387 protein-coding genes, 3 tRNA genes, 2 rRNA genes and 6 pseudogenes (2 of these 398 only partly in view) are annotated in these 461373 nt (G+C 49.3%); 226 read left to right on the forward strand and 172 right to left on the reverse strand.

Annotated elements, in window-relative coordinates:
* A 23S ribosomal RNA gene (locus QT397_06370) occupies nt 1-2274 on the forward strand; it begins 608 nt to the left of the window's first position.
* Between the two features lie 203 nt (nt 2275-2477).
* Nucleotides 2478-2593 (forward strand): 5S ribosomal RNA (gene rrf / locus QT397_06375).
* Nucleotides 2594-3383: 790 nt separating this feature from the next.
* Here the strand turns inward: rrf and QT397_06380 are convergent.
* The 5 genes from QT397_06380 to QT397_06400 all read right to left on the reverse strand — a co-directional run bounded on the left by QT397_06380 (nt 3384) and on the right by QT397_06400 (nt 8219).
* A complete protein-coding gene (locus QT397_06380) occupies nt 3384-4793 on the reverse strand; it encodes a M20/M25/M40 family metallo-hydrolase (protein ID WNZ56966.1) in 1410 nt (469 codons plus the stop codon).
* Nucleotides 4794-4823: 30 nt separating this feature from the next.
* A complete protein-coding gene (locus QT397_06385) occupies nt 4824-5174 on the reverse strand; it encodes a hypothetical protein (protein ID WNZ56967.1) in 351 nt (116 codons plus the stop codon).
* Between the two features lie 4 nt (nt 5175-5178).
* Nucleotides 5179-5946 carry a TSUP family transporter gene (locus QT397_06390; protein ID WNZ56968.1) on the reverse strand — a complete coding sequence of 256 codons (768 nt, stop codon included), beginning with the start codon at nt 5944-5946 and terminating at the stop codon, nt 5179-5181.
* A gap of 11 nt (nt 5947-5957) precedes the next feature.
* On the reverse strand, nt 5958-6575 hold the full coding sequence (locus QT397_06395) for a 1-acyl-sn-glycerol-3-phosphate acyltransferase (GenBank protein ID WNZ56969.1): 618 nt from the start codon (nt 6573-6575) through the stop codon (nt 5958-5960).
* 63 nt (nt 6576-6638) lie between these two features.
* The gene (locus QT397_06400) at nt 6639-8219 is read right to left on the reverse strand and encodes a peptide chain release factor 3 (GenBank protein ID WNZ56970.1); all 1581 of its coding nucleotides are present in this window, start codon (nt 8217-8219) and stop codon (nt 6639-6641) included.
* 405 nt (nt 8220-8624) lie between these two features.
* Between QT397_06400 and QT397_06405 the strand changes: the two genes are divergently transcribed.
* A complete protein-coding gene (locus QT397_06405) occupies nt 8625-9683 on the forward strand; it encodes a transposase (protein ID WNZ56971.1) in 1059 nt (352 codons plus the stop codon).
* Between the two features lie 143 nt (nt 9684-9826).
* Here the strand turns inward: QT397_06405 and QT397_06410 are convergent, their stop codons facing one another.
* The 15 genes from QT397_06410 to QT397_06480 all read right to left on the reverse strand — a co-directional run bounded on the left by QT397_06410 (nt 9827) and on the right by QT397_06480 (nt 17650).
* Nucleotides 9827-10024, reverse strand: a complete 198-nt coding sequence (locus QT397_06410; protein ID WNZ56972.1) for a hypothetical protein — start codon at nt 10022-10024, stop codon at nt 9827-9829.
* Nucleotides 10025-10063: 39 nt separating this feature from the next.
* On the reverse strand, nt 10064-10978 hold the full coding sequence (locus QT397_06415; GenBank protein ID WNZ56973.1) for a hypothetical protein: 915 nt from the start codon (nt 10976-10978) through the stop codon (nt 10064-10066).
* Entirely contained in the window at nt 10975-11574 is a 600-nt protein-coding gene (locus QT397_06420) for a hypothetical protein (GenBank protein WNZ56974.1), read from the reverse strand. The genes QT397_06415 and QT397_06420 overlap by 4 nt, the downstream gene beginning before the upstream one ends.
* Complete coding sequence (locus QT397_06425) at nt 11574-12020, reverse strand: hypothetical protein (GenBank protein WNZ56975.1); 447 nt, start codon at nt 12018-12020, stop codon at nt 11574-11576. The genes QT397_06420 and QT397_06425 overlap by 1 nt, the downstream gene beginning before the upstream one ends.
* On the reverse strand, nt 12007-12336 hold the full coding sequence (locus QT397_06430) for a hypothetical protein (GenBank protein ID WNZ56976.1): 330 nt from the start codon (nt 12334-12336) through the stop codon (nt 12007-12009). Before QT397_06430 ends, QT397_06425 begins: the two co-directional genes overlap by 14 nt.
* A gap of 30 nt (nt 12337-12366) precedes the next feature.
* On the reverse strand, nt 12367-12552 hold the full coding sequence (locus QT397_06435) for a hypothetical protein (GenBank protein ID WNZ56977.1): 186 nt from the start codon (nt 12550-12552) through the stop codon (nt 12367-12369).
* 75 nt (nt 12553-12627) lie between these two features.
* Nucleotides 12628-12882, reverse strand: a complete 255-nt coding sequence (locus QT397_06440) for a hypothetical protein (GenBank protein ID WNZ56978.1) — start codon at nt 12880-12882, stop codon at nt 12628-12630.
* Nucleotides 12883-12972: 90 nt separating this feature from the next.
* On the reverse strand, nt 12973-13662 hold the full coding sequence (locus QT397_06445) for a hypothetical protein (protein ID WNZ56979.1): 690 nt from the start codon (nt 13660-13662) through the stop codon (nt 12973-12975).
* Between the two features lie 30 nt (nt 13663-13692).
* Nucleotides 13693-13980 (reverse strand): phage antirepressor KilAC domain-containing protein, encoded by a 288-nt coding sequence (locus QT397_06450; protein WNZ56980.1) that lies wholly within the window; start codon nt 13978-13980, stop codon nt 13693-13695.
* Nucleotides 13977-14135, reverse strand: a complete 159-nt coding sequence (locus QT397_06455; GenBank protein WNZ56981.1) for a hypothetical protein — start codon at nt 14133-14135, stop codon at nt 13977-13979. Before QT397_06455 ends, QT397_06450 begins: the two co-directional genes overlap by 4 nt.
* A gap of 165 nt (nt 14136-14300) precedes the next feature.
* A complete protein-coding gene (locus tag QT397_06460; protein WNZ56982.1) occupies nt 14301-14603 on the reverse strand; it encodes a hypothetical protein in 303 nt (100 codons plus the stop codon).
* A complete protein-coding gene (locus QT397_06465) occupies nt 14600-14779 on the reverse strand; it encodes a hypothetical protein (protein WNZ56983.1) in 180 nt (59 codons plus the stop codon). Before QT397_06465 ends, QT397_06460 begins: the two co-directional genes overlap by 4 nt.
* On the reverse strand, nt 14776-15114 hold the full coding sequence (locus QT397_06470; GenBank protein ID WNZ56984.1) for a LuxR C-terminal-related transcriptional regulator: 339 nt from the start codon (nt 15112-15114) through the stop codon (nt 14776-14778). The genes QT397_06465 and QT397_06470 overlap by 4 nt, the downstream gene beginning before the upstream one ends.
* Nucleotides 15115-15417: 303 nt before the next feature.
* Nucleotides 15418-16755, reverse strand: coding sequence for a DUF4041 domain-containing protein (locus QT397_06475; GenBank protein WNZ56985.1), 1338 nt, complete (start codon nt 16753-16755; stop codon nt 15418-15420).
* 220 nt (nt 16756-16975) lie between these two features.
* The gene (locus QT397_06480; protein ID WNZ56986.1) at nt 16976-17650 is read right to left on the reverse strand and encodes an XRE family transcriptional regulator; all 675 of its coding nucleotides are present in this window, start codon (nt 17648-17650) and stop codon (nt 16976-16978) included.
* 96 nt (nt 17651-17746) lie between these two features.
* Here QT397_06480 and QT397_06485 point away from each other — a divergent pair, with 96 nt between their 5' ends.
* The 33 genes from QT397_06485 (at nt 17747) to QT397_06645 (ending at nt 43662) form a co-directional block, all read left to right on the forward strand.
* The gene (locus tag QT397_06485; protein ID WNZ56987.1) at nt 17747-18016 is read left to right on the forward strand and encodes a YdaS family helix-turn-helix protein; all 270 of its coding nucleotides are present in this window, start codon (nt 17747-17749) and stop codon (nt 18014-18016) included.
* A gap of 342 nt (nt 18017-18358) precedes the next feature.
* The gene (locus tag QT397_06490) at nt 18359-19222 is read left to right on the forward strand and encodes a hypothetical protein (GenBank protein WNZ56988.1); all 864 of its coding nucleotides are present in this window, start codon (nt 18359-18361) and stop codon (nt 19220-19222) included.
* A gap of 25 nt (nt 19223-19247) precedes the next feature.
* Nucleotides 19248-19493, forward strand: a complete 246-nt coding sequence (locus QT397_06495; GenBank protein WNZ56989.1) for a hypothetical protein — start codon at nt 19248-19250, stop codon at nt 19491-19493.
* A 118-nt stretch (nt 19494-19611) separates the two neighbouring features.
* A complete protein-coding gene (locus tag QT397_06500; protein WNZ56990.1) occupies nt 19612-19926 on the forward strand; it encodes a hypothetical protein in 315 nt (104 codons plus the stop codon).
* Between the two features lie 158 nt (nt 19927-20084).
* Nucleotides 20085-20477: a DUF5675 family protein gene (locus QT397_06505; GenBank protein ID WNZ56991.1), complete on the forward strand. Its 393-nt coding sequence runs from the start codon at nt 20085-20087 to the stop codon at nt 20475-20477.
* On the forward strand, nt 20477-20833 hold the full coding sequence (locus QT397_06510) for a hypothetical protein (protein WNZ56992.1): 357 nt from the start codon (nt 20477-20479) through the stop codon (nt 20831-20833). The genes QT397_06505 and QT397_06510 overlap by 1 nt, the downstream gene beginning before the upstream one ends.
* Nucleotides 20830-21057, forward strand: coding sequence for a holin (locus tag QT397_06515; protein ID WNZ56993.1), 228 nt, complete (start codon nt 20830-20832; stop codon nt 21055-21057). The genes QT397_06510 and QT397_06515 overlap by 4 nt, the downstream gene beginning before the upstream one ends.
* A complete protein-coding gene (locus tag QT397_06520) occupies nt 21047-21781 on the forward strand; it encodes a hypothetical protein (protein WNZ56994.1) in 735 nt (244 codons plus the stop codon). Before QT397_06515 ends, QT397_06520 begins: the two co-directional genes overlap by 11 nt.
* 88 nt (nt 21782-21869) lie before the next feature.
* Nucleotides 21870-22391, forward strand: coding sequence for a hypothetical protein (locus tag QT397_06525; GenBank protein ID WNZ56995.1), 522 nt, complete (start codon nt 21870-21872; stop codon nt 22389-22391).
* Nucleotides 22363-24354, forward strand: coding sequence for a phage terminase large subunit family protein (locus tag QT397_06530; GenBank protein ID WNZ56996.1), 1992 nt, complete (start codon nt 22363-22365; stop codon nt 24352-24354). The genes QT397_06525 and QT397_06530 overlap by 29 nt, the downstream gene beginning before the upstream one ends.
* Entirely contained in the window at nt 24355-24570 is a 216-nt protein-coding gene (locus QT397_06535) for a primosomal replication protein PriB/PriC domain protein (GenBank protein WNZ56997.1), read from the forward strand. It abuts the gene before it with no gap.
* On the forward strand, nt 24570-26051 hold the full coding sequence (locus QT397_06540) for a phage portal protein (GenBank protein ID WNZ56998.1): 1482 nt from the start codon (nt 24570-24572) through the stop codon (nt 26049-26051). The genes QT397_06535 and QT397_06540 overlap by 1 nt, the downstream gene beginning before the upstream one ends.
* Nucleotides 26052-26060: 9 nt before the next feature.
* Nucleotides 26061-28109 carry a Clp protease ClpP gene (locus tag QT397_06545; protein WNZ56999.1) on the forward strand — a complete coding sequence of 683 codons (2049 nt, stop codon included), beginning with the start codon at nt 26061-26063 and terminating at the stop codon, nt 28107-28109.
* 87 nt (nt 28110-28196) lie between these two features.
* Complete coding sequence (locus QT397_06550; GenBank protein ID WNZ57000.1) at nt 28197-28568, forward strand: DUF2190 family protein; 372 nt, start codon at nt 28197-28199, stop codon at nt 28566-28568.
* 7 nt (nt 28569-28575) lie between these two features.
* Nucleotides 28576-28875, forward strand: coding sequence for a hypothetical protein (locus QT397_06555; GenBank protein ID WNZ57001.1), 300 nt, complete (start codon nt 28576-28578; stop codon nt 28873-28875).
* A gap of 891 nt (nt 28876-29766) precedes the next feature.
* Nucleotides 29767-30105, forward strand: coding sequence for a hypothetical protein (locus QT397_06560; GenBank protein WNZ57002.1), 339 nt, complete (start codon nt 29767-29769; stop codon nt 30103-30105).
* A gap of 446 nt (nt 30106-30551) precedes the next feature.
* A complete protein-coding gene (locus tag QT397_06565; protein WNZ57003.1) occupies nt 30552-30800 on the forward strand; it encodes a hypothetical protein in 249 nt (82 codons plus the stop codon).
* An 81-nt stretch (nt 30801-30881) separates the two neighbouring features.
* On the forward strand, nt 30882-31427 hold the full coding sequence (locus tag QT397_06570; protein WNZ57004.1) for a hypothetical protein: 546 nt from the start codon (nt 30882-30884) through the stop codon (nt 31425-31427).
* A gap of 83 nt (nt 31428-31510) precedes the next feature.
* The gene (locus QT397_06575) at nt 31511-31903 is read left to right on the forward strand and encodes a hypothetical protein (GenBank protein WNZ57005.1); all 393 of its coding nucleotides are present in this window, start codon (nt 31511-31513) and stop codon (nt 31901-31903) included.
* Between the two features lie 51 nt (nt 31904-31954).
* Nucleotides 31955-32434: a phage tail tube protein gene (locus QT397_06580; GenBank protein WNZ57006.1), complete on the forward strand. Its 480-nt coding sequence runs from the start codon at nt 31955-31957 to the stop codon at nt 32432-32434.
* A gap of 10 nt (nt 32435-32444) precedes the next feature.
* Complete coding sequence (locus QT397_06585; protein WNZ57007.1) at nt 32445-32804, forward strand: phage tail assembly chaperone family protein, TAC; 360 nt, start codon at nt 32445-32447, stop codon at nt 32802-32804.
* Between the two features lie 20 nt (nt 32805-32824).
* Nucleotides 32825-33088: a hypothetical protein gene (locus QT397_06590; protein WNZ57008.1), complete on the forward strand. Its 264-nt coding sequence runs from the start codon at nt 32825-32827 to the stop codon at nt 33086-33088.
* 16 nt (nt 33089-33104) lie between these two features.
* Nucleotides 33105-35372: a hypothetical protein gene (locus tag QT397_06595; GenBank protein ID WNZ57009.1), complete on the forward strand. Its 2268-nt coding sequence runs from the start codon at nt 33105-33107 to the stop codon at nt 35370-35372.
* Nucleotides 35372-35962 carry a DUF2460 domain-containing protein gene (locus QT397_06600; protein ID WNZ57010.1) on the forward strand — a complete coding sequence of 197 codons (591 nt, stop codon included), beginning with the start codon at nt 35372-35374 and terminating at the stop codon, nt 35960-35962. Before QT397_06595 ends, QT397_06600 begins: the two co-directional genes overlap by 1 nt.
* The gene (locus QT397_06605) at nt 35959-36888 is read left to right on the forward strand and encodes a DUF2163 domain-containing protein (protein WNZ57011.1); all 930 of its coding nucleotides are present in this window, start codon (nt 35959-35961) and stop codon (nt 36886-36888) included. The genes QT397_06600 and QT397_06605 overlap by 4 nt, the downstream gene beginning before the upstream one ends.
* Nucleotides 36889-36893: 5 nt before the next feature.
* Nucleotides 36894-37328, forward strand: coding sequence for an NlpC/P60 family protein (locus QT397_06610; protein WNZ57012.1), 435 nt, complete (start codon nt 36894-36896; stop codon nt 37326-37328).
* Complete coding sequence (locus QT397_06615) at nt 37316-38236, forward strand: hypothetical protein (GenBank protein ID WNZ57013.1); 921 nt, start codon at nt 37316-37318, stop codon at nt 38234-38236. Before QT397_06610 ends, QT397_06615 begins: the two co-directional genes overlap by 13 nt.
* On the forward strand, nt 38236-39168 hold the full coding sequence (locus tag QT397_06620; GenBank protein ID WNZ57014.1) for a hypothetical protein: 933 nt from the start codon (nt 38236-38238) through the stop codon (nt 39166-39168). Before QT397_06615 ends, QT397_06620 begins: the two co-directional genes overlap by 1 nt.
* Nucleotide 39169: 1 nt before the next feature.
* On the forward strand, nt 39170-39748 hold the full coding sequence (locus QT397_06625; GenBank protein ID WNZ57015.1) for a hypothetical protein: 579 nt from the start codon (nt 39170-39172) through the stop codon (nt 39746-39748).
* A gap of 4 nt (nt 39749-39752) precedes the next feature.
* Nucleotides 39753-41312, forward strand: a complete 1560-nt coding sequence (locus QT397_06630) for a phage tail protein (GenBank protein WNZ57016.1) — start codon at nt 39753-39755, stop codon at nt 41310-41312.
* Nucleotides 41313-41328: 16 nt separating this feature from the next.
* Nucleotides 41329-41769, forward strand: coding sequence for a DUF2793 domain-containing protein (locus QT397_06635; protein WNZ57017.1), 441 nt, complete (start codon nt 41329-41331; stop codon nt 41767-41769).
* Between the two features lie 291 nt (nt 41770-42060).
* Nucleotides 42061-42609 (forward strand): hypothetical protein, encoded by a 549-nt coding sequence (locus tag QT397_06640; protein ID WNZ57018.1) that lies wholly within the window; start codon nt 42061-42063, stop codon nt 42607-42609.
* Nucleotides 42610-42711: 102 nt separating this feature from the next.
* Nucleotides 42712-43662, forward strand: a complete 951-nt coding sequence (locus QT397_06645) for an HNH endonuclease signature motif containing protein (protein ID WNZ57019.1) — start codon at nt 42712-42714, stop codon at nt 43660-43662.
* 62 nt (nt 43663-43724) lie between these two features.
* Here the strand turns inward: QT397_06645 and QT397_06650 are convergent, their stop codons facing one another.
* Complete coding sequence (locus QT397_06650) at nt 43725-44084, reverse strand: helix-turn-helix transcriptional regulator (protein ID WNZ57020.1); 360 nt, start codon at nt 44082-44084, stop codon at nt 43725-43727.
* A gap of 222 nt (nt 44085-44306) precedes the next feature.
* Between QT397_06650 and QT397_06655 the strand changes: the two genes are divergently transcribed.
* The 3 genes from QT397_06655 to QT397_06665 all read left to right on the forward strand — a co-directional run bounded on the left by QT397_06655 (nt 44307) and on the right by QT397_06665 (nt 46577).
* Complete coding sequence (locus tag QT397_06655) at nt 44307-44528, forward strand: hypothetical protein (GenBank protein ID WNZ57021.1); 222 nt, start codon at nt 44307-44309, stop codon at nt 44526-44528.
* Nucleotides 44529-44826: 298 nt separating this feature from the next.
* Nucleotides 44827-45324 (forward strand): translesion error-prone DNA polymerase V autoproteolytic subunit, encoded by a 498-nt coding sequence (gene umuD, locus QT397_06660; protein WNZ57022.1) that lies wholly within the window; start codon nt 44827-44829, stop codon nt 45322-45324.
* Nucleotides 45324-46577, forward strand: coding sequence for a Y-family DNA polymerase (locus QT397_06665; GenBank protein WNZ57023.1), 1254 nt, complete (start codon nt 45324-45326; stop codon nt 46575-46577). Before umuD ends, QT397_06665 begins: the two co-directional genes overlap by 1 nt.
* A gap of 105 nt (nt 46578-46682) precedes the next feature.
* Here QT397_06665 and QT397_06670 read toward each other — a convergent pair whose 3' ends face one another.
* The gene (locus tag QT397_06670; GenBank protein ID WNZ57024.1) at nt 46683-47756 is read right to left on the reverse strand and encodes a hypothetical protein; all 1074 of its coding nucleotides are present in this window, start codon (nt 47754-47756) and stop codon (nt 46683-46685) included.
* A gap of 91 nt (nt 47757-47847) precedes the next feature.
* Nucleotides 47848-49062, reverse strand: a complete 1215-nt coding sequence (locus QT397_06675; GenBank protein WNZ57025.1) for a site-specific integrase — start codon at nt 49060-49062, stop codon at nt 47848-47850.
* A 544-nt stretch (nt 49063-49606) separates the two neighbouring features.
* Here QT397_06675 and QT397_06680 point away from each other — a divergent pair.
* On the forward strand, nt 49607-51373 hold the full coding sequence (locus tag QT397_06680) for an aminopeptidase P family protein (GenBank protein WNZ57026.1): 1767 nt from the start codon (nt 49607-49609) through the stop codon (nt 51371-51373).
* 34 nt (nt 51374-51407) lie between these two features.
* Here the strand turns inward: QT397_06680 and QT397_06685 are convergent, their stop codons facing one another.
* From QT397_06685 to QT397_06765, 17 genes are all read right to left on the reverse strand, one after another.
* Entirely contained in the window at nt 51408-51560 is a 153-nt protein-coding gene (locus QT397_06685) for a winged helix-turn-helix domain-containing protein (protein ID WNZ57027.1), read from the reverse strand.
* A complete protein-coding gene (locus QT397_06690) occupies nt 51530-52081 on the reverse strand; it encodes a response regulator (protein ID WNZ57028.1) in 552 nt (183 codons plus the stop codon). The genes QT397_06685 and QT397_06690 overlap by 31 nt, the downstream gene beginning before the upstream one ends.
* Nucleotides 52082-52087: 6 nt before the next feature.
* Nucleotides 52088-53536, reverse strand: coding sequence for an ATP-binding protein (locus QT397_06695; GenBank protein ID WNZ57029.1), 1449 nt, complete (start codon nt 53534-53536; stop codon nt 52088-52090).
* A gap of 533 nt (nt 53537-54069) precedes the next feature.
* Entirely contained in the window at nt 54070-54591 is a 522-nt protein-coding gene (locus QT397_06700; GenBank protein ID WNZ57030.1) for a hypothetical protein, read from the reverse strand.
* A gap of 245 nt (nt 54592-54836) precedes the next feature.
* Nucleotides 54837-56135, reverse strand: a complete 1299-nt coding sequence (locus QT397_06705) for a YHYH protein (protein ID WNZ57031.1) — start codon at nt 56133-56135, stop codon at nt 54837-54839.
* A 282-nt stretch (nt 56136-56417) separates the two neighbouring features.
* Complete coding sequence (locus tag QT397_06710) at nt 56418-56960, reverse strand: hypothetical protein (GenBank protein ID WNZ57032.1); 543 nt, start codon at nt 56958-56960, stop codon at nt 56418-56420.
* 30 nt (nt 56961-56990) lie between these two features.
* Complete coding sequence (locus QT397_06715; protein WNZ57033.1) at nt 56991-58538, reverse strand: YHYH protein; 1548 nt, start codon at nt 58536-58538, stop codon at nt 56991-56993.
* Between the two features lie 30 nt (nt 58539-58568).
* The gene (locus tag QT397_06720; GenBank protein WNZ57034.1) at nt 58569-59933 is read right to left on the reverse strand and encodes a YHYH protein; all 1365 of its coding nucleotides are present in this window, start codon (nt 59931-59933) and stop codon (nt 58569-58571) included.
* Between the two features lie 441 nt (nt 59934-60374).
* Complete coding sequence (locus QT397_06725; protein ID WNZ57035.1) at nt 60375-60605, reverse strand: hypothetical protein; 231 nt, start codon at nt 60603-60605, stop codon at nt 60375-60377.
* Nucleotides 60602-61528 (reverse strand): YHYH protein, encoded by a 927-nt coding sequence (locus QT397_06730; GenBank protein ID WNZ57036.1) that lies wholly within the window; start codon nt 61526-61528, stop codon nt 60602-60604. The genes QT397_06725 and QT397_06730 overlap by 4 nt, the downstream gene beginning before the upstream one ends.
* Nucleotides 61529-61886: 358 nt before the next feature.
* Nucleotides 61887-63269 carry an MATE family efflux transporter gene (locus QT397_06735; GenBank protein ID WNZ57037.1) on the reverse strand — a complete coding sequence of 461 codons (1383 nt, stop codon included), beginning with the start codon at nt 63267-63269 and terminating at the stop codon, nt 61887-61889.
* Nucleotides 63270-63392: 123 nt separating this feature from the next.
* Entirely contained in the window at nt 63393-63869 is a 477-nt protein-coding gene (gene rimI, locus QT397_06740) for a ribosomal protein S18-alanine N-acetyltransferase (protein ID WNZ57038.1), read from the reverse strand.
* Entirely contained in the window at nt 63866-64273 is a 408-nt protein-coding gene (locus QT397_06745; protein WNZ57039.1) for a hypothetical protein, read from the reverse strand. Before QT397_06745 ends, rimI begins: the two co-directional genes overlap by 4 nt.
* 32 nt (nt 64274-64305) lie before the next feature.
* Nucleotides 64306-64653, reverse strand: coding sequence for a hypothetical protein (locus tag QT397_06750; GenBank protein ID WNZ57040.1), 348 nt, complete (start codon nt 64651-64653; stop codon nt 64306-64308).
* Complete coding sequence (locus QT397_06755; GenBank protein ID WNZ57041.1) at nt 64654-66189, reverse strand: 2-isopropylmalate synthase; 1536 nt, start codon at nt 66187-66189, stop codon at nt 64654-64656.
* A gap of 381 nt (nt 66190-66570) precedes the next feature.
* Nucleotides 66571-67050, reverse strand: a complete 480-nt coding sequence (locus QT397_06760; GenBank protein WNZ57042.1) for a MarR family transcriptional regulator — start codon at nt 67048-67050, stop codon at nt 66571-66573.
* Nucleotides 67050-67529 carry a glutathione peroxidase gene (locus tag QT397_06765; protein WNZ57043.1) on the reverse strand — a complete coding sequence of 160 codons (480 nt, stop codon included), beginning with the start codon at nt 67527-67529 and terminating at the stop codon, nt 67050-67052. The genes QT397_06760 and QT397_06765 overlap by 1 nt, the downstream gene beginning before the upstream one ends.
* 171 nt (nt 67530-67700) lie before the next feature.
* Here QT397_06765 and QT397_06770 point away from each other — a divergent pair, with 171 nt between their 5' ends.
* Together QT397_06770 and QT397_06775 are read left to right on the forward strand one after the other, a co-directional pair.
* The gene (locus tag QT397_06770) at nt 67701-69380 is read left to right on the forward strand and encodes an FTR1 family protein (GenBank protein WNZ57044.1); all 1680 of its coding nucleotides are present in this window, start codon (nt 67701-67703) and stop codon (nt 69378-69380) included.
* 14 nt (nt 69381-69394) lie between these two features.
* Nucleotides 69395-69631: a hypothetical protein gene (locus tag QT397_06775; GenBank protein ID WNZ57045.1), complete on the forward strand. Its 237-nt coding sequence runs from the start codon at nt 69395-69397 to the stop codon at nt 69629-69631.
* A 49-nt stretch (nt 69632-69680) separates the two neighbouring features.
* Here the strand turns inward: QT397_06775 and QT397_06780 are convergent, their stop codons facing one another.
* From QT397_06780 to QT397_06800, 5 genes are all read right to left on the reverse strand, one after another.
* Nucleotides 69681-70841: a hypothetical protein gene (locus QT397_06780; GenBank protein WNZ57046.1), complete on the reverse strand. Its 1161-nt coding sequence runs from the start codon at nt 70839-70841 to the stop codon at nt 69681-69683.
* A gap of 38 nt (nt 70842-70879) precedes the next feature.
* Nucleotides 70880-71503 carry an MFS transporter gene (locus QT397_06785; protein WNZ57047.1) on the reverse strand — a complete coding sequence of 208 codons (624 nt, stop codon included), beginning with the start codon at nt 71501-71503 and terminating at the stop codon, nt 70880-70882.
* Nucleotides 71504-71677: 174 nt separating this feature from the next.
* Nucleotides 71678-73564 (reverse strand): MFS transporter, encoded by a 1887-nt coding sequence (locus QT397_06790; GenBank protein WNZ57048.1) that lies wholly within the window; start codon nt 73562-73564, stop codon nt 71678-71680.
* A gap of 170 nt (nt 73565-73734) precedes the next feature.
* Nucleotides 73735-75795, reverse strand: coding sequence for a M13-type metalloendopeptidase (locus QT397_06795; GenBank protein ID WNZ57049.1), 2061 nt, complete (start codon nt 75793-75795; stop codon nt 73735-73737).
* A 148-nt stretch (nt 75796-75943) separates the two neighbouring features.
* On the reverse strand, nt 75944-77152 hold the full coding sequence (locus QT397_06800) for a TonB family protein (protein WNZ57050.1): 1209 nt from the start codon (nt 77150-77152) through the stop codon (nt 75944-75946).
* Between the two features lie 345 nt (nt 77153-77497).
* Between QT397_06800 and QT397_06805 the strand changes: the two genes are divergently transcribed.
* The 4 genes from QT397_06805 to QT397_06820 all read left to right on the forward strand — a co-directional run bounded on the left by QT397_06805 (nt 77498) and on the right by QT397_06820 (nt 83913).
* A complete protein-coding gene (locus tag QT397_06805) occupies nt 77498-78208 on the forward strand; it encodes a cyclic nucleotide-binding domain-containing protein (protein WNZ57051.1) in 711 nt (236 codons plus the stop codon).
* Between the two features lie 382 nt (nt 78209-78590).
* Complete coding sequence (locus QT397_06810; GenBank protein ID WNZ57052.1) at nt 78591-79763, forward strand: efflux RND transporter periplasmic adaptor subunit; 1173 nt, start codon at nt 78591-78593, stop codon at nt 79761-79763.
* A complete protein-coding gene (locus tag QT397_06815; protein WNZ57053.1) occupies nt 79760-82909 on the forward strand; it encodes an efflux RND transporter permease subunit in 3150 nt (1049 codons plus the stop codon). The genes QT397_06810 and QT397_06815 overlap by 4 nt, the downstream gene beginning before the upstream one ends.
* Nucleotides 82910-82992: 83 nt before the next feature.
* Complete coding sequence (locus QT397_06820) at nt 82993-83913, forward strand: phosphoribulokinase (GenBank protein WNZ57054.1); 921 nt, start codon at nt 82993-82995, stop codon at nt 83911-83913.
* A gap of 70 nt (nt 83914-83983) precedes the next feature.
* Here QT397_06820 and QT397_06825 read toward each other — a convergent pair whose 3' ends face one another.
* Both QT397_06825 and QT397_06830 read right to left on the reverse strand, forming a co-directional pair.
* Entirely contained in the window at nt 83984-84901 is a 918-nt protein-coding gene (locus QT397_06825) for a hypothetical protein (GenBank protein WNZ57055.1), read from the reverse strand.
* 1183 nt (nt 84902-86084) lie between these two features.
* Nucleotides 86085-86489, reverse strand: a complete 405-nt coding sequence (locus QT397_06830; GenBank protein WNZ57056.1) for a hypothetical protein — start codon at nt 86487-86489, stop codon at nt 86085-86087.
* A gap of 272 nt (nt 86490-86761) precedes the next feature.
* On the opposite strand from QT397_06830, the gene QT397_06835 reads away from it, so the two are divergent.
* Together QT397_06835 and QT397_06840 are read left to right on the forward strand one after the other, a co-directional pair.
* Nucleotides 86762-87214, forward strand: coding sequence for a methylglyoxal synthase (locus QT397_06835; GenBank protein WNZ57057.1), 453 nt, complete (start codon nt 86762-86764; stop codon nt 87212-87214).
* A 185-nt stretch (nt 87215-87399) separates the two neighbouring features.
* Complete coding sequence (locus tag QT397_06840) at nt 87400-87825, forward strand: biopolymer transporter ExbD (protein ID WNZ57058.1); 426 nt, start codon at nt 87400-87402, stop codon at nt 87823-87825.
* Between the two features lie 127 nt (nt 87826-87952).
* Here the strand turns inward: QT397_06840 and QT397_06845 are convergent, their stop codons facing one another.
* Nucleotides 87953-88735, reverse strand: coding sequence for a tryptophan 2,3-dioxygenase family protein (locus QT397_06845; protein WNZ57059.1), 783 nt, complete (start codon nt 88733-88735; stop codon nt 87953-87955).
* 129 nt (nt 88736-88864) lie between these two features.
* On the opposite strand from QT397_06845, the gene QT397_06850 reads away from it, so the two are divergent.
* The 3 genes from QT397_06850 to QT397_06860 all read left to right on the forward strand — a co-directional run bounded on the left by QT397_06850 (nt 88865) and on the right by QT397_06860 (nt 92116).
* A complete protein-coding gene (locus tag QT397_06850) occupies nt 88865-90112 on the forward strand; it encodes a Zn-dependent hydrolase (protein ID WNZ57060.1) in 1248 nt (415 codons plus the stop codon).
* Nucleotides 90113-90200: 88 nt separating this feature from the next.
* Entirely contained in the window at nt 90201-91121 is a 921-nt protein-coding gene (locus QT397_06855) for an arginine deiminase family protein (protein WNZ57061.1), read from the forward strand.
* A 215-nt stretch (nt 91122-91336) separates the two neighbouring features.
* Nucleotides 91337-92116, forward strand: coding sequence for an enoyl-CoA hydratase (locus QT397_06860; GenBank protein ID WNZ57062.1), 780 nt, complete (start codon nt 91337-91339; stop codon nt 92114-92116).
* Between the two features lie 45 nt (nt 92117-92161).
* Here the strand turns inward: QT397_06860 and glpQ are convergent, their stop codons facing one another.
* The 19 genes from glpQ to QT397_06955 form a co-directional block, all read right to left on the reverse strand.
* Nucleotides 92162-93250, reverse strand: a complete 1089-nt coding sequence (glpQ, locus tag QT397_06865; protein ID WNZ57063.1) for a glycerophosphodiester phosphodiesterase — start codon at nt 93248-93250, stop codon at nt 92162-92164.
* A 154-nt stretch (nt 93251-93404) separates the two neighbouring features.
* Nucleotides 93405-93824 (reverse strand): hypothetical protein, encoded by a 420-nt coding sequence (locus QT397_06870; protein WNZ57064.1) that lies wholly within the window; start codon nt 93822-93824, stop codon nt 93405-93407.
* 459 nt (nt 93825-94283) lie between these two features.
* A complete protein-coding gene (locus tag QT397_06875; GenBank protein ID WNZ57065.1) occupies nt 94284-95915 on the reverse strand; it encodes a long-chain fatty acid--CoA ligase in 1632 nt (543 codons plus the stop codon).
* 100 nt (nt 95916-96015) lie between these two features.
* The gene (locus QT397_06880) at nt 96016-97479 is read right to left on the reverse strand and encodes a M48 family metalloprotease (protein WNZ57066.1); all 1464 of its coding nucleotides are present in this window, start codon (nt 97477-97479) and stop codon (nt 96016-96018) included.
* Nucleotides 97480-97509: 30 nt separating this feature from the next.
* Entirely contained in the window at nt 97510-98172 is a 663-nt protein-coding gene (locus tag QT397_06885) for a hypothetical protein (GenBank protein ID WNZ57067.1), read from the reverse strand.
* A 12-nt stretch (nt 98173-98184) separates the two neighbouring features.
* Nucleotides 98185-98847, reverse strand: coding sequence for a hypothetical protein (locus tag QT397_06890; protein WNZ57068.1), 663 nt, complete (start codon nt 98845-98847; stop codon nt 98185-98187).
* Between the two features lie 23 nt (nt 98848-98870).
* Entirely contained in the window at nt 98871-99875 is a 1005-nt protein-coding gene (locus QT397_06895; protein WNZ57069.1) for a VWA domain-containing protein, read from the reverse strand.
* The gene (locus QT397_06900) at nt 99872-100954 is read right to left on the reverse strand and encodes a VWA domain-containing protein (GenBank protein ID WNZ57070.1); all 1083 of its coding nucleotides are present in this window, start codon (nt 100952-100954) and stop codon (nt 99872-99874) included. Before QT397_06900 ends, QT397_06895 begins: the two co-directional genes overlap by 4 nt.
* Complete coding sequence (locus tag QT397_06905; GenBank protein ID WNZ57071.1) at nt 100944-101261, reverse strand: hypothetical protein; 318 nt, start codon at nt 101259-101261, stop codon at nt 100944-100946. Before QT397_06905 ends, QT397_06900 begins: the two co-directional genes overlap by 11 nt.
* Nucleotides 101252-102247, reverse strand: a complete 996-nt coding sequence (locus QT397_06910; protein ID WNZ57072.1) for a hypothetical protein — start codon at nt 102245-102247, stop codon at nt 101252-101254. The genes QT397_06905 and QT397_06910 overlap by 10 nt, the downstream gene beginning before the upstream one ends.
* A 38-nt stretch (nt 102248-102285) precedes the next feature.
* Nucleotides 102286-103080, reverse strand: a complete 795-nt coding sequence (locus tag QT397_06915; GenBank protein WNZ57073.1) for a MotA/TolQ/ExbB proton channel family protein — start codon at nt 103078-103080, stop codon at nt 102286-102288.
* A 24-nt stretch (nt 103081-103104) separates the two neighbouring features.
* A complete protein-coding gene (locus QT397_06920; GenBank protein ID WNZ57074.1) occupies nt 103105-103314 on the reverse strand; it encodes a hypothetical protein in 210 nt (69 codons plus the stop codon).
* Nucleotides 103315-103323: 9 nt separating this feature from the next.
* Nucleotides 103324-104118 (reverse strand): SUMF1/EgtB/PvdO family nonheme iron enzyme, encoded by a 795-nt coding sequence (locus QT397_06925; protein WNZ57075.1) that lies wholly within the window; start codon nt 104116-104118, stop codon nt 103324-103326.
* Nucleotides 104115-105413 carry a PEGA domain-containing protein gene (locus tag QT397_06930; GenBank protein ID WNZ57076.1) on the reverse strand — a complete coding sequence of 433 codons (1299 nt, stop codon included), beginning with the start codon at nt 105411-105413 and terminating at the stop codon, nt 104115-104117. Before QT397_06930 ends, QT397_06925 begins: the two co-directional genes overlap by 4 nt.
* A 273-nt stretch (nt 105414-105686) precedes the next feature.
* On the reverse strand, nt 105687-107243 hold the full coding sequence (locus QT397_06935) for a hypothetical protein (GenBank protein WNZ57077.1): 1557 nt from the start codon (nt 107241-107243) through the stop codon (nt 105687-105689).
* A gap of 101 nt (nt 107244-107344) precedes the next feature.
* The gene (locus QT397_06940) at nt 107345-108565 is read right to left on the reverse strand and encodes a hypothetical protein (protein WNZ57078.1); all 1221 of its coding nucleotides are present in this window, start codon (nt 108563-108565) and stop codon (nt 107345-107347) included.
* Between the two features lie 17 nt (nt 108566-108582).
* Nucleotides 108583-109374: a hypothetical protein gene (locus QT397_06945; GenBank protein ID WNZ57079.1), complete on the reverse strand. Its 792-nt coding sequence runs from the start codon at nt 109372-109374 to the stop codon at nt 108583-108585.
* A gap of 542 nt (nt 109375-109916) precedes the next feature.
* Nucleotides 109917-110282, reverse strand: a complete 366-nt coding sequence (locus QT397_06950) for a hypothetical protein (protein ID WNZ57080.1) — start codon at nt 110280-110282, stop codon at nt 109917-109919.
* Nucleotides 110279-111214 carry a tetratricopeptide repeat protein gene (locus QT397_06955; protein WNZ57081.1) on the reverse strand — a complete coding sequence of 312 codons (936 nt, stop codon included), beginning with the start codon at nt 111212-111214 and terminating at the stop codon, nt 110279-110281. The genes QT397_06950 and QT397_06955 overlap by 4 nt, the downstream gene beginning before the upstream one ends.
* Nucleotides 111215-111832: 618 nt before the next feature.
* Here QT397_06955 and QT397_06960 point away from each other — a divergent pair.
* The 4 genes and pseudogenes from QT397_06960 to QT397_06975 all read left to right on the forward strand — a co-directional run bounded on the left by QT397_06960 (nt 111833) and on the right by QT397_06975 (nt 114945).
* A complete protein-coding gene (locus tag QT397_06960) occupies nt 111833-112099 on the forward strand; it encodes a hypothetical protein (GenBank protein ID WNZ57082.1) in 267 nt (88 codons plus the stop codon).
* Nucleotides 112096-112896, forward strand: coding sequence for a branched-chain-amino-acid transaminase (gene ilvE, locus QT397_06965; GenBank protein WNZ57083.1), 801 nt, complete (start codon nt 112096-112098; stop codon nt 112894-112896). The genes QT397_06960 and ilvE overlap by 4 nt, the downstream gene beginning before the upstream one ends.
* 342 nt (nt 112897-113238) lie before the next feature.
* The gene (locus QT397_06970) at nt 113239-113841 is read left to right on the forward strand and encodes a Yip1 family protein (GenBank protein WNZ57084.1); all 603 of its coding nucleotides are present in this window, start codon (nt 113239-113241) and stop codon (nt 113839-113841) included.
* A 223-nt stretch (nt 113842-114064) separates the two neighbouring features.
* A pseudogene (locus QT397_06975) lies at nt 114065-114945 on the forward strand (alpha/beta hydrolase).
* 2 nt (nt 114946-114947) lie between these two features.
* Here QT397_06975 and QT397_06980 read toward each other — a convergent pair.
* Nucleotides 114948-115460: a hypothetical protein gene (locus tag QT397_06980; GenBank protein WNZ57085.1), complete on the reverse strand. Its 513-nt coding sequence runs from the start codon at nt 115458-115460 to the stop codon at nt 114948-114950.
* Between the two features lie 219 nt (nt 115461-115679).
* Here QT397_06980 and QT397_06985 point away from each other — a divergent pair, with 219 nt between their 5' ends.
* Together QT397_06985 and QT397_06990 are read left to right on the forward strand one after the other, a co-directional pair.
* Nucleotides 115680-116975, forward strand: coding sequence for a parallel beta-helix domain-containing protein (locus tag QT397_06985; protein WNZ57086.1), 1296 nt, complete (start codon nt 115680-115682; stop codon nt 116973-116975).
* Nucleotides 116965-118125 (forward strand): SO2930 family diheme c-type cytochrome, encoded by a 1161-nt coding sequence (locus QT397_06990; protein ID WNZ57087.1) that lies wholly within the window; start codon nt 116965-116967, stop codon nt 118123-118125. The genes QT397_06985 and QT397_06990 overlap by 11 nt, the downstream gene beginning before the upstream one ends.
* Before the next feature lie 101 nt (nt 118126-118226).
* Here the strand turns inward: QT397_06990 and QT397_06995 are convergent, their stop codons facing one another.
* The 7 genes from QT397_06995 to rsxA all read right to left on the reverse strand — a co-directional run bounded on the left by QT397_06995 (nt 118227) and on the right by rsxA (nt 125058).
* Nucleotides 118227-118934, reverse strand: a complete 708-nt coding sequence (locus tag QT397_06995) for a TetR/AcrR family transcriptional regulator (protein WNZ57088.1) — start codon at nt 118932-118934, stop codon at nt 118227-118229.
* A 333-nt stretch (nt 118935-119267) separates the two neighbouring features.
* Nucleotides 119268-119981 (reverse strand): electron transport complex subunit E, encoded by a 714-nt coding sequence (locus tag QT397_07000; GenBank protein WNZ57089.1) that lies wholly within the window; start codon nt 119979-119981, stop codon nt 119268-119270.
* Nucleotides 119981-120685: an electron transport complex subunit RsxG gene (gene rsxG, locus QT397_07005; protein WNZ57090.1), complete on the reverse strand. Its 705-nt coding sequence runs from the start codon at nt 120683-120685 to the stop codon at nt 119981-119983. The genes QT397_07000 and rsxG overlap by 1 nt, the downstream gene beginning before the upstream one ends.
* Nucleotides 120685-121737 (reverse strand): RnfABCDGE type electron transport complex subunit D, encoded by a 1053-nt coding sequence (locus QT397_07010; protein WNZ57091.1) that lies wholly within the window; start codon nt 121735-121737, stop codon nt 120685-120687. The genes rsxG and QT397_07010 overlap by 1 nt, the downstream gene beginning before the upstream one ends.
* Nucleotides 121737-123788: an electron transport complex subunit RsxC gene (gene rsxC, locus QT397_07015; GenBank protein ID WNZ58509.1), complete on the reverse strand. Its 2052-nt coding sequence runs from the start codon at nt 123786-123788 to the stop codon at nt 121737-121739. Before rsxC ends, QT397_07010 begins: the two co-directional genes overlap by 1 nt.
* A 58-nt stretch (nt 123789-123846) precedes the next feature.
* Nucleotides 123847-124473, reverse strand: coding sequence for an electron transport complex subunit RsxB (gene rsxB / locus QT397_07020; GenBank protein WNZ57092.1), 627 nt, complete (start codon nt 124471-124473; stop codon nt 123847-123849).
* Nucleotides 124474-124482: 9 nt separating this feature from the next.
* A complete protein-coding gene (gene rsxA, locus QT397_07025) occupies nt 124483-125058 on the reverse strand; it encodes an electron transport complex subunit RsxA (GenBank protein ID WNZ57093.1) in 576 nt (191 codons plus the stop codon).
* 402 nt (nt 125059-125460) lie between these two features.
* Here rsxA and yghU point away from each other — a divergent pair, with 402 nt between their 5' ends.
* Nucleotides 125461-126339 carry a glutathione-dependent disulfide-bond oxidoreductase gene (yghU, locus tag QT397_07030; GenBank protein ID WNZ57094.1) on the forward strand — a complete coding sequence of 293 codons (879 nt, stop codon included), beginning with the start codon at nt 125461-125463 and terminating at the stop codon, nt 126337-126339.
* 126 nt (nt 126340-126465) lie between these two features.
* Here the strand turns inward: yghU and QT397_07035 are convergent, their stop codons facing one another.
* From QT397_07035 to QT397_07050, 4 genes are all read right to left on the reverse strand, one after another.
* Nucleotides 126466-126708: a hypothetical protein gene (locus tag QT397_07035; GenBank protein WNZ57095.1), complete on the reverse strand. Its 243-nt coding sequence runs from the start codon at nt 126706-126708 to the stop codon at nt 126466-126468.
* A complete protein-coding gene (locus QT397_07040) occupies nt 126686-127183 on the reverse strand; it encodes a hypothetical protein (protein ID WNZ57096.1) in 498 nt (165 codons plus the stop codon). The genes QT397_07035 and QT397_07040 overlap by 23 nt, the downstream gene beginning before the upstream one ends.
* A gap of 38 nt (nt 127184-127221) precedes the next feature.
* A complete protein-coding gene (locus tag QT397_07045) occupies nt 127222-127473 on the reverse strand; it encodes a hypothetical protein (protein ID WNZ57097.1) in 252 nt (83 codons plus the stop codon).
* Between the two features lie 260 nt (nt 127474-127733).
* A complete protein-coding gene (locus QT397_07050; GenBank protein WNZ57098.1) occupies nt 127734-128681 on the reverse strand; it encodes a D-2-hydroxyacid dehydrogenase in 948 nt (315 codons plus the stop codon).
* 151 nt (nt 128682-128832) lie between these two features.
* Here QT397_07050 and QT397_07055 point away from each other — a divergent pair, with 151 nt between their 5' ends.
* Nucleotides 128833-129735 carry an EamA family transporter gene (locus QT397_07055; GenBank protein WNZ57099.1) on the forward strand — a complete coding sequence of 301 codons (903 nt, stop codon included), beginning with the start codon at nt 128833-128835 and terminating at the stop codon, nt 129733-129735.
* Nucleotides 129736-129745: 10 nt separating this feature from the next.
* Here the strand turns inward: QT397_07055 and metG are convergent, their stop codons facing one another.
* On the reverse strand, nt 129746-131773 hold the full coding sequence (gene metG / locus QT397_07060; protein WNZ57100.1) for a methionine--tRNA ligase: 2028 nt from the start codon (nt 131771-131773) through the stop codon (nt 129746-129748).
* Nucleotides 131774-131984: 211 nt separating this feature from the next.
* Here metG and QT397_07065 point away from each other — a divergent pair, with 211 nt between their 5' ends.
* From QT397_07065 to QT397_07075, 3 genes are all read left to right on the forward strand, one after another.
* Nucleotides 131985-132722, forward strand: a complete 738-nt coding sequence (locus QT397_07065; protein WNZ57101.1) for a P-loop NTPase — start codon at nt 131985-131987, stop codon at nt 132720-132722.
* Nucleotides 132692-133135: a P-loop NTPase gene (locus tag QT397_07070; GenBank protein WNZ57102.1), complete on the forward strand. Its 444-nt coding sequence runs from the start codon at nt 132692-132694 to the stop codon at nt 133133-133135. Before QT397_07065 ends, QT397_07070 begins: the two co-directional genes overlap by 31 nt.
* 654 nt (nt 133136-133789) lie before the next feature.
* The gene (locus QT397_07075; protein WNZ57103.1) at nt 133790-134119 is read left to right on the forward strand and encodes a hypothetical protein; all 330 of its coding nucleotides are present in this window, start codon (nt 133790-133792) and stop codon (nt 134117-134119) included.
* Nucleotides 134120-134127: 8 nt separating this feature from the next.
* On the opposite strand, the gene QT397_07080 is transcribed toward QT397_07075, so the two are convergent.
* Nucleotides 134128-135129, reverse strand: coding sequence for a rhodanese-related sulfurtransferase (locus QT397_07080; protein WNZ57104.1), 1002 nt, complete (start codon nt 135127-135129; stop codon nt 134128-134130).
* Nucleotides 135130-135326: 197 nt separating this feature from the next.
* Between QT397_07080 and QT397_07085 the strand changes: the two genes are divergently transcribed.
* Both QT397_07085 and QT397_07090 read left to right on the forward strand, forming a co-directional pair.
* On the forward strand, nt 135327-135587 hold the full coding sequence (locus QT397_07085; protein ID WNZ57105.1) for a hypothetical protein: 261 nt from the start codon (nt 135327-135329) through the stop codon (nt 135585-135587).
* Between the two features lie 203 nt (nt 135588-135790).
* Entirely contained in the window at nt 135791-136324 is a 534-nt protein-coding gene (locus QT397_07090) for a hypothetical protein (protein ID WNZ57106.1), read from the forward strand.
* A gap of 92 nt (nt 136325-136416) precedes the next feature.
* On the opposite strand, the gene QT397_07095 is transcribed toward QT397_07090, so the two are convergent.
* From QT397_07095 to QT397_07105, 3 genes are all read right to left on the reverse strand, one after another.
* Nucleotides 136417-136821, reverse strand: coding sequence for a 3D domain-containing protein (locus tag QT397_07095; GenBank protein WNZ57107.1), 405 nt, complete (start codon nt 136819-136821; stop codon nt 136417-136419).
* A 506-nt stretch (nt 136822-137327) separates the two neighbouring features.
* On the reverse strand, nt 137328-138065 hold the full coding sequence (locus tag QT397_07100; protein ID WNZ57108.1) for a tetratricopeptide repeat protein: 738 nt from the start codon (nt 138063-138065) through the stop codon (nt 137328-137330).
* Between the two features lie 74 nt (nt 138066-138139).
* Nucleotides 138140-141175: an FAD-binding and (Fe-S)-binding domain-containing protein gene (locus tag QT397_07105; GenBank protein WNZ57109.1), complete on the reverse strand. Its 3036-nt coding sequence runs from the start codon at nt 141173-141175 to the stop codon at nt 138140-138142.
* A 242-nt stretch (nt 141176-141417) separates the two neighbouring features.
* On the opposite strand from QT397_07105, the gene QT397_07110 reads away from it, so the two are divergent.
* The 3 genes from QT397_07110 to QT397_07120 are packed head-to-tail and all read left to right on the forward strand — an operon-like array spanning nt 141418 to nt 144802.
* On the forward strand, nt 141418-142380 hold the full coding sequence (locus tag QT397_07110; protein WNZ57110.1) for a DUF523 and DUF1722 domain-containing protein: 963 nt from the start codon (nt 141418-141420) through the stop codon (nt 142378-142380).
* 8 nt (nt 142381-142388) lie between these two features.
* Nucleotides 142389-143330, forward strand: a complete 942-nt coding sequence (locus QT397_07115; GenBank protein ID WNZ57111.1) for a MerR family transcriptional regulator — start codon at nt 142389-142391, stop codon at nt 143328-143330.
* Nucleotides 143327-144802 carry an FAD-binding domain-containing protein gene (locus QT397_07120; GenBank protein ID WNZ57112.1) on the forward strand — a complete coding sequence of 492 codons (1476 nt, stop codon included), beginning with the start codon at nt 143327-143329 and terminating at the stop codon, nt 144800-144802. The genes QT397_07115 and QT397_07120 overlap by 4 nt, the downstream gene beginning before the upstream one ends.
* 21 nt (nt 144803-144823) lie before the next feature.
* On the opposite strand, the gene QT397_07125 is transcribed toward QT397_07120, so the two are convergent.
* Entirely contained in the window at nt 144824-145024 is a 201-nt protein-coding gene (locus QT397_07125; GenBank protein WNZ57113.1) for a CPXCG motif-containing cysteine-rich protein, read from the reverse strand.
* Between the two features lie 139 nt (nt 145025-145163).
* Here QT397_07125 and QT397_07130 point away from each other — a divergent pair, with 139 nt between their 5' ends.
* Together QT397_07130 and QT397_07135 are read left to right on the forward strand one after the other, a co-directional pair.
* Nucleotides 145164-145637, forward strand: a complete 474-nt coding sequence (locus tag QT397_07130) for a hypothetical protein (protein ID WNZ57114.1) — start codon at nt 145164-145166, stop codon at nt 145635-145637.
* A 192-nt stretch (nt 145638-145829) separates the two neighbouring features.
* Complete coding sequence (locus QT397_07135) at nt 145830-146270, forward strand: YqaA family protein (GenBank protein ID WNZ57115.1); 441 nt, start codon at nt 145830-145832, stop codon at nt 146268-146270.
* A gap of 127 nt (nt 146271-146397) precedes the next feature.
* On the opposite strand, the gene QT397_07140 is transcribed toward QT397_07135, so the two are convergent.
* From QT397_07140 to QT397_07155, 4 genes and pseudogenes are all read right to left on the reverse strand, one after another.
* Nucleotides 146398-146772 carry a 2OG-Fe dioxygenase family protein gene (locus QT397_07140; protein ID WNZ57116.1) on the reverse strand — a complete coding sequence of 125 codons (375 nt, stop codon included), beginning with the start codon at nt 146770-146772 and terminating at the stop codon, nt 146398-146400.
* Nucleotides 146773-146878: 106 nt separating this feature from the next.
* Nucleotides 146879-147858, reverse strand: a pseudogene (locus QT397_07145) (IS5 family transposase).
* A gap of 533 nt (nt 147859-148391) precedes the next feature.
* Nucleotides 148392-149003, reverse strand: a complete 612-nt coding sequence (locus QT397_07150) for a S41 family peptidase (protein ID WNZ58510.1) — start codon at nt 149001-149003, stop codon at nt 148392-148394.
* 98 nt (nt 149004-149101) lie between these two features.
* Nucleotides 149102-149320, reverse strand: a complete 219-nt coding sequence (locus QT397_07155) for a hypothetical protein (protein WNZ57117.1) — start codon at nt 149318-149320, stop codon at nt 149102-149104.
* A 670-nt stretch (nt 149321-149990) separates the two neighbouring features.
* Here QT397_07155 and QT397_07160 point away from each other — a divergent pair.
* Both QT397_07160 and QT397_07165 read left to right on the forward strand, forming a co-directional pair.
* Entirely contained in the window at nt 149991-151190 is a 1200-nt protein-coding gene (locus QT397_07160) for an aminotransferase class I/II-fold pyridoxal phosphate-dependent enzyme (protein WNZ57118.1), read from the forward strand.
* 139 nt (nt 151191-151329) lie between these two features.
* A complete protein-coding gene (locus tag QT397_07165; GenBank protein ID WNZ57119.1) occupies nt 151330-151806 on the forward strand; it encodes an Lrp/AsnC family transcriptional regulator in 477 nt (158 codons plus the stop codon).
* Nucleotides 151807-151859: 53 nt separating this feature from the next.
* Here QT397_07165 and QT397_07170 read toward each other — a convergent pair whose 3' ends face one another.
* Together QT397_07170 and QT397_07175 are read right to left on the reverse strand one after the other, a co-directional pair.
* On the reverse strand, nt 151860-152909 hold the full coding sequence (locus tag QT397_07170) for a HupE/UreJ family protein (GenBank protein ID WNZ58511.1): 1050 nt from the start codon (nt 152907-152909) through the stop codon (nt 151860-151862).
* Nucleotides 152909-153766, reverse strand: coding sequence for a peptidylprolyl isomerase (locus QT397_07175; GenBank protein WNZ57120.1), 858 nt, complete (start codon nt 153764-153766; stop codon nt 152909-152911). Before QT397_07175 ends, QT397_07170 begins: the two co-directional genes overlap by 1 nt.
* A 230-nt stretch (nt 153767-153996) precedes the next feature.
* Here QT397_07175 and QT397_07180 point away from each other — a divergent pair, with 230 nt between their 5' ends.
* Entirely contained in the window at nt 153997-154401 is a 405-nt protein-coding gene (locus QT397_07180) for a DUF4345 family protein (GenBank protein WNZ57121.1), read from the forward strand.
* 68 nt (nt 154402-154469) lie between these two features.
* Here QT397_07180 and QT397_07185 read toward each other — a convergent pair whose 3' ends face one another.
* The 5 genes from QT397_07185 to QT397_07205 all read right to left on the reverse strand — a co-directional run bounded on the left by QT397_07185 (nt 154470) and on the right by QT397_07205 (nt 159578).
* Nucleotides 154470-155300, reverse strand: coding sequence for a sterol desaturase family protein (locus tag QT397_07185; protein WNZ57122.1), 831 nt, complete (start codon nt 155298-155300; stop codon nt 154470-154472).
* 178 nt (nt 155301-155478) lie between these two features.
* Nucleotides 155479-156546, reverse strand: coding sequence for a helix-turn-helix transcriptional regulator (locus QT397_07190; GenBank protein WNZ57123.1), 1068 nt, complete (start codon nt 156544-156546; stop codon nt 155479-155481).
* A gap of 3 nt (nt 156547-156549) precedes the next feature.
* Nucleotides 156550-157116 carry a transglycosylase SLT domain-containing protein gene (locus tag QT397_07195; protein WNZ57124.1) on the reverse strand — a complete coding sequence of 189 codons (567 nt, stop codon included), beginning with the start codon at nt 157114-157116 and terminating at the stop codon, nt 156550-156552.
* A 121-nt stretch (nt 157117-157237) separates the two neighbouring features.
* Nucleotides 157238-158965 (reverse strand): proline--tRNA ligase, encoded by a 1728-nt coding sequence (locus tag QT397_07200; protein WNZ57125.1) that lies wholly within the window; start codon nt 158963-158965, stop codon nt 157238-157240.
* 214 nt (nt 158966-159179) lie between these two features.
* Nucleotides 159180-159578, reverse strand: coding sequence for an HU family DNA-binding protein (locus tag QT397_07205; GenBank protein WNZ57126.1), 399 nt, complete (start codon nt 159576-159578; stop codon nt 159180-159182).
* A gap of 286 nt (nt 159579-159864) precedes the next feature.
* On the opposite strand from QT397_07205, the gene QT397_07210 reads away from it, so the two are divergent.
* The 17 genes from QT397_07210 (at nt 159865) to QT397_07290 (ending at nt 172203) form a co-directional block, all read left to right on the forward strand.
* The gene (locus QT397_07210) at nt 159865-160137 is read left to right on the forward strand and encodes a zinc ribbon domain-containing protein (protein ID WNZ57127.1); all 273 of its coding nucleotides are present in this window, start codon (nt 159865-159867) and stop codon (nt 160135-160137) included.
* Between the two features lie 77 nt (nt 160138-160214).
* Complete coding sequence (aspS, locus tag QT397_07215) at nt 160215-161993, forward strand: aspartate--tRNA ligase (GenBank protein ID WNZ57128.1); 1779 nt, start codon at nt 160215-160217, stop codon at nt 161991-161993.
* 105 nt (nt 161994-162098) lie between these two features.
* A complete protein-coding gene (locus QT397_07220) occupies nt 162099-162842 on the forward strand; it encodes a YebC/PmpR family DNA-binding transcriptional regulator (GenBank protein ID WNZ57129.1) in 744 nt (247 codons plus the stop codon).
* 150 nt (nt 162843-162992) lie between these two features.
* Nucleotides 162993-163520, forward strand: coding sequence for a crossover junction endodeoxyribonuclease RuvC (ruvC, locus tag QT397_07225; protein WNZ57130.1), 528 nt, complete (start codon nt 162993-162995; stop codon nt 163518-163520).
* A 57-nt stretch (nt 163521-163577) separates the two neighbouring features.
* The gene (gene ruvA / locus QT397_07230; GenBank protein ID WNZ57131.1) at nt 163578-164189 is read left to right on the forward strand and encodes a Holliday junction branch migration protein RuvA; all 612 of its coding nucleotides are present in this window, start codon (nt 163578-163580) and stop codon (nt 164187-164189) included.
* 23 nt (nt 164190-164212) lie between these two features.
* Nucleotides 164213-165232: a Holliday junction branch migration DNA helicase RuvB gene (gene ruvB, locus QT397_07235; GenBank protein WNZ57132.1), complete on the forward strand. Its 1020-nt coding sequence runs from the start codon at nt 164213-164215 to the stop codon at nt 165230-165232.
* Between the two features lie 12 nt (nt 165233-165244).
* Entirely contained in the window at nt 165245-165649 is a 405-nt protein-coding gene (gene ybgC, locus QT397_07240) for a tol-pal system-associated acyl-CoA thioesterase (protein ID WNZ57133.1), read from the forward strand.
* 4 nt (nt 165650-165653) lie between these two features.
* The gene (gene tolQ / locus QT397_07245; GenBank protein WNZ57134.1) at nt 165654-166343 is read left to right on the forward strand and encodes a protein TolQ; all 690 of its coding nucleotides are present in this window, start codon (nt 165654-165656) and stop codon (nt 166341-166343) included.
* 20 nt (nt 166344-166363) lie between these two features.
* Nucleotides 166364-166795: a protein TolR gene (gene tolR, locus QT397_07250; protein WNZ57135.1), complete on the forward strand. Its 432-nt coding sequence runs from the start codon at nt 166364-166366 to the stop codon at nt 166793-166795.
* Nucleotides 166796-166802: 7 nt separating this feature from the next.
* Entirely contained in the window at nt 166803-167597 is a 795-nt protein-coding gene (gene tolA / locus QT397_07255) for a cell envelope integrity protein TolA (protein ID WNZ57136.1), read from the forward strand.
* Entirely contained in the window at nt 167594-168889 is a 1296-nt protein-coding gene (tolB, locus tag QT397_07260; GenBank protein ID WNZ57137.1) for a Tol-Pal system beta propeller repeat protein TolB, read from the forward strand. The genes tolA and tolB overlap by 4 nt, the downstream gene beginning before the upstream one ends.
* 99 nt (nt 168890-168988) lie before the next feature.
* Nucleotides 168989-169477 carry an OmpA family protein gene (locus QT397_07265; protein WNZ57138.1) on the forward strand — a complete coding sequence of 163 codons (489 nt, stop codon included), beginning with the start codon at nt 168989-168991 and terminating at the stop codon, nt 169475-169477.
* Between the two features lie 18 nt (nt 169478-169495).
* Nucleotides 169496-170335: a tol-pal system protein YbgF gene (gene ybgF, locus QT397_07270; protein WNZ57139.1), complete on the forward strand. Its 840-nt coding sequence runs from the start codon at nt 169496-169498 to the stop codon at nt 170333-170335.
* 106 nt (nt 170336-170441) lie between these two features.
* Nucleotides 170442-171101, forward strand: coding sequence for a 7-carboxy-7-deazaguanine synthase QueE (gene queE / locus QT397_07275; protein ID WNZ57140.1), 660 nt, complete (start codon nt 170442-170444; stop codon nt 171099-171101).
* A gap of 35 nt (nt 171102-171136) precedes the next feature.
* A complete protein-coding gene (gene queC / locus QT397_07280) occupies nt 171137-171814 on the forward strand; it encodes a 7-cyano-7-deazaguanine synthase QueC (GenBank protein WNZ57141.1) in 678 nt (225 codons plus the stop codon).
* Nucleotides 171815-171946: 132 nt separating this feature from the next.
* Nucleotides 171947-172022: transfer RNA gene (locus tag QT397_07285), tRNA-Lys, on the forward strand.
* 105 nt (nt 172023-172127) lie between these two features.
* Nucleotides 172128-172203, forward strand: a tRNA-Lys gene (locus QT397_07290).
* Nucleotides 172204-172791: 588 nt separating this feature from the next.
* Here QT397_07290 and QT397_07295 read toward each other — a convergent pair.
* The 3 genes from QT397_07295 to QT397_07305 all read right to left on the reverse strand — a co-directional run bounded on the left by QT397_07295 (nt 172792) and on the right by QT397_07305 (nt 177262).
* Nucleotides 172792-174363, reverse strand: coding sequence for a PepSY domain-containing protein (locus tag QT397_07295; protein WNZ57142.1), 1572 nt, complete (start codon nt 174361-174363; stop codon nt 172792-172794).
* Nucleotides 174364-174403: 40 nt separating this feature from the next.
* Nucleotides 174404-176518, reverse strand: a complete 2115-nt coding sequence (locus QT397_07300; GenBank protein ID WNZ57143.1) for a TonB-dependent receptor — start codon at nt 176516-176518, stop codon at nt 174404-174406.
* 204 nt (nt 176519-176722) lie between these two features.
* Nucleotides 176723-177262, reverse strand: coding sequence for a hypothetical protein (locus QT397_07305; GenBank protein WNZ57144.1), 540 nt, complete (start codon nt 177260-177262; stop codon nt 176723-176725).
* An 887-nt stretch (nt 177263-178149) separates the two neighbouring features.
* Here QT397_07305 and QT397_07310 point away from each other — a divergent pair.
* From QT397_07310 to QT397_07320, 3 genes are all read left to right on the forward strand, one after another.
* Nucleotides 178150-178587, forward strand: a complete 438-nt coding sequence (locus QT397_07310) for a hypothetical protein (GenBank protein ID WNZ57145.1) — start codon at nt 178150-178152, stop codon at nt 178585-178587.
* Between the two features lie 463 nt (nt 178588-179050).
* On the forward strand, nt 179051-180244 hold the full coding sequence (locus QT397_07315; protein WNZ57146.1) for a hypothetical protein: 1194 nt from the start codon (nt 179051-179053) through the stop codon (nt 180242-180244).
* Nucleotides 180245-180514: 270 nt separating this feature from the next.
* Nucleotides 180515-181354, forward strand: a complete 840-nt coding sequence (locus QT397_07320) for a hypothetical protein (GenBank protein WNZ57147.1) — start codon at nt 180515-180517, stop codon at nt 181352-181354.
* Between the two features lie 217 nt (nt 181355-181571).
* On the opposite strand, the gene QT397_07325 is transcribed toward QT397_07320, so the two are convergent.
* Complete coding sequence (locus tag QT397_07325) at nt 181572-182669, reverse strand: NAD(P)/FAD-dependent oxidoreductase (protein ID WNZ57148.1); 1098 nt, start codon at nt 182667-182669, stop codon at nt 181572-181574.
* Between the two features lie 163 nt (nt 182670-182832).
* Between QT397_07325 and nadA the strand changes: the two genes are divergently transcribed.
* A complete protein-coding gene (gene nadA / locus QT397_07330; protein WNZ57149.1) occupies nt 182833-183885 on the forward strand; it encodes a quinolinate synthase NadA in 1053 nt (350 codons plus the stop codon).
* Between the two features lie 67 nt (nt 183886-183952).
* Here the strand turns inward: nadA and QT397_07335 are convergent, their stop codons facing one another.
* Nucleotides 183953-185461 carry a M48 family metalloprotease gene (locus QT397_07335; protein WNZ57150.1) on the reverse strand — a complete coding sequence of 503 codons (1509 nt, stop codon included), beginning with the start codon at nt 185459-185461 and terminating at the stop codon, nt 183953-183955.
* Between the two features lie 192 nt (nt 185462-185653).
* On the opposite strand from QT397_07335, the gene QT397_07340 reads away from it, so the two are divergent.
* The 10 genes and pseudogenes from QT397_07340 (at nt 185654) to QT397_07385 (ending at nt 197309) form a co-directional block, all read left to right on the forward strand.
* Nucleotides 185654-185947: a sulfurtransferase TusA family protein gene (locus QT397_07340; protein ID WNZ57151.1), complete on the forward strand. Its 294-nt coding sequence runs from the start codon at nt 185654-185656 to the stop codon at nt 185945-185947.
* Nucleotides 185948-185970: 23 nt separating this feature from the next.
* Nucleotides 185971-187056: an AI-2E family transporter gene (locus QT397_07345; GenBank protein ID WNZ58512.1), complete on the forward strand. Its 1086-nt coding sequence runs from the start codon at nt 185971-185973 to the stop codon at nt 187054-187056.
* A 91-nt stretch (nt 187057-187147) separates the two neighbouring features.
* On the forward strand, nt 187148-188251 hold the full coding sequence (locus QT397_07350) for a phosphoribosylaminoimidazolesuccinocarboxamide synthase (protein ID WNZ57152.1): 1104 nt from the start codon (nt 187148-187150) through the stop codon (nt 188249-188251).
* A gap of 209 nt (nt 188252-188460) precedes the next feature.
* Nucleotides 188461-190772, forward strand: a pseudogene (locus QT397_07355) (marine proteobacterial sortase target protein).
* Between the two features lie 2 nt (nt 190773-190774).
* Entirely contained in the window at nt 190775-191353 is a 579-nt protein-coding gene (locus tag QT397_07360) for a class GN sortase (protein ID WNZ57153.1), read from the forward strand.
* 447 nt (nt 191354-191800) lie between these two features.
* Nucleotides 191801-194470: a pyruvate dehydrogenase (acetyl-transferring), homodimeric type gene (aceE, locus tag QT397_07365; GenBank protein ID WNZ57154.1), complete on the forward strand. Its 2670-nt coding sequence runs from the start codon at nt 191801-191803 to the stop codon at nt 194468-194470.
* A gap of 17 nt (nt 194471-194487) precedes the next feature.
* A complete protein-coding gene (gene aceF, locus QT397_07370; protein ID WNZ57155.1) occupies nt 194488-196131 on the forward strand; it encodes a dihydrolipoyllysine-residue acetyltransferase in 1644 nt (547 codons plus the stop codon).
* Between the two features lie 224 nt (nt 196132-196355).
* Complete coding sequence (locus QT397_07375) at nt 196356-196628, forward strand: hypothetical protein (GenBank protein WNZ57156.1); 273 nt, start codon at nt 196356-196358, stop codon at nt 196626-196628.
* 95 nt (nt 196629-196723) lie between these two features.
* Nucleotides 196724-197026: a hypothetical protein gene (locus tag QT397_07380; protein WNZ57157.1), complete on the forward strand. Its 303-nt coding sequence runs from the start codon at nt 196724-196726 to the stop codon at nt 197024-197026.
* On the forward strand, nt 197016-197309 hold the full coding sequence (locus QT397_07385; protein WNZ57158.1) for a hypothetical protein: 294 nt from the start codon (nt 197016-197018) through the stop codon (nt 197307-197309). Before QT397_07380 ends, QT397_07385 begins: the two co-directional genes overlap by 11 nt.
* Nucleotides 197310-197780: 471 nt before the next feature.
* Here the strand turns inward: QT397_07385 and QT397_07390 are convergent, their stop codons facing one another.
* A complete protein-coding gene (locus QT397_07390) occupies nt 197781-198143 on the reverse strand; it encodes a hypothetical protein (GenBank protein ID WNZ57159.1) in 363 nt (120 codons plus the stop codon).
* Between the two features lie 256 nt (nt 198144-198399).
* On the opposite strand from QT397_07390, the gene QT397_07395 reads away from it, so the two are divergent.
* On the forward strand, nt 198400-198783 hold the full coding sequence (locus QT397_07395) for a hypothetical protein (protein ID WNZ57160.1): 384 nt from the start codon (nt 198400-198402) through the stop codon (nt 198781-198783).
* A 45-nt stretch (nt 198784-198828) separates the two neighbouring features.
* Here QT397_07395 and QT397_07400 read toward each other — a convergent pair whose 3' ends face one another.
* A complete protein-coding gene (locus QT397_07400) occupies nt 198829-202020 on the reverse strand; it encodes a multidrug efflux RND transporter permease subunit (protein ID WNZ57161.1) in 3192 nt (1063 codons plus the stop codon).
* A 99-nt stretch (nt 202021-202119) separates the two neighbouring features.
* Nucleotides 202120-203262: an efflux RND transporter periplasmic adaptor subunit gene (locus tag QT397_07405; GenBank protein WNZ57162.1), complete on the reverse strand. Its 1143-nt coding sequence runs from the start codon at nt 203260-203262 to the stop codon at nt 202120-202122.
* A gap of 380 nt (nt 203263-203642) precedes the next feature.
* Here QT397_07405 and QT397_07410 point away from each other — a divergent pair, with 380 nt between their 5' ends.
* On the forward strand, nt 203643-204605 hold the full coding sequence (locus QT397_07410) for an AraC family transcriptional regulator (protein WNZ57163.1): 963 nt from the start codon (nt 203643-203645) through the stop codon (nt 204603-204605).
* On the opposite strand, the gene QT397_07415 is transcribed toward QT397_07410, so the two are convergent.
* The 11 genes from QT397_07415 to QT397_07465 all read right to left on the reverse strand — a co-directional run bounded on the left by QT397_07415 (nt 204602) and on the right by QT397_07465 (nt 215702).
* On the reverse strand, nt 204602-204886 hold the full coding sequence (locus QT397_07415; GenBank protein WNZ57164.1) for a hypothetical protein: 285 nt from the start codon (nt 204884-204886) through the stop codon (nt 204602-204604). The genes QT397_07410 and QT397_07415 overlap by 4 nt on opposite strands.
* Nucleotides 204887-205042: 156 nt before the next feature.
* Nucleotides 205043-207355, reverse strand: a complete 2313-nt coding sequence (locus QT397_07420) for an immune inhibitor A (protein ID WNZ57165.1) — start codon at nt 207353-207355, stop codon at nt 205043-205045.
* 284 nt (nt 207356-207639) lie between these two features.
* Nucleotides 207640-208026 (reverse strand): ATP-binding protein, encoded by a 387-nt coding sequence (locus tag QT397_07425; GenBank protein ID WNZ57166.1) that lies wholly within the window; start codon nt 208024-208026, stop codon nt 207640-207642.
* A 26-nt stretch (nt 208027-208052) separates the two neighbouring features.
* A complete protein-coding gene (locus QT397_07430) occupies nt 208053-208376 on the reverse strand; it encodes a hypothetical protein (GenBank protein ID WNZ57167.1) in 324 nt (107 codons plus the stop codon).
* Between the two features lie 586 nt (nt 208377-208962).
* Entirely contained in the window at nt 208963-210315 is a 1353-nt protein-coding gene (locus tag QT397_07435) for a sigma-54 dependent transcriptional regulator (protein WNZ57168.1), read from the reverse strand.
* A gap of 102 nt (nt 210316-210417) precedes the next feature.
* Nucleotides 210418-210957: a nuclear transport factor 2 family protein gene (locus tag QT397_07440; GenBank protein ID WNZ57169.1), complete on the reverse strand. Its 540-nt coding sequence runs from the start codon at nt 210955-210957 to the stop codon at nt 210418-210420.
* A gap of 137 nt (nt 210958-211094) precedes the next feature.
* The gene (locus QT397_07445) at nt 211095-212303 is read right to left on the reverse strand and encodes an ABC transporter permease (GenBank protein WNZ57170.1); all 1209 of its coding nucleotides are present in this window, start codon (nt 212301-212303) and stop codon (nt 211095-211097) included.
* 9 nt (nt 212304-212312) lie between these two features.
* On the reverse strand, nt 212313-213329 hold the full coding sequence (locus QT397_07450; protein WNZ57171.1) for an ABC transporter permease: 1017 nt from the start codon (nt 213327-213329) through the stop codon (nt 212313-212315).
* Nucleotides 213257-213625 carry a hypothetical protein gene (locus tag QT397_07455; protein WNZ57172.1) on the reverse strand — a complete coding sequence of 123 codons (369 nt, stop codon included), beginning with the start codon at nt 213623-213625 and terminating at the stop codon, nt 213257-213259. The genes QT397_07450 and QT397_07455 overlap by 73 nt, the downstream gene beginning before the upstream one ends.
* Before the next feature lie 12 nt (nt 213626-213637).
* Nucleotides 213638-214339, reverse strand: coding sequence for an ABC transporter ATP-binding protein (locus tag QT397_07460; protein ID WNZ57173.1), 702 nt, complete (start codon nt 214337-214339; stop codon nt 213638-213640).
* Nucleotides 214340-214421: 82 nt separating this feature from the next.
* Nucleotides 214422-215702 carry an efflux RND transporter periplasmic adaptor subunit gene (locus tag QT397_07465; protein WNZ57174.1) on the reverse strand — a complete coding sequence of 427 codons (1281 nt, stop codon included), beginning with the start codon at nt 215700-215702 and terminating at the stop codon, nt 214422-214424.
* Between the two features lie 384 nt (nt 215703-216086).
* Here QT397_07465 and QT397_07470 point away from each other — a divergent pair, with 384 nt between their 5' ends.
* Together QT397_07470 and QT397_07475 are read left to right on the forward strand one after the other, a co-directional pair.
* Nucleotides 216087-217577 carry a SulP family inorganic anion transporter gene (locus QT397_07470; protein WNZ58513.1) on the forward strand — a complete coding sequence of 497 codons (1491 nt, stop codon included), beginning with the start codon at nt 216087-216089 and terminating at the stop codon, nt 217575-217577.
* Nucleotides 217577-218479, forward strand: coding sequence for a universal stress protein (locus tag QT397_07475; protein ID WNZ57175.1), 903 nt, complete (start codon nt 217577-217579; stop codon nt 218477-218479). Before QT397_07470 ends, QT397_07475 begins: the two co-directional genes overlap by 1 nt.
* A gap of 19 nt (nt 218480-218498) precedes the next feature.
* Here QT397_07475 and QT397_07480 read toward each other — a convergent pair whose 3' ends face one another.
* Nucleotides 218499-220172 carry an aminotransferase class V-fold PLP-dependent enzyme gene (locus tag QT397_07480; protein ID WNZ57176.1) on the reverse strand — a complete coding sequence of 558 codons (1674 nt, stop codon included), beginning with the start codon at nt 220170-220172 and terminating at the stop codon, nt 218499-218501.
* 177 nt (nt 220173-220349) lie between these two features.
* Here QT397_07480 and QT397_07485 point away from each other — a divergent pair, with 177 nt between their 5' ends.
* Entirely contained in the window at nt 220350-220826 is a 477-nt protein-coding gene (locus QT397_07485; GenBank protein ID WNZ57177.1) for an Lrp/AsnC family transcriptional regulator, read from the forward strand.
* Here QT397_07485 and QT397_07490 read toward each other — a convergent pair.
* From QT397_07490 to QT397_07500, 3 genes are all read right to left on the reverse strand, one after another.
* Nucleotides 220808-221545 (reverse strand): DUF2238 domain-containing protein, encoded by a 738-nt coding sequence (locus tag QT397_07490; GenBank protein ID WNZ57178.1) that lies wholly within the window; start codon nt 221543-221545, stop codon nt 220808-220810. The genes QT397_07485 and QT397_07490 overlap by 19 nt on opposite strands.
* 86 nt (nt 221546-221631) lie before the next feature.
* Nucleotides 221632-222204 carry a tRNA-(ms[2]io[6]A)-hydroxylase gene (locus QT397_07495; GenBank protein ID WNZ57179.1) on the reverse strand — a complete coding sequence of 191 codons (573 nt, stop codon included), beginning with the start codon at nt 222202-222204 and terminating at the stop codon, nt 221632-221634.
* A 79-nt stretch (nt 222205-222283) separates the two neighbouring features.
* Nucleotides 222284-222712 carry a hotdog domain-containing protein gene (locus QT397_07500; GenBank protein ID WNZ57180.1) on the reverse strand — a complete coding sequence of 143 codons (429 nt, stop codon included), beginning with the start codon at nt 222710-222712 and terminating at the stop codon, nt 222284-222286.
* 480 nt (nt 222713-223192) lie between these two features.
* On the opposite strand from QT397_07500, the gene QT397_07505 reads away from it, so the two are divergent.
* From QT397_07505 to QT397_07540, 8 genes and pseudogenes are all read left to right on the forward strand, one after another.
* A complete protein-coding gene (locus QT397_07505) occupies nt 223193-224371 on the forward strand; it encodes a trans-2-enoyl-CoA reductase family protein (protein ID WNZ57181.1) in 1179 nt (392 codons plus the stop codon).
* Nucleotides 224372-224506: 135 nt separating this feature from the next.
* A pseudogene (locus QT397_07510) lies at nt 224507-225548 on the forward strand (NADP(H)-dependent aldo-keto reductase).
* A 149-nt stretch (nt 225549-225697) separates the two neighbouring features.
* Nucleotides 225698-225931: a DUF2789 family protein gene (locus QT397_07515; protein ID WNZ57182.1), complete on the forward strand. Its 234-nt coding sequence runs from the start codon at nt 225698-225700 to the stop codon at nt 225929-225931.
* Between the two features lie 106 nt (nt 225932-226037).
* Nucleotides 226038-227003, forward strand: coding sequence for an LpxL/LpxP family Kdo(2)-lipid IV(A) lauroyl/palmitoleoyl acyltransferase (gene lpxL / locus QT397_07520; GenBank protein ID WNZ57183.1), 966 nt, complete (start codon nt 226038-226040; stop codon nt 227001-227003).
* A gap of 92 nt (nt 227004-227095) precedes the next feature.
* Nucleotides 227096-227971 (forward strand): 4-hydroxy-tetrahydrodipicolinate synthase, encoded by an 876-nt coding sequence (dapA, locus tag QT397_07525; protein ID WNZ57184.1) that lies wholly within the window; start codon nt 227096-227098, stop codon nt 227969-227971.
* A gap of 34 nt (nt 227972-228005) precedes the next feature.
* Nucleotides 228006-229199, forward strand: a complete 1194-nt coding sequence (gene bamC, locus QT397_07530; GenBank protein WNZ57185.1) for an outer membrane protein assembly factor BamC — start codon at nt 228006-228008, stop codon at nt 229197-229199.
* Complete coding sequence (locus QT397_07535) at nt 229199-229972, forward strand: MBL fold metallo-hydrolase (protein WNZ57186.1); 774 nt, start codon at nt 229199-229201, stop codon at nt 229970-229972. Before bamC ends, QT397_07535 begins: the two co-directional genes overlap by 1 nt.
* 74 nt (nt 229973-230046) lie before the next feature.
* The gene (locus tag QT397_07540; protein ID WNZ57187.1) at nt 230047-230877 is read left to right on the forward strand and encodes a sulfite exporter TauE/SafE family protein; all 831 of its coding nucleotides are present in this window, start codon (nt 230047-230049) and stop codon (nt 230875-230877) included.
* 62 nt (nt 230878-230939) lie between these two features.
* On the opposite strand, the gene QT397_07545 is transcribed toward QT397_07540, so the two are convergent.
* Entirely contained in the window at nt 230940-232472 is a 1533-nt protein-coding gene (locus QT397_07545; protein ID WNZ57188.1) for a peptide MFS transporter, read from the reverse strand.
* A gap of 117 nt (nt 232473-232589) precedes the next feature.
* On the opposite strand from QT397_07545, the gene QT397_07550 reads away from it, so the two are divergent.
* Together QT397_07550 and QT397_07555 are read left to right on the forward strand one after the other, a co-directional pair.
* Nucleotides 232590-232859, forward strand: coding sequence for a hypothetical protein (locus tag QT397_07550; protein WNZ57189.1), 270 nt, complete (start codon nt 232590-232592; stop codon nt 232857-232859).
* The gene (locus QT397_07555) at nt 232856-233992 is read left to right on the forward strand and encodes a transglutaminase domain-containing protein (GenBank protein WNZ57190.1); all 1137 of its coding nucleotides are present in this window, start codon (nt 232856-232858) and stop codon (nt 233990-233992) included. Before QT397_07550 ends, QT397_07555 begins: the two co-directional genes overlap by 4 nt.
* A gap of 62 nt (nt 233993-234054) precedes the next feature.
* Here QT397_07555 and QT397_07560 read toward each other — a convergent pair whose 3' ends face one another.
* From QT397_07560 to QT397_07580, 5 genes are all read right to left on the reverse strand, one after another.
* Complete coding sequence (locus tag QT397_07560; protein ID WNZ57191.1) at nt 234055-236766, reverse strand: TonB-dependent receptor; 2712 nt, start codon at nt 236764-236766, stop codon at nt 234055-234057.
* 522 nt (nt 236767-237288) lie between these two features.
* Nucleotides 237289-239922 carry a TonB-dependent receptor gene (locus QT397_07565; GenBank protein ID WNZ57192.1) on the reverse strand — a complete coding sequence of 878 codons (2634 nt, stop codon included), beginning with the start codon at nt 239920-239922 and terminating at the stop codon, nt 237289-237291.
* A 258-nt stretch (nt 239923-240180) separates the two neighbouring features.
* Entirely contained in the window at nt 240181-243096 is a 2916-nt protein-coding gene (locus QT397_07570; protein ID WNZ57193.1) for a TonB-dependent receptor, read from the reverse strand.
* A gap of 107 nt (nt 243097-243203) precedes the next feature.
* Complete coding sequence (locus QT397_07575) at nt 243204-244244, reverse strand: FecR domain-containing protein (protein ID WNZ57194.1); 1041 nt, start codon at nt 244242-244244, stop codon at nt 243204-243206.
* Nucleotides 244245-244586: 342 nt separating this feature from the next.
* On the reverse strand, nt 244587-245114 hold the full coding sequence (locus QT397_07580; GenBank protein WNZ57195.1) for an RNA polymerase sigma factor: 528 nt from the start codon (nt 245112-245114) through the stop codon (nt 244587-244589).
* A gap of 235 nt (nt 245115-245349) precedes the next feature.
* Between QT397_07580 and dnaX the strand changes: the two genes are divergently transcribed.
* The 10 genes from dnaX (at nt 245350) to QT397_07630 (ending at nt 254393) form a co-directional block, all read left to right on the forward strand.
* Complete coding sequence (gene dnaX / locus QT397_07585) at nt 245350-247233, forward strand: DNA polymerase III subunit gamma/tau (GenBank protein ID WNZ57196.1); 1884 nt, start codon at nt 245350-245352, stop codon at nt 247231-247233.
* A gap of 55 nt (nt 247234-247288) precedes the next feature.
* A complete protein-coding gene (locus tag QT397_07590; GenBank protein WNZ57197.1) occupies nt 247289-247633 on the forward strand; it encodes a YbaB/EbfC family nucleoid-associated protein in 345 nt (114 codons plus the stop codon).
* Between the two features lie 30 nt (nt 247634-247663).
* A complete protein-coding gene (recR, locus tag QT397_07595; GenBank protein WNZ57198.1) occupies nt 247664-248269 on the forward strand; it encodes a recombination mediator RecR in 606 nt (201 codons plus the stop codon).
* Nucleotides 248270-248278: 9 nt separating this feature from the next.
* Entirely contained in the window at nt 248279-249409 is a 1131-nt protein-coding gene (gene rnd / locus QT397_07600; protein ID WNZ57199.1) for a ribonuclease D, read from the forward strand.
* Nucleotides 249406-249693 (forward strand): YcgL domain-containing protein, encoded by a 288-nt coding sequence (locus QT397_07605; GenBank protein ID WNZ57200.1) that lies wholly within the window; start codon nt 249406-249408, stop codon nt 249691-249693. Before rnd ends, QT397_07605 begins: the two co-directional genes overlap by 4 nt.
* A gap of 10 nt (nt 249694-249703) precedes the next feature.
* Nucleotides 249704-250153, forward strand: a complete 450-nt coding sequence (locus QT397_07610; GenBank protein WNZ57201.1) for a YcgN family cysteine cluster protein — start codon at nt 249704-249706, stop codon at nt 250151-250153.
* A gap of 463 nt (nt 250154-250616) precedes the next feature.
* Complete coding sequence (locus QT397_07615; GenBank protein ID WNZ57202.1) at nt 250617-250997, forward strand: hypothetical protein; 381 nt, start codon at nt 250617-250619, stop codon at nt 250995-250997.
* Nucleotides 250998-251412: 415 nt separating this feature from the next.
* Nucleotides 251413-252093, forward strand: a complete 681-nt coding sequence (locus QT397_07620) for a hypothetical protein (protein WNZ57203.1) — start codon at nt 251413-251415, stop codon at nt 252091-252093.
* Between the two features lie 172 nt (nt 252094-252265).
* Nucleotides 252266-253111 carry a MoxR family ATPase gene (locus tag QT397_07625; GenBank protein WNZ57204.1) on the forward strand — a complete coding sequence of 282 codons (846 nt, stop codon included), beginning with the start codon at nt 252266-252268 and terminating at the stop codon, nt 253109-253111.
* Nucleotides 253112-253211: 100 nt separating this feature from the next.
* Nucleotides 253212-254393 carry a VWA domain-containing protein gene (locus QT397_07630; protein WNZ57205.1) on the forward strand — a complete coding sequence of 394 codons (1182 nt, stop codon included), beginning with the start codon at nt 253212-253214 and terminating at the stop codon, nt 254391-254393.
* A 42-nt stretch (nt 254394-254435) separates the two neighbouring features.
* Here the strand turns inward: QT397_07630 and QT397_07635 are convergent, their stop codons facing one another.
* Complete coding sequence (locus QT397_07635) at nt 254436-255653, reverse strand: amidase family protein (protein WNZ58514.1); 1218 nt, start codon at nt 255651-255653, stop codon at nt 254436-254438.
* Nucleotides 255654-255665: 12 nt separating this feature from the next.
* On the reverse strand, nt 255666-257159 hold the full coding sequence (locus tag QT397_07640; protein WNZ57206.1) for a peptide MFS transporter: 1494 nt from the start codon (nt 257157-257159) through the stop codon (nt 255666-255668).
* 166 nt (nt 257160-257325) lie between these two features.
* On the opposite strand from QT397_07640, the gene hrpA reads away from it, so the two are divergent.
* The 7 genes from hrpA (at nt 257326) to QT397_07675 (ending at nt 266450) form a co-directional block, all read left to right on the forward strand.
* Nucleotides 257326-261240 (forward strand): ATP-dependent RNA helicase HrpA, encoded by a 3915-nt coding sequence (hrpA, locus tag QT397_07645; GenBank protein ID WNZ58515.1) that lies wholly within the window; start codon nt 257326-257328, stop codon nt 261238-261240.
* 239 nt (nt 261241-261479) lie between these two features.
* Nucleotides 261480-261779 (forward strand): hypothetical protein, encoded by a 300-nt coding sequence (locus QT397_07650; GenBank protein ID WNZ57207.1) that lies wholly within the window; start codon nt 261480-261482, stop codon nt 261777-261779.
* A gap of 88 nt (nt 261780-261867) precedes the next feature.
* Complete coding sequence (locus QT397_07655; GenBank protein ID WNZ58516.1) at nt 261868-262713, forward strand: DUF692 domain-containing protein; 846 nt, start codon at nt 261868-261870, stop codon at nt 262711-262713.
* Nucleotides 262694-263464 (forward strand): putative DNA-binding domain-containing protein, encoded by a 771-nt coding sequence (locus QT397_07660; GenBank protein WNZ57208.1) that lies wholly within the window; start codon nt 262694-262696, stop codon nt 263462-263464. Before QT397_07655 ends, QT397_07660 begins: the two co-directional genes overlap by 20 nt.
* A 127-nt stretch (nt 263465-263591) precedes the next feature.
* The gene (locus tag QT397_07665; GenBank protein WNZ57209.1) at nt 263592-264494 is read left to right on the forward strand and encodes a VacJ family lipoprotein; all 903 of its coding nucleotides are present in this window, start codon (nt 263592-263594) and stop codon (nt 264492-264494) included.
* A 38-nt stretch (nt 264495-264532) separates the two neighbouring features.
* Nucleotides 264533-265711: a SpoIIE family protein phosphatase gene (locus QT397_07670; protein ID WNZ57210.1), complete on the forward strand. Its 1179-nt coding sequence runs from the start codon at nt 264533-264535 to the stop codon at nt 265709-265711.
* Nucleotides 265712-265931: 220 nt separating this feature from the next.
* Nucleotides 265932-266450 (forward strand): STAS domain-containing protein, encoded by a 519-nt coding sequence (locus QT397_07675; protein ID WNZ57211.1) that lies wholly within the window; start codon nt 265932-265934, stop codon nt 266448-266450.
* A gap of 43 nt (nt 266451-266493) precedes the next feature.
* Here QT397_07675 and QT397_07680 read toward each other — a convergent pair whose 3' ends face one another.
* Genes QT397_07680 through dusA form a run of 3 tightly spaced genes read right to left on the reverse strand, consistent with a single transcriptional unit; the run spans nt 266494 to nt 268950 of the window.
* Nucleotides 266494-266952: a TerB family tellurite resistance protein gene (locus tag QT397_07680; protein ID WNZ57212.1), complete on the reverse strand. Its 459-nt coding sequence runs from the start codon at nt 266950-266952 to the stop codon at nt 266494-266496.
* Nucleotides 266933-267928 (reverse strand): transaldolase, encoded by a 996-nt coding sequence (gene tal, locus QT397_07685; protein ID WNZ57213.1) that lies wholly within the window; start codon nt 267926-267928, stop codon nt 266933-266935. The genes QT397_07680 and tal overlap by 20 nt, the downstream gene beginning before the upstream one ends.
* A gap of 44 nt (nt 267929-267972) precedes the next feature.
* A complete protein-coding gene (gene dusA, locus QT397_07690; protein WNZ57214.1) occupies nt 267973-268950 on the reverse strand; it encodes a tRNA dihydrouridine(20/20a) synthase DusA in 978 nt (325 codons plus the stop codon).
* Nucleotides 268951-269494: 544 nt separating this feature from the next.
* Between dusA and QT397_07695 the strand changes: the two genes are divergently transcribed.
* Nucleotides 269495-269755 carry a hypothetical protein gene (locus QT397_07695; GenBank protein ID WNZ57215.1) on the forward strand — a complete coding sequence of 87 codons (261 nt, stop codon included), beginning with the start codon at nt 269495-269497 and terminating at the stop codon, nt 269753-269755.
* Between the two features lie 84 nt (nt 269756-269839).
* Here QT397_07695 and QT397_07700 read toward each other — a convergent pair whose 3' ends face one another.
* Nucleotides 269840-271048 carry an FAD-dependent oxidoreductase gene (locus tag QT397_07700; protein WNZ57216.1) on the reverse strand — a complete coding sequence of 403 codons (1209 nt, stop codon included), beginning with the start codon at nt 271046-271048 and terminating at the stop codon, nt 269840-269842.
* Nucleotides 271032-271724: a glycerophosphodiester phosphodiesterase family protein gene (locus QT397_07705; protein WNZ57217.1), complete on the reverse strand. Its 693-nt coding sequence runs from the start codon at nt 271722-271724 to the stop codon at nt 271032-271034. The genes QT397_07700 and QT397_07705 overlap by 17 nt, the downstream gene beginning before the upstream one ends.
* 460 nt (nt 271725-272184) lie before the next feature.
* On the opposite strand from QT397_07705, the gene QT397_07710 reads away from it, so the two are divergent.
* Nucleotides 272185-272868, forward strand: a complete 684-nt coding sequence (locus QT397_07710; GenBank protein ID WNZ57218.1) for a fimbria/pilus periplasmic chaperone — start codon at nt 272185-272187, stop codon at nt 272866-272868.
* A gap of 61 nt (nt 272869-272929) precedes the next feature.
* Here QT397_07710 and QT397_07715 read toward each other — a convergent pair whose 3' ends face one another.
* From QT397_07715 to QT397_07725, 3 genes are read right to left on the reverse strand one after another with little or no spacing between them, the layout of a single operon-like run.
* Nucleotides 272930-273877 (reverse strand): hypothetical protein, encoded by a 948-nt coding sequence (locus QT397_07715; protein ID WNZ57219.1) that lies wholly within the window; start codon nt 273875-273877, stop codon nt 272930-272932.
* Nucleotides 273864-276377: a TcfC E-set like domain-containing protein gene (locus QT397_07720; protein WNZ57220.1), complete on the reverse strand. Its 2514-nt coding sequence runs from the start codon at nt 276375-276377 to the stop codon at nt 273864-273866. The genes QT397_07715 and QT397_07720 overlap by 14 nt, the downstream gene beginning before the upstream one ends.
* Nucleotides 276378-276415: 38 nt before the next feature.
* Nucleotides 276416-276943 (reverse strand): hypothetical protein, encoded by a 528-nt coding sequence (locus QT397_07725; protein WNZ57221.1) that lies wholly within the window; start codon nt 276941-276943, stop codon nt 276416-276418.
* A gap of 276 nt (nt 276944-277219) precedes the next feature.
* On the opposite strand from QT397_07725, the gene gltX reads away from it, so the two are divergent.
* The 4 genes from gltX to QT397_07745 all read left to right on the forward strand — a co-directional run bounded on the left by gltX (nt 277220) and on the right by QT397_07745 (nt 280603).
* The gene (gene gltX, locus QT397_07730) at nt 277220-278695 is read left to right on the forward strand and encodes a glutamate--tRNA ligase (GenBank protein ID WNZ57222.1); all 1476 of its coding nucleotides are present in this window, start codon (nt 277220-277222) and stop codon (nt 278693-278695) included.
* A 161-nt stretch (nt 278696-278856) separates the two neighbouring features.
* Nucleotides 278857-278932: transfer RNA gene (locus tag QT397_07735), tRNA-Ala, on the forward strand.
* 286 nt (nt 278933-279218) lie between these two features.
* Entirely contained in the window at nt 279219-279503 is a 285-nt protein-coding gene (locus QT397_07740; protein ID WNZ57223.1) for a hypothetical protein, read from the forward strand.
* Nucleotides 279504-279982: 479 nt separating this feature from the next.
* Complete coding sequence (locus QT397_07745) at nt 279983-280603, forward strand: Type 1 glutamine amidotransferase-like domain-containing protein (protein ID WNZ57224.1); 621 nt, start codon at nt 279983-279985, stop codon at nt 280601-280603.
* A gap of 238 nt (nt 280604-280841) precedes the next feature.
* On the opposite strand, the gene QT397_07750 is transcribed toward QT397_07745, so the two are convergent.
* Nucleotides 280842-281210, reverse strand: coding sequence for a hypothetical protein (locus QT397_07750; GenBank protein WNZ57225.1), 369 nt, complete (start codon nt 281208-281210; stop codon nt 280842-280844).
* A 663-nt stretch (nt 281211-281873) separates the two neighbouring features.
* Here QT397_07750 and QT397_07755 point away from each other — a divergent pair.
* The 25 genes from QT397_07755 (at nt 281874) to QT397_07875 (ending at nt 313264) form a co-directional block, all read left to right on the forward strand.
* Complete coding sequence (locus QT397_07755; protein WNZ57226.1) at nt 281874-282152, forward strand: hypothetical protein; 279 nt, start codon at nt 281874-281876, stop codon at nt 282150-282152.
* Nucleotides 282153-282305: 153 nt separating this feature from the next.
* Nucleotides 282306-282713: a hypothetical protein gene (locus tag QT397_07760; GenBank protein ID WNZ57227.1), complete on the forward strand. Its 408-nt coding sequence runs from the start codon at nt 282306-282308 to the stop codon at nt 282711-282713.
* 262 nt (nt 282714-282975) lie between these two features.
* Complete coding sequence (locus tag QT397_07765) at nt 282976-283266, forward strand: YciI family protein (GenBank protein ID WNZ57228.1); 291 nt, start codon at nt 282976-282978, stop codon at nt 283264-283266.
* Between the two features lie 1481 nt (nt 283267-284747).
* Complete coding sequence (locus QT397_07770) at nt 284748-285539, forward strand: ABC transporter permease (protein ID WNZ57229.1); 792 nt, start codon at nt 284748-284750, stop codon at nt 285537-285539.
* Nucleotides 285536-286249: an ABC transporter ATP-binding protein gene (locus QT397_07775; GenBank protein ID WNZ57230.1), complete on the forward strand. Its 714-nt coding sequence runs from the start codon at nt 285536-285538 to the stop codon at nt 286247-286249. The genes QT397_07770 and QT397_07775 overlap by 4 nt, the downstream gene beginning before the upstream one ends.
* A 9-nt stretch (nt 286250-286258) precedes the next feature.
* Nucleotides 286259-287503: a hypothetical protein gene (locus QT397_07780; protein WNZ57231.1), complete on the forward strand. Its 1245-nt coding sequence runs from the start codon at nt 286259-286261 to the stop codon at nt 287501-287503.
* 89 nt (nt 287504-287592) lie between these two features.
* Nucleotides 287593-289227: a polysaccharide biosynthesis/export family protein gene (locus QT397_07785; GenBank protein ID WNZ57232.1), complete on the forward strand. Its 1635-nt coding sequence runs from the start codon at nt 287593-287595 to the stop codon at nt 289225-289227.
* Nucleotides 289228-289504: 277 nt separating this feature from the next.
* Nucleotides 289505-290437, forward strand: coding sequence for a glucose-1-phosphate thymidylyltransferase RfbA (gene rfbA / locus QT397_07790; GenBank protein WNZ57233.1), 933 nt, complete (start codon nt 289505-289507; stop codon nt 290435-290437).
* Nucleotides 290438-290570: 133 nt separating this feature from the next.
* Nucleotides 290571-291119 (forward strand): dTDP-4-dehydrorhamnose 3,5-epimerase, encoded by a 549-nt coding sequence (gene rfbC, locus QT397_07795; GenBank protein ID WNZ57234.1) that lies wholly within the window; start codon nt 290571-290573, stop codon nt 291117-291119.
* 139 nt (nt 291120-291258) lie between these two features.
* The gene (gene rfbD, locus QT397_07800) at nt 291259-292128 is read left to right on the forward strand and encodes a dTDP-4-dehydrorhamnose reductase (protein WNZ57235.1); all 870 of its coding nucleotides are present in this window, start codon (nt 291259-291261) and stop codon (nt 292126-292128) included.
* A 46-nt stretch (nt 292129-292174) separates the two neighbouring features.
* A complete protein-coding gene (gene rfbB, locus QT397_07805) occupies nt 292175-293284 on the forward strand; it encodes a dTDP-glucose 4,6-dehydratase (protein WNZ57236.1) in 1110 nt (369 codons plus the stop codon).
* Between the two features lie 15 nt (nt 293285-293299).
* Nucleotides 293300-295168 carry a glycosyltransferase family 2 protein gene (locus QT397_07810; GenBank protein WNZ57237.1) on the forward strand — a complete coding sequence of 623 codons (1869 nt, stop codon included), beginning with the start codon at nt 293300-293302 and terminating at the stop codon, nt 295166-295168.
* Between the two features lie 10 nt (nt 295169-295178).
* Nucleotides 295179-296417: a glycosyltransferase family 4 protein gene (locus QT397_07815; protein ID WNZ57238.1), complete on the forward strand. Its 1239-nt coding sequence runs from the start codon at nt 295179-295181 to the stop codon at nt 296415-296417.
* Nucleotides 296410-297369, forward strand: a complete 960-nt coding sequence (locus QT397_07820; protein WNZ57239.1) for a hypothetical protein — start codon at nt 296410-296412, stop codon at nt 297367-297369. Before QT397_07815 ends, QT397_07820 begins: the two co-directional genes overlap by 8 nt.
* Nucleotides 297370-297425: 56 nt before the next feature.
* On the forward strand, nt 297426-298037 hold the full coding sequence (locus tag QT397_07825) for a hypothetical protein (GenBank protein ID WNZ57240.1): 612 nt from the start codon (nt 297426-297428) through the stop codon (nt 298035-298037).
* Between the two features lie 343 nt (nt 298038-298380).
* The gene (locus QT397_07830) at nt 298381-299142 is read left to right on the forward strand and encodes a hypothetical protein (protein WNZ57241.1); all 762 of its coding nucleotides are present in this window, start codon (nt 298381-298383) and stop codon (nt 299140-299142) included.
* A gap of 502 nt (nt 299143-299644) precedes the next feature.
* A complete protein-coding gene (locus tag QT397_07835) occupies nt 299645-300508 on the forward strand; it encodes a sulfotransferase family 2 domain-containing protein (protein WNZ57242.1) in 864 nt (287 codons plus the stop codon).
* 389 nt (nt 300509-300897) lie between these two features.
* Nucleotides 300898-302040 (forward strand): glycosyltransferase family 2 protein, encoded by a 1143-nt coding sequence (locus tag QT397_07840; protein ID WNZ57243.1) that lies wholly within the window; start codon nt 300898-300900, stop codon nt 302038-302040.
* 561 nt (nt 302041-302601) lie between these two features.
* Nucleotides 302602-303702, forward strand: a complete 1101-nt coding sequence (locus tag QT397_07845; GenBank protein WNZ58517.1) for a glycosyltransferase — start codon at nt 302602-302604, stop codon at nt 303700-303702.
* A complete protein-coding gene (locus QT397_07850) occupies nt 303662-304429 on the forward strand; it encodes a glycosyltransferase (GenBank protein WNZ57244.1) in 768 nt (255 codons plus the stop codon). Before QT397_07845 ends, QT397_07850 begins: the two co-directional genes overlap by 41 nt.
* 238 nt (nt 304430-304667) lie before the next feature.
* The gene (locus QT397_07855) at nt 304668-306401 is read left to right on the forward strand and encodes an SLC13 family permease (GenBank protein ID WNZ57245.1); all 1734 of its coding nucleotides are present in this window, start codon (nt 304668-304670) and stop codon (nt 306399-306401) included.
* 466 nt (nt 306402-306867) lie between these two features.
* Nucleotides 306868-307338, forward strand: a complete 471-nt coding sequence (locus QT397_07860) for a hypothetical protein (protein ID WNZ57246.1) — start codon at nt 306868-306870, stop codon at nt 307336-307338.
* 160 nt (nt 307339-307498) lie between these two features.
* The gene (locus QT397_07865; GenBank protein WNZ57247.1) at nt 307499-309373 is read left to right on the forward strand and encodes a capsular polysaccharide biosynthesis protein; all 1875 of its coding nucleotides are present in this window, start codon (nt 307499-307501) and stop codon (nt 309371-309373) included.
* Nucleotides 309374-310053: 680 nt separating this feature from the next.
* Nucleotides 310054-311118, forward strand: a complete 1065-nt coding sequence (locus tag QT397_07870; GenBank protein ID WNZ57248.1) for a capsular biosynthesis protein — start codon at nt 310054-310056, stop codon at nt 311116-311118.
* Between the two features lie 379 nt (nt 311119-311497).
* Nucleotides 311498-313264, forward strand: coding sequence for a DEAD/DEAH box helicase (locus QT397_07875; protein ID WNZ57249.1), 1767 nt, complete (start codon nt 311498-311500; stop codon nt 313262-313264).
* Between the two features lie 91 nt (nt 313265-313355).
* On the opposite strand, the gene QT397_07880 is transcribed toward QT397_07875, so the two are convergent.
* From QT397_07880 to QT397_07890, 3 genes are all read right to left on the reverse strand, one after another.
* Complete coding sequence (locus QT397_07880; protein ID WNZ57250.1) at nt 313356-313895, reverse strand: cytochrome b; 540 nt, start codon at nt 313893-313895, stop codon at nt 313356-313358.
* A gap of 10 nt (nt 313896-313905) precedes the next feature.
* Entirely contained in the window at nt 313906-314133 is a 228-nt protein-coding gene (locus QT397_07885; protein WNZ57251.1) for a hypothetical protein, read from the reverse strand.
* 239 nt (nt 314134-314372) lie between these two features.
* Entirely contained in the window at nt 314373-315332 is a 960-nt protein-coding gene (locus QT397_07890; GenBank protein ID WNZ57252.1) for a LysR family transcriptional regulator, read from the reverse strand.
* A gap of 172 nt (nt 315333-315504) precedes the next feature.
* Here QT397_07890 and metE point away from each other — a divergent pair, with 172 nt between their 5' ends.
* The gene (gene metE / locus QT397_07895) at nt 315505-317739 is read left to right on the forward strand and encodes a 5-methyltetrahydropteroyltriglutamate--homocysteine S-methyltransferase (protein ID WNZ57253.1); all 2235 of its coding nucleotides are present in this window, start codon (nt 315505-315507) and stop codon (nt 317737-317739) included.
* Nucleotides 317740-317821: 82 nt separating this feature from the next.
* Here the strand turns inward: metE and QT397_07900 are convergent, their stop codons facing one another.
* A complete protein-coding gene (locus QT397_07900; protein WNZ57254.1) occupies nt 317822-319651 on the reverse strand; it encodes an amidohydrolase family protein in 1830 nt (609 codons plus the stop codon).
* A gap of 426 nt (nt 319652-320077) precedes the next feature.
* Nucleotides 320078-321379, reverse strand: a complete 1302-nt coding sequence (pepQ, locus tag QT397_07905) for a Xaa-Pro dipeptidase (GenBank protein ID WNZ57255.1) — start codon at nt 321377-321379, stop codon at nt 320078-320080.
* An 83-nt stretch (nt 321380-321462) separates the two neighbouring features.
* On the opposite strand from pepQ, the gene purU reads away from it, so the two are divergent.
* The 5 genes from purU (at nt 321463) to QT397_07930 (ending at nt 328229) form a co-directional block, all read left to right on the forward strand.
* Nucleotides 321463-322302, forward strand: a complete 840-nt coding sequence (gene purU / locus QT397_07910; protein ID WNZ57256.1) for a formyltetrahydrofolate deformylase — start codon at nt 321463-321465, stop codon at nt 322300-322302.
* A gap of 70 nt (nt 322303-322372) precedes the next feature.
* Nucleotides 322373-322789 (forward strand): hypothetical protein, encoded by a 417-nt coding sequence (locus tag QT397_07915; GenBank protein WNZ57257.1) that lies wholly within the window; start codon nt 322373-322375, stop codon nt 322787-322789.
* A gap of 87 nt (nt 322790-322876) precedes the next feature.
* Entirely contained in the window at nt 322877-323608 is a 732-nt protein-coding gene (locus tag QT397_07920) for a helix-turn-helix domain-containing protein (GenBank protein WNZ57258.1), read from the forward strand.
* 380 nt (nt 323609-323988) lie between these two features.
* A complete protein-coding gene (locus QT397_07925) occupies nt 323989-326796 on the forward strand; it encodes a TonB-dependent receptor (GenBank protein WNZ57259.1) in 2808 nt (935 codons plus the stop codon).
* A 113-nt stretch (nt 326797-326909) separates the two neighbouring features.
* Nucleotides 326910-328229 carry a glycosyl hydrolase family 18 protein gene (locus QT397_07930; GenBank protein WNZ57260.1) on the forward strand — a complete coding sequence of 440 codons (1320 nt, stop codon included), beginning with the start codon at nt 326910-326912 and terminating at the stop codon, nt 328227-328229.
* 251 nt (nt 328230-328480) lie between these two features.
* Here QT397_07930 and QT397_07935 read toward each other — a convergent pair whose 3' ends face one another.
* The 10 genes and pseudogenes from QT397_07935 to QT397_07980 form a co-directional block, all read right to left on the reverse strand.
* Nucleotides 328481-328831 carry a hypothetical protein gene (locus QT397_07935; GenBank protein WNZ57261.1) on the reverse strand — a complete coding sequence of 117 codons (351 nt, stop codon included), beginning with the start codon at nt 328829-328831 and terminating at the stop codon, nt 328481-328483.
* A gap of 160 nt (nt 328832-328991) precedes the next feature.
* Nucleotides 328992-331883, reverse strand: coding sequence for an aminomethyl-transferring glycine dehydrogenase (gene gcvP, locus QT397_07940; protein ID WNZ57262.1), 2892 nt, complete (start codon nt 331881-331883; stop codon nt 328992-328994).
* 706 nt (nt 331884-332589) lie between these two features.
* Nucleotides 332590-333738, reverse strand: coding sequence for an MFS transporter (locus tag QT397_07945; protein ID WNZ57263.1), 1149 nt, complete (start codon nt 333736-333738; stop codon nt 332590-332592).
* 309 nt (nt 333739-334047) lie between these two features.
* Complete coding sequence (locus tag QT397_07950; protein ID WNZ57264.1) at nt 334048-337188, reverse strand: amino acid adenylation domain-containing protein; 3141 nt, start codon at nt 337186-337188, stop codon at nt 334048-334050.
* A gap of 44 nt (nt 337189-337232) precedes the next feature.
* Complete coding sequence (locus QT397_07955; GenBank protein WNZ57265.1) at nt 337233-338324, reverse strand: condensation domain-containing protein; 1092 nt, start codon at nt 338322-338324, stop codon at nt 337233-337235.
* Nucleotides 338325-338334: 10 nt separating this feature from the next.
* Complete coding sequence (locus QT397_07960; protein WNZ57266.1) at nt 338335-347244, reverse strand: amino acid adenylation domain-containing protein; 8910 nt, start codon at nt 347242-347244, stop codon at nt 338335-338337.
* On the reverse strand, nt 347208-348071 hold the full coding sequence (locus tag QT397_07965) for a condensation domain-containing protein (protein ID WNZ57267.1): 864 nt from the start codon (nt 348069-348071) through the stop codon (nt 347208-347210). Before QT397_07965 ends, QT397_07960 begins: the two co-directional genes overlap by 37 nt.
* 3 nt (nt 348072-348074) lie before the next feature.
* Nucleotides 348075-350021 carry a non-ribosomal peptide synthetase gene (locus QT397_07970; GenBank protein ID WNZ58518.1) on the reverse strand — a complete coding sequence of 649 codons (1947 nt, stop codon included), beginning with the start codon at nt 350019-350021 and terminating at the stop codon, nt 348075-348077.
* A pseudogene (locus QT397_07975) lies at nt 350004-350753 on the reverse strand (condensation domain-containing protein). Before QT397_07975 ends, QT397_07970 begins: the two are co-directional and overlap by 18 nt.
* On the reverse strand, nt 350744-353155 hold the full coding sequence (locus QT397_07980; GenBank protein WNZ58519.1) for an amino acid adenylation domain-containing protein: 2412 nt from the start codon (nt 353153-353155) through the stop codon (nt 350744-350746). The pseudogene QT397_07975 and the gene QT397_07980 overlap by 10 nt, the downstream one beginning before the upstream one ends.
* Nucleotides 353156-353812: 657 nt before the next feature.
* Between QT397_07980 and QT397_07985 the strand changes: the two genes are divergently transcribed.
* A complete protein-coding gene (locus QT397_07985; protein WNZ57268.1) occupies nt 353813-353956 on the forward strand; it encodes a hypothetical protein in 144 nt (47 codons plus the stop codon).
* A gap of 454 nt (nt 353957-354410) precedes the next feature.
* Here QT397_07985 and QT397_07990 read toward each other — a convergent pair whose 3' ends face one another.
* From QT397_07990 to argS, 3 genes are all read right to left on the reverse strand, one after another.
* Complete coding sequence (locus QT397_07990; protein ID WNZ57269.1) at nt 354411-355889, reverse strand: nucleoside hydrolase; 1479 nt, start codon at nt 355887-355889, stop codon at nt 354411-354413.
* Between the two features lie 181 nt (nt 355890-356070).
* A complete protein-coding gene (locus QT397_07995) occupies nt 356071-356958 on the reverse strand; it encodes an SDR family oxidoreductase (protein WNZ57270.1) in 888 nt (295 codons plus the stop codon).
* Nucleotides 356959-357120: 162 nt separating this feature from the next.
* A complete protein-coding gene (argS, locus tag QT397_08000; GenBank protein ID WNZ57271.1) occupies nt 357121-358857 on the reverse strand; it encodes an arginine--tRNA ligase in 1737 nt (578 codons plus the stop codon).
* 145 nt (nt 358858-359002) lie between these two features.
* On the opposite strand from argS, the gene sbcB reads away from it, so the two are divergent.
* The 4 genes from sbcB (at nt 359003) to QT397_08020 (ending at nt 364008) form a co-directional block, all read left to right on the forward strand.
* On the forward strand, nt 359003-360454 hold the full coding sequence (sbcB, locus tag QT397_08005) for an exodeoxyribonuclease I (protein ID WNZ58520.1): 1452 nt from the start codon (nt 359003-359005) through the stop codon (nt 360452-360454).
* 111 nt (nt 360455-360565) lie between these two features.
* Nucleotides 360566-361582: an aspartate carbamoyltransferase gene (locus QT397_08010; protein ID WNZ58521.1), complete on the forward strand. Its 1017-nt coding sequence runs from the start codon at nt 360566-360568 to the stop codon at nt 361580-361582.
* A gap of 195 nt (nt 361583-361777) precedes the next feature.
* Entirely contained in the window at nt 361778-363181 is a 1404-nt protein-coding gene (locus tag QT397_08015; protein ID WNZ57272.1) for a nodulation protein NfeD, read from the forward strand.
* Between the two features lie 116 nt (nt 363182-363297).
* A complete protein-coding gene (locus QT397_08020) occupies nt 363298-364008 on the forward strand; it encodes a slipin family protein (protein ID WNZ57273.1) in 711 nt (236 codons plus the stop codon).
* 61 nt (nt 364009-364069) lie between these two features.
* Here QT397_08020 and pgi read toward each other — a convergent pair whose 3' ends face one another.
* From pgi to nhaC, 4 genes are all read right to left on the reverse strand, one after another.
* Nucleotides 364070-365695 carry a glucose-6-phosphate isomerase gene (gene pgi, locus QT397_08025; GenBank protein ID WNZ57274.1) on the reverse strand — a complete coding sequence of 542 codons (1626 nt, stop codon included), beginning with the start codon at nt 365693-365695 and terminating at the stop codon, nt 364070-364072.
* A 320-nt stretch (nt 365696-366015) separates the two neighbouring features.
* Nucleotides 366016-366210, reverse strand: coding sequence for a hypothetical protein (locus QT397_08030; GenBank protein ID WNZ57275.1), 195 nt, complete (start codon nt 366208-366210; stop codon nt 366016-366018).
* Between the two features lie 464 nt (nt 366211-366674).
* Complete coding sequence (locus QT397_08035) at nt 366675-367721, reverse strand: DUF3549 family protein (protein ID WNZ57276.1); 1047 nt, start codon at nt 367719-367721, stop codon at nt 366675-366677.
* 19 nt (nt 367722-367740) lie between these two features.
* Nucleotides 367741-369207: a Na+/H+ antiporter NhaC gene (gene nhaC, locus QT397_08040; GenBank protein WNZ58522.1), complete on the reverse strand. Its 1467-nt coding sequence runs from the start codon at nt 369205-369207 to the stop codon at nt 367741-367743.
* Nucleotides 369208-369520: 313 nt separating this feature from the next.
* Here nhaC and QT397_08045 point away from each other — a divergent pair, with 313 nt between their 5' ends.
* The 6 genes from QT397_08045 to QT397_08070 all read left to right on the forward strand — a co-directional run bounded on the left by QT397_08045 (nt 369521) and on the right by QT397_08070 (nt 376841).
* A complete protein-coding gene (locus QT397_08045) occupies nt 369521-370690 on the forward strand; it encodes a 1-acyl-sn-glycerol-3-phosphate acyltransferase (GenBank protein ID WNZ57277.1) in 1170 nt (389 codons plus the stop codon).
* A 92-nt stretch (nt 370691-370782) separates the two neighbouring features.
* Entirely contained in the window at nt 370783-372918 is a 2136-nt protein-coding gene (gene dinG, locus QT397_08050) for an ATP-dependent DNA helicase DinG (GenBank protein WNZ57278.1), read from the forward strand.
* Nucleotides 372919-373009: 91 nt separating this feature from the next.
* A complete protein-coding gene (locus QT397_08055; GenBank protein WNZ57279.1) occupies nt 373010-373333 on the forward strand; it encodes a YqcC family protein in 324 nt (107 codons plus the stop codon).
* A gap of 232 nt (nt 373334-373565) precedes the next feature.
* The gene (locus QT397_08060) at nt 373566-374249 is read left to right on the forward strand and encodes a RimK/LysX family protein (protein WNZ57280.1); all 684 of its coding nucleotides are present in this window, start codon (nt 373566-373568) and stop codon (nt 374247-374249) included.
* Nucleotides 374250-374304: 55 nt separating this feature from the next.
* Complete coding sequence (locus tag QT397_08065; protein ID WNZ57281.1) at nt 374305-375837, forward strand: inactive transglutaminase family protein; 1533 nt, start codon at nt 374305-374307, stop codon at nt 375835-375837.
* Nucleotides 375838-375845: 8 nt separating this feature from the next.
* Nucleotides 375846-376841, forward strand: a complete 996-nt coding sequence (locus QT397_08070) for an alpha-L-glutamate ligase-like protein (protein ID WNZ57282.1) — start codon at nt 375846-375848, stop codon at nt 376839-376841.
* A gap of 59 nt (nt 376842-376900) precedes the next feature.
* Here QT397_08070 and QT397_08075 read toward each other — a convergent pair whose 3' ends face one another.
* Nucleotides 376901-378064 carry a fatty acid desaturase gene (locus QT397_08075; protein ID WNZ57283.1) on the reverse strand — a complete coding sequence of 388 codons (1164 nt, stop codon included), beginning with the start codon at nt 378062-378064 and terminating at the stop codon, nt 376901-376903.
* A gap of 469 nt (nt 378065-378533) precedes the next feature.
* On the opposite strand from QT397_08075, the gene QT397_08080 reads away from it, so the two are divergent.
* Complete coding sequence (locus QT397_08080; protein WNZ57284.1) at nt 378534-380573, forward strand: ATP-binding protein; 2040 nt, start codon at nt 378534-378536, stop codon at nt 380571-380573.
* Between the two features lie 58 nt (nt 380574-380631).
* Here the strand turns inward: QT397_08080 and QT397_08085 are convergent, their stop codons facing one another.
* The gene (locus QT397_08085; GenBank protein WNZ57285.1) at nt 380632-381435 is read right to left on the reverse strand and encodes an inositol monophosphatase family protein; all 804 of its coding nucleotides are present in this window, start codon (nt 381433-381435) and stop codon (nt 380632-380634) included.
* 135 nt (nt 381436-381570) lie between these two features.
* Here QT397_08085 and trmJ point away from each other — a divergent pair, with 135 nt between their 5' ends.
* From trmJ to QT397_08240, 31 genes and pseudogenes are all read left to right on the forward strand, one after another.
* Nucleotides 381571-382362: a tRNA (cytosine(32)/uridine(32)-2'-O)-methyltransferase TrmJ gene (gene trmJ / locus QT397_08090; protein WNZ57286.1), complete on the forward strand. Its 792-nt coding sequence runs from the start codon at nt 381571-381573 to the stop codon at nt 382360-382362.
* A gap of 106 nt (nt 382363-382468) precedes the next feature.
* Nucleotides 382469-382945 (forward strand): Fe-S cluster assembly transcriptional regulator IscR, encoded by a 477-nt coding sequence (iscR, locus tag QT397_08095; protein ID WNZ57287.1) that lies wholly within the window; start codon nt 382469-382471, stop codon nt 382943-382945.
* 62 nt (nt 382946-383007) lie between these two features.
* Entirely contained in the window at nt 383008-384222 is a 1215-nt protein-coding gene (locus QT397_08100; protein WNZ58523.1) for an IscS subfamily cysteine desulfurase, read from the forward strand.
* Nucleotides 384223-384249: 27 nt separating this feature from the next.
* Nucleotides 384250-384672: a Fe-S cluster assembly scaffold IscU gene (iscU, locus tag QT397_08105; GenBank protein WNZ57288.1), complete on the forward strand. Its 423-nt coding sequence runs from the start codon at nt 384250-384252 to the stop codon at nt 384670-384672.
* 44 nt (nt 384673-384716) lie between these two features.
* Nucleotides 384717-385040 carry an iron-sulfur cluster assembly protein IscA gene (gene iscA / locus QT397_08110; protein WNZ57289.1) on the forward strand — a complete coding sequence of 108 codons (324 nt, stop codon included), beginning with the start codon at nt 384717-384719 and terminating at the stop codon, nt 385038-385040.
* A 136-nt stretch (nt 385041-385176) separates the two neighbouring features.
* Entirely contained in the window at nt 385177-385704 is a 528-nt protein-coding gene (gene hscB / locus QT397_08115; protein ID WNZ57290.1) for a co-chaperone HscB, read from the forward strand.
* A 63-nt stretch (nt 385705-385767) separates the two neighbouring features.
* Nucleotides 385768-387639, forward strand: a complete 1872-nt coding sequence (hscA, locus tag QT397_08120; protein WNZ57291.1) for a Fe-S protein assembly chaperone HscA — start codon at nt 385768-385770, stop codon at nt 387637-387639.
* 90 nt (nt 387640-387729) lie between these two features.
* Entirely contained in the window at nt 387730-388068 is a 339-nt protein-coding gene (fdx, locus tag QT397_08125) for an ISC system 2Fe-2S type ferredoxin (GenBank protein WNZ57292.1), read from the forward strand.
* Nucleotides 388069-388092: 24 nt separating this feature from the next.
* Complete coding sequence (gene iscX / locus QT397_08130; protein WNZ57293.1) at nt 388093-388287, forward strand: Fe-S cluster assembly protein IscX; 195 nt, start codon at nt 388093-388095, stop codon at nt 388285-388287.
* Between the two features lie 293 nt (nt 388288-388580).
* Nucleotides 388581-389009, forward strand: a complete 429-nt coding sequence (gene ndk, locus QT397_08135) for a nucleoside-diphosphate kinase (GenBank protein WNZ57294.1) — start codon at nt 388581-388583, stop codon at nt 389007-389009.
* A 62-nt stretch (nt 389010-389071) separates the two neighbouring features.
* Nucleotides 389072-390190 carry a 23S rRNA (adenine(2503)-C(2))-methyltransferase RlmN gene (gene rlmN, locus QT397_08140; protein WNZ57295.1) on the forward strand — a complete coding sequence of 373 codons (1119 nt, stop codon included), beginning with the start codon at nt 389072-389074 and terminating at the stop codon, nt 390188-390190.
* 539 nt (nt 390191-390729) lie between these two features.
* A complete protein-coding gene (locus QT397_08145; GenBank protein ID WNZ57296.1) occupies nt 390730-392691 on the forward strand; it encodes a cytochrome-c peroxidase in 1962 nt (653 codons plus the stop codon).
* Nucleotides 392692-393101: 410 nt separating this feature from the next.
* A complete protein-coding gene (locus tag QT397_08150) occupies nt 393102-395090 on the forward strand; it encodes a cytochrome c peroxidase (protein WNZ57297.1) in 1989 nt (662 codons plus the stop codon).
* A gap of 482 nt (nt 395091-395572) precedes the next feature.
* Nucleotides 395573-397540: a cytochrome c peroxidase gene (locus tag QT397_08155; GenBank protein WNZ57298.1), complete on the forward strand. Its 1968-nt coding sequence runs from the start codon at nt 395573-395575 to the stop codon at nt 397538-397540.
* A 449-nt stretch (nt 397541-397989) separates the two neighbouring features.
* Nucleotides 397990-398670 (forward strand): annotated as a pseudogene (gene pilW, locus QT397_08160) (type IV pilus biogenesis/stability protein PilW).
* Complete coding sequence (locus QT397_08165; protein ID WNZ57299.1) at nt 398660-399616, forward strand: DUF4115 domain-containing protein; 957 nt, start codon at nt 398660-398662, stop codon at nt 399614-399616. The pseudogene pilW and the gene QT397_08165 overlap by 11 nt, the downstream one beginning before the upstream one ends.
* 98 nt (nt 399617-399714) lie before the next feature.
* Nucleotides 399715-400827, forward strand: a complete 1113-nt coding sequence (gene ispG / locus QT397_08170; GenBank protein WNZ57300.1) for a flavodoxin-dependent (E)-4-hydroxy-3-methylbut-2-enyl-diphosphate synthase — start codon at nt 399715-399717, stop codon at nt 400825-400827.
* A gap of 58 nt (nt 400828-400885) precedes the next feature.
* Nucleotides 400886-402148, forward strand: coding sequence for a histidine--tRNA ligase (gene hisS, locus QT397_08175; protein WNZ57301.1), 1263 nt, complete (start codon nt 400886-400888; stop codon nt 402146-402148).
* A gap of 70 nt (nt 402149-402218) precedes the next feature.
* Nucleotides 402219-402926 (forward strand): tetratricopeptide repeat protein, encoded by a 708-nt coding sequence (locus tag QT397_08180; protein WNZ57302.1) that lies wholly within the window; start codon nt 402219-402221, stop codon nt 402924-402926.
* Nucleotides 402926-404089, forward strand: a complete 1164-nt coding sequence (gene bamB / locus QT397_08185) for an outer membrane protein assembly factor BamB (protein WNZ57303.1) — start codon at nt 402926-402928, stop codon at nt 404087-404089. Before QT397_08180 ends, bamB begins: the two co-directional genes overlap by 1 nt.
* A gap of 146 nt (nt 404090-404235) precedes the next feature.
* A complete protein-coding gene (gene der / locus QT397_08190) occupies nt 404236-405633 on the forward strand; it encodes a ribosome biogenesis GTPase Der (GenBank protein WNZ57304.1) in 1398 nt (465 codons plus the stop codon).
* Between the two features lie 167 nt (nt 405634-405800).
* Nucleotides 405801-407264 carry an NAD-dependent succinate-semialdehyde dehydrogenase gene (locus tag QT397_08195; protein ID WNZ57305.1) on the forward strand — a complete coding sequence of 488 codons (1464 nt, stop codon included), beginning with the start codon at nt 405801-405803 and terminating at the stop codon, nt 407262-407264.
* Nucleotides 407265-407288: 24 nt separating this feature from the next.
* Nucleotides 407289-407972, forward strand: coding sequence for a tRNA (N6-threonylcarbamoyladenosine(37)-N6)-methyltransferase TrmO (gene tsaA / locus QT397_08200; protein WNZ57306.1), 684 nt, complete (start codon nt 407289-407291; stop codon nt 407970-407972).
* Between the two features lie 164 nt (nt 407973-408136).
* Nucleotides 408137-408958 carry an MBL fold metallo-hydrolase gene (locus QT397_08205; GenBank protein ID WNZ57307.1) on the forward strand — a complete coding sequence of 274 codons (822 nt, stop codon included), beginning with the start codon at nt 408137-408139 and terminating at the stop codon, nt 408956-408958.
* 242 nt (nt 408959-409200) lie between these two features.
* Nucleotides 409201-410037: a hypothetical protein gene (locus QT397_08210; protein WNZ57308.1), complete on the forward strand. Its 837-nt coding sequence runs from the start codon at nt 409201-409203 to the stop codon at nt 410035-410037.
* Nucleotides 410027-410899: a transglutaminase-like domain-containing protein gene (locus QT397_08215; GenBank protein WNZ57309.1), complete on the forward strand. Its 873-nt coding sequence runs from the start codon at nt 410027-410029 to the stop codon at nt 410897-410899. The genes QT397_08210 and QT397_08215 overlap by 11 nt, the downstream gene beginning before the upstream one ends.
* Nucleotides 410900-411006: 107 nt before the next feature.
* Entirely contained in the window at nt 411007-415581 is a 4575-nt protein-coding gene (locus tag QT397_08220) for a hypothetical protein (protein ID WNZ57310.1), read from the forward strand.
* 254 nt (nt 415582-415835) lie between these two features.
* On the forward strand, nt 415836-422816 hold the full coding sequence (locus QT397_08225; GenBank protein WNZ57311.1) for a fibronectin type III domain-containing protein: 6981 nt from the start codon (nt 415836-415838) through the stop codon (nt 422814-422816).
* A 146-nt stretch (nt 422817-422962) separates the two neighbouring features.
* Entirely contained in the window at nt 422963-427033 is a 4071-nt protein-coding gene (locus tag QT397_08230) for an RHS repeat-associated core domain-containing protein (GenBank protein ID WNZ57312.1), read from the forward strand.
* Nucleotides 427034-427441: 408 nt separating this feature from the next.
* A complete protein-coding gene (locus tag QT397_08235) occupies nt 427442-428020 on the forward strand; it encodes a hypothetical protein (protein ID WNZ57313.1) in 579 nt (192 codons plus the stop codon).
* A gap of 18 nt (nt 428021-428038) precedes the next feature.
* Nucleotides 428039-435676 carry a hypothetical protein gene (locus tag QT397_08240; protein ID WNZ57314.1) on the forward strand — a complete coding sequence of 2546 codons (7638 nt, stop codon included), beginning with the start codon at nt 428039-428041 and terminating at the stop codon, nt 435674-435676.
* A gap of 242 nt (nt 435677-435918) precedes the next feature.
* Here the strand turns inward: QT397_08240 and QT397_08245 are convergent, their stop codons facing one another.
* Entirely contained in the window at nt 435919-436707 is a 789-nt protein-coding gene (locus tag QT397_08245) for a class I SAM-dependent methyltransferase (protein WNZ57315.1), read from the reverse strand.
* A gap of 174 nt (nt 436708-436881) precedes the next feature.
* Here QT397_08245 and QT397_08250 point away from each other — a divergent pair, with 174 nt between their 5' ends.
* Nucleotides 436882-437370, forward strand: a complete 489-nt coding sequence (locus QT397_08250) for a GFA family protein (GenBank protein ID WNZ57316.1) — start codon at nt 436882-436884, stop codon at nt 437368-437370.
* Nucleotides 437371-437439: 69 nt separating this feature from the next.
* Here the strand turns inward: QT397_08250 and QT397_08255 are convergent, their stop codons facing one another.
* A complete protein-coding gene (locus QT397_08255; protein ID WNZ57317.1) occupies nt 437440-439068 on the reverse strand; it encodes a di-heme oxidoredictase family protein in 1629 nt (542 codons plus the stop codon).
* Between the two features lie 1373 nt (nt 439069-440441).
* Between QT397_08255 and QT397_08260 the strand changes: the two genes are divergently transcribed.
* Together QT397_08260 and QT397_08265 are read left to right on the forward strand one after the other, a co-directional pair.
* Complete coding sequence (locus QT397_08260) at nt 440442-441599, forward strand: NAD-dependent epimerase/dehydratase family protein (protein WNZ57318.1); 1158 nt, start codon at nt 440442-440444, stop codon at nt 441597-441599.
* Between the two features lie 93 nt (nt 441600-441692).
* On the forward strand, nt 441693-442721 hold the full coding sequence (locus QT397_08265; GenBank protein ID WNZ57319.1) for a glycosyltransferase family 1 protein: 1029 nt from the start codon (nt 441693-441695) through the stop codon (nt 442719-442721).
* Between the two features lie 31 nt (nt 442722-442752).
* Here QT397_08265 and QT397_08270 read toward each other — a convergent pair whose 3' ends face one another.
* Complete coding sequence (locus QT397_08270; protein WNZ57320.1) at nt 442753-443610, reverse strand: alpha/beta hydrolase; 858 nt, start codon at nt 443608-443610, stop codon at nt 442753-442755.
* Nucleotides 443611-443744: 134 nt separating this feature from the next.
* On the opposite strand from QT397_08270, the gene QT397_08275 reads away from it, so the two are divergent.
* From QT397_08275 to QT397_08310, 8 genes are all read left to right on the forward strand, one after another.
* The gene (locus QT397_08275; GenBank protein ID WNZ57321.1) at nt 443745-444626 is read left to right on the forward strand and encodes a protein-disulfide reductase DsbD family protein; all 882 of its coding nucleotides are present in this window, start codon (nt 443745-443747) and stop codon (nt 444624-444626) included.
* 5 nt (nt 444627-444631) lie between these two features.
* The gene (locus tag QT397_08280) at nt 444632-445330 is read left to right on the forward strand and encodes a hypothetical protein (protein ID WNZ58524.1); all 699 of its coding nucleotides are present in this window, start codon (nt 444632-444634) and stop codon (nt 445328-445330) included.
* Between the two features lie 44 nt (nt 445331-445374).
* Nucleotides 445375-445773 carry a thioredoxin family protein gene (locus QT397_08285; protein ID WNZ57322.1) on the forward strand — a complete coding sequence of 133 codons (399 nt, stop codon included), beginning with the start codon at nt 445375-445377 and terminating at the stop codon, nt 445771-445773.
* 2 nt (nt 445774-445775) lie between these two features.
* On the forward strand, nt 445776-446402 hold the full coding sequence (locus QT397_08290) for a thioredoxin family protein (GenBank protein WNZ57323.1): 627 nt from the start codon (nt 445776-445778) through the stop codon (nt 446400-446402).
* A 15-nt stretch (nt 446403-446417) separates the two neighbouring features.
* A complete protein-coding gene (locus QT397_08295; GenBank protein ID WNZ57324.1) occupies nt 446418-446921 on the forward strand; it encodes a protein disulfide oxidoreductase in 504 nt (167 codons plus the stop codon).
* A 166-nt stretch (nt 446922-447087) separates the two neighbouring features.
* Nucleotides 447088-447909, forward strand: a complete 822-nt coding sequence (locus tag QT397_08300; GenBank protein WNZ57325.1) for an MBL fold metallo-hydrolase — start codon at nt 447088-447090, stop codon at nt 447907-447909.
* A gap of 201 nt (nt 447910-448110) precedes the next feature.
* Complete coding sequence (locus QT397_08305) at nt 448111-448806, forward strand: aspartate/glutamate racemase family protein (protein ID WNZ57326.1); 696 nt, start codon at nt 448111-448113, stop codon at nt 448804-448806.
* A 766-nt stretch (nt 448807-449572) separates the two neighbouring features.
* Nucleotides 449573-452050: a TonB-dependent receptor gene (locus QT397_08310; GenBank protein ID WNZ57327.1), complete on the forward strand. Its 2478-nt coding sequence runs from the start codon at nt 449573-449575 to the stop codon at nt 452048-452050.
* A gap of 115 nt (nt 452051-452165) precedes the next feature.
* On the opposite strand, the gene QT397_08315 is transcribed toward QT397_08310, so the two are convergent.
* From QT397_08315 to nuoG, 9 genes are all read right to left on the reverse strand, one after another.
* Nucleotides 452166-452624, reverse strand: a complete 459-nt coding sequence (locus tag QT397_08315) for a hypothetical protein (protein ID WNZ57328.1) — start codon at nt 452622-452624, stop codon at nt 452166-452168.
* A 73-nt stretch (nt 452625-452697) separates the two neighbouring features.
* Nucleotides 452698-454242 carry an NADH-quinone oxidoreductase subunit N gene (locus QT397_08320; GenBank protein ID WNZ57329.1) on the reverse strand — a complete coding sequence of 515 codons (1545 nt, stop codon included), beginning with the start codon at nt 454240-454242 and terminating at the stop codon, nt 452698-452700.
* Nucleotides 454239-455837 carry an NADH-quinone oxidoreductase subunit M gene (gene nuoM, locus QT397_08325; protein ID WNZ57330.1) on the reverse strand — a complete coding sequence of 533 codons (1599 nt, stop codon included), beginning with the start codon at nt 455835-455837 and terminating at the stop codon, nt 454239-454241. Before nuoM ends, QT397_08320 begins: the two co-directional genes overlap by 4 nt.
* Nucleotides 455834-457672: an NADH-quinone oxidoreductase subunit L gene (nuoL, locus tag QT397_08330; GenBank protein WNZ57331.1), complete on the reverse strand. Its 1839-nt coding sequence runs from the start codon at nt 457670-457672 to the stop codon at nt 455834-455836. Before nuoL ends, nuoM begins: the two co-directional genes overlap by 4 nt.
* 1 nt (nt 457673) lies before the next feature.
* A complete protein-coding gene (nuoK, locus tag QT397_08335; protein WNZ58525.1) occupies nt 457674-457985 on the reverse strand; it encodes an NADH-quinone oxidoreductase subunit NuoK in 312 nt (103 codons plus the stop codon).
* 10 nt (nt 457986-457995) lie between these two features.
* Nucleotides 457996-458505: an NADH-quinone oxidoreductase subunit J gene (gene nuoJ, locus QT397_08340; protein ID WNZ57332.1), complete on the reverse strand. Its 510-nt coding sequence runs from the start codon at nt 458503-458505 to the stop codon at nt 457996-457998.
* Between the two features lie 37 nt (nt 458506-458542).
* Nucleotides 458543-459061, reverse strand: a complete 519-nt coding sequence (gene nuoI, locus QT397_08345) for an NADH-quinone oxidoreductase subunit NuoI (protein ID WNZ57333.1) — start codon at nt 459059-459061, stop codon at nt 458543-458545.
* Between the two features lie 31 nt (nt 459062-459092).
* On the reverse strand, nt 459093-460049 hold the full coding sequence (gene nuoH / locus QT397_08350; GenBank protein ID WNZ57334.1) for an NADH-quinone oxidoreductase subunit NuoH: 957 nt from the start codon (nt 460047-460049) through the stop codon (nt 459093-459095).
* 2 nt (nt 460050-460051) lie between these two features.
* Nucleotides 460052-461373, reverse strand: the 3' portion of a protein-coding gene (gene nuoG, locus QT397_08355; protein ID WNZ57335.1) for an NADH-quinone oxidoreductase subunit NuoG. It continues 1522 nt past the right edge of the window; only the last 1322 of its 2844 coding nucleotides appear in the window; its start codon lies beyond the right edge, outside the window — the gene reads right to left on this strand; it ends in the stop codon at nt 460052-460054.

Genomic DNA, 461373 nt, shown 5'->3' on the forward strand with positions numbered 1-461373 from the left:
GTAGAGAAATCGAGTCTTAATAGGGCGTTTAGTTGCAGGCAATAGACCCGAAACCCGGCGATCTATCCATGGGCAGGTTGAAGGTTGAGTAACATCAACTGGAGGACCGAACCCACTAATGTTGAAAAATTAGGGGATGACCTGTGGATCGGAGTGAAAGGCTAATCAAGCCGGGAGATAGCTGGTTCTCCTCGAAAGCTATTTAGGTAGCGCCTCGCGTCTCACCCTCGGGGGTAGAGCACTGTTTGGGCTAGGGGGTCATCCCGACTTACCAACCCCATGCAAACTCCGAATACCGAGGAGTGCAATCGCGGGAGACACACGGCGGGTGCTAACGTCCGTCGTGGAAAGGGAAACAACCCAGACCGCCAGCTAAGGTCCCAAATATCAGTTAAGTGGGAAACGATGTGGGAAGGCCCAGACAGCTAGGAGGTTGGCTTAGAAGCAGCCATCCTTTAAAGAAAGCGTAATAGCTCACTAGTCGAGTCGGCCTGCGCGGAAGATATACCGGGGCTCAAACTGATAACCGAAGCTGCGGATGCTCTTAGGAGCATGGTAGAGGAGCGTTGTGTAAGCCGTTGAAGGTGGATCGGGAGGTCTGCTGGAGGTATCACAAGTGCGAATGCTGACATGAGTAACGATAAGGGAGGTGAAAAACCTCCCCGCCGGAAGACCAAGGGTTCCTGTCCAACGCTAATCGGGACAGGGTTAGTCGACCCCTAAGGCGAGGGCGAAAGCCGTAGTCGATGGGAAACAGGTTAATATTCCTGTACTCGCTATTACTGCGACGGAGTGACGGAGAAGGCTAGGCCGGCATGGCGATTGGTTGTCCATGTTTAAGGTTGTAGGCTGGGGACTTAGGCAAATCCGGGTCCCTAAGGCTGAGAACTGATGACGAAGCCCACTTAGTGGGTGAAGTGGTTGATGCCCTGCTTCCAGGAAAAACTTCTAAGCTTCAGGTAATAGTGAATCGTACTCTAAACCGACACAGGTGGTCAGGTAGAGAATACCAAGGCGCTTGAGAGAACTCTGGTGAAGGAACTAGGCAAAATGGTACCGTAACTTCGGGAGAAGGTACGCCGGTTTTGGTGATGGGACTTGCTCCCTAAGCTGAGGCCGGTCGAAGTGACCAGGTGGCTGCGACTGTTTATTAAAAACATAGCACTCTGCAAACTCGTAAGAGGACGTATAGGGTGTGACGCCTGCCCGGTGCCGGAAGGTTAATTGATGGGGTTAGCTTCGGCGAAGCTCTTGATCGAAGCCCCGGTAAACGGCGGCCGTAACTATAACGGTCCTAAGGTAGCGAAATTCCTTGTCGGGTAAGTTCCGACCTGCACGAATGGCGTAACGATGGCCACGCTGTCTCCACCAGAGACTCAGTGAAATTGAAATCGCTGTTAAGATGCAGTGTACCCGCGGCTAGACGGAAAGACCCCGTGAACCTTTACTACAGCTTTGCACTGAACTTTGAGCCTATTTGTGTAGGATAGGTGGGAGGCTTTGAAGCAGCGACGCTAGTTGTTGTGGAGCCGTCCTTGAAATACCACCCTGGTATGTTTGAGGTTCTAACTCTGGTCCGTTATCCGGATCGAGGACAGTGTATGGTGGGTAGTTTGACTGGGGCGGTCTCCTCCCAAAGAGTAACGGAGGAGTACGAAGGTGCACTCAGCATGGTCGGAAATCATGCAATGAGCATAATGGTATAAGTGCGCTTGACTGCGAGACAGACATGTCGAGCAGGTACGAAAGTAGGTCATAGTGATCCGGTGGTTCTGTATGGAAGGGCCATCGCTCAACGGATAAAAGGTACTCCGGGGATAACAGGCTGATACCGCCCAAGAGTTCACATCGACGGCGGTGTTTGGCACCTCGATGTCGGCTCATCACATCCTGGGGCTGAAGCCGGTCCCAAGGGTATGGCTGTTCGCCATTTAAAGTGGTACGCGAGCTGGGTTTAGAACGTCGTGAGACAGTTCGGTCCCTATCTGCCGTGGGCGTTGGAGATTTGAGAAGAGTTGCTCCTAGTACGAGAGGACCGGAGTGAACGAACCTCTGGTGTTCCGGTTGTCACGCCAGTGGCATTGCCGGGTAGCTATGTTCGGACGGGATAACCGCTGAAAGCATCTAAGCGGGAAGCCTCCTTCAAGATAAGATCTCCCTGAGGCCTTGAGCCTCCTGAAGGGCCGTGGAAGACTACCACGTTGATAGGCTGGGTGTGGAAGCGTTGTGAGGCGTTGAGCTAACCAGTACTAATTGCCCGTGCGGCTTGACCATACAACAGAGATGGTTACTAACGACTAGCTAAGCTAGCGGATTGTGAGTTAGAGACATACGATCGCTTGCGGTGTATTACTACAGATTGTTTTACCGACTTATTTGGGGTTATCGCCGGTCAATAACATGACCGAGGCAAACAGCGATAACGCGGCAGGCCAAGCACATTGCTTATAAGACCAACGCCAACCCAAGCCAGTTTGCCTGACGACAATAGAGTTGTGGAACCACCTGATCCCTTGCCGAACTCAGAAGTGAAACGCAACATCGCCGATGGTAGTGTGGGGCTTCCCCATGTGAGAGTAGGTCATCGTCAGGCTTCTAATCCGAAAGGGCCACCCAACAGGGTGGCCCTTTTTTTATGGCTAAAAATATTTTAAAGAAGCAAAAAACAAAAATAAAAAAACTAAGAAAGGGAAAGCAGGAATTACTAAGTCGAAATTAAATAGAAAAAATAAAATAGTTCTGAAGAACTTTAATACTCAACTTTCTATTTAAAAAATCAGTCAGTAATTAAAAAAAGAAAAACCTAAAACTACCTGAGCACCTTAAACAGACGCTCTCCTAAAAAGCCTATAAAAATAGGTCTTTACCGATCTTCTCTCCAAATGCCTTTACACTCACTCAAAAAATAATCAAACAAAAATAACTCGCGTAAAACTCAGAAAAGTACCCATACCACTCCCGCCAAAAATTAAATTTAGCCGGTAAAAATATCGGTGATTTTTTAGTCTCTGCAGTAATCCCTTGTAACACGGGGCCTGCAGCCTGTTTATTAAAGTTATACACAACTCTATCCAGACTTTCTGTTAGTAACACCTGGCTGTGGAAATCCGCGCAAAAAGTGCTGCTTTTTTACCCGCCTTCAATAGAGCCAAGCAACCACGGGGCTGGCCGGGGATATCCCGGAGTTATACACAACTCTATCCATGGTTTCTGTTGGTAACAAAGGCGCCATAAAACGGACATCAGTTATTAACAGTGTTATGAGCGATAAATCTGTGGATTACTGCGGCTGATTGGTACGCCAGTATTCGAGAGAAGAAAAATTTGGGGATAAAAAAAGCCCCACCAGGTGGGGCTTTAAAAATATCGTCTGTATCTTTTATTTATTCAGAGGCAGTAGGAACTCGGCCCAAGTCTCCTTCCATTTCTGTGGTCAGGAAAGACATTACAACCCAGGCCGCTACATTCTGGCGAAGATTCTCAGGGTCGACTTTATCCAGGGTATCGTTGGGTGTGTGGTGATAATCGAAGTAGTCGGTGCCGTCCTGGTATAGACCAAAGGCTGGCACACCGCGCGCAACAAACACACTGCTATCTGGGCCACCGTAAGATTCATTATTTCCGCGCTCAATACCCAGGGGGGCGAGGAGTTGCATCATTTGATCTGCAATATCAAATTTGCTCTCAGGGAGACGGGTATCGAAACGCCAGACTTTCCCTGCTCCAAAGTCTGATTCGGAGACGGCAATAATATTGTCCAGTTCTTTTACGTGTGCCTCAACATACTGCTTAGCACCTACCAATCCGATTTCCTCTGCACCAAACAGCACGACTCGCAAGGTACGACGGGGGCGCTGTGGCAGCTCAGCAATTAGACGTGCAGTTTCCATAACAATGGCAACCCCAGCTCCGTCGTCCAAGGCCCCGGTGCCTTCATCCCAGGAATCCAGGTGCGCACCGATAATCATGACTTCTTCAGGTTGCTCACGGCCAGTAATCTCACCGATGACATTAAAAGAGGGGCCGTCACTCAGTCGCTCAGTTTCAACATCAAGTTTTACCTGGACTGGCTTGCCGCGTTGGAGCATAGCCTCGAGCAGGTTTGCATCAGGAGCGGAAAGTGCGAGTGCAGGAACTGGGTTTTCCACATCATCAACCGACATCATACCGGTGTGGGCAAATCGGTCTGAGTCGGTTCCTACGGAGCGCAACAGCATGGCAGCAGCCCCTTTTTCAGCGGCAGCGCGCATTCCCAACTTGCGGCCTTGCGCCGCAGGGCCGTAGCCTTCTCCCGTGCGCGCTCTCTCCATACGCTTATTGATAAAAGCAATTTTGCCTTTCACTTGGCTGGCTGGGGCCTTCAACAGGGCCTGCACATCGGGAAACTCGATAATTTCCGCTGTTAACCCTCCCGCAGGGGTGGCGGCGCCATAGCCGAGGGAGGAGACAACTAGTGGCTGGGGGAAAGGGGATATGACTTCGGCGTGAGCATGGCCACGAATCCAGCGGGGTACCTCAATTTGCTCGGTATAGACGCGATCAAAGCCAAATGCCTTCATTTTGTCTTGTGCCCAGGCAACGGCTCTTTCATCGCCCTCAGTGCCTGTCCGTCGTGGTCCAACCTCGACGGTCAAAGACTCTACAATACTGTAGGCGTCGGAGCTTTCCAGTGCCCGGTCACGTAATACTTCCGCCACAGATACATCTTCCTGTGACAGAGGGGCTGCCTGGGCTATTCCCAGTGCCATGGTAGTGATCAGTCCCCCGGTAAGGGAAAGCAGTGGTTTCAACATCGGTCTATCCTTTGTTAATACTCTTCAGTCTTAAGCTTTTGGCTCGTTATTTGATGAGGCCGCGATCAGTTGCTCGCGAATTTCACGTAACTTGCGCAGGCCTTTTTCTGTAAATAAGTAGGGCGGTTCGCCTGTATATTCGCTGTCTTCAATATTGAGGCAACGTTGTCGCATCTCTTCAAGCTTTGGGTCGTGTCGCATTGGGCAGGCGAGGAGTGCTCGCCATTCAGTATCGCTGGCTTGCCCGGTGATTACATCTTCAAGGCCCTTAACAAAACTGCCTCGGTCCATTCGAAATCTGGGTCTGCGCAGGTGCATAAGAACCCAAACCACAATAACAAAGGCAATGAAAGAAAGAATAAGCGTTGCCAGCCAGGTCACGATATCAATCCTCCACTAATAGTTTTATTGCCACAGCAATGGTGGCAATAATGATTACCGGTTTGATAATACTGGCACCTCTTGCAATCACGAGGTTGGAGCCAATACGAGCTCCTACAACCTGGGCAAAAGACATAGCGATAGCGAGCAATAGAAAAATATGGCCTCCAGCGATAAAAATTAGCATAGAGGTCACATTGGTAGCGAGCACAATAGGTTTTGTTGATGCCGTAGCCGCACGCATATTGTAGCCGAGTAGCGCTGCGAAGGCGGCTGCAGAGATAGACCCCATCCCAGGGCCAAAGAAGCCCCCGTAAAAGCCGAGCCCACCGCCAACAACTAGATTAAAAGTAACGTTACTGATTCTGGGTTTTGAGTCAATGTCGGAAATGCGGGGGGACAGAATAAAGTAGAGGGCAATAGCAATGAGCAGGATGGGAAGTAAGGTATTGAGACCAGCCTCCCCAAATGAAGCGACTGTTAAGGTGCCTAGGCAGGAACCGATAATTGCAGCAAGTAGTCCTGGCCAGAGGGGGCGTAAATTCAACTGGCCTTTTTGCAGGAAGTTAATGGTGGATGATAGGGTGCCAAAGACGCTTTGAAACTTATTGGTACCGAGAGCATCGAGTGGGGGAATGCCGGCCCAGAGTAAAGCGGGGAGGGTGATTATTCCCCCTCCCCCGGCGATCGCACTGACAAAGCCTGCGGTAAAGGCGATTACTGTCAGTATCAGGTAGGTATAAGTAGAAAGCTCACTACTTAACTGTATCACGAGTGGACTGGTTACCCCTTTTCAAGAGTACTTTCATTATCGTGGTAATACCCCTGATACTTGCTAAAGCGCTTTTGGATCTCTGCCATATCCTGTTCCAGATCACCGATAGGCTGGTACAGGGAGTCAATGCAAATACGCTTATTGGGAAAGTCCCAGGCAACAAGCAAAATAGGAACTTGAGCGGTATAGGAAATCCTTAAAAAACCGTTCTTCCAGCGCCCTACTTTTTTGCGGGTCCCCTCGGGAGTAATCCCCACCCACATTTTTTCATTTTCCCGGTAACTCGATGCAACTTGTAGAGCGATATTACCTGCGGCGCGCCTATCGGTAGGAACACCTCCAAGCCACATAAATAGTCCTTTAAACGGGAAGAAAAAAGCTTCCTTTTTCATGAGCCAGGAAATTTTAATACCCAATGCCATAATAAATGGCATGGCAACCACAAAATCCCAATTGGATGTGTGGGGAGCCAAAGCTACCATGACTTTTCTTTCTGGAGGGATTTCCCCATCCATTCGCCAGCCGAGCACCTTGATTATCAACTTGCCAATAGCTTTGGTGATGCGATTGCCCAGCCGAGGTACTTCATTGGGTACTTCAGTAGGTATTTCTACAAACTGACTCATTATTTGCCTCTTTCTTACTGCTGTCACACTAAGGTTTCAACAAAGGTACTTAGCCTTGCTGCTTTAGTGTTCCCGCGTGGCATAAAAGCGAACTTCCGGATAGCGCTCTTCAGCCAATTGTAAATTAACGCGCGTCGGTGCCAGGTAGGTCAGGTGTCCGCTGCCATCGAGTGCCAGGTTGGTACTGGCCTTGCGCTTGAAATTCTCTAGTTCTTTGGCACTTTCACTATCTACCCAGCGCGCAGTGTTCACGTTGACGTTTTCGTAGATGGCTTCAACTTTGTATTCGTCTTTTAATCGGTAAGCGACTACTTCGAACTGTAGTACACCAACTGCGCCCACGATAATGTCGTTGTTATCCAGCGGGAAAAATACCTGGGTGGACCCCTCTTCAGAAAGCTGCTGAAGCCCTTTTTGTAATTGCTTTAATTTGAGAGGGTCTTTTAAACGTATGCGACGGAACAGCTCCGGGGCGAAATTGGGAATGCCGGTAAATTTCAGTGCTTCGCCTTCGGTAAAGGTATCGCCGATCTGGATAGTACCGTGGTTGTGCAAACCAATAATATCGCCGGCAATGGCCTCTTCTACGTGGGTTCGGTCGCCAGCCATAAATGTCACCGCATCGGCAATTTTTACATCCTTGCCAATGCGCACATGCTTCATTTTCATACCGCGATTGTAGGTGCCGGAGCAGACACGCATAAAGGCAATTCTATCGCGGTGTTTGGGGTCCATATTCGCTTGGATCTTAAAAACAAAGCCGGAGAATTTATCTTCGCTGGGCTCTACTTTTCTCTCTTTGGTTTCCCGGGATTGGGGTGAGGGCGCCCATTCAACGAAACCATCGAGCATTTCCCTTACGCCAAAGTTACCCAAGGCCGTACCGAAAAATACCGGGGTCAGTTCACCGGCAAGATAAGCTTCCTGGTTAAACTCATGAGTGGCTCCACGAACCAATTCAATCTCTTCCCGAATATCCTCTGCGTACTCGCCAAGTAGTGCGTCAGCCTCAGCGGAGTCCAGACCCTTAATTTGAATATCATCGGGAATTCTGTGGCCCTGACCCTGGGAGAATACATGGATGGTATCGGTATAGAGGTTATAGACCCCCTTGAAACCTTTTCCTGAACTCAAAGGCCAATTGATAGGGGCAGCCTGGATATTCAGAACTTCTTCAATCTCATCCATTACCTCGATTGGGTCGCGAATATCCCGGTCGAGTTTGTTGATAAATGAGAGAATCGGCGTTGTTCGCAAGCGGCACACATTCATCAACTTGATGGTGCGGTCTTCCACACCTTTGGCCCCGTCAATCACCATCAGTGCGGAGTCGACGGCGGTGAGTACCCGGTAGGTATCTTCAGAGAAGTCTTCGTGCCCCGGTGTATCCAGTAGGTTTACAGTCCTCTCTTTGTAGGGGAACTGCATAACGGAAGAGGTAACAGAAATACCGCGTTCCTGTTCCATCGTCATCCAATCAGAGCGTGCGTGGGGACCTTTTTTCCCCTTAACGGAGCCCGCTTGCTGGATTGCATTCCCGAACAAAAGAAGCTTTTCGGTCACGGTTGTTTTACCGGCGTCCGGGTGGGAAATGATAGCGAAAGTTCTACGTCGTTGATATTGTTGAGAAAAATCTTTATTCACTTAGATTTAACCTTATCTGTGTACGCCCCTGTGTACACATAATGAAATATACCCCAAGGCCGAATCCGAAACGCCGAATTATACCAAATTGGCCTCTGGTTTTGCTCATGGGTGGTGACTAATGAATACTAACTGGTCAGATTAGGTGGTTCCAATAGGAAGGGTGGGCTTTTGGCTGTGTACATGTGCGGTCGTTAGAGTGGGTCTATCTCAAGATTTCAGGCTTAGATCCGCTGATTAGTTTGTACGCTAGTTGTTTTGTATTGATATGACAGTATTGACATTTGATCAGTTTGCGCGACAAACCCCGTACTTTTAGTGCGGGGAGGATAGCGCGGGAGCCGAAGGCTCCCCAGGTGGTTTACTGCTTTTCTCACGGTACCGTCCTGTTAAAATGGGGATGCAATGCAGAAAACAAAAACACTGAAAGTTCGAGTTAAAGATAAACATGCAAAGCGGCTCAATGAGATGGCTCGCTCTGTGAATTTTGTTTGGAACTACATCAACGATCTCAGTTCTCGCTCAATCAAAGAACGGGGGAAGTTTTTGTCTGCTTTTGACCTGCATCCCTACACTAAGGGCGCAGGCAAAGATCTTGGCTTGCATAGTCACACGCTACAGTGCGTGGCCTCCGAGTACGTCACCCGCAGAAAACAGTTCAAAAAGAGCCGGCTCAACTGGCGCAAATCAGGCGGTGTGCGCCGATCACTTGGCTGGATTCCAGTGAATACTGGCGCAGCCAAATGGAAGAATGGGCAGATCTTTCACAACGGTTGTTTCTTTTCTGTTTGGGATTCCTTTGGCTTGAGCCAATACAAGTTCCGCTCGGCTAGTTTCAATGAGGATGCTAGGGGCCGCTGGTACTTCAATGTGGTTGTATCGGTTGAGGCTGAGCAGTCAGAAGGTAAAGGCTCTGTAGGTATCGACCTGGGCTGCAAGGAATCCGCTACCGACTCCAACGGCGAGGGCGTGGAAGGTCGAGAATACCGCAAGCTGGAAGCCAAGCTTGGCATCGCCCAAAGAGCCAGAATTAAAAAGCGCGTTAAGGCAATACACGCAAAAATCAAAAACCGCAGGCAAGACGCCCTGCACAAATACAGCCGCAAGCTCGTGAATGAGAATGCGGCAATCTTCGTTGGCAACGTATCAAGCCAAGCCCTCACCAAGACCAAGATGGCCAAGTCTGTTTTGGATGCGGGCTGGAGTTCGCTCAAAACCATGCTGGAATATAAGTGCGCTCACGCAGGCGTGGTTTTTGAGGAAGTCAACGAAGCCTTCTCCACCCAAACTTGTTCGAGCTGCGGAACGATTCCCGACAGTAGTCCGAAAGGTAGAGCGGGTCTTGGAATAAGAGAATGGTCTTGCTCAGAGTGCGGAGCTGAGCACCACCGAGACATCAACTCGGCCAGGGTCATTCTTGCGGCGGGACATCGCCGTCTAGCTGTAGGAATCCCCGTCCTTTAGGGCGGGGAGGATGTCAAGTATTGGTTCAGAATGTGTTTACTGGGGAATACAAGATAAGATTTAACATCGACGCTTAAAGGAAGTGTCAATCCTTAGCGAAGGCGAGTAGTACCTGCCATCGCTAAGGATGAGGTGAGGAGCATCTAAGCAGCTTCTGGGATTGAAATCTGGGCTTCCCACTGCTCAACATCATCGATGGCCCAAAGGTTGTGACTACCAGAGGCTTTGATTCGTGGTTTGGGGAATGGGTTGGTTTCTCTGTTTACCCATCTAAAAATAGTGCGGCTTGAACAGCGGTAGCGCTTACTTAAATCCTTGGTTGACCAATATCCTTTAATCATCAGATTTTCCTTTCTCGTTGTTTCTTGAAATCAAGTTGCTTATCGCTGCACCAGGGCAAACCCCTGGCCGTTGCGTTTGAGTGTGCCCGCCTGTTGCAGGGCGTCGAAAACGGGTTTAACGGTTCCGTGCCTAAGGCGCATATCGTTGATGATGTTGCGCATTACGGGCTTGTGGCCGAACTCCCCGGCGCGGATTCGCTGGGCGAGTTGCTGTTGTTCTTCGTTCAAGTGGGCGGTGTGTAACGGTTGTGTTTCCACCGTTTCAGGCTGTTGCAACGGTGCAGTGGCGCGTTTCGAAACTGTTGCGGCGGCGTTAAACGCGAGTAACGCAACCAATCCCACGATGTCTGTGATGATCGCTAGGGCGAGGAAGCCGATATGCTGAACCTTTGCCGGGTCTGCGTTGAGGGTGCCCGCTAAGCTGCTGAAGGCGCTGTGCGTGCTGGGTGTCTGTTCGATTGTGGATAGCTTTTCTATGAGCTGCGTGCGCTCAGCTTCCATTGTGGATAACTGTGCGGCGGTATTAATGGCGCGTTGGCGGTAGCCGTTGTTGGCGTCGGTGTTGATCAGGCCGTTTAGGGTGTTGATCTGCTGTTGCAAACTGTTTAACTGCTGTTGCAACGATTGGTATTCCTGGCTGTTACGGGCGCTGCGTTGTTGCTGTTCGTCGCTGTGGCTGGCGAGGAATCCGACCGTTGCAACAATGCTGATCACTACCAGCAGGGGCCAGAGGCAGAGCAGGGCATAGCCACTGGCCTGGCCCTGGCTGCGCAACCACAGGCCGAGAGGGGCGAAGCTGAACTTGCACAGCTCCAGCGCCACCGCAGTAGCACCGGCCACCACCTGCCCGCCGAGACCTGCGGGCATGGATATCCACAGCTGCACAGTAAACGCTAGGCTGGTGCCGCAGAAGATTAGGGCGGCGATACCTGTGAGGGATTGCCAGAGTTTCACGCGGCGGCCTCCGCCTGCTGTTCTACTCGACGAAACTCAATAACCCATACCCAGGGGTTTTGATTCCAATTGTCTTCGCCGTAGACTGATCGCCATAACTCACGAAATCTCTTAATGGGCGTATCACATATCACGCAATCCACTTCTTCCCATCCAAAATGGATTCCCATAGCTGAATGAGCTTGATAACCCTCACACACTCTACACGGCCAAATATTTTCCTTTCCTGCTAAATCTGCATATTCTTCATTTGAGTAGCACCCTTCGGCTTTCGCATCCTCTTCGCTGATGTCCTGAATACGCTCAATACGAATATCAGTAATCTCACGGACGATGCTCGGCTCCTCCTGCACCCGTAGGCGATCACCTATCTCCCCATACCTGCAAGCGACATCAACAAACCCACATTGCCAGGCATCGGTAATCATGCTGGAAAGGCTGCGACCGGGAAGTAGGCCACCTATTTGGTCGATAATTTCCCCGTTCGTGGCGCCGCTGAAAGGCTGCGGTTTTATTAGTCTGCGCGTCTGGGTTTTACGGTTATCACGTATTGCCCGCACCATATCCCCATTGAATGAAATTGGACGTTCTTTCATTATGCAGCTCTCCCTTTTTCCTGTTTACGATTCGGTAGAATCTCTGCCTGCCAGCCGTGGTCTTTGTAGTGGTTGGGGTTGGCTTTGTTTTTAATGGTGTCTAATTCCGGGCGCACTAATTCGGCTAGGTCATTAAGGCGGACGCCGTAGGCTTCGAACTCGGTCGAGTCTTTATAGAAATCCCCTTCAGGGGTTTTGCACTCAACAAATACCGTTACCATCCAGTGGTGTTGCCAGTTCAATATTTCATGCTGGTAATCAGCGCGGGCGATATCGCCCACGGCACCGCGTTGGCGGCGGTGGGTGATCTTTAAAATAGGATCACCATCGGTATCCAGGCCGGTACTGCTGCGCGCGGTGAGGATTAAACCGGGTAGCCAGCGGTTTACCCGGCGGGCGTGCAGGGCGCGTTGGCTCATGGGCTTGCGGGGTTTACGCTTGGGCATTTTTTGGGGTCTCCACCATTTGCCGCGCATACCGCAAAATGCCGATAGTGCCTGTTATGCTTGTGCGGTAAGGGTTCTCTTCATGCTCTTCCCATGTTGCGGTTTTGTCAGCAACCCGATTACTCAATATGTACCAAGCGTCCCACCAGTCGTACTCGCCGGAATAGTCGGGGCCGGTATTAATCCCCCAGACGTATGCACACTCAAGCCGTCCCATGTGCTCATACTCTTGCGAGAAAGCATCAATAGGTTCACCAAGCGCAATTAACAGCGCACGCGCTTTCTTGCAGAGTTTTTTGTATTGCCGTGCTTTCACAATGGCTCCCTGATTCTTGTTGAGCTGATATCAACGGCTGGGCTTAATTCTTTCAATATCAACGCCGCCGGCTTTCCCTTCAATTTTTACAACTGGCGTGCCGCATACGTCCCAAGCAATTGAGCGAGTGTGCGTGCTTATTTCATTTCCAAAGTCATCAACAAAAATTACTGGGGTTCCGGGTGGGTATTGATTGTTGAATTCAGCCGTATTCATTACTCGATACTCTTACTATTGTTTTCTACCCACTTAGCCCGCACTGGGCGGGCTTAGAAAGTTATTGGCTGTGGGTCAGGCGGCGTTCGGTTCTGGGTGAGGGCAGTCTTGGGGTTTGTCCTCGGTGATTTTTTTATCGTCGATACGATAAATTTTTGCGGTGTCGGTTTTCTTGTCGAAGATCTGAGCCCAGTGTGTGAACAGCTCCTGTTGGGCAATGCGCTCTACCTCTTGGTAGGCTTCTTCTTCAGTGGCGTAGGAGCGTTTGAAATCTTTGATGCCACCCATCATTAAGTTGTAGGTGCCAGTGAATAGTGCGAATCTTTTCATGGAGTTCTCCAATTAATTAAAATTGGGCTCCGTACCGGCAGCCCTAACGGTTACAGCTGACTGATGCGCCTGGGGCGCGGTTGAAAGTTATTAATCGTATTCTGAATCGAGGTAAACAGAATCGCCGTAGATTTCATCAATATTGCTAATCAAAGTTCTGCGGGCATATAGCTTGAATAGTTCACCGGGAAGCCCGTAATTAAGTGTTTGGGCCTGCACTCCTCTTCTAAAGTTTTTGCCATCCTCTCGGATAATCGAGATGTAGTGATGCTCTTCATCGCGGTCCTTATAAAGTGAAATCTCAATATTATTGAATGAATATTCACCGTGGAGGATTTTCACTCTTGTAAAATATTCGGATCGCTCCCACTCTAGTCTTATTTCTTCATGCCCTTCACTAAGGTGCTCCTCTTGCCATTCCTTTTTAATGAGTTCTAAAAACTCTTCAGATGTTATTGCAGCCGGAACGGGTTGGAGAGCTTTATCTAATAGTGGTTTTAAATGTGCACCTGCTTGCTCATCTAGAGCTTTGATGTACAGCTCACCGATCATGTCGGTAATATATTTGTTGTACTCGGGCAGGGTTATTTGGTTTGTGCAGATAGAGATTTTATCTTCAATAGCCTTTTTCAAAGACTGACCAAAATCACTATATTCGCGAAGCACTGAATCCAAAATTCCAACAATGGTGGCTTCAACTTTTGAGTCGATAGACTTTTCCAGTTTTCCGCTGTCGATGTACTTACCAAGACTTTCAGTGACGAGTTGCTGTAGTTCCATTTTCAATCCTTTGCTTTTATTTGTGGGTGATTAGCTGGCTTCGGGTACAGTTTGTTTTTCGATAAGGTCGCGCATCCAAACCATGCCGTTAGATGTAACTTTGGTATTGATATACGGCACTGCCACTGGCCCGCGTTTGTATTGAGCGTTTTGTGCAACGAGCAGGCCCTGTGTTGTGGCAAACTTGGTGGGTGAATTACGCATGGGTTCATGGCTGTGCAACAGGCCGTTATTCCGCATGAGTTCCATTAATTTATTTCTACCCATTCCCAACAGGCGGGCGGCTTGGGTGATGGTGAAAAGTTTTTCTCTGTTCACGCTGCCTCCTGATTTTCTTGTTGTGGGGCTTGGCCTTGGATGGCTTCGGAAAGTGTCGCGACTTGTTCGCGCATACTTTTCATTTCAACTTCTTGCAGCTTCACCTTGGCCAGCAGTTCTTCGTATAGCTCTAAGATTCGGGTGAATTCACTCATGGCCGGGCCCCGTTTTTTTGAACTTCCTTTCTCTACCGATGGCGGGTTCCCAGTATCGGCAGGGTTGGCAATTCCAGCCGCGTAATTGCAATTGCCCATTAAATACAGGCCCTGCTGGCTTGCCACAGTGAGGGCAGGGCATTTGCGGTAGCGGCTGGGCTTGGTTCACGCGGCTTCCTTCCTCTGGATCTCCAAGTGGTTCCAGTCGCGGTAGAGGGCGTGGAGTTTTTTCTCACCATCCGCAATGACGTTTTCAGGTGATCTGCCGTGGTAGCGCAGATTCATCACGTTGATTGCGTGTTGGAAGTTGTCGCCATCCAGTAACGCAAGGTCTGCTACGGGGACTGAAAAGTCGTAGCTATTCCAGGCTGAAAGCAAAACCAGTGCTGCAATTTTGCTGGCTCCAGAATTTCCATTAGCGACGGTGAGCAGGGTTTCCACGCTGCGGGCTGGGTTGTTCTGGTTCATGCGGCATCACCTCCAAACGGTGGCCAGTTATTTACTGGCTTTGCGGTGGTAGGTTTTGGTTGCACTAGGCGGGTGCCAATTTTGTGGACGGAGTTGGCAATATCGATGCGGCGCTTAAGGCGGTCGATATTGTTTTTACTCATCGCCGTGGGGTGTACAAACACGGTGGCGGTCATGCGATTCCCTCCAGGTTGTTTTGGATGCGAATGGTTTGTGAGGTATGGCGGCGATAGAGTCGGGTGCGCAGTTGTTCTTGGCCTGCGCCAATTCCGCTGACAATCGTTGCGATCAGGGTGAACTGGATTAATCCGTGTTTTACCGCCTTGGCCACGGCGTCGGTGCTGTTGCGGGCGTGCAGTTTGTAGAAGCACTCCGCGAGCAGGTTGCTGACGTTGGTGACGGAGCACTGCATAGCCTGGGCGGTTTCCCGGTTTGAGAGCCCTCGGGCGCGATGTGTTAGCGCTTCCGCTTGGCGTGGTGCTAGTTGTCGGAACTCCGTTTCGGTGTGCATTTGGGTGCCCTGTCCTTGGTTTGCATGAAGACAGTAGCCGAAAGTTAATGTGTTCGTCAATAGCCGTAAGTTAATACTAGGGGCTGTAGTGGTGTGGTTTGTCGTGAGGAGCAAGTAACTTATTGAATATCAATGGCGCTAGGAGTGGCTGCCAGAAAGGGATAATGGCTCTATCTAATTTTGAGCTTGAGCAGAATATTGTCGCTTTATGAAGAATTTAGCGCCAATGGAGGCTGCGAGCTTCTGCTTAATTGGGCAAGCAGCCAATGACTAGCGCATGTACAGGGTTCTTTTATGTAGCTGTTATATAGTTTCAGGAAACTCTTCAGCTAGATTATTTGCGGCTTTCTTATTTTGACGTTGGGCAATTATACTTCGAGATTCTCTGTAATCTCTGGCTTCAGCGGTTTTAATAAATTCAGCATTTGGATATTCCCTTTTAACTACTCTTTCAATATCCGAAAGGGATACACGGAAGAACTCTTTTCTTGTATTAACTAAATTGAGTCTTCTTTGATCAAATACCTTATGAAGTTTGTTTTCTAGCGCCGGAGCATTGTCTGAAAAGATCATGGCGTGGACATCAAAGGTGAAGGGGACACTAGCGTCACCAAGCTCTTTGACCCGATCATTTGGTTCTAGTCGTCTGGTCATTCCAATTTTATATACATGCGCACCAAATGATCCTACATTTGAAATAACATATACGTGCCCTTGTTTAGTTTGTTCTGCCATAGATTTGGCGCGTTCAGATTTTTTATGGGCCTCTGTGAGTTCTTCGTTTAGCTTGGCTATTTTTGCGTTAAGGTTTTCAAGTTTACTTCCTGTGGCTTTTTCAGCCTCTTTCTTTGCTTTGTCTAATAATTTTTTATACTTATCCTCCTCTTTGAGAGATCTTTCCATCTCTTGTTCTAGTTTTAACTCTTCTCGCATTTGGCGTTTAATTTCTTGCTGCTCTTCCTTTTCTTTTTGCTTCTTATCTTTGTATTCATAGGCTAGTCGTAGCTCTTTAAGCTTTAGGAGGTAGTACTCATGTGAGATAACTATAGAGTTAGATTGATTCATTTTGTTTATGGCGTCATAGGCAGCTTCTATTCGCTTTTCCATTCTGTCAACATTATTCCAGGTTGTATTGGAAATTGCGGAGTCGCATTCATTATTAAAAGCTCTGGCAGTTAACTTGATGGCCCGATTAGTCATCGTTCTGCCTTTCGCTTTGCTTCCTTCTACAGTCCACTGGGTGTTGCAATATATTGCCTTTTTAGAAGAGATTAAGCCTTTTTGTTCATTTTTTATATGGCCTATTTTCTGCTTGTATACCTCTGATGTGTCAAAGTCAAAGTGAGGTTTGTAGAATCCTAACTCAGCAAGCTGGATTTCCTCGTCATAGATGGCAGCTTTCTTGATTAGCTTGTTTAGTATTTCTCTTTTTTCTTTATAGTTTTGTATAAGGGTTGCTGTTTCAGTGGATATTTTTTGTTTCTCTTTTTTAGCTTTTTCAACTTCTTCATCAATATTTATTATTTTTGAATACTTCTGTTTAATTTTTTTAAGCTGTAGGTAAATTTTTGTTGTTACCACTGAAAGTGCTATAAGGGTCGCAATTGTTATGGATATTCCGATAATTAGCTGTTGCTCCATTTGACTCTATCCTTAGTGCAAGATGCAAAATCGACTATGTTCTATTTTTTTGTTCACTTGAGGTGAAAGTGCAGAGAATTAGAAATATATCTAATCGGATAGATGTGAAGCAACAAAGTTATTTCATTTGTTGCTTTTTGATTGAGGTGAATTTCGGCTTGGGGGAGGCTATGTCACAAGTTAAAGTGACTTTTGTACATCTGTGCTAATTGCGAAGGTGTTAGTCTGGGGTGTAGGAACCAAGTATGACGCCGCAAAAGCTAACATCCATATCCGTGATATCCATTGATGGATAGCTGGGATTGATTGGCCGTAAGAAAGTGCGACCCATATCTTCGGCATAAATCTTGAAGGTAACTTCGTCATTAAGCTTGGCTATAACTCGACAACCATTAGTGAGAGGTTTGTCAGGGTCAACAAATATAATGGTTCCTTCAGGGTAAGATCGTTGGCCTGGGTAGGGGCTTGTCATGCTATCGCCATTAACACGTAGAGCGTAGGCTCGGTCAGAGTGTGTTGCTGGGCAGGGCAGCCAAGCTTCGGCTTCACTCGGATCAATTAAGTCTAGAGCTTCACAAAAGGCTCCAGCTTGTACCCAGCTAATCAGGGGGATTCTCCCTTGAATCCTTGGTCCTTGGGTAACATTGCTTCCCTCCTTAGTGTTTCCTTCACCTGGTCCTTTACCAGTACCGGTGAGAAGCCAATCAACAGAGACACCAAGCGTTTCTGCAATTCGTTTGGCTGTACTCATTCGTGGCAGCTTCTCTCCATTGCGGTAGCTCCATATCGTTACGGTGCTTACCTCAAACAGGCGCGCCAATGCCTCCTGCGTATCTTCCACGCCGGCATGAGTAACCGCCTGCTTGAATCTCTTTGCAAAGTCTGGATGTTTCATGGCGACATATTAGCTATAAGTTAATTAATTATCGGCTATTGATTTCCGGTAGCTGAAAGTTAATACTCTAGCTTCTGATGACAAGGAGCAGCAGCAATGGTGCAGGAAACGACAGACTCTGCCCTAGATATCGCTATCAAACTGGTCGGATCACAGGCCAACCTTGCAAGGGCGATAGGGGTAACCCCGGTCTTTGTCTCCCAGATGCGTAATGGATTAAAGGCGATACCGCCAAAGCTTTGCTCAAAGATAGAGCTAGCTACTCAGAGGAAGGTTTCCCGGGCGTGTCTTCGGCCTGATGTCTTTGGGCCGTTGGATGATCTAGTTGAGGAGCAAGCCATGCCAGAAGTTCAGCAGGCAAGTTAAGGCTGTGCGGGTTCGTTTCAGAAACCAGAATAACGATCATTTTCAATTCCCCATTTTGTTGTCCTGCCATTCTGCGGTTTTTGAAGATCGGGATTAATTCATTGCCGTATATGGGGATTTATACAGGGTGTGTCAGTTACCCAAGAAAGGGCCGGTGAGGGACGCCAAGCCGGCCCGCTTTGAAGACTGCGGGAAAGACCGCTGACAGCCGCGAAAGACCGGCACTCATTTCTCTGCGCTTTTGGCGTCTCTGTAGGGTGTAGTTCGCCGTGCGCGAATAGTGAAATCAAGGATAGGTAAAAACAATATGACCCATTCATTATTTTTCTGGGGGGCTGCTGCATGATTCGTCGAAGTGCTCGGCCGTCTTCAAATTACTTGGTGGTTTCAAATTCCGTTGTGTGTGATCGCCGTATTTCATTCGCTGCTGGCGGCTTGCTGCTGCACTTGCTGTCGAAGCCGGATCATTGGGAGGTTTCACCTTCGGCACTGGCCAAAGAGGCTCAGGAGGGCAGGGACAAGATCTACAAGCTGCTGGGTGAGTTAATCGAAGCTGGTTATTGCCAGCGAATTACTCGGCGTGGTGAGCGGGGAAAAATAGTCGGTACAGACTATGAAATCTCGGACATGCCACGAAATGCTGATCCACTTCCTGAAAACCCGGATACGGATTTACCGGATACGGATTTACCGGATACGGATTTACCGGATACGGATTTACCGGATACGGATTTACCGGATACGGATTTACCGGATACGGATTTACCGGATACGGATTTACCAGATACGGGTTTACCGTATCCGGATTTGCCGACACAAGAAAGTAAAGATACTAAGAAAGTAACCACTCTAGAAAATAACCAGAGAGAGAGCGGTCAGGGTGGTGCCCTTGCTGTCCGTCAGGAACCCGCCCCGCCATCGAAGCGTGGTACCCGCCTTCCCGATGATTGGCAGTTAACCCAAGAATTTTACGATGAGGCGGCCAAGACGCGGCCAGAGGTGATGCATCAGATCTGCGACATTGCGGCTAGCTTTGGTGATTACTGGAAATCTCAGTCGGGCAAGCAGGGAGTACGGCGTGATTGGTTGGCGGTGTGGCGCAACTGGGTGAGGCGCGAAAAGTTTATTCCACCGCAGCGAGTAGCGCCCCAGCAGCGAACACGGGACCGGCCAATCGGTGAAATGCTGACAGACACTGGCTGGTAAACACGGATTTTCAAGGAGCGATGCTATGACCGTTGTGACTCTGACAGAAGCCAAAGAGCGAATTATGACTACCGTTGCGGGTAGACCCTTAGCGGTATTTCGCACGGATAACCCTCGCCAAGTGGATTTGGTGTTTGCCCATACGGTGGTGACTCAAAATAAAATTCGACAGGTGCATGAGGATTATTTGGGGACTTTCCATCGGGATAATCTGCATGTGGCGAGGAAGGTTTTTCAGGAGCATTTCGATAGTTTTCAGCAGGCTGCGTGATAGGGCGCGGTTGGTAAGTTAGTTGGTCGGGGAGAGGGTATTCGTAATGTCAGAACTAGGTATTCGTGAGCTATTGTGGGAATGGGCTAGGGCATATCCTGAGAGGGCAGGGGATTCTGTGTCCTGGCCTCGTATGGCGGCATTTCACAAGGGGATGGTTTGTGAGGGGCAGGTGATACCCGCACTAATCAACTGGGATAGGGCAGACAGGATGGATGCTGTGGTGCTGGCCTATTTGAATGCAATTGCTCGACGCCGGGACAAGGAGAAAGCGGAGTTGGAGGGGTTGGTTTTTTGGTTGAGATATTATTACCGGTGGGAAATGCAGGACGTGTGTAAAAAGCTCGGTCAGGGTAAAACCTGGGTGGTGAATATGTGTCGAGTAATTGAGGGAACGATTGAGGCATTTTATTTGGCGCGAGATGCTGCATAACTGGGTTTTAATTCAGTAGGTGGGTGTTGACAGTGCGCACGTGCGCACACTAATATCTGCAACGCTGCCGAGTTTTGTGATTCGGCGAACAGAATACCCCCCATAAACCGGCCCTTGAGCCGGTTTTTTTGTGCCCGAAATCCGGGAGCTAAAACCTCATGTTTGAATTAACGCGATTCGCCTATGGGCCAGATGCCACATTGGGGCGGCTGAGGGTGCGCGACTGTGTGTTTTATACGGTTGAGCGCCCTTGGTTGGGTAACCGCCCATTTGAGAGCTGTATCCCCGAGGGTATTTATTCTTGTGAGGCGTATAGCTCACAGCGATACCCCAATGTGTGGGAACTGCTGGAGGTTCCTGGGCGCTCAAAAATATTAATCCACACGGCTAATTATTCCTCTGATGTTCAAGGCTGCATTGGTGTTGGCTCTGGTGTAGCTCCGGGTGGCTGGTGGGTGATGCAGTCACGGAAGGCAATGGGGCAATTGCGGGATATGTTGCCGCCTAACTTTCATCTGACAATTACGCACTATGTGCCGGAGTATCCGTGATGGGTATTTTGTCTGGAGTTAAGAGTTTATTTGCTGGCCCCGAGTCGGCAAGCAAAGTGCTGGATGCCACTGTGAATACTGTGGATGCGGTGTGGTTTACCAATGAGGAAAAATCCCGTTGGTATCTCAAATACCTGGAAGCCACGCAACCACAGAACCGGGCGCGAAGATTAATTGCCTTTCTGGTGACATTGGTTTGGGCGTTGCTGGTTTTATTTATTGCGGCGGCCATGGCTTTCAAGGCGCCTTTTGTTGGGGACCTAAAGGGCCTGCTGGTTGATGTGGTTGTGCAGCCTTACAGCATCATCATCGGTTTCTATTTTGTGAAGTCGTGGGTGAGTGAAGTTAAGCGGTGAACACTGTAGCTCAAGAGGCAGCGAGGGAAGCCATGGTTCAAAAGGTCGCCAGTGCAACTACAACGGTTGCTGCGGGTACTGCGGTTTTCGGTGGATATGCAGCGCAGGAGTTATTGGCGGTAGGTGGTTTCTTAATTGCTTTGGGTGGGTTCATTGTTAATTGGTATTACAACCACAAGCGTTTGAAGCTGCAGGAGCAGCAGGGCGGGGACGATGGACGTTAGTGTAAAGCTGGATACTTCAAAGTTTGAACGGGCGACTGCTGAAATTAAAAAGCAGCTGCCCTATGCCAGTTCGGTTGCGCTGAACAATGTGGCGTTTCGTATACGGGGGGAGGAGCGTGCAGCCATTGGGCGCATCTTTGCCAATCCGGCGAACCTAACCCTGAACTCTGTACTGGTGAAGAAAGCCACTAAGCGCTCAGGTGTGGCGAAAGTCTTTATTCGTGATCAGGCCCCGAACGGCACTGCACCTAGTGAGTATCTCGCGCCCTCGGTGATTGATGAGAACCGGGCTGACAAACGCTTTGAGCGAGCGCTTCGACATGCTGGCTTATTACCTCGCGGTATGTATGTCGTGCATGGGAAGGAAGCCAAATTAAATAAGCATGGCAACATTTCGGTTGGGATTTACAAAAGGATTTTGGCAGAGCTGCGTGCTAACTCCGGCGCTAAAAAGAGCGGAGCTGATGGTGTGCAGGGCACCAAGTCTAAATATTTTGTCGGAAAAGTTAACGGGAAGCGGAATAAGCAGTGGTATGGGGTGTGGAAGAGGGCTGGTGGTAAGCGTAACCCAACCGCTAAACCCATTCTTATTTTCCTTAAAGGCAGGCCGAACTACCGCCAGCGTTTCCCCTTTGCTCGAATTGCTCAGGGTTTAGCGCAGCGGTACCTGCCGATAGAGCTTGATAAGGCAATGGATCATGCAATCAAGACTTCAAAGCGTTGATGAATGGGTCCTCCTGGGCGACCCAAAACACGAGCAATTCGGGCGCGTGTTTTTAACAGCTATCTGAAATTTCCTAGGGGGTTATACCTTGGCTGACAACCCATCACTTAATGATCAGGCCACTCAGTCGGGGTTCGCTCGGCTGGTGGGAACTTCTCAACCGGCAATTGCTAAGCATGTGCAGGCTGGGGTGTTGCCGCAAGGCTCTACTTACAGCGTGTGGCTACAAGTTTATTGTGAGCGGCTGCGTACTGAAGCTGCTGGCCGTCAGGCTAATGAAGCTCGCAATCAAAAAGATTTGGCTGATGCAGATAAGGCTAGGATGAGCGCGGAGAAAATTAGACGCGAATTATACCGAGAGGATCAATTAATAGTTGATGTTGAGTCTGTACGTAAGGTGATGGTGGAGTGGTCCACCATTGGTAAGAATGAATTTTTAGGAGCGGTAGAAAGCATCCTTATTGCTATCGAAAGTCAGCATGCCATTACCGTCGATCGAGAACCCTTACAGCCTAGTATTGACGCTGCCCTCAGAGCTATTGGTAGTTACGAGATCGAATCTCTCGCGCCTAGTGAAGGAGGTGCGGGAAACCTGGATACCGCAGCCTAAAGTCCCGCTGATTGAGTGGTTGCCGGAAAATATCAAACTGCCGTCTGAGGATAGCGATAACGCGGGCTATTACCGCAACGATTATGTGCCTTATTTCTGGGGTGTGATGCACGCGCTGGATAATCCTGTGTCGTGGATGGTGGTGATGCAAAAGGCCGCGCAGATCGGCTGGACGGTTCTGCTGGCTACCGATATCTGCAAGGTTGCCGCTACTGAGCCCGCCCGCATCCTGATGCTGTTTCCCAAGGATGAAAAGGGCCGGCTGTTTATGGATGAAAAGCTGGTGCCGATTATCGAAGGCTCACCAGCAGTGAATCGGGTGATCGATGTCACCACCAGCCGCAAAGGCGGCAGCCGTTCAACACGGAAAAAATTTCCCGGTGGTGAGGTGCGCACCATTGGTTCCAACTCCATTTCCAATGTGAAATCTACTTCAGCCCGTCGGGGCTATGTGGAGGAGCCTGACGATACCAACAAAGATGTTGGTGATCAGGGCGATTCTATTCGCCACCTGCGCGAACGCCTCAAGCGTATGCGCAATAAAAAGTTAATTATCGGCGGCACCCCAGCGGTTGCCGATCTCTCCCAGGTGGAGCACTACACCAAGCTCGGCACCATGCGCGTGCTGCCGATTACCTGTCACGACTGCGGTGAGTCCCATGTACTGGACTGGGAAAACGTCAGTTGGTTAGAGAAAGAGGGCGGCACACCGCACCCGGTATTCGGCCTGCACCAGCCAGAAAGCGCAGTGTATGGCTGCCCGCACTGCGGCAGCGAATGGGATGACTACCGCCGCCAAGCCAATATTCTGCAGACCTGTAAAACTGCTCTGGAAAATGGCGATGACTTTGCCGGCTGGGTAAAAACTCAATGCGGCGAGGATTATTCTGAGGACGAAATCGAACCGATAGAAACCTTTATGGAGCTATCGGAGCTTTATGTGTGTATCCCCGGTACCGGCCTTGCCGATGTAGTGCGGGATTTTCTTGAAGCGGAGCACGAAGCGAAAAGCGGTGATGAATCCGCCCGCATTGTTTTCCAGAACAACAAACTGGGCCGGCCCTATCAGTACGCCGCCAGTCGTTTGCTTGACCATGAAAAGCTGCAAGAGGCCGCCGAGGATTACCCGGAGTTAGTGTGCCCTGCTGGTGGCCTGCTGGTAACGGTTGGCATCGATGTTCAGCACGACCGACTCGCAATCACCATTCGCGCCTTTGGCCGCAATGAAGAATCCTGGCAGATGTACTGGGGCGAGATCGATGGCGATACCGCCGATAAAAAAGATGATTGCTGGTCAGCTCTGGATAAGCTGGTGTTCCAAAGTTTTGAGCACGAGCGCTTCGGCGAAATTCGCGCAGCGGCAGTGAGTATCGATTCCGGCGATGGTGGCACCAGCAATGCGGTTTATCACTGGGTGCGAACTCGCGATAAAAAATATCGCGGTGTGCTGGTGATGGCCATCAAGGGCGACAGTAAAGACTTCGGCACCAAGGAAATCTTTAACCAGCCCCGGCAGGTGGATTTTAACAACCCCAAGCGCCGCACCAAGGCAGACCGCTTTGGGGTAAAGGTATATATGGTTGGCACCCATAAAGCCAAAGACCTGATGGCCAAGCGGCTTCTCGGCACCAGTGCCTATATGCACAGCTGCAAGCATGTGCGGCAGGATTACTGGGAGCAGGTGACTGCTGAAGTCAAAGCCCCCAGCAAGAAAAATAAAGGCCGGGAAACCTGGCAGCCACGCCCAGGCCGGCCCAATGAAGGCACCGATACCGAGGTCTACGCCCTGCACGCCGCCCACGCCATGGGCATGCACAAATACAACGAGAAAAAATGGTCCACCATCGAATCGCGCCTGGGCCAGCGCACGCTATTTAGCGAGCCTCAACAAACTACCGAACAGCCCATCGTTAAAAAACCAAGGCAGCCCGCGCAGCCAGCCGGCTCTCTACTGGATAGTTAAATGTCTAAAACTGCACAAGAGATGGTCGACCTCTATATCGAGGCCGAGGTAGACGTGCTCGCCGGTAAAACCACGGTCATTAACGGCCGCCAATTTACCGCCGAGAACCTGCAGGAAATCCGCGCGGGCCGTCAGGAGTGGGAGCGCCGCGCAACCGCAGAAACCTTAAAGGCCGCCGGCAAACGCCCTGGGCCCGCCTACGCGAATTTTAATTAATGAATAAATTAGATTCTGTCATCGGGTTTTTTGCACCCGAGGCTGCCTTGCGCCGTGTACAAGCTCGGCGTGCCCTGGAGATCGCCGCCGCCTATGAAGCCGCGCGCCCCAGTCGCCTGCGTAAAAACCCCGGTGATAACCGCAGCGGCGACCTGGTGCTGGAAGGCAGTGTGGAAACCCTGCGCGGCCAAGCCCGGCACCTGGAGCAAAACCACGACTTTGCCTTTGGCATTCTCACCACCTTGGTCAACAACATCGTCGGCCCACGCGGCATCGATGTGGAGTTCCAACCCAAAACCTGGGATGGCGATATCCACGATGGTTTTGCCAGCCAAATGAATGACGCTCACAAGGAATGGGCGCGGCGCCCGGAATGCACCCGGCAGTTCAGCTGGGGCAAAGCCCAGCGGCTTTTGTGCAATACCTGGCTGCGCGATGGTGAAACTTTAATGCGGCACTTGCAGGGCACAGTGCCCGGCTTAAAACACCGCACCCCGGTGCCTTACACCATCGAATGCCTGGAACCGGATTTCCTGCCGGTGGATTACAACGATCCCAGCAAGCGTATTGTGCAAGGCATTCAAAAATCCGCCTGGGGTGAGCCTGCGGGCTTTTGGTTGTACGACGAACACCCCGGAGCCTCATTTAACTGGCGTATGAAGCGCAGGCTTCACAGCGCCGACAATATCGAGCACCTCAAATTTGTGCGCAGGCTGCACCAAACCCGAGGGGTTTCCATTTTTGCAGCGGTAATGAATCGCCTTACCGATATTAAAGACTATGAAGAAAACGAACGCGTTGCCGCCAAGATTGCTTCAGCCATGGTGGGCTTTATCCAAAAGGGCAGTCCAGATGATTACTCGCAGAACGACGTTGATGATGAAGGAAATCGCACCTTGGATATTCGCGCTGGTGCTATCTACGACGATTTACGCCCTGGGGAATCAGTCGGCACCATTCAAAGCAATCGCCCCAGCGGTCTGCTAACGCCATTTTTAGAAACCATGCAGCGCATGACTGCCGCCGGCACCATGGCCAGCTTTAGCAGCATCAGCAAAAACTACAACGGGACTTATAGTTCGCAACGCCAGGAACTGGTGGAGCAGTGGGGAAACTACGAAACCCTCAGCCTGGAATTCTGTGAGGAAATTGTAGAGCCGGCCACCCGCCGCTGGGTGCAAATGGCTTTACTAGCGGATGCCTTCAAAGTGCCGAGTGATGTCGATCCGTCAACGCTGATGCACGTCGATTTTATTACCCCGGTGATGCCCTGGATTAATCCGGTTCATGAAGCCAGCGCCGATGAAACCCTGCTGGAAAATGTATTGGCCAGCCCACAGCAGACCATCCGCCGCCGAGGCAAAAAGCCGGACGATGTGATTAAGCAAACCGCTGCCTGGCAGCGAAAGCTTAAAGAAAACGACATTACCACCCCAAGCAAACGCGAAGCCGTACCCGCGCAAGAAACTGAATCTGAATAGGAGGCAGCTATGCCGAATAAATCCTGGTACAGCATGACCGCTGCCGCCAATACCAGTGAAGCTGATATCTATCTGTATGACTCTATCGGCGGCTGGGGCATGACCGCCAAAGATTTTGCCAGAGACCTCAAAGCGCTCGGTGATATCAGCAAGATAAATCTACACATCAACTGCCCCGGCGGAGATGTGTTCGACGGTACCGCGATCTACAACCTGCTTAAAGACCATAACGCCGAAGTGGAAACCTGGATTGAAGGCATCGCAGCCAGTATGGGCAGCGTGATCGCCCTCGCCGGGGATACGGTCCATATCGCCGAGAATGCCTATTACATGGTGCACAACCCCAGTGCCGGTGTTCGCGGTGACGAGCGCGCCCTGGAAAAAACCAAGAGCCTGCTGGCCAAAGTCAAAGCCACCATGAAAAGCCTGTATTCCTCCCGCTCCGGAATGTCGGATGAGGACATCAGCCAAGTGATGGATGACGAGACTTGGTATACCGGCACCGAAGCGGTAGAGGCAGGCTTCGCCACCGACACCACCGCAGCCATCGAGATGGCAGCCAGCTTCAGTGCTGATCACTTAAATCAATTTAAAAACACCCCTCAAGCCATTAATGCATTGGTCATGCAGGGGCCCACTGAATTTAGATTCCCGTCTGCGGTTGCAGGCAATCCAACCCAAACCCAAACCAAGGAAGCGCAAGCCATGCCTAAAACCACCTCCACCACGCCAGCTGCAACCGCTGCGCCCGAGGTTACCCCAGAAATGAAAGCCCAGATTGCTGCCGATGCCAAAGCGCAATTTGCCGCCGATGAGAAAAAGCGCAAAGACGATATCACGGCCGTATTCAAAGGCTTCGAAGCGCACAGTGTTGTGATGCAAGAATGTCTCAATGATATGGACTGCAGCGCCGAAAAAGCCAAAGACAAACTGCTTGAAGCCCTCGGCAGCCAAACCCCAACCCCCGTGCAAAGCTACAGCGTGGTGGTACAGGAAGGTGAAGGCATTAAGCGCATGAAAGCCGATGCAGAAAATGCGATTGCTGTACGTGCCCTCGGTGAAAAGCGCACAGAGGGCAATGAACTCAGCGGCTACACCATGATGGAGATTGCCCGCATCCTGATGCAGGCCCACGGTCAAAGCTTGTCCGGACTCGACAGAATGGGTGTGGTCGCTGCAGCGTTTACCCATAGCTCGGGTGACTTCGCAACGGTACTCGGCAATATCGCCAATAAATCCATGCTGAAAGGCTATGAAGAAGCACAGGAAATCTTCCCGCGCTTTACCAGTGTCGGCAACCTCAGTGACTTTAAACTAACAACCCGCACAGACCTGGGCAGCTTCCCCTCACTGCGCCAAGTCGCACCCGGGGCAGAATTTAAATATGTGAGTATCGGCGAACGGGCCGAGACTGCCGCTCTGGCCACATACGGGGAACTCTTCTCTATTAACCGCCAGGCGATTATTAATGACGACCTGGGGGCCTTTACCCGAATCCCACAAAAGATGGGCCTCGCCGCCGTGCGCACCGTAGGGGACTTGGTATTCAGCATCCTGCTCAACAATCCCAAAATGGCAGATGGAAAAGCCCTGTTCCATGCGGATCGCAAAAACTTAGCCAGCACTGCATCTATCAATACCGCCAGCATCGATGCCGCGCGGGTATTGATGGGTAATCAAAAGGATGGCAGCGCAGTGCTCAATATCCGGCCCAAGTTCCTGCTCTGTGATATTGCCGACGAGGGCAGCGCAAAGGTTGCCCTGGAATCCGAATTCGAGGTGGGCGAATCCACCAAAAACAACACCACACCGAACAGCGTGCGCAATATTGCCGAAGTGCTCTCTGATGCGCGCCTCAGTGGCCACAAAGGTTGGTACCTTAATGCCGACCCGGTAGTGCACGACACCATTGAAGTGCTCTATCTGGATGGCCAGCAGGCCCCGGTGTTAGAAGAGCAAAATGGCTGGAGCGTGGATGGGGTGGAATTCAAAGTCCGCCTGGATGCCGCTGCGAAAGCCTGGGATGCAAAAGGCATGGTGAAAACACCCAAAACCTAATCCCAATCCCAACTGAAACTAAACCGGAAAGGGCCGAATCGCGCGGCCTTTTTTATTTCTACCGCTTTACCCACTGAGAGAAAGATTATGGCTACGAATTTTGTACAAGACGGGCGCATGCTGGATTTCACCAACAACACCAGCGCAGCGATTACTTCCGGCCAGGTGGTAATCGCAGGTGCGGTCCTGGGTGTGGCGATGGATGATATCGCCGTGGGCGCATCCGGCGTGATTGCCATTGATGGCGTATTCACCGTGCCCAAGGTATCCGCCGCAGAGATCAATCAGGGCGAAACCCTCACCTGGGTGGTTGCCTCCAGCTCATTCGATAGTAATGCAGCAACCGCAGCCACTGGCGATATCACCGGCTCCACCGCCTTCGCCGCAGAGGCCGCCGGGAATGGCGTTACCAGTTTTGCTGTGAAGTTTACCGGCGTACCGGGCACCGTGAAGGCATAAGTGACTCATGGACCTGGACCAGAGAGCCGCAGAACGCGCGTTCCGCAAATGGGGCAAGGCCGCTACCTATACCGATGGTAGCGGCGCTGAGCCTATTGATTGCAAGGTGATCTTTGAGCAGGAGATCGACGAGTTCGCAGAGGAGGAGCGGCTGCGGGTAGCGCGTATTGAGTTGAGCCTTCTGGTGAGTGAGGTGGGGGCTTATAACCCTGATGCGGTGATTGTGTTGGGTGGTGTCGCCTATACAGTGCGTAAGCGGCTGGCGGATGATGGGGTGGTTTGGCGAGTGCAGGTAGTTGATTTATAAGATACGTTTTGGTGCGACTTTATAAATAAACGCGAAACAGAGATAATGGAAGGGCTGTACTGAAATCGATTTATATTAATTATTCTTTCTGTATATCAGAAAGTATCGACCGTTTTTTTTAGTTTATCTAAGGGGGCGAGACATAAGATTGATATAGGTAAAGAGGTTTCTGAGAGTATTCCGTTATTTTCTTTTGAGTGTGAGTTATGAAATACGTTTTATTTTTTATCTTTTATCTTTCTAATTTTTCATGGTCAGGCATCTGCCGATTGGATATACAATACTAAAATTGTCGATGTTCGCTGGTATACAGATTACGGTTTTATTACCGTTGAAGATGACGATGCCACTCAATGTCCTGGGGCGGAGCGAACAAAGCACAAAAGACTGCTTAAAGGTGATGAAGGTGGTGATGAGAAAATCATTAGCATGGCGCTAGCGGCCATGATGGCAAACAAACAGATAGATTTAAATGTAAAGGGTTGTTTTACGGATGAGTTCGGTAAGGAGTACCCGTTGGTCACTGGTATTGTTGTGAAATCGTAAAACCTAAAGGCGTTGTAGCTCAAACATGTCGATTAAGAATTAATTTAACAAGTAAAGTGGTGGGCACTTTTTATTCAGTGTTTAATCACATGAGGTACGGCGATGATAGTTATAAGCCCTAGAGCCCGAGTGTAACACCGGGCTCTTTTAATTATGGAGCGATCTTCTAAGAAGATGTCCTCTGTATACGCATGAGCGGAAGTGCAGACTTACAGAGGAAAGTGAAATACCGTGTTGGTTAACCCATACTAAAAAAGGCACCCATCAAGCGTTCAAAAATTCATCGTTTAAGAGTATAGTGAGGTCTTGGCTAAAGTCATCAATCATATAATAAAGGGGGTATATATGAAAAATTTACTTTCAATTTCAATTTCAATTTCACTTTTGGCTAGCATTTCAATTTCTGTGAGTGCTGAGACTACTGAATGGCTTGACGCTGATAGTCTTCAGGAGTTCTTTCCGGATGATGGCGGTGTAAATGTGGTTTTGGACACTGTCACATCAAATTATTCGTCATGCAATAATGGGCGTAGATTCTATCTACCAATGACCCATCCAAATTATGAAGTTACATCTTCAACGCTTCTAACTTCATTTGCCAGCGGAAAAAAAGTTAAGCTCGTGATCAATCAAACCTCGGCTTGTGCTCCTGAGATACAGAAGGTTGTTCTCGTTAATTACTAGATTCGTTAATTTGATTGTCATAGTGCTGAAGCCACCCTGCTGCAATGCCCTCTGAGGGTACTAGTATTGCGTGCAAAGACGAGAGTAAATTGATAGTTAGTACATTGTGACTCCGTCCTATAGCCAACACCCAAACCCGCATTAGCGGGTTTTTTTATGCCCGAAATTCCTGGAGCGATCCCCAATAACCCAGCGCATAACAATCCGCGATGCCGCGCTAAACAAACTAAAAACCCTAACCGGCTACAACTTCTCCTCAGCGGGAAGCACTGAAGGTATCGAGCGGGAAAAGCCGCCGGCTATCCTTGTGGGGTTTGCTACAGAACAAAAAGAACAAGAATTCTCAGGTACTACCCGCCGTCTGGATCTTGTTATGGCGGTGGCGGTGCAATCCGGCGGGATATCTATGAACTGCTGGGTAAGGCTATCTGGGAAAATCGTACCAGATGAGTGCCCGAGAGTTCAACGCCATCCTACAGCAGATGGGGCTCCAGAAGCATGTGGAATACAAACCGCGCAAGAAACGCTGGGAGCTAACCCCCAAAGGTGAGGAGTTTGGCCGCTACTGCGATACCGGCAAGAATCACTCCGGCGGCGCCCCAGTGCAGCAGCTCAAATGGCGTAAGGCAGTATTGGAAGATGCCGAACAGCTCCGCGACAAGTTGCCTGGGGGCTCCTTCCTCAAAGTAGTTTAAGTTTCACGGCGGCCATGAGTGTGAATACAATACCGCAAGGAAATAGCGCTCGCCCACTTTTCATTCTCCTTTGGGTGTTCAATGGCTGCCGCCTTTTTAAAGGCTTTCTATGGTGATATAAAGGGGTCTCTATTGAATAGACTATTAGAGATTAAGGGATTTAAGCACATGGATAGAAAAACAATTAGTGCAGTAGCTTGGGCAATTTCATCATGTATATTTTTATGGCTTTTTAGTTTGGTTCAAGCTGAAGGACTGTCAAGCCCTCCCGGTAGTGATGAGTTATTTAAATCATTTTGTTTATTTTCTTTTATGTTGCTTGGAGGTGGTGCTTGCTATCACTTTCTCACAGAAATTATTTTTAGTCCTTACACTTCAGAAAACGCGCATTTGTGGGTGCGGCTGTCTAAATATATGGTGTCTCTGATGTTGGTTTTAATTAGCATGCCTTCGTTAATGTTAGTGTTCAGAGAGAATCTACATTTATCTACAGCATGGATACTATCATTCTTTTACTTGCTGACTGGTTATGGAGTCTCGGCTTGGTTGGGCACAAGAATTAAGCCCATTTTTATCGAAATACGTTCTATGGGTTCATTGCAGACGGTCGATAATATGGCAGGCTGATAGATAATCATTAAAAAACACAACAATTACCTAAACCCGCACTAGCGGGTTTTTTTATGCCCAAAATTCCTGGAGCAATCCCAATGACCCAGCGCATCACCATCCGCGATGCCGTATTAAGCAAACTAAAAACCCTATCCGGCTATAACTTCCCCTCAGCCGGTACCACCGAAGGCATCGAGCGGGAAAAGCTGCCGGCCATTCTCGTCGGCTTTGCCACGGAACAAACACAGCAAGAGTTCTCTGGCACCACCCGCCAGCTGGATCTTGTGGTAGCGGTGGTGGTGCACAGCCGGGGGGATATTTATGAATTACTGGATCAAGCTACTGAGGATGTTGAGAGTGTCCTGCAGGATCGAACTCTGGGCGGTGCCTGTGAAATCTTTGCGCTTTCACAAACCGATTTCGCCCTGGATCAAGACCACCCCTTGGGCGAAGTGCGCCTGACCTACAGCGCCCAATATTCCACTGAGTGACGCATCCCTGCGTCGGTATTTTATTTCCACTAAAGCAACTGGAGAATCCCTATGTCCCAATTGGCTCAGGGCACCAATATCTATTTTATCGACCCGGCTGGTGATGCTGATACTGTGCAGAAGATCACCGGGGTTACCTCATTTAATCCCGGCGGCAGTCCCGCCGACCAGCTGGATGACACTTCCCTGGAGGATCTGGATAAAAAGTTTAAGCGCGGCCTGCGTACACCGGGGCAGGCATCGGTAGGGCTCAAAATAAACTCGCAGAACGCGGTGCATAAGCGCCTGCATGAACTGTCCCAGGATGACACGGTGGATAGCATCAAGTGGGCGGTGGGTTGGAGTGATGGCACTGAAGCACCCACCGTAACCACCGGCGAGTGGTCACTGCCCACCACGCGCACTTGGTTCACCTTTGAAGGCTATGTCGCTGACTTCCCCTTTGATTTCCAGCTGAACACCTTGGTCAGTGGTGAAATGTCGATCCAGCGCAGCGGCGGTTCTGCCTGGACGCCCAAAAATATAACGTAAGGGGTAACCCATGGAATTATCGATTGAATCCCTGCAGCAGCAGGGCAGCTTTTCCGGTGCGCCGGTTAAGCGTTCCATTACCTGGAAGCAGGGCAATGAGGAGTTCACGGCGACAGTTTATATTCGCCGCCTCTCTTACTACAGCGCCGTCAATGATGTGGCGGCGTTGCGCGGTGAGGGCGATGTGATTGCCGGGCGGATTGCCGCCTGTGTTGTCGATGCCGAGGGCAAGCCGATATTTACCGCGAAGGATATTACCGGCGAGGCAGATCCAGATCGCGGCCCGCTCAACGCGGATTTAACCCAGGCGCTGCTAATGGAAATCGGTGCGGTCAATAATCTGGGAAAGGCGAAAAGCTCAGCGAGCTAGAGGAACTCTGGCACGAGCTGGTGCTAAACGGCATTGGCGGTTGCACCATCGAAGAGGCCCAGCGGCGGCTGAGCTATCAAGAAGTACAAAGCTGGGCGAAATATCGTGAGCTGCGCGGCTCCCTGCATCCGGGAATGCGCACTGAAAGATCCACGGCACTACTCGCCACCCTCTACGCCAATACCCATCGCGGTAAAGGCGCCCCCGCAAAAATCACAGACTTTATGCCTCATGAGAAGGAGCCGGAAATCTCGCTGGAACAAGCGATGAAGACCTGGCACTAAGGGGCGGTGGATCGCTATGTCTAATAAAAACCTGGGCACACTAAGCGTTGACTTAATTGCTAAAACCGGGGGCTTTGAAAAGGGCCTTGGCAAAGCTGAACAAAGCACTGAAAAGTGGCAGAAAACAGTAAAGAGTAGTGTCTCTGCGGTAAATAAGGCATTTGCTGCGGGCACCGTTGCCGCTGCCGGCGCACTAGCGGTAATGACCTCGCGGGTGATTGAGCAATCTGCTGAGATTGAAAACCTGTCTGCGGTGGCCAACACCAGCACCCTGGAATTCCAGCGCATGTCCTACGCTGCGCAGCGCTACGGCGTTGAGCAGGATAAGGTTGCGGATATTCTCAAGGATACCTCGGATAAGGTCGGTGACTTCCTGCAGACCGGCGCCGGGCCGATGGCGGACTTCTTTGAAAATATCGCCCCGCAAGTGGGAGTCACTGCCGAAGAGTTTCGCAATTTGTCGGGCCGTGATGCGCTGGGGCTTTATGTTAGCAGCCTGGAAAAAGCCAATTTATCCCAGAGCGAAATGACCTTCTATATGGAGGCCATCGCCAGTGATGCCACTCTGCTGTTACCGCTATTGCGAAACAACGGCAAGGAGCTTGGCCGGCTGGGGGATGAGGCCGAAGATGTGGGCGCGGTGCTGTCGGACCTGGATCTGCAGCAGCTGGGTGAGGTGCGCGAAGATCTGGATAAACTGAAGGGCGCGCTTGACGGGTTCGAAAAAGAAGTTGTGAAAGGCGCACTGCCGGCGATCAAGGATTTCACAGAGTTAATTGCAGACCCCAAAACCAGAGATGCCTTCGCATCACTAACCACGGCAATTATTAAAGTGGGATCTGCTGCGGCTTCTGCGGTGGTGGAGCTGGTGGAGTTCACCCAGGAAGTCGGTAAATCCGTGGCCCGTATGACGCACGGCGAACCGGAAGTTATGAAGCTGGAGCGTTCGCTGAAACAGCTGAGCGCAACGATTGATAGCGGCGTGATCGGTGATGGCAAACTGCTCACGGGTATTCGCCTGGCTACCGGGGAATATATTCATCAGGGTACTTCTGTCGATGACCTGCGGGAAAAGCTGGCCGCGTTGCAGAAGCAGCGGGATGATTTCTATGGGTTTAGCACACCAGCGAAAACTAAAACCCAAACAGAGGTCACCATTGAGGGCGAACAACTCGGCGAAGATTCCCTCAACGCGCTCACAGAAGCCGGAAATGAATTATTAAAACTACAGGCAGCCATCGGCGACCCCTGGGAAACCTTCTCGGATGTATTGGGGGATATCGAAGGCGAACTGGAAAAAGAGGCGGAACAACGCGAGCGCATGCTGCGCGCACAGCAGGCTTTTAATTCACTGGTTTCAGACCTGCAAACCGATGAAGAGCGCAATCTGGATTTATTGCGCGAGCGCCTGGATATTCTCGAAGCGGTAAAAGATATCACCGATGAACAGCGCCAGCAGACCCTGGGCCGTATCGCCGACGCCGCCACAGAAGACTCCCCCGCACTCGGCGGCCTGGATAGTGGCTCCGATATCGAATCCGCGCGCACCGAGTTGGAAGACTGGTATTCCACCCAGCTCGATATGCTGGAGCAATTCCGCAGCGAACGCGTCGACCTCAATGCCACCTGGGATGAGGAGGAGCTGGCCATTCGCCAACAGTACGAAGAAAAGCTCACCGAAATTACCCAGGCCAATGAAGACCTGCGCCGACAGCAGCAGCTGGAGGGCTACAACTTGTTGATGTCGGTGGCCTCGGAATATTACTCCGGTATGGAGGGCGAAGAGGCGGCCTATATGCGCGCAGCGCTCGCCATCGGTCAAACCCTGTTGGATGAGAAAAAACGCAACGCACTAACCAGTATTATTGCCAACACCAATGATGCGGCCATGGGCGCCTACAACGCGATGGCCTCTATTCCCTATGTGGGCCCGGTGCTGGGTGCAGCAGCGGCCGGTGCCGTGTATGTCACCGGTGGCCTGGCTGCAGCAAAGCTCACCGGTATGGCTCATGACGGCCTTGATGCGGTACCTGAAACCGGCACCTGGCTGCTGGAAAAAGGCGAGCGGGTCACCACCTCAGAAACCAGTGCAAAACTGGATCGCACCCTGGCCATGATTCAAGCGGATATGCACGGCGGTGGCCGTGGTGGTAGCTCGGGTGGAGCTGCACCCTTCACCCAGAATATTAGCGTTTCCGGCAAGTTGGATAATCGCACTACAAAACAATTAGCTCGCGAGAGTACACGCCAGCAACGTATTAACCGCAGGAGGCTCGGCTCTTAATGTTTAATGAAAGTCGATTGCTGGAGCGCGTGGCCTATGGTTCGGAATATGGCCACCGCTACAAAACGGATATTCGCGAATTGCGCAACGGGGTAGAGCGCCGCAATGCGGAGTGGGAGCGCCCACTGGGGCAGTACTCGGTGATCTTCAAAAACCTGGATTATGAAGATCACCAAATTGTTGTTGCCGCGCACCACGCCTGTGCTGGGGCTCTGGTGGGGTTTCGCTTTAAGGACGCCAGTGATTTTTTTGCAGGCGGTGAGGTGATTGGTTACGGCAGCGGCAGTACAGAAACTTACCAGCTAATAAAAAGCTATGTGTTTGGCTCGCTGTCTTATCAGCGTGAAATTTATAAACCCGTGAGTGGCACGGTAAAAATTTTTGTCGATGGCCAAGAGGTGGCGTTTGCTATCGATTACACCACCGGCCAAGTGGAGCTCAGCGCGACTGCCGGTGCAGAAATTACCTGGCAAGGTGAGTTCGATGTACCGGTTCGCTTTGAGGATGATGTCAGCTTCAGTATTGAAAATCGCCATAGGGGCCAGCCGGTGTGTAGTGGGAGTGTCGAGCTGCTGGAGATTCGCCTGTGAGATACATTCCTAGCGCACTCCAAGCCCACTACGACAGCGGCGTCACTACCACTTGCCGCCTATTAAAAATCACCCTCACTGATGGCCGCGTGTTTGGTGCCACCACGTTAGACCGCAATGTCGAATACAACGGGATTACCTATTACGCCCAGAACGGCTTTGACCCCAGCGTAATTGCCAGTGACACGTCGTTTGATGTGGACAATGCCGAGGGCTATTCCCTGTACTCCACCGACGTGCCCGGCATTACCGTCGAGATGGCTGAGCGCGGTGAGCTGGATAATGCTGAGTGGGTGATGTACGAGGTCAATTACCGCGACTTATCCATGGGCGCTATTGAGCTGGACGGCGGTGATATTGGCGAAGTAAAGACGGTTCGCAATACGGTATTTATTCCCGAACTGCTGAGTTACATGATGCGGCTGCGCCAGTCTGTCGGCCATGTGGATTCCGTCACCTGCCGGGCTATTTTCGGTACCGATGCGAATTCGCAAACCGGCTGTGGTGTGAATGCGGATGCGCTGTGGCAATCGGCCACGGTCACCGCCGTTAACAGCGATGAGCCCAAAGTCACCTATCTGGTGGATGATATTGCCTCACTGTCTACGACGGCCAACCGCTGGCGGGTGCGCTGGAAAACTGGCGATAACGTCTCCTCGCGCTTGTATCAGATTGAGGCCGTGGATACCGCTACCGGCCAGATAACCCAGATAGAGCCCCTGCCGTTTGCCGTGCAACCCGGTGATGAATTGGAAATTCGCGAAGACTGCGACAAACAGTTTTCCACCTGTAAATACCACGGCAACGAGCTGGATTTTAAAGGCGAGAATCTAATCCCTATCGGCCAAGCCTCCGATACGCCCGGCGCTGGAGTGCCTGGCGATACTGCCTGGCCGGGTATCAACGACGGGCCGGTGCCGGTATAGATCCTATGAATCCACAAAGACAAGCGACACTGGCCCACGCGCGGGGCCTGGTGGCTAAGGGTGTGCGCTGGCGCCATCGGGGCCGCACCGAATGGGCGATCGATTGCGTGGGCATGATAGTGCTCAGCCTGCGCGCCGCCGGTGTCGATATCGAAGATGAAAAGCACTACGGCCGCGAACCCTGGAAAGACGGCCTGCGGCAAAAAATGCAGCGGCGTTTTGGTAATCCCATAGCGGAACCCCTATGGCAACCGGGGGATATTGCAGTATTTAAATCGCCGCAAAAAACCGACCCGAGTCACGTAGGTTTTTTAGGGGATTATCCCCACGGTGGATTTACCCTAATCCATGCCCACGCCGACCAAGATTGCCGCGAGCATATTTTAGATAAACGCTGGCGCCGCCTATTGGTGGAGGTGTATTCCCCATGGGTAACTTAATTTTTGGTACCACGACGATTGAAGGCCGCACCTTTGACGATATCAAAGTGCAGACCTCCAAGGCCGGCGTACCGCGCCCGATTATTTTCGGCAAGGTGCTGCCGGTCATCGGCAATATTATTGCTACCACCGCGCCCAAGATTGTTAAGAAAAAAGAAAAGCAAAAATCCGGCAAGGGCGGCGGCTCAACAGAAGTTGTCAACGAGGAGGTTTACCGCACCTACGCGATAAGAATTGGCGAGGGGCCTATCACCGGTATCTCTCGCGTCTGGCGCAACAACGAATTGGTATACGACCGCGATAGCATCGACAGCACGCAAGCTACCAACAACCTGGCCTTTTTGCGCATTGCCGAATTCTTTCTTGGCGACTGGGATCAGATGCCCAGCGCAGTAATGCAAGCCGCCTTTGGGGTTAGCGAAGTACACGCCTATCGCGGCACCTGTTACATGGTGATCGACAACGAAAACCTTACTAGTACCGGCGGGGCGATTCCGCAGTATGCGTTTGAGGTGGAGCGGGCTGAGGGGGTGGCGCTCACCTCCAAGCCTTACGCACTGGAATTTGCCGATTCCCTTGAAGCGAACTTTGTAGAAGCTCGAGGCGCGCCCGAAGCTCTGGCGCGCGATAGCGTGAGCGCGGGGTTCGCGGGTGTCTCGGGTGAGCTGCGTTCGATCAAGGCCAGCTACGAAAACTGGAGCCCGGAAAAACTGGAATCCACTTTTGTTGGAGTCGCGGGGGAGTTGCGTTCGCTATTAACGAGTTACGACCTCTACAGCCCGGAATCCGTTTCCTCGCAGTTTGTCAGCGTGGCGGGTGATTTACAAAAGGCCCTGATTAGTTATGACCAAAGTATCCCGGATAATTTGTCTGCGACGTTTGTCGGCGTTACTGGAGATTTAACCTAATGAAATCTAATAACCGCGTGCGCGGTTTCTACAAAATAGAAACCTTTAAAGCCACACAGTCAGAGGCGGGGCTTCGCGAAATTCCCGGTAGCCGCGTGTGTCACGCCGAGTTTGAAAATCTGATTACGGATCTGGGGTTGGATCAGCTGGGCACCAAGTCGCCCCACAACTGCACATCCAACTGCTATGTGGGCAGCGGATCGACAACCCCCACGGTGAACGATACCGATATGTCCGCTTATAAAGCCATTCACAACACCTTGCAATCCAGCGCGCGCAGCGCCCAGGCCAGCACCGACCCCTGGTACCTGTCGCTGCAAAAAGTGTATCGCTTTGATCAGGGCGACGCCGCCGGCAATTTATCCGAGGTGGGTGTGGGCTGGGCTAACACGTCGAGCGGCAATTTGTTTTCGCGGGCACTGATTCAAGATGCCGACGGCAATCCCAGCAGCATCACCGTACTCTCTGATGAGTACCTGGACGTGACTTACGAGCTGCGTATTTACCCCGAACTGGACGACGTGACCGGGGTTGTCACTATTGGCGGTGTGGACTACGACTATATTGCCCGCCCCTGCCGCGTATCCACTGCGGGCTCTAGCGCTTGGGATTTTGACCGCTCCGGTAACAGCGGGGTTTATGCCTATGCTTATGCCGGTGATATTGGCGATGTGACCGGTTTACCAACCGGCACCAGCGTTAGCGGTAGCACTGCGGATGGCGGCTACTCCGCAGGGAGTTTTCAGGCTTCGGGGCAGTACTCCTGGGGGTTAAATCAAGCCAACTTTGGTGGGGTGCGTTCAATTGCCGCCAATACCGGTTGGGCGCGCTGGCAAGTGCAATTTGCGGCGGTGTCCGATGGCAGCGCCATACCTAAAGATTCTGAAACCGTTCTCACCATTACGCTCTCCCACTCCTGGGCGCGGGGCTGACATGCTGCCGGAGAATGAGTTGTCACAGGAAAGCGTGCCCGCGCCTTTTATGGGCGGTGCCGCCTTGCCGGTGCGCAATGTTACCGACTATGAATCCGGCGGCATTGCCCTGCAAGATCCCAGCGAGGGGCTGAATTATCAGGTCTGGCGCGCGCGGGTATTGAATAACGGCTGCGACATTGTGCTGAATGCCCATGAGGTGGCCGAGTTCACGCTAATCAGCGGCATGGATATTACTGAGGTATCGCTGTCCTTCGACCAGAATATGCGCCCTGTGGTTGCTTATGTGGAGGGCGGCACAGCCAAGCTCTACTGGTACGACTCCTCGCAGGGTGCACAGGTGATTACCGACTGGCCCGGCGTTATCACTCCGCGCGTCACCCTGGATGATAAGCGGCAATTACAGTCCGGTGTCAGTGATGTGATTTTTGCTTATCTCAAAGACGGCAACCTTTACTGCCGGCAACAGCGCGACCGCTACCAAACCGAATACCTATTACACGAAAACGTGAATAGCGATGGCCTGATTAAAATCGGTATGCACAAACAGTACCGCCTGCAATTCCTATTAAAGTCTTAATCCTATGTCCGCCCAATATCCTCTATACGCCATCGTCGCCGAGCTGTGCGAGCGCGCCGGCTTGCCCCCTGGAAAATTTAATACCACGCGACTTGAAGGTTATGTGCAGGGAATGCAGGTCACGAATGAATCCCCGGTATACGAACATATCCAAGAACTGGCCCAGCTGTTTTTTTTCGATCCGGTCAATCGCGGGGGTGAAATAGATTTTGTTCCGCGCGGCGGTGAACCGGTAATGGAAATCGACAAGAACGATTTAATCGGCGATAGCGACGACGAGAAAACCCGACGCTCCCCCGAGGATATTGTGCAGGTATTAAACCTGAACTATTACGATTCTGTCGGCGGTATTGATACCTGCAAGCAAACCTCAGACCGCAGTATCGACACTCGCGGTGAAGGGGAAAAAAGTATCGAAACCCCCGTGGTACTGGAAACCGATCAGGCCGCGCAGATCGCTGTGATCATGCATAAAGTAATGATCGAAGAGCAGCGCGGTGAGTTTGATATTACTTTACCTCGCAACTACCTGGGGCTCACCGCTGGTGATGTGGTGCTGTATCAGGGCGATCGCTGCCGCATCGACGAAGTGAATATTGATCGGGGCGAGCAAAAATACAAACTGATCCACGACCGCAAAAGTGCCTACCAAAGTCAGGCCCTAGGCGTGGCCCCCATGGCCACACCGGACCCAGTGCCGTTAGTGGCCGGCGCGACCCATATCGAATTTATCGACGCGCCGATACTGTCCAGCGGCGACGATACCCAGCTGGGCTATTACATCGCTATCGCTGGCAGCAACAGCGCCTGGAGCGGTGCCACTGTCGCGCTGTCTTTAGATGGTGGAGAAAACTATACCGAGTCCGATATCACCGACGTGGAAGCGGTAATGGGCGAGCTGGTGACTGCACTCGGCACCCACAAGCGCGAGATCCCCGACACCCACAACCGTGTGCAAATCCAACTCTACGACGATGGCGACGCGCTCGAATATCGCACCCTGGCGCAGCTTCTCAACCGCCAGAACCGGGCACTGATCGGTAATGAAATAGTGAGCTTTGGCGAAGCCGACGAGATCAGCCCCGGCGTGTGGGAAATTGGCTACCTGCTGCGCGGCCGCCTGGGAACCGAAATCACCCAGCACTCAGCGGGTACCCGCTTTGTCTTACTGGATCGCAACACGCTCAACTATATCCCCACAGAGCGCTACAACTTAAACCAGACACTCACCTTCCGCGCCACCAGTAGCGGCAGCGGCGAGGAGACCATCACCGCTGCCACCTACACCGGCGCCAGCCATATTGAGCCAGCACCCACTAGCCTGCGCGCCTACCGCAGCGGCGGCCAGCTCACCATTGAATGGGTAGGGGTAGGGTACTTAGGTGGCCGCGCCGCCTACGATCAAAGCCAGTTCTTTACCGGCTACCGGGTAACGATCAACGGCCAAAGCACCGACACCACTACCACCACACTAACAATCATCGACCCAGGCACCGCCACGATTCAAGTGAGCCAAATCAACAGCATCACCGGCCCCGGCCCGGCTGCAGAAATCACGGCATAAACAGGATAAAAGGACCATGAGCAACACACCCAACAACGCCATACCCTACGCAGCTGAAGGCACACTGGACCCAGCCGCCAGCCTAAACCAAGCCCTGGATACCATCGACGCGTTGCTGCAGATCGAAGTGCTGGGGATCCAAAATGATCCCCCCGGCTCCCCCAGCGATGGCGACCGCTACATAGTTGCCAGCGGCACCGGAGACTGGGCAAGCCAAGACGGCCAACTGGCCCGCTATGTGGCGGACCCCGGCTACTGGCGATTCTTCCCCGCCAAGGTCGCACTGAATCAAGCGGACGGTCTGTTATATATCAACGGCAACAGTGGCTGGCAGGTAGCCAACCGCCCGGCGACTTTGCCGCAGATTACTGGGGATACATCGACGGATTTAGCCGGGGTGGTGGGGCAGATGCTGGGGGCTTTGGATGGGGTGTTTTGGGATAATCAGGTGAGTTAATTGCGCCGCAACTTCAATCTTAGATATGAGGCGAAAGCCTCGTTATTTTTATCACAGGAAAAAGGTGTTAACTTTCTGGCTTTTAAGGGTTTCCTAAAAGATATATAGCGTCGAAAATGTCGGGATATAATACAGTTGCAATATCTTCGCCTGTGTACATTGGTGCCAACTGTCAATAACCTAATGCTCCTCAAAGGCTTTCTTAGCTTGTGGTCGAGGGAGTTTGTGGGTGTAGTGGTGGGTGATATATTGCAGCTGCTTTTGAAAGTTCTGTTAGTTGCAAGGAGTAATATGGAAGTTCCAATTGAAATCGTTACTGGAGTTGTTGCTGGTATACTATCAGCATTACTTATATTTGCGGCTAAAGAATTATGGTCCAATTCAATTGCTCCATGGTATTCGTCTTTGAAATATCAAGGCGCAGATATTTCAGGAAGCTGGTATGCAAAAATCAATGAAACATCAAAAAATGATAAAGAATCAGATAATGCTAGTGCTGATGAGTCTGATTCAGAAGGCTCTGATAATGAAAGCTTTAATGCTGGCGTTAGTACTTTTTCGATGATTCTTGAGCAGCAAGCACATTCAGTAACTGGTTCATTACAGTTTACATTTGATGGTGAAGTTAAGAAGTTTAATATTGATTATGATCTCTCGGGTGAGTATTGGGAGGGCTATCTCTCTTTATATTGCAAGTCTAAAGACAAAAAATCATTTAGTCAGGCTTCAATGTTTATGAAGTTGGTTGGAAATGGTAAAGGACTATTTGGCACATTTTCATTTAGAAATGCAGTGAGCGATCAGGTTCATTCAGTATGGATTGGTCTAGATCGTAACTAGCAAACCGTTAAAGTGGGCCCTTAGTCCAATTAGAGCCTAAATGGAAATAAAAAGATCAAAAATATATATTTCCGATTAATATAAAAAAGGCTAAGTATTCAAATGCCCGATGCAAAGTATTCAAATTCTCGTCCAAGTATTCCTGCAGGTCTCAGGCGCTCAGTTGAAGTCGAGTCTGGGCATCGCTGTGCCATAAAAGGCTGCAATGAGCATACTTATTTGGAAATTCATCATATTGATGAGAATAGAGAGAATAATGTTCTGGCAAACCTTATCTTATTATGTGATAAGCATCATAAGATGGCTCACGCTAAAGTTATTGATAGGAAGGCTTTAAGAGAATATAAGAAGTTACTGAATGATTCTTATAACTCTCAAATAGATGAAAGGTTTGATAGGCTTGAGAAGTTACTTCAGCAGCAAGGAAGTTTAGAGGAAGGAAATCTTAGCTCTAGGATCAGTGATAGTGATTTTCCGGATGATAAGCTAAGGAAGGAATCTCCTAAAAGAGCGGATATCATGTCCTTTGTTTTAACGCATGTTGCTGTGAGACATTTCGAAAAAGAAGTAGAAACTCCTTTCGAGCATCAAGTGATCTTCACTCGTGGTTGTAACACGTTGAGGTTAGATGCCCTCAAGCAGGATGATCGTTTAGATCAAGATTTTATTATCGAAGTACAGTATCTACGTAAATCTTATAATGATGCTTCAATCTACGGCAGGTGGCTAGAAAACAAAGTTGAGCTCTATGAATTGTTCACTGGAAGAAAGGCCAAAGGAATTCTTTTGGTGATTGTAGGCCGGGATCGAATGAAAGAAGATGGTGGCCTTCCTCTGACTAGGAAAGGCGTGAGCGAATGTAATGGGAAAGTTGAATTAGAGGTTTTCTCCTGCGCTGATATTGGATTTCATCCTGGCCCAGTTTCTTTGGCAATGTTTCAATCATACATAAAAGATAAGAGTGCCGTTGATAAAAAAAATAGCAGCAACTTTAAACCTTCAACGGATGCTGAATTTCTGGCGATGTTTATGAAATATACAGAAAATGATTAACAATCAGCAATCGATTGTCAAAAGCAGCCCTCAAGTTTTTACTCAATTGCGTGCGACTTTAGTTAGCGACCGTGCTGATCGTTATCGCACCCCCTCCAGAGCTGATAGCTGCTCTCAACTACCCGGTGAATATGCTTGCGAAAACTTTCTGGTAGTTGCGAATAGAGCCGCGCAATAAAAGGAGGAAAAGGAATCTGCGTAAAGTGGTGCAAGTTCTCCACTCCATAAACCTCCGCCAAAGTAACCCCCACCGCCTCACACCAAGCCGGCAGTAGGTCTGCCGGTATTCTTTGTACGCCCGTTTCCATTTTCGAAATTTGAGATGACACAAGCCCCAGCTGCCTTGCCAGCTGTGCAACCGTCATCCTCTCCCGTTTCCGTGCGTTGCGCAGGCGATCGCCTAGTGATCCGGCCTCAAACATCGAGCCGCGTTATACACCCTCATAAAATCAAAGTATTTCGAAAATCGAAACTTAGCTGCATTCTACCGTGCTAAATCAGAAAGCTTTCAGCACAACTGTTCATGAAATGTGAATTTGGTAGTAGCGTTTGGCGACTTGTCGTCATAAGGCAGTGCAGACAACTGGCGTTAGGTGACACAAGGCAGAGATAGGACTAGCAGTTACAAGGAGTTGAGCATCCCTATGAGAGCGCAAATGGAGCAATTGCAGCGGGTCGCAAGTCTGTGTGTGGCCCTGGAGTGGGTAGCAGCCTACCCAGATTTAGCGGGAAGGGATGCCGTATTAAGGCTAATAGGTGAGGAAGTGAGCACCACTATCCAAGGGGTGATTTATGCGGTAAAAGTCGGTGGAGTACAGAGTGGAACTACTACAAGCCCGCTTAAGCCAGTTGTTCGTGACGGGTAGCGAGTGCAATTGCTATCAGGGCTGAAAGATTGCAGGCGATATAAAAAGTGAGTTGCTTGGCCGTGGCAGGCTAGGGTGGGTAGGTTGGCTATAAAGAGATAGCCAACCTCAGTGCCCTAGGGGATAGGGCAGATCACGGCCTCAGGGCCTGCTTTGATATCAGTCTCTACTTGCATGATGAATCTCCCGACAATTAAAAAAATGGCGTATGACGATACCCAAACTTGAAAGCGGAGACAATTTTTTGGCGGATTTTTTAATAGTGAATCGTACTAAGTAAGGGTGTGGGAACTCGGAATTGAAGAGTTTGAAAGCGCCTGTGGAACTTCATGGCCACACGGACGACTTGTCTTTAATGGGGGTTCGCCAATACACTGTATATAGATACAGTATATTGTTAGAGCACATGAAACTATCCCCTCTCTACGGCAGTGGCGTCAGCTGCGGCTTTCCCTCGCCAGCGGATGACCACAAAGAAGCGGCGCTCAGCCTGGATCAACATCTGATTACCAGCCCGGCTGCCACCTTCCTGGCCCGCGCCAACGGTGATTCCATGCGGGATCTCGGCATTTTTGACCGGGATTTGCTGGTAGTTGATCGATCCTTAACCCCGGTTCACGGTGATGTAGTGGTGGTTGCCCTGGATGGGCAGCTAACCTGCAAAGTGCTTGATCGGCAAAAAGGGCAGCTACTGTCCGCGAATGATAAATACGCACCGATCCCCATTTGGGAAGGGCAGGAGTTGATTGTCGAGGGAGTGGTCAAGGCTTCCGTTCGGTACCATCGGCCCTGCTAATGCTGGTACTGGTGGATTGCAACAGCTGCTATGCCAGCTGTGAACAGATATTTCGGCCCGACCTGCGCGGGCGCCCGGTAGTGGTACTGTCCAATAACGATGGCTTTGTGGTGGCGCGCTCTAAGGAGGCGAAGCTACTAGGCATTGGCGACCTGGAGCCCTTCTTTAAAGTTGAGCACCTGCTGCGCCTTCATCGCGTGGCGATCTTCTCCAGTAATTATCCCCTGTATGGTGATATCTCCCACCGGGTAATGACCACCCTGCGCGAGTTCAGTCCCAACGTGGAGGTTTACAGCATTGATGAAATGTTTATGGATCTCCACGGGCTGCAAGAGGATTGGCTGGATTATGGCCGTACAATCCGCAACACCCTCTGGAGAGATATTCGCATGCCTGTCGGTGTGGGCATTGCGCCCAGTAAAACCCTGGCCAAGCTTGCCAATCGAGCGGCCAAGAAAATCCCTAAGTGCGATGGCGTCTGCGCGCTGGATACGCCAGCCAAGTGGCAGTGGATGCAGCGCCGCACCGCCGTCAGTGATGTTTGGGGCATAGGTCGGCGCCTCACCAAGCGCCTGGCCGATTTCGGTATACAAACTGCCTATGACCTGGCGCAGGCCAACCCAAAGATTTTGCGCCGCCGTCTCAATATCAATATTGAGCGAACCATTGAGGAGTTAAACGGAGTTGCCTGTCTCGGTCTGGAGGAAGTGCCCCCGGCAAAGAAGCAGATTTACTGCACTCGCTCCTTCGGTGAAAAGCTCACCGACCTAGCGCCGATACTACAGGCCGCCACTCTCTACGCCAGCAGGGCAGCAGAGAAACTGCGTGCGCAGAAATCCCTGGTAAAGTCGATACACTTATTCCTGCACACCTCACCCCATGAGCCCAACTACTACAGCCGCAGCACCGTAGTGCAAACCCCATACCCCACGGACGACTCCCGAATTATTGTCCAGCAGGTGAGAAGGGCTATTGCTGACTTGTACCGCCCCGGCTGCCGTTTTATGAAAGCTGGCGTTGGGCTTGTTGAGATTATCCCGCGCGCGCTGGGGCAGGGTGATCTATTTACCCCAGGGCAATCGGTCAGGGCAGGGGAGACCATGCAAGCGCTGGACCGGATCAATAAAAAGTTTGGCCGGGGAACATTGTTTCTAGGGGCCGAAGGAATTCAGAAAAAGTGGAAGATGCGGCAGGCATTTACATCGCCTGCCTATACCACTCGGTGGGGGGATTTGCCGAGGGTGGTGACTTGAAGCGATTGTGGAAATTTAACTTTTAGGAAATAACGCCTAAATCAGGTGAGGATTATGGCCCACCTGATTTAAAGGTATAACTATTAATATTTAATTGCTGGCTTCTTAAAGGGGCAAGCTTTTCCAGCCTGATGATGCGCAAACATATAGCAGTGATTCAGACTGATGCATAGTCATACGCCCAACTTGGGAAGAACTATTACAATCAGAATCAGGAGGAGTTCCTACGGAAGTATCTAATTGAATATATCCTGGTGAATCGTCGTTCTCGATTGGATTTTTGACAGAGAGATTACCTGCATGTGTAATCCTCACCACTTCATGGAATTCGCCTCCGATGTTTTTGTCGTCAAAATTATCCTCCATTGAGGCTTCCCATGTTCCCATTTGAAGGTATTCACCATCTTTCCACGCGATATCTCCTTCATCAGGCCCTGCACCTTCGATATAGAGTCCAGGCTCATTTACGGGATTTATAATATTGAAGCGACCCTTAAAATAGTTTTTGTAATCGTCAAGTAAATTTTTAGAGCCTACACCAACTCGCCCCTGTTTGTTTATCGACATCCTTGCTATGCCATCCGTAAAAAAACCAATCCAGCCACCATGCTGGCTATCCTGGTTACCGTAGAAGTGAGCACCGGCTCCATTGTTATTTGGGTTAACACCGTCAGAGACGGCTCTCAGTGCAAGCTCTTCCCTATAGGGTAGGCATTCATTCAATTCAGTATCTTTGCACTCCTTATCCAGATTTACATTATGGTCCTCGGGTCGAATAAAACCTGAATAATGGAATATAGTTGAATGGCTATTGTCGCCAATTAATTTCAGTCTAGTTTTAGTGTTGCCGGGCACAAATTCACTGTGGCCGGATTCCTTTATATCGTTCTCGGATTCCTTAACATTTTCAGTGTCAATCTCTAGCCAGTTAATATAGCTTCCGGAAGTGTCTATCCAATTGCCAATTTGCAATGTGTCATCATTCAGGACTGCAATATCGCCTTCAGTAGAGCTGGCGCCAGATAATAGAATTGCAGGATTAGTTGCCCCTGAATCCTTTATATGCAAAGTAGCTTGAGGGCTCGTAACTCCAATCCCAATATCTTCATAAAAAGTTTCCGCACGTGCAATACCGGAAGAGGCAAGGCCAACTAAAAGAGTAATGTGCATTTTATTCATTCAATGTCTCTTATTTCCTGTTTAATGGCAAAGGATCCAATTTTACCAGTCATTTACAATCTGTTTTCATCAAGATTATTGGTCATGACTTCTAGGCTGAATGATCTACAAGAGTGGTAAGCCTTGCCCACCACTTTGTATAGGCTTCCGTTTGTTCCTTCAGATAGTCATAGTGGTCATAGACCTGCCACTGTCCTGGCAATTTATGCCCCAGCATAATCTCGGCAATATGCGGCTCAGTCAGTTCGGAAAAGTTTGTCCTTGCCGTCTTGCGCAGGTCGTGTACCGACCAGTGTTTCATCTCGTAGTCTCTGTGCCGGCGCAGCCACTGCATCAGGTTGTAAGGCAGTGCCAGCGGCGCACCCTGGCCCATAGGTTTATCGCTGCCGCTATTGTTGAACAGGTGTTTGCCTTCGCCGCTCAGCAAAAAAGCCTCTTTCAGCAGGGGCTCAACCTCTGGAATGATGGGGCGCAGTAGGGGCTTCTTTGTCGACTTGCCCATCTTGTGGTTAGCGGACGGCACTGTCCAGATACGCTTCTTGAAATCGAAGTGCTCCTTCTCGCTTATGCGCAGCTCGCCATTGCGGCAGCCGTAGAACAGGCATAGCTTGAGAAAGATTTTATTTTTCGCCGCCATGCGCGAGTTGTCCACGGCCAGCCACATCATGCCGATTTCATCCGGGCTTAGAGAGCGGGTGCCGATGCTTTTCTTTATATGTAGATCTTCTGTTGCATTGATATTGGCGATTGGGTTGCTAGTAATGAGCCTGCGTCGCACGCCCCACTTCAGCATTTGCTTGGCATTGGTCAGGATTCGATCGGCAATACCGGGGGTGGCCTGTGCCCGCTTTTCCAGCAGTGCCAACCATTCGTGAAGTGTGACTTCTTCAGCGGGTAGATGGCCAACGGCAGGGAATACGTACAACTGGAAAGAGCGCAGGATTTCGTGGTGCCCTTTCTTGTTTACCTTGCAGTAGGAGTGATACCACTGTAAGAACAATTCCTCTAAAGAATCGGCATTGAGAATCGCCTGCTTTTCAAGCTGCTTTACCACCCTGGGGTCATAGCCCTGCTCGAGCTTACCCTTCAGGCGAAGCCCCTCACTCCTGGCATTCCTCAGTGTCATTAATGGATAGGAACCGAGATCAACTCGGGCCGGCTTACCGTCGTAGCGGTAGCGAAGTTGGAAAGTGATTTTCCCCTGGGGCGTAACGCGCACACTAAGGCCATCCCGATCAGCCTTTTCAATCCGCTTTTCCCTTTGCTTACCTGCGTTGGCTTTAAGCCAAGTATCCGACAACGCCATGACAACCTCCTTGTGTACATATCTCTTAAGGCTAACAAAAAGGCGATTTGTGTACACGTCTATGTACACATTTATTTCGGCTGGGGTTGGTTTTAGATGGCTTAAGCTGTCGCGGGTCTAATGCTTGTAAGGTAGTGTTTTGTACGGGGTTAACTGGTTTTTTGTCGTAGGTTGTCAGGCTGTGACTAGGGGGGATTTATAGGGGTGGGAAATAATGGCGAAGGTGCGGCGGCCGGCAAAGCCTGCCAGGGAAGAACTTTGACCCATACTTTAAGATTCGATCACTGGATATTCGAAAAAAATAGGGGCGTATTATACACGCAGGCGTTGCTCCGAGGGTGGGGTATACTGCGAAATTAGACTTGTCAGTTTACCAGCTCGGCGAATGGGGTCATGTCAATGGGCTGAGTTGCCAGCGGGACTGGCACACCTGGACAATTTGCTCAAATCCATTTGGATTAACGCTGTACTCTGCTGTGGCCAACAGTCATCGAGGGGCTTTTAGCGGTGCAGTGGCAAACTCAGTTATTGAAGGGGAGAGGTTATGAGCCGAGAGCGTTTACAGGCATTGCGGGAAGAGTTGCAGCGGCAGAGTGTCGATGCTTTCTTGATACCCCGGGCTGATGAGTACCAAAATGAAAGTGTGCCTGCGGCAGATGAGCGACTGCCCTGGCTGACTGGTTTCACTGGTTCCGCAGGAATGGCTGCGGTAGGCAGTCGAGAAGCGGCATTATTTGTTGATGGTCGCTATACCTTGCAGGCGCAGCAACAACTTGGTGATCAACCCATTGAGTTAATGAGCTTCAGTCAAGTCGCGATCATTGAGTGGCTGTGTAGTCAGCTGGATGCCGGTCAGTCTCTGGGGTATGACCCGCGACTGCACACGGAGCCGGGATTGGCCTTGATCAAGAAGCGATTGGCCGAAAGGGATATCCAACTACAGCCGATGGAACAGAGCCCGATTGATGCCATCTGGAATGACCGCCCCGCATCTCCCTGTGGGCCTGCACGCCCACACCCCTTCATCTTTACTGGTGAGCATTCCAAAGAGAAACGGCAGAGGATTGCCCGACGTCTCGCAGAAAAACGAGCCGATGCTTTATGGCTACCAAATCCTGAAAGCTGTGCTTGGCTTTTTAATATCCGTGGAGAGGATATTCCGCACTTACCAGTGGCCTTGGCCAATGCAGTCCTTTATCGGGATGGCAGTGCAACTCTTTATTTGGGGGAGGACGCTGTAGGGGATGCGTTGATCGAGCACTTGGATAAAGATGTAAGTCTAGTCGTGGCCAAAGGGGAATTATTTGAAAATATTAAGCGCCGCCACGTCAATAAAATATGGATAGATCCCCTGATTAGCAACAGTTGGACTTTACAGCAATTGCGGGCACTGGATATTGAACTAATGCTGGAAGGTGACCCGGTCACAGAAGCCAAGGCCTGTAAGAATGCGATTGAACTGGCAGGCAGCCAGGCTGCACACGAAAGGGATGGTGCTGCGGTGTGTGAATTCCTGGCGGAAATACCTGAACAGGTTGCCACAGGCCATTTTGACGAATTGTCCGCAGTAAAGCTTTTACGAAGTAAAAGGGAGGCTCGCGAAGGCTTTCAGGGCAACAGTTTTGAGACAATTTCCGGCTATGGTCCGAATGGGGCCATTGTGCACTATCGGGTGAGCCCTGAATCCAGTTTGGCTATAAAGCCAGAAGGGGTATATCTGTGCGATTCTGGAGGCCAATATCCAGATGGCACCACTGATATTACCCGAACTGTTGCTCTGGGTGAGTTCCCGCCTTCGGCAAAAGAAAATTTTACCCGGGTTTTAAAGGGACATATTGCAATTGCGACTTTGCGATTCCCCAGGGGGACTTGTGGAGAGCAAATTGATGCGCTTGCACGCCGTTCGCTGTGGGAGGTAGGGCTGGATTATGCCCATGGTACCGGTCACGGTGTTGGTAGTTTCTTAAGTGTTCACGAGGGGCCACAGCGGATAGGTAAGGCTGTAACAGGTGTTGCTCTTCAGCCGGGGATGATCGTTTCCAACGAACCGGGGTTTTATCTCACTGGGCAGTACGGCATCCGTATTGAAAATTTGGTGTTTGTGAAAAAGAGCGAAAATTATCCAGATTTTCTAGAATTTGAAGAACTTACGTTAGCTCCGATCGATCGTAATTTGATTGACGTGGCACTACTCACTGAGACTGAACGGGAATGGCTGAATCGCTACCACCAGAGGGTGCGAGATGTGATTACCCCGCTGGTTACTGAAAAAACTGCTGAATGGTTAAAATTGGCTACTGAAGCTTTGTAGTGTGAATCTGGGGGCTGCGTGCCCCCAGGCATAATTAATTTATCTCAAACTTATAGCCAGCACCGTAGACAGAGTGAATTAACTCTTTTTCAGGCATAAGCACTGATATTTTCTTGCGCACTTTTTTGATGTGGCTATCAATAGTTCGGTCGCTGATTACGCGGTAGTCGGAATAGATACGGTCCATGATTTGTTCGCGGGAAAAATTCGACCGGGCTCACTGTAAAGTAGGTCAAATAGGTGGAACTCCAGCGCAGTAAGGTTGGCGTCTTTACCTCCGATTCGCAGTTGCCCGGTATTTCTATCTAGTTCGATGCCACCATTTCCGACTTCGCCCTTTTGTGGTCGACGGCGCAGCACCGCTTTCACCCGTGCGACGAGTTCCCTGGGGCTGTAGGGTTTACAAACATAGTCGTCGGCACCGGATTCCAGGCCGCGCAAACGATCGGGTTCCTCAATTTGCGCAGTCATTATAATAATTGGAACGTCGTTGCCTTTTTGGCGAATCTCTTCGCAAATCTCCATCCCATGCCGCCCAGGTAGCATCAGGTCGAGAAGGATCAAATCCGGTTTCATAGTTTCCACTTTGGGGACAACCTGATTACCATCAGAAATGATCTCGGCTTGATAGTCGGCGGCATGAAGATAATCCAGTAGTAGGTGCGCAAGTTCGGTTTCATCTTCGACTATTAATATTTTGGCGCTCATAACTTCCTACCATTTAATCCTTTGGCTTAGGGGTAAAAAAATACTTATTTCAAGGCCGCCCATAGTGGACGGAGTTGCAGAAATGCTACCCTCGTGTGCTGTAACAATATTTTGGCAAATTGACAGCCCCAAACCCGCACCGCCGGTTTCCCGGCTGCGTGAACTATCTGCCCTATACAGGCGCTCGAACAGGTGTGGTATATCAGCACTGGCAACACCGGGGGCGGAGTCGGCGAAAGTGATAATGGCTGTTCGGGCTTCACAGCGCGCAGTTACTTTGAGTTGTCCCCCACTATCGGTGTAGCGCAGGCTGTTGGTTAACAGGTTGCTAAATAACTGATTGAGGCGTGCTTCATCTGCGTAGACTAACTTATCTTCCGATAGTTGGAGGTCGCTGCCCAAGCGAATACCTTTCTGGTCGAATGGAATTTCAAAGTCTTCGATAACACTTCGTAGGATATTTTCCAGGGAGATGTCGGACTTGCAGTAACTTAGTGCCCCCGCGTCGGAGAGAGACAACTCATAGAGATCATCTATCAGGCGGCTCAATTGTTGAATTTTGCTGTGCAGTATAAGCAGGTTCTCTGGTGTGGCTGATCTGATACCGTCTTGAATGGCTTCAATCTGCCCTTTTAATACTGCGAGAGGTGTGCGCAGCTCATGCGAAATATCTGCCATCCATCGGTTTCGGGCATGTTCGTTTGCTTCCAGCGTTGCGGCGAGCCGATTAAAGTCAGCACTTAATTGGCCCAGCTCATCTCGCTGCTCTATATCAATACGGGTTTTGAAGTTGCCGGATGTAAGATGGGATGTCGCTTCGGTCAGCTTACGGATGGGCCTTACCAGCTGCCAGGCAAGGGGGATGGCAATGGCCAGTGCCAGAATGAAGGTGGCAACAGAGATAAGAGCGAAAGTCCGCGATTGCTCTTTAACAAACCCTACGGCCAAATCATCATCTAACACGGGTAGTGGATTGATAGCCAGGTAACCAACGGTTTCACCGTCCACAACCAGAGGCTGCATTACCATGTTCTCAGATCCTGAATAACGACCTATCAGAGGTCTTTTCTCTTTGTTCAACAGGACCAGGCGGGCATTAAGCGACTTGCCCACTGCGTGTTCAGGTGGGGGCTCAGGCGGGCGGCGGGGGCCCCTCGTACCCGGAGGTGGACGATGTGGGGGTGGCATATCCTCAAAGTGACTGGACATCACGCGTCTGTGGAGTCTTTGCCAGCGCCTGCTATTGCCGTCGATAGATTGCCAGCTCCCTTCGCTGGCGTAGATTTCTTGTAACTCATCTACCAAATCGCCGACCTCGCGAAGCTCCTGAGACTGGATATAGGTCATAAAGCCATGCTTAAAGCTCCACTGAAAGAATACGAACATTCCGCCAACAGTAATTGCTGTAGTCAATAAGAAAGCGAGGCTTAGTTTATAGCGAATATTTAACGACATAGCCGGTAGCTTGGATTTCAGTAGCCTGTGTTCACAGTGAGCTCAGGTGCATTTTACTCTGTTTCCACTGAGGAAACGCGGCTCAGAAGATCAAGCCTACACTTACTGTAAATATCAGAGCAATCTTTTAACACTCCGAGAGTCTCACGATAAGAGCCCGAGCTAAGGAGCCTCTGAATAACTCCGTAATACCTCTGCGGGTCTTGAAGTCTGCAGATGTTAGGCGCAGCTCGCCGAGAATGGCCGTAGCCCTTTGCAAGAGCTGCAACGCAGCAGATGCGGCCTTCAAGGCCCGCCCTTCGGGCTTGCAGAGCGATTCACACTCCGCGTTGCGACTTCTTGAAAGATCTAGACATTCCTGCGAAGCCGCGCCTTGATTGTGAACCGCTCTGCATGCCAGAGGCATCACGGAGTTATTCAGAGGCTCCCTAAGTGCCAATATACTTAGCTTGGTTATCCAAAGCTGTTCTTGGGGCCTCCATGCCCTGAGTCGGTAGGAGAGATTGAGTCCTTACTGGTAGTTACTTCTATTATTATCCCGGTTTGCCTGTGCTTACTCCCGACTTTATTGGAGATGTAGAAAAACGATGCAATATCAGATCGGGCTTATCGAGCCGGATAAATAGAGTTGCAAGAATTCTCTTCCCTCCCCGGCTCCAGGTACTGTGGTCATGGGCATTAAGAGTGACAGTAATTTGGTTGAAGCCCGATTTAAACAGCTTGTCGGGAAGGTGTAAGTCTGGACCATAGATTCGCTGTATTTTCTTACCATTGATATAGAGATGGGCATGACCTTCCAGATATTGCTTTGAGGCATCATTGGCGTGGCGAGGGGATTCTAATTCGAACCGGTCGTAGTCTATATGTAGGTTATATCCGGACATTTTATCGCGACTAATGTCCAGTTCGATGCGCGGTGCAGCATTGTGTAAAGGGATCTCGACTACTGGGTGTTGGTCGCCGTTATGGCTCGTGTGTGAGTTTGGCTGTGCTGTAGCAAGGTTGTTCATTCCCCAGATAAAAGACCCGATAAGAACGGCTCGAAGAATTTTCATTATTGTCTCACTCCCAGGTTTGGCGATGGGGCAACAAACTTCATTCAAACTGCTGTTGCTGTGAATACTTCTGGTTACCAGTGCTTTTAGTCTATCGGGTGCTATTGCTCCAGTTACTTCCATTACCTGGGGTGTGGGTCCCCGTAAAAACAAGGGACCGCAAAGCTTACACTTACTGCGACTCCAGGGAGATTTCCGGCGTATTAGGAAAGTGGCTTGGCCTTCAATGTTAGTGCACCGCTGAACTACTGTGTTGAGCACTCATTGACAATAGTTTGATCATCTAGCTTGCCGTAAAAGCGGGGGCCAAAAGTATATGGGAAGGCGGGGACAAGCTCACCATCATCATCGACAGTGACAGTCAGGTGGTAATGGTATCCCCTTTCGTCATCTGAGTGACCGTTATGCTGGTCCAAATATACTCCGCCTTCATTAGTCAGGTCTTCGTCCCAGTAATAGTCCTCGTAGAAAAAGCCCGCTGCTGTAGTGAACTCATTGCCTGACAGGGAGGTATAAGAGCCACTTGTCGTGGGGCCGGTATTCGATGTTGTTTCGACTCCTTGGGAGAGGTCGTATTCATCCACCAAGAGACAGCTTCTCTCGCCTGCTACGCCGCAACCGCTCTCGGAGCTGGGGTCGTCATAATCTCGTACAGCCCAGCTGCTTTCTGCGAGTTCTCCTTCACTCTGCCAGGGGCCATAGATTGCGTAGCCATCGGCGGTATAGCCGTAGATAGGGGAGTGGTCGTAACCTATATCGCCAACAAGATCGGCTAGGCAATCGCTATAAAAGTGATGGTGGTAATCTCCGTTTGCGGCGTGTCCACCACAGATATCCACATCGTAGACCTCAGCAACCGGTGCCAGGGTTTGCCAGGTGCCATCCACTGATTGACCATCACCCCAATCATAAATAGAGACGCCATTTACCCAGTAGCCCTGTACGCCGAGCCCCGTTGCGCACTCCTCCGTTGCGGGCTCGGGTTCGACAGGGATGTATCCGACATGAGAGACATTCTCTGGGCAAACGAGCCCTGGTGGCCAAAATCCATAGCCGGCATCTACATCACAGGTGCCAATACCCGTATAGCCAATATCTTGCCCAAAGCTGACAATATCTCCAACGCTGACAGTGGGGCTGCCGGTTTCGAAATCAGAGGAGGCTAATGGACGTTCAAGTAGTTCGTCTAGAATACTTTGAGTAATTTCAATCTCGTAGTCGGGAACACCGGTTGCTGAGACAACGGTGTATTCCCGGCCATCTACGGTTTCTGATGCTACGCTCTGGACGTTGACCAGAACCTGCTCATTGCTGTTACTTTCATAAATGTAAGGCGCGCGTTCGTCATCAGTATTCATAATCCAGACACCAGAATCAGTGCTGGAATCTGACTCTTCAGAGGAGGTCTCAGAAGAGTCATCGCCATCCTCATCTGAGGAAGAGCCACTATCGCATCCCTGAAGAACTCCGAGAGATATTATCAACGCTAGTGTATAAGAGAGTGTAGGCTGGCCATTCCGGTCAAAAATTTTAATTATTTTCATATCACACCGTGGCATATGGAGGAGTTGCTCCCCGAACCTAGCGCACAAAAGTGAATGAAATGTGGATGGCCTGCTAGCTACATTTTATATCCTCTTTATCGCCTTAATTTTTTTCAGATTTGTGCACTGCGTTCAAAAGCGATACTCCGTGAGTCAGGCAAAAATATCTTATTGCTTTATTGTAAATAGCCTAAGTAGCCTTTAATTAGTGGGCCGGCTATTAATTAAATATTTTTTGGGTATTAGCTCCAATTCTTTCTTTGAAAAATTCCAGGTCTTAATCTAATTATCAGGTCGGCTGACTTTGGCTATTTGTTTGTTGCCCCCGATAGGTGATGTTGAAAAGCGGTGTAATACAAGCTCTTTCTTATCGAGGTGCACAAATAAGGTTGCCAGTATTCGCTTTCCACCGCGGCTCCAGGTGCTGTGGTCGTGTGCATTGAGAGTTACGGTGACTTGGTTAAAACCGGGTTTTAGTAATTTTCCGGGAATATGTAAATCCGAGCCGTAAAGACGTTGGATTTTTTCCCCATTGATGTAAAGGTGGGCGTGCCCCTCCAGAAACTGCTCAGAATCGTCATTGGCAAAGCGAGGGGATTCCAGCTCAAACCGATCGTAGTCAATATGTAGATTATAGCCGGACATATCGTCGCGGCTCATGTCCAGTTCGATTCTGGGAGCGGCAACATGCAGAGGTATCTCTATCACCGGATGCTGATCGCCATTGTGGCCCGCGTGAGGATTTGGCTGTGCCGCATACGCGGTCATAGAGGCTGAAACAATCCAGGCCAAAGACCCAGCGATAAAGAACCTGTGCATTTTCATTTAACTCTTACTCCCAAGCTTGAATATGAGTTAGCGGCCAACGGTGGTTGAGCAGCGATTGACGATAGTTTGGTCATCCAGCTTGCCGGCAAAGCGCGGGCCGAAGGTAAATGGGAAAGCTGGAATTAGTTGGCCATTGTTATCCTGCGTCACTGTCAGGTGGTAGTGATAACCTCTTTCACTGTCAGTGTGTCCATTGTATTGATCCAAGTATTCGCCACCTCGCGCTGTCAGGCTTTCATCCCAGTAATAATCCTCGTAGAAAAAACCTGCCGGAGTTTCAAATTCGTTTCCAGATTGAGAGGTGTAGCTACCGCTGGTAGTGGGGCCGGTGTTATTTGTATTGGATACGCCGCGATCAATATCATATTCATCGACTAGCAGACAGCTGCGTTGCCCGGCAACGCCACAGCCGGTGTCTGAACGGGGATCGTCGTAATCTCGTATTGCCCAGCTGCTTTTAGCTAGCACACCTGTGCTTTCCCATGGACCGTAAATTGCGTAGCCATCGGCGGTATAACCGTAGATAGGGGAGTGGCCATCGGCGGTGTCCCCGGCAATTTCAGCCAGGCAATTACTGTAAAAGTGATGGTGGTAATCGCCGTTAGCTGCATGGCCGCCACAGATATCTACGTCATAGACTTCTGCCATGGGAGCCAGGGTATGCCAAGTGTTATTTACTGACTGCCCGTCACTCCACTGGTAAATTGAGGTTCCATTTACCCAGTAACCCTGTACACCGAGCCCAGTTTCACAGCTGTCAGTGGATGCCTCAGGCTCAGCAGGAATATAGCCTACATGGTCGACGTTTTCGGGGCACACGGGACCTGGGGGCCAGAAGCCATAACCGGCTTCTGAGCCGCAGCTGGAATTACTGCGATAGCCGATATCCTGGCCGAAGCTAACAATCTCACCAGTTTGTACCAAGGGGTAGCCATTGACGAAGTCTGTAGAGGCTTTTGGACGGCTGATGAGTGCGTCTAGTATTTCCTGGGTTATTTCAATCTGGTAGTCCGGGATACCGGTAGCAGATACGCGGGTATATTCTTTTCCGGCAACGGTTACAGATTCAACACTTTGCACATTAACCAGAACCTGCTGATTACTGTTACTTTCGTAAATATAGGGGGCGCGTTCGTTAGTTGAATTGATAATCCAGGTAGTACCGGAGCTCTCTGTTACCGAGCTTTCCTCGTTACCTGAAATGGTCGAATTATCTGAGGAGCCGGAATTCTCTTCGTTAACGTCCGAAGAAGTGTCCTCGTTATTATTCGATGTATTGCTTGTTTCGTCGGTAGTTGTTTCTGTTGGATTATCTATCGTAGTATCTGTTGGACTTTCCTCTTCAACTGTATTGCTGCTTGAGTCGGTGGAGGAATCTGCAGTGTTATTTCTAGTGTTTTCTGAATTTATCGAGTTGTTGTTTTGCCAGTTTCTTCCATTGCTATTGCGAACAGGTACTTCCCTAACCGAACGTTGATCGTTGTTATGCCCAGAGTTGGGATTAGGTTGAGCCACAACACTGGCTGCAGTTAGCCAGGCTAATGAGCCGGCAAGAAAGTACCCGTTAATTTTCACGAGAAGGTTACCTCAATTTATCTTTATTGGTTACCGCCCCACGGTTGTTGAGCATCGGCTGACAACAGTTTGGTCATCCAATTTTCCGTAAAAGCGCGGTCCAAAAGTGAAGGGAAAGGCGGGGATTAATTGTCCATCGCTATCGACAGTGACGGTAAGATGATAATGGTATCCTCGCTCATCATCCGAATGGCCATTGTACTGATCTAAATAGACTCCACCTTGAGCTGTAAGTTCTTCGTCCCAATAATAATCTTCGTAGAAAAAACCAGCAGCTGTTTCAAATTCATTTCCGGAGGCGGAGGTATATGAATCACTTGTAGTTGGGCCAGTATTAGAAGTAGTTTCCACGCCTTGGGAAATATCATATTCATCGATTAATAAGCAGCTGCGCTCGCCGGCGACACCACAGCCACTTTCGGATGAGGCATCATCGTAATCTCGAACAGCCCAACTACTTTCCGCTAATTCACCCTCACTTTCCCAAGGGCCATAAATTGCATAGCCGTCGGCGGTGTAGCCATAAATTGGAGAGTGGTCGTCACCAATATCGCCGACCATCTCTGCGAGGCATTCACTGTAAAAATGGTGGTGATAATCACCGTTTGCTGCGTGACCACCGCAAATATCAACGTCGTAGACTTCAGCTAGGGGGGCGAGTGTATGCCATGTATTATCAACACTCATCCCGTCACTCCATTGATAAATAGAGGTTCCATTTACCCAGTAGCCCTGTACCCCTAAACCAGTTTCACAACTGTCAGTTGCAGGTTCAGGTTCAACGGGAAAATAGCCAACATGGGAAACATTTTCAGGACAGACAGGCCCCGGTGGCCAAAAGCCATACCCAGCTTCTGCACCACAGGACGAATTACTTTTATATCCAATGTCCTGCCCAAAACTGACAATATCGCCAACGCTGACATAGGGGCTGCCGGTTAAAAAGTCAGAGGATGCTTTTGGACGTTCCAGGAGTGCATCGAGAACAGTTTGCGTAATTTCGATAGTGTAATTTGGAATGCCGGTTGCTGATACAACAGTGTATTCTTTACCGTCGACAGTTTCAGATTCAACACTCTGAACATTTACTAGTACTTGTTCATTGCTGTTACTTTCATAGATATAGGGTGCGCGCTCATCATCAGTATTTAGAATCCAAACCCCGCTATCGGTGCTCGAGTCTGAGCTGTCACTATCATCTGATGAATCGTCATCGTCATTATCGTCACCGGAATCTGAGCCGCTGTCACTAGTATCTTCAGATGACGAATCTGAATCAGATGAAGAGCTGCCGCCTCCACCGCATGCTTGGAGTACGCCTGAAAGCAATACCAGAGATATTACATAAGGCAAAATGGACTTTCGGTCCGTGTCAAAAATTTCCGTTAATTTCATAGCACACCGTGAACTAGATGGGGGTTAGCCCAGAAATTAGCGGATAAAAGTGGAGAAAATGTGGATAAATATTAACCTAATTTGCAAAGGGTTAAATTGGCTCTCTATTTCTGCTTAGTTTGTGCGTAAGTTCAAAAGGATGGCTTTTCTTTCGGAATCAACAGTTAAAAAGTTATTTGCTGAAAAATTACTTACCTCGTTAATGACTTTCTTTGTATTTAATTTAAATAAAATATTATTCTTGCGATATTTTTTTGACTAAAAGGTCTAGTAGTTGGTTGGCTGTATCTAGTGAAGCCAGCTACTGAAAGCAGAGGCCTGGATTCTGAGACTGTATTTGGGAGAGTCGCCAGTCTGGAAGCTTTAACCGGTTCCAGGCTGGCGTGGGGCTTTATCAATGATTTATAGGTGATATAGGTAAGCTGTTTTCTGCTGGCCTAGCTACATGGGCGGTGGGCCAGGGGGAAAACCTCCGCCGACTTCATCGGAGCAAACGTTCACAATTGTCTGGTCATCAAGTTTGCCGTAAAAGCGGGGCCCAAAGGTATAGGGAAATGATGGTGTCAGCTGCCCTTCATCATTCAGCTCTACCGTTAGGTGGTAGTGATAACCACGCTCGCTGTCACTGTGCCCATTGTATTGATCCAGATAAGCGCCCTCCTGACTGGTCAAATTGGAGTCCCAGTAATAGTCTTCGTAAAAAAACCGCTGGTGGTTTGAAAAAGATTGCCTGATAGGGACGTAAAAGTATCGCTGGTACTGGGGCCGGATTGGGCAAGTGTATTTGTGCCCTGTGATAAATCGTATTCATCTACCAGTAAACAACTGCGCTCACCGGCAATCCTGCAGCCGCTGGTAGAGTCGGCATCGTCATAGTCTCTAGTGACCCAGCTACTTACTACAAGTACACCACCGGCCTCCCAAGGGCCATAAATGGGATAGCCATCAGCGGTAAACCCATAGACGGGGGAGTGGCTATCTCCAGTGTCTCCAACCAAGTCGGCCAGGCAATCGCTGTAGAAGTGGTGGTGATAGTCTCCCCGAGCAGCGTGTCCACCACAGATATCAACATCGTACATCTCAGCGACCGGTGCCAGAGTATGCCAGGTACCATTCACGGACTGTCCATCGCTCCACTGGTAGATAGAGGTGCCGTTGACCCAATAGCCCTGTGGTCCGAGTCCACTTTCACAAGCTTCTTCTGAGACCTCTGGCTCAGTTGGAAAATAGCTGTTGTGGGAAACATTTTCTGGGCAGACAGGGCCCGGCGGCCAGAATCCAAAACCCGCTTCGGCGTAGCAGGTATGTGGATTGCTGCTAAAGCCGATATCCTGACCAAAACTCACGATATCGCCAATTTGTACCGTGGGGCTGCCGTAGACAAAGTCGGTGCTCGCTTTGGGGCGATTGATTAGCTCGTCGTAGATAGCAGTGGTGATTTCAATTTCATAATCCGGGATGCCAGATGCTGTGACTTGAGTGTATTCCCTGCCGTCGAAAGTGACGGTTTCGATGCTTTGTACATTGACCAGGACCTGCTCATTACTATTGCTTTCGTAGATGTAAGGCGCCCGTTCATCGTCGGTATTTAGCACCCATGGGCTGCTGTCATCGCCAGTATCGTCATCTGATGGGGGTGGATCTGAATCGTCATTGTCGCACCCTGTTAAAGGTGCACAGACCAGAAGTATTGTCAGTGCGCTGATTAATAGGGTGCGGGTTTGAAGGGGGAAATCTCCTGAAGCCTCATCGAATCACCATCCATGTTTCGCAGTAAGAGAAGAAGGCGGGCTATGCTGCTGTCTGCCGGGGTTTGGAGGAATTTGAAGTTATCGGCAAAAATGGCAAGTAATGTGTACGCTGCCTGTTAAGGCACTGATTTCCTTGTGTTGTGTTTTGGGGGGTGGTGGATAGATATGGGCCGAATCAGGAGTGATTCGGCCCATAGATTGATCAGTTGGTTGACAGCTCGGGGCTGGATGTTGTCTCTGCTGTGCGCTGGTGCGTATCGCGGCGCAGCCACCACCAGGAAACAAAGCCTAGAATCAGGTTGGATGCTGCTGTAGCGACAAACAGGCCGGTCATGCCCCACAGGCTGTTTCCAATCCAGGCCAGGGGTAGGTATAGGCCCAGTACCCGCAGGAAAGAAATGACAGTTGCAGGCAGCGGTTTCCCGAGTCCATTGAATGCGGCATTGGCAGACATCACAAAGCCGTACCCGGCATAGCTGAGAGGTACCAGGGTCAGGTAGGCAACAGCGACGGCGAGAACTTCAGTGGAATCACTGAACAGACTTACGATAGGTTCTGCAACAAAGTAGAGAAGCACCGCCAGTCCCGCTCCAAATAACAGGCAGAATCTTGCCAATACGCTCACGGTTTCCCGTAGGCGGTCGGTCTTTTCCGCCCCGGCATTCTGTCCCATAAAGGGGCCGACCACAGAGGAAAGCGCGTAAAACACAATGAGTGCCAGGGGTTCTACTCGGAGTGCGACTCCCAGGCCCGCGACGGCGTCTTCGCCGTGCACGGCAACGAGTGCAACGACAACACCCCCCGATACGGGAATAATGACATTGGTGAGTACAGCCGGAAGCCCGACAGCCAACACTTTGCGCCAGGATTCGAGTAGGCCGCTCAGCCGCCATTGCGGGGCTGTCATCAGGTGTTCTTTTTTGATGATGAAGTAGAGTGCAGCAATAAAGGTCAGGGCGCGCACGATAATCGTAGCGATAGCTGCTCCCTGGAGCTCAAGTCGGGGAAAGCCGAAAAGCCCAAAAATCAAAATGGGGTCGAGAATCAGGTTCAGCAGGGCTACCGCCACCATGATACGGCCGGTTACCGCGCTGTTACCAATGGCGCGAAGAGCGGCGAGCGCGACGGTCGGGACAATGACAAAGATGGTTCCCAGATACCAGGGGATCATGTAATCGGCAATAAGTGGAAGCATATCGGGGCCGGCGCCCAGCAGCTCAAATAGAGGGCGCATGGTGGCCAGGCCGACTGCAGTAATCACAATAGCAATCAGCAGTGCCAGTACAGATGCGTCAGTTACCAGGCGGCGAACGTTTTTTATATCTCCAGCGCCGTAAACCCGGGCCACAGCCGAAGAAGTACCTGCGCCGAGACCGATGGCAAAGCTGTTTATGGCCATCACTACCGGGAAGGTGAAACTCATCGCCGCCAGGGGGCCATCGCCCAGCTGGGAGACAAAATAGGTATCGGCGATATTAAAGGACATGGCGGCGAGAATTCCCCAGACCATGGGTAGTGCCAGTCTCTGTAAGTGACTGGAAACTGAACCTTCCAGCAGTGATGGGCTGCTTTTTGATAGAGACATGTATAACTCTTGTCAATCCAACGAGGGGGTTGGGAAGTCGGGAATAGTGTTACAGAGCAGGAGTGGCTGCCTGCCGTTCAAGGCCTTGTCGGTAAGGCGGGAATTCCGAATGAGAGGCTCATTCTACGACTGAGTGTCATTCAGAGCGAGACTCATGAGTACAGCGTCCTCGCGCATGCCATTTTGCGCGGGGTAATAATTTTTGCGTATCCCGTCTTCAGAGAAACCCAGTTTGCGATAGAGGGAGCGCGCAGCGAGATTGGATACCCGCACTTCGAGCAAAACTCGTTCAATTTCGCTGGGCAATTCCGTTTTCACGCTGTTCAGCAGTGCCTCGGCGAGGCCCTGTCGGCGTCGCGCTGGGGATACGGCAATGTCCAGGATTTCTGCCTGGTCAAACAGGCTACTGATCACGCAACAGGCGATAATGTCATCCCCTTGGATCAGGACCCAGCAGTAGTGGCCGGCGCTGAGACTCTGCTGGTATTGGGCTTCACTCCACGGATGACTGTGGGCACTTTTTGCCAACTGGGCCAGAGATGCACAGTCGTCGGCATCGGCGGAGCGCAACTGTAGCTCAGTGTAATTTAAATAGGTCATTCTGCGCGGGTTTCAGTCGGGTAACTAGTGCGCAACAGGTTCCACAGGGGGCGTTTTAGTTCGGGGGCTCGCAGTAGTTGCGAGAGGCTGGGCATACTAATTAAGCGGGCCTTCTGCCATTCGACAACCTGGCTTTCCAATGGGATCGGAGTGCAAAAGTCTTGAGCTTCACTGCCCATCAGCCAGATGGATTTAACCGGCATACGGGAATAAGAGGCCTCCAACCAGCTGGAGAATGTATCGCGAGCCTGTGAGGCGTCTTCGGCAGGACCAAAGCGATTTTCTGTTAAAGGCCATTGCAGGCGCTCCTGTTGCCGGGGGAGCTGGTGCCAGTGCAAGGCGCGGAGAATATTGTTGAACAGGGCTTCCAGGGGAAGCGCTGCACCGGGCTCGTGGCTGTCCACGGCCAGGAGTTCCTCCCCAATACGCCAGCAGTTCAAAACAAAAGGTTTAACACTTTGCTGGGGGGGGCAACAGGAGCCGGCGTCACTGCCACCGTCTCTTGTGGGCGTTTTGCCTGGTCGGTGAGAGCGCTTATTTCATCTAGCACACGGGCGTTGCGCTCCGGACTTTGCACCGGCTGGGTGATTATCTGATCTGCTGAGTGGGGCAGTGGGTTTTGAGCTATTCCACTTGCAACCGGAGGCTGCTGAGTCCCAGCAGCTTCTTCGGCGGGAGGCAGTTCGGCCTGGCGAGGATCGGGTGCGAGCGGCAATACGAATCGGGGCACATAGCTTGGAACCCCAAGTACTGATAAATATTCCGCTCGCTGAAGCTCGTTCACTTATACGCCCTGTTTCTTACTCTCACTGCTGGCGAGCAAGTTTAACGCATCCATGTAGGCTTGTGCTGAGGCAATCAGGATATCTGTATCTGCGCCAACGCCATTGACCAGACGGCCGTCTTTTTCCAGGCGCACTGTAACGGACCCTTGAGAGTCTGTTCCCTGGGTGACCGCATTTACAGAATAAAGTTTTAAGTCGGCGCCGCTGTTTACCAGCTGTTCAATAGCTTTGAAGGTGGCATCTACTGGGCCGCCACCGCTGGCTTCAGTCTGTCGGGGCTCTCCGTCAATGGTGAGGCTGACAAAGGCCTGGGGGGCTGAGCCGATTTTGGTGCGCACATCCAGGTCGCTCAGTTGGAACCGTTCCACTGGGGACTCGCCTCCGCTCACCAGAGAGTGCAAATCTTCATCAAAGATCTCATGCTTCTTATCGGCGAGGTCTTTAAAGCGGGCAAATACCTGCTGGAATTCTTCGGTATCGGCGAAATCTACCCCCAGCTCTTCGTAACGGGCGCGGACGGCAGCCCGGCCGGAGTGTTTACCGAGAACCAGGCGGTTTTGACCCCAGCCTACATCTTCAGCGCGCATGATTTCGTAGGTCTCGCGGTGTTTCAGAACACCGTCCTGGTGAATACCGGACTCATGGGCAAAGGCGTTGGCGCCGACAATGGCCTTGTTGGGCTGTACCGGGAAGCCGGTAATCGACGACACCATTCTCGAAGTGGGCACGATGTGGCTGGTATCCAGCCCTGTTTCTACCGGGTAGAGATCCTGGCGGGTTTGTACTGCCATAACGATTTCTTCCAGGGAGGCATTACCGGCGCGCTCTCCCAAGCCATTGATGGTGCATTCCACTTGGCGCACACCGTTCATCACGGCTGACAGGGAGTTGGCAACGGCGAGGCCCAGGTCGTTGTGACAGTGGGTCGAAAAGATGGCTTTGTCGGAGTTGGGAACGTTTTCGATAACACGGCGGAACATAGCCCCATACTCTTCCGGTTCCCCGTAACCAACGGTGTCGGGAATATTGATAGTGCCGGCCCCTGCCGCGATAACCGCTTCGATGATGCGATACATAAATTCCGGCTCGGAGCGGCTGCCATCCTCGAGGGAGAATTCCACATCGTCGGTAAAGTTGCGCGCTGTTTGAACCGCTTTCACTGCCTGCTGCAACACCGCTTCCGGTTCCATTTGCAGCTTGTATTTCATATGGATTGGAGAAGTGGCAATAAATGTGTGGATACGCGAGGCGTTGGCATTCTTCAGGGCTTCGCCAGCGCGCACGATATCGGCATTGACCGCTCGGGCCAGGCTGCAAACCCGTGATTCGGTAACGGCTTCAGCGACGGCCTTGACCGACTCGAAGTCCCCGGGACTGGCTACCGCGAATCCAGCCTCAATGACATCGACACGCATTCTCTCGAGCATGCGGGCGATGCGAATTTTTTCCTCTCTCGTCATAGAGGCGCCAGGACTCTGCTCGCCATCGCGCAGAGTGGTATCAAAAATGACTAACTTATCTTTTTTTGTGCTCATTTTCGTTTGTTCTCCTTATTTGCTTTGAGGCTAAACAGGGGGCCTTGCCGCTGTCTATGCATCGCTCAAATAAAGTTTGGAATTCTGTTGGGGGTGGGGGGAGAAAAATTATATGCCGCGCAGGGGCAGTCGTAGCGAGAAAGCTAGGGCAAGAAAAGACTGGCGCTGAGTGATAAATGGAGTCTTCATATACAACAGTTTCCGCATTAGGTCGGATTCAGGGCATTATGAAGCGGAATCAACCGAGAGGTCAATGTATATCCTAATATTGGCGTATTATTTTCTTGTTTTGTTATATTGTTTTCGCCGATGGCTATTTTTTAGTGTTTATATCCTGTTTTTGAAGGGCTGCCCCACTGAGGGTTTCAATGGGGTCCGCTATTAAAGGGTGGTATCGGTCAATTTATGCAGAAACTGCCACAAGTCTCCGTGTAGTTGCTCTACCTCGCTGCGGCTGATACGGCTGTTGTCCAGCTGTGCTGTCACCCACTCTCTGGCTCTTGGTTTAAGGGCAAGGCCTTCCTCTGTCACAGTGATCAGGGTTATCCGTTCATCCTGATTGCTGCGGCGGCGCTTGACCAGGCCGTTTTGCTCCATCCGCTTAAGCAGCGGGGTCAAGGTGCCGGAATCCAGCATCAGCCTCTGCCCCAGTGCACTGACGCTCTGCTCTTCTTCCGATGGCGCCTCGGTGTTGGCCCACTCCCACAGAACCATTAAAACCAGATATTGCGGATAGGTGATCCCCAATTCCTTTAGCATCGGCTGGTAGGCGCGGGTCATGGCTCGGGATGCGGCGTAGAGGGCAAAACATAGCTGGCGGTTCAGTGCCAGCTCGCCGGAATCGTCATCACAGACAACCATCAGAGCATACGCTCGATTTCTGTCTCCAGGGATGCCGGTGCATCCTTTGGCGCGTAGCGTTTAACATTCTCGCCATTCTTACCGATCAAGAACTTAGTGAAATTCCACTTAATGCCCTCGGTTCCCAATAGGCCCGGCGCACGTTTCTTGAGCTCCACAAACAGCGGGTGAGCTTCATCGCCATTGACGTCCAGCTTGGCGTAGACGGGGAAGCTGACTCCAAAGTTCAGTTCACAAAACTCCTGAATTTCCTCATCGCTACCGGGTTCCTGCTTGCCAAATTGATTGCAGGGAAAGCCCAGGACGGTAAATCCACGGTCTTTGTATTTTTTATATAAATCCTCAAGGCCCGCATATTGCTTGGTGAAGCCACATTTACTGGCCGTGTTAACAACTAGCACCACCTTGTCTTTGTAATCGGCCAGAGTGGTCTTTTGCCCATCAGCGGTTTGCACGGGAATTGAGTAGAGATCGGTCATTGGGAGAGCCTCGAAGGTTTGTATTTTGCTAAATTTAGTTGTGCGCAACCTTTTTTGCAACTGCTTTATTTGGGAGTAGCCCTTTTGCAGGCTTTATTGTGAGAATGATTACCAATTATATTATGCGCCAGATTGATAAAACCCTTTTGCAATAACAGTAAAGGATTCTCCATGCGCCTCACCTTACACTTGGCCCGCCTGCTAGTGGCGCTACTGGCCATTACGGTTCTACCCGTCCAAGCCCAGGCCTCCGGTCTTTCAGAGCAGGAATTGCGCCAGCTGATGCAGATGGCAGAGTACATCGGTGTAGATTACCCGGAAGCGGTGGCAGACGGGGAGATCATTAGTGACGATGAGTTTGCAGAGATGCAGGAGTTCGCCTCGGTACTGATCGATCGCGGCGCACAACTGCAAGAGTCGCCTGAAGCGGCGATGATCCGCACCGAGGCGGATGCGTTGCAAGCGGCGATTCTCCGCAAGGCCAGTGTGCAGGAAGTGCAAGCGCATACCGCCAAGTTGCGTCAGGGGCTACTATCTATCGCCCCCGCGCTATCTTTGCCCACTGCATTGCTGAATGTGGATGAGAGTCGCGCTATCTACCAGGCGCAGTGTGTTACCTGCCATGGTATCGAGGGTAAAGGGGATGGCCCCTTAGCGGCACAGTTGGAGCCGGCGCCGACAAACTTCTACGAGTTGGAGCGCGCTGAAAATCGCTCCCTGCTGGGCCTTTACGATGCTATCAGTAACGGTATCGATGGCACTGCAATGACCGCCTTCAAAAACCTGAATGAGCAGCAGCGCTGGTCCCTGGCATTTTATGTTGGCGGCCTGGCTTTCCAAGGTGAAGCGGGGGAGGGCGAAGGCGTTGAGCCGAGCTTGCAGGATATCGTGATGTACAGCCCCAATGTGCTGCAGAGTGATCGCCCGGAACTGTCCGGCGCGGCAGTTGCTTCCCTGCGTGCCGACCCCACACCCTTCTTTACTGGTGAGGAGAGCCTCAGTAGCCAGCCGATTGAGATAGCCCGTGCGCAACTGGAAAAGTCCCTGGTGGCCTACCAGGAAGGTAACTACGATCACGCCCGCACCCTGGCTATTAGTGCCTACCTGGACGGTTTTGAGATGGCGGAGAGTTCTCTGGATTCCCTCGACGCCGATCTGCGTAAAGCCACTGAGCGGGAGCTGCTCGGGCTGCGCAGTCAGCTGAATGCCGATAGTAACCCCGAGCAAGTCGGGGCTCAGGTACAGGTAATTCTTGAGCAACTCGGGCGCGCCGAATCTTTAATGCAGGAGACAACTCTCTCTGCGGGTGCACTATTTATTGCCAGCTTGGTGATACTTCTGCGCGAAGGTCTCGAGGCGCTGCTGGTTGTGATTGCACTGACAACGATCCTGGTAAAATCCGGTCGTCGCGATGCGTTGAAATTTGTTCACTTCGGTTGGATCAGTGCCGCGGTCGCAGGTGTTGTTACTTGGGTTGCCGCACAGAGTTTGGTTTCCATCAGTGGCGCCAGCCGGGAAGTTATGGAAGGGGTTGCAGCGCTTCTGGCCGCAGTTGTGCTCTTCTACGTGGGTTTCTGGATGCACAGTAAGACCCAGGCGGATCAGTGGCAGCAATATATCCAGAACAGCATCAACCGCAGCCTTAGCGCTGGCGCCCTGTGGGGCATTGCCGGTCTCGCATTTGTCGCTGTGTACCGCGAAATTTTTGAAACCATCCTGTTCTACCAGGCCCTATTGGTGCAAACAGCTTCCAGTCAGTACAGCGCCCTATGGGGGGGCTCGCTGCCGGTGCGATATTGCTGGTTGTGTTGGGCGTTGCCTTTGTGCGCTTCTCTGCTCGCTTGCCTATAGGCAAGTTCTTCTCCATGACGACCTATTTACTGTTGGCGTTGTCATTTGTTCTTGCGGGCAAGGCTGTCGCGGCGCTGCAAGAAGCGGCGTGGATTGCGATTTCCCCGCTGCCGGTAAATCTCAGCTTTGACTGGTTGGGTATCTACCCGACTTGGCAAGGTGTTGGTATTCAGGGGGCAATACTGGTTGTCGCTCTGTGGTTGCTACTGAAAGGCGGCCGCTCAGATTCCAGTTCCGCTAAAGCGGCCTAAATGGCTTTTGGGTACCAGCAACTCTGTGGGTACCCTATTCTGCCTCTCTTTATTCGGCACCCTTCAGGTTATCGGATAGCAGTTCTGGAGAAATTTCTGCAAGCGGTATTGGGCTGCCAACCCGTACTATTGTCTTTAGGTTTCGTTTATAGCTAAACGAACCTTGGATCGATAGAGGGATAAATGGCAATGATGCGCCTTGAAAACTCTCCTTGAGCAGCGTGACAAGCTCCGTAATTTCTTTCCTGCTGTTTTCCTCAATCAGGATGCAAAGAAGATCCCTGTTTGCCTCTGCCTCATGAATCGCATTGTGCTTTCTCTTGAGCTCTGAAGCTTCGATTTCATAGTAGTTTTTGGGGAAATAGTCACTTTTGCGTAAAAGTGCGTGAAGCCTAGGGCTGTTAGTAATGGCGTCGCTGGGGATAAAGCGAACCTTGCGTTGCGTTGCCCCGCTAACAATAAATGGGGTTAGCAGGTTAGAGTAGCGGGCAACTAAAAGTGCTGAACCTTCGCTAGGGATTTGCTCAGTCCCCTCGTATTTCGTGCGCCTGGGCAGGATATAGGTAAGCCAAGAAAGGGTGTCAAATAACATTTCCGGCATTCGAAAAAGCAGGAGTACTAAAAGAGCGAAATTTAGTACGGCCAGCAGGGTAAATACCTGGGGAATTGTCATTCCCACAGGCCCGAGTAGCCCAATAATAGAAAAAGATATAATGACTACAAATACGGCATTAAGGACATTATTTACAGAGATAACCTGCGCGCGAATTTGCTCTGCTGTCCTTTCCTGAATAATGGTGTATAGCGGTACGATAAAAATACCGCCGGCAACGCCAATGAAAGTCGTGATAAATAAAATGGTCAGTCCACCATCACTCTGTAGGAATTGGCTAAGGGATGCGTTGGAGAGCATCTGATAGTTTCCCGATAGGATGCCCAACCAAAGTCCCGCCACCGTCATTCCCAGCCCGCCGGCTGCCACCAAGCCCAGTTCAATACGACCGCGAGATAAGCTTTCACACATTAGTGAGCCTGTAGCAACGCCAACAGTTAGGCAGCAGAGTAGTATCGTGATTATTGGTTCACTGGCGCCAAGCACATTTCTGACAAAACTGGGAACCTGGGTTAGGTATGCGGTGCTAAATAACCAGAACCAGGAGTTTGCAATAATTGCGTAAAAAACAGTGGGTGTTTTGATTACTTCCCGCATAATTTTCAGCGTTTGGCTGATAGGGTTCCAATCTATTTTTAAATTGGGGGCGGAGGATGGAGCGGGGGGATTGCCCTACTTGCGAGATAGCCTAGTACGGCGACAGTGACCATCACCAAGCTTAGATATAAAAGCCCTGGTTTTCCCTGGCCCACATCACCGGCTAGGAGGGTGCCGACAATTGTTCCAACCAGTAATCCGAAAAAGGATGCAACCTGGGCTAAACCATTTCCTCCAAGTAATTCTGATTGCTTTAGGTGCTGAGGCAAGATGGCATATCGGACAGGGCTAAAGAAAGCTGTGTGGGTGGCAAAAAGTATTAATACGATAAAACTTAAAACTCGGTCATCAGTGAGTAGTGCAATGGCCCCGAGGATACTGATTAGTATTTCGGCGGCTTTAATAATTCTTATGACTCGACCCTTTTCATACTTGTCAGCCAATTGTCCAGCGGCGAGTGAAAATAGAAAATACGGTATGACATAGAGGCTACTGGCAAGGTTAATCAGTGTATTGGCTTCTGCTTTGGCCAAATGAAATGCCAGTATGACTAGCAGGGAGTTTTTAAACAGGCTGTCATTAAAAACACTGCCTAACAGTGAGAGAAACAGTGGCGTAAAGCGGCGACTGGCGAGGAGCTTGAACTGGTTGCTTTGAGACATGGTTAAGCCTTCGTCCCTGTGCCGCCCTTAGCAGCTATGTATTTATATTCCCGCTATCAGAATAGGTGATCGGAATGATTTAAGGAGGGGGCTGGTGTCGTGGGGCAGGAGAAGAATTTATGTGCCTACCAGTGAAGTAGGCACATATCCTTGTTGGTTAAGAAAAAGGGGAGGCTAACGCTTCTCTCCGCGCAAGCCCAGCACCTGGCGGTATAGAGCCTCTGCCTTGGCACCGGCTGCTTCGACAGGCCTGCCGGCAACGACGCTCACCCGCGACCAAAAACGCTTAGGCAATGTAGTGAAGGCATGACCGTCTTTGTGGCTGAAAAAGCTACCCCAGAGACCTTGGAGGGCCATAGGAATTACAGGGACGGGGGTTCTCTCCAGAATTTTTTCTATGCCGGCTTTAAATGGCTGTAGTTCTCCGTCTTTAGTTAACTGACCTTCGGGGAATATGCAGAGAAGATCTCCATCTTTTAGCCCGTCCTCAATGGCTTGAAAAGCCTGTTCATACCCTTCAGGGTCTTTCTGCTTGGAGCAAATTGGAATTGCCCTGCCTGTTTTGAAGACGAAGTGCAAAATTGGAATTTCATAAATGGGCTTGTACATAATAAAGCGGATAGGGCGGCGAACAGCGCCGGCGAGTAATAGTGCGTCGACATAACTCACATGATTACAAGCGATTAGGGCTGGTCCCTCTGTGGGTATCTGTTCAAGCCCTTGGTGCTTTACCCGGTACATGGTGTGGGATAAGGCCCAGATCAAAAAGCGCATAGCAAATTCTGGCACCTTGGCGAACACAAAAATGGCGACCGCCGCATTCATAAGGGCAATTACAAGAAAGAACTGCGGTATGGTCGCGTCTAGCATATTGAGGAACAGAATTCCAAGTAGAGCCGAAACCACCATGAAGAGGGCGTTCAAAATATTGTTTACGGAGATGATTTGTGCACGAATTGCCGGGTCGGATCGGTCCTGGATCATGGTGTACAGAGGAACGATGTAAAGCCCCCCAAACATCCCCAGCAGTACCAAGCAACTGAGAAGAGAGTATGCACCATCGGTACTTAGAAATGCAGTAAAGCTGGCTTCATGGAGTTCTGCAAAGTTTCCCCCGACAATACCCAGGGCGATACCACTTATGGTCAGTCCAGTCGCGCCAACAGGCACCAGGCCAAGTTCAATAAATCCACTGGAGAGGCGCTCGCAGATCAAGGACCCAATGGCAATACCAATGGTAAAACTGCATAGTAGCAATGTAACCACTGATTCACTGCCACCTAGGACATTCTTGGTAAAACTGGGAATTTGTGTCAGATATGCCGCTCCCATTAACCAAAACCAAGATATTCCAATAATGGAGTAGAAAATTGAGGGAGTATTCGCGCTGGCACGGAGTATTTTATGGGTTTGAGTAATTGGGTTAGGGTTTATTTTGAGATTGGGTGTGGGGGCTGGCGCCGCAGGAATTGAGCGGCTGGCCAGATATCCCAGGGTAGCTGCACCCATAATTACCAGGCCTAAGTAGAGGACCCCTTGTTGCCCATGGCCTGTGAGGCCTGCGAGTAGGCTACCGACAATCGTTCCCGTCAAAATGGCCACAAATGTCCCCATTTCCACCAGAGCATTGCCCCCTATCAGTTCGGAACGCTTCAAGTGCTGAGGGATAATCGCGTACTTCACAGGGCCAAAAAAGGCGGACTGTATGCCCAGGAGAAAGAGCACAGTTAAACAGAGTGCGTTGCTTCCGCTAAAAAGGGCGAAAACACCCAGAGCACCGATTCCGATCTCTCCTAGCTTAATCCAGCGTATCAACCTCCCCTTGTCGTATTTGTCTGCGATCTGACCGGCGGAAGCAGAAAATAAGAAAAAGGGAAGAATAAACAAACCAGCAGCCAGGTTAATTAGTGCATTCGCTTCGCTTTCCACCAGGCGAAAGGCGATCATGACAATTAGGGCATTTTTATAAACATTGTCATTGAAGGCGCCCAGGAACTGGGTGCAGAAGAACGGCAAAAAGCGGCGGCTAGTGAGAAGATGAAACTGAGACTGGTTAGCCATTGGCAACTCTCTTCTTATTTAAGTGGGCTAATGGTAAGTCATACTGCCGACGGGAGGTATCCCCTGTGATAGTGGGTACATTGGTACGATAGATTAGGGGTTGTTGGGAGAGAGGTAGAATTGGTTGGGGGGAAACCTGGCCGCGTGGGCGGCCAGGTGAGGGTACCGGTTTACCAGACAGTTACCCGTTCCTCTTCAGGCAGGTACATACCGTCGCCTTCCTTAATATCGAATGCTTCGTAGAAGGCATCGATATTTGGCAGTACGCCTTTCACACGATACTCAGCGGGAGAGTGGCTATCTACCTTCAAACGTCCACTGAGGGCTTTATCGCGCATCTTGCTGCGCCACACCTGAGCCCAGCCCATAAAGACCCTCTGATCGCCAGTAAAGCCGTCAATAACAGGTGCCTCTTCTCCATCTAGAGACATTTTATAAGCTTTATAGGCAATTCCCAGGCCTGACAAATCGCCGATATTCTCGCCCAGGGTCAGCTCGCCGTTGATGTGCTCACCCTCAAGCGGCTCGTAGGTGTTGTACTGGGATACGAGCTTGCTGGTCAGCTGTTCAAAATTGTCACGATCGGAGTCGGTCCACCAGTTGTTGAGATAGCCGCGCCCATCAAATTTACTGCCTTTATCATCGAACCCGTGTCCAATCTCGTGGCCGATTACACCGCCGATACCACCGTAGTTGACTGCATCATCCGCATTCATATTAAAGAATGGTGGTTGCAGAATCGCTGCAGGGAATACGATTTCATTCATGGCTGGGTTGTAGTAAGCATTCACCGTCTGTGGGCTCATGCCCCACTCATCACGATCAATTGGCTTACCCAGCTTATTGCGATCGTAAGAGGACTCAAACAAGTTGGCTGCCAGAACGTTGCCAATCAGGTCATCGGATTTAACCGTCAAGTTACTATAGTCACGCCACTTGTCTGGGTAGCCGATTTTTGTGGAAAAATTGCTTAGCTTAAACAGAGCCTGCTTTTTGGTGTCTTCGCCCATCCACTCGAGGGACTCAATGGATTCCCGGTAAGCGGCTTTCAGATTGTCCACAAGTACAATCATTCGCTCTTTGGCTTCCGGTGGGAAGTGCTTTTCTACGTAACGCTTACCGACCAGCTCGCCAACAGAACCATTAACGAATTCCACTCCGCGCTTCCAACGGGGCTCCATCTGCTCGATACCGTGAACGGTGGTGCCATAGAAGTCAAAGCGCAATTGTGCGATTTCGTCATGCATGTAGGGCGCCGCTGCATTGAGTACTTTGACCTTCAGATAGCGCTTCCAGGTTGCCAGTTCAGTATTGGCAATAATCTTATTGGCCGCTTCCAGGTACTCAGGCTGGCCGACAATAAAATTATCTGCTTTTTTCAATTGGGCTTTGGCCAGGTAGCTGTCCCAATCTACAACGGGCATTAGCTCTTTAAGTTCAGCAACAGTTTTCTTGTTGTAATACTTTTCCGGGTCCCGGTTATCAACGCGGCTGCGATGGTGTTTTGCCAAACTTTTCTCGAGTTTGAAGATTTTGTTGGCAAAGTCGTCAGCCTCTTTAAGTCCCGCGAGGTCTTGCAGGTCAGTGAGGTAGGTTATATAAGCTTCGCGGAGCTTTTTACTCTTCTCAGTGTCTTCGAAGTAGTAGTCGCGATCAGGGAGTCCTAGGCCTGCCTGCCACAGGAAGGTCATGTAGTTTTCTACTTGTTTCAGGTCCTGCCAGATGCTGCCACCAAATGGTACATCGTAGCCGACGGTGTCCGCATAGGCGAAGAAATCGGTAAGACCCTTGCGGCTCTTAATTGCATCAACTTTGGCGAGTTCGCCGGAAATAGCGGAGAGCCCTTTTTTCTCGATCAGCTTTTTATCCATAAAGCTGTTGTAGAGATCTCCGATTTGCTTGGCATCGGCGCTCTTAGCTCCTTGGCTGGCTTCCATAATCAGAGCTTTGACTTGCTCGGTACTTTGATCTCTCAGAATAGAGAAACCACCCCAGCGGGACTTGTCCGCAGGGATTTCAGTATTCTTCAGCCAAGTGCCGTTTACATAAGCAAAGAAGTCGTCTTGAGGCCGTACACTGGTATCCATGGCATTTAGGTCAATACCTGAGGAGAGCTTTACCTGATCAATGGTAGCTTTACTGTTAGTGTGGTCATGAGCGACTGCGAAGAGGGGAGCCTGGACTCCGATCAGGGTACCAGCGATAGCGAGTGGTAATAGTAATTTTTTCATCTTTGCTCTTTTGGCTGAATGTCCGTAGAGCATACTAAAAGCAGGGGGAGCCTGGGCAAGGGGCTGCGCCTAGCGGGGGATAGGGGGTGTTGAAGTGAGTTGAACTCTCCAAGCCCTGTTGAGCAGAGCTTGGAGTTTAGGTGTCTTATTAGTCTGGTAAGCGGAATGTGATAGGAATTGAAAAACTGTAGCTATCAGCACCTAACTGCATAGGTACACCAGGGTAAGGCTCCGCTCGGCGAACGGCAGCTTGGGCTTCTCGGTTGAGACTGGAGAAACGGGACTCCTGGATCGGCTGGATGTCTATCAACTGTCCCTGGGAGCCGATCGTCACATTTAAGCGAACACTACCTTCTTGGCCCCGCTCTTGGGCCCGTTTAGGGTAGCGAATGTAGCGGAAGGTGTGGCGCAGTAAGCTGGAGTGGTAGATCTGACGTGCCAGAATCATATCAGCCGTTAGGGGAGCCTCCTCTTCCATCATATCTTCGACATCTGCAGCCAGCACCGGGCCATCCTCGGGGGGGACTGTAATCAGCTCAATCTCATCCTCAGCTTGTGCTGGAAGGGCCCCTTCCGGTTGTGGTCCCTGTTCACTGTCCCCTTGAATACTATCGGCCTCAGTTACAACCGTTGCTGCGGGAGCGGTTGCGGCTAGGGCCAGAGTTGGAGGCGGAAGATCAGCGATTTCAATAGCTGGTTTAGGCTTAGTGGCTTCGGTTGGCGCCCCTTCGGCGGCAATGGCCTCTTCCTGGCTTATTTGCTTGAGTTGTAATTCGGCAATTCTCTCGCTTGTTGGGGCCAGGGACTCGAATGTAGTTACCAGGCTACCTGACACTTGGCCGGCGGAAAGCAGCCCATCTTTAAAGTCAGTAGAGGGAGGGACAGAACCAATCCAGGCTCGTAGCAAGGTATTGAAGAAGTCGGGGTCAGCAATCTCTCCAAGTCGAATACTGTTAAGGGAGATTGTTGTCGAGCCGGTATCGGCGGCGAACTCGATACTCAATTGATCACCGTGAGCAAAGCGCCCCTTAAACAGATTGGCAAAGGTCACCATGTTTTCTGCCTGACTGCTGAGCGTATCTCCACGGTTGTTAATCGCAATGGCTTCCATCCATTGATTGCGGAGTCGCCGTGCCGGCAGACTTTTGGTGATAACACGAACCTCCAAGCGCCGAGGAATATTGTTATCGAGTAGTGTGCTGGAATCCCGGGTTAGATTTTCCGAGTATATTGCAGCGATATAAATGTCTTTATTAAATTGTTTTTCTAGTGCAAGACCGTTTAAAAGTGGTGCAGCTTTCGCAGTGAGAGCAAATGTAAACACCCAAAAAGAGAGGACAATTTTTATCGATTTCATTGTTCTACGGTGTCTCAGTAGCAGGAGTAAAATGTTCCGCTAAGTAAGAATTCAGGGGCCCCAACCCCAATGCACACAAGTCAGATTAAAAAGTGCGCGCCCAAAGCTTGTGAGAGTACAATGTACTACTCACTACATCTAACTCTACTGTAACTGGAACGGAGTTCAAGCCTGATAAGGTCAGACTGTCCTCATTCGCCCAAGATAAAGGGTTGGTAAGGAAACGATTGTCACACTTAGAAACAGGTGTGCTAGGTCGATATCGTTTAGAATGGCACTTTGCAGAGTGGCTTAGGCCACTCTTTTCAGGAAAATGGAATAGTTTTCACTAAATTTGAATTGTGCATGGAAATTAAACCTCTTAGCGAGTATCCACGGGATGCTGTGGATCGTCTTCTCAATGTCATCCATCTATTTCGGGATATTCGTGCCTCGAGTGAGTGGCAATACGATGTATTGCTAAAGCGCTCCCGGTTGGTCAGCCTTCAGTCGGGTGAACAGCTGCTGCGTGCAGGGGATGTGGATCAATGGGTCTACTTCTTGTTACGCGGTGAGTTACATGTGAAGGTGAACAGTCCCGCAGCTGAGGAGGCTCCGGGAAATGAACGTCCTTTGGCGGTAATACGTCCAGGTGAGTTATTTGGTGATTTGTCGATGCTATTGGCGGAGCCCCGCAGTGCCGATGTATTTGCCGCGAATAATAGCCAGGATACTCAGGTTCTGGGCGTTGATTGTACGCTGTTTGGTGACCTGGAAGACTTATCACTTTTACAGTTGCCAGCAAAACTGGTTTTCTATCGCAATATGGTGCATTCATTGCGTTGGAAACTGGAGGTCTATAGGTCCAAGTATCCGGGGCATCAGTTGGCGAATAGCCATAGAAAGCTGAAACTTTATACGGGACCAAAAAATAGCCGGGAAGAGTTAATTGCCTTAGCGGAACAGGCTAAAGCTTTGGCTCAAATTCTGCTCGACTGGAATGCGGAGTTTGGTTCTGGTGAGCTGGTTGATGATGAATCCGACATGCTTGGATTTCTGGAATCTATGCTGTCGTAGAGATATCCCGTTCAAACCAAGGGCGAGAGAATTATTTCCTCGCTCCTGACTGCTCTCCCTCCTCTTTGTACTTATTTTTATTGGCACATGTGTACACCTTTCTTAAGGGGGGACTATCTGCTGATTTCAGTCTAAATTTGTAGATCACTCGGATATTTCATTTGCCCGACATTAACCACGTATTTATTGACAGAATTCGAGTGGGACACAGCGGAGCTTTTTATATGTCGCTGTGATTGTGTAAAAATCGCTTCGCTTCAGTTGTTATCGCAGATCCCTTCGATTGGATTTAAGACCCCTTTTACGATGGCGCATCATTGCCCAGCAGGTTTAGTAAGTTATGAATGTATTGGTATCAATCTGGTCAAGGCGCAATTACCGGATGGCAATTATTGTTTCGGTGATCGCTATTTTATGGCTGCTGAGTGGGCAGTTATTCTCCGATGCAGAGGATGAGCAGTCAGAACCTAAAGAGGTAACTGCCAAGAAGCCAGAGCCTGAATTGCGAATTCAAGCCCAAATCATTGAGTCCAGCCCATACGCCACTCAGATACTAGTGAATGGACGCACTGAGGCTAACCGGCATGTACGTTTGCGCGCTGAACTGGATGGCATTATTGCTGCACTTCCAGTTTCGGAAGGGCAGACAGTTAGACAAGGGGATGTCATTTGCGAAATCGAGGCTGAAGATCGTATCGAGCAACTGGCATTAGCTGAAGCGGCAAAACGCAAAGCAGAAATAGACTTTGCCGGTGCTGAGAAACTTAAGAAAAAAGGATTGCAGTCGGATACAACAATGGCCCAGCAGCAAGTTGAGCTTGCCCGAAGTAAGGCGGAGTACACACGTGCCAAAGTGACGGTAGAGAAACTGAAAATTCGTGCACCATTTGCTGGAGTAGTGAATAGCCGAGCGGTGGAGCTGGGAGATTTTATTCGCCGGGGAGAGGAATGCGCGACCATTCTTGACTTGGATCCCATCTTAATTGTTGGCGAAGTTTCAGAGGATCAAGTGGGGAGCCTTGTTGAGGGCGGGCCGGCCAGAGCCCAATTACAAAGAGGGCTGCTAGTAGACGGATACCTCCGTTATATCAGTCAACAGGCGCAGGAAATTACTCGGGCTTACCGAGTGGAGGTAGCAGTAGATAATCCAGGTAATCAACTTCCCGGAGGCTTGAGTGGTCAGCTGGTCCTCCCGACCGGTGAAATTACGGCCCACCATATTAATGCTTCTCTACTCACGCTGGATGATAGCGGTGAATTGGGGGTACGGACTCTCAATGATAAAAACCAAGTGCAATTTATCAATGTTTCACTGGTTGGGGATGGTGATGGCGGCGTCTGGGTTTCTGGGCTGCCCGACACAGTCACTCTGATTACTGTGGGACAAGAATATGTCACTACGGGAGATTTGGTTCGTGCGGAAATACTGAAAACTGGGGTGGAGTTTTCCCGGGAGAACGAAGCGAAGAAAGCTCCCGCAGTAGATTCCGCAGATTCCGCAGAGGTGACTCCGGTATCCGAAACTTCAGTGATTCCCGAGGGGGATTCGCGATGAAGCTGTTGGAAAGCGCTATTCAAAGAAATCGCAGCACAATATGTCTGATGCTGCTGATTGTTTTAATTGGCATAGTTGCTCGCGCAGCGATGACAATTGAATCAAGCCCTGAGGTGAACCCCCCATTTGTAATTGTACAGGTCACTCATGAGGGAATTTCCCCAGAGGATGGTGTACGCCTGTTGGTCCGCCCTCTGGAGAAGGAAATTCGTGCGGTGGAAGGGGTTGTCGAGGTGATTGCTGTCGCCCGGGAATCCCTTGCATATATCGTGATTGAATTTGACTCTGCCATTGGTGTAGATGATGCCGTCGATGATATTCGCAATGCTGTAGAGCGGGCCAGGGCTGAGCTGCCCCGGGATGCCGACGAGCCTACCGTGGAGGAAGTATCCGCTCAACCTTTCCCCACCATCGTCGTTACCCTATCCGGCGAGCAAGTGAATGAACGGGTTTTACTGCGCTCGGCTGAATTGCTTAAGCGGAAGATAGAGAGTATCCCTGAGGTGCTAGGTGCAGATCTCCATGGTAATAGGGAGGAGGTCGTTGAGGCAGTGATTGATCCGGTGCGACTGGAGCACTATCAAATCACCAGTGCGGAGTTAATCAACGCGGTATTGGGGAACAATCTGTTAATTCCTGCAGGGGAGCTGGAAACCAATCGGGGCCGTTTTTCAGTGAAAGTCCCAGGGTTGATTGAGACCGCTCAGGATGTTTATGAAATTCCGCTCAAGAAGTCACGCGATGGAGTTGTGACCTTGGGTGCTGTTACAGATATTCGCAGAACCTTCAAGGATGCCGTGAGCTACACCAGTATCAATGGCCGTCCGGGGCTCGCTATTAATGTTGAAAAGCGCAACGATGCCAGCTCTGTCGATGTTGCGGATCGAGTCCGGGAAGTGGTTCAGGCTGAATTTGGTGTTTTGCCGCAGGGAATTACGGTTGAGTTTGTTTTTGACCAATCTGATTTTGCACGGGATATGGTCAGTGAGATGCAGGGAAACATCCTGACCGCGATGCTATTGGTAATGATTATTGTCGTTGCCGCGCTCGGCTTTCGCTCGGGAATTCTGGTGGGGCTGGGAGTGCCCTTCTCTTTGCTGTTTGGTTCCATCATCACCTGGTATCTGGGTTATTCGTTTAACTTTATGGTGATGTTCGGAATGTTGCTGGCCCTCGGTATGTTAATTGATGGCTCCATTGTGATCACCGAGTTTGCCGATCGGAAAATGGCTGAAGGCTTGTCAGCAAGGGAGTCCTATATTGCATCAGTCAGTCGGATGTTCTGGCCGGTAGTTGCCTCAACGGCGACTACCCTTGCAGCATTTTTGCCTATTATGCTGTGGCCTGGAGTGGTGGGAGACTTCATGCGTTACCTGCCCGTTACAGTATTTGCAGTATTGGCGGGGTCACTCTTGTACGCCCTGTTTTTTGCTCCTGTGCTGGGTTCACTGTTTGGCAAAAGCGCAATGGATGCCTCTACTCGTAACTACCTGAGTCAGTTAGAGGATGGCTTACCTCGAGCCCTGCCTGGAATTACCGGCTGGTATGCGCGTATTCTTGAGAAGGTTCTACAGCGCCCATTGGGTGGGTTCTTAACCACTATTGCCATTCTGGTTGCCATCTTTATTGGCTTTGTCAATTTTGGTGCGGGTGTTGAATTTTTCACGGATACAGAAGAGCAATACGGCAATGTAGAAATTAGGGCCCAGGGCAATTTGTCCATGGAGGAGAAAAAAGCCCTGGTGGTGCAAGTGGAAAGAGCCGTGCTTAGTGTGCCTGAGGTCCGAATAGCTCACACTACTATTGGTTCTGGCGGAATTTCTGGAAATTCTGATCGTTCCCCAGATCAAATCGCCAATATGTTAGTGGAGCTTTATCCCGCAGAGGAACGCGAGCGGCGGAGCCGCGACATTTTTGCCGATATCCGTTCCCGCACCTCAGATTTTGCCGGAATTAAAGTAACCGCAAATGTAATGGAGGGAGGACCGCCGGTAGGCAAGGATATTGTTCTGGAGTTGCGCAGTCAGAACTATGAGCAGCTACTGCTGGAAACCTGGCGACTACACCGTGCAATGGAGGAAATTGGCGGGTTGCGAGATATTGTAAACACCGCGCCACTACCTGGCATCGAGTGGGAAGTGAAAGTCGATCGAGCCAAGGCTGCCCTATATGGTGCCGATCTAACTGAAGTTGGCAGGGCGGTGCAGTTGGTTACCAATGGCGTCCGGGTTGCAGAATATCGACCCGATGATACGGATGAAGAAGTAGATATACGTATCAGGTACCCCAGAAGTGCCAGAGGCATAGCCGCGCTCGATCAGCTAAAAGTTAATACCGTGCAGGGTACCGTTCCGATTAGCAGCTTCGTACATACGGAAGCCATGCCCAAGGTCGATAAGATTGAGCGAATCGACGGAATTACTCGCATGCAAATTAAGGCTGATGCGCAAGAGGGGATTCTGCCGGATGACAAAGTGAAGGAAATAAGGAAGTGGTTGCAGAGTAATCCGGTGGATAACCGGGTTGAGCTGCTATTCCGTGGGGCGGACGAGGAGCAGAATGAGTCTTTTCAATTCCTCGGCATAGCCTTCCTCCTGGCTCTGTTTTTAATGTTTATCCTGTTAGTAACACAGTTCAACAGCTTCTATCAGTCTTTATTAGTACTTTCATCTGTGATTATGTCCACTTTGGGGGTGATGTTTGGTCTGCTAATAACACAAAGCACCTTCAGTGTGATTATGACTGGAGTGGGGATTGTGGCGCTGGCTGGAATCGTGGTGAACAATAATATTGTACTGATAGATACCTATAATTTCGTGCGTAAGAATGAGCCGAGCCTGACACCAACGGAAGCAGCAGTAAAGGCATCGACACAGAGGCTGAGACCGGTCTTTTTGACAACGGCAACAACTATCCTCGGGTTGTTGCCCCTGGCGCTAGGCGTCAGTGTGGATATGGTCGGACGCAATATTGTTGTCGATGGAGTGATAGCCTCTTTTTGGGTGAAGCTAGCCAGTGCAATTGTTTACGGGCTTACCTTTTCCACTTTGCTGACGTTATTGGTTACACCCATTATGTTAGTACTACCGGGCCGCTCCAAGAAGAGGGGTAATCCAGAGGGGGTTATTGAGTCGGTAACGAGTTAGTGACGGCTATATAAGTACTGTAATCATACTTAGTGATCACAAAATTCGGGGGCTTAGGCCCCCGTTTTTATAGCAGGGAATTTATGAATAAGGCTAAATGGCCGAATGAAGTTTTAGAGCGTAGTGGACAGCTTAAGGAGAGTTTATCGGGGCCTTTTAAGGAGTTGTTGCGTGAGCACCAATTACCATGCGATTTCCTCCAGGTACTCGAACAACTTTTTCTTCCCCTCGGAGTTTGGGTACTGACTCGCCATAAGCGCAGCAATCCATTATTAATTGGGGTTAGCGGGGGGCAGGGTACCGGCAAGTCGACCCTGGCGGATGTGTGGCAATGTATTTACCAGGCGATGGGCTATCGCTGCTGTGTTTTGTCTCTGGATGATATCTATTTAACGCTGGAACAGCGCCGCAAGCTGGCTACACAGGTACACCCTTTACTCGAAACTCGTGGTGTGCCGGGAACCCATGATATCGGCTTGGGAATTAGCATGCTCAAGGCCCTGTGTGCAGCCAATACTGATTCCGCTATAGCATTACCTAGGTTTGATAAAGGACGTGATGATCGGATCCCTGAGCACTTGTGGCCCGTATTCAAGGGGCAGGTTGATGTTGTTATCTTCGAAGGATGGTGCCTAGGGGCCAAGCCTTCAGAAGGGCATGAAGGACCGCTCAATGAACTGGAGTGCAGGGAAGATAGTACTGGCGAATGGCGAAATTATATTAATCAACAGTTGGAAGGTTCTTATCGAGATCTTTTTTCGCTTATCGATGTATGGGTGATGCTCAAAGCGCCGAGTATGGAATGTATCGTTGAGTGGCGTAAGTTACAGGAACATAAACTCAGGATTCGCTCCGGAATGGGGATGACAGATCAACAAATTGTTCAGTTTGTACAACACTACGAAAGAGTGACGCGGAGCTTACTAGAGGATATGCCGGGTTGGGCAGATTGTGTTATTGAGTTGGGGGAGGACCATCAGGTGAAGGGCTTGCGGATGCAGTAAGTTCTGTTTAAACCCTGGCGAGGCCAGGGTTTAAACTAACTGAATAAATCAGTTTTACTTAAGCGCTGGCTTACTTAGCCTTGGGCGGACGACCGCGACCGCGCTTTACAGGAGCAGCTTCAGTTGCTGCTGCGGCTGTGGCTTCTGCTTTTTTGGGGCGCCCTGGCTTTTTCTTAGCGGCTTCCGCTTTTGCTGGGCGACCGGGCTTCTTTTGTGCGGATTCTGCCTTAGGTGGGCGGCCACGACCGCGTTTTACAGGAGCAGCATCAGTTGCTGCGGCGGTTGCGGTCTCTGCTTTCTTGGGGCGGCCGGGCTTTTTCTTAGCGGCTTCAGTTTTAGCTGGGCGACCGGGCTTCTTTTTGGCTTCAGTGGCGTCTTTTTTGGGACGGCCAGGCTTTTTCTTAGCTTCTTCGGCCTTAGCGGGACGACCAGGCTTCTTCTTGGCTTCTTCAGTTTTAGCTGGGCGGCCGGGCTTTTTCTTAGCTGCGGTGGCTTTCTTCTTGTCAGCAGCAGCGGCTTTTTTAGCGGCAGCAGCAGTTTTCTTTGCTTCGGCAGCGGCTTTTTTCTTTTCAGCAGCAGCCAGTTTCTTAGCTACAGCAGCTTCTTCTTTAGCGACGATCTTAGCTACCTGAGAAGCCAGCTTGTTGGCGGCTTTGATTTCAGCCAGTGCATCTTTGGCTTCAGTTGCGGCAGTTTTGGCTTCAGTTGCAGCAGTTTTAGCTGCAGCGGCGGCTTCACGTGCTTTTTTCAGCTGTTGCTGTTGAGCAGCAGTCTTTTTCTTAGCTCTAACAGTCGCTACTTTATCTTGAGTAGTTTTTGCTTTAGCAGCAGCTTTCTTGGCACTGTTTGCCAATTTCTCGGCTTTGACAGTCAGGTCTTTTTCCTGCTTAAGGCGGGCAGTTTCCAGTTTAGCGGTAAGGGAGCGTAGCTCCGCTTCCATTTTTGCGACGTCGCTGGTAGCGACTTGAGCAGCTTTTTTAGTAGCCATTTAAATATCCCTGCAAAATGAATTGTTTTAGTAAGTGGGGGCATTCCTATCAATTATTCTCAGCCATCTTTAACGGAATTAGGCACCGTCCAAGATGCATGTTTTCGGCAGAAAACAATTGATAGTGAGTCCCCCCAAGCTAGCGGCGCTAATTGCAGCTTATTTGTATACCTAATTGCAAGTCCTTTAGATGGTTTTTTTCTATTTAATGTAAAAAAAATGGCTTTTTTTTACATATTTTTCAATTGGGGGCCGTTTGAACTGTGTTTTTGATCTTTTTGGGAACTTGAAAGCACTCATTACTGGTGATTCTTTAACTTCAATATTCCTTGTATCAGGTCAGTATCGGTGGCGTTAAATAGTTGAGTAATTTTGTAAGCTTTATGAACTTGTTGGTTTAGTTGTTTTGGCTTTTATAGTTGGATTTTGATGGTGGCAGATAGTTTCTGTTCATCAATTAACAGAGAGCCGGATTAACAAAACTTAACTGCGAGCTTTTGCCTGCGCCAATTAGCGGGCAACCTCCATAGCTGGTTGTGTAACCTTGCGTATTGAAGTGTGATATTCAAATTGCGGAAAGTTGCAAGTGTCAAGATGTCAGAGACAGTTTGAATCCTACTGCCGTACCCTGGCATTTAGTAAGGAATTAAAAACTGGGAGCGAACTTACACTCATGTACGGGATCTACTGCCCAGTATATAAGTTCCAACCGGTTGGGGTATTTGGGGTCTTGGCTGCCGGGATTTGACATTATTGCTGCGAGGTTTACTTTTACATAGCGGAAAGCAAACCAGTGATAAATCTAGTTATAACCATGTATTTAATGGGACGGAACTGTATTAGTTTGTGCTCTTCAGTTGAGGTCTTTTTAATTACCGAGAAAGCGAGCGCTTGGTCTCCAGTCATTTGTTTTGCTATCACGTGACATCCCTGCTAGCCATAAAAGGAGTAGAGGGCAGTTGTTCAGAGGCAAGTAATACCAGAAGCTATTTGAATGCAGTCCTGATTATCCGTGCGTTGATCAACAATCTTAATGATATTTTTATGGGCAATGCTTCTGCTTTGGAGTGGCTGCTCTTACCGAAGGCAACCTTATGAGTTTTGCAATGGGAGAGGGGGACAGGACTGACCCAGTAACAGAATATCTCTGTCACTGGGGTGATATGGAGTCAATCGCGTAGCTTTATAGTGGCCCGTAGGGCAAATAACGATTGTTGGAATTCTGGCGAATCCATAACAGTTGTTCTTTTGTTAATGGCGTCGAGCGTTGCTTGAGTACTTTGGCGAGGGGAATTACTGCAGACTCAGCGCCGGCGTCCCAGCCTGGCAGATTCATTTCTGCCAAGGTAAAGAAGCGGATCAGTTGCCATAGCTGGGCACTGTTCCAATGTTCGCTCTCTTCGATCCAGTGTTGGAAGGGAAGGCGAATAAGTGTAGAGGGTACTTTTTCAAACGCTCCTACTGATTCTGTAAAAGGTTTATCTGACTCTGCAATTTCGATAAGTCTGAGCAACTGCTCCCGGTTGAATTCTTCACTGGTTTCATTTTGTGGGCCACTTACCTGTGGCTCCCAGGCTCCTACGCTCATACTTACTCCTTATAAAGGTCCGGTTTCTTGCTGTTGCATTATAGCGAGGGGGGCTGTGTTCAGGGGGATCTTACTCTAGATAACAATGAATAAAGAGGTCTTTGAATTAATCCACATTACTTCTTCGAATCTAATGAATCGTTTTGTAGTAATTTTGGAAGTCTCTATAAAGGAGTTGGGTTGCGATAACAGGGACTAAACCTACGGGAAAATCAAATCTGTCGGTGCTTATTTGAGATACTATAGAAGAGACTCTTGATATTGAGGTTCAAATGGAATTTATTGCTAAAGCACTGCCGGCGACAAAGCGAGTGGCTCTGGTAGCCCATGACAACCGTAAAGATGCCATGATTCAGTGGTGTCTCAGACATCACAATCTGCTCAAACGACACCAGTTATTGGCTACGGGGACTACTGGTGGAAAAATTGAAGATGCGACGGGTTTAAGTGTCGAAAAGCTCTTAAGTGGCCCTCTGGGAGGTGATCAACAGCTCGGAGCGAGGATTAGCGAGGGGCAGGTGGACTTACTGATATTCTTCTGGGACCCCTTTGAGCCCATGCCCCATGACCCAGACGTCAAGGCACTACTGCGTATTGCTGCAGCGTGGAATATCCCAGTGGCTTGCAACCAGAGCAGTGCAGATATGGTGGTACAGTCACCATTGATGGACCAATCCTTCGAGCATGAGGTGCCTGACTATCACAGCTATCTAGCAGGACGTTAGTCGGAATTTTTGCTTAAAATTTGATCTTTTCTGTCGGCTCGATTCTGTAACTTATTGATTTTTAAAGTTTATTTATCTCTGTTATCGCTCGCACTTGCAATGCTTGCGAAATCGCGGCAATCTTGCCCACCAGATTAGACCGGTCAATCCGGCACCCCTGATATTTGAAAATTGCACGGTGTTTTATGAGTAGACGACGCGGAAAGGCCGTAGAAGAAGAAAAGGCAGATATCGACCTGACGCCCATGTTGGACGTTGTGTTTATCATGTTGATCTTCTTTATCGTGACTGCTTCATTTGTTAAAGAGAAGGCGCTGGATGTGAATGTGCCTGATCCGAATGAGACCAGCAATGCTGAGCCAGATCCTACCAAGCAGAATATTCTGTTGATGGTTAGCGCAAATGATGAAATCACCATGGCGGATGGCAGCCGTATTGACAGCCGTGCTGTACGGGCCCGTATCGCCCAGATGTATGCGGAGAACCCGCAGGCAATGGTGATTGTGCGTGCACACAACAAGTCTAGTGCGGATACTTACGTACAGATTGCGGATGCCGCGAAGGAAGTGAGCCTGGGTATTCAGGTCTCCCTGGTACCTTACGAGGACTAAGTTCCCGGTGAGTTACCCGCGCTTAAAAAGCCAGCATATTGCTGGCTTTTTTCATTTGTGAATTATGGTTTTGAACTGGTCACAAATTGGGGTGGTACTTAAGTACCCCCTCAAATGAAATCCGATATCAGAATTCTGAACGAATTGCCCAGAGGTCGGGGAAAACCGGTCTAAACAGGGTTCCCTGTAAATAACCTACTCCGCTCGATCCACCAGTCCCCATTTTCCTGCCAATTGTTCGCTCGACCATTTTTACATGTCTGTAACGCCACTGTTGTAACGAAGTATCGATGTCCACCAAAGCCTCACAGATTTCACTTACCAGTGGATCATTGCGATAGATATCGATCAGTATTTTCTGGACGGCTGAAGAAGGTTCCGCAACTTGGCTAAAATCCCTTTCAAGCTCATTAGCGGGTACCTTATGCCCTTCGTGAACCAAAAAGTTTAGGAAAGCATCCCAAAGGGTCGGCGCCTCAAGGCGCTTCATCAAGCGCTGGTAGTGCTCTGAGCCAGGGGTATAGTTTTCCAGTTTTTTCGGGTCCTTGGCTCCGTAAAGAAATTCCAACTCGCGAAACTGGTACGACTGAAAACCACTAGCCGTGGATAGTCGATCGCGGAAAGACATAAACTCCAGTGGGGTTAGGGTTTCCAGGATATCGACCTGTTGAATCAAAGTACGATAAATCGTGTCGACACGTTTAAGTGTATGCAATGCGCGATTGCGTTCACCTGCGTTGAATAGTCGCACCAGGAAATCCAGTTCATGCAACATTTGCTTGAACCAGAGCTCGTAGCTTTGATGAATAGTAATGAAAAGTAGTTCGTCGTGCTCGGGACCATCGGAAAGGGGTTTTTGGCACTGCAAAAGCTCGTCTACTTTTAGGTAAGAGCTATAAGTTATTGTCATAGTCAGCTGCTTCCTGAGTGTGTTTTGACCAGTTACAAAATAATGCTCTCTTTAGCCGGTGTGGATCAAAACAAAAATTACGGCAAAGTGATTTATATTGGACCCATTATAAAGCCCGGAGCTCTTTGAATGGAAAACCCAGCGCAAAACCTACGTGTCAATGGCTCTCGCCTTTGGGATAGCCTGATGGAAATTGCTGAGATAGGCGCGACCCCAGCGGGCGGGTGCAATCGACAAGCCCTGACAGATGAAGACCGTGAAGGGCGCGACCTTTTCGTGCGCTGGTGCCGAGATATAGGCTGTGAGGTCAGAGTGGACCAGATGGGCAACATTTTTGCCCGACGACCGGGAGCAGATAACAGCTTGCCTGCGGTAGTGACTGGTTCTCATTTGGATACCCAGCCCACGGGTGGCAAATTTGACGGTGTATATGGCGTACTTGCCGGCCTGGAAGTTCTGCGCACTCTAGAGGATCAAGGTATCAGGACCAAGGCCCCATTAGAGGTGGTTGTATGGACTAATGAAGAGGGTGCGCGCTTCTCTCCTGCAATGGTGGGCTCCGGGGTTTGGGCTGGCGAATTTAGCTTGGAGTATGGGCACAGCCGCGCGGATAAATCGGGCATCACCATCGGTGAAGAGTTGGAGCGGATCGGCTATCTCGGTACTGAGCCAGCTCAGCCGAGGGCTATTAAAGCTTCATTTGAAGCGCATATCGAGCAGGGCCCGATCCTCGAAAAACAGGATCAGGTAATTGGTGTTGTCACTGGTGTACAGGGTATTCGCTGGTATGACGTAACTTTTTACGGAACGCCTTGCCATGCGGGTCCAACTCCGATGGAGGACCGCCGTGATCCGGTCCAGGCAATGTCCATTCTGTGCGAGCGCATGTATCGTGAAGTCCGGGAGTATTCAGAAGATGCGCGTATGACCTGTGGGGATTTAAGGGCGGCGCCGGGCAGCCGAAATACAGTTCCTGAAGAGGTTGTGCTGGCACTGGACCTCCGTCACCCGTTACCTGAAGGGTTAAACCATCTGCATAAAGCCTTGTATAAGGCGGCTGAAAGAGTACAGGAAGAGACAGGTACCAGAGTCGATATTCGTGAAGAGTGGTACTCACCTCCCGTCGCCTTTGATAAGCATTGCATTGATTCGGTTAGCAGTGCTGTGCAGACCTTGGGATATAGCAATCGCAAGATGGTTTCAGGTGCTGGGCACGATTCCGTATATGTTTCCCGAGTCGCCCCTGTCTCTATGATCTTTGTGCCCTGTGAAGGAGGGCTGTCGCACAATGAAGCAGAATCGGCGGAGCCGGATCATCTTGAGGCGGGTTGTAATGTGTTGCTTCACGCAATGCTAAACAGTGCGGAGCAGGCTTAAGTAGCAGTAAAACAAGTGCTTCTGTCAACTCTCGGCGTTGCACTGTCTTTGTTTTGGCATAGTTGATAACAAGTTGGAATTTAGGCGAATGAGTAATTTTACTTTGAAGCACCGTCAGGATAACGGCGGTACGGCACCCCTGAGTGAGTGGGGGATGGATTCAGAATACGGTGTACTGAGAGATGTTCTAATTGGGCCTGTGGATAACTTCAGCTGGCGCACTGGTAATGCGAGTGCGCGACGTGCCGAGCGCCTCGGTATGAAGTTTGATCACAAGGTGGCGATGACACAGCATGGAGAGATGCTCGATGCTTACCGCCACGCAGGAGTGAATACGCACCTTATTCCAGCGGATAACACATTGCCCTACCAAATTTACGGTCGCGATTCCTCGGTAATGACCCCTTGGGGGCCTATCGTGACTCAGATGTTCAGCCCTTGGCGCCGTGGTGAGTGGGCGCCCATAGTGAAGAAATATGCAGAGCTGGATATCCCTATTTACGACATTATCACCGCAGGCTCTCTGGAGGGCGGTGATTTTATGGTGTTAGAGCCCGGCGTCATTCTGTGTGGCTACTCCGGCGAACGCACCAGCCCGCAGGGATTTGAGCAGATGAAAAGTTGGGTGGAAAAAGAGGGCTGGGAAGTTAAAGGCTACCAGTTCGATCCGTTCTTCCTGCATATTGATGTGATGGTAGCCATGCTTGCGGAAAAGCTGGCAGCAATTTGTGTTGATGCTGTTGAGCCGGAGCTGGTGCAGTGGTTTAAAAGCCGAAATATAGAGATTATCGATATTCCCTTCCCGCAAGTATTGGAACTTGGAGTGAATGTCGTTGCCCTGGGGAACGATCGAGTGATGCTACCTAAGGCCAATACCGGACTGGCGGAGAAGTGTCGCGCACATGGCCTGGAAGTTATCGACCCGGATATTTCAATGATTACTCCGGGGGGCGGTGGCGTTCATTGCATGTGCCAACCTCTGCGCCGGGATTCAGCCAATAAAGTTTGATTACTGTTGATGGTTATCTAGAGGGCCCGGTCACTGGTGACCGGGTTAATCCCGTCAACGAAAGTGGTTGATTAGGAACTCGAACCTCTGGGAGTAGCGGTTAATATGAATCTCCTAAATAGATGGCCTACAGCGGATTAAAAGTGGCTTCCGTTGGGGTTCCATAATTAGGCTACTGAGAGTAGCCCAATCTACTTCTTACCCCGGAGAACAATATGCAAAGCGAATGCGCTGAAATTCAGGCTCAGCTTAAGGACCGCATCCTCGAGATTACGATTAATCGACCCGGGCGCAAAAATGCCCTGACTATGGCCATGTATACCGCGATGGCAGGGTTATTGAATAGCGCAGCTACAAACCCGGATGTTCGCGTCGCGATTATTACCGGTGCTGAGGGTATATTCACCAGTGGTAACGACCTGACAGATTTCCTGGGCGGCTCTGCCGAAGGGGAGGAGTCTCCGGTTTTCCAGTTTATGAGTGCTCTCTACCACTTCCCCAAGCCGGTAGTTGCAGCCGTTAATGGCCCCGCAGTAGGTATTGGTACGACCATGCTGTTGCATTGCGACCTGTCTTTTGCTGGAGACGACGCCATGTTCCAGATGCCGTTTGTGGACCTGGGGCTGTGTCCAGAGTATGGCTCCAGCTACTTATTGCCCAGGATCGCCGGCCATGCCAAAGCTTCTGAACTATTACTGTTGAGCAAGCGTTTTAGTGCTCAGGAAGCCGTTGAGATTGGTATCTGTAATGCCGCAGTGGCGCCAGAACACGCCATAGTTCGAGCACGTGAAGCCGCAGCTGAGTTAGCGAGGAAAGCTCCGGCCGCCCTGCGTTTAACTAAGCAGCTTTTGCGCAGAGCAACTCAAGAGAAAGGGTTAGAGTTTATTCAAGACGAAGGCCGTTACTTTAAGGAACGCCTCGCCTCTGATGAGTTTAAAGAGGCTGCTATGGCCTTCATGGAGAAGAGACCAGCGGACTTCTCCAAGTTTGATTAAGTAAAAAAAGGCCGCACTATGCGGCCTTTTTTCTGATTTCATTTTTTAACGATCCCTATGTCCCCGGGAAAGATAGTTAACGGCTCTGTCGGGGTGGTCGGTAAAGAGACCGTCAATGCGCAGCTGATATACAGCGAAATGCAGGAAGTCCTCGAAGCTTTCAAATTCTTCGGGAATCTTGCCTGTATCGGCGCGGAAAGTGTAGGGGTGAACCTCTAGTTGTCTGCGGTGTGCCCGGCGGACAACACTGTTAGCTCTTGGTTGGCCATTTGTCACTTCCATTAACATAGGATACCAGGGGCCAATCCCATCTGCGTAGGTGGCGATTTTGCGCAAGCCCCCCTGTTGCAGCATCCAGTCATAATTGTACTTTTCAATTTCTCCATTCACTTCGACCAATTTTTCCCCCCAGTCGGTGGCGGCGATCAATTGAACTAATGATAGATCCATCCCCATGGAGGGCATCAGCTCAAATTTAACTCGCTGAAGCTCTTCTGCATCAAAGCACTGGAAGAAAACTTTGTGATCGCGATCGGTATAGCCGTATTTCTTGAGTGATTGCAAAGCTATAGAGGCAATATCTTTTCCTTCCCAGTGATGGAAGTAGGGTTTTTTAATCTCCGGGTAAATGCCAATATCGTAGCCCAGAGATCGGTTAAGCCCCTGAATTAATTCCAGTTCTTCCTCAAAGGTGGATAGCTTAAAGCTAGATTTCCATATTGGAAATCTCTCGGGGTATTTTGCTTGAAGTCCATCCTCACTATCTATGAAGGGCTCTGATACCTGAAGCTGTTTAAGTTCGCTCAGGGTAAAATCGATAGTGTAAAAGTGACCATCATCGCGAGCGCGCTGGGGAAAAACGTTGGCGACATTAGTTACACTATCTAGATAAATATCGTGCATTACGATCAAGTGATCATCTTTGCTGAGTACCAAATCTTGCTCGATATAGTCTGGACGCATACCGTAAGCCAGCGCTTTGGATTCGAGGGTGTGTTCAGGTAGGTAGGCTGAGGCACCTCTATGAGCTACCACAATAGTTTGTTTATTTCTCTGATCAAAGTTATCCGCGCAGGTTAGTGTTGCGGCTATAGAAAAGCCAATCAACACTACTGATAGAATGTTTTTTAACATCTGATAAAGGCCCGTGATGAATTGTGGGGCACTTTCTAGCAGAGAAATGTGACAGGGATATAACTGAATACGAGAGCCCTGCCGGGACGAGGCTTTCGCAGAGCTATTCAGCGCGGCTTCGTCTATCTGATAGGCATTATGAACCCTGGAGACTCTAATTTCTTCTCTCTTGAAGGTTGGCTTTGAAGGCTGCTCGATTTTCTTCTTGAAGATTTTTGAACTCTGCTAATTGTTGATCCGTCAGTACGGTGGACATTTCACTGAGCGTAGATTTTCTGATAGCGGCCATTTCTTTGCCTAACTGGCGCTTCTCACGAAAGCTCATCTTTTGGATAGCGCCAGAGGGACTTTCTATGTTAACGCCGTATTTTGCAAGCACTTGGCGGCGTTGTTCATTGGCTGATTCCAGGATTGGCTTTACTTTTTCTACCTGCTCATCAGAGAGGTTAAGCTTGGCTTTAGTTGCCTCTAAGCGCTCCGCAAGTTGTGCGGCATGGTCATTATCTGCCCAAGCTAGGGTATTTGCAGAAATGGTAATTATTGCAGCGATTACCAAACTGAATAATTTCTTCATTGTGACTTCCTCGTTAATGAGTAAATGCCGTTGCTGTGAGGAGTATGATAATGGCTAGATTGTAAGCCAGTGCCATCCAACGCAAGGAAGTGTAAATTCCCTATTCCCTCTCACATGGACTGAGATATTCCAGGATATCCACAGTCAGATACTTCTACTCAAGATAATTCTAGACAATTCTGGTTGGCTAGTGCGCCTAGGTAAGTCAATAGAAGATAAACCGATATCCAGTCAGCCCGGAAACCATGAATCGATAAGGGTTAATAGTCAGCAAGCAAAGATTGTCGCCTACAGAGGAACCGCTGGTTTAGGTATTAACAGGAAGTTAAGCATTCTAAAACGGCGCTATTTCAGCGCCGTCAAAATTTAATCAAGACTTGAGGCAGGTAAAATTGCGTTATTACAGTGCAACGCTTTGCTATGCCGCGATGATGCCTGCCAAAAGCGTCTTAATCCCCTTCACACAGTGGCTTCGTGAGACCATAGATAGTCGGCATAGATTTCCCGAAGGTCTTTTTTGCTGACTTTGCCTGTAGCCGTATGGGGGATTTCCTTGGCAATGACACAGTCATCGGGAATCCACCAGTTGGCAAAATGCCCTTTAAAGGATGCCAGAATCTCCTCAGTTTTTAGTGTTTTGCCTTCAGCGGGAACAATGATCAGGAGAGGCCGCTCAGCCCACTTTTCATGGGCAACCCCAATAACAGCGGCTTCGGCTACTCCCGCCTGTGTCATAGCAAAATTCTCCAGCTCAATAGAGGAAATCCACTCGCCGCCGGACTTGATAACATCCTTAGTGCGATCAGTGATTGTCAGGTAGCCGTCAGCATCGATCGTGGCAACGTCACCAGTATCAAACCAGCCGTCTTCGGTAAGTGCTGACTCTTTGGATTGGTAGTAGCGCTCACAGACCCAGGGACCACGCACTTGAAGGGCTCCAAAAGCCAGCCCGTCTTGTGCCAAGGTATTTCCCTCGGGGTCTACAATACGCATCTCGACCCCAAAGCCCGCTCGGCCCTGCTTGAGCCTGAGGGCCTGTGCTTCGTCTTTAGAGAGGTTCTCAGGTATGCGGGCATTGTAGGTTCCCAGTGGGCTCATTTCAGTCATGCCCCAGGCGTGATGGGTGTATACCCCATGCTTTTGCTCGAATTCCTCCATAATACTCCAGGGGCAAGCCGATCCACCCACGACTACTCGATTCAAGCTGGGTAGGGTCTCTTCACTTTCCCGCAGGTACTTGAGCAGGGCGAGCCAAACGGTTGGAACGCCGGCAGCGATAGTAACGGCTTCCTTTTGAATTAATTGACTGAGCGTTTCTCCACACCCCATTTGGGGGCCAGGTAACACGAGTTTTGCTCCAACAGCCGGTGCCGCATAGGGTATTGACCAGGCGTTGACGTGAAACATGGGAACAACAGGCAATATGGCTTCGTCCCTTCTAATCGCAAAGACATCTGGCATCAATACGCCGTAGGTATGCAGCATCAGAGAGCGATGGGAATAAAGCACCCCTTTGGGATTGCCTGTTGTGCCTGATGTATAACAGAGTGCTGCTGCACTCTCTTCCTCTAATTCAGGCCATTGAAACTCAGTGGGCTCTGCTGCAATCAATGTTTCATAGCAGTAAACATTGCTCAGGCTTGTGGCGGGCATATGTGCTTTATCAGTTAGCACAATGATGCCTTCAATCGAATCTAGATATTCTGCCAGAGATTCGATTAGGGGCATAAATAGTGGATCAATAAACAGCCATCGATCTGTGGCATGCTCAATAATGTAAGATATTTGCTCAGGGAAAAGCCGGGGGTTAATGGTATGGCAAACGAGCCCGCTGCAAGAAGTTGCGTAGTAGAGTTCAAAATGCCGGTGATCGTTCCAGGCAAGAGTACCAATTCGATCTCCATCATTGGCTCCAAGCTTTTGTAGTGCATTTGCCAATTGCGAGACTCGCTCAAAAGCTTGTTGATAGCTATAACGAAAATCGGGGTTATCCAAGGTAACTGAAACAATCTCACTATCCGGTGAGTTGCTTAGAGCATGCTTCATAATACCGGTGAGGATGAGCTGGGATTGCATCATCATGCCATTCATCACTTACTCCTTATTATTATCTTTTATTTTCAGATAGACACTAACCCTCCAAAATTTTGGGGGGTGATAGAAAAAGGATTAGGGGCTGCTTCTTATAAAATTATTGAACGATCTTTATCCATTCTCCGGGCTTGGGTTCTCCTCGGGGATAATAACCATTTAAGAGGCGTAATTGCTCCTCTGCATATTCGCCGATTTCCATATGTTTTGCCAGGGAGGCAAAAGTAGTTTTTTCATTGGCCTGGACGTAGCGCAAGCGTTTGATGTCCTTCTCTTCTACAATGTCAGTTTGTCGTAGCGGCCTGAAGCTTCTAATGCTGGTCAGGAATAAATTGTCATATTTATCAATAGCTTCTGGATCTGAGTCTTCATCATTTGTGACTTTCCCCTGCAGTACAAATTGTCTGCTACCATAAAAAATTACCGCAATTCTGTCTGGATCTGCATCCTCTTTTTCAAGCGGTGGAATTTTTCCGGTATGGCCTTCAAGTCGATATTGATTGAGTTTCTCCCCTTTTTCCAGTTGTCGTAGATCGAACTCTGAACGCAGAGCCATATCAGCGGGCTGGTTGCCATCACGTTGGGTCACTGTAATGGTAATTTGTGCACTTTTATCAGGTGCAGAGCCGACAATGGCTGAACGTTGATTTTCTACCAACCAGCCATCGGGAAATAGAAGGGAGAAACCCAGCCGCTTGTGATTGTAGCGATTTTTAGTGGACTGCTGTGTGTTTTGTCCATATACAAGGCCATCTGTTTTTTCCCGATAGTATTCTACTTTGGTTTCTTTGTTATCTTCGGGAAGCTGGCCCGCAGCGTTTACAACTTCCTGTAGGCGAAGGTCATTTCTCGGGTGAGATGCAAAAACACCATGGTAAGTTTGCGGTTTCTTGCCCTCAATACGGGCACGGCGCCGGGCAAATGTCTCCTGATCCTTTAATAGCCCAATAACATTGATCATGGCCTGGGGATCATAACCAGCGTTGAACATATACTGGGCGCCGAAGCGATCCGCTTCCAGTTCCATCTCACGGCCGTAGCCCTTCACAGCAGCGGTGCTATATAAATTTGCAACATCTCCGACTACACCACTACCGGTAACCAAAACTGACAATACTGATACAACGCTGGCTCCGGTCGCAGCTGTTTTTTGCCTTACCGCATGGCGGGCGGTGATATGGCCAATCTCGTGAGCTAGTACAGCCGCCATTTCAGCTTCAGAGTGCAGGTAAGTTAGAAGGCCTCGGTTGATGTAGATATACCCACCGGGAAGGGCAAATGCGTTGATATCCTGGCTGTCGATGATCGTAAATTGGTACTTGATATCCGGTCTGTCGCTGGCGGCGGCAACTTTTTGCCCGACATGATTAACATAAGCGGTTAGGACTGGGTCTTTATAGATCGGAGTGCTCTCTATTAGCTTCTCATGCATCTCTTTACCAATGGAGATCTCCTTGTCCTCTGACATTAGAACAAGGTCAGGCTTATTGGTGGCAGGGTTAAATGCACAGCCTGCACTGAGTATTAGGATAGCGCTGGCAAAAACACGCTCGATAAATTTCATTACCCCTGGCCTCCCGTAGCGTCTTAATTTTTATGAACTGGGTGTTACTGCTGGCATCAAGAATTGTTGGAGCTGCAGCGCCATTCCTTTACAGGCATTATTCTGGACCCTGGCGATTAGTGGTATTGGAACCACGATCGCGGGCATATAGGAGGTTCCTTTGGCATCTGCACTAAGTTTCCCAGATAATTCGCGGTCCCTGAAATCCCATACTGCCGCTTCGTAGTCAGATTCCTTATCCCAGGTCCCAAAGCCAAAGCACCCTGCACCGCCGGTACTGATGGTACAGCTGATAGAGCCGGCACTGGCTGTGGTCTCTGTTGAACCATCAATCCAGACGATGTACTTCACTCCATAGGTTTCCATTCGCTCACGCACACTTTCATTTTCCATCAGGTGATCTAGGGAGCGAACATGCATAGGTGCTGTCCTGGGTTCAAACCAGGGGTACATAAGATCGACAAAGTCTTGCTCTGGAATAATGTTTACACCTAACTCAGGGTTGTGTAGTTCTCTACCAACACAGGCAATTAAATCAGGCTCTGTTTCATATTCACTGGAATGACGGCGGCCCAAGATGACGACGGAATCTCCTTCGGCAAGCTCACCATCGGAGCGTCGATACTCATCAATTACGACAGTGGTACAACCGCTAATAAAGATTATCGCTGCAACTAGAAGTGGCTTGAACACGATTTACTCCTCTTATTCAGCCTTTTTGGCTTTCACCTTGATTTCTCTCAGTGATAGCGATCGGCGCTTCCCAGAGAGAAAGGCCTGTAGTTCAGGGACTTTCCCAAACCCGGTATAAAGATTTGCTCCGGCATCGCGCAGGGCGATATTTATCGCCTGAGTTAATGCCTGTTCCTGGGACTGTAAAAATGCGGTAGGGGTTTTTCCGTATGCGGTTATTACCCAGTTGGCAACCTGTCCGCCACTGGGGTCAAATGCGGTCATGTTATATTTAATCCATACCTCAAAAATATTGACCCTTGTCTCTCTGGGCATTGTGAACTGCAGCTCTCGCACTTCTGGAACTATCACCAGTTCGACATTGGCGGGGACTTCTTGTGGATAACTGGATAGAGATACGGTATCGGTAAACATGGAACCCAATACTGTTTCAAACAGATTTTTTTGTGCTCTGCCTGTGCTTATATTCCATTCTTCACGATCTTCACTGTCTTCTTTATAAGTGAAACTTTTAAAGTCCTCACTGAGGTAGAAGCCTACGGTTATTGGCAATTGATCGCCTATTGGGGATGGGTAATTGCCATCCACCTGTACTGTATGACTGCAAGCACCCAGGAAGAAACTTACAAGAATAAGTACCTTTAGGTGTCCAAAGGAAGTCGACCTATACCTCATATGTTCCTCCTTGAATCATTTAACTAGCGAAAGTCATTCAACCCCACGAAAGTGCCGCCATTTCGATAGGTGAGTTCGCGCATAAGGGCCGCAAAGCGCAGTCCTGTGGTTTGTAGGTGTGGAGGGCGAGAGAACTGTACAGGGAATCCTACTGCATGGATTCTGATATTTCGTTTTCCCTCACCGTGCTTAGCATTTACCCGTTCGACAGCTAACATAACCCTGCGGATTGATTTTCCGGTGAATTCATCGCCAAGCACATAAATACTGATTTTCTTACTGGGATCATAAAAGCTGCGGACAGCTTTCTGGATACCTTCAACAGGGCTGGAGTTACTAAAAGGATTCCAGGACTTCAACCGCTTTAGTATCGCTTGGCGGCGCCCAGGGGTATCTGGTATCCACTTGTTTCGATAATTGAAGAACATATAGTCCCCCATATCATTCATGACCTGGATACCTTTAACATTGGGATAAAGGTCTAGAGTATTGACCATCTCCGCCATCATTCGGTCCCAGCCGTAATTAAACATACTGCCGGAGGTGTCGATAATGAAGAGTATGTATTCGCTGTCGACAGGGATTCCGCCAATAACATTGTTTTTACGCTGGTAGTTCTCGCCCAGTAGGCGACGCATTTCATCAGTGATGGATTGTAGTGCAATGGTCAGCTCACCTTTGAGTTTGCCATCCTCACTTTGCCCCTCGGTTTTACTGGCAAATTCCGCTTGGAGCGCTTCCAACTCACCGCGCAGGTTGGCAATTCTCTTGCGCTCGATATCGATTTGTTCTCGCTTTGAATTTAGATCCCGGTTGATAACTGTGGTCTCACCACGGATTTCTGCCAGCTGTTGCTGTAGTTCCAATACCTGCCCTTCGAGGTCTACTTCAGCTTCCTCTAATACAATCGGTTCTGCAGTCTTGGCGATCATCAGCAGCAAAACAATTGCGCCAAATCCGCAGCAGATAACATCCAGGAAGGAAATGCTGAACTCCTCCTGGCGACGCTTTTTCTGTGCTCCTATCATGGCCAGTCCCTCGAAGGTGCAAGGAAAGAGCCTTTGCTTTGCATCGCCAGCTTCCAAAATTCACTAGCCGCAAATGGGTCCCCCTCCATAGGGGCAAGAATGACATTGATGGGGATATTCTTGGGGAGCACTTTGACCGCGCGCTTGAATAGACTGCGCCTGTCTCTACCAGAAATAGTGGGTTTTCTGGGCGCACTCATCCCTTGGGTCGGTAACCCATCGGTAATGAGAATAATGTTGTCGGGCAGTGGCGTCATAGCGTTAATAGCGTTAAATACTCTCTCTAGACTGGTACCATTTTCTGGCACTACTTCATCTAGCCCTTTGATAGCCTGGTCCAACTGGTCGCGGTCATCTACATTGAGCCAGCGATCTTCTGTACCGGCTATTGCGGCACGAAAAGAGGTATTAAAAGTATAGATCTGGTATTGGCTATCCCTGGGAAACTGAGCAGTTAGCCAGGAGACTGTGCTGACGGCCCTGCGCCATTTTTCAGTTTTGCGTTTGACCGGTGAAGACATGTTACGGGCGCGTATTATTTTAATAAGCTCGTCGCCGAGCATGGACGCAGATGAATCCAATAGTATCAGGATGCGATTACCGCCTAGGCGCAGGCCGGTGAGGTATTGACGGTCCCCATCACCGACAAATTTACGAACGTTATTTCCCAGCTTTTTATTTTCTTCCTCAAGGTTCTTTTTCGCCTGCTCCAGTTTTTTGAGTTTATCTTGTAGCCTCTTGATATCCTCTTCTTCATCGATACTGTCGATTTCAGCGATATTGCCTTTGGTTTCCTCTATTTTCTCCAAAATGCGCCTGGCAAGCCCTTGAGCCTCAACCAGTTCATCACTAACGACATCCAGAGTATTTCTGGCTTGAACTAAGTGTTCCTGTCCAAATTCCACCTCCTCTTCCAGAAGGTTCACCTCGGCAGTGAGATCTTCAGTCTCTACTTCAACTTGGTGATCGGAGCCGTGTTTGATAATAAGAAAAATTAACGCTACTGCCCCAAAACCACAGGACATGATATCGAGGAAGGACAGGCTAAATGTGGAAAAACGACGCTTTTTACGCCCCATATCGCTCCACGCTAATCGCAGTTATCACATCTTGATAATCTGCAACTCCAATTGTATCGCCGGCGTTGAGATTAACGGGTGACTCAATCTCTTTTCCATTGAGTGTGAGCTGAATTCCAGCATCCACCCGCAAAGCAAGTCTGCCGGCATGATTTGTGACTGTTGCGGCAGGGTGCTCCGGTGGTGTTGGGGTGACTTGAAATTTCTCGTCATGCCAGAAAACGAATAGAGGTTCCTGGGCGGCCAGTGCCTTGTGGCCAAAAAGTAAATGTGTCGCTACGGTTTCTGAGGATTTCTCTACATGCACCTTGACCTCGTTGGGGGGAGGGCAGTGACAGAGTTGATCAGTTTCAATGTACTGCTATCACTGCGCAATTCTTTCCAGCGATGATTGATGGCATGTGCAATGGAGTCTCTTGAGAGAAGATGTACACGTTGGGCAAGCTGAATTCCCCCTGGAATATCAGCCCAGCGATGGGAGATAAAACTCACACTTTGACTTTCCTCCAGGTTTTCAATCATTGCTCGTATACGGGATAGGAGAGGGGTTGTTGCATCTTGAAGCTGCCGCAGGCTGATCTTTGCTGTTCGATCATCAAGTTCAGCTAGAACTTCTCCGTGACGCATCGCTCGATCAGTCCACTGGGGCATCAAATCATAGAGTTGCTGTTCTGATTCAGCTGAATGGAGAGGGTCAAATCGGCACTGCATAATAAATGCATCGGTAAATACACGAGCCCAGGATTCCTGGAAGTTGTGTAGTCCTGCGTCGGCAACAGTTTCTACCGTTTTCACCGTGGCTTGCTTATCCACAGCAATCTTTGTTACCAGTGTCTGGTGGAGTTGTAGGTCGATATGCAGCTGGATTCCAGCAGGAGCCAAATTACCCAGGCACGCGGTTGCAGCATCAACAATGCCTACGATATTGATATCGCTGACTTTAATAACTCCCAGAAGTAAGGCCAGTTGTTCGTGGGTAAAATTGCCGGGAACAGCGAGAACAATTTCATCGGGAAGGTCACAGTGCTCCGCTATTTCCTGAAGGTGGCAGTAGACCAAGTCGGCATGGTGGCGGCAGCGTTGATTTTCTGACTTTAGCGACTCGAGGCTCAGTCTTCTCCAAAACTGGTTGTTAACCTGAGTCGGATGGCTCCTGGCACGCATTTGAGCTGAGGTACCAATATGAATTTTATTGTGTTCAATAACTGCAATTCCAGGACTTTCCAGTACTTCGTTAGTATTTGAAAATACACGTAATCCGCAGTCATTTATTTCCAGGACGCCTTGTCCCATGGGTTTATTCCTCGCTACGACTTATTCAGGTAAAACCGCTAGCTGATTTTCAGGAAACGCAGTAAGCGGTTGTCACAGTAACTTTGTGTATCCAACACCAGGCGCTCCTGCATGAGTTGTAGCTGGTGAGTGAAAAACATAATGACGATACTAATTACCAGGGCGATAAAGGTAGAGTTAAACGCGACCCCCAGACTTACCGTCACGCCAGCTATATCCCCCTCTACGGCTCTATGCGCCTGTGATAATGCTTCGCCGATACCTCGTACCGTGCCAATAAAGCCGATAGATGGAATAGCCCAGGTAATATAGCGAACCATTGCCAGTTCAGAATCGAGTCTGTCTCCCTCAGTTTCGCAAACCTCTTTTACAGAGTTGGAAACGGCGGCGACATTCTTGGTAGAACCGAATCGCTGCAGGGCGGTGAGTAGTGCCCTGGGAACTAAATATCGTCGTTCCTCTTCAGGAAGGGCTTGTATCGGGCGGGATAAATCACGGGTATCCTCGGGAAGAATAGGAGTTCCCTCGCTGATATTAAGTAGAGCTTTGTCCAGTAATTTTCGCTCGCGAATGCTTCTCTGTGCCTTTAGTCCCATAATGGCCATTGCCCACAACATCAGAACAAAGCAGGCCTCTTGCTCATAGTCGCGCATCACAATGTAGATAGAGCGTTGTTGAACGTAGGTTTCCCCAGCGGCCTCCCTCGCCAGTTGCTCCTCAATTAGCGTATCTGCATTAGGGCGAATAATGGCGACATAAATCGCATGGACCAAAATAATAGACCCCAGAAGAGCAAAGACCTGGAAGACAAAATCTGATGATTTAAATTTCATGGCGATACTCGCTAGAAGCTATTTCTATATATCTACGGGAAAGGAAACTGATAAGTCTTCGGAGATTTCTTCCGAGGCTTTATAGTCATCTGAATTACTTTTATTCCTAGTTATTGGTGCTTCTTTTTTGGGGATTACTGCCGCTGTTTGTTGGTTCTCCTCCGGCTTGTTTTCATCTTCTGCGTACGCGAAGTTGATAAATAGAAGCAGTAAAGTTAGTAATAAAAATTTCACACTAGTCTCCTAATTCACCCAGCGGGCAAGGCGAAAGCCAATATCATTACGAGCGGATTCTCCGTAATCACGGTAGGAGAGGCGTAACTCAGTCAACCCCGAATGACGCCAACTGGAACCGCGGATTACATGGAAGTCCCCATCCTCTGGACCGACAGGGTTTTCTTCGATACGTCGGGATAACCCGGTCCCTATCGTGTATAGATCGTGAATCCATTCAGAGACATTTCCACCTAAGTCATAAATACCAAAAGCATTAGGACTGTAGCTACCTACCGGTGAGGTAGCTGCGTAACGATCACTGTAGGTGCGAAGGACTGCAGGAACTAGTTTTGTGGCAGTAGTATCTGCGTAGTTTCCGGAATTGCTCTTTATTGGTAGCTCATTTCCCCAAGGGAATTTTTTCATGGTGCCCTGATCGTATCGTGCGACCCAGGCCCATTCGGCTTCAGTCGGTAAACGATAACCGTTGGCTGCGCCATCAAAGCCGACAACACGCCCGGCTTCCGTCAAATAGACCGGTGTGAGACCGTCTTTTTCACTGAGCCAGTTGCAAAATAGTACTGCCTCTACCCAACTGACATTTACAACTGGCAGATTGTCATTGTCGAGACTGACACCATTGACATGGCTTGAGGTATGCAGGCGCTTGAAACGCCGATATTCCCGGTTGGTAACTTCAGTGGTGCCAATATAGAAAGGCCGATTTAGAGATACCTGACGCATAACCTCGTTTGCCCGCCGCCCCTGTTCTCGCCGGGATGATCCCATGGTAAATACGGCGTTGGGGCGCATGAGTTTCATGGTGCCGCCAGCTGCGTGACGCAAAGTTGAGGGGTTTCTCTCCAGCGCGCTTGTTCGGATGTAAGCAGTACCGCCCTGACAGTTTGCTCCAGTTTGGTGCTGGGAATGACACGAGTGTCAAATTCCTGGTAGCCCTGTTTGCGTACGACAATGTTATGGCTGCGAGCTGGTAGGTTAAAAGTTTGTCCACTGTTCCCGGCGTATTGACCATCAATGTAAACTTCCGCATCTGGAGGGACGCTACTGACGTGAACCCTGCCGTACACAGCATTTAGGTTTATATTCAGGTCCCGCTGTGTTCCAGCACCGAGGTCAACTGTGTGCTCAATAGAGGCGTAGCCATCCTTGAAGAAGCGAAGTCTATGTCTGTGGCCGGAGGCCAATTCCAGTTCCAGTGGGGTATGACCGCGAAACTCTCCGTTGACTGTCACTCCCGCTCCCTCTGGGGTGGTAACAACGCGTAAAAGTCCATCAGCGGGTCCCAGGCTGACGGTTGCAAGCGTTTGATCGACACCGGCTGTAACAGCGACAGGAATATCGACAGTTTTATGTTCCGGCAGTGAAATGGATACGGTTCTGTCGCCCTGAACTAATTCAGTGGTCAGTGGTGTTCTGCCGAGAACTTTTCCTTCAACCGTGACCGTGGCCCCGGGAGGGTTGCTGCTGACGGTGATATTGGCCCAGGCCGGTCGAAGCGCGGTCTCCAGTGTGTGGGTATTGTCTAGCCCCTCAACATTGATTTCACGGGTGAACGGCAAGTACCGGTCTGATAGGACAGTCACACGCATAGGACCTGCGTTGATTGCCTCCACAAGACCATTTTTATTGGGTACTTCCCGTCCATTAATAAGGATTTTTACTGGTACAGGGGGCGTTGTTTTAACCTGTAGGTGGCCTGGAAGTTTTTCCAGGGAAACGGAGTGGCGACTGTGCCCGTCACGTTTTACTTCGACTTCGCCACTCTGGGGCAAATAGCCGTCAGCACTGATCGTGAATTGATAATTACCAGGTAAAACCAAATGTCCATCGCCCAGAGGGATGGCGAACCCACTGACTTTGATGCGGGCATCAACCGGGTTGGTATCAAAGATTAATGACCGCGCCATAATCAGATAGCTGAGTGCAAAAGTAGCGAGTAAAAGGCAACCTGCGACAATCAATGCTCGCTTAGAAAGAAAGAGTCGCGCGCGGGTAGATTTTATTTGTACAGGGGTGAATCCAACTGGCTCAATCAGGCTTTGTTCCTGAACTGGCGGCTTCTCATCCTGGACAGGTACTGCTTCCTTCACTGTCATTTATGTTTCCCTATTGCTGGTACTTATAGATTTTTCGCAATGGCATTGGTTTGGCACGCATAGCTTTATGCTCAGTCAGCCTGACCAAAGGTGGGTACACAATTTTCTATCTGCAGAAAGCTTAGCTTGCTGGCGTAATCTGCATGGGGATTTATAGGGTGTTTGTCACAGAACACCTCGTTTCGCTCAGCTCAACGAGGTGTCTGTTGTCATCGCAGCTCATTACGGAAAATCTTATTTTTAGAGTTTATGCTGCTGTCTGGGTTCTCTCATTTAACTATTATTGGCACCGTTTATTCTTTCGGCACATTGGATAACAACTTCCGTTGTGGGCTTACCTGGTTTTACAACAAACTCTTGGCGAACGTCTCGGTAACCTTCTCTGGTACCAATGGCGATATAGCGCCCAGGTTTCAGCGCGATTTCCCGTTGGTCAAAATTACCTAATTTCCCTACATGGTAAATGGTGACACTGGTGGTTCGATCTGACTTGAATTTAACCGGTAAGGGGATCAGGGCTTGTGTTAGGGCATTTTCAAGGTCTTCAATTTGTCTTTGCAGCCTTGGGGTTTTAGTATTGAGTTTGCGAGCGTCTGTTAGTACTTGTCGGGCAAAATAGTTCCTTTTACCTTCGCCAAGGGTTAATGGATCTTGAATTAAGTCTTTTAACTGGTCATCCAGTTTTGCTCTGGCAGCAGCTCTAGCCTTGCCTGTTATTGCGTCCACCAGGCTAGAGTCCTTCTTGACCAGATCTGTATAACTTTTTAGGGCTCTGTGCCATTCTTCCTTGGTTTCTTCCATGCGGGCTTGTTGGAGGAGTTTTTCTATCTGCACTCTGTCAGCTTCATTTTGTGCTTGTGCTAAGCCGATATCGGGGGCTTTTGCTGTTGGCTTTAAGTTCTTTGCTCGATGAAAATAGGATTTTGCCGATTCAAATTTTTCTTCGGCAATTGCACCGTAGCCAGATGACATCGCGCTTTGATAATCCCTTTCTGTAATTGCACCCTCAACCTTTGCTAATAGATCCTGAGCATCGGCTGTTTCTGAGTCGATCGCGAGAGATTTCTTGAGCTGTTCCTGGGCCAAATCCAATTTGGCCTGTTTAAATGCCTTTGTTCCTTGAGTTAAGTGCCACCAAGCGAGGGGGAGTTTGTCGGCTCGCTCAATACCCTTAAGGCCTCTGGGATGGTTATTGGATATGGTTAATACCATCTTGAAAGCATCGCTGGCGGAATCCTTATCTCCCTGACTCAGAGCTCGATTACCTTCACTAATATGCGTTTCAATACGCTCGGGAATACTATCTTTCAGGTACTCTAATGCCTGGAGTGATTCCCGGTATTTTTCGAGCGCTGCCATAAAATTTCGTTTGCGATAAATTTCATCAGCTTTTAGAGCCAAGTCTTCAGCAGAATAGAATTCTTCAAAAGCCCATACTTCTACCTTTCGATCTTTGAGCTCTTCTTTGATTTCAAGAATTTCCTGGAGAACCTTTTGAACCTCCCTGCGCTGCTGCATTATTTCTGCATCGCTATAAGGAGATTTTTGGTTGCTCTCCACAGGTGCGCTGTTTCCAGGCTGTACGGAGACAATTGTATCGGCTGAACGCTTTGGTGGTTTTACAACTTGAGGAAGCCCCCAAAATACACCGACCAGTGCGCTTACCATTATCACCCCAAGAACGGCGGGCCAGTAGGACCTTTGCTCCCGTTGATGAATAGCGTTGGCAGTCGTTGACTTAGGGGATTTAGAGCTTTCCTCTCCGCCGAATGTGAATTCTGCGGGCTCTATATGAACTGTATCTTCCTTGGAGTTATCGCGGTGCTGCATAGTGATTCCGCCGTGTTATTCAGTGACCCAGTGAAGATGTTGGGTATTCAGTAATAACTAATCACAATGATTAGCGTGCTTTTGGGTACCTCTAACGTGATTTAAATGCTGTTACTGACTGCGCCAGTTTCGGCTTCATAGATTTCCTTTAGAATTTCCCGCCATTGCCGATACTGATTTTCTACAGTACCTGTGAGGGTAATAGTGCGATCTTCCAGCTCAACAATTTGCGGTTCTACCTCTGCCTCGATGGAGTCTCCTAATTCCTGCAGAGCTTCCAAATGCATCTTGGCATCGGATTTTCGGTCAAATGCACTTTTAACAAGATAGCCCCCGGCACCGATTCCAACCTGCCCAGCTGCCTGGGCGCTTCCAGTACCAGCGCCAGCAGCTGCGATACCTCCAATAATGGCTGCTGCTCCCATAATTGTGTGATTGCGGGCTTTGCGCTTTAACTCTCGCATCTCCCTTACTTCTTCATAGCTGCGGGCTCGCCACTCCTGATAGGGAACTTCCATACTTTTGGCGAAGGTGCCGTAGTACTCCTGCAGAGTGTCGACAAACAGATAATCCCTTTCCCGTATTTTTCTTACCCTCTGCAACATGGGGTCATTCTCTGCGGGTAAAGCACTTAAAAAATAGACACCCTCAGCACTTTGAGTTAAATAGCGATTGAATGCCTGGGGAGAAAAATCCCGTGCAAACCGCATCTCAGAAATTGTGCGCAGCTCTACGATTTGCTGATTTGAAAGCTTTTGTCGGTAATTCAGCATATCGTTAGCAATACGGTTATAGATTCCCTGAAAAGCATCTCCTTCAGTAGGGTGCTTTCGGTCGTAGGCATAGTGGGATGCGTTCTCTGAATACTGCTTGGTAAACCACAACTGCCCCCGGGAATCGGATACGGTGATTTCCACCGTGAGCTTTTCTCCATCAGATTGCAAAATACGCCCGGATACGGTCACATCAATATTGGTGCGGCTCGATGGAATAACCCTTACAGCTCCCCACCCCAGGCTGGACTGCAATGAATCGGCAAGGGTGACAGCCATATAGCGGGATTCAGCTTGACGAAGCTCGGGAAAAACAAGCTCATCTTCATCTGCTTGTGCTGTATCGAGACCTGGATTGAATTGAATAACGCCGACATCCAGCAGTCTCTCTTCGGGAACATTGTTATCTTCGATTGTTAGCGGAGTAAATGCGGTAGTTCTGACTTCGGTAGTGGTACAACCATTGATAACAACAAGAGTTAGTAAAAATGCTGCGACTCTTGTTATGAACTGATACTTAACCGGTCGGGTTTTTTGGTTGGTCGACATATCGGCGTTCTCCAAGACTACTGCGTTGCACTTTTATACTTGCGATACTCTTCCCAAAGCTTTTCGCGCAATTCGGGGTCAGTCTCGCGTGTGGCAGCTTCACGAATCTGTCGAGCTACGACGTCATCATCTGTACCACTGGGTATATCGGCAGGCACAACTGCCTGTGAACCACCGTGATTAAAATCACCTTTACGTCCAGAGGCGGGCAGTCCGGGACCGGTTATTTGTCCACTGGAGTTATTATTTTTGGGGCCGTTACCTGATGTTGGGCCTGCATTGGGGGGAGGTGGAATTTCGGCTTCTGCAGATTGAATTAAGTCTTCTAGGGATTCCCCTGCTGGTGGTGCCTCATCCATCGCCTCTTCTTTATTTTCATCGGAGGCTGACCCCGGTCTGTTTCTTACAAAGTCACGCTCCCGCAAAATCATGCCGTCATAGCTGACCATAGTGGATTCAAACTGGCCCTCAAGTTCTGCAACGCGATCTGCCGATGAAGTGGGAGCTTCATTGGGGGCACTGCCGGAACGTGGCGAACCACCGCCGGGTTGCCCAGAAGCTGAACTGCTGGCAGGCGCGCCGCTGGCCGCTGAGTTACTACTGGATGAGCTGCTGCTAGAAGCTGAGCTACTAGATGATGCGCTGGAAGACGAAGATGATTGCTCCTCCTCAGAAAAATCAATTTCTTCGGGAGGCGTTCCATCTTCACCAGACGAAGGATCAGTAGGTTTCTCTCCATTTTGGCTGGTTTGTTCGGGATCCGTATAAATTGGTGACGATGGATCATTTGAACCGTTTGGGTCCGGCATTTGATCCCCAGGTGAACTTTGATCCCTCGACTCTGATCCGCGACTTCCACTACTGGAGGACTGGCTCTGTTCTGATCTCGCTGTAGGCATATTCGCACTGGGCTGGCTGGAAGAGCTGCTACTAGGCTGCCCACTGCTCGAAGCCGTTGATTGGCCAGATCTTTGCGAACTACTGCTGCTACTAGATTGCGATTGCGATTGTGATTGCGATGCAGAACTGGAAGATGAACTGGAGGATGGTAGAGATGGCATTGCTGGTGGCTGTGACTGAGTTTGTTGGCTCTTGCACCCACCGGTTAAGATCGCCGCCAAAGCAATTGGTACCAGTACATTTGACAAACAGCTGTGGCGGTGAATTTTTTCTACCGCTGCTCGAGGTGTCATCTCTTTCTCTCCTAGACTGTTTGCCGGTGTGACCGCGTGAGACACATGAAGTGTTTTTCCGGTACTAGCAAATGCTCAATGTGGAACTTTAAAAATAGTTGTTATTTGATTATTTGCGTAGATTCCACATCGAGCTGGTGTCAGTGGTGATAGGTTTCTCAGTCGAATATAAAGCGTTGCACAATTCCGCGGGTTTCCACCGCCTCTCCATCTTCAAACCTTGGTCTGAATTTAGCGCGTTTTAGAATGTTTCTAACTTTTGAGCGGATCTTCACTTTATCTGAAGGGTAAGCCCTGAGTATTTTTATATTCCTCGCCTTGCCAAAAGCCGTGACATCATAGGAGACCGTAATCCGGGAATTGGCTAGGGCTTTGCTGTCCGACTCCAAAACGGGGAGTGCGGGTAAAGCCACAGGTCGTCCAAATATGTCCTCAATTTCATCGTTAGAGGCACCGTTATCCCAAAGTGCCTTGTAGGCCTTGCCGTAGGTTTGGCGTGCGGAGTGCCACTTGTTAAACATCATGTACCAGTCGCCGAGTTCAACTTTGGCTTTGGCTGAGGCTGCCGGGGGGACTTGGGGTTTCTTTGGTAGACATCAACGATACGGGTAATGGCTTTTTTCCCGGTGTTAAAACTCTTCATCCGGTAGTGATCTAATTTGGTTCGCTGATGTGAGTCGGGGCCACTACCACCAAAGCTGGCGTTAACAAAAACTGGAGAGTTGGGTTCACCCTTATAGGTGGCCAGATAATAGTTAGTTGCTTTTAATCCGCGCAGGGCATCAATAAGGCGAAGGTCGGTGGAGCCAAAGTTTTTTGTAATAATATCTACCGCCAAACTGTAAAGATTGGTTGCACTAATTAGATGCTCAAATAGCGTGTCCCCTTTTTCCTCCACATAAGCCTGTAAATGCCAACGACTCAAGTTGTTGATTACTGGCAGCATACGGGGGTCTTTTTCGCCGTAATTTTTCTGGTAGAGCCAGTAGAGGTACTGCTGGTTGTCGTTAGCTTCTTCCCACTGATTGAGCGCTATTTGACTCTCGATCAAGCGCTTGATCATAGGGATTTGGCTTAGTGAATAGAGCCCCTCATTGACTCTGCTAATCAGCATTGCACGACGAAATTCAGTGACAGCCTGCTCATGATCGCCAGCTTTCTGTAATGCGGTGGCCAGCCCCAAAAGCTGTTCATCAATACCGGCGCCATAAGCACCATATTGGGCTTCGAGCTCCTCTATACGTTCACGGTAATTTTCTACAGCCTCGGAGGGCCTTAGCTGTCGAGGTGTTTTCTTGAGTGGTTTCGAGGCGGCTTCAATAAAGGCTTTTGGAGGTGCATTAGTTTGGACTGCCACAGGTGCGCCATCGTCGGCCAGGGCGCCATTACACAGCAGTGCTGTGGCTGTAAACATCAAGCCGATAGCAAAGGAATTGCTGGTATCTATCTGTGTCACGATTGAACCACTTCCGTTTCATATTTGGCTTCACCGAATACCAAACAGCTGAGGTTGGAACCTGCACCTGTCAGTTTTCGGGTCTTATTTCCGCTCGCCCACTGCAACAGCGAATACGGCGGAAGTTCTCTCCTGAATGTGGTTCTCTCGACCCTGAGCGCATTGAGGGGGTATCCTCAAGCTCACAGTGACGGCGCGACTGGATGCTTATAAATGCCTGCCTGGCCGCGTATTAGTCAGTATAGCTAGCACTATGTGCCAAGAAGGAAGCTGCGGCGGGTACTTCAGCCACTTAATGCCCATTGCGCCAGCATGCCTGTGACCACCCTTTTGGTTTAGCAGTTGGGAGTGCAAATTAGGGGTGAGGGACTGTAAGTAGATGCCAAAAATTTGTTGATTACGTCCGATATCGCGACTTGGCAGCGAAGTGTAGCGAGTGGCTTGGTTGGCGCTGGTGCCACATCAGGATGGCGGAAGCTAAATAGGTGGATCATCGTCCTAACAAGTATGCTGAATTTGGGGTTAGATTACTGCTGTTGCTGTATCAGAGGTTGATCTATTTGGATTGCAGCGTAACAAGCGCCATAATCAGCTGATTCGAATTCAGAGGAGAGCTCAGTGAGTATCTATATCGATCCAGAGATCGCGGTAAGCCTTCGGGGCTATGAAGCACCCGAGAAGCTGGGCTTTGGAACCGCCATGGCCCCAGTAATGTTTCGCGCCATTTGGCAGGATGGTTGCTGGAGTAGTGGAGAGTTGATCCCCTATGCGCCTCTGACCGTCGACCCTGCTGCTAAGGTACTTCACTACGCGCAGTCATGCTTTGAAGGAATGAAGGCCTATCGAACTTCCGAGGGGGAGCTGCACTGTTCCGGCCCGAAATGAATGCTGCACGAATGGCATATTCAGCGAAGCGCTTATGTATGCCTCCGGTTCCTGAGTCCCTGTTCCTGGATGGCGTTCGTGTTGTGACTGCTTACTGCGCTGGCCTGCTCCCGAGCAACAGCGGTGAGTCCCTGTACCTGCGTCCTTTCCTAATGGGAACCCAGCCGGACCTAACGGTTTCAGCCAGTAATGCCTATGAATTTTATGTAATAGCTAGTCCCTCGGAAGCCTACCATTCCGGCAATATGCGTTTGTGGGTTGAGAGAGAAGATGCTCGAGCTGCAGTAGGGGGAACTGGGGATGCTAAAGTTGGCGGAAATTATGCCAGTTCTCTACTTAGTATCGGCCGCCTTAAAGAGCGAGGTTATGATCAGTCGCTTTGGTTGAGCCCCTCTAATCGGCAGAGTATCGATGAGCTGTCAGGGATGAATTTTTTTGCGGTCATTGATGGCGCTATATATACCCCAGCGTTGAACGGCTCAATTCTCGAAGGCATCACCCGATATTCTCTGATCCAGCTTGCGGAGGGATTGGGGTACAAGGTTGTTGAGCGGGCGATCCCCATTGATGAACTGTTAGAACAGGTAGCTTCTGGAGACTGTAGCGAAGCTTTTGCTTGTGGTACTGCTGCAATAATCAGTCCTATCAGCGTAATCGGTGATGGCGATAAGGAGTACGAACTAGCCGATGCCCCAGGTCCTGTTGCAGAGCGTTTGCGACAAGCACTGCTGGATATTCAGGAGGGGCGTTCTGAGGATGCTTACGGGTGGATGCACTCTGTTGAGCCTGTAGTTTAAGTACTAAATCTTCGTACCCGGGCAGTTTCCAAGGCTGCCTGGGTCTAGTAACCAGCTTTTCCCCACCGTAAATCCTGCTTTATCCTTCGCGGGTTTTTTTGTAGCAGTGTTTTCTATTTACTTGTTTCCAAGCGAAACGCTCGCGTAAATATTCCCGCCAATTTAATTGAGTTTGTTGACTTGTGCGACCTTAACACCTAAAAGTGAAGGGGTTAAATAAGAAATAAATTGGAGCTTGAGAGTGGCCTGATTGCGGTACACCTCATTTTGACAAGCAGTTCCAAGATCAATTTGAGCTAATAGGTCTCGCTTATAGTTCCTTGCACAGTCGAGGATAACGAGATGTTGACCCATATGCTTGGCCTTATGCTGCAACCACGTAGACAGTGGCAGCTTATTGGCAGTCTCTCTGAACGTAATCTGCGTAGACAGGTTCCTTATGTCATCGTTCTGGCATTACTTCCTGCAGCTGCTTGGTATTTTGGCACGACACAAGTTGGCTGGACGATTGGCACTGGTGCCCCGGTGAGAATTACGGGACAAAGTGCTTTGGAATTGGTCGCCGTATTTTATTGCACAATGGTTTTGGCTGTTACTGCTATTGGTTATTTTATCCATTGGATGGCCAAGACTTACGGAGCTGAAACTCACCCCCTTAAAGGCGTTGTTGTAGCGGGTTTCACTGCCACGCCTATTTTTATTGTGGGTATTGCAGGGATTTACCCTGTGTTGTGGCTGGACATACTGCTCGCAACTCTGGCGGTTGCTTACGCCGTCTATCTGCTTTATTTGGGAATTCCTATTGTGATGGGTGTTTCTGAAGAGCGTGGCTTCCTTTTTGCCAGTGCAATTATTACGGTGTCACTCGTCATGGCAGTCATTGTTATGGTTGCTACAGTTCTATTCTGGAGCTATGTATCCGCACCGGTCTTTTACTCCTCTTGAGTAGTTTGGGCTCCTAGCTATCACTAGATGAAATGTCGTTTCAGGCATTTTCGCCAGGCGATTTAGGGCTGTTGTTGTGGTGGGGATACAAGCTATCGACGTCGTACCCGGTGAAGGGGCTCATATTCACGGGTACGGCGAAGTCTCTTCTATCCTGGCTGTAACGACAATGCGTAAAGTAAATGACCGCCTTTCGGGGTTTCTTGAAGAATTCAACAGCTCTATGAAAGAGCTCTACTCAAAGGGCTTTGAGTTCAACCCCATCAATGTTCGGGAATCGACCACAAAGTTTATAGATAAGTATGTCACTGATATTCCAGATGTTGCCTCGGTACGAGATGGCATTATCTATGCCTCTGCATATGACGTACCTGTAAGAGTCTTTGTCCCCTATCCCGATGAAGTTCTACCTGTTCTTGTCTATTTTCATGGCGGTGGCCATGTAGCTGGAAACGTTTATTCATTTGACCCGATTTGCAGAAAGATTGCCCGGGAGACTCGACATATTGTTGTTGCGCCTGAGTACCGGTTGGCCCCTGAGAACCGCTATCCGAGCGCAGTAACAGATTGCTATGCTGCAGTTATTGGGGTTTGGGCGGCACTGGATAGATTGGGCCTATATTATCAACCGAGTTTGTCTGTCGCTGGGGACTCTGCAGGTGGCGCTCTGGCCGCCACAATGTCTCACCTGGCTCAATTTGACTACAGCGTTAAGATTAAAAAGCAGGTTTTAATTTATCCGGTTCTCGATTACACCATGCATTTACGGTCCCATGAAGAGAATGCGGTAGGCTATTTTTTAGAGGCACGAAAATCAATTTGGTACTTGGGGCAATATTTTGCTGAGGGGCAGTGTAGAAAAAAGCATCCCCTCTTTTTATGGATTTTACGGCAGCTCTTCCTGAAACCTTAGTTTTTACCGTGGAGTTTTGCCCGCACCGGGATACTGGGGATATTTACTACCGGAAAGTGGAAGAGGTGGGTGTTAGGTCTGAAAATGTTCATTTTTCCGATATGATTCATCCATTTTTGATTCTTGAAGATTTAGTGAAAGGGGAGTGCGCAAAAGTTTATGCCGGCATGAATAGTTTCCTGAATGACTAAACTTACGGCGTTCCTTTTGTAATTGAGTACTGGTAAGATAATTTATACCCGTTATCAAACTCTAGTATTTCTTCTGAATTTATTGATCTTTCGATCACTATCTCCGCTATTGATTTAATAACTTGTTTAGGTTCTGCGTCCATGCAATGTATGCTCATGGAGTTAATGGCTATGTCAGCGCTAATTACTCGGTGTTCAACAACCTGAATGAGCAGCTGCTTATCACTTTGGTAGAGCTTGAAACCAGGCCCCTCCGTCATCCATTTTTTGTACTTTGTAGCGCCCCACGGGCCTTTGCACTTTATTGCTTGATATTGAGTTGATGATATTTTGATATAGATAGGCTCGCTTCCTTTGATATCTGTACTTTTATCGATAGGTTGTTCTGTGTAGAGGTTTGATCCATTAGGAGCAGAGATCTGTATCGCTATCATTTCGGCAGCAGCGTCAAGTGAGCAGAATACGTAAATAAGAAAACACAAAAACTGACATTTTTTAATTGAAGTGCTGGCCATCTTGATTTCAATAAGTGGTTTTTGTTTTTGAGAGTATGGCGCTTAAATGAATTTCTAGGGTTGTCTTCTGTACTAATAATAGCGCCTTGATAACGAGGTGTTGGTTGGATAGTATCAAAGTGTGTATTTAGTCCTGTTTTCACCTTTAAATTGGTACAGTAGTGCCAATTTGAGGTTTGAGTAGCTCAATTGACAATAATTTATATAAAAGGTGTGGCTATGAAGACTTTAGCGAATATGGGAGTAATTCTGGCTTTAATAGTACCCGTTGGATGTTCTGAACGGCCTGAATCCAGAGTTGAGGACAGTTCCAGTAAGGTTGATTTTCAAAAGCAACTACTAAAAAAACTGATATCCGCAAAGACTGGTGATGTTATTACTATTCCTGAGGGTAAATTCCATATCAATCGTAGTTTATCCCTGAATACTGATGGGGTAACGCTACGTGGAGCTGGCATGGATAAATCTGTCCTCTCCTTTGAGGGGCAAATTCAGGGTGCTGAGGGGATATTAGTTAATGCCAGTAACTTTACTATTGAGGGGTTGGCTATTGAGGATACCATAGGCGATGCCCTGAAAATTAATGAGGGCAAAAACATTATCATCAGGGATGTTCGTGTTGAATGGACCAATGGTCCGTCTACCCAAAATGGTGCCTATGGTATTTATCCTGTACAGACTGAAAATACTTTAATCGATGGTGTGGTAGCTATTGGCGCTTCAGATGCAGGGATTTATGTCGGTCAGTCGCGGAATGTTATTGTTCGCAATAGCCGCGCAGAATTTAATGTGGCGGGTATTGAGGTCGAGAATACGATCGGTGCAGATGTTTACAACAATATTGCTGTGAATAACACTGGGGGAATTCTTGTTTTTAATATGCCTAATCTTCCGCAGCCAGGGCACAGTACACGTATCTACAATAACCAGATAAAGAATAATAATACTGGAAATTTTGGTCATGAGGGCACGCCGGTTGCTGCCGTGCCAGCAGGATCTGGGGTGGTTATTAACTCGAATGATCGGGTGGAGATTTTTGAAAATGATATTTCTGATAATGATACTGCTAACATATTGATCAGCAGCTATTTTACGGCTGGATACTATAGTGATAAGTCTACGCAGTCTGATTTTGACCCATACCCAGAGGGGATCTATATCTATGCCAATAACTTTTCTGGCGGTGGTACATCGCCAGATCATCTTAAGTTAAAAGCTCTGAAGTTAGCTATGTTTGGAATATCAGGTGCATTGCCGGATATTCTTTGGGATGGAGTGGTTGATCAAAGTAAACTGGTGGATGGTCAAATACCTGAAGCATTAAAGTTATGTATTGATAACGAGCCTGCAGGAATTCTCAATATAGATTTTGGAAATGAGTATAAGAATATATCCACGGATATAGAACCTCATCAGTGTCATTTGGAAAAGCTTGCCAAAGTAGTTTTAGACTTTGATTCAAAGCAGGAAAATGAAGACCATTTGGCAGTGATAGAGGTAGCTAATGAAGAATAATAATCAAATAAGTAGGAAGCTTATCTACTCTATTTGGAGTCTTATATTATTGGTTGGCCTTGCAGGGTGTGAATCATACAAAAAGGATGTTCATTTATTTCCAGTAGAAGAGGTACCCGAAAAACTCAGTGCATGGAATTTATTGAGGCTGGAGAAAGGTGTGCTCTTCCCTGCGGAAAGAGCATTACCTTACGATTTAAATACGGGGTTATTTACCGATTATGCTCATAAGTTCAGAACTGTCTGGCTGCCTGAGGGGGCTTTTGCAACCTACGGAGAAGAACAGTTTAATTACCCTGTCGGAACTATCCTAAGCAAGACATTTTACTATCCACAGGAGAGTAGTGGTGTAGTTCGTCGTACCGATGACTTCTCTGCGGATTATGTTGAGGGGAGCTTTGGGCAGGCACTTGATTTAAATCGTGTCCGTCTCGTTGAGACACGGCTTTTAATACGCAGGCAGGAAAATTGGCAGGCGCTGCCCTATGTCTGGAATAAAGAGCAGACTGAGGCAACTCTTGAGATTGCTGGAGATGTGAAAAGTTTTCAGTTGGTTAGCCTGAACGGACAGCAGGAAAACCTTAGTTATGTAGTACCTGACGCCAATCAATGTGCTGGTTGTCATGCAGAAAAGTTTACTGAAAAAGCCATTTCTCCTCTCGGCCCTAAGGCTCGACATCTGAATAAAGACTTTCCCTACCGTAGTGGAGTAGAAAATCAATTGCTGTTTTGGCAAAAGGCCGGCTATTTACGTGGACTGCCTGATCTGAAAAGTTTGCCGAGAAATGCCAATATTTACGATGCGACTGTGTCGCTGGAAGATCGCGCCAGGGCATATTTGGATATCAATTGTGGCCACTGCCACAATCCCACTGGGCCGGCAGATACCTCAGGGCTTATGTTGCATCATAGCGAAACTGATTGGCGCAAACTTGGGCTATGTAAACCGCCTATTGCTGCGGGTACAGGCAGTGGAGGGCATTTATTCGCAATAGTACCGGGAGAGCCTGAAAATTCTATTTTGAATTTTCGTGTAGAGTCTACCGCGCCTGGGGCCATGATGCCTGAATTAGGTAGAAGCGTGGTGCATACAGAGGGCGTTGAATTACTAAAGCAGTGGGTAAGCTCCCTACCGGGAAGCTGCACTTAATCTTTATTGGAAGCTATCTGGAAAGAGCTATGTGAAGAGGAGTTGGGTATGGAGGGGACAACTCCATACCCGTTTCCTGGAGACGAGTAATTCAGAAAGATTCAGCCGTATGCTGCAGTTTCAGCAACAACTGTTGCCGCTGGAATTAATCCGTTGATCATCAAGGTGACGGTGCGTTCCAACAGCGGTGAGTCGATAGCAATAGCACCACTCAAAATTTCATACTCAAGGTTCAGGATCGTACCGTGAGCAATTTGTGCAGCCGCTTCAGAATCCGCTAGACCCAGTAATTGGAAGAATTCCTTAATCATTGACTCTCTGGCGTGATTGGCCATCCGCACCGCGCGGGTCAGCTGCTCATTGCGAAGCGCTTCATTGCGGAATGCCAGTTCAACCAATCTGCGATCCCGGTCTTCAGCCTGGGTGCGAACATGAGTAAGAATAAAACGGGTCAATTGTTGAATCAGCAGTTTACGACTGCTATGTGATGCCCGTTCCTGTGCGGATAAATTACGTGCCGCACTAAAACTCTCTTCATGCAGTTGGCGTGTAGCCTCGAGTCCCTGCTCAACAAAATAAGTAAATGAATCGCTGATCAGGTCATTCAGGTCTTTGAAATAATAAGTAGTAGCCGCGAGAGGAACGTTAGCTTCGCGGGCGACTGCACGGTGCCTGATGCCGCGGATACCTTCTTTAACGATCAGTCTCAGGGTGGCCTCTAGAATCGCCTTGCGCCGCAGACGGCTATCTGCGCGTTGGGCCCGGCGGCCGTGGTAGACCAATTCAGACTTTCCAGTGTCTACAGTCATAGCATTATCCCTGTCTTATTGCGTTGGCGCCGATAGCAAGGTGAAGCTGGTCGGCCGTGCCATTCTAGCCAAACAAAATTAAAAAAAGGGAATAATGCTATTACATTCGATTACACGAATATTGCACTGGTACAGCGCAATAAATGTAAAAAAGTGGGGATTTGATGATGTATCTCATCATACTGAAAAAGTGAAAGATGAAAAATCCGCAAGATACAGATTAGTGAGGAGGTTCACATTTTGGCTTTTGGTGAAAAAATTAAGTTCTGCAATCGATTGGCAGGATAAATAGCCATTCAATTGCAGAATTAAATTGGTTAGCTGCTGCTTATCTTAAGAGATTTTTCCGGTAACACGTACGCGCTTTGAGCCTGGAATGATCTTAACTTTCTGGCTTTTATGTCTTTCAATACCGATATCAATGGCGTTTTTTGCTGCGATCAATAAGCCGGCGACAAGGAATGCACCGGGAGGAAGCACGGCAACAAGAACGCCTGGATAGTCACTGCCAAAAATGGAAATACCCCAATCTTTTGCCATTGAACCAAATAACAAGTCCATATCTGAAAATAGCGTGCCTTGGCCAAGAATTTCTCTGACTGCGCCAATGGCGATGAGTACTGCAGTGAAACCTATACCCATCATAAATCCATCTGCCAAGGACGGAAGCACGGGGTTTTTACTGGCAAAAGCATCTGCTCGCCCGAGGATCGCACAGTTGGTTACGATTAGCGGGATAAAAATACCTAGCACCAAGTAAAGCTCGTAGGTATAAGCCTTCATCAATAGCTCAACGCAGGTAACGAAGGTGGCGATGATCATAACGGAGGCTGGTAAACGGACAGTATCCGGAATTTGTCGTCGGATTAGGGAGACCGCAAGGTTGGAGCAGGTGAGAACTCCGGTAGTGGCCAAACCGAGGCCGATGCCGTTCACTACGGAACCGGTGACCGCCAGCAGGGGACAGAGGCCAAGCAATTGCACCAGCGCGGGGTTATTTTTCCACAGCCCATTTTGGGCGATTTCTGTGTAGCCGGGAGTTGCCATCAGTTCTGCTCCTCAACCGCCGCAGGTACTTGTTCCGAGTCGATTTCAGAGTTCTCAATCTCTACCGCTCGCTTGGACATTGGCGCATTAAATATTTGTTCGTGGTGCTGGGCTACAAACTCAAGCACCTGGTGCACTTCATTGACAACAGCGCGAGGAGTAATTGTTGCGCCAGTAAATTCATCAAAAACGCCGCCATCCTTTTGTACCTTCCAATCGGCTGAGGGCGGATTTTTTAGTGACAGGCCGTCAAACTGGAGCACCCAGTTACTTTTTTTCAGCTCGACTTTATCGCCCAGCCCCGGAGTTTCTGTGTGGCTTGTTACCCTGACGCCAGCAATAGTGCCATCGCGATTCACACCAACGAGTATTTTTATCGGGCCGGAATATCCATCCGGTGTGACTGCGGGCACAATGACTGCGGAGACTTTTCCGTCCTCTTCCCGCGCGAGATTGATATCTCCACCTTGTTGCAGGCCTAGCTGATTCCAGTAAGGTTTTGGAATTGGATAGGTGTCTACCAACATGTCATTACTGTGGCGTTCCAATGGAATAATTTCCAGTAGCGCTTTCGCCGAAGCTTCCCGGATAGCTCTCTCAATCGGTTCTTTAGTCGTAATTTGGGTCACTGCGAGTGTACCTGCAGTGACCAGGGCGATAAGAGTGAGAACGGCGGCATTGGAGGCCATTGACTGTTTAAGCATCAGCTCTCCTCCAGGTCGGTAGCGCGGCGGGAGCCCTTGTGGCCATAGGTCCGTGGAAGCGTGTAGTTATCAATGGTTGGTGTTGCAAAGTTCATCAGCAATACAGCAAAAGCCACCGCATCGGGGTAAGTGCCCCAGGCCCGGATTACATAAGTGAGCAGCCCCACACCGGCCCCAAAAATCAGGCGGCCCCGGTTACTGGTGGCACCGCTGACAGGGTCGGTAATAATAAAGAAGGCCCCAAACATGGTGGCCCCAGAAAATAAATGCAGTACGGGGGATCCCTCTGACAAGGAACTGCCGCTGTCGTAGAAAAACAGGGAAATCAGAGTGAGGGTGGCGAGCATGGCAACCGGTGCATGCCAGGTAATAATGCCGCGAAATAGTAAGAACAGCCCACCTAATAGGAATCCGAAGCTGACGGTTTCCCAACCGACTCCAGCAAATGTGCCTTTATTGAGGACCGGCTCCATTTCATAGAGCTGGGAGAGAAGCACTGACTCGTTTAACCGCACGATTTCCAGCGGTGTAGCGCGGGTAAAACCATCGACATTGTAGGTACCGATTACCAGAGAGAAGGCCTCTTCCAGGCTAGGTGTCCCGCCGATAACCTCTGCAGCTCCCACCCAGCGGGTCATATCTACCGGGAAACTAATCAGCAGGACAACATAGCCCACCATTGCGGGGTTAAATGGGTTGTACCCCATACCGCCATAAAGATGCTTGGCCAGGACAATAGCCACCGCAGTGCCCACTATCGGCAGCCACCAGGCACAGTAGGCTGGAAGCGCGATACCGAGCAGCAGTGCAGTTACAAAAGCACTGCAATCCCGCAGATAGAATGCTGCCGGCCTGCCGCGTAATCTCATTACCGCTGCTTCACACAGAAGCGCTGTGATTGTGCACAGGGCAATATTGATCAGTACTCCGATACCGAAATAAATCACCATCGCCAGCACACCGGGTATGGTGGCCGCGGCGACTTGTAGCATGACTTTAGTGGTGTCATTGCCGGAGCGGGCGTGAGGGGAGGTGGCGCGCATCAGAGACATTATTGCTTTCCGTCCTGTGCTGCTTTGTGTTCGCGCATTTTGTCTTCCAGTTTCTTTTGTAGCTTCTCCAAGGCGCTTTCGAATGCGCCCAGATTAGTATCATCTTCATCCCGAGCCTTTTGCAGGCGAGTCTCAGCTTTGGCGACGCGCTTGCGCAGTGCCTCGATATCTGCAGCAAGTCTGTCGGCGTCACTCATCTGGGCCCGCGCCTCTGCGGAGGCACGGGCTTTGGTAATTGCCCGCACAGCTGCATTGGTTTCTTCCTGGTTGGGCTCCCGGGCGGTATCCCTATCGGCGCGTCGTTCGGCAAGGGTCAACTTGTGTTGTGCTTCCTGCAATTTCACTTCAGCAGCTTTGAGTTGCGCTGCCAATTGGTCGCGCTGGCTCTCATCGGCAGCTTCCAGTTTATTGCGCATGCGTTCCACCCGGCTCTCGGCACTGGAGAAAGTACGCTGGGCGCGGGCCAAAAGCTGCTTAGGATCCTCCTGGCGGGACTTAACTCGCGCCAGGGCGGCGGCGACAACATCTGCTTCCTGCTTCTCAGCTTTGGCTGTCGGAGATTCAGGGTTTTGTTCCCTTTGCTGGCGAGCTTGTTCAGCGGCTTTGCGCCGGGCTTCGCGTTTTGCTTCTTTCTCTTTTTCAGCTTTTTCAAGGCGCAACTTGCGGAATTCGAAACGATCGCGTGCGCGTTCGGACTTCTCTTTTTCCGCTTCAGCAGTGCGAATTGCACCTTTGGCAGCGCGATAGTACTGAACCAGGGGAATTGTACTGGGGCAGACGTAAGAGCAGGCACCGCACTCGATACAGTCAAACAGGTTATAGGCCTGTAGCTTCTCCCGTTCGTCGGCGCGGGCATACCAATAGAGTTGTTGCGGTAGCAGCGAAGCCGGGCATGCCTCTGCGCAAAAACCGCAGCGAATACAAGCTTGGGCCACCGGTGCTGGCGGTAGCTCCTCACGGGTCGGTACCAGCAGGCAGTTGGTGGTTTTCACGATTGGAGCGCGTTGATCGTCAATCGTATAACCCATCATCGGACCGCCGATGATCACCTTTTGCATCAGGCCCCGATGGACACCGTGGTATTTGAGGATATGTTCTATGGGAGTGCCGATAGGTACATCGATATTGCGCTGCTGCTCCAGCGCTTTGCCGACAACAGTCGTCACTCGGCTGATCAGGGGTTCGCCAAATCGAATCGCGCGATATACCGCGCGAGCAGTGCCGACATTCTGGCATACAATCCCCACATTGGCCGGTAGCCCTTTGTTGGGCACTTCTCGGCCGGTAAGGATTTGGATCAGCTGTTTTTCGCCGCCGGACGGATACTTTGTGGGGAATACCACGATATCGAAACGGGTGCCTTCAACGGCTTTGCGCATCGCGCGGATAGCTTTGGGCTTATTGTCTTCAATACCAATCAATACCCGTTCGGGCTGGTCGAGGATATGGGCAAGAATTTCCACGCCGGCGATAATTTCGTCGGCACGCTCCCGCATAAGCATATCGTCGGCAGTAATATAGGGTTCACACTCTGTGCCATTGATAATCAAAGTATCAATTTCGGCGCCGCCGTGAGGGTCTAGCTTCACAGCGGTTGGAAACCCTGCACCGCCCATGCCGGCAATACCGCAGTCGCGGATCTTGTCCAGAAGCTCTATCGGTGAAACCTGAAGGTAATCTTCGCAGGGGGTGAGATCGCACCAGGCATCGTCGCCGTCTGTGCGAATGACAATGCAGTCCTCCAGCAGACCCGAAGGGTGTGGCACTGGATAGGGTTCAATGGCCATAACCCTGCCGGAGCTGGGAGCATGCACTGGACAGCTAATGAAACCGTCGGCCTCGGCAATCTTTTGTCCCTTTAATACCTTATCACCGAGGTTCACCAGCGGTATGGCGGTGGTACCAGAGTGCTGTAGCAGTGGTACGATCAAGTCCTCGGCGAGGGGGATCACTCCTATAGGCTCACCGGTACTCTGGTGTTTGTTCTCGGGAGGGTGCACTCCGCCGGGGAAGTCGTTGGGGCGCAGCTCGCGCGCTTTTTCACTGGCAATCAGTTGTGCCTCGCGGGCTGCGCGTCTCTCCTGAACGGCCTCTCTTTGCTTGGTCTTGCTATCTACGGGGTTCAAACCGCGCCTCCCCGGTATGTTCTTGAATAGTGCGGCGATCGCTGGCAATCAGCACCGAGCTATCGCTGGGCTTGTGTGGGTGCCAATCCTGTAAAGCGGTTTCCAGGGGAACCATATCGATACAGTCAACGGGGCAGGGTTCGACACAAAGGTCACATCCTGTGCACTCATCGGTGATCACCGTGTGCATATATTTGGCGGCGCCCGCAATGGCATCTACCGGGCAGGCCTGAATACATTTGGTGCAACCGATGCACTCTGCCTCGCGGATAAATGCCACTTTTTTTACATCTTCAATACCGTGCTCGGCGTCCAATGGCATGGGCTCTATATCCAGCAGATTGGCCAACTCATTGATAGTGGCCTGCCCGCCGGGGGGGCACTTGTTGATGGTATCGCCGTGCACTATCGCTTCTGCGTAGGGGCGACAGCCGGGGTAGCCACACTGGCCACATTGAGTCTGTGGCAACAGCGCATCGACCTGCTCAACGAGCGGGTCACCCTCCACCCGGAAGCGAACGGCTGCGAAACCCAGCAGGGCACCGAATACCAATGCCATGCCACCGAGCACCAGCAGGGGAGAAGAAATTTGTGAAATCCAGTCCAGCATTTCGAAACCCTATACCAGACCGCTAAAGCCCATAAATGCCAGCGACATCAGTCCGGCAGTGACCATACCGATTGCGGCGCCGCGAAATGGCAGCGGGACATCGGCGGCAAAGAGGCGCTCGCGCATCGAGGAGAACAAGATTAATACCAGGGAGAAACCCACTGCTGCGCCAAATCCGTAAAGAGTGGATTGTATAAAAGTATGCGCTTTCATAGTGTTCTGCAGGGCGACACCCAACACGGCACAGTTGGTAGTGATCAGCGGTAGAAAAACGCCTAGCACCTTGTACATCAAGGGGCTGGTCTTCTGGATAAACATCTGTGTGAACTGTACGACGACAGCAATCACCAGAATAAATGAGATGGTGCGAAGATCTTCAATACCAAAAGGGGCCAACAGATAGGTGTTGACCAGGTATGAACAAATAGAGGCCAAAGTAAGTACAAAGGTGGTAGCGCCGGCCATACCCACAGCGGTCTCCAGTTTATTGGAGACTCCCATAAACGGGCACAGGCCGAGAAACTGCACTAACACATAATTATTGACCAAGATGGTGCTGAGCAGAATGACGGCAAATTCGGTCATAACAGGTCCGGTTAAAGCCCGAGGGCGGAGTGGCGCGAACAGCGGCAATGGCGTCGGCAGGGTTAAGGTGAGACTAGCACCTTCCTTGTGAGCACCGTCGAATGCCGCGCAGGGCGGCTATTATGGTTGAGTCGCTTGGGGGCTTCAACTCGTGAGGAGGGTGGCAGGGGAAAAGGGCCGACAAAGGGCCACCTCTGGATCAAAAGGATTCCACTTGGAGTAAAGGTGGAGGTCTTTGTGGATACTATTTGCAGTACCTTTGCCAATTTGAAACGATAGGTACAAGATGGGTAACCCAGTTTGGTACTTGGTGTTAAGCGTGGGGTAGAGGCAATACAGTATATTGACGCGGCATGCGTGTTTTTGCTTGAGAGCAACCTTAAATTCAGTTGGAGCAGTTTAATGTCGAACGAAACCTACACTCCCCCCAAGGTTTGGCAGTGGGATAAGGAAAGCGGGGGCGCTTTTGCCAGTATCAATCGGCCGGTAGCGGGTGCGACCCATGATAAAGCGCTGCCGCAGGGGCAGCACCCGATGCAGCTCTATTCTTTGGCCACGCCGAACGGGGTTAAAGCGACGGTGATGTTAGAAGAGTTATTGGAACTCGGGTTTGAGGGAGCCGAATACGATGCCCATTTAGTCCGTATTACTGAAGGAGAGCAGTTTGGCAGTGGTTTTGTAGAGGCAAACCCAAATTCCAAGATTCCGGTCTTAGTGGATCACAGCACTACGCCACCAATCCGGGTATTTGAGAGTGGCTCCATACTGCTTTACCTGGCGGAAAAGTTTAATGTCTTCTTGCCTCATACGCCCGAGCAGCGCACCGAGGCTTTGAATTGGCTCTTCTGGCAGATGGGCTCGGCCCCTTACCTGGGGGGAGGCTTTGGACACTTTTATGCCTATGCACCGGAAAAATATGAATACCCGATCAACCGATTTGCTATGGAAGTAAAGCGCCAGTTGGACGTATTGGACCAACAGCTGGCAAAGCATCCGTATGTGGCGGGAAGGACTTATACCATCGCCGATATTGCGATCTGGCCCTGGTATGGGGCTCTGGTGCGCAATGAAGCTTATAGTGCGGCGGAATTTCTCGATACCCAGAGTTATAAAAATCTCAATCGTTGGGTGGGGGAAATTGCAGAGCGGCCAGCAGTAAAGCGCGGACGAATGGTCAATCGAACCTGGGGTGAGCCCAGCGAACAACTACATGAGCGCCACAGCGCTGGTGATTTTGACAATAACACCCAAGATAAAGTGACCGATAAGGATGTTGATTAATACAGGGTATTAATAGGTAAGGCTGGCACAAGGATGTGCCAGTATCTATTTTCTAAGGTTATTTTCCGGTGCCCCTCTTTTTAGAAGTGGCCGTTGAATTAATATTTATATAAAGAGTAGCGTCGGCTAAAAAGCCCTCATAGACAGCATAAACTGAACCACCTGTGAGGTGCGGGGCAATTGCCATAATTTTTCCGCCGCGAAGCCGGCGATTAAAGCCAGGCCTAAAACCAATGGCAGGGGAATTCCCTGTAAACGCTGCTGAACATCTTGCTGTTGCTGATTTACGATTGCCAATACACTGAGCCGCTGTCGCTCCGTATCCCGGCTGCATTGTTCGATCTGTTTATTTAAAGACTTCAGTGACATCGTTTAAAGCCTCTTTAACTTGTCGCTTGGTCTCTTCAAAACCCAGTAGGGGCACCAGCTTCTTTTGATAAACGATAGCTCCCGCCAAAATAGCGACCTGGATAAGAATAAATACCAGAAATGCCAAATAAATAGACTGGGAAAAATAGTAGGCAATCAGCCCAACGCCTCCACAGAGACTGACGATGAGGGCCGCACTTAGAGGCAGTAACATCAGTTGCAGGGCAACAATACGCTTGCCGGCTGCAATCGTTCTATCCAACTCCAGCTGGAATAGCTTTTGAATATTAGCCAACCAGGCAGTCAGTAGGGTCAGTGTTGCCTCGGCACGAGCAAGGGTAGCTTCAAGGCTATTTTCACCTTCTCCATCAGAGTCTTTCCCTGAGGGAGAAGGTGAAGACTGACCCGGGCTGCGCTCCTGCGCAGCGGAATCGGCATTCTCGCCAGACGCTTGGGACTTTTTTTCATTGCCCATCAGGGGGTGTCCTTACCAGTCGAAAAAAGAGAGAAGCGTTACTTAAAGAGCTTCGCAATTGCCCAGCCAACAACAAATGCACAGCCAACAGCGAGAATGGGGCGCTCCCGAAGTGAGGACTCCGCTTTTTCCATTACATCGGTGGCACGTTGTCTCTGGGACTCTACAGAGGTCCGGGCCCTCTCTTTCAAGCTGCCAGCAGCTTGTGAAGCGGCCTCTCCAGCAAGATTATAGGCCTGTTGCAGCTTCTCCCTACTGGAGTTCGTATGTGGAGATCTTGCGGTTGCCATCAGGTTTCTCCTCTCGGGGTTTAATTGCCGAGGAAGTCTATAGTCCCGCGTGGTAATTCCCACTTGAAAAAGGGGTTTTTTTCACGCGATTTTTGCAGGAAAAAGTCCCTGTCTCTGCTACTGATCTTGGACTATGGCTGGCAGCTGTTCGGGCCCGGTCGTAGTTTCAAACGGCAAAAGCCGGCCTGAGTTCACAGAGGGGATTAGTCCTCGGACCGGCAGATGCCTGAGATGGCTTGGGTTAGATAAAAGCGAGTTGTTTATGGATGGCTGGTACTCTCACTTTTCCAGGTTTCAATATTCTCTACGACCCCGTTGAGTAGGCGCTGGCGTGATTCACGGCTGATCCAGGCGTTGTGGGGGGTGATAATCAAATTGGGGATATCTCTGTCCAATAGTGGGTGACTGGCGGGTGGGGGCTCCTGGCTGAGGACATCCAGCGCCGCCCCCCCAAGGTGTCCACTGCGCAAAGCATCCGCCAGTGCCTGTTCATTGACCAGTCCGCCCCGAGCCGTATTGACCAGGAGTGCGCCGGGTTTCATCGCGGCGATGAATTGCTCGTCTACCAGCTGATCGGTTTCTTCTGTGAGCGGGCAGTGCAGACTGATGACATCGGACTCTGCACACAATTGTTGCAGTGGCGTCCTGCCTTCAGCAGGTGTGCCGCTAAATGATTCAGCCACCAGTACCCGCATGTCCAGGGCTTCCCCCAGTTTTGCCACCTTCTGCCCGAGGGCACCAAAGCCAATGATACCGAGTGTTTTTCCTGCGAGTTCAACCACTGGGTGATCGAGCAGGCAAAAAATTGTAGATTGGCTCCAGCGTCCGGCAAAAACATCGTTGTGATAGCGGTGCCACTTGGAAGCAAGAGCCAGGATCAGGGCAAGAGTGTGCTGTGGTACAGAAGCCCCCGCATAACCTTTAACGTTGTACACCGGAATATTTAATTCCTGTGCGGCGGCGAGATCGATGTTATTTGTACCGGTTGCACAAACACAAATCATTTTTAATTTGCTGGCCTGCTCCAATAATGTGCGGCTTATTATGACTTTATTGGTTATTACCACCTCGGCCTCGGCGATTCGCTCCGCGACTTTTTCGGCGGGAGTCGTTTCATAGAAGTCCCACTGGTCTAGACTATTTGTTAGGGCCGAGGTATCCAGCTCCTCAAGCTTCATTGTCAAAGTGTCCAGAAATACGCCGCGCATGACATCTCCTCGATAGATTTGCAGTGTGGTGGACATGCTACGGCAGTGAAGAAGGAATGCAAAACTCTGCTGGCCAGCGGCCTTAACTGCGCATATTCGTGGCTACGGTTGGTTTGTCGGGGCCTTTCTGTCGCAATTGAAGAGGGCCTCTATGGGAATATCGTTTACCGCTGCCAGTCTTGTTTTAATTTCTGCATTTCTACACGCGGGTTGGAATTTACTGGGGAAGTCCCGCACACCAACTCCCGCCTTTTTTTGTATCGCGACTCTCAGTGTTGGAATTTTTCTTTTACCGCTAAATTTTTGGTTGCTATATCAGGTTGATTCACTCCCGCGAAGTTTTTGGATCCTCCTTATCGGTAGTGGTTTTTTTCAAATGATTTATATGGGGGGCTTATCCCTCGCCTACCAGCGAGCCAATATGGGATTGGTCTATCCCGTTGCTCGAGCATTGCCGGTATTGCTGGTTGCACTGGCAACGGTATTGTTGGGGCAATCGTTGCCTCCACTCGCCTGGGTGGGAATGCTGTTGGTGACAATTGGCTGCCTGCTGGTACCGCTGGTGTATTTCCGCGAGTGGCACTGGAGAGCTTATTGGCGCGCGGACTGCGCCTGGGCGCTGGTAGCAGCCATTGGCACTGTGGGCTATTCACTGGCGGATAAAGGGGCGCTGATTTACCTGGGGGATGCTGCGGGAGGCACTATCCCTGCGCTTGTTCTGGCCTACAGCTATTTGGGGATGCAGTTTCTCGCCTGTGGTGTATGGCTGCTTCTGGGGTGCCTGGGGCAGAGTGGCACTGCGCCATTGATCCAAAGTTTTCGGGATTTGAAGGTCGGGGCTCTGACCGGTGCCATGATGGGAGCGACTTACGGCCTGGTACTGCTGGCGATGACAATGACTGAAAATGTGAGTTATGTAGTCGCCCTAAGGCAGTTGAGTATTCCCCTGGGCGTGGGTTTGGCGGTCTGGTTACTCAAGGAGCCGGCACACAGGCCCCAGCTGCTGGGAGTGGGGCTGGTGTGTGCCGGCTTGATTGCAGTTTCCCTGCGTTAGCGCAGGGAAATTACATTACGCGCATACCGGGTTTGGCGCCCTCGTGGGGCTCCAGTATCCACAGGTCCTTACCTCCGGGGCCCGCTGCCAGAACCATACCCTCACTGACACCAAAGCGCATTTTACGCGGCGCCAGGTTAGCGACCATAACGGTGTGCTTACCTTCCAGGTCTTCAGGGGCGTAGGCGCTTTTAATACCGGCAAATACCTGGCGGGTTTCGCCGCCCAGGTCCAGGGTTAAGCGCAGCAGTTTACCGGCGCCTTCAACATGCTCAGCTTTGGCGATCAGGGCGATCCTCAAGTCTACTTTGGCGAAGTCATCAAACTGGATTTCCTCAGCAATGGGGTCCTCCGCCAGAGGGCCGGTAGCAGCTTTGGTTTCCGCTTGTAGCTGGGCCAGGGATTCCGCAGCCGCATCCATAACCGCATCTACCTGGGTTTTCTCCACCCGTTGCAGCAGCGGCTTGAACTTCTTGATTTCGTGATCTGTCAGCGGTTTGGTTGCGCTGTTCCAATCCAGCTCACTGTTGAGGAACTCCGCCGCTTTTTGTGCAGTGTTGGGCAATACCGGGGCGAGCCAGGTGATCAGGGCGCGGAACATATTCACACCCTGGGAGCAAATAGCCAGAACCTCAGCTTCGGTGCCCGCCTGCTTGGCAAGGGACCAGGGAGCCTTGTCGGCGATCCAGGCATTGGCGGCGTCGGCCAGAGCCATAATGTCGCGCATGGCACGGGCGTATTCTCGCTGCTCGTAATACTCAGCAATTCGTGGAGCCGCTTCTACAAATTGGTTCCACAATTGTTCGTCGGCCAGTTCGCTGGCCAGCTTGCCACCGGACTTGCTGACAAACTTGGCGGTGCGAGAGGCGATATTGACTACTTTACCCACCAGGTCAGAGTTCACCTTGGCGATAAAGTCATCCAGGTTCAGGTCCAGGTCATCGACGCCACCGGTCAGTTTGGCGGCGAAATAGTAGCGCAAATACTCAGGGCTCAAGTGATCCAGGTAGTTGCGGGCATTGATAAAGGTGCCGCGGGACTTGGACATCTTCTTACCGTTTACGGTAAGGAAGCCGTGTACGCAAACTTTATTGGGGGTGCGGAAGTCCGCTGAGTCCAGCATGGCTGGCCAAAAGAGTGCGTGGAAGTTGACGATATCCTTGCCGATAAAGTGGTAGACCTCGGCGTCGCTGTCTTTTTTCCAGTACTCCTGCCAGTCCAGCCCTTTGCTGTCGCAGTAGTTTTTGAGACTGGCCATATAGCCAATGGGAGCGTCGAGCCACACGTAGAAATATTTGCCCGGCGCATCGGGAATTTCGAAACCGAAGTAAGGGGCGTCGCGGGAAATATCCCACTCTTGCAGGCCCTCTTCCAGCCATTCGGCCAGCTTGTTGGCTACTTCATCCTGGAGAGTGCCGGAGCGGGTCCACTCGCGCAGGTATTCGGTGAATGCGGGCAGGGTAAAGAAGAAGTGCTCTGACTCCTTTTCTATCGGAGTGGCGCCGGAGATTGCTGATACCGGATCGATCAGTTCGGTAGGGCTGTAGGTGGCGCCACAGGCTTCACAGTTATCACCATACTGGTCGGGCGTGCTGCAGCGGGGGCAGGTTCCCTTGATATAGCGATCCGCCAGGAAAAGCTGTTTCTCTGGATCGAAAGCCTGGGTAATAGTGCGCGATGCGATGTGGCCGTTTTCGCTGAGGCGGCGGTAGATCATTGCCGACAGCTCGCGGTTTTCCTCTGAATGGGTGGAGTGGTAGTTGTCTACACCAATTAGGAAGTCGGCGAAGTCGCGCTCGTGTTCTGCCTGCATATTGGCGATATGCTGTTCCGGGGTCAGGCCCAGTTGTTCAGCCTTCAGCATAATTGCAGTGCCGTGAGCATCGTCGGCACAGATATACAGGCAGTTATTACCGCGCGCACGCTGAAAGCGGGCCCAAATATCGGTTTGGATATATTCGAGCACATGGCCCAGATGTAGGGAGCCATTGGCATAGGGCAGTGCGCTGGTGACGAGAATGTTGCGCGTATCGGACATCGGTTTTTCCATCGCTGTGGGGTTGCGGCCAGGGACTCACGGAGAGTGGGCCGAAGATCGTCAAAAGACCGCGGAATATAGCAGATTTGCACTATGTCGTGGAGGGATCAAGCTGGCTTATGTGAATCCTTGTTTGGCTGCTGTGGCTGGTGTTAGGCCGCGTCATCCGACACAATGCGAGCCAATCTAGAAGCGCTGAGAGGGAGATACCGTGAGCGATCATCATCACGATCATGACGAGCTGTCACAGGAAGTTCAGGCTGAACTGGAGCGACTGGCGGAGTGCCTCGGCCAGTTGCATGATCCTGCCAGTGGCTTGCCGCTGGATGATTTGGACGCAGAAATTGAAGTTGGGTATGAGGACGAAACTGTTTTCGCCGGGATTACCCTGGGATATCCGTGTGCCAGCCAGGAGGCAGATTGGCTCCAGCGGGTGGAGGAGAGCTGTCAGCCGCTGTTGAAAGCCGGGCCCCTCAAAGGCTCCAAGTTACAGTTTGAGCTGTTCAGCGATATTCCCGCTACGCCGACTTCCGGGGCGCCGGAAACTCTGGCGAAGGTAAAAAACATTGTTGCTGTGGCGTCGGGCAAAGGCGGGGTTGGCAAGTCCACGACTGCGGTCAATCTGGCCCTGGCCCTGGCGGCGGAAGGTGCCCGGGTTGGTTTGTTGGATGCTGATATCTACGGCCCGAGCCTGCCCACCATGCTGGGAACTGAAGACCAGCGCCCGCATGTGAAAGAACAGAAATTCTTTGTGCCGGTAGAGGCTCACGGAATAGAGACAATGTCTCTGGGGTACCTGATGACCGAGGAGACCCCAGCGGTATGGCGCGGGCCTATGGCCAGCGGCGCGCTCAACCAGATTCTCAGTCAAACCCTGTGGGGGAAAGTCGGGATGGGCTTGATTACCTGGTTGTGGATATGCCCCCGGGTACCGGGGATATTCAATTGACGCTGGCACAGAAAACTACATTGGCCGGTGCGGTAATTGTAACTACCCCTCAAGACCTGGCACTAAAAGATGCCATTAAGGGCGTGGAGATGTTCCGCAAGGTATCGGTACCTGTGCTGGGTATTGTGGAAAATATGGCGCTGCATACTTGTTCCAAGTGTGGTCACAGCGAGCCAATTTTCGGTACCGGTGGCGGTGAGCGAATCGCTGCAGAGTACGATACCCATTTACTGGGAGAGCTTCCGCTGGCACAGAAAATCCGCGCCGATGTGGATAGCGGGCAACCCAGTGTTATTTCCGATCCAGATAGTGAAATTGCTGGTTTTTATTGCGAAATTGCCCGCAAGGCTGCTGCCCAGATCTGGTTAAACAGCAGTGATGACAGCGATATGCCGGAAATCGAAATAAGTTGAACCCATTCGCGATATTGATCACAAAGAAATAATTTTCTTTGTTTTTCTGTTTTTACCGGGCTCCAATATTTCTATATTGATGCAGCCCGGTGTCCCTCATTGAAGTAAGCCGTACTAGTTTGTTCCTTGTTTTATGGTACAGATTTCCTTTTAGCGATAGCCCACTTCTGTCGCGCCCTGGGTAAATTAGAAGTTTCAAAATATTTCACAGAATTACCTGGTAAAAAACAGGGGTATTTTGATCGTACTAGTTACTTATTGCTTTAAAAATCATAAAGCCGATATTTTTTTGCGATATAGACCGCTTATGATTTTTAGGTGGCAGTATTTGCAGGTTTTTTGTCGCTTATTAAATGTAGTTGGGGCTGAGGGTATTAAAACGGGTTTACAGGTGCAGTATTTTCGCCGACAAACGTCAAACCCTTTATACGGATGTTGGGTTGCCGTTGAGGTAGAAGTAAATATCAGGAGTGTACGAGAAAAAAGTCTGCCTTATTTCGCGTTTTCAATACAGGTAAGACAATAAAAAGAGGCATTGCGGAAGCTGTAGTCGATAAAAATAAAAAAGACAAGCGCACGGGTGCTGTTATCAATGAATTTTCATATTAGCTATCGGCCGGCGGGTGGAATAGCGCGTGTGCTTTTTTTGGTCCGGTGGGGTATAAGGACAAAATAGAAGCCATTGCACTACTGGTGGAAAAGTATCGCCACCGAAAACCCCTACGTGTACTACTCGACCTGCGTTATGCGCGCAGCAAAACCACACTGGAGGAGCACCAGAAGTTTATTCACTTTATTGCTGAGAACCCTGTACTGCGACGGGCATTTATCGCGGTGTTACATCCGCGAGGGCGCTGGACCTGTCCGCTGCCCAGCCATGGCTCCTGCCTGTGCAGGCTCAGTTCTAGGGAGTTCGTTGTGGAGGCCGAGGCAGAGGCCTGGCTAGCCCAGATAAAGGGCGCACCTCAGCCTCTTGCTCTCTAGGGGAGGAGTTAGGCCTGCTGGTTGCGCGCCTGTTGGGCTTCAGCCTGGCGGCGACGCTCCTCTCTCTTTTGCTCGCGGCGGGAGACGGTTTGCGCGCGGGCGTCCTGGCCAATGTGTACTTCACCGCGCTGTTTGGCTAGCTGAATTTGCTTTTCGCGCTCGCGGAAACGGGCTCGGTCGGCTTCAGGCACCTTGTCGTGGCAGTGCGGGCAGCTTACGCCCTGCTCGAACAGGGGAGACTGCTGGTCTTCCTCTGTGATGGGCATGCGGCATGCGTTGCATTGATCGTATTTGCCGCGTTCCAGGTTGTGGTTGACTGTCACCCGCTCATCGAAAACAAAGCACTCGCCTTCCCACAGGGATTCTTCTGCGGGGACTTCTTCCAGGTACTTCAAAATACCGCCGTGGAGGTGATACACCTCTTCGAAGCCCTGCTCTTTCATATAGGCTGTGGACTTCTCGCAGCGGATACCGCCGGTGCAGAACATGGCGACCTTCTTATGCTTGGCCGGGTCCATATTCTCTTTTACGTACTGTGGGAACTCGCGGAAAGTCTCAGTTTCCGGGTTGATGGAATTCTTGAAAGTACCGACCTGGAATTCATAGTCATTGCGGGTGTCGACGACAACAACTTCTGGATCGCTGATCAGGGCATTCCAGTCTTTGGGTTTGACATAGGTGCCGACGGTGCGCAGTGGGTCAATACCCTCTACACCCATGGTGACAATTTCCTTCTTTAGCTTCACTTTGCTGCGCAGGAAGGGCATTGCCTGGGTGATGGACTCTTTGTAGTCCAGGTCGGCGAGGCGCTTGTCTGACTTCAAATGGGCTAATACCGCGTCGATACCTTCGCGGGAGCCGGCTACGGTGCCATTGATACCCTCTTGGGCCAACAGCAGGGTGCCGCGAACACTGTTTTCTTGCATCACCTCCAGCAGAGGGGCGCGAAGCGTTTCAAAGTTCTCAAGGGTAACGAACTTATACAGTGCACAGACAACAAATTGGTTCATGGTACTTCCTCAGTTGCGGGCCGGATCGCAAATCCGGAGCAGAAAAAATCGCCGCGCATTTTATCGCAAAAAAAGGAGCTTGTCGTACAGTAAGCAGGCGGTCCGCATCTGCAAGAAAAGGGATTTGTAGTTGACCGCCGGGCCGCAAGTTGTCAAAGTTCTGGCCGAAATTTCAAGGTCACAGCGAGGCGAATCCCATGGGCGAAGAGTTTGCACCGAAAGAGTCGGAGTTGAGCCAGATCTATCGGGAGGGCGAGGTTTCCGTCCAGATCGATATTTATGAAGATGGTGAGGGCGGCTGGCTGCTTGAAATCGTCGATGAACACAACAACTCAACCGTTTGGGAAGATGCGTTTGAGACTGAGCGGGAAGCACTGGACGAAGCGCTCGATGCTCTTAAAGAGGAGGGGATCGCTACCTTTGTTGGGCCAGTTCAGGAAGCCGACGGCAGCTGGTAAGTCCTCTTCAGGGTGAATCGGCTGACTGGCAATTCCCAGCGGGAGTTGTGGCAAAAGTCGGCTGACATCTGTTCAAACTGCTATGGTTAATGTGAGAAGGGAATCGCGACTGTGTAACAGCACACCCAATCACAGTGCCGCCGCGAGACAATGGTGGAATCCAGGTCTCCGGCGGTACTACCTAACCTGCGGTTACCCTCCCCATGAACCTGCGCTACCTTATTCTGCTGGTGACTATATTAAGTCCACTGGTATCCGCAGAGAGCATCCGCCTTTCCAATCGACAGCTGCTCACCACTGACCTGAAAGAAGCCCGACTTATCTCCGAATTGAGTGGCTATGCCATCGTTGCCGGGCGCCATTGTCTCGATTGCGACGAGAACCTGGCAATTTATATACAGAGAGTTGGCCGCGCCGATATGGGGATAAACCCAGAGAAAATTGGTATTGAGGCTGATCGCTATACCTATCCCGGCCGCTATCTAGATTACATGACCAAGAAACTGGTGGAAAAAACCCGCATGTTTTATGGGCTCTGTCACGAGGGGCAGCCATCGCTTTTATGGCTAACGGAATACAGGGAGGGTGAGCGCTGGGTAAAATCAGAATACTTAATATTAATTGGCGAGGATGGATTAAAACATCGCTATACCGAGAACCAGCAGCCGAGCCTGTTTTATATCGGAAATTCAAATTGTACAGAGCTAGAAGGGTTTTTAATGGAGATGGAACCCTGATTGCTTTTTGGTGGATTAGATATAAATTCTTTTAACAATAAAAAAACCCCGCTGGAGGGCGGGGTCACAAGCTCTGTTGAAATTAGGTCTAATTACTTTACGGGTTCAAAAACAATCTTCAGTTTTTTCTTGCCCCAGGCGCGGGCTTTCTTAATGTCTTTCTCCATCCAAACATCGATTCGGTTAGTAAAACGCTTGTTCATACGGTCGCGCACGGTATAGGTGCCAGGCAGACCTTCAATTTTAACTTTGGCGCCGTTAGTCAGACCGTGTTTTTCCAGGTCACGGGATACGGCGATAATTTTGTCACCGGGGCGCAGGCGGTTGTTCCAAGCTGCTACCCAGGGATCACTGTCAGTTTGTCCGGGTACAGAGTTGTAAGCAGTTGCGTCAACAATCATGGTTTTCTTAAGTGCTGCTGAGGCATTAACGCTTACACCGATAGCGAGCAAGGCAGCAATAAAAAAGGCAGTATTTCGCAGAGTCTGTTTCATCATGTCCCATTACCTCCAGGTCATAAATGGTCACAAGCCAAGGGCTGCTTGTGAAATTTCCAAGTTTGTTTGGAAATCGTTGATCAATATTTAATCAACGCTGGCTATATTACCGGCGATTCCTGAGGTATCAACTTTTTCCTGCAAAGCGAGAAAAAGCCGTATGAATTGGCGGGTTATTTACAGAAAATAAAAAAATGGATTAATTTTAAGATATAAAGAACAATAAAATTGCACTGTATATATTTTGTACAGGAGGAAATGGCCGGATAGAACCCAGCTCCTTGGTAAATGGTTTCAAAAGAGAAAAATTGCGTGACAGCGATGTCATTCTAAAGAGTCGTGCTAGGAGTGGTGGAGGGCATTGCTTAGCATGACTGGAACAGTAAAAAATTCCTCATAAATTATTTGTGACTTATTCTCCATATATTGCTGATATGACAAAAAACAGCAGGTTTTAGCGGAAAAACCGGTGCGTCACATTAAAAAGTGCAGGGAATCCCCAGTACTTACAGCGCGGTTTCGGGGTTTTCCAGTATCGGTTCCACCTGGCTGCGCAATGCGGATAAGTAGTCACTGTCTTCCTGGAGGTCCGGCAGCTTGTGCTGTATGTCCAGCTTCACCGTTTTTTCCAACCAGATGATGGCTTCCTCCAGGTTTCCCTGCCATTCACAGACTTGCCCCAGGTTGAAATAGGTGATGGCAAGGTTCTGCCATTCCGCCTGTTCGCGCAGGCCTTGAATTGCACTCTTATATAGAAGGTAAGCCGAGCGTAGAAGATGAGCTCGCTGAGTGTGCTCCTTCTCCGTTGCTGCTTGCTGATGGTAAGTGTGTGCCATGGCTGACCGCACTCTCGCGGTGGACTGCGGTAGCACCGCGCCCTCATCCAGGTAATTGAGGACCGATTCGAACTGTGCGCGGGCAAGGGGGTAGAGGTCAGGTCGCGCTTGGGCGCTAAATGCATTGAGCACAATGCCGTAGCGGTAGCGCAGGGCCTGTTGTTGATCCGGATAGTCAGATAGTGAGGAGATGGCCTTTTCGTAAAGTGGCAGTGCGTCGGCGTAGTTGCCCGTGCGGGCGTAGGTTTCAGCCTCAGTAACCAATGCCAGGGAGTGTTGGGCCTGGGATAGATGGTGCCCTAATTGTTTTTTCCCGGAGTTTGAGCTTATGGATATTGCTGCTAGCAATACGGCGATGCCAAGCAGTGCATAAAACAGCATGAGCAGGTTTGAGAGATGTTTGTGCATAGGCACTTCCCGCAGGCTACTTTGGGTGGACGGTAAGAGACCCGGAGATATGGGCCTCTTACGTCAGTAAATGCCTATTTATCCAGTTGTGCCAGTAGCCCCTGTAGCGGATGGCGCAAGGATACGCCTGCAAAGCGACTGGCCTGGCAACGACAGGAATAGCCGGTGGCCAACTGGTTTTCGCCACTGTTCAATCGGGGCGCCCAGGATTGCTGGAAAATGACTCGTGAGGTCTCTTTGTGATCTGCTTCGTGGCCATAGGTACCGGCCATACCGCAGCAGCCGAGGCTCTCGGTAGCGAGTTCCAGGCCCAGGGCAGTGAAAACATTTTGCCAGTCTTTCACCGAGGCGGTGGCATTGGTTTGTTCACTGCAATGGGGCAGAAGCTGGAAGTTGGCGGGCGCTATGCGGTGGCGCTGTTGTTCCAGGTGCTCCCGCTGCGAAGCCAGCCATTCCTGTAACAAGTGGACCTTGGGTGCCTCATCGCCCATCAGCTTTTTATACTCGGAGCGATAAGTCAGGGTCATTGAGGGGTCGATGCCCACAAGGGGAATACCGCTGGCGGCGAGGTCGTTAAGCATCTGGCTGTTTAATTCAGCGACCCTCTGGAACTGGCGCAGGAAACCGTGCACATGTAGGGGTTTGCCGTTGGCGCGGTAGGGCGCCAGCATGGGGACAAAATCGAGCTGCTTTAGCAAGCGCACGATGTCGGCAACCACTTGGGCATCAAAGTAACTGGTAAAAGCATCCTGCACTATCACCACTGCGCGACTGCGCTGTGCCGGGCCCAAGGACTCCAGGCAGGCGGCACTGGCGACAGGCACACCCAGCTCCGCCATAGTCGCTTTCAAGGTTTTTTCCGATAACAGTGGGCTGTCCACCATGCCGAACAGGCGCTCCATCAGGAAGGAAACTGGCTTGAGTTTTAGTGGCCAGTTGTATAACTGAGGTAGCTTGGCCAGGTGTGGCATCAGGAATTCCAGCCCACCGACGGCGTAATCTTTTAGCGGACGCAAATAGCGGCTGTAGTAGAGTTCAAGGAATTTGCTGCGAAACTCCGGCACATCCACTTTTATCGGGCACTGCCCCACACAGGATTTACAGGCCAGGCAGCCTTGCATTGCCTCGTTAACTTCGTGATTGAAATCGTACTCGCCACGGGTTTTTGCCAGGGAATTGATAATGCGCTTGGGGAGTCCGACAAAAAAGGAGCGTTCCCGCAGGCGCTGGGCACTGGAGACCGCATCAACATTTTTTTCGCTGAGCAATCGCAGCCATTCGCGCATTAAAGAGGCGCGCCCCTTGGGAGAGTGAATACGGTTGCGAGTGGCCTTGTAGGAAGGGCACATGGCATCGTCGGGGTTCCAGTTAAAGCAAGCACCATTGCCGTTGCAGTGCACACCTTCCTCATAGCCCTCCCAGACCTGGGCGGGAATTTGCCGGTCCCGCTCGCCTCGGGTGGATACCTCGTCAATTTTCAGCAGCTGGCTGTCATCACTGGGGGTAGCTATTTTCCCTGGATTGAGTTGGTTGCGAGGATCGAAGGCGGCTTTGATTTTTTGCAGCTCAGGGTAGAGCTCGCCAAAAAATTCCGGTGCGTATTCAGACCTGACACCTTTCCCATGCTCCCCCCACAAAAGGCCCTTATATTTCTGAGTGAGGGCGACCACCTGATCGGTGATCGGACGAATTTGTGCGGCTTGCCGGGGGTCTTTCATATCAATTGCCGGACGCACGTGCAGCACGCCCGCATCGACATGGCCAAACATACCGTAGTCGAGATTGGCCTCATCCAATACCGTTCGGAACTCAGCGATAAAATCCGCCAGGTTTTCCGGTGGTACTGCCGTGTCCTCGACAAAGGGAATTGGGCGTTTTTCTCCCTGGGCATTTCCCAGTAAGCCCACGGCCCGTTTGCGCATGGCCCAGATTCGATTGACCTCGGCGTGGCCACGGGCAATGGAATAACCGAAACTTTTACTTGCCTGGCCAATAGCTTCATCAATATGAGCAGTAAATTGGGCTAGTGCCTGCTCCAATTCCTCTTCGCTATCGGCGGCGTACTCGACTAAATTAATGCCCTTGACCGGGCGATCGTCCGCTGGGAAAAATTCACTGACGCTGTGCCAGACGATATCTTCCATCGCCAGCTGCAACACTTTGCTGTCCACTGTCTCGATAGACATGGGACCGGCCAGCATCAGGTCTTTGGCGTCGCGTAGCGCCTCTTGAAAATGGTCGTACTTTAAATTGACTAGGGCGACACATTTGGGAATTGGCAACAGGTTGAGTTTTGCCTCGGCGATAAAACCCAGGGTTCCCTCTGAGCCACAGAGAACACTATTGAGGTTAAAGCCTTTATCGTCGCGAATATGAGCCAGGTCGTAGCCGGTGAGGCAGCGGTTGAGCTTGGGAAACTTTGCTGTGATTAACTCTGCTTTTGTACGCGCGATAGAATCACAGACTTGGTGAACCTGTGCAGAGCGTTTATCCCCGACACTGACTTGTGCCAGCTCCTCATCGTCGATCGGGGCCGAGTGCCAAATCTCACCGCCCAATAATACGGTGTGTAACTCCAGCACGTGATCGCGGGTTTTGCCGTAGACACATGAACCCTGGCCTGAGGCATCGGTATTGATCATGCCGCCAATGGTGGCCCGGTTACTGGTGGAAAGCTCCGGAGCAAAAAAGAGGCCGTGGGGTTTGAGTGCTGCATTCAGTTGATCTTTGACCACTCCGGCCTGTACCCGGACCCAGCGCTTCTCAACATTGATTTCGAGGATCTGGTTCATATGGCGGGAGATATCCACAACCAGTCCATCGGTCAGGGACTGGCCGTTTGTACCGGTACCACCGCCACGGGGGGATAGCACTACCGAGTGAAACTCCTCCCTGTCAGCCAGCTCAGCGAGCAGCTGCAAGTCACGACTGTCGCGGGGATAAACAACGGCCTGGGGCAGGACCTGGTATATCGAATTATCGGTAGCCAGGACCGTGCGGCTGGCATAACTGGGGGTGGTATCGCCACGGAAACCTGCGTCCTTCAGTTCCTGCAAGAACTGCAAATAGAGCGCCTGAACCTCGTCGACTTCGCGCAATGCTGGAATCATGAGCTAATCCGTACTTTCCGGGAGGTGTGGGCCGCATCGCAGACCGGGGACTGGCGATAAGAGTGCGCGCAGCGCTAAATCTCGGAATGAACGCGGCTTTGCATTGTAGCTTTGGTTTGCATTTGCGCAAGCCACGGCGACCTTGCAGGAGATTTTCAAAAACTTATACAAAGGCAGAGCTTGTATAAGTTTTGGTGGCAGGCTATAAAAAAGGTAGGCCATTACCTGCTCACCTTGTGACTATGAATATTCAATTCCTGCCGCATAAGATTCCCGTTGGTATCAGCCGCTGTGCCGTGGGTGATCCAGTTCGATATAACGGTAGCCATAAGCACAGCAAAGTCTGCACTCAGCTGCTGGGTAATTGCTTTGATCTGCAAGCTTACTGCCCGGAAGTGGCAATAGGCTTGGGAGTGCCCCGCCCGCCAATTCACCTGATTGTCAGTGATCGCCTGCGCGCAGTTGGGCGCGATGACACCAATATCGATGTGACAGAGGATCTTGAGGCTTACGCAGACGAGATAAGTCCGGAAGTCGAGCAGTTGCGCGGTTTTATCCTGATGCAAAAGTCTCCCAGCTGCGGTGTGCGTACTACCCCCCATTACAAAGAAGATGGTCGCGGTGTACTGGCGCATTCGGCAGGTCTATTTGCTGCGCGTGTGAGAGAGAATTTCCCCCACCTCCCTATGGAGGAAGTAGGGCGGCTGAATGCCAGCGATATTCGCGAGAACTTTTTAACCCGAGTATTTGCTTACGATGCTTGGCATCGCTATGTATCGCCGGATCCTCGACCCGCTAAAGTTATTGAGTTTTACACCGCTTATAAGTACCTCTTGCTAGCCCATAGCCAGCCTCTGACCCGTGCCTTGGGTCAGTTTGTTTCCAACTCTCGTGCGGTGACCCCCGAAGAGTTCGCTTATGAAATTCGTGGGCGGATTATGGATATTCTCTCCCAACATGCATCGCGCAAGGATCGAACCAATGCACTGATGCACAGCCAGGGGCACTTAAAGGGCTATTTAAGCCGGGAAGAGCGGGCTGAACTGGCCCAGCTTATCGAGGAGTACCGGCAAGGGCATAAACCGATTTCGGCGGTGCTTACTATGCTCCGTCATTACTTGCCGAGAAGCCCACACCACTTTATCCACAGCCAGGTCTTGCTCGCTGCCGAGCCGGCTGAATTAGGTTTATGTGAATTTCGATAATGAGCGTCATGTCCGACCCAGAAGTTGTTGAAAAAAACTATTTTCCGATTCGTGAGATAGCTCGGAGGACCGGGGTGCATCCCGTGACCTTACGGGCCTGGGAGCGCCGCTATGGTTTACTAAAACCCATGCGCACCAGCAAAGGGCATCGACTTTATAGTGAAGAGGAAGTCGAGCAGATTGAAAAGGTCCTGCAATGCCTCGCCAGGGGCGTTTCCATTGGTCAAGTGCGAGACCTGTTGGCGCGAGAGCAGGACAATTTAGGGGTGCCAGCGACTGCAGGCGATGGAAAAAACAATTGGCAGGCGATGCTGGATGAAACCTCCAGTCTTCTCAGAGACTTTGCAGAACCCCAGCTGCGCCGCCGTCTCGATCAGTGGTTTTCCTCATTCCCTGCAGCTTTGCTGTTGGAGCACTGGCTGAAACCTTTGCATGTGCGGCTTGAGCGATTTCGCCTACCTGAAGCCCATGGGGCGCAGACATTTTTCTGGCCTCTGTTAAATGAACAGCTACTTCTGACTAATGGTATGGCCAGGAAAAACCTGGACAAAGACAAGTCCCAGGCGAAGCCCCGTATTCTTTTACTGGAAATTGGCTTTCAGGGCCAACAGGCATTTATACAGATGTTTATTGCGGTGCTCCTTGCCGCAGGAATAGAGGCCGTTACCCTGGCTTATCCTGCGGGATTATTGGAGCTGGGAAGTACAGTCAAAAAACTGGGTGCTCAGGGAGTGCTTTGCTATAGCCACAAGGCTATGCCGAAAAATATTCTTGAACGTGAGCTACCAAGTGCTGTTCAGGGGATGACTGATCCTCTGTGGCTTGCGGGTGATTTTATTGAGGTGCAGCGTTTGGCTTTGACTGAACTGAACCGACTCCCTTTAACAAAAGTACTTGCCGGAAATACAGAGAGCGCAGTTACACAATTGCGGGAGTCTTTAAAGCTATGAGTCGCCCAGTGACTTTGCCACGTGGCCTGGTATGGCTACGCAGTGACTTACGCCTCAATGATAATTCAGCACTTTACCAAGCCAGTATGCAATGTCAGGAGGTGGCTGCTGTATTTATTGCCTGTCCGGGTACCTGGCAGAGCCATGACGAAGGCAATCCATTGGTGACTTTTCGTATCGCCTGTTTGCGTGAATTACAAGATGGATTAGAGGAGCGAAATATACCGCTGTACTTCATTGAAGTTCCTACTTTTGTTCAGGTTCCAGGGGTTCTTCAGCAAATAGTTGAGCGCCTGAATATCAATGCTCTCTATGCGAATGCTGAATATCCACTCAATGAGCTGCGCCGTGATAATGCAGTAAAAGATTTACTGACAAATGAGGGGGTTCAGGTTCAATTCTATAGTGACCGCACCCTGCTTCCACCGGGAGCAGTAAGAACCGGCGGAGGGGAACCCTACAAGGTGTTTACCCCCTTCAAGCGTGCACTGATTCAATTGTGTGCCGATAGTGAAGTAAAAACCTTGCCTAAGCCTCGGAAAATTTCTACTCGGGAAAATGGAGCACATTGGCCAAAGTGGCTTTCTTTATCTGAAGGGCAGAAATTAAGCCAAAAGATTCCAACGCAACTGTCGACATACTCGATAGATAAGATCGACGATGCAGGCCTGATTAAAGGGTGGCAAGCAGGAGAAAAGGCGGCACTGAAACGGCTCAAGAAGTTCGGTGGAAAAATATCTGCTTATCAGGTAGAGAGAGACTTTCCAGCACTCGATAGTACCTCCTGCTTATCCCCCTACCTAAATAGTGGTGCTGTTTCGATTCGCCAATGTATAGCTATGGCGTTGGATATGAATGAGGGACGTTGGCTGGGTGGAGATGATGGGGCGGCCTGTTGGATTAGCGAATTAATCTGGCGGGAGTTTTATACCCATTTGTTGGTGGACTTTCCCCGTCTGAGTAAAGGGAGGCCATTCAAGCAGGAAACTGACCAAATTCCCTGGTCCTACAATAAGGGTCAGTTTGAGCGTTGGACTTTGGGGGAGACTGGGGTTCCGATAGTTGATGCAGCGATGCGACAGTTAAATGAGACTGCCTGGATGCATAATCGATTGCGTATGATAGTAGCTTCATTTCTCAGTAAAAATATGCTGATAGATTGGCGCTGGGGTGAGCGCTACTTTATGCAGCGCTTAATTGATGCAGACTTTGCTTCCAACAATGGGGGCTGGCAGTGGACTGCCTCCACGGGTACTGATGCTGCACCCTATTTTCGTGTATTTAATCCTTATAGTCAGTCGCAACGTTTTGATCCCAATGGAGATTTTATCCGCAAATTTATACCTGAGCTAAAGGAGCTGAGCGACAAAGCCATACACGATCCACCGCCGACTCAAGGCTATCCTCAAGTGATTTGCGATGTGGGGGCTGGACGGAAGCGAGCGATTGAAGTTTTTGCCAATTTGAAGTGAATTTGAGTGCGACAATGCGATTTAGAACGCTTCATCCTCAGTATGAGCCACGATAGATAGCTCGCCATTTAAATCGAGTTCCACAAAGAAAACGATAGGTCTACAGCAAACTTGGCAGTCCTCAGTGTACTGTTGAGGCAAAACTGATGAATCAACCAGTATTTTTATGATTTCACCACAATAAGGGCAGTAAATACTTCTCTCAACTATTACCTCTGGCACAGGATAACTCCGTCTGGTGATTGTCAGATTTCCTTCTTTAGTCCATGCGAGTTAATAGCATAACTATACTTCAACCTTTAGTCAGTCCCCTCTAATTGCAGAGTTACTCAGAAACTCCTTAAAATAGGAAGAGGTAGCCATGAAAATTGCTATGGCGCTGTTGGTTGTCGTATTTATTGTCTTTTCATCTGAGATGTATGCAAGCTCGCGTAGTGAAGTTTCTGATCTTATTAAAAATTTCTACAGCACATTTAATAGTTCATCTCCGCCGAGTAGTTTGAAGAAGTACTTTGCTCAATCCCCTTTGTTTTTTATCGGTGAGCAGCCGGGGTTGTCTAATCATCCCGATTTAATCCCCGTAATTATCGGCCAGCTGCGTAAAACTATGGATCTAGAGACATATCCATTTTCTGGATTATATATAGAGAAAATTTATGTTTCAGAAGATGGCTCAGCAACATCGCTTGTTGTTTTTCAGCGATCCAAATCAAAAGAAAGGAGTAGGAAAGCTGCCTGCAATATCTTGTCAATAGCAAAACTAGAAGGTGGCTGGAGGATTATGGGGTGGACACTGATTTCGACTTCGGATGAGCGGGTCTGTACTTGGGCCTAAGTAAGTCTGTGTAAGGTTATGAATTCCAAAATGTGTTAACAAGGGTGAGTATAAAAAGTAGAGGCTTGTGACTAGTATCGATAACACTGATGAGGGGGGTTGTTGGGATGTCCCCCTTTTTTCGATTATAGTGGCGCAATTATAAGTATAGATAGAAGGAATGCCGAGTTTAGCTAGGCATAAGTCGTCATTATGGGGTACTTTCTTGAGTTTGGATTTTTGGGGCTTTTCGTATCAGCATTCCTGGCAGCGACCATTCTGCCGCTAAGCTCAGAAATTGTAATGACTGGTCTATTGCTCCAGGGGCTCTCCCCTTGGGCCCTGATAATAGTCGCCACTACTGGGAATGTAGCGGGCTCTCTTCTCAATTATGCATTAGGCTACTGGGCCAGCTTGGGCATGATCAAGAAATGGTTGAGAATGTCTGAAGAGGAATTTGTAAAGGCTGAACAGAGATTTAAAAAATATGGGGTATTCTCCCTGTTTTTTTCCTGGGTGCCTATTATTGGTGATCCCCTTACTGTAATGGCTGGTATTCTAAGAATTCGCTTGGTTTGGTTTTTGTTGTTGGTTGCCATGGGTAAATGTCTACGCTATCTGGTGATTTGCTATATGGTATTGCAAGCATCTTGATATGGATATTAAGTTAATAAAAGATCTTGGTTTGGTATTTTGAGAGGATTTGAAGTTTGATTTAGGCGGTCATCTTTTTAAGCTTGAAAAAATTCTTTGGGATCTGGTTTGGGTAAGCTTCATGTTTTCATGTGGTGTTTCTATCGTTATGTAATGTAATTACCACAACATCCCTTAAAGCCTCCCCGGGAAAAAGAGGAGTGATGGGGCTTACGTAGTGTTTGAGCGACCTGTCGTTCAAAACCAAAGCTTTTCCAGGGGTCAGTGTGCCATGAAATATAATTTCATTTTCATCCAAGTTGCTGATGAATGATTCCCCTCCATTGACATTATTTCTATTAATACAATTAATCGCTACATAGTCAAACCCATCTTGGTGAAAACCCTCAGGGGTGGGGTAAGCGTTGAATTCATCTGTAGCACGAACTCTTATCTGGTGGCACCCGACCTGATATTTTTTTGCCGGTATATATTGTTGGGAAATTAAGGATCCTCTGATCAACGAAGCATTTTTCCAGAATTAAGCTGAGCTGCTTGAAAAATTCACTTTATTACGCACAAACGCGTAATTTTCGCGTAATAGTCCCCTAATTTTTCATCTGAAACCCTCAATAGGTGGGTTTCAGGCGAACCACCCCTAGGCAGCCAAGTATTTTCTCCCTATTAATAAGTTGGTAAAGCCTGCCAGTAAGCACAGCCTCTCAGTATTTTTTACCAGTCCCCGATAGCGGACCTTGTCATAACCAAATACCCGTTTGATGTAGCGGAAGGGGTGCTCGACCTTCGCTCTTATCTGCGCCTTGATCTTTTCCGCTTTACGGAGTGCATCACGCCCTGGAAGAGTTTTTAGCTTGCTCGGCTTCATTGCTATATACCAATCCGCCTCCCGCTCTTTCAACTCTTCACGTTTCTCCGCACCAATGTACCCAGAGTCTCCCCAGATTCTTTTCTCCTCCCCGTGGAGAACTCGCTCTGTGGTTGTGACATCATGCGAATTCGCTGCTGTTGTATCTATGCTATGTATTACTCCGAGCACATCATCAACCCCGATATGCATTTTCATCCCAAAATGCCACTGATTGCCTTTCTTTGTTTGATGCATTTCCGGGTCACGTTCTTTCTTTTCATTCTTAGTTGAAGTTGGCGCAGAGATAATAGTGGCATCTACAATCGTGCCTTCACGCAGTACCATCCCATTCTCAGCAAGGTGTTTGTTGATTTCATCAAAAAGAGCTGCACCTAGCTGATTGAGCTCCAGTAAGTGGCGAAAGTTAAGAATCGTTGTTTCATCGGGAATTGGGCTACTCAAAGTCAATCCAGCAAAACTACGCATGGATTCAATTTCATACAGTGCATCTTCCATAGCGGGATCACTGAGATTGTAAAATAGCTGCATGCAATGAATACGAAGCATGACACTCAATGGATATGGCTGTCGGCCACGTTTACCTTGTGGGTAACAAGGAGTGATCTGAGCTTCTAGTCGCTGCCATGGGACGAGGGTTTCCATTTGAGAAAGAAACTTCTCTCGGCGAGTTATACGACGCTTTAGCTTATATTCTGCTTCGGCAAAGGTGACTTGGTGCATGATTCATCGTAGTCTTGATGGGTAGGTGAATATTACCAAATTGACTCAGAATTATTCAGAGGTTCCTTAAGTGTCTTACAATATTTTGTGAGAATATTCTAGCGATTGCTCCTAATGAGGGGTAGTGACGCTCTATATCCCCAAGGTACGTGTTAATTGTTTTACTCTGTATGAAGATGGTATTGTTGCTCCACTCAATTGAATTGCCACTATAGAGTCCTGAACTATATGTTCGGTAGCGATATGGATTTTGGGATTTTAGATATTCATCTGGAGGGAGGTGGGCAAAGCTGTCCGCAAGTTCTTCAGGAATGTACTTTAGGATTTGAGTAAATTGAAACATCCAATTCGCCCTGCTACACGAATAAGATAAGGGAATGATATTAGGTTAATGTGAGTGAAAGATTTTTACAATTATTAAGGGCTGTTTTTTTATTTATGGGATGTTGAATTGATCTGGGAAGGGTGGCTAATAACTAGGACCCCTTCCTGAAGTAGTAGTCTGAAAAGTTATTGAAAGGGGTTAAGGTATTTTAAAGGCTATCGAAATCCTGCAGTTTTTGTTGAATTTCTTTTAAGTGTTCCGGATGTGCAGTAGAAATTTTGGCCGCTTGTAAGGCGAGCCTATAGGCTGTTGGAAATGCTTTCTCCCGAGATGTCTCGATATCTGGTTTTACACCAGTCCCCTCCCAGTTAGTTTTGGTAATCGGATTAACTGCCTTAGCGATAGGGATTGCTATTTTAAAGCCATTCCCAAGGGGGAAGTACTGCCAGGGATTTGCCCCACCTTTGGTAGCCTCTCCAATAATGGTTGCACGGTCCAGGTGCTTTAAATAGTACGCAAAGGCCTCTGCTGCTGAGAAGGTATCGCTACTGGTTAATATATATACCGGGGTGTCTGCTACCTTTTTACCCTGAACCTTTTCCTGACTCCATATCTCTGTAACATTGCCCGCGGGCTTCCAGTGGATGCTATTGAGGTGGGTGGGTTTATCAAAAAGATAACCGCTGATAAGGCCGCCCATAAAGCCATTACCACCACCATTCTTTCTCAGGTCAAAAATAATAGCGCTAGTATCTTGGATTAATGCCATAGCTGCAGCCACTCGACCTTGGGACTCCTCGTTAACATGGTCAAACCCCAGAAAGCAATTTAGCCGATGTTACCCTCTAAAACTTCGACTCGGGTAAATCCAGAATTTTTTCTGCTGAGCTTACTAAACCAATCCTCGTGTTTCGGCTGCTATTGGGGAGATTCTGGATCATCCCAGCTTACGCCAAAGTGTTTATCATGCTTTGTTAAAGCAGATTTAATAATTCCAGCCACTGACTCTGTATTAGTGGCTTGCCTGAATGCCTCTGACTCTGCAACTTTATTTAATGAAGAGTGAATCGCTTCCAGGTTTTCTTGCAGGACATAGTTGGAGGCAATCTTTTTCTCGATAGAATTAATAAGCTCCAACTTCCTTTCCTGAGAAATTTCAGTGCCGATTGCCGTAAGTGAACAGGAGAGCAAAAGTTAGGTTAGTAATTGTTTCTTCTTATCCATGATTTATATTTACTTATTGGTTTTCAGATGTTAACGATAATACGCAATCAAGCCGTAATAGATAGTTTCGGAAGATCAAAGCTGGTTAACACTAAGTATATCCAGAGGCGCTAAGGGGCCAGTTTCGCACCTATACCGGGATTGGAGTTTGCCCTCCATCTTTGAAGATTAAAGTTAATCTAAATACAGCGAAAACTTGAGGGAGATTGCTGCGAGTCAGGTGAAAGGGGCATGGGGAGCGGACGGGACGTCAAAAAAGAATATCGTAATGAAGCTTTGTACATAGCCCTGGGGTTTTCCTGGCTCCGTTTAATAGTGTTCAATTGCAGTGGGATGGGGTGATACCTTGCTTAAGTTATACTCATTACTCGCTCTCTCTGGGGCGCCAGGATCGTCCTGAATAACTGAGACTAAAAATCTATTTTTAGTCGCGATCCACCTGAACACACTGGCCCCCGCATTATCTGCGGGAATACCTGAGAAAAGCTCCCTCTAATGCGAAATTGACGGTCATATAGCGGCACCGATTACCCAGATGGTTGTTACCTTAGCCCCTATAAATGGCTGCTAAATAGTGAAAAACGTGACAAATTTTACCCCCAGGTTCAGCTTGCAAAGTGAGGCTTTGAATGGTGAGGACGCCAATGTTTGGGCTGTGAGTGACCGAGCTCACGATCTCGCCAATAAAGGGGAGGATGTCATCTTTCTCTGTGTAGGTGATCCCAACTTTGACACCCCCGAGCCGATCCTCGACTTTGCCCGCGCTCGCCTGGGAGTGGGGCGCACCCACTATTCCCCTGCGGCCGGGGAGCCAATGTTGCGCAGGGCTATCGCGGATATCGAGAGCAAGGTCTCCCCCCACCCCTGTAATCCGGATGATGTTGTTGTTTTCCCCGGTGGAACCAACGCGATCTACGCAGTACTTGCCTGCCTGCTAAACCCCGGTGAGGAGATAGTAATTCCCGAGCCGATGTATATCGGCTATGTCCCCATTTGTGATGCCTTGCGCCTCTCCGTAAAACGGGTCACCTGCCCGGCGGAGACCAATTTTGCTTTTGATGTCGACGCTATCAAGGCCTCCATCAGTGAGCAGACCAAGGTCGTTATGATCAATACGCCGGTAAACCCGACTGGCGCGATGGCTACCCCTGAACAATTGCGCGAGTTGGCGGCATACTGCCGCGAGCGCAATATTTGGCTGGTGTGTGATGAAGTTTATTCAATGATCACCTTTGCCCGCCGCCACACCTCTCTGCGTACGGCAGCGGAGTCGCTGGATAATATTGTTGTGGTTGATGGCTTGTCCAAATCCCACGCCATGAGTGGCTGGCGCCTGGGGTGGGCAGTGGCTCGTGGTCCCCTGGTAGATCGTTTGATTGCTTTTGCAGGGGCGACAATTTTTGGCTGCCCTCAGTTCATCCAGGAGGCTGCAGCCTTTGCCCTGGAGTTTGATAGCTACTTCGTGAAGCAGATGCGGGATGCCTATCAGCAGCGTCGAGACCTGATTGTTGAGAGGATTGGCCAGATACCTGGCTTGAGTTGCTACAGCCCTGAGGCTGGGATGTTTGTTATGGTGGATGTCTCCAAGGTATCCAGCTCCGGACAAACCTTCGCTGAAGCCCTTTTGGATGCTGAGCGGGTCTCGGTACTGCCTGGCGCGCCCTTTGGTAGCAGTTCAGTGAATAATGTTCGCCTCACCCTGGCGGCTGATGAGGCCGAGTTGTCGCGGGCCTTGGATCGCATTGAACAGTTCGTCACCAGTGGTAACCGCCAGGCCGGTTAGGCCTTTGCCGGGAGGCTGGTTGTCGCCAAATTCGCTTTTGAAGTGATGACAAGTTTCCCATGCCGGTGGCTGTAATGTTTATGCCACCGGCGAATACCGCTATCCTTGCCCCCTTTCAGATTCAAAAGAAAATAGCTCCGTGAAAATTGACCGGCATAATTTGCGTATTTTGCAGGCCCTGCAATCAAACGCACGTACAAGTAACCTGAATTTGAGTGAAAAAATTGGATTATCGGAAAGTGCCTGCCTGGCCCGGGTTAAACGCCTGACCAGTGAGCGCTATATCCGCGAGTTCTTTGCCGAGATAAACCTGGATAAAGTTCGGCATGCAGAGTTTTATGTAAACGTTGCGCTTAAGCGGCAGGATGCCCGTACCAGTGAGAACTTTCGCCGCATTATTAGCGATATTCCACAGATTGTTTCCTGTGTGAAGATGTCTGGTGAGTTCGACTATATGCTGCATTTCGTCTGCCCGGACGCAGCAGATTTTAATCGAGTCTCAGAGCAGTTGTTGGCCAATGAAGAGGCGGCGATTTCCCGTATGACTTCTCATTTGGTGATTGAGAAAACCAAGCCTTTTACCGGCTACCCACTGGAACTCTTGTTTCAGGACTGAGCCTTAAATTAACCGGTGCCCGTGATTTGCAGGGCGCCGGTTAATGTTCTCTGTTATGGGAAAACAATAAGCAGGCTGCGCTCAATCACCCAGTAGCAGGCAATGCCCCCCAGCGTATACGCGATCACTGTAGCGACTGGTATTCCGATACCTCCACCCTCCCCGAAAGAGTATTGTTCGCGGTTCCGAATGGCATACCCTAGCCAGAGTTTAAGGAGCTTTTGATACAAGTTGATTGCTGTAAGAACAGCAGTGATAAATACTAATTGCCCCACTTCCACACCGAGATTAAAAGTCAGTAATGCCTGGGGAATAGCCCCCTGGGGAAGCCCAATTTCCCCCAGTACACCGGCAAAACCCAAACCGTGTAAAAGTCCAAAAGCAAAGGCAATTGCCCATGGGTAGCGACTGGTCAAACTGAAAACACCATGCCTCTGGCGCACTGTCTCCCTGGCTGCCAGTAAAATACTGAGGGCGATAATCGCCTCCACTGGCGCCGATGGCAGATGGATATAGCCCAGTACGGCAGCAGCCAAGGTAATACTGTGGGCGATAGTGAAAGCAGTGATAGTGCCGATCAGCTGGCGAAGGCTTTGTTTGAGTAAGATCAGGGCCAAAACGAACAGCAAGTGATCGACACCGAGAAGAATGTGTTCAACGCCCAGCACAAAGTAAGTTTGGGCGACTTGGAACTCGCTGGCGGGTTGGTCAAGGGTCCATTCTGGCTGGTCTGGTGTCAGTCGGATAACTTGCTCACGCCCATCTAACCAGGAGATCCGCACTAGCGCATCGGTCATAGTGCTCTGTAGGCCATCGATATGAATCGACAGCTGTTGTAGCTCCCTGGGGTGATGGATGGTCCAGTGCTCTGTGTAGTAGCCCTTACTTATTTGCGCTCTGGGTTGGCTTAGGGGAGAGGCAGCTTGGTTCAAATGGACATTCAGAGCGAGGCGAAGATCGCCTTGTGCGGGCAATCGCCAAAGTACTTTAAATAATTGTGCATCAACTTGAGTGATGCCCAGGTAAGCCGGGCGCAGTTCGTGGGCAGATAGTATTGGAGTAGAGCTGAGGAGCAGAATGAACAGGAGTGGCCGTATGTGCATCACTTGACGGCAACCTCGGCTGAGAAGTTATCCGGCTTGTGGACAGTGACCTCGTAGTTTTTACGGTACTGGAGATACTGCTCCTGCAGAATCTTCTTTTGCGCCTGGAATTGCCAATCATTTAGCACGCGGCTGCGTATTTCAGCCAATGCCGGTAGCTGGGTGGACTTGATTTCCTCAAGGAGGACCAGGTGATCACCTAAGGTCGAGCGGACTGGACCACTCCACTTGCCAACAGGCAACTTGGATAATTGAGCGGAAAATCCCAGCCCAAATTGCCTGTCTATTCGTGGCTCTGAAGTGTCGATAAAAGCAGCTGGCAGTAGGGTTGAGTCTCCAATCATTGGCGAAGCCTGACCGCTGTTTAGCTGCATGAGTAAGTCGTTAAAATCACGTGAATCTGATGAGGCCAGATCCACTGAGAAAAATCGTTGTTGGAAAGATAGGGTGGGGGGATTCTGGTATTTATCAGCCTGACCTTGAAGGAATTTCTCCAATACTCGATCGCCAGGGTCTTGAGTGCCAGCGAAATTACGCGCCGTAAGTTCCATTTTCATTCGTAGGCGGCGGCGGATTACCGTATCGTTCTCGGCTAATCCCAGGGCAAGCGCTTCCCTGTAAAGTATTTCCTCTCTTAGGTAATTCTCAATAAGTTGCTCCAGCTCGCTATCGGTGGGGTACCTGTGCCACTTGCGCTCAAACACCGAACGTAGATGTTCGACGCGCCCCTCGCTGATAACAATCTCTTGTGCAGGCGGTTCCAGGATTTCTCCCAATCCCAATAGGATTAGGGCGATCGCAATAAAATACAGCAGGGGCTCTTTCGCCAATGACTTGAGGAAGGTGGTGGTATTCAAAAGCGCGGCCCTTATTTTGGAGTGGGTCGGAGTTGCGCTGTGGATTCTAATTATGGAAAGACATTCTCAGTTTGCCAGTAAGAAAATATTGATAAATCCATCGCTTTGTACCAAATTGGTGAATTGTTCCGGCGTATGGCGGGGTGTGGCTCATATATACTGTGACAGTACTCCAAAGCGGTGTTCCCCTTGTATAGGGGTGAGCAACAGAAATTAGAGGGGAGAATCGATTGAAATATTTGGGAAGAGTCTATTTGACACTCAATCTATTGGTTTTTGCTTCTATCGGCCTCTGGGCCCTGTTTAAACCGCAGAGCCTTGCGAATGAAGTGGATTTTTCATTTGATACCCCCGAAGCCATGCCCGAGTTTATGGCCACTTATGGCGGGTTTATGTTGGCTATCGCGGTGATTCTACTGGTGGCTTTGGCTATGCGCCCGCACCGCAGGGTTGCTTACGCTGCGATGTCTATCGCCTATATCGGCTTCGCTCTTGGGCGCCTCTACGGAATGTTATTTATCAGTGGTTTTGACCAGCGCAATTTAGTGCTTTTTGCTATCGAAGTCGTCTTTGTGATCTGGGGACTTTACTGTTACCGAGAATCCCGCTGGTTGCCTTTACAGCATGGCCATTAACACGGTTGTTACGGCTAGTAGAAAGGAGCCGGGGGAACCCCGGCACCCATTTAAGTAATTTGAGTGGGTTAAGCGTGAGCTTTTACGCCTTCCGCTGCGCTGTTGTCTATTTCCACCTCTTTTTCTCCCCCGTGTAATTGCCCATCCACCGCTTGCCGGAAGACCTGCTTGTAGTCCTTAAATTCTGTGCCCATCCAGCGATCCCACCAAGTGAAGTAAAAGCCGTAGTTGCCCTGGAAGCGCTGGTGGTGCAAGTCGTGGTGAGTCGTGGTGGTGAGCCTGTCCATAGGGCCGTCGACCCAGCTGCGGGGGTGGAACTCGCGGCCAGTGTGCAGCATGGCGTTGCGGAAGATACTGATAAATAAAAAGGTGAACCAAATAGTTGGATTAAGCGGCAGTATCAGGGCAATCAGGGGAGAGAAAGCGCCCATCAGGACCGCTTCACCTACGGAAAAACTGTATGCCGTCCAGGGCGTGGGTGTTCTGGACTGATGGTGTAGGCGGTGGAAGTGTTTAAACACCTTGGGATGGTGCATACCTCGGTGGGTCCAGTAAAAATAAGCGTCGTGGATCAAAATCACTACTGGCAGGCTGGCAATACTCCACCAGAGTGGATAATCGCTCCACTGCCAGTAAAATTTGGTCAGTCCCAGATCGTGCATCATGGTGGTAATAACCCCTACCAGGGTAAAGATACACACCGTTAATAGTGAATAACTCACCTCCCGCCGAATGTCTTTCCACTCGGCACGACGCTTTTGGATACGGCGCCGGTTCATCCAGGAGCGAAATAGCCAGCCGGCCAAAATACTCATTACTGAAGCGGCCAGCACATAGCGAAATAAACTCAACTGGAAATGTTTGGCTCCGTCCTGGGATATGTCGACTAAAAAATCCATATTCTCACCATCATTATTCTTCTATTGAAGGGAGACTCACCGGTGTTAAATCGGGTCTCGGTGAGCCGGGCACGCAGCGGGAAAATCGCTTTCACCGCGCTCCCAGTCTGGGAGCCTTTTACTTTGCGGGCTTACGGAATATGAAAAAATGCTGACGGATTCTTTCAGGAGAGGATATTCAGGCGGGCAGCTTTTCCCGGCGGTACTCAGTGGGAGTTTGGCTGTGACGGCGCTTGAAAGCAGCGTTAAATGGGCTCAAGGAGCGATAGCCGATGTCCAGGGCAATGGTGAGCACTGGCAAATGGGCCTGCTCCGGATCTGCCAACCGGTTGCTGGCCTCATCAATACGAAACTGATTTAGGTATTCGTTAAAATTGCGATAACCCAGGTGGCGATTAATCAGCACACGCAGCACATGTTCGCGAATATCCAACTGCTCCGCGAGCTCCCTGATGGTGAGTCCGGTGTGGCGATAACCACCGTTGTGCATATGTTCCTGTAATTTTTGCAGCTGGGTTTGCTGTTGTTCATCCAATTCAGGTGGCGGAGCTAAAGGCTGTTCTTCCTCCTCTGGCTCGCTGCTCTTCGGGCGCGGCAGGGATTCTCCCAGAGCGCTGGGGGAAAGGGCCAGCAACCATAGGCAGGCAACCAGTGACAACAGGCTGGCAAATAGTGCGTGCAGTGTCGGTACACCGTTGGGAAGCGGGCGGTAAGCAAAGATAGATTCTGCGCCAATTACCACCAGCATATAGGCGCCGACGGCGATAAGTAGGGTTGTGCGCAGGCGTCGGCGCTCTGCGACCAAGTCCAGGTGAAATTGCCGCTGTAGTGTCAGTAGGCCGAGGCTGATTAAACCGAGTTTGAGTAGTTGCGAAAGGGTAAATAGTGGGGATTGCTGATCTGACGTCAATGGCAAGGGTGCGTGGTAGGCGACTATACCGATGACCAGGGTAATACCAATCGGGATCCAGCCCCACAGGGGAAAAGGTTCTTCCTCGCGGCATAACAGGTGAGTAAACAGCCAAAAAATTGCGGGAATCAGAGTAATTGGCAGGTTAAGCAAGAGCGCAGTAGGTCCACTCAATTGTGGCAGGATGGGCCAGAGTAAATAGCAGATCACGGCTATCAGCAGGGCCAGCAAACAGCGCCCGGCAACAAGCCGGTAATGGTGTATAGCAACCTTGGTTGCTGCCAATAAAAGAAGAGCGCATGCGCCGCCGGAGAAAAATAAGTAGCCGGCGGTCATCGTTTATCTCCAGCGCTCGGCCCAGGCATCCAGGACCTTGCTGCTATAAGTATGGCGGCCGTAGCTACCATTGTAATAGGCGAGGGCGTTGGCTAGATTGCCTTTGGCTTTTTTGATGTAGTGTTTAAGAATGGTACATCCGTACCTTAGATTGGTGTCCATATCGATCAGGTTATCGTCGGGTCGACCGATTTCATTTTTCCAGAATGGCATTACCTGCATCATACCCAGAGCGCCAACGCGGGATATCGCATAGGGGTCAAAAGCACTCTCAATCTGGATAACCGCCAATACGATTTCCGGGCGCAGCCCGGCCCGAGTTGCCTCCCGGTGGACGGCTTTCAGTACGTGCATCCGCCGCTTGGGATCTTTGATATAGCGGGACAGAGGCTGGGATTTAGACATTAGCCACACTTCCGCATCGAAGCGGTCCACAAAGCTGTCGGCCTGGGTAACTGCGTCCTGCAGGGCGAGGCGCAACTCCGGGTCGATCTCGGCTCTACTGCTTTGAGCTTGGGCGGCACAGCAGGTAAGGCAGAGCAACAAGAGGGCGGTGGCTTTTTTTATCATGGGGTGATTCTACGAAAAGCCCGGCAAAATGGGCAGCGTGATTTTGTGACGCCGCCGATAAAAAGCACTTTTGCCGTAAGAGGTCCCGGCCTGCCTGGGGGCAGACCGGGCGGCTCGACAATTATTGATTAAATTTTTCCAATAACACTTCTTCGAGCTGGGATACGGCAAACTCCTGACTTTCTGCATCTCCGCGACCTTTATATTCCACCACACCTTTTTCCAGGCCGCGATCGCCGATAACAATGCGGTGGGGAATGCCGATCAGCTCCACATCGGCGAGCATAGCGCCCAGTCGCGCTTTGGCTTCGTCCATCAGCAATACATCAATACCCTTGCTGCGCAGGGACTCATACAGGTGCTCGCACTTCTCCCTTACCACATCGCTCTTGTGCATATTGATTGGCACAATCGCCAGCTGGAAAGGTGCAATCGCAGTGGGCCAGATAATCCCTGAGTCGTCGTGGTTCTGCTCGATCGCCGCAGCGACGATTCGGGAAACGCCGATGCCATAGCAGCCCATGGACATAACCTGCTCTTTACCGTTTTCATCCAGTACCGTGGCATTCATAGCGCGGCTGTACTTGTCGCCTAACTGGAAAATGTGGCCGACCTCGATACCCCGTTTGATTTCCAGGGTGCCCTGCCCATCGGGGCTGGCGTCGCCTGCCACTACATTGCGCAGGTCTTCGACGCGGCCCAACTCCACATCGCGACCCCAGTTCACACCGGTTAAGTGGTAGTCATCGCGATTGGCGCCGCAGATAAAGTCTGCCAGGTGCGCCGCAGAGCGATCCACAACAGTCTCGATCTTTATGCCCACCGGGCCCAGGGAGCCAATGTTGCAACTGAGTTCTTCGGCGATGCGCTCTTCCGAGGCGAACTGAATAGGGCTGGCGATTCCAGCCAGCTTCTCTGCTTTTAATTCGTTCAGCTCGTGATCGCCACGCAGTACCAGGGCAATTAATGGAGCGGTTTCACCCTCTTCGCACTCGCCCAGAACAATCAGGGTTTTTACTGAGTGGGCGGGATTACTTTTCAAAAACTCGCTGACATCGGCGATGGTTTTTTGGTTCGGCGTATGAACTTCCTGCATTTCCTGTGACGGAGCAGGGCGCTCGCCAGCTGGGGCAACCGCTTCTGCCAATTCGACATTGGCGGCGTAGCGGGATTCTGTGGAGAAGGCGATATCGTCTTCGCCGCTCTGCGCCAGCACGTGGAATTCGTGAGAGCTGGAGCCACCGATTGAACCGGTGTCTGCCAGTACCGGGCGGTAGTCCAGGCCAATGCGCTCAAAAATCTGGCAGTAGGCGCCGTGCATAATATCGTAGGTTTCCTGCAGGGAGTCCTCGTTCACGTGGAAGGAGTAAGCATCCTTCATGGTGAATTCGCGCGCGCGCATTACGCCAAAGCGCGGACGGATTTCATCGCGGAATTTAGTCTGCACCTGGTAGAAATTGGCGGGCAACTGCTTATAGCTATTGATTTCACCGCGGATCAGGTCGGTGATGACTTCCTCGTGGGTCGGGCCCAGGCAGAAGTCATTGTTGTGGCGATCCTTGATGCGCAGGAGTTCGGGGCCGTACTGCTGCCAGCGGCCGGACTCTTCCCAAAGCTCTGCCGGCTGCACGACCGGCATCAGTACTTCCAGGGAGCCAGCGCGGTCCATCTCTTCGCGAACAATGCGCTCGACTTTGCGCAACACCCGCAACCCGGTGGGCAGCCAGGTGTAGAGACCTGAAGACAGACGGCGGATCATGCCGGCACGCAGCATCAGCTGATGGCTGATCACCGCTGCGTCGTTGGGAGTTTCTTTTTGGGTTGCGATGAGATAACGAGATGCGCGCATAGGAATTATATGGATTCTATTACGGGTAAGCTGGCTATTTTACGCTATTCGCTGGGCAATAAATATTGCCTGGGGGCAGTATTGCCTCAATGCGGATTGCCTTTTGCTATACCGGGGTATCTATTTAGCAGGTGCCTGGGCACTGGCTTGGAATGGGAGTGAATAAAAAACCCCGCATAAGCGGGGTTTTTAAGCTGAGGCTTTACAGAGTGTATTAGTTCTCTGCCATTTCCTTCAGCTTCTTCAGTGGGCGAACTTTAACCTGGATGCTGGCAGGCTTCGCCTTGAAGGTAGTCTCTTCACCGGTGAACGGGTTGATACCCTTGCGAGCTTTCTTAGCCGGCTTTTTCACGGTGGTGATTTTCATTAGGCCGGGCAGGGTGAATTCGCCAACTGCGCGCTTCTTGATGTGGCCTTCGATGATATCGTTCAGCTCGTCCAGAACAGATTGAACCTGCTTGCGGGACAGCTCAGTGCTTTCTGCAATCTGATTAAGTACTTGAGTCTTAGTGTACTTTTCCTTGATTGCTTTTACTTTCTTGGCCGGTGCAGCTTTGGCCGCAGCTTTCTTTGCCGGGGCCTTTTTAGTAGCAGCTTTCTTGGAGACAGCCATGGCTTACTTCCTTCTTTGTTGTTCGGTATATATCCGGTAAAAGTGTGTTTTTTCTCCCGCTGCGCTGCATCCGTTACGGGTGTCTCAGCGGGTGATGGGGGAAGTATATATAGTTTTTGTTCGGCCGCACGAAGAAATACTAGAAAAATAGTGCTTTTTTTACATTTTTTAGCCTCACGTCGCCTTTATGGGACGCTTTACCCAGGGAAAAGACCCGTGCAGCTTCTTACCTCTGTAGGCCTCATGTATACTCTCTCCCCTTTTTTTAAGCACCAGGTACTGTGTAATGCCGATATATGAATACCAGTGCAATGCCTGCGGCCATGAAATGGAAGCTTTGCAGCGGATGAGCGATGACCCGCTCAAAGACTGCCCAGCTTGCGAGAAGGCCGAGCTGCGCAAGAAAATCTCAGCGGCTGGATTTCGCCTGAAGGGCGCCGGTTGGTATGAGACTGATTTTAAAACTGGTAGCAAGAAAAACCTCGCTGGCGGTGACTCTGCCAACAGTGGTAAGGCCAAAAGCGACAAGTCTGGCACAGCGGCGGCAAAGACGGCCTAGGCGAGCTGTGCGGGGCTGTCCGTGCGGTGTACCCTCTAACTAATCTTTTCACCTATCGATAACGGGAATTTTCATCCATGCGCAGCGATTACTGTGGCGTCCTTCGTTCTGCGGACATTGACCGCGTAGTAACCCTCTGTGGCTGGGTCGACCGCCGCCGCGATCACGGCGGAGTGATTTTTATCGACCTGCGCGACCGCGAGGGAATTGTACAGGTGGTGTTCGACCCCGATGCGGCCGAACACTTCGAGATGGCCGATCGCGTGCGCAGCGAATATGTGCTTAAAGTGACAGGTCGTGTGCGCGCCCGTGCCCCAGAGGCCGTGAATCCCAATATGGTGACCGGTGAAGTTGAGGTTTACGGTACAGAGCTGGAGATCCTCAATACTGCTGAGACAGTGCCTTTCCAGCTGGATGAGCACACCGAAGTGGGTGAAGATATCCGCTTGAAATACCGCTATCTGGATCTGCGCCGCAACGAAATGCAGAACAACCTGTATTTTCGTTCCAAGCTGACTACCGCAATCCGCAATTACCTGGATGAGCACGGCTTCCTCGATATCGAGACCCCAATCCTGACCCGCGCCACCCCAGAAGGTGCCCGGGATTACCTGGTGCCGAGCCGCACTCACGAGGGCAAGTTCTTCGCTCTGCCACAGTCACCACAGCTGTTTAAGCAGTTGCTGATGGTTTCTGGTTTCGATCGCTACTACCAAATCGCTAAGTGTTTCCGCGATGAGGATTTACGCGCTGATCGCCAGCCTGAATTTACCCAGATCGATATTGAGACCTCCTTCCTCGATGAAGAGGAAATCATGTCGATCACCGAGAACATGGTTCGCAAGCTGTTTAAAGAGCTTAAGGGTGTTGATCTGGGTGAATTCCCGCGCATGACCCACTACCAGGCGATGCTGCGCTACGGTTCCGACAAGCCGGACCTGCGTATTCCGTTGGAGATGGTGGAGATCAAGGACCTGATGACCGAGGTGGACTTCAAGGTATTCTCCGGGCCGGCCAATGATCCGAAGGGACGTGTTGCCGCGATTAAAGTACCTGGCGGTTGTAAGAAACTGACCCGCAAGCAGCTGGACGATTACGGCAAATTTGTCGGTATTTATGGCGCCAAGGGCCTGGCGTACATCAAGGTTAACGATCGCTCTGACCTGGAAAATGGTCTGCAGTCGCCAATCGTTAAATTCCTGCCGCTTGAAACCCGTGCAGCCATTCTCGATCGCCTGCAAGCGGAAGACGGTGATGTTCTTTTCTTCGGCTCGGACAAGGCCAAGATTGTCTCTGAAGCTCTGGGTGCATTGCGCTGCAAGCTGGGTGAAGACCTGGATCTGTACACCAGCGAGTGGGCGCCTTTGTGGGTTGTCGCCTTCCCGATGTTTGAAGAAAATGACGACGGCAGCCTGACTGCGTTGCACCACCCCTTCACTGCGCCTTCCTGTACCCCGGAAGAGCTGGAAAAGAATCCGCTTGAAGCACTTTCCCGCGCTTACGATATGGTGCTTAACGGCACCGAGCTGGGCGGTGGTTCTGTTCGTATCCACGACCAGTTGATGCAGGAAGCGGTTTTCCGCATCCTGGGTATCGATGCTGAAGAGCAGCGCGAGAAGTTCGGCTTCCTGCTGGATGCACTCAAATACGGTGCGCCGCCCCACGGTGGCTTGGCCTTTGGCCTGGATCGTCTGGTGATGTTGATGACCGGCAGTGACTCTATTCGCGATGTTATCGCTTTCCCGAAAACCCAGAGCGCCGCCTGTGTGATGACAGATGCCCCGGGTGCTGTAGATGCGAAACAACTGCGTGAGCTGAGTATTCGCCTGCGACAAAAAGAAGAGAAAATCAGCTGATTTTTCCCCGATGGGCCGAGCGAAGCGGGCCCATCCAATCGTAGTGATGGGCGATTCGCTTCGCTCTTTGGCCCATCCTACGCACTGACTGAAGAGAGACGGAAAATGGCCGGACATAGTAAATGGGCCAATATTAAGCACCGCAAAGCAGCTCAGGATGCCAAGCGGGGCAAGGTCTTTACCAAGATCATTCGCGAGTTGACGGTAGCCGCCAAATCGGGGCCAAATCCGGACGATAACCCGGCGCTGCGCGCCACTATCGATAAGGCTTTGGGCGCCAATATGAAGCGCGACACCATCGACAAAGCTATCGCCCGTGGCGCCGGCAATGCGGATGGTGAAAACTACGAAGCCGTAGTTTACGAGGGCTACGGCGTTGGTGGTGTAGCGGTCCTGGTGGAGTGCCTGACTGACAACCGCAACCGCACCGTGGCTGAAGTGCGTCACGCCTTCACCAAGCGCGGTGGCAACCTGGGTACCGACGGTTCCGTTAGCTATCTGTTTACCCGCAAAGGTCAGATGTTCTACGAGACCGGAGTGGATGAAGATGCGTTGATGGACGCAGCTCTCGAAGCCGGGGCTGAGGATATCGAATCCAACGATGACGGCAGTGTTGAAGTTACCACTGAATTCCAGGACTACCTGACGGTTAAGGACGCCCTGGTTGCAGCTGGTTTTACCCCGGACAGTGCCGAAATTGCCATGATTCCGTCCACCACGATTCCGCTGGATAAAGACGGTGCTGAAAAAGTACTCGCTCTGATCGAGATGCTGGAAGACTTGGATGATGTGCAAAACGTTTACACCAATGCGGATATTCCGGCAGAGGTGATGGAGGAGCTGGGCTAAAGCCGGTTCCGTAACTGGAGGCGGCTACTGTCCCGCCTCTGGTTTTTTATCTTTTCAAGCCCTTCTTACTCCCCCTCCCTTGACGCTTCCTGTTCACCTTGGGACACTCCCACCACTATATAAACATACAGATATTTGGGGAGCTGCCTTTTGACCCGAATCCTGGGTATTGACCCCGGCTCGCGAAAAACGGGCTATGGAATTATCGATGTGGAGCGGGGCAAGGCTCGCTATGTGGCCAGCGGGGTGATTCGTATTCCCGAAGGTCCCCTGCCTGAGCGTCTCAAACTGATTTTTGATGCAGTGAGCCAGATTGCCCAGCAATACCAGCCTGCTCAGATGGCAATTGAAAATGTTTTTATGTCCAAGAGCGCCGGCTCCGCCCTGAAATTGGGACAGGCCCGGGGGGCAGCTATTGTAGCTGGGACAAATAGCGGTCTGGCAGTAGCCGAATATGAAGCTCGCAAAGTGAAGCAGGCAGTGGTCGGCAACGGAGGAGCGGATAAATTGCAGGTCCAGCACATGGTGAAAACCCTGCTGTCCCTACCTGCGTCGCCCCAGGAGGATGCCGCCGATGCGCTGGCCGTGGCTCTGTGTCATATGCATACCGAGCAAACCCTGGTATTTACCGCTGGCGGTGCGCGCAGTCGTTTTCGTCGCGGCCGCCTGAGCGTGTGATCGGCTGGTAGAATTGGCCCCGTAAAGGGCGCAGACAATATAAACCTGGAATAACACATGATTGGAAGATTGAGCGGTACCCTGGCCGCAGTGCAGCCACCTCTGTTGTTGGTGGATGTACAGGGGGTGGGCTATGAAGTGCTCGCACCCATGACCACAATTTTTGAACTGCCCGCACTGGGGCAGCCGGTACAGCTGCACACTCATTTAGCGGTATCCGAAACTGCCCAGCAGTTATATGGTTTTATTCGCGATGGGGACCGCAAATTGTTTCGCACCCTGATCAAGGTGAGTGGAGTGGGTCCCAAGATGGCCCTGGCTATTTTATCCGGGCTGGACGGCGCTGCCCTGGCCCGTTGTGTGTCGGAGGATAATGTAGCGGCGCTGGTCAAAGTCCCCGGCGTCGGTAAAAAGACTGCCGAGCGCCTGATTGTGGAGTTGAGGGATAAACTGACCCCGGATTTTGGCGACGCCAACGATATCCCCCTGATGGCCGCTGCTGCCGAGCCCAAGGTGGATCACACCGGTGAAGCGGAGAGCGCCCTGGCGGCTTTGGGTTACAAGCCCACTGAAGCCAGCAAAATGGTGGCCCGCGCCAGCAAGGAGCAGCCGGATGCCGATAGTGCGACTTTGATTCGCCTGGCCCTTAAGGGAATGGCCCCCGCTTAAGCTGAGGCCCTGGAGTTGTTGCAATGATCGAAGCCGACCGTTTGGTGGCACCGGAGCCTGTGGGCCCCTCGGGCCAGGAAGAGCAGTACGACCGCGCCGTGCGCCCCAAAACCCTGGATGATTATGTGGGTCAGCCAGTGGTGCGGGAGCAAATGGAGATCTTTATTCAGGCTGCCAAGCTGCGCAAAGAGGCCCTGGATCACACCCTGGTATTCGGACCGCCGGGGCTGGGTAAAACCACCCTGGCAAATATCATCGCCGCCGAAATGGGAGTGGCCATTAAGACCACCTCGGGCCCGGTATTGGAGAAGGCTGGCGATCTGGCTGCGTTGATGACCAACCTGGAGCCGGGGGATGTGCTGTTTATCGATGAGATCCACCGCCTCAGCCCCCATGTGGAAGAGGTACTGTATCCGGCGATGGAAGATTACCAGCTGGATATTATGATCGGCGAAGGGCCTGCGGCGCGTTCGATTAAGCTAGACCTGCCACCCTTCACATTGGTGGGAGCCACCACGAGGGCGGGCCTGCTTACCTCGCCACTGCGGGATCGCTTCGGCATCGTCCAGCGGCTTGAGTTCTACAACGTTGAGGATCTCACCAGTATTGTCCGCCGCTCCGCTGGCCTGATGGGAGTGGAGATGGATGAAGGTGGTGCTCTCGAAGTTGCTCGTCGCGCTCGGGGTACCCCCCGAATAGCCAACCGCCTGCTGCGCCGCGTGCGTGATTACGCCGAAGTTAAAGGTGATGGTGCCGTGGATTCCGGCATTGCCGATGCCGCTCTTAATATGCTCAATGTGGATTCCCGTGGTTTCGACCAGCTGGATCGCCGTATGCTATTGGCCATGATCGAGAAGTTCGATGGTGGACCGGTGGGTGTGGACAGTCTCGCTGCAGCAGTCAGTGAAGAGCGGGATACTCTGGAAGATGTGCTGGAGCCCTACCTGATTCAGCAGGGTTATATCGCCCGCACACCGCGAGGGCGAGTGGCAACCGGCCTGGCTTATGAGCACTTCGGCCTGCCGAAGCCCGATAATAAATAGAGAGAGGATGGGGTGAAGGAAGTTTTCAGTATTCCGCTGCGGGTTTATATCGAGGATACCGACGCAGGTGGTATCGTTTATTACGTCAATTATTTGAAGTATATGGAGCGCGCGCGCACAGAACTGCTGCGCTCCCTCGGGTATGATAAGCCGGCAATGCCGGAACAGGGGCTGTTACTGGTGGTGCACTCCGCCGAGATCCAGTATCGAAAGTCCGCACTTCTTGATGATGCATTGCGCGCTACGGCCTCGATTGGCAAACTGGGGCGGGCCGCAGTGACTTTTGAGCAAAAAATCTGGCGCGGCGATGAGCTAATTTGCGAAGGTGTGGTCAAAGTTGCTTGTGTCGCTGACGACAGCCGCAGGCCCTGTGCCCTGCCGGAACCTATTTATTCAGCATTAAAGGCAGTTATTTAAGAAGATGAACGCCGGTGAACAACTTTCTCTTTGGGGGCTAATCCAGAACGCCAGCCTGTTGGTACAGTTAGTTATGCTGCTGCTGTTACTGGCCTCTGTGGTGTCCTGGGTGATGATTATCCAGCGTGGGCTTTACCTGTCCCAGGCCAAGCGCTCCCTGAACAATTTCGAGCGCCGCTTTTGGTCCGGTGCCGACCTGAACAAACTCTTCCGCGAAGGTAACGAGCGAGCGGAAAAAGGCCGAACCGATGGTGTTGAGTCCCTTTTCCGCGCCGGTTTTACCGAGTTTACCCGCCTGCGCCAACAGGGCAGCAGCGGCCCTGAAGCGGTGATGGAAGGCACTGAGCGGGCCATGCGTGTGGCTATGTCCCGGGAGCAGGAAAAGGTGGAAATGAACCTGCCGTTCCTGGCAACCGTGGGCTCTGTCAGTCCTTATATCGGCCTGTTTGGCACTGTGTGGGGGATTATGAATTCCTTCCGTGGCCTCGCCACTATGCACCAGGCCACTATTGCTACGGTCGCACCTGGTATCAGTGAGGCGTTGGTGGCTACGGCTATGGGCCTGTTTGCGGCAATTCCTGCGGTAATGGCTTTTAACCGCTATTCCGCCAAGGCCGAATCGCTGTTGTCCAGCTACGAAACTTTCGCCGAGGAGTTTTCCTCTATCCTGCACCGCAAAGTGCATTCCGGCTGAGTAGTGAATAGGCGAACCCTATGAGTGTGTTTCGCAAGGGAACCAAGAAGAAGCTGGTCTCCGAGATCAATGTGGTGCCCTACATTGACGTAATGCTGGTGCTGCTAATTGTCTTTATGGTCACGGCACCATTGTTGATGCAGGGGGTCAAAGTCGACCTTCCAAACGCGCCGTCGGCGCCGATGGAGGAAACTGATGAGGAGCCGCTGATTATTTCTGTGCGCTCCGATGGCACCTATTACCTAAACCTGGGGACTGACGAGAAGAGCGCCAAGCCGCTCGCAGAAATTAAACAAACGGTCGCTAAGGTATTGCGCCAAAAGCCGGGAACCCCGGTTTTGGTGTGGGGTGACACCGAGGCCCGCTATGGCCTGATCGTCAATGCCATGACCGAACTGCAGCAGGCGGGAGCGCCCAGCGTCGGCCTGGTGACAGAGCCACCTCAGGGGTAGGGTGCCGGTGAATAAAGGCTTTTATGCATTGGCGATCATCATCAGCCTCGTGTTACACGGGGCGTTGATAGCTGCCATGACCTACGGCTGGGAAGCCAGCAGTATGCCCGAGCGCAAACCGATGCCAAAGTTTGTGCAGGCTAAGCTTGTGACGATTGAGGCGGCAACACCGAAGAAGAAACTGCCGAAAAAGGTCGATAAAATAAAACAGCGTGCTGAGCGCGAGGCGGAGCAAAAACGTAAGGCTGAGGTCGAACGTAAGCGCCGCGCAGCCCTGGAGCAGAAGAAAAAGCTCGAGGCGGAAAAGAAACGCAAAGCGAAAGTCGAAGCTGATCGCAAGGCACAGGCAGAGAAAGCCCGTCGCGAGAAAGAGCAGCAAGAAAAGGCGCGCAAAGAAAAAGAGCTGAAGGAGAAGCTGGCCCAAGAGCGCCAGAGTTCCTTTGATGAAGCTCTTCAGGGTGAAGAGGAGCTACTGGATGCGAATGAGGCCGAGCAAGCGGTGATGTCCGTTGGCCAGGCGATCCAGCAGCAAATTGAGGCGGTATGGAGTCGCCCGCCCAGTGCCCGAAACGGTATGCTTACCAAGGTGAGAATAAACTTTGTCCCCACCGGCCGGGTGGTGGCAGCTAATATCGTCGAGGGCAGTGGTAATGCCGCCCTGGATCGCTCGGTACTGACCGCTATCAAAAAAGTGGAGGTATTTCCCGAAGTGGCCGACCTGGCCCGGGAAGAACCGGTGGTATTTGAGCGGGAAGTCCGCACAACTATTTTGAACTTTAAAGTCGAAGATCTGCGCCAATGATCAAGAGTTTACTGAAGACAGTCGTCATTATTGCAATCGCCTCGGTGAGCCTGGGGGCCCGAGCCCAGCTGGTGGTGGATATCACCAGCGGTATCGATGACCCCACACCGATCGCTGTGTCCCCATTCAGCTGGTCTGGTGGCGGGGTACTGGCGGAAGATGTTTCCGGGATTATTTCCTCAGACCTTCGCCGCAGTGGCCTTTTCTCCCCGGTGCCCAAGGAGGACATGCTGTCTTTCCCCAAGGCCCCGGAAGACGTGGTATTCCGCGACTGGCGTATCCTCGGCACCGAGTACATAGTGACCGGCCGCATTGAGCCGCAGGCCACCGGTTACCTGCTCACTTTTGATCTGGTCAATGTTTTCGGCCAGCACAAGATGTTCACCAAGCAAGTGCGCGGCGGCCAGACCCAGCTGCGGGATATCGCCCACCGCGCCGCCGATGAGATCTTTGAAGCTATCACCGGTATTCGCGGTGCCTTCTCCACGGAAATGGTGTACGTGCAGGAAGAGACCCGTGGCGGCAAGCCCAGCTATCTGCTGATGCGTGCGGATATCGATGGTGCTCGCGCCAAGCAGATCCGGCGTTTCAGCGCGCCGGTGATGTCTCCCATGTGGTCCCCCAATGGCCAGGAGCTCGCCTACGTCTCCTTTGAAACCGGGCGCCCGGCAATTTTTCGCGAGAACCTGCGCACGGGTGCGCGCAAGCAATTAACTAACTTCAAGGGCATCAACAGTTCGCCGACCTGGTCCCCGGATGGAACCAAACTGGCGATGGTGCTCTCCAAGGACGGCAACCCGGAGATCTACGTGTTGGATCTGGTCAGTAATAAGCTGACAAGAATGACAAGGCACTTCTCCATTGATACCGAGCCGAACTGGATGCCAGATGGTAAATCACTGGTTTTCACCTCCGATAGAGGAGGGAAGCCACAAATTTACCAATTGACTCTTGCCACTGGTCAAGTCGACCGCTTAACCTTCGATGGCGATTACAATGCGCGGCCCCGTGTTTCTCCCGATGGAAAGACACTGGTGATGGTGCATCGTAATAGGGGCGTATTTACCATCGCTACGATGGATATCAACTCGGGCAGAGTGCGTGTCCTTACGGAGACTACGCTGGACGAATCCCCTAGTATCGCGCCGAATGGGGCCATGTTGATGTACGCTACCAAACGTGGGGATAAAGGTATTCTGGCAGCGGTGTCGCTGGATGCCGGGGTGAAGTACAACCTGCCCTCTCAGAGGGGTGATGTTCGTGAACCGGCCTGGTCGCCGTACTTTGAATAAGGCGGGGGTGCCCGACGCGCTTAAGCGAAGGGTGTGAATTAGAGCAAGTAGAAATCTTTCAGGATTTTCGATAACACTATATATAAAGCGGAGTAGCTTATGTTGAAATCAGTAAAAACAGGCCTTGGGTTAGCCTGTGTATTGGCAGTTATGGCTGGTTGTAGCAGCAATGATACCAAGACTGGCGGGGAAACCATTGTTGATGAAACCGCAAATAATACCGCGGTTGAAACCACCGATTTTGATACCCCGAAAGAGCCTGTAGCACCTCTGGAAAACGTAGTTTACTTCGATTTCGACCAGTCCCTGCTGAAGCCCGAAACCCGTGAACTGCTGATCCGTCACGCTGACCGTATGCGCGCTGCCACCGGTTCTGTTCGCCTGGAAGGCCACGCTGACGAACTGGGTACTCGCGAGTACAACCTGGCTCTGGGTGAGCGTCGTGCCAATGCCGTTCGCGACTTTTTGGTACTGCAAGGCGTAGACGCAGCTAACCTGGAAGTAATCAGCTACGGTGAAGAGCGTCCGGCTCAAATGGGTTCTAACGAATCTGCCCGTGCGATGAACCGTCGCGTTGTTATTAACTAATCGTAAAAATGGATGCCAATGGCTTTAACGATTAGAAAACTAGCGATCGCCGCAGCAGTAATGACTGCGGCATCGCCGGTATTTTCCCAGGCCCCGATTGTAGACCTGTCTTCTAAGAGCCAGGACCAGTCGACCATTACTTATACCGATGAAGTGGAAAGCAGTGCTCCGACACAGCTCGCCCGCGCCGGTATGTCACCACCCCGAGCCCAGGGCAACCCCCAGGCCGAAGCCTACTATCAAATGCAGGTTTTGCAGCAGGAAGTGCGGGAGTTGCGTGGCACAGTTGAAGAGTTGCGCCATGAGATCAAGCGTCTCAAACAGCAGCGCACCGAAGATTATATGGATCTGGACCGGCGTATTGCGCGCCTGAGTGGTACAGAGCCAGCGGCTCAGCCGCCGTCTACCGCTGAAGGCGGTGCTTCGTCCATGCAAGGGCAGGGGGGCTCAGCAATGCCGCCTAAACCCCAGGGCCCGAAAGACGGCAAGAGCGAGCGCGACCGCTACCAGGCCAGCTTTGGCTTGGCCCGCAATGGCGATTACGGCGGCGCCAGTGAAGAGTTCAAAAGCCTGTTGCAGGACTTCCCCAATGGTCAGTACGCCCCGAATGCGAATTACTGGCTAGGTGAGATTGCACTGGTTCAAGGCAACCTGGAAGAGGCTCGGGAGTGGTTCGTAGCCCTCCTCGACGGTTACCCGAATTCCAGTAAAGTCTGGGATGGCCGCTACAAGCTGGGTACTGTTTATCACCAGCTGGGCGACCAGCAAAAAGCCCGCAACCTGCTGGAGCAGGTGGCAGCCAGTGATGCCAGAGCATCGAACCTGGCGAAGAAGTATCTGCAGGAGAACTTCCAGTAGCCTTCAGCCGCTACTGACTGCCATCGCTGGTTTTTTGAGCAGAAAAAGCCTATGATCCCGCGCCCGGGTGGCATGTGCCACTCGGGCGTTTTTGTGTTGGGTGTGTATGACCGATCTTTCCAAAGAATCACTCAGAATCAGTGAAATTTTCTACTCCCTCCAAGGAGAGGCGCGAGAAAGTGGCCTTCCTACGGTGTTTGTACGCCTGACGGGCTGCCCGTTACGCTGTACCTATTGCGACTCCGAGTACGCCTTTTACGGTGGCGAGCGCATGACGCTGGAGCAGATTTTGCAGCAGGTGCAAAGCCATCCCGCTCGCCATGTGTGCGTTACCGGTGGTGAGCCCCTCGCCCAGCCCAATTGTTTTCCCCTGATGAAGGCGCTTTGCGATGCGGGCTATGCGGTGTCCCTCGAGACCAGTGGCGCTATGCCTGTGGATAAAGTGGATGAGCGGGTATCGAGAGTGGTCGACCTGAAAACGCCGGCCTCTGGGGAGCAGCACCGCAATCGTATGGAGAATATGCAAGTACTCACTCGCCAGGACCAGATCAAGTTTGTGATCTGTGATCGCGGGGATTACGACTGGGCTCGATTTACCCTGGATCAGTACCGCATACCTGAGCGGGTTGGGGAGGTACTTTTCTCCCCCAGTTACGAGCAGCTGCAGCCGCGCCAGCTAGCTGAATGGATACTGGAAGATGGGTTACCGGTGCGTATGCAGATGCAAATGCACAAGCTGTTGTGGGGCGACATCCCAGGGGTTTAAAGCGCCGCTGTGCCACATCAAGAAAAGAGGAAAAAATGACAGCAAAGAAAGCAGTAATCTTGCTATCCGGTGGCCTGGACTCAGCCACCGTACTGGCCATGGCTCGGGCTGAGGGCTACGAGTGCTACGCCCTGGGCTTTGATTATGGCCAGCGTCACGAGGCAGAACTATTGGCTGCGCAGAAGGTGGCGAAGGACTTGGGGGCCGTTGAGCACAAGGTGGTTAAGCTCGACCTGCGCTCAATCGGCGGATCGGCGCTGACCGATGACTCTATCGAAGTACCCGAAGAGGAAACCTCCGGTATTCCGGTGACCTATGTGCCGGCGCGAAACACGGTGTTCCTGTCTATTGCCCTGGGCTGGGCAGAGGTGCTGGGCGCCCAGGATATTTTCGTGGGTGTGAACGCCGTGGACTACTCCGGCTATCCGGATTGCCGCCCGGAATATATTGAGGCCTACGAGAAGATGGCCAATCTGGCTACCAGGGCCGGTGTCGAGGGCAACAAGCTGTCTATACGTGCGCCGCTGATGGACATGAGCAAGGCGGATATTGTTACTGAAGGGACCCGCTTAGGGGTGGACTACAGTTTAACTGTGTCCTGCTACCAAGCCTTGCCAGATGGCGCTGCCTGCCGTCGCTGCGACAGTTGCCGCCTGAGGGCTGCTGGCTTCACAGAGGCCGGCCTGGAGGACCCCACGGTCTACGCACCTTAATTGGCCGTTGGCGCCAATTTTTTGAACAAATACCTAACTCCTTAAATTTGTTAGATTTTTTTTCGAGTTAGGTATTGTCTTTTCGAAATAGATCCGTAAGATACGCAGCTCCTCACAACGAGGCATCGAAAAGGGTCGTTAGCTCAGTCGGTAGAGCAGTTGGCTTTTAACCAATTGGTCGCTGGTTCGAATCCAGCACGACCCACCATTTTCGACAGGGATGCCCAAGGCAACCCACCCAGTTTTTACACTTCTGCGCGAAGGTGAAAACAACCCAAGTTGGACCATTACCAAGTTAGTCCAACCATCCTGGGGGTCGTTAGCTCAGTTGGTAGAGCAGTTGGCTTTTAACCAATTGGTCGCTGGTTCGAATCCAGCACGACCCACCACTTCTCCTTTTTTCCCACTATCAATTAACCAGTTTCTCTGTATTACCATCGTACACGTGGGCTAGTTTCAGACTTTCTATTACCGTGCTTATTTGCTGTGTTAATCAGCTCCTTTCGTTTTCGATTCTGAATGGTGGATATTACATGTATGGTGATCTATCAGAGTTTTCCGCATCGTAAAGGCTCGCCGACTGTGCAGATGTGCTCGCCAGGGTGTGCTTTAAGTTGTGTGTGCTTAACCCTGGACTCAATAGCCGCTATTTACTTTAGAGGGCCTTATGTTGGTCTTGGCGGCGGCTTTTGCCGAGTTAGAGAGTCTCGCCAGATCGGCAATGAACACGATTTAGTGCTCGTTGGTGTCAAGGTTGCATGTGGAAAATAAGCTGTTGTAGAAACTTTTAGCTAAGATAAAAGTCAGTTCGAGACAGTAAAAACATCTTTATCGATAATTGTGGTTAACACTTGAGCTTAAAAGGGGGCGTGTATAGCCTTTAGGTTATTCTGCCCTATAAGTCTCTCAGTCAAGGGTAGATCCTGGGCGCAGGGGCTGCTCTTGACCGAGAGTTTTGCCTGAGAAAAAGGCTAGTTCTAATTCGAGGCTTTAATGTAGCCAGACGCTTCCTGAGGGGGTAGGCTGGAACCAACCCTCCTAGCTCTTGGCTTTCTGCGTGCTAAATAAATAGCCAATCCAAAGCAGGACATTGCAACTAAGGCGAGTAATGTAATTACAATCAATATGTCACGCTTTTCAGCTCCTATTAATGGACGTAAAAAATTCCACTTGTGAAGCAGTGAGAATGAAAGTGATTCCAACCGGTCAATCTTTCGATTTTGGTCAACTAAAATACCTGTTACTGGGTCAACAAAATACCTGCTATTGGCTGGGTCATTCAAGTCGACCTGCCAAACCGGTAACCGTTTATTGCGGAAGTCATAGTTTGGCCCAAAGTGTGTGACCAGCTTGATTTCATCAATTTTAATATTGTCGATTGTATTGCCATTAGACTGGATGAACTGTAGAGCTAGTTCTTTGGCCAAGTCCTGATCCTTAATCGACTCTTTCTCCCCCGTTTGAGCGTTGATTAAAGCTGATGATCTTTCCAGAGGCAGTCCGCCAAAGCGTGCTTTACGCTGTTGGTAATTGGACATTGACTCTTCAATCGGAACGCTAATTCCAAGTCGATAAAGTGGTTTTTTATCGATGGACTGATTGAGCGAAATAGCATTTAAATGCGCTTTCTTAGGAATGCTACTCCCTATGCTATGCCGCCACTGAGCCATCTCGCTTTCCGCAACTGCAAAGCTTTCCAGTTGCACAGGTTCAAGCAGTCGCAAGCCTGAAATGGGTTGTATGTATTCTGCCTGTAATAAATGATAAAACCCGCTTGCTGACCAGCCAAGTAATGGCAGCCAAAGTAGGTAGCCGAGGCGGCGATGCCAGCGTCGATTAGACTTGGGAATTTTGCGGCTGGGGAGTGCAAAAATCAGATAGAGTCCCGTTGAAGCTATCACTACAAGCGTCAACATAAATAGTGCAACAGTGAGCACACGCCCATGGCCGGTAGTATCTAGCCAGCTCCAGGTATGTAGCGCTCTGAAAAACAGTTGCGTTTTGGCTTTAAAACTATTGTTTAAAGCAGCTAAGGCACCTGTTTCGGTGTAGATAAAAGCTTTGAGTAAATTATCGTCGGCGGCAATGGTCACCTCATAAACTGGCAGCAGGCGATTAACTCGCGGGTAATCAGCGCTAAAGCTCTCCTTGAATTTAACATCAATAATATTTTCTTGTGGTAAGTCCAAGTAATGAGAGGTGAGCCACTTTGCTTGTGCTATATCATGATCAAACAACTCACTTCCAGTTTCAAGGTTGAAATAACGCCTTGGACTGTTATCAGCTTCTGTAATCTGCAGTAGATTACCCTCACTTGAAGGAACAACTTTAGCGATAGCCACCCTTTCAATAGGCAGCTTGTCAACAATTTTTTCAAGTTTATATAAGGTCTCTGCATTGGCTTGAAACGTGGGTGGCATTGTATTTTTGGCTTGCGGACCAAACCAAGCCATTATTGGATGGAATATTCCAGACAAAGACCAAGTTACAACGCCAAAAAAAGCTATCCAGGTTAGGAATCTGTGCCATCTAATGAATTGCAGTTTCATCAAGCTACCTCGCTTATGTATTTCCTACTGTGAGGGGCTATTAAAAGTTAGTGCTGACACCAACATAGAAGGCGCGACCTTGACCTGGAGTAAAAACTGAATTACTGGAAGCCATACTAAGATCTGATACTGTTGACACATTTGAGATATATTTTTCGTCGGTTAGGTTTTCCGCAGATGCAAATAAGTCGATCGCTTCGTTTATCGAGATACCGGCAATAATGCCAATTAATTCATATCCCGCAGTTCTTTCAGTGTTGGCGTAGTCAACGTAGGCTCCGTTGGCAATATGTCGCAAGTTAATGCCTGCATACCACCTGCCATTGCTCGAGTATTTCAATTCGCTGGCGTAGATTGATTGAGGTATTCCAGGTAACTTGTTATCCCCTCTATCCGGATCATTATCAAAGCTAAAGTCGTTATAGTTATAGATGTTCCGCCAGAGAATATTCTTATTTATTTGTATATCGAGACCAAGCTCGACACCTTTGTGTAGTGTGTTACCTCTTGCGTTTTCTGTACTTGTTGTTTCGCCGCTAAACCCGGACTGCCCAACGTCTACAAATTCGTTGCTAATTTCACTGTGATAAATAGATGCGTCCCAGCTTACAATACCTTTCTGCCCGCGAGAGCCAACCTCAAAAGTCAATGACTCTTGTGCATCAAGAATTGTAAATGGATCCGCTCCACCCGAAGTTAGATCAGTTATTCCTGGTGGCTCATAACCTTCACTCACATTAGCGTATAGCTGATTTTCATCTTGTAGGGTATAAATAACACCAAGACGCCCATTGAATTTTTCGAAGCTCAACTTACCGGTGTCATCTTTCGGTCCACCCGTATCCTGAGCGGGGTCAGAGTTAAAGATATTTTTGTTTTCTCTGATGCTACTAATATATTGAGCTCCTGCGATTAGGTTAAGTGACTCGCTTGGGGAAAAGTCTAGCTGTCCATAGATGACAGTATTCGTCGCATTCCGATCATCTTTACTTGATAAATCCCCCTTCTCGGCAGTTGGTGTTGGGCTAAAAGGGCCCTCAGAGTACGCAAACAGTTCTGACTCATTGTTACTTTCAGCATGGGTTATACCTATAACCCAGGAAATATCAGTGATATCCAGTTGGAAATCACCAGTAATATCAGTAGATATACCAAACTCCATTCCGCTTTGCTCAATGATGCCGGCATATGGTGTTATAGCGTGATCCAAATATCTTGATGCTAGCCAAGCCCCGGCTTCAATAGTGAGCGAATCCAGTGCAAAAACTGTTCGATTTGATAAGCGAAATACATCAAGGTTTCGATCCATATCGCGTTCAATATTTGATTCTGGCGACATGTCAGGATTGCTTAGTGCTTGGTCGTGTGTCAAAGAGCCAGCCAGCTCAAAATTGTCTTGCAATGCGGTTAGGAAAAAGCGAGTTTCTAAGTTGTCACTAAATTTGTAGCCAACATTACCAAAGCTATAAATACTGTCGACTTCGGAATGTTCTCTAAATCCACTACTATTTAGTTTGGTTACCGCACCATAATAATCAAAAGCGTCAATTCTTCCTTTAGTGTTAATACTGGTTCGGTATGTATCGAATGATCCGCCTTCCAACCTTATATTACTACCAGTTTTTGACGTAGCTCCCGTCGGTGTTACCACATTGATTGCACCTCCCAGTGAAGCTGCACCATAGCGAAGGCCGTTTGATCCTTTATAGATCTCGATATAGTCAATAGATAGTGGGTCTATTTCTTGATACTCGGTGCTGCCACTAGCACGTGAAATCGGTACTCCATCACGCAATACAGTAATTCCTCGGCGCTCATAAGTAGCATTCGCAGCGGATCCCCGAATAGAAATTCGGTTATCACGCTGTGCTGAAGTGTCTGCGAAGACACCGGGTGTGAACTTCAGCGCGTCACCAATACTCTGCGTAAACTCAACTAAATAGTCTTCGGCACGAACCAAGTCAACTCCCCCTGGAACACGCTGAAGGTTATGAATTGCTTCACTTGCAGAGTGTGCAGATAGAGAATTGTCGATATCAGCTGTAACTACAATCTCCTCAATTGACTGGGAATGATGATCTTGGCCTTTAGCATGAGGCGCGCTACTGATAGCAATAAGTGTTAAGGAGATGAGCAGCTTTCGAGTAATTTTCATGTATAGGTATCCTGTCGGTACGCTATATAGCGCGCCGAAAAAATAATTTAGATGCTGTAACGCAGACGATATAACGGCAGGCACAGGTGCTCTGATACTAGATTGGTAGTATCTACGAGCATACTGATTTGCTTATATCAAATGCCTTACTGGCTCCATCATTGAGGCAGGCGTAAACGAGCCCAAAAGATGAAGAGCAAAGATTTAAATTGTGGATAAAGAGGCTGAGAAGGGAGGAGCGCGCTGCTGCTGTTTGCGATGTAGGCTGGCGATTACTTCCTCAGCCAAGTGTCGCTGCTGGATATAGCGTGTTTTTGACAGGCTAGATAGATAAGGGGTAGATAAAAATGTTACTTCGGAACTTGGCTTTGCAATACCAAACTTGCAGTCCGACTGCCAATTACCTTCGGTATGGTGATCATGATCTGTACTTTCAGCAACTTTATCAGCTGACATGCTCGCCATCTCATGGTGTATATGTTGATGATGGGAGTGGTGATTTTGCTCGCTCTTTGTACCGCTGCTTAATGGCTTTTGATTATGCCCCTGATGAATAATCGCCATTACTTCTGGTGAGACGCCACGAGGACAGAGTTTGATAACTGTGCCATCAGTAGCGATCGAGGCTGGCATGTACCCAGTGGGAATCAATGCTTGTACCAAAAATAAAAACAACGCTATACGAGGCAGCAGGTTTCGTGCGCCTCGTGATTGTTTGGTTTTGGTAAAGTAGCAGATTGACAAAGCTGGTACTTGCGAAGTGACAATTTGAGGCGCATTCTGCTCTACTTATTGAGAGTTATCAAGGGCTGGGAGTTGCTTTCTATGGTGAAAATGCAATTGCCGTTGGCAACCTCGATCTCTAGTAAAAAAATCTGCTGATAGGTTTGGCGTGATTCTGCTGGATGATTTTTGGTGGCTGGTTACCCAATTCCACATTCGTATATTGTTCTTGGCAGACAAAATATTTTCATACTAATTGATATTGGAGGAGTCGATTTTTAGTGGCAGTAAATAGAGGCTTGTCGAACCTGTTTTGGATAGAGTGGTGAGTCGTTATGCAAAGTTATGGTTGGTTTAGTGAGATATCTCCAAAACAAGGCTAGTATAAGCTTTATATCTCGACTTTTAATCGGTTGCTCAAGGTATGAAGCCAAGTGCGACCAAAAATTCCTTTCTTATAGTTCTCAATGTCTGGTTTTCTTGGTTCTTCCCTGAATGCACTAAACCTGCCACTTCTATTCTTTGTAAAACTTTATACCTAGTTATTGGGTGCTTTATTCCCATAGATGGCTTAGATTATATTGGTAGCATTGAATGAGCCATCGACTTGTCTTCTGACGCATTGGTAGGAATTTGAAGCCAGTTAATGCTATGAATCTAGTTTCAGAGAAATAAGGCTGCAGTCTTTGGTGTTGCTACCTCCTCAAGCATTTCGTGCCACCAATTATGGTGGATACTGCTTGCCTTGATGTTGCGGATTTGGTTTCTAAGTAGTGCGGTTCGATCTGTGTAGGTAAAGGAGTTGGTTTTTGTAAGAGATATTTATAATTGTCGGCCCGAGTTTTTCTCTATAGCAGCAGACGGTCGATTCTACTTTGCTGGCCACACAAATTGGCCAAATGAATCAAATGGACGTTAATCAAAACTTAGGCGTCAGCTCAAGTTTGATGGTTGGTGCTCAGGATGGCATAGGAAATGTCGCAGCCCTGGATCAGCTAGGTTCGGTTAGCTTTCTTGTGATGGAGCTGTTGCAAATGGGTAATGACAAGATGGCACTCCTGGAACAGGAGTTTACGGTTAAAAATTCAACTATGATTGTCAACCAGTTTGGTGATATGAATATGTCTACGCTGGATCAAGGAAATGCCTTCTTCACCAGCGCTACAGTGTTGCAAACCGGCGACTCCAACGATGTAATTATTTATCAGAACAATATCACTACGGGTGTTGCCACAATATCCCAAACGGGTACATTGAATGTGTATGTTACCTCTCAAGCGGGTAACGCCGAGACGGCAATAGCGACACAGTCTGGGGTAAGTAATACCGGCACAATTTTACAGTAGCAGTCAGTTCTTTGATTTCTGTGCTGCTAGGTTCTGATCTGTGTGGCACAGAAATTTAATCCCAAACTTTGTTCCTAGTTTTTCCCCACTTCCTTCTTATAGCTGTATCGCCGCTTATCGTTAACTCTTACCCAGTAGTTGGTCGGCCCATGATCAGCGATTTGAGAATAGTTTCTAAATATTCAGACGTTCATTATCGCAAGTGACCTTGTGCCAGTGCATGTCAATTCCTCTTGGGATTTGTTGTTCGCATAATTGCCTGTGTCAATTTCATTGCCTCAGCGCTCGAGTTTGGCGAGCTTTAACACTTCTTTGGTGGATGCTGTTGTTTGGAGTAGGGATGGCGCTAAATTGGATTCTGCGCATGCCTTACGCCGGCATGCCTATTGGTATCGATGTTGTTGATGAGGCCCTCTAAGTTGAGTCCCAAGAAAAGCTTGAATAGTTAATGAAGGATTGAATTATGAGGAAGTTGAAGCCTGTAGCTCTAGTTATATTGGCCGCAGTGAGTGGAAGTGCGATGGCCAGTAATAATACGACGTTAATAGATCAGCAGGGAGTGGGTAATACAGCGAATGCCAATCAGGTTGACCCTACGGCTATAGGGAACCTGATAGATGTCACCCAAATTGGCGATGCAAACTCTTCGTCATCGACCCAGGCGAGCGATGCCGTAAGTAATACCATGACCCACTACCAAGAGGGTGATGGGAATATGGCCGAGTCTTTCCAGCAGTTTATGACTGAGTCCAGTTCGTTGGAAATTAACCAGATTGGGAATAATAACGATACGACAGCGGAGCAACTTGAGTCACTTGGTTCTACCCAGGAACTAAATCAAGCTGGGGAAATGAACTTTATGACCATCACCCAGACTGATACTGAAGCATCCAGTATCGCGGTGAATCAAACTGGGGATATGAATGATGCGATCATAATGGGGCAGGTCTTCGATATTTTGGGAAGTGATGTCATCCTAAATCAAATTGGCGATGACAATATGGCCCAGATTTCCCAGCAGAGTGTTGTTGAATTTAGCTCTGTGTCAGCAGATCAGCTTGGCAACCAGAATAACTTTGATAGTGAGCAATTAATGGGGGTTTTTAACTCTACCGTTACTGCTATTCAGTCAGGCGATATGAATGACATCGAGTCCGATCAGGAAAATGGAGTTACTTCAAGTACGGTCCTTATTGCCCAAACCGGTACCAGCAACTTTGGTGGGGCACTACAGCAGAATGGTGTTGCCAATAGTACTGTAAGTGTGACTCAAGTAGGGGATGGAAACTTTGGTGGCGGCGTTCAGGATACTGGTATAGATGCCAGTGTTGGTATAGTGAGCCAATCTGGTACTGCGAATATGGGCGTTACCCAGCAAGCTGGGGGAACTTCTTTTGCCTCTGCAACGGTTACTCAGTTAGGGTCAATGAATGATGCGACGTTGGGGCAAATTACTGCCACCTCAGTTACGGGCTCCATATTTCAAAATGGCACCAGTAATATTGCCGGTGTGCTCCAACAGGGAAATATGCTCAGTGTGGCGACAACTACTCAAATCGGTGATTTGAATCAACATACAACATCGCAAATGCTAGATTCACAAACTGCAATCGCAACGCAAAATGGTACTTCCAATATTGGATTTATTTTTCAATAGATTTCATTGGGGCTTTGCGATATCAGTATGAATGCCGGCAGCTGTCGTGTATTTGCAAAGCCCCAGTTTTTCTTTTGTGTATTATTCAGTCCTATGTTTGAGATAAGAGCGATTTTTTAGGGAGTTGCATGTTCTCTTCCTATTGATTCTCTCCTGTCTGGTTTGGCTTTTAACTCTAATTTAAATTGGCTTAGATTATTTTCTGGGATGCTTTGCTACGCCTGGACTTTAAACAGAAGGGGTGGGATTTATGTACAAGGGATTAGTTAAATGAGAATTTGGACTTCAGTTACTGCAATAGCTGCGCTCACTTTCAGTGGCCATTCTATGGGCGGCAATAATACGACAGATATTGATCAGGACGGTGTTGGGCATCTGGCAACAGTGGACCAGTCTAATCCGACCAGTACCAATAATACCGTCTCGATAACTCAAACAGGGGATTCCCACCAGGCATCGGTTTTACAAGGTGCCCTTACAGATTTGAACACGGGCACGGTAGAGCAATCGGGTTTGATGAATGAAGCAATATTGGAGCAAATTGCAGAGGTCTCAGAGAGTACGGCTTTAATTAGCCAGTCTGGTGACGGTAATTTTGGTTGGGTAGTCCAGGATGACTTTGTTGAAGCTGGTAGTGCCACTGTTATCCAATCCGGTTTAAATAATGAGGGCATTGCTGCCCAGGTGGATGTGGGGGGAATACAGGGTACTGTCGCTGTTACTCAGAGCGGGACCATGAATTTTGCACAGGCTGTTCACGAAGATTTTGCGCTCAATAGTACTGGATTAATTAATCAACTTGGGAGTGAAAATAGTGCTGAGTTATTCCAGGGGCTTCTCACTGAGTCAAGCTTTATCAGTGTTGGTCAGGATGGAACGCTCAATGGGGCCTTAGTAGGGCAGGGGTTTGCCTTATTTTCCTCTATTACCACCTTCCAGAGTGGTGATATGAATTATGTAGAGGTTTCTCAGTTGGGGTTAAGCACTGGACTGGCCACTATTACTCAGGTGGGGACCTCCAATATTCATGTTACAACTCAGACAAATGATGGACAGGTGGCCACGGCGGTTCAGGTAGGAACGGGCAATCAGGGAAATATTGTTCAGTAGTAATGGACTTCTGGGGGGGTATTGTTATCTCTGCAGGATTGTGGCTGTACTGAAATATGCTACTGGGGTGGAAGGAACGAATACACTGCACTCGAAACACGCTGTGAATACATCCCTGTAAGTTCCTAATCGGCATCCATGCCTCATAGGGTCCCGAGCGCAGTGTATTCTTTCCTTCTCCCTTTTTAGTAAATTTTAGTCATTGCTAAGTAATAAGTTAGCCAATAATTTCTGAAACCACCTTTCCCAGATATAGTGAAGAAGTTAGACCTGGAGATTCAATACCAAAGAACGCCACTAGCCGAGAATGGTTGTTGAGTTTCTTATGGTAAACCTGAAAATCACCAGCGGGGGTTCCTTGGGGAACAATCTTGGGGCGAATACCGGCATAGCCAGGCTGCAATGTGTCGCTTTCTAAACCGGGCCAGTAGCGACGGATACTGCTATAGAATTTTTCCCGCTTGTCCGGATCTACTTGGTAGTTAATGGTTTTAATCCACTCCACATCCGGCCCAAACCGCGCCCCTCCAGCTAAATCCAGAGTGAGGTGAATACCCAGACCGGCGCTTTCAGGTAGAGGGTAAATTAAGTGTGAAAAAGGCACCTTACTTGACTGAGTAAAGTAGCTGCCCTTAACAAAATACGTGATGGGAATTTCTCGTTTTATAGCTTCGCTATTTACTGTGCCCATCAGTGAGCTGGTGTGAAGGCCTGCGGCCAAAATTAGATTACGGGTTTTCAATCGGTAACCATCTTCCATAATCAGCTGGCAAGCTTCGGCAGATATTTCAATTCGTGTGACTTTACTTGCGAGTACGATTTCCCCTTCCTTGGATTCTATGGCGCCCTCAAGAGCCAGCATCAGTCTGTGGCTGTCGATAATGCCCGTCGTTGGTGAGTAGATGGCCCCGGCACACTGTAACTCTGGCTCCATAGATAGAGCCTCTTTAACGTTCAGTAAACGAAGTCCCCCGGCGTTGTTCGCATCCCCCTGGGCTTTGAGGGCTCGGAGTTGCGGCAGCTGTGCTTTATCTGTGGCGACTACCAGTTTGCCGATCTGTTTATGGGGAACCGCGTATTCCTGGCAAAATTGGTACAGCATGGATTTACCGCTGACACAGGCGCGGGCTTTCAAGCTGTTCGTCGGGTAGTAGAGCCCTGCGTGAATAACCTCACTATTGCGCGCGCTGGTTTCAGTTCCAATAGCAGTGTGTTGTTCCAGCACCATCACTTTGTGGCCAGAGAGGCTCAACTTGTAGGCACAGGCAAGCCCCAATATGCCTGCCCCGACTATCACTGTGTCTAATATCTCCATAGAGACCCTGTTGCTAAAATACCCACCTTTTTGAGGTGGCCAGGATGAATCCCTTCGGCCTATTTTGCCTGTAACGCCAGATTAAAGTTGCTGTCGAAAGGGTGCGTGGTGGTGTCGTTTCATTGCGCTATAATGCGCGCTTTTCCGCGACTGGAAGTTAGTCATGACTCATAAGTCCATTGCCGCAGACAAGGTAGATTCTCGCTCTTTGGTGCAAGCGCACCTGGCGGAGCCGGTAATGTCTCAATATAGCGAAGAAGAGCTGCAAGAATGGCGCGAGCGCATCAAGCGCTTGTTGAAAGAACAGAATGCAGTATTGGTCGCACACTACTATACCGATCCTTTGATTCAGGCCCTCGCGGAGGAAACCGGCGGCTGCGTTTCTGACTCATTGGAAATGGCCCGTTTTGGCGCTCAGCACTCGGCGGACACTCTGGTAGTGGCCGGGGTAAAGTTTATGGGTGAGACCGCTAAGATCCTTACCCCTAACAAGAAAGTACTGATGCCGACCCTTGAGGCAACCTGCTCCCTGGATCTCGGCTGCCCCCCACAGGAGTTCTCTGACTTTTGCGATCAGCATCCGGACCGCACCGTGGTGGTTTACGCTAATACTTCTGCTGCGGTAAAAGCTAGGGCGGACTGGGTGGTGACCTCGAGTATTGCGCTGGATGTAGTGGATCACCTGGATGCCAATGGCGAAAAAATCCTTTGGGCACCTGACAAACACCTCGGCGGCTATGTCCAGCGGGAAACCGGCGCGGATGTACTGTTATGGGATGGTTCCTGTATTGTGCATGAAGAGTTTAAGGCCAAGGGGGTTGAGGACTTAAAGGCCCTCTACCCGGATGCTGTGGTTCTAGTGCATCCTGAATCTCCCGCCTCTGTGGTAGCCCTGGCCGATGTGGTGGGTTCTACCTCGCAGATTATTAATGCTGCCAAGACCCGCCCTGAGAAGCGCTTTATTGTGGCTACCGACCAGGGCATTTTCTACAAGATGCAGCAGGAGTGCCCAGACAAGGAGCTTATGGTAGCGCCAACCGCCGGTGCTGGAGCCACTTGCCGCAGCTGTGCTAATTGCCCCTGGATGGCGATGAACTCTCTGGAGAACCTCTGCGGTGTACTGGAGCGCGGGGATAATGAGATCTTTGTGGACCCGGAACTGGGGCGCAAGGCGATGATCCCGCTACAGCGGATGTTGGATTTCCGCAAAGGTTAGCTCTTGAGAGAATAGCGGTGGGTAAACAAAAAGAGCGGCCAGTGGCCGCTCTTTTTGTTGGGAGGAGTTACAGCTCTTCGATTCTTTCCTGCATTTTCAGTACATCTTTGAGGCGCTGTTCCAGGATGGCATTGACCTGGTAATCGTCTTTTGACATGCGAATTCCATGGCGCAGGTGTTGAATAGCCTTGTCGAATATGCCGTTGAGGATGTAATACTCGGCCCTGGCCTCGTGCACGCCAACAATATCTCCGGCCAATCCGTGAGTCTCCGCCAGTAGATACCATACTGCCGGGTCTTTCTTCCGCGTACGGCTATATTTCGCCAGCAGGCGTTCTGCAGCCAGGTAGTTACCGGCTTTAAAGTGGGCATTGGCGAGGCCCATGATTAAGGCGTGGTCTCCCGGATTGCGATCGAGGGCCCACTGCAGGCGCTTGGTGGCACTGCTGTAGTCTTCTCGGACCAGATCGATATCTGCTCGGGCCAACACATAGGCTGCTTTTGAGGGGGTCTTGTCTAACAGGGGCTGCAGGGTGTCCAGCGCTGAATCGGGCCTGCCTGCGGCTACTTGGGCCAGGGCGAGGCCGTAACGGGCCGCATCCTCATTGTCATTAATACCATTCAGCTCTGCGCTAAAGCGTTTTACTGCTTGCTGCGGCGTTGGTTCTGTGGCGAGCCGTACCCGGGCACGCATCAGGTGATAATCCAGGTCCTCGCTGGGAGCCACTTTTTCCATACGCTGAGCGCGCAACTTGGCATCGGCAATACGCTTTTCTGTAACGGGGTGGGTCAGGAGAAACTCTGGCGGGCGCTGGTAGTAACGTGTGGCCTTGAGCATTTGCTCGAACATTTCACCGGCGGCCTCTGGATCGCGACCGGATTTGGCCAGGGTATCGATACCGACCCTATCTGCCTCTTGCTCATTCTTGCGGCTGAATCGCAGTTGGTTATCCAGGGCTGCAGCCTGGGTCGCGCTCATAGCTGCTATTCCCGCTTCACCACCGGCGGTAGCTGCCAGAACCAGGGCACCGAGCATACCGGCCAGGGTGGGAATTGTACTGTTGCGCTGTGCTTCCAGGGAGCGGGCGTAGTGCCGCTGGCTGAGGTGGCCCAATTCGTGGGCAACTACCGATGCAAACTGGTCTTCACGCTCTGCAAACAGAAACAGGCCGGTATGGACCCCCATGACTCCACCGGGGACTGCAAAGGCGTTCATGGTTTTGTTGTTTACTACAACAACATCAATTTCTTTGTCTTCCAGTGGGCTGTACTCGGCCAATTCCTTGACCATGCCCTCGACAAATTGCTGAATCAGGGCATCACTAGAGGTGCGAACCTGACTGCGAAAAATACGCAGCCACATCTGCCCCAGTTCTTTTTCCTGGGTGTGCGATACGACACCGCTGGTTCTGTCACCGAGCTCCGGGAGGCGGATTTCATCACTGTCCGCTATGGCAGCAAACGGGACTGCGCCGAGTAACAACCCCATACCCAGGCTTCGCAGTCCTGCGCGAAGTCGGTGGAGGATAGCTGGGGGGCGCGTTCGGTGAAGCAGGCTGTTTTTGGAATCAGTCATCTTGATTACTGCTCGGTCTGTCCATGAAGGATCTATAGTCCAACTCTATACGCTACCCCGTTGGACTGTCGAGGGTTGGACTTAGTGGACCATAAAAGGTTCACGCTTGCGCCAGGCGGAAAGTTAAAAAGCGTAAAGCCTGTGCGGGTTATGGCGTCTGGTTCGCGCTATAATCCCCGGCAATTCTGGTTTGTGACTAAAAAGGCAATGTCAGTAACTTCTTCTACCAATCAGCCCGATACCCAGATACCGAACTGGGACGCGGCCACTATTGTGGATGCAAGAAATCTGCCCTGCCCACAACCGTTACTGACCATGCGCCGGGCATTGCGGGAATACCCAGAGGGAACGCTGCTTTGTGTGCTGGCCACTGATGAAGGGTCCTGGCGAGACTTCCACAGTTTTGCGTCTTTAAGTGGCCGGTCCCTGCTCCGCGCTGAGCGACGTAATAATACCTTTCAATATTGGCTGTACGCTGGCAAATGAATAAAGATAAATCCCGAGAGTCTATGTTATCGATTGTAAAAGGCTGGGTGAACCGCTACTTCAGTCAGGAAGAAGTGGTGCTTCTGGTTTTAATATTGACCCTGGCCCTGGTGGTCCTGGCGACTCTGGGCGCTGTGCTGGCCCCGGTATTCACCGCGCTGGTGATCGCCTTCCTGATGCAGGGTATGGTGCAAAAGCTGAAGTCTTGGCGTGTGCCACACTGGCTGGCGGTTACCCTGTCCTGCTTGGTGTTGGTGGGTACTATTGTGGCTCTGTTATTTGTGGTACTACCTATTATCTGGCGTCAGTTGGTGCGGCTTGGGGCAGAGTTGCCCAATATGGTGCAGCGCGGCCAAGAACTATTATTGTTACTCCCTGAGCGCTACCCACGATTAATTTCAGCCGGACAGATCGATGAAATCTTCAATACCCTTGGCAGCGAATTGGGCGGCCTGGGACAGACACTGCTGGCCTTCTCCCTTACCAATCTACCCATTTTTGCCGGCTTGCTGATTTACGTTGTAGTGGTGCCGATCCTGGTGTTCTTCTTCCTTAAGGATGCGGAACAGTTGATCCGCTGGTGCACCTCTTTCCTGCCCAAAGAGCGGCCCATGCTCCACCAGATTTGGCATGAGATGAATGATCAGGTGGCCAATTATGTACGCGGTAAGGTAATAGAAATTGGCATTGTGGCTGCTGTCAGTTATGCCGCCTTCCTGTTACTGGGGGTGAACTACGCCCTGTTGCTGGCGGTAGCTGTGGGTTTCAGTGTGTTGATTCCTTATATCGGTGCAGCGGTTGTCACTATCCCCGTTGCGGCTATTGGGCTTTTCCAGTGGGGGTGGAGTAATGAGTTTCTCTACCTGATGGTGACTTACGGCATCATCCAACTGCTCGATGGCAACGTACTGGTACCACTGCTGTTTTCTGAGGCAGTTAACCTGCACCCGGTTGCTATTATCCTCGCGGTATTGTTCTTTGGCGGCATCTGGGGCTTCTGGGGCGTCTTCTTTGCAATTCCCCTGGCGACCTTGCTCAAGGCCATTATGAGTGCCTGGCCCACCCATGAGCACCAGGTGGAATGGGAGGCCCGGCGAAGCTCGGAGTAATTGCCCGATATCTTTCTTTGTCTGTAGGCTGCGGCATTTGCTAGAATGCCGCGCTTTCTTTTATTTGGTCCCTTCAAATAGGTGAGAGCCCATGAGCCTGGCTGACAAAGTTCTAGCGGTCAATAATGACCTGCCGATCCGCACCGACAAGCCTATCCACAGTGGCAAGGTCCGTTCCGTATACTGGCTGAGCGAAGAAGACAGCCGTCGCCTGATTGAGGAGAAGGGCTACCCGGTTTCTCCTGATACCCCACTTGCGGTAATGGTGATTTCCGATCGCATCTCCGCGTTCGACTGTATCTGGACTGGCGAAGGCGGTATGCGTGGCGTACCAGGCAAGGGCGCAGCACTAAATGCTATTTCCAACCACTGGTTCAAGCTGTTTAAAGAGCAGGGCCTCGCCGATAGCCACATTCTGGATATCCCGCACCCGCTGGTGTGGATCGTACAGAAGGCGCGCCCGGTTATGATCGAGGCGATCGCCCGTCAGTACATCACCGGCTCCATGTGGCGCTCCTATGAGAAGGGTGAGCGGGAGTTCTGTGGTATCGAGATTGCCGATGGCTTGCAGAAGGATCAGAAGCTGCCTGAATTGCTCATTACCCCCTCCAGCAAAGGTATTCTCAAGGGTATCCCCGGCGTGCCGGAAGCGGACGATGTCAATGTCACCCGCAAGAATATCAAAGACAATTTCGAAGCCTTCGGCTTCCGCAATGCAGGCGATATCGACCTGTACGAGAAGTTGCTGAAAGAAGGTTTTGATTTGATTTCCGCAGAGTTGGAAAAGCTCGACCAGATCTTTGTCGATACCAAGTTTGAATTCGGCTATGTCACCGATGCCAATGGTGAAGAGAAGCTGATTTATATGGATGAGGTGGGTACCCCGGACTCCTCCCGTATCTGGGACGGCGAACAGTATCGCGCGGGTAAGGTTGTGGAGAAATCCAAAGAAGGTTTCCGTCAGGCCCTGCTCAACTACTTCCCCGATGCCGATATCCTGCTGAACAAAGATCGCATGGATGAGCGCTCGGCTCTGGCTCGTGATAACGAGCTGCCAGAATCTATGCTGATGGATCTCTCTAATACTTATATTGGTATTGCTGAGAAGATTATTGGTACGAAACTTGAGATATCTGATAATCCCAAAGAGGAATTGCTTGAAGTTCTCCGCAAGGATTACGGTCTGGTCGACTAATCTGGATCGAACTGCAAAAAACCGGCGTTTTCGCCGGTTTTTTTATGCCTGCCATAATTCGCCACAATTCCTCCTGTTTTGTGCTCGTATTCCTGCCGCCTTTCGCCCGCTTCCCTCTGTTTAATGACTTCAACATCCAATTTAAAAGTGGAGGTAAGTGAGTGAACAGGGTGATGTTATTCGGGCAGCGGTTCCATAAAGACGATCTGATGTTGCCGACAGAGGAATACTATCGTCGTCGCCAGAAGACCGGTGGTGCCGGGCGCTGGTTGTTATTTATTGTGGTGGTATTGGCGGTAGTCATTGCGGCAATCGGGGCAGAGGTCAATGCCCAGGAACTTCCCGCTGTGAGTGATGCGATCCAGCGGGAGTTCACCGAGACAGTTACTCTGGACGATGTAAAGGGCGGGGACTTACTTTTTACTGGCAATGAGTCCGGAAAGTATATTCCAGCGGTGCACCTGAAAAGTCAGGTCAGTATTTCCGTGCGGGGTCTGGTAGCGGAAGTCGAGCTTCAGCAGCAATTCAAGAATACCACCGACGGCTGGCAGGAAGCGGTTTATGCATTACCACTGCCTGAGCGAGCTGCGGTGGCGGGGCTTGAAATTCAGGTGGGCGAGCGCCGCATTGTCGGTAAGGTACGCGAGCGAAAAGAGGCCTCCAAGATTTATAAGGCTGCTCGTGCGGCGGGTAAGCGTGCAGCTCTTCTAGAGCAGCAGCGCCCAAATCTGTTCACTAATAAAGTGGCCAATATTGCCCCCGATGAGATGGTGCAAATTAATATCCGCTTTTTGCAGCCAGTGAATTATGACAGCGGCGTTTTTTCACTGCGTATGCCCACCACATTGACCCCGCGCTATGTCCCTGGCAAGCCAATACCCTCCCAGGCATTGAACGGCGATCAGCAGGAGTTGGTGGCAGAGAGTAGTGGCTGGGCACTGCCCACTAATCAAGTGCCGGATGCTGCGTCGATAACTCCGTTTATGCAGCCAGCGCAGGAGCTAGAGGCACTGGGTAGTCATAATATTTCTATCGAGGTGGATCTGCATGGCGGACTGCCGCTAGCAAAAATCGATAGCCCCTATCACCAGATTGATATTGATAACCGAGGTGACGGTCGCTATCGGATTCAGTTGCGAGATGAAACAGCTGCAATGGATCGGGATTTCTTATTGAATTGGCAGCCGCGCGCTTCTGCTATGCCGCGGGCGGCATTGTTTAGCGAGAAAATCACAGCGCAAGAGGGGGTAGAAGAGCAGGCTGGTGCTTATCTGCAGGTCATGCTGCTGCCACCCAGCGACGGTACCTCTGCGCAGCGTTTACCGAGGGAAGTGATTTATGTGATCGATACTTCCGGCTCCATGTCTGGCAATTCTATTCGCCAGGCGAAGGAGAGCCTTACCCTGGCACTGTCTCGCCTGCACAGCAATGATCGCTTTAACGTTATTGAATTTAACAGTACAACCCGCGCATTTTTCCCGCGCCCGATAGCGGCGAGCTCGGAGAATATCCGCCGTGCGCGTCAGGAAATCGAAAACCTGAATGCGGAGGGGGTACAGAAATGGCGCCGGCCTTGCGAATGGCATTCGGTCAGCAAATGCAGGACGACACCAGTACCGTTCAGCAAGTCGTATTTATTACAGATGGTGCGGTGGGCAATGAGCGGGCCCTGTTCGAGTTAATTAGCCAGTCCTTGCATAACGCCCGGCTGTTTACTGTGGGTATTGGTTCGGCTCCCAATAGCCACTTTATGCGCAAAGCTGCTCAGTTTGGACGCGGTACTTTCGTCACCATCGGTGATATTTCCGAAGTTCGCGAGCGTATGCAGGCTCTGTTCGCCAAGTTGGAAAACCCTATGGCTACAGACCTGCAACTCAGTTGGCCCCAGGGCGTCGTCGCGGATGCCTACCCCAAGCGTATCCCGGATCTCTATAACGGTGAGCCTATGCAGTTGGTGGCCAAGGTGCAGGGTGATCTCTTGCAGGGAGATATCCAGCTGCGGGGCCGAATGGCGGGTAAACAGTTTGTGCGCAAACTCGCTCTGAAAGTAGAGAGTGGTAGCGATACTTCAGGCATCGGCAGTGTCTGGGCGCGCAGCAAGATAGATTCTCTGCGGGACCGGCAGCTTCAGTCTGGAGAGCAGTCGGATGCGGGGCTGGCTCTGCGCGAACAGATTTTGCAGATTGCACTGAGGCATCAACTTGCCAGCCCCTACACCAGTTTTGTTGCAGTCGAAGAGGAAGTTGTACGCAGTGCTGAAGAGAAGTTATCTCGCAGCTCGGTCACCAATATGGTGGCTAAAGGGCAAGTGCTACAGCGCCAGGCCTATCCGCAAACTGCTACAGGTCTCTACGGGCAGTTGTTGGCAGCGGCGGTATTGTTGATGTTTGCGGCGATCTTCCAGCGCGGTCGGGCCTTGCGCAGCAACTTGACCCGAGCCCTGCGCTCCTTCCTGCGCAGGGTTTTACCGGACCCCCGTCAACCCAGCGGCGCTAATCCTCTGCAACGGGGAGGTGTGTAAGCGTGGCTCGCTCACTGCTCTTTATGCTTTGCTTGGGAACGGGGTTGTGGCAGTTGGGCTCCGCCAGCTGGCTTCTGGCCAAGGCAGAATTGGCCCAAGTGTTGATTAATAGTGCTTGGGAAGAACAGCTACAGGGCGGGGCTCTGCAAAAGCCCTGGCCCTGGGCGGACACCTGGCCAGTGGCCAAGTTAAAGTTGGAAGGGCAGTCGCCATTAATTGTTCTCAGCGGCGGTAGTGGCCAGGCGTTGGCTTTCGGCCCTGGTCTCTTAGCTGGGTCCGGCAACCCTGGTGAGCCTCGCACCACGGTTATTGCCGCACACCGGGATACTCACTTTGCGGGATTAGAGCGTGTCAGGCGGGGTACCTCCATTTACCTGCAGGATAAACGCGGACGCTGGCATACTTATCGGGTTGCGGAAATGCGAATTGTGGACAGTGAGAGAGAGCGTTTGCCGATCTTTGCCGAGCGGGGTTTATTGCTGGTGACTTGTTACCCCTTTAATGCCCTGGCGGCTGGTGGCCCGCTGCGTTACTTGGTCTACGCTGAATATCAACCCGGTGGGGAGCTGGTTCAGCTGTGACTGATGTCTTTGTTTGAGACTCGATTTTGTAGTTCATTTTCTCAAAAATTCCATTAAATGTTCCGGTGAAACGGCCAAACGGCAAATAATTGTTTTGCTCTTTTGTTTTATTTGTTACTAACCGTCCTATCTGGAAAATTTTTTGTAGTAATACTACAATTCCCTCCGCTAACAACCGGGGATGGGGTTTTGTCCGCCAGTCTGCGCGGGCCCCGGAACAAATAATCACAGTCAAACTAGGCACTTGCGGCAATTAATTGCGCCGCTTTCCTCACCGTCATATTCGAGTAAAGATTCACAAACTTTGCATTTACGCCAACAAAGTTGGTGAATTGGCGGAACCAAGAAAAAAAGGAAGCTTTTTTTGCTCGCGCTGTAGTTTGCCCGCGTACCGATTTTTGAGAAATAGACCGACTCGACGTCGCCTAATTCGCCGAGGAGCACTTGATGCACGAAGATACCGATAACCTCGAAACGCAGGAGTGGCTGGACGCGCTGCAAGCGGTTATCCGCTATAGCGGCAAAGAACGCGCAGCCTTCCTCCTGAAGCAGCTGTCTGACCGCGCTACCGATGTAGGCGTACAATTGCCTGCGGCAATCACCACTCCCTATCGCAATTCCATTCCGCCCAATGCGGAAAAGCGTATGCCTGGCGACTTATTTATGGAGCGCCGCATTCGCTCCCTGATTCGCTGGAATGCCCTGGCGATGGTGGTACGTGCCAACCAGAATGACGATGGCCTCGGTGGCCATATTTCCAGTTTCTCCTCTGCGGCGACACTCTACGATGTGGGCTTTAACTACTTCTTCCGTGGCAATGAGGGGGAGGAGCGCGGCGACCTGATTTTCTTCCAGGGCCACAGCGCGCCGGGTATTTATGCTCGCTCCTACTTGGAAGGGCGTTTCGATGAAGAGCAGCTGGACAACTTCCGCCGCGAAGTGAACGGCAATGGCCTGTCCTCCTACCCGCACCCCTGGTTGATGCCAGAGTACTGGCAGTTCCCCACGGTCTCCATGGGATTGGGGCCGATCCAGGCGATTTACCAGGCGCACATTATGCGCTACCTATCTGCCCGTGGCCTGTCCCCGCGCGGCGATCGCAAAGTGTGGGCTTTTCTTGGTGACGGTGAGTGTGACGAGCCGGAAACCCTGGGCGCAATTTCCCTGGCCGGCCGCGAGCAACTGGAAAACCTGGTGTTTGTGGTTAACTGTAACCTGCAGCGTCTGGACGGCCCGGTACGCGGCAACGGTAAGATCGTGCAGGAGCTGGAAGGCGTATTCCGCGGTGCCGGTTGGAATGTTGTCAAAGTACTCTGGGGTCGCCTATGGGATCCGCTGCTGGAGAAAGATGACAAAGGCCTGTTGCAGAAAGTCATGGACGAAGTTGTCGATGGCGAGATGCAGAACTTCAAGGCCAACGGCGGCGCTTATACCCGCGAGCACTTCTTCGGCAAATACCCGGAGTTGCTGGAGCTGGTTAAGGATATGTCCGACGATGAGATTATGAAGCTCAATCGCGGCGGCCACGATCCTTACAAGGTATACGCAGCTTACGCGGCGGCGATGGCCCATAAAGGCCAGCCCACCGTGATCCTGGCGCAGACCGTTAAAGGTTACGGCTTGGGCTCCGCCGGTGAAGCGGCGATGGATACCCATTCTGTGAAGAAGCTGGATCTGGATTCTCTCAAGCGTTTCCGCGATCGCTTTGCTATTCCGCTCACCGATAAAGAGCTGGAAGAGGTCCCATACTACCGCCCATCTCCGGACAGCCCGGAAATGAAATATATGGCGGAGCGCCGCAAGGCCCTGGGTGGCCCGGTTCCCCGTCGCCCGGTTGAGTGCCCGAAACTGGAAGTTCCCGGTCTCGATGCGTTCAGCGCACTGACCAAAGGCTCCGGTGAGCGTGAGATCTCCACCACTATGGCATTTGTCCGCGCTATTGCCGCCCTGGTGAAAGACAAGAATATCGGCAAAAACATCGCGCCGATCGTTCCCGATGAAGCCCGTACCTTTGGTATGGAAGGCCTGTTCCGCCAGCTGGGTATCTATTCCTCCCAGGGGCAGCGCTACACCCCGGTGGATCACGGCCAGATCATGTATTACAAGGAAGATAAGAAAGGCCAGGTGCTGGAAGAGGGCATCAACGAAGCCGGTGCTATGTCCACCTGGATGGCGTTGGCCACGGCTTACAGCAACCACGGCGTGCCGATGGTGCCTTTCTATATCTACTACTCCATGTTCGGTTTCCAGCGTATCGGCGACCTGGCCTGGGCCGCTGGCGATATGCAGGCGCGCGGCTTCCTGATCGGTGCTACTGCTGGCCGTACCACTTTGAACGGTGAGGGTCTGCAGCACCAGGATGGCCACAGCCACGTACTGTCCTCCACAATCCCCAACTGCCGCAGCTACGACCCGGCTTACGGTTATGAGCTGGCGGTGGTTATGCAGCGCGGCTTGAAAGAGATGTACGAAGAGCAGAAGAACCTCTTCTACTACATCACTATCGAGAACGAAAACTACCTGCAGCCGGAAATGCCTCAGGGCGTGGAAGAGGGCATTATTCGTGGTATCTACAAGCTGCAGTCCAACGTCAAGAAAGGCGCCAAGGGCAAAGCGGCGAAGAAACATGTACAGCTGATTGGTGGCGGTACTATTTTGCGCGAAGTACTGGCAGCGGCGGATATCCTCGCCGACCAGTTCGGTGTGACCTCCGATGTCTGGAGCCTCACCTCCGCTGTGGAATCGGCCCGTGAAGGCCAGGATGTGGCGCGCTGGAATATGCTGCACCCGGAAGCCGAGCCGCGCAAAGCCTGGATCACCGAGCAGTTCGAAGGTAATACCTCTCCGGTTATCGCCTCCACCGACTACATCCGTTCCTATGTGGAGCCACTGCGCGAATTTATCGACGGTGAACTGACCACCCTGGGTACCGATGGTTTCGGCCGCAGTGACAGCCGCGAGCAGCTGCGTCGCTTCTTCGAAGTGGATCGCAACTACGTGGTAATTGCCGCACTGAATGGCTTGGCCAAGCAGGGCGTTATTGATGCGAAAGAGGTTGCGGAAGCAATCGTGAAGCTCAATATCGACGCTGAAAAAGTTAACCCGCGCATCAGCTAAGAGAAGGCAGAACTCCTATGGCAAAACAAGTCATTAAAGTGCCTGATCTCGGTGGTGCCGATCAGGTGGATGTGATTGAAATTTCTGTTGCTGTCGGCGATACCGTCGCGCAAGAGGACTCACTGATTGTGGTGGAGGGCGATAAAGCCTCCATGGATGTGCCAGCCCCAGTGGCTGGCAAAATCCTCAGCATTAGCGTGAAGGAGGGCGATAAGGTCTCTGAAGGCGACGTGATTGGGGAAATCGAAACCGATGTGGCGGAAGCGCCGGCAGAGGAGCCCGCTGCGGCCCCCGCCAAGCAAGAAGCTGCACCTGTCGTGGAGCCTGTGGCTGAAGCCCCTGTGGCAGCGGCGAGCGGCGAGCCGAAAGAGGAAACGATCCAGATCCCGGATCTGGGCGGTGCTGATGCGGTTGATGTGATCGAGATCAGTGTACAGCCCGGTGATGTGGTTGAAGAGGGGGACTCCCTGATTGTAGTGGAAGGCGATAAAGCCTCTATGGATGTGCCTTCCCCCAGCGCCGGTACCGTGGTTTCTATCGCCGTTAAAGAAGGCGACAAGGTTTCCACGGGTGACACCCTGGGCGTGTTGAAAGTGGTTGCTGCAGGCGCCGCCGAGCCCGCTACTCCAGCTGCAGTCCCTGCTGCGACAGCGCCTGTCGAGAGCGCGCAGCAGCAGGCACCTGCTTCTGTTGAGCCCCCGGCAGTGCCGCAGAAAGACTATCAGTTGGAGCGCAACCTCACCGCAGCAGCCCAGGTTTACGCCGGCCCCGCCGTGCGCAAACTGGCCCGCGAGTTGGGCGTTACCTTGAATAAGGTGAAGCCCACCGGTCCGCGCAACCGGGTCTCCAAGGACGATCTGCATAATTACATCCGCGAGCAGGTGAAGAAAGCTGAGAGCGGCGCGGTTGGTGTCGGCGGTGGAATCGGTATCGCCAAGATGCCGGATATCGACTTCAGCCAGTTTGGCCCGGTGAATGTGGAGCCGATGAGCAAGATCCACAAGATTACCGCAGCCAACATGTCGCGCAACTGGCTCAACGTGCCTCACGTCACCCAGTTTGACGATGCGGATATCACAGAGCTGGAAACCTTCCGCAAGTCCATGAAGGCCGAGGCGGAGAAGCGCGGAGTGAAGCTCACCCCAGTGCCTTTCCTGCTGAAAGCGGTAGCCGCAGCCCTGCGTGCAGAGCCGAGCTTTAATGTGTCCCTGCACAACGATGGCGAGCACATTGTGCGCAAGGACTATGTGCATGTGGGTATGGCAGTAGATACTCCAAAAGGCTTAATGGTGCCGGTTATCCGCGATGTGGATAAGAAAGGCCTGTACGAGCTGGCGGCAGAGGCCACTGAAATGGCCCTGAAAGCCCGCGATGGCAAGCTGAAGCCCAACGAGATGCAGGGTGCCTGCTTTACCATTTCCAGTTTGGGGGCTATCGGCGGCACCGGATTCACCCCGATCGTCAATTCTCCGGAAGTTGGTATCCTCGGTGTTTCCAAGCTGGCGATGAAGCCGGTGTGGAACGGTAAGGACTTTGAGCCTAGGCAGATGTTGCCCTTGGCGCTCTCCTACGATCACCGCGCGGTAAATGGCGGAGATGCCGGACGCTTTATGACTTACTTGGTCAGCGTGCTGGCGGATGTGCGCAGACTGTTGCTGTAATTGCCAGCGAGTTAAAGCCAGTAAAAAAAGCGGCCAATCGGCCGCTTTTTTTATAGTCAGGACTAAGGAGCCTTTAAGTGGAAATGAAATATTCGCCGCGTAAAACAACAATAAGATGATTTACGCGCAAATCGATTCTGGGTTGCTGGCTGCTAATGCCTCGGCAGCTAGACTCACAGAGAGGCTACTATCATCGCAGCACTGAAAATGTGAGGTGTCGGATTATGGGACCTACAAGGAAATTCGCGTTGCCGCTTGTGGCGGTATTTGCGATGCAGGGCTGCTTGTTTTTGCCTGCGGACGAAGTGGAGGGTGAAGACCCTTTCTTTTATGAGGCAGAGGCTGCCGGACAAAGCGCCAGCTTTGTGGAAGTCGGCAGTAACCACACAAAATACCCACAACCCCTTACCGCCAAAAGCGAATGCGAGGCGGCGGATTGCGTAGATAGCTTGCAGGACTCCATGGCCTGGTTTTTCCCTATATTGCGGGTTTACTAACGATAGTAGCCGAGCCCAGTGTGGAGCTGTTGCGAAATAGCCGGATCTAAAAGTGCGTGGACTCTGTCCGCGCGGTGCTGATACGGAGCGCTACCATGCAAAAGTTTGCGATATTTATTTCTGCATTGTCGATGGGTGTATTCCTTGAGGGTTGTGGAACCCCCGATACGCGCAATCAAGTGGTTTATCCCGTAAGCCCGCCAATTCCCCGCCATGCGGAATACCGGGGTTATCCCTCTTCTCACTCTTCTCATTCCTCCCATGTGCCAGATGCGCCTGCATCTCCAACAAGCTGCCCGGGGGATTCTGAGGAGCTGGCGCCGGGTTCTATTTGCCCACCCAGTGCCCGTTGTTTTGACATTTCCGGTGGAAGGCGTTGTATTTCCTATGAAAATTAGCGTTGTTTTTATTCTTATTCTTGTAGCGCAGTCCCTGGCGGGCTGCGTGGCTGACGGTTTCGGTTATGACTTAACCGGCACGGCAACTTACTACACCTACAAAACCACTCCGGTGCCACCGGATGAACTTACTGCATTCCCGCGTTTTTGCCTGGCCGGTGATCCCTATATGGGAAGTCTCGATAACTGTATTGCCGAGGGTGTGCACTGCTATCAATTGGATACCGGTGATTGGTGTGAAGGGCCTTATTCACCGTTTGAATTAAGTTATAGCTTTTATTGATCGATATTAAGGTTATCTGCGATTGAAGGGAGTATTGGCTGGGTGATTTGGGGCTATTTTAATAGTGTTTTGATACTCTCTTTAATCGAGGTGCCAATATAGTACTTCAGGCCATGGAAAGTACCTTTGATGTTAATTCCTGGGTTGTATTCGTACCCGAGTTTTTCCAGAAGCACATTGAGTTTTTTCTTGATGCCAATAGCAAACCAGCTGCAAGGGAATGAAATAATACTCGGAGTTTCTCCATTGTGTAGGTATATTTCTTCGTTGTGAATTTTGCTTACTTGGCTTAGTAGATTGAAACTTGGATTGGCGGCATCAAAGTTAAAAAAAGTTGGCTTTCGCCGTCGATACCTATTTGTGTGCAGTTTTGGTGTGCATAATAGTGCCTAAGAATTTTTTGGTCATCAGAGTAATTGGGGTACATCTTACGAGCGGTCTGGAAAAGGTTTTGTAGCGCTATATTTTTGCCTATAAAGACACCTGTAGAAAAAACACACTCGCTGGGAAAAAATTTTCTTTCAAAAAATCCTTGTATACCGCTATGTTCGTAATCATTGGAAAAAATAATTTCCTTGCCAAAGGTGAGAAATTTTTTTCTAAGTGTTTGATTGATGGCAGTATTAGTGAATCGAAACCATCCAGGTAGCAGACGATATCCTCTTCCGGTAGGGATCTAAAGAAAGGCATTAAGATGTCTATTTTGGAAGAGAAATCTTTCCAAGGATAATTGTGCCCAAGGATAGATAATGACACGCCGTTGCGGTTGGCGGATTCCAGCAGGACAGGAAGCATCCTTTCCGAGTGGGTGGCAATCGTGGCGACATGCAACATCTTTTAGGAAGAGATCTCGATAATCTGAAGTATTTTTTAACGGCATGGATTTATTGCCGTTCGGAGAAAGTCTAGACGAACGCGGCTTTTGCCACTGAAGTTCGGCGGAACTTGATTTTCTTACGAAAAAGCGTTTGTGTGCACGCTCGTGTTTTTATGGATTATTCTTTCATTGGTGATTGTTTTACTGTGGATGCCAAACCCTAGGGCTGGGGGTATTAGGGAGGAGGGTTATCCGTCAATAAATAGGCTGGTAATGAAAGGTGCCAATAAAAGCTGGCTTTGGAATGTTATTGTTGCGGTGGATCAATTGGGCAATGCCATTGCTGGCGGCAATCCTGATGCAACTATATCTGCGCGCTGTGGCTATTTCTCAAGGGTGACAGAAACACGTTTTCGGCGTTACTGGAGGTTTCTGGAGCGGGTAATTAACTATACCCTGAAGCCGATTGATGGGCCCGATCACTGTTACCAATCCTACCTGTGGGATCACGCTGAGAAACACGAAGAAGGCAGTGATTATATGCGTGCTGTTTTAGGAGTTATTGTGATTTTGATTTGTGTGCCAATGGGCTTGTTGATCCGCTTGTATGTGATTGTTTTTCCTGGAGCCCGCTGGAAAAAGGAGAAGCGCAAGTAGAAAAAGCCCGGGCGCATAGTGTTGGTGCGCCCGGGATAAGCGGGGTTAAGTATTAGTCGCGTGCTCTAAGGGTAAATTGCTTTCTTGACTATCTGCGTGACGGGCAGCTGATAGTTTGCCGCCGGCAATCTTGCGCAGGGCAACATAAAATACCGGAGTGAGGAACAGGCCAAACAGGGTTACACCGATCATGCCGGTAAATACGGTAATGCCCATGGCATTGCGCACCTCAGCGCCAGCGCCGCCGGCCAATACCAGTGGAACAACACCGGCAATAAAGGCGACTGAAGTCATAATGATCGGGCGCAGACGCAGGCGGCAGGCTTCCAGTGCAGCCTCGACAGTGCCTTTGCCTTCCATTTCCAGTTCGCGAGCAAATTCCACGATTAAAATAGCGTTCTTACAAGCCAGCCCCATCAGTACAACCAGCCCGACTTGAACAAATACATTGTTGTCGCCGCCAGTAGCCCAGACACCGAATAGTGCAGCCAGCAGACACATGGGCACGATCAGGATCACCGCCAGTGGCATTACCCAGCTTTCATAGAGGGCGGCCAACACCAGGAATACCAGTAGTACTGCGAGAGGGAAAACCACCATGGCGGCATTGCCCTGGTTGACCTGCTGGAAGCTGAGGTCGGTCCACTGGATTTGCATGCCCGGTGGCAGGGCTTGGCTGGCAACCTGCTCAACCGCTGCCAGTGCCTCGGAAGAGGACAACATGCTGGGATCGGACTGCCCCATCAGGTCGGCTGCCGGATAGCCGTTGTATCGGATCACCGGGTCTGGTCCGTAACTCTGGCGCAGGGTCACCATGGTGCTGATGGGCACCATCTCCCCATTCATATTGCGGGTGTAGAGATTATCGAGATCCTGCACTTCATCGCGGAAGGGTGCATCAGCCTGGGCAACGACCTGGTAGGTGCGGCCGAAAAGGTTGAAGTCGTTGATATACATAGAGCCGAAGTAGAGCTGCAGGGTGCCGAACAAGTCGTCCATGCGCACACCTTGAGCCTTGGCCTGTAGTCGATCCACTTCCGCGTCCATCTGCGGCACATTGGCCTGGTAGGAGCTGAAGGGGTAGCTGAGGCCGCTGGCTTGGCTCAGGGCGCCAGCCAACATATTGGTGGCGTTTTGCAACTCACCGTAGCCAGCACCGCGACGGTCCTGAACATAGAGGGAGTAGCCGGAACCGGCACCCAGTCCGAAGATGGGCGGCGGCATAAAGGTCATGGCAAAGCCTTCCTTGATCTGTGAGATCTTGCCATTTAGCTCCGCAGCGATTTCCTGGGCACTGCGCTCACGTTCATCGAAATCGTCGAACAGGATAAATACCGTGCCCACGTTGGGAGTGTTGGTACCTTGCAGGGCATTGAAGCCGACAAAGGCCGCGGCGTTGGCAACACCTTCTGTTTCCAGGGCCAATTCACTCACGCGGCGAGCAACTTCCTCGGTGCGATCCAGGGAGGCACCTTCCGGCAGGCGGATACTACCCACCAGGTAAGTCTTATCCTGAACCGGAATAAAGCCGCCGGGGACCTGTTGGAACAGGGCGAAAGTACCGCCGAGCAATATCAGGTAAACACCAAATACGATACCGCGACGCTTGAGGCTACCACCAACGATCCGCTGGTAACGCTCGGAATTGCGCTGGAAGAAGCGGTTGAACGGGCGGAATATCCAGCCGAACAAACGCTCAATAATCCGCGCGGGCATATCCGGTTTGGCGCCGTGAGGCTTCAACAGAGTTGCCGCCAGAGCCGGAGATAGAGTCAGAGAGTTGATCGCGGAGATAATGGTGGCGATGGCAATAGTGGTGGCAAACTGGCGGTAGAACTGGCCGGTGATGCCGTCCAGGAATGCCATGGGCACAAACACCGCGCAGAGCACCAGGCTGATCGCGACAATTGGACCGCTCACCTCTCGCATGGCCTGGTGGGCAGCGGCTAAAGGTGTCAGTCCCTCCTCGATATTCCGCTCGACGTTTTCCACCACCACAATGGCGTCATCCACCACAATACCGATGGCCAGCACCATAGCGAACAAGGTCAGGGTGTTGATTGAGAAGCCCAACATCAACAGCACCGCAAAGGTGCCGACAATAGATACCGGCACGGCCAACAGTGGGATCAATGAGGCGCGCCAGGTTTGCAGGAACAGGATAACTACCAGAACCACGAGCAGCACGGCTTCCAGTAGGGTCTTGATCACTGAGCTGATGGAGGTGCTAACAAAAACCGTGGGGTCGTAAGCGACTTCCCACTTGAGGCCTTCCGGGAACTGATCATCCAGTTCAGCCATTTTCTCCCGTACCGCCGCAGAAACCTCCAGTGAGTTGGAGCCGGGGGATTGGAAAATAGGGATGGCGACAGCCTGGCGGCCGTTGAGCAGGGCGCGCAGGGAGTCCTGGGAAGAGGCCAGCTCTACACGGGCCACATCTCTCAGGCGGGTGATCTCACCATTATTGCCGGTCTTGAGTACAACATCGCCAAACTCCTCTTCACTTTCCAGGCGGCCTTTGGCGTTAATGGAAATCAGGAAGTCGGAGCCGTTCGGCATGGGGGAGGCGCCGATCTGGCCGGCGGAAACCTGTACGTTCTGCTCACGCACGGCACTGACAATATCGGCAGCAGTAATGCCTACGGCGGCGGCTTTCTGCGGGTCCACCCACAAGCGCATGGCGTAGTCACCGGAACCGAATACGGCGGCAAGACCCACGCCGGGAATGCGCGATAGCTCATCGCGAATATGCAGTACGGCGTAGTTGCGAATATAGGTAGCGTCGAGGCTATCGTCCGGTGAAATCAGGTGCACCGCCATCATCAGGTTTGGCGACTGCTTCTGGGTAGTAACACCTTGCAGGCGGACATCTTCAGGCAGGCGCGGCAGGGCCTGGGACACCCGGTTTTGCACCTGTACCTGGGCTTGGTCCGGGTCGGTGCCCAACTCAAAGGTCACGTTCAAAGTCAGGGTGCCATCACTGCCAGCCACTGACTTCATGTAGATCATATTTTCCACGCCGTTAATCGCTTCTTCCAGCGGCGTGGCTACAGTTTCTGAGATCGTCTTAGGGTTAGCGCCAGGATAGCGAGCACTCACTTGCACGCTAGGGGGTACAACTTCGGGATATTCGCTGACCGGCAGTGAGGGAATACTGATCAGGCCGACGACGAAAATAATGATCGACAACACGGATGCAAATATCGGTCTGTCGACAAAGAAACGGGAAAAATTCATATACTGCTACTCCGAGAGCGACTCAGTCAGCCGCTCGGATTCCATTGATAGGATTAGCTGAATGTATGGGCTCACTTCGGCAAGCCCCTTGCTCTTTGTTTAGTGGCCAGCGACTTGGGTCGCCTTTACCTGCTCCTGCATGGCCACCATTTCCGGTGCGACGGGCATGCCCGGGAAGAAAATCTTTTGCAGGCCATTCACCACAATTTTCTCGCCGGGCTCCAGGCCGCTGCGGATAACCACAAGGTCACCTTGGCGTTGGCCAGCGACCACGGGGCGCTTTTCGGTGACATTACTGTCGTTGACGATGTAGACATAGCGGCGGTCCTGATCGGTAAGAACCGCTTTGCTATTGATTAAAACTGCCTGTGAAACCTCTTCAATTGGCATTTCCACCCGGGCAAATTGCCCCGGTCTGAAAAAGCCGTCCCTGTTGTTAACCACAGCGCGGAACTGAATAGTGCCGGTATGGCTGTTCAGGCGGTTATCAATAAAGTCCAACTCTCCACTGTGTGGATAGCCCTGCTCACCGGCGAGACCTACGCGCACAGCAGGTTTTTGCCCGCTATTAAGTAAGTCGCGGCCCTTAGCAAAAGTCTGTTCGTCACTTTCGAAATACACGTACATTGGGTCGACAGAGACCAGCGTTGTCAGCAGGGTGCTGTCGGCATTGGCGAGATTGCCTTGAGTAACCAGGGCGCGGCTTACTCGGCCACTTATTGGTGCTTTAACTTCAGTGTATTGAAGGTCCAACTGGGCATTTTCCAGTGCTGCTTCGGCGGCGCTGAGAGCCGCTCGGGCCGAATCTCGCGAAGCGATACGCCGGTCGTATTCCTCGCGGGAGATGGCTTTGCTGTTGAGTAGCTGTTTTGCCCGGCCGGCTTGCTTCTCGCTATAGGAGAGGTCGCTGCGAACCCGAGCCAGGTCTGCGCGGGCGGCGCGTTCGCGGGCCTGATAAGGGCGGGGGTCAATGGTGAACAGGACATCGCCCTGTTTGACCAGAGTTCCCTCGGCAAATGAAACCTTGTCGATATAACCGCTAACCCGCGGGCGCAGTTCAACGGTTTCTGGGGCTGCCACACGGCCGGTAAAGCTGCGCCACAATGTCGTATTTCCTGCAGATACCTGGGCGACCTCCACAGCTGGGGGAGGCGGTTGTTGACCGCTGGGTGCGTCACTGTTGCAGCCGGCGAGTACCAGTGCAGATACGCCGAATAAAACCGTCGTTAATTTTCTTACCATTACGCGTGTACTCCCTTTGCTACGGAGGGGGAAGGGCTATTGGGTGCTTCTCCCAGTAAGGGCGTAACTCTAGCGCTGGCCAAGTTGGTTGCGGTATCCGGGAACTGTTAATTGATTGCCTATTTCTACTTAAGACGTGCTTTTGGGTTGGAAGGATCACATTCTATTGGATGTGTAAAGAACTGGATATATAACTAGTTATCGCAAAAAGTGATTAAGATATTACAGCGACTGTAGGGCTATTAATCGGTTATAGTTACCTATTACTGCACAGTGATTGCCCAATCCTGCAAAACTACACGGAAATTGCCTAAAACTCCGTATACTCTGTGCCACTTCGTGTTGAGTCGTGGAATTGTTAGCGGGCACAAGGGGAGCATATGAGCATTGAAAAAAGAGCGGAATTTAACTCTGTCGCCATGGATATGGAGTCGATACGGCAGAAGCTGATTGCCTCCCTGATGCGTCAGGCACCGGAACAGGGATTAAATGAAACGGTACTGGGTGGTCTCTCCCTGATTCGCTGCAATGAGCCGGGAGCCTGTGCGGCATCGGTGTATACACCGTCCCTGAATTTTATTATTCAAGGCCGCAAGACCTTGGAGCTGGGAGACCGGGAAATCTCCTATATGCCGCTGAGCTATGTGGCAACCTCAGTGCACTTGCCGATCCTGGGGCGTGTTGAAGACGCTTCCCTGGATACTCCGTTTCTCGGCGTAAAGATAACGATCGATCCGCAAGAGGTGGCAGACCTGGTTATGGAGCTGGGTGATAAGGCGCCGGGTGTGGAGGCTGGCTACGACTGCCCCGAAGTCAGCTGCGGCCTGTGCCTGACCAAAATGGATTACGGTATGCTTGATGCGCTAAACCGGCTGGTCTCCTTGCTGGATAGCCCTAAAGATGTCCCGATACTGGCGCCATTAGCCCGGCGTGAGATTATCTATCGCGCCCTGATGGGGGAGATTGGCGCGCGGATGCGCAAGTTTGCCATGGTAGATAGCCAGGCGAACCGGGTATCCCGCGTGATTGAGGTGCTAAAAGACCGTTTCTCAGAACCGCTGCGTATCAGTGACTTGGCCGACCAGGCCAATATGAGTGAGTCATCCCTGTATCACAGCTTTAAGCAGATCACGCGCATGTCCCCGTTGCAGTTCCAGAAAAAGCTGCGTTTACATGAGGCGCGACGCCTAATGTTGACTGAGGGACTGGAAGCGGCTTCCGCCAGCTATCGGGTTGGCTATGAGAGCCCCTCTCATTTCAGTCGTGAATACAGCCGTATGTTTGGTCTTCCGCCCCGCGCGGACGTGATTAAATTGCGCGGTGAACAGCGGGTCCCAGCTTAATTTGAAACTGGGTTGCCCTGCTTCAAAACAAATAAGCTACACCACCCTTCGGGACTGATATCGCCCTCCACAACCAGGCAGGCATTGGGGGGCTCAAACAGCTGACAGTCCACGCACTTTTTCCCATCCTTGGGAGTATCCTGGTAATTTACCTTGTCTTTTTGCGCTTTGATTTGGGCCTGAGCTGAGGGTGTTGAAATAAATGTGGCAGGAATTAAAAGTAGCGATGTTCCTGAAAGCTTAAGAAAGTGGCGACGGGAGTTGTCTAGAGGCTTTTCCATAAATGAACGCCTGAATGATGAAAATAAGTTTCTGGCATTCAGGTTAGCTGGAGAAGGGAGTTTTGCTCAAATTAAAGGCTTTGTTTTAAGCGGTAATCTTATTCTATTTGTTAAATTGGAGACGGCGCCATGTAGGCGCCGTCTGTTTTTACTTCTTTACTTGGTTACGCGTATTTTAGCTACAGATTTATCTCCGCTGCGAGATACGACCCGAACCTTTAAGCCGTAAGGTGTGATAGCGCGGCCGGCATCTGGTATTTCTTCGCTGCTATAGCTCCGGGTGTCATTAAACAATGGGTAGCGGCGGTTGTGAGTGTCACTTAAGAGTATGCCGTAGTCCTCGAGTAAATCCAGAACCATGTCGTCGGCTCTTTCGATGTTAAATGTGGCATCGTGAACCTGATAGCGGGTACTGGCAACGGAATCATCACTCCATCTCAATACATTTTGGTCGGCATCAACAACTCCGAGGAAGCCATTTCCTGGGTGTACGCCAACCCAGTTATTATCGTAGCTGGAATCTACGTACCAAACCAAGAGGCCTTCTGTGAAAGTGAGCATCTCGCCGGCTACATTCACATGTGCCAATCCGGCATCAACGCCGCGATGCGTACGCCATTCGAGTAAGTAGTAGTGATCGTGCTCGAGATAGCCTGGGTTTCGGCTAAAGCCTGCAAGGCTAAAGTTGCCATCAGTTTCAGCATCATCGAAAAGGAATGTTGTGTCATCAATTTCGATGCTGATGTCATCGGCAAAAAGACCTGAATTCGCTACGGCGCCATCAGTAATATAGGTAAGTGAAAGGCTAATTTCTTGCCCGGCGTAAGCGCTTAGATCGAATGCAACGTCAATCCAGCCCTCGGAGCTACCAGTAATACCATTACCTGGGTTGGTGCCGTTGGGGTTGGTATCTGTAGTTACTGAACCAGGAATGGAGACAAAGTCATCACCGGAATCTACCATGATCGCGGCGTAATCCCAATCCAGCTCAATGTCGTACCAAGCTTTGAAAGAGAGTCTTGCTGTTTCTGCATTGCTCAGATCAACAGATATTGTCATAGAGTTTTGCAGGTTGTTGCCGCTACCGCTGAAGTAGGCGTATTCTCCACTGCTGGGTTCGGTAACTATTTCTTGTTTTGCTGGTAGGTCAATTCGGACTGCATCGTTATTGGTCCCCTTATTAACCGCTTCATCGAGTAGCAACTCGATACCGCGGCGAGGAATTTCATCTAGTGCAATAGTTTCACCATGAAGCCAGTTCCCACCATGGTTGTGTTGCAGGTATTCCTTGGCATAGGCAGAGAAGCCGGTGGGCTCTGAACCCGGAATAATACCGGCCCAGCTACCACTGGACATAATGGACCAGGAGGAGACGGGTTCACCGCGACCGCTACCATCGGTATCGTATTCATCGGGCAAGCCCAGGTCATGGCCGTATTCATGACTGACAACCCCTGCAGCGGCGTCAGCCGGCTGAATGGTGTAATCATAAGCGGCCATAGTGCCGCCCCAGTAATCTACCTCCGCAGTAGTCCCTTCAAGTGAATAGACTCCGCCAAGATTCCAACGGTGAGACCAAATGGCGTCTTCGCCCAGTTGCCCGCCACCTGCTTCTTCACCAACCGAGGAGTGGAAGATCATGATGTGGTCTACTAAACCATCTGCTTCCCAAAAATCGCCATCACCATCCAAGTCGTAACGGTCTTCAATATCAAAATCTGACAGGTCTACTGTGGGGTCGGCAGCTGCAGCTTCCAGGGCCTCGCGAATCAGGGAGCGGGCATCTCCATCAGTGTTATTGCCGTAAAAAGCTGCAGGTTGGCTGGCCATATACCAACCTGCTACAGAGCCTTCAACTGAGTAGCTGTTACCGGATTGCTGCCAGTAAAACTGTTGCATGGATAGCATGTTTTCCCCATTGGGGCCTTCAAAGCCGTTTTGGGAGAAAAGTAAGTCAGCGTAATGTTCAGCGGCGTAATCCGCGTAGTACATATCACTTTCCCCGGGCTCGATGCTGTTATGGGGAAAATCGGGGAACTCCATCAATATAGCGAGAACCCGTGCAGTTTGGGCTTCACCGTCGTAGCTCTCTAGTTGAATGTTTCTAGGGTGGCGGCTGCCATGGTTGCGGTGAAGGGGGCCTTTGCCCCTTTTAAGCCGGGGGTGATGTCCTCCTCGGGCATCGCGCATCATCGTTACGGTATCGCTGGAAAGATCTTGAGCCCCATTAATGCTATGGGTGGCCCGCTCTTTTAAGTAAACCTTTAAAGTGCGTTCAGCTTCTGCAATAGAGGCATCTTGGCTGATGCGCCCAGAGCGCTTGAGCATATCAATTAATTTGGCTTCATTGGCAATAACCAAGTCGACTTGATCACCGCCCTTTTGAGATGAGTTAACGGCGTGGGCATTGACTGTCATCAGGCTCAGTGCAAGCGTGCCGACGGAGAGCAAACTGTTTATTTTTAGCATGATCCCTTCTTGTGCGTTCCGAGATAATTATAAGTTCCGAAATCAGACATAAATAAAACTTACTAAAATAGTCAGATTTCGAGTTGTGGCAGCTCAGTTTTTTTATTATTAGCTACAGAGGGATGACGTTTTAAGATGATTAGGCCGCAATAAAATTATAGAGATTTGGCATAATTTTAAACTAAAGTGTGACGTTCATTTGATCACTGAGAAATTTTCCCGTTGACACTGTTTGAAAATATTTCCCCGTCTGGATGGCTTTTGTAGCATAACTTGTTGCACATTTAATTTTTATTGTTTTTCCATGGTAGCCAGAGGCAAATTTGTAACCCTCCACCGGGGCGGTTCAAGAGTTGTATGTACCCATCGTGTGCATCAATGATTTCTCGGCAGAGAGCTAAGCCCAGGCCGACACCTTGCTCTTTAGTTGAGAAAAAGGGGAGCAAAGCCTGCTCGAGCACTTTCTCACTCATGCCACAGCCACGATCGGAGAGTACTAACTTTTGCCCAAGGATATCGGTGCTGACTTCAAGCTCAATATTCTCACTATCACTACCAGCTTCTCGTGAATTTTTAATCAAATTTAACAGGGCCTGTTCAATTTGAATGGGGTCAAAATAACCGGGTTCATCCGGTAAGGCGCCCTTAATTGAGAAGGCCTGAATTGGCATTATACGATCGACTAGATCTTGCCAAGTTATGGCCTCGCAGCTAGGGGAGGGAGTTTTGCAAAAGAGGCATATCCTTGGGTGAACTCTGTTAGATGCTTACAGCGATCTGCAATAATATCGAATACTTTTTCCAGGGCTTTCTCTTTGCCGGGCTTTGTTACCAGCATTTTTCCTGAGTGGGCGAGAGACGAGATCGGGGCAAGGGAGTTGTTCAGTTCATGGCTTATCAGGCGAATAACTTTTTTCCAAACTTCTACTTCCGCACGAGTTAGTTCGCGGGTCATTTCCCGCAAGACGATTAAGCGATGCTTTTGGGTATTCAATATAAATGTACTGTTCCCGATATGCATGGAGTGCGGTCCATTACTATCAGTGTAATTAAATAGTCCATTTTTCCAGCTATTAATGGCGCTAGCTATTTCTTTAGGGCTTTTGGGTAGGAGGTTTTGTAACATTAACCCTTGTATAGGCTTACCATTATTGAGTAGTTGTTTGGCACTACTGTTTGAGTAAATAATACGATCGCTTTGATCGACCAGTAAAAGAGCTTGGGGAGATGTCTGGATAACGGTGTCTAAAAGGAGTTCCCGTTGATAAATATGAGCGCGCTCTTTACGTAAATGTTCGCCAATTTCATTGTAAAGCAGTGTTATTTTTCTGAGCTCGCTATCCTTTGGATGTACAAGGGAAATTGAGAAGTCGCCGTCACGAAAATTTAGCAGGCCATTTTGTAGTGATTTTAGGGTGCTAGTTAGGGGGTAATTATAAGGCGAACCAGTATAATTAATAACGGCAATGAAATGATAAGCCCCACTGCCCAGGATAGCGAGGGGTTAAAGCCAGCCCGAGTGCCGAGCCAGGATATGGTAATACCAGCGACTAAGGGAATGGCCGCTGTTGTAATAAGGCGGCCTTCAAGTGAAAAATATTTCGACATCAATAGGGTATACCGTGTTTTTCCAGGCGGCGGTATAGCGCTTGGCGGCTCATACCGAGTTCTCGTGCAGCCTGGGCAATAATGCCATTGCAGTTGGATAGTGTCTCTTGTAGCAACTCGCGGCTGGGCTCAAAACTCACTTCCACTTTATCGGTTGTCATTTGCTCAGGAAGTGCCAGGACGGCTTCATCGATAGTATCCTCCTGACTTAGGACGGCCGCTCGCTGCATAACATTTTGCAGCTCCCGTACATTGCCGGGCCAATGATAGCGAGTAAGGGCATTTAATGCTTGAGGAGATAGTTTTTTGGAGTTACCACTTTCTGCGAGGAAGCTCATTGCGAGGGGGGCGATGTCCTCAGGGCGCTCATGCAGTGGCGGAAGGCGCAGCTCTATAACATTGAGTCGATAAAATAAATCCTGGCGAAACTTGCCTTCCTCGATAGCCTTGTGGAGATCCCTATTGGTAGCACTGATTACCCGAACTTTGGTTTTGCGGGTTTGGCTGCTGCCTAAACGCTGGAATTCCCCGGTTTGTAGTACGCGCAGTAATTTCACCTGGCCACTGGGTGACAGCTCGCCAATCTCATCGAGAAACAGGGTGCCGCCATCGGCAGCTTCAAACCTGCCTTCCCGTGCCCGATTGCCGGCGCCGGTATAGGCTCCAGGTTCGGCCCCGAACAGCTCTGCTTCCATCAGATCTTCTGGCAGTGCACCTACGTTAACTTTAATAAAAGGCCCTTCTCTAGATGAAGAGTTCGCCTGGACAATCTCAGCAATCTTTTCTTTGCCTGCCCCATTTGGCCCTGTGATCAGGATGGGAACTTCAGATTTCGCTACTTGAGTGGCCATCTCCAACAGCTTTTGCATTTTATCGCTGCGGTAAATTATGTCTTGTAGTAAAAAGTCCTCCCGTAATTGGCTGCGAGCATTCAAAGCTTGTTGCTGGGATGCCTGCTGGCGCTTTTGTAATTCTCCCAACTCCAATAAATTGTTAATTGTGGATATTAGCTTATTATCATCCCAGGGCTTACCCAGGTAATCAGCAGCACCAGCTCTGACTAACTCAACGGCCATTTCCAGTTGAGTCCAAGCGGTCAGCAGGATAATCGGAAGGTCCGGATTTATTTCCCGAATCGCAAAGAACAGTTCTTTGCCTTCTTCTCCAGAAGTTGTGTCAGCGGTGAAATTCATATCCTGGATAACCAGGTTGATATCGCTATTCTCTCGTAGTAGCTGTAAGCCGGCTTGAGGAGTAATCGCACAAAGTGGCTGCAAGTCATGCAGAGACAACAGGATCTCCAGGGCAGAAACGATACTGCTGTTGTCGTCAATAATAAGTACTTTGTCCATAGTTTCTAAGACACGCTATTAAGGCGCCTATTATGCAATGTGTTGATGGCGAGGGGGAGTGCTTGTGGCAGGTTTTCCCTGCCACAAATAGATTAGGGAGAGTTAGTGGGCGATATGTTGCTCAGCAGGTTTATGGTCGAAGCTGAGTACCCTCGCGAGCTGCCACTTTCCGTCTACCTGTTTCCAGAGATGAGTAAACTGTGAACTTTCCCGTAAGATCTCAGATTTGTCGTCATTGATGCCATAAAATCGATGGGTGCCTGACTGAATAGCACCGTAATGGTTAACAGGGTAGATTTTAGTACTCTCGATTACCAGTTCACGACGTGCACGAATACCATTTCCATTCTCACGCTGTTTACACATATTGGTAATGGCATTGACAAACTCCTCTCCAGACTTTGCTGTTTGACCCCACTTGTCATGGTACATTTCAAAGTCATCGGTAACCAAGTTTTGTGCTTCTCTTAGATCACAATTATTGAATAATGCATCAAATAAACGTTGGTCGGCTCTAGTAATTTGTTGTACTAGTTCTTCAGTTACTAGTGGGCCAGCAATAACCGGATGTTTTTCAGCTTGTGAGTTTGGGCTAATGAAGGTTAGCCCCACAAAAAATAAAGAAGATATTTTTTTTAACAAGATCAATGTCCTTATTGTTTATTTTCTGTAGTCTGGGCATGTCCGCCGGATGTGACAAATAAATCATGCGAAGTGAATAAAAAATTTTGACCTTTATTTGGGGGTGAGTATGTAGTTCACCCCCTCAAGGTTGTTGTTTAAATACTTCGAGTGGCTGTTGCCGGTGATATATTCGCTGCTCGCAAAGCTGGGGCAAGTGCAGCAGCAAGGCTGACCAAAAGGACAAGTAGTGCACAAACAACTAGGGGAACAATCGTTAAAGCAGGCTGTGAGTAATCGCGAACCATATATTGATTGGCAATCAGTGCCGCTGCACTTCCCACTGCGATACCCAGACTCGCTATCATTCCATTCTCAATAAGGAAATATCGGCTGATATTAGTACGGGTGGCCCCTAATGCACGTCTAACACCAATTTGCTTGGCCCTTTGATTAATCCAGAAAATGGTTAGACCTACAATGCCAAGAGCTACAATAAAGCTCAACATGGCTGCAACAATAGAAAGTACTTTAACCATCATATTGTCGATAGCATAGCTGCGCTTGACATACTTAGAGAGTGGTTCAACAGAGATTACTCGCTGAGGGTCCCGTTCAGACAGCTTGTCAGCTAACACCTTCATTACCTCATCGCGTTTGCCCGGCTCTGTACGTACTATATATTTTGCATAACGCCTATTTTTTATTTCTGGGTAAAACATCACATTGCCAGCTTTGGACCATCCAACCCAGGCTCCCAAGTGCCGTTCTACAACTCCGACTATTTCCATCGGTTCAGAGCTACCACCGGAGAAAATTGGCCGCCCTATAGGATCCTGATTGGGGTAGAACTTGTCAGCAAGTTGCTGGGTGATAATGACAACAGGTTTTTTTGTAGCCTCGTGAGAGTTGCTGGCCTGCATATCTGCCTCGGTAAAGTTGCGACCTGCGACTAACTCTAAATTTAGGGTGTTAATAAAGTGTGGATCAACCTGATAGTAGTTGGCTCCCTCACCGCCGATCTCCTGATTGGCTTTATTGTGATATACCGAAGACGATCCTGATTGCGATAGAGGGATTTGTTGAGTGATCGAAGCATCGACAACATTTGGAAGTTGGCGGAGAATCCCCAAATCGGCTCTTACCGCCCCAATTGTGTCGTAGTCTTTTGGTATTGCCATGAACCCAATAGTAATAATGTTGTCGACATCGATTCCTGTGGGCCGGTTTATCTTTTCTACTCTATCTTGGATTATTATTGCTGTGTTGCTGATAATTGCCAGGGTTAAGCCAAGCTGAAGGGCAATCAGCAGTGCAGAAACTTTGTTGCGCCAGAGGGCGGACAGCATCGGTTTTAATTCAAGCATGGTCAGGCCTTACTGGGTTTTCAGGTAGATAGAAGGGTTGGTTTGACTGATCTTCAATGCTGGGTAAAAGCCTGCCAATAGGCTTGCGACAATAGCCAGGCCAATAGCCGCAACCATCATGACCCAATCCATAGTTGGAAGTGTGTCGATTTGGCCCATGGCCAGGTAGCGAATGCCGCTAAGGCCGAGTATGGCGAGAAAAATACCTGCTACTCCGCCGATGATTCCTATGGTTGCGCTTTCAATCAAGTGCTGGGTGAAAATCGCACTTCTACTTGCTCCCAAGGCGCGACGTACACCAGCTTCTGGTGCTTTGCGTAGAAATTTTGCCAACAACAATGCGACGGCATTGATAATACATACCAGGAGAAACGCCAGAGAAACCCACCCAAGAATACGGTTGTCATCACTGAGTACCTCATTGAGAACCAACCATTCAGATGGTTTACTCAAGGCAAATTTTAGTGGTCGCTCGAAACGCCCTTGAGCTTTCTCTTGCTGTATATAAGCGCGAAGAAAATTTTCGTACTGCGCTTTTTGCTCGCTAGTTGTAAGTTCAACCCAGTATTGAACCCAGAGATATTCACTCTGTAGAAACTCTTCATATCCCTGCGGATCGGCATTGTCCCAGCCATTGGTGTTGCCCCAGCTGTGAATTTCCAACTTGCGGTGTAAGCCAAAGGGTATGAATAACTCTTCTACTGTATCAAACGGGCTGTTGTTGACATCATATACCTTTGGTGAGGGCTCCCAAGTGTCGATAACACCCACTACCGTATAGGGTTCGTCGTTGAGTTTTATTGTCTTTCCAACGCTATTTTGACCAGAGAAAAGCTTGTCATTTGTCGGCTTGGAAAGCACAACTACTTGAGTAGGAGAGCTATCAGCAGACTCCTCCCAGGTGCCGCCATAAATAAAGGGCACATCGAACAAAGCGAAAAAGTCCCGGGTAGTTACCCGGGTATGTGATTCAAAAGGTCTAATAGCAGAGTTTTCAATCTCAACGGTAAAACCGTAGCGATGCATGGCAACTTGACGGGGGGAATATCTGAGCGCAATAACGCTTCGGCGTCCCGATAGGTCAGCTGCCAGGGTATTTCATTCTTACTTTTGTAAGCTTTATTAACATCCCAACTGTCTAGCTGTACAGCAAAGAGAACGTCGTCTTTGTGCTTTAAAGCATTCTGGGACATGGTGTAGTTCAGGGTCAGCACCGTCATAGAGGCGCCGACACCGACTGCAATAGCGGCAACCATTAAGCTGCTTAAAATCGGGGTTCCGCGCAAACTTCGTAGGGCCAGGGAAATATAATATCCAAACATGGTGCAGTCTCCTTAAGCAGTAACGGCAGCAGGATGCTCGGGGACCGCACGTAAATCGCAAACCTGTCCATCTACGATCTGGATGTTGCGGTGGGCACGGCGTGCAAGTTCTGGATCGTGGGTAACCATTACGATGGTGGTTCCCCACTCGTTAATAAACTCCAGTAGCTCCATTACCTGGCGGGCCATTAAGGAGTCGAGGTTACCGGTGGGCTCATCCGCAAGCAGAAAACGGGGTTCGCCAGCTAAAGCGCGGGCGATAGCGATACGTTGCTGCTGTCCACCGGAGAGCTGTGCCGGCAGGTGTTTAGCGCGTGCAGAAAGGCCTACCTGCTCGAGCACTTTTTCAATACGCTTGCGACGTTCTTTTGCATTGAAACCACGATAGCGCAGGGGAACGTCGATATTGTCGAATAAGGTTAGGTCGGGAATCAGGTTAAACCCCTGGAAAATAAAGCCTATTTTTTCGTTGCGCAGATGTGAGCGCTGGCGGTCATTGAGATTACTGACATTCTCACCGTCGAGCAGGTACTCTCCACTGGTGGGCGTTTCCAGTAGGCCGGCAATATTAAGAAAGGTGGTTTTACCGGAGCCACTGGGGCCGGTTACAGAAACAAACTCCCCCTCTTTAACCTCGAGACTGAAATCGCGCAGCGCATGAGTTTCGATAGTATCGGTACGGAAACTTTTACGGATATTGTTCATTTTCAACATTGCGATATTCCCTTTTTCTTAAACTTTAAATTATTGATTGATTTACTAAGGAGCTATATCGAGCTCCAATTTGAATTCGGGGTTAATCTGTCAGCGCAATTAGCTGGGCATTTTCGAGTTCCTCGGAAGAGGAGATAATGATTCTGTCTCCCTCTTGTAGGCCCGAGATAATCTCTACCTGTTTTAAGCCAAAGGCGCCTATCTGGATGGAAACTCGCTCCGCCTGTTGTTCGCTGTTCAAACGAAAGGCATGGTTGCCACCGCTTTGATCGAGGAAGCCACCGCGTTTGACCAACAGTACGTTATTGCGGTTTTCCAGCAGTATGCGGGCGGTGAGGCGGAGATTTTGTCGAAGCTTTTTCGGCTGGCCCTCAGTGAAACGAACCCGTGCAACCACCTGACCGTTGATGACTTCGGGGGAGATTGCGGTAATTTCCCCGGATAATTCTTTTCCACCGAGATTGATTGCCACGGCCATGCTGATGCCCAGGTCGTCGGCATAGTTTTCCGGCACCTTGGCCTCGAGTTCAAAGCTGGTGAGATCGACAACTGTAATAAGTGGCGCATTGGCGCCTACGGCGCTGCGCTGCGCCACAGCTAAGCTACCGACGGTGCCGTTGACCGGTGAGATAATGTTCAGCTCGCGTACACGGCGCTCAGTTTCTTCTACCTGAAGGCGTTGTTGTGAGACCTGGAGTTCCAGGTTCTGGGTTTCAAAGGTCAGTGATTCTTTTTCCAGTCCCGCATTTTGTACGGCTTGTTCGTACTCCAGCTGGGCTCGGGCCATATCGTCTTTGGTTTTTTCAAAATCCAGCCGCGAGATAATTTGCTTTTCCATAGACAGCTCTGCACGTCTTAACTCTCGCTTGGCAGCGGTGAGGTTGACTTTGGCCAGGTCGGCCTTTTGCTGGTTTTCCATATGCTGGCGTTTGGCCTGGATTTTTTGGCGCTGCAGGTTCACCGTCAACTGGTTGAGTTGGGCGTTTTCCTGGGCCAGTTGATTGGATAGTTCCGGGCTGTCGACGGTGGCCAGCAATTGCCCTTCGTCAACGGTATCCCCAGCTTTCACCGCAAACTTCACAATGCCCTGGGCAGGGCTGAAAAGCGTGGGGCTGTTTGCAGCGACCACCTGGCCCTGAACCACCAGGTCCCGCACCAGGTCTCCTCGCTGGACTTGGGCGATATTGATTCGGGAAAGGGAAAGGGTGCTGTCGACGGAGCTATTGCTGTGCCAGGAATTGATACCCCAGATCAGGAATGCCACTGTCAAACTGGCAAATACCGAGGCTTTGACGACCTTTTTGTTCTTCCAAACCGGCACGGCTTCTATCTTGGTATCTTGCCTGGAAGTATCTCTAATCATTGCGGCTTTCCGTTTCTCTTACTGTTTGCCTGTCATTGCTATTTGGATGCAGGCTTTTGGAAATTTGGATTCTGAGTTAAGAATCTGCTTGTTAGGAGGGGTATCGCAATAAGCATGCCAACAGTTAATTTTTATTTAACTTGTTGAAATAAAAGGAATTTTTTGAAACTTTGTAGTTTTTAGTTTTCTTGATGGTGTCCGCAAAAAGTGTCCGGTGTCCGCCTTGTCCACGGTCGGACGGCAGTGGACAGTTCTGATATTTGTCAGAGGAAAAGTGGGGGAGAGGGAGGCTGCGCCATGCGGGGTTGCTGCCGTTTATGGTAGAGTGCGCGGCCTTTTTTTGATCAATCTCAATTTAATTAGCTGTCTCCTATGTTTCCTTCGCTGCTCTCATCGACCAAAGCCGACTGGTTCGGCAACATACGTCGGGATGTTCTCGCCGGCCTGGTAGTGGCCCTGGCTTTGATACCCGAAGCCATCGCTTTCTCGATTATCGCGGGCGTTGACCCCAGAGTCGGGCTCTACGCCTCTTTCTGTATCGCTGTTGTGATTGCATTTGTCGGCGGTCGCCCGGGAATGATCTCCGCTGCCACCGGGGCCATGGCTCTGCTGATGGTGACCCTGGTGAAAGAACACGGGTTGCAATATCTGCTTGCGGCAACCTTATTGACGGGGGTACTGCAGATTATTGCGGGTTACCTGAAGCTGGGGAGCTTAATGAGTTTTGTCTCCCGGGCTGTGGTGACAGGGTTCGTCAATGCCCTGGCAATATTAATATTCCTGGCGCAAATGCCGGAATTGATCGGCGGCACCTGGGAAGTCTATGCAATGACTGCGGCGGGTCTGGGGATTATTTACCTGTTCCCTTATATCCCCGTGATTGGCAAGGCTGTGCCATCACCGCTGGTGTGTATTCTGCTCCTCACCGCAGTGGCAGTGACGATGGGATTGGATATTCGCACTGTCGGCGATATGGGTGAGCTGCCGGATACTCTGCCTGTGTTCCTCTGGCCAGATGTTCCGCTTAACTTTGAAACCTTACAGATTATCCTTCCCTACTCCGCAGGTCTGGCCGTAGTGGGCTTGTTGGAATCCCTGATGACGGCGACGATTGTCGACGACCTGACGGATACTACCAGTGACAAGAACCGTGAGTGTAAAGGTCAAGGTATTGCCAATATTGCTGCGGGTACCCTGGGTGGTATGGCTGGCTGTGCCATGATCGGCCAGTCTGTTATTAATGTGAAATCCGGTGGCCGCGGCCGTCTTTCCACTCTGGTGGCCGGTATCGGTCTGCTGACACTGGTAGTGTTTATCAGTGACTGGGTTGCTGTGATCCCCATGGCGGCGCTGGTGGCAGTCATGATTATGGTCTCTATCGGCACCTTTGACTGGGGCTCCATCCGCAACTTGAAGCACTACCCACTCTCTACAAATTTGGTAATGCTGGCCACTGTGGTTGTGGTAGTGTGGACTCACAACCTGGCCTATGGTGTATTTGTCGGTGTGCTATTGGCATCGCTCTTCTTTGCCAACAAAGTCAGTCACTTTATGTATGTGAGCAGCTCCCTGGATGAAAAGCAGAGTCGCCGCACTTACAAGGTCATTGGGCAGGTATTTTTCAATTCAGCCGATAAGTTTACCGCTTCGTTTGATTTCAAAGAGGTGGTGGATACGGTGGTGATCGACCTCAACCGCGCGCACTTCTGGGATGTTTCCGGGGTTAATGCGCTAGACAAGGTGGTGCTTAAGTTCCGCCGTGAGGGAGCACAAGTCGAGCTGGTAGGATTGAATGAAGCCAGTGAAACGATCGTCGACCGTTTTGGCGTACACGATAAGCCCGAGGAAATTGAGCGGGTTCTTGGAGGACATTGATGGCCGTAAGCAACAGCGAAAATAACAATGAGAACACAGGCAATGGCGGCAAGGCGCCATTGATACTCTCCTGTATCGATGGCTCTCATTACACTGGAGCGGTGTGTGATTACTCGGCCTGGCTGGCCAGGAGCCTGCAAGCACCGTTAAAGCTGTTGCACAACATCGAAAGAAGCAGTGTCCCTGCGGTAACCGATTTTACCGGCAGCATTGGCCTGGGAAGTCAGGAGGAGTTACTGGAAGAGTTAACTGCGCTGGAGCAGCAGCGGGCGCAGTTAATGGTGCAGCAGGGCAAACTGATGCTACAGGCCGCCCGCAGCCGTGCCGAAGACGCCGGTGTGCAAAATATCAAAGCCTGCCAGCGTCACGACAGCCTGACAGAATCAGTGGTGGAAATGGAAGACTCCATTCGCGCGCTGGTGTTGGGAATTCGCGGTGAAGAGCACGGGGATTCTGAGCGTGGACTTGGCGCTCACCTGGAGACAGTAGTGCGCTCACTGCACAAGCCGATTCTGGTGGTCAATCGGGACTTCACAGAGCCCAGCAGGGTGATGCTTGCCTACGATGGCAGTGAGGCCTCGTGCAAGGCATTGGCGATGGTTGCAGAGAGCCCATTATTTCGCGAACTCTCCTGTCACCTTGTCTATGTAGGGCCCGCTGAAACTGCGGAGAGTTTGTTGGCTGAAGCCTCGGCCAAACTGGATTCTGCAGGACTCACTTGTACTACCAGTAATCTCACCGGCAATACCGTTGAAGCTTTGGTGGCTTACCAAACCGAGCACCAGATTGACCTAACCGTGATGGGAGCTTTCAGTCACAACCGCCTGCACGACCTTCTGATGGGAAGCATCACCGTAAAAATGTTGTTGAAAGCCCGCCAGCCTCTGTTGCTGTTGCGGTAGAAGCCCCTTCGCTTCCCACTTAAAGTGCCAGTGCCGCTTCCCGGGGGCTGGCAAACCAGCGTAGGGGTTCTGCCTCATCAGGTAGTCTTAAATCGTAGAAATGGGCTTCGCGACCAACTTTGCGAAGCTCTTTTTCTCCCATCATTAAATAGCTCTTAAGATCTAAGTTGCAACGGTTCTCCTGCTCTTGTTGCGTGTCTTTCTCGGTAAATGTCAGCTGAGAAATATCAAGCGATGTCTTCATTTTTTTATCCTGATATCGCCATACGCCGGTGAGTGGGTCAAAACGGTAAAACGGCAACAATCTCCAGCCGTAGTTGGCGACCAGGGCCATTGCCTCCAATAAGTATTCGAAGACCTCCTCGCTGATAAAATAGTTAAAATTGAGTCTTATCCAACCGGGTCTCAGTACCTTGTGACCTTGCAGGATTTGTTCTTCCAGGGATTTACTGTGGGCCATATCGATACCCAATAAAGCGTGCCCATAGGGACCGGCACAGGAGCAGCCTCCGCGAACCTGAATACCAAACAGGTCATTGAGCAATGCCACTACAAAACCGTAGTGAAGGTCCTTATTGTTCCATTTAATTCGCAAGGAGATGATGGATAGTCGCGCAGAGTCAGTATTGCCGAGTATCTCAATGGCCTCCTCCTCCGACCAGCGTTGCAGTGCCCGCTGTAAAAATTGGGTTTCGCGTCGACCAATCTCTTTTGTGCCCACCGTCTGTTGAAGTCTGAAAACCATTCCGGCCCTGATCGACTCGATAATGGCTGGGGTGCCGCCCTCTTCACTGCGCTCGGCGTCTTCCAGATAGCGGTGATCTTCCGGCGTGACATAAAGGACGATACCGCCTCCCGGTGTGGCAGGTACCGAATTTTTCAGCAGATCTTCGTGTACAACCAGAATACCTGGGGTGCCAGGTCCTCCGATGAATTTGTGCGGGGAGATAAACACGGCATCCTTTTGGTAGTGGCTATCCGGCGTTGCTGGCCCTTGCATATTAATTTGCACATAGGGTGCTGCGGCGGCGTAGTCCCAAAATGATAAAGCTCCGTGTTTTTTAAGGAGTGCAGTCACTGCCTCTACATCTGTTTTGATTCCGGTTACGTTAGAGGCCGCAGAAAAACTGCCGATTTTAAATGGTCTATGGGCATGGGCACGCAGTTCTGATTCCAGTACTTCAAGGTCAAGTTTGCCTCTTTGATCCAGTGGAATAGCGATCAAATCGGCAATGCTCTCTCGCCAGGGGAGTTCATTGGAGTGGTGCTCGTATGGGCCGATAAAAATAACCGGGCGATCATGTTCGGGAATTCTACTTAAGAGCTGGTGTTGCCTATCCAGGTCTGCGGGCAGGCGCAAGTTGAGAATATCGATCAATTTGTTGATCGCGGCTGTTGCACCAGAACCACAAAAAATCACTTTATGGTTATCGCTGGCGTTGACTGCCTGACGAATTTCTTCACGGGCCTGCTCCCGTAGCGCGGTGGTATGGGCACCTGCATAAGAACTCTCGCTGTGGGTATTGGCATAGAAGGGCAGTACCTGCTGGCGGATAGTCTCTTCGATAAATGTCAGCGCACGACCGGAAGCTGTGTAATCGGCGTACACCAGAGGACGTTTTCCAAACGGCGTTACGATTGCTTGCAATTCGCCGATTACCGAGTCGCGAATGTGCTTTATCAGGTCTGTCATGATTTCCTTTCCCCTGTTTTGTGGGGCTCACTTTAGTCCCGAATGCTTGAAACAATGTCTCTACTTGTATCTTTTATTGTGTAATTTATGAATGAATGTGCCGATAATAAGATTTAAATCGTAAAGATGTGCCATAAGGCGTCATTTTGTGTGATTGGGCGAGGCGGGGACTGAGTGATGACTGAAGGATTAAGCAAATTGGATAGGGCAATACTAGAGCTGTTGCAGGCTGATGCGACCCTGTCAGTGGGGGACATTGCCGAGCGGGTTGGGATGTCCAAGTCGGCGTGCTGGCGCCGCATTCACCGTCTTGAGAATGAGGGGGTGATTTGCGACAGGGTTACCCTCCTTGATCAGCAAAAACTGAACTTGCCGCTGACGGTCTATATTTCAATTCGTACGAACCAGCACAATGATCAGTGGGCCGCCCGTTTTAGCGAATTGATACAGGGGGTGGCTGAAATTCTTGAGGTCCATCGCATGAGTGGAGATTTGGACTATCTGATCAAAGCGGTAGTCACCGATATGCCTGGCTACGATCGTCTCTATAAGGAACTGATCAAGGCCGACCTGTTTGATGTCAGCTCCAGTTTTGTAATGGAGACGATGAAGCAGACAACCCGTTTACCGCTAAATCATGCATTGTCCAAATAGGGCTGGACTCTAGCCGCGTCGATTACTCCACCAGTGGCGCAAGCGGGTTTCTCCCAGGGCGCTGTCACCCGGGGGGCCTTAAGACTGTTGCGAATCTCACTCCAGGCGTTGGAGTTCAACCACAGGTTCAGGGCGAGTACCACCAGCATAGTGGTGATAGAGCCGAGCCCCGCCAGCAGCATGTCTTTTTGCGCATCCCAAATATCTCCCTGGGAGCCAAGGAAGGCTGCGCCCAATTCTGGAGAGACAGCTTTTGCCGCTTGCCACTCGATGATTTCGTAGATTGATGAGAGCGCAAAAGTCACGTCTACCGGGAAGAAATAGGCCCAGAATCCATGCAGCTGAGCCAGGCGCACAAGAACCTCTCGCACCGGATAGGCCAGGAGAAGGCCAAAGCTGAAATGCACCAGGCGGTCGTACATATTGCGATCGGAGCCCAGCCATTCCTGCAAGGTGTAGCCAAAAGGAGTTTCGGCATAGGTGTAGTGAGAGCCGATCACATGAAGGCACATGAAGATGGTGATCAATGTATAGGAGATATTCGATAAGGGAAAACTCCGTGCACTGATCAAAATGATCGGTAGAGCGGCAAATACCAGATAGTTCTCCAGCAACCAGTCATCGGGGTGCAGGGGGTTCCAGGCAGACCAGGCCCAGGTAATGGCAAATGTGGTCAATAAGAACAGATGGAACCAGTGTTGGCGAAGGAAAGTCTGCATATGTTTGGCGCCTCTACGTCGGGCTAGAGATTGGCGCCAGGATACACCATTGGAGGGGAATAGGAATTGCGTTGAATTACGGTCCGCTAATGCAATGCCGCGCGGTGTGGGAGTGCGGCAGTAATCGCGGCTTCCTCGTCGAGTAATTCAGATAGCCTCGCTTCCACTTTTTCGCGGGGAAAGTACTCCAGCGCGAGTTCGACAAATAGTTCGTGGTGGCGAGCTTCACTATCGGTGATGACCTGGTAGAAGGTCTTCAGGGGGCCAGCTGGCAGAGCTTCAGCCACCAGTCCAAAGCGCTCACACCCCCGCGCTTCGATAATCGCTGCGGTGAGCAGGCGGTCCATCAAGTATTCATCGGGCCCCCGGCGAATCAGTTGGCGCAGGGTGTTGATATACGGGTCTTTCACATCCGGTGCCTGGTAGATCCCTCGATCATGCATAATCTTGATAACCTGGCGGAAGTGGTTCATTTCTTCCAGTGCCAGATTGATCATGGCTTCCACTAAAACGGGCTTGTCGGGATAGTGAGAGAACATGGATACCGCCATGCCGGAGGCCTTTTTCTCTGCGGCAGCATGGTCTTGCAGGAATCGATCAAAGTCGGCGAGCACCACTTGAGCCCAGGGTTTGGGGGTGTGAAATCGCAGTTCAAACATAGTCGATGGCGGTTAGTGCAAAGCGTCAGTATACCGCCACCGGTTCACTGCTCTAGAGCGTTATTGCTCCGGGGTAGAGTCAGCTGGCAATTCTGCGTTCGCGAACCTCCCGCTCTTGTTGAGTAACAATTCGGGCCTGTTCCAGGGACATGCCGGCCTTTGCGTGAGGGGTGGGCTTGCCATGTGCGTCCAGCGCGACAAAAACAATTTGGTCTACTTGCACAATCAGCTGCTGTGACTGTTTGTTGCGAACCTCACAATGGACTGTGAGAGAGGTTTGGCCGATACCAACCACTTCGAATCCAAACTCCACCACATCACCGCAGCAAGCGGAGCTGACGAAGTCAATTTCCGACATCAGTTTGGTGACCAGCATTGGAGTACCCATCTGGCAGCCGGCAAAGATTGCTGCTTCCTCATCAATCCAGGACAGTAGCTGTCCGCCAAACAGGCGCTGGGCGGGATTGAGGTCTCCGGGTTTCACACAGTGTCGCGAATAGTATTTCACTCTGACCTTCCTAACTTACTACAGGTTGAACAACGCTCGAGCCATCCCTGGCTTGCTGTATGACAGCGAAAAGCTTCCTTCACTGGTGAGACTGCATACAGCGTGCCAAGCCAGAAAAAGCGCAGTTGATGAATTTTCCTGTGGAAATATGTCAATTAGCCCTTTTGTGGCACCGGCTTGGCGCGACATTAATCACTGTAGCCCCTTTTATGTGCAGGAAAGTCAGGAAATATCGATTTCCTGTTTGGGTTTTGAACAGGATATGGCGCTTTGGCCGGGATAGTAGATATTTTGGACGTCATCTATCGATTGTGGGAAATACCGCTATGGGACTCCTCGGCGACAGAGATTAGAATGGCCCACGAACCTGACCCAGGCGTCGCACTCACGACCTTGGGTTGATAGTTCTCCGGAGCGCCACCAGCGTATCTGTAATCAGGTAACAACGATTCCCAAAAGACGAAGGGAGAGACTGTAAGGATGATCATCCAGCCGAAAGTACGCGGTTTTATTTGTACCAATGCCCACCCGCAGGGCTGCGCTGCTAACGTACGCGAGCAGATTGAGTATATTCAGTCCCAGCCAGCGGTTGAAAATGGGCCCAAAAAGGTGCTGGTGATAGGTGCCTCCACAGGCTACGGCCTGGCATCACGAATTACAGCTGCTTTTGGTTGCGGCGCAAGCACCCTTGGTGTGTTCTTCGAGAAGCCGCCTACTGAAAAGCGCACGGCTTCTGCGGGTTATTACAATTCCGCAGCTTTTGAGCAGGAGGCCCACAAAGCGGGGCTTTACGCAAAGAGTATCAATGGCGATGCCTTTTCAGATGAGGTGAAAGCCCAGACTGTAGAGATGATCAAAGAAGACTTAGGTCAGGTTGATCTCGTGGTTTACAGCTTGGCATCCCCGCGTCGCACAGATCCGAAAAGCGGTGAGCTGTATAGCTCTGTCCTCAAGCCCATTAACAAATCTTACACTGCCAAGAATCTGAACACTGACAAGCTGGAGATCTCCGATATTACTTTGGAGCCGGCGAGCGACGAAGAGATCGCAAATACCGTCAAGGTTATGGGTGGTGAAGACTGGGAACTGTGGATGCAGGCCCTCGGTGATGCCGGGGTATTGGCTGATAACTGCAAAACTGTGGCTTATACCTATATCGGTGAAAAGTTGACCTGGCCGATTTATGGTCACGCGACTATCGGTAAAGCTAAAGAAGATCTTGATCGCGCGGCAAAAGCGATCACCGATAACGGTAAGGCTGCGGCTAACGTTGCCGTTTTGAAGGCGCTGGTGACCCAATCCAGCTCTGCAATTCCGGTGATGCCACTCTATATCTCTCTTGCGTACAAAATCATGAAAGAAGAGGGGACTCATGAGGGCTGTATCGAACAGCTATACCGCCTCTACACTGAGGGGCTCTATACCGATACTCCACGTCTCGATGATGTAAACCGTTTACGTATGGACGAGAAAGAACTGCGCCCTGAGACTCAGGCGAAGATCGAAAAGCTCTGGCCAGAGGTAACTGCTGAGAACTTGTTTGACTTGACTGACTTCAAGGGCTATCAGGCGGATTTCCTCAAGTTGTTTGGATTTGGTGTTGATGGCGTTGATTACGATGCTGACACCTCACCCATGGTAGAAACCAAATTCAGCTGATATTTTACGGGACTCCATTTGGGAGTCCCGTTTCTCCTTCCGTAATGCACTCCTACAACTCTTCCTAGCAAAGCTGCATAATCCGGTTTTTCGGTTTTTCGGTTTTTCAGTTTTTCGGTTTATGGGGGCTTTTCAATGGAGTATCGCCAACTCGGCACCACCAACCTTAAGGTCAGCCAGATCTGCCTGGGCACCATGACTTATGGTGAACAAAATAATGAAGCTGAATCCGCTGAGCAGCTCGACTATGCAATATCTCAGGGGGTTAACTTTATTGATTGTGCGGAAATGTATCCTGTACCGCCACGGCCAGAAACTCAGGGCCGAACCGAGGAATATATCGGCAACTGGTTGGCTGCGCGAGGAGGCAGGCACCAGGTTGTTGTCGCAACTAAAGTGGCGGGCCGCAGTGCCGCCAATTCAGGTGTCGGTCATATTCGCTCGGGTCCCCGCCTGAACCGAGAGCAGATTTTGCAGGCTTGTGACGATTCCTTAAAACGTTTGCGCACTGACTATATCGACCTCTACCAGGTCCATTGGCCTGAAAGGCAAACTAATTTCTTCGGGCGCCTGGACTATACCCACGGCAGCGATGATGGTGTGTCTATAGCTGAAACATTGGGCGCACTCGAGGAGTTGGTTGAGCAGGGTAAGGTTCGTCATATCGGTGTTTCCAATGAGACCCCCTGGGGTATGTTTGAGTACCTGCAGCAGTCGATTGCCTACGGGAAGCCAAGGATTGTATCGATTCAAAACCCCTACAGTCTTTTAAACAGGGCTTTTGAAGTTGGCTGCGCTGAAATTGCTATTCGCGAGAGATGTGGCCTATTGGCGTACTCCCCCTCGCATTTGGGGTTCTTTCGGGCAAGTATCTGGGGGAAGGAAGCCTGAGGGTGCACGACTTACCCGCTATGATCGCTTTCAGCGCTACGCTGGAGAGCGAACCCTGGCTGCGACCCAGGCCTATGTGGATTTGGCCCGGGAGTTTGGTCTGGACCCTGCGCAGACGGCACTGGCATTCGTGAATCAGCAGCCATTTGTCACTTCAAATATCATTGGCGCCACAACTATCGAGCAATTGCGTTCCAATATTTCCAGCGTTGAAATTACCCTGGACAGTGAGCAATTAGCGGCTATCGAAGCTATACACCAGGGGAATCCCAACCCGGCGCCCTAAATGGGCAGAGTCTGAATTCTATTGATTAAAGCCTGTGATGCCTCTGAAAGCCCCGCAGGAATAATGCGGAATGAATCAGGGGCTGCCCAACTATAATTGGGGTAGTTGCCATGAAAATATGGCTGCCAGAATAGATAGCGGTAATCGTTATGGAAACTACTGGACATCACACACTGAAGGACCTGTTTTCCCAGTTGGGGCTGGCGTCTGAAGATGCACAGATCCATGAATTTCTGGTCACTCACTATTTGCACCGTCACGAGAAGCTTTCCTCCGCCTCCTTTTGGAGCGATGGGCAGCGAGAGTTCCTGGAGAATGCCATCTTGGATGATTCGGATTGGTGTGTCGCAGTGGATGAGTTGGATACCCTGCTAAGGCACTGACCTCCTGTGGCTGTTACGCGCTCCCCGCTCTCTTCGCATAGGGTATACTACGTCGTTTTCAACCGACTTAGGTTGCGCCTCGGCGCCACACCCTGATATAGATCTGATGGAAAAACCCCGATTTCGCGCGGCGCTGCTGCATCCTCGCTACTGGCTGACCTGGCTGCTTTTTGCACTATGGTTTTTGATCGCGCAATTGCCCTATCGCTGGCAGTTGGCCATGGGCCGTGCGTTTGGCCGCCTAATGCTAAGAGTAGCTACCAGCCGGCGCACGATTGCTGAACGCAATCTCGCGCTGTGCTTCCCCGAGCTGGGGGAAGATGAGCGAGATGAACTTCTTAGGCGTAATTTTGAGTCCAGTGGTATCGCTTTGATGGAAACCGGCATGGCCTGGTTTCGCTCTGCAGCGTGGTTACAGAAACGCTTTACCTTTGAAGGGCTGGAAGCCCTGCAGGCCATCCAGGCCCAAGGCCAGGGCGTTCTCCTGATGGCTATGCATTTCACTACCCTGGAAATCGGCGCCGCCATGATGGGGATGAGCATTACTCTCGATGGCATGTATCGGCCGCACAAAAATCCGGTTTATGACTACATGCAGCGCAAAGGGCGAGAGCGCCATACTGAGAATGGCAGTGTTTATCAGCGTAAAGATGTGCGCGGGGTATTGCGAGCCCTGCAGCGCGGGCGTGCGGTCTGGTATGCTCCGGATCAGGATTATGGGATTAAGCAGGGGATCTTTGCTCCTTTCTTCGATGTTCCGGCGGCGACTGTGACGGGAACCTCACGGTTCGCCAGGGTCGGTAAGGCCAAAGTAGTGCCCTATGTGGTGACACGACTGGATGATGGCTCAGGTTACCGTTTGAAGATTTACGATCCTATTGATCAGATCCCTTCGGGAGATGAGCTGCAAGATGCCATTTTGGTGAACCAGTTTATCGAAGCGCGTATTCGCGAGGCCCCAGAACAATACATGTGGGTGCATCGCCGTTTTAAGACCCGTCCTGAAGGGGCAGAAAGCGTGTATCACGGGGTACGCAAAAAGAAAAAGAAACGCAAAAGAGTGGCGAGCTAGTCGCACTGGCGCAGATACCCTGGCCTAAGTAACATACTGAACTGACTCTGGCGGTGGTATTCCGGGTGGAGTGCAAAAAATAAGGAGTGAGGATGTTAACCGGTAGTATGGTGGCCCTGGCCACCCCAATGTACGCAGACGGAAGCCCGGATTGGGACAGCCTGCACAACCTCGTTGAGTGGCATATCGAGCAGGGGACCCGAGCACTGGTTGCGGTGGGGACTACCGGTGAATCTGCAACCTTGGACTTCAATGAGCATATTGAGGTTATTCGACGTGTTGTGGACCAAGTGGCAGGTCGAGTGCCAGTGATTGCTGGAACTGGCGCAAACTCTACTTCTGAAGCGATTGACCTTACAGAGAATGCCGCCCGATGTGGTGCAGATGCCTGCCTGCTGGTTACACCTTATTACAATAAGCCCACCCAAGAAGGCCTCTACCAGCACTATCGTGCGGTGGCCAAGGCTGTCTCCATTCCCCAAATTCTCTACAATGTTCCCGGCCGCACAGCAGTTGACATGTTGCCGGAGACGGTACAGCGCCTGGCGTTGGTCGGCAATATCGTAGGCATCAAGGAAGCCACCGGTGATCTGAAGCGGGCTAAGGTTTTAATAGATACTCTGCCCGAAGGGTTTGCCGTTTACTCTGGCGACGATAGTACCGCGGTTGAACTAATGTTACTGGGTGGTCATGGAAATATTAGTGTAACCGCTAATGTGGCTCCCGCAGCAGTGGCCCAAATGTGTGAAGCGGCGCTGGCCGGTGATGCGGTGACTGCACGGACAATTGACCAGCGAATACAAATATTGCACAAAGTGCTGTTTTTGGAGTCCAATCCGATACCGGTGAAATGGGCTCTCCGGGAGATGGGTCGTGTCGACGGTGGAATACGCCTACCTCTGACAAGTTTATCCCCTGAGCACCACGGAACAGTGCGCGAAGCTCTGCGTAGTGCCGGTGTACTCTAAACCCGCGAACTGAGAATTAACCAGGATAGCTTTAATGAAAAAATTGACCGTTGGAGCCGGGCTCTTTATCTCCAGTATTACGCTGGCAGGGTGCGGTGTGTTCGGCAACGATGGCTATTTCCGCGATCGCAGTAATGATTACCAGCATGCTGATAGCCTGACGCCTCTGCGGATACCTGAAGGTGTTAATACCAAGCACCAGGAGGAACTCTATGAGATCCCTCAGATTGCAGGGGAGCAGCTGGCCCAGGGGGAATTTGAAGTTCCGCGTCCTCAAGCGCTTTCAGTGAATGCGGGTCTGGAGAGAGTAAAGATTCAAAAGCTCGGCGGAGATCGCTGGGTGCTTGTATCCCAGCCTCCTGAAGAGGTGTGGCCCCAGTTGCACCAATTCCTTCGCAGCTCAGGCTTGAGTATAGAAATGTCAGATGCCAATGCGGGTGTGATGGAAACTACCTGGATGGCCTTTAAAGAGAGCCCTGACACGAAAGATAAGTATCGCTTGCAGGTAGAAACCGGTGTGCAACCCGATACGACAGAGATTCACGTACGCCACTTGTCTGTGCCTTCTGCTGCCCCGGTTGGCGGTAGCGTTAATTGGCCGGACCGCTCTTCGAGCCCTGAGCGAGAAGGGTGGATGATTGATGAAATGTCCACGGCTCTGGCGTCAGAAACAGCTGCTGCTACAGCCTCTCTAGTCGCCCAGGCGATTGGTAGCAGCTCTCTTAAAGTCCAGTTGAGGGAACCTGCTGGTCACGAGCCTTATATTGCAATGGGGCTCGAAATGGACCGGGCCTGGGCTACTGTCGCTCATGCTGTGAACTCCGGTGCTTATCGTCTGCACCGTGAAGATTCCGATATTGGACTTCTTTACGTCACCTACGATGAAGATCGTGCACTTGCTTCTGATGAAGAAGATAGCGACGGAGGCTGGTTCTCCTGGGGGAGCAAGAGCGATGAGGATGAGCTGGCAGAGAGCGCTGATCAGGTAAGCCTACAACAGATCTTGGCTGGTATTGATATGACTGAGGGTACTGAACCTGCTCTCTTCAAGGAAATCAAAGGCCTGGGAGTAGGAACCGCTACAAGCGAGGCTTATCCCGGTTATCTGATTGTTATTCGTGGCAATGACGATGAGATTGAAGTGCGCGTGCGCGATACTCGCGGACAGCCGCTTTCAAAGAATGAAGCTTCCCAGCTGCTTCAATCTATCCAGCAGAACCTTATTTAATGGGCCTGCGCTTCGCCTCTTTGGGAAGCGGCAGTAAAGGCAATGGAACAGTGGTCGCCAGTGGCGACCACTTTCTTTTGGTTGACTGCGGTTTTACCATCAAGGAAACCGAGCGTCGTATGGCGCGGCTCGGTATGTCTCCCGCTGATATCTCTGCGATTGTGGTTACCCACGAACACAGTGATCACCTCTCTGGTGTAGGTCCACTTGCGCGCAGATATGGCCTGCCTGTCTACCTGACGCCCGGTACTTTTAAGGCGCGTGATATTGGCAAGTTACCGGAGTTGCACTTAATTGAGGGGCATCAGCCTTTTGTTGTTGCTGATATTGAAATAACCCCGGTCGCGGTTCCTCACGATGCCCGTGAGGCGGCGCAGTTTGTGTTTCGCTGTCGCGGTAGCAGTCTGGGCTTGTTGACGGACTTGGGGACTATCACCCCTCATGTTGAAGCGCACTTTGGTGATTGTGATGCCTTGGTTCTAGAGGCAAATCACGATCCTCTGATGCTCGCTCAAGGACCCTACCCACCTTCGTTGAAGCGACGCGTTGGAGGCGCCTATGGCCACCTGAGTAATCAGCAGGCTGCTGGCTTTCTACAGCGTGTTGGCTATGAACAGCTACAGCACCTGGTTGTAGCCCATATCAGTGAAAAAAATAACAGTCTTGCCCTGGCAAAGGAGGCCCTGGCAGAGGTTACCGAAACAGTGGAGAGCTGTATTTTTGCCTGTCAGCAGGAGGGATTTGACTGGCTTACAGTGGAAAGCCGAAGTTAAGGTCGCTATCTATCCCCAGCTTATATCTGTTTAAATGCGACAAAATTGTTTGTCGTATTTAAACGGGGTGGGCTATGGAAATACTACTGGTTTATTTGTTGGTCGGTGCTGCTGCTGGAACTATTGCCGGACTATTTGGCGTAGGTGGTGGCCTGATCATTGTTCCTGCCTTGGTTTTTGTTTTCACCGCCATGGGGATATCCCCTGAAATCCTCACCCACATGGCTGTGGGCACCTCCCTAGCAACAATCATTGTCACTTCAATCAGTTCAGTGCGCGCTCACAATAAGAAAAGGGCGGTGGACTGGAAGATCTTTGGAATTATGGCTCCAGGCATTTTAATCGGCTCCTGGGCCGGTGGTGCCACTGCTGAGTTACTCCCCGGTGCCTGGCTGCAGCTGCTGATAGGCGTCTTTGCGATCGTGATTGCGGTGAGGATGTGGCTTAGTGGTGCCCGGCACGATCAATTAACGGAGGGGGCCGGCAACTTGCCAAGGTCATCGTTATTGCTATCTGCTGGGGGAGTTATCGGCTGGGTATCGGCGATTTTTGGTATCGGTGGGGGCTCACTAACCGTTCCATTTTTATCCCGTTGCCGGGTGAAGATGCAGCGTGCGGTCGCTACGTCGGCGGCTTGTGGTCTTCCCATTGCGGTTGCGGGTGCGCTGAGCTTTGGTTTCCAGGGCTGGGGCAATCAGCTTCTACCAGAATGGAGTAGTGGCTATGTGTACTGGCCTGCGTTTTTTGGAATCGTTGTCACCAGCACGTTTTTTGCCCGCTTTGGTGCCAATCTCGCCCATCGCCTTTCTCCCAAAATGCTTAAGCATTGCTTTGCCGTTTTGCTGTTTATTATTGGGGTGCGCTTTATCTGGCTGAATGTCGGTCTGTTACAAGGCTTGCTTTAGGCGAGGGAAAATAAAAAAGGCCACTGCATAGCAGTGGCCTTTTTTTGGAATACAGCTAAGTATTAGGCCGTTTTAGTAGAGCCTTCAGCTGTCGCAGTATTCTGGGGTGCTTCTGAGTCAGTTTCCCAGTACTTGGACTTGAGACTGATCAGGGCCAGGATGCTACCCACTCCGATTGTGAACAAGCTGATTTGCAGGAACAGGTTTGGCATCTCAGCAACATTGTTCGGATCAAAGTTACCTGACAGAAGACCGGCAAAGAGGTTGCCGATAGAGTAAGTCAGAACAAAGACACCCATCATCTGGCCAGCAAAGCGGCGAGGAGAAAGTTTACTTACTGCACTCAGGGCCACCGGGCTCAGGCAGAGTTCACCGACAGTGTGCAGGAAGTAAGTAGCTACCAGCCAGTAAGGAGCAACTTTCAGGCCCGCTGCTGCGTATTGAGCGGCAAAGAACATTACCAGGAAGCCACTGGCCATGATGATCAGGCCAAGTGCACATTTCAGCCCATAGGATGGGGTGATCATGCGTTTGCCCAGGTTAATCCACAGCGCGGCAAAGAAGGGGGACAGGGTAATGATAAAGATGGAGTTAAAGCTTTGTAGCCAGGAGGTTGGCATTTCAAAGCTGCCAATCAGGCGATCCGTGTAGTCGCGGCCGAATAGGTTCAGTGAGGAGCCCGCTTGCTCGAAGCCCGACCAGAAAAAGGTAGAGGCTATACAGACTAGGAATAGCGCCCACATTTTCTTTTTCTCTGACCCGCTCAGCTGGCCGCCAAAGTAGATAAAGCCAAAGTAGGCAAGGAAGGTCAGGGTGAAGGCTACAGCTACGTACTTGGCTATTTCTACCGGGTTGATGGTGATAGTGCCATTCATCACCAAGCCGGTAATCACTGCAACACCGACTACAACAGCACCAATTATGCGCCAAGCCAGTTTTGCCTTTTCTGGCGAAAGCGGGTTCTCGGGATTGAGGCTTGCGTCCCCCAGATTGTGGATAGTGCGGCGATACTGGATCAGGCCAATAGCCATCCCCACAGCAGCGGCACCAAAGCCCCAATGCCAACCGACATTTTCACCGAAGTACCCGCAGACGGCATAACCGATGATTGAGCCCATATTGATGCCCATATAATACAGTGCGTATCCACTGTCGCGGCGAACATCATCTGGTTGGTACAGGTGTCCAACTGCTGCACTGATATTGGGCTTGAGGAGGCCTGTGCCGGTAGCAACAAGGATCAAGCCTATAAAAAAGCTCCAACTGGTTGGGATCGCGAGCACAATATGGCCACACATAATGATGATGCCGCCGTACCATATGGTGCGTTGTCCTCCTAGTAGGCGGTCTGCAATCCAGCCACCGGGCAGGCCGAGGAAGTACACGGCGCCAGTGTAGAGCCCATAAATAGCTCCCGCTGCTGCAACGGTAAAGGCCAAGCCCTCTTCCTGAAGGCTGGCTGTCATAAACAGCACAAGCAGGGCTCGCATACCGTAGTAACTCATCCGCTCCCACATCTCAGTGAAGAAAAGTGTCGAGAGCCCTTTGGGGTGGCCAAAAAAGCCGGCGTCATTTTGGTCTGTATTTGACGACATAAGCTGAAATTCCAGTTGTTATAGCTCTAATGCAATATGCTGTTGCATATTAGGAAGGCAGCCTGGCCAGGGAACTGAAATTTCGGTGCCCTTTGGCTAGCCAGGTAATTCATCCGTGTGTCAGAGTACTATTTTTTTCCTGTATTGCTCTTGTTTAAAGAGGTCGGAATCGATCATTGGTTTGGACTGGGTGTTTCCAGCCAGCTCAAAGGTCCAAATGTTTGTAGCGCCTACCTCCTGCGTAACTTGGAAAGTTTACCAGCTGTCTATTTAACAGGCGAACTGTTGTGGGGCATTTTAAGCAAATGGTACCAGGGCACTCTATTTGCCCCTAAATTGGTGATAAATCCTGTTACAGTTCAAAATTTAGGGGGAGAAACGCTGTGAGGGTGCTATTCATAGTCGCTTTGATACTGGCTATTGTTGGTTGTTCCCAGTATCCAATTATCCACACAAAACAAGTAGATACCGACTCTGTTTTGAGTGGACAGGCTGTTTTTAATCGATCTGTTCGAACAAATGAGCTGCCAGACGAGCAGCTTTTAGAACTTGATACGGAAATTCGCTCATATCTAAATACTCTTTCTCCTGGTTCGATACCTGATAACCGTCTTCAGGCATTGACGAACGCGGTGAGTAAAAGGGAGCTGTTCTTTGAGTATGATGCGAATAGTACCCTCTCTGCTAGGGAAGCCTTTTATCAGCAGCGGGGAAACTGCTTAACTTTTACACTGATGATGGTTGCTATGGCTAGGGAGTTAGGGGTTGAGGCCTTCTTTAATGAAGTCGATGTCCCCCCTGTCTGGAGTCAGGAAGAGGCGGAGACTTTTGTTATTTATCGTCACGTGAATATGGTATCTGAGCACCCAAGCGGTCAACGAATTATCGATCTCAATCTCGAAGTTTACGATCCTATTTATCAGCAGAGAACTTTGGACGATATTACGGCATTCGCTCTTTATTACAGTAATAAAGGTGTGGAGTTCCTTCGTGAAGGAGATGAGGAGCAAGCATTTCTATATTTACGTAAAGCCTTGCAATTACGTCCTGAAAGAAGTGATTTCTGGTCTAACATGGGGGCTTTCTATAGTCGTTTTGACCATCTTTATGAGGCTGAGCAAAGCTATCTCCAATCCCTTGTTTTACAGGAGGATAACCTGGTTGCCAGCAGTAACCTAGAGTGGTTATATCGCGGCACGGGACGTGATGAGTTAGCTGGGGTCTATGCTGATAGGGTGAAATTTCACAGGGAACGTAATCCTTACTACCTGTATTACCAAGCTCGCGAATCTTATGAAAACAAAAAATACCAGGATGCAGAAAAACGTCTAAGGCGAGCTATAAAGACTAATGATGATGATCACCGATTTCATTTTTTACTTGGGCTAACGCAATATAACCTTGGTGATTTATTGGCTTCCAGGAATAGTTTTGAGAAAGCATTTTCGCTGGTGAGTAGCTCAGAGGTGAAAAGTGTATATCAGCAAAAGCTGGATCGTTTGTTGAATAGTGATGATTAATTTAAGTCGTTAGTAAAAAGGGTACCTATGGCACCCTTTTTACATTGGTTCTCGGCCTGACTTTAGAACTGGTAGCTAATACCAGCCCAAGCGTAACGACCTTGGTAGTCATAGCTGCTGTTCACGTCATACCAGCTAGAAGTGTACGACGGTTCGCGATCAGCGATGTTATCGATTCCTGCAGTGAGACGCATGTTGTCGTTCACATCCCAGCCTGCCTTTAAGTTCAGATAGGTGTGTGAAGGAACATCAACATATGGACTCTGGCCATCACTCAAATACTGCGCGTCAATACCAAAGTCCCAGTTATCAGCATACCAAGTTGCACTAGCAAGGCCGCGCCATTTCACGTAGACGCCGCTACTGGTACCGACGTAATCCAGGTAGTCAGAAGTGGCTTCAGTCTCGGTATTGTAAATTTCATACTCAAGGAGACGAGTAGCCTGGGCACGCAGAGCGAGTTTACCTGTGTCAAAGTAAAGGTTTTGAACTACGTCGAGGTCAATACCCTTGGTTCTAATTTCACCGATATTGAGCAGAGAGCCTTCCAGATATGTGATCTGGCCACTGTCTCCGCGTTCGATCAGGGCGCAAGCATCGGCAATACCATCGCGGTAGCAGTCGTCCAGAATTTGCTGAAGATCGGCACTATCGATTGCGTTGGTGATTTCAACGTCGTAGTAGTCCACTGTGATGGAGAGATCTTCAGCAAAAGAGGGTGTCCAGACGATACCAGCAGTAAAGGTACGTGCTTCCTCAGCTTCTAGGTCCTCGTTACCCCCAACATTGGTAGCAATTTGAGATCCTGCCTGGGTAAAGCTTGACCCGACTTCACTACAATTAGCGCCTTGCCCGGAAGTATTTGAACTGCTGGTATCACAGGGGTCGAGCAGGTACTCGTAGCTCTGAGAAGTACCGCTGTAGAGCTCGTAAATACCCGGTGCACGGAAAGAGGTTGAATAGCTGGTACGGAAACGGAAGTTTTCAGTTGGGGCGTAGACAATACCCAGTTTCCCTGTGCTCTGGCCACCGAAGGTGTCAAAATCGGAATAGCGCAGGGCGATATCCATAGACAATTCGTCAGCGTATTTTTCACCGGCGAGAATCGGCAGGTTGAACTCGGTGAACAACTCGGTTACTGAGTAGTCGCCAGCAGTAGCGTCTTGCTGGTTACCAAAAGTATCGCCGTTTTGGGTTTCCTCACTAGGGTTAAACTCACCGGATTCTTTGCGGTATTCAATACCGGCTGCGAATCCGAGAGGGCCGCCAGGAAGCTGAACAGCATCAATATCACCGGTTAAACTTGCACCAAAATTAATCAGATCGTACTCATTATCTTCGCGATCTGTGTAGCTGATGTAGTTGGTAACATCATCGCTCATTCCGCCGAGGAAGGATATATCCTCATCAGCGATGCCACTATTTCCGTCGATAACTTCTTGCAGTAGGGTTTTGTTGTAAGAGTTGCCGATGGTGTTTTCGCCCTCGTTGCGGCCATAGCTCAGGAAAGTATCCCAGCCCCAGCCATTCGCCAGATCACCGCGGGCACCGCCCAGAAGGCGGAAGGTTTCCGTTTTTTGTTCATAGTCTCGAGTGCCGCCTGAAACGGGGCGGAGACGAATATCAGAGATGCCATCTTGCCAGCTGTCACCGTGGGTTGCCTCAGGGGCGGAGGGCTCCAACCCGTCAGGGCTGCCCTGCGATTCCCACTCGTCATAGGCGGCTTCATAAGCAGCTAGTTCAATCTGATACTGGTCTTCCGCTTCCTGCCAGGCTTCTTCCAACTGAGCGGCAATTTCATCTGATACGTTATCTGAGGTCAGGTTTAAGCCGTTCCCACTGTACATGGGTTGGGCTGCCAACTGTTGGTTGGTGGTTTTTACGGTATAGGAGCCTTCACCGTATAGTTCTACGGCATCGGTGATTGAGTAGCTGCCGTTAGCGGTCAGGCTGGTACGTTCCATGGAACCGGAGAGCCACATAAATTGACCGATATCGTATGAGGAATAGTCGGTTAGGGTTTCACCATCATCAGCAACACTAAAAGAGCCGTAGTTGGTGAAGATATTGCCGGTGGGCGACATAGAGCTGTAGAGCTCTGCCCAATCGCGATCGTTGTAGGTAATCTCATCACGTTTACTGTGGCTGAGGTTGGCGATAAATTTGCCGCGATCGCTTTCACCGCCAAAGGTGATCGAAATTTCACCATTTTCACCGCCGCCAGCTTCGGTTGCGCCTGCGCGGGCATTGATGCGAACTCCCTCAAAAGAGTCCTTCATTACGATATTAATAACGCCAGCAACCGCATCAGAGCCGTATACCGCTGAGGCACCGTCAGTCAGAACTTCAATGCGGTCAATCATATCCACAGGGATGTTGTTCATATCCACAGCCGAGCTAACGCCAGAACTGGAGGATACAAAGCGGCGACCATTGACCAAAACCAAGGTACGGGCAGAGCCCAGGTTGCGCAATTCAACGAAAGACAAACCGGCACCGCCGTTGTTGTCGTTGGAGTTGATGCCTGTGGTACCCATGGATGGCAGCTGGTTTAGCAGCTCGTCAATGGTGCCAACGCCAGAACGCGCAATGGTTTCTGAGTCAACCAGAGTGATTGGGCCAGTAGTGGACAAAGGGTCACGAGCAATACGTGAACCAGTAACAATTACTTCTTCTACTTCTGCGCCAACATCAGTGGACTCCTGGGCAAAAATGCCAGTGCTGGCGAGGGTGCCAAGAGCAGCGATGGCAATGCTCAGTTTGGTCTTGATCATAATATAACCTTCTTATACTTAAGGTACTTATAGTGCTTTTTATGATATTAATTAAAAGCTGTCAGACCTGACTTTAATGCATTATTTTTGGATATGGAACTACTCTTGGACTTTTGGAGTCTCTCGACGCCCGGTTTGAGAGTATGTTTATTAGCTAATTTGGCTAATTCTTATACTTTTTACGGGGGCTCATCTGCCTCAAGCCTCCTGTACTGGTAAAACTGTCACTCAGGGAATTCGCTTGTTAGGAAATTTGTCTTTCTTCTGAAACTTATAAATTTAAGGCTTGTGAAGCTGGCTGAAGCATTGAGCTACTACTTGTTAGTCGATATTTTTTTCTAATTCACCGCTTCTTCTCTTGGAAAAAGTGGCTTGGATGAGGGGTAAAGTTGAGGGGCTTTGTGGGGGGAGTGCTTTGTTTGCGGTCGCTAATGGGTTTTAGGGGGGGTTATAGAGTGGTGGACTCGCCTAAAAAAAGGGCCGGCAAAGCCGACCCTTTCGATCTTCTTAGAGGTTTAACTCTTAGAAGCTCATGCTGTACTCAGCGTACAATACACGACCAGTATTGTCGTATAGGTTGTAGTGGTCACGAGCAAACTTGCCATCTTTATCCAGAACTGGATCTTCGTTGGTCAGGTTGCGAGCACCAATCTTAATCATGCCGTAAGATTCTGTATCGATGCTGTAGGACAGATTCACTGTGGTCCAGGACTCCAGGTCTTCTCCACTCTTAACTAGCTCACCACTATCAGTAACATTGGTGAACTCATCGTGACTAGCAACGTAGTCAACAGTCAGGTCTACAGAGTGTTGGTCCATGCTCCAGCCAATACCAAATTGACCACGGAAGTCTGGGTACAGGTTAAAGCCAGAAACATCCTGAACAGGGCCTTGGTAGTAGGCATCAGTATCATAGGACAACTGGTGGCTCACCAAAGTGCTAAGTGAGAGAAGTCCGTAAGGAAGTTCAAAGCTACCATCAACAGAAATATCGAGGCCAGTTACGTCAAGAACACCAGCGTTGGTGGTCTGAGAGTAGAAAACAGTCGAAGCACTGGAGCCATCACCGGTAAAGTAAATGCCACTTTCTTCTGTCAGCTCGACACCAGAGGCCCAAGCATAGAACATGCTCTGAACAGTTGGCTGATAGATTACGTCATCAACTTCTACGTTCCAGAGGCTCAGGTCCAGAGTCCAGTCGTCGATGAACTCCCAGTTACCGCCGATGGACATAGAAGTGGAGGTTTCCGCTTCAAGGTCCTCGCTAGTGGAATAGTAGATATCCCACTGCCTGTAGGTTTCAGTGACTGGGTTGGTAGCACTCTCAGCAGAGAAGGACGATGGGCCGTACAGCTCGTCAAGAGCCGGAGCACGGAAGCCTTTACCCACTCGAGCGCGCAGGCTGAGGGTGTCAGTAACGCGGTAGCTGGCAGACAGGGTCGGAGCAACATTAGAGCCAAAGTCACTGTAGTCATCGTAGCGAAGAGCGGCACTAACTTCGATTGCGTCAGTTACTGGCATAATGGCTTCAGCGAACAAGGCGACTACATCGCGATCACCGCTGGAAGAGTTACCAGAACTGCCACCTACGTAACCAGCTTCGGAGGCTGCGTCGTATTGGTTACCGTATTCCATGTTGTAAGCTTCGGCACCGGTCAGGACAAGGGTCTCACCTGCACCGAACCAGTCGCCAACACCAAACTGCACATGACCGTAGGCTTTGGACATGGCTGTGAAGTTGTCCTGAGAGGTACTTGCCTTCATTGCATCGGCACCCGCTTCGGAGAGGGGATCGATGTCATTTGCAAGTACGTAATCGAGGCCAGTGTAAGACAGGTAGTAGCTACCGAACTCTTTAGACTCGTAACGACCGGTTTGAACGTAGGTTTCATAGCTCACGTTGTCAGACAGATCGCCACGAAGCCCCAGGGTAACATCGTACTGGTAGTCAGTAACAACGTTGTCACGGGGGCCAATGTTGGTCCAGCGGTAATAGCCAGTCAGAGTGTAATCGTCAGTGATTGTACCGTCGGCTATCAATGCGTCGATTTCATCAGTAGTAAACGGATTATCTGCATAGTCTACAGGTACGTCAGACCAGGTAGCTGCTGGCGGAGCATAACGGCCAAAAGACTCTACTTTCGAGAAGAGAACGTTGGAGAAGAACTCTACTTTGTCAGAAATCTCGTAGTTGGCGGTCATGTAGGTGTTGACGCGCTTCAGTTCTGCTTTGTTCGCTGAGATATTGCCGTAAGGGTAAGCACAAAGAGTTCCGTCGGTATCACCGAAAACGCTAGAACCCTGCTCCTGGAACACTGAGTCAGAATCACAGCTATTAGTAGCTCGGTATGATTCGTAGCCTGTTGTGCTGTCTGAAAGCAGCATGGTTCTTCCGTAGTAGGAATAACCATCTGTATCAATATATGTATCTATCGCGCCATCGCCATTTTGATCCTGAATCCAAGGCGCTGTGTAATCGCGATCACCATCGAAGATTGGGTCACGACGGTCAAACTCGGCAGCAAACGTGATATTGCCACGGTCACCGCTGATACCGGTGATAAAGCTGAAGGACTCTTCAGAGCCATCATCCTCAGAACGGTCACCACGGCGAACGGAGAACTCGAGACCGTCGAAATTCTCGCGCATTACCATGTTCACAACACCTGCTACAGCGTCAGAACCGTAAACGGCGGAAGCACCATCGGCAAGGATATCGATGCGCTCAACAGCGGCCATCGGAATCATATTCAGGTTGACAGTTGCTGCACCCAGGTTAGGGGAGCCAGGCAGACGGCGACCATTCAGCATAACCATAGTACGCTGATCGCCCAGGCCGCGAAGGTCAACAGTGGCGTTGGACTGAGCGGAGCTACCGGAGCGCTCACTGAAAGAACCCAGAGAGTTCAGGGGAGTATTGCGCAGGGTGTCAGCAATCATCAGGCTGCCACCGGCCTCAATGTCGGCACGGTCCATGCTCACTACTTGAGCTGCTTCATCGAAATTGGTGCGCTTAATGCGGGAGCCAGTAACAACAACTTCCTCAACGAGGGTAGCGTCATCTTGTGCAAAGGCAGGCATTGCCGGAACCATGATCGCTGCTGCAGTCAGACCTAAGGCCCCTTTTACAGCTGCGGACAGGAGATTCTTTTTCATTGTCAATCCTCTCTTGATCGTTGGATTTATAGTCTTTTGCCATAAGTGGCGATCGTTAAAAGTGACTACCCCCAAGTGGTCACTTTCCTCCCAACAAAGAACAAGACGATTGGCGGGCAGAACCCCTCATAAGAATCGTATTTTTTTTCTAATACTACGTATTGTCAGGTTTGTTATGTATAGGGGTGGTTGCTATTTAAGCAGTTGGGGTGTTTTCTGAGCTTATTACTGTTTCTACTGCGCTTCTAGGCAGTGGAATCAAAGCTTGAAGGAGAGGCTGCCGTAGAAAAAGCGGCCGGTGAGGTCGTAAGTTTGATAGTCGTAATTATTGCTTACGGCAGTTGAGGCAAATGGTGGCGAGCGGTCTAGCAGATTGTTAACACCAGCTGTCAATTTAAGTCGCTGATTGGCAGTAAAGGTGAGTTGTAAGTCGTGCGCGGACCAGTCACTGATCGTGCGGTTGTCTTCAATACCTTCAATATTTGTATAGGACTCTTCAAGGCCGCCTACGTAATGAACGGTGTACCCTGCTCCCCATGGGCCTTTCTTCCAGTAAATCCCTGCATTTGCTTTCCACTTGGGAAGTGAGCCTGCACCGCCGGTCAATATGTCAGTAAAGGTACCCGTGAGATCCTGTTTGGTTGATTCGGGAGAACTTTGGTTGAGGTAATGTAGTGTGCGGCTGATATTCAAGGCGAGTTGGATGTGGCTATTAACGCCAGGGTGGAATTCATAGCGGAAGGCTGTGTCGTAGCCGCGAATTTCTCGGTTGCCCTGGTTTATACGTGATGCGTAAATTTGGGTGACATCACCATAGCCATCGCGAATAACGAGATCCGTATAGCGGTTGAAGTAAGCATTTTGCTCTAGAAGAAACTGGGGGTTGGTAGCGATGACCTTATCTTCTTTGATGTCGTAAAGATCGAATGTCCCACTGAATCCTTCAATTGCAGCTGGTTGCCAGGTGACTCCCAGTGATAGTGTGCGGGAAGTTTCTGGTTTCAGGTCCGGATTGCCACTGAACTCAGTCAGGTACTGTACCCGAGAGCTGTCTGCTTGACCTTGGCATCCTGGAAGACTGATTGCGTTAGAGCTTGTGCAGGGGTCAAATAAAAACTCTTGGGTCTGATAACCTTCCTGGTTCATATCCGTCAGGGTGGGGGCCCTGAAGCCGGTCGTATAACTGCCGCGAATGAGTACTGATTCTATTGGCTTCCATCTCACAGCAAGTTTTGGGTTGCTAGTATCCCCAAAGTCATCGTAATGCGAGGTTCGGATAGCTCCGTCCAGCCATAAACTGTCCGGCGAAAGCGGAATTGAGATCTCGGCAAATGCCTCCTTGATTATGCGGCTGCCTTTCGTCGAGCCGGGGGCGTGCCCCCCAATAAACGAAAGTCCCGAACTGTCATTGGAGTATAGGTTTACACTCTCGCGTCTGAACTCAAGTCCGGCTGCGGCGAGAATGTTTCCTGCCGCTATCCTTTTGATGATGCCGTCAGTGATAAAAGTTAGCGAGGTCATGCGGGAATTGCTGGTCGTAACGCTCTTGCCCCGAATGAAGTTCAGTTGCTCTTGGCTGATGCTGCCGCTAGGGCCTAGAAGGTTAATTGGGATGCAGGAGGTGGTTTCATTGCAGGTATCGGGCCCTTTAAGTCCAATCGATAGGGCGTATGGGTCTATAACATTACTCAAGCTCTCCTTCTTGTGGGTTTGGTGAGTTGAGGCATTTAGTTCCCACTGCCAGTCATCCCAGAAACCCTTTAGCCCTGTGTTTATCCTCCAGGTGTTCGCCCGGTTTTCTTGAGTTCGGGCACCTAGCTCGACGATACGTCGACGTACATCGTAAATGTCCTGACCGAAGCTGTTATAAATATTGTCTGCAGATATCGTCAGATCGCCATTGTCGAATCGGGTAAAGACGGGGGTGGGGGACGATGCTGCTTCTCCTGTTGAGCGCACTCCCATAAACTCAGAGAAGGCAAGGGTGCTCTCTCCAATATCCAGATTGCCAGCTATATAGAAGGAGTCACTCTGCGTTGCTGGAATAGCTGAAGAGTAGTCGCTATAGTCGAACTTATCCTCCGGCGACCAGTCCTGATATGTACCAGATGAGAGGTTGGTTAATATTTCATCCTTGCTTATAGCAATAAACCCTTCAGGGATTGCTGACGATCGCTGATCAGAGCCACCTTCATTGCGGCTGTCGGCCGACTCCGAAACCCCTCTGTTGCGACTCATAACCTCTGCTTGGCGGGTCTGCGAGAGGTTGAGCATCACTTGAGCGCGATCATTTTTCCAGCCCCAGGTTAGTTGATGAGATTCGCTGCGGCGATCACCCTGTTGGGCTTGTCCGTAGTAGCTTTTTACAGCAAGGCCTTCAAAGTTCTTTTGCAGGATAATATTAACCACCCCGGCAATGGCATCAGAACCATAAACAGCTGAGGCTCCATCTTTTAAGATTTCTACTCTCTCGACAATCGACAAAGGGATGGTATTTAAATCCGTTGCTTCACCGTTAAATCCATCACTGATAATCCTTCGCCCATTAATTAACACTAATGTACTACTTGCTGGAAGGTTGCGTAGAGAGACTGTGGCTGTCCCGTCACTTTCCTGGCTAACAGATGTGCTGGTTGAGTTGCCCGATATTGCAGGTAGGAATTGAAGTAGATCCGCAATAGTTTGGGCGCCAGTCATTTCAAGTTGATCGCGAGACAGTCTATCGACTGGCAGGTATCCGTCGGATTGAAAATGGCGTAAATGGCTGCCGGTTAAGCTTTGCCCGGTGACGGTTACCTCTTCCGTTTGTGTAGGGGTGGGAAGGGGCGTGGATGTTGGGTCTGCTGTTGATGACTCGATAATTGCGACAGAGGAGGGGCCGACTTTTTTAAAGGAAAGGGGGGCTTCTTTGAGTAGTTCGGTCAGGGCGGGTTCAAACCGGCCTTGTGGACTCTGTAGTAATTGCTTATTTACTCGATAGTTTGCAGCAAAAGAAGTTCTAACAAGTAGTGATATTTTGCATTGTTTTCCCAGTGATATAAGGGCCTGTGATAGGCTTCCTGAGGATATCTGGATCCCAGACTCTGGGCACTGGGCGAGGGCAGCACTGGGAAGGATGAGTGCTGTCGCAAGGGATATTTTTATCCAGTGCTTAAAAGTCAAAAGGATGCCCATTATTTAGGTGCCAGCCATTGTAGGCGGCAACGGTGTCGCTATTTTGGTTTTATGGGCGGACTAACCTAATTGGACAAGAAACAACCGCCCTGAGGGACGGTTATAACTTAGTTATTCGCGGGAGACAAGATAGTCAGGTTGGTGTTACTGCGGTCTTGCTGTAAATCCAGTGCAGTTGCGATGGCTTTTAGGGTGCTGTCCGGATCAGAAACCTCAAAAGTTCCAGATACAAGTCGGTTTTCCACTTGGGGCGAAGCAGCAACGGGTACATTGAGGTAGCGGTTTAGCTCTGTGAGAGCATCCTTAAGCGGGGTCTTTTCAAAGACTAGTAAGCCTTTTGTCCAGTCCGTGGCCTCTTCCGGGGAGGTCCGACCGATTGGGCTGAGTCCGCGGTCAGATACGCTGACTTTTTGGTTCTTAACCAACTGCACTGACTCAGGTTTCAAGCCAGGAGCGCTTTCAGCCTCGGTGACTGAAACTGTACCTTCGGTTACAGATACCCGTGTGTTTTCAGGGTTTAGCTCTACATTGAACTCGGTTCCCAAAACCCGGATATTGGCGCTACCCGCAGAGACGGTGAATGGACGTGATGTTTGCCTGGCTACTTCAAAGAATGCCTCGCCGCGAACTAGCTCGGTTCGGCGCTCGTTCCGGTTATAGATTACTCTCAGCTTACTGTTGGAGTTCAGTTTTACTTCGGAGCCATCAGGTAGGCTGATGGTTTGTATTTGGCCGAGTTCTGTTGCATACATCTGAGCCTGGGTTTCGCCCCCCATACCTTGGAAACTTACCCACAGGGTTACAATCGCTCCGCAGGTTGCGAGCCCCCCGCCAATGAGCCACTGGGGTAGGGTCCAACTCTTGGGTTTGGTAGCTTTGGTGGATTCTGTTCTATTGAGGTTTCTTTTCTTTTGGGATGGAATGCTTTCAGGGAAAAGAGTTTCCAAAGGCATTTTGGATAGAGCTCCCAGGTCGCCCCACAGCTCAGTGATTTCTGCAAAGGCCCGCTGGTTCTCCTCGACGGAGCACCACTCTTTAAATTGAGAGCGATCGGCTAGAGTAATCGAATCAGAGCGCAGGCGAGCCACCCAAGCGCAAGCCTGATCCAGGCTGTCTTCGCTTACTGCTTGCTTCGGGTTGGTTCTCATGGCTGCTCAAATACCTTGTATCTTTAAACTTTAATTAGCACTGTGATGCTAAAAAGAGCATCTTACTCAAAATTCTCCGATTTGTGTGGCCTTTACCTTGTGGTGCGTAGGTCAATACAAAACAATTCCGGAAATTTCTCTTAGTTAGCAGTGAAAGATGCTGCTAATAGCAGGGATCTTAGTGCGGCTCAATTTCTTAATTGGTCCTTGCAAGCTGAGACGGCTGAACAGGTTTCCCCCTCAACTAATTTTTTGACTTGGCGAATCAGCAGTTTATGACTGCATTTTTAGTTATCGTTAATATTAACGTCGCGCTTGGAGTATGCCTGGCCGGAAGACTGCTTACCCATTAGGGTTCACCTTTTTGCGGCAGGCTCTCAAGGCTTGCAAAATATACTTTTCTACACTGCTCACCGAGATATTCATTTCTTGGGCAATCTCGCTGTAGGAGAGGCCACGTGTCCTGTGCAGGAGAAATGCTTGGCGGCACTTGAGGGGCAGCTTATCCATGGTTTCGTAGATGGACTGCAGCTGCTGGCGGGCTGCCAGTACCCTTTCTGGTGACTGATGGTCCGCGTGGTCGTCGGTGTAGGGCTCTCCTTCCATGGGAGCTTGCTGGCTTACATACTCTACGTGCAGCTTGCCTCGGCGCAGCTGGTCTACGGCCAGGTTATTGGCAATCTGATAGAGGTAGGCCCGTGGATTCTCGAGTTCCTTTTCATCGCTGAGTTTTTGCAGGCGTAGATAGGCGTGTTGGGCGATATCCTCGGCATCGTCAGGGCTTTTTACAATGCGAGAGACAAAGCGCACCAGGGCCTGTCCGTGCTCGGTAAACAGCCTTTCAAGAAGCGTCTTCCTGGCCTTATTCATTACTGATCGTGATCCCCGTACCCTGCTCGCTGTAGTTATGGACTGATTGTTCTTAGTGCGAGCTGGCGCACAGTTATATCACAAGCATTGGTTTCGCTACGAGAGGTACGATCGAACTTGAATGGTCACACTCTCCGATTCTCTATGCCTGAAGATGGATGCCGGTATAATGGCGGCCGCGCCACAGGCGCAGACAATAAGACCTTGCAGAGGTGTGTCGAGCACCGGAGATTGAATGAGTTATCAAGTACTGGCACGGAAGTGGCGGCCGAAGCTGTTTCGCGAGATGGTGGGACAGGAGCATGTTCTCCAGGCGTTGATCAACGCCCTGGATAATGGTCGCTTGCACCACGCCTACCTCTTTGCCGGTACCCGTGGTGTGGGTAAAACCACGATCGCACGAATCCTGGCCAAGTGTCTGAATTGTGAAGAGGGAGTCAGTTCTGAACCCTGTGGCCAGTGCCACACTTGCAATGAGATTGCCGATGGCCGTTTTGTCGACCTGATCGAAGTGGATGCAGCCTCGCGTACCAAGGTCGAAGATACTCGTGAACTGCTTGAGAACGTGCAGTACGCACCGACCCGGGGTCGCTTCAAGGTTTACCTGATCGATGAAGTCCATATGTTGTCGAACAGCTCGTTTAACGCGCTGTTAAAAACCCTCGAAGAACCGCCCCCCCATGTGAAGTTTCTGCTGGCAACGACTGATCCGCAGAAGTTGCCGGTGACTGTGTTGTCCCGCTGTCTCCAGTTCAAGCTGAAGAATATGAGCCCCGAGCGGGTTGTGGGGCACTTGAAGTTTGTGTTGGAGCAGGAGCAGGTCCCGTTTGAAGAAGGAGCCCTGTGGCATCTCGGTCGCGCCGCAGATGGCAGTATGCGAGATGGGATGAGTCTTACCGACCAGGCCATCGCATTTGGTGGGGGGCAAATTATCGAGGCAGAAGTGCGCGGTATGCTGGGCAGTATCGATACCGGCTTGGTGTGGAAGCTGCTGCAAGCCTTGTCTGAAGAGGACGCACAGGCTTTATTTGCCACAGTTGCTGAGTTGTCCCAGCAGGCCCCTGATTACAGTGCTGCGCTGGCAGAACTCGCCGACAACCTGCACCGCATTGCAGTGGCCCAGGTGTTGCCTCAATCTATCGATAATTCCCTGGGTGATGGTGAGCGACTGAGAAATTTAGCTGGGCGTATCGCCCCGGAAAATGTGCAGTTGTATTACCAGATGGCCCTGCTGGCCCGGCGTGACCTGCCTTTGGCCCCGGATCAGCGCAGTGGCTTTGAAATGGCTCTGCTGCGGATGTTGGCTTTCCGCCCCCAGGGTGTTGCGGATATTCCCCGTTCGCCACTGCCATCGGCTTCCGAACCCGTTTCACCAGCACCGGCTCCAGAAGCGCTACAGCCACAGGCTCCTGTAGCGCCAGAAGTACCGGAGGTCAGCCCGGCAAAAAAGCCTGAAGCGGCACAGCCTGCAGCCCCAACTGAAATGGTCAGTGAGTCAGCGACGGAGGCTCAGCCGGAGCAAATTATAAGCCCGCCCCCTGTTCGGGGAGTGGCAGAAGAGCGTCCCCAGCGTAAAGATGTCCTGGCCGAGCTGCGCCAGCGAGTTGCGGAAGTGGAGTCGGCGCCGGCACCACAGCAACCAGTACCACAAAATACGGTGAATACCTCGCGGGAGGCTCCGGTAGAAAGCCGCAGTCAGGAAGTGCCAAAAGGGCGTTTGGAAGCATTAACGCCTGGCAGTTGGCCGGTAATGTATGGACAGCTGGGTATTACCGGTATTTTGCACTCCATTGCCCAGCACTTGGAGATGGTGGGCAGGCAGGACAATATACTCTCGTTCACCCTGGATGAATCCTACAGCAGCCTCTACGACGAAGTTCACCAGCGGCGTCTGGGGGACTCTCTGGCTGACTTCTTCCAACAGCCTGTGGTAGCGCAGATACAAGTAGGGCAGGTACATGGGAGTACCCCCGCCCGATTAGTCGCAGCTACCCGCCAAGCGCGGCTTGAAGCTGCCCAGGATGCACTGGTCGCTGACCCACTGGTTCAAGAATTACAGACAGAATTGAGTGCGGAACTGGTGCCGGGCTCCGTAGAATCACTAGTAGTAGAAGATTAATGACAATTAGGGCCCGGTTTATTCCGGGGCCACATGCACAAGATAGAGGTTACCTATGAAAGGTTTGGGCGATTTGATGCAGCAGGCCCAGAAGATGCAGGCTGACATGCAGGAAAAAGTGCAGAAGATGCAGCAGGAGCTGACTGAACTGCGCATTTGCGGTGAGTCTGGGGCGGGTATGGTCAAGGTGATGATGAATGGTCGCCACGATGTGGTATCTGTGGAAATTGATCCCTCCCTGATGACTGAGGAGAAGGAAATGCTGGAAGACCTGCTGGCCGCTGCGGTCAACGACGCTGTGCGCCGTGTAGAGGAAAAAACACAGGAACTGCAAAAGCAGGGGATGGGAGACCTGACTTCAGGTATCAATTTGCCTGAAGGCTTTAAGTTCCCCTTTTAAGAAGTGGCCATCCACTGGTTTTGAGTTTGTATGTTTAGTCCCCTGATTGAAGAGCTGATCCGCGCGCTCCGCTGTCTGCCCAGTGTGGGCCCCAAGTCCGCGCAGCGCATGGCGATGTACCTGTTGGAAAAAGACCGAGAAGCTGCCTCCCTGCTGGCCCAGAGTTTGGCACGAGCGGTGGAACAAGTGGGGCGCTGTGGGCAGTGTCGCACCCTGACAGAGGAGCCCGTTTGCTCATTGTGTAGCAATAGCCGGCGCGAGCAGGACTCACTGTGCGTGGTTGAGACGCCCGCTGATGTTCTGGCTATTGAGCAGGCCGGTAATTACCACGGTCGCTACTTTGTCCTGCATGGGCATCTCTCGCCCATCGATGGTATTGGCCCGGGGGACCTGGGGATCGACTTGCTGGAGCAGAGGCTCGCTACTGAGCAGTTGCGCGAACTTATTGTCGCCACTAACCCTACGGTAGAAGGTGAAGCTACCGCGCAGTACATCGCGGAGAGAGCTCGTGCCCAGGGGGTGACGGTGAGCCGGATTGCCCACGGTGTGCCCATCGGCGGAGAGCTGGAATATATCGATGGCGGCACTCTCGCCCACGCCTTTAATAGTCGAACCGCATTTTTTTCCGGCAGTTGAGTGATATCGATGACAGAAATAGATACCACTCCACGCTGGGTCGACAGTTACGAGCAGCTGGTAGAGTTGTGTGCAGAATGGCGCAAGCAGAGTGCGGTAGCCCTGGATACCGAGTTCATGCGCAGCCGTACTTTTTATCCCCAGCCGGCGCTGGTCCAGGTAGGTGATGGAAAACACTGCTACCTGATCGACAATTTGGCGATTGAGGAGTTACAGCCGCTTCGCGACCTCTTGCTCGATACCGCTGTCACTAAAATCATGCACAGTTGTAGTGAGGACCTGGAAACCCTGGAGCGCTTACTAGGCGTGATTCCCGAGCCCATTTTTGATACCCAAATTGCCGCTGCAATCTGTGGTATGGGAGCAGGCTTGGGTTATGCGGCGACAGTTAACCAGCTACTGCATATAGAGTTGCCCAAGAGTGAAACCCGCTCGGACTGGCTGCAGAGACCTCTCAGCGATGCACAGAAAACCTATGCCGCCCTCGATGTTGCTTGGTTGCCGGTACTCTACGGCGTACTGGTAAAGGACCTCAATGCGAAGGGGCGCCTGGAGTGGTTGCAGGAAGACTGTGCATCATTGGTGGTCACGGCTCGAAACCCGAGCCCACCTGAGATTTACTACCAAAAAGTGAAAGGTGCCTGGCGCCTGCGCAGTAAACAACTGGCAGTGCTACAGGATGTGTGTGCCTGGCGCGAAAAGCAGGCCAGGGCGCTGAATATGCCGCGCAATCACTTGTTGAAAGAGAATATCTGTCTCGGCTTGGCCCAACAGTTGCCGCGGCATAGAGGTGCCTTGAGCCAACTGGGTATGGAAGGGCGAGCTCTGCGTGAGCACGGCGACGCCCTGTTAAAAATCGTTGCCCAAGCCTGCGGGAGAAGCGATCCACCTGCGCGAATGCAGCAGCCCCTCAACCGGCAGCAGGGAGAAATCCTCAAGCAACTGCGGCTTGAGATGGTGTCTATTGCCGAGCGGGCCGGGTTGCCTGCCGAAATATTAATTCGCAAAAAAGAGCTGGAAGCCTTGGTCCAGGCCCGTCGACCCGAGTTAGAGGGTCGGCTCAGAGGGTGGCGGGCCGATGTGATTGGCCACCCTTTGCTCGAAGCTCTGAAACAATTGCGTAAAGAGGAATTGAAGTGAAAATTTTATGCGATATTTATCGCAGTCCAAATAAAGACGAGATGTATCTGTACGTGGATAAGCGCGAGGGCACTGCGAGGGTTCCCAAAAATCTACTGGAGCTTTTCGGCAAGCCGCAGCACGTCACTACGATGTTGGTGACGCCGGACAAAAAACTGGCCCGTGCGGAGGCGGACAAGTTGCTCAAAGAGGTGCGCACTCGCGGCTATTACTTACAGATGCCGCCAATAGCCGATTCCGAAATGAGTGAAATCGCGCTGAAGAACAGCAAGTTGCAACGCTGAGTCGAGCTAAATGGCACAGGAGCCTTTTTGGCGGCGGAAAACGCTGGAGCAAATGAGTCGATCCGAGTGGGAGCAGCTTTGTGACGGTTGTGGTCGCTGCTGTCTGCATAGTTTGGAGGATGAGGATACGGGTGAGGTCTACCTCACTAATGTGGCCTGCCGCCTGTTGGATACCCATTCCTGCCAGTGCAGCAAGTACAGCCAGCGCAAAGCCCATGTTCCCGGATGCATTCAGTTGCGTATAGAGGATATTGCCGAATTCGATTGGTTGCCGCTCACCTGCGCATACCGCAGCCTTGCGGAAGGGCGCCCTCTTGCGGACTGGCACCCATTGGTATCGGGAGACCCGGAATCCGTTCATCGGGCGGGGATATCGGTGCGTGGGCGCGTTGTCAGTGAAGAGTCGGTTCATCCAGGCGATATGGAGGATCATATTGTCTCTTGGGTTGAACAGGGTTGATCGCAAACGGGAACTGCGACCTGTGAACGCCTTTGGATATTGCGCATAATTAAGGAGCCTCTGAATAACTCCGTAATGCCTCTGCGGGTCTTGAAGGCTGCAGATGTTAGGCGCAGCTCGCCGCGAATGGCCGTAGCCCTTTGCAAGAGCTGCAACACAGCAGATGCGGCCTTCAAGGCCCGCCCTTCGGGGCATTCGGAGCGATTCACACTCCGCGTTGCGACTTCTTGAAAGGTCTAGACATTCCTGCGAAGCCGCGCCTTGATTGTGAACCGCTCTGCATGCCAGAGGCATCACAGAGTTACTCAGAGGCTCCTCAAATCATTCTTCGGATCGATTTATGGCTGGCAGTGCTTGTCTGCGAAGCGGCGTAAATATGCCGGTTCCGAGCGAGTGACGATGTAAAGGACCCTGGCATATTTGCCCGATATTGGATCGGTGTGCCAGAAAGTAGAGTGAGAGAATGACAGAAGATTTCCAATTTGCCTGGATGGTATACGCCGCTTCAACACTGGTTATGCTGTTGGCGGGCTGGTGGTTTATGCGCAATTGGCGCTGGAGTTGGGTACGCCAGACTCTACTGTTAGTGGCTGCGGCGGTGTTGCTGGCGCCGGCAAAGACCTCTGTAGCGGAGTCAGTTGCTGTGCCGGTGTTGCCGCTATTTGTTTATCAAACGCTGTTTGAAGAAAATGGAGCGGCGCCAGAAGTCACTACCAATTTGATATTCGCTTCGGGTGGAGCCCTGGCGATCATGGTTGTTTGGGGGATTGTCAGCTTGCTGATGAGGTTTCGCCGGGATAGGCGTCGTCGCTTTGATGAAGATCCCTACTTTAACGAACAATAACCCAAGATATGGCTGTCATGCCTGAGGGCAGGGTAGCCATTCCCCCAGTATTTTTTGTTGCACTTTAATTCACTTGCGCAGCCATCGTCTCTCCTCGACGCCTATATCCAGGCCTTCACTCGGTTGCTCGTATCAAAGGCGCTAAAACCCTTTAGACCGACAACCCCAGTCAATGACAGCTGCTATATCTATTAAGCTGGTTCCCGCTGTGGCGCAATGCAAAACAATGTAAAAGCCGCGTCACTTTTCTGCCAGGTATCCAGTAACAACAAGAGGCGGCTGTATCCAGCATGTGGGAAATACCTCGCACCTAATAGGGGAAGAGGGCAAGGGCAGTCGTGAATAGAGTGAAATATTCAGTTCAATACCCACTTGCCCGGATTGGCAGTGAGAGCCGAATGGCTGAGGAATGCTGATGCTCGATCACCTGCTTATATTGACTGCAGTAATGCTGGTTTCGGGCATTTTGGGTGGGCTGGTCAATTACTATCAAATGCTGTTCACCGAAGAAGATCCAGCGGGGCTCGCACGTTGCCTGATTATGGGGCTGTGTGGCGCCTTGATGGTGCCGATATTCCTTAAATTCACCCAGAGTGACTTGTTGATAGAAATCCAGGGTGACCCCTCGCGTTTATTGATTTTTACCGGTTACTGCCTGCTCGCTGCAATTGCATCCCGTATGTTCGTGTTTAACGCTGCGCGGCGCCAGTTGCGCGACGCCAGTATTGCCCGCGCCCGAGTAGAGAATATGGAGCAGGAACTGCGCACCATGCAGTTGGAAATGATGCCCCTATTGGAGCATGAAATTGAGGGCGATCCCGAGCAGGGGCCGACCATCGATTTCAATCAGATCCGTAAATTGGATGACAATGCCCTACAGGTGCTGCATTTGTTAAATACCGGGGAGTGTGTATTTCGGTCTCTTTCCGGCATGGTGCAGGACAGCGGTATGGAAACCAATTCTATAGCCCGCGCCTTGAATAGCTTGCTGGTGTTGGAGATGGTCGGGAAAATTCACAGTCACCTGGGCATCCGCTGGTATATCACCGGCAAAGGTCGCCAGGTTGTACACCGCCGCAGTACCCAGATGGCCTAGGCTGCTTCGGTAAGCCCACGCGTACTTTCAAGGCTCGCCCTGCGGGACTGGCAAATTTCCCCAGCGCAAGCTGGTCATCCAAATTGAGCGTTACCGCCTCGCCCCCAACCTGTTGTTCAATTATCATTCGCTAAAAGAGATAGTTAGCCTCGACGACAGGATTGGAGCAGTTATGAAGTTTACCGGTACCGAAAGCTATGTAGCGACCGAAGACTTGCAGATGGCGGTGAATGCGGCCGTTACCCTGCAGCGCCCACTATTGATCAAGGGTGAGCCCGGCACCGGCAAAACACTGCTCGCCGAGCAGGTAGCAGAGAGCCTCGGACTAAAGCTGATCCAGTGGCATATTAAATCCACCACCAAAGCCCAGCAGGGCCTGTACGAGTACGACGCGGTATCCCGCCTGCGGGACTCCCAACTGGGGGTGGATAAGGTTCACGATATTGGCAACTACATTAAGCGCGGCAAGCTTTGGGAGGCCTTTGCGGCAGAAGAGCGCGTGGTGCTGCTGATCGATGAAATCGATAAAGCGGATATCGAATTCCCCAACGACCTGCTGGTTGAGCTGGATCGCATGGAGTTCTTTGTCTATGAGACTGGAGAAACCATCAAGGCCAAGCAGCGCCCCATCGTAATTATCACTTCCAATAATGAGAAAGAGTTGCCGGACGCCTTTTTACGCCGTTGCTTTTTCCATTACATCAGCTTCCCCGATCGTGACACCATGCGCAAAATTGTCGATGTGCACTACCCAGGGATCAAAGGGCAGCTGGTGGCCGAGGCAATGGATATTTTTTTCCAGCTGCGCGAGGTTCCAGGCCTGAAGAAAAAGCCTTCTACCTCTGAGCTGATCGATTGGCTCAAGCTGTTGATGGCTGATGATATTCCCGGGGAGATCCTGAAAAACAGCGATAGCAGCAATGCCATTCCGCCGCTCTACGGTGCCCTGCTGAAAAACGAGCAGGATGTCCATATGCTGGAGCGCCTGGCGTTTATGGCCCGTCGCGATAATCGCTAAACTGTGTTGGTTAATGTCACCGAGGGCTTAGGTTGTCCTCGGTGATTTCGGCCCGGTTTAACCGGGTGTTATTTTTTCCCTGTGCTGACTGCGAATTATTATGCTGATTGGCTTTTTCCAGAATTTACGCCGCTATAAATTACCGGTAACCATCACCGAACTGCTGGCCCTGCTTGAGGCATTACAGCAGCGCCTGGTGTTTGCCGACCTTGAGGGATTTTACTTCCTTGCCCGCGTTTGCCTCGTCAAGGACGAGAAGCACTTCGATAAATTTGATCGCGCTTTCGACGCCTATTTTAAGGACCTTGAGACCCTCGACGACATTGTCGAGCAAATGATTCCCGAGGACTGGCTGCGTGCAGAATTTATGAAACAGCTGACCGAAGAGGAAAAGGCCCAGGTGCAAAGCCTCGGTGGCTTGGAAAAACTACTGGAGGAATTTAAAAAGCGTCTAGAGGAGCAGAAGAAGCGTCACAGCGGTGGTAATCGCTGGATTGGTACTGGCGGCACCAGCCCGTTTGGCAATAGTGGTTATCATCCCGGCGGTATCCGTGTGGGCGGCAAGGGGCGCAATCGCTCGGCGTCAAAGGTTTGGGAGAAGCGCCAGTTTAAAAATCTGGATGACAGTATCAGTCTGGGCACCCGCAATATCCAGGTGGCTCTGCGCAAGTTGCGCAAATTTGCCCGCACCGGTGCCGCGGAGGAACTGGATCTGGATAACACCATTTCCTCTACTGCACGCAACGCAGGGTTACTGGATATTCAAATGGTGCCGGAGCGACATAATGCGATTAAGGTGCTGATCTTCTTCGATGTAGGGGGCTCTATGGACCCCTATGTGCGCGTCTGTGAAGAACTGTTCTCCGCCTGTCGCTCCGAGTTCAAGCATCTCGAATATTTTTATTTCCACAATTTTGTTTACGAGCATGTGTGGAAAGACAACCAGCGGCGCTATAGCGAAAATACCTCGCTGCTGGAAATACTGCGCACCTATGGCAAGGACTACAAAGTAATTTTTGTCGGCGATGCGTCTATGGCGCCCTACGAAATTACCAGTCGTTTCGGCAGTGTCGAACATATGAATGAAGAGCCCGGTGCGGCCTGGATGGAGCGTGTTACCGATACCTACAGTAACCTGATCTGGTTGAATCCTGTAGGAGAGGAGTACTGGCAATATACTCCCAGTATCGGTATGACCCAGAGACTGGTGGACGGGCATATGTATCCGATGACCCTGGAGGGGTTGGATCGAGCCATCGCTTATTTGGTTAAAGGGCGTTAAAAAGCTGATCGCTTTTTCAGGTAGCACCTTAGGTGCTACCTGCTATTCGTGGGGTTTCGTTAGTTGCTCAACTAGAGAGAGAAGCGAAAAATCGCTTCGTGGAGTCATTATTAATGAGAAGCCACTGGGTTTCTCTATCTCTTTTCCCCCAGTATTAATCCCATTTTCTACGATAGAAAACAACGGCAGATGACACTGGGGGGTGCCCCAAAGCCCTGCAATAGCGGTTAAACCCAATAGTCGCTGGCGATTTGTTTGTACTTTGCTGGGTTCACTATCGGTCCCTTTCTTAATTGCGGTTGTGGGGGTGGTTGGTACTAGTAAAACGCTACTGTTGTCCGGTAGTAATGTTTCCATCAACTTGCACCACTGTTGTCGTTTTTCGTTGGCCCAGGATATCTCATCGTCGGTAATTGATAGGGCCATAGTAATTCTCGTGGCGATGTCCTCTGAAAATACCGGCCGGTATTTTCGCAACCAGTCTCCGTGAGTATTGGCGATGGCGCGGCCCTGCAAAATTCTGAATACATCCGCCAGTTCGCCCAGTAATTCAATGTCAGACAGGTGTTTAATCTCGCAGATAGGAAATTGATTATTTAATGTAGGAATAAATTCCTGGATTGCTGATTGAATGGGCGTATCTGCCAGTTGACTTATCTCGGGGCAAGTAACCAGGCGGGTTACTTTATTTGCGGACAAGTGCTGTGACGGGATTAGAATTTTGCCGACGTCTACAAGTAATGAAGGAGTTTGACTAAACCAACCGACAGTATCAAAGCAGGGTGCTAAACCGAAAACACCTTCGGTAGGAATAAGTGAGTGACTGGTTCGAATGCCGAATAAACCACAATAGCTTGCAGGTACCCTCACCGATCCGCCGGTGTCGGTGCCTAAGCCAATATCGGCTGTTCCTGAGGCCACGGCGGCGGCCGATCCCATAGAGGAACCCCCACAAAAATAGCCGGGCAGTTTAGGGTTGTCGGCAGAACCGTAGTGTAAATTACTCCCCTGCATGCTGTAGGCGAGTTCATCAAGGTGAGTAAACCCAGTAAAGGTTGAGCCGGCCTCCAGTAATTGCTGCAAGCTAAGTGCGGTTTTATTGGCAGGAGGGTGGGTATTAAACCACTCGGGGCTGCCTGCCGTATTTTTCTCCCCTTTCAATTGAAAGAGGTCTTTGACCGCTAAACGTACGCCTGTTAGTGGTCCGGAATCTGATAACGTTAAAGAGCGTGGTCCGTGCTCGCAAAATACGCCTTTTATGGGTTGGCTCCCTTATTTGTCATTACCGCTAAAATGCTTCGGCGGTACACCGTCGTGATCGGCGGTGATGCTCAGTTCCTCCTTGGTGGTTTCGCCCACCTTTACGTGAACCTCTTCTGCACCGTGCATCCAGTCCACCAGTTTCTCGCGAATAAAGTACAGGATAATTCCGGCAATAATTGCGGCCAGGGCTACTCCGCCAAAGGTTGCGAGTGGGCCGGATACACCAACGAGTTTACCGATCTCTGCGGCTCCTTTGTTGGCAATACCAATAAAGGCAAACCAAAGCCCCATCATCAGGGATAAATAGCGCAGCGGAGATAATTTAGTTACGACAGAGAGCCCAATTGGCGATAGGCAAAGTTCGCCAATGGTGTGGAAAATATAGGCAAATACCAGCCACCAAATACTCGCTTTAATGGTCTCTGAATCGCCAATTTGCAGGGCGGCACCGCACATGGATAAGAATCCCACGCCGAGAAAAACTAGTCCCAAACTGAATTTGGCCGGTGAGCTGGGTTCCCGGTCTCCCATGCCTACCCAGATACTGGCCATAATCGGCGCGAGGATAATAATAAACAGAGGGTTAACCATCTGCAGCCAACTGGCGGGAATCTCCCACCCCAGCACATTCAGGTCGGTTCGATATTTGGCGAATAAGTTCATTGAGCCGGCAGCTTGCTCAAAGCCAGCCCAAAAAATCACGATAAACACACCCAGCACCAAAATAACTTTGATGCGGTCGCGCTCCTCTTGAGTCAACGGGCGGCGCTTATCGACGTCCTCATCTTTCTTGTCTTTCAGTTCCAGGTGCGCAGAAGGTTCTACACCGATTTCTCCCAGGTAGCGTTTGGCTTGGGTCAACTGCAGGATTAGGCCGGCTAACATGCCAAGGCCAGCGACGATAAAGGCCAGCTGGTAATCCACCTTTTCCCCAATCCAGCCCACCAGTAGGTAACCGAGGATAGAGCCCAGGTTGATGCCCATATAAAAAATGGTAAAGGCGGTATCCCGGCGGTGGTCACCTTCCTCGTAAAGGTCCCCGACCATGGTAGAGATATTTGGCTTGAAGAAACCGTTGCCGATAATCAGTAAGGCTAACCCGATCCATAGCATATAAATTTGGCTGCCATTTGGCAGCCAATCGTGGGGGAATCCCAGGGCGAACTGCCCCAGCATCATCAAGGTGCCGCCGAACATAATACAGCGGCGCTGGCCCCAGCGATTATCTGCCATCCAACCGCCAATAATGGGGGTTAGGTAGACCAGCATTGCATACCAGCCCAGGTAGCTGAGGGCTTTGGATTGCAATTCGGTATCGGTCAGTTGTTCCCAGCCGAAGACTGCGGCAGTCGCTGTAGAGGTCAGGTAGAAGACAAAAATACCACGCATGCCGTAGTAGCTGAGACGTTCCCACATCTCAGTACCAAACAACAGGAAGAGTCCTTTGGGGTGGCCAAACAGCTGGCCTGCGCTGGCGGGGGGCTTGGGCTTGATCTCTTGCATAGTACTGCTCGCAAGGTATGACCCTGAGGAATTGCACCAGCAGTATAGGCCGTGCCCCTCAGAAGAAGTGCTATTCGCACCAGTATAGATGAGCGCCACAATAAGGTTTGATAGCCCTGCGGTGCTCAAGGGGTATAATCCCGCGTTTGCCATTGCTGTACGAATTATGAGTCACACCGAAGCAGAAAAAGTACTGGGGGCGCTGCAGGCCCGAATCTCCGCGACCATGGGGCGTGACCGCTATGGGTTGCGCAGGACTGTCAAAAATGTGCGCCGGCGCCAGAAAGAGGGCAAGCCGGTAGATCGCATGTTGGCCCAATTGGAGCAACAGCTCCAAGCGTCTGAGACCCTGGTGGAGGAGCGCCGGCGCAAGTTGCCGGAAGTGCAGTGGCCGGAGTCTTTGCCAGTGGTAGCGCGGCGGGAGGAAATCGCCGAGCAGATCGAGAGAAATCAGGTTGTAGTGATTGCCGGTGAAACCGGTTCTGGTAAAACCACTCAGTTACCAAAAATTTGCCTGTCACTGGGCCGGGGAATTTTCGGCCAGATCGGCCACACTCAGCCGCGCAGGATTGCCGCGCGCACTGTAGCCAATCGAATTGCTGAGGAACTGGGGCAGCCCCTGGGAGAGTCCGTCGGTTACCAGGTGCGCTTTACCGACCACAGCACCGAGCATACCCACGTCAAACTGATGACAGACGGTATCCTGCTGGCTGAAATTCAGCGCGATCCCCTGTTAAATAAATACGATACGTTGATCATCGATGAGGCCCATGAGCGCAGCCTTAATATTGATTTTCTGTTGGGCTATTTGAAAACCATACTGCCCAAGCGCCCTGACCTGAAACTGATAATTACCTCGGCCACCATCGACCTAGAAAAATTTTCCCGGCACTTTGGCGATGCGCCGATTATCGAGGTTTCCGGTCGTACCTACCCGGTGGAAGTTCACTATCGCCCCGCAGCGGATACGGATGCAGATCTCAACGAGCAGGTGGTCACTGCTGTGGAGGAGTTGCTGCACGAGGAAAAGTCCAGCAGTCGGCGCGGTGGGGATATCCTGGTATTTATGAGCGGCGAGCGGGAAATCCGCGAGTGCGCCAAGGCTTTGCGCGATGCACAGATAGCGCAATTGGAAGTGCTGCCCTTGTATGCCCGCTTGAGCCTTGCGGAGCAAGCCAAAGTTTTCCACGGCCATAAAGGCCGTCGCATTGTACTCGCTACCAATGTGGCAGAGACCTCTATTACGGTGCCCGGTATCCGCTATGTGATCGACCCGGGTACTGCACGAGTGAGCCGCTACAGCTACCGCAGTAAAATTCAGCGGCTGCCTATAGAGCCGGTTTCCCAGGCCAGCGCCAACCAGCGTGCCGGTCGCTGTGGCCGTGTCAGCGCCGGTGTTTGTGTGCGCTTGTATGAAGAGCGGGATTTTGAGCAGCGCCCGGAATTTACCGATGCGGAAATCCTGCGTACGAATCTGGCCGCAGTCATTCTGCAAATGTTGCAGTTGCGTATCGGTGATATCCGCGAGTTTCCATTTGTCGATCCGCCGGACCCACGACTGATTAATGACGGCTATAAATTGCTGCAGGAATTACAGGCGGTAGATGAGCAGGGCCGGGTCACTAAATTGGGGCGATCCCTATCTAGGTTGCCTTTAGACCCGCGCCTGAGCCGTATGTTATTGGCGGGGGCAGAGAATGGCAGTGCGCGGGAGCTCTTGATTATTGTCGCCGCTCTGGCCGTGCAGGACCCGCGCGAGCGCCCGGCAGAAAAGCGCCAGGCTGCGGATGAAAAGCATCGCCAGTGGCAACATGAACAATCGGATTTTTTATCCTTCGTTCAGCTGTGGGATGCCTTTGAAGTCCAGCGTCAGGAACTGAGTCAAAATCAGTTGCGCAAGTGGTGCCAGAAAAACTTCCTGTCCTGGCTGCGTATGCGCGAGTGGAGAGATATCCACCACCAGCTGCGTGTGGCCTGTCGCGATCTCGAAGTTAAAGAAAACAAAGAGCCGGCGGAATACGAAGCGATACACCGAGCCATCGTGGTGGGATTGCTGGGCAATATTGGCGCGCGGGATGAAAACAAGGAGTTTAACGGCTGCCGCAATCGTCGTTTCCATATTTTCCCAGGCTCCGGTCAATTTAAAAAACCTCCCCGCTGGGTGGTGTCTGCCCAGTTACTGGAGACCAGCCGCCTGTTCGCCCATACCGTAGCCAAGGTCGAGCCCGAGTGGATATTGGCCGCCGCGCAGCACCTGGTTAAGCGCAATTATTTTGAACCCCATTTTGACGCTCGCTCCGGGCAGGTAATGGCCTTTGAGAAGGTCTCCCTTTACGGTTTGGTGCTGGTGGAAAAACGCCGAATCCCCTACGGCAAACTGGACCCGCAAACTTCTCGGGAAGTGTTTATTCGCCAGGCGCTGGTGGAGCAACGCTATCGCGGTAAGGGCCGATTTTATAAGCACTATCTCGACCTGTTGAAGTCCCTGGAAGAGCTGGAAGCCAAATCCCGTCGCCGGGATATTCTGGTGGATGATGAAGTGGTGTACCGTTTCTTCGATGAGCGTATCCCAGCGGATATCGTCAACCTGGCTGGATTTGAGCACTGGCGCAAGAAAGCGGAATCCAGCGATACACAGCTGCTGTTTATTCCCCGCGACTTATTGATGCAGCAGAGTGCCGATCATGTGGGAGAGGCCCAATTCCCCAATGAGTTGCAGGCGGGCGGTATTGTCTATCCGCTCAGCTATCACTTTGAGCCTGGCAGTGTGGATGATGGCGTCAGTATCCAGGTGCCGGTTGCAGCGCTGCACCAGGTGCCGGCAGCTCGCCTCTCCTGGTTGGTGCCGGGAATCTTGCGGGACAAGTGCATCGCTCTGGTAAAAGCCCTGCCCAAGCAGTGGCGCAAGTATTTTGTGCCAGTGCCGGCTGCGATAGATAAGGCTTTGCCCCGACTGCGTGCAGACAATACCCCGTTGTGGCAGTCGTTGGCTCTGGAGCTGAAGCGCCAGACAGCGCAGCAGCTGCCAGATGAGGTATGGGAGTCTGCGGAACAGGCCCTGGAAGATTATTACCGTTTCAATATCCAGGTGATGGATGAAGCCGGTAAATTGCTGGATCAAGATCGGGATTTGGCCCTATTGCAGGCGCGCTACCGGGATCGGGTACAGCAGGGGCTGGCAACAGCTGGCGACAGTTTTGAGCGGGAGGGTATTTCCCGATGGGACTTCGGTAATCTTCCAGAGACCCACACCCTCAACCAGGGCGGGCTCAAGGTGCGGGCTTACCCCGCGCTGGTTGAAGGAAAAGACAGTGTTTCCCTGAAGCTACTGGATAACCCCAGTGAGGCTCGCAGGCTTACTCGCGCCGGTATTTGCCGTTTGGCTCTGTTGCACTTGCCGGAGAAGGTGAAGTATCTGCGCAAAGAGCTGTTGCGAGGCAAGGAGCTGGGGCTTTCTGCAGCGGATCTGGGGCGCCGTGAGGAGGTAGCTGACGACATCCTGATGGCAGCCGTGCGCGAAGTTTTCTGGCCCAAAGAGGAGTTGCCGCGCACCGAAGCTGAATTCCTGGCCGCTTTGGAAAATGACGGTGACTTGGTGGGGGTGGCCCAGGAGATTGGTGATCTGTTGGTCAAGGCCCTGGCTCAGCTGGTGCCACTGCGCAAACAAATCAAACAGCAGAAAAACCTGGCGGTCGCAATGGCGGTGGGGGATATCCAGCAGCAACTGGCTGGGCTCTTCTACCGAGGCTGCTTGTTTGATACTCCGCTGTCATGGCTGCGCCAGTACGGCCGCTATCTGAAGGCGATCGCAATGCGCTTGGAAAAGGCCGCTCTCGACCCTAACCGTGACCGAAAACTGCAAGTTGAATACCAGAAGGCGGCGGAGCCTTACTTGGCGCAAGTGGAGAAATATTCACCCAGAGAACTCTCTGCAGAGGCAGAATTGCGTGAGTTTCGCTGGATGTTGGAGGAATTTCGTGTTTCCTTATTCGCGCAGACTCTAAAAACCCTGATGCCGGTGTCATCCAAGCGCTTAAGCAAGTCATGGGCAGAAATTGATGGGAAAGGTTTGCTTGGTTGATTTTCTCTATGGAAAAGAGATCACAAAAAAAATTTTGATCAAGTGTAAGAATTTGATGGAGAGCCCGACAGAAGTACTGAAAGCAGGCCTGGAGCCCAGAATGACCCCTTGATACCGGTTATTTTGTGGCGGGTTCTATTCAATGACTGATTTTTGTTTCGCAGCATTATACTTCTGCGGAGTGGAAAAAAGTCTCTTGTACTTTTTATTGCTAAGGACACCTAGTTAGGAGATTCACTATGAACAAGAAGCACCTTTCCCCTGTAGCCGCCGCAGTTGGCGCAGCGTTTATCGCCACTGCCGCTATGAATGTATCTGCTGCCAACAGTAATGCTAACCCCTTTGCCGCAGCAGACCTGAGCTCAGGCTACAACGTGGCGCTGGCTGATCACGACGGTGATGATAAAAAGAAAGAGGGTAAGTGCGGCGAAGGCAAGTGTGGCGAAGGTAAGAAAAAAGAAGGCAAGTGCGGCGAAGGTAAGTGCGGCGAAGGCAAGAAAAAAGAAGGTAAGTGCGGCGAAGGTAAGTGTGGCGGGTAATTTTTCGCTGTACTCAAAGAGGGTGGATACGCTTTAGCGATCCACCCTGTTTTTTATTGATCGCTGAAAAAAGTGAGACCTGAAAGTGTTGCGCGAGTTTTCCATAGAAGGTGCTGGGTTTGGATTGCGCCGGTCAATGATGGGTGAAAACCTTGATACAGATGCCGTAGATTTTCTGGAGGTAGCACCTGAGAATTGGATTGGTGTTGGCGGTCGCTATGGGCGCTGGTTTAAGGAATATACAGAGCGTTTTCCTTTTTTACTTCACGGTTTATCTCTCTCGATTGGTGCACCAGAACCATTGGATATGGACTTGGTTGCAGCCATTAAAAAATTTATCAAGCAACACAATATTCGCGGTTACAGTGAGCACTTGAGTTATTGCTCAGATCACGGCCATCTGTACGATTTATTGCCCATTCCCTTTACGCAAGAAGCGGTGATGTATGTTGCCGAGCGAATCCGTATGGTCCAGGACGCACTGGAAGAACGGATTGCAATGGAGAATGTCTCCTACTATGCGGCGCCGGGCCAGGAGATGACTGAACTGGCTTTTTTAAATGCGGTGCTGGAAGAGGCCGATTGTGATTTGCTTCTGGACGTGAACAATATTTATGTAAACTCGATTAACCACCGCTACGATGCGCTGGACTTTCTATCTGCACTACCTACTGAAAGAATTCGCTACGTACATATTGCCGGGCACTATGATGAGGCAGAGGATTTAAAGGTGGACACCCATGGTGCACCGGTTATTGATCCTGTGTGGGAACTACTCGATCGCGCCTACGATATTCACGGTGTGATGCCGACGCTACTTGAGCGGGATTTTAATATTCCGCCGATTCCCAAATTACTCGAAGAAGTAGGACATATTAAAACCATTCAGGCCAGTCACCAGGTGGAAGAGAGTTATGTCCTCAGTCGTCGATAAGCCCGAGACATTCAAAAGTGTGCAGCGGGACTTTGCTGCCCATTTGCGCGCACCGGATCAAGTTGCGCCGCCGGCAGAAATTGAGGACCGGCGTGTCGCTATTTATCGAGATTTGATTTACAACAATATTGAATCCTTTGTTGCCAGTGGATTCCCGGTATTGCGCAGTCTTTATAGCGACGAAAACTGGCATCAAATGGTACGTGATTTTGTCCACAAACACACATCCGTTAGCCCGTATTTTTTGCAGATCAGTGAAGAGTTTCTCTCATATTTACAGAACGAACGGGGAGAACAACCACAAGATCCTCCGTTCCTGTTGGAGCTTGCCCACTACGAGTGGGTAGAGTTGGCTTTAGATGTCAGTGCTGTGGAATTACCGGAAGGGCTGGCGATAGAGGGGGATGTTTTACAGCAAGTTCCTGTAGTTTCCCCTCTTGTCTGGAGCCTCAGCTACCGCTACCCAGTGCATCGGTTGGGGCCGGATTTTCAGCCCCAAGAGCCGCCGGAGGTACCGACGTTCCTTTTCGTATACCGGGATCGTTCCGACAAAGTGAATTTTATGGAGATCAATGCCGTCACCGCCAGATTGTTGCAGTTGGTCTCTGCGGGCGATTACACCGGCTTACAAATATTGGAACAGATGGCTCAGGAATTACCCAATATTAGTCGTGACTCCTTATTTGATTTTGGTGCCGATTTATTAGAAAAACTACTGAATAAAGGGGTTATTGCCGGTTTAAAGGCTTAGCCTGTGATTGCCTGAAACTCCTTTATCTTTGGCAAATCCCAGCTGCTATGCTGCCGAGGGTAGCTTACGAATTACTAGGGCGTTAGAATCCTTGGTCTCACTAGTTTGATATAAGAGGAGCAGGGTTGTGCTTGGAAGCAAAACTTTATCGCCCTGGTTAATGGCAACTCTGATAGCTGTTACTCCAGTAGGGGCGCTAGCGCAACAAGATCCGTTTGGTGGTGCAGCTCAAAACCCGGCTGCGGTAGATACCAGCGGAGCAGAGGATGCCAGTGCCGATGACGGGGGCCTGTCTCTCGAGGATGAGTACGGCTTTGATCCTGCCGATGAATTTGGTGGTGCCGAGGGCGAAGATTTATCACTTCGCGACCCCTGGGAAGGTTTTAATCGGGCCATATTCTCCTTCAACGATGGTGCAGATCGCTATGTGTTGAAGCCCGCCGCTGTCAGCTATCGCCAAATTACCCCGATTTTCGTGCAGCACGGTGTCAGCAACTTTTTCGACAATCTGCGCGAAGTTACCAATACTTTTAATGATGTTCTGCAGGGTAAATGGGGCCAAGCGGGCAATGACGCGGGTCGTTTCCTGGTGAATTCCACGGTAGGTATTGTCGGTATTCTGGATGTTGCCCAGCACATGGGTCTCGAGCAGGGTGATGGCGAGGACTTTGGCCAGACTTTGGCTGTTTGGGGTGTGCCTTCTGGCCCCTACCTGGTTTTGCCGCTACTGGGGCCATCCACTGTACGGGATACCCCAGCTAGGGTCGTGGATTACTACACCAACCCCTTGACCTATGTAAATGACGACGCGACCAAATATGCATTGAAGGGTACAGATATCATTCAGAGCCGTGCCAGCCTGCTGCAAGCGGAGTCCCTGTTGCATGGTGATCGCTATGTACTCTTGCGGGATGCTTACCTGCAGCGCCGCGACTATTTGATTGTCGATGGTGAAATGGATGTTCAAACCGAAGAAGAGGCCGCAGAGGCAATTGATCAGGGTGAAGTGGAAGAGGCTTCCGACTACTGATTTGTCACCTAGGGCAGATAACTTTTTAGAGCCTTTATATGGCCGGCCCCAGTAGCCTGGTGCTTACCGACGATGAGCGCTCCCGCAATTTTTTGCGAGGGGCGCTTTCGCGTTTTGGCTTCCAGGTAAGTGTTGCCAACAACGGGGAAGATGGCATCGGCCAGTTCAGCCCCGGCGCTTTCCATATCGTATTGATTGATCGCTATTTGCCGGATATGAGTGGGCTGGAGGTGTTGCGGCGGATAAAGCGCATAGCCCCAGAGGTGGCTGCGGTAATTATTGCCTCAGATAGCGCTGCCGATGATGTACTCCAAGCGATGCGCCTTGGAGCCAAAGACTACCTGGTTAAACCCCTGGAAGAAGCAGCGGCTATTGATCGTATGATCTGCCGTATCAGCGGTGAAGAAAACCTGGCGAAGCAGAATCGCGAATATAAAGTGACCTTGGAGCGTCGCAACAGTGAACTGCGGGATCATGTGGAGCTGCTGCGCAGAGACCAGGAAGCTGGCCGTTTACTGCAACAGCATTTACTTCCCCGTACCCCCTATCACTACCCCAGCGGTGTGGAAGCATCCTACCGGCTGGTTCCCTCCCTGTACCTGAGCGGTGATTTTGTTGATTACGGCTTGTTCGGTGAGCGCTTTGTAGCCTTTTACCTGGTCGATGTGTCGGGCCATGGTGTCTCTTCTGCGCTGGTTACTGCCCTGATTAAGCACAGCATTATGCATCGTTTGCGGGAGCGCCCCTTATTTGCCCAGCTGGACTCCCTCAGTGATGACTTGCTGGATGTCCTTAATCTGGTCAATGGCGAGTTGTTATCCACAAAATTGGGCAAGCACGCCAGTATGTTTGTCGGGGTTGTGGATAGTAGTGCCCGGCAATTGCACTATGCCGTCGCCGGGCAAATACCTATGCCGGCCCTGGTTAGTGAGGCGGGTGCAGACTGGTTGCCGGGAAAAGGGCGTCCCCTGGGTATTTTTGAACGGGGTGATTGGCAAGTGATGCGTGCTGAGCTGCCGCCCGCTTGGCGCCTGGTCGCTTGTTCCGACGGTGTACTTGAATTATTACAGGGCGATTTGCTCGATAAAGAGGCCCAGCTTTTGCAGGCTATTTCAGAGAGTGGGGGAGAACTCGACAGGCTCTGTCAGTCTCTAAAAATGGATACTTTTGGTGCCCTTCCGGACGATATTACGATTCTCACTTTAGGCCGCCAGTAATGCCTAAAACTTCTATCGATAGTCTTCGACTATGAAGTCGAATTTTGTGCTTTATCGCACTTGTCAGTCTGCATAGTCAGGAGTAAGCTCCGCCCACTTTATGCACAAAATTGCACTAGGCGCCAAAAACGTCAAATGCTATTGTGTTCTCTACCAGTGAACTTTTGCCATCCGCCTGCACTTCTATCAAAAGGTGTATTCGGGTGAGCCAGGGGTTGTTATGCAGTCCGGGCAAATTATGGTTGGGGCCCACCAGGGCATCTACGTCATCAAGTTAGTAGGTGATGTTCGTCTCAACCTTTGTACCTCATTTGATAGCTTTATCGACAACATGTTTGCACGGGGTGATTTTGCCGGAGTGGCATTTGATCTCGGTGGTGCAGAAGGTGTCGATAGTACGACTCTCGGCCTGATGGCGAAGATTGCTATTCGCGCTCTGGAGCGGGGCTGTGATAAGCCGTTGGTATTCTCTGCGGGTAAAGGTATCCGCCACCTGTTGGACGCTATGGGCTTTGATTCGTTGGTTGAAATCAGCGATACGGTCCACGATTTGAGCGTACCCACCACGCCTTTGGTATGTAATAGCCCTGACGAATGTGCTGCGCGGGAAAAGGTGTTGGAAGCTCACCGGGTATTGATGAGCATGAACGAGCAAAACGCCGAGACTTTTCGCGACTTGGTACATACCCTTGAGCGAGAATGTTCCCCGGTTGCCAAATCTTCGGCGCATTATCACTAGCTCTTATTCTCTCCTAATCCCCAGTCCTGGAAATCTCCCTTTCTTAGCAACGCTTCATATCCCTCGCTTCGGCGCGTGCCTTGGTGAAGAGTCCGTGTGGCAGATAAATTAGCTCTGCCACCCTGCGAATCAGGTGCTCCTCGAAAGCCTCGATAACATCATCTGAAAAAGCTACCTGCCACATCTGCAAAATCAGCAGGTATTTATCTCTCTCGCTGAACTGTTCATTCACCGCCTGGGTGAACTCGAACAGGGATGTGGCTCTGTCCCGTTGGCCAATAGCTTCACTGACTATTTCTGTGGCACTAGTCTGGTCGAGAGAGTAGTGCTGGCATAAGAGCTGTGTGAGCGTTTCACGCTCACACTCATCGAGCTTTTGATCGACAGTGGCGACCTCGACTAACAGCGCAGCGCTGATCATCCGCACGTCTTTTTCGTCACGTGCTTCAACATCAACGCTATTTCCTATCTGCTCAAACAGTTTACGGATTTGTTGCAGCATGAATTTCCTGCTGTCCCTTTACTCGGTTCTGTAACAATAGCTCTAAACGTTCCTGATCCTTCACGAAGTTCCGGATGCCATCGGCAAGCTTTTCAGTGGCCATGGCATCGCTATTCAATTGAAAGCGGAATTCGGCTTCAGGCAGATCCTGTGTCGGCCGGGATTTGGTTGCGGATACCGGTGGCAGGCCAGCAGCGAGAGGTGCCTCACTGTCCTCCAGGGCCTGTAATAGCTGAGGGCTGATTGTCAGTCGATCGCAACCAGCCAGAGCCTCAATCTCCCCGGTATTGCGGAAGCTGGCGCCCATCACAATGGTTTTGTAATCCCGGGACTTGTAGTACTCATAGATATTGCGCACCGAGATTACGCCCGGGTCCTCTTCCGCAGGGAATGACTCGCGGCCGCTGTTGGCGATATGCCAATCGAGGATTCGACCGACGAAGGGGGAGATCAGAGTTACCCCGGCTTCGGCACAGGCAATCGCCTGGGATTGACTGAACAACAAGGTCAGGTTGCAGTGGATTCCCTCGCGCTCCAGTACTGATGCGGCAGCAATGCCTTCCCATGTCGACGCGATCTTGATCAATACCCGCTCTTTGGCAATACCTGCGCGTTCATAGAGGGCGATCAGGTGGCGTGCGTAATCAATAGTAGCGCGGGTATCAAAGGAGAGGCGAGCATCGACCTCGGTGGATACCACCCCGGGCACCAACTGCAAGATTTCCGTGCCGATGCTGACAGCCAGTTTGATGGCGGCCAGGCGTGCAATATTTTCCGCGTTCGAGCCACCCTGGTGGCTTTCGGCCCACTGAAGTGCCTCGGCGATATGGTTGTCGTACTGAGGGAGCTGGGCGGCCTTAAACAGTAGGGAGGGGTTGGTTGTGGCATCTTGAGGACAATATCGGCGAATTGCTTCAATATCTCCTGTATCTGCTACAACCTGGCTGCGCTGTTTGAGTTGCTCCAACTTGTTCATGGTTCCTCCCTTAATTATTCACTGGTCTACATATTGAAAGCGGTCTAAGCGGCTTGGGTGACCTGGGCCAATGCCTGTTCAAGCACCTCGGGACCCGCCCCCGGCTTGTGGGCATTTTCGCTCAAATGGCGGCGGAAGCGTCGAGCACCAGGAAGCCCCTGGAATAACCCGAGCATATGCCGGGTGATATGATTCAAGCGCTGTCCGCGCTGCATTTCCTGCTCGATATAGGGCAGCATCTGCTCTACCACCTGGATGGCATCCGGGCCGGTCTCACCGCCAAATAATTGGCTGTCCACCTGGGCCAGGATTGTCGGGGTTTGGTAAGCCGCGCGCCCCAGCATAACACCATCCACGTGGCTTAAATGTTGCTGGCATTCCTCAATTGAATTGATCCCCCCATTAATAACAATTTGTAGCTGGGGGTAATCCTTCTTTAACTGGTAAACCATGTCGTAATTGAGCGGAGGAATTTCACGGTTTTCCTTGGGGCTTAGCCCCTTTAGCCACGCTTTGCGCGCATGGACGATAAAGGTATCCACACCGGCATTGGCCTGGGCCTCCACGAAGCGGGTCAGGCCTGGGTAGTCTTCCATATCGTCGATGCCGATACGGTGCTTGACGGTAACCGGAATAGATACCGCTTCCCGCATGGCAGTGAGTCCTGCGGCTACCACATCCGGTTCCGCCATAAGGCAGGCACCAAAACGCCCGGACTGGACTCGGTCACTGGGGCAGCCACAGTTTAGGTTGATTTCGCTATAGCCCCATTCCTCGGCGATACGGGCGCATTCAGCCAGTTCTTGAGGGTCACTGCCCCCCAACTGCAGGGCGACAGGTTGTTCAGCTGCATCAAATTGCAAATGTCGCTGTTGGTCACCATGCAGTATTGCCCCGGTGGTCACCATTTCCGAATACAGGCGTGCATGCTTGCTCAATAGGCGCCACATATAGCGGCAATGGCGGTCGCTCCAATCGAGAAGTGGTGCAGTGCAGAAACGGTGGGTATTAAATTCGGACATAAACTGCGGAGTAAAACACTAATAAAAACAGAGTAGCCGCCATTATATGGGATGCCTATGGTGATGTGCGGCTTTATTGTGAAACTTCGGGCACCTTTCCTGGAGTGAGTGCTTGCGGAACAGCAAGGTGGAACTCGAATAAGGTGGAACTCGAATAATGGTTGGCGGGCTTTATAAGGGGTGCTCTTATCCTAGCGGTTGCTTGTGTAACTAATAGTGTGAGAGATCTACGGTGGATGTAAAAGCTGGAACGGGTTGATATACCAAGAGCTTCTCATTCGATCCTTGATGGCTGATGTATGCAAGGTAAAGAGAGATCAGGTTTTATTCAGTTTGTACTTGCTGGTAATTTGAATTATCCACATTAGCAAAATAAATAGTGAGTGAACACAATGTTCTTCTGCTGACAGATTTCTGTGATGAAAGATAGAATTGCTCCGTCCTTAATACTGAGCCGATTATTTTGAGTGCAGTCTTTTCTTTGGTGGCAGTGCACTTCTGACTTTTTGGCCAAGCTCAACAAAATTTATAAAAGGAGTTTAGTATGAAGTTAAAATTAATCAGTGTGGGAGCTGTGGTACTGGTTTTGGGTGGATGCGCTTCATTAATGAAAGAAACTGTATCTAAAAGGGCGCCTTTTGATCTGAACTGTGATGCGGGCTCAATAACGATCCAGCAACTGGGATACAGAACTTATGGGGTTTCAGGATGTGATAAGCGTGCCACTTATGTATTGCAGGGACCTTGTTCAGGTCCGGGAAGTCAGTGTTTAGCAGTAATGAATTCCAATGTGGATGAAGGTTAATAGTAAAATTCGGGGGTAGGAGGTTTTTCTTGCTCCCCATTTTCTGGCTCCCAAGTAAATGGGGGCTATTGCGAGAAAGAAATTTTAGATATTTCTCTCGCGTTCAGAAGAGTTTTTTGCGGTTTCGGAATGTTGGGTATTGGGTGGGGTGGGTGGTTCCACACATAAAGTGGGTTCAAGTTTATTTAGTAATTTACGTGCAGTGGCACGATAGCTGGTTAGCTTACCGCCTGCTACCGCTAGAATTCTAGGCTTCTTGTTATCATCACAGCAAATAATGGTTTCCCGGGAGCGCGCAAAAGGACTCTTTTCCATTTCCGGAAGTACCCGTAGTCCGGAATAACTCTCGCAAATATCTTCTCCATTGAGCTCCCGGGCTTGAGAGAAATATTTCTGTACGGTCTGCAGAAGGTAACTCTCTTCTTCTAGTGTGGGGGTGACATCCCGAGGATCGCCAAAATAGGGGCGTTCTGTAGTTCCAACCAGAGTTTTATCCTGCCAGGGCATCACGAAAATCGCACGGCCATCATCGGCCTCCACATAGTAGATTTTATCGCCAAGAGAGAGGGGCAATAAAATATGGGTACCTGCGACCAGATCGATAGGGGGCAGCTCCACTGGCGGTGAACAGCGTGCATTCGTGTTGGCTACCCAGGGGCCACTGCAATTTATGAGCGCCCGGGTGCGCAACGTGCTGAGCTTGCCATTAGCAACATAGTCAACGCGGACCCCATCCCCAGTGACTTCTGCACCTACTAGGCTACCGGGACAGATAATCTGCGCCCCATGGGCAACCGCTGAGGCAACTACGTCCCGGGTAAGGGCTGCGTCATCGGTCTGCGCATCGTTATAGCGGAAGACCTCTTTTAGGCCTTCCCTATTCAGGCCTGGAAGGCTGTCCCACTGGGATTTGGGTATTCTGCGAAAGTATGAATCGGTGTTACTCAGTCCAGACAGAAGGCTGTAGAGGCTCAACCCAAAGCGGACCAGCCAGGCCGGTCTCTTGCTGTGCTGGTAGATAGGGATATAAAAAGGGACCATTCTCACGAGTTCAGGCTTGTTATCCAGTAGCCACTTTCTCTCCCGCAGGCACTCGTAGACCAAACGGAACTGGCCGCTCTCCAGGTAACGCAAGCCGCCGTGAATGAGTTTGGAGGAGCGAGAGGAAGTGGCGGCGGCGATACCCAGCTGTTCGAGTATCACCACGGAATAGTGATTTGTGGCCAGAACCTCAGCGGCTCCCGCTCCCTGTATACCTGCGCCGACTACCAGGACATCAAAATCCGTAGACATCACTCGCTTCCCGGGAGCGCATCAGCAGCGGCAAGTTGCCGGTGAGAATATGGTGAGCACCGCGCTTGCGCCAGAGTACTGCCTCTTCTGTTGAGTTGATTTCATAGACAACCCATTGCCAGGGGCCTGGGGGCAATTCGTCACATTCAACCTGGCTGTCGCGAATTAGTAGATATTCTGGCGCCAAAGTAACAATGTCGGCAGATAGGCACCGGGAGACACTATTGATCTCAAGGGCAACCCGATGCCAGCCCATATTGCGGGCGGCTCTGAGGCTGCGGCAGTCTGCGGTGAGTAGAGCGAATGACTCATTCTCAGTGTGCATCAGCTCCATTAACTTTTTAACGGCGGTGACAAATCCAGTGGCGGCGATATTGGCAGGTGAGATACCGATAAACCAATCCAGGTGGCGATGGCAGCTGGCCCAGTCTACCAGCTCGATAAAGCGATTGATCGACTGGTGGTGTAACTGTGAATCCCTAAGGGAGTGGAAGACCTGGGACTGGTCATTGCCGGGGATGTGCAGGCTATCCTCGTGGAAGCACCAGGGGGTGCCGTCGGCGCTGAAGCGGATATCGCACTGAATAGCGCAGGCCCCCAGATTATGGGCCGCCTCGAAAGCGGCAATCGTATTCTCTGGTTGGCGGGTCTTGTCGCCGCGATGAGCAATTAACATGTGAATCTGGTCCGAAAAGCGGGTGTTATTGTCGTCTGGAATTGGGCGTGATTTGGCCTTTGCCCAGAGATGAACCGGACCCTGGCTGGAGCCGGGTCATACAGGAAAAATAGACGGTGCCACCGCTGTTGCAAGGTTCACGGGGAGGAAATACGGGACCAGAGGGCTATCAATGGAGGGCTGGGGTTTTTACATAGTGATGATGCTGAATCGATTGCATACTGCCCATATGGATAGCGCGCCACTGAGTGAGCTAGCGGTATGTCGCGTCAGGATGATCTATTACGTTGGCAGTGTTTTACTTTTCAGGCGGTGTAGGGCAAATCAGTATTGTCTCTTATTTACTAGCGGGGCTGGTGATATTGATTTAAGGGAGGCTCATTAGGTTCCGATTTGACTTGTGGATAAAACAGCCCGATATTGCGCTTACTATAAGAAGTTCTAAGACTACCCGCTCTTTATGAAAAAAGTACTGCTTTCACTGCTATTCTTTGTCGTCCAGCCAGTAATGGCAGCTATGTCTGTGGATAAAATTGTCCTTTACCTGGAAGATACTCCCAGCGCCCGGGATGATGTTCTCGTCAGCAATCCAGATAATGAGACGCTATATATCCAAACTGAAATATTCCGTGTGGATAATCCCGGCCATGATAATGAGAGTCGAGTCAGGGTGATAAATCCTGATGAATTTAAACTCCTTGTCAGCCCCGCAAGAGCTGTCCTGGCTCCCGGAGAGAGAAAGCGCTTTCGCTTAATGGCCTTAGATAAAGATCTTGAAGAGGAAAAAGTCTACCGGGTGACTTTTAAACCCGTTGTAGGTGATATCAAGAGTGACAGAACGGCACTAAAAATCCTTGTAGCTTATCAGGCATTGGTATTTGTGCAGCCAAAAGGCGGAGCTTATAAAATTGATTTAGTGGCTGAAGGGGATAATTACCGACTCACGAATAGTGGCAATATTAATGTAGAAGTCGTGGAAGTTCGTCATTGTGTGACTGAAGAGAAGTGTGAAAAACTTGAGGCCACCGGTCGGTTATATGCTGGCACCAGTATCGAAGTAACGGGTAAACCCGTTGGCGGCGAGCTGGAAGTTTTACTGCGAGGGCAGCAGAGTGAGCGGGTTCGTTTTCCTCTTAGTGGCTAATTAGAATTGGTTGCTTGCCTATAGCAGGCTGGGCGGATTAAAGGATTATTTTGTATTTAGCTCACTGGCTGCTCACCGTTACTGTGAGTACATCGGTGTAGAGAGGTTCGCCCGCGTTTTCCCAGTCTGAGGGCGCAATGGAAATATAAATTCGCGCATTATCAGAAAGGCAGTTTTCATCCGAAGTTCGGCTAAAACTGCCGGAGATATCGCCAAGGCTATCCGGGGAAATGCCTGAAGTTGCAGCCAGGTTGTCTGAGAAGGCAACGCTGTAGGGGATTTGTTCACTGTTTCCCCCCAATTGATAGGCACTACTGCCTGATCCCCCGGTGCTGCCATTGGCGCTGGACAGGTTTACTGTGTAACCGCTAAATCCTATACCGCCAACACAAAAGTCCTCACTGCCCTCAATGGCCTGTCCAAACAGGGTGCCACTGTTGCTGAGGTCAATATCACCCAGATTGCGAATGGCGATGTTTGGCTCTACGTCCAGCACAATGTCAAACTGAACTGTTTCGGTGCCGGCAGTCCAAATAATAAAATAATTATTCAGTGTCATCTCAAAGCTGGCGGAGTAGCGGCTGGAAGAGGGTATTTGGCTGCTGTCCAGCTCGATCACTAAATAAGTATCTGCATCGTCGCTGGTGCCAGCAAAAGTAGCGGACTGAGTTCCTGGACTGAGTGTTTCCGTGGTGCCGTTATTGGCTCGAAATGAAATATCAATATCCAGCTGTTCACCACTGTCCGCAAATAGTGCGAAAGTAGATCCACTGAGCGGACTCACTTCTACATCGTAGCGTAGGGTCCAGCTTCCCAGCAGGCTTCGGGTAGTGAACTGAATTTCTTTAGGTTCTGATTCGTAATCAATAGTGTGTGAATCTTCCAAGCCACAAACTCGCAAATCGTCATTGCTGGAGCAATTTACCTGGGCTTGTACTGGTATATTAAATAGCGGAATCAACAGCGCAGAGACTAGGCCAAGTTTTTGCAGCTTCTTAGTTATGGACACGGCTTACCTCTGCTATTTGCCCAGTCTGGCATTTGGCCTCTGACTCTTCTATGGTTCCCAGGTTGAGCCAGCTATCACCTGATGAAGTGGCCTCGATTGAGGCTTTACAATTTCCCCAGCGAACTTCTGTATTTAGGATGGTGTTATGTTCACCGTGGAATTCCATTTGGAAAACGCCGTATTGGTCAGTTTTCGCTGAGTGTTCGCCAATGATTACTTCTGTATTTGCCAGCCCCTGGCCAAGGCTGGTTAATCGGCCCAGTACCAGGATTTGTGGCAGTATTTGGTAGCTGCTGGCGCCCACATTGCCCGGATACAGGGTAATGGTTTCGGAGGTTTCCCGGTAATCGAAAAAGCCCTCTTCCAGAGGCCGGAGGGAAAGGTCGTAACTGCGATAAGCCGGTAAATTAATCACTGACGTTGTGCCGCCTTTGGCGTATCCACGGCGGCTGCCATTAACCAAAACTTCAAAATCTTTATCTTCACTGCCTTCGATATTTACGATAACTGCGCTCTGGAGATTTTGCTCACCGCCCCAATTGAGGGAATTTTTTGTGGCAATTAGGTTGGTGCTGAACCCTCCGAGGTAGTTGATCGCACGGCCTTCATCATCATCGTAAAGCCCAACTGCAGTATTCAAATATCCGTGATGTCCCGCTAAATGCGTACGGGCCTCCAGGTAATTGGCTTCAGGGGATGCTTCCATAGAAAGCTGCTGTTCAAATTCAGCCGCCCATAAATCCCGGTCGTACCAGCGGCTTTGTAGTGCAAATCGCTCGCTGCTAGTGCTTTGTTCGCTGTTGTCGCTATAGAGATTAGCGGTGTGTTGCCAGTGTTTGGAGCGCATTCGGAACTGGAATTCCAGACTGGTGTATTGATCGCCGTCTGCATCACTGTGGGACAGAGTGGCGTTGCCGAGCCAGCGGGTGCTCTTAAAAATGGGGTGGCGGAACTCCAGGGTTTTTAACTTCTGGGCACTGCTCAGTGAATCGCCGTTGTCGATACTGCCGGGGAGTTGGTTTTGGTCCCGCTCGCTGAATCTTAGGGATAGCTGTCCGCCCAATATTGCTGTGCGCAAACTCAGACTTGTTTGGGAATAGCTGCCCGGCAGCAATGTATATTTATCGTTATTGAACGGCGTTTTATTGGCATCCAGCTCGGTTTTTACTGCACTAAAAGTCCCGTAGGGCATTTTAAGTAATGCCTGCAATCGGTATCCACTGCGTCCATCACCGGATGTCACCAAGCTTGGGGAGACTTCAACGCCTTCGCCAATCCAGCGACCGCCGACTTCCAACAATTGCTGCTCCTCGGTTGCGGCACCAGAAACAAAAAGACCCAATCCGGTCGTTAAACGGCGTGCGATAGAGGCCGTAATAATTCCATCGTCGTAGTGGTCCGGCAGAGTATCGTCCCAAAAACTGCGGGTGGGCAAACCTGCCTGCAAGCTCCAAAACCACTCGCCTGGGGCTGGCAATAGCGAATCCTTGGCAAAGAATTCGATATGCCGGCTTAATACCCGCCCCGCTTCATCGTAGGTGCGCACCTCAATGTCGTAGGCGCCGTGGGGTAGGGTAGAGGTGTTTAACAGGCGGTTGCCGGCCTCCAGTAGTTCAGTGTGGATAAGTCGCTCATCCTGATATACCTCGACTCTACCGCGCACCGGCATATTAATTTCAACCGGCGCTCCCTGTTGATAACTGATATCGGTTCGGGTGCGCTGGGAAGTGCGTAGCTCTACGCCATAGATCGCTTCCTGGGGCCGGAAATAGCCAAAGCCACCCTGGGGTTGTAAAAGGCCGGCCGAATAGGCTTGCCCCCGAAAATCCCGACTCCAATACAGGCTATGGATCCGGCTGTCCTGCTCTGAGGCTGCAGACCATTGTGAATGCAGAGCGCTCTCACCAAAGCTTACTATGGTGTTGCCATTTAATGCAGCGCTATAGCTGTCCGGGCCCCAATCACTTTCAACCCCACTCCAGGAACCGCTCAGGTTTTGCACGATAGAGAAGTCAGAACTCGCTTCCGGCAGATAAGGATCATTGATTGCCGCTTGTTGCGGCAACAGCTCTTGTGAGAAAAAAAGATCCAACCGGTAGAGCTGCTCATCGTAAATAACGGCAAACTCCGAGGGCATTAAGTAGCCGCAGCCAATCTGCCGGTTTGAGCGGCATACATGGTGACTGTTTCTTGTTTGCGGTCGTTCGAGGATGGAGAGAATCCGCTCGGTATCGCGAACCTCGGGCAACAGTTCGAGTACCTCAGACGGGGAGTCAAAGCGAACAAAGCGCGGATCTATTGTGACTTGCGCAGCACCAATTTCCCGGCCGCCGTAGTAGAGATCCACCACGAGTTGCTGGGGTTCGGTGAGATCATCAAACCCTTCAGGAGCAGAGGTTTCCAATAGGAAAGTCGCTGCGGTCGCTGCAAGGGTATCGGGGCAGGAGGCTTGCACCAGACACAAAGCCAGCGCAAGGCGCCCCAGATGACGTCCTGCCATATTGAGCTATGGCTGGCAGGGCCAGCCACTCTTTACTGTTACTCGGAGGCGACAGTGATCAGCAGGGTATCGGTATAGGTGGTGCCATTTAGCACAGTTGCAGTTTCCCAATCGCTGTTGGCCACAGTGATTTGGAAGCGCGCATTATCGCTGGAGCCACAGGAAGCGATATTCCGGGTTTGGCCTGTCAACGCATCGCCTTCGGTAACAGTTGTAAAAGTACCGGAAGTGCTGTTATCAAAACCAACACTGTAAGGGACATTGTTGGTGCCGTCAGTGAGGGTGAACTCAGTATCATTTACTGAATCATTACTGTCGAAAGTGATGCTGTAGGTGGAGAACCCGAGGCCGCCCACACAGAAATCTTCGGTGCCTACGGCATCGGTACCCAAAGTGGGATCGGTAATCGTGAGGTTGTCTACACGAGTGATCTCAATGGTGGGAGTGAAAGAGAGGGTGATATCACTGCTTGCACTATCAGTAGCGGCCATTGAAGCGGCAGAAATGCTGAAAAGGGTACCTGCTGCAATAGCAGAAAACAGTGTGCGAACTACATTTTTTTGCATGGTATGCCATCCTGAGCGATTAATTTATCGTTCTTAGGGAGAAGCTGCTCGCGGAAACCCCTGCAAAATTTGGGGTAATACGTTAGTCAAGCCATTCCTTCTTTATGGCCGCAATAATACTTTTTTCGTGATGTATGTCACGTCATTAGCTCACAATAATGAAGTTATGGCGCGTAAATATTCTTATTGAGGAGAAAACCCCGCCTGTGCCAAGAGGCTGGCCAGCGCTATAATCCTGCGGTTTAACGAGTCCTCCATTTATCAATCAGGTTTATCATGACCGTAAGAACCCGAATCGCACCGTCTCCAACCGGTGATCCCCACGTTGGTACAGCCTATATTGCCCTCTTCAACCAGTGCTTTGCCCGCGCTCAAGGCGGCCAGTTTGTATTGCGTATTGAAGACACCGACCAGCAGCGCAGTACCCCGGAATCGGAGAAAGCCATTCTCGACAGCCTGCGTTGGCTCGGGCTGGATTGGCAGGAAGGACCGGATGTCGGCGGCCCTCATGGCCCCTATCGCCAAAGTGAGCGCGGCGATATCTACAAAACTTACTGCGATGAGCTGGTACAAAAAGGGCACGCCTTCCACTGCTATCGCACTGCGGAAGAGCTGGAGCAGCTCCGCGAAGAACTGCGTGAAGCAGGTCGCATCGCACTGAAGCCCAGCGACTTGGCGCTCCCTGAAGAGGAAGTGGAAAAGCGACGCGCTGCCGGAGCACCTTATGTGGTGCGTATGAACGTGCCCGAAGAGGGCTCATGTGTAATTGAAGACCTGCTGCGCGGTACTATTGAAATCGACTGGGCCCAAGTAGACGCACAAATTCTGCTCAAGTCCGATGGTATGCCCACTTACCACCTGGCGAACGTGGTGGATGATCACCTGATGGAGATCACTCATGTTCTTCGCGGTGAGGAGTGGATCAACTCCGCACCCAAGCACAAACTGCTGTACGAATACTTCGGTTGGGAAATGCCGGTGCTCTGCCACCTGCCGCTGTTGCGCAACCCGGACAAGACCAAGCTTTCCAAGCGCAAGAACCCCACCTCTATCCTGTATTACCAGCGCGCCGGCTTTATGCCCGAAGCACTGCTTAACTACCTGGGCCGTATGGGTTGGTCCATGCCGGATGAGCGCGAGAAGTTTTCTCTCGAAGAGATGCTGGAGCACTTCGATATTAAGCGTGTTTCCCTGGGTGGCCCGGTATTCGATGTAGAGAAACTGTCCTGGTTGAACGGTCTGTGGATTCGTGAACTGGAAAACGAGCAACTCGCCGATCGCCTGACCGAGTGGATGTTTAACCGCGACAACCTGCTTAAGGTTCTGCCCCAGGCGAAAGAGCGCATGGAAACCTTCGGTGACTTTGCTCCGCTGGTTAGCTTCCTCGCCTCTGGCAAACTGCCCCTGACCGAAGACAGCTTCAGCGGTAACAAGCTGCCCCTGGATGACCAGAAGAAGCTACTCCAGTTTGCCCTGTGGCGTTTGGAAGCCCTTCGCGCTTGGGACAAGGACAGTATCTTCCAGGCGGTGAAGGCGCTGTCCACGGCCATGGAAATCAAGCTAAAAGACTTTAACGCTCCACTGTTTGTCGCCATCAGCGGCACCACTGCGTCCTTCTCCGTGATGGAAGCCATGGTGCTCCTGGGCCCCGATCTCAGCCGCGCCCGCCTGCGTCAGGCGATCGACGTATTGGGCGGTGCCGGGAAGAAGGTGCTGAAGCGCTGGGAAAAAGAGTACGCTGGACTCAAGTAAGGCTGATTCGCGTTGGTGAGCCCCTGGAAGCGGCAGCCTCCGGGGGCCTATGGTGTCAGCAGCTAACTAATTGATTAAAGAGTTATTTTTTCTGTTGACAGGCGCCTAAACCTTGCTAAAATGCGCCCCGCTTTCGACGGAAACGTCAAGCAACAAAATTTGGGGCTATAGCTCAGCTGGGAGAGCGCAACACTGGCAGTGTTGAGGTCAGCGGTTCGATCCCGCTTAGCTCCACCAAATTTCCCTTATCTATCAAGGGGTGCGAGAAGAGATGGAAAATCTCTTATCCAGAACTCGCAAAAATAAAAAGGGTCTTTTAGGCCCTTTTTTTTGCCTAAAATTCCTATCACGCCTTGCCTTCCAGTCAATCGATTTTAATCATCGGTGCAATACATGTATCAGCCAACAAAACCGGAGAAAATTGCTCGAGGGATAATGCTAGGCTGTATCCCGGTAACTCTTCTGCTTTTTCTAATGTGATTTTAATTATGGGGTTCGCCCGGGGGTAAACCCCAAAGAGGGTATGGAAGAGCTGTTTTTTCCTGACCGTGAAGCCATATTCTTTTGTACTTTGTTTGTGGTTTATATCGTGGCTGCGATTTTCGGCTACTTTAAAGGCTGGGAAGGCTATACCAAAATATATTCGTTTTTTGCTAAATGGTTAGATATCACTGGTGGGATTCAGGTAGATTCGGGAGCAAGAGTGCTCACTCCGAAAGATCGTGTACGAAAAATGCATCATAAACAAGGGCAGCAAAAGCCGCAGCCTCTGGAGCGACTTATCTCCCCTCCATTTTGCGTATGCTAATTGGCTCCTACTATTAGGTAAATGGTACAAAAGTTAAGCTGCCGAATCTTTATGTAATATGGTTCTTACAGATTTTGCTTGCTTATGCTTCTGGTTCTATGAGAGATGCCAAGATAGTGAATGATAAAGAAGTGATTTTGGTTACCTGTTAGTTCCACTTAGATCATACTTTAAACTTGGCTTTAGCTGCTTATAAATATTGTTGAAATTCATAGTCAAACCAGCCTGATATAAACATTCCTGTAAAAATCAGGGGGAGAAGCTTCGCCATTTATTATTGGATTTAGTGACAAAGTTGGCCACTTTCAAGGTGGAATCGGTAATTGATGATTTTGTTGCGAGATAATAAAAAAATAATATTGGGCCCTCCATACATAATCGGATAATGTGATACATCTTTATTGACCTGTTCACATCTCGAGTAAACTATATCGATATCAAGTAATTGATTAATTAAGTACTTTAAAGGATTAAAATATATGGCCAAGCTATTCTTGACTTCGTATTTTGCTGAGGTCGCGAGCGCAATCGCGAGTTTTGATAAGCGGCTTGAAGGTAAGAAGGTTACATTCATCCCTACTGCAAGCATTCCCGAAGAGATCACTTTTTATGTGGAAGATGCCAAGAAGGAGCTGGAGCAGTTAGGTCTTATTGTAGATGAATTGGAAGTGTCTAAGGCTTCAGTGGATGAGATTAAAGATAAACTGCAAAACAATGAGTATATCTATGTAACTGGTGGTAACACCTATTTCCTACTTCAAGAGCTTAGGCGAAGTGGGGCAGACAAAATCTTGTTGGAGCAGATTAGGCTGGGTAAGCCCTATATAGGTGAGTCGGCAGGTACTGTAATCCTCTCGCCGAATATCGCGTATATTCGGGAGATGGATAACCCCGATGCAGCGAAGAATCTAGAGTCTTATGAAGGGTTAAATCTTGTGCACTTCTATCCCTTACCTCACTATGGAAACCAACCGTTTAAGGATGCTGCTGAACTTGTTATTTCTAAATATTCAGATGAGCTGGAATTAGCTCCATTCAGTAACAATCAGTTGATCGCTGTAATCGATGGGGAAGCAGAGACCTGGATCGCGGTGTCTTAGTGAGTCGATAACCGTTGTATGATAAGTCATACTATCTATATTTCATTAAGATTGCTGCAATTATCTAGTGGCGAAGAAAAAGACAAATTCTAGAAATTTTCTCTTCTTTAGGGCTTTTTTCAAGGAGTAGCTTAAAATTGGGGTAAGCAAGAAGTTATAGTTTGAGTTGAGCGGAATGTTAAAGAATACTGCCGGGGAGCAAGTGATAATGTGACTTGCTCCCTGGGGATGTTAGCGCTTATTCGCTAGCAGCACTACAGTTATAGATTTTCGCTGGGATATGCGTGCCTGTTACAGCCTTACCTGCCGATACTCCGTTAGGCATATAGATATCGCCAAATTGCGCCTTTGAAGAAGCCTTAACCACATGGGTTCCGCCTCTTCGCACAGCCCTTTTTTGTAACCAAGGAGTACAAACATCTCCCTGGTTAACCCTGATTGTTTTGCATGTTACATCTTCTACTAGTACGCATCCTTCTATAGCTTCAGCGTTAGAAAATACTATCTTCTGCATCGCTTCTTTTTCCTGGGCACTTGTACATCCCATCAAAGTAATTGCGGATGCTAGGATGGTAAGGCCAGTTTTAATGGATAACTTTTTATACATTACATCGTTTCCATAGGCTGAGAATTAATTTACGTAGTTGAATATGATGCCACAACCAGACTTTGCTTACTGTTTGAAAAATGCTCAAATGCTTTATAGGACTGTATTTTTTACCAATTAAGGTGGGAAACTTACAAGAAGTTCTTTAAGCGAATCTCTTATTTAGCTTATCGCGACATCTATGATTCGCGAACTCAAAAAAGCTAAATATGACAGTCCTCTATTACCAGCTAAATTATACGGTTTTCAGATCGCCTAGATTTTTTGATATTGGGGTGAATAATTATTAGGGCATGCTTACTTGTGATTTTAGGGGGCCTACAAGAGATATTATGCACTTTTATCTATTAGACCAAATTCCTGACATTACGCTTCGGGTATTATGAAACGGTACTTTACGTGTAGCCTTTGCTACGTATGAGCTACTTGGAAACTTTCTTCGGTCGCTATTTCGATGGTTATTTGTAGAGTCATTACAAAGATAAAAATTAGCTCTCAACATCTATTCCCCACTTTAGAAATCTTTCGGCTGGTCAGATAGAGAAAAGTGGCTCAATCTAAAATAAAAGAAGGTGTATTTATTGACTTCTTAGTCGGCCATATGTTCCTATCGTAAAGGATGGATAGATAAGAAGTTTAAGAGTTAGTTCTAAAAGGAAGTCAATGAAAAAGCATAGTATCTTATTCTCTGGATTACTTGGATTAGTAGTTTCTCTTGGGGCTTTAAACGCTTTTGCTGAAGCTGATCCTGAGGAGAGTAAAGAGCAATCAGATGAGCAGCTAAGTGAATGCTTTGCTGCTACTTTATGGCAAGTATCTGGAAGGTCATTAAACAAAGGGGAAGTTCCAGAGAAAACTGTAAAAGTACCCGAGGGGTGGAAAGTTGTAGGGGGAGGTATTGGTGGAGCAAGAGGTGAAGCTCTTATGATTCTTTGCCGATAATACTCATTCGTATAACTCTAAGTTTATTAATGGGTGAATGCTTCGGCTGATTTGTGTCAGCATGCACAACGTATGCTGACGATTAACTGCCTCATAGAGTAGATGAGATAAAGTCCATATCTGTATCATGAAGTTACAATCATGCTGGTTTATATGGATAATTTTACTGTTAAGGATTATCAGATGTCAGAAGGATACCAGCGAGTAAAGTTATCTATCAAAAAATATATAGTGATTTTTTGTGCATTAGCTCTTGGTTTTGTTATTTCCAGTTTTTTAGATGCCAGAGCTCAATTGCTGGAGGATATGAGTAAATATAATAGAGAAGCCATATTTATTGATAGGCTATTAAAAATTTACAGCAATACCTGCAATAAATTTGAGTATGGTCAGTATTATTCTTTTCAAGAACATGCCTTAGCAAGATATGACTTTATTATATTCAGCAATAGTGGTTTTCCCTATTATTTGGATCCGAAGACTTTAACGTTCCACTATGATGCAAGTATTTACTATCGTGAAAACTGGCTTTTAACCAAAAAGCAAATAGACAACTGTTAATCTATTCTTCATTAATTTGGGGCCTTATTGAATCCTTATTTGGATTTTGCACTTGAGGTAATGCTATCTGGAAAGGTCCTTACTTATTAGGCATCAATACCGAGCTCTTTGTCCTTATTTGCAGATTGCCTGTAGGTATAATGCTCCTCTAATGAAGTCGAGAGTTGTAGATTGGCAATCTACGTTAATAAGAGATTGGATGGAAGATAAATCTACGATCTCTACTTTTGATATTTTGAATTGCAAGTAGAGGTTGATCAACATGTTCATAGTATCCCTTACCTATATAAAACCCCTTGAGGAGGTGGAAAAGTTTATTTCAGAGCACATTGATTTTTTGAATAAGTACTACGAGCTAGGATATTTCCAGCTTTCCGGCCGTAAGGAGCCTCGCACAGGTGGGGTAATCCTGGTGACCATAGATAGTCGGTCTGCGTTAGATCAGGTACTAAAACAAGATCCATTCTATCGTGAGGAATTGGCTGCTTATGAAGTGACGCAAGTTGTACCGACAAAATCCTCACCAGAGTTAGAGTTTCTGATTGATACTTAAACAAAAAATTAAGAAGGATGATAGTTTTTCGATTGCACAACTCTTTGGAGCATATTGGCCTAGATTGAGCATAATTGAACAAATAGACAAAATGAGGCAGCAGAAAATATGTAATTGAGGAGAGAACTATAAATCACCTGAAAGTAAAACTACTATGGGCAGTCTTAGGTACGCTGTTATTTTTGGGGGTTATATTCTACAGTATGCCCTTGTTCTTTTGCTTTGGTATTAACGGTAAAGCTGAAAATGATTCTACCTATGCTTGTGATTTGTCAGGTATGAAGAAAGGTGAATACAGAGAGTAGGGTTTATTCTCAGTTAATCGAAGGACCAACAGAGATAAGCCACTCGTTAATCACTATTTAGAAGCACTGCAAGACCCATACTCAATAGGAAGCTTTCAGCCTAGGAGCACTGATAACGTATGGAATTTGGGAGGTGAGGACCTCTCTGTATTTTACCCCTATGCCCTTAATCGCCACTGTTCAGTAGGTTTTTCGAGCTAATCATGAACCCTATGGAGAATGGATGAATACTAGCCATAACATCACACATTTTGTTGATCTCTGTGAGAGTAGGGTTTGGGATACAAGCAGAGGGATACTTAAAAAGGTCTTGCTCGCCCCTTGAGGTTAATCTTACTGTGCCAAAAGCAAAGTGATACTTAAGTACCAAAATGGTCTTGATACTGGGCGGTTAAACTTTCTGGCCACTCCCAATTACTTCTTCTCATTAACCTACAGCGAGTTAGATGGAGAGCAGTAAGATCATGTTGTACAGATGTGCCAAATTTGACTATCAAATCTGGGGCAAAGTGTTGGGAGTTTCTACTTAGATAGAATAGCCTCTTCCTTAACACCTTAAGTTCCCTTTTAAAAGTTATCTTGGCGTGGATTTTGCTCAGAAATATTGGGTAAATCTTGAAAGGGTTATGTATCAGAGACTCGGAGCTGGTTATATCTTAATCAGTACAGGATCTCAGCAATTAGGCCGGATATGGCATTAAGTGCTCTATTGATGTCTGTTTGCGTCTGTTTCTCCCAGTTAATGCTTGTGTATTCACATTCGCAAAATGCGTGAGTGATAGCATTGTTGTCCGCGGCTAATATGCATTTTGGAGATGTCGCCTGCTTATTCATAGAGAAATTGATAATCATCATTGGCGATCATCTAGAAGGGCGTATCGTCCACGATAGATAGCTTTGAGCTAGACTGTTGGGACGAACGTAATGGCACGTAATTAATTAAAAAATGACGAAGAAGAGACGCTGCGATAGGATTCCGCGTCCATTTTGCGGTGCCTTGAGCTCGAACTAAGCTTGGCGGCCCAGAGTGGTGGCGTCATATCTCGATAGAGCCGACCCAACAAGCGAAGGCATTTTGGCTTCAAGAATGCCTCGATATTATTTGAATTAATTGTCTCAGTTCTAACCCAAGATTGGGTAACGACTGGTTCACAGATTGCCAAGAAAGTAATCGCTATGCATCCATCAGTTCAACGCTCCGTCTGGCAAATTCAGCGTGACGTCATTTACGCATTGCTAGTGCGCGAGATGAAAACTCGCTTTGGCAAGTGGCGACTGGGATATGCCTGGATGCTTCTCGAACCAGTACTGCATATTATGGTCTTGGTTGCAGTCTTTAGTTTCCTGAAGGATGCATTCTATCCCGGTGTTCCAACTCCGCTATTCATGCTAGGAGGAATTGCCCCATTCCTATTTTTCACTCACTGTTTTCAAAAGGGGCTGGCAGCAGTGGAATCGAATCGAGGGCTCTTTAATTATCGTCAGCTAAGGCCCTTCGATGCTGTGCTTACACGGGTGCTCCTTGAATTTGCTATTTATCTAGCAACAATTATTACCTTAATAATTGTGTTTGCTTGGTTTGGCGTCACAAGCCCATTCAATAATTTTTTGCTCCTAGTAATAGTAAATATATTTTTCTTCTGCTTTTGCTTAGGCCTGAGCCTGGCTCTCTGTGTTGTTGGGGTAAAATTCCCTGAGCTTGCAAAGCTGTCACCAATGCTAATACGACCTTTGTATTTTATGTCTGGAGTATTTTTTTCTCTGGAGCAAGTTCCTCAAGAATACCATGTCTACCTAGCGTGGAATCCAATACTGCATGTGATTGAGTTGACACGTGAGGGGCTATTCAAAAACTACCATGGAATATTTGGAAGCCTGCAGTACTTAATGGGTGCTTCAATTTCGATGTTGGCTTTCGGTCTGTTGTGTTACCGGGCCAATTGGCGGGATTTGGTAAGAAGCCAATGATTAGACTAGAAAAACTAACCAAATCTTTTCGAACTCCCCATGGAAGAAAGGTTCTCTTTAGGGATGTAAGTGCAAATTTCCCTGAGGGAAAAAATATTGGCATCCTAGGGCGTAATGGAGCTGGGAAAACAACTTTACTGCGGATTATGGGTGGTATTGATTATCCAGATTATGGGCGGGTAGTCACGGATCAGAGAATTTCCTGGCCCATGGGATTATCTGGAGGATTTCAAGGAAGCATGACTGGCCGCGAAAATGTGGCCTTTATTTGCGGTATCCACGGTATCTGGGGAGCTACCCAGCGGAAGTTGATGGATAGGGTTCAGGATTTTGCCGAGATTGGCAATTACTTTGATGCACCCGTAAAGAGCTATTCATCTGGTATGCGTTCGCGTTTGGCCTTTGGTTTAAGTATCGGCGTAGATTTTGATATTTATTTAGTCGATGAAGTGATGTCTGTTGGTGATGCTCACTTTAAAAAGAAATGTGAAGAAGTTATTGCCGAAAAGCGTAAGAACTCTTCTTTTATTATCGTTGCCCATGCAATGGGGATGCTTAAGAAAAACTGTGATGTAGGAATTTACCTTGATTCAAATGGCCTCAGAATTTTTGATACCGTAGATGAGGCTATTGATCTATACAAGGGCGAAAAACCAGTGAAAAAACCGCAATCCGAAAGTGGCGCAGCTAAGCCGGCAGTGAGTGCATAAGAGTCGATTATGGAAGCCAAAGAACCAGTCATTGAAGAGCAAAAAAAAGACCTTGAGCTAGCAGGGGGAGGATCGAATAGTTTTCTATATAAAACAAAAAAACTATTTATCAAATTAACCGGCAACAATGAGAATGAAGGGAAAGGGAAACTATTCAAAAAAATCTATCATTCCAGAGGTCTCGGCCTGTTAGTCATATTTCCCCTTATTCTAATGGCAGGATATTACCTATTTTGGGTTTCTGAGCGTTATGTAAGCAATACCCAATTAATCGTAAAAGATAGTGTTTCCTCACAGGCTGCATCACCCGCATTAGGTTTTTTAATTCCAGGGATGTCAGCAGATAATCAGGATGCGTTTTTAGTGGTGAACTATATCCAGTCATTGGATATGGCCCTGTATTTGGATGACACGTTACATTTGGCTGATTATTACAGAAGTACTAGCCACGATATCTTTTCGCGCTTGGCTTCAGATGCTACTCAGGAGGACTACCTGAAATACTATCGTGATCATATTGGTGTTATCCATAATGAAGCTACCGGAATTATTACTATAGAAATGCAGGCATTCGACCCGGCTTTTGCTAAAAGATTGGTTGAGACAGTTATTCAAAAGTCAGAAGATTTTGTTAACGAGATCAGCAATCAGCTTGCAGATAAGCAAGTGGCTTTTGTAAAGAGTGAAGTTGATTTGGCACAAGCTAAGTTACGCAGTACTAAGCAAGAAATTCTTGACTTCCAGAATAGTCATAAAGTTGTAAGTCCCGAAGAACTTACAAAAGGTATCAGTACCATTATTCAAGGGCTAGAGGCGCGATTGGCTGAGCAACGAGCAAACCTGACTGCAGCAAAATCCTATCTAAATGCTGATTCATCACAAGTGGTCTCCATGCAGGCAGACATCGATGCGTTAGAAAACCAAATTGAGATAGAAAAGGTACGCCTAGTGGGGATAGGGGAAGAAGAAGGAGAGCAACGGCTTAATTTTCTTGGTGCTCATTTCCAGAATCTTGAACTCGATTTGCAATTTGCAACCGATGCCTATGCAGCTTCTTTAAAAGCATTGGAAACTGCTCGTATGGAAGCGTCAGGTAAACTTAAGCACTTGATGGTGGTAACCCAGCCATCGTTAGCAGAGAAAGCAGAGTATCCGCACAAGCTCTATAACCTAGCCAGCTTGGGAATTATTCTGCTAATGCTTTATGGAATAGGAAAGATGCTAGTTGTGACTATTCGGGATCATAGGATGTAGCGACAGACAAAAGGCTGCAAGACAGAATAGTGTCGGTGAATTTTTGATGTCGCTGACAGAGTAAATATCAATTTACAAAGAACAAGCAAATGATTACTGAAAAAATAAAGCGCTTTAGTTTTGGTATAGGGTTGTTGTTATCACTGTCCAGTATTCAGGCCGGAGCATTGGAAACTCAATTAATTGATGAGGTTGCCTCAACAGAAATGCCTGAGACAGGTATACCCGTTTTTGGGGAGTCACTGTTTCAGGGCGCGTTTAAAGATCAGCCATTTAGTGGATTTAATCCCGACTATAGAATATCGATTGGCGACCAGGTTAATCTACAGCTCTGGGGTGCCTATAGCTTTAGTGCGACGTTACCGGTAGACCCGAAAGGCAATATTTTTGTCCCCGAGGTTGGCCCAGTTCATGTTGCTGGAGTAAAGAATGGCGCATTGAATGACTTCGTTCTGCGTCATGTAAAGCGAGTATTCAAGAATAATGTGCAAGCGTATGCCAACTTGGAGGCGAGCCAGCCGGTTAAAGTCTTTGTAACAGGCTTTGTGGAGAACCCTGGTCTCTATAACGGCTTTAGCTCAGACTCGATCCTTTACTATTTGGATAGTGCTGGAGGTATCGATGAGCAAAGTGGCAGCTTTGTTGATATCAAAGTAATGCGTCAGGGAGAGGAAATACAAAAGGTAAACTTGTATAGCTTCCTGGTGGATGGAATTATGCCTGCTTTACAACTTCGCAATGGCGATGTTGTAGTCGTTGGTGCTCGTAATGGTTCGGTAACAGTTGAAGGAGCGGTGCAGCAAGCTGCACAGATGGAGTTTATAGGACCCTACACCCAACTGGGTGAGATGCTTCTCGTAACAAAACCTGACCCTCAGGCGAACTTTGCACGAATTACTCAGGTAATTGATGGTCTTCAGCAAGCCGACTATATGCCACTTGCAAGTGCCATGACCACACGCCTCTATCCGGGAGCGCATATAGAATTGGTACGCGATAACGATATTGAGTCTATTTCAATCCGGGTATCCGGTGAGTTGGATGGGCCTGCAACTTATGTACTGCCCTATGGTGCAACTCTTGACGAATTACTTAGTCAATTGAGTTTTCGCGATAATGCAGATAGAAACTCTATACAGCTGTATAGAAAGAGTGTCGCTGATCGCCAGCGGGCTGCTCTTGATCGTTCTTTAGATGCGCTTCAGATGGAAGTTCTAACTCGCCAGCCCAATACTGACCTGGAAAAGTCTGCGCAAAAAGACAACGCCATGATGATTCAGAACTTTATCGAGCAGGCGCGAAAGGCCGAACCCAGAGGCCAGGTTGTTATTGCGAACAACCCAAACGCAGCAGAAATGCTGCTTGAAGATGGTGATGAGTTGATTGTGCCTTTGAAATCATCAACTGTGTCAATCGTGGGAGAGGTAATTTTCCCAACTTCCCTGGTCTTCAGCAAGAAGCGGACTTTGGAGGACTATATAGAATTGGCCGGTGGATTCGCCAATAATGCAAACCGTAAAGAGTTGGTGATTCTACATCTCGATGGAACGATTAATCGTATAGAAGATAGTGATTTTGATAATCGTCTGGGGGATAGATTACGCCCTGGAGATGAAATTATGATTATGCCAAAAATTCATTCCAGTGAATTACAAGTAACCAAAGATGTAACAGAAATACTCTACCGTATAGCTGTTGGAACCGCCGCAGTTCTATCTTTCTAATTTGGTACTGATAGGTTGTAAACTTTTTTAAGATTGGCTCCCATATTGCACGATATAAATCGGTATGGTTAGTTTCCTTACTGGCTGTTATAAGCTGTAAGTCTTACACCATACCGATTTAAAGTGTTGTATGTAATTATTCACTTCGAATTTGTCATTATAAAGTTTGATAACTTTCCTGGACTCTTAAGTCTATAAATCCTGTATTTTTGCATCGACATCTTTTTGTTTGATGTGATTAATAAATGAATATTGATTCAACGTTGGGGGAAAAACTGTGAAGGGGTCTTCTGATCGGAAGGGAATTATCTTGGCTGGAGGTTCTGGTACACGCTTATATCCCTTAACAAAGGGTGTCGGGAAGCAGTTAATGGCTGTTTATGACAAACCGATGATCTATTACCCCCTAACTACCCTTATGTTGGCAGGAATCAAGGATATTCTGATTATTACAACACCAGATGAGCAATGTTTGTACCGGCGTCTGCTTGAAGATGGTGCACAGTGGGGATTAAACATTTCTTATGCGGTGCAGCCGTCTCCAGACGGCTTGGCCCAAGCATTTTTAATTGGTCGTGATCATGTAGGCGATAGTAATAGTGCACTGGTTCTGGGCGATAATATTTTTTACGCACATAACTTTAGCCAAATTCTTCAGCAGGCTGATAAAAGAGACAATGGTGCTACTGTCTTTGGTTATCGTGTTGCAGACCCTAAAGCATATGGTGTTGTGGAGTTCGATACTGAAGGAAAAGCAGTCAGCCTAGAGGAAAAGCCCGAAGCACCCAAGTCAAACTATGCTGTAACGGGGTTGTACTTCTATGACAGCCAAGTCTGTGACATTGCTAAAGAAGTCAAACCTAGTACTCGTGGAGAGCTGGAAATCACTGATATCAATAAGGTGTATTTAGAGCAGGGGCAGCTAGATGTAGAGCACCTTGGTCGAGGTAGCGCCTGGCTGGATACAGGTACCCATGACAACCTTTTGGATGCAGCGCAATTTGTTCAGACGATTGAGCGCCGACAAGGGCAGAAAATAGCTTGCCCTGAAGAGGTCGCTTATCGCAAAGGCTTTATTAGTGCTCAAGAACTGGAAGCTCAAATACAGCCACTTATGAAAAGTGGATATGGTAAGTACTTAATGCAATTGCTAATTGAAAATGGCGAAATATCATCTTTAAGTGAGCGCAGGTATGCTTCAAATCTTTAAGTAAGCGATAACATATATTGGTTATTTGAAGTTTAACCAGGGTATCGTCTAAGGATGGACGGCTCCACTTCTTACAGTTTTTAGCTTGAGCTTGATAGAGCTTGGTCTTGGCAGTTGTAGACATTTAGACCTTATGAATATTATTGAAACAGATATACCCGATGTAAAAATCATCGAACCAAAGATCTTTGGTGATGAAAGAGGATTTTTCTTTGAGTCATTTCGTGATGATGTATTTTTGGATAAATGTGCAAATAGTGTATTTGTACAAGATAATCATAGTAAATCTTCCAGGGGTATTTTACGCGGTCTGCACTATCAAACAGAGCAAACTCAAGGAAAACTTGTGCGAGTGGTACAAGGAGAGGTCTTTGATGTTGCCGTAGACCTACGCAAAAGCTCACCAACTTTCGGCAGCTGGGTCGGTGTCTATTTGTCAGCTGAGAACAAACGGCAACTATGGATACCAGAGGGATTCGCGCACGGGTTTTATGTTACAAGTGAATCGGCTGAATTTGTATATAAATGTACAGATTATTACGCTCCAAGCTCAGAGCAGTCGATATTGTGGAATGATCTGGACCTAAATATAAGCTGGCCGATCGAAGATGGGCGTCCCCCCATACTCTCAAGGAAAGATGCTGAAGGTAGGCACTTTCGGGATGCCGACTACTTTGCATAACAAACGATAACAGTATATTTCTGAAGTTGTAGTTAAATCCTTATACAGGGTCTCCTCGTAATTTATAAATTAATTGCTATGCAATGCTGCGCATATAAGCCATGTGTATCGTTACTATAGGCAATCGGTTGGCGTATCTATGAAAATTCTAGTAACTGGCAAAAACGGTCAGCTTGGACGTGAACTTCAGCGTCTATGTCCTGTGGAGTATGAGCTGATAGGCTTATCTCGTGAGGAGCTTGATATTACTGATCGGTCCACCGTTGAATCGGTAGTAGAGAAGTATCGCCCAAATTTAATTATTAATGCAGCAGCTTATACGGCTGTAGATAAAGCTGAAAAAGAGCAAGACCTAGCTTTTTCTGTTAATGCAATTGGTGCATCAAACCTAGCTGAGGTATGTAAGAGACTTAGTATTAGACTTATTCACATATCTACTGATTTCGTTTTTGATGGGAAAAAGTCATCCCCTTATTTGGTAACAAATAAGTTGAATCCATTGGGGGTATATGGCGCTAGTAAAGCGGAAGCTGAAGTTGCCGTTCAGAATGTACTACCAGAAGCGGTAATAGTACGTACTGCTTGGGTTTATTCTGCCCATGGTAATAATTTTGTTAGTACGATGCTTAGACTAATGTCTGACAGGAAGATATTAGGTGTAGTTGCAGATCAGATAGGCACACCAACATGGACTGGAACTCTTGCTAAGGTTCTATTCATATTAGCCGAGCAAAATAGTGTAAAAGGTATCTTTCATTGCACCGATCTGGGAGTGGCAAGTTGGTATGATTTTGCAGTAGCAATATTCGAAGAAAGTAAGAAATTTGGCCTTATTCCTTCCGATAAAGAGCTTTCCATTGATGCAATTAGAACTGAAGACTATCCAACACCGGCTGAAAGGCCAGCATACAGTGTGCTAGATAAGAGCCGATTGATAAATGAACTGGAAGTTGAACTGCCACATTGGCGGGAGTCTCTGAGACAAGCACTATCCCTAAAATCTCAATAGTACAAATCGACTTTAAATAAATCGTAGCTAATTTTTTGGTATGAAGATGAAACACTTGCTGGTAACCGGTGGCGCAGGCTTTATAGGAGCCAATTTTGTTCACTACTGGATGAAAACCTATCCACAAGACGTAGTAGTAGTTCTGGATGCGCTCACCTATGCTGGTAATTTTGCAAATTTAGATTCAGTTAGTGATCTGCCAACCTTTAAGTTCTATCAAGGCGATATTTCAGATACACATTTAGTCGAAAATATACTTAGAGAGCATCGGATTGATACTTTGGTACATTTTGCAGCTGAGAGCCATGTAGACCGTTCGATAAGTGGGCCAGATGCCTTTATCCAGACAAATATTATCGGTACTCACAGCTTGTTAAAGGCGGTAAAAAAAGTATGGCTGGATGAAGGGCTCCATCGAGAAACTCACCGTTTTCACCATGTATCAACCGATGAAGTGTATGGCACTCTTGAAGCAGAAGATCCTGCGTTTAGTGAAACGAGCCAATACGCTCCAAATAGCCCATACTCTGCCAGCAAGGCTGCCTCTGATCATCTAGTTCGAGCCTATCACCATACTTATGGACTGAAAGTAACAACCAGTAATTGCTCCAATAATTATGGCCCTTACCATTTTCCAGAGAAACTAATTCCGCTGGTGATCACAAATATTTTGCTCAATCAACCATTACCTATATATGGAGATGGAAAACAGATTCGTGATTGGCTTTATGTCGAAGATCACGCTAGGGGCATTGAGCAGGTGATACAAAAAGGGCAACTTGGAGAGTGCTATAACATCGGTGGCATTAATGAATGGGCAAACATCGATATTGTTACACTCATCTGTGACTTGATGAATCGTGAGTTTGCTGAAAAAACTTCGTTAGCCACTAAGTACCCTCAAGCGCTATCTGTTATCAAAGGTAATGCGCAAGAGTTAATTACTTTCGTCCAGGATAGGGCCGGCCATGACCGCCGCTATGCCATTGATCCAAAGAAATCCAACAACGAACTTGGTTATCAACCCCTGGAGAGCTTTGAGACAGGCATTTATAAGACCTTGCAATGGTATTTGAACAATGATTGTTGGTGGAGAGCGGTAATGGATGGCAGTTACCGTAAATGGATTGCACAACAATATCGTACCGCTGAATAAGGATGGAATGAGATAATGGGAATTAAGATACTAGAGCGTTTAAAGGCGGCAACAACTAAGCCAACTAAGAATTTCCCGGAAATAGCTCAGGTTTGGGTTGATATATGTGGTGTTATTGGTGGCAAGCATTTATTGATACAAGGTTGGGCCTTTCACCCCGCCCATAGCACATTGGACTTTCGCCTTGAATATATTGATAGCGATGAAGATTTTGAAGGACCAAATATTGGTGAACTTAATTACTCAACGCTGCGCACAACTCGCTTAGATGTAAATCGACATTTTGGCTTTGAAGGTAGTGCCCGTTGGGGGTATAGCCTATTGGTAGACTGGCCTTATGATCACCCAGTGAACGAAAAATCCCTATGTTTATCTGTTTCAGCTAAAGACTCTAAAGCTAAGAGCGTTGAGTTAAATGCTTTTGTTGAATTAAGTGGTGAATCCCTATTTGGCCATTGTATGACTTGGCGTACGGATGAAAAGGCACAACTACTTGATCTGATGTTCGAAAGTATGGGTAGCAGTGTATTTGTAATCCCAGGATTGCGTACACTGGATGAAAACCAACTTAAATCTAAAGTTAACTCCCACTGGGATAACATTTTAGCAGTACCGGGGCACGGTTTATTCCTATCAGGCTGGCTATTAGATGGACAAAATGACTTGGCGAGTTTGGTTTTGCGTACTACCGATGGTAGTTATAGCGAAAACTTACTCAAAGAGTCTGCTCGTTATACTCGCCAGGATGTTCTGGAAGCTTTTCCTGGAAAAGCAAGTCCAACTTATAAGGCTGGATTCTTTGCTTGGATACCTATGCCACATTTAATTGAGCAAGCTAAGTTAGAACTTCTTTTTACTAAAGATGGTGCTTTAGGCACAATTCCAGTACAGCAATCCAATGTGCGGGAAGATATTATTTTGGCTAGCCAACAAGTGTTAGTGAATTTTAATGTTACCGGAAGAGATTACCAGGTAAATATGCGTCAACATATCGGCCCGGCATTATCTGCACTTTGGTCGAATCGGCGTGATCTTCTAGATGAACCTCAAGTTGAAGTATTGCAGTTTGGCACAGAGGTTCGCAATCCTAAACGTAGTGTCATTGTTCCGCTTTATGGCCGCTATGATTTTCTTTTACACCAGATTGCACAGTTTATTAATGATGAAGATTTTAATGAAACTGAATTAATCTACGTCCTGGATGATCCCAGACTCTACGATGAGTTTATCCCATTCTGTTACGACACCAGTATGTTGTTCCCTATTGGCTTCAAGGTGATCTATGGTGGCAGAAACCTGGGCTATGCTGGTGCCAATAACCTGGGCGTCAAGTATGCAACCGCAGATAAACTAGTACTGCTTAATTCAGATATTATTCCAAGTCGTAATGGTTGGCTTTCTAGAATTGAAGAAAAATCATCGGGCTTGGAAGATGTTGGCGTTGTTGCACCAAAGCTGGTATTTGATGATGGCACTATACAGCATGTGGGTATGAGTTTTTCCAAGAGTATGCAGTTTGGCAATCTATGGCTTAATGAACACCCAGGAAAAGGTAATCCTGAGTGGCTGTTAAATATAGATCCGGTCACTGAGTCCCCAGCTGTTACTGGGGCTTGCATGTTTATCACTAAATCGCTCTACCAGTCTGTCGGTGGTCTAGATGAGACTTATGTGCTCGGTGATTTTGAGGATTCAGATCTTTGTCTGAAGTTGCGTGATATGGGATATCGCCATTACGTACTTTCTGATGAGAAGCTCTATCATTTAGAGAGATTGTCTCAGAACTTATTTGAAAATCGCGATTGGAAATTCAAGATTACCCTATACAACGCTTGGCAACACACAGAGCGCTGGGGAAATCTAATTGAGCAGCTGGTGCACTAAGGACTTACCGATGACAGAACAAAGAATACTGATCGTTTCGCATGGCCACCCGGATCACAGTAAAGGTGGAGCTGAAGTTGCTGCTTACAATTTATTTAAAGAGTATGAACGGCGGGGCTTGGATACCGTATTTTTAGCTCGGACTAACCAAGCGTCTCATGGTGGGTCTGCCTTTTCTACAATTAACTCTGAGAAAGAGATCCTATTTCATACGCATATGTCTGACTTCTTCCTGTTTCAATCAGGTTGTAAAAAGCATGTATGGCAGGAATTCCGCGCATTTCTCCAACGATATCGACCAACAGTAGTTCACTTTCATCACTATATTCATATGGGACTTGAATTAGTACGTGAAGTTAGAAATACACTGCCGGATACGCGTATTGTGATGACATTGCATGAATATTTGGCAATTTGTGCAAACAATGGACAGATGGTAAAGCCGGGCAAACAGATGAAGCTCTGCTATAAGTCATCACCAGCTGACTGTGGACGTTGTTTTCCTGAACGCTCTACTGCAGATTTTTTCCTACGGGAAAAATATATCAAGTCCATCTTTAATCTTGTGGATAAATTTGTTTCGCCCAGCCATTTTTTAATTGATCGTTATAAAGATTGGGGGATTCCCGAAGAAAAACTGATCATGATCGAAAATGGTCAACCAGAAGTAGAGCGCCCGGTTGCCAGGCCGCTGGGTGAAGGCGAAAAACGCGGTCGCTTTGCATTTTTTGGCCAAATCAATCCATTTAAAGGTGTTGATATATTACTAGAAGCCTTTAAATTACTGCCGGATGAAGTTCGGGAAGAAGTACATCTCGACATTCATGGCGCAAATTTAGAGGGTCAGACTGAGGAATTTCAGCAAAAAATTCATGATTTATTAGAGGAGCTGGGTGATCTAGTGACTTTGCATGGATCATATGAATCCCATGAGATTGGCAAGTTAATGGAGCAAGCGGACTGGGTAATTATTCCCTCGGTGTGGTGGGAGAACTCCCCAATGGTAATTCAGGAAGCTTTTAATCATGGTCGACCATTGATAGGTAGTGATATTGGCGGGATGGTTGAAAAAATTTCCGATAATATAAGTGGATATCATTTCCGTAACGGGAATAGTAACTCTCTGAAACAGGCAATACTGAAGGCCTGTGGAGAGGATAGTAGCTGGAACCTGATCACAAGTAATATTCCGAAACCTCTAACTGTTAGTGAATGCGCAGATAAACATATGGGAGTTTATTGTGGCTAAATTATATTTACATGTGGGAATGCCTAAAACTGGCACAAGCTATATACAGTCTCTATTTAATTTGAACGTTAATTTTTTTCATTTAAATCATAATCTTGGTGTTCTTTCTAATAGGTTCCCTCATCAGTTGGCATGCTCATTTATTAACGATGAACATTTGAATGTAAGGGCTGATATAAAAAATTTAAAAGAAGAGATTGATTTAGAACGGGTAAAGGAAGATGTGCACAATCTCGCCAAGAGAAATAGTGCAGTTTTTTGTTCTTCAGAATATTTTATTCTCCCAGAAAAGGATTTGATATATAACTTTTTTAAAGAGTTTTTTTCTGAAATAGAGGTAATTTATACTGTGCGAAGACAGGACCGCCTTCTTGCTTCAGGTTTTAATCAAGATGTCAAAGCACTTAATAGAACAGCTGATCTCGTTTGGAGTAAAAAAGACAAGACCTTAAACTATTATGATAACTGCAAAGAATGGACTGAGTTGGGTTGTGAGGTTTCATTAATACCTTATGATTTAGTTATTTCTGAAGATCAAGGGCTTGACAGGGCTATTTCAAAAATTCTTTTTGGTGATGATAGGATTAATTCATCAAATCTTGATTTACCATCAAAAAAAGCGTCAAACTCATCTCTTTCAAAACAGGCGTTATTTCTTAAGTTAGCAATGAATCGATTGGGGTTGCAAAATAGTGAATTACTTCGCCTCTTTTCGCAAAAAATAGAGGAGAGTGATTCTGTATTTGAGTTACCTCCGGTGTTCGCAAAAACTATTATGTCTGCCTATGAATTGCCAAATACAAAACTTGCAGAAGAGTTTGGCGATGAAAATTTGGCAGCTAGCCTCACTTTTACTGAATTCTGTGAAAAGGATAGTTTGGGTGATGAGGTTCGCTGGAACCCATTATCCGGCGTTGAAGATCTCATTTCTTTTTTGTGCGCTAGGCAATAATATTTGCATGATGCAAAATCATAAATATCAAATTTGTATGGATGTTCAGGTATTTTATGCGTGAGAATTTGAATATACGAAACGGTGTTCTAATTGGCGCTCACGACGAGCTTTATCTGGCGCAAGGTAATCATAGCCCTGTTGATTATTTTCTTGGGAACGTTACGGTCGCCAGAGATTCAATAGACTCTTTTTGGGATAATTTTGATTTTAGGTCAAAGTTTTGCTCGGATCTAGGTGCTATTTTTTCACATGTAGTATTTCCTGATAAGCATGTTATAGAGAGTGATAACTTTCCATTAGGTAGAGTTTCTGGATTGTTTGAATGCTACAAAGAAAAGCGTCGAAGTAGTAAGGTGATATATCCCGCTTCCAGTTTAAGGGAATCAGATGAGAGGGTGTTTCATCGAGATGATACTCATATGAATATCCAGGGTGTAAAAATAGTTCTGCTAGAAATTGTCAGATCTATTTTGCCTGATCTGACCGAAAAAGAAGTTTGGAATTGCTTGAATCCCGTAGTTAAATTGAAATCCTGTGTTGGAGATTTGTCTTCAAAAATTGGAGCGGGTTCTAGAGAAATTGAGGTATTTACGCCTCCCAAAGGAACTAGGGTTCTCAGTAATGGGGTCAAGGGGGGAATAATGGAATTGTTGATATTTATATAAATAAATCTGCAAAATATTCAGCAAAGCTTTTGATTTTTGGCGACTCATTTTTGAGGGGAATGTTGCCTGTTCTTAGCTGTTATTTTACGGAGATACTTTTCCTAAGGTCACCGTTTTTACATTGTGAAATGTTGAAAATGTTTAATCCTGATTATGTGATAACAGGGAACGTGGAACGATATTTATCTAGGGTTCGCTCGGATAAGGGTGCTCCGCCTTTTTTTTCATATCGATATGGGAGTTCAGGTGTTGATATGGAAAATGAAACTCAAGGTTTTTCAGAGTTATTTTTTTCTATGTTGAAAAATAATCACTAAAATGTGCTTTTAACTAGGTTGAAATTGTGAATACTTTCATTTTTCTGGCTTCTGCAACATCTGGCACTGGATCTATGATTAGAATTTTTAGTGAGATGGCAGGATTCAATGTAGCAGATAGTAAGTATGTAGATAAATTTATTCTGGAGGGCAAGCTTTCGGAGCTAAAGAAATCCATAGTGCCAATGGATGGAGGATTCCATGTATTCAATAGACCTATAGATTTTAATACGCTGATGGATTTCTCTAAATATCAATTTTTAGTTAATTTTAGAGATCCGAGGGATCGTCTGTGTAATATGTTTCATTGGACACAGTCTCATCCCGCTCCAGGGGTATGTAAGGATGAGCTTCAGAAGAGGAGGGAGAGGATAGCTGAGCAAGGTATAGATTCTTGGGTATTACAGCAATCTTTATCAGAAGCTAGTTATTATGAAAATTTTTGGAGGGTATTAGAAGGTTCTCTGGAAAATTCTATAGTTTTAAGTTATGCCGAACTATGTATGGATTTTGATTCATTTATTAGGCGTTCCAGTGAGTTTATTGGAACCACGCTGAGCATTGACTTGCTGGATAAGCTTGAAGTGGAGCGGCCTGAAAATATTTCATTAAATAAAAAATGGGTGGGCAATAAGTGGTCAGGATCAGATGTCATGCCAGGAAGGTATTTGAAAGAATTATCGCCTGATACTATTAACAAGCTTAATAAAAGCCTAGCCGATGTGTTAAAAAATATGGCACATTTCGATCCTAAGTACAGTGAGCTATACTTGAAAGGTATCGATTAAAATTATTGGCATGTATACATTATTGTGAGTTTTATATCGATGAAAATATTTCTCTTTTGAGTTTATGAAAGATTAAGATTGAGCATGTGCTTTACCGGATGCGCACAGGCAGTTTGCGTTGAAGGGGATCAGAAAATATGAATAGGTAGTTATTGGGTATATTAGCTCTCGCACACTGGTGGTATTGCAAGAGACTGGATTTATGGCTGTGGTTATCGAGAGCCTATGTAATACTCTCAGTTAGCTTTACATTAGTGATAAGCTATTATGCTTCTGTCGTGATGACATTAGGAGCTGCATATTGTTGGTCGAAGGTTTTTTGTGAACGCGATTTATGTCTTGATTCGCCCTTCTGGGTTGTAGGAAATAGGTGAGTTCTTGTATTTAAGGTTTCCCCTCTATTGTTGTACGCAGGCCTTCAGTTGTTTTAGTCAGTTGCATCTGATGAATTTATGAATAGAGAGCTATTTTTAGTCCTGTTAATATTGGTTGGGATGTTCTAGTGAAATCCATAATATTTGTGCATATCCCAAAAACTGCAGGTACCAGCTTCCGAAAAGGTGCCGATACTTATTTTGGTAAAAATAAAATTTGCCGGGATTATGGAAGGGGTTCAGCTTTGACAAGCCCTCTCGTTGAAAAATGGACTTCTGGAGGGGTGGATAGCTGGGGCTTTTATCAGGACTTTGACAGGCGAGGCTATAAATTTTTGACGGGTCATTTTCATGCATCAAAATACATTGATATATTTGGTGTTGGACGGATGGTAACGTTTTTACGTGATCCAGTCGATAGAATTATTTCTGAGTATAATCATAAAATTTGGAAGCAAAATTATAAAGGTAGTTTTGAGGATTTTTACCGGTCTCGTGAAAATATTAATAGACAGCTTCGTCTTGTCGGCCAGGAAGACTGGTCTCAGTTTGGTTTTATAGGGTTTGTTGATTCATATGAGGATTCTCTTTTCCTGCTTAACCAAAAATTTGATATTAAGCTTCCAGTTTTACGTCAAAACGTTGCTGTCAATGAGGCTGTTCACTCGAGAAAGCTCACAAGTGAACAAATATCTGAATTGCATGAGTTGAATGCAAAGGAGTATGAGTTTTATACCCTTGCCCGGAATCAATTTGACTGGCGCCTTCATCTGGCTCTAGATCAAGCATGCTTTACGCTAGGTGCTGTCACAGCTTTAGAAAATGGGTATTTGAAGGGATGGGCGATATCAGAGGGAGAAGCTGAAGCGACTCTGCTTAACGCTAGGTTAAATGGCAAAGTTGTGGCAGAGACTAGAGCTAGTGAATATAGTCCTATCTACAAGGCGCGAGGGCTGGGTCGGGGGGGTTTGTTGGCTTTACTTTTGATTTAGCTCATATCACTGATTTAGCTTCTTTAGAGGTTGTTGTGGCCGGAACTGGCCAGCCTCTGCTGATTTTACCATCTCTGCCGAGATTTTCTTAGTGTGCATTGCCCATGATATTGGATCTAGGCTATTTCCTAAGAAGTTGGCGGGTTCAAGTCTGTCAGATCAAGTGTGTTGGAGAAAACCGTTCTCCCGTTGATGGGCGGAAGCTAAAAGAGTTTATTGGTTGTTCAAGATTGCATACTTCTTTTTATACACATGACCACTTGCTGGAGAAGTTGGGCGTTTACCTATTTGATAGATATATTAGGTACTCGCCAATCGTGAACTTTATATATTTTGTTGTGAGAGTATTGGAAATAGTACTATCACCTAAAAAGGTCTTTTGAGTGCGAATGAAGTTTGGAATCGCTGCAATTTTTAAGAACGAATATGAGTATATCCTTGAATGGATTGTGTATCACCAGTTGATCGGTGTTGATGCATTTTATGTTGCAGATAACATCAGTGATGATGGCACCTCTCAGTTGTTGGAGGCCCTGGATAGCCTGGGCGTGATAAATAGAATTTATTTTCCTAGGGTGGAGGATCGCGGTCCGCAGATGCCGGCGTATAACCTGATATTAAATCGCTTTGGCGATGAAGTTGATTTGCTAGGATTTATTGATGCTGATGAGTTTATCGTTAATACTCAAGACGTTAATCTAAAAGACCTGTTGTCTGGCTTCAATCAAATTGAGGATGCCGGTGCACTAGCGCTCAACTGGAGGAATTTTGGCTCATCTGGTCATAGATTTAAAAGTGATGGCCTAGTGATTGAGCGATTTACTCAAGCTTCCAAGCAAGGGCATGAATTTAATCGCCACATTAAAACAATCTTGAAGCCGCCTATGGTTGAGAAAATGCATGTCCATGAGTGTGTGCTTAAGGCCGGGTGTTATTATTCTGCTAACTTCCAACCTACTGAATTTGAAAATGGCGGGCCTAATGAACCCAAAACAGCTCAAGTTTCCTATGATGGGTTAAGAATTAATCATTATGTTGTCAAGTCCAGATATGAACATGCAATGAAAAAGGAGCATAAAGGTTCTGGTGCTGGCAGTTCAACTAGAAAAAAGGGTGAAGCTTATTTTAAAGCCCATGATTTAAATGATGAGCATGATGATGCACTTCTCTGTTATGTAGAGAATGTGAAGAACGGTGTTGCACAATTGAAGGAGCGCATAGCTGCCGAGACTCCTTATCTGTGTTATGGAAAAATTTTTATCGATGTAGGCCCGGACTTGATTACTGGTTGGGCGACAGCGGAATTTGCGGGACCGATAAAAATTCGCTTGCTAATTAACGGGGAAGAGTACTTAGTTGAGTTAAATAGAGACCGCCCCGACGTTGTGCGAAAGGGACTTTCACAGAACTTGAAATGTGGGTTTGCTTTTAAGCCTAAAAAGAGTTTATCCAGTCGAGATGAGATTGAGGCCTATATTTATGGTACGAACATTGCTGCCAAAGTGAACTCCAGACTGGATGCTAACCTTTAGGTTAAGGTGTGTACCAGGTAGTTCATACTTGCTAGTTTCAGCGTAATTTGAAATAGCTATTATTTTATTGATGAATGCATGCGGTGCGCCTAAGAGTGCTGAGTAATAATTGGATTTGTTACAGTGTTAAATATTTTTAAGTCCTTTTTCTATGTAAATTTGGCTCCCAGGCTTAAGCCTGGACTTGCGATTGAGCCCTCTGATTGCACCGAAACAGATTTTGTATGGCATGCATCTGGAGCGGATCCCCAATTCCAAGTACCGGGACGATCTCCTGGACCTGGCTGGTATATGGTGGAACTTGATTTGCGGCACAATCAGTCGTCTGCAGATTCTAAACTTTATTTTGACTACGGGAATGGCTTCAGTGAGTCGGACAGCATATTTCTTCCAATTAAATCGGGTCGTGTTAGTAAGCGTCTAATTTATCTTCAGCAGCGCCCTAGAGCTTTGCGCTTCGACCCTATGGAATCCGAAGGCCTATTTAGTGTACAACACTTCCAGTTTGTGAAGCTTCTCCCCCGGTTTGCCTATGATCGGCTGGCGCAGCGCTTGGCCAATATGCACTTTAAATTTCGTAGTCAGGGAAAGGCAAAGGTTTTACAAGTTATTCGTGAAGAGGCCCGTGATTCAGGTTGTAACTGGCGAAATTTGGCTTTACAGCACTATGCAAGAACTTTTGTTAAACGGAAGCAAACCAGTGATTATTCTGAATGGATTAGAACTGTAGAGGCAAAAAGAGTTGCTTCTTATCCGGACTCACCGGATTTAGCTAAAGGCTCTGGTAGACCTTTAATTTCTATTATTCTTCCAACCTATAACACTGATATTGAACTGTTAAGCTCATGTATCGATTCAGTTTTGGCACAAAGTTATAGTCATTGGGAGTTGTGTATTGCTGATGATTCTTCTCGCCAGGCTCAGGTTAAGTCTTGCTTAGAGAAATATCAAAAGCTGGACCAGCGTATCAAAGTAGTATTTCGAACAGAAAATGGACATATTTCGGCTGCAAGTAATAGTGCCTTGTCGTTGGCTGGTGGTGAATATGTTGCGCTATTAGATCATGATGACACCTTGGCTCCCTTTGCGCTACAGCGGGTTGCTCAGTCAATTGTAGATAATCCGCAGTTACTATTATTGTATAGCGATGAAGATAAAATTGATGAACAGGGCGTGCGCTTTGATCCTCACTTCAAGCCAGGCTGGAATCCAGATCTTCTGCTATCACAAAATTATATTTGCCATTTAACGGTATTGCACCGTGCGCTGGTTGAGCGTATAGGAAGATTTCGTGCTGGCCTTGAGGGAAGTCAGGACCACGATTTGTTACTGCGCTGTATGCCCTATTTGAATCAGGAAAACGTAGCCCATATTCCTGAAGTGCTCTATCACTGGCGGGCTATTAGTGGCTCGACAGCACAAGAGAGTTGTGCAAAAGGTTATGCGGCTTCTGCGGGTCTTAGGGCTGTGAGTGACTACCTGGAAAGTGAGGGCCTGAAAGCCAGAGCTCTGCCTGGCATAGCCCCTAATAGCTATCGGGTGCGATGGGATATTTCTGACCCCCCCTTTGGTAAGCTTGCTCATTCCAACCCGCGATGGCTTGGATATACTGAAGCCCTGCGTGGAGGCTATCCTTGCCCGAACATGTTATCCCAATTTTGAATTACTGATTTTAGACAATCAGAGTCGTTGTGAAGGAACATTGCGCTTTCTGAATGAAATGAAGGCTACTGATTCTCGAGTCTCAGTACATCGCTGGGATCACCCCTTTAACTACTCTGCAATTAATAATTTTGGAGTCAGTCTTGCCAAGGGCGAGATCATCGGACTGATTAATAATGATATTGAGCCAATTAGTGATGAATGGCTAACGGAGATGGTCGGCCAGGTTCGGAGGCCTGAAATCGGTTGTGTAGGGGCGAAGCTCTACTACCCAAATGATACCATCCAGCACGGTGGGGTGATTTTGGGGATTGGTGGTGTTGCTGGTCACTCCCATAAGTACTTCAGCCGCCATGAATATGGATACTTTTCGCGCCTGCATCTGGTACAGAATCTTTCCGCTGTAACTGCGGCATGCTTATTGATACGCAAATTAGTATTTGAGGAAGTAGCTGGCCTGGATGCGGAGAACCTGGCTGTTGCGTTTAATGATGTTGATCTGTGTTTAAAAGTACGTGAAGCAGGTTATCGCAACTTATGGACCCCATACGCAGAGCTGTATCACCATGAGTCGGTATCACGGGGTGCTGATAATACCTTCAGTAAACGCCAACGGGCACAGCGTGAGGCGGAGTATATGCGCACTCGCTGGGGGGATTTACTAGACACTGACCCAGCTTATAACCCGAATCTGACTCTGGCTCATGAAGATTTTTCCTTGGCTTAGTCGAGTGTGAGGTATCTCAATGTTGTTAAGAGCCTATGTTATGGCGAGTTTCCGGATCGAGTTTCGTTCAAACAGTGAGTATCGTGTAAGGGGGGTAAAAATCTCCAACTCAGGGCGTGATGGGGGGTGTTTACACTAGGGGTATACTCACCCAAGATTTGGCATAATTTGATTTCACCACAGGTGTGTATATAAAGACGAACAATAGTATTGGTAACCAGAGCGACCTTTCGACCTTATGACTTTCCCCCAAATATTTGTTTCCGGTATCTTCGCCCTGGTTATCGGATGTTTAATTTTCACTCACTTCCGACCGTCCCTGGTGTTTGCCGCGGCGGCTGGTGCCTGTTTTCTTACTGGTTTGGTTCCGGCGGAATCGGCGTTACAGAAAGGAGCCAACCCCGGTTTAGCCACCTTAGTTGTATTGATGCTCGTGTCGGTGGGACTGGAGAAGGCGCGCTGGTTGCGTTCTATCTCAGAGGGCCTGATCAAGGGGTCTTTAAAAGCCAGTTTATTGAGACTTACAACGGCTACCGCCTTAAGCTCCGCATTTCTTAACAATACGGCAGTGGTGGCGGCCCTATCTTCAAGTGTGAAAGGGCAGCGGCGCTTGCCTGCGGCCAAGTTGCTGATCCCGTTATCCTATGCGGCAATTCTCGGTGGTACTCTGACGCTTATTGGTACTTCTACGAACTTGATCGTTAACAGCTTTGTACTCGATCGCGGCCTTCCCAGTTTGGACTTTTTCGCCTTTGTGCCGGTGGGCTTGGCCGCAGCTTTAGTGGGCTTGGTGGTATTGCTTTTGTGCAATCGTCTTCTCCCTGAAGGGGGAGTAACGGAGGAGCCTGTCACTGAGTATCTGCTGGAGGCTGAAGTGGTGGCTAACTCTCCATTGGATGGGAAGAGTGTTGAGCAAAACCGTCTACGCCAACTTGAGACCTTTTACTTAATTGAAATTGTTCGCAGAAATCAGGTTATTAGCCCTGTCGGCCCCTCTGAAGTTATCCGTTGCGGGGACAAGTTAATTTTTAGTGGCGATGTACGTGATCTTGGTCGCTTGCAGGATATTGAAGGGCTGCGCTTATTTGCGCTGGAAGATGAGGATCTGGACCTGAATCTTACAGAAGTAGTGATTACGCCCAGTTCCAGTATTCTTGGCCAGACCTTAAAAGGGTGTAATTTTCGTACTCGCTTCGATGCGGCAGTGGTTGCTATGCGCCGTGGCGGTGAGCGATTGTCTGGCAAGCTCGGGGAGATTGAGCTTCGTGCTGGGGATGCCCTGCTGTTGGCGGTGGGTCCGGATTTTCGTCATCATCTGAATATTGATAAGAATTTCTATGTGATCAGCGGCACAGAGGTTCGGCGCGACCTCTCTCGACGTAATAACTGGCTTTTGGCGTTGGGTTTTGCTGCCGTTGTAGCTGGTGCGGCACTGGGTATCTTCTCGCTGCTAAAAGGGCTTATCGTTCTCCTTGGTGGAATGATTGGCCTGGGAATTATATCTACTACTGAGTTACAGCGGCGCTTCCCATTTCAGATATGGTTGATTATCACTAGTGCCCTGATTTTGGCTGAGGCTTTCGCGGGTAGTGGTTTGGCAGATTCACTGGCGCTAGGGCTGCGTAGTTTACTAGCGGACTGGGGGCCATTAGCTGGGTTGGTAGGCGTCTTCTTGTTGACATTGGCGCTGACAGAATTGATGACCAACAACGCCGCAGCTGCATTGGCTTTCCCCCTCGCATGGAGTTTGGCTGAGAGCTTTGGGGTTAGCTGGATGCCCTTTGTAATGGCCGTAGCCTATGGAGCGAGTGCCAGCTTTCTCACCCCATTTGGCTATCAGACCAACCTGATTGTGCAAAACTTGGGAGGATATCATTTACGCGACTTCCTCAGAGCTGGGTTACCCCTGACTATTGCTTACTCGATAACAGTTTTGATTTTGATTCCAATCGTGTTTCCGCTAGAAGGGTAGTAGTTTGGCACTTGACTCGAGTCCCACAGAAAGCTGTATAGTCATTGAAGAAGGTGCGAACCCGTCAACAGACTATTTTATCCGGCCATATTTGTATGACAGGGGAATCAATTTCCGGTGTATAACTTGGTCCAGCTCTCCATTTGAACAGGATATTAATGAAAAATCCTTAGTCTTTGTTCGTTATATTCCTCGAGAATGGAAGTTATTTATAGATAAAAACAGAGGTCAGTTTCAGAGGATCTACCTATTTATCGATGATGATTTATTTGATTGGTATGCGTTTTCCAGTATGCCACTTCGATATCAAGCAAAAATATTACGGCTTAGCTGGTCTAAGCAGAGTTGGCTGAAATCTGTCGGCGCGCAACTATTGGTATCGACCCCCTACCTTGCGGAAAAGTATCAAAGTTGGTCTCCAGAGTTACTGCAGCCTGCTCCCTTGAGTTGTGAGCAGGAGCAGCCTTTGACTGTGTTTTACCATGGCTCTGCGTCTCACCTTGAGGATGTTCAGTGGCTGCGGCCGGTGATCGAGGAAGTCCTCAGCCGCAGTCCAATTCTCAATTTTGAGATAATTGGAGATCAGCGTGTCAATCGGCTCTTTCGAGGAATGCCACGGGTGCAGATACTGCACCCGATGAAGTGGCCTACCTACGTGTCGATGCTTCGAGGGCGAGGGCGATCAATTGGTTTGGCACCTTTGCTCGATTTGCCGTTTAATCGCGCCAGGTCGCATACAAAGTTTTTTGACATTACCCAGGCTGGTGCCGCAGGTATCTTTGCTCAAGGGGACATATACGGTTCCGTAGTGCGGCATGGGGAAAATGGTCTGTTGTTACCAATGGAACCTTCAGCTTGGGTCGAGGGAATCTTGGATCTTGCCAACGATCATAGCCTTCGGGATGCACTTTCACTTGAGGCAAGGAAATGCCTGTAATTGGACACTGCTCACTCGGGCTTCGGCGTTTATCTAACCTTGATAACTTCCTGGAAGCTGAGTGTCGCTATGTAGCTCTCAAGCCGGGTAGATCAATTTCCATGATGGCGGGCTGGGGGTTAAAAAAAGCGCCCTTAAAGCACAGCGCCTTGCCACTCATTTGAGTTTGCCTTATATCGCTATAGAAGATGGGTTTTTACGTTCACTCGGCCTTGGCGTAAATGGCGCTGAACCGCATAGTTTGGTTGTTGACTCGACAGGTATTTATTACGACGCCTCCCGGCCAAGTGACCTGGAAATATTAATCAGTGAGGCTGATTTCTCGCCGGATGAACTTGTTCGTGCAGAAAAAGGCTTAAAACTTATACGAGAGAGTCGACTGTCGAAATATAACCAATCGACTGATATATCACTGGAAATTTTGCCTGAGCAAAAGACCATTTTAGTGGTCGATCAAACACTTGGAGATATCTCCGTTAAAGGTGGGTTGGCTTCTAAGCAGCATTTCTCTCAAATGCTTGAGTCCGCAATTAATGAAAATCCTGATGCTGAAATTCTTGTAAAGATTCACCCTGATGTTATCGCAGGGAAAAAGCGTGGCTATCTAAAGGAACTGGCTGAACTGAGGGGTTGTAGGATTATCTCTGAGGATATCTCCCCATGGTCAATCCTGGATCGAGTTGAAAAGGTTTATGTGGTCAGCAGCCAGCTGGGTTTTGAGGCGCTGGTCGCCGGTAAGGAGGTCCACTGCTTTGGAATGCCTTTTTATGCGGGGTGGGGTTTATCTCGAGATAGGCAAAAGTGTAATCGCCGTGGTGTGAAGCGAACGTTGCTTCAGGTTTTTTGTGCTGCGTACCTAAAATACTCCCGATATATTAATCCGTATACTGGCAATCGGTGTAACTTTGAGGACACTGTGGCATTAATTGCTGAGCAACGCAGGCAATGGAGACGCTTCGATGGCGACTGGGTTGGAGTAGGATTTTCTCACTGGAAAAGGAGTTTTCTTCCAGGTTTTATCGGTGGAAAGGGAAGGATTAAATTTTCTTCTGCAAAGGTACCAGATGCAAGGGCAGGAACCAATATTCTGGTATGGGCAAGTCGGATTACAGATGGTTTGCTTGATGAGGCTAAGAAATCTGATTTAAATGTCTGGAGGGTTGAAGACGGTTTCTTGCGTTCTGTTGGTTTGGGGGCTGATCTAGTCGTTCCGAATTCACTGGTTCTAGATAGATGTGGTATTTACTTCGACGCCAGGCAGCCCAGCGATTTAGAGGTGCTGTTAAATACCTGTAGTTTTCCTGGTCCTCTTCTAGATAGAGCTAGAAAGTTACGAGATAAATTGATCGATAAAGGGATTAGCAAATACAACGTTGTAGAAGATCAACCTACAGTTGATTTTGATTTCTCCTCTGGTAAAAAAATTATTTTAGTTCCCGGGCAGGTAGAAAGCGATGCCTCGATAGCTAATGGCTCCCCAGTAATAAAAAGTAACTTGGCGCTTCTTGAACGCGTCAGGCTCAATAACCCCGATGCTCATATTATTTATAAACCTCACCCTGACGTAGTTTGTGGTGCTCGCCTAGGTACTTTGCAGGGGAGTTCTGATTCCCTTTATGACACATTGCTTGAACAGGGTGATATAGTTTCTGCTATTAAAGTCGCTGATGAAATTCACACTATGAGCTCCCTGAGTGGTTTTGAGGCACTACTGAGAGGCAAGCAAGTGGTAACTTATGGGTTACCCTTTTATGCTGGCTGGGGGCTCACAAGGGATACGCTTGTTGAAAATAGAGAAATCCCCACAGGTGAGTTAAGGAATTTTTTATCGAGAAGGCAGCGCAATTTAACTTTAAACCAGATGATTGCCGCTACTTTGCTGTTATACCCAGTCTATGTAGATCCCAAAACGGCTGAATTTGTCAACGCAGAAACTACCATTGAACTACTTGGGAAGGCGCGCTCTTTGGGAATTAAAAAAGGAGTAGTTTTTAAACTCTTCTCCTTGTACCGAAGAATATTTATGAGATATTGAAAATTGTACCCGTAATTCAGTATATGGCTATCTATTCAATTTCTTTTGATGCATTAGTTTAAATTTTTAGACCTCAGGGAATATAGTTTCAAACTTCTATTTTGCTAACTTTTATATTTCCCCCTTCTGCGCTAATTGTTCGGGAACTGGTTGTCAAGGTTTTCTGACCGCAAGCCAATCTTAGTCTATTACGCCCGATTACACTTTGGTGATTATAGTACCAGTTGTACTGACATCTTTTTTTCCTGGTATAAGATGTGGTATTAAATGGAGTTGGAATTTATTCGGATTGTTACAGGATTGGCCTCTAGTTGCGTGTCGCTATATGCCAAGCGTCCTGGTGGGCGGAGTGGTTGTGCTTCTATATAAATTGACTTTATGGTTTGTACCAAATACAAATTGTGTGTTGGCATTTTTAGACTATACATTTTGATTGATGGGAAGACCCTTGAAGTAAGAAACCACAGAGGGCAATTTTTGATGCCAAATTTACAAAAGTTTCTGCCCTTCTCGTAGCAGCTCTAATATCCAAGTTCTATGTTGTTAGATGGTTCGCATAGATGTAAAAAGCAGTTCAATATAATAACTGTGAAGTTTGCTTAATTTCACAGTCATTTCTTTTTTATTCATCGCCTCGTTTCAACGTATCCAGTGACCTTAGCTCAAGGAAAAGCCAATACATGTCTGTGGCAGTATTTTTACAAGGACCTCATGGCCCATTCTTTGCCCAAGTGGCAAGGCGCTTGTCACAGAGCGGAGTCATTACTCATAAGATCAACTTTAATGGCGGGGATCGCTACTTCGCTTGGGCTGATTTTCAGGTGGATTTCACCGGGGAGGAAAGTGATTGGAGTGCCTTCTTCTCAGATTATCTATCTAAAAATAATGTAGATACTGTTTTTTGCTATGGGGACTGCCGCCGCCTGCATACCATTGCAAAATCCATCTGCGAGTCCAAGGGTATCGCTTTTGGTGTATTTGAAGAGGGATATTTGCGCCCGGATTTTATCACTCTTGAATTTGGCGGGGTTAACGCTCATTCGCGTACGGACTGGTCTCGAGAAGCAATTAATAGTTATCGAGCCAGGGAGCGAAAGCCGGTAAAATCTGTTGGGCAAACTTTTTTTAGGCGAGCGCGTTTTGCAATGGCCTATTATCTTGCGATGCGGGTTTCTCAATTGGAATTTCCCCACTATCGGCACCACCGAAGTCTCAGTTGGCTAGGTGAAGGCGTTTGCTGGATCAAGAGTTTCTATCGAAAAGGCCTGTATAAACTGATGGAGCGCGGACTTACGGCCCGTTTGACGGGTGAGCTCAGCGGCCGGTACTTTCTTTTTCCACTTCAAACCCGCGATGATTTTCAACTGCGAAAGCACTCTGATCTGGTTTCTATCGAAAATGCGATAGAGGTAGTGTTGCAGTCGTTTGCACAAAATGCGCCACAGGGTTCGATGATGGTAATAAAGCACCACCCTATGGATCGTGGGTTTTGTCACTATCAAAAGCTGATACAGGAACTGGAAACTCGCTACCAGATTACCGGCAGGGTTATCTACTGTCATGACCTGCACCTGCCGACTTTGCTCGATCACACCCTAGGGGTTGTAACAATCAACAGTACAGTGGGCATATCTGCACTCTTCCACGAGGTGCCAACTCAAGTACTTGGAAGATCACTGTATGACTTACCGGGGCTGACTCATCAAGGGGGCTCTCCAGCTTTTGGAGTCAACCCGACCCGGTAGACACGGAGTTCTTCCAGCGATTTCGGGCCTATCTTTATGATAAGACCCAAGTGGATGGCAGCTTCTCCCGCCATATTGCCGCTACAATCGATGGAGTTTGCAGGCGCTTGACGGAGTCCCGTGCAACGGAGCTAAGGCGGCAGCCTGAAACTGAGGTGGATATGGTCTAAGGAGCGCTGTACTCTTTTTCCCTCTAGATCAATGACGCTTTTCTTTTTATCTACCCAATATTGATATCCTATCTGTCGGCGGAGATACATGCTAATCAACTTGCCTAAAAAACAGGCTGATCTGGATCGTCTAACCTGTTAGACTGCGCGGCCTTTTACCCACCGCTCCGGTCCCGCGATAGGGACTTTGGCTTCAAGTGAATTCCGAAATGACCGATACCCCTAAAGCGGCCGGCTTCGACCAGTTGGGTCTGCCGTCTGAAATTCTCAGCGCCATCGAAAAGCTCGGCTATGAGACTCCCTCCCCGATTCAGGCACAAACTATTCCGTCCCTGCTGGAGGGGCGGGATGTGCTAGGCCAGGCCCAGACCGGCACTGGCAAGACCGCAGCCTTTGCGCTGCCGCTACTCTCCCAGCTGGACCTGAAGGATCGTCGCCCTCAGGCACTGGTGCTGGCACCGACCCGCGAACTGGCTATTCAGGTGGCTGAAGCCTGCCAGTCTTACGCATCCAAGTTGAAAGGTTTCCACGTTGCGCCTATCTACGGTGGCGCTGACTACCGCGGCCAGATACAGCAGTTGAAGCGTGGCGTTCAGCTGGTGGTAGGTACTCCCGGGCGGGTGATGGACCATATGCGTCGCGGTTCCCTGGATCTGTCCAATCTGCGCACCCTGGTGCTGGATGAGGCGGATGAAATGCTGCGCATGGGCTTTATCGATGATGTGCAGTGGGTACTGGAGCAAATTCCTGAAGAGCGCCAAATTGCGCTGTTTTCCGCCACTATGCCAAAAGAGATTGCCCGCATCGCCCGCGAGCATCTGGATGAGCCGGTTGAAGTAAAAATCCGTGTTAAGACCGAGACTGCGGAAACTATTCGCCAGCGCTACTGGCCGGTTGGCGGCCTGCACAAACTGGATGCACTGACCCGTATTCTTGAAGCGGAGCCGGTGGACGCCACGATTATCTTCGTGCGCACCAAAAACAGCACCGTGGAACTGGCAGATAAGCTGGCCGCCAGAGGGTTCGCCAGTGCCGCCCTGAACGGTGATATGGCGCAGAACCTGCGTGAAGCCGTGATCGACAAGCTGAAAAATGGCAAGCTCGATATTGTTGTAGCCACCGATGTTGCGGCTCGTGGGCTGGACGTAAAGCGTATCAGTCACGTGATTAACTACGATATCCCCTACGATACCGAAGCTTATATTCACCGTATCGGTCGTACCGGCCGCGCCGGTCGCGAAGGCGATGCGATCCTGTTTGTGGCGCCCCGCGAGCGCCGTATGTTGCGAGTCATCGAGAAAGCGACCAAGAAGCCGATCGAAAAACTCGATTTGCCCAGCGCAGATGCGGTTAACAGTGCCCGTATGCAGCGCTTCCGCGAGCGCATCACCGCGACCCTGGAAGGCCAAACTGATCTGGCGCCCTATCGCCAGCTGGTTGAGGAATTCCTGGCGCAGAATGAAGTTGACCCTCTGGATGTTGCTGCCGCGTTGGCTGCAATGGCCCAAGGTGATCAGCCCCTGCTGATTCAAGAGAAAGAGCAGAGGCCGCGCAAAGAGCGTCGCGAGCGCGATGATGACTTTGACGGTGGCCGCCGCCGCAAGAAGGAAAGCTTCGAGAAAGATCGCAAGCTGCCGCCGCCCGATGAGGGGCTGGAGCGCTTCCGTATCGAGATCGGCCGCGAGCAGGGCGTGCGCCCCGGCAGCATTGTTGGCGCTATTGCCAATGAGGTGGATCTGGACAGCTCCTATATCGGCCGTATCGAAATCTACAACGATTTCACCACGGTAGATCTGCCCCAGGGAATGCCGAAAGAAGTGTTCCAACACCTGAAGAAGGTGCGTGTTTCCGGTAAACCGATGAAAATCACCCGCTTCGATGAAGCGGCGGTGAAATCGAAAGGGAAGCCCAAGGGTAAGCCTAAGTTCAAGCCCAAAGGTAAGCCCAAAGCCAAGCGCGGCAATAACGACGAGTAAGTCGTACCTGTTTAGCAGGTTTATTCCGGGAGAGCGCAGGCCTGCGCTCTCCCATTCAGTTTCCTTTCTTCTATTTCTTCCCTGACTTGAATTAGCGCTGTGGCAGCATACGGGTGAGTGTGTTATCGCGGGCAATAAAGTGGTGCCACAGGGCGGCGGCGATATGCAGTCCAACCAGTACGAGCAGGGCGGGCCACATTACATCTTTGTGCAGGAAAGCTATTTGCTTGCCCAGATCCGGGTTTTTGGCGAACAGGTTGGGAACGGCAAACAGGCCAAAAAACTCGGTATCGCGCCCAAACAGTTGGCGCATCACGATGCCTGATACCGGCATAGCCAGAATCAACAGGTAGAGTCCACCATGGGTCAGGCTGGACAGCGCCTTCTGCCACTTCTTGCCTTCAATCTGTGGGCGCTTGTGACGTGCACGCCAGTAGAGGCGAAGGGCCAGAAGCATCAGGACACCGACTCCCAGGGAGAAGTGCAGCTGCATAAACCAGCCGCGCATGGGGTCGCCGCGCTCGTAAAACTCATGCAGTTCAACCGCTCCCCACACAGAGAGCAGCAGGATTACAAAAAGCCAGTGCAGTCCTTTACTCACTGAGTTCCAACGTTCAACCGGGTTTGACATAGAGGGTCTCCTACAAAGTCCAGGCATTTGGCCGGGTACAGGCCAATGCCGTATATAAGGAGCCTCTGAATAACTCCGTAATGCCTCTGCGGGTCTTGAAGGCCGCAGGTGTTAGACGCAGCTCAGTGCGAATGGTCACAGTCCTTTGCGGACGCTGCCATGCAGCAGATGCGGCCTTCAAGACCCGCCCTTCGGGGCTTGCAGAGCGATTCACACTCTGCGTTGCGACTTCTTGCAAGGTCTGGACATTCCTGCGAAGCCGCGTCTTGAGTGTGAACCGCTCTGTAAGCCAGAGGTATCACGGAGTTATTCAGAGGCTCCATCGTTATTTGTGTAATTTTACCGGCCTCTCCGGCCAGACCAAACCATTGATTTGTTTGATCTGAAAATATTCAGTTTGTTTGATAATTGTGCTGAGGTTGAATAAGTCATTATTTCCGCAAAGGCTTAAGCCGCCCAGTTAACTTTTGTAAGTGGTTAGGCAGGTTCTGCCACACTGGGGCTGGTTTTGGCCGCTCTCACACCTTGCAGATTGGCAAAGCTGGTATCCCGTGCGGTTTTGAGGAAGTCTGTGAGATAAGGTTGCTCGAGCATATCTTCCCGCACTGCCGCATAGAGAGTGCTCCAAAGGCCCTCTTTACCCAGCTGGAGTTGGGAAACAAACCCCTTTTGCAGGTACTCGTGCAGAGCCCAAGTGGGGAGGGCGCAAACCCCTCGGCCGCTGGCTACTAACTGAACCATCATCACGGTCAGTTCTGCGGTTCGAACTTCTGCAGGTTCAATTCCAGCGGGGTCGAGGAAGTGCTGGAAGATATCCAGCCGCTCTCGTTCAACCGGGTAGGTAATCTGGACTTCACCAGCTAACTCCTGCGGTTCTACCCAGCGTCGCTTGCTCTCCTGCGCCAGTGGGTGTTTGCGGCTTATGGCAAGGCACATTTCAAAGCTGAATAGTGGCTCGTAGTGCAGGCCTTTGAGACCCGAGTCCGGGTTGGAAGTGACAACCAGGTCCAGATCGCCGCGCACCAGTGCGGGCAGGGGAGCGAAGTGGAAGCCGCTGCACAGGTCCAGTTCCACTTCTGGCCAGCCGTCTCGATAGGTATTCAGTGCGGGCATCAGCCACTGGTAGCAGCTGTGGCACTCGATAGCGATATTGAGCCTGCCCGCTTGCCCAGATGCCAGCCGGGACAGGTCCCGTTGTGCTATAGCTACCTGGGGCAGTATGTCGTCGCCCAACTGCAGCAGTCTCAGACCGGCACTGGTAAATCGCAGAGGCCGGGATTTACGTATAAACAGTTCTTGGCCGAGCCGGTCCTCCATTTCGCGAAATAAGTGCGAAAGAGCCGACTGGGTCAAGTGAAGGCGCTCTGCTGCGCGTACCAAGCTGCCTGTCTCACGCAAAACACTCAGCGCACGCAAATGGCGCAATTCAATCATCATTAAAATTATTCATGTTATTTGCAAAAAATATGAAATTGATTGAACAGTACTGTGCGCACACAATCAAGTCAGGACTCTCGCTAATGCGACCGTTACCGAGATCGCAGCTGCGGGGTATTTTTCAATGGGGCAACTTTGTTCCCCTCACAGGAAACAGCTTGGGAAGGCGGCCATGGTGCAAACACATATCCTCGGCTATCCGCGTATCGGAGCCAATCGCGAACTAAAGAAAGCGCAAGAAGCCTATTGGCGCGGTGATATGCCCCAGCAGCAGTTGCTGCAAGTGGGCGCAGGGGTACGCCGTGGTAACTGGCAGGCCCAAAGTGAGGCCGGTTTGAGCCGTGTAGCTGTGGGGGATTTCGCCTGGTACGACCAGGTTCTGAATCACTCCCTGATGTTTGGTGTGGTCGGTCAGCGTTTTGCAGAGGGAGCGGCAGACAACAAGCTGGACCAGTACTTCCGCTTGGCCCGTGGTCGCGCTCCATCGGGACAGCCGGTAGCGGCCAGTGCCATGACCAAGTGGTTTGATACCAATTATCACTATCTGGTGCCTGAGTTCTCCAATGATCAGATGTTCTCCCTTGATAGTGAGTGGTTACTTGACGAGGTACGGGAAGCCCAATCCCTGGGCTACAAAGCCAAGCCGGTGGTTATTGGACCACTCACTTACTTATGGCTGGGGCGAGGTGTGGATAGCCCTCTGGATTTAGTGCCAAAACTCCTGCCTTGCTATGCCGAGTTGCTGTCTCAGCTCGCTGACCTCGGAGTTGAATGGGTGCAGTTGGATGAACCCATACTAGGCCTGGATCTGCCGGATGAATGGCGTGGGGCTTTTGATAGCACCTACCAGCAGATTGCGGCAGTAGCCCTGGGGGTGAATACACTGCTGGCTACCTATTTCTCACCTTTGCGCGAGAATTTGGAGCTGGTATTTTCCCTCCCGGTGCCTGGGGTACATATTGACTGTGTACGCGCACCTGAAGAACTTGAAGCTGCGGCCCAGCTGACAGGAAAGAACAAGGTTCTGTCTGCGGGTGTGATTAATGGGCGCAATGTGTGGCGAGCAGACCTCAGCCGCTGGCAGGGCACTTTGCAGCCTTTGGCGAAGCAGTTGGGAGATCGCCTGTGGCTATCAGCGAGTTGCTCCCTGCTCCACAGCCCTGTGGATCTGGAAACGGAGGTCAAGCTGCCCAGTGAGCAAAAACAGAAGCTCGCTTACAGCCGCCAGAAACTTCAGGAGTTGGCTCAATTACAGCAGCTGCTCAATGAGGACACAGAGATCCCTGTCTCAGGCGGAGAGAGTGGTGTAGCCGAGGGCTCCATTGTTGATCAATTACGGGATACTTGGCGTCAACAGTGCTTTCAGGATCGCTCTTTAGTACAGGCCAAGCGTTGGAAATTACCACTGCTGCCCACCACCACAATAGGCTCATTCCCACAGACGGATCTTTTGCGCGGTGTGCGTCGCAAGTACCGCAATAGCGAGATTTCTGAGGCGGATTATTTAGAACATCTAGGCGCTGAAATTGCCGAAGCTATCCGTCGTCAGGAAATACTCGGTCTGGATGTACTGGTGCATGGTGAGGCTGAGCGCAACGATATGGTGGAATATTTCGGGGAGCAACTGGATGGTTTTGTACACACCGGTAATGGCTGGGTGCAAAGTTATGGCTCTCGCTGTGTGAAACCCCCGATAATTTTTGGTGATATCTCCCGACCTAACGCTATGACAGTAGAGTGGAGTAGCTATGCCCAGAGCCTAACTAATAAGCCGGTAAAAGGTATGCTCACCGGCCCGGTCACAATTCTCAACTGGTCCTTCCCGAGGGAGGACATCCACTGCAGTGAGAGCTGTCTGCAAATTGCCAAGGCATTGCGGGAGGAGGTGCTGGATCTTGAGGCGGCCGGTATCGGGATTATCCAGATTGATGAACCGGCTTTGCGTGAGGGAGTTCCCCTTCGAGAGTCTGAGCACCAGGATTATTTTGCCTGGGCGGTAGGGTGTTTCCGCTACACCTGTAGCGAAGTAAAAGCGGAAACCCAGATCCACACTCATATGTGTTACAGCAATTTCAATGCAATTATGGATGCCATTGTTTCCCTTGATGCGGATGTAATTACTATTGAATCAGCTCGCTCCGATTTGCGCCTACTCAGCGCGTTTGCCGACAAGGCCGGTGGTTACCCCAATGAAATTGGACCTGGCATTTACGATATTCACTCACCCAATGTGCCGGAAAGGAGGGAGCTGGTTGAGCGACTTAAGAAAATTGCACAAGTGGTGCCGGTTGAAAGACTCTGGGTAAATCCGGACTGTGGCCTTAAAACCCGTAACTGGGCTGAGGTCGGGTCATCCTTACTGAATATGGTAGAGGCTGCGCGCACTGTGCGCACAGAACTGGCCTAGCCAATTTAGAAATAAAAAAACCGGCAATCATTTGGATTGCCGGTTTTTTCTTTTCTGTTTTTTCCGCTTCTGTTTTTTTAACTTACTCGGACTTGGTGGCTACTGTAGTAGTATTATTTAATTCAAATGGCACTGAAGGGTGGAAAGGTTTAATACCCAAGGCAGTGTAAAGCTCATCCGGGCGATACATATTTTGTCCCTCGAGAACCAGTGCAGTGCGACGTAACGCAGTGATATCCTCAAGGGGATTTCCCTCCAGTAAAACCAGGTCTGCATTTTTACCCACCGCAATACTGCCAGTGTACTCGTCGGCCCCCATAACCTGCGCCGGTACCAGTGTAGCCGTGCGCAGTACATCAATATTGGGAATACCTGCTTTGGCATAGAGTTCGAGTTCGCGTAACAGGGTAAATCCGGGGATGCCATCGGAGCCCGCGACCATAGTGACCTTGTGCTCGTGTAGTTTGAGCATCATGGCCAGCAGGGCTTCCGCTGAAAGGTCGTAGTCATCCCGGTGTTCCGGCTTCACATCCAGTTCGGCCCCAACAAAGGCGCGCTGGATATTGACTGGAAGGTGGTCGGTAATATCGGCAAACTCAGGATCTACTTTGCCCGGCTGGCGCAGTAACATCGAACTGAATACGGTGGTGGTTGCGTCTACGACAGTGCCTTTTTTGGCTAGCTTATCCAGGAAAGTAGCCACTTCTTTGCTATCCAGATCCAGCTCGTGGGCGTGCTCTCCGATTTCTGTAAAGCGCAGTCTTTTACGGGTATCTATCTTGCCCATAAAATTCAGAAACAGCATATTGATATGCTGAATTTCATCAAAGCCCGCGTCCACTGCCTCTTCGGCGGTCATAAATGCAGGAATATGACCGGACAAACGCATACCATTTTCGTGGATATGCTTGGCTAAGGGAGCGATCCACTCGGGCTCCATCGAGCTGTAAGTTTTAATTTGCTGATAGCCGCGATCGGCATACCACTCGACAATATCCTTGGCTTCTTCCAGGCTGTCCGCAGTCTTGCCCATTCGCATGGCATTTTCGCTTTCCCGGTCCATAAAGCCCGCACGGAAAAGGTCGCCGCCTATGATTTGCTCTGACTCAAACATCCCTTCAATACGCATGATACTTTCATGGGTATTACCGATGTCGCGAACATTGACAATGCCAGCGGCCATATTCAGAACACCATCGGTAGGGGATAAGTGGGCGTGCATATCCCAGAGGCCGGGGATCAGCGTATGGTTACGAGCATCAATGGTGGTTGCCCCGTTGGCTTTGATCGGCTTTTTACTGATTTTTGCGATCTTTCCATCTTTGATCAGAACATGGTGCTTTTTCTGCAGTTTGCCAGATTCAACATCAACCAGGTTGACGTTGCTGATCAGGATCGGTTGGGTTGATGTGTGGGTATGTTTCTTGGCAATACCTTGCAGGTACTGGTCTGCGGCTGCGACTTGCCGGGTTTTCAGTTCTTCGAGGTGAGATTTATCCCAACCTTTGCGCAGGATGGCGAACCATCCCCCTTCGTCGGAGGCAAATAAATCCCCATTGTCATCGTACCAGGCGAGATCTGGGGTAAAGCCCAGGCCGCTTACGCCGTAAAGATGGACCGTTTTCTTTTTCTCGCCTTGTTGCAGGGTCACTTTATCAAGCTTATGGAGGCGTGCTTTTCCTTGCGGCAGTAAATCAATATTTTGATCTGCATCGGCAATCAGTGCTTTTACCAATTGCGTCTGTACGGCAAGGGTACTGTTCTTGGGAATATAAAATTGGGCTTCGGAAGTTTTTGCACTGCCATGTTCATCGGAACCTTTCCAGCGAGCGACACCATTTTCCAGGGAAAATTCTTCGCTGACTGGAGCACCAAATGGGCTGATCCCTTCAATGGATAATTGCTCGGGCATTGCCGCCTCACCGATAGTGAAGCTCTCCTTGAGGTTTAGGCGACGGTTATTCCAGCCGAGCTTTAATTCACCAGATACCTTTGTTCCATCCTGATGAATAACTTCAGAGCCAGCAATGCCCTCTTTATCGTAAAAAATATATTCGATTGATTTTGCATAAGCGCTATTGGCTGCGGCTAGAACTGTGGCTGCGATAAGCGTTGCCAGTGTTTTTTTCTCATGAACTGTCCCTTTTCTTGTTGTAATACCGGTGATGGACTTTGGCTTTTTTTCGGTGAGGGGGCAAGCAGCTCAGGGGCGCAAGCGGCGAGAGGAAAAGCGGGAGCGGTAGGGCGTTCTTTAATGTTTTAACTTTCTGAGTAAGGTAAAGGTATTGCGAGAGCGCTTACTTGTAAGCACTCTCACAATATTGCTTTAGTCTATGAACTAAGGGGTGCGAGAAAGATTTTCGTTGCCGGTTGCGTGTACGGCAATATTGTCTTCAATACGCACGCCGCCGTAGGGGCGGAAGCTGTCGACCTTATCCCAGTTAACCTCGGCAGCGAGGTCTGAGTCTTTTAGCTCTCCCAATAGGCTATCGATAAAGTAGAGTCCAGGTTCGATGGTAAATACCTGGTTCTCCTCGATAGTTCGGCTGGTGCGCAGGAACGGGTACTCGGCCGGTGGGGGTGTCGTGCCTCCATCGGGGCCGGTTTGGTGACCGCCGACATCGTGTACCTGGAGGCCGAGGAAGTGACCCAGGCCGTGTGGCAGGAAGGGGCGAGTTAAGCCGGATTCCACGGCATTCTCGGCAGAGGTTTTGATTATGCCAAATTGGGCCAACAGCTCTCCCACGTTGAAGTGGCACTGGCGATGTAGTTCCGGGTAAGGCAGGCCAGGCTTGAGGCCGTCTACCAGCTGCAACTGCTTTTCATCCATACCCGCTACCAGCTCTGCGAACTCATTATCGGCATAGGCGTAGGTGCGAGTGATATCAGAGCAGTAGCCATTGCAGTCAGCACCCGCATCGATCAGGAAGCTTTTCAGCTGCGGCTCAGGCAGGCGCTCAGTAGACAGGTGGGTGTAATGCAGGATTGCGGCGTGTTCATTCAGGGCAACAATATTGCCGTAGGGCATACGGTTCTCACCCTGGCCTGCAGCGCCCAGGTAGGCCTGATTGATTTCAAATTCACTGGCGCCACTGCGGAAAGCCTGTTCGGCGGCGCGGTGCCCATTGACCGCAATACGGTTCGCCTCACGCAGGCAGGCGACCTCATAAGGCGTTTTATAAGCGCGGGCCCAGTGCAAGCGGTTGATCAGAAGCTCCGGATTTTCCTCCCCCAGTGACCAGCCTTGCAGCTTGTCGCTCTCACCGATAAAAGCGGCATTCTCCGGGCTCAAGAACGCTTGGGCATCGGCCGGCTTGCTCAGTAGCTCGATATCGTAGAAATCGCTCCAGAAGGTCTGGGGTGCCGGCGGTACATAGTGCCAAAAGTCTACTGGGCGGTAGAACAAAAGCTTTGGCTTTTGTCCGCGCTGATAGATAACCCAGCTGTGGGGGTTGTCGGTAATGGGAACCAGTGCCTTAAAGTGGGGATTCACCTTAAACGGGTAATAGTTATCGTCTAGGAACTGCACCCTGGGAGCGCCACTGAATACGTTGAGGGTATCAAACCCGCTCTGTTCGAGGATTTCGTCGTAGCGGCGGCACAGGGTGGCCATATGATCGGCGTAAAGGTTTTTATCCATGTTCTCCCCGGAATGGATCGCTGAATCGTAAAGTCGGCATAGTGTATAGTCTGGACTCTGGATATTTGGCCTGAAATTTGACCATGGAAAAGAAGATACTGCTGACCGACTGCCCCGATGATAAGGGGCTGATCGCAAAGATTACCAATATTTGCTACAAGCACCAGCTGAACATCATCAAGAATGATGAGTTTGTGGACCGGGTTGAGGGGCGCTTCTTTATGCGCACTGCCCTGGAGGGTATCTTTAACGATACCACCTTCCTGGAAGATCTGGATATGACGCTGCCCCAGGGGGCAGAGCGTCGCCTGGTATCCATAGAGCGGAAGAAACGCCTGGTGCTGATGGTTACCCGCGAGCCCCACTGCCTGGGTGATATCCTGATGAAGTGCTATTCCGGCGCTATGGATGTGGAGATCGCGGCTGTTATCGGCAATCATCCGGATCTGGAGGGGCTGGTACAGAAGTTTGATATTCCTTTCCACTGTATTTCTGCTGAGGGGGTGGAGCGCGGAGCTCACGAGCAGCAAGTGGCCACCTTAGTGGATGAGTACAATCCAGATTATTTGGTGCTGGCCAAGTATATGCGCGTGCTAACCCCTGATTTTGTTGCTCGCTATAGTGGGCGCATTATCAACATCCACCATTCTTTCCTGCCCGCATTTATTGGAGCCAAGCCCTATCAGCAGGCCTACGAGCGTGGAGTAAAAATTATTGGAGCCACAGCTCACTTTGTTACCGACGATCTGGATGAAGGGCCGATCATTGAACAGGATGTAATACATGTGGATCATGCCTATTCTGCAGAAACCATGGCGGATGCAGGTAGGGATGTTGAAAAATTGGTTTTGACTCGAGCGCTGCAACTAGTTTTGCAGGAACGAGTGTTTATACACGGAAATAAAACAGTGGTATTTAAATAGAAACGCAGTAAACAATACTAACTTTGCGCTCGATGTAGTAAAGCTGGTTAGTGTTTAGAGAGGATTTTGAGTGAATAATAAAAATATTAGCAGTTTTCAGGCCCGCTTATTTATTGCCGCTGGCCTAGCGTTACCTATTTTTCTCAGTGCCTGTTCCAGTAACAAGCCGATTCCCGGAATGAAAGAGTCGTTTGTAACTGAGATTGCTCAAAACGGAGCTAAGCGTTTTACATTTACTCTTGAGAAGGATCGGCAGGATCTTCCTCCCCCAGTTTCAAACCAGCCTAGTTCTCAACGTCGAATGCAGCGGGATACAATCGGTTTGGGAGGCCGTTCAAGTGACCGAGTAGAGCGTTATTTAGATTGGGCTCTCGAGCAAAAGATGTTGGAAACCGGTTTCTGTGAGCGTGGCTATTTTGAAATTGAACGGGTTATTTCTGCAGATGGGGGTGAGGTGCGGGGAGAGTGCCGAGAAGGCGCTTTTTAGTGTCTTTTCTGCTTGCTAGACCTGTGCAGTAATTCAAGCCGATGTAAAAAGACAGGGGCTCTTTACCAGCTATTGCAGATAATAATAATGAAGTCTGAATCAATATTGGAAATGGTGTCTACCCAGCAGATTATTGCGGTTTTTGATTTAATATCAGATATTATTTTTTGGGTAAAAGATGATTCTGGTTACGTAGTACATTGTAACCGAGAGTTTATTGAGCATGTTGGATGCAGGTCCCTTAATCAGGTTGTGGGCCGCTCTGATATGGATTTTTCCCCCTCTTATCTCGCAAAAAACTATATGCGTGATGACCAAAGAGTGATGGAGGGCGAAACGATTACAGATCGACTGGAGTTGAATATAGGGAAAAGTGGAGAGTTGGTTTGGTTTACGACATCCAAGCGCCCACTAAAGAATTCCACTGGAAAAATTATTGGTACCTATGGCGTAGCTCGCGACCTTAATGAAACGGTCAAAACGCTCTCCAGAATGGATAAGCTGAAAAAGCCTGTTGAATATATTAAAAATAATTACAGTCAGCCGATTACTGTCGAACAGCTAGCAGAGGTAGCCAGTTTGTCTGTTAGCGCCCTTGAGAGGCGATTTAAAAAGTATTTGGAGAAAACTCCAATGCAGTTTGTCAGGGAGGTTAGGTTAGAGAACTCCCGTCGTATGCTGGTGGACACTCAGCGGCCAATTTCTGAAATCGCATACCGTGTCGGATTTCCATCTCACAGTTACTTCAGTAGACATTTCAAGACCATGTTTGGGCAGCTTCCCGCTATTTATAGAGAAGAAGTTCAGTCTCAACTTTGAATGCGATAGGCCATTCCTGAACTACTTAGAGATGGATAATCAATAGAAGTTTTTTATTGAAATGGTTTGGTGCTGGCTTTCTTCTCTTTAAAAATAGTTTATCTATTTGTTGAATATCCTGTAAATCCATAATCGAATTTTGGCCTTTCATACCTTCTAATACCTTTCCCTTAGTGTCCTCCAAAATTCCAAACGCCGATTTTGTTCTATTCCTGTCTCAGTTTCTATTACCCCCTTATCCCGTTTTTTTCTTAGGGTTTTAGTGCTCAACAAGTGGACTGTCATTACGGGGTTTAGGGTCCCCTGACGGTTTCTCGCCCCTCTCCAATTTGGAGAGGGGCTCTTTTAAAAAACTTATAAGAAAAGAAAGTTGGGATACTATGAAAACAGTCAAGAATAATAGACGAACCACGGTCAAAATCTGGAGCCGGGAGATTAAGCAGAAATCGCTAGTCTCCGCTATTTCATTAGCCATTAGTAGCGTGGCGATTGCTGATGATATCTCTGAGAAAGACAAACCGATGGATCAAATTGAGGTAATCGGAATTCTTGAGAGTAATACCAGAAACCTGGAAATTAAGCGGGATTCTAATGCTATTGTAGACGCGATAACCGCCGAGGATGTGGGCAAGTTCCCGGATAAGAATGTTGCAGACTCTCTTCAGCGCGTGCCAGGGATCACAATTACACGCAGTGGTGGAGAGGGTAGTCGAGTCAGTATTCGTGGCACCAGTGCCGAGTGGACCTTGACTCAGTTAAATGGAAACTACATTGCAACCTCTGATGGAGAAGCGCCATCTCGAAGCTTTAATTACACTTTGCTGCCATCCAACATGATTAGCAAAGTAGAAGTTTACAAAAGCCCGGAAGCTAGAATTGATGAAGGAGGAATTGGCGGAACGGTTATTCTACACAGTCGTAAGCCTCTGGAAATGGATTCTGGTGAGGGTGTTATAACTACTGAAACCACTTACTCAGATACTAATGAGCAGTGGGAACCTCAATATAGTGCTTTTTACTCCTGGAAAAATGAGAGTGAAACCTTTGGTATCCTGGCTGGATATACCAAGCAGGACAGAACCGTAACCTCAATTGAAAACTACGCGAGCCATTGGCGATTCCATTCAGATACAGTTGAAGGTGCTGAGCGTCCGGCAATTGTTGACCAGGAAACTGGTGAAGTTTACAACAATGTTTGGGCGCCCAGAGCTATGGGTATTGGTAATCATGAGCAGGATAGGGCCAGGGATGGTTATCAAATTACTACTCAATGGCGGCCAACTGAGCGTTTGGAATTTTCTCTGAACTATTTCGGTTCCCAGTTGGGATACGATACCCGTAGTCAGAATCTCACCTTAGCTGAATGGAATGATAACCATAACCCCTACTTTGGCGTTGAGCTGGAAGGGGATACCGTGGTCACCTATGGCAACGGTGATAACGGCTTGCTAAATGCTGATAACTGGGGCGATGCTGATGTCAATGGTGGTGTTGAGGTAGAGCGAGGCTTAATGTCTCCGCAATTGACCGGGCAGGATAGCTACGGTGAATCAGAATCTCATACATTCGACCTCGAAATTCTGTATGAAGGTGATTCTTACACAGCAGCAGTGAATATTGGGCGCAGCTCTGCAAAAGGAGGTGTCTCCGAAAGAATCATGGCAAATATGGATGCACGTTATGGTTCCGTAAATAGTTGGCTGTGGTCTATTGCCGACGGGGAACCTAGCTACGAAATCTCTACAGATCTCACCTCGGATCAGGAGGCCTATCCATATTATGACTGGTTTAGTTCTGACGCTACCCAAAATCGGGATAGGGAAGATTATTATCAGCTTGACCTGGGATTTGATACCAATTGGGGAATAGTTAACAAAATCTATGTCGGTACTAAATATCGGGATCATGAAGCCAAGTCCCTAAGAGATACTTTCCTGTGGGATGACGGTATTTCGGATAACGGTGGTTATCGTGGGTGGTTGTCGGGTACCGAATGGTTCCACAACCCGGATTTTCATCCAGACACTTCAATCTTACTTGGCGGCAGCGTAATCGATAATAGCGCAGGCGATACCGGGGCTATTAACTATCTGCCTTTTGATATAGATGCGCTTAAAGCCTACGTTAGTGATAATTTTACCCGGACTGTAGTTCCTGTCTTATCCGGTACCTATACCATCGAGGAGAAAATATTTTCACTTTACGCACAGGCAGATTTTGAATGGGAAGCCTTCCGGGGTAACTTTGGTGTCCGCTATGTTAATACCGACTTAACTACCTCGACGTACGATGACATCATTGGTCAAGAGACAGATATCACCAATGCAAATAACCGAAGTGCTGATAGTGAAAACTTCCTGCCAAGTTTGAATATTGCCTGGGATCTAACTGATGACCTTGTAATACGATTTGCTGCAGCAAAAACCATGTCTCGAGTTAGTTATGCTGATTTGGGGCAGGCTGAGTCTTATGGCCCCCCTGTAAATATTAACTCGCCGGATTCTTGGACCGGCCGTGGGACTGGCACTTCAGCAAATACTGGGCTAGAAGCGATGCTTTCCAATCAATTCGACCTGGGAATTGAATGGTATTACTTTGATGCTTCCGCACTTGGGGCAACATTATTTAGTAAGGATATCAGCAACCTTCCTATAACCACAACTGAAGTTGTATTACGTGAGCACAATTGCTGCAATGGACCCATTGAAGTCGACATGACCACAAAAACGGGTGGTGCTGAGGCAACTTCAAGAGGCGTTGAGCTGTTTGCACAACACGCGTTCGAAAGTGGTTTTGGTGTAATGGCAAATTATACCTACACCGACACCAGTACTTCAGGGGTGTTTGTTAATGGTGAAGAAACTGAGGCAGAAATTCCTGGAACGGCTAAGCACCAGTACAATCTTTCCGGTTATTATGAAAATGATTTGTACAGTGTGCGAGCATCTTATAACTGGAAAGATGATCGAGCTGGGGGGCTTCACCAAGGGTATAATTTATATGATAAAGCTTATGGGCAGCTTGATCTTAATGCCAGCTTTACCTTCAATGAAAACCTAAATTTCACGGCATCTATCATTAATTTAACGGAGGAAAAGGCAGAGGGGTTCTGGAAGCAGGAAAACAGAATGACTTATTATAATTACTCTGGGCGCAGACTATATATTGGTGCAAACTATAAATTCTAATACCTCGTTGATCGTAGTGTTGGGTGTAGAGTGTAAGCTCTACACCATTTTTTTTGACTATCGATATTAGATTATAGAATTTACATAACCACATAATAAAAATGAGCATAAATATGAAACAATCGACACGTAGAGCAATGCAGACTGCTTGTGCCACCATTTTATTTCAGACTGGTGCATACGCAGATATTGAAGTGGTCAATTCGGATGACTGTCCCTCGGACACTACAACAGTAAGCTATTCTGAAGCGCTTAATTATCCTAATGAATTTTGTGATCTTCTCAATAATGGTGATTTGGTTGGTTTATCAGACGGGTCCTCAATAGAACATCTGGGAAATAATTGCCAATTGACGAGTAATGAAAGTCGCCAATTATCCATGACATTGTGTAAATCCGAACCTTCAGCGCCTCATGTTGTTAGTGGAAGCAGCTGTGCAACTGATGCAAGCCCGGTCACCTATCTTGAGGCTCAAATCTATAAGGATGAGCTGTGTTCCATCCTGGGGGACTGGGAAATTGCAAATCTTGCCGATAATGCCTCCATGGATGGCAGCGGGTATGGGTGTGGTTCACGTAAGAATGAAATCCGTGAGCTGGGCTCAACTCTGTGTAAATCTGATACTCCTCAGGAAAGTGTGTCAGCGCCTAAAGTTGCTTACGTAGAAGTTAATAGTAATAACCTGGGCAATGCAGGCTGCTTTACAGAGAGCGATGGCAGCCAGTTGTTTGATATAGCTGTGATCTTCGCGGCAAATGTTAATTACGATGGTCAGAAAGCTGTACTGCATTTTAATGACCAAGTGTCAGACTTGCTCAATAACAATTTGAGTACAGTACAAGAATTGCAAGACAAGGGTACGAAAGTGGTGCTCAGCGTTCTCGGAAATCACCAAAATGCAGGTTGGTCCTGTTTTGCCGATGAGCAGTCCGCTGATGACTTTTCTCAGCAGCTAAAAGATGCCGTGGATCAGTATGGGTTGGATGGTATTGATATTGATGATGAGTACTCACAGTGCAGCCAAACCTATTCTGACTCCTTGGTAAAAGTGACTAGTGCATTGCGAGAGAAGATGCCTAACAAAATTATTTCTAAAGCACTTTGGAGTGATACCGATGCTTTTCAGGCTGAATGGAATGGGAAGAAACTGGGCGACCAATTAACTTATGGTTGGGAGATGAGCTATTGGTTGGGCTCAAGTTGCACTTCACGAGTTCAGAAGTACTTAAACTTGGGGGTCGATAGATCCAAATTGGGTGTTGGCGCTTCTACTGTGTTGAATGGCGCTTCCGCTGCAAGTGCATTAGCTTCCTGTAATGAAAATAATAACCTGGGTGGCGGCACTATGATATTTAATGTGACTAAAGATTCTAGCAGTTACCTTTCTACAATATGGCCAGGTACTTCAGAGGTCCCTAATTGCCTTAAGTGATTATATAAACCCTGGCTGATAGCCCCGTGGAAATTGGCATTAGTCGATGAAGCGGGGCAGCTCTAATAAAAAATGGATTTTGAAAAGTAGTTTAAGGGAGTGAAAAGGGTGTGCTCAATTATTGATTCTGATACTTATTTAAAATTACTATGTTGGGCCAACTTTCATTTTTCGAGTCAAGCGGGGATAGCCTGATATATTTTTACACTAGTAAAAGTAATGCTTCCCCTAATCAGTACGTAGAAACAACTTTACGAAGCCATTACTACCTTGCCACCTTCGCAAACAGATCCATTGTTTGGTCGATCATACCAGAACTTAATAGGTTTTCTAGCCGCGTGAGCTGCCAGAACTATGCTTTGTATTAGTTTAATTGATTCTTCAGTTACTTCCTGCGAATTCCCGACCTCAACATATATGCGCTTGCCGTCTCCGTCTGTGCATGCGGAATTAAAAGCTTGAGGAAAATTGATCTCTAATCTTCCATCGGGCAAAACGCCTACTGTTTCAGAAACTTGATAACTAGGCATTCCGACACTTGCCGATACTATTGATGAAAAAGAAGTGCACAGAAAGAGTAGGCCAATAGAGGTTTTTTTCATTTGGAAGTCCTTTTTGGAGAGGCTTAAGCAAGTTAGGTTACTTGCAAGCTATAAGAGGCTAAGTTTGGATGAAGTTAATGTCAATCAACTGGATTGCAAGCCGGGTGAAAAAAGCGGGCATTAAGCCCGCTTTTAAATCCATCTGTGAGAGTGTTAGATCTTACTCAGCGTAGCTCTCAATCGGAGGGCAGGAACAAATCAGGTTACGGTCGCCGTAGACGTTGTCGATACGATTAGCGGCCGGCCACACCTTGTGCTCTTTCAGCCATGCTGCTGGGCGCGCAGCAATATCCCGGGAGTAGCTGTGGGTCCACTCATCGTTCATCACGTCCTCAAGGGTGTGAGGTGCATTGTGCAGCGGGTTGTCTTCAGGGGTGTATTTACCGCTGGTGACATCTTCCACTTCCTGGCGAATTGTTGCCATTGCTTCGATAAAGCGATCCAGTTCACCCTTGGATTCGCTTTCGGTAGGCTCGATCATCAGGGTGCCGGCTACCGGGAAGGACATAGTGGGGGAGTGGAAGCCAAAGTCCATCAGGCGCTTGGCGATATCCTCTTCAGTGATGCCGCTGGCTTCCTTGAGTGGGCGCAGGTCAACCAGGCACTCGTGGGCAACAAAGCCATTGGTGCCGGTGTAGAGTAGGGAGTAGTGCTCACCCAGCTTCTTGGCTACGTAGTTGGCGTTCAGGATTGCCATTTCGGTAGCCTGCTTCATACCCTGCTTACCCATCATACGGATATACATCCAACTGATCGGCAGGATGCTGGCGGAGCCCCAGGGAGCAGCGGAGATGGTGCCGTTATCCAGATTGGTTTCCGGTACTTCAGTCACCGGGTGGGCCGCCAGGTAGGGCTTCAGGTGTTCGCCAACAGCGATCGGGCCCATGCCGGGGCCGCCGCCACCGTGAGGAATACAGAAAGTTTTGTGCAGGTTCAGGTGGGATACGTCACCACCGAACTGGCCCGGAGCTGCGACGCCAATCAGGGCGTTCATGTTGGCACCATCGATATAAACCTGGCCGCCAGCCTGGTGTACCAGGTCGCAAACTTCGCGGATACCTTCTTCGAACACCCCGTGGGTGGACGGGTAAGTGACCATCAGTGCGGCAACGCGGTCGCCGTGCTCTTCGATTTTGGCTTTCAGGTCTTCGATATCCACATTGCCTTTATCATCACAGGCAACCACTACCACTTTCATGCTCACCATCATGGCGGAAGCCGGGTTGGTGCCGTGGGCAGAGGCGGGAATCAGGCAGATGTCGCGCTGGGTTTCGCCCTTCGCTTCGAAGTACTTCTTGATAGCAACCAGGCCTGCGTATTCACCCTGGGAGCCGGCATTGGGCTGCAGGCTCACCGCATCGTAACCGGTGCAGGCGGATAGCATTTGCTGTAGCTGGCGGAACATTTCCGCGTAGCCTTCTGCTTGATCTACTGGTGCGAAGGGGTGCAGCTTGCCGAACTCGGGCCAGGTGACCGGGATCATCTCGGCTGTGGCGTTCAGCTTCATGGTGCAGGAGCCCAAGGGAATCATTGAGTGATTCAGGGCGATATCCTTAGCTTCCAGAGACTTGAGATAGCGCAGCATCTCGGTCTCGGAGTGGTAGGTGTTGAACACCGGGTGGGTCAGGAATTCAGTATCGCGCGCCAGGGAGGCGGGTACACCCAGGGAGCCCTTGCTGGCAATTTCGCTGTCCAGAGTATGCAGATCGATGCTGTGTTCGGTGCCGATAAAGGCATTGATCAGGTCGGACACATCCTGCAGGGTGGCGGTCTCACTCAGGCTCACACCCAGGGCGTCTTCACCAATTTTACGCAGGTTGATCTCAGCGGCCAGGGAGCGCTGGTAAATCTCTTCCTGCTTGGCGCCAACGGTGATATTCAGGGTATCGAACCAGCTGTCGTGGGCCAGATTAAAGCCTTCCTGCTGCAGGGCGGAAGCGAGAATGTCTGCCAGGCGCTGGATGCGGGCAGCGATGGTTTTCAGGCCTTCAGGGCCGTGGTAAATCGCATAGAAAGCGCTCATTACCGCTAACAGCACCTGGGAAGTACAGATGTTGGAGTTGGCTTTCTCGCGGCGAATATGCTGTTCGCGGGTTTGCATGGCCATGCGCAGGGCACGCTTGCCTTTGCTGTCTACGGAAACACCGATAATACGACCCGGTGCGGAGCGCTTGTAAGCTTCGCGGAAGGCGAAGAAGCCCGCGTGGGGGCCACCGTAACCCATGGGGATGCCGAAGCGCTGGTTACAGCCGACGACTACGTCCGCACCCATATCACCCGGTGCCCGCAGGGCTACCAGGCTCATCAGGTCGGCGGCCACAGTGACCAGGGCGTTGGCTTCGTGGACCTTGGCAATAATATCGCTCAGGTCGCGTACGCGACCGGTGCTGCCGGGGTACTGCAGCAGTGCGCCGAACAGCTCGGTGGGGATATCTTTTTCCACATCGCCGACAACGATTTCGAAGCCGAAGTGTTCGGCGCGGGTCTTAACTACGGCGATGGTTTGCGGATGGCAGTCCTGGTCCACAAAGTAGACGTTGGACTTGTTGCGCTTGACCTGGCGCTTACACATGGCCATGGCTTCTGCGGCAGCGGTGCCTTCATCCAGCATGGAGGCGTTGGCCAGTTCCATACCGGTGAGGTCCATAATCATCTGCTGGAAGTTCAGCAGGCCTTCCAGTCGGCCCTGGGCAATTTCTGGCTGGTAAGGGGTATAGGCGGTGTACCAACCCGGATTCTCCAGCACGTTGCGCAGGATCACATTGGGGGTAATGGTGTCGTGGTAACCCATACCAATAAAGGTGCGGTAGATCTTGTTGCGCGCCGCGATATCTTTCAGCTCTGCGAGGGCCTCAACTTCATTGATCGCATCGGCCAGATCCAGCTCATCGGTCTTGCGAATGGCTTCGGGCACGGTTTTCTCGATCAGCTCTTCGAGGCTGGCAACTCCGAGGGTTTCCAGCATGGCCTCTACCTGTTTGGCATCGGGGCCGATATGGCGATGGATAAAGGCGTCGTGTTGTTCCAACTGCTGCAGCGATGGTTGGGTCATAAACTTCGTTCCTGTAGTCGCAGGGAGTCGTCGCGGTGCGCTCGCGGTTAAAAATAGCACCTGGCCTCAGTACCGCTTTTCCTGTGGAAAGCCTCGGGCCTCCGCGTTGCGGATAGGCGAGGGTAACGCTTGGGAAAATCGGTTTGCAGGCAGCCCCGGGTCGTAATACGGAACCAGAGGGGGCGCCGGGCCATAGCGGCAGGCGCGCATCTTAGCAACCGGGGCGAGTAGGGGCAATCTGCAGGATTTGAGCGAGGAAACTGCTAAATTTGGGGCCAAAAAGTAGGTTAAATCCTGTGAATTTGGGGTTGGTGAGATTTTGTTCTACGCATGGCTGAGCAGATTTGAAGGTTGGCCATTTCCCCTACAGGCCGCTAACTGTTAAAGGAATGTTGTTCATCCTCCCTACGATTTCACAAAAGCTCACCATCTTAGCTGCCTCTCCAATTAACTAACACCTTATTGAGAGCGACGTATCTGCCATCAAGAGTTGCGATCATGGACATAGCTTATGGAATGAGGTCTGCATTAGCTGTCGCTTGACCCGGATATTGAATCTTTCGATCCACCTAATGAGCTGTTGTCTGGAGTGGGATAGCGGAGTGATTAGGATAGAAAGAAGTTTCGACGAAATAATTATTCTTGAGGGTATCAATTGCTTCCCTGCAAGTAGGCTATCCCCCCGAAGGGGGGATGGGATTGGAGACTAAGCTTGCTCTATTATTTGCTTGTCTTTATCTATGATCGTGGGGTTGAATTCTGAACTCAAAAATATACAACTACCACAAAGCCCCATGGCTGCTAACAATAACCAAGTATTGTTCAGTCCTATTTCAGCTGCGCCAAAACCACAAACTAGTGAACCGATGACACCACCAAAGCGAGTCGTTAATGAAAAAATGGAGTCAACAGTTGACCTGACCTCGTCCTTGACTGCTTGATGTTGTAACTGAGCGGAGGCAGAAAGACCCAGGCCGATGCTAAAATTAAACAATAAGAATAAACTAACAAACAGTAATAGATCTCCAGATAAAGCCAGTAACATCACCAGAGATAATTTTATCAGGCTGGCTACCAAAAGTACTTTTCCCAATTGCTGGTTAAAAAATTGAGCCATCCAGGTAGTGATTTTTGCTGACAAACTGCCTAGTAGCATAATTAATGCCATTAATAGCCCATACAGCCAACCTACGGGCATATCGTCCGATAAGGCCTCTAAGCGTACTGGCCAATATTTTTCGATAGCACTAGCTATAGGAGTCAATAAAATAACAGTCAACAATAAGCGCCATAGTGATGGTGAATAGCAGGCTTTAACACCTAAACTGAGTTGGCTTGGGATTTGGGCGATATTTGAAATTCGAAAACGATCAAATACACGATTTTCTCTGATTTTTATCTCGGTAAAGGCAAATAAGAGTAAGCTGCTAAATAGGGATAAAGCTAAAAGTCCCCGATATAAGTCCAGGTCATAATGCCCGAAATACTCCCCGCCTCCCACTACCAGGGCACAGCTCATTGCACCAAGCGCCCCAATGAGTCCGGCACGAGTCGCGATACGTGCAAAACCCTCTTGCAGGCTCATTGTACCTTCGGCTTGGTTAAAACACTCTACAAACCAGGCATTTAAAGAGCCAGAAAATAATGCCTGACTAGCTCCCCATAAAAACATTGCTAGTAAAGCTCCATAAAAGCTTTGCCAAACCAATAACACGAGGTAACAAGCCATAGACATCGTCAGGGAAATTAGATATACCTTTTTCCTCCCGATCTGATCCGCCAAGCTACCGGTGGGTAATTCGAAAAGTATCACTGACAACCCCATGACTGCCAGTATTATTCCCAGCTGCGGCATAGACATGCCCATAGCTAAAAAAAGGTGTTAATATCGGTAAAACTAAGTAGGTGGAGAAAAATCCCCACCCCATTTGAAATCCGTATAAGCGGATTAATTCTTGTCGTTCCATAAATCCTTCCTGGGAAGCCCCTAAAAAATACCAAATTCCTCAAAAGTTCTATCGTAAATATGTAGATGTAAATTTTTTCTTGATAAAATATATTCAAGGAATGTAGGTGTATAAGGAAATAAGTCAGAATCTCCCTCAATTCAACTGTAATTTTGAGCTTTAACAAAGCTAAATCTTAGTTTTCAGCGGATCTTCATTTAACTATAAATTACTTCGCTATGAGTTTCAGTCTCTAGATAATTATCGTAGCTGGAGGACAATTTAAGGTTGATTACGTTGGCCATAGTATTCAGTGTTTCATCTTCTATCATGATTCGCTCATGTTTTGCATCTATGGCAATATAATCGCAATTTAACAATAAACTTTCGAAACCATTTTTAGGCGTTGAGAAGCCCTTGTTGAACAATTCTTGAATGTCAATATAGTCATTGATCACAGCAAGGATTTGTGTTGGGGTTGCCTCATCAGAGACACTACTGCCTTCAAAGAAAACTACTGGTCCGCTATAGGACTGAAGTGATTTGACATATTCGGCATAGAAAAGAAAAGTATCCACCATTTCAGCTTCAAAACGCCCACAATTAGGTAGCCTAGGATCCTGCTTGATGGTGTCAATCAGATTTTGCTCTATATTGATCACCACGGGGTCAACTAAAAATAGCATTTCGACACTCTCGCCTAAAGCTTTCAGTCTTTGGGCGATACCAAGGGAAACCATAGCGCCTTCGCAGTAGCCTCCCAGCAAATAGGGCCCACTTGCCTGCTTCTTACGTATCACAGCAAAATAATAGTCAATCAAATAATTCAGTCTTATTTGCCGCCCACTATACACCTGGATATTTTCCAGCAAGTGGACCGGCCGGTTGATGTCCAGTTTTTCCACCAGTGGAGTAAAAGTTTCAGGACCTGCCGCTGCTGGAATCAGGAATAAACCGGTTTTGTTACTTACTTCGTTAAAGGTCATAAATTTATTAAATTCATTATAACCTGTCAGAAAGTTAACAATTTCGCTCTCGGTGCAGGATGAAAAATCAGGCATGGGTTCTGCTTTGATACTTTCAGCCAAGCCTCTGATAGTGGGTTGTTCATTGAGTAGTTTAGGTGAAACCCGGATATTGCTACGACTACAATGATGGTAAACTTTAAGTAAAAGTATTGAGTCCCCTCCCAATTCAAAGAAGCTGTCTAGTACTCCGACAGTATCTATACCCAATACCCTTTGCCAAATCTGGCACAACTCCTGCTCCAGTTCATTTTCTGGCGCAACATATTCAACCTTGCTAGTAAATTCTGGAAAGGGCAAGGCCACGCGATTTAATTTTCCGTTTATTGTTAGCGGCAATGTATCCAGGAAGGTAAAGGTGGAAGGCATCATATAATCAGGTAGGAATTCAGAAACAAAAGCTTTTAACTTGCTAGGGTCTGAACTTTTCTTTTCACTGAGGACGACATAGGCGGCAAGGTACTTATTCTTTTCGTGGATCCTATCAATTACCGCTACTTGCTGTACTTGAGGATGTTGGGCTAAGGCAGCTTCAATTTCACCCAGTTCAATACGATAACCTCGAATTTTTACCTGGGCATCATTTCGTCCAAGATACTCAAGTTCACCGTTAGGCAGCCAGCGGACTAAATCTCCAGTTTTATACAGCCGGTTTTTGATGTTTCCCTCTGATGCAATAAAAGGGTTCTCAATAAATCTCTCAGCCGTAAGTTCGGGCCTGTTAAGGTACCCTCTAGCCAACCCTGATCCGCCTACATATAGCTCCCCCGGAGCACCGATTGGTAAAGGTATTAATTTACTATTGAGTACATATGCCTTCATATCCTTTAATGGCCTACCGATATTGGAGTAAGCCGTATTATCGTCGGCTGTTAACTCTTTATAGGTCACGTGCACGGTCGTCTCTGTAATACCATACATATTTACCAGTCGAGTTGATTTATTACCATAGGTATCCCACCAACTTTTAAGTTGTTCAATATTTAGCTTGTCCCCTCCAAAAATCACCAATCGAAGTGCTTCAAGACATTCTCCAGTGATCCTTAATGTATCAACTAGTGCATAAAAGGCAGCTGGTGTTTGGTTTAATACTGTCACTTGCTCTTGCTGACACAAACGGACAAAAGTGGGTAGATCCTTTGTGATTTCTGTCGTTGGGATTACAAGTTTTCCACCTGTAGTCAAAGCGCCCCAAAGTTCCCAAACACTAAAATCGAAGGTATAAGCGTGGTAAAGTACCCAGTTATCGCTGTCATTGAAGCCGAAATCGGCCTGGGTTACCTGTAATAAGCGGATCACATTTTCATGAGTTTGTAATACCCCTTTAGGTTTGCCTGTAGTGCCAGAGGTATAAATCACATAAGCCAGATCCTGAGGTTTAACAGCGCTTACAGGCGCTTGTCTGTCGCTAGTAGCTTGATTTTCTAAGGTGTCCACATATACCAATTGGGGTATCAGTTCCAGTTCGCCAGAGAAAGCCGTGAAAGTGTGAGCATATTTTTTTCTGGTTATAACCAAGGAGGCCCCAGTATCTTGTAAAATGTACAAGCTTCGACTTTTGGGGTAGTCTGGAGAAATAGGTACATAAGTACCGCCGGCCTTGAGAATAGCTAGAATGCTAATTACCATTTCCAGGCTGCGATCAAGGAAAATGCCAATCAAAGTATCCGGTTCAAGTTGTTTTCCCTGTGCTGATAGATAATCAGCTTGTAGCTTTAGCGCCAGTTGGTTGGCTCTATTGTTTAGCTGTTGATAACTGAGAGTTTGTTGTTTAAATGATATTGCTGGTTTATCGGCAAAGGTCTTAACTCGTTCTTCAAATAGTTGATGAAGACATAGACTCTGAGATGAGCTTTGTGTGGTTTTGACCCAGTTATTTAATAAAGTTTGCTTCTCCTGCTTGCAAACCAAATTCATAGAAGCAATAGGCTGATGTACATCGGAAACCATCTGGGCCAATATTCTTTGATATAAATCAGCGAATCGCTTGATTGTATGCTCATCAAATAAGCTGATAGCAAAATTAAAGACACCGCTGAGATCAGGTTGCGAGTCATTAATATATAAACTCAAATCAAATTTTGCTGGAGAATACTCTTGATGGTGTTGAATGTCTTCTAGTAATTCTTCGCCAATAAAATCTAGCTGGTTTAGGTCGTTTAAGGATAGCTGGGTAAAAGAGGGATTTTTACTTTTTTCTACATTCGTCTGGACGCTTTCCAGACTAAACAGGACTTGAACTAAAGGGTGGCGGGAGGGGTCTCGTTCCACTTTAAGCAGTTTAACCAAGTGCTCAAAGGGGAGTTCCTGGTGAATTTTAGCTCCAAGAACCAATTGGTGAACTTTATCTATCCATTGTGCAATTGAAAAGCTTTCGTCTATTTCCCCCTCAATGCTAACAAATTAACAAAAAAGCCTATAACATTTTGGGTTTGTACATGGTGACGATTTTCTGACGGCGTACCGATAACCATGTCTTTCTGGCCGCTTAACGTCGAGAGCAACAAATAAAAACCGCTGAGCATTAAACAATACAGAGTTGTCTTCTGATCACGGGCCAATAATCTTAATTGTTGTGAAAGATGTGTATCTAATGAAAAATTGAATACCTGACCACGATAATCTTGCTGGGGCGGACGTGGTCTATCGGTGAACAAGTGTAACGAGCTGTATCCACCCAATTGCCCTAGCCAGTAATTTTCAAGGTTTCGTAGTTCTTTTCCCTGTAAAAATGTCTTTTGCCATACGGCATAATCACTATAGCAAATGTCTATCTGAGCAAGGTCGGGTGACTGCCCAAGACAATAGGATGAATAGGCTTGAGATAATTCGGTGAAGAAAATTTGTGCTGACCAGCCGTCAAATGCAATATGATGCCAAACAAAAAGAACAAACACTCCTTGGGGAGAATCAAATCGAATAACCCTTAACGGTATTTTTTCGCTTAAATCAAAGTTCTGCTCTATGGCTTCTTGTATCCCATTTAACAGATCAGTATTGTTATTTTTTGATAGACAACGAATAGTTAAAGGGCTATCAAGGACTTGCTGGTACGTATCACCATTTTCATGAAGGCGATAAACGGTGTTTAGTATTGGATGGCGCCTAACCATATACTGAATAGCATCTACTAAAGCGGGATAGTTAATATCATCAGATAGTCGAATCAGATGTGGGATATGATAGGCATTACTTCCTTGCTGCCACTGATGAATAAATAATAACCTCTCCTGGGCAAAACTAAGTTCAGATTTCTCTTCGGGTACAGAAAATATTATCCTATTGATGAAGTCACTTTTACTGTAAATGTGATTAAATTTTAACAAGCGGATTAATGATGACTTGTGTTCTTTGATTGACTCTAATAGATCGCTGTCTGACAAATCTTTTTTACTACTCAGGCGTAGCTGTTCTCCATCCAGCCAGATTGCGACTTGATTGTTTTTTATTTTGCTGATTAATTGATTCATTTTATTATCCCTATAAGACCATCTCAAATTCTTGAGTTTCATCCTGATTTGATACTGCGTCTTGCTGTAACGAGGTACTTAATTTTTCAATTGTTTGATTTGCAAATAACATTGCTAGTGGGATATCTATACCAATTATCTGGCGACTTTTGGCCCCAAGACTGATGGCTTTGATTGAATCTCCTCCGATACTGAAGTAGTTATCGCGGATACCAACCTGGCCCAATCCCAGGACCTGTTGCCAAACTTCGCACAATTGGCGTTCAAGTTGCGTACGTGGAGCCAGATAATCACTCTGGGAAACAAGCTTGGGAGTTGGCAAGGCCTTTTTATCCAGTTTGCCGCTTAAATTAAGTGGTACTTTATCAATCCAGCTAAAGCTTGCAGGAATCATATACTCGGGCAATACAGACACTAATGTTGCTTTTAATATATCAAGATCTTTGGAGTCCTCGGAATCTGGGACTAAATAGGCTGCCAAGTATTTTTGACTTTGATATTCGTGATCTGTCACTATCGCTTGCCTTACTCCATCTAGGTCATTTAAAGCCGCTTCGACTTCACCTAACTCAATACGGAAACCTCTAATTTTCACTTGCAAGTCATTGCGACCGATATAATCCAGCTCACCGCTGGGTAACCACCTGACCAGATCGCCAGTTTTGTAAAATTTGGTATAACCTCTGGCTTTATCTTCCTCACTGGCAAAGGGGTTTTCTATAAAGCGCTCTGCTGTCAGTTGAGGTTGATTCAAGTAACCCCGGGCAAGGCCGGCTCCACTTATATGCAACTCACCAATAGCCCCTATTCCTAATAACTGACCTGATTTATCGAGGACATAGCTTTTGTTATTGGCGATGGCCCTGCCTATCGGGATCTGGTTGTCTTCTGATTGAGGTGGACAATGATATTGATGGCTACTGATAGTCGTTTCTGTAGGTCCGTAGACATTAATGAGCTTATCCCCCAAATCACTGGCTAGCTTGGTTGAGGTCACTTCGCCACCCGAGATGACTCGCTTCAAGCCATGTTTTTCCCCAAGTTCCAATGCCAGAAGGAGACTAGATGGTGCATCCAGGTGAGTAATGGACTCTTGCTCAATTAGCCGCTCCAGACGGCTAAAAGACTGGATGTCGGCATCACCGGTAATCACTAGCCGAGAACCACTAAGTAATGCTATAAATATCTGCTCTATCGATGCATCAAAAGTGTAGTTAGCCAGTAATAATAAATTTTCACCAGAAGAAACTTGATACGTTTCTAGGTTATGTTGCATCAAATTTACGCAACTGTGATGCTCAATCATCACACCTTTAGGTGTGCCAGTGGTACCGGATGTATAAATCACATAAGCCAGATCGGATGTTGATGTCAGCGCAGGTAAATTATCCCCACTTATTGCTTCATTCAAAAGTAACTCTTGGGTTACACACACTATGGATTCTTGATGTTCAATACCGACGATTTTCCGGAGTTTATCTTCGTTACTCTCTCCCGTTAGGATCATCGGACATTGACTGTCAGCTAAGATATAACTCAGGCGCTGTTCAGGGTAATCAGGCGAAAGGGGCAAATAAGCTCCACCGGCTTTTAGTACTGCTAAAATAGCAATAACCATATCGATACCGCGCCCAAAATATAATGAAATAACGGTATCTGGAGTTATCGATTGTCCGTGAGCTGATTGATATTGTTTTGACAGGATGCGGGCCAAACGGTTGGCTCTTTTATTAAGTTGACTATAAGTAATCCGTTGCTGCTCAAAGATCAGTGAAATGTGATTTGGCGTTCGCAGGGCTTGCCGTTCAAATAAACCATGTAAGGTTTGTCCCTCAGGGAAGTCAATCCTTGTATCATTCCACTTACCCAGGATTAGTTGACGTTCAATTTCACTAACTCGTTCAATCTTTTCTAAACATAACTTAGGCGTTGCCAACATACTTGTGAGTAGGTGTTGATACAAGTTGGCAATGCGTATGATGGTCTTTTCATCAAATAGGCTGACTGCATAATTAAACGTTGCGGTAATTTCCTCGCAACCATCATTTAAAAATAAACTTAAATCGAAAATTGCCGGTGAATATAGAGAAGCTTCCCCATCGAGTTCAGAGGGTAAAAACGGGAAATCGTCATTAACACTTTCTTGCTGAACAAAGCTCTGTACACCGAACATGACTTGAAAGAGTGGATGGCGGGAGCTATCACGTTCAACATCAAGTGCCTCGAGCAGGCGTTCAAAAGGCAGTTCCTGATGCACTTTAGCCTGAGTAACGGTCTGATGCACCTGTGCTATCAAATCCTTTACAGTCATTTTAGTATCTAGAACAGTTCTCAATACTAGAGTGTTAACAAAAAAACCAATCAGGTCTTGAGTTTGGGCATGGTGACGATTATCTGAGGGTGTACCTACCAGGATATCTTCCTGCCCTGACAAGGTTGCGAGGCAAAGATAAAATCCAGTTAGTAATATGGTATATAAAGTAGTACCTTCAGATCTTGCAAAAGCGCGTAACTGCGCTGATGTATTTTCGTCTAGGACAAAGTGATAGTGCTTACCCCTTTGATCAGCCTTTGGCGGCCGTTGATGATCTAGTGGCAGTACCAAGGATTCGTAACCGGACAACGTTTTTTGCCAGTAATTCAGCAGATTTTCTAGAGTCTCACCTTTGAGATATTCTCGTTGCCAAACAGCATAATCATGATATTGGATTTCCAGCACCGGTAGTGATGCTTGCTGCCTTTCACAAATAGCATGATAGATTTGTGAAAATTCTTTAATAAAAATGCCAGTAGACCAGCCATCAAAAGCAATATGATGCCAAAGGATCAACAAGTACCGTTGTTCGCCTAACTGGTACATATGTAAGCGGACGGCGCTCTCATGGCTTAGATCAAAGGGCCGATTATTTTCCCTAATCAGGGCAGTCTTCAATTGGGATTCATCTGTAAGCTGGTGCTTGTTTATTGCTATCTCCCTGGGCTGGACTTCTTGTAGGGTGACACCATTTTTGTCCGTGTAGTAGATGCTGTTTAGTATAGTGTGACGTCGTACTACCTCGCTTATTGCCCGCTCAATATTATTTAGCGATGCTTGAGGCCTGAGCCTAACTAAGTAGGGAATATGATATGCACTTGCCCCGGAATCAAATTTCTCGATAAAGAATAAACGCTCCTGGGAAAAAGACAGGGGATAAGGGCCGACTTTTGCTGAAGTAATTCTTAGCAGCGGCTTCTCCTCAAGCCCTTTGGAGAGGGCAGCAATATTTTTTTTCTCAAAGAGAGTTGCTAGGGATAGTTCAATACCTAATTCCCTGCGAATGGTAGCTATGAGTTGTACCGCATTGATCGAATGCCCACCGATTCGAAAAAAGTCATCCGCAATACCTACACGATCAAGTCCCAATATCTGCTGCCAGATCAGGCAGAGATTTTGTTCAAGACTTGTGCGGGGAGGGAGGTAGTTATCATTTATAATCAATTGTGGATTTGGTAACGCGCGATAGTCCAATTTTCCATTAGGGGTTAATGGCAATTTCTCCAACAAAGTATAGCTTTCAGGTACCATGTATCCCGGTAAATTAATAGATAGCATTTGCTTTAGGGTATCCGGTGAAATTTTCTCTCTTGCCTCTGGTACTATATAAGCAACTAATATTGTATTTTCTTCATGGTGAAAAGTGGTCACTAATGCTTGCTTTACTGCTTCGATTTCATGCAAGGCTGACTCGATTTCTCCTAATTCGATCCGGTAGCCCCGAATTTTAACTTGCTTACCAATTCGCTCAAGGTACTCCAAATTTCCGTCTGGTAACCAGCGCACTAAATCCCCAGTTTTATATAGCCGGTCATGTCCCCTTTCTCTATCTTCATCACTGACATAAGGATTATTAATAAAACTCTTAGCTGTCAGCTCTTCCTGATTAAGGTAGCCGCGAGCAATACCTGCACCGCCGATATATAGTTCCCCAGGAGACCCGACAGGTGCCGGTTGGCCATTTTTATCCAAAACATATAATTTTTTATTATGCAATGGGCTGCCAATAGGCAGTTTTCTCATCTTGGTATTTAAGTGACAGGCAGTAGCAAAAACAACCGTTTCAGTTGGCCCATAAACATGTGTAAACGAAATTTCAGGGTGGTCATTAACTAGCTGGTGTAAAGTTCCAGCATCGGCCTTTTCTCCGCCAAATAAAATATTATTTACCTTCAATCTATTTAATAGTCTCTCTTTGGTCAGGACACTCAGTAATGCAGTCGTGATAAAAAATGAATCAATATGATGGCTATTTAGATAATCTATTAAACTTATAGGGGACTGGATTACGTCCTGCGTAACGAGATGCATACTGCAGCCATTTAGCACACTGTAAAATAAGTCAAATACGAAACCATCAAAAGCATAGGAAGACAAACTGGCAATATTGGTCACCTTGGAGGCTTCCAAATAACGATTATTGCAAGCAAAAGCTGTTACTGCATTATGTTGCACTAAAACGCCTTTGGGCTTACCTGTTGTCCCTGACGTGTAAATCACATAGGCAAGATGATTGCTACTTGATGTTTCTGGTAAGTTATCGTGATGATATGCGGTGACTTCCTTTTTATCATCAACTACAAGGATTGATGGAACTTGGTACTTGCCAGCCTGGGATGCGGGTAGTGCCGATAAGCTCTGCTTATCACTTATTACCAGCGAGATTTGTGCATCTTCCAGTATAAATTTGATACGTGCTTGAGGGAGGTCCGGTGCAATTGGCACATAGGCCGCTCCAGCTTTCAGTACCGCCAAAATGGCAACAACCATATCTGCGCTACGTTGAAAACATAATCCTACTAGAGTGTCGGGCTCTATTGTCCTCGCTGTGCTGGCTTCATATTTATTTAAAAGTGCACGTGCGAGACGGTTGGACTTTTGATTAAGCTCCCGATAGCTTAGTCGGCATTGCTCAAAAACCAGGGCAATATGATCAGGTGTCCGGCTGACCTGCTGTTCAAATAGACCATGTATAGTGTTTCTGTCGGGATAATTAACCTGAGTATCATTCCACTGGTACAACATTTTCTGTCGATCAGCGGTACTTAGTTTTTCTATTTGTGCTATCGGAAAGTCTGGTCCAGAAAGGAGACCGGAAAGCATCCTTTGGTAAAGACTGGATATATGTGCTATAGATTCTTCATCAAAAAGACTTACCGCATAGTTAAACCCTGCGGTAATTTCATCGCCATAATCATTTAGCGATAAACTTAGATCAAATTTTGCCGGTACATATAAATTGCTTTCATCAATTAATTTTGTAGGAATAAAAGGTAATTTTTCGGTATCACTGATTTCCTGCCTGTTATTCTGTAGACCAAACATTACCTGGAATAAAGGATGGCGAGAATTATCTCGCTCTATCTTCAGTTCTTCAACTAGACGCTCAAATGGGAACTCCTGATGCACCTTAGCCGAAGTTACGACCTGGTGCACTATGGCTAATAGTTCTTTTATCAACATTTCGGGCTTGATTACAACACGCAAAGCCAGGGGGTTAACAAAAAAACCGATCAAATTTTGAGTCTGGGAATGATGACGATTATCTGACGGTGTGCCCACCAAAATATCTTCTTGCCCAGACAGGGTTGTCAGGCATAGGTAGAATCCACTGAGAAGTACAGTATATAGAGAGATTCCTTGATCTCTTGCTAATCTTCGTAACTGTGCTGAGGTTTGACTACCTAGAGTGAACCGATGGTATTTACCTCGGTGATCAGCCACTATGGGCCTGGGGTAATCAAGTGGTAAAGCCAAAGATTCATATCCGGACAAACGTTGTTGCCAATACTGTAGCTGCTTCTCTAGCTGCTCTCCTTGCAGATAGTCATGTTGCCAGGCAGCATAATCACGATATTGAATATCCAGTTCGGGTAGGAGAGCTTCTCGCTTTTGACATATAGCTTGGTAAATTTCTGAAAGCTCTTTGATGAAAATCCCGCTAGACCAGCCATCAAAGGCGATGTGGTGCCAGAGTATTAGTAGGTAATCTACTTCCCCTAATTGAAATATATGAAGTCGAACTGCCCCTTCCTTTTCAAGGTCAAAGGAACGCATACACTCTTTTCTAACTAAGAGCGTCAATTGTTTTTTGTCCGCAGCTTTGTGCATTTGTAAAGTGACAGGAGTAGATAGTACCTCTTGCCGACTAATTCCGGTGTTATCGGTATAATAGACACTGTTAAGCACAGTATGTCTACGAATCACAGCGTTTAGTGCTTTTTCAAGCTTATCCAGCGATGTCTTTGGCTTTAGTCGGGTAAGATAAGGTATATGATAGGCACTGCTTCCAGATTCAAATTGCTCAATAAATAGAAGTCTTTCCTGAGCAAAAGATAGTGGAAATGCGGTTGCATTTGAGCGCGGGATTGTCAACAACTTTTGTTTTTCTATTCCCGAAATCAGAGTGGCTATATTTTTTCGCTCGAACAATTCTTCCAGTGAAACTTCTATAGCCAGTTCTCGACGAATAGTAGCGGTTAGCTGAACTGCATTAATTGAATGGCCACCTATACGGAAAAAGTCATCCTTAACGCCTATGTTTTCCAGTCCCAGTACACGTTGCCAGATCTGACACATCTGACTCTCTAGTTCGGTTCGGGGTGCAAGGTAGTTATTCTTAGAAATTAGTTCCGGGGTGGGTAAAGCACGATAGTCTACTTTACCGTTGGTGGTTAGCGGGATCTGATCCAGGTAAGTATAGCTCTCCGGCAACATATACTCAGGTAAGCTAAGAGCCAATGTGTCCCGTAAGGCTTCTGATGAAATATCTTGTGCTAGACAAGGTACTATATAGGCTATTAGCAGGGTACTACCCTGATGATGATAAGTTGTCACCAGTGCCTGTTTTACTGATTCTACGTTGGTGAGCGCAGTTTCAATTTCCCCTAACTCAATTCGGTAACCCCGAATTTTAACCTGCTGTCCTATACGTTCCAGATATTCCAAGTTTCCGTTGGGTAACCAGCGCACCAAATCGCCGGTTTTATATAAGCGATCATACCCCCTGCTTTTATCTTCATTATTGGCAAAAGGGTTATTGATAAAATTCTGTGCTGTCAGTGCTTTCTGGTTGAGATAGCCTCGGGCGACTCCTGCTCCACAGATATATAATTCCCCTGGAGCCCCGATGGGTACCGGACAACCTTTTTTATTAAGTACGTAAGCCTTAACATTATTGATAGGGCGACCTATACATCGATTATTATTTTGCTGATAAAAGTTCAGACTTTGAATGGCTGTTACCGTAGCTTCAGTTGGTCCGTATTCATTAATAAGCTTGTCTTTCCAAATATTTACCAACTCTGGTGAACAAGGTTCACCGCCAAATACTACTCTTTTTATTTGCTGTTTGTTTTTGATATCACCTAAAGTCAATAGATGAGAAGGAGATGCTACCAAGTGTGTAACCTGATGTTTGGCTATTAAGCCGATGATTTTTTCCGGTTGTTTTAATATTCCTCTTTCGGGTAATATCAACCTCCCACCATTCAACAGAGCCAAATAAAAGGGCTCAACTGAAGCGTCAAAAACATAAGACAACAGCCAAAGCACACGTTCTTGATTGTCAAAATTAAATGCTTCGCTTTGTGCTTTAATTAGATTGACAACGGATTTATGCTCTACCATTACTCCTTTAGGAGTACCGCTTGTGCCTGAGGTATAGATTAGATACGCCAGGTTGTTTCCTTGCGAACCATGACTTAGGTTTTCGATAGAATACGGCGCAGTTTCTACTTGGTTATCTACTGCAAGTAATAAAGGTGGAGTAGGGATTTCCTTGAGTAAAGAGCGGAGTTTATCAAGCTTGAAACTTTGACTTAATACCAGGGCAGATTTACTGTCTTCTAATTGAAATTTCAGACGTTTTTGAGGTGCATCACAGGCAAGGGGAAGGTAAGCTGCGCCGGCTTTTAGCACAGCTAATATCCCTATAGCCATTTCCAGGCTTTGTTCAAAATATAAGGCAACGATAGTATCGGGTCTTATCGTATTTCGGTGTTTATCTTGATAGTTATGCTGTATTGCCCTTGCTAGTTGATTAGCTTTTTCATTTAACTCTTGGTAAGTTAATTGTTGTTCTTCAAAACTAACCGCGATTGAATCATGATTTATTAGGGCTTGAGTTTCAAATAGATGTGATAAACTTAGCTCATTACCACCATGTGAGCTTGTCTGATTCCAATCAATTAAAACTTTTTGGCGATCTCTATCTGACAAACTATCAAAAGTATTGATAGATCGTGAGGGCTGCTCCAGCATCTGTACCAAAAATTTTTGATAGATTCCACTGGCACGGATAATGCTTTCCTCATCAAATAGACTTACTGCATAACTAAACATACCTTTTATCTGGTTCCCACTGTCATCGAGAGTCAGGCGTAAATCCGCTTTTGCAGGCGAATATAATGGGTTTTGAGGATCTGTTTCTACCGGGGTAAACGGCAATTCATATAGGTTTGTCAAACCAAAACTTTGTACCGTAAACATTACCTGAAACAATGGATGGCGGGACAAATCCCTTTCCACTTCCAGTGTGTCAATGAGAGACTCAAATGGTAGATCTTGGTGAGTTTTAGCCGCAGAGACTACCTGATGTACTTGCCTGATTAATTCATCAGCTGTTATATCTGCATTTAACTTTACTCGTAGCGCCAGCGAGTTGACAAAAAAGCCAATTACGTCTTGGGTCTGGGCATGATGACGATTATCTGACGGAGTACCTATCAGGATATCTTCTTGCCCTGATAGGCTAGACAGTGTTGCAAAAAAAGCACTGAGGAGGACGGTATATAGAGTAGTTTCCCTTGATTGGGCATAGTGCCGTAACTTCAGGGATAGTTCAGCCTCTAACGTAAAGTAGATATTTTTTCCTCGGTAATCCATTTTTTGGGACGAGGACGATCTGTTGGTAAAATTAAAAGTTCATAACCGTATAGGGTATTATGCCAGAAAGACTTTAACTTGGAGAGATTCTCCCCATTTAGATAATCCCTTTGCCATTGGGCGTAATCGCTATATTGGATGGATAGGTCTGGTAAGCCTATTTCCTGGCTATTAAGTAAAGACTGGTAGATGTTAGATAATTCCCGTAAGAAAATATCCATTGACCAGCCATCAAACGCAATATGATGCCACATAATTAGCAAATACAGCTTTTTATTGGCCTCATAATATTTCAGACGCATTGGTGGATCTTGTGACAGATCGAAGGGGCGCACTATCTCATCTTTTACCGCCGGTAGTAACTTTTCTTCTGTGTTTAAGTGGTTTGTCGAAATTTTAACAGGGCCAGATAATATCTGGCTGATATTCCGGTTATCAGACTCAATATAGACTGAATTGAGCACGGGATGACGTATTGCCAAATGTGTAAAAGCACTTTGTAGAATATCTAATCGGGCATCTTGGTCCAATTGCACTAAATATGGAATGTGATATGCACAGGTTTCAGGCTCTAACCGTTCAATAAATAATAGTCGCTCCTGAGCAAAAGACAGACGGTATTGCAAGAGTTCCTCAAGCCTAAAAAATTTTTTCTGTGAGTCAATTTCTCTTCTTTGTAAATACTTAACTAACTGAGGCTTTTCTGCTTTCAATCGTGTTAGCAGTTCTTTCGGTATTTCATCACCGCTACTTGCCAATTTAAGAATATCTCCACTGACCCATACAGCCAGGTTATTTTTTTTGAGCTCTTTTAATAACGCTAACATCAACTAAATCTCCATTACTAACTGATTATTAGCTGTAGGCTTATCAGCCAGCTTGGGAATGACCATGCTTTGTTGGTTTTTTAATGCAAGTGCTAATCTGGCAACGGTGCTGTGCTCTAATAATAGGCGTAAGGGAATATCTATCCCGTTTAACTTTCGGCTGACAGCTGTGAGCTTTACTGCATTGATAGAATTGCCACCGATACGAAAGAAGTTATCCTCAATCCCGACCTTGTCCAGCTTCAAGACTTCTTGCCAAACTGTACATAAATGTCGTTCAAGCTCATTTCTTGGTGCTTCGTAATTATGCTGGGTGACCATTTCTGGCTCAGGTAACAGATTGGGGTCAAATTTTCCATTGATATTAAGGGGGATGACATCTATTAAATTATATGAATCAGGCACCATATAATTTGGTAGGCTCGACTGTAGAAATGACTTTATTGCGTCGCAATCCAGTACTACATCATGTGTTGAAACCAAATAGGCTGCCAAGACTTGATTACCCTTTAACTCCCGTTTAATAACAACTGCCTGTTTTATTTCAGGGTGAGTGCACAAGATGTTTTCGATTTCGCTTGTTTCTATTCGATAACCACGGATTTTTATTTGGCTGTCGTTACGGCCAAAATACTCTAGAGAACCGTCAGGTAACCAGCGGACTAAATCACCAGTTTTATATAATCTATCGTAACCTCTATCGAGATCTTCCTGTGTTGCAAAATAGTTGGGAATAAATCGCTGTTGCGTTAAGGTTTCTCTATTTAAATATCCGCGAGCCAGGCAAGCTCCACCTATATATAATTCGCCAATAACACCAACAGGTGAATAATGTCCATATTCATTTAATACATAAAGCCTCACATTATCGATTGGTTTTCCTATGTTTATTTGGTCAGGCTTCTCTATTTTTTGTTGTGTCACACATACCGTGGCCTCTGTCGGGCCATATTCATTAAATGTGAACTCGGCAGGCAATACTGCTAATGGACTTAAATTGTCACCACCTGTGTGGACTAATGTTAATGTGGAATTTCTTAGTTCTTCTGCAATTTCATTGAGTATTGCAGTTGGAATAAATGCTTGGTTAATATTATTCTCAGTGATATATGAAATTAGCCTTTCACTCTCAACTCTACATTCATCCGAAGCAATATGGAGTTCCGAGCCAGATAAAAGTGCTGGAAATATTTCAAAAACACTGGCATCAAAAACATAGTTGGAGAACTGTAAGATCCGTTTTTCAGTATTCAACTGATGACTTTTGATCATATATTGAGTCAGATTTACTACGCTTTGATGCTCTATCATCACCCCCTTGGGTTTTCCTGTAGTGCCGGAGGTGTAAATCACATATGCAAGAGCTCTGGGATCTAGCTTAATGGCGGGAGATGCTGACGATTGAGTGGATAGCAATTCAGGTATATCAACAGAAATAAGTAATGGAACATTTTTAAATTCTGATAGTTTTTTATCAATAGCAGTAAAGTGGTGCCGTTGCGTCAAAATAATCGGAGCTTGACTGTCTTTAAAAATAAATTGAGTACGTTGCTCTGGGTATTCTGGAGAGATGGGTAAATAGGCTCCGCCAACTTTTAAAACGGCTAACATACTAATAATCATTTCCAGGCTGCGATCTAAATACAACGCTACTATTGTATCTGCCATTAACTCATGGCCGGTTTGAGCTCGATACTGAGTGAGAATAACCTGGGCAAGTTGATTAGCCTTCTTATTAAGCTCCTGATAGCTGATAACACTATCCTGATATACCAGGGCTGTATTTTGGGGGGCTTTACTTACCTGGGATTCAAATAATTCAACCAAAGTTCTGGTCGCTGAATATTCGGTATCGGTATTATTCCATCTGGCAATTTGTTGATTCAATTTAGTATCAGCTATCACTAAATCCGATATTTTACTGGCATCCCCCTGCAGGATTTGTGTCATTACAGACTTAAATGAGGCCATCATATTCTGAATAAACCAAGGGGCATGTCGTTCCTGATTGAACTCCCATAGTACGGTAACGGGATCACCACTGCCTTCCTGCCCCATCCTCGGGATAACCACAATATTTAAATCGAATTTTGCGGATTTGCTGCCGATGGCTTCGACCAATTGTATCTCTGAGATGCCAGGTAATGTCATTTTCGGTAAGGGAGAATCATGAAAACTAAAGCAGACCTGAAATAACGGATTTAGTCCTTTGATGCGTTCAGGATTTACCAAATCAACAACAGTTTCAAATGGAAGTTCCTGATTTTTTTGTATTTCTTGTATCGTATCAAAGCAGGTATGAATAAAATTATTAATTCCTTGTTTTGAGTTTTGTTTTATTCTTGCAACATTGGTTGCCACCATCATTCCGATAGTATTTTCTACTCCTTGATAATTACGGTTCGCAGTACCAGTGCCGACGCAAATATCGGTATCGCCGGAGTACCGAGATAATACTAAGTTGACGGCCGCCAACATAAAGGAAAATGGCGTTACTCCCTGTTTCTGACAATAATTTTGTATTTCATGCCAGAAATTCCGAGGGATCTTCATTTTTTTAGTATCTCCTCCCTTTAAATCTCCTGCGGCGGTCTGAGGTAAATTGATTTTAGTTGGGGCATCTTTGAGTTTTTTATACCAGAATAGCTTCTGTTTTTCAGCTGCTTCGCTCGTTAGCCAATTGTTTTGAAAAACAGCAAAGTCGGCGTACTGCCCAACATGATTAAGAGTTGTTTTTTTCTGCCCTCGAGTCTTTGCTTATAGCAGGAGAATAAATGCTCAAGAAATATATTTGAGGACCAGCCATCATGGACAAGGTGGTATTCAATGTGAACAAGAATATGTTCTTTGTCTGTTAATTTTACTAATCCCCAGCGTACCAAAGGTAGTTGGGTAATGTCGAATACCTGATTCAGTCCTTCTGCTATTAAATAGTCAACTTGCTGTTGAGCCTGTTGATAATTCATGGAACTAAAATCATATCTGGCTATCTCAACTTGGTAGCTTTCATGGATGTATTGGCAGGGTTCCTCCAAAGAATAGGACGTTCGGTAAATCTCATGTGCATCGACTACATCCTGGATAGAGTGAGCAAGAATGTCTGGATCGATTTCACCTTTTAGAATCAACTTACTCTTTGCATGATATGCTCTATTTCCTGGGTTGGATTTTGTCAAAAACCATATGGCTCGCTGCTGTGAGGATAAAGGTGAAATAGTCCGATATTTATTATCCCTGGTGTTGATACTGAAACTTTGCTGGCAGCGAGGTAATTGCTGCCAGATATTTTCAGGTGTGCGCTCTGTATAAATTAACTCAACTGGAATATTTACAGATGCTTCTCTGGCGAGTTTTGAACATAATCGAATAGCTGAGATTGAGTCGCCACCAGCGGCAAAGAAGTCTTCTTTCCATGCCAAAGGTAACGCTGTGTATTTACTTATCAAGACTAGAAACGTCGCCTGTTCAGAATTAAGATTCACATCCATCATCGCAGATGGATCGTGTGTTGCCATAGATAATAAAATCGATTTATCTATTTTTCCATTCTCTGTCAGCGGAAGCTCAGGTAGAATTAGAAAATGCTCAGGTACCATGTGAAGTGGCAAATGTGCCTTTAGGTGTGATTCGAGCTGTTGTATATCCAACGAGAATTCTTGCTTGAGTACTGCATATGCATACAGCGATTTTTTGTTTCCTGTATCGCTTGCAAGTACGCATGCCAAGGCAATGCCATTTAGAGTTTTTAGGCAATTTTCAATTTCCGAAAGCTCTATTCGGTGGCCTCGTATTTTTACTTGCGAGTCATTCCTACCTATAAACTCAAATTCGTCTCCTTGGAGACGTCGAACTAAATCTCCTGTTTGGTATATGCGTTTATATCCGTCGCGGCTAATTTTCGATGGTAGTAAACTACCGCTGATAAATTTTTCGGCTGTTAATTCTGGTTTTCTCCAGTAGCCACGGGCAATGCCTGTACCGCCAAGATATAGTTCCCCAATATCTCCGATGGCCACCTGCTGTAAATTGCTATCCAACACCCAAGCTTTAGTATTCTTTAACGCTTTGCCGATATTGTTTGCCGAATCCCCATGCGTAAAAAGGTGTGCGGTAGCGCACACAGTAGTCTCTGTTGGTCCATAGGCATTGAAAATCTTGCTTTGCTTGTTGAGCTTTTGCATCATATTAATGGATGGTGCTTCACCGGCAACAACAATGCTTTGCAAGGAGTGAAGTTTTTCTTCGGGTAACAACGCTAATAGTGATGGTGGTAAAGTGGCAAACTGTATTTGATTGTCTCGGATTAAGTTTGCAAGTTTATTGTGGTCTTTACGTTCTTCTTCATTAGCAATATAAATCGTTTGGCCCAAAAATAGACTGGCAAATATCTCGAATACACTGGCATCAAAAACATAAGATGCAAACTGTAAAGTCCTTTGAAAATTTTCCAGTGAAAACCTTTCAATTTGCGCCGAAGCGAGGTGAAGAATATTCTGATGAGTGATCATAACCCCCTTAGGCTTGCCCGTTGTTCCAGATGTGTATAGTACGTAGGCAAGATCATTAAGGCAGTTCTGATTTACTTCCTCCAATGAAGGGCTGGTTTTAATAGTATCTTTATCGTCAGAAATGAGTAAGATTGGCGAGTTATGATTTGAGTTTAGCCAGCTTGTCAGTTGAAATTTATGATGAGCCTGAGTTACAACCACTTTGGTTTTGGTATCCTGAAAAATGTATAATGCTCTCTCCCGTGGATACTCTGTAGAGATTGGAACATAGGCAGCACCAGCCTTTATTACTGCCAGCATGGCAATTACCATGTCCAAGCCTCGATCTAAATACAGTGCAACTAAATTTTCTTTTGAGTTGTCTTCTTTAGCTAGCGCCTGGCTGATTAAGGTTGAAAGTGATTTTGAGCGCTCATCAAGCTCTTGATAACTAATACTAATCCCTTGATATATGAGAGCTGTTTTATTTGGGTTTATATTGATTTGCTTTTCTAAGCAGCTATAGACGGATCGTGCTTTTGAATTGAAATTCTCACTTTTGATATTCTGTGAGTTAACGATTTCATTGATTTCCATCATCAGTATTCCATTTTTATTTTTTATTAACGATCATTGTAAAAAGTGATAGCTTTGGTTGTTGTCTGGTTTATACCCTTCTTGGATGACCTTTCATATGTTGTGAATATGAAATTTTATTATTTATTCTGTAAGTGATGTGCGTCTTGAATTAGTAGTTATTTTTAAGTTTTCAAGTTAGTAAATTATATTTTGTTAAGAGGGTTAGGGTAGGTGACTGAATTAATATCGTGTAATGAAGATCAAAAGGTTTTAGCTGTGGAAAATGATTCTCTATAGCTGGCTTATAATGAAAAGGCTGGCGGGATGTGTGTTGTTTAGATTGAAATTTATTATGTTTCGTCTGCCAATGTTGAAGCATTGGTGAGGTGGTAAATGTGGCTAAGTTGTTAGAATAATTTGCATTTTTCATAGTGCCAACTTCCGTGCATGTCTGTCACTACAATACTGCGCTGGGAAGTTATCAAAAATGTTTTTGTGCATCAACAAAAAGGTACTTGCAATATTGGTAGCAGATTTTATGGCGATTATTTATTTGATAGGAGTCTGATGGGGACGGTTTTTGTTTTTTGTGATTGCGCTTTTTTCAGTTCGGAAGCGTGTAAATAGTTCGTTTTTTCTCTGATTTTAAATTTGTAGGGGGAGGTTGTTGTTTGTGTGTTCGATGTTTTTATGATGATTTCAGGTAAATTTTTTGGAGTGTTGTTGTTGGGGGTTTTAAAGTGGGTTGGGGTTGAGAATTATTTTGATTGGCTTTTCTTTTATAGTAGCGTTGGCTGTATGGGTGGTAATTCTAATTAAGAAGTTTGTTCGTGTTTTATCGATGTTTTCTAGATATATGAAATGTTAACTTTAAATAAAGTTTGCAGTCGTTGCTGTGAGGAGTGAAGTTAGGGTTTTTGGGGATATGTATTTTAGATTGTTCGGTAATGAAGTTTTGGCGCTGTATGAACGATTCTCTATCTTGATGGCATAGGGATTGCTAGCGACATAGTATATGCTCAAACTGAGCGTAAGCAGTTAATCAAAGATAGGGATGTGGAGCATATATATGAGAATTTAAAATAAATTATTCGATTAGATATCGGGGGGGATATGAGTGAGATATTCAATAGTCGATATCAATATAATTTATTTGAATTAAGTTGTTGCAATTTGGTGTGTTTATCGATGTTTTTTGAAAAGAGAACCTTCTAAAATTTCAGTTTCTGAAGAAATTATTTAAGAGGTTCTCTTTTACTAGTTGCAGTAGTAGTTAGTTTAATTTATTCATACATCTAGGTCCCTTCCGCGCAGCATTAAAGCGGTCACGCAAGCGCTCAATCATCGCTGAGCGCGCAGCATCGTGGTTTATACCCATAACCACATTTACTGCCAAGCCCTCACCGGTCTCAGAAAAAGTAGTCTTCCCTACTGTTGGGTCAAAGGTAATCGGATCATAAGGTGTTGTGCTATCGGCTAGGCCTGCATCTAGTTGATCGACGGTGATATAGCCGGGCACTAATTCCATTTCCAAGGTTTCAGGCTCCAGTAGTACCAGCGCAGCAATAATATCCCACAGGCGAATAACGGCATCCATGGCGAAGTCACCATTACCCTGGAAATCTCCACCCTCAAATTCACGAATGGAACTGAGGAGTTGGGAGGTGTAGCAGGCTTCCGGAGTTGCGCGGCGCTCTGCGAGGGCTTCGATGGTGCTGCCTTGTACTTTGGCCATATCGGTTGAGTTGGTCGGAACCAGATAGGTTTCAATATTATTTTTACTCAGGGCGTCGAAGGCCCATTGTGCGCTCAGTGGGTCGAGCAGAATATTGAATTCCTGATGGGTACTGAAGTCGCTGTCACAGCCAAAGCTGGGGTGGGAGAAAATATTACCGCCCAGATTTCTAGATTTATCGCCAAAGCAGGCTGCTTCGTGATTCTCAGTAAACGGCTCATAATTCTCAAAGCCACCACCCATCATAATAACGCGGTCAATTTTAGCTAGCTGCTCTTCGTTGGCTTTGCCAAGTACCCGGGCCAGGGTGGTGAGTTTGCCGGTGTTGAAAACTACTGGGCGTTGCTCCAGGTTATCCATCGTTTCCAGGATAATGTCTTCGGCCAGCTCAAAATTGAAGGAGACACCATTGTTACCTTGGTAGCGGTAGTGCTCCTGTTTTGCGCGCGGGATTAGGTGGTCAGTTCCATACAAGGTGGAGCCGTTGTCACGCCAGGGGCCGGGTACATACTGGCCGTAGAGATTGATACCCATGGCGTTGCGGCGCTCCAGGTTCCAGGTGCCGGTGGAGAAATCGGAGGAGTTGGGTAGTTGGTAGTCTTCTCTGCCGAGAACGGCCTTATCGTCATTCACTGGAGATACTGAAGCTTTGCCGTTTGCGCCGTAGGCGACTTCTTCTGTGGCAAAATAGGCTCCGCGAATAACCTGGGTATCGTTATTTCCCAGCCATTCGAGGATGTTGTAAACAGTGTTGGCCCCGTGCGCTACGGTATTGAAAGAGTCCTCAACGACAGCCAGCTCCAGGGTATAGCGTGGGTCTTTGGCGATTAGCATCAGTGCTACGGCATCGTCAAAGTTATTGAAGTCGCCAATCCAGATAATGGGTTGGGCGTTCTCGATCTTGATGGCCTGGTGTGGTTTCTTGCTGTGAGGTCCGCTATCCGCATTGCAAGAAGCCAATGTGGTTAGGCTGCCCAGTACCAGAGCTCCTACAGAGAACCAGTGTTTTAATTTCATTTATCCTTCCCTAAATATTCGAGTGGTTTTACTCGGCAATCCAATAGCTCCTCCCTGATCTACTCGATTGCCACCTTGTAGCACCGTTTGTTGTATGAGTTAACGGTATTACACAGGTGTGAGCCGGAACATGGCCGGCAGCGATACTTCCCTGTAGCGCTTTGTCTGAAAGCTGTTTAAATCAGCCTTCAATAAATGGCTTTAAATTTCGTAATAGCTGTTGCTCCAGGGGTTCACTACCGCTAATTCCCATACCTGTCAGTTTTGATTTATCCAGCTGGCAATTGTAAGGGCGTGGCACTGTAAAATTGGGTTCACTTTCAGCGCTCAGGTGTTCGGCATTCAGGTTGCAAGCCTTGGCAATAATGTGTGCGAGTTCGTAGCGTGTGCAGGCCGTATCGCCACTCCACTGGTAAATGCCTTCAAAATTCATACCACTACGAATTTTTAGCAGGCATTGCTCCAGTACTTCAGCCACTTCCTCAACACTGGTGGGAAAACGAATAGCCCAGTGATCCAACGTGACTGGCTTTTGCTCGCGCAAAGTATCCAGTAGGGCGGTGATACCGGATTCCTCCAGATAGGCAACGGGCCCGAATAACCAGGGCAACCTCAATACCCAGTGGTTGCCGTTATTCAGTACCGCCTCTTCCCCTGCCAATTTACTGCGGCCATAGAAGTTAACCGGGTTGGGATTGTCATCAGCTTTGTAGGGCGGGGTGCTGCCATCAAAAACATAGTCGGTGCTGATATACACTAATTGTGTATCGTTTTCGTTACAGTATTTCGCCAGGAATTCTGTGCTGCTGACATTGAGCTGCCAGGCGGTGTCGGGGCTGTCGGCGCAGCGATCAGGCCAGCGCTCGGCGGCGCAGTGAATGACAATATCGGGATTAACCTGTTGCAGGCAGGTCTTTACCGCTTCGCTATCGGACAAGTCCAGGCGAATTAAATTTTCTCCCGCGCGGGAAAAGGCGGTACCGGTAACAGAAAAAACCGGATTGTTGGAAAGCTGTTTAAATACACTGCGCCCCAATAGGCCGGAGGCGCCGGTAATCAGTATTTTCACGGGTGATTTCCTTTTGTCAGGCTGGCGGGAAACGTGTGGCCTGAGTGGGATAAAAGATGGTGCAGGATGGTTGGGTAGGCCACAACTGAAGGCCGCCTACCCGGGTGCTGCCCGGTTTGCCTATCTGAAAAGTTACAGAAGGTGATACCGGGCTGGAGCAATTTACATCTGCTCCATCACTTCAATGCCAAGCAGGTCGAGGCCAGTAGCGATAGTGCTGGCCACTAGATTACATAATTGTAAGCGGCTGTGCTTCTGCTGTTCACTTACGCCTTCTTTCAGTACTGGGCAGGCTTCGTAGAAGCTCATATAGGCACTCGCCAGTTCGTACAAGTAGGTGCAGAGTACGTGCGGGAAGGTATCTTTGGCTACCTGGTCCAGTACTTCGCCAAATTGGCTTAGTTTAATTGCCAGGGAGCGTTCCTGTGGGCTTTCCAGTTGGATATCGCCCTTGAGCTCACTCGGCTCAATACCGGCTTTACGGAAAATACTGCGTACGCGGGTGTAAGCATACTGTAGGTAGGGGGCGGTATTGCCCTCAAAGCTCAGCATGGATTCCCAGCTGAAGATGTAATCGTTAGTGCGGGTCTTGCTTAGGTCCGCATATTTCACCGCGCCGATGCCCACCTTGCGCGCGATTTCTGCACAGGTTTTTGCATCCAGCTCCGGGTTTTTCTCAGCCACCAGTTTCTCTGCACGCTCTACTGCTTCATCCAGGAGGGCTGCCAGTTTTACGGTGCCGCCGGTGCGGGTCTTAAATGGTTTACCGTCGTCGCCCATCATGGTGCCAAAAGCGCAATGCTCAAGAGAAACCGACTCTGGCAGGAAGCTCGCTTTGCGTGAGGCGACAAAGGCCTGCTGTAGGTGCAGGGATTGGCGAGCATCAACAACATATAGGATACGGTCGGCACTGAGTTGGTTGGCGCGGTAGCGGATAGCGGCCAGGTCGGTGGTGGCATATAGGTAGCCGCCGCCTTTCTTCTGGATAATCATCGGGCTGGGGTTGCCTTCCTTATCGGCCATCTCTTCCAGGAAAACTACGATCGCGCCCTGGTCTTCAACGGCGATTCCATTATCCAGCAGCTCTTTTACCAGCACCGGCAGATCATCGTTGTACTGGCTTTCAGCGTAAACGTCTTCCTGTTTGAGGGTGACATTCAGCTTGGAGTAGATTTCTTCGCAGTGGCTGATAGAGATATCAATAAACTGCTTCCACAGTTTCAGGCACTGCTCATCTCCGCCTTGCAGTTTTACAACGTATTCACGGGCGCGATCGGCAAAGCCCTCTTCGTCATCAAAGCGAACCTTGGCTTCGCGGTAGAAGACTTCCAGATCGGCCAGTGCCACTTCTGCATCACTGTCTGCCAGCTTGTCGGAAAGGTGTGCCAGCAACATGCCGAATTGGGTGCCCCAGTCGCCCATATGATTTTGGCGAACTACTTTGTGCCCCTGGAACTCCAGCAGTCGTGCCAGGGCATCACCGATAATGGTGGTGCGCAGGTGGCCTACGTGCATTTCTTTGGCCAGGTTGGGATGGGAATAGTCGATGACTACGGTCTTGGGCTCTTCAACCGAGGCGATATTCAGGCGCTTATCGCCTTGGGCGGACAATAGTTGCTGGCTCAGCCACTGTTCACTCAGATGGATGTTTAAGAAGCCAGGGCCTGCGATCTCGACCTTTTCGATCATATCGCCTTTATCCAGCTGCTCAAGGATCTTGCCAGCCAGCTCGCGCGGGTTGGTGCCCATGCGCTTGGCAGCGCCCATAGCGCCGTTGGCCTGGTAGTCGCCAAACCCGGCCTTTTTCGCAGGTGCCACAATCGGGCCGCATTCTTCGGGGATACCGGCGGCGAGCATGGCGGCCTGGAATTTGTCGGTGAGGAGCTGGCGAATATTCATAGAGTGAAGTGCTGTCTTAAATTCGTGGAAACGCCGAATTTTAATGGGCGGTGGCGGCTTTGCAACCAGCGTTGGCAAAGGAGTTGGTCCGGAGTGCTCGAAATCTCGACTTGGGTGTCCAGACGAGGAGGTTCTCGGTGGTATGATGCCGCCAAATTATGGAGGTACCGTGAGTTCTACCACACTTTATTGGCACGATTATGAAACCTGGGGTACAGACCCGGGTGCCGACAAGCCGGCGCAGTTTGCCGGTATCAGGACCGACGAAGAACTGAATATCGTCGGCGAGCCATTGATGATTTACTGTCGCCCTTCAGTGGATTGCCTGCCACAGCCGATGGCGAGCCTGGTGACTGGCATTAGCCCGCAGAAAGCCCTGGCCAATGGAGTGCCGGAAATAGAGTTTATCCAGCGCATCCTCGCCGAACTGGGTGCGCCGGGCACCTGTGGGGTGGGCTACAACAGCTTGCGTTTTGATGACGAGGTAACTCGCTACACCCTTTATCGTAATCTGCTCGATCCCTATGAGCGGGAATGGCGCTCCGGCAACAGCCGTTGGGACATTATTGACATGGTGCGCCTCACCTACGCCCTGCGCCCAGAGGGAATCCAGTGGCCCACCCGTGAGGACGGTGCGCCGTCCTTCCGCCTGGAAGAATTGACCGCTGCCAATGGGATCTCCCACGAGGGCGCCCACGATGCGCTGTCGGATGTGCACGCCACCATTGATATGGCGAGGCTGATCCGCAAACAGCAACCAAAGCTTTACGATTATGTGTTCCGCCTGCGTCGCAAGCAGGAGGCCGCCAAGATGATCGATATGCGCGAGCGCCGTCCGCTATTGCATATTTCCGGCAAGGTCTCTGCTAATCATGGTCACTTGACCTATGTGATGCCCTTGGCCAGTCACCCGGTTAACCGCAATGCGGTTATTGTTGCCAACCTGGCAATGGACCCCGAGCCATTACTCAGCCTGGATGCAGACACTCTGCGAGAGCGCCTGTACACCTCTCGCGACAAGCTGGGTGAGGGTGAGTTGCCGGTAGGGCTGAAACTGGTGCATTTGAACAAGTGCCCGGTATTGGCGCCTGCAAATATGCTGGATGACAAGCGCGCCACTGAGCTGGGTATCGATCGCACAACCTGTGAGGCGAACTGGCAGAAGCTCAAAGATATCGATTTGACAGAAAAGCTGCACAACGTATTCCTGGATCGGGAATTCCCTGAGAGAGATGTGGAAGCGGACCTTTACGGTGGATTCCTCAGCGACTCTGACCGCGATATCTGCCGTGAACTGCACCGTGGACTGGCGGCCCGAGGTCCGGAAGCTTTGGCGGGTGAAGTGCCTTTCACCGATAAGCGCCTACCCGAGCTGCTATTCCGTATGCGGGCGCGCAATTTCCCCGAGACCCTGTCTGAGGAAGAGCACCAGCGCTGGCAGATCTGGTGTTTCCAGCGCTTAACTGACGCTACTGCCGGGGCCTCAATCACCCTGGAAGATTACTTCCGCCAGCTGTCTGAGCTGCGGGTTCAGTACCCGGAGCGCATCTCCCTGATTACAGAGCTGGAGAACTGGGGCGATAGCTTACTTGCCTAATGTGTCGAATCACGTCAGCGGCCGTTCTTCCTCTGGGCTCTTTCCTGGTGCCCGAGTAGAATGCCGCTCGCGAATACCCGGCGCCCACAAGGCGCAACCACTGGAGTAACCATGGACTTTATCGGAGCCAATATACTGTCGGTCAGCCAATTTGAGCGCGCCGACATAGAGCGTGTATTTGATGTAGCTGACGCCATGACCCCCTATGCACAGCGTGAAAAGGTAACGCGTGTATTGGAAGGGGCGATTCTCGGCAATATGTTTATGGAGCCGAGCACTCGTACTCGCCTGAGTTTTGGAGCCGCCTTTAATCTGTTGGGCGGTACTGTACGTGAAACGGTAGGAATTACTGCCAGCGCTATGGCAAAGGGCGAATCCCTTTACGACACCGCCCGAGTGCTATCGGGCTATAGCGACGTGATTTGTATGCGCCACCCAAAAGAAGGGTCGGTGGCTGAGTTTGCTGAAGCGAGTCGTGTGCCGGTGGTCAACGGCGGCGACGGCGCCAATGAACACCCCACCCAGGCACTGTTGGACCTCTACACCATTCGCAAGGAACTGGCTGCGCACGGCCGCACCCTTGATGATTTTCGTATCGCCATGATCGGCGACCTCAAGCACGGCCGCACGGTGCACTCCCTGTGCAAACTGCTGTGTTTGTTTGGCAAGGTGCAGATTACCCTGGTTTCTCCACCGGAACTGGCGATGCCGGAAATGATTGTGGAGATGCTGCGCGGGGCGGGGCACGAGGTGACGGTTACCGATCAGCTTGAATCCTCTATCTCCCATGTGGATATTGTTTACTCCACCCGTATCCAGGAAGAGCGTTTCGCCTCTCAGGAAGAGGCCAACCGCTACCGTGGGCGCTTCCGCCTGAATAAGGCTATTTTTACCCGCCACGCAGAGCCTAACACGGTAATTATGCACCCCCTGCCACGGGATTCACGGGCAGAGGCGAACGAACTGGATACCGACCTGAATGAACATCCGAGCTTGGCGATTTTCCGCCAGACCGACAATGGCTTGCTGGTGCGTATGGCTCTGTTTGCCATGTTGCTGGGTGTTGAGAATCAGGTAGATAAATATTCCCGCGATGTGAACTGGTATAGCCGACGCAATCGGGTATAAAACTACTCAACTGGGCGTAAATCCCGGTGGAAATAAACAAGGCCCCGGCTAATTCTGTTAATCTGATGGAATTAGCCGGGGTTTTTTGTTTCCGGTTTAGGGTGTCGTGAATGCTAAAGTGATTTTGCTTTTTCGCTGTGGCACTCAATATCCAAATATTGGCGTTGAGCCAGATGTCGCATCAGGGATGGATGCATGTCGAAGCAGATTTCGCCCATTTTGTTCTTTCGCAGCCTGGTTTTCCTGGCGCTGCTGCTCAGCCTTTTTGTGTACAAAAGTGCCGCCCAGGAAGAGCCCTTTCCCCATGTAGCCATACTCAAAATTGATGGGGCCATAGGTCCCGCGACGACTGATTATTTCAAGCGGGCTACGCAGGAGGCTGTGGACCAGGGCGCAGAGTTGGTGATTCTGCATCTGGATACCCCTGGGGGGTTGGATGCGGCTTCGCGGGATATCATCCAACATATCCTTGCGTCTCCTATCCCTATTGCCACCTACGTTTACCCCTCCGGCGCGCGCGCTGCCAGTGCGGGAACTTATATTCTCTATGCCAGCCAGATCGCCGCTATGGCTCCTGCTACCACCTTGGGAGCGGCTACTCCAGTGCAGATTGGCGGACCTCAGGGCACACCTATGCCGGGGGGAAAGCAGGAGGAGAAAAAAGAAAAGGCGGAAGACGGTGAGGATGGAGAAAAAGAAAAACCGCTTGCTGGAACAGCCATGGAGCGCAAAGTCGTTAATGACTCTGTCGCGTTTATCCGAGGGTTGGCACAGCGCCATGGGCGCAATGCGGAATGGGCAGAAAAAGCTGTACGCGAGGCCGCGACCCTGACGGCTCCGGAAGCGTTAAAAATGAATGTTATCGATATTGTTGCGGATAATGATGACGATTTATTGCGCCAGGTTGCTGGTCGAAAAGTATTGCTCGATACCGGTGATTATACGATTCCTGAAAATATTGCCGAGCTGCAAAGTGAAAGTTACGAGCCGGATTGGCGCAATGAATTACTGGCCCTGATTACCAATCCTCAAGTGGCCTATATTTTGTTATTGGTGGGTATTTATGGGCTTATTTTTGAGGGTTATAGCCCCGGTGCTTTTGTTCCCGGGATTGTTGGTGTTATCTGCCTGCTTCTGGCATTTTATGCCTTGCAAGTTTTACCGATTAATTACGCTGGTCTTGCATTAATTATTATTGGCGCATTGCTGATTGTGGCAGAGGTTTTCATGCCGAGTTTTGGTGCCCTGGGGATCGGCGGAATTGTTGCATTGGTGATTGGCTCTGTAATGCTTATTGATAGTGATGTGCCGGGAATGCAGGTTTCCAAACAGCTGATTGGGGCTATTGCCGGTGTAAGTGGTGTTTTTTTATTGATGTTGTTGACCGCTGTTGGACGCAGTTTACGCCAGCCGAAAGTCCCGGCAGACCAGGCTTTTGTGGGTCGCTCTGCGGTGGTAAGCGAAGTTAAGGACGCAGAGATCTTGGTGCATCTCGATGGAGAGATTTGGCAGGCGACCTGTAACCAGCCTCTGAAGGTGGGTCAGAAAGTTAGAGTAGTGGCCCAACACGGCATGGTTTTACGGGTAGAGGTGGAATAGGTAGGGCAATCAATTGAGCTAATGACAGCGCTCAACAGTTAAGGTGGGATTAAGGAGAGTCCAATGATGCTCAGTTATTTTTTGGGATACTGGTAGTCGCACTCATACTGCTACTGATGTATGCCATTCGTATTTTGCGGGAGTATGAGCGCGCAGTGGTATTTTTCCTGGGGCGTTTCCAAACAGTGAAAGGGCCAGGACTGATTATAATCATTCCCATTGTTCAAACTATGGAGCGCGTGGATCTGCGCACTGTGGTGATGGACGTACCCACCCAGGATGTTATCAGCAGGGATAATGTCTCAGTAAAAGTCAACGCAGTGGTTTATTACCGGGTAATTAATCCACAGTCTGCAATTATTAATGTGGAATTTTATCACGAGGCTGTAAGCCAGTTAGCGCAAACTACATTGCGTTCGGTACTGGGTAAGCACGAGCTGGATGAGATGTTATGTGAGCGAGACAAGCTAAATGTAGATATCCAAAAAATACTCGATGAGCAAACAGATGCCTGGGGTGTAAAAGTTACTAATGTAGAGATTAAGCATATCGATCTTGATGAAAGTATGGTGCGGGCTATCGCACAGCAGGCAGAGGCGGAGCGCGCGCGGCGGGCTAAAGTTATACACGCAGAGGGGGAGGCGCAGGCGGCTTTAAAGCTGACTGAGGCAGCGAATCAATTATCGAAAAATGCCAACGCGATTACTTTGCGATATATGCAAACCATGATTGATATTGCCGGCGCAAATAACAGCTCTACAATTGTATTTCCGTTGCCACTGGATCTAATTGAGCCAATGCTGAAGCGGGGCTCTGCATCCAGTTAACGATGTCCTTAGCAAAGATCAAAAAAGGCCGCACTAATTAGTGCGGCCTTTTTTGTAGAGTTTAGAGCAGCTTTTTCATCAGGCTGCGGGTTGAACTATCCCAGTCATCCTGAGGAATTTCACCCTTGGCAGCCTTATGGATTTTTGAACTCAACTGCTTACCAAGTTCGACGCCCCACTGATCAAAGGGGTTGATCCCCAGCAGGCAGCCGCCAACGTAGACCTTGTGCTCGTACAGTGCCAGGAGCGAGCCCAGGTGGAAAGGATCTAACTTTTCCAGGATCAGGGTGTTGCTGGAGCGATTACCAGGGATTACTTTATGTGGGGCTAGGGCGTGGGCCTCGCGATGAGTGTGACCAGCTTCTTCCAGCTCCTGGCGGGCCTCATGCAGGCTTTTGCCTCGCAGTAGCGCCTGGCTCTGGCTAATACAACAGGCCTGCAGCCAGCGGTGCTGTTCGAGGAGTTCAGACGTCGGTTCCTTGACTGCGATAAAGTCTGCTGGAATAAGGTCGGTTCCCTGGTGCAATAATTGGTGGAAAGAGTGTTGGCCATTCGTACCCTCACTGCCCCAGATAACGCTGCCACTGGGGTAGCCCAGCGCCTGCCCGTCCTTGTCGACACTTTTACCCAGGCTCTCCATATCCAGCTGCTGTAACCAGGCGGGGAATCGGGCCAGGCGCTGCGCGTAGGGCAGCACGACATGGCTGGTCGTATGCCAGCACTGGCGATACCAGAACTGGGTCAACGCCATCAGTACGGGTAGATTGGACTCCAGTGGAGTAGTGGCGAAGTGCTGGTCCATTGCATTGGCGCCTTGCAGAAGCTGTTCAAAAACTTCATAGCCGCAAGCAAGAACAATTGGCAGGCCGATAGCAGACCAGAGTGAGTAGCGACCACCCACCCAATCCCACATTGGGAAAATATTCTCAGGAGCAATTCCGAAATCCTGAGCAGCAGTAATATTACTGCTCACCGCAACAAAGTGTTTGGCCAACTGCGACTCATCGCAACCGGCAGATAACATCCAGCGACGTGCGGACAGCGCATTTTCACGGGTTTCCAAGGTGGAAAAGGACTTGGAAGCAATTACAAAAAGGGTTTCTTCCGCATCGATACCAGCCAAGGTGTCGCTAAGGTCTGCGCCATCGATATTTGCTACAAAGTGCACATCGATAGAGTCTTTGTGCCAAGGACTGAGGGCCTCTACCGCCATGCGCGGACCCAGGTCGGAACCGCCGATACCGATATTCACGATATGGCGGATCGGTTTATCTGAGAAGCTGCGCCAGCTATGGTTGTGCACCGATTCGGCAAACTGTTTCATTTGCTCGCGGCAATCTTTTACCGCCCGCTCTTGTTCAGTTTTCGGTTGCCCCTGAAATCGCAGTGCGGTGTGCAGGGCAGGGCGGTGTTCGGTATTGTTGACAATGGCCCCGTTCACTAGCGCAGTAATTTGGTTGTTCAGACCCTGCTCTTCTGCATATTCCAACAGCAACTTAAGGGTGTCTTCACGCAAGTGGTTCTTACTGTAATCCAGATAGATTCCGGCTGCGTCTGAGCTGAACTTATCTGTCCTTTGGGGATCCGTTGCAAACAGCTCTCTCAAGGACCACTTATGTTGGTCAAAATGGGACTTCAACCGTGAGATTGCCGCTACACGGCTTAAAGCCAGGGTTTCACTAGTCATGGTATTCGGTTTGTTCTCTTCTGAGCCTTTTTATTGCCACTTGGCTAAAACGTACACAAATCAAATTTTATTTATTATTTCTGGGCGGCAATGCTAACGGCATTTTCTTTGCCGGGCCAGCGCCGCGGGCATCACAGTCTATTACAGGGAATGTTTCGAGATAAGGAACTGTGTGGGGAAAGACAAATGCCGCTCGTTAGAGCGGCATTTTGTGGTGATCCATACTAAATAAGGCTTTGTAAATCGGGTGTCTGTCAGCGGTGATTTGGTCAAAACTTCATTTAGTATGAATCACCACGCTGTCGGGCAAGAAAAAGATTTTACTTGACCACCTTCATGCAGCGCACTCTGTCGGAAGCCATCCAGCAGTCGGCATCTGCAGGACAAGCCATGGATAGAGGAATTTGTTCAGCGCCGGGTGGGCAGTAAGCTGGAGGTGCCGGAGGGCTACAGCAACCTGCAAGAACCAGTGCACTGATAATTCCAATTAAGTACTTGGCTGGAGTGAAATTCATCCCCTAACTCCTTTCCGTTGATGTTAGCCATTAGCATAGCCAATAAAACGTCACCTGTTGGTCAGCTTTGTAAAATCTGTTCTACAAAGGTACCGCCTATTTGAGTGTAATAGGCGTTGGGTTTAAATGTCTGTCAATGATCAAGTTATGAAAAGAGGTGCGCCAATTTATTTTAAAAAACTACTTAAATAAGGGGTTTTTTAAAAAATGTGATTTGTGCTGACCGTTTTTTATGGTGAATTTCGGTTGTTTAATCTACGCGCTGAAACTGATCTCGCCAGTTTTGAGGCAGACTCTAAGAATTATTATTGTGGCTGACAATGCCGCTTGATGGATTGGGGAGTTTTTTTGCGATGCAAAGAAAATGGTTTCACGAGTAAGAGTTTTTTCTGTTAAAAATTCTCACTCGTGAAAGTAGCTTTAATGGGTGAGGGAGCACCAGCTGAGGCGTTATCTTTAGGCCTTCAGTGTGTCGGTTTGGGTCCGTGCAAAAAATTGCCAAAGGCTACTGCGAGACTTTCTTTTCTTGCCGGGTCACGGAGAGCACTCAATAGGGCGATTCGCACTTTCGGAATGAACATTAAATCGGAAAGCAGTAAGTTAAAAGTCTGCTGGTCAGCGGCATCGGCCAGCTTGCCAACCCACTGTGCGGCCAATTCTTGTCCTTCCAAATCTTGGACGCAGCGACTGCCTATTGCGGCCAGGACTTCTTTATTCCGGTTGCTGGCATCTTCAGCCAAAAGTGACTGTATAAATGCCTGTCGCAATCCTGTGGCTGGTGAGTGAGAGATACCCCTGATAGCAGCAGCGGCCACCGAGATATCCGGCGTGTTTGCGGTCAGTTCTTGCTCTGCTCGCTCAATAATGGCTGCTGCAAGACGGTGGTCGACCGGCTGGTTTTCCAGGCAATGGCAAATGTTAATAAAAACCGGAGCCGCGACTTTTCCAATCTGGCGCATTAGCAAAGTGCTTTCTTTTTCCCAGCGCACGGCCAAGTCGGCAATCCCTTGCAGCGCAAGGTTGTCCCAGCGGTGATTTTCCGGGTCGCCAAAATAGCGCAGGACAGGCTCGTAATGTTCGCTGGGCTGGCGGCCCAGCAGAAGCGCTGTTTGGGAGTGAAATGCTGCCTGCCGCTCAGTTGATGGGGTAAACAGCAAGCCACTTTGCTGCAGCAGCTGGTCCAGCTGCGCAGCAGATTCAGAAGCGGGTCCCTGCTTGAGTTCCTGTGCCAGAGCGCGAAGTAATCCATCTCGGGCTTGAAGTTGCAGCTTGCCCTGCTCGTCCAGCGGAAAGCGCAGGAACCAGACGATGGGTTCACCGCCTTCGGCTGGTTGCAGCAGCAGGCCCGTCCAGGCCTGGCGCAAGTATGGGTGTGGCCAGGGAGCCAGACCTGCTTCGAAGGATGCCGCAGTGGATTTCGAAACCGACTGCAAGCGCCGGCCCAGATCGAACCAGCGCAATTTGAAGTCAGCCTGCTCGATCAGGGCGCTTAGGGTACCGCTTTCACTCATAGGGGTTTTGTCTATTTCCTTAAGATGCCGTAGCCGCTACAGAAATGGGCTTCTGTTTAAAGTGCAGCCAGCCATAGGCGATCGCCAACAGAGGGCAGATAATATTGAATAGGGCAAAAGGTAAATACTCCCAGGTAGCAATACCCAGCGTTGCCGCCATAAAGGCACCACAAGTATTCCAGGGAATCAGCACAGAGGTGATGGTGCCGGAATCCTCGAGGGTACGAGACAAGTTAAGCCCGTGTAGGCCCTTTTCCTTGAAGGCTTCGCGGAACATACGGCCCGGAATAATAATCGCCATGTACTGATCGCCAGCGGCCAGGTTCATGCCAAAGCAGGTGAATACGGTGGCAGTTACCAGGCCACCCACAGTTTTAACCAGTGACAAAACTCCCTGGACGATGACCTGTAGGAATCCGGCCCGCTCCATAGCGCCGCCGAAGGCCATGGCGGAGGTGATCAGCCATACGGTGTTGAGCATGCTGCTCATACCACCTTTGGACAGCAATGCAGCCACGTTCTCGTTGGTGGAAGTGGACTTATAGCCGTCGAACAGGCTGTACCAAGCGCCCTTCAGGGGGGCTAAAGCACCTTCACCACCACCGAGTCGACGGGCGGCTTCCGGTTCGAAAATCAGTGCGATGGCACAGCCAACCAGGGAGCCGATGATCAATGTTGGGAAAGCGGGGACTTTGCGCCAAGCCATTGCCAGCAACAAGATCAAAGGCAGCAGGCTAACCAGGGAAATTTTGAACTCACTGCTAAGGGCGGTGAGCAATGATTCGATATCAGTTGCGGAGGCAGAACTGGCTTCAGAGGTAAAACCCAGGAAAGCGAAAACCGCCAGGGCGATCGCGAAGGCCGGGATCGCTGTGGACATCATATGGCGAATATGCTGGAACAGATCATTGGATGTTACCGCTGCGGCCACGTTGGTAGTGTCAGATAGCGGAGACATCTTATCGCCGAAGTAGGCGCCAGAGATTACCGCTCCGGCAGTGACCTCAAGGGATAGGCCCAGAGCGCCGGCAATTCCCATCAGTGCCACACCCAAGGTGCCCGCTGTGGTCCAGCTGGAGCCAATACTCAGTCCTACTACGGCACAAATAATACAGCTGGCGGCGTAGAACCACTGTGGCGACAGAATCTGCACGCCGTAATAGATCATTGAAGGCACTGTGCCGGCCAGAATCCAGCTACCGATAAGTGCACCTACAGACAGTAGGATCAGAATAGCGCCAAATACCAGGCCAATGCCGTGGAGCATCCCACCTTCCATGTCGTTCCAGCTGTGTCCGTTCTTCATCCCCATTAGGGCCACAACGCAGGCACAGAGCAGTAACGCTATTTGATTGGGACCGTAGGAGGAGTCTGCACCGTAGAAATATACGGATAGTGACAACAGGGCGACGAGAATCCCGAGAGGGATCAGGGCGTCCGTTAAGCTGGGAGCGCGCGGCTCTGAGCTGGGGTTGGATTGAGACAAGGTGAACTCCTGCTTGACTGCGTGGCTAGCGCCGTATTCGTTATCGTTGTTTTGCCGTCGGCGGCGGTTAATAGCCTTATTCTCATAGCTTGGGGCGGTGAAGTCCACTTTGTATCATCGCACCATCGCTGTATTTTGGCGTTGACCTGGTCGTCGAAACCGGATTTATCACTGCGGTCAACTATCTGGTCGGGTCCAGTGCTGGCAGTTCGTCGACGCTTCCGGTATGTTCTGCGCCCAGTAGTCCCGGCTGATCCAGCCGCAAAATAAATAAGTGCGGGCCGTCTGAGGCAGGTCCGACAGGTAGTATTTCATGAGAGCAAGTGAGTTAGACCCCTCTCAATTCGAGGATATGCGCCCCTATCGCGATGATGAAGTGCGCGAGGTTATCAAAAGGCTAATTGCCGACCCGGAAATGTCCCATGCAGCGGCGCATTTCCTTGTCCCCAAACTGGCTCAGCTGGAGGGCGCCGTCGCCTGGTTGGTACGTCAGTTTCTGCGCTTTGAACTGCGCAATGTTCGCAATGTGCGGGATCTTCAAGAGATTGTCGGCAAATATATGGAGAAGGTGATCAAGCGCACCACCTCCGGCCTGAGCATTTCTGGTCTGGACACCCTGCCCAGGGATCGCGCCTGCCTGTTTGTCAGTAATCACCGCGACATCGCTATGGACCCGGCGCTGATGATTCAGGCGATGTTCCGCGAAGGGCATGAGACCTCCCGCATTGCGATTGGAGACAACCTGCTCAGCAAGCAGTTTGCCAGCGACCTGATGAAGTTGAACAAGTGCTTCACTGTGGTGCGCAGCTCGGGCAGTCGCCGGGAAAAGCTGCAGGCAGCAACCCAGTTGTCCAATTACATCTATCACTCCATCGTCAACGATAACGAGCATGTGTGGATCGCACAGCGTTCCGGGCGCGCCAAAGATGGCCTGGATCGCACCAATCCAGCACTCTGCGCCATGTTCGCCATGACTAAGGACCGGGAAACGCCCTTTGCCGATTTTTGGCGCAAGTTGCACATTGTTCCGGTGTCTATTTCCTACGAATGGGACCCCTGTGATGCACAGAAGGCCAAGGAAATTTACGTTACCGAGCACAAGGACGAGTACAAGAAGGGTAAAAACGAGGACTTGGCCTCGATTGGTAAGGGCATTGTCGGTCACAAAGGCCGTGTACATGCCGCCTTCGGCACGCCGATTGAAGGTGATTTTAACGATGTAAACAGCCTGGCTGAAGAAATAGATCGCCAGGTTATCGGCAACTACACATTGCATCCATCCAATATGATTGCCTACGAGATGGTTTACGGTGAGGTTCCGCAATTACCGGTGGGATATCCGGCTAAAGCCTGGGACCCCGCTGCACATAAAGAAGAGCGGGAGAAGTTTGAAGCGCGCATGGCTCGGGTCGATGAGCGCTGGCGCGACAAGGCTATTCAGGCCTACGCCAATCCCGTGGTATCTCGCCTCGCCTATGAGTAAGGCCCGCTGAGTTCAGAAGCTGGTGGGGAGAGGGCGCTTAGTGGATAATAGCGCCCCCTGCGCCAGCCACTTAGTGAATAGACCTCACCCCCGTGCTCAACGAAAAACACAAAAGCGCCATTCAGGGCGCCTATAGCCAATTTCTGTCTGGCCGAGGGCTGAAAGCCCGCTACGGGCAGAAGCTGATGGTAGCCGCCATTGCCCGCTCCCTGGGTTCCATCGCCCAGAATGCCAGTGGTGAGCGCGATAGCGACAAGACTGATGGCGAGCATATCTGTGTGGTTGAAGCGGGTACGGGTACCGGTAAAACCGTAGCTTACCTTCTCGCCTCTATTCCCCTGGCCCAGGCCCAGGACAAGACCCTGGTGATATCCACCGCTACGGTGGCCCTGCAGGAACAGATTATCCACAAGGACCTGCCAGAAGTTGCTCGTCACAGTGGGCTCAAATTTGAGTTTGCCCTGGCGAAGGGCCGTGGCCGCTATCTCTGCCTATCCAAGTTGGATCAACTCTTGTCCAGCTTTTCTGCCTCCGGCACCGGCCTTTCCCTTGGTCTCTATGAAGATGAACTCCCGCAGGTGGAAGCGGAGAGTGTCGCTCTCTACCAGAAGATGACGGATAGCCTGACATCGGGTACCTGGGATGGCGATCGGGATAACTGGCCGGATACGATTGAGACGGATGATTGGAGTCGGGTTACCACTGACCATCGCCAGTGCAGTGGCCGCCGCTGCCCCCATGTCACCAATTGCAGCTTCTTCCGAGCGCGAGAGAGCCTGGGCAAGACACCGGTGATAGTTGCCAACCACGACCTGTTGCTGGCGGACCTGGCCCTGGGTGGTGGCGCGATTCTTCCGCCCCCGGAAGAGACTATCTATGTACTTGATGAAGCTCACCATCTACCGGAAAAGGCCCTCAATCATTTCTCTCACCACAGCCGCGTAGGGGCTTCCACCGGCTGGTTGGATCAAACCAATAAGGCCCTGGGGCAGATGCTGGGTGAGATTGGTGACGGCGCCCAGATCGACCGCTGCGGCGAGCAACTGCCGGCGGTTCTCACCTCTGCCAAGCAGGGGTTGGAGCAGATGTGGCCGCTGATTGAAGAGCTGTGTGAATTTGAAGATGAGCGGGGCAATACCATCCGCCATCGCTTTGAAGGTGGGGTAATCCCCGATTCCATGTCGCAGCTGGCGGAAAAGCTGCGGGAAGACTTTGATGAGTTGGAAAGCCTGCTCAGCAAGATGTTGCAGACCGCCCAACGAATGATGGAGGACGGCCACTCGCCGGTACCCCTGGCAGATCTGGAGCGCTGGTACCCCCAGTTGGGCAGTTGGCATGGGCGCGCTGAGGCCAATCTTCTGTTGTGGGCGAATTACGCCCGTGCCGATGCTGATGGCGCATTGCCCCAGGCGCGCTGGGTCACCCTGGTGGACTGGGGCGGCTCCACAGATTTTGAGGTTTGCAGCTCACCGATACTCGCAGGCAAAACCCTGGAGTACAGCTTGTGGCGCCGCTGTTACGGCGCGGTACTGACTTCGGCCACACTCACAGCTTTGGGGAAATTTGATCGTTTGCAAATGCGTGCCGGTACTCCGGACAATGCCAGCTATCAGGTGGTGCCGAGTCCTTTCGATTTTTCCCGTGCAACACTGCAAGTGCCCCCGGAAGCTGTAGATGCGGGCAATGCAGAGCAACACACAGACGCCATTATCGATGCGTTGCCAGATCTGTTGAAAGGGGAGGGTGGCGCTCTGGTGCTGTTTTCCTCCCGGCGCCAGATGGAGACGGTTTACGAGGCGCTCCCTGGTACCTGGCGCAACCGAATCCTGATGCAGGGGCAGCAATCCCGCCAGCAGTTGCTGGATAGCCACCGTGAGATTATCGATGGCGGTGGCAGCAGTATCCTGTTCGGGCTTGCAAGTTTTGCCGAGGGATTGGACTTGCCTGGTGACTACTGCCGCCACGTGGTTATTGCGAAACTGCCTTTCGCGGTGCCCGATGATCCGATTGAGGCGGCGCTGGCGGAGTGGATTGAAGCTAAGGGCGGCAATCCATTTATGCAAATCACAGTGCCGGATGCAGCCCTAAAATTGGTGCAGGCCTGCGGGCGCTTACTGCGGGCAGAAGGGGACAGCGGCACAGTCACTTTGCTGGATCGCCGGGTGGTTACCCGTCGCTATGGTCAGGCAATACTCAATTCACTGCCGCCCTTTAATCGAAAAATTTAGAAAATCTTTGGTCGTATTTGCGCTGTTACTCAGATTGGGCAGGTGGCTATTGCGTATTATCACGGCTGTAAATGTGAAGGTTCTATGAGTTATGCAACCTATTTATTCTGAAATCGCTGATCAGCTCCTGTTCCTCGAGTCCGAACTGCGCAGCCTGCAGGTTTGGCAGGATAATGCGCCGCCTGCAGAAGCCCTGGCCAGCACCGAGCCATTTTGTGTGGATACTTTGACCTTGCCCCAGTGGCTTCAATTTATTTTTTTGCCGCGTATGCAGGTCCTGATTGAAGGGGAGATGCCCCTGCCGGGCCAGTGTGGTATTGCTCCGGTTGCCGAGGAGTTCTTCAAGGGGCGGGATGATGCTGCGGCATTGCTGGCTATTTTGGAGACTATCGATCAGCGCCTGCAGCGGGGCTAACCAGCTTCTGATTCCCTGAGCCCGGTGCTCCCAATCACTCTGGGCGGCATGTCACATTGTTAGTGTTGAGTCCCGCGACTCGGCGGACATCGCTGTGCAGTGGCCGCGCTCATGAGCTAATATCGAGCTTTTGCCTGAGGCGGGGAGCAATTTCTCCGTCAGATAAGCGAACACCGCGCGTTTGTAGCGGTCCGAATGGCATTGCTAATGGGGCTTGAGGTAATTGGTCGGTATGCAGAGATTTTCCCTTCTGTGGTTAATGTTGACGCTTTCGGTGCTCGCCGGTTGTGAGTCACTGATGTATCCGGGGCGGGACAGGGCCGCTCAACCAGCGGAAGTTGCACCACCGGTAGAATCACCTGATTCTGCAATGCAGTGCCCAGAGCCTGCGGAAGTGATTTGTGCGGAACCGGAAGTGAAGGTTGTTGAGCGGGTAATCGAACGAACTGTAGAAAAAGTAGTCGAAGTGCCCGTTGCCAAAGATAAGCTGGTTTTGGGGTCGGTAGAAGAAGTGGCCATAGAGCCTCCCGGCCTGATCCTGGAATCCGTTGTCGATACAGGTTCACCAACCTCCACACTGCGGGTCAGGAAGCTGACTCCGTTCGAGCGGGATGGCAGGGACTGGATCAGGTTCCAGATTGTTCAGTCGAGCAAAATGGACCCGGTTTCGGTAGAGCTGCCGATAAAACGCCATGTTCGAGTGGAGCGCCTGGGCTTTGATAATCAGCGCAGGCCGGTAGTGGAGCTTAACCTGACCGTTGGGCGTATAACCCACCAAGTCGAAGTTAACCTGACCGATGAGGGCGGCTCTGATCTATTGATGCTGCTGGGACGCAACTTCCTCAAAGATGCCGCTGTTGTCGATGTGAGCCGGCGCAATGTCCAGGGCCAACCCCAAATAGACGGGGTTAAATAGGCCAGTTATCCAATTGGGTTCCTAATTGGGACCTCAGAGTTACGGGGAATGGCGAATGTCGCCGCGTGTCCAAGTTTATGTAATTGCGGCGTTACTCGCATTGGTAGGAGCAGGCCTGACCGCCTATAAAAACCTCGAGTTGGGTTTTCCGCTGTTGCCGGGTGAGTACCGCACCGTGTGGACCATCGAAGCAAAAGTGGGCTTCGATGCCGATGGCGGTCCGGTGAAGGCCGCACTGACCCTCCCGCGCGAGCAGCGCAATATGGAAATACTGGGGGAGACCTTCAGCTCCTCCGGTTTTGGTTTCTATATCGCGAGAGAAGATGATGCCTATCGGGCCATTTGGTCTCGCCGGGCCGCAAGAGGCCCCCAATCTCTCTTCTATCAGCTGGATGTCTACCAGCGTCCCGGTGCTGCGCTGGCGCAGCCTCTGGATCTGAGCACTGAGATACAAAAACCCTTCCTGGGGGCCCGTGAGCAAGAAGCGGTGCGCTTGGCGATTTACTCCCTGGTTGAGCAGGCCCGCGAGCGCTCTTCTGATGTGGAATCTCTCACTACCCAGTTACTATTCGAATTGAATGACGATGAAAATCAGGATCGCAACCTGATCTTCCGTCATTACGCTGACCGCTCTTTCGTGGATGTTGCCTTGCTTGTACTGGCCACAGCCGATATCCCCGCCCACCGTATTCGCGGCCTCTACCTGGAGGATGATCGACGTCGACTATCTCCAGAAGATCTGCTTGAGGTCTATGATGGCAAGCGTTGGATCGTGTTTGAACCCAGCAGTGGCCAGCCTGGTGTGCCGGAAAATTTCTTTATTTGGCAGCGCGGCGGCAAGAGTCTTTTAGATCTTGAGGGCGGTCGTAACTCCCAAGTGACTTTCTCTGTGATTGCCAATGATGTCCCCGCTCGCGATGTCTCTATGCGCAGCACCAAAGATGAGAAAGATGCGCTGGTGGATTTCTCGATCTACAGTTTGCCCATTGAGCAGCAGAGTATTTTCAAGCTGATTCTGCTGGTGCCTGTGGGAGCCCTGGTGGTGGTGCTGCTGCGTGTGTTTGTAGGTCTGCGCACCTCCGGTACCTTTATGCCGGTACTGCTGGCAATTGCCTTTATCGAAACCCAGCTGATTACCGGTTTAGCGATTTTTACTTTGATCCTGATCCTCGGCCTTTGGGTGAGGTTCTATCTCAGTAGGCTCAATTTGCTATTGGTATCGAGGATCGCCGCCGTCGTGGTGACGGTGGTGATAATAATGGGGGCAATCAGTGTGGTCAGCTATAAGCTGGGCATTGAGCAGGCTCTCACAGTGACATTCTTCCCGATGATTATCCTTGCCTGGACTATCGAGCGTATGTCGATTGTGTGGGAGGAGGATGGTCCCTACGAGGTGGTGGTGCAGTCCGGGGGCAGTTTGTTAGTGGCGATACTGGCTTGGTGGGTAATGACCAACCGCTATATTGAGCATTGGACGTTCAACTTCCCCGAGTTACTGTTGGTATTGCTGGCCTTTATTCTGGTGGTGGGCAACTACACCGGATATCGACTCAGTGAGTTGATGCGTTTCCGTCCGCTGGTTCGCTAGGGGGCGTTATGCTGCAATTTTCAGTTAAGCATATCTTCAATAAAGTTCGCGGCGGAGTGGTATCTCCGCTGACCCTGCGCCGCATGGGGGTGTTGGGGATGAATGCGCGTAATATTGACTATATTGCGCGCTATAACGATCGCAAAAAATATCCCATCGTCGACGACAAGCTAAACACTAAGCGCGCGGCTAAAAAAGCGGGAATTCCTGTGCCCGAGCTGATCGAGGCATTTGAAAGCCCTGCCAGCCGCAAGCGAGTTATGGAGGTGATTGACCCTCTATGGCAGTTTGTTATCAAGCCGGCACGGGGCTCGGGTGGTAAAGGTATTCTCGTTATTGCCGGTCGCAATGGTGACAAATATAAAAAGATATCCGGTGCTGAAATTGATGCGCTGGATATCTTGCGGCACGTGAGCAATATTCACAGCGGCCTCTACAGTCTCGGTGGCAAACCCGACAGGGTGATGGTGGAGGCCCTGGTGGACTTTGACCCGGTCTTCGATCGCTACTCTGTTGAGGGTGTGCCTGATGTGCGGGTTATTGTTTTTCGCGGTTATCCGGTGATGGCCATGCTGCGCTGCTCAACCCACGCCTCAGATGGTAAAGCCAATTTGCACCAGGGCGCTGTAGGTGTTGGTATCGACCTGGCCACGGGCAAAAGTTGTCATGCGGTAATGCGCGGGTTGCGAATTGACCAGCACCCGGATACTGAAGTGCCTTTCGATGCATTGCAGGTACCAGGTTGGTACGAGTTGGTCCGCTTGGCGGCAAGCTGTTACGAAATGACCGGGCTGGGTTATTTAGGCTGTGACATTGTCCTGGATCGTGAACGTGGCCCGCTCTTATTGGAGGCTAATGCGCGCCCGGGATTGGCAATCCAAATCGCCAATGGTGTTGGCTTGCGCGAGCGCTTGGGCTTTATCGAAAAATTTGATGAAGAAATGTTCAGGAAAAATGTGGATGAACGGGTGGCATTTTCCATGCGCAAATTTGCCAGCGACTAGGAAAGTCCGCTAATAGTTTATCGATTTTATTATCTTGCAAAGCAATACTTATTGCCTGGTTAGGGGGTGGTCGCCCCTTCGATTGATCGAATTTTTTCAATTAGAGTTTTTAGCCGCTTTCCTTGCATTTTGAGTCCATATTCAAGTTCTTGGATTTTCGTTTGGATCGAAGTGAGTTCCCACTCGCTGGGTGGCTGACCATGTTTTTCTCCATGGCGTAAAAATTGAAGGGATTTCCAGTTCTTCAATAACTTGGCGAATCCACGAGCCTCACTTTCCAGAATCTCTTGCCAGCTCTCTTTATCTTTAGTCTTTTCAATTTTCTCCCTGGCTTGTTTGAAAAGCTGCTCTACCTTTACTTTTTGGATCTGAATAGGTGGAGCAACCCTTAAATTATAGGTGAGTCCAACAAGGCTCAATGATTTGATCAACCATTTGGTAGGGTCATACTGGAACCAGCGAATACCACTTCGATAATCTATCTGAAAGGTGTGGTGATAATTGTGATAACCCTCGCCAAATACAAATAGGTTGAGGAAAGCGTTATCTCTTGCGCTGATTGATCCCTTATAGGGGCGTCGGCCCCATAAATGTCCAAATGAGTTAATCATAAAAGTAGTGTGATGATTAACCACAAGGCGCAATACTCCGGCCAGCAAAACCATACCGAGAACGTCTCCAGTAATGATCCCCAAGATTATAGGTAGGCCAAGGTTCATGGCGATAATGATGGGAACATAGTTATTGTGTTGCCACATTACCAACTTGTCCCTTTGAAGATCCTTAACATTTTTGTAATCGAGATAACTGCTGGGATATTCGTGCATCATCCAGTCCATATGGGAGAACCAGAAGCCGCGCCCTGCTGAATAGGGGTCTCGATTGTTATCGTCGATAAATTGATGATGGTATCTATGGCTTGCACACCAATTTAAAGTGGTGTTTTGCATGGCTGCCGCACTGAATAAAATAAATAAAAGTCGAATTGACCAGTGGGCTTCGTAGCTTTTGTGTGACCACAACCTGTGATTTCCTGCTGCTATAGAAAAGCTGCAAAGTGCACCAAAAATGGCAAATGCAAGCCATTGATACCAGTGGTACCCGTAGACAAATCCATAAATCGGTACTGCGGTAAGTGCTAACAAACCTGTGCTGGCAAATAAAATTGTGGGAATCCAAAAACGTTTTCGCTGATTGCTGGAACTTAGAGGAGTTGCGTTCATAGCAGGCCCCCTTTATTGAGGATTGCCCATGACTATTTTGAGAGAGGGGTGGAAGTATTTCCTTTGGCCAGATTTTACTTTTTCTTCGTAGCTTTTCACTTGAGTGCATTGTTTTGGTGCATTTTGGCCATCTGAAGGATCGCATTGGTTCGCTATTCCACAGAAGCGCTGGAGTATGAAAGCTAAGGCCTTAAAAAACGCTGTTTTAAAAGTTGGCATAAGGGTTGCATTGGTAAATGTGCGGGGCAAAGGACCCGCATTTCGGGAGAGTTTCTTAGGGTTATGGCAAACCATTAACACTGGGTGACTTCCCGTTTTCTCTCATCATCGCTGATTACGGCCCCGCATTGCGGGGCCTTTTTTTGCCCGCACTTTGCGCAAAGCTCATAATGCTTTAGTTTAGGGTCTCCCCAGGCGTTCCCAAATTTGACGGCCCCGGGAGAGAGGCTCTCTTTTATGGCAAGGATGCATGAGCCAGGTAATTAATGAGCTAATTTCGATAGTCGAGCCCTGTGTGTCAGAGTCACTAACCCCAAATCCGTCCAGCGCAGTGTTCCAGTTGGCAACCAGCGATGAGCTCTCTTCTTTGGATGCATCGCGCCTGCCTCGTCATACCGCTTGTTTGCAAGATTTGTTTTTGGATTCAGATTGCGGGTTGTGGGAGTGGCATCCGGATTCCGGTGCCCAGCGTGCTCAGGGTGAAATTTGGCTCCTGTTTGCAGAAACTGCAGAACTCTCTTTGACTTCCCTGTGGACGGGTGATGAATTGCGTTCGGTTCACTCTGATGAGCGGGATCGAATTATCACTGTGCGGCGTCGTCTTACTAACAAAGGTGGACACTTCGATACTACTTTTCGGGCCTACGACAGTCTCGGTCAGTTGCGCTGGTTACGATTGCGGGGACGCGCAATAAACCTCGAGGATGACAGTGGATTTGTTGTGATTGGAAGTTGCGCTGACTTCACTGAAACTTTGGCCCAGCGCTACCTATCCAACCTGCCTGGCGAGCGCCCCTTACAAACACTGTCTGGAGTTGGCGATGGTTTATGGGAGTGGGATCTACGCGCAGATGAAATGGTGCTTGATGATGCCTGCTGGGGGATTTTGGGTTACGAAGTGAGCCCGATACGCAGTATCGGTATTTCAGCCGCGGAGCAGTGGAAGGCTCGAATTTTAGCGGAGGACTTCCCTCGGGTTGAGCAGTCCATGCGGGATCATGTGCGCGAGGGGTTACCGCTCGATGTGGAATTTCGCATCTGGCGTTCGGATAGCAGTGTGGTTTGGGTTCGCTGCCGCGGCAAGGCCCAATTAAATAGTCGCGGTCAGCCCGTGCGGGTGTTGGGAGTTTTACAAGACGTCAGCCGCAGCCGGGAAAGACTTTCGCAAATGGAGCGGGAGCTGGAGTTGCAGCGGGAGGAAAATGCGCATCGGGCAGATTTATTATTTAGCCTGAGCCATGAATTACGCACGCCACTTAATGCAATTTTAGGTTACAGCCAAATTGTCGAATTAGATCAGAGTCTCAACGCAGACCAGCGTCAGCGCTTATCAGAAATTCGTCGCGCGGGGCAGCATTTATTGCATTTGGTCGGCGATGTATTGGAGCTGGCCAGAATCGACAGTAGGCGTTTGGGCCCCTCGATGGAATTAATTCGTCCGGCCGATTTGGTAGCAGAATGTAAACGTTTGCTCGAGCCCCTGGCTGAAACCCGTCGCGTAAGTTTGATGTTTGAGCCTCTCGGCTGGGAGTCCGCTTATATTTGTGCGGACCCAGTGCGCTATAAGCAAGTTGTATTGAACCTGGCGGGCAACGCGGTGAAATACAATCGTGAAAATGGCCGTGTCATTATTAATTTTACGCCGCAGGCCGATGGCTGGTTGAGACTGAATATTTTGGATACCGGCAAGGGGATTGCAGCAGAGAGACGCAAAGAAGTTTTTGAGCCCTTTAATCGTCTGGGGGAGGAAAAAGGGCATATCGAGGGTACGGGTGTCGGTCTTGCAATTGCCAAGCGTCTGGCGGAGGCGATGGGGGGGCGGATCGATTTTGACAGTCAGGAAGGGCAGGGCTCAGTATTTTGGGTTGAATTCCCAATGGTCGATGCAGCGGAGTCTTTCCTGTCATTTGCAAATTCTGTTGATGCCCCGTCAACATTACCCGACTGTAGATTGCTGCTAGTGGATAACCGTCCTGAAAGTGTGGCTCGGGTGGAAAAACTTTTGCAGGGGGCGCCGCAAGTACAGCTTTCTGTGGCCGCAGATGTTGTTGAGGCCATATTTATGGCGCGTACCCAAGCACCGGATGTAGTGTTGTTTCACAATACCTTACCGGGAATGTCGGTTGGGGATTTGGTAAGTATCCTCAAGCAGGATCAAGTCACTCAAAAAACCTGTTTGGTGGTTATGGGAGGAGAGGCTTCCTCGGGGGTGACAACCGCTTTGCCGGATAACTTTGATCGACCGCAGCTTGCGCGAGTTTTGGTGGAGTGTTTGACGGGGAAGAGGTGAGCTGGGCTCTTGGAATCAGCACCCCGGCATCTTATTTGCCGGAGTGCCGTTCAGGCTTTTAGCGTATGTGCCCCATATGTTTGCCCACGATTTTCACCAGGGGCTTAAATACTTTCGGAGTGGCGCAGACCAGGTGGCCGGAGTCCAGGTAATCTTCACCACCGCGGAAATCGCTGATCAGGCCGCCGGCTTCTTTGACCAACAGGGAGCCCGCTGCGATATCCCAGGTGTTCAGGTACATTTCCCAGAAGCCGTCGAATCGCCCGGCAGCAACATAGGCAAGATCCAGCGCTGCGGCGCCAGGGCGGCGGATTCCCGCAGTTTGCCCAGCGATATCTTTTAGGGCGGCCAGGTAGGCGTCGATGTTATCCAGCGGCAGGCCGTTGAAGGGAATGCCGGTGCCAATCAGAGAGCCGCGCATGCCCTGGCGTGAAGAGACGCGGATACGGCGGCCATTCAGGGCAGCGCCGCGACCGCGACTTGCGGTAAATTCTTCGCGTTTGATGGGGTCCAGTACGACTGCGTGCTCAATGCGGCCGCGATAGCGACAGGCGATAGAAACAGCGAACTGTGGGACTCCGTGGATAAAATTGGTGGTGCCATCGAGAGGGTCGATAATCCACTCGTAATCGGGCTCAGCGCCCTCTTGCAGGCCGCTTTCTTCAGCGCGGATGCTGTGCTTGGGGTAGGCCTTGCGCAGGTGATAGATAATCTCCTGTTCGCTGGCCTTATCCACTTCAGTAACGAAATCGTTGCGCGTCTTTTCTTCGAATTTCATCAGGTCGCCGCGCTCCCAGGCCCGTTCGATCAGTTCTCCTGCCTTACGCGCCGCGCGCAGGGCAATATTTAGCATGGGTTCCATAACTATTCCGCACAAAGTGGTTAAAGGGGTTAAAAAGCAGGCCGCAGGTTAACTGCGACGGACGCGATTGTAGGGATTCCGATTGGTTTTTGCTACACTCGCGCGCCCCCATGACACCGATTTATTACTTTCAGTATGGCCAAGTCACCTTTAGACACGACTCCACTTGCCGCGCTCGACAATGTGCGCGTGGTTCTGGTTAACAGCGCACACCCCGGAAATATTGGTGGTGCGGCGCGCGCGCTCAAGAATATGGGCCTGAGTCAGCTGTACTTGGTAGCGCCTCGGGAATTTCCTGCAGCCAATGCTGTTTGGCGTGCAGCCGGGGCAGCTGAGCTGCTCGATAGCGCCGTTGTGGTGGATACCCTGGAAGAAGCCGTGGCTGATTGTGGTCTTGTTGTGGCCACCAGCGCTCGCGAGCGCCGAATCCCTTGGCCCCTGCTGACCCCGCGCCAGTGTGGAGAGCGTACCGTCGCCGAGGCCGCGTCTCATCCGGTTGCTTTGGTGTTTGGCCGCGAGGATCGAGGGCTTACCAACGAAGAGTTACAGGCCTGTAACTACCATGTGCATATTCCTGCCAACCCGGAATACAGCTCCCTTAACCTGGCGACTGCTGTTCAGGTACTTGCCTACGAAGTGCGTATGGCGGCCCTGGAAGCGGAAAAGGGTGAGCCTTTGAATTACACCGATTGGGATCGTCCACCGGCCAAGGCCAGCGATATGGAGCTGTATTTCGATCACCTGCAACAGGCGCTGGGCGAGCTGGGCTTTATTGACCCGGATAACCCCCGTCAGACAATGACCCGCCTGCGCCGACTGTATAGTCGGGTGCGCCCCGATGATATGGAGCTGGGTATCCTGCGCGGTATGTTGACCTCAATCCAGAATTACATCCATCGCTCTGGTGGTAAGGGGCGACCCGACTAGTTGAGTACCCGAGTGTCCCGCTGGGTTATATACTTGACTACAGTAGTGGGTTATTCCATACTCGCGCCCCGATCGGAAAAGGGCTGTACATCAGTTGGGAGCTGATATGCGTTTGACAACCAAAGGCCGCTACGCGGTGACTGCCATGCTGGACCTGGCGTTGCACGCTGATCGCGGACCGATCAGTCTGGCAGACATATCCAAGCGCCAGGGTATATCGCTGTCCTACCTGGAGCAGCTGTTCTCCCGGTTGCGGCATTCTGGGCTGGTGTCCAGTGTGCGCGGGCCCGGCGGTGGCTATCGCCTGGCGCGGGATGGTGAAGAGATTTTTGTGGCGCAGATCATTGATGCGGTCAATGAGTCTGTAGATGCCACCAGCTGCGGCGGCAATGCGGATTGCGCCAATGGCGAACAGTGCCTGACCCACTACCTCTGGTCAGACTTGAGTGATCAGATTCATAGCTTCCTCAGCAGTATCAGCTTGGCCAACCTGGTTTCCCGAGCTGAGGTGCAGGAAGTTGCGCGTCGGCAAGATATGCGCGAGGCGCCGGAAGAGAGGGTCGCTGTACTCGGCGGCCTGTGATTGGGGCCCAAACGGGCCAGCAGACAGATATTAGAGATTTACTAAGCGGAAACGGTATGACTATGAAGCTTCCCATCTATCTGGACTATTCGGCTACCTGTCCGGTTGACCCACGCGTCGCCAAGAAAATGGCAGAGCAGCTGACGATGGAAGGCAATTTCGGCAATCCGGCCTCCCGCTCCCACCTGTTTGGTTGGAAAGCGGAAGAAGCTGTGGAGAATGCCCGACGCCAGGTGGCGGAGCTGATCAACGCCGATCCGCGCGAAATTGTCTGGACCAGCGGTGCCACCGAGTCCGACAACCTGGGTATCAAGGGTGCGGCCCACTTCTACCAGAGTCGCGGCAAGCACATTATTACCTCCAAAATTGAGCACAAAGCGGTTTTGGATACCTGCCGCCAGCTGGAGCGGGAAGGTTTTGAAGTGACCTACCTGAATCCCCGTGAAGACGGCATCGTCTATCCGGAGCAGGTTGAGGAAGCCATGCGCGAGGACACCACTGTGGTGAGCCTGATGCACGTCAACAACGAGATTGGGGTGATCAACGATATCGCTGCAATCGGCGAACTGTGTCGCTCGCGCAAAGTTATTTTCCATGTGGACGCGGCCCAGAGCGCCGGCAAGTTGCCGATCGACCTTCAGGAAATGAAAGTTGACCTGATGTCCTTCTCCGGCCACAAAATTTACGGCCCCAAAGGTATCGGTGCCCTTTACGTACGCCGCAAGCCCCGCGTCCGTCTGGAAGCCCAGATGCACGGTGGCGGCCACGAGCGCGGCATGCGCTCCGGTACCCTGCCGACTCACCAGATTGTCGGTATGGGCGAAGCCTTTGGTATTGCCAAAGAAGAAATGGCTCAGGAAGCCGAGCGTCTGCGCTCTCTGCGCGACCGTTTCTGGGATCAGATCAAGGATATGGAAGAGGTCCATATCAACGGTTCCGCCGAGAAGAGAATTCCGGGCAACCTGAACGTGAGCTTTGCGTTTGTAGAAGGTGAGAGCCTGATCATGTCGCTGCGCGACCTGGCGATCTCCTCCGGTTCCGCCTGTACCTCTGCGAGCCTGGAGCCCAGCTACGTACTGCGAGCCCTGGGTGTTAACGACGAACTGGCGCACAGCTCACTGCGCTTCAGCTTTGGTCGTTTTACCAGCGAGAGTGATGTCGATACCGCTGCCGCAGAAGTGCGCAAGGCAGTGGAGAAACTACGTGAATTGTCACCGCTTTGGGATATGTACAAAGACGGCGTAGACCTGAACAAGATTGAATGGGCCGCTCACTAAGCGCGCGCAAGAGTTAGGAGAAAAGTCATGGCCTATAGCGATAAAGTAATTGACCACTACGAGCACCCCCGCAATGTTGGACGTATGGACGACAAGGCGGACAATGTAGGTACCGGTATGGTGGGCGCGCCCGCCTGTGGTGACGTGATGCGCCTACAGATTCAGGTAAGCGACGAGGGTGTTATCGAAGACGCCAAGTTCAAGACCTACGGCTGTGGTTCCGCCATTGCCTCCAGCTCCCTCCTGACCGAGTGGGTGAAAGGCAAGACGATCGACGAAGCGGAGCAGATCAAAAACACTGCCATTGCAGAGGAGCTGGCGCTGCCGCCGGTGAAAATCCACTGCTCGGTTCTCGCCGAAGACGCGATTAAAGCTGCGGTTCGCGATATCCGCGAAAAGCGCGGTGAGTCCGATGACGCTGTAGAAGCCAAGGAATCTGCGGCGGGTTAACTTCTCGTCCAAATGTAGCGTCCAAACATAGCGAAGGTGTTATTTTGGCTATTAGTATGACCGAGGCCGCTGAGGCCCACATTCAAAGTCAATTGGCCAAGCGAGGCAAGGGAATCGGCATTCGTGTCGGTGTCAAAACGGCCGGCTGTTCCGGTCTCGCCTATGTGCTGGAATTTGTCGATTCGTTCGAAGCCGAAGATACGGTATTTGAGCAAAACGGCGTTAAGTTGGTGGTGGACCCCAAGAGTCTGGTTTACCTCGACGGCACCCAGCTGGATTTCGTCAAGGAAGGCCTGAACGAAGGCTTCACCTTCTCGAATCCCAATGTAAAAAATGAGTGTGGCTGCGGCGAGAGTTTCCACGTCTGATTCGCTCTCGCCCCACAAGGCCGGGTGCGCTGCGCATACCGGCCTTTTTATTGGCCCCTCGGACAGTTGGGGGCCGTGCAGCAGTAAGCGGCAACTTCAGCCGCGTCCCAGGCTGTGCCCCAGTAGGTATATTCAGATGGCAACCAACCTGAACCATTTCGAAGTTTTTGGTCTGCAACCCGCGTTCGCGGTCGATCGCAGTGCCCTGGCGACCCGCTACCGGGAATTACAGCGGGAATTCCACCCGGACAAATACGCTTCCCATTCCGAGGGCGAACAATTGTTGGCCATCAAAATGGCGGCTCAGATCAATGAGGCGCACACCGTTTTGCGCGACCCGGTACAGCGCGCCGCCTACCTACTCAAGTTGGCCGGGGTAGATGTGCCACCTGAGCAGACCACCAAAGATACTGAATTTCTGATGCAGCAGATGATGTTGCGCGAGCGCCTGGAAGAAGTGCGCGAGCAGCCCGATCCGGCAGCTGCGCTGGATGAGCTCAGTGCTGAGGCGCGGGGGCTGATCTCCAGTGAGGAACAGCGCTTTGCCGAAACTTATGACGGGGGAGATCTGGGCGCAGCAGAGGACTCGCTGCGCAAGCTTCAGTTCCTGGCCAAGCTTGAGAAACAAATTGACGAGCTGGAAGAAGACCTTTTCAACGACTAGTTGCGAGAGCACCGACTGAGAGGGCCAGACGGTACCGCGCCCCGCTTAAAGAAGAGATAACTAATGGCATTACTGCAGATTTCTGAACCGGGCCAGAGCCCAGCTCCCCACCAGCGCAAGCACGCAGTGGGTATCGATTTGGGGACCACTAACTCACTGGTAGCGACCGTGCGCAGTGGATCGGCAGAGGCCATTGCCGATGACCAGGGTGAAGTGATCCTGCCATCAGCGGTGCACTACGGAGCCGAGGCGATTACCGTGGGTGCTGAAGCCCGCGCGTGCGCTGCAGAAGACCCCTACAACACCATGATTTCTATCAAGCGCCTGATGGGGCGAGGTGTTGCGGATATCAAAAGTTTTGGTGAGCAGTTGCCCTATCGCCTGGCTGAGAGCAGTGGCGGTATGCCTTCGATTGAAACTGCAGCCGGAGCGGTAAACCCGGTGCAGGTATCGGCAGAAATCCTGAAAAAACTGGCCGCGCGCGGCCGCGAAGCGCTCTATGGCAAAGCGGGCGGTGAGCTGGATGGTGCGGTGATCACCGTGCCGGCCTACTTCGATGATGCCCAGCGCCAAGCGACCAAAGACGCCGCCCAACTGGCGGGTCTGAAAGTCCTGCGCCTGCTCAACGAGCCCACAGCAGCGGCTGTTGCCTACGGCCTGGATAAGGGCGAAGAGGGTGTGATCGCGGTCTATGACCTCGGTGGCGGCACCTTCGATATCTCTATTCTGCGCCTGTCCCGGGGTGTGTTTGAAGTCATGTCTACCGGCGGCGATACAGCCCTTGGTGGCGACGATTTCGATCGCACTATCGCTTCCTGGATCGCCGAGCAAGTGGGATTGGGTACCAATCTCGACGCCGCGACCCAGCGAGTCCTGTTAGACAGCGCCTGTGCTGCGAAAGAATCCCTGTCCAGTGTCGAGCAGGTGGAAGTGAAATACGGCGACTGGTCAGGCGTGCTCGATCGCGACACCATGGCTTCACTGCTGGATCCCCTTATCGACAAAACCCTACGCGCCTGTAAGCGCGCCCTGCGCGATGCCGGTATCAGTGCCGATGAGGTGCAGGAAATAGTTTTGGTGGGTGGCTCCACTCGTACTTTGCGCGTGCGGGAGCGGGTTGAGGGTTATTTTGGTCGTCCCCCTCATGCGGAAATTGACCCCGACCAAGTAGTAGCAATCGGCGCCGCGATTCAGGCTGATGTATTGGTGGGCAATAAGTCCAGCGAAGAATTGCTGCTGTTAGATGTTATTCCCCTTTCCCTCGGGATTGAAACCATGGGTGGCCTCGCGGAAAAATTGATTGATCGCAACACGACCATCCCCGTCTCCAAAGCCCAGGAGTTCACCACTTTTAAAGATGGCCAGACTGCCATGGCGATCCATGTCGTGCAGGGCGAGCGGGAGCTGGTGAGTGATTGTCGCTCACTGGCGCGCTTTGAATTGCGCGGCATACCGCCGATGGTGGCCGGTGCCGCCCATATCCGTGTGACTTTCCAGGTGGATGCTGACGGTCTTTTGTCGGTGACAGCTATGGAAAAAAGCAGTGGCGTCAGTGCCGATATTACGGTTAAACCTTCCTACGGCCTGGAAGACAAGGATATTGCGCGCATGTTGCAGGAGTCCTACACCCACGCCGCTGAGGATATCGCCCTGCGTGCCCTGCGCGAGGCCCAGGTGGAAGCGGAGAGAACCCTGGAAAGCATGTTGGTGGCCCTGCGTGAGAACGGTGCCGAGCTGCTGGACGAAGGTGAGTTAAACGAGCTTGAGCACGCGATGGAAGCTCTGCGCCTGGCCCATAACGGCGGCGACGCAGAGGAAATTCGTCGACGTATCGAAGCCTTGAATAAGCTGTCTGAGCCTTTTGCTGCCAAGCGTATGGATGCCTCCATTAAGCGGGCTATGCAGGGCCACAGCTTGGATGAATTTGATAAATAACCATGATCAGGCGCAGACTCTGCGCTGCCGGCGGCCGGGGAGTCGTTACTTTCTCCCCGTCGGATTGAGACCACAGAGGTTCAGTACCCCATGCCGAAGATAGTATTTTTACCCCATCCGGAAATGTGCCCTGAGGGCAAAGTGGTGGAAGCGGAGAGCGGTGTCAGCGTGATCGACGCGGCCCTGGCCAACGATATCGAAATTGAGCACGCCTGTGAAAAAGCCTGTGCTTGTACCACCTGTCACATCATTGTGCGCGAGGGCTTCGATTCCCTGGAAGAGCCGGACGAGCTTGAAGAGGACCTGCTGGATAAAGCCTGGGGCTTGGAGCCCGAGTCTCGCCTGTCCTGTCAGGCGATTGTGGAAGATGAAGACCTGGTGGTCGAGATTCCCAAGTACACCATCAACCAGGTGTCGGAAAAGCACTGACCTGCACGCTGAGGAAGCTGAATCATGAAGTGGACTGATATTCACGATATTGCCATAGAGTTGAGCGAAGCTCACGAGGATGTGGACCCTCTGACGGTCAACTTTGTCGACCTGCGCAACTGGGTGATGGCGCTGCCCGGATTTGATGACGATCCTGATCGCTGCGGAGAGAAAATCCTCGAAGCGATCCAGGCTGCCTGGATCGAAGAGCAGGAGTGACCGGCCTTCGGGGGCAGTATTGGCAAGAGAGTACAAAAGTCGATCAATACCCCGTATAATCCGCCGGCCGCGAAATGCGGTGATCAAAAATTGAGTACCCCCGGTGGGTATGAAAGGAATATCAGGGAAGAGCAACTGAGTAGGTTGCTCTTTCTTTATGTAGGGAGCCTCTGAACAACTCCGCAACAATCCCGCAACACCTCTGCGAGCCTTGAAGGCCCGCCCTGCGGGGGCTTACAGAGTTGTTTAGAGGTTCCTAAGTTAAGTTACAAAAAATCAATTTGGAGATAACCATGGCCCTGGAGCGTACCCTTTCTATCATCAAGCCGGACGCAGTAGCCAAGAATGTAATCGGTGAAATAGAGAGCCGTTTTGAGAAAGCTGGCCTGAGCATTGTTGCCATGAAGATGGTTCAACTGTCCCGCGAAAAAGCTGAAGGTTTCTACGCTGAGCACAAAGAGCGTCCTTTCTTCAAAGACCTGGTTGACTTCATGACTTCCGGTCCAGTTGTTGTACAGGTTCTGGAAGGCGAGAACGCTATCCTGGCAAACCGCGACCTGATGGGTGCTACCAACCCTAAAGAAGCTGCTGCTGGCACCATCCGCGCTGACTTCGCTGACAGCATCGACGCCAACGCTGTACACGGTTCCGACTCCGCAGAGTCCGCTGCTCGCGAAGTAAGCTACTTCTTCGCCGACGACGAAATCTGCGCGCGCGCTTAATCCGCGCCACAAATCGCACCGGTCTGTCCGGACCGGTGCAATTCTTCCCCGAGGTGAAATGAATGACCACAGAGAAAACCAACCTGCTCGGCCTTTCGGTAGAAAAGCTGGCCGCCTTTTTTGAATCATTGGGCGAGAAGCGCTTCCGCGCTGTTCAGGTTTTAAAGTGGATTCACCAGAATGGGGTTGATGATTTTGCTGAGATGACCAATGTCAGCAAGGCCCTGCGTCAAAAGCTGGCGGAAGTGGCCGAAGTCCGTGCCCCGGAAGTATTGAATCAGTGGGATTCCGCCGATGGCACACGGAAATGGTTAATTAAAGTCTCCGGTGGCAATGCTATCGAGACTGTTTATATCCCCGATGGTGATCGCGGCACCCTTTGTGTCTCCTCCCAGGTGGGCTGTTCCCTGGATTGCAGCTTTTGTGCAACTGGCAAGCAGGGCTTTAACCGCGATTTAACGGCGGCAGAAATTATCGGGCAGGTCTGGATTGCCTGTAAATCTTTCGGTCAATTGGACCCGAAAGGACCGCGCAAGGTTACCAACGTAGTTATGATGGGCATGGGTGAGCCATTGCTCAATTTCGACAATGTGGTCGATTCCATGAACCTGATGATGGAAGATAACGCCTACGGTATTTCCAAGCGTCGCGTCACCCTGTCGACCTCCGGTGTAGTGCCCGCACTGGACCGCCTCGCCGATGTGACCGATGTGAGCCTGGCAATTTCCCTGCATGCGCCCAACGATGAATTACGTAACGAGTTGGTGCCGATCAATAAAAAATACCCTATTGCGGTGCTACTGGATTCCGCCAAGCGCTACATCGACCGCATGCCGGATACGCACCGTAAAATGACCATTGAATACACGCTGATGCGCGAGGTTAACGACCGCCCGGAGCACGCTGAGCAATTGGCAGAGCTGCTTAAAGAGATTCCGGTGAAAATTAACCTGATTCCCTTTAACCCGTTTGAGTTGTCCGACTACCAGCGAGTGAGTAATAACGCACTGCGTCGCTTCCAGCAGATTTTGCTCGACAAAGGTTATACCGTGACTGTGCGCACTACACGCGGCGATGATATTGATGCGGCCTGTGGTCAGTTGGCAGGCAGTGTTAATGACCGTACCCGCCGCTCCGAGCGCTACCGCAATGCAGAGCGCCCTGTTCGTATTGTTAACTAGTCGCTGGTAATTTTTTGTATAGGTTGCCAAATTGTTGGCAGCCTATTGGCTTCGATTTTCCCCTTCTCAAAAAAACTCTGTTTAGCCTAAAAGTTCCTTTCTATTCTATTTTTCGTGTCAACGAAATTGCTTTATCTAACGTTTAACGCTCGAGGAAAATTTACCCGGGAAGGGAGCGTTGGATATATGCATGAGATTAGGTCAAAACGATCATATTTTTTTAATTTGCATTTTGCTTGCAACATTTTGACTTTGAATGAAATAGCTGGCCATTGGAGAGAGGTCTTCACTAGACCGTCTGGCACTGGATCTTTGCAGTAGCTACACCCGTATCTCCAACATCCATCAAAACATTATGACGCTATAGCGTGCTATCCAGTCATTTTCATTTGGCCTGGAGCTGTTACAGCGTGCTTAGGTTCAGGAAAAACAAAGTGTAGAAATGCTTGCACAGCTGTGTTGAGAGTTGAAGTGCATGGAGTTCTCTGAGTTGCCTGGCTTAGGAAAAGAAAAGTTATCGACGGGACTGTTCGAACATTATGAACGCGGAAAAAAACCAATTAACCCAATTGCTTGTAGCGCTGAATAAGCTGCTGTTCATTTCTTTATTTCTATTTATGGTGGGCTGTGGGGGAGGTGGTTCCTCTAGCGGTGAGGATGATTCATCGACAGAAACTACTGAAAATGATAGCGGCTCTGGGGATAGCTCTGGCTCAGACGATGGTGACGATTCGGACGGTGATACTGATGGTGATACTGATGGTGATACTGATGGTGATACTGGGTCAGATGATGAATCCGATTCAGAGCAGGGGATCTTGGTTGCTGAACTGATTGCAAATCCCTTCTCCGGCACCAGCATAGGGCTCTCTTGGGAGGACTCTGAAGAGACCTACAGCATCTATCGCGATGGCGAATTGATCGCAGAAACTACAGATAACCATTACGTGGATGAAGGCCTCTCAGTTAATACTGAATATAGTTATTGGGTCGGTGTGGGGAGTATTGATAGTGATACTAATAGTGTTACTGCAAAAACACTGGTTAATAACACGAATGATGGCCTGAGCAATGGTACTGAAGCAGAGGCCATTGAAAAGCGCATTGTTGATTTTGATGAATGTCAAAATGAGCGCTCAGCCGTAGATGTTGACGATAGTAGTCTCGACAGTTGCTTGCAGGCTGTGCTGGATGAAGTGGGAATGGCAGAGCAATTGGAGGATATGCGCGCTTTTGCTGCTCGAGTTAGAAGTGAGCAAGACCCGGAGATGGTTGAGTTGGGTATGCGGTTATTCCACAGTAAAAGTCTTAGTGCTAACGGTGATACCGCCTGCTCTTCTTGCCACCACCCGACAATAGGCTGCGCTGGTGATGATCTTTCCATGTCTGTTGGGGTTAATGCCGTTGATCCCGATTTGCTTGGCCCAGGGCGTTCCGATGGTGAAAACGAAGTGCCGTTGGTTGCACGCAATGCCCAGCCTATTTGTAATGTGGCGCTCTGGGATAATGGATTATTCTGGGACAACCGCGTTCTTTTCACGAGCGACGGTGGCCTTAAAACAGACTCCAGGGATGTAACCAATAATACTGAAGCGGCGGTAGGTACCGGTACTTTGGCACTTATGATGGCCCAAGCCCATTTTCCGGTGACTGATGCTGCTGAGATGGGGGATATTTCTGAATTTGGCTACGACGAAAGTAGCGACGATGACCTTACTGATTACCGTGAGGAATATCTTATACCAAAGCTCAATGAGGAGTCCTGGGGCCCCTTATTTGCTGCCGCTTATGGAGACAACAGTATTGACTACAGTAGGGTCGCACAGGCGATTGCCGCCTATGAAGCGGTATATATTTTCATTGATAACCCCTTCTTTGACTATATCGACGGTGACCTGACAGCGCTGGATGACGATGCGAAGCGGGGAGCAATTACTTATTTTACGCCAGGCTCTGGTTGTACTGCTTGCCATACGGGCGCCTTCTTTACTAACCAGGGTTTGAGGGTCGTTAACTATCCTCAAATTGGTGTCGGAAAAGAGGATGATGGCGCTGATTGGGGAGGGGCAGTACTCGGTGGCTTTCGTGTTCCAACACTGCTCAATGCAGGCATTACTGGTCCCTGGGGGCACGCCGGGCAGTTTGGCTCCTTAGAAAGAAATATTGAGCACTATGCCGGGCAAGCGGATTCGGTGTCCCGGTATTTCGCAGATAGTGAAATGTGCGATCTGGATCAGTTTGCTGAGCTAGAAGACTGCGCAGCGAAAGTTGCGCCCAATGGTCTGGAGTTGACCGAGGCAATTCTGGAGATAGATGGTGATGCAGCACTTCCGATAGACGACGATGAAGTGAAGCTGTTAGCGGCATTTCTTGAGGCGCTCACTGACCCGGATGCTGAGAATGTAAATTCAAATGCAACCCAATCCCTGATTCCTCCCCGTGACGGCGGACCCGATGGAATGCAGCTGGATGCCTGGGATCAGGACGGCAACGAACTTTAACATTCCTGCATTTTATTTGAGCATCTCACTAATATTGACTTACTGGTGAGATGCCAACTCTTCATTAGCGACCTTTATTCGCATTCATCATTCAGGCAACCGCCTTCTGCCTTAAAATTCACCACAGTTTCATTCTTACTTTGCTTCCAGAGCCAGGCCGGAGTTGATTCGAGAGTGAATTCCTACGATCAGGGCTAGGTATAAGTCATCGTCTGGATTGCGAAGTTTTAGTCAGTTGTTGCTGGAAAAAAACTCTATCCCCTGAAATTCTGGTGAGCTGGTCGTTCCCTCCGGGATTCACTCCGGACTTTTGTTCACATTTCTTCCTTAATTGGTCAACCAAATCTATTGGTGTCGCGTTATCACCTATGAACTATTAAAAATATATGGAAGGGACCACTAGGATTCTTATGAGTGCTCAGAAGTTCGATCAAAAAGTCTTTCCCAGAGTCCTACTTAGACTCTTTTTCCTCACGCTGTTTTCGCTGTTAGTTGGTTGCGGCTCCGGGTCATCTGGTAGTGAGGATAATTCGCCTGCAGATACCGTTCAGGGTGATGATGGTTCCGGTTCCGGTTCCGGTTCCGGTTCCGGTTCCGGTTCCGGTTCTGGCTCAGGGACGGGCACCGATCCTGAGCCTGATCCTGAGCCTGATCCTGAGCCTGATCCTGAGCCTGAGCCTGAAGAAGCCGGTGAACCCGCTGAGCTAATTGGCTATGCCCACTCGGGAACCAGTATCGGTCTTAACTGGGAAAGAGATGGTGAGACTTACTTTATCTATCGAAACGGTGAAAAGGTCGCGGAAACCAGCAATAACTATTATGTCGAACAGGGCCTCTCAGTTAACACCGAATATGTTTACTCTGTCAGTACAGTTGATGCTGCAAACGAATCGGAAACTTCGCAGGTTACAGTCAAGACACTAGTTGATGACACAAATACTGGCCTGAATAACGGTACAGAAGACGATGTTCTGAATGAACAAATATCTAGTTTTGCAGAGTGTAGAAATGTTTCTAGTGCATTGGACCTGCTTGAGGAGGATCTGGACACCTGCCTAGGGGCAATGCTTGAGCTTAACCGGATGGTGACCCTTGTTGAAGATATACGTGCTTTTGGAGCGCGGGTTCGCAGCGAACAGGATCCGGCCATGGTAGAACTGGGCATGCGCCTGTTCCACAGCAAGTCTTTAAGTGCTAACCAAGATACCTCCTGCTCTTCCTGTCATCATCCTGCGATTGGTTGCGGTGGAGATGATCTATCGATGCCTGTTGGGGTAAATGCTGTGAATACTGCTTTGTTAGGACCAGGCAGGTCGGACGGTATTAACGAAGTACCACTAGTGCCTAGAAACTCGCAGGCAATTTGCAATACCTCGCTTTGGAGTCGCGGCCTGTTCTGGGATAACCGTGTTTCTATGGGGACTAATGGGACCCTGCGGACAGAATCAACGGACGTCACCCGAAATACTAGAGCAGCGGTGGACTCTGGTTCCCTGGCACTGTTAATGGCTCAAGCCCACTTCCCTGTTACAGCACCTCCCGAGATGGGTGACATAATCGATTTTGGATACGATGATTCTGTTGATGAGAATTTTACTTCCTATCGTGAGGATATTTTAGCCGCAAACCTGGATGTTGAAGCCTGGGCGCCGTTATTCACTTCAGCATTTGGTGATTCTGAGATTAATTTCAGTCGGATCGCTCAAGCAATAGCTGCATATGAGGCAGTGCAAATATTTATCGATAATCCGTTTTTTGAATATACCGGGGGCAACCTGGAGGCGCTCAGCGCTGAGGAAAAACGTGGTGCCATTACATTTATGTCTAAGGAGGCGGGGTGCACTTTTTGCCACAAGGGGGCCTTTTTCACATCTGAGGCATTGATGGCTGCGAACTATCCGCAAATAGGGGTAGGCACCGATGAGAGTGGGAATGGGGCTGATTGGGGCGGCGAGGGATCACTTGGGTTTGGTGCCTTTCGTGCACCGACGTTGCTCAACGTGGCACTTACCGGGCCTTGGGGGCACAATGGGCAATTCGGTACGCTGAAGAGGAATGTTGAGCACTACAGTGACCAGGGAGCCTCAATTACCCGGTATTTTGAAAATAGTGAAATGTGTGATCTTGTGCAATTTCAGGATGTTGAGGGTTGTGCCAATAAAGTGGCTCCAAATGGTTTAACCCATTCCCAGAACATTATTGATGGAAATGAAGGAGGAGGAGTTAACCGCCTTTCTGCCGATGAAATTGATCTTGTAGTGACATTTCTCGGGACGCTCACAGACCCCAATGCTGCCGATACCAGTTCGAATGCGATTCAATTCTTGATTCCTCCCAGAGATGGTGGGCCTGATGGGAAGCAGTTGGATGCAATCGACAAGGATGGCAGAAGCCTGTAACTGTTTTTCTCCAACATCGCCGATTGGGTAATTTAAACTGAAATAGCCCTTCTCAGCAGTTGCCAGCAAATGCCGGCAACTGCTGTTCTAATAAGTACAAGAGTATTGCCTGGGTTAAAAGCTTAAAACCCGCTCTTGCCTATAGCGTTCCAAGTGTGATTAATCTTCCATTCAATTTATCATTTTGAGGACATTGGCAATGTACTGTTGCGACGCCCTTAGCAGAGTTTCTTACTCTGAATCGTTACAGTAGTTCAAAATGAAAACATCCAATTTGTAATTACAGTGAGATTTTTCGCTGCTGGACACAGTGGGCCGAAATTATTCCTGATTCCATCTGGTAAATACTAATTTAAAGGTTTTCCCTGTAATTTAATGGCAAGCATTCAATTACCCTTTGGTGTCAGCATTGGCACTTCGCCCTGTATTTAGTGTCCAGAACTCGGAATAAGAAAAGGTCATTGACGGGCAGGTCAAGAACTATGAATGTTGATAAAAATCAAATCACACTATCGCTAACGGCTCTGGTAAAGCTGCTGGTCCTATCTCTATTTCTTGTGATGGTGGGTTGCGGAGGAGGTGGTTCCTCAAGTAGTGACAATGACACACCTACTGAAACTTCTGATACTGGCAGTGATGGTGATTCTGGTTCAGGTGATGATGAAAATGGCGATGGCGATGGCGATGGCGATGGCGATGGCGATGGCGATGGCGATGGCGATGGCGATGGCGATACAGGCTCAGGTCAGGGAATTATTCCTGCAGAACTGATCGGCAACGCATTTTCCGGTACCAGCATTGGTCTTTCCTGGGAAAGCACCGGTGCGACCTATGTTATCTATCGTGGCAGCGAACGAGTTGCTGAGACGACTAGCGGATACTATGTCGATGAAGGTCTCTCATCAGACACTGAATATACCTACTCAGTAACCACCGGCGATGTCGACAGCGAAGATGAGACCGCCAGCGTCACTGCCAGAACATTGGTAAATAATACTAATGACGGCCTCAGTAATGGTTCTGATGCAGACGGTTCTGATAGCCGAATTTCCGATTTTGATGAATGTCAAAATGCGCGTTCAGCGGTCAATATTGCTGATGGCAGTCTCGATAGCTGCTTACAGGCAGTGCTGGATGACGTTGGCATGGCCGAGCAGTTGGAAGATATGCGCGCCTTTGCTGCCCGGGTCAGAAGTGAACAGGACCCTGTCATGGTAGAGCTGGGTATGCGCTTGTTTCACAATAAAAACCTGAGCGCTGATGGCGATGCATCTTGCTCTTCCTGCCACCACCCGGCAATAGGTTGTGGTGGTGATGACCTGTCCATGCCAGTTGGTGTTGATCCCGTTGATGCTGAATTAGTCGGTCCCGGTCGCTCCGACGGCCAGAATGAAGTTCCGCTGGTACCGCGAAATGCCCAGCCTATCTGCAATGTAGCCCTTTGGGATAATGGCTTGTTCTGGGATAACCGAGTGGCGATCAATGGTAATGGCGGGCTCAGGACAGACTCCCGGGATGTTACTCGCAACACAGAGGCGGCCGTGGGTACTGGTACCCTCGCACTGATGATGGCCCAAGCCCACTTCCCGGTCACAGAAGCTGCTGAGATGGGGGATATCACCCAGTTCGGTTACGACGATACCAGCGATGATGGTTTTACTGATTATCGTGAGGATATTCTCGCTGAAAAATTAACCCAGGACTCGTGGGGTGTAATGTTTACCGCAGCATTTGGCGATTCGGCAATTAACTTCAGCAGAATTGCAGAGGCAATTGCCTCTTACGAAGCGGTGCAAATTTTTATCGATAACCCCTTCTTTGATTATGTTGATGGAGACCTTGCGGCCCTCAATAACGATGAAAAGCGAGGGGCAATTACCTTTATGACACGAAATTCAGGGTGTACAAATTGCCACTCAGGAGCCTTTTTCTCTAATCAAGGGTTGAGAGCTGTCAGTTATCCACAGATTGGTGTTGGTAAAGATGAGAGTGGCAGTGGTGCTGACTTGGGTGGTAATGGAAGCGGCAGCTTCCGCACGCCAACGCTGCTTAATGTGGCGCTCACTGGCCCCTGGGGACACGCAGGTCAGTTCGGTACATTGAAAAGAAATGTCGAACACTACACTGGTCGAGCCGACTCTGTTTCCCAGTATTTCACCAACAGTGAGATGTGCGATTTGGATCAGTTTGCAGAGGTGGATGAGTGTGCCGCGAAAGTTGCGCCCAATGGCCAGGCACTGACTGAAGCACTGTTGGCTGAAAATGGCGACGGCGCTGTGAATTTGGACGACGAGGAGGTTGATTTACTGGTAGCGTTCCTCGAAACCCTAACTGATCCAGATGCGGCAAATACTGACTCCAATGCAGTCCAGTCATTGATTCCGCCGCGGGACACTGGTCCAGATGGCATGCAGCTGGATGCGGTTGACCAGGAAGGTAATCAACTCTAACTCTTCTAAGCCCTTTTTACTTATTCCGCCGGTACACCGGTACTGGCGGATTGACAATACTCGACAAAGTCATCACTAAATGGAATTGATTGGGTTTTAGGGCTGCAACTGGCAAGGCTTTCCGGCAGTATAGGGATTTGGAAAGTGCCAGCTGAGGCGGAATCAGATTTCTCACACAAAATACCGATATGTACTTTTACCACTGCCAGTGGATGCCGGTGGTCGATGTTGGGTTTTGCTGTGTTTTGCGGGCTTGCTTTGTCCAGGGATTGGCGTTAGCACTCATTGGTGTATTGGTGACACCCGCGCAATCTCGCTGGGCCGATAAGTGAAAAATAAAGATACAGGTGATGTAGTGTCCGCGAAATTTAAGAGCCTGTCGCTCCTGGTGCTGCTCGGTACTCTGCTGGGGGTGTGTAACCTCTGGGGGACCCGAGCGCAAGGAAGTTGACCTGGATAAGGCATTGGAGACCCATGTTCAGTTGGGGCTTCGCTATTTGCGGGACCCCAACAGCAGGGAGCAGTCCCGCCGTCATTTTAATCGTGCTTTGGAATTGGGCAAAAAGAACCCACTGGCACATCACGGTCTGGCACTGCTTTATCAAGCGGATGGTGAGCTGAATATTGCGGAATCTCACTTCAAGAAAGCCTTGCGCTATAGCGACGGGTTTTCCATGGCTCACACTAATTACGGCGTTTTTCTCTATAAACAAGAGCGCTATAAAGAGGCCCTCAAGCAGTTCGAACTCGCCTCTACAGACCTCACCTATAATCGTCGATCTTTTGCCTTGGTTAACTACGGTCGTACGGCCGCGCGTCTGGGTCTCACCGACAAGGCGGAAGGGGCCTATGCCAGGGCGTTAGCACTGAACTCCGATTTGCCGCTGGCGTTGATCGAAATGGCTGAGCTGAAATTTAACGCCGGTGATTACGCAAAATCCAAGGCGTACCTGGATCAGTTTAGTGAAAAGAATCGCCAGACTCCCCAGTCACTGTGGCTTGGGATTCGTATCGAGAAGGTGTTTGGCAATCGTGACAAGGAGCGAAGTTACGCCCTTGCTTTGAAGAATTTGTACCCGTACTCTGCGGAGACACTGAAATATCAGGAGTTGAGTGGTAATGACGGATAGTAGTCCCGAACACTGCGAAGGTGGTGAGGTCGTATCCAATACGCAAACTTCTAAGGGTTCCGCTGGCAATCTTTTGCTGGCGGCTCGGGAAGCGGCCGGGCTGTCCCGAGAGGAGTTATCGCAGCGCCTGTGTATTATTGATAACACAGTTGAGTGGATTGAAAGCGATAATTACGAAAAGCAGCCAGAAGCTGTCTACACGCGAGGCTATATCCGCAATATTTGTCGCGAGTTGAATATTCCTGCTGAGCCGGCTTTGGAAGCCTATGATAGGGATCGGCCGCAGCCAGCACAGCGCAGTGAATCCCGGCGAACCACTAAAGCCGAGGCATTTCGCCCTGAGCGCAAGCGCGGACATGGTGCCCTGGCCCTGATTCCCCTGTTGCTCGCGGGTGGTGTCTTCTGGTGGAAGTACGGTACTCCAGTCAATATTCCCGGTATGCCCATGGGTGAGGATACTGCGGACCTGGTTGCCGAAGCCCCCGTTGCCAGTGAAGTTGTAACTGATCCGGTTACTGAAGTAGAGGGGCAGGAAGTTGCAGTTGAAGAGTTGAGCTCAGAGCCATTTGCACCAGCATCAAATGGAGTTGCTCATGTTCAGCTTGAGGTTGGCAGTGCTGAAACGGTGGAGAATAAACCCGCTGCTTCTGTGGAAAAAGTGGTTGAGCCTGTTCCCGCCCAAGTAGCCCAGTTGGACCAGGCCCTGAAAGGCGCATTGCGGCTTCGCTTTGATGAAGATGCCTGGGTTGAGGTGAAAGACGCACAAGGTGTGATTTTACTGGCCGGGGTCCAAGCTGCTGGCAGTGCCAAATCTTTAGATGGAGATGCTCCATTTGAGCTGATGTTGGGAAATGCCCGTGCAACCCATGTGGTTTACCGCGATGAAACTATCGACAGCCAGCCTATTGGCGACCGCCGCACTCGTCGTCTGATTGTCGGCGATTAAGATGATCTTCCCCGTTTGGGCGCGAACCCTGTAGGTTTGCGCCCAATCTCTCTATAATCTCCCCTCGATTTTTATCAGTAATACCACCAGGTCAGCCTATGCAATTTGAATCTCCCATTGTCCGCCGCAAGTCGCGCCAGATCATGGTGGGTGATGTACCGGTCGGAGGGGATGCCCCGATCTCGGTGCAAAGTATGACCAACACCGAAACCTGCGATGTAGCAGCTACTGTTGGCCAGATCCAGCGCCTGGAACAGGCTGGAGCCGATATAGTGCGGGTTTCTGTGCCCAGCATGGATGCCGCAGAGGCGTTTGGAGAAATTAAAAAACAGGTGAATGTCCCGTTGGTCGCAGACATTCACTTCGATTACCGTATCGCCCTGCGGGTCGCAGACCTGGGGGTGGATTGTCTGCGTATTAACCCCGGCAATATTGGCCGAGAGAAGCGTATTCGGGCCGTAGTGGATAAAGCTCGCGATCTGAATATCCCGATTCGTATCGGTGTCAATGCGGGCTCCCTGGAAAAAGACCTGCAGAAAAAGTATGGCGAGCCCACGCCGGATGCTCTGGTAGAGTCGGCGCTGCGCCATGTATCGATCCTCGACAGCCTGGACTTCCAGGACTTCAAAGTCAGTGTAAAAGCATCCGATATCTTTATGGCCACGGCTGCCTATCGCAAGCTGGCCCAGCAGATTGAGCAACCGCTGCACTTGGGTATTACCGAAGCTGGTGGCTTGCGTGCCGGCACAGTGAAGTCGGCGATTGGTCTCGGTGCCCTTCTGCTCGACGGTATCGGTGACACCCTGCGGGTTTCCCTGGCTGCAGACCCGGTAGAAGAGGTCAAAGTGGGCTGGGATCTGCTCAAAAGCCTGCGTCTGCGCAGTAAAGGTATTAACTTTATTGCCTGCCCCAGCTGTTCGCGCCAGAACTTCGATGTGGTGAAAACCATGAATGAGCTGGAGACGCGCCTGGAAGATGTGACTACACCGCTGGATGTGGCAGTAATTGGCTGTATCGTCAACGGCCCCGGCGAAGCGAAAGAAGCCGATGTAGGCCTGACTGGTGGTACCCCGAGCCATGCCATCTATGTGGATGGGCAGCCAGACCGCAAGTTTAAGAATGAAAATCTGGTGGATGATTTAGAGCGTTTGATTCGCGAGAAGGCGGCCGCCAAGGCCGAGCGCGAAGCGGATATCATCGCCAAGGCGTAGAGGGCAACAGCTCCCTGCGCAAGACCCAATTAATTGAGTGAAAAATTAAGGAACAGCGTTGAAACAGCTTCGCGCAATTCGCGGCATGAACGATCTGCTACCGGAACAGTCCCCGGTATGGCAGTACGTGGAAGCCACACTGAGTGAACTTACTAGTCGCTACGGCTACACCGAAATTCGCACTCCCTACCTGGAGTCGACCCAGTTATTTTGCCGTGCGGTGGGCGAGGCTACCGATATTGTCGAGAAGGAAATGTACACCTTTGATGACAAGAGCGGTGACAGCGTTACCCTGCGCCCTGAGGGCACAGCGGGCACTGTGCGTGCAGCAATCCAGAGCAACCTGCTGAACCAGCCACAGCGCCTGTGGTATTTCGGCCCTATGTTCCGCTATGAGCGCCCACAGAAGGGGCGCCTGCGTCAGTTCCACCAGTTTGGTGTCGAGGTGTTTGGCATTCAAGGGCCGGATATCGATGCAGAAATCCTGATCATGACTGCACGACTGTGGCGTCAGCTGGGTATCAGCGAACATGTGACCCTGCAGCTCAATTCCCTGGGTAACGCCGAGAGCCGCGCTGCTTATCGGGATGCGCTGGTCACTTATTTAAGTGAGCGTCGTGACCAGCTGGATGAGGACAGCCAGCGCCGTCTGGAGCGCAATCCGCTGCGAATTCTCGACAGTAAAAATGCGCAAACTCAGGAACTGCTGGCGGATGCGCCCTGTCTACTGGACTTCCTCGATGAGGAATCCGCCGCCCACTTTAGTCAGTTAAAGGCACTTTTGGACGGGGCAGGCGTTAAGTATGAGATCAATCCCAAGTTGGTGCGCGGTCTCGACTACTACGGAAAAACTGTATTTGAGTGGGTGACCGACAGCCTCGGTGCCCAGGGCACTGTATGTGCCGGTGGCCGCTATGACGGCCTGGTAGAACAGATGGGTGGCAAAGCCACCCCGGGCGTGGGTTTTGGCCTGGGTGTTGAGCGTCTTGTATTGATGCTAGAAACCCTAGAAGTGTTGCCTGAGTCCCTTTCGCAACAGGTAGATGCCTACCTGGTTGCCGTTGGTGATGTACAATCAGCTGCCATGACAGCCGCCGAGCAATTGCGCGACGAGCTGCCCTGGTTGCGACTGCAGTTGCACTGTGGTGGAGGAAGCTTTAAAAGCCAGATGAAGAAAGCTGATAAGAGCGGCGCCGATTATGCGCTGATTATCGGCGAAGATGAGGCTGCAAGTGGTCAGATAACTGTGAAGTACCTTCGCGCTGACCAACCGCAGCAAACGCTGGCACCGAAAGAGCTGGCAGCACTGCTGCAAGGCTGAAAGAAACACTGAGGGAGGCGGAGGCCCCCGCCGGGAAAGTTAGTAATCTACAGGAAAGGCAAATTACCCAATGGCTGAGCATCTTACCGAACAAGAACAAATAGAAACGCTGAAGCGCTGGTGGGCGGAAAATGGCAAGGGAATTGTGACTGGCGTCGTGCTGGCCCTGGCCGGTTACTTCGGTTATCAGTGGTGGCAGGGAGATCAGCGCACTAAGGCTGAAGCGGCCTCTGACCTGTACCAGACTTTCGTTGAAGCGGTCTCCGCCAACAACAATCAACCGGACAACAAGCAGCTTACCACTGCCAAGAATGTGGCCGAGCAGCTGAAAGATGATTTTGCCAAACGTATCTACGCCAGCCAGGCTGCACTGCGTCTCGCGGCTATTTCAGCGGAGAGCAATGACCTGGAAGCTGCCGAGCAGCAGCTGCAGTGGGTACTCGACAACACCAGTGAAGCAAGCCTGGAGTTGCTCGCTAAACGCCGCCTGGCCGCTGTTTTGGCGGCCCGTGGTGAGTCTGATGAAGGCCTGAAGTTGCTCGAGGGCACTATACCCCCGGCATTCGCGGCCCTTTATTCTGAGACTCGTGGTGATATCCTGAAGCAAAAGGGTGACATCGCCGGTGCGCGTGCCGCGTACGAGCAAGCACTGACAGAGCTTCTGCCAGAGCAAGCGGGCAACACCCAACTTCTGCGCCTGAAGGCTGAAAGCCTGGCGATAACCGAGAGCAGTGACGCTCAGAACCAAACCGAGCCTGTATCTGAGGGAGACGAGTAATGGGATTTCTGAATCGCGCTGCGGGTCGCACTGCAGCGGTGGCGCTAGCGGTGGCCCTGGCTGCCTGTGCCTCTAATGACGAGAAGGAAGATGTCGACCCCGTCGAACTGGTGGATATTAACTCCACTGTTGCCCTGCAAGAGGTGTGGTCTGCCGATATTGGCGGTATTGACCAAAAGCGTTACGCGATGCTGCAGCCGAGCCTTATCGATGGTCGCCTGATAGCTGCCAGCAGCGATGGTGAAATCAGTGCTTTTGATCGCAGCTCCGGGCGCAAGCTCTGGGAGACAGATCTGGATGTAGATCTGAGCGGTGGTGTGGGCACTGGCCTGGGCATGGCGGTAGTCTCCGACTACCGCGGCCGCGCCGTGGCTCTGGACCTCGAAAACGGCGCTGAGCTATGGAATTACCAAGTCTCCGGCGAAGTAGTTGCCGCTCCAGCGATCGGTGCTGGCGTGGTTGTCCTGCAGACCGTAGATGGCAAGCTGGTTGGCCTCGACGCTACCAGCGGTGAAGAGTTGTGGAGCCACAATACCAACTTGCCAGTACTGACCCTGCGCGGTACTGCAGCACCTGTTATCAGCGGTGGTATGGTGATTGCCGGCCTGGATAACGGCAAACTGCTGGCCCTGGACGCCCGCGATGGCATTCAGCGCTGGGAACAGCGAGTCGCTATTCCCCAGGGCTCTGCGGAGCTGGAGCGGGTAGTTGATATCGATGGTGCTCCAGTAGTGCGCGGCGATTTGGTGTTTGCCGCCAGCTACCAGGGCCGTGTTGTCGCCCTGTCCAAAGATAATGGCCGCGGCCTCTGGGCTCGCGATGCCTCTACCCACCACGAAGTGGCAGTAGGTGGTGGCCATGTCTACCTCAGTGATGCCTCCGGTAGCGTCTATGCCTACAATGTGGGCAGCGGCCAGATCGAGTGGAGTAATAACGAACTATTGCGCCGCGAATTGAGCGGACCGGCTTTCTTCCAGGACGTGGTCGTTGTGGGAGATCTGGAAGGCTACCTGCATGTGCTGGACCCCAATTCCGGACAATTTATTGGCCGCGAGCAGGTGGACGGTGATGCGATTCGCATCCCCATTCTGGTTGATGGCGATCTGATATTTGTGCTGTCGGATGACGGCAAGTTATCAGCTCTACGCCTCGCTGATTCCTGATAATCGCAGCCAACTGACGAGAGGCGGACAGGCTGTCCGCCTTAGGGCTTAGAGCCCGCAAATGGAGCCTGCTGTGCAGGCAAGTTGAAATCGCCCGCCTCGCGCGGGCTTTTGTATTTTTTTATACGGCTAAAACCAGAATTTGTATGCTGCCAGTAATTGCCCTGGTCGGGCGCCCCAATGTGGGCAAATCCACACTTTTTAACCGGTTGACCAAGTCTCGCGACGCATTGGTGGCCAACTACGCCGGGCTTACCCGCGATCGCAAGTACGGTGAGGCGGAGATCGACGGGCGCAAGCTGTTACTGGTCGATACCGGTGGTATTTCCGGTGGCGAAGAAGGCATCGATGCGGCTATGGCCGAACAATCTATGCAGGCCATCGAAGAAGCAGACTTCGTACTCTTTTTGGTGGACAGCCGCGCCGGCCTGACCCCAGCCGACGAGATGATTGCCGAGCGCTTGCGCACCCGCTCCAAGCCCACTTTCCTGGTGGCCAACAAAGTTGATGGGGTAAACCCGGATATTGCCCTGGCACCTTTCTATGAATTGGGTATTGGTGAGCTTTTCCCGACGACTGCTACCCACGGGCGCGGTGTTCGCTCCCTGATGCAGCGGGTAATCGAGGACCTGCCCGAGCAAGAAGTTGAAGAGGAAGCCGAAGAAGCGACCGGAATCAAGATTGCCATTGTGGGCCGCCCCAATGTGGGGAAATCCACCCTGGTTAACCGCCTCTTGGGTGAGGACCGGGTTGTTGTCTACGATCAGCCCGGCACAACCCGCGATAGCGTCTATATCAATTATGAACGCGACGAAAAGCCTTACACCCTGATCGATACTGCGGGCATTCGCCGCCGGAAAAATATCAAGGAATCGGTGGAGAAGTTCTCTATCGTCAAAACCTTGCAGGCGGTGGAAGATGCCAACGTGGTGGTGCTGGTGATCGATGCCCGCGAAGGCCTGGTGGACCAGGATATGCACCTGATGGGCAGCGTAGTACAGGCGGGACGCGCGCTGGTAGTTGCCCTGAACAAGTGGGATGGGCTGGAAGCGGATCATCGCGACTATGTGAAAGCCGAGTTGGAGCGTCGCCTGCGCTTTGTGGACTTTGCTGATGTGCACTTTATTTCTGCACTACATGGCACCGGTGTTGGGCATCTATACGAGTCCATTGAGGGTGCTTACCAGAGCGCTACAGACAAACTGTCCACTAATCACCTCACTCGTATTCTGGAGTGGGCGGTAAGTGAGCACCAACCACCTTTGGTGCACGGACATCGTATCAAATTGCGCTACGCTCACGCCGGTGGACAAAATCCGCCGGTTATTGTGATCCACGGTAACCAGACTGAGCAGGTACCGGCACATTATGTGCGCTACCTGGAGAAGACTTTCCGCAAGGCTCTGGATTTGCACGGTACTCCGGTAAAAATTGAGTTCCGCACCAGCGCTAACCCCTACGCGGACAAAAAGAACAAGCTGAGTGACCGCCAGAAGGCCAAGAAACGCCGCCTGATGAAGTTTGTTAAAAAGAAGAAAAAATAAGAGGCGGTAACTTAGGTTACCTGTAAGCCGGCAAGGGATACTGCCGGTTTGCGCACCACTCCAGCTTCTACAGCCTTAACCCACAATGGAATGGCATTGTGGGATTTCTATCGTACCAGTGATCCCGTTTTTGACGGGGCCAGGGAAGAAACCACAAGGAGAATACGATGTTGAAGCTGAAGAATCCTGCATTGCTGCGCAACCAGTCCTATATCAATGGCCAGTGGATTGACGCTGATTCTGGCGATACCTTCGATGTGTTGGACCCGGCAACTGGCAAGGCGGTTGCCAGAATCGCCAACTTGGGGGCAGATGAGACTCGCCGTGCTATAGAAGCTGCTGATAAAGCCTGGCCTGCCTGGCGCGATACTCCGGTAAAAGAAAGAGCGAAAATTCTCAGACGCTGGTATGAGCTGATAATTGCTAACGCTGATGACCTAGCCATTATTTTGACCGCAGAGCAAGGCAAGCCACTGACAGAGTCCCGTACCGAAATTGTGTATGGTGCTAATTATGTCGAATGGTTTGCGGAAGAAGCCAAGCGCGTCTACGGGGATGTTATTAGCCCGCCTTCCAGTGATAAACGGCTCTTGGTTATCAAGCAGTCGATTGGTGTGACCTGTTCTGTAACGCCATGGAATTTCCCCAGCGCTATGATCGCACGCAAAATGGCTCCCGCTATTGCCGCAGGCTGTCCATTTATTGCCAAGCCCGCCTCCGAAACACCTCTATCCGCACTGGCTCTCGCAGTTCTCGCTGAGGAAGCGGGAATCCCCCCAGGTGTTTTTAATATTGTCGCAGGGGATAAGGCACCGGAGATTGGCGCAGAAATGACGGCCAATCCATTAGTGCGGAAATTTACTTTTACCGGTTCTACCGCTGTCGGAAAATTGCTGCAAGCCCAGTGTGCAGCAACCATGAAAAAAACCTCTATGGAATTGGGAGGTAATGCCCCATTTATTGTTTTTGATGATGCTGACATTGGCGAAGCCGTAAAGGGCGCAATTGTTTGTAAATATCGCAATGCCGGTCAAACCTGTGTATGCGCTAATCGCATTTTCGTGCAAGAAGGTGTTTACGAAGAATTTGCACAGAAATTTTCCGCTGCGGTAAACCAGCTTTCCATGGGCAGTGGTTTTGATAGCGGTGTCGACATGGGTCCTATGATTACCACCAAAGCAGTGAAGAAAACGGAATCTCTGGTGGAAGATGCGCTGCAAAAAGGCGCGCAAACCCTAGTTGCTGGTGGTCCCAGTACTATGGGGGAGTGCTTTTATTCTCCTGTAGTATTGGGTGGGGCCACCGATCAAATGCACTTGTTCAAAGAAGAGATCTTCGGTCCGGTAGCTCCGCTATATAAATTCTCCTCTGAAGAGGAAGTCATTAAAATGGCCAACGATACGGAATTTGGTCTGGCTTCTTATTTTTACTCCAGGGATATCGGTCGTATTTGGCGTGTTGCAGAGGGACTTGAATACGGTATGGTCGGTATCAATGAGGGTATTATTTCAAACGAAATGGCACCCTTTGGCGGTGTAAAAGAATCCGGGCAGGGGCGCGAGGGCTCAAAATACGGTATTGAGGATTACCTGGAAATAAAATATCTGTGTGTCGGCGGTATTGATAAGTAGTTTGTTAAAGTGTTTGGATTTTAAATGGTTGTAGAGCCTATTGCGCGGGTGCATTCCTGCTTTGGAGAAAAGTTTGGAGTACCCCGCCAGCCACTATTGGCGGATGCCAGTCGCGCCAGTATTGTGTTGTTACCTCCCCTGGATACGCCAGATGCAGTTGCCGGTCTGGAGCAAAATAGCCATATCTGGGTAGTGTTCCAATTTCACCAAGCCGCTGGGCAGTGGTCAGCTAAAGTGCGCCCGCCCCGTTTGGGCGGCAATAAGAAACTGGGTGTACTCGCCACTCGCTCGCCCTTTCGTCCCAATAATATCGGGCTGTCAGTAGTTCGTCTTCTGGAGGTGCGCACCTCTCCTAAAGTGGAGTTGATAGTTGCCGGGGCAGATTTGGTCGATGGTACGCCAGTGTTGGATATTAAACCCTATGTTCCCTATGCGGATGCGTTAACGCATGCGCAAAGTGAATTTGCTGACGCAGCTCCAGTGCAAATTCCCGTTACTATCCCCGAGCCAGTTCTGAATAAAGCCAAAGCCTACCGCGATGACTGGGGTACAGATCTCCCCCGTTTAATTGAACAGGTGTTATCCCAGGATCCAAGACCGGCATACCAAAAGACCGACCCTCAGCGCATTTATGGCATGCAATTGTGTGAATTCAATTTGCGTTGGCGTTATACCGATGCCGGAATAGAAGTGGTGGCACTGGAATAACCCTCGACCAGCTAGTTTCAGTATTCTGCAGCAAGTCAGGATGTGTCTCCTCCGTGACTGTCTAGGGTTCGGAAAGGATATGTCATTCATTTTCATGGGAAATACAATTCCCCAAGATACGGCATTCGCCTAAAAATAACGCCTAGCTATCCAAGGGCACAGCTATGCCAGTACGTGAAACCTTTAATTATCAAGGCTTAGATGCTATTCGCGTCGGCCGAGTCAATATGGGTGTTAATACAACCTTTGTTGTTTATCGCCTCAATGGAACCGTAATTGATACAGGTCCCAGCAATCAGTGGAAGTATGTCAAGCCGTTTATACAAAGCGCACCGCTAAAGCAGTTATTGCTGACTCATCACCACGAAGACCATAGTGGCAATGCCGGCGCTATCCAGAAACTTACCGGTGTGCAGGCGGTGGCCCCGGATCTGACTATTGGTATATTAAAAAAAGGCTTCCGAATTCCCCCGATGCAGAAGTTTTTCTGGGGAACTGCGGGAAAAGCGGAGGTGGCACCTCTTCCAGAGGAAGTCTACATTGGTGAAGAAAAAGTGGTTCCAGTATTTAGTCCCGGGCATGCAAAGGATATGACCTGCTATTTACTGCCTGAGCGCGGCTGGCTGTTTAGCGCTGATTTATTTATTGCCAACTACTTAAAGTTCCTGCGTATTGATGAAGATGTCCCTACATTAGTGAAAAGTATAAAGGGGGCCCTGGATCATTCATTTGACGTTATCCTTTGCCCTCATAGAGGTGTGGTGGAGGATGGTTGGCAGCAGTTGAGTAAAAAATATGAGTACCTGCTTAATCTATCTGGAGAGGCGCAGGAGTTGACGCAACAGGGATTTTCCTTGGAAGAGGTTACACAGCGCTTACTTGGAAAAGAGGGATTATTCAGTGCTTTGACGGGATATAACTTTTGCAAGAGGAATTTGATTGCTTCTTGTTTGACAGTTAACTTGGAAGAGATGCCCCGCTTCTAAATTCAGTTCTGGTTTCAGGGTAGCTTAAGCTGCCTGTCCCGCCTGTTTTACTTTTAGTACAAAAAATGTTCGTGACATTCTTGCGCTTAGTTAATTTTATGCCAAAAAGCCATCTATACATAAAAAATTAAAAAATTTTATTAAGGTTGACGACCGTTTTAGATAGTTATTATCATGCGTGGCAACTTGAGTAGTCAGTCCCATTATGGGTTTATGGGGCTAGATAGTACGGGCGATTAACTTTGACAGGATGTTATAGATTAGGAATCCAGCTGATTGGATTGCTGATATTTTTCTTCGGTAGTCAACTAGCAGTGGCTATAGATGAGTCTGCAGATGATCATCATCGTTGCATATCCCTACCCGACCGTCAGTCGTTTACCGGAATTTATGGGGTTGCTAAAAACACATCTGAATTGTGTTTTGCTCGCAGTGAAGAGTTAACTGGTACACTTGATCAATTTATATTGATTGATGTATCTGAAAAGTTACCTGATCAGAATGTACCCCAAGATATCCTTTCAATTACCACTTCTAGAGTTAAGACTAAGAAATTCCTTAAATCCAAGGCCATTCTAGTTTTTTCTGAACCCCACAAGAGGCACTCCTTGGCAAAGCTATGTCAGGAGCTTGTGAGTTCAGGTTTTGAAAAGCCAAAAGTACTGATTGGCAAGAGACCCGAAGAGTTGTCTCAAGCGAAGACCACCATAGTGTCTCCGAATGATTATTTGGTTGAGTTCAGTCATTTTGGCGCAGTTACTCTTGCAGCTACTCACAGTATTGGTGAAGAGCTAGTAAATATGGGAATCTCAGTTGTACCTCACCAGGTAGATGAAGACCTGAATACCAGAATACGCAGTGCATTTATTAGTTATTCACTAAATGGCTACTTGCCAATATTTGTTGTTGCGGAAGATGGGCAAGAACAACGTATAGCAAAAAAGTTAAAACTAGGCTTTAAAGGTGAGGCTTTCGTTATTGCCGGTGGATTAAGTGCTTTAAAGAATGCCGTAAGGAATAGTGCATTAGGTGCAGCTAAACGAGCGGGAGTGGATGGGATGCCGGGCTGTGCAAGATAAGAAGTACCAAGTTAAGTTTAGTCTGCTCGCCTGTTTACTGGGAGCGATAGTATTTGCTTGCTTTTGGGTATATAAGCAAGTTGAACCCAATGATGCAATATATAAAACTATCCAAACGATACGTTATAGTTTTGAAGTTAGTAATCGGTCGAATCGATATATAGCGAGCCCCGTTTTCAGTGCGTTTGCACCGGTAGAGCAAAATTCCTATCAAAAAACGGAATCTATTAACGCTAACTTTCCATTTGAGTTAAAAGTAGACCAGTCAGGTAACCAGGCGTTGTTATTTGATTTGCCTGGTCTAGCTCCCTTTTCCAGCCAAGTTGTCAATATAACCGCTGTAGTAAAGCTGGCCGATAAACCTCAACCATCTACTTTGGAAGACCCACGCTACCTTGGAAGTGAGCCGGGGATTGAAACAAAAGCACCAGAAATAGTCTCTCTAGCCTCTAAACTCAATGGTAATCCAGAAAAGATTAGTAGTTGGCTTTATCGCAATATCAGAGATATCGGCTATGTTGCCGAAGACAGAGGAGCGAGCTACGCAATAACAGCTCGGCAAGGAGACTGTACCGAATTTGCGTCGGCCTTTGTTGCGTTAACTCGATCTTCAAATATTCCGGCCCGTATGGTTGGGGGATTCACTATTGATAGTTCAGGTCGCTTATTTGCTGAAAATTATCACAACTGGGCTGAATACAAGGCTAATGATCAGTGGGAAATTGCTGATCCGCAGAATAATATACTGAATGCCGGATATGGATCCTATGTTGCATTTTATAACTTCGACGAGTATTCACGCTTGAAAAATAGTCAGCGTTTTTTGATTTATGACAAACGTCTGAGTGTGCAAATGCAATAGAAAATAAATAGTTCAGGAGTTCTCGTGAGCTTCTTGAGAATTGCTTTTAAAATTATCTAGATCTTTTCGTTTTGTATTTACGGGCGAAATAATATTGGGGAAATTAAATGAAAGGCTACTTGTCTGCACTTTTATTCATGGCCTTGACTGTGTTTGCTATTCAAGTTTCCGGTTACGGCGTAAATTCGATAGGCGCAGAAAGCTCCCCCGATAATGTTGACGATATAGAGAATATTTTCATAGATAGTGATACTACTATTTTAGAAACTGATAATTTCTATTCGGGTAAGAATATTGTTGTTGATGGCGTTGTGCTCACTCTGACTGGAAAGCACAGCTTTAATAGATTGGAGGTAGTTAATAATGGCCACGTTACTGCTTTAGTAAATGAAATAGTTGATTTGGAAGTGACTACTACCCTAATCGTATCCGCTGAATCTTCAATTAACCTTGATGGTAAAGGGCTAATCGGATCTGGCAGTAGTTATTACGGTGCTAGCCACGGAGGCACTGGCGGCGGACTTGCTTCTGACACGACTTATGGCGACTTTGCTGAGCCAACTTCCCTGGGAACTTCCCACAATTCTCATGCTCGAGGTGGGGGAGCTATAAAGCTTACGGTTGATAAATTAATTCTGGATGGTGGGATTTACGCAAATGGCGTACAGCCTGCTTACTATGGTGGTTCCAGCGGTGGCTCCATCTGGGTAATTGCCAATACTATTTCTGGGCTTGGTGAGCTGTCTGCTAATGGTGGTGATTCTGCAAATTCTTCTTCTTATTATGGCGGGGGTGGTGGTCGTATAGCCCTCTACTACGGACTTAATGAAGGTTTTGATTTCAATAATATCCAAGCCAAAGGAGGTAATTCATACAGCTCTTCTAAAGAGGATGGAGGCTCTGGAAGTACCTATATAAATGATCAATCTACGGGAGAGGGAAGGCTTGGTTTTATAGGTCTAAATAAAAATTCTGCACAAAGTTTATTTCAGGATGATATTCCGGCAAATACTTCCGTTGAATTTGTTAACACGAATCTTGTCCTTCTCGGTGATGTTTCGGGTATTACATCAACGGAATTTGTTAATAGTAATGTAACCATAAAGAATCCTGTTCCCCTCAAAACATTAATCCTGAAGGATAGCAGCCTTATACTAAATACCACAGGGATCCCTCAAGCGGAAGGAAATACTCTGCAACTTGATGGAAGCTATTTAAGTATATATCCGAACTCTACAGATGTACCGCCGACACAGTGGGATTCAGTTGTTCTCAGTAATCAGAGCTCTATCTCTCATGAGGCTGTAAGTGGGGATGGTGATTCGTTGGTAGGTATTAACTGGGATGTGGGCTATCTATTGGTAGATAAGGAATCCTTTATTGATAGCAGTGGGAGAGGCTTGATAGGAGGAAGTACTAGCTTTTACGGTGCTAGCCACGGAGGCACTGGTGGCGGACTTGCTTCTGACACGACTTATGGCGACTTTGCTGAGCCAACTTCCCTGGGAACTTCCCTCAATTCTCATGCTCGAGGTGGGGGAGCTATAAAGCTTACGGTTGATAAATTAATTCTGGATGGTGGGATTTACGCAAATGGCGTACAGCCTGCTTACTATGGTGGTTCCAGCGGTGGCTCCATCTGGGTAATTGCCAATACTATTTCTGGGCTTGGTGAGCTGTCTGCTAATGGTGGTGATTCTGCAAATTCTTCTTCTTATTATGGCGGGGGTGGTGGTCGTATAGCCCTCTACTACGGACTTAATGAAGGTTTTGATTTCAATAATATCCAAGCCAAAGGAGGTAATTCATACAGCTCTTCTAAAGAGGATGGAGGCTCTGGAAGTACCTATATAAATGATCAATCTACGGGAGAGGGAAGGCTTGGTTTTATAGGTCTAAATAAAAATTCTGCACAAAGTTTATTTCAGGATGATATTCCGGCAAATACTTCCGTTGAATTTGTTAACACGAATCTTGTCCTTCTCGGTGATGTTTCGGGTATTACATCAACGGAATTTGTTAATAGTAATGTAACCATAAAGAATCCTGTTCCCCTCAAAACATTAATCCTGAAGGATAGCAGCCTTATACTAAATACCACAGGGATTCCTCAAGCGGAAGGAAATACTCTGCAACTTGATGGAAGCTATTTAAGTATATATCCGAACTCTACAGATGTACCGCCGACACAGTGGGATTCAGTTGTTCTCAGTAATCAGAGCTCTATCTCTCATGAGGCTGTAAGTGGGGATGGTGATTCGTTGGTAGGTATTAACTGGGATGTGGGCTATCTATTGGTAGATAAGGAATCCTTTATTGATAGCAGTGGGAGAGGCTTGATAGGAGGAAGTACTAGCTTTTACGGTGCTAGCCACGGAGGCACTGGTGGCGGACTTGCTTCTGACACGACTTATGGCGACTTTGCTGAGCCAACTTCCCTGGGAACTTCCCTCAATTCTTATGCTCGAGGTGGGGGAGCTATAAAGCTTACGGTTGATAAATTAATTCTGGATGGTGGGATTTACGCAAATGGCGTACAGCCTGCTTACTATGGTGGTTCCAGCGGTGGCTCCATCTGGGTAATTGCCAATACTATTTCTGGGCTTGGTGAGCTGTCTGCTAATGGTGGTGATTCTGCAAATTCTTCTTCTTATTATGGCGGGGGTGGTGGTCGTATAGCCCTCTACTACGGACTTAATGAAGGTTTTGATTTCAATAATATCCAAGCCAAAGGAGGTAATTCATACAGCTCTTCTAAAGAGGATGGAGGCTCTGGAAGTACCTATATAAATGATCAATCTACGGGAGAGGGAAGGCTTGGTTTTATAGGTCTAAATAAAAATTCTGCACAAAGTTTATTTCAGGATGATATTCCGGCAAATACTTCCGTTGAATTTGTTAACACGAATCTTGTCCTTCTCGGTGATGTTTCGGGTATTACATCAACGGAATTTGTTAATAGTAATGTAACCATAAAGAATCCTGTTCCCCTCAAAACATTAATCCTGAAGGATAGCAGCCTTATACTAAATACCACAGGGATTCCTCAAGCGGAAGGAAATACTCTGCAACTTGATGGAAGCTATTTAAGTATATATCCGAACTCTACAGATGTACCGCCGACACAGTGGGATTCAGTTGTTCTCAGTAATCAGAGCTCTATCTCTCATGAGGCTGTAAGTGGGGATGGTGATTCGTTGGTAGGTATTAACTGGGATGTGGGCTATCTATTGGTAGATAAGGAATCCTTTATTGATAGCAGTGGGAGAGGCTTGATAGGAGGAAGTACTAGCTTTTACGGTGCTAGCCACGGAGGCACTGGCGGCGGACTTGCTTCTGACACGACTTATGGCGACTTTGCTGAGCCAACTTCCCTGGGAACTTCCCTCAATTCTTATGCTCGAGGTGGGGGAGCTATAAAGCTTACGGTTGATAAATTAATTCTGGATGGTGGGATTTACGCAAATGGCGTACAGCCTGCTTACTATGGTGGTTCCAGCGGTGGCTCCATCTGGGTAATTGCCAATACTATTTCTGGGCTTGGTGAGCTGTCTGCTAATGGTGGTGATTCTGCAAATTCTTCTTCTTATTATGGCGGGGGTGGTGGTCGTATAGCCCTCTACTACGGACTTAATGAAGGTTTTGATTTCAATAATATCCAAGCCAAAGGAGGTAATTCATACAGCTCTTCTAAAGAGGATGGAGGCTCTGGAAGTACCTATATAAATGATCAATCTACGGGAGAGGGAAGGCTTGGTTTTATAGGTCTAAATAAAAATTCTGCACAAAGTTTATTTCAGGATGATATTCCGGCAAATACTTCCGTTGAATTTGTTAACACGAATCTTGTCCTTCTCGGTGATGTTTCGGGTATTACATCAACGGAATTTGTTAATAGTAATGTAACCATAAAGAATCCTGTTCCCCTCAAAACATTAATCCTGAAGGATAGCAGCCTTATACTAAATACCACAGGGATTCCTCAAGCGGAAGGAAATACTCTGCAACTTGATGGAAGCTATTTAAGTATATATCCGAACTCTACAGATGTACCGCCGACACAGTGGGATTCAGTTGTTCTCAGTAATCAGAGCTCTATCTCTCATGAGGCTGTAAGTGGGGATGGTGATTCGTTGGTAGGTATTAACTGGGATGTGGGCTATCTATTGGTAGATAAGGAATCCTTTATTGATAGCAGTGGGAGAGGCTTGATAGGAGGAAGTACTAGCTTTTACGGTGCTAGCCACGGAGGCACTGGCGGCGGACTTGCTTCTGACACGACTTATGGCGACTTTGCTGAGCCAACTTCCCTGGGAACTTCCCTCAATTCTTATGCTCGAGGTGGGGGAGCTATAAAGCTTACGGTTGATAAATTAATTCTGGATGGTGGGATTTACGCAAATGGCGTACAGCCTGCTTACTATGGTGGTTCCAGCGGTGGCTCCATCTGGGTAATTGCCAATACTATTTCTGGGCTTGGTGAGCTGTCTGCTAATGGTGGTGATTCTGCAAATTCTCCTTCTTATTATGGCGGGGGTGGTGGTCGTATAGCCCTCTACTACGGACTTAATGAAGACTTTGATTTCAGTAAAATTGAGGCAAAAGGGGAGATTCATACAGTTCCTCAAAAGAGGATGGCGGTGATGGTAGTGTTTATATTGAATCGCCAGCTCTTTGGGTAAGAGCCTTAAATATTGATGAAAAAATAAATTTTAATCTCACCGAGCTAACCGTTTATTTTAATACTTCTATTGAATCGTCTTCGATTGAAGTCGATGATTTTAGTCTAGAGGATGAGGGCGGACATTTTATAGCGATCAATAAGGTTGAACATACAGGAGTCTCCCAGGTAGTAATCTCATTTTCTGAGAAATTACAAGAGGGTGATTATAAATTATCGGTAGGTCCAAATATCTTTGCTGCTAATGGTATGGGGATGGATCAAGATAGAGATTCTATCGAATTAGAACCTTATGATGATGTGTATACATACATATTTCAAATAGATACAACGAGGCCAGATAAGCCAGTTGTAGACCTGGCAACCATTCCGGTGCTTCATGAGTCTAATAAGTCAGAGGTTAGTCTATCTGGTAGACGTGAAGAAAATACCTCGATTTGGATAAATGGTATTGAACAGGTTGTTAATGGAAGCGGTGATTGGGCTGGAACTTACTCATTACCAGAGGGTGAATCAATTCTTAGTATCGCTGCTATAGACTTGAGTGGAAATACATCTGATTTAGTTCAATTGAAGTTTTATATAGATACAATTGCTCCTTCAGTAACAAGTGTATACCCCACTGGACTTCATAGCATCTCACCACAAGTTGTCGCGTTAAATGTATTAGAAGCGGGATCTGGTATTGATCTGGAAACCAGTAAACTAATTATTAAACGCAATGATATTTCTCTATCCGGTTCCATAGATTTCTTCGAGGATCAGATTCAATTTACTCCCCAAGCACCATTTATTGATGGTGATTATGAGATTACTGCTCAGGTAGCCGATAAGTTAGGTAATATTTCTTCACAACGTACTTATACTTTTACCCTGGACTACACGCCGCCAGTGGCACCAGTATTGGATGCATTTCCGCAGGTTACTACCGTTAATGCTCAAGTATTTTCCGGTACTAAAGAAGCGGATAGTGAAATATTGGTGAATGGCAACCTGACCGCTGTTAACTCATCTAGCACCAGCTGGAGTACCGAAGTTGCTCTTTTGCAAGGGGATAATGAAATTTCATTTACGGTACGCGACGCTGCAGGAAATGTTAGTGATCCATCAGTTGCACAGATTCGTTATGATAATACTCCTCCCGGGGTAGTAAGCCCGGTAATTGACCCCAGTGGTAGTGGTACTGAGGTGACCCTGGATTGGAGCAACTATAACGAGTTCGATAATGGCAATGACATAGCTGAGTATCGAATCTATCAAAGTGCGGCTAACTTTACTGATATCGCCGGTAAAACTCCGGTAGCGACAGTAGCACAGGGATCTAAGCTGTATCGGGTTGAGGGGTTGCCACGCGGAACGGCGATGCATTTTGCTGTTGTGGCTTATGATTCCCAGGGATTATTTAATCCATCGGTAAGTTCTATTGCAGTGACACCGGTTGATACCGTTGCACCAGATGAAATTACTAATTTAGTTGTGACACCAGGTGCAGATAACCTGATGCTGAGCTGGAATCCTTCTGCTAATTCTGCCGAAGATTTGGCGGGCTACCGTGTGGCATTTACTGAGAGTGATCGAGTGGATGATATTCCACTGTCGTCTTTGGCTGATCCCCAGGCACTGGTTCAATATCAAGTTACTGGTTTAAGTGCGGCTACTTCATATCCGTTACGTGTTTACGTTTACGATAATGATGGTAACAGCTCCAGCGGTATTACCGATTCCGGTACTACCCTATTGCCTAATCCGTCATCGGTCACTGTTGAGGCGAAGAGCAGCCGAATTGACCTTCAGTGGTCCAGTGTTTCCCCATATTCGCTTTTAAAAAATTATGCAGTATATGTAGAAGAAAATACTTTCAGTAGTATTTCGGGTATGCATTATCAATCACTGCGCAGTAAAGGGAGTGAATCTGATACTGAACACAGCTGGTCTATGGCTGGTTTGGAAAACGACAAGACCTATTATGTGGCAGTGGTGTCGGTGAATAATTCCAGTGGCTCTGAACAACTGGTGACACCGGTTGCGGTAACCCCTGTAGCAGATACCGACGGACCAGTAATTAGTGTTGCGGAGTACCAGCAGGGTGGTCAGGTTTTGGATCTAAATACTGCACCGGAATTATCGCAGGATGGTAATTTTAAAATCACGGCAACTGACGATTCAGGAGTAGCTCGTGTTGAGTTTTATTTGGATGGCAAGTTGGAAGGGACAGAGTACACAGCCATAACCAATGTCTTCACCCATGATATTGCGCTGCTTAATTTAGCTGATGGTGATCATGGGTTAACCGTAAAAATCTATGATATTTGGGAAAATGTAATAATTGAGCAGTATCAATTTAGTGTGGCCCTGGCTGCACCTACTGCCCCGCAAATTACTAGTCCATCCGAAGGCTGGTTAACCAATAGCGAGCAGGTAACAATTTATGGTACTGCTGAAAAACAAACCCAAGTTCAGGTTTATCTTGAGGGTGTGCCTACCGGTTATTCTGATACTGTCGATAATTACGGCAACTTCCAGGTAGATATTTCTCTGCAAGAGGGTGAAAACTCAATTACTGTAGCGGCTGAATACCCAGGTCGTGGAGGGTATGGTGCCCAAAGTGATGTGCGTAAAGTTAACCTGGATACCGACATCCCTGATGCGCCAAGCAACGTGACGGTGATAGAGCGAGAGCTGGGCCAGATCTCCCTTTCCTGGGACGCAGTAAGCAGTAATGACAGTAATAACCAAATAGCGGGCTATAACGTTTATCGTTCCAATGCTGAATTTACTTCGGTACTTGAAGGGGAACGGATTAATTCACAGCTATTAACCGAATTGAAACACAGTGACTTACCGACAGAAGATGGCGAATACTTTTATGCTGTTACTGCGGTTAATGAAGCGGCTACAGAGGGCAGTCTGTCCAGTTTGGTAGAAGCAAAGGCTGATAGTGAAGGCCCCCATGCGTTACAAGTGAGCTACCAGACAAACGGCTTGGTGGATAGCGCTAGTGGTCGCCATGGGCCGGGTACGGTAGAAGTAACCGTGCAATTTGATGAGCCATTACGCAATCAACCCTATTTTGCTATGGCGCCAGATGGTGGTGTGCCTGTCGCAGTAGAACTCAGCAAAGACTACAGCAATGACACTCTATATACCGGTAGCTTTATTATCGAGCCAGGCATGATGTCAGGTACCGCTTATGCAGTGATGTCTGCCCACGATAATGTGGGTAATCGCGGCACCGTTATTGAACAGGGTACCAGCCTGTTGATTGATGCTGAGGGCCCTGAAGTTATTGCTCTTACACTAAATCCCGGAGAGCCCTTAAAAGTTCACGAGCAGGATGGTTTGCAAGTGGAAGTGATATTGCAGCTGAGTGATGAAGTTAAAGCTGGGGCAATGCCTGAGCTGCTACCACTGGTGGGCAACACCGTGGTGCCCGGATTGGAATCTGGAATTATCCTTAATCGAGACGCCCAGTCTACTCAAGGACAGCCACTGTGGGTGGGCAGCTTTACCCTGCCAGCCTCTGTCGGCCAGGACGAGGAGGGCAATCCCACTGTAGATACGCTGCGCTTTAGTTTCCTGGCAGAGGATGATCTGGAGAACCAAAGCGATAAAATACGAGTGGCAAACTACTTCCAGGTTTATCAGGGTGACTTGCCACCTCTTGAAATTCCGCAGAGTTTGCAAGCTACTGCATTACCTGGCGGTGAGGTGGCGCTACAGTGGGATTCTGTTGAAGATGCTCGTTATGTTTTGTACCGCAAGGCCGAAGGAGATGCAGACTTTACGGAAGTTTTGCGTCTTTCTGAAACGAGTACTCAAGATACCTTGCCCACTGATGGTAACTACTATTACGGTATTGCCAGTGAACGCCGTAGTAACGACCAGATCGCAGTGAGTTCAATGAGTGTACCTGTCAAAGTGGGTGCCGATAGCATTCTGCCGGCAGCGCCAACGGAGCTGGCACTGGAGTTAAATGGGGCAGGTATCGTCGCTACTTGGCAGGCCCCCAGCGTCGACATTGAGGGTAGCTCCGAAAATGGAGAAACACTGACTTATAACCTCTATCGATTGGCGTTGGCCGAAGGGGAAAATGCTACTCATGAAACTCTGCAATCGGTAGGTCCTCTGCAAACGGGTATCCCCGATACCATTGCCTTGGATAAGGCACCCAGTGAAAGTGAGCATGCCTATGTGATAACCGCCTTGGATGAGGCGGGTAATGAATCTGCTCCCAGTGTGACGGCTTATCTCAATTTTGGTCTTTTACCGGTCTCCGACTTGAGTATTCAGGTAGACGCCAATGGCAGTCCCCAATTGCAGTGGAATCACTCTGGTAGCGCGATTTCTGGCTATCGAGTTTATGTTGGAGAAGAGGGAAGTCTGCAGGAAATCACCAGTGGTTTAATTTCCCATAGTGGCAATCCCACGAGTTTTGTAGATAGTGACTTCAGTGCGGCGGAGCAGGGTGTAAATGCTGAGCGACGCTACACCGTAGTGGCTGAAGATAGTCTGGGAGCTACAAGTATTGGCCACAGCTTGTTATTACCGGCACTCTCAGTGGAAGTGGTTGAATCGAAGGAAGGTGAGTCAGCCATTAAGCGCGGTGTGATGAATGAGGTGCGTTTCCGAGTACAAAATCGCGGTAGTGGCGATATTAGCGGTGTCAAACTCTTTGCGACTGTTAATGATAATGGCACGGCCCGCGAGCACCAGTCTGTAGCCTTTAGTGTGGCTGCAGGTGGGCTGGTAGAAATTCCTATAATTATCGGTGGTTACGACAAGTTGGATACTATCAGTGATATTCAATTGCGTCTGGAACAATCTCCGCTTCCAGGAGAGACGATATTTATTAATACCGCCGATCAGGTTCTCGTTGGGGATGCGGCGTTGCGCTTGGATCTGGAAACCGACACTCTCTATCGCGGTGGTGTTGGGAAAGTCCGCTTTACTCTGGAAAACACATCCGCAGTAGAAACTGAGGTGCTGGTGGCACGCAGCAACGGCAGTGTAACTTCCGATGAAGTACGTATACGAATTGAAGACACGGATAGCAACCTGCTTGCACTTCAATCGGTACAGCAATTCACCGGTAATGTGATTACGGTAGCCAGTGGTGAAACCGTGGCACGTGTCCAGCCAGGCAAGACTTTTGTCTCTGACTGGATTGAAGTGGCTATCCCTGCAGCTGCACCGGATGATGTCACAATCACTTTAGAAATTGATCAGTTCCGCTACCACACTGGAAAAGATACCCAGGTGGCAATTCAAGGTAATGGCACTCGCATCCAGGCTTCACTTCAGGAAACTGCTTACTATGGTGAGTTGGATACTGTAGCTCCGCAGCAAGTTTATGGGACCGAGGAAGTTATCACTATTACCGGGCGAGCCCTCGACCGCGATAGTGACGCTGCCCTGAGTAATGTGCCTTTGTCTTTGGTTATGGAATTGCGTGGCTTTGAGCGCAGCGCTTCAGTCATTACCGATGCCACTGGTAATTTCTCTTACCAGTTTGATCCGCAGGGACAAAGCGGTAATTGGCTGGTCTCCGTTATCCATCCGGACAGCCTCTCTCGTCCTGTTCAAGGTGAGTTTGCAGTACTAACTTCTTCAGTAACGCCTGGGCAACTGAGCGTAAATATTCCACGTAACTACACCCAGGAAATGCCGATTACAGTGACGGCTGGCCACGGTACAGCGCTGAGTGATGTGCGTCTGGAATCGGTGGCTGCACCGGGTGAAGAGCAAATACAAATTCCCAGTGGCTTGCACCTGGACTTGGGGTCTGTCATTGAGCTGGCGGAGCAGGAGAAAGGAGTTATAAATCTTTCGCTCTCTGGCGATAACCTGGCCCCGGATCAGGGCTACCTATATTTTCAGGTATTGGCATCAGTAAATGGTATTGAGCAGTCCCTGGAAAATGTAGCCCTGGAATACAACTTGGCGGAGAGCCGCCCGGCTATAAATTTCACTCCCTCTTATGTGGACAGCGGTGTTGCCTTGGGTGGAACAACGACAGAAACCATCGAGTTGAAAAACACAGGGTTCGATACGCTGCGCAATACCACCCTGAGTTTAGTAGATGGTGAAGGTAATCCGGCACCTACATGGGTAAGAGTTGAGGGTACGGCCGCACTGGGGGATTTGGAAATTGGTGAAGGCCGCGATATCAATATCGCATTCAGCCCAGATAATACTGTGCCTCAGGGAAATTATGAATATCGCCTGGTAGTTGAAGGGGATGGTGGTTATAGCTTCACCTTGCAGTTGTTTGTGGCTGTAGTGACCTCGGAAATCGGCAATGCGTTCTTCCATATCAGTGATATCTACACGGCAACCCTGGATGAAAATAATACGCTCATCCCAGGTTTGACGGGTGCCAAGATCGAGCTGCAAAACGAGCAGGTACTATCTGAAACTCGCACTATCAATAGTGATGCCAACGGTGAAGCATTCTTGCAAGATCTGCCTGCAGGTCGTTATGCCTATCGTGTCACTGCCTTTGATCATGAAAGTGTATCCGGTCGACTCTGGGTTAAACCCGGGGCCACAGTTGCGGAAGATGTTTTCCTGATGAATCAAATCGTTAGTGTGGAATGGCAGGTGAATGAAATTAACCTGGAAGACCGCTACGAGATTACCTTGGAAGCTACCTTTGAAACCCAGGTCCCCGTAGCCGTAGTTATGCTTGATCCCATCAGTGTGACTCTGCCGGATATGCAAAAGGGCGATGTATTTAGCGGGGAGTTGAGTCTCACTAACTATGGATTGATAGGTGCGGAATCAATGATTGATAAATTACCTACCGGTAACGATACCGTGTCCTTCGAGTTTCTTGCCGAAGTACCAGAGACTTTAGAGGCAGGAGAGGTTGTGTATATACCGTACCGTATTACTGCCCTAAGGGACTTTAATCCGAATGAAGATGGCGAGGCTAGTGGTGCAGGTTGCGGTGGCCACAGTTATCAGTATCAAGTGAGCTATCAGAGTCAATGTGCCAATGGGCAAATAGTTCCAGGCGGCACTTCTACCCGCTGGGGCACGGCCTCGTATGGTTCTTGCGGTGGCGGTGGCGGTGGCGGTGGCGGTGGCGGGGGTTATTACTACGGAGGCGGAGGTGGCGGCGGTACTAGTTACGGTGGTGGCTATTCGTCTATTGGCGGTAATGACTCACTGCGTTGTGTGCCTGATCCAGCCTGTGATGACCCGGTATGTAATAAGGATAACAGCCCTCAGTAGACGCGATGTGGCTCTGCTGGTAAGAAGCTAATAAATACAAAAATAGAATATTGTAGTGGATGTTCTACATTCGCCTTTAATAAAGACCAGGAAGTAAGCATGAATTTTTTCACCGGGAACTCCGCACAGGGAATAGTGGCGTATTTATGGAAAAAAATAAGAGAAGGCTTAGTCCCCTCTATTTCGGTGTGATCTTTTCTCTTTGTGCTTCACTGGCAGCCCCTCTGGCGCTCGCTAAGCCAGGTATTAGTAGTGATGGTGCTGCTCCCGCTGCGGTAAGACCCGATAGTCGGGAAGACTTTGAGGATATGCGGGTTAAAGTATTGGGCGGCTACGTGCGTATGAACCGCCGCTGGACTCGTAGTGGCTGGGAATGGAATAGACGCTGGAGCCATATTGAAAAAGACTTTAAAGCGACATCATGGATTATAGGAGGAGATGTCGTGAGCTGTGCGGTTGGCTACGAACGTATTATTCGCAATGGTCAAACTTACATACCGGTAAGTTATGATGCACATTGGAATTGTCTTGGTTTTGATAGGCTTGGAAAGCCGGGGCATTTATACCATTCTCAGCTTGCGCTAACTTTTACAAAAAATGACGGTTGGGGTGACTACACTTGGCGAGATAGAAAAGGCAATCTGATATTTTACCAAAATTTAAACCCAAAATATTATGAAGATAAAAATAGTGTACGTGTAACTCTGGAATATGATGGAAACCGTGTGAAATCTGTTAAAGATCACCATGGAAATATCGTAATTACTTACCACTGGGAGGAATATGAAGAACGGAACGGAGATTCTGCTTACTTACTGAAAAAATTGGAAGATTACACTGGTCGCAGTATCACCTATCACTATGGAGAGGACAGTGAGGACAGTCTTAATTACCGCCAGTTAATTGCCGTTACGGATGTGCGTGGTTTTAATTGGACCTATCAGTACCATGAACTCGATAATGGAAAACGCACTCTCAAAAGCATGACTGACCCCAATGGCCGTGTTACTACATATTCTTCAACGGCTGATGGAGATATTAATGGTAGTAAGAACGCCGATGGTGTTGGTACTAGCTATAGCCATAGCTATGACGAAGAAAAAGAGGAATATCTACTGACCCAGCAGGATAGCTCTGGAGTTATTACTGAAACCTTCAGCAACGCTGCCGGTATGCCATTAAGGAAAGTGGTCGGTGGTGAACTGCAATACAAGATTGAATATCTGTATTCTGATAATGAAACTGCCGATGAATATGCTAGGCAATATAGCACTGGCGTAGATACCAAAGTCTATCTGAATAGTTTAGATCCAATTCGAATTATCAGTAGTGTTACTACCGATGCTAGAGGATTAGAAACCAAATATTATTACGACACCTTTAGAAATATTACCCGTACCGAATTCGCTGATGGCAGTTATACCACTACCGATTGGAATACCGAATTAACCTTGCCCCTCAGAGAGCGGGATGAGCGAGGAGTTATTACTGAATATGAATATGATGAGCAGGGTAATTTACTAACGCTAACCGAAGCGTTGGGAACTCCCGATCAGCGCACAACCCGCTATACCTACGATGAGTATGGCCAGATGATTACTGAGACTACAGGAGAATCTGTAGCAGGTAATACTGCCTTGGCTACTACCACTTGGGATTATGATGGCTATGGGAATGTTATCAAGGTTACTGATCCGGAAGGCAATAGCATTGAATATCGAGATTACGATAGTAATGGCAATGCTAAAACTATAGTGGATGCTCGTCAGAAAACCTGGACACAAGATTATGATTCTGTCGGTAATTTAATTAGTGATTTAAACCCTTATGGTCAAGGTAACATTTATGATTACGATGATACTGGTCATTTAGTTAAAGTGACTGATGCAAGTGGAAATAGTAAGCATATTACGAACAATGCCTCTGGGTTACCACTAGCAGTCATAGATGATGCGGGTAACCTGCTAGAACTTGATTTTGATAGGGGTAACCGCCTTGTAACAACTACTGATTCTGAGGGTGTATCAATTGGTTTGGAGTATGATTACCAAAACCAATTGACTGCTATTATCGATGGCGAGCAGAATCGTATTGAGTATTCATATCAGGGTAACCTGTTGTCAAAAATTGAATATCCAACCTATAAAGAAGAGTTGAGTTATGACAATCGTAGCCGCTTGGTGAAAAATAAGCAGGATGCTAACAACGTAGAGCACTTGCTTGGTTATGGTTACGACCTGGTTGGTAATTTGAGTAGTGAAGTCAACGCATTAGAAAGCACTCATAAATATAACTACGATAAGCTAAATCGATTGGTTGCTATTGTTGATCCAGTGAATGGTGAGGATAAAAAAACTGAATTTGGTTACGATGCTCGGGATAATTTAATTCAGGTGAAAGATCCAGAGGGGCGTCTAACCATATATACCTATGATAAAAATGATCTTCTAAAAACTGAAAGTAAACATATGTTTATAGGCTCTAGCAAGCGGAGGGTTTATAGTTATGACGGCACTGGAAATCTAATTGAAGTTGTAAATCCTGAGCAAGAAAGACTTATTTATAGTTACGATAATGCTAATAGGTTGGCAAAATCAGAGGTTTTTGCCAGTAAGGTTAGTGTGAGTCCGATTAAAGTTGTAGATTATTACTATAATAATAAATCACAGTATGTAGGTTATTTGCAGTATCCAGGTTCTGATATTGCAAATGCTACCCCTGATATTGTTCGACATGGTGAGACATATTCTTACGATAGTTTAAATCGTTTAGAATCTGTTAAGGTAGACTATTACGGTGAGGAAGATGAATCTGAATCAATAGCTTTTTCCAAAGCTTATAGCTACAGCTATTACGGTAATGGTCAGAAAAAGACCTATACTAATCCTGAGGGTATTACTTACACCTACTATTATAATAAAAATAATCAGCTTGCTGCTGTACATATTCCTGGCGCCGGCCAGTTGGCTTGGACCAACTTTCAATGGTTGGCACCTCAGACTTTGCTTCTTCCGGGAGGCAGTACGATCATACTGAGTTATGACGATTTTTTACGTGTTAAAGATGAAATTCTTATAGATGGCGCGGGCAACGATAATGCTCATGCTATTTATGAGTATGACCTGGAAAGTAATATTGAAAAAATTACTACTAAATATGGTAAATATAATTTTGAGTATGATGAGATTTTTCGCTTAAGAAAAGCGAGTTATCCACTGGAAGGTCTTAAGATTGATGAGGAATTTAATTACGACGGTGTTAGTAATCGTATTAGTTACTCATATGTGGGAAGTGATGATGTAGGCGATAGTTTTAAAGCTGTTCAGTCACAAAGTAGCTATAACAATAATAATCAGCTCAAGGCTATTACTGGTGATGATAGTTCAATTTTTAAGTATAACGACAATGATCATACTATTCAGAGAACACAGGCTGATAATACCTGGGATTACCTCTATAACCATGAAGAGCGATTGATTACAGTTAACAAAAATGGGCGTTCTGTCGGGGAATACCGATATGATCCATATGGAAAACGTATTTATAAAAAAACTGAGAGTCTCACTTTTTTCCTATATAACAAAGAAGGTATGGCTGCGGAATATGATTCCAATGGAAACTTAATTAAGGAGTATCATTTCAAGCCAGGCTTGCCGTGGATGACGAACCCATTATTTCAGCGAGTTAGCTCTGGAGAGGTTTTTTATTATCAAAATGATCATCTTGGTACACCAAAAAAGATGATTGATAATTCTGGTATGGTAGTTTGGGAGGCTAGATATAAATCTTTTGGTGAAGTAACTTTGGCGGTTGAAAAAATTCAGAATAATTTAAGATTTGCTGGGCAATATTATGATCATGAGAGTGGTTTATATCATAATTATATGAGGGATTACTCGCCTGATATTGGACGCTATCTTGAAAGTGATCCTATTGGTATTTATGGCGGAATAAATCCCTATATCTACGCCAATTCAAATTCTATCCGTTATGTAGATCCAGAGGGTCTTAATCCATTAGGAGCAATGTTAGGAGCTTTGTGTGCTGCAGTGCAGGGAGGAGGGCCGTGTGAAATATTTTTTGGAGCCTTGTCCGGCGCACTTGGTCCACTTGGGGGCCCGCTAATTGGTGGGGTGGGGGGGCCGTATGTGCAAAGCCTGGAAATGCATGCAAGGATGCAGCTGTCGGTTTTGGTACCGCCGCAGCAGGATCTCTAAGTGAGAAAGATGGGGGTATAGAAAAGAAATATAAAGATGCAGCAAAACGATCAAGAAATAGTGACTCAGGAGTAGCAGCGAAGAACAGAGCTTATTTTAATCGAAAGGCTGTTGCTCGAAATATGAGGAATACTTGGAGAGGTTCAAAAGTTGGTTGTATTGCAGGAATATATATGAAGGCACTTGATATTGCGGCAAATCCGGATTCCTACAGGCCCAACATGGATCCATTGTGAAATACCAAAACGTGATGGAGTTCTAACCTGTGAAGGCTAACTTTAAAATTCTTAGGTTGGGTTAATAAGTTCTAGTGGAGGTTGTGAAAAGCACATTCTTTATATTTGCTTTTTGGCGGCTCTCCACCCCTCTCCACTTGCTTTTAGAACGTGGGAAAATTACTTTATTCTGGTGGTTGATTTGATAGTAGATTACAAAATTCCAATAGGTTACATAAAGCTAATCTTACTTGGCTCTTTTGTAATGGTGCTCGGAAGTTTTGGGTATCTGGGTGACTCTTTTAATCAAGCAAGAAGCATTAACGTATTGTCACTCTGGTGCTTCTTCGGTTCTGTTGTCTATTTTTTGATGGTAAGTCCACGTAACCGTAAAGTCATCGCAAATGATCCTGGTGTTTATGTGCCTAGTATTTTCCTACCTTTTACTTCGGCTGCCAGCTGTAAATGGGATGATATTCTGGATTACAGTTTTAACTATAAAGCTCATTGTCCCGCTCTAGTGCTTCACACTTCTCATGGTGATATGAAAATATATAGTTTTCTCTGCTTTAGGGATGGTGAGTTAGATATACTTGCTTCAGATTTTTTGGAGTTAAAGAAATATATAGTAAATAAGATGTCTGACGCTAAAGATAGTATGGATGCTAATGATGTGCCTATTAAAATAAATAAAGATGCTCGCTCTTATAGTAAGGCTGATAAAAACGACTTAGGTTTTTTATTTTATAAAAACACCTTAATTTTAAGGTGATATCTGGAAATATTGAGTATGTTACAAGGTTGGGGGAGATGGGCTGCAGTTTGGTGTTGTACTCTTACTACACCACTGGTTGCAGTAGCCCAAGAAGAGTCGCTCTGTGCAGAAGTGCGTATTGAAATATTGCAGGAGCTGACACTTGAGCGTCAGGGCTTTGAAGCGATTATGCGTATTACCAATAGCCTGGATACCTTTGCGATTGAGGATATCGCAATCACGGTGGATTTTGCCGATGATGAGGGTAATCAGGTCACTGCAACCTCCGATAGTTCTGCCAGTGATGCAGAGTTTTTTATTCGTGTTGACGACACCCAGAATATTGGTTCTCTGGTAACGGCAGAGGATGGCACAGTTACTGATGGAGAGATCAGCTCGGGCAATGTCGGTGAATTTCGTTGGTTGATTGTTCCCACCGCCAATGCTGCTGGGCAAACTGATAACGGCGAACTATTTTTTGTCGGCGCTACTTTGTCATATTCTTACGGGGGTAAGGATGAAGTGGTGCAGGTTGCACCGGATTCTATTGTGGTAAAACCCCAACCTCTATTGACCTTGGATTACTTCCTCACTGAGCAGGTTGTAGGTGATGATGCCTTTACCACAGAAATCGAGCCTCCTGAGCCTTATACCCTTGGCGTGCGTGTCGATAATAACGGTTATGGCACTGCACGTTCAGTCAATATCGAATCTGCCCAGCCCCAAATTGTGGATAACGAACAAGGCTTGGCGATCGATTTTGCGATTACTAATAGCTTTGTGGAAAACGAGCCACAAAGCCCCAGCCTGTTGATTAATTTTGGTGATATCACTCCTCAGGGAATGAAGGCTGGGCGCTGGGTGATGGAGTCCTCCCTGTCCGGTCAGTTCATTAGCTTTGAGGCCAGCTTTACCCACGCTGATGAGTTGGGCGGAGAGTTGACCTCGCTGATCGATGCTACCAATGCACACTTGTTACTTAAAGATGTACAAGTGGACTTACCGGGGCGTGATAACGTTCTGGACTATCTGGCCTATACCGCTGATAGCAGTCTTGCGGTGTATGAGAGTGAAAATACCGGTGTTGATCTGGCCCTGTGTCGTAGTTGTGCGGAGGTGGATACGCTTTCCTACACTTTGGGTTCTGAAAATGATGGAACCCGTAGTTTAACTGGTGCTGCCGGCGAGGGCTTTGGTTATATCCAGGTCAGTGACCCCTATGCTGGAGAGAAAGTATTACAGCGTGTTGTGGGCGAGGATGGCCGCGAGTTAAATAAAAATAATTACTGGTTATCCAAAAAGCGTGCGGCTAATAAAGTGGACTTTGATTACTTTATCAATGTCTTTGACTATGAGGGTGCAGATAGTTATACCCTACACTTTACCGACTCTGCTGCGCTGCCCCAGGCGCCGGTGATTCAAGCAATTTTAGACCGAACCGGTCATGAAGGAGGGCAGGTCGGGTTCCTGGTGCAATCCTCCGATCCCAATGGCACAGTGCCACAACTCTCTAGCAGCAGCTTGCCCTCTGGGGCTATTTTCACCGATGGCGGCGATGGTACGGGTATATTTCGTTGGGAACCGGCAGTTGGTCAGGCTGGCAATTATGTTGTTTCCTTTACAGCTAGTGATGGTGCTCTCTCTAGTTCTCGTGCGGTTAACCTGAAAATAAACCCCTCTTCTGATACGGATGGTGATGGCCTTGATGATGCCTGGGAGATGGAGCACTTCGGTAACCTGGATCGGGATGGTAGTGGCGATTACGATGAAGACGGCCGCAGCGATGCGGAAGAGGAGGGCGTAGGCAGTGACCCGACTGTGCCAGAGGTAGCCCCTGGCGCGCCCCAGTTGGCTAGCCCGGTATTTGATGCTGAAGTACTTGCTGGTGCTGCGGAATTGTTACCGGTACTTACCCTCAGCAATGGTGAGCATGCGGCGGATTTAAGTGTTGCTTATGAGTTTGAAGTCTATGCCGATGAGGCGATGTTAACTAAAGTCGCCAGTGCTACTTTGGAAGAGAGCGTCGATACTACGTCATGGGCAGTGGGTGCTGATGACTTGGTTTCCGGACAGGTATTTCTCGATAACAACCTTTATTATTGGCGTGCCCGTGCAATTACCCTTGTGGACGCCGAAAGCGGAGATGTCTCGGTCGCATCCAATTGGGAGGCGAGCCGCTTTTTTATCAATACAGTTAACGATGCTCCCACTGCACCGGCAATCAATGCCCCTCAGTTGGATGGGATCGTTGCTGAAACCCGTCCTGAGTTGATTGTGGCTCACGCTTTCGATGTGGACCGGGATACTTTGACTTATGGTTTTGATCTTTTCCATGAGTCCGATCTGGATAATCCCAGTGCCCAGGTTTCCGGTCTGCTGCCCGGTGGTAATTTCCAGACTAGCTGGCAGGTACCCAACCCCTTAATTGAAGACAATGCTTATGTTTGGCGGGCTTGGGTAGAAGATGAGCATGGTTTGCGCACTGAAAGTGATTTGGGTTCCTTCCTTGTTAGTACATTAAACGATGCGCCTATAGCGCCCGCTGTAGTGTCTCCCAATGGTGCCTTATCGAGCTGGCTTGATAATAATGGTGTAGAGCTACGTTTAACTAACGGGAGCGATCCAGAGGGGCAGTCGCTTACTTACTACTTTGAGTTGGACACTCTGGCGAGTTTTGACAGTGATAGCAAAGTGGTTTCAGGTCCAACTGCAGAAGGGCAGCTGGAGACATCCTGGATAGCTGAAGGTCTGCAAGAGGATATTACTTATTACTGGCGCGCTAAAGCCAGCGATGGCGAGGTAGAGACTAGTTGGGTAACTTCCAGCTTTAGTGTGGATACCGATAACACGGCACCGCCAACTCCGAGCCTGCAAAATCCTGGTTCTGCTGCGGTAGTAGAGAGCCTGCGTCCTCTGTTTGAAGTTAACCCAGTCACTGATGCCGATGGCGATAGCGTACAGTATCGCTTTGAAGTCTACTCCGATGCGGATTTGACTCTATTAGTGGCAAGCCAGGTTCAGGCGTCTACCCAGTGGACCCCCGTGTTTGATTTCAATGACAACAGCCACTATTACTGGCGTGCTCAGGCTGAGGACAGCAAGGGTGAGGCTAGTGACTGGAGTGCGGCCAATACTTTCTTTATTAATGAGAACGGGGTTAACGATGCTCCGCAAATATCCCTGGTATTGCCGGCGAGTGATATAACCGTCAGCGAAGCTGAATTACTTATTCAGTGGCAGGACAGTGATCCCGACAGCGATGCAGATATTGCCCTTTATTACTTGTATGAAGGTGGCGGTAGAACCCTGATCGCTGATGGTATCGGTGAGGATGAGGATGGCGACTCCGATCAGTACCATTGGGATGTTTCTAATTTATTAGCTGGTAGTTATAGCCTGGAGCTGGAAATTACCGATGGAGAAAATACGGTAACAACCAGTGGTTGCTGCACCATTCAAGTTCCTGAGCGGGAAAGTCACATTACGGTGCAGGCACTTACAGACCTTGAAACCGATGAAGCGGGTACTAGTATCGCTGTGCTTGAGGTTAGCCTGGATCAGGCCCTGGCGGCAGATACCAGTCTGACTTTGAATCTTGGGGTCTCTGATGATTCTGAGGCGGCAATTCTTGGTAATAACTATCTCCAGTTTACCGCAGATAATTGGCAGACTCCGCAGCTGATCCAACTGGTGGGATTGGATGACTGCTCTGTGGATGGGGATATGGCTTACAGCTTGGTATTCCAACCAGTACAGAGTAATGATAATGCCTACAGCGGCCAGTTATTGGACAGTGTGAGCCTGCTCAACCTGGACAATGAAACAACTGGGCAGGTTCTGTTTATTTGTGATTATTCCCTGGAAAGCCAGGTACCGGTTAATGATGGGGCAGAACTGGAATCCAGCTATCGGGCACGTTTGGATAATCTGGGTGGAGGCTTGGAGGACGCCAGTGCAAGTCTAAGTTTGCTCGATTCTCCCGATTTAAATTACAGCGCGTCGATTGTCAGTGGTGCAACTCTAATTTTTGCCGATATCGGATCTGATGGTAGCGCATTCAGTAATGAGCTGTTAGTTATTCGCCATACCGCAGGGCAACCCTTGGATTTTTCCAAGTTTGTCTGGGATATTGTTGCCGGTGAGTCGCAAACTACCTTGGAAGGTACCGATAGTAATAACACATTACAGGGTACCGATACCGCCGATCGAATCGATGGTAAGGGGGGTAACGACACAATTTATGGTGGCGACGGTGATGATGTCATTATCGGTGGTAGTGGTGCCGATACGCTTTATGGTGAGGGTGGTAACGATATCTTCCTGGTAGAGGATAATGATGGCAGTGCGGATCGCTTTAATGGTGGTGAAGGCTTTGACCAGGTATTAGGGGGCACTGGGGATGACAGCATCCGGATTAGTGTCTTCAGTGGAGAAAGTACGGTTGAGCGAATTGATGGTGCCGATGGCTATAATGTAATTTATGGCACCACCTCGAATAACACCTTGGATTTTTCCAATACCGAATTGCTGAATATCGACTTTATTGATGGTCTCGGCGGCAACGATACTATTTATGGTAGTTCCGCCAGCGATAAGATAATCGGTAATAGTGGAAGCGATAGCCTGTACGGTAATGCTGGCGATGATATTTTTTATATCAGCGGCTTGGATTCCGGTTCTGATCGTGTGAATGGTGGTACTGGCTTTGATCAGGTTATCGGTAGCGATAGCGATGACTGGTTCCGCTTTAGTGTGTTCAGTGGTGATGCGCGAGTAGAGGCGATTGATGGTGCTGAAGGTAATAACTGGATTTTAGGTACTTCATCTAACAATACTTTAGATTTCCGCGATGTGAGCTTAATCAATATTGCACGTCTGGATGCAGAGGCCGGGAACGATACGCTTTACGGTTCTAATGTAGCCGATGAAATTGTCGGTGGTCTTGGCAGTGACCGTCTTTATGGTGAAGGAGGTGACGATCGCTTTTTACTAACCAGTGGAGATACCGGTTTCGATGTTTATACCGGTGGTGAAGGCGATGACTGGCTGCTGGGGAATTCTGGTGATGATGAATTCCGCTTTAGTGTATTTTCTGGTACTGCGACGGTAGAGGTGATTGATGGAGATGGTGGGAATAACCAGATTATAGGTAGTTCCTCCAACAATACTCTGAACTTTACCGATACTCAGCTGCTTTCCATCAATCTAATTAATGCTGCTCAAGGAAACGACGTCGTCTATGGTTCGGCAGCTGCGGATGTGATTGAAGGGGGAATTGGTTCTGATGTGCTGTATGGCAATAGTGGAGCCGATATCTTTGTGCTGACCGCCGGTGATACTGGCTTTGATCAATATCGAGGTGGTGAAGGAAGTGACCAGATACTAGGGACCGATGGCGATGATGAAGTTCGCTTAAGTGTCTTTAGTGGTGATGCCAGGGTAGAAGTTATTGATGGTGCAGGGGGCAACAACCGAATTGTCGGTTCAACTTCCAACAACACCTTGGATTTCTCTGAAGCACAACTCAATAATATTTCTGAAATTGATGCGGGTGCTGGTAACGATACGGTTTACGGTAGCTCCGAGGCGGATCGAATTGTCGTATCAGCTGGTTCGGATAACCTATACGGTAATGCCGGTGATGATATTTTTGTCCTCAGTGGCGAAGATACCGGTTCCAACCGTATTGATGGGGGAGATGACTTTGACACTCTGCTGGCAACTTCTTCTGACGATACCATCACTTTCTCTGTATTTAGTGGGACCGCTACGGTAGAGCGGATTAATGGCGGAGCAGGCTCTAATACCATTCAGGGTACCAGCTCTAACAACACCTTGGATTTCCGCGAAACAGAGTTGATCGATATAAGTTTGATTGATGGGGCTGCAGGGAATGATGTGATTTATGGTTCCAGTGAAGCGGATATTATTGAGGGGGGTATCGGTAGCGATACACTTTATGGTGAAGCTGGAGATGATATCTTCCTGGTGACTGAAGGTGATACTGGCTCAGATTCTTATCGAGGTGGCGAAGGCCGAGATACATTAAAAGGCTCTGCATCCGACGATACATTTATTTTCAGTGTTTTCGCCGGTGATGCTTCTGTAGAAGTTATTGATGGGCAGGGCGGTATCGACACAATTGTGGGAACCAGCTCCAATAATACTTTGGATTTCTCTGAGGCGGAACTAATCGGTATTGCACAGATTGATGGCGCTGCGGGTAACGACTCCATCTATGGTACTGTCGCTGCGGATACTATTGTTGGTGGTCTGGGCAGTGATTATCTGTCTGGTGGTGATGGCGACGATACCTTTGTATTTACCAATGGGGATACAGGGTCGGATACCTATAACGGCGGTGAAGGACAAGACCGATTGCTGGGCACTGACCAGGACGATGATTTCATTTTCAGCAGTTTTACAGGAGTTAATATCCTAGAGGAAATTGATGGTGATGAAGGTGAAAACCGCGTTTTAGGTACCAGTGCCAATAATATCCTTGACTTCACTGTGACTCAGTTAAAAGGTATCACTTTGATTGATGGAGCTGCGGGGAATGACACCATAAAGGGCTCTGAAGAGTCAGACCTTATTGTTGGTGGTATTGGCAGTGACTCTCTTTATGGTAATGGTGGCGATGATATTTTCCAGGTGACCTCCGGTGATACTGGCTATGACCGTTATGAAGGGGGAGAGGGTAGTGATACTTTACAAGGGACTGATGAAGATGATGAATTTCGCTTTAGCGTCTTCTCTGGTACTGCAACTGTCGAGGTAATTGATGGAAAAGAGGGGATGAATCGTATTGTGGGTAGCACTGCCAACAATACCCTGGATTTCCGCAATACCTCTTTGATTGGTATTGCTTCTATCGAGGCGGGCAATGGCAATGACACCATCTATGGTTCAGTAGCTGCAGACACGATAGAAGGTGGTTACGGCAGTGATAACCTCTATGGTGAAGCGGGTAATGACCTCTTCTTATTAACTGCGGGTGACACGGGATATGACCGTTACTCCGGTGGTGAAGGCACCGATGAGATCCGAGGCTCCACTGGCGATGACTTAATTCGTTTATCAGCATACTCCGGTACGGCTACTGTGGAACTTATTGATGGGCTTGAGGGGGTCGATAAAATTCAGGGGACTACAGGTAACAACACTCTGGATTTCTCCTCCACAACACTGGACTCCATCGAAGAAATCAGTACTGAGAAAGGCAACGATACCGTTATAGGTTCCAACACTGCAGATACTATTCGTGGCGGTGAAGGTAATGACTCCCTGGAGGGCGGCCCAGGAGATGATAGCTATCTATTTGCCCGAGGTGACGGTACAGATGTAATTATCGATAACGGCAGTAGTAGCTTAGATGTAGTACTTTTTGAGGGTGCAATTGCTCCAGAGGATCTCTGGTTGGTAATTAATGGTGAGCACCTGGATATCTATCTGCTCGCTGGGACTGAAAAGATACAGGTACGTAATTGGCAGTCGAGCGAAAGTGCGATAGAAGTATTTGCTGTGGAAACTGGTGCTCAGCTGCCATTTCAAAATGTTACCGGGCTTGCAGAGTTCATGACTGGTGTTGGTACGCCTGTAAATGGTGTTATTAATCTCAATACGGATCAGCAGGCTGAATGGAGTTCAGCGTTAGCTGATGCTTGGGAGTAATTTGTAGAAGTTGATTGGCTGTGCCTTCGGGTGCAGCCAGCTTAAAAGCTGAAGATACGGAAGGAAAGTGTATGCGGTATCCCCAGAAGAATCTGTTGCGTACTTAGCTTTAAGAGGCGCTCACTACTTAATTGAGCTGATTAGGTTAATAGTTGGTGCCAGTATTATTTATAAAAATATATCAGAATCCTCTGTGGCAGCAGGTGAGAGTGTTGGTGCTGTGAGGAAAGCCTGAATAGAGGCTATTTCTCTGCTTCAATAATAAATCGTTTGATTCTTACCCCAGCATCCTTTCGCATTTCCGGGTGGATTTTCTTATAGTATTTGTTCATTACCTGGTCGGCAAACTGCTCTCTTTCTGGGTGGCCTAGATGACGGAACTGGGGAACCCATGATAGAAAGAAGGTAGTGAGCTTTTCCCAGGTTTGAAAATTTTCCACATGATAGATTTCATCGAATCTTGGTAAGTAGAAGCCTGCTTCTTCGGCATAGTTCCGCATTTCCTCTAGCGTATAGTGATTATAAGGATCGTAAAAACTTTCAAAATAGGGTTTCCATGTAGCTGTTTCCTGTTCCTCGTATACGGTCTCCCAGAAATTTTCATGATCAACCTGAAAACCACAAACTACTTTACCGTTAACTTTTAAATATTTATAAAAACTATTCCAGACTTGAGCTTGGTCCGCTACCCAGTGTAAACAACTAAAAGAAAAAATAATGTCGAATTTGCAGTCGAACTGGATTTCGTCTGCGCTCATTTGCTCGAAGGATAGGTTGGGTATATTGGCGTAATTTTTATTAGCATAACAAATCATATCCTCGGTTAGATCAATACCGATAATCCTGCCATTTGTCATACGCTCAGCTAAATAGCGGGTTACCTTGCCATCGCCACAACCCACATCAAGAATAGTGGCAGCTTGGCGATAATCGCAGCGATGTATGGCTTCCATAGCGTGGCGCCACTGCATGTCAGAGGCGTTTACGTACTCTTGAGCCTGCCACTTATCATGCCTGATAGGTTCATTCATTGGTGTGACGCCCTGAGTCTCATTGGGGATGGGTGAATCAGTTTAGCCCGAATACACTTATGATCTGTGTAGCAATTTCAGTCATCGATAAATATGGCACAAGAAACTGTGCAGTTCGTAAAACCGTCATTCTGACCACCTGCGGAACGAAAGGTAAAAGTCTGGGAAAGTACTGTGAAACTCAAAGGATCTTGCCACTGCCAATCGGTTAAGTTCAGTCTGGACTCCCGGCAACCTTATCCCTTCAACCGTTGTTACTGCTCAATATGCAGAAAAACGGCTGGAGGAGGTGGTTTTGCTATTAACCTGGGGGCGGATTTCCAAACCCTGAAAGTGGAGGGCGAGGAATATTTAAGTATCTATCAGGCTGAAATTGGGATAACGGGTCAGGAAAATGGCGGGAAAAGTCCGGCACGGCGACATTTTTGTTCAAGATGTGGCAGTGCGTTATGGCTTTGGGACCCGCGTTGGCCAGAACTGGTACACCCCTTCGCTTCTGCGATTGACTCTGAGTTGCCGGTACCGCCGGTTCGTAGCCATATGATGCTGGATTCTGCTCCGGGTTGGGCGCAGCCAGATATACGGGAAGGGGATGAAGTGTTTGAAGGCTATCCAGAGGAGTCCCTGGCTGAATGGCACCAGCGGAATATTCCCAGTGCTTAGCAGGGGATAAAGAGAGGCGGGGCGAGCCTGAGGCCGCCCCGCTTCAGGTCTATAGCGGTGACCTAGTGTTTACTCTTCCGCGAGATAGAGCACCAGATTATCCAGGAAGTTGACCAGATCCGCCTTTTCAGAGTCTGTCAGGGCATCAAACTGTTCCTTGCTGGATTCAGCTTCACCACCGTGATAGACAATCGCCTCGGTCATAGTGGTAGCGCGTCCATCGTGTAGATAAGGTGGTGTTGAGCCAACGCCCCAGAGGTTTTCGGTGAGGAATACAGAGGCTCCCACATTGCCCTCATCAATTTCCTCGGCCATGGCTGTGCCCATATCGTGACGCTTAAGGTCGCCATACAAGCGGACTATTGCTCCGCCATTCTCCGACTCCTCAAACTGTCCCAGCGTTTGTCCGGATGGAAGCTCCTGGGGGTTATCCATGATCTCTGTGAGCAAGTTAAATTGCAGGGATCTGCTAGGTAGGCCGGCTATATCGCCTGCGGGATAAGTCTCATCGCGGTAGTTGGCGTGCTGAGAGGGTTCATAGAAGACTGGTGATGCAACTTCCATCTCAGGGGAGTGGCAAGAGGCGCAGCCAATAGAGCTAAATAGCTCTTCGCCATTTTCGATACTGGCGATTTCTCCGTCGCTTAGTGGTAAGCCGTAAGTCTCCTGCTCTTCCTCGGTTAGGGAATCGATCACGCTGTTAAGCTCGATTTTGGTCACCGGGCGGGGCTGTGCTGCGTTGTAGATAGTTAACGCGGTAATGTCACCAACGCTGAGCTCGTTAGTGATCGAATCAAAGTCGCTGTCTGCATCACCGACCAATTCAGTGGCCTGCATGCCCAGCTCCTGGTGTGCCGCGCCACGAACGAATGCGCGTACAAATCCGGTTAAGCCTTTCCACTCAAAGGGTCTGACTACCAGGTCAGCGTCAAGGCCTTCAACATTATCGTAGTTGACCTCATCACAGGAGACGGAGATCTCACCAAAGCTAACGCCTTTTGCGGTTAGTGCGACAGTCGTATCTGTGCCGGATGAGCAGCTCTCACTGATAGCCTCATCCCGCAAAGTGTGCAGCTCGGTAGTCATTTCTTCCGCTACCAACTGTACAGCCCCCATACCGAACAGGTGGGGCGACTGGCGCTCGATAAAGCCTTTTTGCTTACGTTCAGGGTCCATACGAATCACATTATCGTTCACGCCACCACCGCCATCGGCTACCGGTACGTTGTGACAGCTGATGCAGGAATCACCGTTGGGGCCTGTCGCACGATGGGGCAGGACATTCGCCCATGCATTAGGTCCTTTCAGGTCGGGCCTTGGGAAGCTGGTAAATCTTTTGCCGTTGCCCACATTGACCCCGACCCCGTCGAGAGCGTTGTAATTCATCTCGAATAATTCATCGCCTTCCTCAAAAGCATGAACATAGGCTTCCAGGGTTTCCATGGATTCGAGATCAGATTGCTCCAAATGCCCACCCAGGTGAATTTCAATTGCTCCAGCATGCAATATCTGTACGGTATCGAAGACTTCACTGAAGTCGAAGGGAGTGGTTCTTTGCTGTCTTTGGTTTTTTCTTGCGTGCTTGGGAACTCGGTTTTTATCGTGCTTGGAACCAAAGTCGGCAAGCGCTGGAGTGGCATTAAATGTTAAAGCCGATATTGCCATAGTGACAGGCAATAGGTGTTTTTTAAGTATCATCAGCTATATCTCCGGGTACTGATATTGAGCGGACGTAAGGTGAGTTCTTCTACGAAAATGCACTCGATGCGGAGACACTCGACCGCTTTTCTTTTAAGCACGATTCCCCAAAAAACTGATTATCAGTTGTGCTACAAGGAAAAATTGATAGAGATTTTGGTAATAACATTTTTATCTCGCAAAGTGCATCCAGTAAAGGTTTAACAGCATCCTTGCAAGCTTCTTATAGGTAGAACTGTGCCTGTTCTGCCACTTATGGCTGGCGTCAAGACCACGGGAGATACAGTATTGCGATAGCAGATTTTAAAGCTCAGATTAACTGACCTAAAGATCTAAAATGCGATCCCGATTGTGTCGATTTTGCCCATAACCTACCGCGCTAGTACGCGGCTATGTTTTTGTTTTTCGGCTTTTTTAGTTGCCGTTTGTGATAAATAAGTTCCTTTGAAAGGGTAGGTATTTGCATATTTGCCTTTCGGTGACAGGCTTTCCTGCTTCACGGAAAGTCCCTATTCCTGGTGGTTGTGACATTAGATTTAGGAAAAAGTGCTGGTTATTAACGTTACTGAAGGCAATGGATATTTTGAAAAACTTATAATTATTTTCGATTAAGAGTGAATTCCCCAATTGTGGATTCGTATTGTCTTCAGGTGACACATGGTTTGTAGGCTAATAACTCATCTGTTTGTGGAATTTAATTTCACCTTTGTTGATAGGGTTTATGGAAACGCTTCTTATCTTCGGTGAGTGGCCAGTTCGCTATACCAGATCAAAATTCAGCATGTACTTGTGAGCGTAGACACAGAGATGAAGGGTATTTGATCGCTGTCTTACTTACAGAAAGGTGCTTTGGGGGGGCGACTAATTTGAACCGTATGATTGTCAAAAAAGTTTAGCTTTATTGAAAACATTATTGGCGTATTTTCCTTTCTAATAGAGGGATAGAGTGATCGGTCTAAAACAATAGTGTTTCCGTTCGAGTGCTCAATGTATTTAGGCTTAAAGTAAAATTGGCGCACTATTCATTTGAATGGCGCGATAAAGATCTTTGTCGCCATATATTTCAATATAGAAACAATGAGATAGTTCTATTATTGCGCCTGTAGGCGAGGAAGCCCCCAACTTACTATCAACTACAAAGCTGCTGAGAGATATTTTAAACGAGTGGTTCATTTTTTCTCATTGTGGCGTACAAGGAACATGGATAGTGATATGGATTGTCACGACAATGTCACAAAAAATCGAATAAATTTGTCTGTATGGCCTCGTTTCACGGCAGTTGGTACTTTTGAATGAGGTAGGTTAATTCGAAGCTGCTAAAAATATTAGTTTATTCGAATTGTATTAATTCCTAAAAAATTTTAGGGGGTCGGGTGAGAAAAGTATTGATTTTGGGAGGTGATGGGTTTTGTGGTTGGCCTACATCTCTCCACCTTTCAGAGGCGGGTTATGAAGTTATTATTGTTGATAACTTATCACGGCGAAAAATTGATATTGAGCTTGAAGTTGATTCATTGACACCAATCAGGCATCTGTCAGAGCGGCTTCGTGTATGGCGTGAAGTTTCCGGTATGTCCATCAGGCATATTTATATTAACCTCGGACAGGAGTTTGAGCGATTGCTCACTCTCTTAAAAGAGGAAAAACCAGACGCGATTGTACATTTTGCTGAACAGCGTGCTGCACCCTATTCGATGAAATCTGTCCGGCATAGACGTTATACACTTGATAATAACTTGAATGCTACCAATGATGTCCTGGCGGCTATAGTAGAAAGCGGATTGGATATACATTTGATTCACTTGGGTACTATGGGTGTCTACGGGTATGGAACATCTGGTCTCACTATTCCCGAAGGATATTTAAAAATTCAGGTAGAGACTGAAGGGCATTTGAGTGAACAGGAGATTCTTTACCCTAGTAATCCAGGTTCTATCTATCATATGACAAAGGCACAGGATCAATTGTTATTTGCCTTCTATAACAAGAACGATCAGGTACGTGTCACTGATTTACACCAAGGGATCGTTTGGGGTACCCAGACCCGACAAACACAGAGGGATGAATCTCTGATTAATCGATTTGATTATGATGGTGACTATGGAACAGTCCTCAATCGATTCCTGATGCAAGCGGCGATTAATTACCCACTTACCGTTCATGGCACTGGTGGCCAGAAGCGGGCATTTATTCATATTCAGGATACCTGTCAATGTATTCAGTTAGCTATTGAAAATCCTCCAGAGATAGGCGATAGAGTCAAAATTCTGAATCAAATGACAGAGACGCATCGTATCAGGGATCTAGCAAATTTAATCTCCAACAAGACTGGGGTGGGAATTGCCTACTTGGACAACCCCAGAAAAGAGTCAGCAGAAAATGATTTGTTGGTAAATAATGACCAGCTTATCGAGATGGGGCTCAAGCCTATAACTCTGAATGATAATCTTCTCACTGAAGTTGAGGGTATTGCCAAAAAATATTCACATCGATGTGACCAAGCTAAAATCCCTTGTGTGTCGAAGTGGTGATTTTTTTTATACTTCAATGGTCCTGGTTTTATATGAAATCAAGGCTGCCTGTGGAAGGTGAGGTTTAATGTCTATAGCTGAAGAGTGCAAAATATGAAGATTTTGATTGCTACGGATACTTATCCGGAGCAACTAAATGGTGTTTCCAGAGTACTGGAAAAAACTGAGAAAGAACTCATAGCAAGGGGGCACCAAGTAAAAATTGTTTCTGCTACTGATTTTACTAATTTCCCCTGGCCGGGCTATAAAGAAGTGAAAATTGCAGTATTTCCCGGTGGGAAAGCTGCCCGAATTATTGAGGATTTTTCACCGGACGCTATTCACATTATGAGTGAAGGTCCTGTGGGGTGGGCTGTTCGTGGCTACTGCAAGCGAAATAATTTGCGTTTTACGACATCTTGGCTGTCCCGTCTCTCTGAATATGTATCGATTCGCTATAAAGTTCCACTGAAGTGGTTACACGGTCTCCTTCGTCGCTTTCATAATTCCGCAGCACAAACAATGGTGACTACAGATGGTATGGCAGCGGAAGCTCGAACCTTGGGGATTACCCGTGTCACCCGCTGGCGAAGAGGCGTAGAGTTAGAAAAATTCCATCCGGTTGAGACAAAACTTTTTGAGGGCCTAACTCGACCTATCATGCTCAATGTAGGGCGTGTTGCAGTGGAAAAATCGCTGGATAAGTTTTTATCTCTTGAGTTACCGGGAACAAAAGTTATCGTGGGGGATGGTCCTCAACTCAATGAATTAAAGAGGAAGTTTCCACAGGCGGTATATCTGGGAATTAAAGAGGGTAAGGACTTAACTGAATGTTACAGCGCTGCAGATGTTTTTGTATTTCCTTCGGTAACTGACACTTTTGGTCTGGTTAATCTTGAGTCTTTAGCCTGTGGTTTGCCCGTTGCCGCCTACCCTGTGACAGGTCCGAAAGATATCATTGGTGATGCCCCTGTTGGAGCGTTGGATAGCAATCTGCAAGTGGCCATAGAAAAGGCACTATTATTGGACCGATCGGACTGTGTTACTCATGCCAGGACCTATTCCTGGGATGTGGCCACTGAGGATTTTATTTCAAGCCTGGTTCCGGTAAGTGCAGTAGAGGCTTTGCCTGTTGATGGCTAGATAAAAGCGTTGCTCGTAAAGTTCGCAAGGCTTACTTGCGAGCTGACTTGAGCAACTCAACCCAGCAGTACTTGTTAACAAATGCATAGTGTCCCAGCTGGTGCCAGCTTTGAGTTGAGCTATTTGGCATTAAGCTCGAGAGATATTCTGGCATTTTAATATCAATTATATCGTCGGCATCACCATAAAATATTTTGGTGGAAGTGGTGATTTCACGAGGATCAAACCCCCAATCCCAAAGCGCCATTATCATTTCAAAAAAACCCTCCCCATGCTGCGTTGCTCCGGCAGAAAATGATTCTTCAAACATTTTCTTAAGTGCCGGGTCTCGAATAAACAGTGCGGCATCAGAGGCGTCTTTCTTTGCAAAGAGCTGAATATAATCTTGTATATTGCTATTGGCTTGGTATGCACTTAATCGGCACAGACAACGAGTAAGAAATTGCCAACGATGAATCTTTGCGATAAGTCTGATATCCGGGTTTTTTAGCAGGTCAGTCATTCCTGGGTAGTCCAGTGGCGCAACAGGAGCTGCAAGGGCAATTTTAGAGACTCTGTGGGGAAGTTTGTTAGCGATAGAAAGTGCATGAGGGGCACCACCTGAATGGCCGACTACCGAAAATGTCTCGATATTTAGACGATTAACCAGTTCTTCGATATCCGCCCCCCAATCAACCATTCGCCGGCCTCTATGGGGAGATGACCCCCCCACACCAGGTTGATCTACAGAGATGATTCTTACGCCAAGAGATGCGGTAAGGTCCTTATCTGGATTGCGAATTAGTCGCGAATCTGAGAAGCCATGATTGAAAAGCACAGGCCAGCCATTTGGATCACCATAGTCATCATAAGTAAGGATACGGCCGTCACTTATCTGCAAGGCAGGCATTCTGGGCGCTTCTTTAGGTTAGGTATGATCGGAGTATAGTGAGACTTTGTTTTGTGATGGGTGAGGCCAATGTTGTAACTTGTATCTGACCCAAAGGGGGAGTACCAGTTGATTAGGCGAGAAGGAGAATCACATTGAAAATAAAGACCACGCTGATCAACATCTGCTGTTTAACGTTACTGTTGGTTGCGGGTCTCCCTGTAGCACAGGAGACGGCATCTGGTGATCACGTCAAGGTGCGTTGGCTGGCACCTGATACATTTCGCCAAGGAATGAGAGAGACGGTTGGATTCTACTTTGAGGTAGATCCTGGATGGCATGTGTATTGGCGTAATGCTGGAGATTCAGGGGCGGCTCCACGATTTGATATGGAGGCTCAGGGCGCTTCATTAGGGCCGATCGAATGGCCATTCCCAACGCGCCTCCGGGTAGAGCATCTTACTAACCTGGGGTACTCCGGGAATGTTGCCTACCTGTTCCAGCTCCTCCCAGATAAGCGCACGCAAGAGGTCATCCTGCATGCGGACCTGGAGTGGTTGGTTTGTAAAGTGGATTGCATACCGGGCTTTGCCACTATGAGCCTTGTACGGCCGGTTGCAGAGCAGGCGGCTTGGCCAGCTACAGATCTGGCGTTAAGGAATTACTTTGCCAACAGGCTTCCAGGGGGAGAAAGTGAGAGCCCGTGGCAACCAGTATCCATTTCAGCACGAGGTAGTGAGCATATTACTTTGCAGCTCAGTGGGAATCGTAGCGATGAAATACCTAGTATTTTCCCCGTAAATGGTGACTTGTACTCTGCGTCTGAGCCAGAAGTTCAGCGCGAAGATGAAATTCTCCTCTACAAGTTCAAGCGTATGCCAGGCTCTGAGATTAGTGAAAGCAGCGATTTTGTGATTACAGACTCGAGCCGGGCCTGGAAAGTCTCTGCCCCCTCTTATCTCAAGGGGGAATTGAGACGAGCGCGACCTCTATATGGCTTTTACTTCTGTCAGCATTTATTGCCGGTATCCTATTGAATCTGATGCCCTGTGTTTTCCCGGTGCTGTCCATAAAGCTATTTGGACTGATTAACGGTGGTAATCGCCCAGCCGAACGTTTGCGAGAATCTTTCCTATATAGCGCCGGCATTATGGTGACTTTTCTTGCTTTGGGGCTTGCTTTATTGGCGCTACGCTGGGGAGGGTTGGCCGTTGGCTGGGGTTTTCAACTTCAGTCACCGGTTGTGGTAATTGGGTTAATTATGCTCTTCTGGCTGATGGCCCTATCCTTTAGCGGCTTTTTTGAGTTTGGGCACCGATTAATGGGGCTTGCTAGCTCCAGTAGCCGTGGCTCCTTTACCACCGGTGTTTTAGCTGTCTTTGTTGCCGCCCCCTGTACCGGTCCATTTATGGGAGCAGCTCTGGGAGCAGCGGTGGTGATTCCTCCACTTCAGGCTCTACTCATCTTCTTATGCCTCGGTTTAGGGCTCGCTGCGCCATTTATTTTGATGTGTGCAAGTCCTGTAATACTGAGGCATCTGCCAGCTCCAGGTCCATGGATGGAGAAGTTGCGTCAGTTTCTGGCATTTCCGCTTTACGCAACAGTGATATGGCTACTATGGATTTTAGGGCGCCTAGCTGGGGACTCTGGTTGGTTGGCCGGTTTAAGCCTGTTGCTCGTTGTTACTCTTGCAATCTGGCTAGTAAAAAATTTTTCCAAAAGGGGGGAGCAGCGGGTCTGATTTGTGTCGCTGCTATTTTGCTAATATCTCTACCGGCAATCCGTATGGAGGGTGGTGAGCAACCTGCAGAAATGGCGTATGACTGGCATCGTTATGACAAGGCACTTTTGACGGAAGCCTTGGATAATGGGCGCCCTGTATTTATTGACTATACCGCAGCCTGGTGTATTACCTGCCAGGTAAATAAAAAGCTGGTGCTTGATACCCCAAGTGTACAAGCATTATTTAAAAAGAATAACGTGCTTCTTATTCGGGCCGACTGGACGCGTTATAACCCTGAAATTACCCAAGCTTTGCAGAATTTAGGGAGGAACTCTGTACCTGTATATGCATGGTATCCTGCAGGAGAGAAAAAACCAGAGTTACTTCCACCACTGCTGCAAGAGTCTTTAATTGCAGCACTGTTTAGTAAGCACTTAACTGTTAATAGTGAGGATGGTTAATTATGAAATTATTTTTCAATGTGAATAATTCGATACTTAGAGGAGTTTTGCTTTTATTCCTGATGTTGCCGAGTGTCGTGTTGGCAGCAGCCGTTCCTGGACAAAAAGCGCCAGAATTCTCAGTAGTGGATGCTGCGGGAAAAACTCACAATCTCTCCGATTACACAGGCCAATGGTTGGTTATTGAATGGTTTAATAAAGATTGCCCCTATGTCAGGAAACACTATGGCAGTGGTAATATGCAGTCCCTTCAAAAAAGGTATACAGCACAGAAAGTAAATTGGCTCACGGTTATTTCTTCAGCTAAAGGAAAGCAGGGCTATTTGGAGCCAGAGCAGGCTATGGCAGTTGCACAGAGTCATAATCTCGGCGCAAGCGTACCCTTCTTGCTGGATACCTCTGGAGTTATGGGGCGTGCTTATGGGGCTAAAACTACTCCGCATATGTTTATCATTAATCCTCAGGGGGAAGTCGTATATGCTGGAGCCATTGATGATAATGACTCAGCCAATCCTGCGGTTATAGGCAGTTCACACAATTATGTTTCTGCTGCACTGGATGCTTCACTGAAGGGACTGGCTGTGCCCAAGTCCTCGTCGCGGGCTTATGGGTGTAGTGTGAAGTACTAAAGGAGTTTATTTGGGGTGGAAAAAGCTCGTTATAGCTACCTGGTTCAGGCGTTGATATTTATCACCTTGGCGGTACTAATGGTTACTGCCGTGGGTTATTTCCACCAAAGAGATATCCCTGAGAACCAGGCCCCTCAGTTAGAGGGGCAATCGCTGCAGGGAAATCTTATTGACCTAAAGCAAATGTACCCCAAAGGGCCAGTATTAATTTACTTTTGGGCAACCTGGTGCCCCTATTGCCGGATAGTTTCCCCCGCTGTGACTGACCTGTCTCGGGATTACCAGGTTGTTGGTGTTGCGATGCAGTCTGGTACAGAAGAAGTGGTTACCGAATATATGCGGAATCACGAACTTGCTTTTCCTTCTCTAAATGATCCACATGGCGTTTTAAGCGCCCAATGGGGCGTGAAAGTGACGCCAACCTTGCTGATTGTCGATACTGACGGGCGTGTTGCCTGGGTCACCACTGGCGCCACATCCAAGTTGGGTTTGCAGCTGCGCTTAAAGATGACAAAGTAGTCTGTCACTATTAAGGTCACTGCGTCGTATTTAAGCTTATATCAAACTCTCTTTCCCTGAGCCTGGGATGGTTGGCGTTAAAATTTCCTAATTGCCGGGGAGGGCTGCCCTTATAGATATGCTTCTATAATTCCTTAAAGGTCTGTCTCTTGCGCTGGAGAGTGGCGTGTCGGTTATTGATTCTTTTGACTATCAAGATCTGGATGCGCAAAGGGTCGGCCGTTTCGATTTTGGTATCAATACAACCTTTATTGTATATCGGTTGGGTGATACTATTATCGATGCCGGCCCCAGTAACCAGTGGAAATACGTCAAGTGGTTTGTAAAAAATAAACCTTTTCGGCAATTGGTCCTCACCCATCACCACGAAGATCATAGTGGTAACGCCGGTGCAATTTATAAGCTTACCGGTATTCAACCAAGAGCCCCTAAGGCGACAGTAGAGATACTAAAGAGAGGCTTTCGGATACCTCCAATACAGATGCTGATTTGGGGAAGGGCCGGGCGCGCAGAAGCTGCTCCACTACCGGAAGATTTGAGATTTTCCGGGGAAAAAGTAGTGGTTATCCCCGCACCTGGGCATGCTAAAGATATGACCTGTTATCTGGTTCAGGATCGAGGGTGGATATTCACTGCTGATTTGTATGTAGCTAGTAAGTTAAAGCTGTTGCGTAAAGATGAAAGTATTCCAATTTTAATGCACAGTATCAAAAAAGTGCTCACTTATGATTTTGATATTATATTTTGCCCTCATAGAGGGATTGTGGAAAAAGGGAAAGTTCGCTTGCAAGCCAAGTATGATTATTTATTAAATCTTGCAACTGAAGCACGGGATTTGGACCGGCAAGGTTTGCCTCTTGGTGAGATTACCCACCGGCTATTGGGAAGAGAAAACATGATGAGTGTCGTGTCTGGTTTTAATTTCAGTAAGAGGAACTTGATTGCCTCCTGCATGCGCTTTGACCCTACAGAAGTATCTGATTATTGATTTCTCACTAAAAAAAAGAAAAATAGTAAATTGCTTCCGTATGCAATTTGCATTGAGCGCCGAATTTAAACAGAAAGTACAAATTGGTACTTCTAAATAAGTTGTCGGTATTCTTGGTCTCTTTTTATTTGCAGTCAGTCTTTCGAATCGCTCATGTTAGTATTCGCAACATGTATTAAGGGATATCAAGTGAGTTTGAAGATGAAGAAGATTGGCCTTTTGGGTGGAATGAGTTGGGAGAGTACGGCAATTTATTATCGCCTGATTAATGAAGGAATTGCTCAAAGGTTAGGAGGGCTGCACTCGGCCGAAATTCTACTTTATAGCGTCGATTTTGAAAAAATTGCACGGTTACAAATGGAGGGTGATTGGGCTCAGGCAGGTAAGCTATTGGTTGAGGCGGCAATATGCCTGGAAAAAGCCGGTGCTGAGGGAATTTTATTGTGCACTAATACTATGCATAAAGTAGCTGGAGATATTATCGAGACTCTTGATGTACCTTTTTTACATATTGGTGATGCTACAGCTGAAGCACTTAAGAACAGAGGGATAAAGACCGTCGGCTTGTTGGCGACAGCTTTTACTATGGAGCAAGATTTCTATCGTGGCTATATGCAGGAAAAGTATGGGATTGAGGTTTTGATTCCGGAGCCTAGCGATAGAGAGATAGTCCACAGGGTTATTTACGAAGAGCTCTGTAAGGGGAGAGTCCTTAACAGTTCAAAAATGGAATTTATTCGTATTGTGGATTTGCTATCCAATCGAGGTGCCGAAGGTGTGATCCTAGGGTGTACAGAGATTTGCATGTTGCTTTCGCAAGAGGATACCTCTACTCACCTGATGAACTCCACAGAGATTCACGCTCAAGCCGCAATAAAGTTCGCACTTGATTGTTGAATAGTGTTGCTAGGTTTACTTAGAGATATCTTTGTCAACCAAAAGTTAGACTGATGCTCCACTGTGACATCCATTAAAGCCACTCTACTAGCTTCGAAGCGTATCAGTGGGTGGTTTTTTTATAACACAAATCTACTCTTGTTAGGTTTGCTTGTCCCATATTCGTTAGTTTTTTAGTATTAACCTCTTTTGTTAAGTGGGTTTTCTGTGGATGTTTGTCTGTGAGTTAGAGCTAACAATATAAAATATCTTCACAGTATTTGTTTGTGGAAATGATATTTATCATGTTTATTACGGTAGGCTAAGGTTATTTTTTTACCTCAAATCATCAAATAAGTTTCATTTGTCCTCTGTAGAAGTTATTATTTGGGATATACCCTGCTTGTGTATGTGCGCTCTATTTTGCTCCCTCTTGTAATTAAATTTAATTTAATCATCTAATTATATTTATTTTATTTTTGGCAGTTTTGTCAGTATTTACATTTTTAGTCGTTCTTAATTTTTAAATTGCCTTTTTTGCTCTTGCAAATTGTAGTTTTTCTGGCATTTTCTCTGGTTGTCACACTTCTTGCAGTGAATGTATTGGTGGTAACCTCCCTCTGCATAAGCGAGCTTTCAAGTGCGTAAAAAATTTTTATTGATCTCCTGGAGCACTACCTTAATTAGCCAATTTATTTTTGCTGTAACGCACAAATTGGTTTAAGTGAAAGCTGGTTGATTTGGCTCGGAAGAAAATAAGAGATAACTAAAACAGGGTATTTCTCCTATGAATGAAAAAAAGAAGCGCTGGCTTACGGCCTGTGGCGCTCCCTCTCTGCTGGCAGCTTCGATTGCTGCATTAAGCAGTCCCACTTTTGCTGAAGATGCACTCCTTGAGGAAGTGATAACAATCGGTACCCGTGTTGAAGGGCGTTCCGCTACAGATTCCTCCGCTCCCATCGATATCGTGACCGGAGAAGAATTTGTAAACCAGGGTGATGGAGATCTCAGTAACCTGCTTAGAAACGTTGTTCCATCCTACAACGTTAATGCAAAGCCAATTTCTGATGCTGCCTCAATCGTTCGCCCTGCAAACCTGCGTGGACTGCCACCCGATAGCACACTGGTTCTGGTAAATGGTAAGCGTCGCCATCGCGCTGCCGTCATTTCCTTCCTCGGAAGTGGTGTTTCAGATGGTGCCCAGGGGCCAGATATCTCTGCAATTCCGGCGATTGCTCTGAAACAGGTTGAGGTCCTGCGTGACGGTGCCGCAGCCCAATATGGCTCCGATGCGATTGCCGGCGTTATCAACTTTCAGTTAAAGGATGCAGCTGAGGGCGGCACGGTTGAAGCCAAGTATGCTACTACCGCTGAAGGTGATGGTGATCAGAGTACGATAGCGGCGAATTTTGGCCTGCCTCTGACAGACTCTGGTTTTGTGAATGTCAGCCTTGAGTATCGTGAGCAGGATTCTACCAGCCGCAGTGTGCAGCGGGATGATGCAGCCCAGTTGATCGCCGATGGCAATACCTATGTTGCCAATCCTGCGCAGATCTGGGGCCAGCCAGAAGTTAATGACGATACCAAGTTCTTTGTTAACAGTGCCATAGAGCTAAATGATACTGCTGAGCTGTATGCCTTTGGTAACTATGCCAGCCGCGAAACAGATGGGGGCTTTTACTTCCGGAACCCGGAAACTCGTCCCGGCGTTTATGCGCTTGATGATGAGCCCTTAATTGGTGATCTGGATGCTAGCAATGGTATCTATGATTGTATTGGCATGACCCATGAGGAAGCACAGTCTAGTGATGAGTGCTTCTCATACACCGAAATGTTCCCAGGCGGATTTACTCCGCGCTTTGGCGGTGAGCTAGAGGACTACTCAGCAGTATTTGGTGTTCGTGGTGAATTTGCAAATGGCATTGGCTACGACGTAAGTGCCAGTACCGGTCACAACGAAGTAGACTTTTTAATCTACAACACCGTCAATGCCACGCTCGGACCTGACAGCCCGACCAGATTTAGCCCTGGTGGTTATATACAGGAAGAAAACAACTTCAATATCGATTTGACTAAGAGCATTGAACTTGCCGGAATGCCTCTGTTCATGGCCACGGGCTTTGAATGGCGTGAAGAAGAGTTTGAGGTCAAACAGGGTGATACTGCCTCCTGGCAAGTTGGTGATCTGGCGGAGCAGGGTTTCCTGATTGGTTCGAATGGATTCTCTGGTTTTGGTCCTGAGGTTGTAGGCACATTTGACCGGGATAATATTGCACTTTACACCGACTTCGAACTCGAAGTCGTCGAAGCTCTTCGATTAGGTGCGGCACTGCGTTGGGAAGACTTCTCTGATTTCGGAGATACTTCCAATTTCAAATTGTCAGCCCACTATACAATCAACGATGTGATTGCCCTGCGCTCTACGCTGAGCACCGGTTTCCGTGCTCCGACACCAGGTCAGTCCAACATTACCAATGTCACTACGGCTTATACCAATGGCGCATTGGCTAACCGGGGAACTATACCGGCAACCAACCCCATTGCTGTATTGAAAGGCGGTAAGCAGCTGCAGCCAGAGGAGTCTCAGAGCTTTACTTTCGGTACAATTATTGCCGCAGGTGATTGGGATATTACCCTGGATTACTTCCTCATCGAGGTGACAGATCGAATCACTCAATCTGCTAACCAGGAACTGACCGATGAAGAGCGGGATCAGTTGGTTCAGGATGGCATCAGTGGTGCTGATTCCCTTGAATATTTCCGTTTCTACACCAATGACTTCGATACCCAAACCCAGGGTGTTGACTTGGTGGCGACTTACCCACTCGGTGATGCAACAGATTTCAACCTGGCTTTCAACTGGACGGAAACAGAAGTTACCGATTTCAGTACGGATACCATGGATGAAATGCGTATCAGGCAGCTGGAGGATGGCTTACCAGAGGTGCGCGGTAATGCATCTGTTACCCATAGTGGTGACAGCTGGCGGGGCCTAGTGCGACTCAACTACTACGGTAGCTACTGGGAAGCACATTTGGACGATTACAGCTTGCCCATTGATGCCGGTGATGAATGGACTGTGGATATTGAGGCTGCTTATGACTTCAATGATTCCATGACCTTGATTGCCGGTGCGGAAAACGTATTCAACAACTACCCGGATAAAAACCCCTGGTCCGGTGTTGCTGGAGCGGAATATCCGGAAACGGCACCTATGGGATTCAATGGAGCTCTGTACTACGTAAGAGCGCAGTATGAGTTCTAAGTAATCCCAGCTGTAGCTGGAATTTTGTAGCTGGCTAACCTTGGGTTTCTTAATACCGGGTTAGCCGACTGCAGAATTATGTGACGATTAGATCCCGCTGTAAGTAGCGGGATTTTTACATATCCCACAGTGAATTTGTGGCCATAGATAAGGTAATTCTTTCCTTATCTTGTATTTGCTTTAGGTCTTCAAACACCTCTTTCACCTCCATCGACTCAATTGCACCATACACCGCCTGATAGAGTTCTGAGAAATAGCGATCTACCTCTCGTCCCATATTATTAATTTCACGAATTGTCGGTGGATCACTCAGATTGAGGCGGCGAATAAAGTCATTGGCACTTTCTTCATGGGTGTATTGCAACCATGTCTTCATCACCTTATTTTGCGCTACATCATTGTAGTTCTGCAGGTTTTTCGCCATTCTCTGCTCATGCTCAAGCATGTGTTTTAATAGCAATTGGGTTCGGTAGTCCTCTGATTTTTCCAGTAAGGTCTCGTAAACAGCTGCCATTTCCAGGTGAAATCTCTCAGCATCCTTGATGACTTCAAATGCTTGTTTGAAAGTCTTCATAGTAAGTACCCTCTGATGACCAGGCTATTGCCTGGGCTTTAAAATATTTTTACATCAGCACTCGCTCTCTACTTTATATAGCATTTATCCAGTTAATAAGGACCTGTGGAAATATTCCGAAAAAAACCAGTACGGCAGCGAGAGTTGCGATTAAAAACTGCCCTGAAGTGGTAATTTGTAACGTTTCGCTGTTACTGCTAGTGTCAATGGCATCTCTTTGTACCATCGTAAGTAGAAGACGAAGGTAATAGAAGAGGCCCAATGCACTACCAATAACCACACCAGCGAGAAGAGCCCACATTTTTCCTTCAACACCTGCGGTAAAGACGTAAAACTTCCCAATAAACCCAATAGTTAAGGGAATTCCAGCCAGAGATAACAGCATTAGAGCAAGACAGCTCGCCAGCCATGGACTACGCCAGAGTAATCCCCGGTAAAAGTCTCTGTGATAGGGATCATCTGCACTGTCGGTCACGTCACTGACATTTGTTCCATGGGTTAGTTGGGCGGCCTCCACTGAATCAGCTATCAGGCCAACGATTGCAAAGGCTCCTAGTGTAGTAATGACATAGGCGACCATATAATAAATAACCGCCTCTGTACCAAACGCGCTATTGCCGATGATAAACGCCACAATTAAATAGCCTATATGGCCGATTGAGGAGTAGGCCAGCAGCCTTTTGATATTGTTTTGCATCAGGGCCAATAAATTTCCTATCAGCATGCTGGCTATGGCGGCGATTGTCAGTAAATCAATAAGAATAGGGCTCTGGTAGAGATTTAAGGTATTAAAGAATCGCAACAGAAAGGCAATTACGGCTGTTTTTCCCACTGTGGCGATCAACGCCGTCGTAGGCGTAGGTGCGCCCTGGAATACATCGGGTGTCCAGATATGAAATGGAACCAGTGATAACTTGAAAGCAACAGAAATGACCAGCAGAGTGGCGCCGGTTGCAAAAAGAGCAGAAGTCTGTGAAAGATCCTGTATCCGTGTAGCGATACTGCCAAAGTCCAGTGCCCCAGACGCCGCATAAATTAATGCGATACCGAATAGCCCGAGAGCGGTAGAAAGTGCTGAAAGGATTAAGTATTTAAAGGCAGATTCCAGGGAATTTACTTGATCTTTGCTTGAGGATAAATTGCCAGTAACCGCAAATCCCAACAGTGGATAAAGTGCGAGGCTAATTAATTCTATACCGAGGAAAAAGGTGGCAAAGTGGCTGGCAAATACCAGGGTGCTTGCTCCCAAAATGGCAAGTAAAAGTAGTATATAAAACTCTTCTGGATAGCTATCCGGGTTTCTATTCAGGTCACACCGAAGTTTTAAGTAGTTGTATCCCATAACGCTGACGGCTATGGCGGTAACTAATATCAGCAGACAGAAGAACAATGAGTTGTAGTCAATCGAGAGTAGGGCAGTCACTTGAATGGACCCGTTATTGCCCGATAGGGTGGCTCCAACCCAGAAACAGGCAATGATAGCGGCTACCAAAGTGATAAGAGTTGTAACCAGAGCGCCCGCATGATTTCTCCAGAAGGATACTTGGAGCAGCAAAATTACAATACCGGCACTAATCAGTAAAAGCGGTAGGATAGAAAATAGTTCTTGGGCACTCATAGAGATGTACCTGTATTAGCGCTTTTAGCAGTAGGAGAGGATAAGCTTGCTGAAGTTTCCGGCCCTGTCTTTTCTATGACGACTTCTTCATTTTCAGGGGCCTGAAATTTTTGCATTGATTTAGCAATCGTAGGCTCGGCGATATCAAAGATAGGCTGGGGGCGGAGCCCGAAGATCACGAGAAGCACCGCCAGTGAAAGAAGCGCAGAGATCTCCCTGAGGCTTAGATCACTGACAGTTTTCCCCTCTGTAGCTGGTTTCAATTTGTCATTAAACTTGCCAAAGAAGACACGCTGCATCATCAATAGTGCATAGAGTGCTGCTCCAATAAGCCCAATTGCTGCAATAACCGTTAACCAGTGATTAGCTTTAAAGCTACCAACAAGCACCAGGAATTCGGCAACAAAATTACCCAGCCCAGGCAGTCCCAGCGAGGCAATGGCAAAGAAGAGTGCAACGGCGGATAGCTTTGGCAGAAGAGGCCAGACACCGCCGAGCTGGCTCATATCCCGGGTATGGAGACGATGCTGTAGTGCGCCTACTAATGCGAAGAGTGCAGCGGTACTCAAGCCGTGGGCGATCATTTGCATCACTGCGCCCTGCAGGGCGATAGTATTCAGCGCGTAGAGCCCCAATAGAACAAATCCCATATGGCTCACACTGGAATAGGCCACAAGTCTTTTCATATCCTTCTGAGCGAATGCCAGCGATGCGCCGTAGACCACACTGATGGCTCCAATGGTCATTGCAACCGGTGCAAAAGCTTGTGAACTCTCCGGGAATAAGGGCAGTGTAAAACGCAATAAACCATAGGCTCCTGTTTTCAACAGAATCGCCGCCAGCAGAATACTGCCGGCAGTAGGGGCCTGGGTATGGGCGTCAGGTAACCAGGTATGGAAGGGCAGCGCTGGCAACTTGACGATAAAGGCAATAAAAAATCCGAGCATTAACCAATAAGCTGCTGTTGCAGACAGTTGAGCACCCAACAAATCCATATAGTTAAAGGTCAGTTGCCCGCTATTCCGATAGTGGATAAATGCCAAGGCAACGATGGCAATCAGCATTAACAAGCTGCTTGCCTGGGTGAAAATAAAGAACTTTATCGCAGCGTAGACTCTGCCCTCATAGCCCCAAACTGCAATCAACAGCAGCATGGGAATCAGCATGACTTCCCAGAAGAAAAAGAATAAAAACAGGTCGATAGCGGTAAACACACCGACAATACCGGCCAGTGTCCACAGGTAGTTAAAATAAAAGAAGCCGCGCCGGAAGGTGACATCATTCCAGGTCATTACTAACCCAAAGATCCCCATCCCCATTGTCAGTAGCAGCATAAGAAAGCTGAGTCCATCAATCGCCAGATGGAAGCTGATCCCAAACCTGGGTATCCAGGATACCAAAAGGCTATCCCACCACTGACTGTCACCTGTAACAGCTGTGGACTCTGCCTGGGGGAAATAGCTGATCAAGAGTAGGGATGCGATAATCAGGGAAACCAGGCTGATTAAGCGTCCACCCTCATAGAGATGTCTCTCTGCCAGCCAGGCTAATATTCCCCCAACAAATAAAATTATAATTATTGCCAGTAATGTCATAGAGCCACCAACAGGGCTAGGAATAAAATTGATCCGGCTACAAAGGTGGCCAGGTACCAACGTATTTGGCCGTTTTGTGAAGAGCTGAGGGCGTTATTTAAATGTGCACTCAGCGAAGCGGTACCCTTGTAGATGCTGTCGATAATATCTTTGTGGTTAAGGGCGGTGATAAATTTAAAAGGTCTTACAAAGACCCGGTCATAGACCCAGTCAAAACCCCATCCCTTAAACCAAAACTGCATTAGTGGAGAGCGCTGCTCCCCAACTTTCTTCTCGAACAGGAACATTTTCCAAGCGATAAACAGGCCGATCAGCGGCATGGCAATGGCAATGGCTTCAATGACCCAGGAATGGTGTTCATCGGTTGGGGTGCCAAAGACTCCCTGGAGAGGCGGAGCGAGAATTCCACCAAATAGGGCAAGTACAGCGAGGATGCCCAAGGGAAGCATCATCACCGTGTTATTAGCGTCTTTACAGTGTGAGGAGGCGCTGCCCTCACTGCCCAGAAATGCAAGAAACAGAACCCGGAAGCTATAAACCCCTGTGACCAGCGCTCCCAATAGACCGGCAAGCCAGAGCAGGTTTACTCCTTGATGGTATTCATAGGCACTGAGCAAAATATGATCTTTGCTGTAGAAACCGGACGTAAATGGGAGCGCTGCCAGGCAGGCGCAACCGATGGTAAAGCAGATAAAGGTAAAGGGGATTTTGCGATAGAGGCCGCCCATGGCGAAGATATTCTGCTCGTGATGTACGCTGAGGATTACTGACCCTGCGGAGAGGAAGAGCAGAGCCTTGAAGAAGGCGTGGGTCATCAAATGGAAGATGGCTCCTGACCAGGCACCCACACCCAGGGCCAGGAACATATATCCAATCTGGGAGATGGTTGAATAGGCCAGGACCCGTTTGATATCACTTTGTGCGATAGCACTGAATCCGGAGATTAATAGAGTCAGAGCGCCGACAATGGCTACAGCTGTCATGGCGGTTCCAGACAGCTGATAAAGCGGGTGCATGCGGGCGATCAAGTAGACCCCGGCCGTCACCATGGTGGCAGCGTGGATAAGGGCGCTGACGGGAGTGGGGCCTGCCATCGCATCGGGAAGCCAGGTCTGGAGTGGAATCTGAGCTGACTTACCCACAGCGCCACCCAGTAACAGCAGCATAGCGATAGTGACAATTTGAGTATTGACCCCGGGATTCCCTGCTGCTGTGATGAGCTCCGGTATATTTAGTGTTGAGAACTCAAAGAACAATAGGAACAAGCCGATCGCCATGGCAGTATCGCCGACACGGGTGACGATAAATGCTTTCTGCGCGGCCGCGCCGTTTGCGGGGTCCTTATACCAAAAGCCGATGAGCAAGTAGGAACAAAGACCAACGCCTTCCCATCCCAGATAGAGAAGTACCAGGTTGTCCGCCATTACAAGAATTAACATGGCAGAGACAAATAGATTCAGGTAGGAAAAGTAGCGGCGGAAATCCGGATCTTCACGCATATATCCGGCTGAGTATAAGTGAATAAGGAAGCCCACTCCGGTAATGATCATCAGCATTACCAGGGTTAGCCAGTCCACATGAAAGGTGAAGCCGAGTTGGAGGTCAGATACTCGCATCCACTGCCAAACTGACAGCGTGACGACCGATTCCGGGTTGCCCAGAAAGGTGGAGAGTGCGAGGTTAAAAACCAGAATCGCTGCGATTCCCACACTGCCCACCCCAATCAGGCTCACTAACTTTTGTGAGGGCTCCTTTTGTGTAAAGAGTGGAATGCTGATGAGGGTCAGGAAACCAAGAAAGGGAAGCAATGGTATCCAGGCTAGTGATCCGTTCATATTAACCCCTCAATCCATTGAGCTGGTCAATATCGACCGTGTGTTTGCGATAATAGAATTGCAAGACCAGCGCCAGTGCAATGGCTACTTCGGCAGCGGCCAGGGTGACAACAAAAACAAACATCACCTGCCCATCAGCATTGCCCCAGTGTGCGCCGGCGACAACAAACATTAATGCTGCGGCGTTGGTGCAGATTTCAATACACATCAGCATAAAAATAATATTTCTTCGGATGAGTAATCCGGCTAACCCCAAGCAAAACAGAATGGAGGCCAACAGCACGCCAGCCTCCAAACCAGGTGCAGATTCGATAGGCATAGCTTCACTCCGGTTTAACTGTTCTTCTGTGTCGGGCGAGGTGAAAAGCTCCAACAAGCCCTGCCAAGAGCAGCATTGAAGCCAGTTCGACAGCGAGAACGTAATGACTAAAAAGTGCGATACCGACCTGTTTGGGCCCGATATAGTGATAGGTTTGCTCTGAAGGAATTTGCCCGCTACTAACCAGCAGAAGTAACTGGATTAACAAAATGGCTGATAGAAGGGCTGGGCCAATCCAGGTGTGGGGTTGTAACCAGGCTAGCTCCTGTGCAACTGAAGCGTCTCCCTGGTTGAGCATCATGATGACAAAAATAATCAATACCATGATGGCGCCGGCATAAATAATAACTTCCAAAGCTGCTGCCAGGGGAGCGCCAAACTGGTAGAAAATAACGGCAACCGATAAAAGTGAAGTGACAAGATAAAGTAGCGCGTGGACCGCGTTCTTGTGAAAGATAACCATGGCGGTTGAGACAATGGCAACCGCAGCGGTTAAGTAGAAAATGTAATTCACTGGGAAAACCTCTTTTTAGTTATTAGCCTTATTGAAATCAGAGATTTAGGCTTTTTACATTAATGGGCTCGGCCTCATTTTGAGCTTCGCCCTTGTCCTTTCCTGAGATGGCCTTTCCTGCAATTTGATAAAAGCTGTAGTCGTGATACTTACCGGGGCCACTGATTAGAAGATCTTCCTTTTCGTACACCATGTTTTGCCGGTCGTACTCACACATCTCAAAGTCAGGTGTTAGCTGAATGGCATAGGTTGGGCAGGCATCTTCACAAAGCCCACACATAATGCAGCGGGAAAAATTGATACGAAAATATTCGGGGCGCCAGCGGCCGTCTGGATCTTCTGTTTTTTGCAGTGAAATACAATCAGGAGGGCAGGCAACGGCGCAGAGATTACAGGCAACGCAGCGCTCGTCACCGTTGGGATCTCGGGTGAGCACGATCCTGCCGCGATATCTGGGTGCCAGGTAGGGCTTTTGGTCGGGGTATTGTACGGTAACGTTCTTCCGGAACAGGTGTTTAAATACCAACCACATGCTGCGAATTTGGCTTGAAATCATTTCTTTGGCCTCGCACGCTTATTTTAATTTTCTAGGCTGTCCACAAAAGTACCGCTGCGGTAGCCAGTAGATTGATCAGGGCCAGAGGTAGCATGACCTTCCAGCCGAATTTCATTAATTGGTCGTAGCGGGGGCGTGGAATCGCCGCCCTTAAAAGAATAAAAACACCAACCAGAATGGCAGTCTTCAGGCAAAACCAAATAAATGGGGGTAGTAGGGGGCCGTGCCACCCACCGAGAAACAGGGTGGTGATTAGTGCTGAAATTAGGATTACTGCCAGATATTCACCCACAAAGAACATGCCGAACTTCATACCGGAGTATTCGGTATGGAATCCCGCAGTCAGTTCGTGCTCAGCTTCCGGAAGATCAAATGGAGTTCTGCGGCTCTCGGCAATACCGGCAATAAAGAAAACAATAAAACCCAGAAATTGAGGGATGATAAACCAACCATCTGCCTGGGCATTAACAATCTCGCGCAGATTGAAACTGCCTGAGAGCATAACAACGCCCATCAGGCTCAAACCCATAAATACTTCATAGGACACGGTTTGAGCGGCAGCCCTTAGCCCACCGAGCAGAGCATATTTATTATTTGATGCATATCCCCCAAGAATTACGCTATAGACCGCAATAGAACTCATAGCCAGCACAAACAGTAATCCGATATTCAGGTCGGTGACCCCAATATTGGGCGATATGGGCACTACGGCAAAGGCAATCAACATGGTTGCCATAACTACGGTGGGTGCCAGTACAAATACGGGAATATCTGCAAATTTCGGGGTGAAATCTTCCTTAAAGAACAGCTTGATCATATCTGCCATAACTTGCAGGGTGCCAAATTTTCCCACCCGGTTAGGGCCTGGGCGATCTTGCCAAAAGCCCAATAGGCGGCGCTCGCCCCAAGTTAAAATGGCTGCTAGCAGCACGGTAACAATCAATACACCGAAAATATTGAGCAATATGATCCAGATATTGGTGCTCATAATTAGTCCTCTTGCCCGATTGTGGAGCTTTCTTCCACTGGCAACAGATTGGCGCCTCCCGGTAATACAGGGGCAAGAATTTCAAGCCCTGGAAGACCATAAGGCACACCCAGGCTGCCCGAAGGTTGGCTATCAGAGATAACCACACTGCCCCGGAAAATACCGCTATTGGTGTCTAACGCCACTGTGTCTCCCTGGTTGAGGTTGGCACTTTCGGCATCACCGCGATTTAAAGTAAAGAATGGCTTATCGATCACTGTAGCGATGGCCATTGCGCGGTTACTGAGCTCTTCCGAACCAAACATTCGGTAAATCGGCAGTGTCGCTAGACTGTGGTTATCGCTATCTCTATCGCCATCGGAGGCTGTGGGCAAGGACCAATCCGAAAGTACTTGCTCTTGTCTCTGGATGTATTTGCCCGAGGCACCACCACGGCGTTCGCCACCCACTTCCTGCTGAAACTTGAAAATTGATTGGTTGGAGTTCCATCCGGGAGACCAGATATTGGCTTGCAGCGGTGACCGGTTTGGGTTGTGCACACCTTCCATGCTAAAGCTCATAGGAGCATCGGGGTCTTGGTGTGGAGGCTCCTCTGAGACATGTTCCTCTGCGTGAATAGCCGTGCGCCCACTGTAGCGAGCGGTCTGTCGAGCAACCTTGAGCCCGTCAATTCGGAAGTTTTCATCCGGCCCTAAATCTTTGATGACCTTGAGTGAAGAAACACTTTCTGCTAGGGAATCGGTGATATCTGGGCAGTGATTCCAATTGATAATAGTGTCGATACTCTCGGAGTGTTCTGTGGAAAAACCAGCGGCATCTACCAGCCAGCGCCAGCTCTCCTGGATATACCCAGTGCCTTCATAGACCGCATAAAATCGCTGTGCCAAACCAGTATTGTTAACAAATGTCCCTTGGGATTCAGCCGTTGCGGATACAGGAAAGATTAAGTCGGCATGTTTGGCGGTTTCATTGAGCAGGGTATCCAGCAGAATGATATGGTCGACGCTGGCAAACAGACTGTTTAACTCTTCGCTCGCGATTCTTAAGGAGAGGTCATTCTCCAGAATCACTAGGGTTTTATCGATATTGGTTTTGTCATTCTTGAGTTCAGTGATCAGATGCTCAAGGGAACCGGTTTCGGGCTCAAACAGCTGAATAACTCCCAAGCTATTAGCCTCTTCACAACACAAGTATAGAGAAGTAGGTTTGCCATTTTTTTCCGCCAGTGCACTGGCGATTTTGGCTGCGCTGTGGGTAAGGTGGATATTTTTGCTGCTGGTTCCAGAGATGATCACTGGGTTCTTGGCCGCAGTTAATATTGCAG

It is taken from the genome of Microbulbifer sp. MKSA007 (assembly GCA_032615215.1).
Taxonomy (GTDB): domain Bacteria; phylum Pseudomonadota; class Gammaproteobacteria; order Pseudomonadales; family Cellvibrionaceae; genus Microbulbifer.

Excerpts from the sequence above, each read along its gene's own strand:
- QT397_06380 (WNZ56966.1), bottom strand. The coding sequence starts at position 4,793 with ATGTTGAAACCACTGCTTTCCCTTACCGGGGGACTGATCACTACCATG.
- QT397_06395 (WNZ56969.1), bottom strand. The coding sequence starts at position 6,575 with ATGAGTCAGTTTGTAGAAATACCTACTGAAGTACCCAATGAAGTACCT.
- QT397_06405 (WNZ56971.1), top strand. The coding sequence starts at position 8,625 with ATGCAGAAAACAAAAACACTGAAAGTTCGAGTTAAAGATAAACATGCA.
- QT397_06410 (WNZ56972.1), bottom strand. The coding sequence starts at position 10,024 with ATGATTAAAGGATATTGGTCAACCAAGGATTTAAGTAAGCGCTACCGC.
- QT397_06420 (WNZ56974.1), bottom strand. The coding sequence starts at position 11,574 with ATGAAAGAACGTCCAATTTCATTCAATGGGGATATGGTGCGGGCAATA.
- QT397_06425 (WNZ56975.1), bottom strand. The coding sequence starts at position 12,020 with ATGCCCAAGCGTAAACCCCGCAAGCCCATGAGCCAACGCGCCCTGCAC.
- QT397_06435 (WNZ56977.1), bottom strand. The coding sequence starts at position 12,552 with ATGAATACGGCTGAATTCAACAATCAATACCCACCCGGAACCCCAGTA.
- QT397_06440 (WNZ56978.1), bottom strand. The coding sequence starts at position 12,882 with ATGAAAAGATTCGCACTATTCACTGGCACCTACAACTTAATGATGGGT.
- QT397_06445 (WNZ56979.1), bottom strand. The coding sequence starts at position 13,662 with ATGGAACTACAGCAACTCGTCACTGAAAGTCTTGGTAAGTACATCGAC.
- QT397_06455 (WNZ56981.1), bottom strand. The coding sequence starts at position 14,135 with ATGAGTGAATTCACCCGAATCTTAGAGCTATACGAAGAACTGCTGGCC.
- QT397_06460 (WNZ56982.1), bottom strand. The coding sequence starts at position 14,603 with ATGAACCAGAACAACCCAGCCCGCAGCGTGGAAACCCTGCTCACCGTC.
- QT397_06465 (WNZ56983.1), bottom strand. The coding sequence starts at position 14,779 with ATGACCGCCACCGTGTTTGTACACCCCACGGCGATGAGTAAAAACAAT.
- QT397_06470 (WNZ56984.1), bottom strand. The coding sequence starts at position 15,114 with ATGCACACCGAAACGGAGTTCCGACAACTAGCACCACGCCAAGCGGAA.
- QT397_06475 (WNZ56985.1), bottom strand. The coding sequence starts at position 16,755 with ATGGAGCAACAGCTAATTATCGGAATATCCATAACAATTGCGACCCTT.
- QT397_06480 (WNZ56986.1), bottom strand. The coding sequence starts at position 17,650 with ATGAAACATCCAGACTTTGCAAAGAGATTCAAGCAGGCGGTTACTCAT.
- QT397_06485 (WNZ56987.1), top strand. The coding sequence starts at position 17,747 with ATGGTGCAGGAAACGACAGACTCTGCCCTAGATATCGCTATCAAACTG.
- QT397_06490 (WNZ56988.1), top strand. The coding sequence starts at position 18,359 with ATGATTCGTCGAAGTGCTCGGCCGTCTTCAAATTACTTGGTGGTTTCA.
- QT397_06495 (WNZ56989.1), top strand. The coding sequence starts at position 19,248 with ATGACCGTTGTGACTCTGACAGAAGCCAAAGAGCGAATTATGACTACC.
- QT397_06505 (WNZ56991.1), top strand. The coding sequence starts at position 20,085 with ATGTTTGAATTAACGCGATTCGCCTATGGGCCAGATGCCACATTGGGG.
- QT397_06510 (WNZ56992.1), top strand. The coding sequence starts at position 20,477 with ATGGGTATTTTGTCTGGAGTTAAGAGTTTATTTGCTGGCCCCGAGTCG.
- QT397_06520 (WNZ56994.1), top strand. The coding sequence starts at position 21,047 with ATGGACGTTAGTGTAAAGCTGGATACTTCAAAGTTTGAACGGGCGACT.
- QT397_06535 (WNZ56997.1), top strand. The coding sequence starts at position 24,355 with ATGTCTAAAACTGCACAAGAGATGGTCGACCTCTATATCGAGGCCGAG.
- QT397_06540 (WNZ56998.1), top strand. The coding sequence starts at position 24,570 with ATGAATAAATTAGATTCTGTCATCGGGTTTTTTGCACCCGAGGCTGCC.
- QT397_06545 (WNZ56999.1), top strand. The coding sequence starts at position 26,061 with ATGCCGAATAAATCCTGGTACAGCATGACCGCTGCCGCCAATACCAGT.
- QT397_06550 (WNZ57000.1), top strand. The coding sequence starts at position 28,197 with ATGGCTACGAATTTTGTACAAGACGGGCGCATGCTGGATTTCACCAAC.
- QT397_06555 (WNZ57001.1), top strand. The coding sequence starts at position 28,576 with ATGGACCTGGACCAGAGAGCCGCAGAACGCGCGTTCCGCAAATGGGGC.
- QT397_06560 (WNZ57002.1), top strand. The coding sequence starts at position 29,767 with ATGAAAAATTTACTTTCAATTTCAATTTCAATTTCACTTTTGGCTAGC.
- QT397_06565 (WNZ57003.1), top strand. The coding sequence starts at position 30,552 with ATGAGTGCCCGAGAGTTCAACGCCATCCTACAGCAGATGGGGCTCCAG.
- QT397_06570 (WNZ57004.1), top strand. The coding sequence starts at position 30,882 with ATGGCTGCCGCCTTTTTAAAGGCTTTCTATGGTGATATAAAGGGGTCT.
- QT397_06575 (WNZ57005.1), top strand. The coding sequence starts at position 31,511 with ATGACCCAGCGCATCACCATCCGCGATGCCGTATTAAGCAAACTAAAA.
- QT397_06580 (WNZ57006.1), top strand. The coding sequence starts at position 31,955 with ATGTCCCAATTGGCTCAGGGCACCAATATCTATTTTATCGACCCGGCT.
- QT397_06585 (WNZ57007.1), top strand. The coding sequence starts at position 32,445 with ATGGAATTATCGATTGAATCCCTGCAGCAGCAGGGCAGCTTTTCCGGT.
- QT397_06595 (WNZ57009.1), top strand. The coding sequence starts at position 33,105 with ATGTCTAATAAAAACCTGGGCACACTAAGCGTTGACTTAATTGCTAAA.
- QT397_06600 (WNZ57010.1), top strand. The coding sequence starts at position 35,372 with ATGTTTAATGAAAGTCGATTGCTGGAGCGCGTGGCCTATGGTTCGGAA.
- QT397_06610 (WNZ57012.1), top strand. The coding sequence starts at position 36,894 with ATGAATCCACAAAGACAAGCGACACTGGCCCACGCGCGGGGCCTGGTG.
- QT397_06615 (WNZ57013.1), top strand. The coding sequence starts at position 37,316 with ATGGGTAACTTAATTTTTGGTACCACGACGATTGAAGGCCGCACCTTT.
- QT397_06620 (WNZ57014.1), top strand. The coding sequence starts at position 38,236 with ATGAAATCTAATAACCGCGTGCGCGGTTTCTACAAAATAGAAACCTTT.
- QT397_06625 (WNZ57015.1), top strand. The coding sequence starts at position 39,170 with ATGCTGCCGGAGAATGAGTTGTCACAGGAAAGCGTGCCCGCGCCTTTT.
- QT397_06630 (WNZ57016.1), top strand. The coding sequence starts at position 39,753 with ATGTCCGCCCAATATCCTCTATACGCCATCGTCGCCGAGCTGTGCGAG.
- QT397_06635 (WNZ57017.1), top strand. The coding sequence starts at position 41,329 with ATGAGCAACACACCCAACAACGCCATACCCTACGCAGCTGAAGGCACA.
- QT397_06640 (WNZ57018.1), top strand. The coding sequence starts at position 42,061 with ATGGAAGTTCCAATTGAAATCGTTACTGGAGTTGTTGCTGGTATACTA.
- QT397_06645 (WNZ57019.1), top strand. The coding sequence starts at position 42,712 with ATGCCCGATGCAAAGTATTCAAATTCTCGTCCAAGTATTCCTGCAGGT.
- QT397_06650 (WNZ57020.1), bottom strand. The coding sequence starts at position 44,084 with ATGTTTGAGGCCGGATCACTAGGCGATCGCCTGCGCAACGCACGGAAA.
- QT397_06655 (WNZ57021.1), top strand. The coding sequence starts at position 44,307 with ATGAGAGCGCAAATGGAGCAATTGCAGCGGGTCGCAAGTCTGTGTGTG.
- QT397_06665 (WNZ57023.1), top strand. The coding sequence starts at position 45,324 with ATGCTGGTACTGGTGGATTGCAACAGCTGCTATGCCAGCTGTGAACAG.
- QT397_06670 (WNZ57024.1), bottom strand. The coding sequence starts at position 47,756 with ATGAATAAAATGCACATTACTCTTTTAGTTGGCCTTGCCTCTTCCGGT.
- QT397_06675 (WNZ57025.1), bottom strand. The coding sequence starts at position 49,062 with ATGGCGTTGTCGGATACTTGGCTTAAAGCCAACGCAGGTAAGCAAAGG.
- QT397_06680 (WNZ57026.1), top strand. The coding sequence starts at position 49,607 with ATGAGCCGAGAGCGTTTACAGGCATTGCGGGAAGAGTTGCAGCGGCAG.
- QT397_06685 (WNZ57027.1), bottom strand. The coding sequence starts at position 51,560 with ATGGACCGTATCTATTCCGACTACCGCGTAATCAGCGACCGAACTATT.
- QT397_06690 (WNZ57028.1), bottom strand. The coding sequence starts at position 52,081 with ATGAGCGCCAAAATATTAATAGTCGAAGATGAAACCGAACTTGCGCAC.
- QT397_06695 (WNZ57029.1), bottom strand. The coding sequence starts at position 53,536 with ATGTCGTTAAATATTCGCTATAAACTAAGCCTCGCTTTCTTATTGACT.
- QT397_06700 (WNZ57030.1), bottom strand. The coding sequence starts at position 54,591 with ATGAAAATTCTTCGAGCCGTTCTTATCGGGTCTTTTATCTGGGGAATG.
- QT397_06705 (WNZ57031.1), bottom strand. The coding sequence starts at position 56,135 with ATGAAAATAATTAAAATTTTTGACCGGAATGGCCAGCCTACACTCTCT.
- QT397_06710 (WNZ57032.1), bottom strand. The coding sequence starts at position 56,960 with ATGAAAATGCACAGGTTCTTTATCGCTGGGTCTTTGGCCTGGATTGTT.
- QT397_06720 (WNZ57034.1), bottom strand. The coding sequence starts at position 59,933 with ATGAAATTAACGGAAATTTTTGACACGGACCGAAAGTCCATTTTGCCT.
- QT397_06735 (WNZ57037.1), bottom strand. The coding sequence starts at position 63,269 with ATGTCTCTATCAAAAAGCAGCCCATCACTGCTGGAAGGTTCAGTTTCC.
- rimI (WNZ57038.1), bottom strand. The coding sequence starts at position 63,869 with ATGACCTATTTAAATTACACTGAGCTACAGTTGCGCTCCGCCGATGCC.
- QT397_06755 (WNZ57041.1), bottom strand. The coding sequence starts at position 66,189 with ATGAGCACAAAAAAAGATAAGTTAGTCATTTTTGATACCACTCTGCGC.
- QT397_06760 (WNZ57042.1), bottom strand. The coding sequence starts at position 67,050 with ATGGTTGTCTGTGATGACGATTCCGGCGAGCTGGCACTGAACCGCCAG.
- QT397_06765 (WNZ57043.1), bottom strand. The coding sequence starts at position 67,529 with ATGACCGATCTCTACTCAATTCCCGTGCAAACCGCTGATGGGCAAAAG.
- QT397_06770 (WNZ57044.1), top strand. The coding sequence starts at position 67,701 with ATGCGCCTCACCTTACACTTGGCCCGCCTGCTAGTGGCGCTACTGGCC.
- QT397_06775 (WNZ57045.1), top strand. The coding sequence starts at position 69,395 with ATGACGACCTATTTACTGTTGGCGTTGTCATTTGTTCTTGCGGGCAAG.
- QT397_06780 (WNZ57046.1), bottom strand. The coding sequence starts at position 70,841 with ATGCGGGAAGTAATCAAAACACCCACTGTTTTTTACGCAATTATTGCA.
- QT397_06785 (WNZ57047.1), bottom strand. The coding sequence starts at position 71,503 with ATGTCTCAAAGCAACCAGTTCAAGCTCCTCGCCAGTCGCCGCTTTACG.
- QT397_06790 (WNZ57048.1), bottom strand. The coding sequence starts at position 73,564 with ATGGCTAACCAGTCTCAGTTTCATCTTCTCACTAGCCGCCGCTTTTTG.
- QT397_06795 (WNZ57049.1), bottom strand. The coding sequence starts at position 75,795 with ATGAAAAAATTACTATTACCACTCGCTATCGCTGGTACCCTGATCGGA.
- QT397_06800 (WNZ57050.1), bottom strand. The coding sequence starts at position 77,152 with ATGAAATCGATAAAAATTGTCCTCTCTTTTTGGGTGTTTACATTTGCT.
- QT397_06805 (WNZ57051.1), top strand. The coding sequence starts at position 77,498 with ATGGAAATTAAACCTCTTAGCGAGTATCCACGGGATGCTGTGGATCGT.
- QT397_06810 (WNZ57052.1), top strand. The coding sequence starts at position 78,591 with ATGGCAATTATTGTTTCGGTGATCGCTATTTTATGGCTGCTGAGTGGG.
- QT397_06815 (WNZ57053.1), top strand. The coding sequence starts at position 79,760 with ATGAAGCTGTTGGAAAGCGCTATTCAAAGAAATCGCAGCACAATATGT.
- QT397_06820 (WNZ57054.1), top strand. The coding sequence starts at position 82,993 with ATGAATAAGGCTAAATGGCCGAATGAAGTTTTAGAGCGTAGTGGACAG.
- QT397_06825 (WNZ57055.1), bottom strand. The coding sequence starts at position 84,901 with ATGGCTACTAAAAAAGCTGCTCAAGTCGCTACCAGCGACGTCGCAAAA.
- QT397_06830 (WNZ57056.1), bottom strand. The coding sequence starts at position 86,489 with ATGAGCGTAGGAGCCTGGGAGCCACAGGTAAGTGGCCCACAAAATGAA.
- QT397_06835 (WNZ57057.1), top strand. The coding sequence starts at position 86,762 with ATGGAATTTATTGCTAAAGCACTGCCGGCGACAAAGCGAGTGGCTCTG.
- QT397_06840 (WNZ57058.1), top strand. The coding sequence starts at position 87,400 with ATGAGTAGACGACGCGGAAAGGCCGTAGAAGAAGAAAAGGCAGATATC.
- QT397_06845 (WNZ57059.1), bottom strand. The coding sequence starts at position 88,735 with ATGACAATAACTTATAGCTCTTACCTAAAAGTAGACGAGCTTTTGCAG.
- QT397_06850 (WNZ57060.1), top strand. The coding sequence starts at position 88,865 with ATGGAAAACCCAGCGCAAAACCTACGTGTCAATGGCTCTCGCCTTTGG.
- QT397_06855 (WNZ57061.1), top strand. The coding sequence starts at position 90,201 with ATGAGTAATTTTACTTTGAAGCACCGTCAGGATAACGGCGGTACGGCA.
- QT397_06860 (WNZ57062.1), top strand. The coding sequence starts at position 91,337 with ATGCAAAGCGAATGCGCTGAAATTCAGGCTCAGCTTAAGGACCGCATC.
- glpQ (WNZ57063.1), bottom strand. The coding sequence starts at position 93,250 with ATGTTAAAAAACATTCTATCAGTAGTGTTGATTGGCTTTTCTATAGCC.
- QT397_06870 (WNZ57064.1), bottom strand. The coding sequence starts at position 93,824 with ATGAAGAAATTATTCAGTTTGGTAATCGCTGCAATAATTACCATTTCT.
- QT397_06875 (WNZ57065.1), bottom strand. The coding sequence starts at position 95,915 with ATGAATGGCATGATGATGCAATCCCAGCTCATCCTCACCGGTATTATG.
- QT397_06880 (WNZ57066.1), bottom strand. The coding sequence starts at position 97,479 with ATGAAATTTATCGAGCGTGTTTTTGCCAGCGCTATCCTAATACTCAGT.
- QT397_06890 (WNZ57068.1), bottom strand. The coding sequence starts at position 98,847 with ATGAGGTATAGGTCGACTTCCTTTGGACACCTAAAGGTACTTATTCTT.
- QT397_06895 (WNZ57069.1), bottom strand. The coding sequence starts at position 99,875 with ATGATAGGAGCACAGAAAAAGCGTCGCCAGGAGGAGTTCAGCATTTCC.
- QT397_06900 (WNZ57070.1), bottom strand. The coding sequence starts at position 100,954 with ATGGGGCGTAAAAAGCGTCGTTTTTCCACATTTAGCCTGTCCTTCCTC.
- QT397_06910 (WNZ57072.1), bottom strand. The coding sequence starts at position 102,247 with ATGGGACAAGGCGTCCTGGAAATAAATGACTGCGGATTACGTGTATTT.
- QT397_06915 (WNZ57073.1), bottom strand. The coding sequence starts at position 103,080 with ATGAAATTTAAATCATCAGATTTTGTCTTCCAGGTCTTTGCTCTTCTG.
- QT397_06925 (WNZ57075.1), bottom strand. The coding sequence starts at position 104,118 with ATGAAACTCATGCGCCCCAACGCCGTATTTACCATGGGATCATCCCGG.
- QT397_06930 (WNZ57076.1), bottom strand. The coding sequence starts at position 105,413 with ATGACAGTGAAGGAAGCAGTACCTGTCCAGGATGAGAAGCCGCCAGTT.
- QT397_06935 (WNZ57077.1), bottom strand. The coding sequence starts at position 107,243 with ATGCAGCACCGCGATAACTCCAAGGAAGATACAGTTCATATAGAGCCC.
- QT397_06940 (WNZ57078.1), bottom strand. The coding sequence starts at position 108,565 with ATGTCGACCAACCAAAAAACCCGACCGGTTAAGTATCAGTTCATAACA.
- QT397_06945 (WNZ57079.1), bottom strand. The coding sequence starts at position 109,374 with ATGCCGGACCCAAACGGTTCAAATGATCCATCGTCACCAATTTATACG.
- QT397_06950 (WNZ57080.1), bottom strand. The coding sequence starts at position 110,282 with ATGATGTTTAACAAGTGGCACTCCGCACGCCAAACCTACGGCAAGGCC.
- ilvE (WNZ57083.1), top strand. The coding sequence starts at position 112,096 with ATGAATGCTGCACGAATGGCATATTCAGCGAAGCGCTTATGTATGCCT.
- QT397_06970 (WNZ57084.1), top strand. The coding sequence starts at position 113,239 with ATGTTGACCCATATGCTTGGCCTTATGCTGCAACCACGTAGACAGTGG.
- QT397_06980 (WNZ57085.1), bottom strand. The coding sequence starts at position 115,460 with ATGGCCAGCACTTCAATTAAAAAATGTCAGTTTTTGTGTTTTCTTATT.
- QT397_06985 (WNZ57086.1), top strand. The coding sequence starts at position 115,680 with ATGAAGACTTTAGCGAATATGGGAGTAATTCTGGCTTTAATAGTACCC.
- QT397_06990 (WNZ57087.1), top strand. The coding sequence starts at position 116,965 with ATGAAGAATAATAATCAAATAAGTAGGAAGCTTATCTACTCTATTTGG.
- QT397_06995 (WNZ57088.1), bottom strand. The coding sequence starts at position 118,934 with ATGACTGTAGACACTGGAAAGTCTGAATTGGTCTACCACGGCCGCCGG.
- QT397_07000 (WNZ57089.1), bottom strand. The coding sequence starts at position 119,981 with ATGGCAACTCCCGGCTACACAGAAATCGCCCAAAATGGGCTGTGGAAA.
- rsxG (WNZ57090.1), bottom strand. The coding sequence starts at position 120,685 with ATGCTTAAACAGTCAATGGCCTCCAATGCCGCCGTTCTCACTCTTATC.
- QT397_07010 (WNZ57091.1), bottom strand. The coding sequence starts at position 121,737 with ATGTCTCTGATGCGCGCCACCTCCCCTCACGCCCGCTCCGGCAATGAC.
- rsxB (WNZ57092.1), bottom strand. The coding sequence starts at position 124,473 with ATGCTGGACTGGATTTCACAAATTTCTTCTCCCCTGCTGGTGCTCGGT.
- rsxA (WNZ57093.1), bottom strand. The coding sequence starts at position 125,058 with ATGACCGAATTTGCCGTCATTCTGCTCAGCACCATCTTGGTCAATAAT.
- yghU (WNZ57094.1), top strand. The coding sequence starts at position 125,461 with ATGTCGAACGAAACCTACACTCCCCCCAAGGTTTGGCAGTGGGATAAG.
- QT397_07035 (WNZ57095.1), bottom strand. The coding sequence starts at position 126,708 with ATGTCACTGAAGTCTTTAAATAAACAGATCGAACAATGCAGCCGGGAT.
- QT397_07040 (WNZ57096.1), bottom strand. The coding sequence starts at position 127,183 with ATGGGCAATGAAAAAAAGTCCCAAGCGTCTGGCGAGAATGCCGATTCC.
- QT397_07045 (WNZ57097.1), bottom strand. The coding sequence starts at position 127,473 with ATGGCAACCGCAAGATCTCCACATACGAACTCCAGTAGGGAGAAGCTG.
- QT397_07050 (WNZ57098.1), bottom strand. The coding sequence starts at position 128,681 with ATGCGCGGCGTATTTCTGGACACTTTGACAATGAAGCTTGAGGAGCTG.
- QT397_07055 (WNZ57099.1), top strand. The coding sequence starts at position 128,833 with ATGGGAATATCGTTTACCGCTGCCAGTCTTGTTTTAATTTCTGCATTT.
- metG (WNZ57100.1), bottom strand. The coding sequence starts at position 131,773 with ATGTCCGATACGCGCAACATTCTCGTCACCAGCGCACTGCCCTATGCC.
- QT397_07070 (WNZ57102.1), top strand. The coding sequence starts at position 132,692 with ATGCCCCCGGGTACCGGGGATATTCAATTGACGCTGGCACAGAAAACT.
- QT397_07080 (WNZ57104.1), bottom strand. The coding sequence starts at position 135,129 with ATGAACCAATTTGTTGTCTGTGCACTGTATAAGTTCGTTACCCTTGAG.
- QT397_07085 (WNZ57105.1), top strand. The coding sequence starts at position 135,327 with ATGGGCGAAGAGTTTGCACCGAAAGAGTCGGAGTTGAGCCAGATCTAT.
- QT397_07090 (WNZ57106.1), top strand. The coding sequence starts at position 135,791 with ATGAACCTGCGCTACCTTATTCTGCTGGTGACTATATTAAGTCCACTG.
- QT397_07095 (WNZ57107.1), bottom strand. The coding sequence starts at position 136,821 with ATGATGAAACAGACTCTGCGAAATACTGCCTTTTTTATTGCTGCCTTG.
- QT397_07100 (WNZ57108.1), bottom strand. The coding sequence starts at position 138,065 with ATGCACAAACATCTCTCAAACCTGCTCATGCTGTTTTATGCACTGCTT.
- QT397_07105 (WNZ57109.1), bottom strand. The coding sequence starts at position 141,175 with ATGATTCCAGCATTGCGCGAAGTCGACGAGGTTCAGGCGCTCTATTTG.
- QT397_07110 (WNZ57110.1), top strand. The coding sequence starts at position 141,418 with ATGAATATTCAATTCCTGCCGCATAAGATTCCCGTTGGTATCAGCCGC.
- QT397_07115 (WNZ57111.1), top strand. The coding sequence starts at position 142,389 with ATGTCCGACCCAGAAGTTGTTGAAAAAAACTATTTTCCGATTCGTGAG.
- QT397_07120 (WNZ57112.1), top strand. The coding sequence starts at position 143,327 with ATGAGTCGCCCAGTGACTTTGCCACGTGGCCTGGTATGGCTACGCAGT.
- QT397_07130 (WNZ57114.1), top strand. The coding sequence starts at position 145,164 with ATGAAAATTGCTATGGCGCTGTTGGTTGTCGTATTTATTGTCTTTTCA.
- QT397_07135 (WNZ57115.1), top strand. The coding sequence starts at position 145,830 with ATGGGGTACTTTCTTGAGTTTGGATTTTTGGGGCTTTTCGTATCAGCA.
- QT397_07170 (WNZ58511.1), bottom strand. The coding sequence starts at position 152,909 with ATGCACATACGGCCACTCCTGTTCATTCTGCTCCTCAGCTCTACTCCA.
- QT397_07185 (WNZ57122.1), bottom strand. The coding sequence starts at position 155,300 with ATGGATTTTTTAGTCGACATATCCCAGGACGGAGCCAAACATTTCCAG.
- QT397_07190 (WNZ57123.1), bottom strand. The coding sequence starts at position 156,546 with ATGACCGCCGGCTACTTATTTTTCTCCGGCGGCGCATGCGCTCTTCTT.
- QT397_07195 (WNZ57124.1), bottom strand. The coding sequence starts at position 157,116 with ATGATAAAAAAAGCCACCGCCCTCTTGTTGCTCTGCCTTACCTGCTGT.
- QT397_07200 (WNZ57125.1), bottom strand. The coding sequence starts at position 158,965 with ATGCGCGCATCTCGTTATCTCATCGCAACCCAAAAAGAAACTCCCAAC.
- QT397_07205 (WNZ57126.1), bottom strand. The coding sequence starts at position 159,578 with ATGGCTGTCTCCAAGAAAGCTGCTACTAAAAAGGCCCCGGCAAAGAAA.
- QT397_07210 (WNZ57127.1), top strand. The coding sequence starts at position 159,865 with ATGCCGATATATGAATACCAGTGCAATGCCTGCGGCCATGAAATGGAA.
- aspS (WNZ57128.1), top strand. The coding sequence starts at position 160,215 with ATGCGCAGCGATTACTGTGGCGTCCTTCGTTCTGCGGACATTGACCGC.
- QT397_07220 (WNZ57129.1), top strand. The coding sequence starts at position 162,099 with ATGGCCGGACATAGTAAATGGGCCAATATTAAGCACCGCAAAGCAGCT.
- ruvA (WNZ57131.1), top strand. The coding sequence starts at position 163,578 with ATGATTGGAAGATTGAGCGGTACCCTGGCCGCAGTGCAGCCACCTCTG.
- ruvB (WNZ57132.1), top strand. The coding sequence starts at position 164,213 with ATGATCGAAGCCGACCGTTTGGTGGCACCGGAGCCTGTGGGCCCCTCG.
- tolQ (WNZ57134.1), top strand. The coding sequence starts at position 165,654 with ATGAACGCCGGTGAACAACTTTCTCTTTGGGGGCTAATCCAGAACGCC.
- tolR (WNZ57135.1), top strand. The coding sequence starts at position 166,364 with ATGAGTGTGTTTCGCAAGGGAACCAAGAAGAAGCTGGTCTCCGAGATC.
- tolB (WNZ57137.1), top strand. The coding sequence starts at position 167,594 with ATGATCAAGAGTTTACTGAAGACAGTCGTCATTATTGCAATCGCCTCG.
- QT397_07265 (WNZ57138.1), top strand. The coding sequence starts at position 168,989 with ATGTTGAAATCAGTAAAAACAGGCCTTGGGTTAGCCTGTGTATTGGCA.
- ybgF (WNZ57139.1), top strand. The coding sequence starts at position 169,496 with ATGGCTTTAACGATTAGAAAACTAGCGATCGCCGCAGCAGTAATGACT.
- queE (WNZ57140.1), top strand. The coding sequence starts at position 170,442 with ATGACCGATCTTTCCAAAGAATCACTCAGAATCAGTGAAATTTTCTAC.
- queC (WNZ57141.1), top strand. The coding sequence starts at position 171,137 with ATGACAGCAAAGAAAGCAGTAATCTTGCTATCCGGTGGCCTGGACTCA.
- QT397_07295 (WNZ57142.1), bottom strand. The coding sequence starts at position 174,363 with ATGAAACTGCAATTCATTAGATGGCACAGATTCCTAACCTGGATAGCT.
- QT397_07300 (WNZ57143.1), bottom strand. The coding sequence starts at position 176,518 with ATGAAAATTACTCGAAAGCTGCTCATCTCCTTAACACTTATTGCTATC.
- QT397_07310 (WNZ57145.1), top strand. The coding sequence starts at position 178,150 with ATGGACGTTAATCAAAACTTAGGCGTCAGCTCAAGTTTGATGGTTGGT.
- QT397_07315 (WNZ57146.1), top strand. The coding sequence starts at position 179,051 with ATGAGGAAGTTGAAGCCTGTAGCTCTAGTTATATTGGCCGCAGTGAGT.
- QT397_07320 (WNZ57147.1), top strand. The coding sequence starts at position 180,515 with ATGAGAATTTGGACTTCAGTTACTGCAATAGCTGCGCTCACTTTCAGT.
- QT397_07325 (WNZ57148.1), bottom strand. The coding sequence starts at position 182,669 with ATGGAGATATTAGACACAGTGATAGTCGGGGCAGGCATATTGGGGCTT.
- nadA (WNZ57149.1), top strand. The coding sequence starts at position 182,833 with ATGACTCATAAGTCCATTGCCGCAGACAAGGTAGATTCTCGCTCTTTG.
- QT397_07335 (WNZ57150.1), bottom strand. The coding sequence starts at position 185,461 with ATGACTGATTCCAAAAACAGCCTGCTTCACCGAACGCGCCCCCCAGCT.
- QT397_07345 (WNZ58512.1), top strand. The coding sequence starts at position 185,971 with ATGTTATCGATTGTAAAAGGCTGGGTGAACCGCTACTTCAGTCAGGAA.
- QT397_07350 (WNZ57152.1), top strand. The coding sequence starts at position 187,148 with ATGAGCCTGGCTGACAAAGTTCTAGCGGTCAATAATGACCTGCCGATC.
- aceE (WNZ57154.1), top strand. The coding sequence starts at position 191,801 with ATGCACGAAGATACCGATAACCTCGAAACGCAGGAGTGGCTGGACGCG.
- aceF (WNZ57155.1), top strand. The coding sequence starts at position 194,488 with ATGGCAAAACAAGTCATTAAAGTGCCTGATCTCGGTGGTGCCGATCAG.
- QT397_07375 (WNZ57156.1), top strand. The coding sequence starts at position 196,356 with ATGGGACCTACAAGGAAATTCGCGTTGCCGCTTGTGGCGGTATTTGCG.
- QT397_07380 (WNZ57157.1), top strand. The coding sequence starts at position 196,724 with ATGCAAAAGTTTGCGATATTTATTTCTGCATTGTCGATGGGTGTATTC.
- QT397_07385 (WNZ57158.1), top strand. The coding sequence starts at position 197,016 with ATGAAAATTAGCGTTGTTTTTATTCTTATTCTTGTAGCGCAGTCCCTG.
- QT397_07390 (WNZ57159.1), bottom strand. The coding sequence starts at position 198,143 with ATGTTGCATGTCGCCACGATTGCCACCCACTCGGAAAGGATGCTTCCT.
- QT397_07395 (WNZ57160.1), top strand. The coding sequence starts at position 198,400 with ATGAAAGGTGCCAATAAAAGCTGGCTTTGGAATGTTATTGTTGCGGTG.
- QT397_07400 (WNZ57161.1), bottom strand. The coding sequence starts at position 202,020 with ATGAATTTTTCCCGTTTCTTTGTCGACAGACCGATATTTGCATCCGTG.
- QT397_07405 (WNZ57162.1), bottom strand. The coding sequence starts at position 203,262 with ATGGTAAGAAAATTAACGACGGTTTTATTCGGCGTATCTGCACTGGTA.
- QT397_07410 (WNZ57163.1), top strand. The coding sequence starts at position 203,643 with ATGAGCATTGAAAAAAGAGCGGAATTTAACTCTGTCGCCATGGATATG.
- QT397_07415 (WNZ57164.1), bottom strand. The coding sequence starts at position 204,886 with ATGGAAAAGCCTCTAGACAACTCCCGTCGCCACTTTCTTAAGCTTTCA.
- QT397_07420 (WNZ57165.1), bottom strand. The coding sequence starts at position 207,355 with ATGCTAAAAATAAACAGTTTGCTCTCCGTCGGCACGCTTGCACTGAGC.
- QT397_07425 (WNZ57166.1), bottom strand. The coding sequence starts at position 208,026 with ATGCCAATTCAGGCCTTCTCAATTAAGGGCGCCTTACCGGATGAACCC.
- QT397_07430 (WNZ57167.1), bottom strand. The coding sequence starts at position 208,376 with ATGCATATCGGGAACAGTACATTTATATTGAATACCCAAAAGCATCGC.
- QT397_07435 (WNZ57168.1), bottom strand. The coding sequence starts at position 210,315 with ATGGACAAAGTACTTATTATTGACGACAACAGCAGTATCGTTTCTGCC.
- QT397_07445 (WNZ57170.1), bottom strand. The coding sequence starts at position 212,303 with ATGCTTGAATTAAAACCGATGCTGTCCGCCCTCTGGCGCAACAAAGTT.
- QT397_07450 (WNZ57171.1), bottom strand. The coding sequence starts at position 213,329 with ATGCATCGCTACGGTTTTACCGTTGAGATTGAAAACTCTGCTATTAGA.
- QT397_07455 (WNZ57172.1), bottom strand. The coding sequence starts at position 213,625 with ATGTTTGGATATTATATTTCCCTGGCCCTACGAAGTTTGCGCGGAACC.
- QT397_07460 (WNZ57173.1), bottom strand. The coding sequence starts at position 214,339 with ATGTTGAAAATGAACAATATCCGTAAAAGTTTCCGTACCGATACTATC.
- QT397_07465 (WNZ57174.1), bottom strand. The coding sequence starts at position 215,702 with ATGATTAGAGATACTTCCAGGCAAGATACCAAGATAGAAGCCGTGCCG.
- QT397_07475 (WNZ57175.1), top strand. The coding sequence starts at position 217,577 with ATGGCCGTAAGCAACAGCGAAAATAACAATGAGAACACAGGCAATGGC.
- QT397_07480 (WNZ57176.1), bottom strand. The coding sequence starts at position 220,172 with ATGACAGACCTGATAAAGCACATTCGCGACTCGGTAATCGGCGAATTG.
- QT397_07485 (WNZ57177.1), top strand. The coding sequence starts at position 220,350 with ATGACTGAAGGATTAAGCAAATTGGATAGGGCAATACTAGAGCTGTTG.
- QT397_07490 (WNZ57178.1), bottom strand. The coding sequence starts at position 221,545 with ATGCAGACTTTCCTTCGCCAACACTGGTTCCATCTGTTCTTATTGACC.
- QT397_07495 (WNZ57179.1), bottom strand. The coding sequence starts at position 222,204 with ATGTTTGAACTGCGATTTCACACCCCCAAACCCTGGGCTCAAGTGGTG.
- QT397_07505 (WNZ57181.1), top strand. The coding sequence starts at position 223,193 with ATGATCATCCAGCCGAAAGTACGCGGTTTTATTTGTACCAATGCCCAC.
- QT397_07515 (WNZ57182.1), top strand. The coding sequence starts at position 225,698 with ATGGAAACTACTGGACATCACACACTGAAGGACCTGTTTTCCCAGTTG.
- lpxL (WNZ57183.1), top strand. The coding sequence starts at position 226,038 with ATGGAAAAACCCCGATTTCGCGCGGCGCTGCTGCATCCTCGCTACTGG.
- dapA (WNZ57184.1), top strand. The coding sequence starts at position 227,096 with ATGTTAACCGGTAGTATGGTGGCCCTGGCCACCCCAATGTACGCAGAC.
- bamC (WNZ57185.1), top strand. The coding sequence starts at position 228,006 with ATGAAAAAATTGACCGTTGGAGCCGGGCTCTTTATCTCCAGTATTACG.
- QT397_07535 (WNZ57186.1), top strand. The coding sequence starts at position 229,199 with ATGGGCCTGCGCTTCGCCTCTTTGGGAAGCGGCAGTAAAGGCAATGGA.
- QT397_07540 (WNZ57187.1), top strand. The coding sequence starts at position 230,047 with ATGGAAATACTACTGGTTTATTTGTTGGTCGGTGCTGCTGCTGGAACT.
- QT397_07545 (WNZ57188.1), bottom strand. The coding sequence starts at position 232,472 with ATGTCGTCAAATACAGACCAAAATGACGCCGGCTTTTTTGGCCACCCC.
- QT397_07560 (WNZ57191.1), bottom strand. The coding sequence starts at position 236,766 with ATGATCAAGACCAAACTGAGCATTGCCATCGCTGCTCTTGGCACCCTC.
- QT397_07565 (WNZ57192.1), bottom strand. The coding sequence starts at position 239,922 with ATGAAAAAGAATCTCCTGTCCGCAGCTGTAAAAGGGGCCTTAGGTCTG.
- QT397_07570 (WNZ57193.1), bottom strand. The coding sequence starts at position 243,096 with ATGGGCATCCTTTTGACTTTTAAGCACTGGATAAAAATATCCCTTGCG.
- QT397_07575 (WNZ57194.1), bottom strand. The coding sequence starts at position 244,244 with ATGAGAACCAACCCGAAGCAAGCAGTAAGCGAAGACAGCCTGGATCAG.
- QT397_07580 (WNZ57195.1), bottom strand. The coding sequence starts at position 245,114 with ATGAATAAGGCCAGGAAGACGCTTCTTGAAAGGCTGTTTACCGAGCAC.
- dnaX (WNZ57196.1), top strand. The coding sequence starts at position 245,350 with ATGAGTTATCAAGTACTGGCACGGAAGTGGCGGCCGAAGCTGTTTCGC.
- QT397_07590 (WNZ57197.1), top strand. The coding sequence starts at position 247,289 with ATGAAAGGTTTGGGCGATTTGATGCAGCAGGCCCAGAAGATGCAGGCT.
- recR (WNZ57198.1), top strand. The coding sequence starts at position 247,664 with ATGTTTAGTCCCCTGATTGAAGAGCTGATCCGCGCGCTCCGCTGTCTG.
- rnd (WNZ57199.1), top strand. The coding sequence starts at position 248,279 with ATGACAGAAATAGATACCACTCCACGCTGGGTCGACAGTTACGAGCAG.
- QT397_07610 (WNZ57201.1), top strand. The coding sequence starts at position 249,704 with ATGGCACAGGAGCCTTTTTGGCGGCGGAAAACGCTGGAGCAAATGAGT.
- QT397_07615 (WNZ57202.1), top strand. The coding sequence starts at position 250,617 with ATGACAGAAGATTTCCAATTTGCCTGGATGGTATACGCCGCTTCAACA.
- QT397_07620 (WNZ57203.1), top strand. The coding sequence starts at position 251,413 with ATGCTCGATCACCTGCTTATATTGACTGCAGTAATGCTGGTTTCGGGC.
- QT397_07625 (WNZ57204.1), top strand. The coding sequence starts at position 252,266 with ATGAAGTTTACCGGTACCGAAAGCTATGTAGCGACCGAAGACTTGCAG.
- QT397_07630 (WNZ57205.1), top strand. The coding sequence starts at position 253,212 with ATGCTGATTGGCTTTTTCCAGAATTTACGCCGCTATAAATTACCGGTA.
- QT397_07640 (WNZ57206.1), bottom strand. The coding sequence starts at position 257,159 with ATGCAAGAGATCAAGCCCAAGCCCCCCGCCAGCGCAGGCCAGCTGTTT.
- hrpA (WNZ58515.1), top strand. The coding sequence starts at position 257,326 with ATGAGTCACACCGAAGCAGAAAAAGTACTGGGGGCGCTGCAGGCCCGA.
- QT397_07650 (WNZ57207.1), top strand. The coding sequence starts at position 261,480 with ATGAACAAGAAGCACCTTTCCCCTGTAGCCGCCGCAGTTGGCGCAGCG.
- QT397_07660 (WNZ57208.1), top strand. The coding sequence starts at position 262,694 with ATGTCCTCAGTCGTCGATAAGCCCGAGACATTCAAAAGTGTGCAGCGG.
- QT397_07670 (WNZ57210.1), top strand. The coding sequence starts at position 264,533 with ATGGCCGGCCCCAGTAGCCTGGTGCTTACCGACGATGAGCGCTCCCGC.
- QT397_07675 (WNZ57211.1), top strand. The coding sequence starts at position 265,932 with ATGCAGTCCGGGCAAATTATGGTTGGGGCCCACCAGGGCATCTACGTC.
- QT397_07680 (WNZ57212.1), bottom strand. The coding sequence starts at position 266,952 with ATGCTGCAACAAATCCGTAAACTGTTTGAGCAGATAGGAAATAGCGTT.
- tal (WNZ57213.1), bottom strand. The coding sequence starts at position 267,928 with ATGAACAAGTTGGAGCAACTCAAACAGCGCAGCCAGGTTGTAGCAGAT.
- dusA (WNZ57214.1), bottom strand. The coding sequence starts at position 268,950 with ATGTCCGAATTTAATACCCACCGTTTCTGCACTGCACCACTTCTCGAT.
- QT397_07695 (WNZ57215.1), top strand. The coding sequence starts at position 269,495 with ATGAAGTTAAAATTAATCAGTGTGGGAGCTGTGGTACTGGTTTTGGGT.
- QT397_07700 (WNZ57216.1), bottom strand. The coding sequence starts at position 271,048 with ATGTCTACGGATTTTGATGTCCTGGTAGTCGGCGCAGGTATACAGGGA.
- QT397_07705 (WNZ57217.1), bottom strand. The coding sequence starts at position 271,724 with ATGTTAATTGCTCATCGCGGCGACAAGACCCGCCAACCAGAGAATACG.
- QT397_07710 (WNZ57218.1), top strand. The coding sequence starts at position 272,185 with ATGAAAAAAGTACTGCTTTCACTGCTATTCTTTGTCGTCCAGCCAGTA.
- QT397_07720 (WNZ57220.1), bottom strand. The coding sequence starts at position 276,377 with ATGGCAGGACGTCATCTGGGGCGCCTTGCGCTGGCTTTGTGTCTGGTG.
- QT397_07725 (WNZ57221.1), bottom strand. The coding sequence starts at position 276,943 with ATGCAAAAAAATGTAGTTCGCACACTGTTTTCTGCTATTGCAGCAGGT.
- gltX (WNZ57222.1), top strand. The coding sequence starts at position 277,220 with ATGACCGTAAGAACCCGAATCGCACCGTCTCCAACCGGTGATCCCCAC.
- QT397_07740 (WNZ57223.1), top strand. The coding sequence starts at position 279,219 with ATGGAAGAGCTGTTTTTTCCTGACCGTGAAGCCATATTCTTTTGTACT.
- QT397_07745 (WNZ57224.1), top strand. The coding sequence starts at position 279,983 with ATGGCCAAGCTATTCTTGACTTCGTATTTTGCTGAGGTCGCGAGCGCA.
- QT397_07750 (WNZ57225.1), bottom strand. The coding sequence starts at position 281,210 with ATGTATAAAAAGTTATCCATTAAAACTGGCCTTACCATCCTAGCATCC.
- QT397_07755 (WNZ57226.1), top strand. The coding sequence starts at position 281,874 with ATGAAAAAGCATAGTATCTTATTCTCTGGATTACTTGGATTAGTAGTT.
- QT397_07760 (WNZ57227.1), top strand. The coding sequence starts at position 282,306 with ATGGATAATTTTACTGTTAAGGATTATCAGATGTCAGAAGGATACCAG.
- QT397_07765 (WNZ57228.1), top strand. The coding sequence starts at position 282,976 with ATGTTCATAGTATCCCTTACCTATATAAAACCCCTTGAGGAGGTGGAA.
- QT397_07770 (WNZ57229.1), top strand. The coding sequence starts at position 284,748 with ATGCATCCATCAGTTCAACGCTCCGTCTGGCAAATTCAGCGTGACGTC.
- QT397_07775 (WNZ57230.1), top strand. The coding sequence starts at position 285,536 with ATGATTAGACTAGAAAAACTAACCAAATCTTTTCGAACTCCCCATGGA.
- QT397_07780 (WNZ57231.1), top strand. The coding sequence starts at position 286,259 with ATGGAAGCCAAAGAACCAGTCATTGAAGAGCAAAAAAAAGACCTTGAG.
- QT397_07785 (WNZ57232.1), top strand. The coding sequence starts at position 287,593 with ATGATTACTGAAAAAATAAAGCGCTTTAGTTTTGGTATAGGGTTGTTG.
- rfbC (WNZ57234.1), top strand. The coding sequence starts at position 290,571 with ATGAATATTATTGAAACAGATATACCCGATGTAAAAATCATCGAACCA.
- rfbD (WNZ57235.1), top strand. The coding sequence starts at position 291,259 with ATGAAAATTCTAGTAACTGGCAAAAACGGTCAGCTTGGACGTGAACTT.
- rfbB (WNZ57236.1), top strand. The coding sequence starts at position 292,175 with ATGAAACACTTGCTGGTAACCGGTGGCGCAGGCTTTATAGGAGCCAAT.
- QT397_07810 (WNZ57237.1), top strand. The coding sequence starts at position 293,300 with ATGGGAATTAAGATACTAGAGCGTTTAAAGGCGGCAACAACTAAGCCA.
- QT397_07815 (WNZ57238.1), top strand. The coding sequence starts at position 295,179 with ATGACAGAACAAAGAATACTGATCGTTTCGCATGGCCACCCGGATCAC.
- QT397_07825 (WNZ57240.1), top strand. The coding sequence starts at position 297,426 with ATGCGTGAGAATTTGAATATACGAAACGGTGTTCTAATTGGCGCTCAC.
- QT397_07840 (WNZ57243.1), top strand. The coding sequence starts at position 300,898 with ATGAAGTTTGGAATCGCTGCAATTTTTAAGAACGAATATGAGTATATC.
- QT397_07845 (WNZ58517.1), top strand. The coding sequence starts at position 302,602 with ATGCACTTTAAATTTCGTAGTCAGGGAAAGGCAAAGGTTTTACAAGTT.
- QT397_07855 (WNZ57245.1), top strand. The coding sequence starts at position 304,668 with ATGACTTTCCCCCAAATATTTGTTTCCGGTATCTTCGCCCTGGTTATC.
- QT397_07870 (WNZ57248.1), top strand. The coding sequence starts at position 310,054 with ATGTCTGTGGCAGTATTTTTACAAGGACCTCATGGCCCATTCTTTGCC.
- QT397_07875 (WNZ57249.1), top strand. The coding sequence starts at position 311,498 with ATGACCGATACCCCTAAAGCGGCCGGCTTCGACCAGTTGGGTCTGCCG.
- QT397_07880 (WNZ57250.1), bottom strand. The coding sequence starts at position 313,895 with ATGTCAAACCCGGTTGAACGTTGGAACTCAGTGAGTAAAGGACTGCAC.
- QT397_07890 (WNZ57252.1), bottom strand. The coding sequence starts at position 315,332 with ATGATGATTGAATTGCGCCATTTGCGTGCGCTGAGTGTTTTGCGTGAG.
- metE (WNZ57253.1), top strand. The coding sequence starts at position 315,505 with ATGGTGCAAACACATATCCTCGGCTATCCGCGTATCGGAGCCAATCGC.
- QT397_07900 (WNZ57254.1), bottom strand. The coding sequence starts at position 319,651 with ATGCCCGAGCAATTATCCATTGAAGGGATCAGCCCATTTGGTGCTCCA.
- pepQ (WNZ57255.1), bottom strand. The coding sequence starts at position 321,379 with ATGGATAAAAACCTTTACGCCGATCATATGGCCACCCTGTGCCGCCGC.
- purU (WNZ57256.1), top strand. The coding sequence starts at position 321,463 with ATGGAAAAGAAGATACTGCTGACCGACTGCCCCGATGATAAGGGGCTG.
- QT397_07920 (WNZ57258.1), top strand. The coding sequence starts at position 322,877 with ATGAAGTCTGAATCAATATTGGAAATGGTGTCTACCCAGCAGATTATT.
- QT397_07925 (WNZ57259.1), top strand. The coding sequence starts at position 323,989 with ATGAAAACAGTCAAGAATAATAGACGAACCACGGTCAAAATCTGGAGC.
- QT397_07930 (WNZ57260.1), top strand. The coding sequence starts at position 326,910 with ATGAAACAATCGACACGTAGAGCAATGCAGACTGCTTGTGCCACCATT.
- QT397_07935 (WNZ57261.1), bottom strand. The coding sequence starts at position 328,831 with ATGAAAAAAACCTCTATTGGCCTACTCTTTCTGTGCACTTCTTTTTCA.
- gcvP (WNZ57262.1), bottom strand. The coding sequence starts at position 331,883 with ATGACCCAACCATCGCTGCAGCAGTTGGAACAACACGACGCCTTTATC.
- QT397_07945 (WNZ57263.1), bottom strand. The coding sequence starts at position 333,738 with ATGCCGCAGCTGGGAATAATACTGGCAGTCATGGGGTTGTCAGTGATA.
- QT397_07955 (WNZ57265.1), bottom strand. The coding sequence starts at position 338,324 with ATGAATCAATTAATCAGCAAAATAAAAAACAATCAAGTCGCAATCTGG.
- QT397_07960 (WNZ57266.1), bottom strand. The coding sequence starts at position 347,244 with ATGGATTACCGAGGAAAAAATATCTACTTTACGTTAGAGGCTGAACTA.
- QT397_07965 (WNZ57267.1), bottom strand. The coding sequence starts at position 348,071 with ATGTTAGCGTTATTAAAAGAGCTCAAAAAAAATAACCTGGCTGTATGG.
- QT397_07970 (WNZ58518.1), bottom strand. The coding sequence starts at position 350,021 with ATGACACAAATCCTGCAGGGGGATGCCAGTAAAATATCGGATTTAGTG.
- QT397_07980 (WNZ58519.1), bottom strand. The coding sequence starts at position 353,155 with ATGGAAATCAATGAAATCGTTAACTCACAGAATATCAAAAGTGAGAAT.
- QT397_07990 (WNZ57269.1), bottom strand. The coding sequence starts at position 355,889 with ATGAAATTAAAACACTGGTTCTCTGTAGGAGCTCTGGTACTGGGCAGC.
- argS (WNZ57271.1), bottom strand. The coding sequence starts at position 358,857 with ATGAATATTCGCCAGCTCCTCACCGACAAATTCCAGGCCGCCATGCTC.
- sbcB (WNZ58520.1), top strand. The coding sequence starts at position 359,003 with ATGCCGCCAAATTATGGAGGTACCGTGAGTTCTACCACACTTTATTGG.
- QT397_08010 (WNZ58521.1), top strand. The coding sequence starts at position 360,566 with ATGGACTTTATCGGAGCCAATATACTGTCGGTCAGCCAATTTGAGCGC.
- QT397_08015 (WNZ57272.1), top strand. The coding sequence starts at position 361,778 with ATGTCGAAGCAGATTTCGCCCATTTTGTTCTTTCGCAGCCTGGTTTTC.
- QT397_08020 (WNZ57273.1), top strand. The coding sequence starts at position 363,298 with ATGTATGCCATTCGTATTTTGCGGGAGTATGAGCGCGCAGTGGTATTT.
- pgi (WNZ57274.1), bottom strand. The coding sequence starts at position 365,695 with ATGACTAGTGAAACCCTGGCTTTAAGCCGTGTAGCGGCAATCTCACGG.
- QT397_08030 (WNZ57275.1), bottom strand. The coding sequence starts at position 366,210 with ATGAATTTCACTCCAGCCAAGTACTTAATTGGAATTATCAGTGCACTG.
- QT397_08035 (WNZ57276.1), bottom strand. The coding sequence starts at position 367,721 with ATGAGTGAAAGCGGTACCCTAAGCGCCCTGATCGAGCAGGCTGACTTC.
- QT397_08045 (WNZ57277.1), top strand. The coding sequence starts at position 369,521 with ATGAGAGCAAGTGAGTTAGACCCCTCTCAATTCGAGGATATGCGCCCC.
- QT397_08055 (WNZ57279.1), top strand. The coding sequence starts at position 373,010 with ATGCAACCTATTTATTCTGAAATCGCTGATCAGCTCCTGTTCCTCGAG.
- QT397_08060 (WNZ57280.1), top strand. The coding sequence starts at position 373,566 with ATGCAGAGATTTTCCCTTCTGTGGTTAATGTTGACGCTTTCGGTGCTC.
- QT397_08065 (WNZ57281.1), top strand. The coding sequence starts at position 374,305 with ATGTCGCCGCGTGTCCAAGTTTATGTAATTGCGGCGTTACTCGCATTG.
- QT397_08070 (WNZ57282.1), top strand. The coding sequence starts at position 375,846 with ATGCTGCAATTTTCAGTTAAGCATATCTTCAATAAAGTTCGCGGCGGA.
- QT397_08075 (WNZ57283.1), bottom strand. The coding sequence starts at position 378,064 with ATGAACGCAACTCCTCTAAGTTCCAGCAATCAGCGAAAACGTTTTTGG.
- QT397_08080 (WNZ57284.1), top strand. The coding sequence starts at position 378,534 with ATGAGCCAGGTAATTAATGAGCTAATTTCGATAGTCGAGCCCTGTGTG.
- QT397_08085 (WNZ57285.1), bottom strand. The coding sequence starts at position 381,435 with ATGGAACCCATGCTAAATATTGCCCTGCGCGCGGCGCGTAAGGCAGGA.
- trmJ (WNZ57286.1), top strand. The coding sequence starts at position 381,571 with ATGGCCAAGTCACCTTTAGACACGACTCCACTTGCCGCGCTCGACAAT.
- iscR (WNZ57287.1), top strand. The coding sequence starts at position 382,469 with ATGCGTTTGACAACCAAAGGCCGCTACGCGGTGACTGCCATGCTGGAC.
- QT397_08100 (WNZ58523.1), top strand. The coding sequence starts at position 383,008 with ATGAAGCTTCCCATCTATCTGGACTATTCGGCTACCTGTCCGGTTGAC.
- iscU (WNZ57288.1), top strand. The coding sequence starts at position 384,250 with ATGGCCTATAGCGATAAAGTAATTGACCACTACGAGCACCCCCGCAAT.
- hscB (WNZ57290.1), top strand. The coding sequence starts at position 385,177 with ATGGCAACCAACCTGAACCATTTCGAAGTTTTTGGTCTGCAACCCGCG.
- hscA (WNZ57291.1), top strand. The coding sequence starts at position 385,768 with ATGGCATTACTGCAGATTTCTGAACCGGGCCAGAGCCCAGCTCCCCAC.
- fdx (WNZ57292.1), top strand. The coding sequence starts at position 387,730 with ATGCCGAAGATAGTATTTTTACCCCATCCGGAAATGTGCCCTGAGGGC.
- iscX (WNZ57293.1), top strand. The coding sequence starts at position 388,093 with ATGAAGTGGACTGATATTCACGATATTGCCATAGAGTTGAGCGAAGCT.
- ndk (WNZ57294.1), top strand. The coding sequence starts at position 388,581 with ATGGCCCTGGAGCGTACCCTTTCTATCATCAAGCCGGACGCAGTAGCC.
- rlmN (WNZ57295.1), top strand. The coding sequence starts at position 389,072 with ATGACCACAGAGAAAACCAACCTGCTCGGCCTTTCGGTAGAAAAGCTG.
- QT397_08145 (WNZ57296.1), top strand. The coding sequence starts at position 390,730 with ATGAACGCGGAAAAAAACCAATTAACCCAATTGCTTGTAGCGCTGAAT.
- QT397_08150 (WNZ57297.1), top strand. The coding sequence starts at position 393,102 with ATGAGTGCTCAGAAGTTCGATCAAAAAGTCTTTCCCAGAGTCCTACTT.
- QT397_08155 (WNZ57298.1), top strand. The coding sequence starts at position 395,573 with ATGAATGTTGATAAAAATCAAATCACACTATCGCTAACGGCTCTGGTA.
- QT397_08165 (WNZ57299.1), top strand. The coding sequence starts at position 398,660 with ATGACGGATAGTAGTCCCGAACACTGCGAAGGTGGTGAGGTCGTATCC.
- ispG (WNZ57300.1), top strand. The coding sequence starts at position 399,715 with ATGCAATTTGAATCTCCCATTGTCCGCCGCAAGTCGCGCCAGATCATG.
- QT397_08180 (WNZ57302.1), top strand. The coding sequence starts at position 402,219 with ATGGCTGAGCATCTTACCGAACAAGAACAAATAGAAACGCTGAAGCGC.
- bamB (WNZ57303.1), top strand. The coding sequence starts at position 402,926 with ATGGGATTTCTGAATCGCGCTGCGGGTCGCACTGCAGCGGTGGCGCTA.
- der (WNZ57304.1), top strand. The coding sequence starts at position 404,236 with ATGCTGCCAGTAATTGCCCTGGTCGGGCGCCCCAATGTGGGCAAATCC.
- QT397_08195 (WNZ57305.1), top strand. The coding sequence starts at position 405,801 with ATGTTGAAGCTGAAGAATCCTGCATTGCTGCGCAACCAGTCCTATATC.
- tsaA (WNZ57306.1), top strand. The coding sequence starts at position 407,289 with ATGGTTGTAGAGCCTATTGCGCGGGTGCATTCCTGCTTTGGAGAAAAG.
- QT397_08205 (WNZ57307.1), top strand. The coding sequence starts at position 408,137 with ATGCCAGTACGTGAAACCTTTAATTATCAAGGCTTAGATGCTATTCGC.
- QT397_08220 (WNZ57310.1), top strand. The coding sequence starts at position 411,007 with ATGAAAGGCTACTTGTCTGCACTTTTATTCATGGCCTTGACTGTGTTT.
- QT397_08225 (WNZ57311.1), top strand. The coding sequence starts at position 415,836 with ATGGATCAAGATAGAGATTCTATCGAATTAGAACCTTATGATGATGTG.
- QT397_08230 (WNZ57312.1), top strand. The coding sequence starts at position 422,963 with ATGGAAAAAAATAAGAGAAGGCTTAGTCCCCTCTATTTCGGTGTGATC.
- QT397_08240 (WNZ57314.1), top strand. The coding sequence starts at position 428,039 with ATGTTACAAGGTTGGGGGAGATGGGCTGCAGTTTGGTGTTGTACTCTT.
- QT397_08245 (WNZ57315.1), bottom strand. The coding sequence starts at position 436,707 with ATGAATGAACCTATCAGGCATGATAAGTGGCAGGCTCAAGAGTACGTA.
- QT397_08255 (WNZ57317.1), bottom strand. The coding sequence starts at position 439,068 with ATGATACTTAAAAAACACCTATTGCCTGTCACTATGGCAATATCGGCT.
- QT397_08265 (WNZ57319.1), top strand. The coding sequence starts at position 441,693 with ATGAAGATTTTGATTGCTACGGATACTTATCCGGAGCAACTAAATGGT.
- QT397_08270 (WNZ57320.1), bottom strand. The coding sequence starts at position 443,610 with ATGCCTGCCTTGCAGATAAGTGACGGCCGTATCCTTACTTATGATGAC.
- QT397_08280 (WNZ58524.1), top strand. The coding sequence starts at position 444,632 with ATGCCCTGTGTTTTCCCGGTGCTGTCCATAAAGCTATTTGGACTGATT.
- QT397_08285 (WNZ57322.1), top strand. The coding sequence starts at position 445,375 with ATGGAGGGTGGTGAGCAACCTGCAGAAATGGCGTATGACTGGCATCGT.
- QT397_08290 (WNZ57323.1), top strand. The coding sequence starts at position 445,776 with ATGAAATTATTTTTCAATGTGAATAATTCGATACTTAGAGGAGTTTTG.
- QT397_08305 (WNZ57326.1), top strand. The coding sequence starts at position 448,111 with ATGAAGAAGATTGGCCTTTTGGGTGGAATGAGTTGGGAGAGTACGGCA.
- QT397_08310 (WNZ57327.1), top strand. The coding sequence starts at position 449,573 with ATGAATGAAAAAAAGAAGCGCTGGCTTACGGCCTGTGGCGCTCCCTCT.
- QT397_08315 (WNZ57328.1), bottom strand. The coding sequence starts at position 452,624 with ATGAAGACTTTCAAACAAGCATTTGAAGTCATCAAGGATGCTGAGAGA.
- QT397_08320 (WNZ57329.1), bottom strand. The coding sequence starts at position 454,242 with ATGAGTGCCCAAGAACTATTTTCTATCCTACCGCTTTTACTGATTAGT.
- nuoM (WNZ57330.1), bottom strand. The coding sequence starts at position 455,837 with ATGACATTACTGGCAATAATTATAATTTTATTTGTTGGGGGAATATTA.
- nuoL (WNZ57331.1), bottom strand. The coding sequence starts at position 457,672 with ATGAACGGATCACTAGCCTGGATACCATTGCTTCCCTTTCTTGGTTTC.
- nuoI (WNZ57333.1), bottom strand. The coding sequence starts at position 459,061 with ATGATTTCAAGCCAAATTCGCAGCATGTGGTTGGTATTTAAACACCTG.
- nuoH (WNZ57334.1), bottom strand. The coding sequence starts at position 460,049 with ATGAGCACCAATATCTGGATCATATTGCTCAATATTTTCGGTGTATTG.